The organism is Mesorhizobium sp. RSR380A (assembly GCF_054719385.1).
Map to the genome: position 1 here is coordinate 3,615,400 of NZ_JBTTIB010000001.1, position 452,404 is coordinate 4,067,803.

Annotated in this window: 410 protein-coding genes, 5 tRNA genes, 1 other RNA gene, 7 pseudogenes and 1 riboswitch (2 of these 424 running past the window's edge); of the genes and pseudogenes, 239 read left to right on the forward strand and 184 right to left on the reverse strand. The window is 62.8% G+C overall.

Going from position 1 to position 452,404, the window contains the following annotated elements; genetic code table 11:
* A protein-coding gene (locus ACYG9Z_RS17475) for a GcvT family protein (protein ID WP_023738141.1) crosses the window boundary here: on the reverse strand, nucleotides 1-289 show its start. 2,165 nt of this gene lie to the left of the window's left edge; the window shows 289 of its 2,454 coding nt (coding positions 1-289); the start codon lies at nucleotides 287-289; its stop codon lies off the left edge, out of view.
* Nucleotides 286-1,170 (reverse strand): phosphotransferase family protein, encoded by an 885-nt coding sequence (locus ACYG9Z_RS17480; RefSeq protein WP_023703531.1) that lies wholly within the window; start codon nucleotides 1,168-1,170, stop codon nucleotides 286-288. The genes ACYG9Z_RS17475 and ACYG9Z_RS17480 overlap by 4 nt, the downstream gene beginning before the upstream one ends.
* A 419-nt stretch (nucleotides 1,171-1,589) precedes the next feature.
* Here ACYG9Z_RS17480 and ACYG9Z_RS17485 point away from each other — a divergent pair, with 419 nt between their 5' ends.
* The 9 genes from ACYG9Z_RS17485 (at nucleotide 1,590) to ACYG9Z_RS17525 (ending at nucleotide 11,314) form a co-directional block, all read left to right on the forward strand.
* Nucleotides 1,590-2,354, forward strand: coding sequence for a DeoR/GlpR family DNA-binding transcription regulator (locus ACYG9Z_RS17485; RefSeq protein ID WP_023685103.1), 765 nt, complete (start codon nucleotides 1,590-1,592; stop codon nucleotides 2,352-2,354).
* A 406-nt stretch (nucleotides 2,355-2,760) separates the two neighbouring features.
* Nucleotides 2,761-3,372: a DedA family protein gene (locus tag ACYG9Z_RS17490; RefSeq protein WP_023685101.1), complete on the forward strand. Its 612-nt coding sequence runs from the start codon at nucleotides 2,761-2,763 to the stop codon at nucleotides 3,370-3,372.
* A 79-nt stretch (nucleotides 3,373-3,451) separates the two neighbouring features.
* Nucleotides 3,452-4,363: a LysR family transcriptional regulator gene (locus ACYG9Z_RS17495; RefSeq protein WP_023673412.1), complete on the forward strand. Its 912-nt coding sequence runs from the start codon at nucleotides 3,452-3,454 to the stop codon at nucleotides 4,361-4,363.
* A gap of 211 nt (nucleotides 4,364-4,574) precedes the next feature.
* On the forward strand, nucleotides 4,575-5,729 hold the full coding sequence (locus tag ACYG9Z_RS17500; protein ID WP_023692632.1) for an ABC transporter substrate-binding protein: 1,155 nt from the start codon (nucleotides 4,575-4,577) through the stop codon (nucleotides 5,727-5,729).
* Between the two features lie 210 nt (nucleotides 5,730-5,939).
* The gene (locus tag ACYG9Z_RS17505; RefSeq protein WP_023692631.1) at nucleotides 5,940-6,938 is read left to right on the forward strand and encodes an ABC transporter ATP-binding protein; all 999 of its coding nucleotides are present in this window, start codon (nucleotides 5,940-5,942) and stop codon (nucleotides 6,936-6,938) included.
* Between the two features lie 220 nt (nucleotides 6,939-7,158).
* A complete protein-coding gene (locus tag ACYG9Z_RS17510) occupies nucleotides 7,159-8,124 on the forward strand; it encodes an ABC transporter permease (RefSeq protein WP_023692630.1) in 966 nt (321 codons plus the stop codon).
* Nucleotides 8,114-8,929, forward strand: coding sequence for an ABC transporter permease (locus ACYG9Z_RS17515; RefSeq protein WP_023673416.1), 816 nt, complete (start codon nucleotides 8,114-8,116; stop codon nucleotides 8,927-8,929). The genes ACYG9Z_RS17510 and ACYG9Z_RS17515 overlap by 11 nt, the downstream gene beginning before the upstream one ends.
* Before the next feature lie 105 nt (nucleotides 8,930-9,034).
* Nucleotides 9,035-10,462, forward strand: coding sequence for a gamma-aminobutyraldehyde dehydrogenase (locus ACYG9Z_RS17520; protein ID WP_023746658.1), 1,428 nt, complete (start codon nucleotides 9,035-9,037; stop codon nucleotides 10,460-10,462).
* A 153-nt stretch (nucleotides 10,463-10,615) separates the two neighbouring features.
* Complete coding sequence (locus ACYG9Z_RS17525; RefSeq protein WP_023746659.1) at nucleotides 10,616-11,314, forward strand: DUF3592 domain-containing protein; 699 nt, start codon at nucleotides 10,616-10,618, stop codon at nucleotides 11,312-11,314.
* 28 nt (nucleotides 11,315-11,342) lie between these two features.
* On the opposite strand, the gene ACYG9Z_RS17530 is transcribed toward ACYG9Z_RS17525, so the two are convergent.
* The 10 genes from ACYG9Z_RS17530 to ACYG9Z_RS17575 all read right to left on the reverse strand — a co-directional run bounded on the left by ACYG9Z_RS17530 (nucleotide 11,343) and on the right by ACYG9Z_RS17575 (nucleotide 21,834).
* The gene (locus ACYG9Z_RS17530; protein ID WP_023738143.1) at nucleotides 11,343-11,657 is read right to left on the reverse strand and encodes a hypothetical protein; all 315 of its coding nucleotides are present in this window, start codon (nucleotides 11,655-11,657) and stop codon (nucleotides 11,343-11,345) included.
* Nucleotides 11,658-11,712: 55 nt separating this feature from the next.
* Entirely contained in the window at nucleotides 11,713-12,075 is a 363-nt protein-coding gene (locus ACYG9Z_RS17535; protein ID WP_023688799.1) for a nuclear transport factor 2 family protein, read from the reverse strand.
* A gap of 76 nt (nucleotides 12,076-12,151) precedes the next feature.
* Nucleotides 12,152-12,631, reverse strand: a complete 480-nt coding sequence (locus tag ACYG9Z_RS17540; RefSeq protein WP_023688798.1) for a carboxymuconolactone decarboxylase family protein — start codon at nucleotides 12,629-12,631, stop codon at nucleotides 12,152-12,154.
* Nucleotides 12,632-12,741: 110 nt separating this feature from the next.
* Nucleotides 12,742-14,295: an alpha/beta fold hydrolase gene (locus ACYG9Z_RS17545; RefSeq protein WP_023753000.1), complete on the reverse strand. Its 1,554-nt coding sequence runs from the start codon at nucleotides 14,293-14,295 to the stop codon at nucleotides 12,742-12,744.
* A 134-nt stretch (nucleotides 14,296-14,429) separates the two neighbouring features.
* Nucleotides 14,430-14,744 (reverse strand): formate dehydrogenase subunit delta, encoded by a 315-nt coding sequence (locus ACYG9Z_RS17550; protein WP_023688796.1) that lies wholly within the window; start codon nucleotides 14,742-14,744, stop codon nucleotides 14,430-14,432.
* Complete coding sequence (gene fdhD, locus ACYG9Z_RS17555) at nucleotides 14,734-15,564, reverse strand: formate dehydrogenase accessory sulfurtransferase FdhD (protein ID WP_023753001.1); 831 nt, start codon at nucleotides 15,562-15,564, stop codon at nucleotides 14,734-14,736. Before fdhD ends, ACYG9Z_RS17550 begins: the two co-directional genes overlap by 11 nt.
* 220 nt (nucleotides 15,565-15,784) lie before the next feature.
* Complete coding sequence (gene fdhF / locus ACYG9Z_RS17560; protein WP_023753002.1) at nucleotides 15,785-18,697, reverse strand: formate dehydrogenase subunit alpha; 2,913 nt, start codon at nucleotides 18,695-18,697, stop codon at nucleotides 15,785-15,787.
* Between the two features lie 10 nt (nucleotides 18,698-18,707).
* Nucleotides 18,708-20,264, reverse strand: a complete 1,557-nt coding sequence (locus ACYG9Z_RS17565; RefSeq protein ID WP_023753003.1) for a formate dehydrogenase beta subunit — start codon at nucleotides 20,262-20,264, stop codon at nucleotides 18,708-18,710.
* Nucleotides 20,261-20,740 carry a formate dehydrogenase subunit gamma gene (locus tag ACYG9Z_RS17570; protein ID WP_023753004.1) on the reverse strand — a complete coding sequence of 160 codons (480 nt, stop codon included), beginning with the start codon at nucleotides 20,738-20,740 and terminating at the stop codon, nucleotides 20,261-20,263. The genes ACYG9Z_RS17565 and ACYG9Z_RS17570 overlap by 4 nt, the downstream gene beginning before the upstream one ends.
* A gap of 194 nt (nucleotides 20,741-20,934) precedes the next feature.
* Nucleotides 20,935-21,834 (reverse strand): LysR family transcriptional regulator, encoded by a 900-nt coding sequence (locus ACYG9Z_RS17575; RefSeq protein ID WP_023673428.1) that lies wholly within the window; start codon nucleotides 21,832-21,834, stop codon nucleotides 20,935-20,937.
* A 158-nt stretch (nucleotides 21,835-21,992) separates the two neighbouring features.
* On the opposite strand from ACYG9Z_RS17575, the gene ACYG9Z_RS17580 reads away from it, so the two are divergent.
* From ACYG9Z_RS17580 to ACYG9Z_RS17590, 3 genes are all read left to right on the forward strand, one after another.
* Entirely contained in the window at nucleotides 21,993-22,634 is a 642-nt protein-coding gene (locus tag ACYG9Z_RS17580) for a DUF47 domain-containing protein (RefSeq protein WP_023673429.1), read from the forward strand.
* Nucleotides 22,635-22,637: 3 nt separating this feature from the next.
* Entirely contained in the window at nucleotides 22,638-23,642 is a 1,005-nt protein-coding gene (locus tag ACYG9Z_RS17585) for an inorganic phosphate transporter (protein ID WP_023703518.1), read from the forward strand.
* Between the two features lie 77 nt (nucleotides 23,643-23,719).
* Nucleotides 23,720-24,910: an Mrp/NBP35 family ATP-binding protein gene (locus ACYG9Z_RS17590; RefSeq protein ID WP_023732480.1), complete on the forward strand. Its 1,191-nt coding sequence runs from the start codon at nucleotides 23,720-23,722 to the stop codon at nucleotides 24,908-24,910.
* Nucleotides 24,911-25,052: 142 nt separating this feature from the next.
* Here ACYG9Z_RS17590 and ACYG9Z_RS17595 read toward each other — a convergent pair whose 3' ends face one another.
* Nucleotides 25,053-25,529 (reverse strand): SRPBCC family protein, encoded by a 477-nt coding sequence (locus ACYG9Z_RS17595; RefSeq protein WP_023732479.1) that lies wholly within the window; start codon nucleotides 25,527-25,529, stop codon nucleotides 25,053-25,055.
* A gap of 143 nt (nucleotides 25,530-25,672) precedes the next feature.
* On the opposite strand from ACYG9Z_RS17595, the gene ACYG9Z_RS17600 reads away from it, so the two are divergent.
* The 3 genes from ACYG9Z_RS17600 to ACYG9Z_RS17610 all read left to right on the forward strand — a co-directional run bounded on the left by ACYG9Z_RS17600 (nucleotide 25,673) and on the right by ACYG9Z_RS17610 (nucleotide 29,765).
* A complete protein-coding gene (locus ACYG9Z_RS17600) occupies nucleotides 25,673-27,478 on the forward strand; it encodes an IlvD/Edd family dehydratase (protein WP_023688786.1) in 1,806 nt (601 codons plus the stop codon).
* A 332-nt stretch (nucleotides 27,479-27,810) separates the two neighbouring features.
* Entirely contained in the window at nucleotides 27,811-29,292 is a 1,482-nt protein-coding gene (locus ACYG9Z_RS17605; protein WP_023682062.1) for a flavin monoamine oxidase family protein, read from the forward strand.
* A 74-nt stretch (nucleotides 29,293-29,366) separates the two neighbouring features.
* Nucleotides 29,367-29,765 (forward strand): hypothetical protein, encoded by a 399-nt coding sequence (locus ACYG9Z_RS17610; RefSeq protein ID WP_031244087.1) that lies wholly within the window; start codon nucleotides 29,367-29,369, stop codon nucleotides 29,763-29,765.
* 17 nt (nucleotides 29,766-29,782) lie between these two features.
* Here the strand turns inward: ACYG9Z_RS17610 and ACYG9Z_RS17615 are convergent, their stop codons facing one another.
* Nucleotides 29,783-31,387, reverse strand: a complete 1,605-nt coding sequence (locus ACYG9Z_RS17615; protein ID WP_023755188.1) for a trimethylamine methyltransferase family protein — start codon at nucleotides 31,385-31,387, stop codon at nucleotides 29,783-29,785.
* A gap of 205 nt (nucleotides 31,388-31,592) precedes the next feature.
* The gene (gene pdxR / locus ACYG9Z_RS17620; protein ID WP_023682059.1) at nucleotides 31,593-33,086 is read right to left on the reverse strand and encodes a MocR-like pyridoxine biosynthesis transcription factor PdxR; all 1,494 of its coding nucleotides are present in this window, start codon (nucleotides 33,084-33,086) and stop codon (nucleotides 31,593-31,595) included.
* A 427-nt stretch (nucleotides 33,087-33,513) separates the two neighbouring features.
* On the opposite strand from pdxR, the gene pgi reads away from it, so the two are divergent.
* The 3 genes from pgi (at nucleotide 33,514) to ACYG9Z_RS17635 (ending at nucleotide 36,176) form a co-directional block, all read left to right on the forward strand.
* On the forward strand, nucleotides 33,514-35,157 hold the full coding sequence (pgi, locus tag ACYG9Z_RS17625; protein WP_023751910.1) for a glucose-6-phosphate isomerase: 1,644 nt from the start codon (nucleotides 33,514-33,516) through the stop codon (nucleotides 35,155-35,157).
* Complete coding sequence (locus tag ACYG9Z_RS17630; protein ID WP_023688783.1) at nucleotides 35,154-35,885, forward strand: HAD family hydrolase; 732 nt, start codon at nucleotides 35,154-35,156, stop codon at nucleotides 35,883-35,885. Before pgi ends, ACYG9Z_RS17630 begins: the two co-directional genes overlap by 4 nt.
* A gap of 69 nt (nucleotides 35,886-35,954) precedes the next feature.
* Nucleotides 35,955-36,176 carry a hypothetical protein gene (locus ACYG9Z_RS17635; protein ID WP_155922478.1) on the forward strand — a complete coding sequence of 74 codons (222 nt, stop codon included), beginning with the start codon at nucleotides 35,955-35,957 and terminating at the stop codon, nucleotides 36,174-36,176.
* An 84-nt stretch (nucleotides 36,177-36,260) separates the two neighbouring features.
* On the opposite strand, the gene ACYG9Z_RS17640 is transcribed toward ACYG9Z_RS17635, so the two are convergent.
* Complete coding sequence (locus ACYG9Z_RS17640; RefSeq protein ID WP_031198174.1) at nucleotides 36,261-36,968, reverse strand: class I SAM-dependent methyltransferase; 708 nt, start codon at nucleotides 36,966-36,968, stop codon at nucleotides 36,261-36,263.
* A 28-nt stretch (nucleotides 36,969-36,996) separates the two neighbouring features.
* Nucleotides 36,997-38,988, reverse strand: coding sequence for a long-chain fatty acid--CoA ligase (locus tag ACYG9Z_RS17645; RefSeq protein ID WP_023682052.1), 1,992 nt, complete (start codon nucleotides 38,986-38,988; stop codon nucleotides 36,997-36,999).
* A 476-nt stretch (nucleotides 38,989-39,464) separates the two neighbouring features.
* On the opposite strand from ACYG9Z_RS17645, the gene ACYG9Z_RS17650 reads away from it, so the two are divergent.
* The 5 genes from ACYG9Z_RS17650 to ACYG9Z_RS17670 are packed head-to-tail and all read left to right on the forward strand — an operon-like array spanning nucleotide 39,465 to nucleotide 44,704.
* Nucleotides 39,465-41,063 carry an ABC transporter substrate-binding protein gene (locus ACYG9Z_RS17650; protein ID WP_023669491.1) on the forward strand — a complete coding sequence of 533 codons (1,599 nt, stop codon included), beginning with the start codon at nucleotides 39,465-39,467 and terminating at the stop codon, nucleotides 41,061-41,063.
* A gap of 47 nt (nucleotides 41,064-41,110) precedes the next feature.
* Nucleotides 41,111-42,118, forward strand: coding sequence for an ABC transporter permease subunit (locus ACYG9Z_RS17655; protein ID WP_023692619.1), 1,008 nt, complete (start codon nucleotides 41,111-41,113; stop codon nucleotides 42,116-42,118).
* A 26-nt stretch (nucleotides 42,119-42,144) separates the two neighbouring features.
* Nucleotides 42,145-43,029 carry an ABC transporter permease subunit gene (locus ACYG9Z_RS17660; protein WP_050485757.1) on the forward strand — a complete coding sequence of 295 codons (885 nt, stop codon included), beginning with the start codon at nucleotides 42,145-42,147 and terminating at the stop codon, nucleotides 43,027-43,029.
* On the forward strand, nucleotides 43,029-43,874 hold the full coding sequence (locus ACYG9Z_RS17665) for an ABC transporter ATP-binding protein (RefSeq protein ID WP_023696764.1): 846 nt from the start codon (nucleotides 43,029-43,031) through the stop codon (nucleotides 43,872-43,874). Before ACYG9Z_RS17660 ends, ACYG9Z_RS17665 begins: the two co-directional genes overlap by 1 nt.
* Entirely contained in the window at nucleotides 43,874-44,704 is an 831-nt protein-coding gene (locus ACYG9Z_RS17670; protein ID WP_023669495.1) for a dipeptide ABC transporter ATP-binding protein, read from the forward strand. The genes ACYG9Z_RS17665 and ACYG9Z_RS17670 overlap by 1 nt, the downstream gene beginning before the upstream one ends.
* Before the next feature lie 123 nt (nucleotides 44,705-44,827).
* On the opposite strand, the gene ACYG9Z_RS17675 is transcribed toward ACYG9Z_RS17670, so the two are convergent.
* From ACYG9Z_RS17675 to ACYG9Z_RS17700, 6 genes are all read right to left on the reverse strand, one after another.
* Nucleotides 44,828-46,624, reverse strand: a complete 1,797-nt coding sequence (locus tag ACYG9Z_RS17675) for an ABC transporter ATP-binding protein (protein WP_027049321.1) — start codon at nucleotides 46,622-46,624, stop codon at nucleotides 44,828-44,830.
* Entirely contained in the window at nucleotides 46,624-47,670 is a 1,047-nt protein-coding gene (locus ACYG9Z_RS17680; RefSeq protein WP_023682048.1) for a glycosyltransferase family 2 protein, read from the reverse strand. Before ACYG9Z_RS17680 ends, ACYG9Z_RS17675 begins: the two co-directional genes overlap by 1 nt.
* Nucleotides 47,667-48,779: a glycosyltransferase family 2 protein gene (locus ACYG9Z_RS17685; RefSeq protein ID WP_023669498.1), complete on the reverse strand. Its 1,113-nt coding sequence runs from the start codon at nucleotides 48,777-48,779 to the stop codon at nucleotides 47,667-47,669. The genes ACYG9Z_RS17680 and ACYG9Z_RS17685 overlap by 4 nt, the downstream gene beginning before the upstream one ends.
* A complete protein-coding gene (locus ACYG9Z_RS17690; protein ID WP_023669499.1) occupies nucleotides 48,776-49,957 on the reverse strand; it encodes an acyltransferase family protein in 1,182 nt (393 codons plus the stop codon). The genes ACYG9Z_RS17685 and ACYG9Z_RS17690 overlap by 4 nt, the downstream gene beginning before the upstream one ends.
* Nucleotides 49,957-50,145, reverse strand: coding sequence for a hypothetical protein (locus tag ACYG9Z_RS17695; RefSeq protein WP_023682045.1), 189 nt, complete (start codon nucleotides 50,143-50,145; stop codon nucleotides 49,957-49,959). The genes ACYG9Z_RS17690 and ACYG9Z_RS17695 overlap by 1 nt, the downstream gene beginning before the upstream one ends.
* A 492-nt stretch (nucleotides 50,146-50,637) precedes the next feature.
* Nucleotides 50,638-50,713, reverse strand: a tRNA-Thr gene (locus ACYG9Z_RS17700).
* A 72-nt stretch (nucleotides 50,714-50,785) separates the two neighbouring features.
* Between ACYG9Z_RS17700 and ACYG9Z_RS17705 the strand changes: the two genes are divergently transcribed.
* Nucleotides 50,786-51,007, forward strand: coding sequence for a hypothetical protein (locus tag ACYG9Z_RS17705; protein ID WP_155921595.1), 222 nt, complete (start codon nucleotides 50,786-50,788; stop codon nucleotides 51,005-51,007).
* Between the two features lie 57 nt (nucleotides 51,008-51,064).
* Complete coding sequence (locus ACYG9Z_RS17710) at nucleotides 51,065-52,288, forward strand: hypothetical protein (protein ID WP_023751911.1); 1,224 nt, start codon at nucleotides 51,065-51,067, stop codon at nucleotides 52,286-52,288.
* 7 nt (nucleotides 52,289-52,295) lie between these two features.
* Here ACYG9Z_RS17710 and ACYG9Z_RS17715 read toward each other — a convergent pair whose 3' ends face one another.
* Together ACYG9Z_RS17715 and ACYG9Z_RS17720 are read right to left on the reverse strand one after the other, a co-directional pair.
* Nucleotides 52,296-53,894: a cisplatin damage response ATP-dependent DNA ligase gene (locus tag ACYG9Z_RS17715; RefSeq protein ID WP_023751912.1), complete on the reverse strand. Its 1,599-nt coding sequence runs from the start codon at nucleotides 53,892-53,894 to the stop codon at nucleotides 52,296-52,298.
* Nucleotides 53,895-54,117: 223 nt separating this feature from the next.
* The gene (locus ACYG9Z_RS17720) at nucleotides 54,118-55,128 is read right to left on the reverse strand and encodes a ligase-associated DNA damage response exonuclease (protein WP_023751913.1); all 1,011 of its coding nucleotides are present in this window, start codon (nucleotides 55,126-55,128) and stop codon (nucleotides 54,118-54,120) included.
* A 105-nt stretch (nucleotides 55,129-55,233) separates the two neighbouring features.
* On the opposite strand from ACYG9Z_RS17720, the gene ACYG9Z_RS17725 reads away from it, so the two are divergent.
* Entirely contained in the window at nucleotides 55,234-56,166 is a 933-nt protein-coding gene (locus tag ACYG9Z_RS17725) for a class I SAM-dependent DNA methyltransferase (protein WP_023751914.1), read from the forward strand.
* Between the two features lie 104 nt (nucleotides 56,167-56,270).
* Nucleotides 56,271-56,630, forward strand: a complete 360-nt coding sequence (locus tag ACYG9Z_RS17730; protein ID WP_023751915.1) for a hypothetical protein — start codon at nucleotides 56,271-56,273, stop codon at nucleotides 56,628-56,630.
* A 12-nt stretch (nucleotides 56,631-56,642) separates the two neighbouring features.
* Here ACYG9Z_RS17730 and ACYG9Z_RS17735 read toward each other — a convergent pair whose 3' ends face one another.
* The 7 genes from ACYG9Z_RS17735 to ACYG9Z_RS17765 form a co-directional block, all read right to left on the reverse strand.
* Nucleotides 56,643-57,584 (reverse strand): 2-hydroxyacid dehydrogenase, encoded by a 942-nt coding sequence (locus ACYG9Z_RS17735; protein WP_023669506.1) that lies wholly within the window; start codon nucleotides 57,582-57,584, stop codon nucleotides 56,643-56,645.
* A 19-nt stretch (nucleotides 57,585-57,603) separates the two neighbouring features.
* Complete coding sequence (locus ACYG9Z_RS17740) at nucleotides 57,604-59,232, reverse strand: ABC transporter ATP-binding protein (RefSeq protein ID WP_023751916.1); 1,629 nt, start codon at nucleotides 59,230-59,232, stop codon at nucleotides 57,604-57,606.
* Nucleotides 59,229-60,365: an ABC transporter permease gene (locus tag ACYG9Z_RS17745; RefSeq protein WP_023751917.1), complete on the reverse strand. Its 1,137-nt coding sequence runs from the start codon at nucleotides 60,363-60,365 to the stop codon at nucleotides 59,229-59,231. Before ACYG9Z_RS17745 ends, ACYG9Z_RS17740 begins: the two co-directional genes overlap by 4 nt.
* Nucleotides 60,365-61,462 (reverse strand): microcin C ABC transporter permease YejB, encoded by a 1,098-nt coding sequence (locus tag ACYG9Z_RS17750; RefSeq protein WP_023751918.1) that lies wholly within the window; start codon nucleotides 61,460-61,462, stop codon nucleotides 60,365-60,367. Before ACYG9Z_RS17750 ends, ACYG9Z_RS17745 begins: the two co-directional genes overlap by 1 nt.
* Before the next feature lie 30 nt (nucleotides 61,463-61,492).
* Entirely contained in the window at nucleotides 61,493-63,355 is a 1,863-nt protein-coding gene (locus ACYG9Z_RS17755) for an extracellular solute-binding protein (protein WP_023751919.1), read from the reverse strand.
* Complete coding sequence (locus tag ACYG9Z_RS17760; RefSeq protein ID WP_023751920.1) at nucleotides 63,355-65,232, reverse strand: extracellular solute-binding protein; 1,878 nt, start codon at nucleotides 65,230-65,232, stop codon at nucleotides 63,355-63,357. The genes ACYG9Z_RS17755 and ACYG9Z_RS17760 overlap by 1 nt, the downstream gene beginning before the upstream one ends.
* A gap of 151 nt (nucleotides 65,233-65,383) precedes the next feature.
* Nucleotides 65,384-66,049: a c-type cytochrome gene (locus ACYG9Z_RS17765; RefSeq protein ID WP_023751921.1), complete on the reverse strand. Its 666-nt coding sequence runs from the start codon at nucleotides 66,047-66,049 to the stop codon at nucleotides 65,384-65,386.
* 193 nt (nucleotides 66,050-66,242) lie between these two features.
* On the opposite strand from ACYG9Z_RS17765, the gene ACYG9Z_RS17770 reads away from it, so the two are divergent.
* Together ACYG9Z_RS17770 and ACYG9Z_RS17775 are read left to right on the forward strand one after the other, a co-directional pair.
* Nucleotides 66,243-66,968 (forward strand): 3-deoxy-manno-octulosonate cytidylyltransferase, encoded by a 726-nt coding sequence (locus ACYG9Z_RS17770; protein WP_023712584.1) that lies wholly within the window; start codon nucleotides 66,243-66,245, stop codon nucleotides 66,966-66,968.
* 53 nt (nucleotides 66,969-67,021) lie between these two features.
* Nucleotides 67,022-67,885 (forward strand): prephenate dehydratase, encoded by an 864-nt coding sequence (locus ACYG9Z_RS17775; RefSeq protein WP_023682034.1) that lies wholly within the window; start codon nucleotides 67,022-67,024, stop codon nucleotides 67,883-67,885.
* 7 nt (nucleotides 67,886-67,892) lie between these two features.
* Here the strand turns inward: ACYG9Z_RS17775 and ACYG9Z_RS17780 are convergent, their stop codons facing one another.
* From ACYG9Z_RS17780 to ACYG9Z_RS17790, 3 genes are all read right to left on the reverse strand, one after another.
* The gene (locus ACYG9Z_RS17780) at nucleotides 67,893-68,198 is read right to left on the reverse strand and encodes a Dabb family protein (protein WP_023669515.1); all 306 of its coding nucleotides are present in this window, start codon (nucleotides 68,196-68,198) and stop codon (nucleotides 67,893-67,895) included.
* Between the two features lie 75 nt (nucleotides 68,199-68,273).
* Entirely contained in the window at nucleotides 68,274-69,215 is a 942-nt protein-coding gene (gene nudC / locus ACYG9Z_RS17785) for an NAD(+) diphosphatase (protein WP_023751922.1), read from the reverse strand.
* 35 nt (nucleotides 69,216-69,250) lie between these two features.
* Complete coding sequence (locus ACYG9Z_RS17790; protein ID WP_023669517.1) at nucleotides 69,251-69,670, reverse strand: HIT domain-containing protein; 420 nt, start codon at nucleotides 69,668-69,670, stop codon at nucleotides 69,251-69,253.
* 157 nt (nucleotides 69,671-69,827) lie between these two features.
* Here ACYG9Z_RS17790 and ffs point away from each other — a divergent pair.
* The 12 genes from ffs (at nucleotide 69,828) to ACYG9Z_RS17850 (ending at nucleotide 81,516) form a co-directional block, all read left to right on the forward strand.
* Nucleotides 69,828-69,924: signal recognition particle sRNA small type (gene ffs, locus ACYG9Z_RS17795), an RNA gene on the forward strand.
* 204 nt (nucleotides 69,925-70,128) lie between these two features.
* On the forward strand, nucleotides 70,129-71,940 hold the full coding sequence (locus ACYG9Z_RS17800; RefSeq protein WP_023669518.1) for a DNA polymerase III subunit gamma/tau: 1,812 nt from the start codon (nucleotides 70,129-70,131) through the stop codon (nucleotides 71,938-71,940).
* A gap of 31 nt (nucleotides 71,941-71,971) precedes the next feature.
* Nucleotides 71,972-72,295, forward strand: a complete 324-nt coding sequence (locus ACYG9Z_RS17805; RefSeq protein WP_023669519.1) for a YbaB/EbfC family nucleoid-associated protein — start codon at nucleotides 71,972-71,974, stop codon at nucleotides 72,293-72,295.
* Between the two features lie 215 nt (nucleotides 72,296-72,510).
* On the forward strand, nucleotides 72,511-73,479 hold the full coding sequence (locus ACYG9Z_RS17810) for a cell wall hydrolase (protein ID WP_023669520.1): 969 nt from the start codon (nucleotides 72,511-72,513) through the stop codon (nucleotides 73,477-73,479).
* A gap of 96 nt (nucleotides 73,480-73,575) precedes the next feature.
* Nucleotides 73,576-74,181 carry a recombination mediator RecR gene (gene recR, locus ACYG9Z_RS17815; protein WP_023669521.1) on the forward strand — a complete coding sequence of 202 codons (606 nt, stop codon included), beginning with the start codon at nucleotides 73,576-73,578 and terminating at the stop codon, nucleotides 74,179-74,181.
* A gap of 175 nt (nucleotides 74,182-74,356) precedes the next feature.
* Nucleotides 74,357-75,634 carry a lytic murein transglycosylase gene (locus tag ACYG9Z_RS17820; protein WP_023751923.1) on the forward strand — a complete coding sequence of 426 codons (1,278 nt, stop codon included), beginning with the start codon at nucleotides 74,357-74,359 and terminating at the stop codon, nucleotides 75,632-75,634.
* A gap of 264 nt (nucleotides 75,635-75,898) precedes the next feature.
* Nucleotides 75,899-77,542 (forward strand): ABC transporter substrate-binding protein, encoded by a 1,644-nt coding sequence (locus ACYG9Z_RS17825; protein ID WP_023708185.1) that lies wholly within the window; start codon nucleotides 75,899-75,901, stop codon nucleotides 77,540-77,542.
* 19 nt (nucleotides 77,543-77,561) lie between these two features.
* Nucleotides 77,562-78,629, forward strand: a complete 1,068-nt coding sequence (locus tag ACYG9Z_RS17830; protein WP_023669524.1) for an ABC transporter permease — start codon at nucleotides 77,562-77,564, stop codon at nucleotides 78,627-78,629.
* Nucleotides 78,626-79,546 carry a nickel transporter permease gene (gene nikC, locus ACYG9Z_RS17835; protein ID WP_023682024.1) on the forward strand — a complete coding sequence of 307 codons (921 nt, stop codon included), beginning with the start codon at nucleotides 78,626-78,628 and terminating at the stop codon, nucleotides 79,544-79,546. Before ACYG9Z_RS17830 ends, nikC begins: the two co-directional genes overlap by 4 nt.
* Before the next feature lie 10 nt (nucleotides 79,547-79,556).
* Nucleotides 79,557-80,393, forward strand: coding sequence for an ABC transporter ATP-binding protein (locus tag ACYG9Z_RS17840; RefSeq protein ID WP_023682023.1), 837 nt, complete (start codon nucleotides 79,557-79,559; stop codon nucleotides 80,391-80,393).
* Nucleotides 80,390-81,139, forward strand: a complete 750-nt coding sequence (locus ACYG9Z_RS17845; RefSeq protein WP_023669527.1) for an ABC transporter ATP-binding protein — start codon at nucleotides 80,390-80,392, stop codon at nucleotides 81,137-81,139. Before ACYG9Z_RS17840 ends, ACYG9Z_RS17845 begins: the two co-directional genes overlap by 4 nt.
* Nucleotides 81,140-81,177: 38 nt before the next feature.
* Nucleotides 81,178-81,516, forward strand: coding sequence for a DUF2185 domain-containing protein (locus tag ACYG9Z_RS17850; RefSeq protein ID WP_023696743.1), 339 nt, complete (start codon nucleotides 81,178-81,180; stop codon nucleotides 81,514-81,516).
* 12 nt (nucleotides 81,517-81,528) lie between these two features.
* Here the strand turns inward: ACYG9Z_RS17850 and ACYG9Z_RS17855 are convergent.
* A pseudogene (locus tag ACYG9Z_RS17855) lies at nucleotides 81,529-82,312 on the reverse strand (efflux RND transporter permease subunit); the annotation flags it as partial.
* Nucleotides 82,313-82,507: 195 nt separating this feature from the next.
* On the opposite strand from ACYG9Z_RS17855, the gene ACYG9Z_RS17860 reads away from it, so the two are divergent.
* On the forward strand, nucleotides 82,508-83,785 hold the full coding sequence (locus ACYG9Z_RS17860) for a 4-aminobutyrate--2-oxoglutarate transaminase (protein WP_023738174.1): 1,278 nt from the start codon (nucleotides 82,508-82,510) through the stop codon (nucleotides 83,783-83,785).
* A 122-nt stretch (nucleotides 83,786-83,907) separates the two neighbouring features.
* Here the strand turns inward: ACYG9Z_RS17860 and ACYG9Z_RS17865 are convergent, their stop codons facing one another.
* Nucleotides 83,908-85,161, reverse strand: a complete 1,254-nt coding sequence (locus ACYG9Z_RS17865) for an NAD(P)/FAD-dependent oxidoreductase (protein WP_023751925.1) — start codon at nucleotides 85,159-85,161, stop codon at nucleotides 83,908-83,910.
* 490 nt (nucleotides 85,162-85,651) lie between these two features.
* Between ACYG9Z_RS17865 and ACYG9Z_RS17870 the strand changes: the two genes are divergently transcribed.
* The 18 genes from ACYG9Z_RS17870 (at nucleotide 85,652) to trmB (ending at nucleotide 102,930) form a co-directional block, all read left to right on the forward strand.
* Nucleotides 85,652-86,944, forward strand: coding sequence for an imelysin family protein (locus ACYG9Z_RS17870; RefSeq protein ID WP_023751926.1), 1,293 nt, complete (start codon nucleotides 85,652-85,654; stop codon nucleotides 86,942-86,944).
* A gap of 59 nt (nucleotides 86,945-87,003) precedes the next feature.
* Nucleotides 87,004-87,315, forward strand: a complete 312-nt coding sequence (locus tag ACYG9Z_RS17875) for a (2Fe-2S)-binding protein (protein ID WP_023751927.1) — start codon at nucleotides 87,004-87,006, stop codon at nucleotides 87,313-87,315.
* Nucleotides 87,281-87,766, forward strand: coding sequence for a bacterioferritin (bfr, locus tag ACYG9Z_RS17880; RefSeq protein WP_023669537.1), 486 nt, complete (start codon nucleotides 87,281-87,283; stop codon nucleotides 87,764-87,766). Before ACYG9Z_RS17875 ends, bfr begins: the two co-directional genes overlap by 35 nt.
* 12 nt (nucleotides 87,767-87,778) lie before the next feature.
* Complete coding sequence (locus ACYG9Z_RS17885; RefSeq protein ID WP_023751928.1) at nucleotides 87,779-89,368, forward strand: di-heme oxidoreductase family protein; 1,590 nt, start codon at nucleotides 87,779-87,781, stop codon at nucleotides 89,366-89,368.
* The gene (locus ACYG9Z_RS17890; protein WP_023751929.1) at nucleotides 89,368-90,447 is read left to right on the forward strand and encodes an imelysin family protein; all 1,080 of its coding nucleotides are present in this window, start codon (nucleotides 89,368-89,370) and stop codon (nucleotides 90,445-90,447) included. The genes ACYG9Z_RS17885 and ACYG9Z_RS17890 overlap by 1 nt, the downstream gene beginning before the upstream one ends.
* 3 nt (nucleotides 90,448-90,450) lie before the next feature.
* A complete protein-coding gene (locus ACYG9Z_RS17895; RefSeq protein WP_023699452.1) occupies nucleotides 90,451-91,566 on the forward strand; it encodes a DUF1513 domain-containing protein in 1,116 nt (371 codons plus the stop codon).
* 107 nt (nucleotides 91,567-91,673) lie between these two features.
* The gene (tsaB, locus tag ACYG9Z_RS17900; RefSeq protein WP_023682015.1) at nucleotides 91,674-92,351 is read left to right on the forward strand and encodes a tRNA (adenosine(37)-N6)-threonylcarbamoyltransferase complex dimerization subunit type 1 TsaB; all 678 of its coding nucleotides are present in this window, start codon (nucleotides 91,674-91,676) and stop codon (nucleotides 92,349-92,351) included.
* A complete protein-coding gene (rimI, locus tag ACYG9Z_RS17905; protein ID WP_023669542.1) occupies nucleotides 92,351-92,845 on the forward strand; it encodes a ribosomal protein S18-alanine N-acetyltransferase in 495 nt (164 codons plus the stop codon). Before tsaB ends, rimI begins: the two co-directional genes overlap by 1 nt.
* Nucleotides 92,846-92,873: 28 nt before the next feature.
* The gene (gene olsA / locus ACYG9Z_RS17910) at nucleotides 92,874-93,674 is read left to right on the forward strand and encodes a lyso-ornithine lipid O-acyltransferase (RefSeq protein ID WP_023682014.1); all 801 of its coding nucleotides are present in this window, start codon (nucleotides 92,874-92,876) and stop codon (nucleotides 93,672-93,674) included.
* Between the two features lie 76 nt (nucleotides 93,675-93,750).
* Complete coding sequence (gene miaB, locus ACYG9Z_RS17915) at nucleotides 93,751-95,160, forward strand: tRNA (N6-isopentenyl adenosine(37)-C2)-methylthiotransferase MiaB (protein WP_023751930.1); 1,410 nt, start codon at nucleotides 93,751-93,753, stop codon at nucleotides 95,158-95,160.
* Between the two features lie 83 nt (nucleotides 95,161-95,243).
* A complete protein-coding gene (locus tag ACYG9Z_RS17920) occupies nucleotides 95,244-96,236 on the forward strand; it encodes a PhoH family protein (protein ID WP_027049340.1) in 993 nt (330 codons plus the stop codon).
* A 17-nt stretch (nucleotides 96,237-96,253) separates the two neighbouring features.
* On the forward strand, nucleotides 96,254-96,760 hold the full coding sequence (gene ybeY, locus ACYG9Z_RS17925; protein WP_023703484.1) for an rRNA maturation RNase YbeY: 507 nt from the start codon (nucleotides 96,254-96,256) through the stop codon (nucleotides 96,758-96,760).
* Nucleotides 96,761-96,788: 28 nt separating this feature from the next.
* The gene (locus tag ACYG9Z_RS17930; protein WP_023682011.1) at nucleotides 96,789-97,883 is read left to right on the forward strand and encodes a hemolysin family protein; all 1,095 of its coding nucleotides are present in this window, start codon (nucleotides 96,789-96,791) and stop codon (nucleotides 97,881-97,883) included.
* Nucleotides 97,884-97,903: 20 nt separating this feature from the next.
* Nucleotides 97,904-98,374, forward strand: a complete 471-nt coding sequence (locus tag ACYG9Z_RS17935; protein ID WP_023751931.1) for a VOC family protein — start codon at nucleotides 97,904-97,906, stop codon at nucleotides 98,372-98,374.
* Nucleotides 98,375-98,451: 77 nt separating this feature from the next.
* On the forward strand, nucleotides 98,452-100,044 hold the full coding sequence (gene lnt, locus ACYG9Z_RS17940; protein ID WP_023751932.1) for an apolipoprotein N-acyltransferase: 1,593 nt from the start codon (nucleotides 98,452-98,454) through the stop codon (nucleotides 100,042-100,044).
* A gap of 136 nt (nucleotides 100,045-100,180) precedes the next feature.
* On the forward strand, nucleotides 100,181-100,600 hold the full coding sequence (locus ACYG9Z_RS17945; RefSeq protein ID WP_023669550.1) for a helix-turn-helix domain-containing protein: 420 nt from the start codon (nucleotides 100,181-100,183) through the stop codon (nucleotides 100,598-100,600).
* 223 nt (nucleotides 100,601-100,823) lie between these two features.
* Nucleotides 100,824-102,089: a methionine adenosyltransferase gene (gene metK, locus ACYG9Z_RS17950; RefSeq protein ID WP_023669551.1), complete on the forward strand. Its 1,266-nt coding sequence runs from the start codon at nucleotides 100,824-100,826 to the stop codon at nucleotides 102,087-102,089.
* 139 nt (nucleotides 102,090-102,228) lie between these two features.
* Nucleotides 102,229-102,930 (forward strand): tRNA (guanine(46)-N(7))-methyltransferase TrmB, encoded by a 702-nt coding sequence (trmB, locus tag ACYG9Z_RS17955; RefSeq protein ID WP_023682008.1) that lies wholly within the window; start codon nucleotides 102,229-102,231, stop codon nucleotides 102,928-102,930.
* 42 nt (nucleotides 102,931-102,972) lie between these two features.
* Here trmB and ACYG9Z_RS17960 read toward each other — a convergent pair whose 3' ends face one another.
* Nucleotides 102,973-103,137: a hypothetical protein gene (locus ACYG9Z_RS17960; protein ID WP_023669553.1), complete on the reverse strand. Its 165-nt coding sequence runs from the start codon at nucleotides 103,135-103,137 to the stop codon at nucleotides 102,973-102,975.
* A 335-nt stretch (nucleotides 103,138-103,472) separates the two neighbouring features.
* On the opposite strand from ACYG9Z_RS17960, the gene rimP reads away from it, so the two are divergent.
* The 10 genes from rimP (at nucleotide 103,473) to ACYG9Z_RS18010 (ending at nucleotide 115,696) form a co-directional block, all read left to right on the forward strand.
* Entirely contained in the window at nucleotides 103,473-104,117 is a 645-nt protein-coding gene (gene rimP / locus ACYG9Z_RS17965; protein WP_023669554.1) for a ribosome maturation factor RimP, read from the forward strand.
* Nucleotides 104,118-104,164: 47 nt separating this feature from the next.
* Nucleotides 104,165-105,760, forward strand: coding sequence for a transcription termination factor NusA (gene nusA / locus ACYG9Z_RS17970; protein WP_023669555.1), 1,596 nt, complete (start codon nucleotides 104,165-104,167; stop codon nucleotides 105,758-105,760).
* A gap of 38 nt (nucleotides 105,761-105,798) precedes the next feature.
* On the forward strand, nucleotides 105,799-106,449 hold the full coding sequence (locus ACYG9Z_RS17975) for an RNA-binding protein (RefSeq protein WP_023669556.1): 651 nt from the start codon (nucleotides 105,799-105,801) through the stop codon (nucleotides 106,447-106,449).
* Nucleotides 106,446-109,010, forward strand: coding sequence for a translation initiation factor IF-2 (infB, locus tag ACYG9Z_RS17980; RefSeq protein WP_023669557.1), 2,565 nt, complete (start codon nucleotides 106,446-106,448; stop codon nucleotides 109,008-109,010). The genes ACYG9Z_RS17975 and infB overlap by 4 nt, the downstream gene beginning before the upstream one ends.
* A gap of 161 nt (nucleotides 109,011-109,171) precedes the next feature.
* Complete coding sequence (rbfA, locus tag ACYG9Z_RS17985) at nucleotides 109,172-109,591, forward strand: 30S ribosome-binding factor RbfA (RefSeq protein WP_023669558.1); 420 nt, start codon at nucleotides 109,172-109,174, stop codon at nucleotides 109,589-109,591.
* Nucleotides 109,591-110,562: a tRNA pseudouridine(55) synthase TruB gene (gene truB / locus ACYG9Z_RS17990; RefSeq protein WP_023682007.1), complete on the forward strand. Its 972-nt coding sequence runs from the start codon at nucleotides 109,591-109,593 to the stop codon at nucleotides 110,560-110,562. The genes rbfA and truB overlap by 1 nt, the downstream gene beginning before the upstream one ends.
* A 44-nt stretch (nucleotides 110,563-110,606) precedes the next feature.
* On the forward strand, nucleotides 110,607-111,701 hold the full coding sequence (corA, locus tag ACYG9Z_RS17995) for a magnesium/cobalt transporter CorA (RefSeq protein ID WP_023682006.1): 1,095 nt from the start codon (nucleotides 110,607-110,609) through the stop codon (nucleotides 111,699-111,701).
* Between the two features lie 95 nt (nucleotides 111,702-111,796).
* A complete protein-coding gene (rpsO, locus tag ACYG9Z_RS18000) occupies nucleotides 111,797-112,171 on the forward strand; it encodes a 30S ribosomal protein S15 (protein WP_280790898.1) in 375 nt (124 codons plus the stop codon).
* Nucleotides 112,172-112,449: 278 nt separating this feature from the next.
* On the forward strand, nucleotides 112,450-114,597 hold the full coding sequence (pnp, locus tag ACYG9Z_RS18005) for a polyribonucleotide nucleotidyltransferase (RefSeq protein ID WP_023682005.1): 2,148 nt from the start codon (nucleotides 112,450-112,452) through the stop codon (nucleotides 114,595-114,597).
* An 85-nt stretch (nucleotides 114,598-114,682) separates the two neighbouring features.
* The gene (locus tag ACYG9Z_RS18010; RefSeq protein ID WP_023715304.1) at nucleotides 114,683-115,696 is read left to right on the forward strand and encodes a class I SAM-dependent methyltransferase; all 1,014 of its coding nucleotides are present in this window, start codon (nucleotides 114,683-114,685) and stop codon (nucleotides 115,694-115,696) included.
* Nucleotides 115,697-115,712: 16 nt separating this feature from the next.
* On the opposite strand, the gene ACYG9Z_RS18015 is transcribed toward ACYG9Z_RS18010, so the two are convergent.
* From ACYG9Z_RS18015 to fabA, 4 genes are all read right to left on the reverse strand, one after another.
* Nucleotides 115,713-117,266, reverse strand: coding sequence for a putative bifunctional diguanylate cyclase/phosphodiesterase (locus ACYG9Z_RS18015; protein ID WP_023669563.1), 1,554 nt, complete (start codon nucleotides 117,264-117,266; stop codon nucleotides 115,713-115,715).
* A gap of 183 nt (nucleotides 117,267-117,449) precedes the next feature.
* Entirely contained in the window at nucleotides 117,450-118,262 is an 813-nt protein-coding gene (gene fabI, locus ACYG9Z_RS18020; RefSeq protein WP_023669564.1) for an enoyl-ACP reductase FabI, read from the reverse strand.
* A 33-nt stretch (nucleotides 118,263-118,295) separates the two neighbouring features.
* Nucleotides 118,296-119,516 (reverse strand): beta-ketoacyl-ACP synthase I, encoded by a 1,221-nt coding sequence (gene fabB, locus ACYG9Z_RS18025; protein ID WP_023682004.1) that lies wholly within the window; start codon nucleotides 119,514-119,516, stop codon nucleotides 118,296-118,298.
* 122 nt (nucleotides 119,517-119,638) lie between these two features.
* Nucleotides 119,639-120,154, reverse strand: a complete 516-nt coding sequence (gene fabA / locus ACYG9Z_RS18030) for a 3-hydroxyacyl-[acyl-carrier-protein] dehydratase FabA (RefSeq protein WP_023669566.1) — start codon at nucleotides 120,152-120,154, stop codon at nucleotides 119,639-119,641.
* 343 nt (nucleotides 120,155-120,497) lie between these two features.
* Here fabA and irrA point away from each other — a divergent pair, with 343 nt between their 5' ends.
* Both irrA and ACYG9Z_RS18040 read left to right on the forward strand, forming a co-directional pair.
* Nucleotides 120,498-120,929: an iron response transcriptional regulator IrrA gene (gene irrA, locus ACYG9Z_RS18035; RefSeq protein WP_031193300.1), complete on the forward strand. Its 432-nt coding sequence runs from the start codon at nucleotides 120,498-120,500 to the stop codon at nucleotides 120,927-120,929.
* Between the two features lie 10 nt (nucleotides 120,930-120,939).
* Nucleotides 120,940-121,299, forward strand: a complete 360-nt coding sequence (locus ACYG9Z_RS18040; protein ID WP_023669568.1) for a DUF4260 domain-containing protein — start codon at nucleotides 120,940-120,942, stop codon at nucleotides 121,297-121,299.
* A gap of 13 nt (nucleotides 121,300-121,312) precedes the next feature.
* Here ACYG9Z_RS18040 and ACYG9Z_RS18045 read toward each other — a convergent pair whose 3' ends face one another.
* The gene (locus ACYG9Z_RS18045; RefSeq protein WP_023669569.1) at nucleotides 121,313-121,870 is read right to left on the reverse strand and encodes an SH3 domain-containing protein; all 558 of its coding nucleotides are present in this window, start codon (nucleotides 121,868-121,870) and stop codon (nucleotides 121,313-121,315) included.
* Between the two features lie 157 nt (nucleotides 121,871-122,027).
* Between ACYG9Z_RS18045 and ACYG9Z_RS18050 the strand changes: the two genes are divergently transcribed.
* Nucleotides 122,028-123,029: a 2-hydroxyacid dehydrogenase gene (locus tag ACYG9Z_RS18050; RefSeq protein ID WP_023669570.1), complete on the forward strand. Its 1,002-nt coding sequence runs from the start codon at nucleotides 122,028-122,030 to the stop codon at nucleotides 123,027-123,029.
* Nucleotides 123,030-123,041: 12 nt separating this feature from the next.
* Here the strand turns inward: ACYG9Z_RS18050 and ACYG9Z_RS18055 are convergent, their stop codons facing one another.
* From ACYG9Z_RS18055 to dnaN, 6 genes are read right to left on the reverse strand one after another with little or no spacing between them, the layout of a single operon-like run.
* Nucleotides 123,042-123,455: an aconitase X swivel domain-containing protein gene (locus tag ACYG9Z_RS18055; RefSeq protein WP_023669571.1), complete on the reverse strand. Its 414-nt coding sequence runs from the start codon at nucleotides 123,453-123,455 to the stop codon at nucleotides 123,042-123,044.
* Nucleotides 123,452-124,705, reverse strand: coding sequence for an aconitase X (locus ACYG9Z_RS18060; RefSeq protein WP_023669572.1), 1,254 nt, complete (start codon nucleotides 124,703-124,705; stop codon nucleotides 123,452-123,454). Before ACYG9Z_RS18060 ends, ACYG9Z_RS18055 begins: the two co-directional genes overlap by 4 nt.
* Nucleotides 124,702-125,190: a GNAT family N-acetyltransferase gene (locus tag ACYG9Z_RS18065; protein WP_023669573.1), complete on the reverse strand. Its 489-nt coding sequence runs from the start codon at nucleotides 125,188-125,190 to the stop codon at nucleotides 124,702-124,704. The genes ACYG9Z_RS18060 and ACYG9Z_RS18065 overlap by 4 nt, the downstream gene beginning before the upstream one ends.
* A gap of 4 nt (nucleotides 125,191-125,194) precedes the next feature.
* Nucleotides 125,195-125,950, reverse strand: coding sequence for a molybdopterin-synthase adenylyltransferase MoeB (locus tag ACYG9Z_RS18070; RefSeq protein WP_023740762.1), 756 nt, complete (start codon nucleotides 125,948-125,950; stop codon nucleotides 125,195-125,197).
* Nucleotides 125,951-125,981: 31 nt separating this feature from the next.
* On the reverse strand, nucleotides 125,982-127,127 hold the full coding sequence (gene recF, locus ACYG9Z_RS18075) for a DNA replication/repair protein RecF (protein ID WP_023669574.1): 1,146 nt from the start codon (nucleotides 127,125-127,127) through the stop codon (nucleotides 125,982-125,984).
* 58 nt (nucleotides 127,128-127,185) lie between these two features.
* Entirely contained in the window at nucleotides 127,186-128,304 is a 1,119-nt protein-coding gene (dnaN, locus tag ACYG9Z_RS18080) for a DNA polymerase III subunit beta (RefSeq protein WP_023669575.1), read from the reverse strand.
* Here dnaN and ACYG9Z_RS18085 point away from each other — a divergent pair.
* Nucleotides 128,303-128,578, forward strand: a complete 276-nt coding sequence (locus tag ACYG9Z_RS18085) for a hypothetical protein (RefSeq protein ID WP_155922476.1) — start codon at nucleotides 128,303-128,305, stop codon at nucleotides 128,576-128,578. The two genes, dnaN and ACYG9Z_RS18085, sit on opposite strands and share 2 nt — an antisense overlap.
* 27 nt (nucleotides 128,579-128,605) lie before the next feature.
* On the opposite strand, the gene dnaA is transcribed toward ACYG9Z_RS18085, so the two are convergent.
* Entirely contained in the window at nucleotides 128,606-130,150 is a 1,545-nt protein-coding gene (gene dnaA / locus ACYG9Z_RS18090) for a chromosomal replication initiator protein DnaA (RefSeq protein ID WP_031208576.1), read from the reverse strand.
* A 569-nt stretch (nucleotides 130,151-130,719) separates the two neighbouring features.
* On the opposite strand from dnaA, the gene ACYG9Z_RS18095 reads away from it, so the two are divergent.
* A complete protein-coding gene (locus tag ACYG9Z_RS18095; protein ID WP_156931527.1) occupies nucleotides 130,720-130,971 on the forward strand; it encodes a hypothetical protein in 252 nt (83 codons plus the stop codon).
* Between the two features lie 26 nt (nucleotides 130,972-130,997).
* Here the strand turns inward: ACYG9Z_RS18095 and rpsT are convergent, their stop codons facing one another.
* From rpsT to ACYG9Z_RS18115, 4 genes are all read right to left on the reverse strand, one after another.
* On the reverse strand, nucleotides 130,998-131,264 hold the full coding sequence (gene rpsT, locus ACYG9Z_RS18100) for a 30S ribosomal protein S20 (RefSeq protein WP_023681995.1): 267 nt from the start codon (nucleotides 131,262-131,264) through the stop codon (nucleotides 130,998-131,000).
* A gap of 159 nt (nucleotides 131,265-131,423) precedes the next feature.
* Nucleotides 131,424-132,197 (reverse strand): enoyl-CoA hydratase, encoded by a 774-nt coding sequence (locus ACYG9Z_RS18105; RefSeq protein ID WP_023681994.1) that lies wholly within the window; start codon nucleotides 132,195-132,197, stop codon nucleotides 131,424-131,426.
* Nucleotides 132,198-132,237: 40 nt separating this feature from the next.
* The gene (mutM, locus tag ACYG9Z_RS18110; RefSeq protein ID WP_023681993.1) at nucleotides 132,238-133,128 is read right to left on the reverse strand and encodes a bifunctional DNA-formamidopyrimidine glycosylase/DNA-(apurinic or apyrimidinic site) lyase; all 891 of its coding nucleotides are present in this window, start codon (nucleotides 133,126-133,128) and stop codon (nucleotides 132,238-132,240) included.
* On the reverse strand, nucleotides 133,121-134,359 hold the full coding sequence (locus tag ACYG9Z_RS18115; protein WP_023751933.1) for a phosphopentomutase: 1,239 nt from the start codon (nucleotides 134,357-134,359) through the stop codon (nucleotides 133,121-133,123). The genes mutM and ACYG9Z_RS18115 overlap by 8 nt, the downstream gene beginning before the upstream one ends.
* Nucleotides 134,360-134,535: 176 nt before the next feature.
* Here ACYG9Z_RS18115 and ACYG9Z_RS18120 point away from each other — a divergent pair, with 176 nt between their 5' ends.
* Nucleotides 134,536-135,489: a PhnD/SsuA/transferrin family substrate-binding protein gene (locus tag ACYG9Z_RS18120; protein WP_023751934.1), complete on the forward strand. Its 954-nt coding sequence runs from the start codon at nucleotides 134,536-134,538 to the stop codon at nucleotides 135,487-135,489.
* A 28-nt stretch (nucleotides 135,490-135,517) separates the two neighbouring features.
* Here ACYG9Z_RS18120 and ACYG9Z_RS18125 read toward each other — a convergent pair whose 3' ends face one another.
* From ACYG9Z_RS18125 to ACYG9Z_RS18135, 3 genes are all read right to left on the reverse strand, one after another.
* Nucleotides 135,518-136,153, reverse strand: coding sequence for a TadE/TadG family type IV pilus assembly protein (locus ACYG9Z_RS18125; protein WP_023751935.1), 636 nt, complete (start codon nucleotides 136,151-136,153; stop codon nucleotides 135,518-135,520).
* Nucleotides 136,154-136,183: 30 nt separating this feature from the next.
* On the reverse strand, nucleotides 136,184-136,801 hold the full coding sequence (locus ACYG9Z_RS18130) for a TadE/TadG family type IV pilus assembly protein (RefSeq protein ID WP_031244088.1): 618 nt from the start codon (nucleotides 136,799-136,801) through the stop codon (nucleotides 136,184-136,186).
* A 155-nt stretch (nucleotides 136,802-136,956) separates the two neighbouring features.
* Entirely contained in the window at nucleotides 136,957-137,379 is a 423-nt protein-coding gene (locus ACYG9Z_RS18135; RefSeq protein WP_023681988.1) for a pilus assembly protein N-terminal domain-containing protein, read from the reverse strand.
* 345 nt (nucleotides 137,380-137,724) lie between these two features.
* Here ACYG9Z_RS18135 and ACYG9Z_RS18140 point away from each other — a divergent pair, with 345 nt between their 5' ends.
* The 9 genes from ACYG9Z_RS18140 (at nucleotide 137,725) to ACYG9Z_RS18180 (ending at nucleotide 146,834) form a co-directional block, all read left to right on the forward strand.
* Nucleotides 137,725-137,895 (forward strand): Flp family type IVb pilin, encoded by a 171-nt coding sequence (locus tag ACYG9Z_RS18140; RefSeq protein ID WP_023681987.1) that lies wholly within the window; start codon nucleotides 137,725-137,727, stop codon nucleotides 137,893-137,895.
* 149 nt (nucleotides 137,896-138,044) lie between these two features.
* Nucleotides 138,045-138,563 (forward strand): A24 family peptidase, encoded by a 519-nt coding sequence (locus ACYG9Z_RS18145; protein WP_023740760.1) that lies wholly within the window; start codon nucleotides 138,045-138,047, stop codon nucleotides 138,561-138,563.
* Nucleotides 138,564-138,768: 205 nt separating this feature from the next.
* Entirely contained in the window at nucleotides 138,769-139,581 is an 813-nt protein-coding gene (gene cpaB, locus ACYG9Z_RS18150) for a Flp pilus assembly protein CpaB (protein ID WP_023681985.1), read from the forward strand.
* Nucleotides 139,578-141,110, forward strand: coding sequence for a type II and III secretion system protein family protein (locus tag ACYG9Z_RS18155; protein ID WP_023681984.1), 1,533 nt, complete (start codon nucleotides 139,578-139,580; stop codon nucleotides 141,108-141,110). The genes cpaB and ACYG9Z_RS18155 overlap by 4 nt, the downstream gene beginning before the upstream one ends.
* 14 nt (nucleotides 141,111-141,124) lie before the next feature.
* Nucleotides 141,125-141,862, forward strand: a complete 738-nt coding sequence (locus ACYG9Z_RS18160) for a CpaD family pilus assembly protein (RefSeq protein ID WP_023681983.1) — start codon at nucleotides 141,125-141,127, stop codon at nucleotides 141,860-141,862.
* A gap of 54 nt (nucleotides 141,863-141,916) precedes the next feature.
* Nucleotides 141,917-143,200, forward strand: coding sequence for an AAA family ATPase (locus tag ACYG9Z_RS18165; RefSeq protein ID WP_023681982.1), 1,284 nt, complete (start codon nucleotides 141,917-141,919; stop codon nucleotides 143,198-143,200).
* Between the two features lie 29 nt (nucleotides 143,201-143,229).
* Entirely contained in the window at nucleotides 143,230-144,735 is a 1,506-nt protein-coding gene (locus tag ACYG9Z_RS18170; protein ID WP_023738191.1) for a CpaF family protein, read from the forward strand.
* Between the two features lie 29 nt (nucleotides 144,736-144,764).
* On the forward strand, nucleotides 144,765-145,778 hold the full coding sequence (locus ACYG9Z_RS18175; protein WP_023703461.1) for a type II secretion system F family protein: 1,014 nt from the start codon (nucleotides 144,765-144,767) through the stop codon (nucleotides 145,776-145,778).
* 39 nt (nucleotides 145,779-145,817) lie between these two features.
* Complete coding sequence (locus ACYG9Z_RS18180; RefSeq protein ID WP_023681979.1) at nucleotides 145,818-146,834, forward strand: type II secretion system F family protein; 1,017 nt, start codon at nucleotides 145,818-145,820, stop codon at nucleotides 146,832-146,834.
* A gap of 113 nt (nucleotides 146,835-146,947) precedes the next feature.
* Here the strand turns inward: ACYG9Z_RS18180 and ACYG9Z_RS18185 are convergent, their stop codons facing one another.
* A complete protein-coding gene (locus ACYG9Z_RS18185) occupies nucleotides 146,948-147,769 on the reverse strand; it encodes a tetratricopeptide repeat protein (protein WP_023681978.1) in 822 nt (273 codons plus the stop codon).
* A 238-nt stretch (nucleotides 147,770-148,007) separates the two neighbouring features.
* Between ACYG9Z_RS18185 and ACYG9Z_RS18190 the strand changes: the two genes are divergently transcribed.
* From ACYG9Z_RS18190 to ACYG9Z_RS18200, 3 genes are all read left to right on the forward strand, one after another.
* Complete coding sequence (locus tag ACYG9Z_RS18190) at nucleotides 148,008-149,369, forward strand: leucyl aminopeptidase family protein (protein WP_023751937.1); 1,362 nt, start codon at nucleotides 148,008-148,010, stop codon at nucleotides 149,367-149,369.
* Nucleotides 149,370-149,431: 62 nt separating this feature from the next.
* On the forward strand, nucleotides 149,432-149,782 hold the full coding sequence (locus ACYG9Z_RS18195; RefSeq protein WP_023669596.1) for a MarR family winged helix-turn-helix transcriptional regulator: 351 nt from the start codon (nucleotides 149,432-149,434) through the stop codon (nucleotides 149,780-149,782).
* Nucleotides 149,783-149,811: 29 nt separating this feature from the next.
* Nucleotides 149,812-150,672, forward strand: a complete 861-nt coding sequence (locus ACYG9Z_RS18200; RefSeq protein WP_023751938.1) for a C40 family peptidase — start codon at nucleotides 149,812-149,814, stop codon at nucleotides 150,670-150,672.
* Between the two features lie 141 nt (nucleotides 150,673-150,813).
* On the opposite strand, the gene ACYG9Z_RS18205 is transcribed toward ACYG9Z_RS18200, so the two are convergent.
* Nucleotides 150,814-151,008 carry a hypothetical protein gene (locus tag ACYG9Z_RS18205; RefSeq protein ID WP_245259898.1) on the reverse strand — a complete coding sequence of 65 codons (195 nt, stop codon included), beginning with the start codon at nucleotides 151,006-151,008 and terminating at the stop codon, nucleotides 150,814-150,816.
* Here ACYG9Z_RS18205 and ACYG9Z_RS18210 point away from each other — a divergent pair.
* Both ACYG9Z_RS18210 and pdeM read left to right on the forward strand, forming a co-directional pair.
* The gene (locus ACYG9Z_RS18210) at nucleotides 150,916-153,405 is read left to right on the forward strand and encodes a ligase-associated DNA damage response DEXH box helicase (RefSeq protein WP_245259897.1); all 2,490 of its coding nucleotides are present in this window, start codon (nucleotides 150,916-150,918) and stop codon (nucleotides 153,403-153,405) included. The genes ACYG9Z_RS18205 and ACYG9Z_RS18210 overlap by 93 nt on opposite strands.
* A complete protein-coding gene (gene pdeM / locus ACYG9Z_RS18215; RefSeq protein WP_023751940.1) occupies nucleotides 153,402-154,118 on the forward strand; it encodes a ligase-associated DNA damage response endonuclease PdeM in 717 nt (238 codons plus the stop codon). The genes ACYG9Z_RS18210 and pdeM overlap by 4 nt, the downstream gene beginning before the upstream one ends.
* A gap of 4 nt (nucleotides 154,119-154,122) precedes the next feature.
* On the opposite strand, the gene ACYG9Z_RS18220 is transcribed toward pdeM, so the two are convergent.
* Nucleotides 154,123-155,094 (reverse strand): quinone oxidoreductase family protein, encoded by a 972-nt coding sequence (locus ACYG9Z_RS18220; RefSeq protein ID WP_023688710.1) that lies wholly within the window; start codon nucleotides 155,092-155,094, stop codon nucleotides 154,123-154,125.
* 95 nt (nucleotides 155,095-155,189) lie between these two features.
* Here ACYG9Z_RS18220 and ACYG9Z_RS18225 point away from each other — a divergent pair, with 95 nt between their 5' ends.
* The gene (locus ACYG9Z_RS18225) at nucleotides 155,190-156,068 is read left to right on the forward strand and encodes a LysR substrate-binding domain-containing protein (protein WP_023696710.1); all 879 of its coding nucleotides are present in this window, start codon (nucleotides 155,190-155,192) and stop codon (nucleotides 156,066-156,068) included.
* A gap of 12 nt (nucleotides 156,069-156,080) precedes the next feature.
* On the opposite strand, the gene ACYG9Z_RS18230 is transcribed toward ACYG9Z_RS18225, so the two are convergent.
* From ACYG9Z_RS18230 to ACYG9Z_RS18240, 3 genes are read right to left on the reverse strand one after another with little or no spacing between them, the layout of a single operon-like run.
* On the reverse strand, nucleotides 156,081-157,019 hold the full coding sequence (locus ACYG9Z_RS18230; protein ID WP_023751941.1) for a dimethyl sulfoxide reductase anchor subunit family protein: 939 nt from the start codon (nucleotides 157,017-157,019) through the stop codon (nucleotides 156,081-156,083).
* A gap of 3 nt (nucleotides 157,020-157,022) precedes the next feature.
* Complete coding sequence (locus ACYG9Z_RS18235; RefSeq protein WP_023751942.1) at nucleotides 157,023-157,751, reverse strand: 4Fe-4S dicluster domain-containing protein; 729 nt, start codon at nucleotides 157,749-157,751, stop codon at nucleotides 157,023-157,025.
* Nucleotides 157,748-160,678: a molybdopterin oxidoreductase family protein gene (locus ACYG9Z_RS18240; protein WP_023751943.1), complete on the reverse strand. Its 2,931-nt coding sequence runs from the start codon at nucleotides 160,676-160,678 to the stop codon at nucleotides 157,748-157,750. The genes ACYG9Z_RS18235 and ACYG9Z_RS18240 overlap by 4 nt, the downstream gene beginning before the upstream one ends.
* A 278-nt stretch (nucleotides 160,679-160,956) precedes the next feature.
* On the opposite strand from ACYG9Z_RS18240, the gene ACYG9Z_RS18245 reads away from it, so the two are divergent.
* Nucleotides 160,957-161,856: a LysR family transcriptional regulator gene (locus ACYG9Z_RS18245; protein ID WP_023692550.1), complete on the forward strand. Its 900-nt coding sequence runs from the start codon at nucleotides 160,957-160,959 to the stop codon at nucleotides 161,854-161,856.
* A gap of 4 nt (nucleotides 161,857-161,860) precedes the next feature.
* Here ACYG9Z_RS18245 and ACYG9Z_RS18250 read toward each other — a convergent pair whose 3' ends face one another.
* The 4 genes from ACYG9Z_RS18250 to ACYG9Z_RS18265 all read right to left on the reverse strand — a co-directional run bounded on the left by ACYG9Z_RS18250 (nucleotide 161,861) and on the right by ACYG9Z_RS18265 (nucleotide 169,190).
* Nucleotides 161,861-163,117: an Hsp70 family protein gene (locus tag ACYG9Z_RS18250; protein WP_023751944.1), complete on the reverse strand. Its 1,257-nt coding sequence runs from the start codon at nucleotides 163,115-163,117 to the stop codon at nucleotides 161,861-161,863.
* Nucleotides 163,118-163,293: 176 nt separating this feature from the next.
* A complete protein-coding gene (locus ACYG9Z_RS18255) occupies nucleotides 163,294-164,085 on the reverse strand; it encodes a TIGR02186 family protein (RefSeq protein ID WP_023692548.1) in 792 nt (263 codons plus the stop codon).
* Nucleotides 164,085-165,008: a sulfite exporter TauE/SafE family protein gene (locus ACYG9Z_RS18260; protein ID WP_023669608.1), complete on the reverse strand. Its 924-nt coding sequence runs from the start codon at nucleotides 165,006-165,008 to the stop codon at nucleotides 164,085-164,087. The genes ACYG9Z_RS18255 and ACYG9Z_RS18260 overlap by 1 nt, the downstream gene beginning before the upstream one ends.
* A 192-nt stretch (nucleotides 165,009-165,200) precedes the next feature.
* Complete coding sequence (locus ACYG9Z_RS18265; RefSeq protein WP_023751945.1) at nucleotides 165,201-169,190, reverse strand: SEL1-like repeat protein; 3,990 nt, start codon at nucleotides 169,188-169,190, stop codon at nucleotides 165,201-165,203.
* Nucleotides 169,191-169,668: 478 nt separating this feature from the next.
* On the opposite strand from ACYG9Z_RS18265, the gene ACYG9Z_RS18270 reads away from it, so the two are divergent.
* The 8 genes and pseudogenes from ACYG9Z_RS18270 to ACYG9Z_RS18305 all read left to right on the forward strand — a co-directional run bounded on the left by ACYG9Z_RS18270 (nucleotide 169,669) and on the right by ACYG9Z_RS18305 (nucleotide 179,097).
* A complete protein-coding gene (locus tag ACYG9Z_RS18270; RefSeq protein ID WP_023669610.1) occupies nucleotides 169,669-170,127 on the forward strand; it encodes a MerR family transcriptional regulator in 459 nt (152 codons plus the stop codon).
* Between the two features lie 272 nt (nucleotides 170,128-170,399).
* Entirely contained in the window at nucleotides 170,400-172,208 is a 1,809-nt protein-coding gene (locus ACYG9Z_RS18275; protein ID WP_023751946.1) for an acyl-CoA dehydrogenase, read from the forward strand.
* Between the two features lie 229 nt (nucleotides 172,209-172,437).
* On the forward strand, nucleotides 172,438-173,607 hold the full coding sequence (locus ACYG9Z_RS18280; RefSeq protein ID WP_023751947.1) for an acyl-CoA dehydrogenase family protein: 1,170 nt from the start codon (nucleotides 172,438-172,440) through the stop codon (nucleotides 173,605-173,607).
* A gap of 31 nt (nucleotides 173,608-173,638) precedes the next feature.
* A complete protein-coding gene (locus ACYG9Z_RS18285; protein ID WP_023669613.1) occupies nucleotides 173,639-174,847 on the forward strand; it encodes an acetyl-CoA C-acetyltransferase in 1,209 nt (402 codons plus the stop codon).
* 23 nt (nucleotides 174,848-174,870) lie between these two features.
* A complete protein-coding gene (locus ACYG9Z_RS18290; protein WP_023751948.1) occupies nucleotides 174,871-177,090 on the forward strand; it encodes a 3-hydroxyacyl-CoA dehydrogenase NAD-binding domain-containing protein in 2,220 nt (739 codons plus the stop codon).
* 38 nt (nucleotides 177,091-177,128) lie between these two features.
* Nucleotides 177,129-177,258, forward strand: a pseudogene (locus ACYG9Z_RS18295) (thioesterase family protein); the annotation flags it as partial.
* A gap of 307 nt (nucleotides 177,259-177,565) precedes the next feature.
* On the forward strand, nucleotides 177,566-178,216 hold the full coding sequence (locus ACYG9Z_RS18300; RefSeq protein WP_023751951.1) for a S24 family peptidase: 651 nt from the start codon (nucleotides 177,566-177,568) through the stop codon (nucleotides 178,214-178,216).
* An 8-nt stretch (nucleotides 178,217-178,224) separates the two neighbouring features.
* Nucleotides 178,225-179,097, forward strand: coding sequence for a thermonuclease family protein (locus ACYG9Z_RS18305; RefSeq protein WP_023681958.1), 873 nt, complete (start codon nucleotides 178,225-178,227; stop codon nucleotides 179,095-179,097).
* Here ACYG9Z_RS18305 and ACYG9Z_RS18310 read toward each other — a convergent pair.
* Nucleotides 179,060-180,709, reverse strand: coding sequence for a lysine--tRNA ligase (locus ACYG9Z_RS18310; protein ID WP_023732412.1), 1,650 nt, complete (start codon nucleotides 180,707-180,709; stop codon nucleotides 179,060-179,062). The genes ACYG9Z_RS18305 and ACYG9Z_RS18310 overlap by 38 nt on opposite strands.
* Before the next feature lie 156 nt (nucleotides 180,710-180,865).
* Here ACYG9Z_RS18310 and ACYG9Z_RS18315 point away from each other — a divergent pair, with 156 nt between their 5' ends.
* A complete protein-coding gene (locus tag ACYG9Z_RS18315) occupies nucleotides 180,866-181,279 on the forward strand; it encodes a tellurite resistance TerB family protein (protein WP_023688697.1) in 414 nt (137 codons plus the stop codon).
* Between the two features lie 59 nt (nucleotides 181,280-181,338).
* Here ACYG9Z_RS18315 and ACYG9Z_RS18320 read toward each other — a convergent pair whose 3' ends face one another.
* Nucleotides 181,339-182,154 (reverse strand): transporter substrate-binding domain-containing protein, encoded by an 816-nt coding sequence (locus ACYG9Z_RS18320; RefSeq protein WP_050586840.1) that lies wholly within the window; start codon nucleotides 182,152-182,154, stop codon nucleotides 181,339-181,341.
* 296 nt (nucleotides 182,155-182,450) lie between these two features.
* Between ACYG9Z_RS18320 and ACYG9Z_RS18325 the strand changes: the two genes are divergently transcribed.
* A complete protein-coding gene (locus ACYG9Z_RS18325; RefSeq protein WP_023669621.1) occupies nucleotides 182,451-183,182 on the forward strand; it encodes a helix-turn-helix transcriptional regulator in 732 nt (243 codons plus the stop codon).
* 275 nt (nucleotides 183,183-183,457) lie between these two features.
* Nucleotides 183,458-184,096 (forward strand): acyl-homoserine-lactone synthase, encoded by a 639-nt coding sequence (locus tag ACYG9Z_RS18330; RefSeq protein WP_023681954.1) that lies wholly within the window; start codon nucleotides 183,458-183,460, stop codon nucleotides 184,094-184,096.
* A gap of 201 nt (nucleotides 184,097-184,297) precedes the next feature.
* Here ACYG9Z_RS18330 and ppk2 read toward each other — a convergent pair whose 3' ends face one another.
* Entirely contained in the window at nucleotides 184,298-185,203 is a 906-nt protein-coding gene (gene ppk2, locus ACYG9Z_RS18335) for a polyphosphate kinase 2 (protein ID WP_023711408.1), read from the reverse strand.
* A 102-nt stretch (nucleotides 185,204-185,305) separates the two neighbouring features.
* Here ppk2 and ACYG9Z_RS18340 point away from each other — a divergent pair, with 102 nt between their 5' ends.
* The 3 genes from ACYG9Z_RS18340 (at nucleotide 185,306) to ACYG9Z_RS18350 (ending at nucleotide 188,511) form a co-directional block, all read left to right on the forward strand.
* Nucleotides 185,306-186,571, forward strand: a complete 1,266-nt coding sequence (locus ACYG9Z_RS18340; RefSeq protein WP_023703441.1) for an ATP-binding protein — start codon at nucleotides 185,306-185,308, stop codon at nucleotides 186,569-186,571.
* A 115-nt stretch (nucleotides 186,572-186,686) separates the two neighbouring features.
* A complete protein-coding gene (gene phoU, locus ACYG9Z_RS18345; RefSeq protein WP_023681951.1) occupies nucleotides 186,687-187,409 on the forward strand; it encodes a phosphate signaling complex protein PhoU in 723 nt (240 codons plus the stop codon).
* 94 nt (nucleotides 187,410-187,503) lie between these two features.
* Nucleotides 187,504-188,511 carry a magnesium and cobalt transport protein CorA gene (locus ACYG9Z_RS18350; RefSeq protein ID WP_023669626.1) on the forward strand — a complete coding sequence of 336 codons (1,008 nt, stop codon included), beginning with the start codon at nucleotides 187,504-187,506 and terminating at the stop codon, nucleotides 188,509-188,511.
* A 209-nt stretch (nucleotides 188,512-188,720) separates the two neighbouring features.
* Here ACYG9Z_RS18350 and ACYG9Z_RS18355 read toward each other — a convergent pair whose 3' ends face one another.
* Nucleotides 188,721-189,239, reverse strand: coding sequence for a GcrA family cell cycle regulator (locus ACYG9Z_RS18355; protein ID WP_023669627.1), 519 nt, complete (start codon nucleotides 189,237-189,239; stop codon nucleotides 188,721-188,723).
* A gap of 358 nt (nucleotides 189,240-189,597) precedes the next feature.
* Between ACYG9Z_RS18355 and ACYG9Z_RS18360 the strand changes: the two genes are divergently transcribed.
* The 3 genes from ACYG9Z_RS18360 (at nucleotide 189,598) to ACYG9Z_RS18370 (ending at nucleotide 192,867) form a co-directional block, all read left to right on the forward strand.
* Entirely contained in the window at nucleotides 189,598-190,797 is a 1,200-nt protein-coding gene (locus ACYG9Z_RS18360) for an aspartate aminotransferase family protein (RefSeq protein WP_023669628.1), read from the forward strand.
* Nucleotides 190,798-190,815: 18 nt separating this feature from the next.
* A complete protein-coding gene (gene argF / locus ACYG9Z_RS18365) occupies nucleotides 190,816-191,727 on the forward strand; it encodes an ornithine carbamoyltransferase (protein ID WP_023669629.1) in 912 nt (303 codons plus the stop codon).
* A gap of 108 nt (nucleotides 191,728-191,835) precedes the next feature.
* Complete coding sequence (locus ACYG9Z_RS18370) at nucleotides 191,836-192,867, forward strand: Hsp33 family molecular chaperone (RefSeq protein WP_031202777.1); 1,032 nt, start codon at nucleotides 191,836-191,838, stop codon at nucleotides 192,865-192,867.
* A gap of 185 nt (nucleotides 192,868-193,052) precedes the next feature.
* On the opposite strand, the gene apaG is transcribed toward ACYG9Z_RS18370, so the two are convergent.
* Nucleotides 193,053-193,445 carry a Co2+/Mg2+ efflux protein ApaG gene (gene apaG, locus ACYG9Z_RS18375; RefSeq protein WP_023751952.1) on the reverse strand — a complete coding sequence of 131 codons (393 nt, stop codon included), beginning with the start codon at nucleotides 193,443-193,445 and terminating at the stop codon, nucleotides 193,053-193,055.
* 221 nt (nucleotides 193,446-193,666) lie between these two features.
* Between apaG and ACYG9Z_RS18380 the strand changes: the two genes are divergently transcribed.
* Nucleotides 193,667-194,818: a ceramide glucosyltransferase gene (locus ACYG9Z_RS18380; RefSeq protein ID WP_023751953.1), complete on the forward strand. Its 1,152-nt coding sequence runs from the start codon at nucleotides 193,667-193,669 to the stop codon at nucleotides 194,816-194,818.
* 11 nt (nucleotides 194,819-194,829) lie between these two features.
* Here the strand turns inward: ACYG9Z_RS18380 and ACYG9Z_RS18385 are convergent, their stop codons facing one another.
* Complete coding sequence (locus ACYG9Z_RS18385) at nucleotides 194,830-196,020, reverse strand: O-succinylhomoserine sulfhydrylase (RefSeq protein WP_023669633.1); 1,191 nt, start codon at nucleotides 196,018-196,020, stop codon at nucleotides 194,830-194,832.
* 57 nt (nucleotides 196,021-196,077) lie between these two features.
* Nucleotides 196,078-196,155, reverse strand: a riboswitch (SAM riboswitch).
* A 140-nt stretch (nucleotides 196,156-196,295) separates the two neighbouring features.
* On the opposite strand from ACYG9Z_RS18385, the gene ACYG9Z_RS18390 reads away from it, so the two are divergent.
* Together ACYG9Z_RS18390 and ACYG9Z_RS18395 are read left to right on the forward strand one after the other, a co-directional pair.
* Nucleotides 196,296-197,390, forward strand: coding sequence for a 2'-deoxycytidine 5'-triphosphate deaminase (locus tag ACYG9Z_RS18390; protein WP_023699517.1), 1,095 nt, complete (start codon nucleotides 196,296-196,298; stop codon nucleotides 197,388-197,390).
* 101 nt (nucleotides 197,391-197,491) lie between these two features.
* The gene (locus tag ACYG9Z_RS18395; RefSeq protein ID WP_023699518.1) at nucleotides 197,492-198,262 is read left to right on the forward strand and encodes an ABC transporter substrate-binding protein; all 771 of its coding nucleotides are present in this window, start codon (nucleotides 197,492-197,494) and stop codon (nucleotides 198,260-198,262) included.
* A 16-nt stretch (nucleotides 198,263-198,278) separates the two neighbouring features.
* Here the strand turns inward: ACYG9Z_RS18395 and ACYG9Z_RS18400 are convergent, their stop codons facing one another.
* The 5 genes from ACYG9Z_RS18400 to chvE all read right to left on the reverse strand — a co-directional run bounded on the left by ACYG9Z_RS18400 (nucleotide 198,279) and on the right by chvE (nucleotide 203,990).
* A complete protein-coding gene (locus ACYG9Z_RS18400; protein ID WP_031244089.1) occupies nucleotides 198,279-198,728 on the reverse strand; it encodes a hypothetical protein in 450 nt (149 codons plus the stop codon).
* Between the two features lie 25 nt (nucleotides 198,729-198,753).
* Nucleotides 198,754-199,749: an AraD1 family protein gene (gene araD1, locus ACYG9Z_RS18405; protein WP_023669636.1), complete on the reverse strand. Its 996-nt coding sequence runs from the start codon at nucleotides 199,747-199,749 to the stop codon at nucleotides 198,754-198,756.
* A 202-nt stretch (nucleotides 199,750-199,951) separates the two neighbouring features.
* Nucleotides 199,952-201,238, reverse strand: a complete 1,287-nt coding sequence (mmsB, locus tag ACYG9Z_RS18410; protein WP_023669637.1) for a multiple monosaccharide ABC transporter permease — start codon at nucleotides 201,236-201,238, stop codon at nucleotides 199,952-199,954.
* Complete coding sequence (gene mmsA / locus ACYG9Z_RS18415) at nucleotides 201,235-202,767, reverse strand: multiple monosaccharide ABC transporter ATP-binding protein (RefSeq protein ID WP_027049369.1); 1,533 nt, start codon at nucleotides 202,765-202,767, stop codon at nucleotides 201,235-201,237. The genes mmsB and mmsA overlap by 4 nt, the downstream gene beginning before the upstream one ends.
* A gap of 152 nt (nucleotides 202,768-202,919) precedes the next feature.
* Nucleotides 202,920-203,990: a multiple monosaccharide ABC transporter substrate-binding protein gene (chvE, locus tag ACYG9Z_RS18420; protein WP_023681943.1), complete on the reverse strand. Its 1,071-nt coding sequence runs from the start codon at nucleotides 203,988-203,990 to the stop codon at nucleotides 202,920-202,922.
* A 289-nt stretch (nucleotides 203,991-204,279) separates the two neighbouring features.
* Here chvE and ACYG9Z_RS18425 point away from each other — a divergent pair, with 289 nt between their 5' ends.
* Nucleotides 204,280-205,287: a LysR family transcriptional regulator gene (locus tag ACYG9Z_RS18425; RefSeq protein ID WP_023751955.1), complete on the forward strand. Its 1,008-nt coding sequence runs from the start codon at nucleotides 204,280-204,282 to the stop codon at nucleotides 205,285-205,287.
* Nucleotides 205,288-205,291: 4 nt separating this feature from the next.
* On the opposite strand, the gene ACYG9Z_RS18430 is transcribed toward ACYG9Z_RS18425, so the two are convergent.
* Nucleotides 205,292-205,365: transfer RNA gene (locus ACYG9Z_RS18430), tRNA-Gly, on the reverse strand.
* Nucleotides 205,366-205,546: 181 nt separating this feature from the next.
* Here ACYG9Z_RS18430 and ACYG9Z_RS18435 point away from each other — a divergent pair.
* Nucleotides 205,547-205,810 (forward strand): DUF6460 domain-containing protein, encoded by a 264-nt coding sequence (locus ACYG9Z_RS18435; RefSeq protein WP_023681941.1) that lies wholly within the window; start codon nucleotides 205,547-205,549, stop codon nucleotides 205,808-205,810.
* A 68-nt stretch (nucleotides 205,811-205,878) separates the two neighbouring features.
* Here the strand turns inward: ACYG9Z_RS18435 and ACYG9Z_RS18440 are convergent, their stop codons facing one another.
* Nucleotides 205,879-206,781 (reverse strand): histone deacetylase family protein, encoded by a 903-nt coding sequence (locus ACYG9Z_RS18440; RefSeq protein ID WP_023751956.1) that lies wholly within the window; start codon nucleotides 206,779-206,781, stop codon nucleotides 205,879-205,881.
* A 217-nt stretch (nucleotides 206,782-206,998) separates the two neighbouring features.
* On the opposite strand from ACYG9Z_RS18440, the gene ACYG9Z_RS18445 reads away from it, so the two are divergent.
* Entirely contained in the window at nucleotides 206,999-208,336 is a 1,338-nt protein-coding gene (locus tag ACYG9Z_RS18445; protein ID WP_023751957.1) for an MATE family efflux transporter, read from the forward strand.
* Here the strand turns inward: ACYG9Z_RS18445 and ACYG9Z_RS18450 are convergent.
* Together ACYG9Z_RS18450 and ACYG9Z_RS18455 are read right to left on the reverse strand one after the other, a co-directional pair.
* Nucleotides 208,333-209,403: a quinone-dependent dihydroorotate dehydrogenase gene (locus ACYG9Z_RS18450; protein ID WP_023751958.1), complete on the reverse strand. Its 1,071-nt coding sequence runs from the start codon at nucleotides 209,401-209,403 to the stop codon at nucleotides 208,333-208,335. The two genes, ACYG9Z_RS18445 and ACYG9Z_RS18450, sit on opposite strands and share 4 nt — an antisense overlap.
* Nucleotides 209,400-209,750, reverse strand: a complete 351-nt coding sequence (locus ACYG9Z_RS18455; RefSeq protein WP_023751959.1) for a DUF952 domain-containing protein — start codon at nucleotides 209,748-209,750, stop codon at nucleotides 209,400-209,402. Before ACYG9Z_RS18455 ends, ACYG9Z_RS18450 begins: the two co-directional genes overlap by 4 nt.
* Before the next feature lie 201 nt (nucleotides 209,751-209,951).
* Between ACYG9Z_RS18455 and ACYG9Z_RS18460 the strand changes: the two genes are divergently transcribed.
* Nucleotides 209,952-210,386 carry a hypothetical protein gene (locus ACYG9Z_RS18460; protein ID WP_023669646.1) on the forward strand — a complete coding sequence of 145 codons (435 nt, stop codon included), beginning with the start codon at nucleotides 209,952-209,954 and terminating at the stop codon, nucleotides 210,384-210,386.
* Nucleotides 210,387-210,502: 116 nt separating this feature from the next.
* Nucleotides 210,503-211,162, forward strand: a complete 660-nt coding sequence (locus tag ACYG9Z_RS18465; RefSeq protein WP_023681935.1) for a response regulator transcription factor — start codon at nucleotides 210,503-210,505, stop codon at nucleotides 211,160-211,162.
* Between the two features lie 66 nt (nucleotides 211,163-211,228).
* Here the strand turns inward: ACYG9Z_RS18465 and ACYG9Z_RS18470 are convergent, their stop codons facing one another.
* Entirely contained in the window at nucleotides 211,229-214,732 is a 3,504-nt protein-coding gene (locus tag ACYG9Z_RS18470; protein ID WP_023751960.1) for a PAS domain-containing hybrid sensor histidine kinase/response regulator, read from the reverse strand.
* A 250-nt stretch (nucleotides 214,733-214,982) separates the two neighbouring features.
* Here ACYG9Z_RS18470 and mscL point away from each other — a divergent pair, with 250 nt between their 5' ends.
* Together mscL and ACYG9Z_RS18480 are read left to right on the forward strand one after the other, a co-directional pair.
* Nucleotides 214,983-215,402, forward strand: coding sequence for a large conductance mechanosensitive channel protein MscL (gene mscL, locus ACYG9Z_RS18475; protein ID WP_023681933.1), 420 nt, complete (start codon nucleotides 214,983-214,985; stop codon nucleotides 215,400-215,402).
* Between the two features lie 158 nt (nucleotides 215,403-215,560).
* Nucleotides 215,561-216,727, forward strand: a complete 1,167-nt coding sequence (locus ACYG9Z_RS18480; RefSeq protein ID WP_023681932.1) for a pyridoxal phosphate-dependent aminotransferase — start codon at nucleotides 215,561-215,563, stop codon at nucleotides 216,725-216,727.
* A gap of 18 nt (nucleotides 216,728-216,745) precedes the next feature.
* Here the strand turns inward: ACYG9Z_RS18480 and hemA are convergent, their stop codons facing one another.
* Nucleotides 216,746-218,023, reverse strand: a complete 1,278-nt coding sequence (gene hemA, locus ACYG9Z_RS18485; protein WP_023751961.1) for a 5-aminolevulinate synthase — start codon at nucleotides 218,021-218,023, stop codon at nucleotides 216,746-216,748.
* Between the two features lie 279 nt (nucleotides 218,024-218,302).
* On the opposite strand from hemA, the gene galE reads away from it, so the two are divergent.
* The 3 genes from galE to ACYG9Z_RS18500 all read left to right on the forward strand — a co-directional run bounded on the left by galE (nucleotide 218,303) and on the right by ACYG9Z_RS18500 (nucleotide 222,476).
* A complete protein-coding gene (gene galE, locus ACYG9Z_RS18490) occupies nucleotides 218,303-219,298 on the forward strand; it encodes a UDP-glucose 4-epimerase GalE (RefSeq protein ID WP_023696679.1) in 996 nt (331 codons plus the stop codon).
* A 97-nt stretch (nucleotides 219,299-219,395) separates the two neighbouring features.
* Nucleotides 219,396-220,646: a D-amino acid dehydrogenase gene (locus ACYG9Z_RS18495; RefSeq protein ID WP_023669653.1), complete on the forward strand. Its 1,251-nt coding sequence runs from the start codon at nucleotides 219,396-219,398 to the stop codon at nucleotides 220,644-220,646.
* A gap of 3 nt (nucleotides 220,647-220,649) precedes the next feature.
* On the forward strand, nucleotides 220,650-222,476 hold the full coding sequence (locus ACYG9Z_RS18500) for an alanine racemase (RefSeq protein ID WP_023751962.1): 1,827 nt from the start codon (nucleotides 220,650-220,652) through the stop codon (nucleotides 222,474-222,476).
* On the opposite strand, the gene ACYG9Z_RS18505 is transcribed toward ACYG9Z_RS18500, so the two are convergent.
* The 7 genes from ACYG9Z_RS18505 to ACYG9Z_RS18535 form a co-directional block, all read right to left on the reverse strand.
* A complete protein-coding gene (locus ACYG9Z_RS18505) occupies nucleotides 222,477-223,853 on the reverse strand; it encodes an FGGY-family carbohydrate kinase (RefSeq protein ID WP_023740724.1) in 1,377 nt (458 codons plus the stop codon).
* Complete coding sequence (rhaM, locus tag ACYG9Z_RS18510; RefSeq protein WP_023681927.1) at nucleotides 223,850-224,167, reverse strand: L-rhamnose mutarotase; 318 nt, start codon at nucleotides 224,165-224,167, stop codon at nucleotides 223,850-223,852. The genes ACYG9Z_RS18505 and rhaM overlap by 4 nt, the downstream gene beginning before the upstream one ends.
* Nucleotides 224,167-225,162, reverse strand: coding sequence for an ABC transporter permease (locus ACYG9Z_RS18515; RefSeq protein WP_023699530.1), 996 nt, complete (start codon nucleotides 225,160-225,162; stop codon nucleotides 224,167-224,169). Before ACYG9Z_RS18515 ends, rhaM begins: the two co-directional genes overlap by 1 nt.
* On the reverse strand, nucleotides 225,159-226,136 hold the full coding sequence (locus ACYG9Z_RS18520; protein WP_023696673.1) for an ABC transporter permease: 978 nt from the start codon (nucleotides 226,134-226,136) through the stop codon (nucleotides 225,159-225,161). Before ACYG9Z_RS18520 ends, ACYG9Z_RS18515 begins: the two co-directional genes overlap by 4 nt.
* Entirely contained in the window at nucleotides 226,133-227,674 is a 1,542-nt protein-coding gene (locus tag ACYG9Z_RS18525; protein ID WP_352459166.1) for a sugar ABC transporter ATP-binding protein, read from the reverse strand. The genes ACYG9Z_RS18520 and ACYG9Z_RS18525 overlap by 4 nt, the downstream gene beginning before the upstream one ends.
* 84 nt (nucleotides 227,675-227,758) lie before the next feature.
* Nucleotides 227,759-228,754, reverse strand: a complete 996-nt coding sequence (rhaS, locus tag ACYG9Z_RS18530; RefSeq protein WP_023669661.1) for a rhamnose ABC transporter substrate-binding protein — start codon at nucleotides 228,752-228,754, stop codon at nucleotides 227,759-227,761.
* A 48-nt stretch (nucleotides 228,755-228,802) separates the two neighbouring features.
* A complete protein-coding gene (locus tag ACYG9Z_RS18535; RefSeq protein WP_023751964.1) occupies nucleotides 228,803-229,606 on the reverse strand; it encodes a DeoR/GlpR family DNA-binding transcription regulator in 804 nt (267 codons plus the stop codon).
* A 183-nt stretch (nucleotides 229,607-229,789) separates the two neighbouring features.
* On the opposite strand from ACYG9Z_RS18535, the gene ACYG9Z_RS18540 reads away from it, so the two are divergent.
* The 3 genes from ACYG9Z_RS18540 to ggt all read left to right on the forward strand — a co-directional run bounded on the left by ACYG9Z_RS18540 (nucleotide 229,790) and on the right by ggt (nucleotide 235,170).
* Nucleotides 229,790-231,892, forward strand: a complete 2,103-nt coding sequence (locus ACYG9Z_RS18540; RefSeq protein ID WP_023751965.1) for a bifunctional rhamnulose-1-phosphate aldolase/short-chain dehydrogenase — start codon at nucleotides 229,790-229,792, stop codon at nucleotides 231,890-231,892.
* 107 nt (nucleotides 231,893-231,999) lie between these two features.
* Nucleotides 232,000-233,292, forward strand: a complete 1,293-nt coding sequence (rhaI, locus tag ACYG9Z_RS18545) for an L-rhamnose catabolism isomerase (protein WP_023751966.1) — start codon at nucleotides 232,000-232,002, stop codon at nucleotides 233,290-233,292.
* 138 nt (nucleotides 233,293-233,430) lie between these two features.
* A complete protein-coding gene (ggt, locus tag ACYG9Z_RS18550) occupies nucleotides 233,431-235,170 on the forward strand; it encodes a gamma-glutamyltransferase (RefSeq protein WP_023751967.1) in 1,740 nt (579 codons plus the stop codon).
* Nucleotides 235,171-235,187: 17 nt separating this feature from the next.
* Here the strand turns inward: ggt and ACYG9Z_RS18555 are convergent, their stop codons facing one another.
* The 3 genes from ACYG9Z_RS18555 to ACYG9Z_RS18565 form a co-directional block, all read right to left on the reverse strand.
* Nucleotides 235,188-235,535: a hypothetical protein gene (locus tag ACYG9Z_RS18555; protein WP_032885862.1), complete on the reverse strand. Its 348-nt coding sequence runs from the start codon at nucleotides 235,533-235,535 to the stop codon at nucleotides 235,188-235,190.
* Between the two features lie 185 nt (nucleotides 235,536-235,720).
* Complete coding sequence (locus ACYG9Z_RS18560; RefSeq protein ID WP_023681918.1) at nucleotides 235,721-237,070, reverse strand: sigma-54-dependent transcriptional regulator; 1,350 nt, start codon at nucleotides 237,068-237,070, stop codon at nucleotides 235,721-235,723.
* On the reverse strand, nucleotides 237,067-238,926 hold the full coding sequence (locus ACYG9Z_RS18565) for a sensor histidine kinase (protein ID WP_023681917.1): 1,860 nt from the start codon (nucleotides 238,924-238,926) through the stop codon (nucleotides 237,067-237,069). Before ACYG9Z_RS18565 ends, ACYG9Z_RS18560 begins: the two co-directional genes overlap by 4 nt.
* Nucleotides 238,927-239,156: 230 nt before the next feature.
* On the opposite strand from ACYG9Z_RS18565, the gene ACYG9Z_RS18570 reads away from it, so the two are divergent.
* Both ACYG9Z_RS18570 and ACYG9Z_RS18575 read left to right on the forward strand, forming a co-directional pair.
* Nucleotides 239,157-240,491: a dicarboxylate/amino acid:cation symporter gene (locus ACYG9Z_RS18570; RefSeq protein WP_023681916.1), complete on the forward strand. Its 1,335-nt coding sequence runs from the start codon at nucleotides 239,157-239,159 to the stop codon at nucleotides 240,489-240,491.
* 135 nt (nucleotides 240,492-240,626) lie between these two features.
* Nucleotides 240,627-241,208 (forward strand): histidine phosphatase family protein, encoded by a 582-nt coding sequence (locus ACYG9Z_RS18575; RefSeq protein ID WP_023681915.1) that lies wholly within the window; start codon nucleotides 240,627-240,629, stop codon nucleotides 241,206-241,208.
* A gap of 22 nt (nucleotides 241,209-241,230) precedes the next feature.
* Here ACYG9Z_RS18575 and ACYG9Z_RS18580 read toward each other — a convergent pair whose 3' ends face one another.
* Nucleotides 241,231-241,983, reverse strand: a complete 753-nt coding sequence (locus ACYG9Z_RS18580; protein WP_023681914.1) for a pseudouridine synthase — start codon at nucleotides 241,981-241,983, stop codon at nucleotides 241,231-241,233.
* Nucleotides 241,984-242,131: 148 nt separating this feature from the next.
* On the opposite strand from ACYG9Z_RS18580, the gene ACYG9Z_RS18585 reads away from it, so the two are divergent.
* On the forward strand, nucleotides 242,132-242,293 hold the full coding sequence (locus ACYG9Z_RS18585; protein ID WP_023669672.1) for a hypothetical protein: 162 nt from the start codon (nucleotides 242,132-242,134) through the stop codon (nucleotides 242,291-242,293).
* A gap of 28 nt (nucleotides 242,294-242,321) precedes the next feature.
* Nucleotides 242,322-242,531 (forward strand): DUF768 domain-containing protein, encoded by a 210-nt coding sequence (locus ACYG9Z_RS18590; protein ID WP_023669673.1) that lies wholly within the window; start codon nucleotides 242,322-242,324, stop codon nucleotides 242,529-242,531.
* 89 nt (nucleotides 242,532-242,620) lie between these two features.
* Here ACYG9Z_RS18590 and ACYG9Z_RS18595 read toward each other — a convergent pair whose 3' ends face one another.
* Nucleotides 242,621-243,079 (reverse strand): hypothetical protein, encoded by a 459-nt coding sequence (locus ACYG9Z_RS18595; protein WP_023669674.1) that lies wholly within the window; start codon nucleotides 243,077-243,079, stop codon nucleotides 242,621-242,623.
* Nucleotides 243,080-243,269: 190 nt separating this feature from the next.
* On the opposite strand from ACYG9Z_RS18595, the gene ACYG9Z_RS18600 reads away from it, so the two are divergent.
* A complete protein-coding gene (locus ACYG9Z_RS18600; RefSeq protein WP_023681913.1) occupies nucleotides 243,270-243,533 on the forward strand; it encodes a DUF982 domain-containing protein in 264 nt (87 codons plus the stop codon).
* Between the two features lie 60 nt (nucleotides 243,534-243,593).
* Nucleotides 243,594-244,193, forward strand: coding sequence for an SOS response-associated peptidase (locus ACYG9Z_RS18605; RefSeq protein WP_023681912.1), 600 nt, complete (start codon nucleotides 243,594-243,596; stop codon nucleotides 244,191-244,193).
* 97 nt (nucleotides 244,194-244,290) lie between these two features.
* Here the strand turns inward: ACYG9Z_RS18605 and ACYG9Z_RS18610 are convergent.
* From ACYG9Z_RS18610 to ACYG9Z_RS18655, 10 genes are all read right to left on the reverse strand, one after another.
* Nucleotides 244,291-244,366: transfer RNA gene (locus ACYG9Z_RS18610), tRNA-Phe, on the reverse strand.
* 214 nt (nucleotides 244,367-244,580) lie between these two features.
* Complete coding sequence (gene yacG, locus ACYG9Z_RS18615) at nucleotides 244,581-244,772, reverse strand: DNA gyrase inhibitor YacG (protein WP_023669280.1); 192 nt, start codon at nucleotides 244,770-244,772, stop codon at nucleotides 244,581-244,583.
* Nucleotides 244,769-245,395: a Maf-like protein gene (locus ACYG9Z_RS18620; protein ID WP_023681911.1), complete on the reverse strand. Its 627-nt coding sequence runs from the start codon at nucleotides 245,393-245,395 to the stop codon at nucleotides 244,769-244,771. The genes yacG and ACYG9Z_RS18620 overlap by 4 nt, the downstream gene beginning before the upstream one ends.
* 19 nt (nucleotides 245,396-245,414) lie before the next feature.
* Nucleotides 245,415-245,633, reverse strand: coding sequence for a translation initiation factor IF-1 (gene infA, locus ACYG9Z_RS18625; RefSeq protein WP_006200926.1), 219 nt, complete (start codon nucleotides 245,631-245,633; stop codon nucleotides 245,415-245,417).
* Between the two features lie 185 nt (nucleotides 245,634-245,818).
* Nucleotides 245,819-246,283 (reverse strand): arsenate-mycothiol transferase ArsC, encoded by a 465-nt coding sequence (locus ACYG9Z_RS18630; RefSeq protein WP_081725519.1) that lies wholly within the window; start codon nucleotides 246,281-246,283, stop codon nucleotides 245,819-245,821.
* Nucleotides 246,271-246,756 carry a UPF0262 family protein gene (locus ACYG9Z_RS18635; RefSeq protein WP_023669283.1) on the reverse strand — a complete coding sequence of 162 codons (486 nt, stop codon included), beginning with the start codon at nucleotides 246,754-246,756 and terminating at the stop codon, nucleotides 246,271-246,273. The genes ACYG9Z_RS18630 and ACYG9Z_RS18635 overlap by 13 nt, the downstream gene beginning before the upstream one ends.
* Before the next feature lie 6 nt (nucleotides 246,757-246,762).
* On the reverse strand, nucleotides 246,763-248,055 hold the full coding sequence (gene hisD / locus ACYG9Z_RS18640; protein WP_023669284.1) for a histidinol dehydrogenase: 1,293 nt from the start codon (nucleotides 248,053-248,055) through the stop codon (nucleotides 246,763-246,765).
* Between the two features lie 134 nt (nucleotides 248,056-248,189).
* Nucleotides 248,190-248,624, reverse strand: a complete 435-nt coding sequence (locus ACYG9Z_RS18645; protein WP_023669285.1) for a DUF2948 family protein — start codon at nucleotides 248,622-248,624, stop codon at nucleotides 248,190-248,192.
* 167 nt (nucleotides 248,625-248,791) lie between these two features.
* Entirely contained in the window at nucleotides 248,792-250,084 is a 1,293-nt protein-coding gene (gene murA, locus ACYG9Z_RS18650) for a UDP-N-acetylglucosamine 1-carboxyvinyltransferase (RefSeq protein ID WP_023669286.1), read from the reverse strand.
* A gap of 142 nt (nucleotides 250,085-250,226) precedes the next feature.
* The gene (locus tag ACYG9Z_RS18655; RefSeq protein ID WP_023669287.1) at nucleotides 250,227-250,421 is read right to left on the reverse strand and encodes a hypothetical protein; all 195 of its coding nucleotides are present in this window, start codon (nucleotides 250,419-250,421) and stop codon (nucleotides 250,227-250,229) included.
* Between the two features lie 150 nt (nucleotides 250,422-250,571).
* On the opposite strand from ACYG9Z_RS18655, the gene ACYG9Z_RS18660 reads away from it, so the two are divergent.
* Both ACYG9Z_RS18660 and ACYG9Z_RS18665 read left to right on the forward strand, forming a co-directional pair.
* Nucleotides 250,572-250,646: transfer RNA gene (locus ACYG9Z_RS18660), tRNA-Thr, on the forward strand.
* A 79-nt stretch (nucleotides 250,647-250,725) separates the two neighbouring features.
* Nucleotides 250,726-252,396 carry a DUF6538 domain-containing protein gene (locus ACYG9Z_RS18665; RefSeq protein WP_023707986.1) on the forward strand — a complete coding sequence of 557 codons (1,671 nt, stop codon included), beginning with the start codon at nucleotides 250,726-250,728 and terminating at the stop codon, nucleotides 252,394-252,396.
* 23 nt (nucleotides 252,397-252,419) lie between these two features.
* Here ACYG9Z_RS18665 and ACYG9Z_RS18670 read toward each other — a convergent pair whose 3' ends face one another.
* From ACYG9Z_RS18670 to ACYG9Z_RS18710, 9 genes and pseudogenes are all read right to left on the reverse strand, one after another.
* Nucleotides 252,420-255,641, reverse strand: a complete 3,222-nt coding sequence (locus tag ACYG9Z_RS18670; RefSeq protein WP_023751968.1) for a type I restriction endonuclease subunit R — start codon at nucleotides 255,639-255,641, stop codon at nucleotides 252,420-252,422.
* Nucleotides 255,638-256,633 (reverse strand): DUF4268 domain-containing protein, encoded by a 996-nt coding sequence (locus tag ACYG9Z_RS18675; RefSeq protein WP_023707984.1) that lies wholly within the window; start codon nucleotides 256,631-256,633, stop codon nucleotides 255,638-255,640. The genes ACYG9Z_RS18670 and ACYG9Z_RS18675 overlap by 4 nt, the downstream gene beginning before the upstream one ends.
* Nucleotides 256,630-257,889 (reverse strand): restriction endonuclease subunit S, encoded by a 1,260-nt coding sequence (locus ACYG9Z_RS18680; protein ID WP_084565747.1) that lies wholly within the window; start codon nucleotides 257,887-257,889, stop codon nucleotides 256,630-256,632. The genes ACYG9Z_RS18675 and ACYG9Z_RS18680 overlap by 4 nt, the downstream gene beginning before the upstream one ends.
* Nucleotides 257,886-259,457: a type I restriction-modification system subunit M gene (locus tag ACYG9Z_RS18685; protein WP_023707982.1), complete on the reverse strand. Its 1,572-nt coding sequence runs from the start codon at nucleotides 259,455-259,457 to the stop codon at nucleotides 257,886-257,888. Before ACYG9Z_RS18685 ends, ACYG9Z_RS18680 begins: the two co-directional genes overlap by 4 nt.
* 82 nt (nucleotides 259,458-259,539) lie before the next feature.
* Nucleotides 259,540-259,761: a hypothetical protein gene (locus tag ACYG9Z_RS18690; RefSeq protein ID WP_023707981.1), complete on the reverse strand. Its 222-nt coding sequence runs from the start codon at nucleotides 259,759-259,761 to the stop codon at nucleotides 259,540-259,542.
* 147 nt (nucleotides 259,762-259,908) lie between these two features.
* Entirely contained in the window at nucleotides 259,909-260,619 is a 711-nt protein-coding gene (locus ACYG9Z_RS18695; RefSeq protein WP_023709142.1) for a hypothetical protein, read from the reverse strand.
* Between the two features lie 90 nt (nucleotides 260,620-260,709).
* Nucleotides 260,710-261,051 (reverse strand): annotated as a pseudogene (locus ACYG9Z_RS18700) (HNH endonuclease signature motif containing protein); the annotation flags it as partial.
* Nucleotides 261,052-261,286: 235 nt separating this feature from the next.
* Nucleotides 261,287-261,703: a hypothetical protein gene (locus tag ACYG9Z_RS18705; RefSeq protein WP_023707979.1), complete on the reverse strand. Its 417-nt coding sequence runs from the start codon at nucleotides 261,701-261,703 to the stop codon at nucleotides 261,287-261,289.
* Between the two features lie 333 nt (nucleotides 261,704-262,036).
* Complete coding sequence (locus tag ACYG9Z_RS18710; RefSeq protein WP_023707978.1) at nucleotides 262,037-262,690, reverse strand: hypothetical protein; 654 nt, start codon at nucleotides 262,688-262,690, stop codon at nucleotides 262,037-262,039.
* A gap of 234 nt (nucleotides 262,691-262,924) precedes the next feature.
* On the opposite strand from ACYG9Z_RS18710, the gene ACYG9Z_RS18715 reads away from it, so the two are divergent.
* The 14 genes from ACYG9Z_RS18715 to ACYG9Z_RS18780 all read left to right on the forward strand — a co-directional run bounded on the left by ACYG9Z_RS18715 (nucleotide 262,925) and on the right by ACYG9Z_RS18780 (nucleotide 277,994).
* The gene (locus ACYG9Z_RS18715; protein WP_023707977.1) at nucleotides 262,925-263,512 is read left to right on the forward strand and encodes a recombinase family protein; all 588 of its coding nucleotides are present in this window, start codon (nucleotides 262,925-262,927) and stop codon (nucleotides 263,510-263,512) included.
* A gap of 118 nt (nucleotides 263,513-263,630) precedes the next feature.
* Nucleotides 263,631-264,185 carry a hypothetical protein gene (locus ACYG9Z_RS18720; protein WP_156931533.1) on the forward strand — a complete coding sequence of 185 codons (555 nt, stop codon included), beginning with the start codon at nucleotides 263,631-263,633 and terminating at the stop codon, nucleotides 264,183-264,185.
* Between the two features lie 630 nt (nucleotides 264,186-264,815).
* Entirely contained in the window at nucleotides 264,816-265,328 is a 513-nt protein-coding gene (locus ACYG9Z_RS18725) for a hypothetical protein (RefSeq protein WP_023707974.1), read from the forward strand.
* Nucleotides 265,329-265,389: 61 nt separating this feature from the next.
* Nucleotides 265,390-265,854 carry a hypothetical protein gene (locus tag ACYG9Z_RS18730; RefSeq protein ID WP_023709139.1) on the forward strand — a complete coding sequence of 155 codons (465 nt, stop codon included), beginning with the start codon at nucleotides 265,390-265,392 and terminating at the stop codon, nucleotides 265,852-265,854.
* Between the two features lie 292 nt (nucleotides 265,855-266,146).
* Nucleotides 266,147-266,833, forward strand: a complete 687-nt coding sequence (locus ACYG9Z_RS18735; RefSeq protein ID WP_023707972.1) for a hypothetical protein — start codon at nucleotides 266,147-266,149, stop codon at nucleotides 266,831-266,833.
* Between the two features lie 10 nt (nucleotides 266,834-266,843).
* On the forward strand, nucleotides 266,844-267,512 hold the full coding sequence (locus tag ACYG9Z_RS18740; RefSeq protein WP_023707971.1) for a hypothetical protein: 669 nt from the start codon (nucleotides 266,844-266,846) through the stop codon (nucleotides 267,510-267,512).
* Between the two features lie 201 nt (nucleotides 267,513-267,713).
* Nucleotides 267,714-268,190 (forward strand): ribonuclease HI, encoded by a 477-nt coding sequence (rnhA, locus tag ACYG9Z_RS18745; protein WP_023707970.1) that lies wholly within the window; start codon nucleotides 267,714-267,716, stop codon nucleotides 268,188-268,190.
* Nucleotides 268,191-268,428: 238 nt separating this feature from the next.
* On the forward strand, nucleotides 268,429-268,725 hold the full coding sequence (locus tag ACYG9Z_RS18750) for a hypothetical protein (protein ID WP_023707969.1): 297 nt from the start codon (nucleotides 268,429-268,431) through the stop codon (nucleotides 268,723-268,725).
* A gap of 523 nt (nucleotides 268,726-269,248) precedes the next feature.
* The gene (locus tag ACYG9Z_RS18755) at nucleotides 269,249-273,082 is read left to right on the forward strand and encodes a caspase family protein (protein WP_198020712.1); all 3,834 of its coding nucleotides are present in this window, start codon (nucleotides 269,249-269,251) and stop codon (nucleotides 273,080-273,082) included.
* A gap of 177 nt (nucleotides 273,083-273,259) precedes the next feature.
* Nucleotides 273,260-274,654, forward strand: a complete 1,395-nt coding sequence (locus tag ACYG9Z_RS18760) for a multicopper oxidase family protein (protein ID WP_023751970.1) — start codon at nucleotides 273,260-273,262, stop codon at nucleotides 274,652-274,654.
* A gap of 153 nt (nucleotides 274,655-274,807) precedes the next feature.
* Nucleotides 274,808-276,130 (forward strand): NAD(P)H-dependent oxidoreductase, encoded by a 1,323-nt coding sequence (locus tag ACYG9Z_RS18765; protein ID WP_023751971.1) that lies wholly within the window; start codon nucleotides 274,808-274,810, stop codon nucleotides 276,128-276,130.
* Between the two features lie 71 nt (nucleotides 276,131-276,201).
* Nucleotides 276,202-276,444 (forward strand): type II toxin-antitoxin system VapB family antitoxin, encoded by a 243-nt coding sequence (locus ACYG9Z_RS18770; protein ID WP_023689347.1) that lies wholly within the window; start codon nucleotides 276,202-276,204, stop codon nucleotides 276,442-276,444.
* Nucleotides 276,444-276,836 carry a type II toxin-antitoxin system VapC family toxin gene (locus tag ACYG9Z_RS18775; RefSeq protein WP_023751972.1) on the forward strand — a complete coding sequence of 131 codons (393 nt, stop codon included), beginning with the start codon at nucleotides 276,444-276,446 and terminating at the stop codon, nucleotides 276,834-276,836. Before ACYG9Z_RS18770 ends, ACYG9Z_RS18775 begins: the two co-directional genes overlap by 1 nt.
* Before the next feature lie 258 nt (nucleotides 276,837-277,094).
* Nucleotides 277,095-277,994 (forward strand): MBL fold metallo-hydrolase, encoded by a 900-nt coding sequence (locus tag ACYG9Z_RS18780; protein WP_023751973.1) that lies wholly within the window; start codon nucleotides 277,095-277,097, stop codon nucleotides 277,992-277,994.
* A 67-nt stretch (nucleotides 277,995-278,061) separates the two neighbouring features.
* On the opposite strand, the gene proC is transcribed toward ACYG9Z_RS18780, so the two are convergent.
* From proC to ACYG9Z_RS18795, 3 genes are all read right to left on the reverse strand, one after another.
* Complete coding sequence (gene proC, locus ACYG9Z_RS18785; protein WP_023701824.1) at nucleotides 278,062-278,877, reverse strand: pyrroline-5-carboxylate reductase; 816 nt, start codon at nucleotides 278,875-278,877, stop codon at nucleotides 278,062-278,064.
* Between the two features lie 85 nt (nucleotides 278,878-278,962).
* Nucleotides 278,963-280,282: an O-antigen ligase family protein gene (locus ACYG9Z_RS18790; protein WP_023747211.1), complete on the reverse strand. Its 1,320-nt coding sequence runs from the start codon at nucleotides 280,280-280,282 to the stop codon at nucleotides 278,963-278,965.
* Entirely contained in the window at nucleotides 280,251-281,249 is a 999-nt protein-coding gene (locus ACYG9Z_RS18795; RefSeq protein WP_023692395.1) for a glycosyltransferase family 2 protein, read from the reverse strand. Before ACYG9Z_RS18795 ends, ACYG9Z_RS18790 begins: the two co-directional genes overlap by 32 nt.
* Nucleotides 281,250-281,421: 172 nt before the next feature.
* On the opposite strand from ACYG9Z_RS18795, the gene ACYG9Z_RS18800 reads away from it, so the two are divergent.
* Genes ACYG9Z_RS18800 through ACYG9Z_RS18810 form a run of 3 tightly spaced genes read left to right on the forward strand, consistent with a single transcriptional unit; the run spans nucleotide 281,422 to nucleotide 284,305 of the window.
* Nucleotides 281,422-282,594 (forward strand): glycosyltransferase, encoded by a 1,173-nt coding sequence (locus ACYG9Z_RS18800; protein ID WP_023751974.1) that lies wholly within the window; start codon nucleotides 281,422-281,424, stop codon nucleotides 282,592-282,594.
* Nucleotides 282,591-283,385 (forward strand): WecB/TagA/CpsF family glycosyltransferase, encoded by a 795-nt coding sequence (locus ACYG9Z_RS18805; protein ID WP_023715617.1) that lies wholly within the window; start codon nucleotides 282,591-282,593, stop codon nucleotides 283,383-283,385. The genes ACYG9Z_RS18800 and ACYG9Z_RS18805 overlap by 4 nt, the downstream gene beginning before the upstream one ends.
* Nucleotides 283,382-284,305, forward strand: coding sequence for a DUF6492 family protein (locus tag ACYG9Z_RS18810; protein WP_023669299.1), 924 nt, complete (start codon nucleotides 283,382-283,384; stop codon nucleotides 284,303-284,305). The genes ACYG9Z_RS18805 and ACYG9Z_RS18810 overlap by 4 nt, the downstream gene beginning before the upstream one ends.
* On the opposite strand, the gene ACYG9Z_RS18815 is transcribed toward ACYG9Z_RS18810, so the two are convergent.
* Nucleotides 284,302-285,597, reverse strand: coding sequence for a lipopolysaccharide biosynthesis protein (locus tag ACYG9Z_RS18815; RefSeq protein ID WP_023669300.1), 1,296 nt, complete (start codon nucleotides 285,595-285,597; stop codon nucleotides 284,302-284,304). The two genes, ACYG9Z_RS18810 and ACYG9Z_RS18815, sit on opposite strands and share 4 nt — an antisense overlap.
* Nucleotides 285,598-285,795: 198 nt before the next feature.
* Between ACYG9Z_RS18815 and ACYG9Z_RS18820 the strand changes: the two genes are divergently transcribed.
* From ACYG9Z_RS18820 to ACYG9Z_RS18835, 4 genes are all read left to right on the forward strand, one after another.
* Nucleotides 285,796-288,084 (forward strand): GumC family protein, encoded by a 2,289-nt coding sequence (locus ACYG9Z_RS18820; RefSeq protein ID WP_023692390.1) that lies wholly within the window; start codon nucleotides 285,796-285,798, stop codon nucleotides 288,082-288,084.
* 355 nt (nucleotides 288,085-288,439) lie between these two features.
* Nucleotides 288,440-289,339, forward strand: coding sequence for a bifunctional methylenetetrahydrofolate dehydrogenase/methenyltetrahydrofolate cyclohydrolase FolD (folD, locus tag ACYG9Z_RS18825; RefSeq protein ID WP_023669302.1), 900 nt, complete (start codon nucleotides 288,440-288,442; stop codon nucleotides 289,337-289,339).
* Between the two features lie 17 nt (nucleotides 289,340-289,356).
* Entirely contained in the window at nucleotides 289,357-290,355 is a 999-nt protein-coding gene (locus tag ACYG9Z_RS18830) for a GlxA family transcriptional regulator (RefSeq protein WP_032888631.1), read from the forward strand.
* A 149-nt stretch (nucleotides 290,356-290,504) separates the two neighbouring features.
* Nucleotides 290,505-292,169, forward strand: a complete 1,665-nt coding sequence (locus ACYG9Z_RS18835; RefSeq protein WP_023697312.1) for a vWA domain-containing protein — start codon at nucleotides 290,505-290,507, stop codon at nucleotides 292,167-292,169.
* A 77-nt stretch (nucleotides 292,170-292,246) separates the two neighbouring features.
* On the opposite strand, the gene edd is transcribed toward ACYG9Z_RS18835, so the two are convergent.
* From edd to zwf, 3 genes are all read right to left on the reverse strand, one after another.
* Entirely contained in the window at nucleotides 292,247-294,070 is a 1,824-nt protein-coding gene (gene edd / locus ACYG9Z_RS18840; RefSeq protein WP_023747208.1) for a phosphogluconate dehydratase, read from the reverse strand.
* Nucleotides 294,071-294,134: 64 nt separating this feature from the next.
* Nucleotides 294,135-294,851, reverse strand: coding sequence for a 6-phosphogluconolactonase (gene pgl, locus ACYG9Z_RS18845; RefSeq protein ID WP_023701816.1), 717 nt, complete (start codon nucleotides 294,849-294,851; stop codon nucleotides 294,135-294,137).
* A complete protein-coding gene (gene zwf / locus ACYG9Z_RS18850; RefSeq protein ID WP_023701815.1) occupies nucleotides 294,833-296,302 on the reverse strand; it encodes a glucose-6-phosphate dehydrogenase in 1,470 nt (489 codons plus the stop codon). The genes pgl and zwf overlap by 19 nt, the downstream gene beginning before the upstream one ends.
* A gap of 322 nt (nucleotides 296,303-296,624) precedes the next feature.
* Here zwf and ACYG9Z_RS18855 point away from each other — a divergent pair, with 322 nt between their 5' ends.
* Both ACYG9Z_RS18855 and ACYG9Z_RS18860 read left to right on the forward strand, forming a co-directional pair.
* Nucleotides 296,625-297,371, forward strand: coding sequence for an SDR family oxidoreductase (locus ACYG9Z_RS18855; protein ID WP_027049416.1), 747 nt, complete (start codon nucleotides 296,625-296,627; stop codon nucleotides 297,369-297,371).
* Between the two features lie 180 nt (nucleotides 297,372-297,551).
* Nucleotides 297,552-298,847: a Mur ligase family protein gene (locus ACYG9Z_RS18860; RefSeq protein WP_031193252.1), complete on the forward strand. Its 1,296-nt coding sequence runs from the start codon at nucleotides 297,552-297,554 to the stop codon at nucleotides 298,845-298,847.
* A 26-nt stretch (nucleotides 298,848-298,873) separates the two neighbouring features.
* On the opposite strand, the gene ACYG9Z_RS18865 is transcribed toward ACYG9Z_RS18860, so the two are convergent.
* The 5 genes from ACYG9Z_RS18865 to ACYG9Z_RS18885 form a co-directional block, all read right to left on the reverse strand.
* A complete protein-coding gene (locus ACYG9Z_RS18865) occupies nucleotides 298,874-299,719 on the reverse strand; it encodes an SH3 domain-containing protein (protein WP_023751975.1) in 846 nt (281 codons plus the stop codon).
* 274 nt (nucleotides 299,720-299,993) lie between these two features.
* Nucleotides 299,994-301,280 (reverse strand): NAD(P)/FAD-dependent oxidoreductase, encoded by a 1,287-nt coding sequence (locus ACYG9Z_RS18870; protein WP_023692383.1) that lies wholly within the window; start codon nucleotides 301,278-301,280, stop codon nucleotides 299,994-299,996.
* Nucleotides 301,281-301,400: 120 nt separating this feature from the next.
* Nucleotides 301,401-302,837: a glutamine synthetase family protein gene (locus ACYG9Z_RS18875; RefSeq protein WP_023669313.1), complete on the reverse strand. Its 1,437-nt coding sequence runs from the start codon at nucleotides 302,835-302,837 to the stop codon at nucleotides 301,401-301,403.
* 102 nt (nucleotides 302,838-302,939) lie between these two features.
* Nucleotides 302,940-303,881, reverse strand: coding sequence for an ATP-grasp fold amidoligase family protein (locus ACYG9Z_RS18880; protein ID WP_023832755.1), 942 nt, complete (start codon nucleotides 303,879-303,881; stop codon nucleotides 302,940-302,942).
* A 29-nt stretch (nucleotides 303,882-303,910) separates the two neighbouring features.
* Nucleotides 303,911-304,735, reverse strand: coding sequence for a class I SAM-dependent methyltransferase (locus ACYG9Z_RS18885; protein WP_023711778.1), 825 nt, complete (start codon nucleotides 304,733-304,735; stop codon nucleotides 303,911-303,913).
* Nucleotides 304,736-304,823: 88 nt separating this feature from the next.
* Here ACYG9Z_RS18885 and ACYG9Z_RS18890 point away from each other — a divergent pair, with 88 nt between their 5' ends.
* The gene (locus ACYG9Z_RS18890) at nucleotides 304,824-305,525 is read left to right on the forward strand and encodes an HAD family hydrolase (protein WP_031244092.1); all 702 of its coding nucleotides are present in this window, start codon (nucleotides 304,824-304,826) and stop codon (nucleotides 305,523-305,525) included.
* A 29-nt stretch (nucleotides 305,526-305,554) separates the two neighbouring features.
* Here the strand turns inward: ACYG9Z_RS18890 and ACYG9Z_RS18895 are convergent, their stop codons facing one another.
* From ACYG9Z_RS18895 to aceA, 3 genes are all read right to left on the reverse strand, one after another.
* Nucleotides 305,555-306,016 carry a response regulator gene (locus ACYG9Z_RS18895; protein WP_023751977.1) on the reverse strand — a complete coding sequence of 154 codons (462 nt, stop codon included), beginning with the start codon at nucleotides 306,014-306,016 and terminating at the stop codon, nucleotides 305,555-305,557.
* Between the two features lie 276 nt (nucleotides 306,017-306,292).
* Complete coding sequence (locus ACYG9Z_RS18900) at nucleotides 306,293-306,535, reverse strand: SMc00767 family acetate metabolism repressor (protein WP_023669318.1); 243 nt, start codon at nucleotides 306,533-306,535, stop codon at nucleotides 306,293-306,295.
* A 52-nt stretch (nucleotides 306,536-306,587) separates the two neighbouring features.
* Nucleotides 306,588-307,877 carry an isocitrate lyase gene (gene aceA, locus ACYG9Z_RS18905; RefSeq protein WP_023751978.1) on the reverse strand — a complete coding sequence of 430 codons (1,290 nt, stop codon included), beginning with the start codon at nucleotides 307,875-307,877 and terminating at the stop codon, nucleotides 306,588-306,590.
* A gap of 248 nt (nucleotides 307,878-308,125) precedes the next feature.
* Here aceA and ACYG9Z_RS18910 point away from each other — a divergent pair, with 248 nt between their 5' ends.
* The 7 genes from ACYG9Z_RS18910 to ACYG9Z_RS18940 all read left to right on the forward strand — a co-directional run bounded on the left by ACYG9Z_RS18910 (nucleotide 308,126) and on the right by ACYG9Z_RS18940 (nucleotide 316,253).
* Nucleotides 308,126-309,553 carry a helix-turn-helix domain-containing protein gene (locus tag ACYG9Z_RS18910; protein ID WP_023751979.1) on the forward strand — a complete coding sequence of 476 codons (1,428 nt, stop codon included), beginning with the start codon at nucleotides 308,126-308,128 and terminating at the stop codon, nucleotides 309,551-309,553.
* Between the two features lie 149 nt (nucleotides 309,554-309,702).
* A complete protein-coding gene (locus ACYG9Z_RS18915) occupies nucleotides 309,703-310,602 on the forward strand; it encodes a DUF2167 domain-containing protein (protein WP_031199285.1) in 900 nt (299 codons plus the stop codon).
* A 161-nt stretch (nucleotides 310,603-310,763) separates the two neighbouring features.
* Nucleotides 310,764-311,717, forward strand: coding sequence for a DMT family transporter (locus ACYG9Z_RS18920; protein WP_023751980.1), 954 nt, complete (start codon nucleotides 310,764-310,766; stop codon nucleotides 311,715-311,717).
* A gap of 426 nt (nucleotides 311,718-312,143) precedes the next feature.
* A complete protein-coding gene (locus ACYG9Z_RS18925; RefSeq protein ID WP_023669323.1) occupies nucleotides 312,144-313,241 on the forward strand; it encodes a polyamine ABC transporter substrate-binding protein in 1,098 nt (365 codons plus the stop codon).
* Between the two features lie 82 nt (nucleotides 313,242-313,323).
* Nucleotides 313,324-314,463, forward strand: coding sequence for an ABC transporter ATP-binding protein (locus ACYG9Z_RS18930; protein ID WP_023729070.1), 1,140 nt, complete (start codon nucleotides 313,324-313,326; stop codon nucleotides 314,461-314,463).
* Nucleotides 314,464-314,472: 9 nt separating this feature from the next.
* The gene (locus ACYG9Z_RS18935) at nucleotides 314,473-315,438 is read left to right on the forward strand and encodes an ABC transporter permease subunit (RefSeq protein WP_027049422.1); all 966 of its coding nucleotides are present in this window, start codon (nucleotides 314,473-314,475) and stop codon (nucleotides 315,436-315,438) included.
* Nucleotides 315,435-316,253 (forward strand): ABC transporter permease, encoded by an 819-nt coding sequence (locus ACYG9Z_RS18940; RefSeq protein WP_023669326.1) that lies wholly within the window; start codon nucleotides 315,435-315,437, stop codon nucleotides 316,251-316,253. The genes ACYG9Z_RS18935 and ACYG9Z_RS18940 overlap by 4 nt, the downstream gene beginning before the upstream one ends.
* A 42-nt stretch (nucleotides 316,254-316,295) precedes the next feature.
* Here ACYG9Z_RS18940 and ACYG9Z_RS18945 read toward each other — a convergent pair whose 3' ends face one another.
* Nucleotides 316,296-318,149 carry an AsmA family protein gene (locus tag ACYG9Z_RS18945; RefSeq protein ID WP_023751981.1) on the reverse strand — a complete coding sequence of 618 codons (1,854 nt, stop codon included), beginning with the start codon at nucleotides 318,147-318,149 and terminating at the stop codon, nucleotides 316,296-316,298.
* Between the two features lie 365 nt (nucleotides 318,150-318,514).
* On the opposite strand from ACYG9Z_RS18945, the gene ACYG9Z_RS18950 reads away from it, so the two are divergent.
* Nucleotides 318,515-320,479, forward strand: coding sequence for an acetoacetate--CoA ligase (locus ACYG9Z_RS18950; RefSeq protein WP_023751982.1), 1,965 nt, complete (start codon nucleotides 318,515-318,517; stop codon nucleotides 320,477-320,479).
* A gap of 265 nt (nucleotides 320,480-320,744) precedes the next feature.
* On the opposite strand, the gene ACYG9Z_RS18955 is transcribed toward ACYG9Z_RS18950, so the two are convergent.
* Nucleotides 320,745-324,749 (reverse strand): PAS domain S-box protein, encoded by a 4,005-nt coding sequence (locus ACYG9Z_RS18955; protein WP_023751983.1) that lies wholly within the window; start codon nucleotides 324,747-324,749, stop codon nucleotides 320,745-320,747.
* Nucleotides 324,750-325,073: 324 nt separating this feature from the next.
* Between ACYG9Z_RS18955 and ACYG9Z_RS18960 the strand changes: the two genes are divergently transcribed.
* Complete coding sequence (locus ACYG9Z_RS18960; RefSeq protein WP_023715623.1) at nucleotides 325,074-325,532, forward strand: phasin; 459 nt, start codon at nucleotides 325,074-325,076, stop codon at nucleotides 325,530-325,532.
* Nucleotides 325,533-325,878: 346 nt separating this feature from the next.
* Nucleotides 325,879-325,955, forward strand: a tRNA-His gene (locus ACYG9Z_RS18965).
* A 139-nt stretch (nucleotides 325,956-326,094) separates the two neighbouring features.
* Here the strand turns inward: ACYG9Z_RS18965 and ACYG9Z_RS18970 are convergent.
* The 4 genes and pseudogenes from ACYG9Z_RS18970 to ACYG9Z_RS18985 form a co-directional block, all read right to left on the reverse strand.
* Nucleotides 326,095-326,349 carry a hypothetical protein gene (locus tag ACYG9Z_RS18970; RefSeq protein WP_023681865.1) on the reverse strand — a complete coding sequence of 85 codons (255 nt, stop codon included), beginning with the start codon at nucleotides 326,347-326,349 and terminating at the stop codon, nucleotides 326,095-326,097.
* A 67-nt stretch (nucleotides 326,350-326,416) separates the two neighbouring features.
* Nucleotides 326,417-326,536 (reverse strand): annotated as a pseudogene (locus ACYG9Z_RS18975) (zinc-binding dehydrogenase); the annotation flags it as partial.
* 181 nt (nucleotides 326,537-326,717) lie between these two features.
* Nucleotides 326,718-326,846: a hypothetical protein gene (locus ACYG9Z_RS18980; RefSeq protein WP_023715625.1), complete on the reverse strand. Its 129-nt coding sequence runs from the start codon at nucleotides 326,844-326,846 to the stop codon at nucleotides 326,718-326,720.
* 47 nt (nucleotides 326,847-326,893) lie between these two features.
* Nucleotides 326,894-327,211 carry a hypothetical protein gene (locus ACYG9Z_RS18985; RefSeq protein ID WP_023715626.1) on the reverse strand — a complete coding sequence of 106 codons (318 nt, stop codon included), beginning with the start codon at nucleotides 327,209-327,211 and terminating at the stop codon, nucleotides 326,894-326,896.
* Nucleotides 327,212-327,269: 58 nt separating this feature from the next.
* On the opposite strand from ACYG9Z_RS18985, the gene ACYG9Z_RS18990 reads away from it, so the two are divergent.
* On the forward strand, nucleotides 327,270-327,620 hold the full coding sequence (locus ACYG9Z_RS18990; RefSeq protein ID WP_156931535.1) for a hypothetical protein: 351 nt from the start codon (nucleotides 327,270-327,272) through the stop codon (nucleotides 327,618-327,620).
* Between the two features lie 1,072 nt (nucleotides 327,621-328,692).
* Here ACYG9Z_RS18990 and ACYG9Z_RS18995 read toward each other — a convergent pair.
* Nucleotides 328,693-329,499 (reverse strand): IclR family transcriptional regulator, encoded by an 807-nt coding sequence (locus tag ACYG9Z_RS18995; RefSeq protein ID WP_023723361.1) that lies wholly within the window; start codon nucleotides 329,497-329,499, stop codon nucleotides 328,693-328,695.
* Nucleotides 329,500-329,731: 232 nt separating this feature from the next.
* On the opposite strand from ACYG9Z_RS18995, the gene ACYG9Z_RS19000 reads away from it, so the two are divergent.
* The 4 genes from ACYG9Z_RS19000 to ACYG9Z_RS19015 are packed head-to-tail and all read left to right on the forward strand — an operon-like array spanning nucleotide 329,732 to nucleotide 334,238.
* Nucleotides 329,732-330,781, forward strand: a complete 1,050-nt coding sequence (locus tag ACYG9Z_RS19000; protein WP_031193248.1) for an ABC transporter substrate-binding protein — start codon at nucleotides 329,732-329,734, stop codon at nucleotides 330,779-330,781.
* Between the two features lie 27 nt (nucleotides 330,782-330,808).
* On the forward strand, nucleotides 330,809-332,308 hold the full coding sequence (locus tag ACYG9Z_RS19005; protein WP_196813726.1) for a sugar ABC transporter ATP-binding protein: 1,500 nt from the start codon (nucleotides 330,809-330,811) through the stop codon (nucleotides 332,306-332,308).
* Nucleotides 332,305-333,270 (forward strand): ABC transporter permease, encoded by a 966-nt coding sequence (locus tag ACYG9Z_RS19010; RefSeq protein WP_023681859.1) that lies wholly within the window; start codon nucleotides 332,305-332,307, stop codon nucleotides 333,268-333,270. The genes ACYG9Z_RS19005 and ACYG9Z_RS19010 overlap by 4 nt, the downstream gene beginning before the upstream one ends.
* A complete protein-coding gene (locus ACYG9Z_RS19015; protein WP_023695084.1) occupies nucleotides 333,267-334,238 on the forward strand; it encodes an ABC transporter permease in 972 nt (323 codons plus the stop codon). The genes ACYG9Z_RS19010 and ACYG9Z_RS19015 overlap by 4 nt, the downstream gene beginning before the upstream one ends.
* Here the strand turns inward: ACYG9Z_RS19015 and ACYG9Z_RS19020 are convergent.
* Complete coding sequence (locus ACYG9Z_RS19020) at nucleotides 334,212-335,153, reverse strand: amidohydrolase family protein (protein ID WP_023701281.1); 942 nt, start codon at nucleotides 335,151-335,153, stop codon at nucleotides 334,212-334,214. The two genes, ACYG9Z_RS19015 and ACYG9Z_RS19020, sit on opposite strands and share 27 nt — an antisense overlap.
* A 71-nt stretch (nucleotides 335,154-335,224) precedes the next feature.
* On the opposite strand from ACYG9Z_RS19020, the gene ACYG9Z_RS19025 reads away from it, so the two are divergent.
* From ACYG9Z_RS19025 to ACYG9Z_RS19040, 4 genes are read left to right on the forward strand one after another with little or no spacing between them, the layout of a single operon-like run.
* Complete coding sequence (locus tag ACYG9Z_RS19025; protein ID WP_031193247.1) at nucleotides 335,225-336,550, forward strand: alanine racemase; 1,326 nt, start codon at nucleotides 335,225-335,227, stop codon at nucleotides 336,548-336,550.
* Nucleotides 336,551-336,588: 38 nt separating this feature from the next.
* Nucleotides 336,589-336,933: a RidA family protein gene (locus ACYG9Z_RS19030; protein WP_023670576.1), complete on the forward strand. Its 345-nt coding sequence runs from the start codon at nucleotides 336,589-336,591 to the stop codon at nucleotides 336,931-336,933.
* 2 nt (nucleotides 336,934-336,935) lie between these two features.
* Nucleotides 336,936-337,946: a succinylglutamate desuccinylase/aspartoacylase family protein gene (locus ACYG9Z_RS19035; protein ID WP_023751985.1), complete on the forward strand. Its 1,011-nt coding sequence runs from the start codon at nucleotides 336,936-336,938 to the stop codon at nucleotides 337,944-337,946.
* Nucleotides 337,947-337,966: 20 nt separating this feature from the next.
* Nucleotides 337,967-339,148: a hypothetical protein gene (locus tag ACYG9Z_RS19040; RefSeq protein ID WP_031198356.1), complete on the forward strand. Its 1,182-nt coding sequence runs from the start codon at nucleotides 337,967-337,969 to the stop codon at nucleotides 339,146-339,148.
* Between the two features lie 74 nt (nucleotides 339,149-339,222).
* Here the strand turns inward: ACYG9Z_RS19040 and ACYG9Z_RS19045 are convergent, their stop codons facing one another.
* The 3 genes from ACYG9Z_RS19045 to ACYG9Z_RS19055 are packed head-to-tail and all read right to left on the reverse strand — an operon-like array spanning nucleotide 339,223 to nucleotide 342,387.
* The gene (locus tag ACYG9Z_RS19045; RefSeq protein WP_023751986.1) at nucleotides 339,223-340,074 is read right to left on the reverse strand and encodes a TIGR01459 family HAD-type hydrolase; all 852 of its coding nucleotides are present in this window, start codon (nucleotides 340,072-340,074) and stop codon (nucleotides 339,223-339,225) included.
* Complete coding sequence (locus tag ACYG9Z_RS19050; RefSeq protein WP_031244093.1) at nucleotides 340,071-341,360, reverse strand: FGGY-family carbohydrate kinase; 1,290 nt, start codon at nucleotides 341,358-341,360, stop codon at nucleotides 340,071-340,073. The genes ACYG9Z_RS19045 and ACYG9Z_RS19050 overlap by 4 nt, the downstream gene beginning before the upstream one ends.
* Entirely contained in the window at nucleotides 341,344-342,387 is a 1,044-nt protein-coding gene (locus ACYG9Z_RS19055; protein WP_023751988.1) for a class II aldolase/adducin family protein, read from the reverse strand. Before ACYG9Z_RS19055 ends, ACYG9Z_RS19050 begins: the two co-directional genes overlap by 17 nt.
* Nucleotides 342,388-342,579: 192 nt before the next feature.
* Between ACYG9Z_RS19055 and ACYG9Z_RS19060 the strand changes: the two genes are divergently transcribed.
* The 7 genes from ACYG9Z_RS19060 (at nucleotide 342,580) to ACYG9Z_RS19090 (ending at nucleotide 350,107) form a co-directional block, all read left to right on the forward strand.
* Entirely contained in the window at nucleotides 342,580-343,362 is a 783-nt protein-coding gene (locus ACYG9Z_RS19060; RefSeq protein ID WP_023686810.1) for a DeoR/GlpR family DNA-binding transcription regulator, read from the forward strand.
* On the forward strand, nucleotides 343,359-344,738 hold the full coding sequence (locus ACYG9Z_RS19065) for an FGGY-family carbohydrate kinase (RefSeq protein ID WP_023695088.1): 1,380 nt from the start codon (nucleotides 343,359-343,361) through the stop codon (nucleotides 344,736-344,738). The genes ACYG9Z_RS19060 and ACYG9Z_RS19065 overlap by 4 nt, the downstream gene beginning before the upstream one ends.
* A 44-nt stretch (nucleotides 344,739-344,782) precedes the next feature.
* Nucleotides 344,783-346,279, forward strand: coding sequence for a sugar ABC transporter ATP-binding protein (locus ACYG9Z_RS19070; RefSeq protein WP_050586841.1), 1,497 nt, complete (start codon nucleotides 344,783-344,785; stop codon nucleotides 346,277-346,279).
* Nucleotides 346,276-347,268 (forward strand): ABC transporter permease subunit, encoded by a 993-nt coding sequence (locus ACYG9Z_RS19075; RefSeq protein ID WP_023751990.1) that lies wholly within the window; start codon nucleotides 346,276-346,278, stop codon nucleotides 347,266-347,268. The genes ACYG9Z_RS19070 and ACYG9Z_RS19075 overlap by 4 nt, the downstream gene beginning before the upstream one ends.
* Before the next feature lie 77 nt (nucleotides 347,269-347,345).
* Nucleotides 347,346-348,284 carry an ABC transporter substrate-binding protein gene (locus tag ACYG9Z_RS19080; RefSeq protein WP_023670567.1) on the forward strand — a complete coding sequence of 313 codons (939 nt, stop codon included), beginning with the start codon at nucleotides 347,346-347,348 and terminating at the stop codon, nucleotides 348,282-348,284.
* 66 nt (nucleotides 348,285-348,350) lie between these two features.
* Nucleotides 348,351-349,244, forward strand: coding sequence for a sugar phosphate isomerase/epimerase family protein (locus ACYG9Z_RS19085; RefSeq protein WP_023751991.1), 894 nt, complete (start codon nucleotides 348,351-348,353; stop codon nucleotides 349,242-349,244).
* Between the two features lie 620 nt (nucleotides 349,245-349,864).
* Nucleotides 349,865-350,107 (forward strand): DUF768 domain-containing protein, encoded by a 243-nt coding sequence (locus ACYG9Z_RS19090; protein ID WP_023670565.1) that lies wholly within the window; start codon nucleotides 349,865-349,867, stop codon nucleotides 350,105-350,107.
* Between the two features lie 33 nt (nucleotides 350,108-350,140).
* Here ACYG9Z_RS19090 and ACYG9Z_RS19095 read toward each other — a convergent pair whose 3' ends face one another.
* Nucleotides 350,141-351,259, reverse strand: coding sequence for a DmpA family aminopeptidase (locus tag ACYG9Z_RS19095; protein WP_023751992.1), 1,119 nt, complete (start codon nucleotides 351,257-351,259; stop codon nucleotides 350,141-350,143).
* Nucleotides 351,260-351,267: 8 nt separating this feature from the next.
* The gene (gene xseA / locus ACYG9Z_RS19100; RefSeq protein ID WP_023751993.1) at nucleotides 351,268-352,941 is read right to left on the reverse strand and encodes an exodeoxyribonuclease VII large subunit; all 1,674 of its coding nucleotides are present in this window, start codon (nucleotides 352,939-352,941) and stop codon (nucleotides 351,268-351,270) included.
* Nucleotides 352,942-353,032: 91 nt separating this feature from the next.
* Here xseA and ACYG9Z_RS19105 point away from each other — a divergent pair, with 91 nt between their 5' ends.
* Nucleotides 353,033-355,231, forward strand: coding sequence for a bifunctional diguanylate cyclase/phosphodiesterase (locus ACYG9Z_RS19105; RefSeq protein ID WP_023751994.1), 2,199 nt, complete (start codon nucleotides 353,033-353,035; stop codon nucleotides 355,229-355,231).
* 6 nt (nucleotides 355,232-355,237) lie between these two features.
* On the opposite strand, the gene ACYG9Z_RS19110 is transcribed toward ACYG9Z_RS19105, so the two are convergent.
* Nucleotides 355,238-356,194, reverse strand: coding sequence for a LysR substrate-binding domain-containing protein (locus tag ACYG9Z_RS19110; RefSeq protein ID WP_023695095.1), 957 nt, complete (start codon nucleotides 356,192-356,194; stop codon nucleotides 355,238-355,240).
* 178 nt (nucleotides 356,195-356,372) lie between these two features.
* Here ACYG9Z_RS19110 and ACYG9Z_RS19115 point away from each other — a divergent pair, with 178 nt between their 5' ends.
* The gene (locus ACYG9Z_RS19115) at nucleotides 356,373-356,663 is read left to right on the forward strand and encodes a DUF1127 domain-containing protein (RefSeq protein ID WP_023670560.1); all 291 of its coding nucleotides are present in this window, start codon (nucleotides 356,373-356,375) and stop codon (nucleotides 356,661-356,663) included.
* A gap of 231 nt (nucleotides 356,664-356,894) precedes the next feature.
* Here the strand turns inward: ACYG9Z_RS19115 and ACYG9Z_RS19120 are convergent, their stop codons facing one another.
* From ACYG9Z_RS19120 to ACYG9Z_RS19135, 4 genes are all read right to left on the reverse strand, one after another.
* Nucleotides 356,895-357,956 carry a DUF937 domain-containing protein gene (locus tag ACYG9Z_RS19120; RefSeq protein ID WP_023681842.1) on the reverse strand — a complete coding sequence of 354 codons (1,062 nt, stop codon included), beginning with the start codon at nucleotides 357,954-357,956 and terminating at the stop codon, nucleotides 356,895-356,897.
* Between the two features lie 90 nt (nucleotides 357,957-358,046).
* Nucleotides 358,047-359,420, reverse strand: a complete 1,374-nt coding sequence (locus ACYG9Z_RS19125; RefSeq protein WP_023670558.1) for a glutamate--cysteine ligase — start codon at nucleotides 359,418-359,420, stop codon at nucleotides 358,047-358,049.
* Nucleotides 359,421-359,534: 114 nt separating this feature from the next.
* Nucleotides 359,535-360,269, reverse strand: coding sequence for a 16S rRNA (uracil(1498)-N(3))-methyltransferase (locus ACYG9Z_RS19130; protein WP_023715634.1), 735 nt, complete (start codon nucleotides 360,267-360,269; stop codon nucleotides 359,535-359,537).
* Between the two features lie 31 nt (nucleotides 360,270-360,300).
* Nucleotides 360,301-360,963, reverse strand: coding sequence for a hypothetical protein (locus tag ACYG9Z_RS19135; protein ID WP_023715635.1), 663 nt, complete (start codon nucleotides 360,961-360,963; stop codon nucleotides 360,301-360,303).
* Between the two features lie 86 nt (nucleotides 360,964-361,049).
* Here ACYG9Z_RS19135 and ACYG9Z_RS19140 point away from each other — a divergent pair, with 86 nt between their 5' ends.
* Nucleotides 361,050-361,748: a type 1 glutamine amidotransferase gene (locus ACYG9Z_RS19140; RefSeq protein ID WP_023751995.1), complete on the forward strand. Its 699-nt coding sequence runs from the start codon at nucleotides 361,050-361,052 to the stop codon at nucleotides 361,746-361,748.
* A 370-nt stretch (nucleotides 361,749-362,118) separates the two neighbouring features.
* Nucleotides 362,119-362,259, forward strand: a complete 141-nt coding sequence (locus tag ACYG9Z_RS19145) for a hypothetical protein (RefSeq protein ID WP_006206855.1) — start codon at nucleotides 362,119-362,121, stop codon at nucleotides 362,257-362,259.
* Here the strand turns inward: ACYG9Z_RS19145 and ACYG9Z_RS19150 are convergent.
* From ACYG9Z_RS19150 to ACYG9Z_RS19160, 3 genes are read right to left on the reverse strand one after another with little or no spacing between them, the layout of a single operon-like run.
* Nucleotides 362,256-363,023, reverse strand: a complete 768-nt coding sequence (locus ACYG9Z_RS19150; RefSeq protein ID WP_023715637.1) for a metallophosphoesterase family protein — start codon at nucleotides 363,021-363,023, stop codon at nucleotides 362,256-362,258. The two genes, ACYG9Z_RS19145 and ACYG9Z_RS19150, sit on opposite strands and share 4 nt — an antisense overlap.
* A gap of 55 nt (nucleotides 363,024-363,078) precedes the next feature.
* The gene (locus tag ACYG9Z_RS19155) at nucleotides 363,079-364,215 is read right to left on the reverse strand and encodes an alpha-hydroxy acid oxidase (protein ID WP_023751996.1); all 1,137 of its coding nucleotides are present in this window, start codon (nucleotides 364,213-364,215) and stop codon (nucleotides 363,079-363,081) included.
* A gap of 12 nt (nucleotides 364,216-364,227) precedes the next feature.
* Nucleotides 364,228-365,025, reverse strand: coding sequence for an FCD domain-containing protein (locus ACYG9Z_RS19160; RefSeq protein WP_023695102.1), 798 nt, complete (start codon nucleotides 365,023-365,025; stop codon nucleotides 364,228-364,230).
* 205 nt (nucleotides 365,026-365,230) lie between these two features.
* On the opposite strand from ACYG9Z_RS19160, the gene ACYG9Z_RS19165 reads away from it, so the two are divergent.
* From ACYG9Z_RS19165 to glcF, 4 genes are all read left to right on the forward strand, one after another.
* Complete coding sequence (locus tag ACYG9Z_RS19165; RefSeq protein ID WP_023686827.1) at nucleotides 365,231-366,553, forward strand: DUF3422 family protein; 1,323 nt, start codon at nucleotides 365,231-365,233, stop codon at nucleotides 366,551-366,553.
* Between the two features lie 259 nt (nucleotides 366,554-366,812).
* Nucleotides 366,813-368,309: an FAD-linked oxidase C-terminal domain-containing protein gene (locus tag ACYG9Z_RS19170; protein ID WP_352545948.1), complete on the forward strand. Its 1,497-nt coding sequence runs from the start codon at nucleotides 366,813-366,815 to the stop codon at nucleotides 368,307-368,309.
* Between the two features lie 203 nt (nucleotides 368,310-368,512).
* Complete coding sequence (locus tag ACYG9Z_RS19175) at nucleotides 368,513-369,724, forward strand: FAD-binding protein (RefSeq protein ID WP_023715640.1); 1,212 nt, start codon at nucleotides 368,513-368,515, stop codon at nucleotides 369,722-369,724.
* A 4-nt stretch (nucleotides 369,725-369,728) separates the two neighbouring features.
* Nucleotides 369,729-371,054 (forward strand): glycolate oxidase subunit GlcF, encoded by a 1,326-nt coding sequence (glcF, locus tag ACYG9Z_RS19180; RefSeq protein WP_023750649.1) that lies wholly within the window; start codon nucleotides 369,729-369,731, stop codon nucleotides 371,052-371,054.
* Nucleotides 371,055-371,058: 4 nt separating this feature from the next.
* On the opposite strand, the gene ACYG9Z_RS19185 is transcribed toward glcF, so the two are convergent.
* Together ACYG9Z_RS19185 and ACYG9Z_RS19190 are read right to left on the reverse strand one after the other, a co-directional pair.
* Nucleotides 371,059-371,979 carry a bifunctional 5,10-methylenetetrahydrofolate dehydrogenase/5,10-methenyltetrahydrofolate cyclohydrolase gene (locus tag ACYG9Z_RS19185; protein ID WP_023670547.1) on the reverse strand — a complete coding sequence of 307 codons (921 nt, stop codon included), beginning with the start codon at nucleotides 371,977-371,979 and terminating at the stop codon, nucleotides 371,059-371,061.
* A 271-nt stretch (nucleotides 371,980-372,250) separates the two neighbouring features.
* Complete coding sequence (locus tag ACYG9Z_RS19190; RefSeq protein ID WP_023715642.1) at nucleotides 372,251-372,994, reverse strand: L,D-transpeptidase; 744 nt, start codon at nucleotides 372,992-372,994, stop codon at nucleotides 372,251-372,253.
* A 209-nt stretch (nucleotides 372,995-373,203) separates the two neighbouring features.
* Between ACYG9Z_RS19190 and ACYG9Z_RS19195 the strand changes: the two genes are divergently transcribed.
* The gene (locus ACYG9Z_RS19195) at nucleotides 373,204-373,842 is read left to right on the forward strand and encodes a DNA-3-methyladenine glycosylase I (RefSeq protein WP_023715643.1); all 639 of its coding nucleotides are present in this window, start codon (nucleotides 373,204-373,206) and stop codon (nucleotides 373,840-373,842) included.
* 127 nt (nucleotides 373,843-373,969) lie between these two features.
* On the opposite strand, the gene ACYG9Z_RS19200 is transcribed toward ACYG9Z_RS19195, so the two are convergent.
* On the reverse strand, nucleotides 373,970-374,212 hold the full coding sequence (locus ACYG9Z_RS19200; RefSeq protein WP_023681830.1) for a hypothetical protein: 243 nt from the start codon (nucleotides 374,210-374,212) through the stop codon (nucleotides 373,970-373,972).
* A 203-nt stretch (nucleotides 374,213-374,415) separates the two neighbouring features.
* Between ACYG9Z_RS19200 and hisS the strand changes: the two genes are divergently transcribed.
* The 5 genes from hisS (at nucleotide 374,416) to ACYG9Z_RS19225 (ending at nucleotide 381,104) form a co-directional block, all read left to right on the forward strand.
* Complete coding sequence (hisS, locus tag ACYG9Z_RS19205) at nucleotides 374,416-375,921, forward strand: histidine--tRNA ligase (RefSeq protein ID WP_460222837.1); 1,506 nt, start codon at nucleotides 374,416-374,418, stop codon at nucleotides 375,919-375,921.
* Nucleotides 375,922-376,093: 172 nt separating this feature from the next.
* Nucleotides 376,094-377,212, forward strand: coding sequence for an ATP phosphoribosyltransferase regulatory subunit (locus ACYG9Z_RS19210; protein WP_023751741.1), 1,119 nt, complete (start codon nucleotides 376,094-376,096; stop codon nucleotides 377,210-377,212).
* Complete coding sequence (hisG, locus tag ACYG9Z_RS19215) at nucleotides 377,209-377,910, forward strand: ATP phosphoribosyltransferase (protein WP_023692339.1); 702 nt, start codon at nucleotides 377,209-377,211, stop codon at nucleotides 377,908-377,910. Before ACYG9Z_RS19210 ends, hisG begins: the two co-directional genes overlap by 4 nt.
* 234 nt (nucleotides 377,911-378,144) lie before the next feature.
* Complete coding sequence (locus ACYG9Z_RS19220; protein ID WP_023751742.1) at nucleotides 378,145-379,905, forward strand: AMP-binding protein; 1,761 nt, start codon at nucleotides 378,145-378,147, stop codon at nucleotides 379,903-379,905.
* A gap of 95 nt (nucleotides 379,906-380,000) precedes the next feature.
* A complete protein-coding gene (locus ACYG9Z_RS19225) occupies nucleotides 380,001-381,104 on the forward strand; it encodes a calcium:cation antiporter (RefSeq protein ID WP_023751743.1) in 1,104 nt (367 codons plus the stop codon).
* Between the two features lie 107 nt (nucleotides 381,105-381,211).
* On the opposite strand, the gene ACYG9Z_RS19230 is transcribed toward ACYG9Z_RS19225, so the two are convergent.
* Complete coding sequence (locus ACYG9Z_RS19230) at nucleotides 381,212-382,120, reverse strand: hydrogen peroxide-inducible genes activator (RefSeq protein ID WP_023751744.1); 909 nt, start codon at nucleotides 382,118-382,120, stop codon at nucleotides 381,212-381,214.
* A gap of 140 nt (nucleotides 382,121-382,260) precedes the next feature.
* Between ACYG9Z_RS19230 and katG the strand changes: the two genes are divergently transcribed.
* The gene (katG, locus tag ACYG9Z_RS19235; RefSeq protein WP_023751745.1) at nucleotides 382,261-384,456 is read left to right on the forward strand and encodes a catalase/peroxidase HPI; all 2,196 of its coding nucleotides are present in this window, start codon (nucleotides 382,261-382,263) and stop codon (nucleotides 384,454-384,456) included.
* Between the two features lie 64 nt (nucleotides 384,457-384,520).
* Here katG and ACYG9Z_RS19240 read toward each other — a convergent pair whose 3' ends face one another.
* Entirely contained in the window at nucleotides 384,521-385,198 is a 678-nt protein-coding gene (locus ACYG9Z_RS19240) for an MIP family channel protein (protein ID WP_023751746.1), read from the reverse strand.
* 319 nt (nucleotides 385,199-385,517) lie between these two features.
* Here ACYG9Z_RS19240 and ACYG9Z_RS19245 point away from each other — a divergent pair, with 319 nt between their 5' ends.
* The 7 genes and pseudogenes from ACYG9Z_RS19245 to ACYG9Z_RS19275 all read left to right on the forward strand — a co-directional run bounded on the left by ACYG9Z_RS19245 (nucleotide 385,518) and on the right by ACYG9Z_RS19275 (nucleotide 391,447).
* A complete protein-coding gene (locus tag ACYG9Z_RS19245) occupies nucleotides 385,518-386,807 on the forward strand; it encodes an RsmB/NOP family class I SAM-dependent RNA methyltransferase (RefSeq protein ID WP_023751747.1) in 1,290 nt (429 codons plus the stop codon).
* A gap of 72 nt (nucleotides 386,808-386,879) precedes the next feature.
* The gene (locus ACYG9Z_RS19250; protein WP_023704461.1) at nucleotides 386,880-387,332 is read left to right on the forward strand and encodes a TspO/MBR family protein; all 453 of its coding nucleotides are present in this window, start codon (nucleotides 386,880-386,882) and stop codon (nucleotides 387,330-387,332) included.
* Between the two features lie 84 nt (nucleotides 387,333-387,416).
* Complete coding sequence (locus ACYG9Z_RS19255) at nucleotides 387,417-387,875, forward strand: PaaI family thioesterase (RefSeq protein ID WP_023686843.1); 459 nt, start codon at nucleotides 387,417-387,419, stop codon at nucleotides 387,873-387,875.
* A complete protein-coding gene (locus tag ACYG9Z_RS19260) occupies nucleotides 387,875-388,540 on the forward strand; it encodes a 5'-methylthioadenosine/S-adenosylhomocysteine nucleosidase (protein WP_023807579.1) in 666 nt (221 codons plus the stop codon). Before ACYG9Z_RS19255 ends, ACYG9Z_RS19260 begins: the two co-directional genes overlap by 1 nt.
* Before the next feature lie 55 nt (nucleotides 388,541-388,595).
* Nucleotides 388,596-390,158: a glutamine-hydrolyzing GMP synthase gene (guaA, locus tag ACYG9Z_RS19265; protein ID WP_023692332.1), complete on the forward strand. Its 1,563-nt coding sequence runs from the start codon at nucleotides 388,596-388,598 to the stop codon at nucleotides 390,156-390,158.
* A 290-nt stretch (nucleotides 390,159-390,448) separates the two neighbouring features.
* Nucleotides 390,449-390,700, forward strand: a pseudogene (locus ACYG9Z_RS19270) (Arm DNA-binding domain-containing protein); the annotation flags it as partial.
* 198 nt (nucleotides 390,701-390,898) lie between these two features.
* Nucleotides 390,899-391,447: a hypothetical protein gene (locus tag ACYG9Z_RS19275; RefSeq protein ID WP_023681816.1), complete on the forward strand. Its 549-nt coding sequence runs from the start codon at nucleotides 390,899-390,901 to the stop codon at nucleotides 391,445-391,447.
* Here ACYG9Z_RS19275 and ACYG9Z_RS19280 read toward each other — a convergent pair.
* The 3 genes from ACYG9Z_RS19280 to ACYG9Z_RS19290 form a co-directional block, all read right to left on the reverse strand.
* Complete coding sequence (locus ACYG9Z_RS19280) at nucleotides 391,440-391,730, reverse strand: MucR family transcriptional regulator (protein ID WP_348524871.1); 291 nt, start codon at nucleotides 391,728-391,730, stop codon at nucleotides 391,440-391,442. The two genes, ACYG9Z_RS19275 and ACYG9Z_RS19280, sit on opposite strands and share 8 nt — an antisense overlap.
* A gap of 242 nt (nucleotides 391,731-391,972) precedes the next feature.
* Entirely contained in the window at nucleotides 391,973-392,215 is a 243-nt protein-coding gene (locus ACYG9Z_RS19285) for an SDR family NAD(P)-dependent oxidoreductase (protein ID WP_156931515.1), read from the reverse strand.
* A complete protein-coding gene (locus tag ACYG9Z_RS19290) occupies nucleotides 392,202-393,548 on the reverse strand; it encodes a family 1 glycosylhydrolase (protein ID WP_023681815.1) in 1,347 nt (448 codons plus the stop codon). The genes ACYG9Z_RS19285 and ACYG9Z_RS19290 overlap by 14 nt, the downstream gene beginning before the upstream one ends.
* A gap of 905 nt (nucleotides 393,549-394,453) precedes the next feature.
* Here ACYG9Z_RS19290 and ACYG9Z_RS19295 point away from each other — a divergent pair.
* The 7 genes from ACYG9Z_RS19295 (at nucleotide 394,454) to ACYG9Z_RS19325 (ending at nucleotide 402,109) form a co-directional block, all read left to right on the forward strand.
* Nucleotides 394,454-395,668 (forward strand): ROK family transcriptional regulator, encoded by a 1,215-nt coding sequence (locus ACYG9Z_RS19295; protein WP_023681814.1) that lies wholly within the window; start codon nucleotides 394,454-394,456, stop codon nucleotides 395,666-395,668.
* The gene (locus tag ACYG9Z_RS19300; protein WP_023751749.1) at nucleotides 395,665-396,918 is read left to right on the forward strand and encodes a M20 family metallopeptidase; all 1,254 of its coding nucleotides are present in this window, start codon (nucleotides 395,665-395,667) and stop codon (nucleotides 396,916-396,918) included. Before ACYG9Z_RS19295 ends, ACYG9Z_RS19300 begins: the two co-directional genes overlap by 4 nt.
* Nucleotides 396,919-396,949: 31 nt before the next feature.
* Nucleotides 396,950-398,011, forward strand: a complete 1,062-nt coding sequence (locus tag ACYG9Z_RS19305; RefSeq protein ID WP_023667731.1) for a substrate-binding domain-containing protein — start codon at nucleotides 396,950-396,952, stop codon at nucleotides 398,009-398,011.
* A gap of 68 nt (nucleotides 398,012-398,079) precedes the next feature.
* Complete coding sequence (locus ACYG9Z_RS19310) at nucleotides 398,080-399,141, forward strand: substrate-binding domain-containing protein (RefSeq protein ID WP_023751750.1); 1,062 nt, start codon at nucleotides 398,080-398,082, stop codon at nucleotides 399,139-399,141.
* A gap of 34 nt (nucleotides 399,142-399,175) precedes the next feature.
* Entirely contained in the window at nucleotides 399,176-400,144 is a 969-nt protein-coding gene (locus ACYG9Z_RS19315; RefSeq protein WP_023692325.1) for an ABC transporter permease, read from the forward strand.
* A 12-nt stretch (nucleotides 400,145-400,156) separates the two neighbouring features.
* The gene (locus tag ACYG9Z_RS19320; RefSeq protein WP_023710107.1) at nucleotides 400,157-401,356 is read left to right on the forward strand and encodes an alanine racemase; all 1,200 of its coding nucleotides are present in this window, start codon (nucleotides 400,157-400,159) and stop codon (nucleotides 401,354-401,356) included.
* A 9-nt stretch (nucleotides 401,357-401,365) separates the two neighbouring features.
* On the forward strand, nucleotides 401,366-402,109 hold the full coding sequence (locus ACYG9Z_RS19325) for an ATP-binding cassette domain-containing protein (RefSeq protein ID WP_023686849.1): 744 nt from the start codon (nucleotides 401,366-401,368) through the stop codon (nucleotides 402,107-402,109).
* A 23-nt stretch (nucleotides 402,110-402,132) separates the two neighbouring features.
* Here the strand turns inward: ACYG9Z_RS19325 and ACYG9Z_RS19330 are convergent.
* Nucleotides 402,133-402,386 (reverse strand): annotated as a pseudogene (locus ACYG9Z_RS19330) (MBL fold metallo-hydrolase); the annotation flags it as partial.
* On the opposite strand from ACYG9Z_RS19330, the gene ACYG9Z_RS19335 reads away from it, so the two are divergent.
* Nucleotides 402,346-402,681 (forward strand): hypothetical protein, encoded by a 336-nt coding sequence (locus ACYG9Z_RS19335; RefSeq protein WP_023807576.1) that lies wholly within the window; start codon nucleotides 402,346-402,348, stop codon nucleotides 402,679-402,681. The pseudogene ACYG9Z_RS19330 and the gene ACYG9Z_RS19335 sit on opposite strands and share 41 nt — an antisense overlap.
* Here ACYG9Z_RS19335 and ACYG9Z_RS19340 read toward each other — a convergent pair.
* Nucleotides 402,662-402,991 carry a GMC oxidoreductase gene (locus tag ACYG9Z_RS19340; protein ID WP_023751751.1) on the reverse strand — a complete coding sequence of 110 codons (330 nt, stop codon included), beginning with the start codon at nucleotides 402,989-402,991 and terminating at the stop codon, nucleotides 402,662-402,664. The genes ACYG9Z_RS19335 and ACYG9Z_RS19340 overlap by 20 nt on opposite strands.
* Here ACYG9Z_RS19340 and ACYG9Z_RS19345 point away from each other — a divergent pair.
* A pseudogene (locus tag ACYG9Z_RS19345) lies at nucleotides 402,976-403,644 on the forward strand (ABC transporter permease); the annotation flags it as partial. The gene ACYG9Z_RS19340 and the pseudogene ACYG9Z_RS19345 overlap by 16 nt on opposite strands.
* A gap of 204 nt (nucleotides 403,645-403,848) precedes the next feature.
* Here ACYG9Z_RS19345 and ACYG9Z_RS19350 read toward each other — a convergent pair.
* The 6 genes from ACYG9Z_RS19350 to ACYG9Z_RS19375 form a co-directional block, all read right to left on the reverse strand.
* The gene (locus ACYG9Z_RS19350; protein ID WP_023751754.1) at nucleotides 403,849-404,700 is read right to left on the reverse strand and encodes a sugar phosphate isomerase/epimerase family protein; all 852 of its coding nucleotides are present in this window, start codon (nucleotides 404,698-404,700) and stop codon (nucleotides 403,849-403,851) included.
* On the reverse strand, nucleotides 404,697-405,722 hold the full coding sequence (locus ACYG9Z_RS19355) for an ABC transporter permease (RefSeq protein ID WP_023667740.1): 1,026 nt from the start codon (nucleotides 405,720-405,722) through the stop codon (nucleotides 404,697-404,699). Before ACYG9Z_RS19355 ends, ACYG9Z_RS19350 begins: the two co-directional genes overlap by 4 nt.
* Nucleotides 405,719-406,726, reverse strand: coding sequence for an ABC transporter permease (locus ACYG9Z_RS19360; protein ID WP_023681803.1), 1,008 nt, complete (start codon nucleotides 406,724-406,726; stop codon nucleotides 405,719-405,721). The genes ACYG9Z_RS19355 and ACYG9Z_RS19360 overlap by 4 nt, the downstream gene beginning before the upstream one ends.
* Nucleotides 406,719-408,233 carry a sugar ABC transporter ATP-binding protein gene (locus ACYG9Z_RS19365; RefSeq protein ID WP_023704356.1) on the reverse strand — a complete coding sequence of 505 codons (1,515 nt, stop codon included), beginning with the start codon at nucleotides 408,231-408,233 and terminating at the stop codon, nucleotides 406,719-406,721. The genes ACYG9Z_RS19360 and ACYG9Z_RS19365 overlap by 8 nt, the downstream gene beginning before the upstream one ends.
* Before the next feature lie 80 nt (nucleotides 408,234-408,313).
* Nucleotides 408,314-409,306 carry a substrate-binding domain-containing protein gene (locus ACYG9Z_RS19370; protein ID WP_023704355.1) on the reverse strand — a complete coding sequence of 331 codons (993 nt, stop codon included), beginning with the start codon at nucleotides 409,304-409,306 and terminating at the stop codon, nucleotides 408,314-408,316.
* A gap of 363 nt (nucleotides 409,307-409,669) precedes the next feature.
* Complete coding sequence (locus ACYG9Z_RS19375) at nucleotides 409,670-410,749, reverse strand: substrate-binding domain-containing protein (RefSeq protein ID WP_023692318.1); 1,080 nt, start codon at nucleotides 410,747-410,749, stop codon at nucleotides 409,670-409,672.
* A 1,012-nt stretch (nucleotides 410,750-411,761) separates the two neighbouring features.
* Here ACYG9Z_RS19375 and ACYG9Z_RS19380 point away from each other — a divergent pair.
* The 8 genes from ACYG9Z_RS19380 (at nucleotide 411,762) to ACYG9Z_RS19415 (ending at nucleotide 420,303) form a co-directional block, all read left to right on the forward strand.
* Entirely contained in the window at nucleotides 411,762-412,784 is a 1,023-nt protein-coding gene (locus tag ACYG9Z_RS19380; protein WP_023751755.1) for a LacI family DNA-binding transcriptional regulator, read from the forward strand.
* A gap of 172 nt (nucleotides 412,785-412,956) precedes the next feature.
* The gene (locus ACYG9Z_RS19385) at nucleotides 412,957-413,973 is read left to right on the forward strand and encodes an SIS domain-containing protein (RefSeq protein WP_023682780.1); all 1,017 of its coding nucleotides are present in this window, start codon (nucleotides 412,957-412,959) and stop codon (nucleotides 413,971-413,973) included.
* 28 nt (nucleotides 413,974-414,001) lie between these two features.
* The gene (locus ACYG9Z_RS19390) at nucleotides 414,002-415,324 is read left to right on the forward strand and encodes an ABC transporter substrate-binding protein (RefSeq protein WP_023682779.1); all 1,323 of its coding nucleotides are present in this window, start codon (nucleotides 414,002-414,004) and stop codon (nucleotides 415,322-415,324) included.
* Between the two features lie 11 nt (nucleotides 415,325-415,335).
* Nucleotides 415,336-416,295 carry a carbohydrate ABC transporter permease gene (locus tag ACYG9Z_RS19395; RefSeq protein ID WP_023682778.1) on the forward strand — a complete coding sequence of 320 codons (960 nt, stop codon included), beginning with the start codon at nucleotides 415,336-415,338 and terminating at the stop codon, nucleotides 416,293-416,295.
* Entirely contained in the window at nucleotides 416,292-417,152 is an 861-nt protein-coding gene (locus ACYG9Z_RS19400; RefSeq protein ID WP_023714949.1) for a carbohydrate ABC transporter permease, read from the forward strand. The genes ACYG9Z_RS19395 and ACYG9Z_RS19400 overlap by 4 nt, the downstream gene beginning before the upstream one ends.
* A 21-nt stretch (nucleotides 417,153-417,173) precedes the next feature.
* Complete coding sequence (locus ACYG9Z_RS19405; RefSeq protein WP_023751756.1) at nucleotides 417,174-418,028, forward strand: sugar phosphate isomerase/epimerase family protein; 855 nt, start codon at nucleotides 417,174-417,176, stop codon at nucleotides 418,026-418,028.
* Nucleotides 418,025-418,888 carry a PfkB family carbohydrate kinase gene (locus ACYG9Z_RS19410; RefSeq protein ID WP_023751757.1) on the forward strand — a complete coding sequence of 288 codons (864 nt, stop codon included), beginning with the start codon at nucleotides 418,025-418,027 and terminating at the stop codon, nucleotides 418,886-418,888. The genes ACYG9Z_RS19405 and ACYG9Z_RS19410 overlap by 4 nt, the downstream gene beginning before the upstream one ends.
* Nucleotides 418,831-420,303 (forward strand): NAD(P)/FAD-dependent oxidoreductase, encoded by a 1,473-nt coding sequence (locus tag ACYG9Z_RS19415; RefSeq protein ID WP_245259878.1) that lies wholly within the window; start codon nucleotides 418,831-418,833, stop codon nucleotides 420,301-420,303. The genes ACYG9Z_RS19410 and ACYG9Z_RS19415 overlap by 58 nt, the downstream gene beginning before the upstream one ends.
* A 177-nt stretch (nucleotides 420,304-420,480) precedes the next feature.
* Here the strand turns inward: ACYG9Z_RS19415 and ACYG9Z_RS19420 are convergent, their stop codons facing one another.
* On the reverse strand, nucleotides 420,481-421,575 hold the full coding sequence (locus ACYG9Z_RS19420) for a LacI family DNA-binding transcriptional regulator (protein WP_023667753.1): 1,095 nt from the start codon (nucleotides 421,573-421,575) through the stop codon (nucleotides 420,481-420,483).
* Between the two features lie 213 nt (nucleotides 421,576-421,788).
* Here ACYG9Z_RS19420 and ACYG9Z_RS19425 point away from each other — a divergent pair, with 213 nt between their 5' ends.
* From ACYG9Z_RS19425 to ACYG9Z_RS19470, 10 genes are all read left to right on the forward strand, one after another.
* Entirely contained in the window at nucleotides 421,789-422,631 is an 843-nt protein-coding gene (locus tag ACYG9Z_RS19425) for an ABC transporter substrate-binding protein (RefSeq protein ID WP_023692311.1), read from the forward strand.
* 94 nt (nucleotides 422,632-422,725) lie between these two features.
* A complete protein-coding gene (locus ACYG9Z_RS19430) occupies nucleotides 422,726-424,267 on the forward strand; it encodes an amino acid ABC transporter permease/ATP-binding protein (RefSeq protein ID WP_023751759.1) in 1,542 nt (513 codons plus the stop codon).
* Between the two features lie 60 nt (nucleotides 424,268-424,327).
* A complete protein-coding gene (locus tag ACYG9Z_RS19435) occupies nucleotides 424,328-425,455 on the forward strand; it encodes an NAD(P)/FAD-dependent oxidoreductase (protein WP_023751760.1) in 1,128 nt (375 codons plus the stop codon).
* Nucleotides 425,456-425,635: 180 nt separating this feature from the next.
* Complete coding sequence (locus ACYG9Z_RS19440) at nucleotides 425,636-425,851, forward strand: hypothetical protein (protein WP_023686879.1); 216 nt, start codon at nucleotides 425,636-425,638, stop codon at nucleotides 425,849-425,851.
* Between the two features lie 13 nt (nucleotides 425,852-425,864).
* Nucleotides 425,865-426,110, forward strand: a complete 246-nt coding sequence (locus ACYG9Z_RS19445) for a hypothetical protein (RefSeq protein ID WP_023699894.1) — start codon at nucleotides 425,865-425,867, stop codon at nucleotides 426,108-426,110.
* Nucleotides 426,111-426,170: 60 nt separating this feature from the next.
* Nucleotides 426,171-426,470: a hypothetical protein gene (locus ACYG9Z_RS19450; RefSeq protein WP_352824297.1), complete on the forward strand. Its 300-nt coding sequence runs from the start codon at nucleotides 426,171-426,173 to the stop codon at nucleotides 426,468-426,470.
* Nucleotides 426,471-426,602: 132 nt separating this feature from the next.
* Nucleotides 426,603-426,746 (forward strand): hypothetical protein, encoded by a 144-nt coding sequence (locus tag ACYG9Z_RS19455; RefSeq protein ID WP_023751762.1) that lies wholly within the window; start codon nucleotides 426,603-426,605, stop codon nucleotides 426,744-426,746.
* 9 nt (nucleotides 426,747-426,755) lie between these two features.
* On the forward strand, nucleotides 426,756-428,522 hold the full coding sequence (locus ACYG9Z_RS19460) for a thiamine pyrophosphate-dependent enzyme (protein WP_023751763.1): 1,767 nt from the start codon (nucleotides 426,756-426,758) through the stop codon (nucleotides 428,520-428,522).
* A 23-nt stretch (nucleotides 428,523-428,545) separates the two neighbouring features.
* Nucleotides 428,546-428,710: a hypothetical protein gene (locus tag ACYG9Z_RS19465; RefSeq protein ID WP_023751764.1), complete on the forward strand. Its 165-nt coding sequence runs from the start codon at nucleotides 428,546-428,548 to the stop codon at nucleotides 428,708-428,710.
* A 1-nt stretch (nucleotide 428,711) separates the two neighbouring features.
* Entirely contained in the window at nucleotides 428,712-429,581 is an 870-nt protein-coding gene (locus ACYG9Z_RS19470; protein ID WP_023667763.1) for an SDR family oxidoreductase, read from the forward strand.
* A gap of 305 nt (nucleotides 429,582-429,886) precedes the next feature.
* On the opposite strand, the gene ACYG9Z_RS19475 is transcribed toward ACYG9Z_RS19470, so the two are convergent.
* Together ACYG9Z_RS19475 and ACYG9Z_RS19480 are read right to left on the reverse strand one after the other, a co-directional pair.
* Nucleotides 429,887-430,399, reverse strand: coding sequence for an OmpA family protein (locus ACYG9Z_RS19475; protein WP_023667764.1), 513 nt, complete (start codon nucleotides 430,397-430,399; stop codon nucleotides 429,887-429,889).
* A gap of 10 nt (nucleotides 430,400-430,409) precedes the next feature.
* Nucleotides 430,410-431,069, reverse strand: a complete 660-nt coding sequence (locus ACYG9Z_RS19480; protein WP_023682764.1) for a L,D-transpeptidase — start codon at nucleotides 431,067-431,069, stop codon at nucleotides 430,410-430,412.
* Nucleotides 431,070-431,942: 873 nt separating this feature from the next.
* Between ACYG9Z_RS19480 and ACYG9Z_RS19485 the strand changes: the two genes are divergently transcribed.
* Nucleotides 431,943-432,152, forward strand: coding sequence for a hypothetical protein (locus ACYG9Z_RS19485; RefSeq protein WP_023682763.1), 210 nt, complete (start codon nucleotides 431,943-431,945; stop codon nucleotides 432,150-432,152).
* Between the two features lie 211 nt (nucleotides 432,153-432,363).
* Here ACYG9Z_RS19485 and ACYG9Z_RS19490 read toward each other — a convergent pair whose 3' ends face one another.
* Nucleotides 432,364-432,999: an EF-hand domain-containing protein gene (locus tag ACYG9Z_RS19490; protein ID WP_460222838.1), complete on the reverse strand. Its 636-nt coding sequence runs from the start codon at nucleotides 432,997-432,999 to the stop codon at nucleotides 432,364-432,366.
* Nucleotides 433,000-433,427: 428 nt separating this feature from the next.
* On the opposite strand from ACYG9Z_RS19490, the gene ACYG9Z_RS19495 reads away from it, so the two are divergent.
* Entirely contained in the window at nucleotides 433,428-433,847 is a 420-nt protein-coding gene (locus ACYG9Z_RS19495) for a hypothetical protein (protein WP_245259879.1), read from the forward strand.
* Between the two features lie 281 nt (nucleotides 433,848-434,128).
* On the opposite strand, the gene ACYG9Z_RS19500 is transcribed toward ACYG9Z_RS19495, so the two are convergent.
* Entirely contained in the window at nucleotides 434,129-434,386 is a 258-nt protein-coding gene (locus ACYG9Z_RS19500) for a hypothetical protein (RefSeq protein ID WP_245259880.1), read from the reverse strand.
* Between the two features lie 984 nt (nucleotides 434,387-435,370).
* Here ACYG9Z_RS19500 and ACYG9Z_RS19505 point away from each other — a divergent pair.
* Nucleotides 435,371-435,595: a hypothetical protein gene (locus ACYG9Z_RS19505; protein WP_156931519.1), complete on the forward strand. Its 225-nt coding sequence runs from the start codon at nucleotides 435,371-435,373 to the stop codon at nucleotides 435,593-435,595.
* A gap of 255 nt (nucleotides 435,596-435,850) precedes the next feature.
* On the opposite strand, the gene ACYG9Z_RS19510 is transcribed toward ACYG9Z_RS19505, so the two are convergent.
* From ACYG9Z_RS19510 to ACYG9Z_RS19520, 3 genes are all read right to left on the reverse strand, one after another.
* The gene (locus ACYG9Z_RS19510; RefSeq protein ID WP_023751769.1) at nucleotides 435,851-436,399 is read right to left on the reverse strand and encodes a hypothetical protein; all 549 of its coding nucleotides are present in this window, start codon (nucleotides 436,397-436,399) and stop codon (nucleotides 435,851-435,853) included.
* Between the two features lie 10 nt (nucleotides 436,400-436,409).
* Nucleotides 436,410-437,585, reverse strand: coding sequence for a zinc-dependent alcohol dehydrogenase (locus tag ACYG9Z_RS19515; protein ID WP_023740533.1), 1,176 nt, complete (start codon nucleotides 437,583-437,585; stop codon nucleotides 436,410-436,412).
* 538 nt (nucleotides 437,586-438,123) lie between these two features.
* Nucleotides 438,124-438,753 carry a TetR/AcrR family transcriptional regulator gene (locus ACYG9Z_RS19520; RefSeq protein ID WP_023751770.1) on the reverse strand — a complete coding sequence of 210 codons (630 nt, stop codon included), beginning with the start codon at nucleotides 438,751-438,753 and terminating at the stop codon, nucleotides 438,124-438,126.
* A gap of 129 nt (nucleotides 438,754-438,882) precedes the next feature.
* Here ACYG9Z_RS19520 and ACYG9Z_RS19525 point away from each other — a divergent pair, with 129 nt between their 5' ends.
* On the forward strand, nucleotides 438,883-439,779 hold the full coding sequence (locus ACYG9Z_RS19525; RefSeq protein ID WP_023751771.1) for an NAD(P)/FAD-dependent oxidoreductase: 897 nt from the start codon (nucleotides 438,883-438,885) through the stop codon (nucleotides 439,777-439,779).
* 333 nt (nucleotides 439,780-440,112) lie between these two features.
* Here ACYG9Z_RS19525 and ACYG9Z_RS19530 read toward each other — a convergent pair whose 3' ends face one another.
* The 3 genes from ACYG9Z_RS19530 to ACYG9Z_RS19540 are packed head-to-tail and all read right to left on the reverse strand — an operon-like array spanning nucleotide 440,113 to nucleotide 443,673.
* Nucleotides 440,113-440,895, reverse strand: a complete 783-nt coding sequence (locus ACYG9Z_RS19530) for an alpha/beta hydrolase (protein WP_245259881.1) — start codon at nucleotides 440,893-440,895, stop codon at nucleotides 440,113-440,115.
* A gap of 41 nt (nucleotides 440,896-440,936) precedes the next feature.
* Nucleotides 440,937-442,385 (reverse strand): NAD-dependent succinate-semialdehyde dehydrogenase, encoded by a 1,449-nt coding sequence (locus ACYG9Z_RS19535; protein ID WP_245259893.1) that lies wholly within the window; start codon nucleotides 442,383-442,385, stop codon nucleotides 440,937-440,939.
* A gap of 58 nt (nucleotides 442,386-442,443) precedes the next feature.
* Entirely contained in the window at nucleotides 442,444-443,673 is a 1,230-nt protein-coding gene (locus tag ACYG9Z_RS19540; protein WP_023751774.1) for an iron-containing alcohol dehydrogenase, read from the reverse strand.
* Between the two features lie 172 nt (nucleotides 443,674-443,845).
* Between ACYG9Z_RS19540 and ACYG9Z_RS19545 the strand changes: the two genes are divergently transcribed.
* Together ACYG9Z_RS19545 and ACYG9Z_RS19550 are read left to right on the forward strand one after the other, a co-directional pair.
* A complete protein-coding gene (locus ACYG9Z_RS19545) occupies nucleotides 443,846-444,544 on the forward strand; it encodes a GntR family transcriptional regulator (protein ID WP_023704694.1) in 699 nt (232 codons plus the stop codon).
* A gap of 158 nt (nucleotides 444,545-444,702) precedes the next feature.
* A complete protein-coding gene (locus ACYG9Z_RS19550; protein ID WP_023667783.1) occupies nucleotides 444,703-445,296 on the forward strand; it encodes a DJ-1/PfpI family protein in 594 nt (197 codons plus the stop codon).
* A gap of 270 nt (nucleotides 445,297-445,566) precedes the next feature.
* Here ACYG9Z_RS19550 and ACYG9Z_RS19555 read toward each other — a convergent pair whose 3' ends face one another.
* From ACYG9Z_RS19555 to ACYG9Z_RS19570, 4 genes are all read right to left on the reverse strand, one after another.
* Nucleotides 445,567-446,199, reverse strand: coding sequence for a class I SAM-dependent methyltransferase (locus ACYG9Z_RS19555; protein ID WP_023751775.1), 633 nt, complete (start codon nucleotides 446,197-446,199; stop codon nucleotides 445,567-445,569).
* Between the two features lie 129 nt (nucleotides 446,200-446,328).
* Nucleotides 446,329-446,928 carry an NADPH-dependent F420 reductase gene (locus ACYG9Z_RS19560; protein ID WP_023751776.1) on the reverse strand — a complete coding sequence of 200 codons (600 nt, stop codon included), beginning with the start codon at nucleotides 446,926-446,928 and terminating at the stop codon, nucleotides 446,329-446,331.
* Nucleotides 446,929-446,960: 32 nt separating this feature from the next.
* Nucleotides 446,961-447,713: an SDR family NAD(P)-dependent oxidoreductase gene (locus ACYG9Z_RS19565; protein WP_023751777.1), complete on the reverse strand. Its 753-nt coding sequence runs from the start codon at nucleotides 447,711-447,713 to the stop codon at nucleotides 446,961-446,963.
* A gap of 50 nt (nucleotides 447,714-447,763) precedes the next feature.
* On the reverse strand, nucleotides 447,764-448,498 hold the full coding sequence (locus tag ACYG9Z_RS19570; RefSeq protein ID WP_023751778.1) for an SDR family NAD(P)-dependent oxidoreductase: 735 nt from the start codon (nucleotides 448,496-448,498) through the stop codon (nucleotides 447,764-447,766).
* A gap of 228 nt (nucleotides 448,499-448,726) precedes the next feature.
* Here ACYG9Z_RS19570 and ACYG9Z_RS19575 point away from each other — a divergent pair, with 228 nt between their 5' ends.
* A complete protein-coding gene (locus ACYG9Z_RS19575; RefSeq protein ID WP_023667788.1) occupies nucleotides 448,727-449,623 on the forward strand; it encodes a LysR family transcriptional regulator in 897 nt (298 codons plus the stop codon).
* A gap of 160 nt (nucleotides 449,624-449,783) precedes the next feature.
* Here ACYG9Z_RS19575 and ACYG9Z_RS19580 read toward each other — a convergent pair whose 3' ends face one another.
* Nucleotides 449,784-451,346, reverse strand: a complete 1,563-nt coding sequence (locus ACYG9Z_RS19580) for an indolepyruvate oxidoreductase subunit beta family protein (protein WP_023704701.1) — start codon at nucleotides 451,344-451,346, stop codon at nucleotides 449,784-449,786.
* Nucleotides 451,339-452,404: the 3' portion of a thiamine pyrophosphate-dependent enzyme gene (locus ACYG9Z_RS19585; protein WP_023751779.1), read on the reverse strand. The gene runs 1,088 nt beyond the window's last position; the window shows 1,066 of its 2,154 coding nt (coding positions 1,089-2,154); its start codon lies off the right edge, out of view; the stop codon is at nucleotides 451,339-451,341. The genes ACYG9Z_RS19580 and ACYG9Z_RS19585 overlap by 8 nt, the downstream gene beginning before the upstream one ends.

The window sequence follows — 452,404 nt, forward strand, 5'->3', positions numbered from 1 at the left end:
TGGTCGCAAGCCTGAGGCACCCGGTCATCTTCCAGCCGGTAGCGAGCCCGGTCTCAGTCTCCAGTCCCTTGTAGAGCTCGACCGAATATTTGAGCACGCGGGTGATCGAGGCCGACGAGCGCAACTGGCCGACCAGCCCGGCCGCATGCCAGGTCGAGCCCGAGGTCAGCTTGCCCTGTTCCAGCAGCACGACATCGGCCTTGTGGTCGCGCGCCAGGTGATAGGCCGTCGAACATCCGATAATCCCGCCGCCGATGACGACGATGCCGGCATGCGTGGGCAAGCTCATGACTGTGTCCCGTATTTCGTGCGGTAATTGTCCAGCGCCGCGTCAAGCCGCGTCAGGTTCTCCGCGGTGTAGGCGACGTAGTCGATGCCGGGCGCGTCGAGGTAAAGTTCGGAAACCATGCTCCACATCGCCTCGCGCAGCAGCGAGGCGCATTGCATGGCGGCGTGCGAGCGGCGGATCGCCTCATCCGGCTCGCGCATGAAATACGCCGTGAGGAAAGTGAAGGACTCTGCGTCGCTCATCTCGGCGTTGGAGGCAACGCCGGCAAGATCGAACATCGCGGTGTTGAAACCGGCATATTCGAAATCGATGAGCCACAACCTGTCGCCATCGTCGAGAATATTTGCCGGCAAAAGATCATTGTGGCCGAAGACGATCGGCAGCAGTTTCTGGGCCCGCTCCAACTCGTCGGCCAGAGCCAGCAGCCTGGGCAGCTCGTCGCGCTTGCGGCTGCCGCCTTCGCTCAGCGTTCGCGCATAGTCGCGGATGACATGGAAGACCCAGAACATGAAGCCGGCGCCGGAGATGTGATTGGGCATCTCGCGATGGAACCCGCGCATAAGCGCTGCGACGCGGCCGATATTGGCGCGCACATCCTCGGCGACATAGGTCTTCGCGCCGAGGAATTCCGTGACCATGATGCCGGGTTCGGAATGGCGGACCGCCGGCGCGAAGCCTGCGGCGTGCGCCGCGCGGGCCGTCATCACCTCGCGGTCGCGAAAGACGTGGTGAAATGGATAGTCCTGGCCGAAGCGCACGACATGCCGCCCGGCCGCGTCCTTGACCAGATAGTTGGCGTTGCTGAGGCCGCCCGGCAGCGGCGCAATGTCGATGCTGCCATTCCAGCAAGGCAAGGCCCGGATGCGGTCTTCAGCAGTCACGGGGCCATCCCTGACTTTTGCGGAGCTTTCCTGGGCGCCATGCGCCGCGCAACGAGCGTTGGGAAACGCAAAAAATCTCGTCGGTGCGGGACGCAGGAACTCCTATCCCGCGCCGCACCGACGAGCCCCTCTGGCCAGGTTTTGATACCCGGTCTCCGCCCCGCGGATTTGAGAAACTTTTGTGCCAGTTCAAACCCAGACGGTCTGGCCAGACGGTCCGGTCCGTGAATTGCGGCTCTGCCATCACCCTCCCGTGGCAGTTCCGAAGCTGTCACGCCGTCAATGTCACGCCAGTGCTACCTAACTGTCAATGAAATGTTGTGACTTTTTTTGGGTGTTTTGCCCGAAACCACGAGCAATTCCTTTAAAAACGGCGGCATTGCCCTAAAACCGGGCAGGCCGCAAATTCAGGAAGCCAGATGATCCATTCGAAACGGCATGGCGAAATCCTCCGCCTCCTCAAGGAAGAGGGCACCGTCACCATTGCCAGCCTCGCCGACCGGCTGGGGGTTTCGCTTGAAACGGTGCGCCGGGATGTCAAGCCTTTGACCGGCAATGGCTCGGTGCTCAAGATGCATGGCGCCATCGGCCTGCCGTCGATGGCCGGCGAAGCGCCGTTCGAGCGGCGCATGCGCGACAATGCGGAGGCCAAGCGGCTGATCGCCCGCATGGTCGCTGCCACCATTCGCGACGGTGAATCGGTCATGCTGGACACCGGCACCACGACCTCGTTCCTGGCCCGCGAACTGCTCGGCCACCGGCGGCTGACCGTGGTCACCAATTCATCCGACATCGCCCGCACGCTGGCCACCGTCAACGGCAACAAGGTCTATATGGCCGGCGGCGAATTGCGCAGCGATTCCGGAGCCGCCTTCGGCGCCTCGGCGATCGATTTCGTCAGCCGCTTCTCGGTCAGCCATGCGGTGATTTCGATCGGCGCCGTCGATGCCGCCGCAGGCCTTGCCGACTACGATCTGGAAGAGGCGGAGTTCGCCCGCATGGTGCTGTCGCGCGGCCAGCGCTCGCTGGTCATCACCGACCACACCAAGTTCGGTCGCCAGGGTCTAGTCCAGGTCTGCGGCTTCGACGGTTTTTCCGAACTCGCCACCGACCAGCCGCCGCCGCGCGACATTGCCTCGGCACTTGCCGAGGCTGGAGCGCGCCTCAGCATCGCTGCGGCCTAGCCAAACACCAGCGACTGGCGCGCCGCGATCCCGGCCCATGCCGCTACCCGATACCACGAAGGCGATGTTGTGCATCATGCGAGCCGCGTCGCCGGCCGCATAAGATGTCGTTCTGGTGAAAAATTGTTTTTCAATCATCCCGCTCTTCGCAATGTCCATGCAACTTGGCAGCCGCAAACAGCGCCTCGTCGAAATGCGGGCCGGGCGAATCGCCCGCATCAGCAATGAGGTCACCATGCTGCAAACGATGCCTTGTCTTTCCTCATGGCCTGGACGCTTGCGCGCTCCGACCTGGAAGCGGACCCGGCTTGGCCGGACATTCCGCAACTTTCCGCCAGCGACGGTGTATGACGGTGTATAAGGTGTCCAGGATCAAGAACCTCAAAACCTATGACTGGCGCTTCGCATGACTGATCCACTGTCGGCGATCCTGGGGTTCGGCCTGCTCGGCGTCGCCTGCCTCGCCTTCACAGAAAAGATCCTGCCGCTGCCGCCCTCGCATGTGCTGCTGCTGTTCCTCGGCATGACGGCAGCCTCCGATCTCCTGGCGCTGGCGATTCTGCTCCTGGTGACGACGCTGTCCGCCATCACAGGCTGCCTTGTCTGGTATAGTGTGGGCCGTAGGATTGGATTGGATCGTGCCGACAGGCTGGTCGAGCGTTTCGGCAAATATGTCTGCTTGCGCTATGCGACCTACAGCAAGCTTGGTCAGGCCTATCGCCGCCATCATGTCCGGGTCTCCTTGCTGGCGCAGTTCATCCCGACGGTTCGCAACTATCTGCCGATCGCGGCCGGCGCGCTCCGTCTGCCACTCTTGCCCTTCGCGGCGGCGACGCTGCTCGGCGCCACGCTATGGAACACCGGCTTCCTCGTCACCGGCTACCTTATGCGCGGCAGCGGCCGGGATTCCTATGCCATCGGCTTTCGCATCATCGTCATCGTTTTGGCGCTGGAGACGGCTTTTATGCTCGCGCTTCGCTACGGTCCTGCCTGCCGGCGGCGCCTCGGCTTCGGCTGACAGGAGGCGCCTCAAGCCGTACGGGTAAAAGGCTCGCCTTCGGCTTTCCTTGCCCGTCGCGCCGGTGTTTAGTCCGGCCATGGCTTTCACCATCCGTCAGCTGCAGTTCTTCATTGCCGTCGCCGAGCAAGGCACGGTGTCGGGCGCCGCACAAAACCTCTCCATCTCGCAATCCTCGGTCACCGAGGCGATCAAGGAGCTGGAGAGCGATCTCGGCGTCGAATTGTTCGAGCGCCATCCGCGTGGCCTCAACATTACCCACAAAGGCCACCAGTTCCTGCGCCATGCGACCAAGATCCTGGCCGACGTCTCCGACGCGCGCCGCGCTTTTTCCGACGACCAGGTGGTGGCCGGCGGGCGGCTGCAGCTCGGCGTCACCTCGCTGGTCGCGGGCTATGTGCTGTCCGATCTGCTGGCGCGCTACCGCCGCGCCTATCCCGGCGTCGATGTCTCGGCCATCGAGGACAATGGCGACTATCTCGAACATCTGCTGATCGGCGGCAAGCTCGACATTGCCGTCATGGTCACCTCCAATTTGCGCGACCGCACCGCGCTGCAGTCGGAAATCCTCGAGGTCTCGGCCTACCGGCTGTGGGTCCCGCTCGGCCACAAGCTGGCCAGCGCCGACATTATCGGCATAGGCGACATTGCCGGCGAGCCGCTGATCATGCTGACCGTCGACGAGATCGAGGAGAACACCGGCAAGCTTCTGGCGGCGATCGGCGCCAGGCCGCATGTCGCCTTTCGCACCCGCTCGGTCGAAGCCGTTCGCAGCCTCGTCGCCACAGGTGCGGGCGTGGCGTTGCTGCCCGACCTAGTCTACCGGCCGTGGTCGCTGGAAGGCGACCGCATCGAATCGCGCGACATTTCGGGTTCCCTGCCGGTCGTCCAGGTCGGCATGGTCTGGCGCCGCGGCTCCGGTCTGCCGCAGGCGTCGCGCGACTTCATCGGCCTTGCCCAGTCGCAGCGTATGGTACGCCAGCAGCGTTGATAGGGTGCGTGGTTATCTATCGGAAAAACCGATATCGCGTTTCTGATAAATGAATTTGCGAAACCAGAATTTTCCGAGCACTTTTGATGTCAGGGACGAAAGCCGCCATCAGAGCGGCAACGTGCCATCGGATGAACTGACGCTTTTCAGCCTGCGGCTGACCGCGGCGGCGACTCGCTTCGCAGTCAGGCGCCAAAATGGGAGATTGACGATGAATTCATTCCTGAAGACGTGCACCGCCTTGACGGTCGCGCTGACCTTTTCCGGTCAGGCCGTCGCCCAGGTCAAGGAACTTGGCAAGGGCGAAGGGGAGGTCAGCATCGTTGCCTGGCCGGGGTACATCGAGCGCGGCGAAACCGACAAGGGCTATGACTGGGTGACCTCCTTCGAGAAGGAGAGCGGCTGCAAGGTCAACGTCAAGACCGCGAACACCTCCGACGAGATGGTCTCGCTGATGAATGAGGGTGGGTTCGATCTAGTCACCGCTTCGGGTGACGCATCGCTGCGCCTCGTTGCCGGCAAGCGCGTGCAGCCGATCAACACCGATCTCATCCCGAGCTGGAAGGCGGTAGACGACCGTCTGAAGGATGCGCCCTGGTTCACCGTCGACAAGGTGCATTACGGCGTTCCCTATCAGTGGGGCCCGAACATCCTGATGTACAACACCGATGTCTTCAAGGAAGCGCCCAAGAGCTGGAACGTCGTCTTCGAGGAAATGAACCTGCCGGACGGCAAGTCCAACAAGGGCCGCGTCCAGGCCTATGACGGCCCGATCCACATCGCCGACGCCGCCAACTATTTGATGTTCCACAAGCCGGAACTCGGCATTAAGGACCCGTACGAATTGAACGAAGACCAGTACAAGGCAGCGCTCGAGCTGCTGCGTGTTCAGCGGACGCTGGTCGGCCGCTACTGGCATGACGCCGCCATCCAGGTCGACGATTTCCAGAACGAAGGCGTCGTCGCTTCCGGTTCGTGGCCTTACCAGGTCAACACGCTGGTTGCCGCCAAGAAGCCGGTCGCCTCGACCGTGCCGGAAGAAGGCGTCACCGGCTGGGCCGACACCACCATGATGGAGGCCGACGCCGCGCATCCCAACTGCGCCTATATGTGGCTTGAGCATTCGCTGTCGCCCAAGGTCCAGGGCGATGTCTCGGCCTGGTTCGGCTCGCTCCCCGTGGTGCCCGCTGCCTGCAAGGGCAACGAGCTGCTCGGCGAGGAAGGCTGCAAGACCAACGGCTACGAGAACTTCGACAAGATCAAGTTCTGGAAGACCCCGGTCTCCAAGTGCGCAACCCAGAACGACCAGTGCGTGCCTTACTACCGCTGGGTGTCCGACTATATCGGCGTCATCGGCGGGCGTTGAGCTCCCTTTAACCCACCCCCTTGTGGGGAGGGTCGACGCGCAGCGTCGGGGTGGGGGCAGCGCTGACGTCCGGTGCTAGTCACCCCCACCCGCGGCTTCGCCGCGACCTCCCCATCGAGGGGGAGGTGAAGTGCCGTGCCCGCTGGCCTGATTGGTGGCGGCAAGAGCTATTTCGACGAACCACAAACCGGCAACAGATCAGGACAGCCCATGACCTCGGCCGTTTCCTTCCAGAAAGTCTCTCGCCATTTCGGCAGCGTGCGCGCCGTCGATGCGGTCGATCTCGACATCGTGCCGGGCGAGTTCTTCGCCATGCTTGGTCCGTCGGGGTCCGGCAAGACTACCTGCCTGCGCCTCATCGCCGGCTTCGAGCAGCCGACATCGGGCTCGATCTCGATCTTCGGCGACCGCGCCGAGGGCGTGCCGCCCTATCGCCGCAACGTCAACACGGTGTTCCAGGACTACGCGCTGTTCCCGCATTTGAACGTGCTGGACAATGTCGCCTACGGGCTGATGGTCAAGGGCATCGCCAAGCCGCAGCGGCAGAAGGCGGCGGAAGAGGCATTGTCACTGGTGCGGCTTCCCGGCTATGGCGCCCGCCGTCCCGGCCAGCTCTCCGGCGGCCAACGCCAGCGCGTCGCGCTGGCCCGTGCGCTGGTCAACCAGCCCAAGGTGCTTTTGCTCGACGAGCCGCTCGGCGCGCTCGACCTCAAGCTGCGCGAGAACATGCAGGAAGAGCTGAAGTCGCTGCAGAAGGCGCTCGGCATCACCTTCGTCTTCGTCACCCATGATCAGGGCGAAGCGCTGTCGATGGCCGACCGCGTTGCCGTCTTCAATGACGGCAAGATCATGCAGATCGGCACGCCGGAAGACATCTACCAGCGGCCCAGGACACGCTTCGTCGCCGATTTCGTCGGCTCCTCCAATGTGTTGCCGCCGGATTTCGTCCAGCGTTATTCCGGCCAGGACCGCTGGGGCAGCTTGCGCCCCGAATCGATCCGCATCGGCAGCATTGCGAAAGGCGAAGGGGTTGCCGCGCGCCTGGTCGGAACCAACTATCTCGGCGCCACGACCAGGCTGGCGCTCGACGCCGACGGCTTGAGGCTGCACGCCATCGTGCCGGCCGGGACAAAGCTGCCGGCGGAAGGCGAAGCGGTGGTGCTGACGTTCAACCGCGAGCATTTGCATTTGATGGACGAGCCGGCATGATTGAGGTTTGCGCCAAGCACCCCCCTCTGTCCTGCCGGACATCTCCCCCTCAAGCGGGGAGATTGGCTGTTCCTCCCGGTTTCGCCAATCTTCAACGTTGGGGATTTGGCGAGGCAGCGAAACTGCTGATCTCCCCCCTTGAGGGGGAGATGTCCGGCAGGACAGAGGGGGGTGTGAAGGAACCCGGCTTCTCAGGGTTCCTTCAGCACGCGGTCTCCCCATGACCATCGCCGCGCTCAACTCAACCTCCGCCCCCGCCATCCTGCCCGGCAGCGGCGGCGTGCGCGGTGCGCTGTCCGACCTGTTCTGGCGCAAGCCGCAACTGCTGCTGTTCCTCATGTTGGCGCCGCCGGTGCTGTGGCTCGGCGTCGTCTATATCGGTTCGCTGTTCGCGCTCTTGGCACAGAGTTTCTTCTCGATCGACGAATTTTCCGGCCTCATCAACCATGAGTTCACGCTGAAGACCTATGGCGACCTGTTCCAGCCCGCCAATCTCGACATCATCCTGCGCACGGTGACGATGGCGGTGCTGGTCACGCTGGCCTCCGCCGCCATCGCCTTCCCGATCGCCTATTATGCGGCGCGCTATGCCCGGGGCCGCTGGAAGGCGCTGTTTTATCTCGGAATCATGCTGCCGCTGTGGTCGAGTTATCTGGTGAAAATCTACGCCTGGAAGTTGATCCTCGCCAAGGAAGGCATTCTGACCTGGCTGCTGGCCAAATTGCATCTGCTCTGGGTGCTCGACGGCTGGCTGTCGCTGCCGGTCGTCGGCGGCAACTCGCTGTCGGTCTCCGCCACCGGCACCTTCATCGCCTTCGTCTATGTCTGGCTGCCGTTCATGATCCTGCCGGTGCAGGCGGCATTGGAGCGCGTGCCCGGCAATCTGGTCGAGGCGTCCTCCGATCTCGGCGCATCGCCGGGCCAGACCTTCCGCAACGTGCTGTTCCCGCTGGCGCTGCCCGGCATCGTCGCCGGCTCGATCTTCACCTTCTCGCTGACGCTGGGCGACTACATCATCCCGCAGATCATCGGCACGTCGCGGCTGTTTATCGGCCAGGCCGTCTATTCGCAGCAGGGCACCGCCGGCAACATCCCGCTCGCCGCCGCCTTCACCGTCGTGCCCATCGTCATCATGGGTTTCTATCTCTGGGGCGCCAAGCGCATGGGGGCCTTCGATGCGCTCTGACGGTTCGCAATCCGCCCCGCTCGGCCTCAAGATCGCAGCCGCTTGCGGCCTGCTCTTCCTGCACCTGCCGATCCTGCTGATCTTCGTCTATGCTTTCACCACGGAAGAGAAGAGCTTCGTCTGGCCGCCGCCGGGGCTGACCACACAATGGTTCGCCGTCACCTGGAACCGGCCGGATGTCTGGCAGGCGCTGTCGCTTTCGGTCCGCGTCGCCGCAATCTCGACCGCGATTGCCTTGATACTGGGCACGCTGTGCGCCGCCGCCGTGTCACGGACGAAATTCTTCGGCCGCGAGACGATCTCGCTGCTCGTCATCCTGCCGATCGCGCTGCCCGGCATCATCACCGGCATCGCGTTGCGCTCGGCCTTCTCGCTAGCCGACATCCCGTTCTCGTTCTGGACGATCGTGCTCGGCCACGCCACCTTCTGCGTTGTCGTCGTCTACAACAATGCGGTCGCCCGTTTCCGCCGCACTTCCGGCTCAATGATCGAGGCCTCGATGGATCTCGGCGCCGACGGCTTCCAGACCTTCCGGCACGTCGTGCTGCCCAACATCGCCACCGCTCTGCTTGCCGGGGGGATGCTCGCCTTCGCGCTGTCCTTCGACGAGGTCATCGTCACCACCTTCACCGCCGGCCAGCAGCAGACCGTGCCGATCTGGATGCTGGAAGAGCTGATCCGCCCACGCCAGCGTCCGGTCACCAATGTCGTCGCCATGGTCGTGGTGCTGGTGACGCTGCTGCCCATCCTTGCCGCCTATTACCTGACCCGCGACGGCGACCAGATCGCCGGTTCGGGCAAATGAAGAACAGCGAATAGGGAGTAGCGAATAGCGAATAGGGGAGATTGCACGACCAGCCCTATTCGCTACTCGCTATTCGCTACTCGCTCCTGACCGAGGAGAACCTGCATGGACACCCAGATGCTGATCGGCTCGAGCTTCGAGAACGGCACCGAGACCGAGGAGCCGATTCTGAATCCAAAGACCGGGGCGACCATTCTCAACCTGCCTGAAGCCAGCCAGGCGCAGATCGAGGCGGCTGTTACTGCCGCCGAGCGAGCGTTCGTCTTGTGGTCACGCACAACGCCGGCGCAGCGCTCCGGCTATCTCCTCAAGATCGCCGACCGCATCGAGGCCAACGCGCGGGAGTTCGCGGCGCTCGAGGCGCTGAATTGCGGCAAGCCGATCAACGCCGTGCTCAATGACGAAATCCCGGCGATCGTCGACTGCTATCGCTTCTTTGCCGGCGCGGTACGTTCGATGCCGGGCGTGGTCGCCGGCGAATATCTGCCCGGCCACACCTCGATGGTGCGGCGCGACCCGATCGGCATCGTCGCTTCCATCGCGCCGTGGAACTATCCACTGATGATGATGGCCTGGAAGCTGGCGCCGGCCATTGCCGGCGGCAACACCGTCGTCTTCAAGCCGTCGGAGCAGACGCCGCTGACGGCGCTGAAGCTGGCCAGGATCCTGGCCGAGGTGCTGCCCGAGGGCGTCGTCAATGTCGTGCTCGGCCGCGGCGACAGCGTCGGCAACACGCTGATCAATCACGCCAAGGTCAACATGATTTCGATCACCGGCGACGTCGCCACGGGCAAGAAGGTGCTGCAGGCCGCCGCCAAGTCGGTCAAGCGCACGCATCTGGAACTCGGCGGCAAGGCGCCGGTCATCGTTTTCGACGACGCCGACCTCGGCGCCGTGGTCAACGGCCTGCGCGGTTTCGGCTACTACAATGCCGGGCAGGATTGTACAGCCGCTTGCCGCATCTATGCCGGCAAGAAGATCTACGACAAGCTCGTCGCCGATCTCTCATCTGCCGTCTCGACCATCAAATACAACCAGCCCGACGACACCGAAAATGAGATCGGGCCGCTGATCTCGCGCCGCCAGCGCGATCGCGTCTCGAGCTTCGTCGAGCGCGCTTCGGAACTGAAGCACATCGAGATCACCACCGGCGGCAAGCCGGGCGAAGGCTCCGGCTTCTATTACCAGCCGACGGTGGTTGCCGGCGCGCTGCAGGAAGACGAGATCGTGCGCCGCGAAGTGTTCGGTCCGGTCGTCTCCATCACCCGCTTCTCCGAAGTCGATGAAGCCGTGAACTGGGCCAATGACAGCGACTACGGCCTGGCATCCTCGGTGTGGACCAAGAACGTCTCGCGCGCCATGGCGACGGCCGCCCGTCTGCAATATGGCTGCACCTGGATCAACACCCATTTCATGCTGACCAACGAGATGCCGCATGGCGGGCTGAAGCAGTCTGGCTACGGCAAGGACATGTCTCTCTATGCGCTGGAGGATTATACCGCCGTTCGTCATGTGATGGTGGCGCATGGGTAGAGGCCGCCACTATCTCTAAAATATTCGCCAACCCGTTTTCTGTACATTAAGCGAGAGTTACTTTTGCGGTACGGCGGGAGTTCACGATTTACTGAATATTCAACCTGAACGAGCAGCCTCTTGCCGGGAAACCGCGCGGCGAGGGGTTTGCGCATGAACACGACCAAGATCAAGCTGGTACTCATTGGCGGCTTCTGTCTGCTGATCGCTGTGTTCGGCGGCAAGGACATGATCAAGAAGAGCGGCTGGCCCGAGGCGCCTGCTGAAATCCTCGCGGTCAATGTCGAATGCGACATGGAATCGACCGCCCACAAGATTGTCTACAAGACCGTCAGCACCGCCACGATCCCGTGCGAACTGGTGGATGCGTTCAAGACGGTTCATGCTGACAAAGAGTGGAAGGTGACCCAGAAATTCACCGGCACCTTGCGCGTCGGCACCGGCGCCGACGCCGTCGAGGCCACGATGGAGCTGAACAAGAACGGTGCCCGCGAACCGCAGGTCGGCGACAAGCTCACCGTCGTCCAGAACCCCGCCAACCCCACCCAGATCGAACGCACCGGCATGACCGGCACGCGTTTGACGATCGTCATTGGGGCTGGACTGCTCGGCGCGTTGCTTCTCTATCTTGCTTTCAAACCCCGCCGGCGGATGTCGACCTCCGCCGTGGCGGGCAACCCTGCCGGAGATGCCGGCGCGGACCAGCGCGCGCGCCAGGCCGACGCCTTGATAGCGGCGGCCCTGGCCAAGCAGGCCACATTGCCCAATCAGCCGGCACGTGTCGCGGCTGCCGGATCGGTCAGGGAAGGGCGGTTTTCCGGGCAGCGGACGAGTTTCGGCCGCCGCAACTGATGGCCGAAAACTGCTGCACCTGCCACGGCTACTCCACGATGCGGTAGATGTTCCAAAGGCTGGTGCCTGAAACGACGTAGGGCTCCATCTCCTTGCCCCATTTGGCGTGCGCGTCGATCTTGCCGATCCTCGCGAAGAATCCCTCCAGCTGGGCAAGGCTTTCGACCTGATGATGCGATTCGACCGTCGCTTCCCGAGCTCCGACCGAACCGGTCATGATCTGGAACTCGAGATCGGCAATGCCGACCTGAGAGCCGATCTCGCGTTCCCATTTCTTCAACAGGTCGAGCACGGTCTGCTTGTGCCCGAACTTGGCGTCGATCTGCCATCTGGCGCTGAACATTTTTGTCTCCTCCAGTTTTGCGGCCCAAACCGCGGTTGATCTTTCCGCGGTGGAACTACTCGTCCCAGGCCTGCACGACGGTCTGTCGTGCAATCCGCCCATTCTTCAGCTCCAGCATCGCCGCGCAGAACACTTTCGTTCCGTCCGGATAGGCGCAGGCCTGGGTGAAGGCGAGATTGTCGCCATCGGCGATGGTGGTGTCGACCTTGTGGGTCATCGCCCGGCTGCAGATGTCGTCCCAGAAGGTGCTGATCGCCGCCCGGCCGCGGATCTCGCGCGGCTTGCTCGGCGGATTGTTGCGGTCGATCACCCGCACCAGTGCGTCGTCGGCATAGAAGCTAGCGAGCATCCTGCCGTCCCGTCCTTCGATCGCTTTCTTGATCGCCGCGCCGTCCACGCTCTGCGTCTTGGTCAGCATCTTCTCCTCCATGGCCCGTTGATCGGGCGGTTGAATGATCACAAGCAATGCCCGGCGCACCGCCCGCCATTTTCTTTCACTGCGACTTGGCTTTGACGGCTGCGAACACCCCGTCGGTCTGTTGTTTGAAGGTCGCGAAATCGACCTGGCTGCCGTTGAGCATCGTCGACCAGTGGCGCACGATGGCCGCCATCGCGATCGCCTCCTTGATCTCCTCATCGGTCGCGCCATTGAGCTTGGCGGCCTCGGTGTGGAAATAGATGCAGTACTGGCAGGGGATCTGCGAGGCGACGGCCAGCCCCAGCAGTTCCTTGGTCTTGCCGTCGAGCGCGGTCTTGGGGTTGAGCTGCACACCCTTGATCTCGGCCCAGGCGCCGGCAACCGCGACATCGGGCAGCGTCTTGAACATGTCCGGCACTGAGCCGAGCGTCGCCTCGATGTCCTTGTAGGCGGCGGCCGCCGAGGCATCCTCGGCTCTGGCGGGAGCGATCGTGAACAGCGCGCCAACGCCTGCCGCTATCACCAGCGATTTGATCGACCTGTTTGACTTCAGCATTGCATCCTCCATCCGCAGTGCCTTTCCCGGCGACATCCGCCTGGCCTGCATGGAGAGAATTGGTACGCCTCGACCCCACCTGGCCGCTTCGCCCGAAAGCGCCATGGTCCCTATGGCCCGTCCGGGCCAGCCTGCCTGGCGGAAAATGCCGCTGCCGCCGCCCGTGACGGCAAATCGAGCTTCAGCAATATGTTGGCGACATGACGCTTGACCGTATGCTCGCTGAGCCTCAGCTCGGCGGCGATCGCGGCATTGCTCTTGCCGTCGGCGATCAGGATCACCACCTCGCTTTCGCGCGCCGTCAGTTGAGCCGGCTCGGCGGGTTTCGCCTTGGGGCGGCAGGCCGGCTCCAGGTGCTGTTCCGACGTTGCCTGGACCAGCGCCAGCGGCTCGTCCAGCTCATCCACCGTGACACGCCCGGCATCGATGAAATGCAGGCCGGACCCCGCCGCCAGATCGGCGGCCAGCCGCGACGCCAGAATATCGCCGCGCCCGGCATGGGCGGCGATCTGCATCGTCACCCGTGCCATCAGCCCCACCGGCGGCCCGCGCATTTCGACCTCACCGACATGGGCGCCCTGGGCGCTTGCAATGCCCATATGTTGCGCCGCATCGCGCAGTGCCGCCGCGCAGCGTATGGCCCGCGCCGGCCCGTCGAAGCGCGAGATCATCAATTCGCCATGGATGCCGGCGACGCGTCCGCCATGACGGCCGACCAGCTGCTGCCAGCTCTCCTGGAAGCGCTCGCTACGTTCGCTCCACATGCGGTCGCCAACCCGCGCCGTGTCGTAGATGCGTGTCGCCAGAAGAGCGGTAAGCACGCGCTCCGCTTCGGCCACGGCACGCTCGCCGGTCAGGAATTCCTCGATCAGGTCGGCCACCCGGTCGACATCGCCGGTCCAGATCGGGTGGTCGCGCCCGGGGACCTCGACCAATCGCGCATTGGCGATCTCTTTCGCCAGGAAGCGGCTGGCGTCCGGGTCGACCCGCGCGTCGTTGCGGCGATGAATGAGCAGTGTCGGTGCGCCGATCGCCGAAAGCACGCCGCGCACATCGATTCCGGCATTCATCCGGGCAAGGGCTGCCGCTGCCGTCGGACTGGCCGACAGCCGCTCGAAGCGGGCCCACCACTGGGTGAAATGCGCATCATCTACCCGGCCGGGAGCGAAGTTGGGCAGTGTGGCGCCCGTGCCCCATTCCGTGCCGGCCGTCGCGATGAAGGCCTCGAGGCGCTCCGGCGACATCACCCATTTGTGGAAATGCGCATAACCGCCATAGAGCGCCAGCGCTCGTGTCCGTTCCGGATAGGTGGCGGCAAACAACATTGCCATCGGCGCGCCTTCCGAAGCGCCGAGCAAGGCCGCGCGGCCGCTGCCGGTGGCATCCATCACCGCGCGCACATCGTCCATGCGGGTTTCGAGGCTGGGCAGGTGGCGTGGGTCGACGCGGTCGGACAGGCCGGTGCCGCGCTTGTCGAACAGGATCAGCCGCGAGAACGCCGAGAGCCGTTTCAAGAGCCTGGCGTAGCCCTCGTCTTCCCAATGCAGGTCGAGATTGGAGATGAAGCCGGGCACGAAAACCAGGTCGAACGATCCTTGGCCGACCACCTGATAGGCGATCCGCACGTCGCCGCTGAGGGCATATCGCGTCTCGATCGGCCTCACGTTGCTATCCCGCCCGGCCAGACGATTTCTGATCGCCGACCATAGCAGACGCCTGGCGGATGCGGCAGCCAAACTTTAGAAGACAGGAATATAGCCCGCGGCGAACCGTGTTCGCCCGCCATTTCTGGGGGAGGCTATTTCTGGGGAGCGGCGCTCTCTGCACCCGTGGGTTGGACGTAGCCGATGCTCACATCGGCCTGCTCCTCGGTCTTCGGCCGCTTGATCCTGGCCGAGGCCACGACGACGAGTTCGTCAAAACCTTCGCCGCCACTGTCCAGCATCTCGAAGAACTGCCGGCGCATCCTGGGCTCCCAGAACTTGTTGATGTGCTCGGCCACGCCCGCCACACCTTCCTCGCGGGGCCTTGAATGGAAGAAGGCGGCGATCTGGTTGGCCATGCGCACCAGCTTTTCCCCGGTGCTCGTGATGTGTTCTTCGTCATGCGACATGCTGGGCAACTCCCAAGACCACCCGTTCCGGGTGGGTGAAAACATCGAAATCGTCGCCGCGCACCAGCGCCACCAGCGTCATGCCGGCCTCTTCGGCGGTGCGGATGGCAAGGGCTGTCGGCGCCGACACGGCGATGATGAAGGCGGAGCCGATCGCCGCCGTTTTCTGCACCATCTCCACTGAGACGCGTGATGTCACCACCACCGCGCCCGATGCACCGTCAATGCCGGCCTTGGCCAGCGCGCCGGCCAGTTTGTCCAGCGCATTGTGCCGGCCGACATCCTCGCGCGCCATGACGATGCCTTTGCCGGGAATGTAGAAGCCCGCTGCATGCACGGCGCCGGTTTCTGAATGCAGAGGCTGCACCTTGGACAAAAGCTTTACCGAACGGGTGATGTCGTCGGCTTCAAGCGTAAGCTTGGACGCACCAACCTTGTCGACCGAGCGCATCGCTTCCTCGATCGATTCGATGCCGCACAGCCCGCAGCCAACCGGCCCGGCCAAGCGCCGGCGCCGCGTCTCGAAGCGCGTATTGGCCTGGTCCTTCAGCCGGATCTGGATATCGATGCCGGCGCCATGGTCCTCGACCTCAATCGCATCGATTTCGTCAGGCAAGGCTATGATGCCTTCGGTCAGAGAGAAGCCGAGCGCGAAATCCTCGAAATCGGCCGGGCTCGCCATCATCACCGCATGGGTGGTGCCGGCAAAGGAGAACGCCACCGGCGTCTCTTCCGGCACCATGCGGTTGGCCGCCGCAGTGCCGCTGGCGCGGTGGGCAAGGCGAGAGATTTGGGTGGTGGCTTGGCGTTTTCGGGTCACGAGGCGCGCCCCTCTGCCCTGTTCGTCCTTAGCAGTAGCTGTGGAGGCTCGCCCCTTTCCTCTCCCCCCTCCGGAGGGAGAGGAAAGGCGCCAGGCGGCATAAGCTCGCGTCCTTCCTCTCCCCCGTCGATCGGGGGAGAGGTGTTGAGCAAAGCTCGACGGAGTAGGGGTCGACCAACCGTCAAGATTGAAGCTCTTATTGTCGAACGCCGTGGCAAGACTACTCCGCCGCTTCCAGCTTTGCGATGCGGCGGCTCTGCTCGGCCTGCTCGTTATAATCGCGCTGCCAGTCCGAAGGCCCGTTGGAGGCGCCGACCTGCACCGCGGTCACCTTGTACTCCGGGCAGTTGGTCGCCCAGTCCGAGAAGTCGGTGGTGATGACGTTGGCCTGCGTGTCGGGATGGTGGAACGTTGTGTAGACCACACCTGGCGACACCCGGTCGGTGATCAGCGCACGCAGCGTCGTCTCGCCCGAACGGCTGGTCAGCCGCACCCAGTCGCCATCGCGCAGGCCGCGGTTATCGGCATCGTGCGGATGGATCTCCAGCCGGTCCTCCGAGTGCCACATGACGTTTTCGGTGCGCCTTGTCTGTGCACCGACATTGTACTGGCTGAGGATGCGGCCGGTGGTCAGCAGCAACGGGAAACGCGGCCCGGTCCGCTCGTCGGTCGCCACATATTCTGTGCGGATGAACTTGCCCTTGCCGCGCACGAAGCCGTCGATATGCATGATCGGCGTGCCGAGCGGCGCCTTCTCGTTGCAGGGCCATTGCACCGATCCGACACGGTCGAGCAGATCGAAGGAGACGCCGGCGAAGCTTGGCGTCGTTTTGGCGATCTCGTCCATGATTTCGGAGGGATGCTGGTAGTTCCAGTCCAGCCCGATCGCGCGGGCAAGCTCCTGTGTCGCTTCCCAGTCGGCATAGCGCGCCTTCGGCTCCAGCACCTTGCGCACCATGTTGATGCGGCGCTCGGCATTGGTGAAGGTGCCGTCCTTTTCCAGGAAGGTCGAGCCCGGCAGGAAGACATGCGCGTAGTTCGCTGTCTCGTTGAGGAACAGGTCGTGCACGACGACGCATTCCATCGCCGCCAGGCCGGCCGCGACATGCTTGGTATCAGGGTCCGACTGCAGGATGTCCTCGCCCTGGATGTAGATGCCCTTGAAGGAGCCGTCGACGGCGGCATCCAGCATGTTGGGGATGCGCAGGCCCGGTTCGTCGTCGAGCTTCACTCCCCACAGCGTCTCATAGATGTCGCGCACCGCCTCGCCGGAGATGTGGCGGTAGCCCGGCAGTTCATGCGGGAACGAGCCCATGTCGCAGGAACCCTGCACGTTGTTCTGGCCGCGCAGCGGGTTCACGCCGACGCCGGGACGGCCGATATTGCCCGTCGCCATGGCAAGGTTGGCGATCGCCATCACCGTGGTCGAACCCTGGCTGTGTTCGGTGACGCCGAGGCCATAATAAATCGCGCCATTGCCGCCCTTGGCATAGAGCCGCGCAGCACCTCGGACCAGTTCGGGATCGACGCCGGACAGCTTGCCGACGATTTCGGGGCTGTTTTCCGGCAAGGCGACGAAAGAAGCCCAATCCTGGAACTCCGCCCAGTCGCAGCGTTCGCGGATGAAGGCTTCGTCGAAAAGACCTTCGGTGACGATGACATGCGCCAGCGCCGTCAGCACCGCCACGTTGGTGCCGGGCTTCAGCGGCAGGTGATAGTCGGCCTCGATATGCGCCGACTTGACCATTTCGGTGCGGCGCGGATCGAGCACGATCAGCTTGGCGCCCTGGCGCAGCCGCTTTTTCAGCCGCGAGGCGAACACCGGGTGCGCGGAAGCCGGATTGGCGCCGATGATGACGGCGACATCGGTGAAATCGACGGAATCGAAATCCTGCGTGCCGGCCGAGGTGCCATAGGTCTGGCCGAGGCCGTAGCCGGTCGGCGAGTGGCAGACGCGCGCGCAAGTGTCGACATTGTTGTTGCGGAAGCCTTGGCGCACCAGCTTCTGGACGAGATAGGTCTCTTCATTCGTGCAGCGCGAGGACGTGATACCGCCGATCGAGGTGCGGCCGTATTGATACTGGATACGGCGGAATTCCTTGGCCGTATGGGCGATGGCCTCTTCCCAGCTCACCTCGCGCCAGGGATCGCTGACCTTTTCCCGGATCATAGGCGACAGGATGCGGTCCTTGTGGGTGGCATAGCCATAGGCGAAACGGCCCTTCACGCAGGAGTGGCCGTGGTTCGCCTTGCCGTCCTTGTAGGGCATCATGCGAATGACTTCGTCGTCCTTCACTTCTGCCTTGAACGAGCAGCCGACGCCGCAATAGGCGCAGGTGGTGACAGCGGAACGCTCGGGCATGCCTTTCTCAAGCACGGTCTTTTCACGCAGCGCATCGGTCGGACAGGCCTGCACGCAGGCGCCGCAGGATACGCATTCGGAGGCGATAAAATCCTCGTGCATGCCGGCGACCATGCGCGATTCGAAACCGCGGCCCTCGATCGTCAGCGCGAAGGTGCCTTGCACCTCTTCGCAGGCCCGCACGCAGCGCGAGCACACGATACATTGCGCCGGATCATAGGTGAAATAGGGGTTGGACTCATCGCGGGCGATGTAGTCGACCGCCAGCGAGCCATGGCCGGGCGCGACGCCGTTTTCCTGCTTGACGTGGTTGCGGCCCTCGATGCCGAAGCGGTTCTCGGTCAGGCCGACAGACTTCGCCACAACGTCGAACTCGCTGGCCCCGGTACCGGCCTTCTCGTTCCAGCCGGTCGGGTGGTCGGAGACGTAAAGCTCCATGACACCGCGGCGGATGGCGTCGAGCCGCTCGGATTGCGTGCGCACCACCATGCCTTCGCCGACGGGCGTCGTGCAGGATGCCGGCGTGCCGCCGCGCCCGTCGATCTCGACCAGGCAGACGCGGCAGGAGCCGAACGAGTCCAGCATGTCCGTGGCACAGAGTTTTGGGATCTCGACCCCGCCTTCCATCGCCGCGCGCATGATCGACGTACCCTCCGGCACGCTGATGCTGCGGCCGTCGACGATCAGCGTAACCTGCTTTTGCGCCTTCGATTCCGGGGTTCCGTAATCGAGTTCTTCGATGAGTGTCGGGAAGTCGGCCTTGATATTCATCTGCCAGCACCTATTCAGCAGCCACGCGCGCCGGCGCGGGCTTGAAATCTTCGGGGAAATGGGTGATCGAGCTCATCACCGGATAGGGCGTGAAGCCGCCCAGCGCGCAGAGCGATCCGAACTTCATCGTGTTGCAGAGATCGGTGACCAGAGCCAGGTTCTTCTCCGGCTCGATGCCGGCGGCAATCCGGTCGATGGTCTCCACCCCGCGTATCGAGCCGATGCGGCAGGGCGTGCACTTGCCGCAGCTTTCGATGGCGCAGAACTCCATGGCAAAGCGCGCCTGCTTCAGCATGTTGGCCGTGTCGTCGAACACGGTGATGCCGGCATGGCCGATCAGCCCGTCGCGCTTCGCGAACTCTTCGTAGTCGAACGGCGTGTCGAACAGGCCGCGCGGGAAATAGGCGCCGAGCGGGCCGCCGACCTGCACCGCCTTCACCGGGCGACCAGTGGCCGTACCGCCGCCGATATCGTCGACGATTTCGCCCAGCGTCATGCCGAAGGCCGCCTCGAACAGGCCGCCGAATTTGACGTTGCCGGCGATCTGTATCGGGATCGTGCCGCGCGAGCGGCCCATGCCGAAATCCTTGTAGAAGGCCGCACCCTTGTCCATGATGATGGGCACGGAGGCTAGGCTGATGACGTTGTTGATCACCGTCGGCTTGCCGAACAGACCCTGGATTGCCGGCAGCGGTGGCTTGGCTCGGACCACGCCGCGCTTGCCTTCAAGGCTGTTCAGCAGCGACGTTTCCTCGCCGCAGACATAGGCGCCGGCGCCGACGCGGATTTCCATGTCGAAGGGGTTGGGCGAACCCAGCACGCTGACGCCGAGCACGCCTGCCTTGCGGGCGACCTCGACAGCCTTGTTCATGACATCCACCGCATGCGGATATTCCGAGCGGATATAGACGAACCCCTTGGTCGCGCCGGTGGCGATGCCGGCAATCGTCATGCCTTCGATGAGCACGAAGGGGTCGCCCTCCATGATCATGCGGTCGGCAAAGGTGGCGCTGTCGCCCTCGTCGGCATTGCAGACGATGTATTTGCGGTCAGATGTCGTATCGAGCACCGTCTTCCACTTGATGCCGGTCGGGAAGCCGGCGCCGCCGCGGCCGCGCAAGCCCGATTCCGTGACCTGTTTGACGATGTCGAGCGGCGCCATGGCCACCGCGTTCTGCAGGCCCCTCAGCCCGCCCAGTGACTTGTAGGCGTCGAGCGATAGCGGGTCGTTGATGCCGCAACGCGCGAACGTCAGGCGCGTCTGTTTGGCCAGGAACGGGATCTTGTCGGGCGCGCCCAGCCAGCGCTTGTGATGCCCGCCGGTGAGAAAGCCGCTGTCGAACAGGCTCTTGACGTCCGATGGCTTGACCGGCCCGTAAGCGACGCGGCCCTTTTCGGTCGCGACCTCGACCATCGGTTCGAGGAAATAGGCGCCGCGCGAGCCGTTGCGGACGATCTTGGCCTCGACGCCCCGTTCAGCCAGTTCCGCACGAACAGCCTTGGCGACCTTTTCGGCGCCGAGCGCCAGCGCGCCGGAGTCACCTGGAATGTAGATGCGCGGGATCATGAGCGTACCTCCCCGACGATCTCTTCGATCTTCTCGTCATCGAGCCGCCCGATCACCTCACCATCCAGCATCGCCGACGGTGAACAGGCGCACAGCCCGAGGCAATAGACAGGCTCAAGTGTAACCAATCCGTCGCGGGTGGTCTCATGGAAATCGATGCCCAACAACTGCTTGACCTTTGCGGCGATCGCATCCGAACCCATCGACTGGCAGGCTTCCGCCTGGCAGAGCTTGAGCACATGCCGGCCAGCCGGCCGGGCACGGAAATCATGATAGAAGGTCACGACGCCATGCACTTCGGCCCTCGACAGGTTCAGCCCATCGGCGATGACGGGCACGGCGTCCTGCGGCACGTGGCCAAATTCTTCCTGGATCTCGTGCAGGATCGGCAGCAGGGGGCCTTCGAGGCCCTTCAACTCCTGGATGATCGCCGCCGTGCGCGACTGTATCTCGGTACTTGCAGGCTGCATCGTCACGCAGCGCCCTCCCTATCGTAGCGATCGATGCATATAATCGTCCAAAAGCATGAAGCGGTTTTGGAACAACGACATGCCTACGCCGCTTAATCGCTAAGTGCTTAAGAAATCAGAGAAAACCTATGAAATCAATAAAGCGGTTTCGTTGCACGATAGAAAATTTCTATCGCGCCGATTGACCAGTTATGACTAGCTCAGCGATTGGCGCGGAAATCGTCTGCCAGCGCCATCGCCTCGTCCAGCAGCGCCTGCACCAGCGGCGTGTGCGGTTCGCGCGGCGCGGCGACCAGCCCGACCGTGTGGCTGGCATCCGGTTCGACGATCGGAATGGCCCGGATCGGCTCGGAAAAACCGAATGTTTCCGCCAGGTTGAGCGGCATGATCGACGACCATTTGCCTGTCCGTATGTGGGAGAACAGCACGATCATCGAGTTGGATTCCAGTGTCGGCCGCACCTGCACGCCGGCCTCGGCCAGATGCTGGTCGATGATGCGGCGGTTCTGCATGTCCGGCGTCAACAAGCAGAGCGGCAGCTGGCTGATTTCGGCCCATGTCACTTTGTCGCGATCCGAATAGGGATTTCCGACCGCCGTGATCAGCTGGTAGCGCTCGTCATAGAGCGGCACGCTGGTCACCCGTCCGAGAGGCTCGTTGTCGAGATAGGTGATGCCGGCATCGGCGTCGAAATTGCCGAGCAGCGACAACACCTCGATCGAGGTGCGCGACAGGATAGAGAAGGTGACGCCCGGATGCTTCTCGCGAAATGGCGTCGTAAGCCGCGCCACCATGGCGAGGGCGGTCGGGATGGCGGCAATACGGATACGCCCGGACAGGCCATGTCGCGCCGCCCGCATCTCTTCGCGCATGGTCCTGGAATCGCCGACGATGCGACGCGCCCACACCAGCACCTGCTTGCCTTCCGGCGTCAGCCCCTGAAAGCGCGAACCGCGATTGACCAGCATGACGCCGAGCTGGCCCTCCAGCTGCTTGATCCCGGCCGACAAGGTCGGCTGCGTGACGCCGCACGCTTCCGCCGCCCGGCCGAAATGCTCCTCCTTGGCCAGCGCGATGAAGAATTCGAGCTTGTCGATCATACCATCCGTCCGTTCGTTTCGCGCAAGGTCGGGGAAATTGCCTTTCGCCGCAAGCTCTACCCGCAATTGGCCATGCATCCACATCTTTGGGCCGGCTGGCTGTTTCCCCCGGCCGAACACGGCGCTATGTGGTTGGATGGAATACGAGGAGATCGGACATGCTGGGCTGGTTCCGCAAGCTTTTGCCGCGCGAAGATCGCTTCTTCGACCTCTTTGAACGGCATTCCCGCACCGTGGTCGGCGGCGCCGAGGCGCTGGAGCAGCTCCTGCAGGGCAAGGACATCGATCGTTGGTGCCAGAAGATCATCGATCTCGAGGACGAGGCCGATCATATCACGGCCGAAGTGCTGCTGGCGGTGCGGCGTTCCTTCATCACGCCCTTCGATCGCGGCGACATCAAGGACCTGATCCAGTCGATGGATGACGCCATCGACATGATGCACAAGACCGTCAAGACGGTGAAGCTGTTCGAAAAGAAGGAATTCGACCCGCTGATGCAGGAGATGGGCGGCGTCATCGTTGCCGCCTCCAGGCTGGTTGCCGAAGCAATCCCGCTGCTCAGCAAGGTCGGCACGCACACGGTACGCCTCAACGCCATCGCCGAAGAGGTGATGCGCGTCGAAAGCCGCGCCGACGATCTGCATGAGCAGGGATTGAAGGACCTGTTCAAGCGGCATGGCCGCAGCGATCCGATGGCCTACCTGATCGGCTCGGAGATCTACGGCCAGCTGGAGAAGGTGGTCGACCGCTTTGAGGACGTCGCCAACGAGATCAGCGGCATCGTCATCGAGAACGTTTAGGCAATGGAAGCCACCATCGCCTTTCCCGTGCTGATCGGCCTTGTCGCCGTCGCGCTGTTTTTCGATTTTCTCAACGGCCTGCACGATGCAGCGAACTCCATCGCCACCATCGTCTCCACCCGCGTGCTGAGACCGCAATATGCGGTCCTGTGGGCGGCTTTCTTCAATTTCATCGCCTTCATGTTCTTCGGCCTTCACGTGGCTGAAACCGTGGGAAAAGGTATCGTCGACGTCAGCATCGTCACGCCGGCGGTGATCTTCTCGGCGCTCGTCGGCGCCATCGTCTGGAACATCGTCACCTGGATTGCCGGCATCCCGTCCAGCAGTTCGCATGCCCTGATCGGCGGGCTTGTCGGCGCCGGCGTTGCAAAGGCTGGGCCCGGCGCCATCGTCTGGACCGGGCTTGGCAAGACGGTCGCCGCAATCGTCGTGTCGCCGGCGACAGGGTTTGTTCTGGCGCTGGTCCTCATCCTGGCCGTTTCCTGGCTGTTCGTGCGCCAGACACCGTTCGCCGTCGACAGCACTTTCCGCGTCATGCAGTTCTTTTCGGCCTCGCTTTATTCGCTAGGGCACGGCGGCAACGACGCCCAGAAAACCATGGGCATCATCGCCGTGCTGCTCTATTCGCAAGGTATGCTCGGCGGGACGTTCTACGTGCCGCTGTGGGTCGTCCTCACCTGTCAGACAGCACTGGCGCTCGGCACTTTGTTCGGCGGCTGGCGCATCGTCCACACGATGGGCTCGAAGATCACCCGGTTGAACCCGATGCAGGGCTTCTGCGCCGAGACCGGCGGCGCCATCACCCTGTTTGCCGCCACCTGGCTCGGCGTTCCCGTGTCGACCACCCATACCATCACCGGGGCCATCATCGGTGTCGGCGCCGCCCGCCGCGTCTCGGCCGTGCGCTGGGGCATTGCCGGCAACATCGTCATCGCCTGGATCGTCACCTTGCCGGCCACGGCTGCAATTTCGGCGCTCACCTACCTAGCGGTTGGCCTGGCAGGGTGAGGCGGACACCGGTGGTGCTTGGAGTCGCTGCCAATCTGCACTATCTGAGCCGCAGCCAAACGCCTAGGGAACAATGCATGTCCGTCACCAAGGAAATCGTCACCGAGCGTCTGAAGACGGTCAACGGGCCGGACTTCACCGGCAACATCGTCGACCTCGGCATGGTTTCGGAGATTTTCATTGCCGATTCGAAAGTGTTTTTCTCGATCACCGTTCCCGCCGCCCGCGCACAGGAGATGGAGCCGCTGCGCGCCGCAGCCGAGCGTGTCGTCAAGGCGATCCCTGGTGTCGCCGGCGCCGTCGTCGCGCTGACGGCGGAGAAGAAGGGCGGCGGCATGGAGGCTCCGGTTGCGTCGCGTCCCGCGCCCAGGCCCGCACCGCCGGCTGCGCCAGCCGCGCCGCGCCCAGCTCCACACTCTCCAGCCCCGCACGCCCCGGCCTCGCAAAGCTCGGGCAAGCGCGGCGTGCCCGGCATCGAGGCGATCATCGCGGTGGCGTCCGGCAAGGGCGGCGTCGGCAAGTCGACCACCGCTGTCAACATCGCGCTTGGCCTCGCCGCCAACGGTTTGCGTGTCGGCGTGCTCGATGCCGATATTTATGGGCCGTCCATGCCCAGGCTGCTCAACATCCATGGCCGGCCGCAGACCGTCGACGGCAAGATCCTGAAACCGATGGAGAATTACGGCCTTAAGGTGATGTCGATGGGCTTCCTCGTCGACGAGGAGACGCCGATGATCTGGCGCGGTCCGATGGTGATGTCGGCGCTGACGCAGATGCTGCGCGAGGTCGAATGGGGCCGCCTCGACGTGCTCGTCGTCGACATGCCGCCCGGCACCGGCGACGCCCAGCTGACCATGGCCCAGCAGGTGCCGCTGGCCGGCGCCGTCATCGTCTCGACGCCGCAGGACCTGGCGCTGATCGACGCCCGCAAAGGATTGAATATGTTCAAGAAGGTCGACGTGCCGCTGCTCGGCATCGTCGAGAACATGAGCTATTTCATAGCCCCCGATACCGGCAAGCGCTACGACATCTTTGGCCATGGCGGGGCGCGGCGCGAGGCCGAGCGACTCGGCGTGACCTTCCTCGGCGAAGTGCCGCTGGAAATGGGAATTCGCGAAAGTTCTGATGAAGGCTCGCCCGTGGTGGCGTCGAAGCCCGACAGCCCCGAGGCGAAGATTTACCGCGATATTGCTTCGAAGGTCTGGGACCGGGTCAACGAAGAACGCGGCGCGGCCGAAGCGGCGGTGCCGAACATCGTGTTCGAGTAGCTCGGATATCCCTCCCCCTTGAGGGGAGGGTCGCCCGAAGGGCCGGGTGGGGTCCGCGGTGACACGCTCGACGCTATTTCTTTACAAGTCGAGGCAGCTCAACTCACGTTGAGGCAGTTGAGGCGACCCCACCCGCCTCGCTTCACGAGGCACCCTCCCCTAAAGGGGGAGGGGAACCCACCTTCTCGCCAAAGCTTGAAAAGAACTGCCCGGCCAGCTTCTTCGAAGTCGATTCGATGAGCCGGCTGCCGAGTTGGGCGATCTTGCCGCCGACTTCGGCTTTGGCCGCGTATTTGAGGACTGTCCCATCCGGCCCGTCCGCCGTCAGCGTCACGTCGGCGCCACCCTTGGCGAAGCCGGCAATACCGCCCTTGCCCTCGCCCTGGATGGTGTAGGAGTGCGGCGGCTTCAGGTTCTTCAGCGTCACCTCGCCGTTGAATGTCGCCTTGATCGGTCCGATCTTCAGGACCACCGTCGCCGCCATTTCGGTCGGCGATTTCATCTCCAGGTGCTGGCAGCCGGGAATGGTCGCCTGCAAAACCTTCGGATCGTTCAGCGCGTCCCACACTTTCTGCAGGGGGGCGGCAATGCGTTCCTCGCCTTCGATCACCAAAGCCATCGACACCTCCCGGACAGACTTCGAAGGCCTAACGCACGGTCTGGTCTGTGTCTATCGCACCAAAGTCCGGTTGCGACGGTGCGCCCTCTTGCCTGCTTCCGCGCGTTGCCATATCGATTTGTCTTACAAATACGGAGACCATGATGGCAGGCGCCCCCACCGGAAAGAAGAAATTTCGCTCGCAGGAGTGGTTCGACAATCCCGACAATCCAGGCATGACCGCGCTCTACCTCGAGCGCTACCTGAACTATGGCCTGACGCGGGCCGAGCTGATGTCGGGCAAGCCGCTGATCGGCATCGCCCAGACCGGCTCGGATCTGTCGCCATGCAACCGCCACCATATCGAGCTCGCCAAGCGCGTGCGCGAAGGCATCGTCTCGATGGGCGGCATCCCCTTCGAATTCCCGTGCCATCCGATCCAGGAGACCGGCAAGCGCCCGACCGCGGCACTCGACCGCAACCTTGCCTATCTCGGCCTGGTCGAAGTGCTTTACGGTTATCCGCTCGACGGCGTCGTGCTGACCATCGGCTGCGACAAAACCACGCCGGCGCTGCTGATGGCGGCGGCCACCGTCAATATTCCGGCCATAGCACTTTCGGTCGGACCGATGCTCAATGGCTGGCACAAGGGCAAGCGCACGGGATCGGGCACCATCGTCTGGGAATCGCGCCAGCGCCTCTCGGCCGGCGAGATCGACTATGACGAGTTCATGGACATCGTCGCCTCATCGGCGCCGTCGACCGGCTATTGCAACACCATGGGCACCGCCACCACGATGAACTCGCTGGCCGAGGCGCTCGGCATGCAATTGCCGGGCTCGGCTGCCATTCCGGCACCCTACCGCGAGCGCGGCCAGATCTCCTATGAGACGGGCAAGCGCATCGTCGAGATGGTGCATGAGGATCTGAAGCCATCCGACATCATGACGCGCAAGGCGTTCGAGAACGCCATTGTCGTCAATTCGGCGATTGGCGGCTCGACCAACGCGCCGATCCACCTCAACGCGATTGCCCGCCATCTCGGCGTGCCGCTCACCAATGACGACTGGCAGACGGTCGGCCTCCATGTGCCGCTCATCGTCAATCTGCAGCCATCGGGCGAATATCTCGGCGAGGACTATCATCATGCCGGCGGCGTGCCGGCTGTGGTGGCCGAACTGATGAAGGCCAAGCTGCTGCCTTATCCCGAAGCGATGACCGTCAACGGGAAATCGATCGGCGACAATTGCAAGGATGTCGCCAACGAGAACACCGACGTCATCCGCACCGTCGCCGAGCCGCTGAAGGCCAATGCCGGCTTCATCAATCTCAGCGGCAATCTGTTCGATTCCGCAATCATGAAAATGAGCGGCATCTCGCCGGAATTCCGCGAACGCTATCTCTCCAACCCGAACGACCCGGAAGCCTTCGAGGGCAACGCCATGGTCTTCGATGGTCCCGAGGACTACCACGCCCGCATCGACGATCCGGCGCAAGGCATCGACGAGCACACCATCCTGTTCATGCGCGGCGCTGGCCCAATCGGCTATCCCGGCGGCGCCGAGGTCGTCAACATGCAGCCGCCCGCCTATCTCATCAAGAAGGGCATTCACGCGCTGGCCTGCATCGGCGATGGCCGCCAGTCGGGCACATCCGGCTCGCCGTCTATCCTCAACGCTTCGCCGGAGGCCGCCATTGGCGGCGGCCTGGCGCTGCTCAAGACCGGCGACCGTGTGCGCATCGATTTACGGAAAGGCACTGCCAACATCCTCGTCACCGACGAGGAAATCACGCGCCGCCGTGCCGAACTGCAGGTCGATGGCGGCTATCATTATCCCAAGCATCAGACGCCATGGCAGGAGATCCAGCGCTCCATGGTCGACCAGTTCTCGGAGGGCATGGTGCTGAAGCCGGCGGTGAAATACCAGGACGTCGCGCACACCAGCGGCGTGCCGAGGGACAACCACTGAGCACCCGCTTGATATGAAAATGCCGGCCTGATCGGGCCGGCATGAAAGCCTTGGCGTAAGCTTGTTTGGATGGCGGCCTCAGGGTGGAGGCGGGCCGGACGAAGCGGCGATGGCTGTGATGCCGGAAAGTCGTCCTGCCTTGCGGATGACTGGTGTGTGATACTGTTTCTTCATAGGACCCGTTGCCCGTTTTAGATCACTGCTCGCACGCCAACTGATCCCACCTGTCAGTATGACATTGCAGTCCTCGTCAGTTTCGGGTTTTTTGACACGAAATCAAGAGGGGTCCAGAGCGTCGTCCATGATGATGGTTTTCCGCCACGGGCGTATCCTTGCCGCCTAGCCCGATCGACATTGCCCCGGTCGACATTGCTATTGTCGGCGCGGGCATGGCCGGTCTCTTCCTGGCGTGGCGCTTGTCCCAAAGTGAAAAGCCCGCAAGGATCGCTGTTTTCGAATCCGCCGGTCGCGTCGGCGGTCGGGCCTCCACGGTCTCATTTCCCGGAGAGCCGAACTTCGGCATCGATCTCGGCGCGATGATGCTGATGCCGCAACATCGGCTGCTCAAAAAACTCATGGCGACGCTGGATGTAAAGCTGTCGGGTATGGACGTCGTCACCGGCGCCAACCGGCTCCATCTGCGCGGTAGGAGCCTGCCCTACGCCGCTATATCGCGCTTTGCGCCGCGCCGCCTGTTTGCCTATGACGTGACGCGTCGGCTGCAGGAAAAAGGCCCGTCCCGCCTGCTGCGAAAGGCGGCAGCACTGATCCTGCCGGGTTCGGAGGCCTTCGGCAGCGCCGAATGGAACGGCGCCGCAGGCTTCGTTTATCGCGGCCGCAAGCTGGCGGATTGGGCGACTTGGGATGTGCTGGCGACTGTCTTGACCCCGGAGGAAATGGCTTTTGCCGAGGACGCGGTGGGCTATTCGTTGCTCCTGCGTGGACCCAACGCCGCCGAGACGTTCAGGCTTGCGCTCGGCGAGCTGAGCGGCGGCCGCTCCTATTGTTCCCCCGATGGCGGGTTCCAGCCGGTTGCGGAGCGAATGGCCGGGCGGATCGCTGTCAGCGGCGGCGCCGTCCATCTCGATCACACCGTGACCGCCATCGCCCGCTCGGCGCAAGGGATGGTCTTGTCTGTCGAGGGGCAAGGCGGGACGGTCGAGGCGCGCAAGGTCGTGCTGGCGTTACCGGTCCGCCCCCTGCGGACCCTGCTGGAAAAGTCCGGCATCGAGCAGCCCAGCGATCTGCCGGCACCGGAACCCTGGCCGATGCTCACGCTGGCCGCCTGCTATGCCAGCCCATGGTGGGCTCGAAACGGCATCGCGGCCGGCCACAGCGTGACCGATCTGCCGGCTCGCCAGATATGGCAGTTCACAAAAGCGGACGCGCGCGACGCGACGATTCGGCGGAGCGTCGCCATGGCCTATTGCGATGGCAGGCACATGGTATTCTGGCGCTCACTGCTGCCTGAGCTCGCTCGGCGCCACGGTTTTGCGGTTTTGGCCGAGGGACATTCCGCGCTGGAGGCCTTTCACGGCCAGATGGTCGAAGTCCATGGCAAACACGGCGCCATCTCGAAACCCATCGGCGGGTTTGCGCAGGATTGGGGTGCGCCGGCCTATGGCGGCGCGTCGCATGTATGGGACCGTGGCATAGATATCTCCGGTATAAAACTGGCGAGCCATACGCTCGCTCCTGGCATTCATGTCTGTGGCGAAGCGTGGTCCAACAATCACGGCTGGATCGAGGGCGCGCTGGAAAGTGCGGAAGACCTGTTGCAGCGGGAATTCGGGCTCGACGCCTGGCTTGCCTGAGACTCCGCAAAGGCGATGAAAAACGATCCTACATTCCCATATGAGTGGTCGGCTATCGGACGGAAAGTATCAACGTGACTAAACGGCGCTCTTCAATCGGTTTCCTCGGCATGTTCGGCCGCTCCGGCGATTTGCGGGAACTCGACACCGCGCTGCGCGGCGCCGATCTGCATCCGGCGCTTGTCCCTGAGGGGGTAAAGCTCACCATCGTCAATTTGATGAAGGATCATTGGCCGGACGAGCCGCCGCCGGACGCCTACCGGTCCGTGGCGCAGCTGTTTGGCTATTGCATCGCGGGCCCACAAACCTTCGAGCAGGCCAATGGGCCGGAGCGGCGGCTGGACGCTGAGCGCCGCATCGAGGCTGCGCTTGAAATCGGCGACAGCCTGGATGCCCAGATCGTGTTGATGGCGCTGCATGGCAAGCTGATCAGCGCCGAAGTGGTCGAGCGCTTTGGGTTAAGTGCGGACTGACCTACGTAAGGTGAAGCTTACCCGCCCATGCCGCTGCGTGGCAGCTTGATCATCTCGCCGAAGCGGGCGCGCAATTTGTCGTCGAGCAGCTTCGGCACATGGCGCGGAAAGCGCTCGGCAAGCACGCGCTTCTTTTCGATGATCGCCCGCTGCAAGATGTCGGGCCGGCCCTTCTCGTTCCATTCCTTGGGCGAAAAGCGGTCGCCCACGGCCGGATAAAAATACTCGGTCTGCATCAGCCGCAGCGTCTGCTCGTTGCCGAGATAGTGGCCTGGGCCATTCATGCAGACTTCGGTGATGGTGTCGATCGACAGCGCTTCGTCGGTCACTTCGATGCCCCGCACGCAGCGCAGGCAGTGGCCCAGCATGTCATTGTCTATGATCAGGCTCTCCAGGCAAAACCCGAGCAGCGAGGCGTGCATGCCAGCCGATTCATAGACCAGATTGAGGCCGGCAAGACCGGCCATCACATCGGTGATGCCCTTTTCATAGCCGGACTGGATGTCGGGCAGTTTCGAATCCGTCATGCCGGCGGCCGAACCGCCCGGCAGATCGTAGAACTGCGCCATCTGCGCACAGGCCGAAGTCAACACTGCCTGCTCGGCCGAGCCGCCCGACATGGCGCCGGTCCTGAGGTCGGAGACGAACGGCCAGGTGCCGAAGATCGCCGGATGCCCGGGCTTGATGGCGTTGACGTAGATGAGGCCGACCAGCACTTCGGCCACCGCTTGCACCACAGCGCCGGCAATTGCCGCCGGAGCGGTGGCGCCGGCCTGGCCGGCCGATAGAAGCAGGATCGGAATGCCGCCTTCGACGCAGGCTTCGAGCACGCCGCAGGCGTCCTCGGCAAACTTCATCGGCGGCACGACGAAGCAATTGGAGTTCGACACGAACGGCCGGGCGCGGAAATTCTCCTCGCCGCCGGCGATCGCATAAAGCATTTCCAGCGCCGGCTGCACGTTCTCGCGCACCGTGAACGAGGTGCCGACATGCTTCGACGTCCCCATCACGCAGGCATAGAGCGTGTTGAAGTCCATTTCGAGCGGATCGGGAATGTCGCGCGGCACCATGGGCCGCTGGAAGAAATGGATGTTGTCGAGCCCTTCGACGAGGCGGGCGGCGTCGTAAATGTCCTGCACCAGCGACTCGCGGTATTCGCGCTTTTCGACATCGACCAGATGCACCGCCGCACCCGCCGTGCCGTAATGCACGCGCTTGCCCTGGATCAGCATGTCATGCCTGGGGTCCTGGCCGTGCAGCGTAAAATTCCGCGCGGCTCGTCTGATCGTGTCCATCACAAGCCCGCGTGGGAAGCGGACGCGGCCGTCATCGCCATAGACGGCGCCGACCCCGGTCAGCGCCTCGATGCAGGAGGGAATGGCATTGGCGAAGCCGACGGTCTCCAGCAGCGTCAGCACCGCTTCATGGATGCGCTCCTGGTCGTTCTGGTTGAGCGGCCCGTAGCTGCCGCCTTCGAGGCCGGCGCGCACCGGCCGGATATCGTCGGCAAGCGGTGCGGCCCGCATGGCGCGGCGCGCTTCGCGCCCGCCGGATCGGCGCGAACGCTGGTCGGCTGATGCATCTTTAGGAGCCGCATCCTGCTTCTCAACAGCCACTGACATGGGGGCACTCCACCTTTAGCTTGCGAAACACGACGCGATGATTGGTCCACCGTCGGCTTGCTTCGTCCCTCTGTCAGCCGACTATGCCGTTGCCATTGGCCCAGCCTATGGGCCAGTCAATGCAGCCGAGTATGCCAGAGAGCTAATGCAGAATGTTGGTGATCATGCCAAGGGCCGGGCTGTTCAAAGCCCCGGCACAGGCAAGTCAGGCTGCAGCGGGCCTGCGTCCGGCTGCGGTCGCGAGCTCGCGAATACCCGGCTCGATGTGCTGCAGTGCGATCGAGGAAATGCCCAAGCGCATGAAACGCGACGGCTTTTCGGTGCGATCGAAGAAGCGATCGCCCGGCTCGATGATGACGCTGCGCGAGGCCGCGGCCTCGGCCAGTCCACGTGAATCGGTGCCGCGCGGGCCTTCCAGCCAGAGCGATGTGCCGCCGGCGGAATCGGTCGAGCGCCATTCCGGCAGGAATGCGGAAATCGCATGGACCAGACGCTTGCGCCGCTCGTCGAAGGCCGACGACAGCCGCCGCACCAGCGCCTCGTGATGGCCGAGCGACAGGAACAGCGCGACCGCGCGCTGGTTGTTGGCCGGCGGGTGCCTGAGCATGAAGCGGCGCAGCGCCCTAAGCTCGGAGATTAGTCCAGCCGAAGCGACGATGTAGCCAAGCCGCAGGCCCGGAGCCAGCGTCTTCGACATCGAGCCGACATAGACGACGCGACCCGAGCGATCGAGGCTCTTCAGCGCCTGCTGCGGCGCCTCGTCGAGAAGCTGGCTGTCATAGCCGTCCTCGATGATGATCTGGTTGTGGCGGTTGGCGCGCGCCAGAAGGTCCTGCCGCCGCTCTGCCGCCAGCGGCACCATGGTCGGGCAATGGTGGCTGGGGGTGACGAAGACAAAGCCGGAATCGTTGGGGATGGACGAGGTGACGATGCCGGACTGATCGACCGGAACCGGCTGGATTTCGGCGCCTGCCAGGCGGAAGATCGAGCGCGCGTCGGGGTATCCCGGGTCTTCCATCGCGACCTTGGAGCCCTTTGTCATCAGCAGTGTCGCCAGCATATAGAGCGCGTTCTGGGCGCCGAGCGTGACGATGATCTCGTCCGGATTGGCGAAGATGCCGCGCCGCGGCAACAGCCGCGCCTGGATCTGCTCGATCAAGAGCGGATCGTCGCGATCGACCATGTCGGAGGCCCAGTTGCGGATTTCGAGCACGGCCAGCGCCATGCGGTTGCACTCACGCCATTCGGCTGTCGGGAACAGCGCCGGGTCGAACTGGCCGTAGACGAAGGGGTAGGACGACTTGATCCAGTTGTCGTGCTTGGCCGGTGGCGGCATATCGCTGGCGGCGATCTGCCGGCGTGCCTTCCAGTCGATCTCGTTCTGCTGGTCGGGCGCCTTCTGGTGCGGCTTGGCGGGGGTGGCCAGCACATCCGGATTGACGAAATGGCCGCGCCGTTCGCGCGCCACCAGGAATCCCTGATCGACCAATTGCTGGAACGCCAGCACCACAGTGCCGCGCGCGACGCCGAGTTTTTCAGCCAGGATGCGGCAGGACGGAAGCGGCATCGAAGCGGCGATCTGCCGGTCGAGAATGGCGGCGACGATCGCCTGACGGATCTGCGCCTGCAGGGTCTGGCCCGATTCCGCCGAAATCCGGAACAGGCCGGACCATATGGCCGTGTCGTTACGCTGTGGCATGGAAGGTGTTCCTCGATGGCCAGTCTTTTTTGCTTGGCTGGACCAGCGGAAGGTAACCGTGGCACAAGGGGTTGCGCCAATCAATTTTTCTGATCGCTGGGATTTATGCCAGTGATCTATGCGCGACGCGCAGCGTCGTCGCATCCCCGGGTGACGCTTTCGTCCTCCCGCAGCGCGGACGCCCGCGCGATGCGAAGCGTCGTCGCGCCTCATTATCCCAAGCGCGACGCGTAGCGTCGTCGCTACTCCCATCACATCATCCAGCGCGACGCGCAGCGTCGTAGCTCCATCAGATCGCACTATGCTGCACTGCGTCATCCCCACGCATTGAAACATGGGGAATTCGGCTCGATAACATCACCCCGACGACACGCGCCGGAAACATCCGGTCTGATAAGATGTCGTGAAAAAGTATCAGGAGCCGGCATTGGATCATTCCTCCTTCGACAAACAGCTTGTCGCCTTGCGTGCTGCGCGCGCGGCGGCATCGGGCACGATGCGCGAGGCTTTTGCCGCCGACCCCAAGCGCTTCGAGACGTTTTCGGCCAGCGACGGCGACCTTTTGCTCGACTGGTCGAAATGCGCGGTCGACCAGCGCACGATGGAACTGCTCGAGAAGCTCGCCGCCGCCGCCGATCTCGAAGGTCGCCGGGCCGCAATGTTTTCCGGCAAGAAGATCAACATCACCGAGGACCGCGCCGTGCTGCACACGGCGCTTCGCAACCTCTCGGGCAAGGGCGTCACGGTCGATGGCCAGGACGTCAAGGCGGATGTGCTGTCCGTGCTCGACGCCATGGGCGCTTTTGCCGATGCCATTCGTTCCGGCAAGGCCGCCGGCGCCACCGGCAAGAAGATTACCGACATCGTCAATATCGGCATTGGCGGCTCCGATCTCGGCCCGGCCATGGCGACGCTGGCGCTGGCGCCCTATCACGACGGCCCGCGCGCGCACTACGTCTCCAACATCGACGGCGCCCATATCCACGACACGCTGAAGGGCCTGTCGGCCGAAACCACCCTGTTCATCATCGCCTCGAAGACCTTCACCACGGTCGAGACGATGACCAATGCCGAGACGGCGCGCGAATGGGTGCAGAAGGCGCTCGGCAAGGAAGCTGTCGGCAAGCATTTCGCCGCCGTCTCGACCGCGCTCGACCTGGTTTCCAAGTTCGGCATCGAAGCGGATCGCGTGTTCGGCTTCTGGGACTGGGTCGGCGGCCGCTATTCGCTGTGGGGCGCCATCGGCCTGCCGGTGATGATCGCCATCGGCCCGCGCAACTTCCGCGCCTTCCTCGATGGCGCGCATGAGATGGACGAGCACTTCCGCACCGCACCCCTGCAGAAGAACCTGCCGGCGCTGCTGGGGCTGGTCGGCTGGTGGCATCGCGTGATCTGCGCTTATCCGGCGCGTGCGGTCATCCCTTATGACCAGCGCCTTTCCAGGCTGCCGGCCTATCTGCAGCAGCTCGACATGGAATCGAACGGCAAGGGCGTCACCCTCGACGGCACGCCGGTGACGACGCCGACCGGACCGCTGGTCTGGGGCGAGCCCGGCACCAATGGCCAGCACGCCTTCTTCCAGCTGCTGCACCAGGGCACCGATTCCATCCCGGTCGAGTTCCTTGCCGCTGCCGTCGGCCATGAGCCGGATCTGAAGCACCAGCACGATCTACTGCTTGCCAATTGCCTGGCCCAATCGGAAGCGTTGATGAAGGGCCGCACGCTGGACGAGGCTCGCGCGCAGATGCTGGCCAAGGGCATGAAGCCGGCCGATGTCGACAGAATAGCCCCGCACCGCGTCTTCTCCGGCAACCGCCCCTCGGTGACGATCCTCTACCGCAAGCTCGACCCGCGCACCTTCGGCCGGCTGATCGCGCTTTACGAGCACCGCGTCTTCGTCGAAGGCACTCTGTTCAACATCAATTCCTTCGACCAATGGGGCGTCGAGCTCGGCAAGGAGCTGGCGACCGGCCTGTTGCCAGTCGTGGAAGGCAAGGAGAGCGCCGCCAAGCGCGACGCATCGACGGCCGGGCTGGTGGCGCGCATCCAGCAACTGCGGGGGGCGCAATGAAAAATCCGGCCGACATCAAGGGCATATTGTTCGACAAGGACGGCACGCTTGTCGATTTCAACGCGACCTGGCTCGGCATCGCCGATTTCATGGCCATGGATGCTGCCGAGGGCGATCGCTGGAAAGCCGACAGGCTGCTTTCAGCGGCGGGCTTCGATTTTGTCGCCAAGCGTTTCAAGCCGGATTCCATCTTCGCCTCGGGCACCAACATGGATGTCGTCGAACTATGGTTCCCGCGCCTGTCCGACGAGGACCAGATGCTGGCCGTCGCCCGTTTCAACGAGATCACCTCGGTGCAAGGCTCATCGATGGCGGTGGCCTTGCCCGGCATCGTCGCGGCGCTGACGGCTCTGCACAAGCGATCCTACCGGCTCGGCGTCGCCACCAATGATTCGACTGCCGGTGCCGAAAAGACCATGGTCACGCTCGGCGTCGCGCAGCTGTTCACCGCCGCCTATGGCTATGACGCGGTCGCCAATCCGAAACCGGCGCCGGACACGATCGTCGCCTTTTGCGACCTGACCGGGTTGAAGGCGTCCGAGATCGCCATGGTCGGCGACAACCGCCACGACCTGGAGATGGCGCGTGCCGGCGGCTGCGGCCTGGCGGTCGGCGTGCTCTCCGGCACCGGCACGCGTGAATCGCTGGCGTCGATCGCCGATGTCGTTCTGGATTCGGTTGCCGACTTGCCGGACTTTCTGTCGGCGCGGGTCAAGGAGACGGTCTGACGGGGGCCTGGGGCAAACTCAATTCGGCTCGGGATTTCCCCGCCAATGGCCGAGTTGGGGGAAGCAGCCATGAAACTATGGAGCTTCTGGTTTGTTTTCGGACATAGTGGGCTACTCATCAGCAGAGCAAACGTACCCGCATCTGCCGCACCTGATCTTGGCGCTTGCGTTATCGATGTCTTCGCCAGGCTGAAGCTCGAAGCCGCGATTTTCGCACTTTGGGCAAACTATGAAGCCGATACGTTGAACAACTTTAATCCACGCCATTCGACTTCTCCTATCAACGGCTAATCCAATCTATTTTCTGCCCCTTGAGGTTTGTCCACAATGAGTAGAATCCGGCCATTCAGAGCGACTGGGCTTTGCCGCGTCGCGCTAGCAATCTTCCGGCTCGAACCAAAACACACCGCTCGGCTTGGTCACATCACCCTTTGCGTCGCCGAAATCCGGCACCTGATATTCGGCGAGCAATCGTAGCCGCGACAGCGGCAGATCGGCGCGGCGGGGATCGCCGACCAGCACCTCGATGCCGGCTGCCAGGCAGCGGTCGAGGAACGGGATCACCCGCAGAGCAACCTCGCGGCCGTAGAACACGTCGCCGGCAAGCACGAGATCGACCGCTGGCGGCGGGCCCGTGGTGATATCCTGGTCGACAATGGTGATCTCGACGCCGTTGGCCAACGCGTTGAGGCCGATCGCGGCGACGCCGTTGCGATCGCTCTCGGCGGCGATCACCGCGCTGGCGCCGGCCTTGGCGGCGGCGATGCCGACGAGGCCCGAGCCGGCGCCGAGGTCGAGCACGCGGTGACCGGCCACGATTTGCGGATGGTCGAGTATATAGCGCGCCAGCACGGCGCCGCCGGCCCAGGCATAGGCCCAGTAGGGCGGCTGCGGCTCAGCTTCGTGCTCCTCGGTCTGGCTGCCGTCTTCCGGTCCATGAGCTCGCCACTCGACAAGCCGCCTCAGGCCGCTGCCGGAATGAGCCGTATAGAGCTGGATTTCACGAAGGGCGGGAACGGGCGCAAGCCGCAGGTTCGCCTTGATGAACACTACTGCATCGGGACGCCGACTATCGTCCGCCATCCCGCCGTCGCCAGGCTCGCCGTTCAAATTATTCCCGCAGCGCCCGGCGCAAAATCTTGCCCACCGGCGTCTTCGGCAGCTCGGTCCTGAACTCGATGTATTTCGGCCGCTTGTAGCCGGTCAGGTTCTCGCGACAATACGCAGTGATTGCCTCAACGGTCAGCGCCGGATCCTTCTTGACGATGAACAGCTTCGGCACTTCGCCCGAATGCTCGTCCGGCACGCCGACCGCCGCCACTTCGAGCACGCCCGGATGCTGGGCGACGACTTCCTCGAGTTCGTTGGGGTAGACGTTGAAGCCGGAGACCAGGATCATGTCCTTCTTGCGGTCGACGATCTTGGTGTAGCCGCGCTCGTCCATGAAGCCCATGTCGCCGGATTTGAAAAACCCGTCCTTGGTCATCACCTTGGCGGTCTCGTCCGGCCGGTTCCAGTAACCGGCCATGACCTGCGGCCCGCGAATGCAGATCTCGCCGACCTCGCCGAGCGGCAGGTTGTTGCCGTCATCGTCGCGGATGACGATCTCGGTCGACGGCAGCGGCAGGCCGATCGTGCCGGTGAAATTGCTGTCGCTGAACTTGTTGGCGGTCGCCACCGGCGAGGTCTCCGACAGCCCGTAGCCCTCGGTGATCGAATTGCCGGTCAGCGCCTTCCAGCGCTCGGCAACCCCCTTCTGCACCGCCATGCCACCACCCAGCGTCATGATCAGCGGCTTGAAGTCGAGCTTGCGGAAATCCTCGTTGTTGAGCAGCGCGTTGAACAGCGTGTTGAGGCCGGGGAAAATGTGCATCGGGTATTTCTGCAGCTCCTTGACGAAGCCGGGAATGTCGCGCGGGTTGGGAACGAGCACGTTCTGGGCGCCCTGCTGCATGCCCATCAGCGCGTTCACCGTCAGCGCGAAGATATGGTAGAGCGGCAGTGCGCAAATGAAATTGAGATGCGCCGGTTTCGGCTTGATCGCATAGGCGTCCTGCAGCCACAGCGTGTTCTGCGCGACATTGGACAGCACATTGGAGTGCAGCAGCACAGCACCTTTGGAAATCCCCGTGGTGCCGCCTGTATATTGCAGGAAGGCGACGTCGCTGGCTTCCATCTTGGCCGGCTTGAAGGCGATGCCGGCGCCGGCCTTCACCGCCGCATTGAACTTGACATGGCCGGGCAGCGACCAGGCCGGCACCATCTTTTTCACCCGGCGCACGACCAGGTTGACGATCGTGCCCTTGAGGCCGCCGAGCATGTCGCCCATCGCCGCGACCACCACATGCTTGACCGCCGTCCTGGCAATCACCGCGTCCAGGGTGCTGGCGAAATTCTCCAGAATGACGATCGCCTGCGCGCCGGAATCCTTGAGCTGATGTTCGAGCTCGCGCGGCGTGTAGAGCGGATTGATGTTCACCACGACATAGCCGGCGCGAAGCACGGCCATCATCGCCACCGGATATTGCAGCACATTCGGCATCATCAGCGCCACGCGTGCGCCTTTCTGCAGGCCCTTCGATTGCAGATAAGCGCCGAAGGCGGCCGATTGCCGCTCGAGTTCGGCATAGGAGATCGACTTGCCCATGCAGACGTATGCCGGCTGGCCGGAAAACTGCTTGCAGGCGCCGACGAGGAAGTCGCCGATCGAACTGTAGGGCAGGGCGCCGATCTCCGCCGGCACGACTTTCGAATAGCTTTTTAGCCATGGCTTTTCCGGCAAGCCCGCGGCAAGCGCCGTCAGCGTATTCGGCAGTTTTTTGGCCGCGCCCGGCGACGGCTTCGAGGCGGGCTTCGCCGCGGCTGTCTTCGCGGCTGGCGGCTGGGCGGGCTTTGCAGCGGGTGTTGTCTTCGCCGCGCGCTTGACCGCAGGTTTCGCTGCCGGGTTGGCGCTTGCCTTCGCCGGCGTCGAGGTTGCCGTTGGCTTGACGGCGGGAGTGGCTTTGGCCGGTGGCGCTTTCGACTTGGCGGCAGCGGCGGCCGGTTTTGAAGCTTTCGCCGCTTTTGCTTTCGCCGGGGCCGTTGTCTTTGTTGCTTTCGCCACCTCTAGCCTCCCTCGGTCGTTCTGTTGCCTGCTCCTGCTGCGCCGCCTCGATGTGGTGAGGCGTCCTCCGCTGCAGCGATGTCGCGGATTTCCGGAAAATCCAGCGTGTCATCTATCTATTGCGACTATCGGCGGCCGTGCAAGTCTTGCCCCAGCGGCAGGACGGCAAAGATTTGCCGTCGAAATCCTTCCCGCGATGCCAGCTCAGGCAATGCCGTCCGGTCATCTCGGTGGCGAAACCCAGGCTTGTGGATTTTTGGCTTACGATTGCTGCGATCAATGAAAAAATGCGGTCGTTAACAATCCCGTGATTAGCAGATTTTGCTATTTGTTTCTGCAGTTCGTCAAAGACCGAGAAATATTTTCTGCTTACGGTGGGGTAGGCAAACAGGGTGTTCCAAAGCCGGAAAAACGGTGCTTATATGCGCGCTTCGCGAGCCTATAGAGGGGCTTGGAAGAACATCAGGGAGTGCTCAATGAAAAAGAAACTGACTTTTGCAGCCGCGTTGCTGGCTGCAAGCGTCCTCGGCGGTGTGGCCAATGCCAAGACGCTGGTCTATTGCTCGGAGGCCTCGCCGGCCAACTTCGACCCGGGTACCACGACGGGCGGCAACGACTTCGACGCCTCGTCGCGCACCGTCTATTCGCGCCTGGTCGAGTTCAAGCATGGCGGCACCGAAGTTGTGCCCGGTCTCGCCGACAAATGGGAGATTTCGGACGACGGCCTGGTCTATACTTTCCACCTGCATCCGGGCGTGAAGTTCCAGACGACGGATTTCTTCAAGCCGACGCGTGATTTCAATGCCGACGACGTCGTCTTTTCGTTCGATCGCCAGTTCAACAAGGAAAACCCCTGGAACGGCGAGAAGTACCTGCCGAACCTGACCTGGGACTACTACACCGGCATGGACATGCCGAAATACGTCGCCAAGTGGGAAAAGGTCGATGACCTGACCGTGAAGCTGACGCTGACCGAGCCGAACGCGCCGATGCTGGCCAATCTCGGCATGGACTTCGCCTCGATCGTGTCGAAGGAATATGCCGACCAGCTGGAAAAAGACGGCAAGATGGCCGACTTCTCGACCAAGCCGGTCGGTACAGGTCCGTTCCAGTTCGTCGACTACCAGCTGGATTCGGTCATCCGCTATGCGGCCAACCCGGACTACTTCAAGGGCAAGGAAAAGATCGACGATCTCGTCTTCGCGATCACGCCTGACGCCACCGCCCGCATCCAGAAGGTGCTCGCCGGCGAATGCGATATCGCGCCCTATCCGAATCCTGCCGACATCGGCACGATCAAGGCCAACGCCGACGTGACCCTGATGGATCAGGCTGGCCTCAACATCGGCTATATGAGCTATAACACCACCATCCCGCCGCTCGACAAGCCTGAAGTGCGCCATGCGCTCAACCAGGCGATCGATCGGGAATCGCTCATCAAGTCGCTGTTCCAGGACGCCGGCGCCACGCCGGCCGTAAACCTGATCCCGCCGACCATGTGGTCGTGGAACAAGGACGTGAAGTCCGACGCCTATGATCCGGAAGCCGCCAAGAAGGTGCTGGCCGATGCCGGATTGAAGGAGATCCAGCTTTGGGCCTCCGACCGCGTCCGTCCCTACAACCCGAACTTCCAGCGCGCCGCCGAACTGATCCAGGCTGACTGGGCCAAGGTCGGCGTCAAGGCGGAGATCGTCAGCTACGAGTGGACGAAGTACCGCGAAGAAGGCAAGAAGAAGGAGCGTCCGGGCGCCTTCCAGATCGGCTGGACCGGTGACAATGGCGATCCGGACAATTTCTTCGCCACGCTGTTCGCCTGCTCGGCCATCGGCGTGTCGAACTACTCCAGCTGGTGCGACAAGGACTTCGAGGATCTGATCCAGAAGGCCAAGAAGACCAGCGACCAGGCCGAACGCACCAAGCTCTATGAAGAGGCGCAGGTTGTCTTCCAGAAGCAGGCTCCGGCCTTCCTCATGGCACACAGCCAGGTCTACGCAGTCGTGCGCAAGAATGTCAGCGGCTTCATGATGGACCCGCTCGGCATTCATCGCTTCGACGGCGTCGACAAGGCCGAATAGAACTGTTAGGCGGGCGGCGCGCAATCAGGCGCCGCCCGCTTTTCAAGATGCTCCGATATCTCCTAAACAAAATCGTCTTGGTGCTGCCGACGCTGATCGGCATCACCATCTGCGCCTTCGCTTTCGTCAGGCTGCTGCCCGGCGATCCCATTCTTGCCATGGCCGGCGAGCATGGCGTGTCGCCCGAGCGTTACGCGGAACTGAAGGAACAGTTCGGCTACAATTTGCCGATCTGGCAGCAATACGCGCATTATGTCCGCGATGCCGCGACCGGCAATTTCGGCGTGTCGATTTCGTCCAAGCGGCCGGTCATCGAAGATTTCATGACGCTCTTCCCGGCAACCGTCGAGCTCTCAGTCTTCGCCATGATCTTCGCCATGGTGCTGGCCATCCCGGCCGGCATCATTGCTGCGGTCAAACGCGGCTCCTGGTTCGACCAGGGGCTGATGGGCACCGCCCTTGTCGGCTATTCCATGCCGATTTTCTGGTGGGGTCTGCTGCTGATCATCTTTTTCTCCGGCTATCTCGGCTGGACCCCGGTTTCAGGACGCATCGGCCTTCAGTTCTTTATCAAGCCGATCACCGGCTTCCTGACCCTCGACAGCCTGCTCTACGGCAAATGGGATGCTTTCCGCTCGGCATTGAGCCACCTGGTGCTGCCGACAATTGTGCTCGGCACCATCCCGCTGGCGGTGATCGCGCGCCAGACGCGCTCGGCCATGCTCGAAGTGCTGGGCGAAGACTATGTGCGGACCGCCCGCGCCAAGGGCCTGTCGTCGTCCCGCGTCATCGGCGTGCATGCGCTGCGCAATGCGCTGATCCCGGTGGTCACCACCATCGGCCTGCAGGTCAGTACCCTGCTCGCCGGCGCCATTCTCACAGAAACCATCTTCGCCTGGCCGGGCATCGGCAAGTGGATGGTCGAATCCATATCCAAGCGCGACTATGTCGTCGTGCAGTCAGGCTTGCTGTTGATCGCCCTTATCGTCATGGCGGTGAACCTGATTGTCGACGTGCTTTATGCCGTCATCAACCCGCGCATCAGGGCGGCGTGATGAGCCAGTCGACCGAAATCGCCCCGATGGCCGCCGGCAACCCTGACCGTCTGACCGGCTTCAGGACCTTCTGGCACTATTTCTCGGTAAACCGCGGCGCCGTCATCGGCCTGTTCGTCTTCATCCTTTTGGTGCTGGCCGCGCTCTTTGCACCGCTGCTGGCACCCTATGCGCCCGACATCCAGGACAAGACAGCTTTCCTGCGTCCGCCGGCCTGGCAGGCAGGCGGCAGCATGGAATATCTGCTTGGCACCGACGCCGTCGGCCGCGACATGCTCTCGCGCCTGCTCTATGGCGCGCGTTTCTCGCTGCTCATCGGCGCCGTCGTGGTCACGCTGGCGCTTGTCGGCGGCATCACGCTGGGCCTTTTGGCCGGCTATTTCCGGGGCTGGGTCGACGTGGCGATCATGCGGGTCATGGATCTGATCCTGTCCTTCCCGTCGCTGCTCTTGGCGCTGGTTCTGGTCACCATCCTCGGCCCCGGCCTGTTCAACGCCATGCTGGCCATCGCGCTTGTCCTGCAACCCCACTTTGCCCGTCTGGTGCGCGCTGCCGTCATGGCCGAAAAGAGCCGCGAATATGTGGTCGCCGCCAAGGTCGCCGGCGCCGGCCATATAAGGCTTATGCTGCGCACCATCCTGCCCAACTGCCTGGCGCCGCTGATCGTCCAGGGCACGCTGTCCTTCTCCAACGCCATCCTGGAGGCGGCCGCTCTCGGCTTTCTCGGCCTTGGCGCCCAGCCGCCGACACCGGAATGGGGAACCATGCTCGCCTCGGCGCGTGAATTCATCCTGCGCGCCTGGTGGGTGGTGACCTTCCCCGGTCTGGCCATCCTCATCACCGTGCTTGCCATCAACCTGATCGGCGACGGTCTGCGCGATGCGCTCGATCCGAAGCTGAGGAGGTCGTAATGGCGCTGCTCGACATCCGCAATCTCGTCGTCGAGTTCCAGACCGCATCCGGCCCGTTCCGCGCGGTCGATGGCGTCTCGCTCCATGTGAACGAACGTGAAGTGCTGGCCATCGTCGGCGAATCCGGCTCCGGCAAGTCGGTGTCGATGCTGGCTGTGATGGGGCTGTTGCCGTGGACGGCGACGGTCACTGCCGACGAGATGAGCTTCAACGGCCGCGATCTCCTGAAGATGAGCCCGGCCGACCGGCGCAAGATCGTCGGCAAGGACATGTCGATGATCTTCCAGGAGCCGATGGCCAGTCTCAATCCGTGCTTCACCGTCGGCTTTCAGATCGAGGAGGTGCTGCGCTTCCATATGGGCATGGACAAGGCCCAGCGTCGCGAGCGCGCCATCGAATTGCTGACGCAGGTCGGCATTGCCGAGCCGGCCGAACGGCTGAACTCGTTTCCGCACCAGATGTCGGGCGGCCAGTGCCAGCGCGTGATGATCGCCATCGCCATCGCCTGCAATCCGAAGCTTCTGATCGCCGACGAGCCGACCACCGCGCTCGACGTCACCATCCAGAAGCAGATCCTCGACCTGCTCGTGTCGCTGCAGGTTAAATACGGCATGGGCCTGATCATGATCACCCACAATATGGGCGTGGTCGCCGAGACGGCCGACCGCGTCATCGTCCAGTACAAGGGCCGCAAGATGGAAGAGGCCGACGTGCTGTCGCTGTTTGAATCGCCGAAGAGCAATTACACCCGCGCGCTGTTGTCGGCGCTGCCGGATAATGCCGTCGGCGACCGGCTGCCGACCGTCTCGGACATGCTGTTCGAACCAGCTGCCGGGGGCGTCTGATGAGCATCAAGGTCGTCGAAGGCAAGGACATCGTGCGCGACTATCACGTCGGCGGCGGCCTGTTTCGCGGCGCGCGCACCTTGCATGCGGTCAAGGGCGTCTCGTTCAGCGTCGACAAGGGCAAGACGCTGGCCATCGTCGGTGAATCGGGCTGCGGCAAGTCAACGCTGGCGCGCATCATCACGCTGATCGATCCGGCAACGTCGGGCGAACTGTTCATCGACGGCAACAAGGTCGACATCGCAAGGAACGGCCTGACCAGGGAGATGCGCCGCAAGGTGCAGATCGTCTTCCAGAACCCTTACGGATCGCTCAATCCGCGCCAAAAGATCGGCGATGTGCTGGGCGAGCCGCTGCTCATCAACACCGACAAGCCGGCCGAAGAGCGGCGCGACCTCGCCATGAGGATGCTGAAGAAAGTCGGCCTCGGAACCGAGCACTACAATCGCTATCCTCACATGTTCTCGGGCGGCCAGCGCCAGCGCATCGCCATTGCCCGCGCGCTGATGCTGAACCCGAGCCTGCTGGTGCTTGACGAACCGGTCTCCGCGCTCGATCTTTCGGTGCAGGCGCAGGTGCTCAACCTGCTCGCCGACCTGCAGGACGAATTCCAGCTGACCTATGTCTTCATCAGCCACGATCTGTCGGTCGTGCGCTACATCGCCGACGATGTGATGGTGATGTATTTCGGCGAAGCCGTCGAATACGGCTCGCGCGAGGAGGTCTTCGCCGACCCCAAGCACAACTACACCAGGACGCTGTTCGCCGCGACGCCGCGCGCCGACGTCGCCTCGATCAAGGCGCGGCTGGCGAAGAAGAAGGCCGCCTGACCTCTCACCGAGAATTGTTTTTGAACAATCGGAAATGCGTCGCGGCGGTGGTTTGCCGGCAGGATTGATCGCGATCTGCGAGCTGCCGGGCGCAAGCCGCGTCGCAGGTTGGGGTGCGCCCCATCACTCACCCGCTCCGTGCTGGTAAAGCTCGTCCATGCTGAGCATTGCCAGGGTTGCGAAGGGGGCCTGTTTTTTCACCCGACCGCGGCTCAAGATCACCACGTCGTCGCAGAACGATATGGTGCTGTAATGATGACTGATGACAATGGTGGTGCGGCGGCCGGCCCGCGATTTCAGCGTCTCGACAATAGCGGCTTCTGACAACCCATCCACCGCACTGGTGGCTTCGTCGAGGATGAGAATATCGGGATCGCGCACCAGCGCCCGCGCCAGGGCGATCCTTTGCCTTTGTCCGGCTGACAGGTTGATGCCCCGGTATCCGACCAGTGTCGCGTAGCCCTGCGGCAGGTGCTCGATGAATTGATGTGCCTCGGCCAGCCTTGCGGCGCGCATGGCGTCGCTGGCCGACGCCGTGTCGTAGCCGTAGATAATGTTTTCAAAAATGGTGCCATCGACCAGTTCCAGCTCCTGACTGGCCAGGGCAATGTTCCGCCGCCACTGGCTTGGGTCCACTTCATCGAGCGGTGCCCCATCGACGAGGATCCTGCCGCTGTCGGGTTTGACGAAGCGGCACAGGAGATTGACGATCGTCGTCTTGCCGGCGCCCGAGCGGCCGATCAGCGCCGTCGAGCGGCCGCTGCGGATGTCGAACACCGCCTTATGCAGCACCGCCTCGCGCGCGTCGGGGCCTGACAGGGGACCGGAATAGGCGAAGCTCACATCATCGAAGCTGATCCCTTGGCGCAAGCCGTCGAACGGCAGGCTGCCCTGCGGCGCCTCGGGCTTGTCGGAAGGATCGAGCAGCCATTGTACCTCCTCCAGCGAGCCGCTCATGCCTTGCAACTGACTCCAGGACATCTGCAAGGCCCGCATATGCGGCTGCAGTCGGTAGAGCAGGATGAGGAAGGCGACGGTCAGCGGGAAGCTTACATTCGCCAGCCAGGCTCCGATCACCACCGCCAGGAACAGCATCGCGTGCAATACCTCGGTCAGTGGCGGCAAGACGCCCTGGCGGATTGAAAGCACGAAAGCCGCCCGCCGCACCCCGTCGGACGCTTTGGCGAAGACCGCCTTTTCACGGTTCTCCTGCCCGAAGATGCGAATCAGGCGCCCGGCATGCACCAGATGCAGCATCTGCGACGCCAGTGCGCTGTTGCGCGAGACGACGCTGCGGCTCGGCGCCTTCAGATTGGACGACAAAACCCCGTGCGCCAGCTGGACAAGCGCCAGCCCTAGAGTCACCAGCAGCGTCATCTGCCAAGAGAGGAGCAGGAGGAAGGCGAGCAGGATGACGGCGGCCGAGGCACTGACGATCGCGCCGAGCAGGGCCTGGATAGCGTCGGATGCTCGCCAGGATTCGTTGGAGATGATGTTGAGCAGCCGCCCGGGGCTTTGCTGCAGGAAAAAGGGGTAGCCGACCCTGAGCAACTGCTCCGACAGTGCGCTACGGATCGAATAACCTGCCTTGCCGTAGATGTAGCTGGTCAGCAGAGTGTTGGCGAAGGCAAAGACATTTTTCAGTACGATCGAACCGAGGATCGCGGCCGAAATGGCGATCAGCCGCTGGCGCTCGCCGAGGTCCGCTCCAACCTGCTGGAGGAGGGCGGAGAAACCGGCCATGCCTGATGTTTCGCCACGTCCCATAATGATGCCGAGCAGCGGAATGATGAGACCGATGCCGAGGCCTTCCAGCGCGGCGCCCGCAAGCCCGAGCCCCACCACGACGGGAACGAGCCGCAACAGCCTGCCACCAAGCGCGCGGCGCAGCATTGGCAGGGCTGACGGAATCAGTGACATTATCGCGCTCTGGCCTCCGCATTGGCTTCGCTGGCTTCTCGGTCGTGGCGCAGCGGCAGCCGTTTTGGCCATCCCATCATGACGAGCAGCGCAAATCTGGCGGCACCTGCCAGATTCATTACGACAATAGGCCAGTGCGACAGATCGAGGTCGCGGTCAAAGCGAGGACGGCCCGCCAGTTCCCTGAACGCGGCCCGCGCGGACCAATAGACATGGCGAAGCAGCCAAGGGGCGTGGCGGACATGTTTCAGGCACAGCGCACCATTACCGAGGCTATAGTCGCGGTGCAGCCTGTCGATCGATTTGCGGTCTCGCCGGCCGTGATGATGCAAGACCGTCATGTCGGGCACATACTCGACCGGCATGCCGAGCAGCATCGCCCGCACGAGATAATCAGTATCTTCAGCCGAGCGTAGCGGGCCGCCAGCGCCGAAGCGTTCGTCGAACGACCCGATGCGGGCCGCGACGTCGCGGTGCATGGTCATGTTGCAGCCGAGCACGAAGCCGCCGGGGTGGACCGCCGGGGTCAGCCGCTCGCTTGCCTCGCAGAGCTTTATGGTGAAGGGCAGGTCCCGGGCATCACCGAGTTCGACCCGGCCGCCGCGGATCAGCCACTTCTCGCCACTCCGGTAGTGCCGCTCCAGGTCGCGGAGATAGTCGCGGTCGAGCTTGCAGTCGTCGTCGACGAAGACCAGCACGCGGCCTCGCGCTCGCGCCAATCCGGCATTGCGGGCAGCGGCTAGTCCGGGGCGAGTCTCCGAGACGGCTGTGACTGGGATGTCGGAAGTTTCGGCGATAGCGGCCAGCCGCTTTGACGTGCCGTCCCGTGAACCATTATCGACCACCACCAACTCTGCCGCGAAGGTGGCGTGCACCCGGCATGCGGCCTGGATCGAGGCTATGCAAGCCTCCAGCACAGCGGCGCGGTCGCGCGTGCAGACGATGAAACTGACCTCGAGCGACGGCCGCTCCGATCGGGGAGATGTCGGGACCGGCGCACTCGCAAACTGGTGATCGCGCAGGAGCGGGTGGGGCCTGTCGGTCATACCAGTCCCCGCTGATAACGCGCAAGCACCGCTTCGGCCGGCGTGGTTTTGAAGAAGTAGGCCACCGCGTCCGCCCGCTTTCCGGCCCTTATCGAGAGCAGGCTGAGCCAAGGCGCCCAGACGCCGGGACGCAGCGCATATTGTTCGCGGCGCCGGATGAAATTCCATCTCGCCGTCCGCGTGAGCAATTCGTGGGTCAGCGGCGGTTCTCCTTCGTCGCCGACGAGTTGGTAGAGGAAATAGAACAGGTTCAGCGCGCCTGCCTCGAAGCTTGGCCGTGTGTCGGTCGGCAGCTCGGAAATCCGCTCTTCGAGCGCACGGATGAAATCGGCTGCGCGCGAAACCGTGTCGAAAGAGACGGCCTCGCCGATGTCGCGCAGATCCGCTGTGGTTTCCGCAAGCCCCTCACGCTCGAGATTTTCGGCCACGATCCGCAAATGCGTCCTGCGCATTTCCTTGGCATGCCGCATGGTTACGCTTCCCGCATGGATGCGATAGACGAGCAGGCTATCGGGCAATATGGTCGCCGGGAAACGGCCGGCAAGCCGTCTGAAGAGATCAAAATCCTCGGCATGTCTATACTTGGGATCGTAATAGAGATCGTTGTTCCCAATGACATTCCTGTTGTAGATCACCGTCGGATGTAAGAATATCGTAAAGAACATCGACAATATGTCGAGCCGGCCGAGCCGGAACACCGGGTCTAGCCTGCCTTTGGCGATGCGGCCGTGAAGCAAGGTATCGACGCAGGCGCCGCAGAAGCCGAGATCGGGCCGCCGCTCGAACAGTGCGACCTGGCGCGAGAGGCGCCGGGGATAGGCGACATCGTCCGCATCCATTCGCGCAACAAGCTCGCCCTGGGCCAGTCGTAGCCCTTCATTGAGGGTGGCGACGAGGCCGCGGTTCTCACGCGAGATGACAGAAACGCGATTGTCTGCCCGGCGGTATCGTTCGAGAATCTCGAGCGAGTTGTCAGTCGATCCGTCATCGATAGCGATGACCTCCAGGCGATCGTAGTCTTGCCGCAGAATGCTCTCCAGCGCAGCGGTGAGATAAGGCCCGGCATTGTAGACCGGCAGCAGGACGGAGACGAGCGGCGCGGTGGTCATCTCTGCGCATCCGTTCGCCGGAGTTCGAGTGCGGCGCGGCCATCGGGGGATCCGCCGGGATAGGCGTCCGCCGCCCTGCCGAGCCAGCCGGCATCGCCAGAGCGTGCCTGGGAGCGGCGGCGCGCTACATAGGGGAAGCGGCGCTTGAGGCCGTTGAGCGGCTTTTCGAAAGCCGTCCACGAGATCGAAGCGACGGCGATCGTGGCGGCGCTCGCGACCAGGAAACGCCCTGGCCCCTGCTCCGAGACATTGAGCGGGATCCAGGGCTGTGACTTGACTGCGAGCGACAGAAGGATCGGATGGTAAAGATAGACGCCGTAGCTGATGCGGCCCAGTGACAGCAGCGGTGGCAGTTCGAAAACCCTGCCGAGGACGCCGCCAAGGCCGGCTGAACAGGCGGCGACAACGGCCACCAGCGGCACCAGGGGCAGGATCTGCAGCAACGCCCAGCGGGCCCATTCCAGCATAGGATCGGCCGGCGCAGGGATAAGCCACTCAATCGCCAGGAAGACAGCCGCAAGGGCTGGCCAGCCTAGCCGCATCCATTGCGGCAGGCCGGCGCCTCTGGTCCGCCGGCAGGCAAGCAAAGCACCAAACGCCAGCGCGTCCATCGATGCTGGCGGCAGCAGGTCGCGCGCTAGCGCCGGGGTGGCGGTGATCGGCCAGTAGAAGCGATAGGCCAGCGACAACAGGATGACGCCGATAGTGATCGCTTCCACCCGCCGGCGGGGTGCGAGAAGCACGACCAGCGGCCAGGCGATATAGAACTGCTCCTCGATGCTCAGGCTCCAGAAATGGCAGAGTAGCCAGGGCGTCCATTCGTTGCGCAGCGCGTACCAAAAATTCGACAGGTAAAGCGCATGCCAGACGAGCGATCCACTGGACTGCTCCAGATCGGTCAGCCAGACGAACCCAAGCACGGCGAAATAGGGCGGGAATATGCGCAGCGCGCGCCTGATGTAGAAGGAACTCAATGCAGGGCCGGCTTTGAATTCGGCCGCGGCGCGCGCTTCGAGCAGCAGTCGTGTGATCAGGAAGCCGCTCAGCACAAAAAAAAGCCGCACCCCGATGTGGCCCCAAAAGGAGGACCCGTTGGGTGCAAGGAAATGGGAATAGAGAACCATCGTGACAGCGATGGCGCGCAGAGCGTCCAACTGATTGTCACGCGCGACCGCCATCAGCCATTTCCGCCGGTCTGAAATCTCCGATGAAGCCAGCGGCCCTGCATTCCGGGCCTCAGGTCGAGGCCTGCCAGCGTCGAGAGTGCGCCGACAACATCAAACCCGCGCCTTGTGCGCGGGGCAGCCTCGAAATCGGTGCTGGCCAGCGAAAAATTCAAGCTGATCAACTTGGCGGAATCCTCCACGGCGCACTTCCCAGTACCAAATCCCCCAAGAAATGGTGCAACCGGGCAATGGTGCAGTGCAACACAAAATATCTATCGAGCTGTAATATTTGTGTGAGTTAGTGCTAAAAATGGGTATGATTTGCGAGTGCGTTGCGTCGCTGAGGGTTTTTCACGTCCGCAATGCTGTATGAACAGTAGTACCATGTCAGAAAAGACACGGTTTAATTACACAACTATAATCCGGAGTGTCTGATATAGGTCAAAATTGACGAAGATTATTCTAAGGTAGTGGTTTTGTATCTTATAAATTATGCTTGTATTGTCGGGTTCTCTAGGCTGTCGATCTTGCGCGATGCAGCATAGTCGATGGTCAAGCGTCTGACGACGCAATCCTGTGGCGGCGGCCATATGGCGCATGTCGACGAGGCAGACAGGAAGTGCCGGTGTTGGCGTAGGGAGTGACGTGCATTAGCCTTGCACCTGCCGTCACGCTTGCGTCGGATGGAGAACTGGTGCCGCTTAGGTGACTCGAACACCTGACCCCATCATTACGAATGATGTGCTCTACCAACTGAGCTAAAGCGGCCCAGGAAGCGCGAAGCCTCCAGGATCGGCTGGGTGATAGACTCAACCGGCCGCTAATTCAAGATGGGCAACCGTGATTTCAAGGCTGGATCCGGCAATTCGTCCCGTCATTTTCCATTGGCGCGGAATAAGCCATCGCCTCGTTTGCTTTTTCGATTACGCGGAGACGTCGCGCCGGACTGCGCGCAAATCGCCCGGCAAGGCGGCAAACGGACTGATTTTATTGCTAAAAGGCATCGAAATGGGCGTTGAACAGGCCTGTAAGGCAGAATGCGGGCGCTCGCCCGTTGATTGATTGGTCGCCTGCGGCTAACGATCATGGCAATGTAAGCGAACGGACAGGGGAATTCGCTTGGACGCGATCGAAAAAGCGATCCGCAACGCCTTCGAGAAAGGCAACGCCGAGGACCGGGCATTTCGCGAGCGGGTCTATCGGTCGGCTTTCGCGGCGCTCGACCGCGTGCTCCAGGCCAATCCCGGCGTGACGGTGGAAGCCGCCATCAAGCGCCGTAAGGCGGTGCAGGAAAAGATCGCCGAGATCGAATCCGAATTCCTGCCCGCGGTCCCCGATGTCGCCGCGCAGACGCAGAGCGCTGCGCAGACACAAGATACCGCGCTGACGCAACGCGTTGCGCAGCCGCAAGACGCCGTACAGGGCGCCGCCGAAGCGCCCGCGGTCGATGCCCCGACAGGTGTCGCGGCCGGACCGTCGCCGGCGATCGTCGTTGATGAACCGGTTCAGCCCGAGGCATCCGACGCGCCGCGTTCGCGCGTGCTGCCGGTCGTCCCCGACATCATGCCTGACGCCACGCTGCCCGGCGCCCCGGCGATCGATATGGCCGATTCCGCGCCGGCCGAGGCCGCGGCGGAAGTGGCGCCTGACCGTGATGAAAGGCGGATAAGGGGCCGCCGCCTGCCGCTGACGGCGATCTTCTTTGGCGTGACGTTGCTCGCCGCCGCCGGCATCGGCCTCTATTTCGCCGTGCAGACCGGGGTCTTCAAGACGCCGGCGCAGCTCGACACGGCGCCGCCCGAAGCGCCGCCGACCGTCGACGATGACGACTTCACGCCGCCTGCCGATACAACTGAGCCGCAGCAGCCTGGCGCGCCGCAGCAGCCTGGTGTCGCCGAACAGACGCGCGACTGGATCAACGTGTTTATACCCACCGATCCAACGCATGTGGCGACCCCGTCCGACGCCAAGGCCGATGTCGTGCAGGACGACACCGGCTCCTTCCTGCGCATCCGCTCCGGTGCTTCCGGCTCGGCCATCAGCTTCGATGTCGGGCAGGGCGTGCTGGAGAAGCTTGCCGGCAAACATGCCGTGTTCGACATCGTCGCCCGCGCCGAGGACGGCAAGGACACGCAGATCTCCGTCGACTGCAATTTCGGCGATCTCGGCGACTGCGGCCGCAAGCGCTATGCGGTCGGCCAGCAGCGTAACGAATATCTGTTCGACGTGAAATTCCCCGACAAGCCCCCGGGCGCGGCCGGCAGCATCGCCATCAACTCCGACTTCGACAAGCAGGGCAAGGCGGTCGACATCTACGAGATCCGCGTTTCGATCGAACCGTAAGCGCCGCCTAGCGATCAAGCAGCGCCTGCAGCGTCTCGATGCGGTCGGCTTCGGCGGTCGGCTTGTCCCAGCGCAGCCGTGAGATGCGGGGAAATCGCATCGCAACGCCGGATTTGTGGCGGGTCGAACGGTTGAGACCTTCGAACGCCACCTCCAGCACCAGGCCTTGGCTGCGGTCGGCGCGCACCGAGCGCACCGGGCCGAAACGCTCGACCGTATTGTCGCGGACAAATTTGTCGATCTGCTTCAACTCCTCGTCGGTGAAGCCGAAATAGGCCTTGCCGACCGGCACCAATTCCTCCGCGCCTTCCGGCCCCGACCAGACGCCGAACGTATAGTCGGAATAAAAGCTCGACCGCTTGCCATGGCCGCGCTGCGCATACATCAGCACAGCATCGACCGTGTGCGGATCGCGCTTCCACTTGAACCACGGCCCTTTCGGCCGTCCCGCGAGATAGGGCGAATCCCAGCGCTTCAGCATCACGCCTTCGATAATCGGGTGCGGCGGCGCGCGGCGCAGTTCCTCCAGCGTTTGCCAATCCCGGAATTCGACGAATGGCGACAGATCGAAACGGTGCGGGTCCAGCGTTGTGATGAAGGCCTCAAGACGGGCCCGCCGCTCGCGGAAAGGTAGCGCGCGCAAATCTTCGCCGTTGATCTGCAGCGCATCGTAGCAGCGCATGAAGGCCGGGTATTGCTGCTGTATCTTCGGGGCCACGCTCTTGCGATTGAGCCGCTGTTGCAGGTCCGAAAACGTGCCGGTCGCCGCGGGCTCGCCGACCAGCAATTCGCCGTCGAGCGCGGCGGAAAAATTCATCGCCTGGGCGAGATCGGGGAATGCGCCGGACACATCGTCGCCGGTGCGCGAATAGAGCCGGCGCACGCCGCCCTCGCACACCGCCTGAACGCGGATGCCGTCCCATTTCCATTCCGCGGCATAGGCGGCCGGATCGAGCTTTTCGAGGTCGCCGTCGCCGACCGGGTTCGACAGCATCACCGGACTGAACAGGGCAAGTGCGGTCCGCTTCGGCTTCTCGGCCTTGCCTTCCAGCCACGCGAACAGCGAGATATAGGGCGGCGTCAGCCCGTGCCACAGCTCCTCGATCTCGGCGACATCGACCTTGCCGAAATCGGCCAGCGCCTGTTTGGCCAGCCGCGCCGAAACGCCGATACGCAAGCCGCCGGTGACGAGCTTGATGATGGCAAAGCGCGCCGAAATGCCGGCGCTGTCGAGCAGCCCGGCCAGCACCTTGGGTCCGTCCGAGCGGCTCGCCGCCTGCAGCTTCGCCACGACATCGCCAAGCGTCGGCTCCCGGTTGGGGATATGTCCCGGCGTCTGCGGCCAAACCAGCGAGACGGTTTCGGCAAGGTCGCCGACATAGTCGTAGGAATAGCCGAACAGCACCGGATCCATGCGCTCGGTGACCAGCGTGCGCAGCATCGCCGGCTTCACCGCCGCAATGTTGAGGTCGCCGGTGATCGCCGCCAGTGCCAGCCCGCGGTCGGGGTCCTCGACGCTGCGGAAATAATCGACGAGCAGTGTCAGCTTGCCATTGCGCGACGGCGTCAGCACCAGGCGGTCGAGGAGTTCGGCGAAACGGTTCATGCGTCGCCCCACGCCAATGGTGAAAACCGGCGCGAGGCACCCCCCTCTGGCCTGCCGGCCATCTCCCCCTCAAGGAGGGAGATCGGATGTCGCGCCGGCCTTGGCCAATCTCCGATATTGGCGGAGATGAGCCGGCATTGGAGCTGCCAATATGCCCCCTTGACGGGGAGATGTCCGGCAGGACAGAGGGGGGCGCAACGGGTCGCGGCGCTGGTGATCACCATCAATCGCCCTCGTCCTCATAGCCCACAAGGTGCAGTGGCCTGGCGGCGATGCCTTCCAGCTCGCACCAGCGCACCAGCGCTTCCTCGCGGCCGTGCGTCACCCAGATTTCGCCGGCGCCCGTCTCCTTGACGGTAGCGGTCAGTTCATCCCAGTCGGCATGGTCGGAAATGATCAGCGGCAGTTCGACGCCGCCTTGCTTGGCGCGCTGGCGGATGCGCATCCAGCCCGAGGCGAAGCATGAGATCGGGTCGGGAAAGCGCCGCGCCCAGCGGTCGGCGAAGGCCGATGGAGGGCCGACAACGATGGCCCCGGTGAAATCCTGCTTGCCGCCGCTGTCGACGGTTGCCGGCTCCAGCGTGCCGAGGTCGATGCCCTGGCTCTGGTAATATTCGCTGAGCTTGGCCAGCGCGCCGTGGATATAGATCGGCCTGTCATAACCGGCATCGCGCAGCAGCCGCATCACCCGCTGTGCCTTGCCCAGCGCATAGGCGCCGACCAGATGCGATCGCTCGGGAAACTGCGCCGCCGATTTGAGCAGCCGGGCGATCTCCTCCGTGTCGGGCGGATGGTGAAACACCGGCAGGCCGAAGGTCGCCTCGGTGATGAAGACGTCGCATTGGACCGGTTCGAACGGTGCGCAGGTCGCGTCCTTCTGGCGCTTGTAGTCGCCGGAGGCGACGATGCGCCTGCCCTTGTGCTCGACCGCGATCTGCGCCGAGCCCAGCACATGGCCGGCCGGATGGAAGGTGACGCTGACATTGTTCAGCGCCATCGCTTCGCCAAGCACGGCCGCTTGCGTTGTCCCGGCAAAATCCTCGCCATAACGCAACCCCATAATGTCGAGCGTCTGCTGCGTCGCCAGCACCGAACGATGGCCGGATCGGGCATGGTCGGAATGGCCATGCGTGATCAACGCCCGGTTGACTGGCCGCACCGGGTCGATGAAGAAATCGCCGCATGGGCAATAAAGGCCTTCAGGCCGGGGATGAAGCAGGTCGCTGGCGCGCATCCAGTCAAGATAGTGGCTAATTCCAGCGCGGGAAGCCTGTTGCAAGAGACTGCTGACTCGGCCTACAGCCAGCCACCGGCCGCATCAGCCGGCGGGGCCATCGCCATGCAACCGCTGAAAATCTCGTCCGGCGACCTGACCGCCGACCGTCGCGCCGACTATGCCGAGATGCTTTTCGGCTCGGGCGAGCACGCGGCAGCGGCGGAGCTGCTGCTCGGCGCGCTGGAACTGGCGCCGCAATGGGCGGCGGGCTGGTTCCGTCTTGGCGAGATGCAGGAGACGGCCGAGCGGCTCGACGTGGCGGCTCAAGCCTGGGCGACGGCGCTGAAACTCGACCCGGCGGATCGCCTTGGCGCTGCGCTGAAGCTGCAACTCATCGGCAAGGCGCCGGCTGCCGCGGCGCCACCCAGCGCCTTCGTCGAAACGCTGTTCGACCACTATGCCGAAACTTTCGAGGATTCGCTGGTCGGCAAGCTCGGCTACCGGCTGCCGGAGTTTCTCGATCGCGCCATTCGAGCGGCAAGGGCGGGCCGCTTTTCGCTGGCGCTCGACCTTGGTTGCGGCACCGGTCTGATGGGCGAGAAACTGCGGCCGGTCGCCGAACGGCTGGAGGGCTACGACATCTCCGCCGCCATGCTGAAAAAGGCCCGCGCCAAAGGCGTCTACGATCTGCTCGCCAAGGCCGATCTGCAGGATTTCGCCTATGCCGGACCGAAAGCCGATCTGGTGGTGGCGGCCGACGTGTTCATCTACGTCGGCGCGCTCGATCGCGTGATGAAGACGGTCGCGGGCATTCTGGCCACCAATGGCCTGTTTGCCTTTTCCGTCGAAAAGCCAGCCAAGGGCGGGGCGGGCGGCGACGCCGGTTTCGCGCTGCAGGCGTCTCGTCGCTACGCCCATTCTCAAGCCTATGTCGAGCGGGTGCTTGCCGCAAACGGCCTGTCGGTGCTGTCGATGCAGCCGACCGTGATCCGCTGGGATCGCCGCCAGCCGGTCGACGGGCTTGCCGCGCTGGCGGTGCCCTCGTCCAAGGGTTGATGTCTCGTCTTGTTCGAAAACGTGAATAGGATTTTTGCGGCTGGCGCGGCATCAGGTAGGATACAAGCCGGGAAAAGCCCGCGGCAGGCATTGAGGAGGAACACATGCGCTGGAACATGATGGTCTTGGTGTCTTGCCTGGCAATGACCGGCTGCATGGGCAGTTCGATGTCGGAGCGGCAGGACCAGGACGTGCAATCGTCGCTGCAATATGACAACGTGCCTTGCGACCAGTTGCTGGCGCAACGCAACGAACTGGCGCAGCAATACCATCTGTCGATGGACGCCAAGCCGAGCTTCTCCAATCCGGCGATGGGCTTCGGCCCGTTCACGCCGGATATGCGCTCCAAAAGCAAGCGCGATACTGATCTGGCAAGTGGCAAGATCGACGCCATGAACCGCTCGATCGTCCGCCGCGACTGCGGCAAGCCCAACAAACAGAAGAAGTTCACCCTGCCGAGCTGAACCTGAACTTCCTCAGTACCCCGCCTTGCGGTCGACCACGTTATCAAGCTTTTCGCCGCGCTCGAAGGCATCCATCTGCCGCAACATGCTCGGCGCCAGGTGGACAGGGTCGGAGGTCGCCGCCGCGTGCGGCGTCACGAACACTTTCGGGTGACTCCAAAGCGGACTGGTCTTCGGCAGCGGCTCGACCTCGAACACGTCGAGGCTCGCCTCCTTCAGCGTGCCGTCGTCCAGCGCTCGCAAGATGTCGGCGTCCTTCTGCAGCCGGCCGCGCCCGGCATTGATCAGCACCGAGCCGCCGAGGCCGTTTCGCTTGCGCAATTCCTTCAGCACGCCGTAATTGATGATGCCGTGCGTGTCCGGCGTCAGCGGCAACAACACCACCAGTATGTCGGTGGCGTTGAGGAAGGGGATCAGCCCGGCCTCTCCGGCATAGGTTGCAACGCCTTTCATGGCCTTGTCGCTCCGCGACCAGCCATTGACGGCAAAGCCGAGCGACAACAGCACCGATGCCGCCGCGCGGCCGAGATTGCCGAGCCCCATAATGCCGACCGAGATGTCACCGGCCGGCCGCTGCGGCGGTTCGTGCCAGGTCTTCTTCGGCTGCTGCGCACGATAGAGCATGCCCTGGCGGTGATGGTCGAGCACGCGCCAGACGACATATTCGGTCATGTACTGGGTGAGGTTGTCGGCGACCACTTTGACGATCGGCACATCGGGCAGGCCGGGATCGGCGAAGATATGGTCGACGCCGGCGCCGATCGAGAAGATTGCGCGTAGATTGGGCAGCGATTTCAAGAGGTTCGGCTTCTGCTTCCACACCACCGCATAGGTGATCGACGGATCCGAAGCGCCGTCCGGCTCCAGCACCACTTCGCGCTCGGCCGACAGCAGCTCGCGCCAGCGCTGCGGATGAAAGCCGGTGACGGCAAGCAGGATTTTGCCTTTTTCCATTTGCGGATTGTATTCCCTGTTATTCGCTGACGATACCGACCGGCGCCGTCTCGATCTTGAACGCGGCCGAGATCAGCGCCTTCGTATAGTCGGTCTGCGGCCGCTCGAAAATCTGTTCGGAAGGGCCGGCTTCGACGATCTTGCCATTGCGCATGACGATGACGTCATTGGCAAGGGCGCGAATGACTTTCAGATCGTGGCTGATGAACAGATAGGCAAGGTCGTGCCTGGCCTGCAGATTGCGTAAGAGGTCGACCACTTGCGCCTGCACGCTCATGTCGAGCGCCGAGGTCGGTTCGTCCAGCATGACGAAGCGTGGATTGAGCACCATGGCGCGCGCAATGGCGACGCGCTGGCGCTGGCCGCCGGAGAATTCATGCGGATAGCGGTTCCTGGTCGCCGGATCGAGCCCGACCTCCTTCAGCACGGCGACGACCTTGTCGTCGCGTTGATCGGGCGACAGCTTCGGCTCGTGGATCTTCAAGCCTTCCTCGATGATCTCCGAGACCGACATGCGCGGGCTGAGCGAGCCGAACGGGTCCTGGAAAACGATCTGCAACTCGCGGCGCAGCGGCCGCATGGCGTTGAAGGAAAGCTGGTTGATGTCGCTGCCATTGAACTGGATGGTGCCGGTCGATGAGATCATCCGCGCCAGCGCCAGCCCGAGCGTCGTCTTGCCGGAGCCGGATTCGCCGACGACGCCGAGGGTCTGGCCGGCGCGCACGGTGACGTCGATGCCGTCAACTGCCTTCACATTGTCGACGGTGGTGCGAAAGAAACCCTTCTTGATCGGGAACCAAACCTTGATGTTCTTGCCTGTCATCACCGGCTTGGCGGCATCGTTGGCGGCCGGCGGCTTGCCCTTCGGCTCGGCGGCCAGGAGGTGCTTGGTATAAGCGTGCTGCGGGTTGGCGAAGATGTCCCTGGTCGGCCCGGTCTCGACGATCTTGCCTTTGGTCATCACGCAGACGCGGTCGGCGATCTTTTTGACAATGCCGAGATCATGGGTGATGAACAGCATCGACATGCCCTTACGGCTCTTCAACTCCGCCAGCAATTCGAGGATCTGCGCCTGCACGGTGACGTCGAGCGCCGTCGTCGGTTCGTCGGCGATCAGCAGTTCCGGTTCGTTGGCCAGCGCCATGGCGATCATGACGCGCTGCCGCTGGCCGCCGGACAATTGGTGCGGATAGGCGTCGAGCCGCTTTTCCGGTTCGCGAATGCCGACCTCGTTGAGCAGCGCCAGCGTGCGCGCCTTGGCCTGGCGGTCGCCCATGCCCTGATGCAGCGCCAGGATCTCGACGATCTGCTGCTCGATCGTGTGCAGCGGATTGAGCGAGGTCATCGGCTCCTGGAAGATCATGGTGATCTTGTTGCCGCGCACGCTGCGCAACTGCTTTTCGTTCATCGCCAAAAGGTCGGCGCCCTGGAACAGGATCTTGCCCGAGGGATGGCTGGCCGTCGGGTAGGGCAGAAGCTTCAGCACCGACAGCGCCGAGACCGATTTGCCGGAACCGGATTCGCCCACAAGCGCCACCGTCTCGCCCTTGGCGAGATCGAAGGAGATGTGGTCGACGGCGGTCGACTCGTTGCCGCCTTGGGTGAAGGCAACGCTGAGATCGCGGACGGAGAGCAGGAGTTCGCTCATCGGAACGCCTTGCGCGGGTCGAAGGCATCGCGCGTTGCTTCACCGATGAACACCAACAGCGACAGCATCAGCGAGATGACGATGAAAGCTGAAAAACCGAGCCACGGCGCATTGAGATTGCGTTGCGCTTGCTTCAGCAATTCGCCGAGCGAGGCGGAACCGGGCGGGAGGCCGAAGCCGAGATAGTCCAGCGAGGTCAGCGTCGAGATCGAGCCCGAGAGCAGGAAAGGCAGGAAGGTCAATGTCGCTACCATGGCGTTTGGCAGCAGGTGACGAAACATGATGGTGAGATTAGGCACACCGAGCGCTCGTGCAGCATTCACATACTCGAAGTTGCGGGCACGCAGGAATTCGGCCCGAACCACGCCGACTAGCGCCACCCAGGAAAACAACAGCATCAGTCCAAGCAGGATGAAGAAACCGGGCGGCAGGATCGCGGCGACAATCAGCAACAGGTAGAGCACCGGGATCGCCGACCAGATTTCGATGAAGCGCTGGAACAGAAGGTCGGTCCAGCCGCCGAAATAGCCCTGCATGGCACCGGCCGCGACGCCGATCAGCGACGAGCCAGCCGTCAGGATCAAACCGAACAGCACCGAGATCCTGAAGCCGTAGATCAGCCGCGCCGCCACATCGCGCGCTTGGTCGTCCGTGCCCAGCCAGTTCCAGTTGCCGATCGAGCAGTTGGGGTCATCAGCACCTTTCGGGTATTGGTTGCACAGCGTCTTCTTGTCATAGAGCCAGGACGGCTTGGTTGGCGCCGCCTCCGGAATGGCGTTGTTGACGGTCAAATAGGAGTAGCGGATTGGCGGCCAGATCATCCAGCCATTGGCGTTGATCTCGTCCTGGATGACCGGGTCGCGATAATCGGTCACGGCATAGAAGCCGCCGAACTTTTCCTCGGGGTAGGCGACCGCCACAGGAAATAGGATCTCGCCTTTGTAGGAAGCAATGATCGGCTTGTCGTTGGCGATCAGTTCGGAAAACAGCGACAGCACGAACAGAACGAGGAAAATCCATAGCGACCAGTAGCCGCGCCGGTTGGCCTTGAAGTTCTGCAGGCGCCGCTGGTTGAGCGGCGATAGCCATGGGCGGGCGATGCGGACCGGAGTCTCGGCAGCGGCTTCTGCCATCAGACGTCCCTTCGCTCGAAATCGATGCGCGGGTCGACCCAGGTGTAGATGAGGTCGGAGAGCAGGTTAACGAACAGGCCGAGCAGCGAGAAAATGTAGAGCGTCGCGAACACCACAGGATAATCGCGGTCGAGCACGGATTTGAAACCCAGCAGGCCGAGACCGTCGAGCGAGAAGATGTTCTCGATCAAAAGCGAACCGGTAAAGAAGGCCGAGATGAAGGCAGCGGGAAAGCCGGCAATAACGATCAGCATGGCGTTGCGGAACACATGGCCGTAGAGCACCCGCCGCTCCGACAGGCCCTTGGCGCGGGCGGTCACCACATATTGTTTGCGGATCTCTTCGAGGAAGGAGTTCTTGGTTAAAAGCGTCGTCGTCGCAAATGCCGACAGCACCAGCGCCGTCAACGGCAAGGTCATATGCCAGAAATAGTCGGCAATCCTGTCCGGCCAAGACAATTGACCCCAATTCTCCGAGACGATGCCGCGCAGCGGAAACCAATCCCAGAACGAGCCGCCGGCAAACAGCACCATCAGCAATATGCCGAACAGGAAGCCGGGGATGGCATAGCCGACAATGACGATGCCGCTGGTCCAGACGTCGAAGGTGGAACCGTCCTTGATCGCCTTGCGAATACCGAGCGGGATCGAGATCAGATAGGAAAGCAGCGTGATCCACAGCCCGATCGAGATCGACACGGGCATCTTTTCCAGGATCAGGTCGAGCACCGAAATATCGCGGAAATAGCTGTCGCCGAAGTCGAAGCGGGCATAGTTCCACAGCATCATGCCGAAGCGTTCGAGCGGCGGCTTGTCGAAGCCGAACTGCTTTTCCAGCTTCTTGATGAATTCGGGATCGAGCCCTTGCGCGCCGCGATATTTCGAGCCGACGTCGCCGGCAGCATCGAAATTGGCGCCGCCGGCATCACCACCACCGCCGCCATTGAGGCGATCGCTGCCGCCCTGATTGGTGAGCCTGGCGATGATTTGCTCCACCGGCCCGCCAGGTGCGAACTGGATGACGGCAAAAGAGATCGCCATGATGCCGAACAGGGTCGGTATCATCAATAAGATGCGCCGCAGTATGTAGGCGCCCATCAGGCTGCCAATCCTGCGCGAATGCTCATGTCAGGCTTTGCCAATCTTTGCCGCCTTGCCCTTGTCGAACCACCACAGCGTCTCGACCGGAAAGCCGAAATCGGGTTTCAGTTCGGGAAAGCCGAACATGTCCCAATAGGCGACGCGGTGATTCGCCAAGTACCAACTAGGAATCCAATCAAGCCGCGCGCGCAAGACCCGGTCGAGCGCTCTAAGCGCCGTGACGAGTTCGTCTCGGGTGGTCGCCTTGCCTGCCGCCACGATCAGCGCGTCGACGGCCGGGCTCTCGGTGCCGGGATAGTTGCGCTGCCCCGGCGTTTTCGCCATCCGCGAGTCATAGAGCATCTCCAGGCCGTCGGCAGTCGGCGTCGCCCCGATCGACCAGTGAAGCATGTTGAAATCGAAGTCGAAATCACTCTGCCGCCGTTCATATTGCGTGGAATCGACCTGCCGGATCGAAGCGTCGATCCCAATCGCCTTCATATTCTCGGCCCATGGCGTGAAGATCCGAACAAGTCCATCGTCTTCGGCCAGCATCTCCACCTTCAGCCGCTCGCCCTTGTCGTTGACGACGAAGTTGCCCGAACGCTTCCAACCGGCTTCGGCAAGCAGTCTTGAGGCCCCGCCCAACAGCTTGCGGTCGTGGCCTGAGCCGTCCGACGCCGGCTGCATCACGGGTTCGCCAAATGTCTCCGGCGGCAACTCGGCGCGAAACGGTTCCAGCAGCGTCAGTTCCCCGGGCGAAGGCAAGCCTTCGGCCTTGTAGTCGGATCGTTCGAAGTTCGATTGCGAGCGCTCATAAGAACCAAAGAACAGAACCCGCTGGATCCATTCGAAATCAAAACAATTGGCGATAGCCCGTCGTACGCGGAAGTCCCTGAAGTGGGGTCTCCGCTGGTTGAGCGCGACAGCCTGCATGTCTGGCGTCTTCTCACCGGGAAACTCGCGTTTGACGACCTTGCCATCCTTCAATGCCGGGAAATCGTAATCAGATGCCCACACGCGCGCGGTAAATTCCTCGCGAAAATGCGTGTCGCCCTTCTTGAAGGCTTCAAACGCCGCCTGGCGATCGAGATAGAAGTCGATGCGGATGCGGTCGAAATTGTTGATGCCGCGGTTGACGGCGAGATCGCGGCCCCAATAGTCGGCGACGCGATCGTACTCGACAGTCTGTCCTGCCGCTACGCGGCCCACCTTGTATGGTCCCGAGCCGAGTGGCGGCTTCAACGTCGAGGCATCGAAGGTGTTGGCCGCATAAAAGGCCTTGGACACGATCGGCATGTTGACGACCGAAAGGATGTTTTGCGCCGACTGTTCGCCATTGAAGGTGAGGTCGAGGGTGACGGGGTCGACGGCAACCGCTTCCGTCATGTGCCGCAACGCCTTGGACAGGTTCGGGTGACCCTCGTTCTTATAGAGCTTCAAGGCGAAGACAACGTCTTGTGCGGTCAGTGGCGAACCGTCATTGAAACGCGCTTGCGGTCGCAGGCTGAAGCGAAAGCCGTTGCGGTCCGCAGACAAGGTGACGGACTCGGCAAGCAGGCCGTAGACAGCATCCGGTTCATCGAGCGCGCTTGCCATCAGCGAATCGAAGCAGAGTTCGGTGCGCGGCGGTGAATCGCCTTTCAGCACCAGGGAGTTCAGCGTGTTGAAGGTCAGGAAACTCTGATTCAAGGTCGCGTTCGGCGGCGCGAAATTCATCTGGCCGCCCTTGGGCGCATCCGGATTGACATAGTCGAAATGGGTGAAACCCGGCTTGTATTTGAGATCGCCAAAGGCTGACAGGCCGTGCAGTTTGGTGCCGGTCGCAACGTTGGCGAAAGCTTTGCCGGGCAACAGGGCCGCCGCGGCTGCAGCACCACCGAATGCCAGGAAGTCGCGGCGGGTGGCCATCAATTGCTGCCCCTGTATTTAGCCGCCAGCGCCTTTTCCCTATCGAGGTCGATCCACCAGGAATCCGTATCGACACCGCGATAGCTCGGCTGCTTGGCCGGAATGCCGAACTTGTTCCAGTATGCCATCCAGACTACCGCCCGGTGATATTGCGGCACCACGTAGAAGTTCCACAACAGCACCCGGTCGAGCGCATGGGTAGCTGCGACCAGATCCGCACGGTCGGTGGCAAATATGACCCGGTCGACTAGCGCATCGACGACGGGATCCTTGATCCCCATCAGGTTGCGTGAACCCGGCCTGTCGGCAGCCTTCGAGCTCCAGAAGTCGCGCTGCTCGTTGCCGGCTGAATCCGATTGCTGGAACTGCGACGTGATCACATCGAAATCGAAATTGTTGACGCGATTGACGTATTGGGACTGGTCAACAATGCGAAGCGTGGCATCGATGCCGATCTTGCGCAGGTTGGCGATGTAGGGATTTGAGATGACCTCGTCGGTGTCGTACCAGCCGAGGATTTCGAACTTGAACGGCTCGCCGGTCTTGGCGTTGACCATCTTGCCGCCCTTGATGACCCAGCCTGCCTGGGCAAAGAGATCGACAGCCGTCTTCAGGTACTTCCGTTCCGCCTGTGGCGAGTCGTAGACCGGTAGCTTGAATTCCTGCGTAAAGAGTTCCGGCGGCAGCTTGTCCCGGTACTTCTCCAGGATTTCCAGTTCCTTGCCTTGCGGCAGCCCACGCGATGCCAGTTCGGTGTTCTGGAAATAGCTCGACGTCCGCGTGTTGAAGCCGAAGAACAGGGTACGGTTCATCGTTTCAAAATCGAACGGATAGGTCAGCGCCTCACGCACCAAACGATTCTGGAACTGCGACCGCCTTTGGTTGAGGACAAACGCCTGCATCGGCTCTGGGGAACTGGTTTTGAATTCCTGCTTGATGACATCGCCGGCCTTGATCGCTGGGAAATCATAGGCTGTTGCCCATTTGCGGGAACTGAGTTCCTGATTGATGTCCTCGAATCCACCCTTGGTGAAGGCCAGCCATGTGGCATTGTTGTCGAGAATATAGGTGTATCGCTTGATGTCGAAATTCTCGCGGCCGATTTTTACCGGCAGCTTGGCTGCCCAGTAATCCGGCACGCGCTGCCAGACGATCTCAGAACCCGGTTTGAAGCTGGCGATCTTGTATGCGGCGGAACCGAGCGGCGGCTCCAGGGTCGGCTTGGTGATATCGCGCTTCTTGCCGTTGGCATCGGTGCCTTCCCACCAGTGCTTCGGCAGCACCGCAAGATCGCCGACGATTTGCGGCAGTTCGCGGTTGCCCTTCTGGTTGAAATGGAACTCGACCTCGCGGTCCGAGATGGCGACCGCGTCGGTAACGTTCTCGAAATACCGGCTGTACTGCGGGCTGTTGGCCTTCAGCACTTGGAATGACCAGATCACGTCGTCGACTGTGATCGGCTGGCCGTCGTGCCATTTGGCTCTCGAGTCTATGCGATAGGTGGCCGAGGAATAATCAGCAGGATATTTGAATGCGTCTGCGATCAGCGCGTGGTTGGTGCTGCCTTCGTCGGTGGCCTGCTCCGTCAGGGTGTCGTAGAGAAGACCGCCCGCGAACGGCGTAAAACCGGCTGCCGGTGACCCCTGAACGATGTAGGGATTGAAGCTGTCGTAAGTGCCGAGCACCACCGAATTCAGCGTGCCGCCCTTCGGTGCGTCCGGATTCACATAATCGTAGCGCTGGAAACTCTCGCCATATTTGGACTCGCCGATCAGCGAGGAGGTGGTGTGCCATTCATCCGCGGCTGCTGCTTGCAACCCGGCAGCCACAACGGTTGCTGCCAGCAGGGACCTCAGAAGCGTTCGGCCAACCGTCATGCGTTCTCCTCTTCGCGATGCCCGGCAATCCTAAATGATTTGACGCCGGTGAAAACCGCCATGCGGCGGCTTTGTCGCCGCATATGCGATTTTCCTAACAAAAAGCCGGGCTGAACCCGGCTTTTTTGAGATCATGGAGATGACAATTCGGTTATTTGGCGGGCGCCGGTGCCGGCGCCACAGGGGCGGGAGCTCCACCTTCAGCCGGCTTGGCCGGAGCGGCACCCTCGGCCGGCTTGGCGGGCGCCGCTGCATCGGCGGCGGCACCTGGCGTCGGCAGCGGCTTCGGACTATCCGACAGCGTGCGCAGATAGGCGATGACGTTGGCGCGGTCCTCGTCCTTCGGCAGGCCGGCAAAGCCCATCGCAGTGCCCTTCACGAATTTCTTCGGCGAGGTGATGAAGTGGTTGAGGTTGTCATAGGTCCACTTCTCGGCGCCGCCCTTGGAAAACTCTTTCATGCCGGCCGAATAGGCAAAGCCCTCATGCTCGGCGACGGGGCGGTCGACGATGTCCCAGAGATCCGGGCCGACCTTGTTGGGGCCGCCTTTTTCGCCGGAATGGCAGGCCTGGCATTTCTTAAAGACGGCCGCACCTTGCTCGACATTGGCGGTGGCCAAAAGGTCGGCGATCGGCTTGGCCTCTGCCGCGGGTCCGGCGGCGCCGCCTTCGGCAGGCTCCGTCGCCTCGATGGCAAAGCCGGGTTTTTCCGGCGCCGGCGAGGCAAACAGGGCGTCGGACACCAAACCGACCGAGAAGACGACGAAACAGGTTCCAAGCAACCCGGCGAGCAGTTTGTTGACTTCGTTGGAATCCATACGCCCCAGGGCTCCCTTTTCCGGCGGACCTCTCCGTCCACTCCGTCCGTCGGTATCGTGACCCACCCCGTCGAGCCGGTCAAATCGGGCGGAAACTAGGTCTTTTGCTTGGGCGTTGCAACACCTATAAGGGCGCTTCCAGTGAGACCTTTTGCCACTTTCCCCATCCTCTTTCGAACGCCTTGCAACCTCGATGTCCACGCTCATCCTGATCCCGGCCCGCATGGCCTCGACGCGCCTGCCGGGCAAGCCGCTGGCCGACATAGCCGGCGCGCCGATGATCGTCCATGTCGCCCGCCGCGCCGCTGAGGCTGGGCTTGGCCGGGTGGTGGTGGCAACCGACACGCGCAACGTGGCCGAAGCGGTGCGCGCGCACGGTTTCGAGGCGGTGATGACGCGCACCGACCACGAATCCGGTTCCGACCGTATCTTCGAGGCGCTGACCGCCCTCGACCCCGATCGCAAGGTCGAAACCATCGTCAATGTGCAGGGCGACCTGCCGACCATCGATCCCAAGATCATCGGTGCGGCGCTGAAACCGTTCGAGGACGCTGCGGTCGACATCGCCACGCTCGGCGTCGAGATCGTCCGCGACGAGGAAAAGGCCAACCCCAACGTCGTCAAGATCGTCGGTTCGCCGTTGTCGGCGACGCGGCTGAAGGCGCTCTATTTCACCCGCGCCACCGCGCCCTGGGGCGAGGGGCCGCTCTATCACCATGTCGGCCTCTACGCCTATCGGCGCTCAGCCCTCGAACGCTTCGTCGCGCTAAAACCGTCGCCGCTCGAACGGCGCGAGCGGCTGGAGCAGTTGCGGGCGGTGGAGGCCGGTATGCGCATCGATGCCGAGATCGTGCAATCGCTGCCGCTCGGCGTCGACACGCCGGAAGACCTCGAACGCGCCAGACAAATTCTTTGCTGAGAAGACAAATCCTTTCCTGACACCGCAGATCCTTTCAAACCTGAGATATCGGCATGCCTGACAAGACCAACAGAATAGCCTTCCAGGGCGAACCGGGCGCCAATTCCGACACCGCCAGCCGCAACATGTTCCCTTCGATGGAGCCGTTGCCGTGCCCCACCTTCGAGGATGCCTTCAACGCGGTCGAGACCAACAAGGCCGACCTCGCCATGATCCCGATCGAAAACACCATCGCCGGCCGCGTCGCCGACATTCATCATCTCTTGCCGGAATCGAAACTCCACATCGTCGGCGAGTATTTTCTGCCGATCCACTTCCAGCTGATGGTGCTGCCAGGCGTCAAACGCGAAGAGATCAAGACCGTGCACAGCCATATCCATGCGCTGGGACAGTGCCGCAAATACATCCGCAAGAACGGTTGGAAGCCGGTGATCGCCGGCGACACGGCGGGCTCTGCGAAGCTGGTCTCGGAGCTCAAGGACCGCACCATGGCCTCGCTCGCCCCGGCGCTAGCCGCAGAACTCTACGGCCTCGACATCATCGAGAAGAACGTCGAGGACACGGACTCGAATGTCACCCGCTTTGTCGTGCTGACCAAGGACAAGCGATTGGCCGAACGGCCCTCGGCCGACACCAAGATGATGACGACCTTCATGTTCCGTGTCCGCAACGTGCCGGCTGCGCTCTACAAGGCAATGGGCGGTTTCGCCACCAACGGCGTCAACATGACGAAGCTGGAGAGCTATCAGTTGGGCGCCTTCACCGCGACGCTGTTCTACGCCGATATCGAGGGCCATCCCGACGATCCACTGGTCAAGCTGGCGCTGGACGAACTGCGCTTCTTCTCGCGCGAAGTGCGCATTCTGGGTGTCTATCCCGCCAGCGAGTCGCGCGAGCAGTGGAAGGTCGCGGACTAAGGTTCCCCTAAACCAGCAGGGTCAGCGGCACATAGTCGATTTCCATGAAGGTTTCGACTTCCGGGATCCAGCGGTCGCGCACGAAGGCAACGTGGTCGGGATGCTCGTTATATCTGGTGTAGGCGGCCTGATCGACGAACTCCATCGAGAAGCCGAAGTGATAGTCGTTCTTCGGGCTGACTTGCCGCAGCGGCTCGAAATGGGTGACGCCCTTGATTGCGCTGAGAATGCGCTTGGCATCGGAGAGGAACCGCTTTTCCTCCAGCGAGTACTGCGGGTGCTTCAGGGTGAAAACCACGGTGTGACGGATCATTTTTTGCTCCCGTTAAGCAATTCCAGGAAAAGTGTGAAGCGGTTTTCCGTCCGGAATTGCGTAAAATAACAAGTCTTATTCGCTGTCGACCCAGGCGCGGATCAGATGATGCGCGATCGCGCCTTTCGGCGGCGTGACCAGATTGTCCTTGTGCGTCCTCTCCAGCATGGAACGCACCTCGTCGCGAAAAAACCAGCGGCAATCTTCCAACTCGTTGAGATCGGCCTGGATGTCGTCACTGAGCGGTTCGCCGAAACAGCCGATCATCAGCGAATAGGGGAACGGCCAGGGTTGGCTGGCATGGTAGACAACGCGGCCGAGCCGGATGCCGGCTTCCTCCAGCGTTTCGCGGCGCACCGCCGCCTCGATCGTCTCGCCCGGCTCGATGAAGCCGGCAAGCGCCGAGTACATGCCGGGCCCGAAATGCCGGCCGCGGCCGAGCAGGCATTTTTCCCGCGTCGCCGTCAGCATAATCGCCACCGGATCGGTGCGTGGAAAGTGCTCGGTGCCGCAATTTGGGCAATGGCGCTTGTAGCCGCCGGCCCGCATTTGCGATTCATGGCCGCATTTGCTGCAGAAGCGATGGGTGGCATGCCAGGCAAGCAGGGCGGCGCCTTGCGCCAGCGCGCCCGCTGCCGCCTCGTCGATCAGCCCCTGCATATAGACCGAGCGATAATCGATCGCCTTCATGGTCTCCGGCAGCTGTTCGGGATCGAGGCCGACCGGCACGGCAAGTACCGGGCCGCTCTCGGCAAAGCCAAGCAGCACGCCTTGTGCGAGTGATGGCTGCAGCTTCTGGCTCTCAGCCAGATCGAACCAAGGGTCGAAGCTGCCATCGTGCAATTTCAGATACAGCCGTCCGCCATGCATCGGCAGAAGACGTGCCGAGGGATCGGCCAACGCCCTTTCGACGGAATCGTCGGCGCGGTTCTCGGATTGCCGATCAATCGTGTTTCCGGCGAAGCCGACGAACTGGCTCGGTTCGCGCAAGGGCGCGTCAAAAAGGCGAAGGGTCATGGAAGCTCGAACGTCTAGGGATGGACACAGGCGGCTTATAGCGCCGCCTTGATCTGTTGCGCAAACTGGCGGATGCCTGAACGCTCATAGGGCTCGCGCATGCCGTGCCCCCACACCGGCCCCGGCCAGCCCGGATCGCCTTCCGAGCGGGCGATGACGTGGACATGCAATTGCCGAACGATGTTGCCGAGCGCGCCGGTGTTGATCTTGGTGCAGCTCGTGGTTCTTTTCAGCGCCTGCGCCACCATGTTGGTTTCGAAGGTCAACATCGCCTGGTCGAGCGGCGTCATGTCGTGGATTTCTTCGGCCCCCGGCCGCTGCGGCACCAGGACCAGCCATGGCCAGCGGCTATCGTTCATCACCCTGAGCTCGCACAGGCCGAGCCACATCAGCTGCTCGCTATCCGCCTCCAGCCTGGAGTCGAGCGTGAATCCGGCCTTGAGGCCCGGTAGCATTGGCGTTTCCCTTGCGCTTCTCGCATTATTCCCAAACTCATCACGCTAGAGCGGCTGCACGGGGGCTGCAAGCGATTCATTGAGCGGCGGAGTTCACGGGCATCCGATTCTCAATGCACCCTTGCATTTGATCGCTGAATTGCCGATATGGAACGCGGGAGGTTGGTGGTGGACGATCCACTCGCCAACCGGGTCAGGTCCGGAAGGAAGCAGCCCTAACGAGCCCGGAACGGGTCATTGTTCCAGCCTCCCACCTCATCGGCCCCTCTCGCGACATTGACGACGCATTGCAGCGCGGGCGAGACTATTGGAGCAATTCCAGGGAAAGTGTGAGCGGTTTCCCGTCCGGAATTGCGTTAAAGCAAAGGGTAGAGCGGTTTGCCGTTTCAGAAAACGGTGAAACGATCTAGCAGGAATCGGCTACGCTGAGACGCGGCCTTTTGGAGCTTTACGGGCGAATGAGCGAAGCCGGAAATTCGGACCCCGAAAACCTGGAGAAGCAAAAGGCCGTCGCCTATCGCGTGCTGGCGCGCAAATATCGTCCGTCGAATTTCTCCGAACTGATCGGCCAGGAGCCGATGGTCCGCACTTTGACCAACGCTTTCTCCACAGGCCGCATCGCCCAGGCCTGGATGCTGACCGGCGTGCGCGGCGTCGGTAAGACCACGACGGCGCGCATCCTGGCGCGGGCGCTCAACTACAAGACGCCGACGGTCGACCATCCCTCGGTCGACCTCGCCCTCCTGGGCGAGCACTGCCAGGCGATCATGGAAGGCCGCCATGTCGACGTCATCGAGATGGACGCCGCGTCGCATACCGGCATCGACGACATCAGGGACATTATCGAGCGCGTGCGCTATGCCCCGGTGTCGGCGCGCTACAAAGTCTACATCATCGACGAAGTGCACATGCTCTCCACCCAGGCCTTCAACGGCCTGTTGAAGACGCTGGAAGAGCCGCCGCCGCACGTCAAATTCATCTTTGCCACCACCGAAATCCGCAAAGTGCCGATCACCGTGCTGTCGCGCTGCCAGCGTTTCGACCTGAGACGCATCGATGCTGGCGCACTGGTCGCGCACCTCTCCTCGATTGCCGGCAAGGAAGGCATATCGGTCGACGACGACGCGCTGGCGATGATCGCGCGCGCCGCCGAAGGCTCGGCCCGCGATTCGCTCTCCATCCTCGACCAGGCGATCGCCCATGGCGGCGGCGCCGTCAGCGCCGAAGCGGTGCGCGCCATGCTGGGTCTCGCCGACCGCGCCCGCATCGTCGACCTGTTCGAACATGTCATGAAGGGCGATGTGGCGGCCGCCCTTGCCGAATTCCGCAACCAGTACGACACCGGCGCCGATCCGGCTGCCGTGCTGACCGATCTGGCCGAATTCAACCACCTCGTCACCCGGCTGCGCTTCGTGCCGACGGCTGCCGACGACGCTTCCCTGTCCGAGGATGAGCGCCGCCGCGGCGCCGACTTCGCCAGCACGCTGTCGGTCAAGGTTCTGTCGCGGACCTGGCAGATGCTCTTGAAAGGCATTCCCGAGGTGCAGTCGTCCAACCGCCCGGTCAGCGCCGGCGAGATGGTGCTGATCCGCCTGGCGCATGCCGCCGACCTGCCGACGCTGGACGAGGCGCTGAAATCTCTAGAGAGCGGCGCTCCGGCGTCCGGTGGTGTGTCACGCCCGAATGGTGCGCCGGTAAATGCCGGCAATGGCGGCGGCGCCAGCGCGGTAGCGCAGACCCGGATGCCGTCCGGGCCAGCCGGTGCGCAAACCATGCGATTGGTCGACGCGCCCCCGGTCGCCTTTGTCGCGCCTCCGCAGCCGGTCGTCGAGCCGCAATCGCCGCCGCTGAAATCGCTGGCCGATATTGTCGCTCTTGCCGACGCGCAGCGTGACATCGCCTTCAAGGTGCTGGTCAAGAGCTGTATTCGCCTGGTGCGCATCGAGCCCGGCCGTATCGACGTCGGCCTGACCGCCGATGCGCCCAAGATGCTGCTCAACGACTTGACGACGAAGCTGCGCGCCTGGACCGGCCGCAACTGGCTGGTGTCATTGTCGAAGGAAGAGGGCGGCCAAACGCTGGCCGAGATGGAATCGACCAGGCGCGAGACTGCTTTCTCCGACGCGAAAAGCGATCCGGCTGTGGCCGCCATCCTGGCGCGCTTTCCCGGCGCCAAGATTATCGACGTGCGCATTCCCGACGCGCCGGAAGTCGACACCGACAAGGCCGAAGCGCCGGTCGAGCCGCCATCCGACGACGACGAAACCTGACCATAGCCACGAATCCGCAAAGGACCCGACCATGAAAGATCTTCTCGGCCTGATGGGCAAGGCGAAGGAAATGCAGGCCAAGTTCCAGGCCATGCAGGACGAGATCGCGACGATTGAAGCAAGCGGGCAGGCGGGCGGCGGGCTGGTCAATGTCACGCTGACCGGCAAGTTCGAAATGAAGTCGCTGAAGATCGATCCGTCGCTGTTCAAGGAGGACGAGGTCGAGATTCTCGAAGACCTGCTGCTGGCCGCTCACAATGACGCCAAAAATAAGGTCGAGCAGATTATGCAGGAGAAGACCAAGGCGCTGACGGCAGGCTTGCCGATCCCGCCCGGAATGAAATTGCCGTTCTGAGCCGGCCCAACCAGTTAATTGATTATGAAGGGAAATCGGCTGCGGAGGCTGTTGTTAAGACTTTCTCGGGCTTTGCTCACGGACATATCCGGGCATTTATAAAGTTTTACCTATGCTGCACGAAAGCTAATCCTTTAGCCATCTTTTTGCCTTTAAGAGTCTCATTCTTGCCACATCTCGGGGCGAGCTGGCATCTGGACAATGAGGCATTTTTGTTGATCGCTACGCGATGGAAGACGCCGCTTCTGCTCGGCATTATCTTCTCTCCTGTGTTCCTGGCCGGTTGCAGCCAGACCACGTCTTCGCATGGCCTGTCGGTCGCCAGCCTGACCGACGCCATCACGCCCAGCTTCCTTTCGACGCGCGCCTACCGCAACACGCCGAAGGAGAAGGAATGCCTGGAGCGGGCGATGTTCTTCGAGTCCAACCGCTCGAGCCGTGACGGCATGATCGCCGTCGGCACGGTGGTGATGAACCGGCTGCGCTCCGGCAATCATGGCAGCACCATTTGCCAAGTGGTTGGCGAACCGGGCCAGTTCGCGCCCGGCGTGATGACGCGGGCGATGAATTCGAAAGCGATGCCCGATGTCGAGGAGGCCGCCGATGCGGTGCTCAAGGGCGAGCGCAAGGCCAAGCTGAAGAACACGATGTACTTCCACACCGCCGGACTGAGGTTCCCCTACAAGAACATGCATTACACCATGGTTGCCGGCGGCAACGCCTTCTACGAGAAGCGCGGTCGCAACTGGCAGCCGCTGCCGGATGAATCCACGACCATGGTTGCCTCGGCGCAGCCGCGCGCGCCTGTGCCTGAAGCGCCGTTGCAGGTTGCCTACGCCGAGCCGGTGGTGAAGACCATTGTCCGTCCAGATCCGGCCAAGCAGGCCGCGGCGGTTCGCGCAGCCAAGGCGACACGTGCCCCGGCCGAGCAGACCTATGTGACGGCTTCCGCGGCGCCCGCCAAGAGCGCCCGCGTCGCCGCCAAGCAGACGGAGGTGGCGATGCAGGAGCCGATGGCCGAGCCCGATGCCTCGCGTTTCGGCGGCACGCTGAACGCCCGCTACATCACCTCGGTTCCATCGGCAACGCAGGAAGCGTCGATGGGCTTCCAGTCGACGCCTGAGAACACCGACGCTATCGGCGCAATGATCGTCGATCAAACCCGGCCGCTCTCAGCCTACTGACGCCTAAAACAGTTTCCGAGCCCGCCATGGCAGCATGGCGGGCTCGGTGCGTATGCGCATGTTTCAAAGCGCGCGGAAAAATCCTAGATCAGTGCGATGTCGAAGCGAATCGCCGGTCCCGAGATCGAACGCCTGATCCAGCTCCTGGCCAAGGTCCCGGGGCTAGGGCCGCGTTCGGCCAGGCGTGCGGCACTGCACCTCATCAAGAAGAAGGAGCAGCTTTTGTCGCCGCTCGCCGCCGCCATGGCTGAAGCCGCCGACAAGGTGCGCATCTGCACGACCTGCGGCAATGTCGATACCTCCGACCCTTGCATGATCTGCACCGATCCGCGCCGCGATGCCTCGACGCTGATCGTCGTCGAGGATGTCTCCGACCTCTGGGCGCTGGAGCGGGCCGCGGCCATGAATGTGCGCTACCATGTGCTCGGCGGCACGCTGTCGCCGCTCGACGGCATCGGCCCCGACCAGCTCAATGTCCGCTCGCTGGTCGACCGCGTCGCCGGCGGCGAGGTGAAGGAGGTGATCCTCGCCGTCAACGCCACCGTCGAGGGCCAGACGACGGCGCATTATCTCACCGACCAGTTGTCGGGCTTCGAGGTCAAGGTGACACGACTTGCCCATGGCGTGCCGGTTGGCGGCGAGCTTGATTATCTGGATGAGGGTACGCTGGCAGCCGCGTTGCGATCGCGGACGGCGTTTTGACGCAATTGGCGGGGATGCTCCGGAGATGACAGCATTCCTTCGGGCCCCCCTCTGTCCTGCCGGACATCTCCCCCTCAAGGGGGGAGATCAGCAGCTTCTCGGGCGGCATTCTTCTTTCAACGCTGGTGGTTGGCGAAAACCGAAGCGACAGCCAATCTCCCCCCTTGAGGGGGAGATGTCCGGCAGGACAGAGGGGGGCGCGACAGAACGCGGATCTTTCGGATTGGCGCTCGTTGCGCTCCTCGCATCCCTTGTTGCCCTGCTTTTTGTAGCCCCCGCCTCCGCTGCCAAAATCGATGACCAGTTCCGCGCCTGGCTGCAAACCGATCTCTGGCCGCAAGCCCAGACCAAAGGCATCTCCAAATCCACTTTCGACGCCGCTTTCGACGGCGTGAAGCCGAACCTCAAATTGCCCGACCTCGTCCTGCCCGGCGAGAAACCCAAAACCCCGCAAAAACAGCATCAGGCCGAGTTCGGTTCGCCCGGCGCCTATTTCGCCGAAAAGACGGTGCGCGCCGTCACGTCAGGTGCGCGCACGCGCGAGGCGGCCAACGCCAAGACGCTGGCTGCGATCGAAAAGCGCTACGGTGTCCCGGGCGAGATACTGTTGGCGATCTGGGGCCGCGAGACCGGCTTCGGCGCGGCGAAAATGCCCTACGACGCCTTCGAGGTGCTCGGCACCAAGGCATTCATGTCGACCAAGAAGGACTTCTTCCGCACCGAGGTGCTGGCGGCGCTCGAGATCGTCGAGCATGGGTTGGCGCCGGTCGGCGCCATGAAATCGTCCTGGGCCGGCGCGCTCGGCCAGCCGCAATTCATGCCGACCTCGTTCCTGAAGCACGCCGTCGACTACGACGGTGATGGGCACCCGGACATCTGGAATTCGACGCCGGACGTGCTGGCCTCGATCGCCAATTTTCTCGTCCACTATGGCTGGGTGAAGGGGCGTGGCTGGGGTTTCGAGGTGACGGTTCCGGAAAGCGTTTCCTGCTCGCTCGAAGGTCCCGACCAGGGCAAGAAGATCTCAACCTGGGCGGCGATGGGAATCAGCCGCGTCGGCGGCAAAGCCTTTCCGGCCAACGAACTGAAGGCGGAAGGGTTCCTGTTGATGCCGGCCGGACGCAGCGGTCCGGCCTTCATCGCCACGCCGAATTTTTACGTGCTGAAGCAATACAACACCAGCGACCTCTACGCCCTGTTCATCGGCCATGGCGCTGACCGCATCGCCCATGGCGATGCTGATTTTGTCCGCAGCTGGGGTGCGGTCGGCGGCCTGCATCGTTCCGACATCGCCGCGCTGCAACGGGCGCTGGAGGCCAAGGGCTACGATGTCGGCAGCGCCGATGGTCTGCCCGGCTTCAAGACCCGCCGCTCGATCGGCTTCTGGCAGGAAAAGAACGGCCGCCCCGCCACCTGCTTCCCCGACGCCGATCTGGTTGCTGCCATCAAGTAACACCGAAAAGAGCAGATTTTTCCCCATCGGCGGCTGCAATTGGCTCGCCCATGCTTCGACGCGCACAGCATATTCCGGTCCAGTATGCCGGCTCGCAAAAATGCCCGTTGCCGGTTGGAGGGCTGCCGGATAGGGTGTTGACCAACTGGAAAAAAATCAACACGGTATGGGGTCTAACGGTCGTCCTCCGGCCGCGAAAAAGATTACTGCAGCCCTGAGCCGGGAACTCGGGGTCAACAATCAACAAAACAGGGAACAATCATCATGATGATGGAAAAGTTTGCTCTACGTTCGCGCGTCTGGCTCGCAGGTGCTGCCATGTCCGCTCTGCTCATTGGCGTCGCGCCGGCCTTTGCCGTGACCCCCGCCGACACGCTGGTCGAAGGTTTTGCCATCGACGACATCATCTCCATGGATCCGGGCGAGGCGTTCGAACTGTCGACCGCCGAAGTCACCGGCAACACCTATGATCTGCTGGTCCGCCTCGACCTCAGCGACACCTCCAAGGTCAAGGGCGACCTTGCCGAGAGCTGGACCGTCTCCGACGACGGCCTGGTCTATACGTTCAAGCTCAAGCCCGGCCTAAAGTTCGCTTCGGGCAATCCACTGACAGCCGGCGATGTCGCCTATTCCTTCGAGCGCGCCATCAAGCTGGACAAGCCGCCAGCATTCATCATCAACCAGTTCGGCATCAGCGGCGACAACGTCGCCGACAAGGCCAAGGCCGTCGACGACACCACCTTCCAGTTCACCGTCGACAAGGCCTATGCGCCGAGCTTCGTGTTAAACTGCCTGTCGGCAACGGTCGCTTCGGTCGTCGACGCAAAGCTGGTCAAGGAACATGTCGCCGCGGTGACGCCGAGTGCCGACTACAAATGGGACAACGATTTCGGCAACGCCTTCCTGAAGACCGGTTATGCCGGCTCCGGCGCCTACAAGCTGCGCGAATGGCGGGCCAATGAGGTCGTCGTGCTCGAGCGCAACGACAATTACAATGGCGAGAAGGCCAAGCTCGCCCGCGTCATCTACCGCAACATGAAGGAAAGCTCGGCACAGCGCCTGGCGCTCGAAGCAGGCGACATCGACGTTGCCCGCAACCTCGAGCCGAACGATCTCGACGCCATCGCCAAGAATGCCGATCTCACCACGACCAGCGCGCCGAAGGGCACGGTCTATTATATCAGCCTCAACCAGAAGAATCCGAACCTCGCCAAGCCCGAGGTTCGCCAGGCGTTCAAATATCTGGTCGACTACGATGCGCTGAGCACGACCATCCTCAAGGGCATTGGCGAGATTCACCAGACCTTCCTGCCCAAGGGCGTGCTGGGCGAACTGGACGAAAATCCGTTCAAGTTCGACGTCGCCAAGGCCAAGGAACTGCTGACCAAGGCCGGCCTGGCCGACGGCTTCAGCGTAACCATGGATGTACGCACGGGACAGCCGACAACGGGCATGGCGGAATCGATCCAGCAGACGCTTGGCCAGGCCGGCATCAAGCTGGAAATTATCCCGGGCGACGGCAAGCAGACGCTGACCAAATATCGCGCCCGCAATCATGACATCTATATCGGCCAGTGGGGCCAGGACTATTTCGATCCGAACTCCAACGCCCAGACCTTTGCCTCAAACCCGGACAATTCGGATGAAGGCAAGACCAAGACGCTGGCCTGGCGCAATGCCTGGGACATCCCGGACCTGACAAAGCAGACCGAAGCAGCCTTGCTGGAGAAGGATGCCGGCAAGCGCGCCGATATGTACAAGAGCCTTGAAAAGACGATCCTCGACACCAGCCCCTTCGTAATCATCCACCAGCAATTGGAAGTGGCAGGCCTGCGCAAAAACCTGAAAGGCTTTGCGCTCGGTCCGAGCTTCGACACCAACTTCGTCGGCCCGGTCTCCAAGGAATAGCGCCGGCGGACGCGCCCTGATGAGCGCGATTGAAAACCAGGCGACGGCGGGGCAGGGAAGCGCCCGCGCCGTCGCTATCTTGTTGGCGATCGGCCGCTTCCTGGTCATCGCCGTCACCACCTATCTCGGCCTGCTCGCGGTGACCTTTTTCATCGGCCGCGTCATCCCGATCGATCCGGTGCTGGCGGTGCTCGGCGACCGCGCACCGGCCAATGTCGTCGAGCGCACCCGCCGCGAGATGGGGCTCGACCTGCCGTTGATCGAGCAATTCTATATCTATCTCAAGCATGCGCTGAACGGTGATTTCGGCACCTCTGTGCTGACCACCAATCCTGTGATGACCGACATCCGCCGTGCCTTTCCGGCAACGATCGAACTGGCGACTTTGGGCACTTTGATAGGCTCGTTGATCGGCGTGCCGCTCGGCGTGCTGGCAGCGGTAAAACGCGGCAGTCTCATCGACCAGATCGTTCGCATTGTCGGCCTGATCGGCTATTCCGTGCCTATCTTCTGGATCGGGCTTTTGGGGCTTGTCCTGTTCTACGCCAAGCTCCAATGGGTAGCTTTTCCCGGCCGCCTCGACATCGTCTACGAGTACACATTCACACCGATCACCGGCTTCTACCTGCTCGACGCCGCGCTGCAGGGCCAGTGGGATGTCTTCTACGACGCTTACCGCCACATCATCCTGCCGGCAGGGCTGCTGGGCTATTTCTCGCTCGCCTATATCAGCCGAATGACGCGCTCCTTCATGCTGAACGAGCTGTCGCAGGAATACATCGTCGCCGCGCGCGCCAAGGGCCTGTCTGAAACGCGAATCATCTGGGGCCATGCGCTGCGCAACGCCGCGGTGCCGATGGTCACGGTGATCGCGCTGTCCTATGCCGGGCTGCTCGAAGGTTCGGTGCTGACCGAGACGGTGTTCTCCTGGCCCGGCATCGGCCTCTACATCACCAATTCGCTGCAGAACGCCGACATGAACGCCGTGCTCGGCGGCACCATCGTCATCGGTTCGGTGTTCATCGGCATCAATCTCCTGTCCGATGTTCTCTACAAGGTGCTCGATCCGAGGACGAAGACAGGATGAGCGCCGAAGCAATCCAAACGCGCCGCGATTGGCTGCTCAGCGATCGGCCGGCCTCGCGCATGCAGGCAAGGCTCGGCCGCGCCTATGTCGCCTGGCGGCGCTTTTCCGCCAACCGGCTGGCGTTTCTCGGCCTGCTCATCATCATCGCGCTGCTGCTGGTCGCCGCCTTTGCCGATGTGCTGGCGCCCTATTCGCCGACCATCGGCGATCTCAAGAACGCGCGGCTTTTGGCGCCGAGTGCGGCGCATTGGTTCGGCACCGACGATCTCGGCCGCGATATCTATTCGCGCATTCTTTTCGGCTCGCGCTGGACGCTCTACGTCGTCATTCTTGTCGCCGTCATCGCAGCCCCCATCGGCCTTTTGGTCGGCACCGTCGCCGGCTATGCCGGCGGCTGGACCGATGCCATTCTGATGCGCATTACCGACATCTTCCTCGCCTTTCCCAAGCTGATCCTGGCGCTGGCCTTTGTCGCGGCCCTTGGCCCCGGCATCGAAAACGCGGTGCTGGCCATCGCCATCACCTCGTGGCCGCCTTACGCCCGAATTGCCCGCGCCGAAACGATGACCGTGCGCAATTCCGATTACATCAAGGCGGTGCAATTGATGGGCGCCTCGCCGTTCCGCATCGTGCTGCGCCACATCATGCCGCTCTGCATCTCTTCGCTCATCATCCGGGTGACGCTCGACATGGCCGGCATCATCCTCACCGCCGCCGGCCTCGGCTTCCTCGGCCTGGGCGCCCAGCCGCCGCTGCCGGAATGGGGCACGATGATCGCGTCCGGCCGCCGCTTCGTGCTCGACCAATGGTGGGTGGCCGGCGCGCCGGGCTTCGCCATCCTCATCGTCAGCCTCGGCTTTAACCTGCTTGGCGACGGCCTGCGCGATGCGCTCGATCCCCGGAGTGGCGACCAATGAGTGGTGACCAATGAGCGGTGCACTTCTCGATGTCGACGACCTGCGCGTCACCTTCCCGACTCGGACCGGCCTCATCCAGGCGGTGCGCGGCGTCACTTTTTCGCTTGGCCGAGAGCGGCTGGGCATTGTCGGCGAAAGCGGCTCCGGCAAGTCGCAGACCGGCCGCGCCATCATGGGCCTGACGCCGCCGCAGGCTCTGGTGTCGGCCAAGAAGCTCGCCCTCGACGGCATCGACCTTCTGGCCATACCGGCCCGTCAGCGCCGGGCGCTGCGCGGCAAACGCATCGCAATGATCCTGCAGGATCCGAAATATTCGCTCGACCCCGTGATGAGCATCGGCCGCCAGATCGTCGAGACGCTGCGCACGCATGAAAAGGTCTCCAAGGCCGAAGCGCGCGAGCGGGCGCTGGCCATGCTGGAAGCTGTGCAGATCCGCGATCCCTCGCGTGTCTTCGACCTGCATCCGCACGAGGTGTCCGGCGGGATGGGCCAGCGCGCCATGATCGCAATGATGCTGATCGCCGGACCGGAACTGATGATCGCCGACGAGCCGACCTCGGCGCTCGACGTCACCGTGCAGCTCGATGTGCTCGGCATCCTCGACCGCTTGGTCAGTGAGCGCGGCATGGGTCTGATCTTCATCTCGCACGATCTGCGGCTGGTCGCCTCCTTCTGCGACCGCGTCATCGTCATGTATGCCGGCAAGGTGGTCGAGCAGCTCAAGGCGTCGGAGCTGCGCGACGCCCAGCATCCCTACACGCGCGGCCTGCTCAACTGCATGCCCAGGATCGGTTACGAACGCCACCCGCTGCCGGTGCTCGACCGCAAGCCGGAGTGGGCGGCATGACGCCAGCCATTTCGATTGAAGGGCTGGAGGTGGTGTTCGACCGTTTTCGCGCGCTGAAAGGGGCGAACCTCGAGGTGAAGTCCGGCGAATCCTTCGGCCTGGTCGGCGAGAGCGGTTCCGGCAAGTCGACGCTGCTCAAAGCCATTGCCGGCCTGGTGCCTGTCGCATCCGGTACTATCACGGTCAATGGCAAGACGCTGGGAGCGCGCCGCGACAAGGCTTTTTATCGCGAAGTGCAGATGGTCTTCCAGGACCCCTATGGTTCGCTGCACCCGCGTCAGACCGTCGACCGCCTGCTGCAGGAGCCGCTCGCCATTCACGGCTTTGCCGATGGCGAGCAACGCATCCAGCGCGCCCTCGACGAGGTCGGATTAGGCAACGGTTTCCGTTTCCGCTACGCGCACCAGCTCTCCGGCGGTCAGCGTCAGCGCGTGGCGATCGCGCGGGCGCTCATCCTCGAACCGTCGATCCTGCTGCTCGACGAACCAACCTCGGCGCTCGACGCTTCGGTGCAGGCGGAAGTGCTCAACCTGCTGGAAGAGGTTCGCCGTCGGCGCAAGCTGACCTTCCTGATGGTCAGCCACGACCTCGCCATCATCACCCATATGTGCGAGCGCCTGATGGTGATGCAGAATGGCGAAGCGGTGGAGAACCTGACGGCGGGCCAGCTGATCGGGCACCGCGTGGAGAAGGATTACACACGCAATTTGCTTAGGGCGAGCGAGGGGTTTGTTCGGACGGCGTGAACTAGTTTCTTCCGCAGAATAATCGCTTGGGGAATTCCATGGAAGAATGGAAGTTTGCAGATCCGCCCAATGTCGCGGTGCTATCGGACAAGAGCATATTCAAACGGGGCGACTGGATCGCATACGTTGTGCATGAAGCTGACGATGACGAGAACTACAACGATGAAGGGGGCAGTTGGCAATTCTATAGCAGCGACTCTCGAGATTGGGATGAACGCGAGATAATGCTCGTTGGCCTGCAAGAGGTGGTGCAGCAGGATGAAAGCATCCTGGCATTGGCCGACTTGCCAAAAGGCTGGCATGCTTGGCGGACGTCAAAATCATCGCCATGGCAGCGAGCGAAATCGCGCCCCGAACCCTCTAACGATAACGAATGATCCGGCAAAGCCTTAAGCGGGGTCTTGCGCCAGTTCGCCGTTCTCCGGAACAGATGGTTCGTCCCCCTGCTTAGGCTCCTTGATCCTGAACCACGTCACATAAAGCGCCGGCAGGAACAGCAGCGTGATCGCCGTGCCGGCGATGATGCCGCCCATCATGGCGTAGGCCATCGGGCCCCAGAACACTTCGCGCGCGATCGGGATCAGCGCTAGGCTGGCGGCCGCGGCCGTCAGCGCGATCGGCCGCATGCGGTGCTCGGTCGCTTCGATCACGGCTTCCCAGCGGTCTTGGCCCTCGGCCACCAGATCCTCGATCTGCACGATCAGGATCACCTGAGTTGCGGATCAGGATGCCGATCAGCGCCAGGACGCCCAGAATGGCGACGAAGCCGAGCGGTGCGCCGCTCGGCACCAGGGCCGCGACCACGCCGATCAGGCCGAGCGGCGCCACCGCCACGACCAGGAACAGGCGCTGAAAACTTTGCAACTGGATCATCAGGATGGTCGCCATCACGAACAGCATCAGCGGCACCACCGCTGCGATCGGTCTCTGGCTTTTGGCGCTTTCCTCGACCGAGCCGGCGGTTGCAACGGAATAGCCGGGCGGCAGTTTGGCGATGAAGGCGTCGACCGACGGCTTCAATTCGTTGACGACGGTGGCCGGCAGCACGTCGCCAACGAGGCCTGCGCGAACGGTGATCATCGGGATGCGGTTGCGCCGCCACACCGTCGGCTGTTCGAGGTCGTAGCGGAAGTTCGCCACCGCGGCGAGCGGGATCGCTTCGCCGTTCCCGGTGACGGGTGAGCTGTCACGGACTGCCCCGTACGTGTATCGGTCGGCTGGTTAAGACCGGTCTGTCGAAGTGGCCCGCATCGACGACAGGCCCAATCGCCCGGCGGCGGTGCCAACTTGAGGAAAACGTGAAATAAGGTCAGAAGAGGCCTTGGCATTCATCTAACGAGAACGGGCGTCGGCCCGATGAGGGACGAAATGAAGAACGCAGCCATTTCTGAGCGCAAGAACCAGTCGATCTCGCGCGGCGTCGGCATGACGACGCAGATCTATGCCGACCGCGCCGAGAATTCGGAGATCTGGGATGTAGAAGGCCGCCGATACATCGATTTCTCCTCCGGTATCGCCGTCGTCAACACCGGCCACCGCCATCCCAGGGTGATCGAGGCGGTCAAGGCACAGCTCGACCGCTTCACCCATACCTGCCACCAGGTCGTGCCCTATGAGAGCTATGTCAGGCTGGCCGAACGGCTGAACGGCATGCTGCCCGGCAAGTTCGAGAAGAAGACCATCTTCGTCACCACGGGCGCTGAAGCGGTCGAGAACGCCATCAAGATCGCCCGCAACGCCACTGGCCGCCAAGCCGTCATCGCCTTTGCCGGCGGCTTCCACGGCCGCACCTTCATGGGCATGGCGCTGACCGGCAAGGTCGTGCCCTACAAGGTCGGCTTCGGCGCCATGCCGGGCGACGTCTACCACGCGCCGTTTCCGGTGCCGCTGCACGGCGTGTCTACAGCCGATTCGCTGGTCGCACTCGACAAACTGTTCAAGGCCGATGTCGATCCGGCTCGCGTTGCCGCCATCATCATCGAGCCGGTCCAGGGCGAGGGCGGCTTCTACGACGCGCCGCGCGAATTCCTGACGGCGCTGCGCAAGCTCTGCGACCAGCACGGCATGCTGCTGATCGCCGATGAGGTGCAGACCGGCTTTGCCCGCACCGGCAAGATGTTCGCCATGGATCATCATGAGGTCGCGGCCGACATTACCACCATGGCGAAAAGCCTGGCCGGCGGCTTCCCGCTGGCGGCGGTCACCGGCCGCGCCGAGATCATGGATGCGCCCGGTCCTGGCGGGCTCGGCGGCACCTATGGCGGCAGCCCGATCGGTGTCGCCGCAGCACACGCCGTGCTCGACGTAATCGAGGACGAAAAGCTGTGCGACCGCGCCAATACGCTGGGCGCCCGGCTGAAACAGCGGCTGCAGTCGATCCGCGACGATGTGCCCGAGATTGTCGACATCAGGGGTCTCGGCTTCATGAACGCGGTCGAGCTCAACGACGTCAAGAGGGGCCTGCCGTCGGCCGAGATCGCCAATGCGATCCGGCTGAAGGCGCTCGACAAGGGGCTGATCCTGCTGACCTGCGGCGTCTACGGCAACGTCATCCGTTTCCTGGCTCCGATCACCATCCAGGACAATGTCATGAACGAGGCGCTCGACATTCTGGAAAGCTCGATCCGCGAAGTCTGCGCTGCCTAGCGCAAAACCCTACCTCCCCCTTGTGGGGAGGTCGGACCGCAGGTCCGGGTGGGGGGCCTCGCGCCGACCCCAACCCCGCTGCTTCGCAGCGACCCTCCCCACAAGGGGGAGGGTAAGTGCGTCTAGCCCGCAGCCCGTGCCGGCTCATCCTGCTGGAACGCTGCCAGTGCAGCCTTCAGCCCGTCAGGTCCCTCAGCAATCGTCTGCGCCATCGGCGAAAACCCGGCCCCGAGCATCTTGCGGCCCAGCATATGGTCGCCCGGCCTGTTGACGGATTCGATGCCGAGCAGCCGGCTTCCAGCATAGTGGTAGATCGAGAACTTGTTCTCAGCGAGGTCGCCCAGCACGACATGGCTGTCGCCGCCCGAGGTCAGCCCGACCATCTGCAGTTTCATGTCGCCGATGTCAGACCAGAACCACGGCACCGCCGCATAGGCGTCCGTATGGCCGGTGATCGTTCGTGCGGCAAGCCGCGCCTGGTCGGTGGCGTTCTGCACCGATTCCAGCCGCACGTCGCCGCCGGTCGACCAGTGGCGGTAGGAAGCGGCGTCGCCGATGGCCAGAATATCAGGCACTGAGGTGCGCATCTGTTGGTCGACGCGGATGCCATTGGCGACAGTCAGTCCGGCAGCCTGCGCAAGTTCGACATTCGGCACGGCGCCGATGCCAACGATGACCATGCGCGCGGGCAGCCTTTCGCCGGTGGAGGTGATTGCAGCGCAGACATGGCCGTTTTCCCCTTCCAGCCTGGCAATGGTGGTGCCGGTGAGGATACGCACGCCGATCGCCTCCAGCCGTTGGCGGACATGGCTCGCCACCACCGGCGCCACGGCGCGGCCAAGCAGCCGGTCGACAGCCTCGACCAGGGTGACGTTGCGGCCGGCGGCCCTCAGCGTTGCCGCGATCTCCAGCCCGATGAAGCCGCCGCCGAGGATGACCACGTCTTCGCTTTGGGGGCTGAGCGCGCGGATCAGCCGGGCATCGGCGATCGAGCGCAGCGACAGCACGCCCGAGAGGTCGGCGCCCGGCAGCGGCAGGAGCCGCGGCCGCGAACCGGTGGCCAGGATGAGCCGGTCGAACGGCAGCACGCCGCCGCCCGCTATGTCCAGCTTGCGGCCTGCCGGATCGATGCTGTCGATTCGGATGCCCGGCCTGAAGTCGATGGCGCTGCCGGTGTAAAAGGCCTCGCCGCGCAAGGGTTGCGGCTTGGCATCGGCGTCCTTGATGAAGGTCTTCGACAGCGGTGGCTTGTGATAGGGCAGATCGGTCTCGTCGCCGATCAGGATGACCGGTCCGTCATGGCCTTCCTCGCGCAGGCTGGCGGCCGCTTGCACGCCCGCATGACCCGCACCGACAATGACGACCCCGTTCTTCATCGCAACCCGAATTCCTGTTTCAAATCTGGAGCATGATGCCGAAAAGTGTGAAGCGGTTTTGGACGACATCATGCTTTGATTGTGAGCCGTTCCGCCAGATGGCGATTGTCTGCCGCCGTCGCAAGAGCCCCGGTCCGGGTCGCACTCGGAACGGTCGCTTGTCAATCGCGGCGTCTCTCAACTTGGCTGCTGGCTATACGATTAAAGTTGACAGTCCTAGTTTAGAATAATTCTAAACTATTGTTTCAATTGAATTTTCTAAGGCTCACCAGTTGACTTCCCGCCTCGCCATCGTTTTATGGAGGCTCGCGCGTCAGCGCATCCCTTTGATGTCTGGGCCTTGAACCCGTTCGATTGGAGGCATTTGGTGTCTTTCTTCCGTGCGCCGCAGAGCGGCGCGGCAACTGTGGTGTCCTACGGCATGCCTATGTCCCGGCACCGTTTGGCACGCGCGCCTTTTACCGAATCCCCTTTCAACTGGAGAATGATGATGACAGCGCGATATGGCGGCAGGCTCGCTGCGATCGGTGCCACGGCTATCTTGACGGCGGCGGTTTTCATCCTGCCGGCCAAGGCGGCGGAGATCGATGCCAAGGCGGTCATCAAGACCTATTCCGACATCGCGCTGGCCAAGTACGAGGATTCGCTGACCACGGCGCAGGCGCTCGACAAGGCTGTCGACGCGCTGCTTGCCAACCCGTCGGCGGACACGCTGAATGCCGCCCGCGATTCCTGGAAGGCGTCGCGCGTGCCCTACCAGCAGACCGAGGTCTACCGCTTCGGCAACAAGATCGTCGACGACTGGGAAGGCAAGGTGAACTCCTGGCCGCTCGACGAAGGCCTGATCGACTACGTCGCCAAGAGCTACGGCACCGAGTCCGACGCCAACGCGCTCTACACCGCCAATGTCATCGCTAACAAGGACATCGAGATCGACGGCAAGAAGGTCGACGCCTCGAAGCTTTCGCCGGAGTTCCTCGCCGGCACGCTGCAGGAGGCCGGCGGCATCGAGGCCAATGTCGCCACCGGTTATCACGCCATCGAATTCCTGCTCTGGGGCCAGGATTTGCACGGCACCGGCCCGGGCGCCGGCGAGCGTCCGTACACCGACTACGACCTCAAGAACTGCACCGGCGGCAATTGCGATCGCCGGGCCGAGTATCTGAAGTCGGCCAGCGATCTTCTGGTCTCCGACCTGCAGGAGATGGTCGGCAACTGGAAGGAAGACGGCGCCGCCCGCAAGAACCTCGTCGATGGCCAGCCGAACACCGCTATCTCGGTGATCTTCAACGGCATGGGCTCGCTGTCCTACGGCGAACTGGCCGGGGAGCGCATGAAACTCGGCCTGCTGCTGCACGATCCCGAAGAGGAGCACGACTGCTTCTCGGATAATACCTACAACTCGCATCTCTATGACGCCATCGGCATCCGCGCCGCCTATCTCGCCAGCTACACGCGCTTGGACGGCACCGTCGTTTCAGGCCCGTCGGTGCACGATATGGTCAAGGCGGCCGATCCGGCGATCGACAAGGAACTGTCCGACAAGCTCGACGTCTCGGTCGCCAAGATGGAGGCGATCAAGGCGCGGGGAGTGGCCGGCGAGGCCTATGACCAGCAGATCGCCGAGGGCAACACCGAAGGCAATGCTACCGTGCAGGCGGCAATCGACGCGCTGGTCGACCAGACCAAGTCGATCGAACGCGCCGTCGGCGCGCTGAAGCTGAACAACATAGCCTTCGAGGGGTCCGACAGCCTCGACGCACCGGACAAGGTGTTCAAGTAGCACCCCAACCAACCACCAGCCAAACGGCGCGGAGGGGCGCCGTCAGCCAGAGCCAATCCATGCTGATCTGCCATTGCAACATCATCACCGAAAAGGAGATTGAGCAGACGATCGTCGATCTGCTGGATCAGGACCCCTGGCAACTGATCGTGCCGGCGAAGGTCTATCACACGATGCAAAAGCGCGGTCGCTGTTGCGGCTGCTTCCCAAATGTGGTCGAAACGATCATTCGGGTCACCGAAAATTACCACGCCCGTTCGGAGGCGAGCGGCGTGGACATCGTTTCACACCTGGATCGCGTCAGAGGCCTGCGCGTCCAATATGGGAGCAGAATCCATGAAAGGCGAACCGCAGATCATCGAGCGGCTTAACGAGGCTCTGTTCCTGGAGCTTGGCGCCGTCAATCAATACTGGGTGCATTTCCGCCTGCTCGAAGATTGGGGATATGCCAAGCTGGCAAAGAAGGAACGCGCCGAATCGATCGAGGAGATGCACCATGCCGACCGGCTGGTGGCCCGTATCATCTTCCTCGAAGGGCATCCCAATTTGCAGTCCGTGGCGCCGTTGCGCATCGGCCAGAACGTCAAGGAAGTGCTCGAATCCGATCTCGCCGGCGAATATGACGCACGCACCGCCTACAAGCGTTCGCGCGAGATCTGCAACGAAGCCGGCGACTACGTGACGATGAAGCTGTTCGAGGAATTGCTGGCGGATGAGGAAGGTCACATCGACTTCCTCGAGACGCAGCTCGACCTCCTTGCCTCGATCGGTGAGGAAAAATACGGCCAGCTCAACGCCGCATCGGCGGACGAGGCGGAATAGGACCATGCAGGAATGCGGCGCCCCCTAGATATTCTGCGCCGCTTGCGGCGGGCCGCCGGCCCGCTGCTCCTCAAAAACCCGCGATATCAGGCCTTTCGCGGGCTTTCGGTTGTAACCCTGGCGGCAATTTTGGCCCCGGCCCTGGCCGGATCGTCGGAACCGGTCGGCCTCGCCACGAGCCGCACCGACCTGACGCCGAAGGACCGGTCCCGCGTCCTTGCCGTTACCAGGCCAACCCAGGATTTCTCCAAGCCCGAATCCTTCGAAACGATGCAAGGCGGCGCCGGCACGTCGCGCAAGCAGGTCAACCGCGACGCCTTCTCGCAACCCTCTGAAAACATCACCTTCGAGGAACAGGGCAATTTCAAGCTCGGCAATGCGCTTTTCCGCAAGAACTGGGTGTCGTCGCCATCGTCGACCCAGGCCTCGGATGGTCTCGGACCGCTGTTCAACGAGCGCGCCTGCCAGAATTGCCATTTGAAGGATGGCCGCGGCCGACCGCCGGCCGCCGACCGCCGCACCACGTCGATGTTCCTGCGGCTGGCGCGCGATGCGAGCACGGCCGAGGAAAAAGCCGAGATTGCCGTGCACAAGGTGCTGAACTTCCCCGATCCGGTCTACGGCGCGCAGTTGCAGGAACTGGCGGTGCCCGGCCTCAAGGGCGAAGGCCGCATGTATGTCGATTATCGCGAGGAAAAGGTCACGCTCGGCGACGGTAGCATCGTTTCGCTGCGCAAGCCGAGCTATTCGCTCGACGGGCTTGGCTACGGCCCGCTTGACCCGCGCACCACGCTGTCGCCACGTCTGACCCCGCCCATGATCGGCCTTGGCCTGATCGAACAGATCGCGCCGGCCGACATCCTTGCCCATGCCGATCCCGACGACCGCGACGGCATTTCCGGCAAGCCCAACATGGTGCGTGACCTCAGCAGCGGGCAACTGACGCTTGGCCGCTTCGGTTGGAAGGCGCAGACCGCATCGATCCGCCAGCAGGCGGCGGACGCCTTTGCCGGCGATATCGGCATTTCGACGCCGGAAGAGCCCAGCCACTGGGGCGATTGCACCGCAGCCGAAGAGGCCTGCTTAGCCATGCCCAATGGCGTGCAGAAGCGGCTCGGCCCGGTCGAGGCGCCACCACCGGTGATGGACCTCGTCACCTTCTATTCACAGAACCTTGCGGTGCCGGCGCGGCGCGATGTCGGCGCACCCGCCGTGCTCGCCGGCAAGAAGCTGTTCTACGAGATGGGCTGCATTGCCTGCCATACGCCGAAATTCGTCACCATGCGCGGGAACAAGGCGCAGGCGTTCCAACTGATCTGGCCCTATTCCGACTTTCTGCTGCACGACATGGGGCCTGGCCTTGCCGACGGCCAGGCGGTGGGCGATGCCACGGGCAGTGAATGGCGCACCCCGCCGCTATGGGGCATCGGCCTGACAAAGACCGTCAACGGCAACGCTTTCTTCCTGCATGACGGGCGTGCGCGCACGCTTGCCGAAGCGATCCTGTGGCATGGCGGCGAGGGGCAGAAGGCGCGCGATCGCTTTGCCGCCGCCAATACGGCCGACCGCGATGCTCTCATCAAATTCCTGGAGTCATTCTGATGCTCAAGCGGGTTTTGCCTGTTCTACTCCTCCCATTGGCTCTGTTCGGTGCGTCCCCGGCATCGGCCTCGGTGAAAGCCTCCGATGTCATTCAAAGAGCGATCGACGGATTTGTCCGCCCCGCCTATGCCAGCCTGCATGGCCATGCCGGCACCTTGGCGAAGGCCATGGACGCGCTCTGCCAGGCGCCGTCGCAGGGCAACCTCGATGCCGCGCATGCCGGATTCTCGGCCACGGTCGCGGCCTGGTCGTCGGCTGAAATCATCGGCTTCGGGCCAATCAAGGAGAACAACCGGCTGGAGCGCATGCTCTACTGGCCGGACCGAAAGAGCATCGGCCTGAAGCAGGTGCAGGCGGCGCTGGCCGGCAAGGATCCGACCGCCACCGATCCGGCGCAGCTGGCGGGCAAGAGTGTCGCGATGCAGGGATTAGGGGCGCTTGAGTTCGTGCTTTACGGCGATGGCGCCGAGACGCTCGTCGGCAAGGACGAGCCCTATCGCTGCGCCTATGGCGCGGCAGTCGCCAAGAACATCGAGACCATGGCGGCCGATGTCGACGCGGCCTGGAAAAAACCGGACGGTTTTGCAGCCTTGTGGGCTAATCCTGGACCCGACAATGCGCTTTACCGCGACGGCACCGAAGCGGTGACCGAACTGGTCGGCGTCTTCATCAACGAGCTGGAAATGGTCCGCGACGTGCGCCTCAAAGGTTTTCTCGGCGCCAAACCGCAGGGTGACAAGCTGAGGCAAGCGATCTACTGGCGCTCGCAAAACACCGGCCTTTCATTAGCCGGCAACCTCTCCGGCATTGATTCGCTGTTCCAGGCCTCGAAGCTCGGCGACGCGCTGCCCGAGGATAGCAGATGGATGGCGGAATCCATCCATGTCCAGCTCATCAATGGCGTTGCCACTGCCAAATCCATCCAGGGTCGGATCGACAAGACGCTCGCCGATCCCGCGGAGCGCGGAAAACTCGAACATTTCGCGCTGATCACCTCCAGCCTGTCGGGCTTGATCGGCACCCGGCTAACCGCCGAGTTCGGCCTGACCGCCGGCTTTTCGTCACTGGACGGGGACTGACCAATGGTTGCGACACGCACGCCGCTGATGGACCGCCGCGATTTTCTCAGAGCTGCCGGCGCCGGCTTCGTCGCGTCAATGGCGCCGCGGGCCTGGGCGGACACGCTTGCCGCCGATGCCGTCTTTGCCACCGCCTTCGTCAAGCGCGACGGCAGCTTTGGCGCCGCTGTGTTGTCGGAAGCCGGAAAAGTATTGCATGCGATCGACCTGCCCGACCGTGGCCACGACGTCACCTTCGATCCGGTCTCGAAGCGCTCCGTGGTCTTCGCCCGGCAACCCGGCACCTTCGCCGTGGTCTTCGACCATGCCGGCCGCGAGCCGCCGCTGACCATCGCCAGCATCACCGGTCGGCATTTCTTCGGCCACGGTGTGTTTTCCACCGACGGCGCGCTGCTTTACGCCACCGAAAACAATTTCGACAATGCCGCCGGCGTCGTCGGGATCTACGACGCACGGGCCAAGTTCAGCCGCATCGGCGAGTTTCCGACCTATGGCATGGGGCCGCATGAGCTCTTGCTGCTCGGAGACGGCCGGACGATCGCCATCGCCAATGGCGGCATCGAGACCCATCCCGACTATGGCCGCGCCGAGCTCAACATCGCCACCATGAAGCCGTCCTATGTGCTGGTCGATCGCACAACCGGCGATCTCATCGAAAAGCACGAACTGCCGCCGGCTCTGCACCAGCTGTCGATTCGCCACATGGATGCCGACCCCACAGGCACCATCTGGTTCGGCTGCCAGTACCGCGGGCCGGGCACCGAGCGGCCACCGCTGGTCGGCCGCGCCACGCGCGGCAAGGGGCTGCAGCTGCTCGACATGCCGCAGGACGTGCTATCCGGCTTCCGGAATTACATCGGCTCGGTCGCCGCCAACCCGATTGCCGGCACGGTCGCGGTGTCTTCGCCGGAAGGCAATTCGCTGGCCGTCATCGACGCCGCCAGCGGCAAGATCGTCGCCACCAAGGCGCTGGTCGAGGTCTGCGGCCTGGCGCCCGACGGCCCGGGCTTCATGGCAACCACGGGTGCCGGCGAAATCATCGAAGGCAGCGGCGCGACGCGCTCCGAGCCCGACTATGTCTGGGACAACCACATGCTGCGCATCGCGCCGGCGGCGTAAGCCGTCCGGCCTGCACCGAAGCGAAGCCGCTTAACAATTTACGCGCTGGCTCTTGCGGCGGCGCGCCGTGGCGGGCAGAGGGAGACTGTTTTTCGAACCGGTCGCCCATGAAACTGCTCGCCATCGACTGTGCCGCCAATCTCTGCGCCGCTTGCGTCTATGACGCATCGGGCGGCAGAGAGCTCGGCCGCTCGGTACTCGATCTCGGCAAAGGCCACGCCGAACACCTGATGGCTGTCATTGACGAAGCGTTGAAAGCGGACGGCACCGATTATGCCGGCCTTGGCGCCGTTGCGGTCTCCATCGGTCCGGGTTCCTTCACCGGCCTGCGGGTGGGCGTCTCGGCGGCGCGCGGCCTGGCGCTGGCGCTGAAGATCCCGGCGATCGGGGTAACGACACTGGAGGCGCTGGCGGCCGAGGCGAGGGCGGCATTTCCCGGCCGCCCGATCCTGGCCGCTCTCGATGCAGGCCGCGAGGAGATCCATGCCGCGTTTTACGATGCGGAAGCGATTTTGCGCTATGGTCCGGCTGTGACCACACTTGCCCAAGCCGCGGGAATGGCGGCGGACAATCGTCCGGTGCTTGCCGGCACGGCCGCCGTGCAGATCGCAGCCGCGGCCGGTCGCGATTTCGATATCGGCCCGACGGCTGCCACCGCCGACATTGCCGTCTACGCCCGGCTCGCCGCTGCAAAAGGTGAGGGCGACAAGCCGAAGCCACTCTATCTGCGCGGCGCCGATGCCAAGGCGCAGGCCGGGTTCATCCTGTTGAGGCAGGAAAAGTGATGCGCATCCCTTTCCTCCAGCCGCGCCGCAGGGACTATGCGCTCGAGCCGCTGACCATCGCCGACAGCCCGGCAGCGTCGGTGCTGCATCGCGAGGATTTCGTCCGGCCCTGGACCGATGGCGAGTTCGCCGCGTTGCTCGAACAGGAAACCGTGTTCGGCTATGCCGCGCGCGAAATCGGCCAGGGCGCCAAGCCGCCGGTCGGCTTCGTGCTGGCCAGGCTTGCAGCCGGCGAGGGCGAGATTCTGACCGTGGCGGTGGCGCGCTCGCATCGCCGCCAGGGGCTCGGCTGGCAATTGATGGACGCCGTGCTGCGCGAATTGCATGCGCAGCGCGCCGAGGCGCTGTTCCTTGAGGTCGACGAGACCAATGTCGCTGCCATCGCCCTCTACCGGCGGCTCGGCTTCCGCCAGGTGGGCCACCGCGCCAATTATTACCGCTCGACCGAACATGGTCCTACCGGCGCGCTTGTCATGCGCCGCGATCTTCGCTAGCCAAAGTTTTGGGGCAGGGCCAAGCTGCATGATCGGAAAAATCAGGATTTTCCTGGCGCTGAGCCTCGTTGTCGTCGGTTCGCTGGTCCTTGTGCCTTTGCAGCTGCTGTCGATGAAGACCGGAATTTGGCGCGAGACGGTCATTCTGAAGGTCTGGCACAGCCTCATCGTCCGGACGCTCGGCCTGCGCATCCATGTCAAAGGCGCACTGTCCAGCCAGCGCCCGCTGCTGGTCGCCTCGAACCATATCTCCTGGACCGACATCATGGTGCTCGGCTCCTTTGCCGATGTGACATTCATCGCCCGGGCGGACATGGAGGGATGGCCGCTGATCGGCTGGCTGTCGAAACTGCAGCGTACGGTCTTCATCGAACGCGAGCGCAAGCGGACAGCTGGCGACCAGGCCAGCGAGATCGCCAGCCGCATGGCCAAGGGCGACGCCATGGTGCTGTTTGCCGAGGGCTCTACCGGCGACGGCAACACCATCCTGCCGTTCAAGAGCACCTTGTTCGGCGCCGCCTCGATGGCGATTTCGGAAGGCGCGGCCGAGCAGGTCTTCATCCAGCCGCTGGCGATTGCCTACACGCGGGTGCACGGCGTGCCTCTCGGCCGTCGCCACCGGCCGCTCGCTGCCTGGATCGGCGATCAGGACCTGATGCCGCATCTCAAGGTGCTGATGGCCGAAGGCGCCATTGACGTCGAGGTGCATTTCGGCGAGCCCATCGCCTTTTCCAAGGGCTCGAACCGCAAGGAAACGTCGAGGATGATGGAAAGCCAGGTGCGCGCCATGATGCAGGCCGCGCTCGCCGATCCCCGACCGAGCCGCTAGCGCAGGCCGAGCGCCTACAGGCCGATGCCCGAGAATCGTCTGTTTTTTGTCACGGAAAGGCGTTAGAAGCCGCCGGATGGATTTGAACACGATAGAGCGGAACGAAACCGACAGCGCCTCGCAAAGCGCTGCTGCGGCGTCCGCCCCGGCCAAAAAGGTCTTCGTCAAGACCTATGGCTGCCAGATGAATGTCTATGACTCACAGCGCATGACCGATGCGCTGGCCGCCGACGGCTACACCGCGACCGATGTCATCGCCGACGCCGACCTGGTGCTGCTCAACACCTGCCATATCAGGGAGAAGGCGGCGGAAAAGGTCTATTCCGAGCTCGGCCGCATCCGCGACATGAAGGCTGAACGCGCAGCAGTTGGGCGCGAAATGCTGATCGGCGTCGCCGGTTGCGTCGCGCAGGCCGAAGGCGCGGAAATCATCCGCCGTTCGCCTGCTGTCGATCTGGTCATCGGCCCGCAGACCTATCACCGGCTGCCCGATGTGCTGGCCCGGGTGCGTGGCGGCGAGAAGATCGTCGAGACAGAATACGCCATCGAGGACAAGTTCGAGCATCTGCCGAAGCCGAAGCGTGCCGAAATGATCAAGCGCGGCGTCACCGCCTTCCTCACGGTACAGGAAGGCTGCGACAAATTCTGCACCTTCTGCGTCGTGCCCTATACCAGGGGCTCGGAAGTGTCGCGGCCGGTGGCGCAGATCGTCGCCGAAGCCGAGCGGCTGGCCGATGCCGGTGTGCGCGAGGTGACGCTGCTGGGGCAGAACGTCAATGCATGGCACGGCAAGGGTGAGGATGGCATGGAATGGGGTCTTGGTCGCCTGCTGTTCCGGCTGGCCGAAATTCCTGGCCTGGCGCGGCTGCGCTACACCACCAGCCATCCGCGCGACATGGACGACGAATTGATCGCTGCCCATCGCGATCTCCCGGCTTTGATGCCTTATCTGCACCTGCCGGTGCAATCCGGGTCAGACCGCATCCTCAAGGCGATGAACCGCAGGCACACGGCCAAGGACTATCTGGCGCTGCTCGAGCGCATCCGCGCTGCACGCGGCGACATCGCGCTGTCCGGTGACTTCATCGTCGGCTTCCCCGGCGAAACCGAGGCGGATTTCGAGGCCACGATGGGTCTGGTGCGCCAGGTGAACTACGCCTCGGCCTTCTCGTTCAAATATTCGCCGCGTCCCGGCACGCCGGGCGCCGATATGCCCGATCACGTGCCGGAAGCGGTCAAGGATGAACGTTTGCAACAGCTGCAGGCATTGTTGCTCAAGCAGCAGCAGGATTTCGGCCTGGGCCTGGTCGGCAGCACCATCGACACGCTGATCGAGAAGCCCGGCCGTCAGGCCGGCCAGAAGGTCGGCCGCTCGCCCTGGCTGCAGCCGGTTATTGTTGATGAAATGGCCGGCGAAATCGGTGACATTATCCGGGTGCGAATCACGAAGACGGGCTACAATAGCCTGTTCGCCGAGTTGGCTTGATGGCCTCGGCAGATGAGGAGAGACGGTTGAGCGCTGCTGAAGTGAAGACTCTGCCCCAGAACCAGACATCCGGGGCCTCTGACATGGCGCACATCGTTCTGACTTTCGACAACAACAAGCTTGCCAGCGCCCTGTACGGCCAGTTCGACGAGAATTTGGCCCGGCTTGAGCAGAAGCTCGGCGTCGACATCCGCTCGCGCGGCAACCAGTTGACCATCAAGGGCTCGGCCTCGGCGGCCGAACAGGCGCGCCGCGCACTCGACAATCTCTACGGCATTCTCCAGAAGGGCACCGACATTGGCCAGTCCGACGTCGATGGCGCCGTGCGCATGGCGATTGCCGCCGACGACCAGCTGACGCTGCCGACGCTTGAACGCAAGGGCAAGGTTTCGGCCGCCCAGATCTCCACCCGCAAGAAGACGATCTATGCCCGTTCGCTCAACCAGGACGCCTATATGCGGGCACTGGAGCGTTCGGAACTTGTCTTCGGCATTGGCCCGGCCGGCACCGGCAAGACCTATCTGGCGGTGGCGCATGCGGCGATGCTGCTCGAACGCGGCATGGTCGAGCGCATCATCCTGTCACGGCCGGCGGTCGAGGCCGGCGAGCGGCTGGGTTTTCTGCCCGGCGATATGAAGGAAAAGGTCGATCCGTACCTGCGGCCCCTCTATGACGCGCTTTACGACATGATGCCGGCCGACAAGGTCGAGCGCGCCATTGCCGCCGAGGTCATCGAGATCGCGCCGCTGGCCTTCATGCGCGGCCGCACGCTGGCGCATGCCGCCGTCATCCTCGACGAGGCGCAGAACACCACGCCGATGCAGATGAAGATGTTTTTGACCCGCCTCGGCGAGAATTCGCGCATGATCGTCACCGGCGATCCGACGCAGATCGATCTGCCTCCAAGCACCAAGTCGGGCCTCGTCGAAGCCTTGCGTGTCCTTGACGGCGTGGCGGGCGCGGTAACCGTGCGCTTCAACGATGTCGACGTTGTGCGCCACCCGCTGGTGGCCGAAATCGTCAGGGCCTATGACCGCGACGCCAAGCTGGCGCGCGGCCTCGGCGCCGAGAGCTGATGTGACGATGCGGGCTCATGCCTGAAGACATAAGACCTGGCGGCGGGGATAGTTCGGTTCCCGTCGAGATCGATATGTCGGTCGAGGCCGGCGACTGGCCCGATGAGGCGGCGCTGACGCGTCTGGTCGATCGCGCCGTGTCGGCTGCCTTTGCCGAAACCGCTGCTGCCGGTCCTTCCGAACTCAGCATCGTCTTTTCCGACGATGCCCATATCCGTACCCTCAATGCCGGCTGGCGCGGCAAGGACAAGGCGACCAACGTCTTGTCTTTCCCGGCTTTTCCGTTCCCCAGGGGTGGCAAGCTGCCGCCGATGCTGGGTGACATCGTGCTCGCCGCCGAGACGGTGGCGCGCGAAGCAGCCCTGGAAGACAAGCCCTTCGAGAACCATATCACCCATCTCGTCATCCACGGCCTGCTGCATTTACTGGGCTACGATCACGAGACCGATGCAGAGGCCGAGGAGATGGAAGCCATCGAGCGCTCAACGCTCGCAAGGCTTGCCATTCCCGATCCCTACACGTAATGACAAAAGACCAATTGACCGGACGACGATGAACGACAAACCAGAAACTGCCGCCCGCCCCGAGGCTGGCAGTGCGACAAAGCCTTCCGATACGACGGAAGAGGGATCGAGTCCGAGTCCCAGTTCCGGCAGCCCCGCTTCTGGTAGTATTGCCAGCGAGCCATCGCCTGCCGGTCCGTCCTTGTTCGACCGCGTCTTGGGCCTTTTCAGGCAGCGGAACGGCACCAGCCTGCGCGAGGAAATCGCCGGCGCGCTTGCCGAAACGACCAGCGATGCCGGGTCTTTCTCGCCCGGCGAACGCGCCATGCTCAACAACATATTGCGCCTGCGCGAGGTACGCGTCGAGGACGTCATGGTGCCGCGCGCCGATATTGAGGCCGTCGAGATCACCACGACGTTGGGCGATCTCCTCGGTCTGTTCGAGCAGTCCGGCCATTCCCGCATGCCGGTCTATTCCGAGACGCTCGACGATCCGCGCGGCATGGTTCACATCCGCGACGTGCTGGCCCACATCACCAAGGTCGCCCGGGTCAAGAAGGGCAGAACATCCAGGAAGACGCCGGCAACGACGCTTCTCGACCTCGCCCAGGTCGATCTCGGCCGCACCATCGGCGACCTCAATCTGATCCGCCCGGTGCTGTTCGTGCCGCCCTCGATGCTTGCCTCCGACCTGATGGGCCATATGCAGACGACGCGAACCCAGATGGCGCTGGTCATCGACGAATATGGCGGCACCGATGGTCTCGCCTCGCTGGAAGACATCGTCGAGATGGTCGTCGGCGATATCGAGGACGAGCATGACGAGGACGAGCCGCTGATCACCCAGACCGGCGAGGGCGTGTTCGTCGTCGACGGCAAGGCCGAGATCGACGAGGTCGCCAAGATGATCGGCGAGGACTTTACCGCCGGTGAGCATGGTGAATATGTCGACACGATCGGCGGCATGATTTTCAACACGCTCGGTCGCGTGCCCGCGCGTGGTGAGGTTGTGCAAGCCATTCCCGGCTTCGAATTCCACGTGCTCGACGCCGATCCGCGCCGCGTCAAGCGGGTGCGCATCGTCCAGAACCAGAAGGGCGAGCGTCGCCGCCGCGTGACCGCCCCCCGCACCGAGCAGGCCTAGGACAGAACGTTGCCCGGCCGATGACGATCGACGATCCCTTCAAGCACTCAACCTTTGGCTCGGGTGTCTTCTACAAGGACCCGCGAGCCGCATTGAAATGGCTCGAAACGGCCTTCGGCTTCGAGCCGAGCATGGTGGTCAGCGATGCCGACGGACGGCTGGTCCATGCCGAAATGCGCTTTGGCGACGGCTACATCATCGTCGATTCCGAATGGGCCGATCATATTGCCAGTCCGGTAAGCGTCGGCGGCAAGAACACTCAGTCGGTCTGTGTGCGTCTGAAAGACGGCCTGGACGTGCATTGTGAGCGGGCAATGGCGGCTGGAGCCCAAATCGTCGAGGAGCCTGCCGACCATTTCTACGGCGAACGGCAGTATCGGGCGCGCGACCCCGAAAGCCATGTCTGGACCTTCACCCAGACCGTGCGCACCGTGCCGCGCGAGGAGGCCGAGCACCTGAGCGGGCTCACCATCGAGGGATGGCACCGATAGCGCAGCGATCGGCCGGTTCGCGTTTCAATAAATCTGATAAATCTTGGCTCCTGATTCGCGCGACTTGGGAAGTCTGTATGGAGCGCCTTGCCGGCCGGATAATTCTGCTTTGGGGCTGGCGACGCGCGCTGGTGGCGTTTCTTGCCGGGGCGCTGGCGGTGCTCGCCCAGGCGCCTTACGATTTCTTCGCCGTCTGTTTCGTCTCGTTTCCACTGCTGGTCTGGCTGCTCGACGGCGCCACCGGCGAGGCTTCCGACGGCTGGCTCAGGCGCCTGCGGCCGACTTTTGCCATCGGCTGGTGGTTCGGTTTCGGCTATTTCCTCGCCGGCCTGTGGTGGATCGGCGAGGCGCTTCTGGTCGAGGCCGACAGTTTCGCCTGGGCCTTACCCTTCGCGGTCGTCGGCATTCCTTTGGCGCTGGCATTTTTCTACGGCTTCGCCGCCGTCGTCGCGCGGCTGTTATGGACCAACGATATTGGCCGCGTTGCCGCCCTTGCCTTTGCTTTTGGCCTGACGGAATGGCTGCGCGGCTTCCTGTTCACCGGCTTTCCCTGGAATGCCGTCGGCTATGCGGCGATGCCCGTGCCGCTGTTGATGCAAAGCGTGTCGGTGACCGGCATGGTCGGCATGAACGCGCTGGCGGTCTTTGTCTTCGCCATGCCGGCCTTGCTTGCAGCACGCCGGCATGTCCGTCTCGGTGTGGTCCTGCTTGCCATTCTCGTCGCCGCCCATGCTGGCTTCGGCTATTTCAGGCTCGCGACCCCCGACAAGCCGACAACCCGCACTCTCGATGTCCGTATCGTGCAACCGGATGTCGACCTCAGCGAAAAATGGGACGCCTCGGTGCGCGACCGCATCTTCGCCACGATGATGGGCCTGTCGGCCGCAGCGCCCGATCCCGGCCATAACAAACCGCAGTTGATCCTGTGGCCGGAGACCTCGGTACCCTTCCTGTTCACCGAGCGTCCGGACGCGCTGACCGCGGTCGGCGACATGCTGCAGCCTGGTCAGATGCTGATTGCCGGCGTCGTGCGCGAGGAGCGCGGATCCGGGGCGGATGCCGACAGCCGCTACTACAATTCGGTGGTGGCGATCGATGACAAGGGCGAAATCGCTGATGCCGTCGACAAGGTCCATCTGGTCCCGTTCGGCGAGTATCTGCCGTTTTCCGGTCTGCTCAGCCGCTTCGGCATCGGACAGCTCGTCGCCGGGCCGATGAATTTCGCCGCCGGCAACGAGCGCCATCCGATCGCTTTGCCCGGCGGCATCAGCGCCTTGCCGTTTATTTGCTACGAGGTGATCTTTCCTGATCTTGTGGCTGTTGACGCAACGTCATCCCAGCTTATTGTGAACGTCACCAACGACGCATGGTTCGGCGACACGCCCGGGCCGTACCAGCATTTCAGGCAGGCTCAGATTCGCGCGGTGGAAAACGGATTGCCGCTGTTGCGCGCCGCCAACAACGGCATTTCCGCCGTTGTCGATACGCGCGGACGCATCGTCGACGCATTGGCGGTCGATGCACGTGGCGCCATCGACGTGCGGGTGCCGATCTCCGGCCAAGCCTTCATCTCCGCCGCGCGGCGGCGCATTAACGGAATGCTGATCATGTTGGTGTTTGCCGCAATCGCCCTCAGCTTGAACGTAAGGCAACGGCTACGGGTGAATTGACAGTCGACACATTAGAAACTCATACTGTTACCGCCTAATTTTCTCGAAGTCGGTTGGTGTTTCTGTTGGGGCAGTTGGCTCCGGCTTCGTTGGGCGAGAAAAATAGAAAAGGCCGGAAAAATTCGGCGAGGAAAAAATGACAGAAGAAAACAAGAAGAAACCGAATCCGATCGACATCCATGTCGGAAGTCGCGTCCGCCTTCGGCGCAATATGCTTGGAATGAGCCAGGAAAAGCTTGGTGAAAATCTCGGTATTACGTTTCAGCAGATCCAAAAATATGAAAAAGGAACGAACCGCGTCGGCGCCAGCCGTCTGCAGGCAATAGCCTCGATACTCAGCGTGCCTGTCGCCTTCTTTTTCGAGGATGCGCCAGGGCAGGAGCCGGTGGGTAATAGAGGATTTGCCGAGGACACTTCGATGGCTTTCGCCGTCGAATTCTGCGGCAGTCCGGAAGGGCTTCAGCTCAACCGCGCGTTCGTCAAGATCGCGGATGTGAAGGTGCGCCGCCGGATTATCGACCTTGTGAAGTCCCTTTCTGCCGAAGATGCCGAGTGATTCGGTGGGTCGATTGACCCATTGGGCCCCAGTAATCCCCTGGGTCCGAGTAGCCCAGAGGCTCGACTGCCGGCGGCGCCAAGCCGCCGGTGGTACAAGATATATTGCTGCGGCACTCATGCCAGAACCGCGGCACCGCTTGACGAGCGGCGCCCGGCACCGTTAACACGTGGCGCGCCAAAATCGGCAGCCCTGCCGATCGTTTTTTCAAGAGGGGACACCCGTGACGCGGCAGAACTACTTCTTCACCTCGGAATCCGTGGCCGAGGGTCATCCCGATAAAGTCTGTGACCGCATCTCGGACGAGATCGTCGATCTGGTCTATCGCGAGGCCAAGAAGACCGGCATGGACCCATGGAAAGTCCGCGTCGCCTGCGAGACGCTCGCAACCACCAACCGCGTCGTCATCGCCGGCGAAGTAAGGGTTCCCGATACTCTGCTGAAGCGGGACAAAGCCGGCAACATCCTCAAGGACGCCGCCGGGCATTCGGTCGTCAACCCGGCCAAGTTCAAGTCGGTCGCCCGCAAGGCGATCCGCGAAATCGGCTACGAGCAGGCCGGCTTCCACTGGAAGACGGCAAAGATCGAGGTTCTGCTGCACGGCCAGTCGCCCGACATCGGCCAGGGAGTCGACAACGCCGCCGACCGCCAGGGCGAAGAGGGTGCCGGCGACCAGGGCATCATGTTCGGCTATGCCTGCCGCGAGACCCCGGACCTGATGCCGGCGCCGATCTATTACAGCCACAAGATTCTCGAACTGCTCGCCGCTGCCCGTCACGAAAACAACGGCGAAGCCGGCAAGCTCGGACCCGACGCCAAGAGCCAGGTCACCGTTCGCTATGTCGATGGCAAAGCCGCCGAAGCGACGCAGATCGTGCTGTCGACGCAGCATCTCGACGCGACCTGGGATTCCAAGAAGGTCCGCAAGGTCGTTGAGCCTTACATCCGTGAGGCGCTCGGCGACCTCAAGATCGCCGACGATTGCATGTGGTACATCAACCCGACGGGCAAGTTCGTCATCGGTGGACCGGACGGCGACGCCGGCCTGACCGGCCGCAAGATCATCGTCGACACCTACGGTGGTGCTGCCCCGCACGGCGGCGGCGCCTTCTCCGGCAAGGACACCACCAAGGTCGACCGCTCTGCCGCCTATGCGGCGCGCTATCTCGCCAAAAATGTAGTGGCGGCCAAGCTCGCCGACCGCTGCACCATCCAGCTGTCCTACGCCATCGGCGTTGCCCAGCCGCTGTCGGTCTATGTCGACCTGCACGGCACCGGCAAGGTCGACGAGGCCAAGCTCGAGGAAGCGCTGCGCACGGTGATGGATTTGTCGCCATCCGGCATCCGCAGGCATCTCGACCTCAACAAGCCGATCTACGCAAAGACCTCGTCCTACGGCCATTTCGGCCGCAAGGCCGGCCGAGACGGGTCCTTCTCCTGGGAAAAGACCGATCTGGCCAAGGCGCTCAAGGACGCGATCGCTGCTTAGGCATGATTCCAAAAAGTGGGTACCGGTTTTTTGGAAAAGATCATGCTCCAACAAAGGATTAGATTGAGATGAGATTTCAGCCAAATCTCATCTCAATCCCAAATCTCATCTCAATCTAAGCGCGGCGCGCGACCAGGCCATGGATCCACAGGACAGGCGGAGCCGGGCGACCGAAGGGTTCTTCGGCCGCCGGCACGGCAAGACCATTCGCCCGCAGCAGGCGGCGGCGCTGGAAAGCGGTCTTGGGGCCTATGGCCTCGACCTCTCCGTCCAGGCACCGGCAGAATTGCGCGCGCTATTCTCAGCGGATGTTTCAACGGTTCGGCTGGAAATCGGCTTCGGCGGCGGTGAGCATCTGCTGCACCGTGCCACGGAGGCACCGGCGACCGGCTTCATCGGTGTCGAGCCGTTCGTCAACGGCATGGCCAAGCTGATGATGGCGGTGCGGGAAAAGCCGCTTGCCAATCTTCGCGTTTATGACGACGACGCCACGCGCCTGCTCGATTGGTTGCCGCAGGCGTCGCTCGACGGCATCGATCTGCTCTACCCCGATCCCTGGCCGAAGAAAAAGCACTGGAAGCGGCGTTTTGTCAGCCCGCTCAACCTCGATCGGTTCGCGCGCGTGCTGAAGCCGGGCGGAAAATTCCGCTTCGCATCCGACATCGACACCTATGTGAACTGGACCTTGTTGCACTGTCGGGCGCATGGCGGGCTCCTCTGGCAGGTGCAAGATGGGGCCGACTGGCATCGGCCCTATGAAGGCTGGCCGGGCACACGCTACGAGGCAAAAGCCATTCGCGAGGGCCGACGGCCGGTCTATCTCACCTTCATCAGAAAATAGTTCGATGCGGGAAAGTGTCCCGCATCGACAGCCGGTCTGGCTTCAGAAACGGCCGATCTTGCCGAAAGCGGTCGGGTCCATGCCGAGCCGGCGCAGATCGTTGGCGCGCGGCTTGCGGCCGGCTTCGACGGCCCGCGAGGCGGCAACGGCGCTGCCGAACAGGGCAAAGGCGTCGCCTATGGCGGAAAACACGGTACGGTTGCTCATTGTCTTGACCTTTCGCGCGCCACCGCGCGCTCATCTTTGATTTGTGCAGTGCAACATAGATAGGGATGTGAAATCCGGGATCACAGGGCCGTTACCGCATAGCCGGCATGCGCCGCGCGCAATCCTGCCAGCCGTCCCCGGCTGCACTCTGCCCGGCCCGTCAACAGACTTGAAACACCGGCCGGGATCGTCTATATCAGCCTCAAATTCTTGGTCGGTATGACGAAGAGTGGGTCCACCCGGTCCCGCTCTTTTTTATTACCTGCCGGTCAGCCATCAGCAAAGAGATGGTTCGGGACGACGATCATCCTGATCCAGAGAACGACAGGAACCGCATGACTGCAACGGCAAGCGAAGCCGACGACCGCATCATCCGCGAAAGCGGTATCGATGCGCGCATCGCGCTGATCGTTCAGCCGGTGTTGCGAGGCATTGGCTTCCGCCTCGTGCGGGTGCATCTGTCGGGCCAGAACGGCCTGACGCTGCAGATCATGGCCGAACGCGAGGACGGCACCATGACCGTCGAGGATTGCGAAGAGGTCAGCCGCGCTGTGTCGCCGGCGCTCGACGTCGATGACCCGATCGAGAAGGCCTATCATCTCGAAGTGTCGTCGCCGGGCATCGACCGGCCGCTGGTACGCAAGTCGGATTTCGTCACCTGGACCGGCCATCTGGTGAAGATGGAAACCTCGGTGCCGGTCGCCGACCGCAAGCGCTTCAAGGGCAAGATCGCCGAAGCCGGCGAAGACGACATGCTGCTCGAGCGCGACAAGGCCGCCTACGGCGAAGAGCCGACGGTTCGCATTCCTTATGACGCGATCGCCGATGTGCGGCTGATCCTCACCGACGACCTTATTCGCGATGCCCTTTCGAAGGACAACCGGGAACGCAAGGAAGCCAAGAAACGCCGCGGCGAAGCTGATGATGCACCCGAAGGTGCTGAAGGCGGCGCGGAAGACGAAATCGAACAGGAACTATGATGAGCGGCCGGGCCTAAAAGCTCGGCAACAAGCTCGGGAGAAATAAGATGGTTGTAAGCGCCAACAGACTTGAACTGCTGCAGATCGCCGACGCGGTGGCGCGTGAAAAGTCGATCGACAAGTCGATCGTCATTGCCGCCATGGCTGATGCGATCCAGAAGGCCGCGCGCTCGCGCTACGGCCAGGAAACCAACATCCGCGCCGACATCAACGCCAACACCGGCGAGATGAAGCTGCAGCGGCTGATGGAAGTGGTCGAGAAGGTCGACGACTACGCCACCCAGATCGCCATTTCCTCGGCCCGCGAGCGCAATCCGGACGCCCAGCTTGGCGACTTCATCGCCGAACAGCTGCCGCCAATGGATTTCGGCCGCATCGCCGCCCAGTCAGCCAAGCAGGTCATCGTGCAGAAAGTGCGCGAGGCCGAGCGCGACCGCCAGTATGACGAATACAAGGACCGCATCGGCGAGATCGTCAACGGCACCGTCAAGCGCGTCGAATATGGCAACGTCATCGTCGATCTCGGCCGTGGCGAGGCGATTATCCGCCGCGACGAGCTGATCCCGCGTGAAAACTACAAGTACGGCGACCGCGTCCGCGCCTATGTCTACGACGTGCGCCGCGAACAGCGCGGCCCGCAGATATTCCTGTCGCGCACCCATCCGCAGTTCATGGCCAAGCTCTTCACCATGGAAGTGCCGGAAATCTATGACGGCATCATCGAGATCAAGTCGGTCGCCCGCGACCCAGGCTCGCGCGCTAAGATCGCCGTCATTTCGCGTGACTCGTCGATCGATCCGGTCGGCGCCTGCGTCGGTATGCGCGGCAGCCGCGTCCAGGCCGTGGTCGGCGAATTGCAGGGCGAAAAGATCGACATCATTCCGTGGTCGCCTTCGGCCGCCTCCTTCATCGTCAACGCGCTGCAGCCGGCGGAAGTCGCCAAGGTGGTGCTCGACGAGGATGCCGAGCGCATCGAAGTGGTGGTTCCCGACGACCAGCTGTCGCTGGCCATCGGCCGTCGCGGCCAGAACGTGCGTCTTGCCTCGCAGCTCACCGGCTGGGACATCGACATCCTGACCGAGGCCGAGGAGTCTGAGCGCCGCCAGAAGGAATTCGTCGAACGCTCGTCGCTGTTCATGGAAGCCCTTGATGTCGACGAGATGGTCGGCCAGGTGTTGGCCTCCGAAGGCTTCACCAGCGTCGAGGAAGTTGCCTACGTCGATTCGGGCGAGATCGCCTCGATCGACGGTTTCGACGAAGACACCGCTTCGGAGATCCAGACCCGCGCCCGCGAATATCTGGAGAAGATCGAAGCCGAGCATGACGACAAGCGCAAGGCGCTGGGCGTCACCGACGAACTGCGCGAGATCCCTGGCGTCACCACCGCCATGATGGTGACGCTCGGCGAGGATGGCGTGAAGACGATCGAGGATTTCGCCGGCTATGCCGCCGACGACCTGACCGGCTGGAAGGAACGCAAGGACGGCGAGACCAAGGTATTCCCGGGTGTGCTCGCCAATCACGGCGTGTCGCGCGCCGACGCCGAGCAGATGGTTCTGGCAGCCCGCCTCAAGGCCGGCTGGATCACCGAAGACGAGCTTGCAGCCGAACAGGTCCCGGCTGACGAAGCCGTTGGTGCGTGAGGTGAAACCGCATCGCACACAACCCGCCCCAGGACGAGATGAACGATCGCACCTGCATCGTCACGCGCAAGCAAGCCGAGCCGGATGAGCTGATCCGTTTCGTCGTCGGCCCGGATTCGGCCGTCGTTCCTGACCTGAAGAGAAATCTGCCCGGCCGTGGTTGTTGGGTGAGCGCCGACCGCCTACATATCGACAAGGCGGCGGCGAAGAACCTGTTTGCCCGCGCCTTCAAGGCGCAGGTCGTCGTGCCGCCCGATCTCGGCGGCATGGTCGACGGACTGCTTGCACGATCCGCTTTGGGTATGCTTGGCCTTGCCCGCAAGGCTGGCTCGATCGCACTCGGCGCAACCAAGGTCGAGAGCGCGGTGCGCTCGGGGTTGGCGCTTTTCGTGCTCCACGCGACCGAGGCATCCGACGATGGCGTGCGCAAGATCAGTCAGGCGCGGCGGGCAACTGTCCACCTCGGCGGGCCTGCAGTCCTTGCCTACAAACTTTTCTCCGAGGCCGAGTTGAGCTTGGCATTGGGGGGTACAAATGTGATACATGCTGCCGTTCTCGCGGGAGACGCGGGCAAGGCGGTTGAGAGGCGCATGGTTGCGCTCGACCGATATCGGGGCGGAACCCCCGACGATCTGGCAATGCTTGCGGCCGTTGCTGACGAAGATGATGCTGCAGAGGATATGGAATGAGCGATACGAAATCGGGCGACGACAAGACGTTGAGTGTTACACCGAAGAAGACCTTGACGCTGAAGCGCCCCGGTACCGAGCAGAGCGTCGTGCGCCAGAATTTCTCGCATGGCCGCACCAAGCAGGTCCAGGTCGAGATCAAGAAGCGCAAATTCTCCATGCCCGGCGACAAGCCGGAGCCGGTGGCTGCACCCGTATTTACGCCCAAGCCCGCGGTTGTGGCAGCCCCCGTCGTGCAGGAAGCGCCCAAGGCGCCGCCTCCGCCGCCGCCGGCCGAACGCGGCGGCATGGTGCTGAACGAACTGTCGCGCAATGAAATGGAAGCGCGCCGCAGGGCGCTCGAAGGCTCCAAGGTTCGCGACGTCGAGGACCGCCAACGCGCCATCGAAGAGGCCAAGCGCCGCAACGAGGATGAGGAACGCCGCAAGCGCGAGCGCGAGGAATCCGCGCGCCGTCAGGCCGAGGAAGAAGCCCGCCTGCAGACCGAGGCCGAGTCCCGCCGCCGCGCCGAGGAAGAAGCGCGCCGCCGCGCGCCGCAGGCTGCCGAGCTTGTGGCATCGGACGACGAGGAAGAGGTCAAGCCGAAGCGCACCGCCGCCGGCGCCCCGGTACGCCGTCCGGTTACGCCCGAAGTGGCGCGCCCGGCCAAGCCGACCAAGGCCGAGGAAGACCGTCGTCGCGGCAAGCTGACCCTCAACACGGCGCTTTCCGACGAGGACGCGCGCGCCCGCTCGCTGTCGTCGATGCGTCGCCGCCAGGAAAAATTCAAGCGCGCGATGCATAATGAGCCGCGCGAGAAGGTTATGCGCGAAGTGATCCTGCCTGAAACCATCACCATCCAGGAACTGGCGCAGCGCATGTCCGAGCGCGCTGTCGATGTGGTCAAGTACTTCATGAAGCAGGGCCAGATCCTGAAGCCGGGCGACATCATCGACGCCGACACGGCCGAGCTGGTCGCCACCGAATTCGGCCACACGGTCCGCCGCGTCGCCGAGTCCGACATCGAGGAAGGCCTGTTCAACATTGCCGACAATGCCGAGGACCTGGTGTCGCGGCCGCCTGTCGTGACCATCATGGGCCATGTCGACCACGGCAAGACCTCGCTGCTCGACGCCATCCGCAATGCCAATGTCGTCTCCGGCGAAGCCGGCGGCATCACCCAGCATATCGGCGCCTACCAGGTCGAGAAGAACGGTCAGAAGATCACCTTCATCGACACGCCCGGTCACGCCGCCTTCACGGCGATGCGCGCCCGCGGCGCTCAGGCGACCGACATCGCCATCCTGGTGGTGGCGGCCGACGACAGCGTCATGCCGCAGACCATCGAATCGATCAGCCATGCCAAGGCGGCCGGCGTTCCGATCATCGTGGCGATCAACAAGATCGACAAGCATGATGCCGATCCGCAGAAGGTGCGGTCGGAACTGCTGCGCCATGAGGTGTTCGTTGAATCGATGGGCGGTGAAGTGCTGGACGTCGAAGTGTCGGCGACCAAGGGCACCAACCTCGACAAGCTGTTGGAAGCGATCCTGCTGCAGGCCGAAATCCTCGACCTCAAGGCCAATCCGGACCGTACCGCCGAGGGCGTCGTCATTGAAGCCCAGCTCGACAAGGGCCGTGGTCCCGTCGCCACCGTGCTGGTGCAGACCGGCACTTTGATGCCGGGAGACATCCTCGTCGCCGGCAATGAATGGGGCCGGGTGCGCGCTCTGGTCAACGACCGTGGCGAGCAGATCAAGGAGGCGCCGCCGGCTATGCCGGTCGAGGTGCTCGGCCTGCAGGGCACGCCGCAAGCCGGCGACCGCTTCGCTGTCGTCAACAACGAGGCCCGCGCCCGCGAGATCACCGAATATCGCCAGCGTCTGGCGCGCGAGAAGGCAGTGGCTCGCCATGCCGGCCAGCGCGGCTCGCTCGAACAGATGATGTCGCAGCTGCAGACGAGCGGGTTGAAGGAATTCCCGCTGGTCATCAAGGGCGACGTGCAGGGTTCGATCGAGGCGATCAACGCCGCTCTCGACAAGCTTGGCACCGACGAGGTGCGTGCGCGCATCGTTCATGCCGGCGCCGGCGCCATCACCGAAAGCGACGTGTCGCTGGCGGAGACCTCGGGGGCCGCGATCATCGGCTTCAACGTCCGTGCCAACGTGCAGGCACGTGCGGCCGCGGCGGCCGCGGGCATCGAAATCCGCTACTACTCGATCATCTACAACCTCGTCGACGATGTGAAGGCAGCACTTTCCGGCTTGCTGTCGCCGGAACGCCGCGAGACCTTCATCGGCAATGCCGAGATCCTCGAGATCTTCGACATCACCAAGGTCGGCAAGATCGCCGGCTGCCGTGTCACCGAAGGCAAGGTCGAGCGTGGAGCGGGCGTGCGCCTGATCCGCGACAACGTCGTCATCCATGAAGGCACGCTGAAGACCCTCAAGCGCTTCAAGGACGAAGTCGCGGAAGTTCCGGGCGGCCAGGAGTGCGGCATGGCCTTCCAGAACTACGAGGACATGCGCGTTGGCGACATCATCGAGTGCTTCCGCGTCGAGATGGTGACCCGGACGCTCTGAGTTCGTATACTGTCGATACGACCGGGCGGTGGTCGAAAGACCGCCGCCCTAACTTTAATGCCTGTCGCCCAAAAGTGCGGGATAAACGACATGCATAGAAACAAGTATGAGACATGCGGCACGGTCCCATCCCGCGCCTCACGCTTTCCGGATTGAGAAAAATGCCCCGTCCAACCGCCTCCAGCCCATCCCAGCGCATGCTTCGCGTCGCCGAACAGGTGCGCCATGCGCTGTCGGAAACCTTGCAGCGCGGCGAGATTATCGACCCGCTGATCGAGAACACCGTGGTTTCGGTCTCGGAAGTGCGCATGTCGACTGATCTGAGGGTCGCAACGGCCTTCGTTTCGCCGCTCGGCGCCAAGGACACGGGTGCGGTCATCGACGCGCTCAACAAGCATGCGAAGTTCGTCCGTGGCCGCGTCTCCGGCGCGCTCCGCCAGATGAAGTTCATGCCGGAGTTCCGCTTCAAGCTCGATACGTCCTTCGACAATTTCGCCAGGATCAACGATTTGCTGAAATCGCCCGAAGTCGCGCGAGACTTGGGTGCCGATGGCGAAGACAACGACAAGGACGAGAAATAGTGGGGCGCCGCGGCAAGAAGAAGGGACGGCCGATCTCCGGCTGGGTGGTGCTGGACAAGCCGGTTGGCATGGGTTCGACCGAAGCCGTCTCCAAGATCAAATGGCTTTTCCAGGCAGAAAAGGCCGGCCATGCCGGCACGCTCGACCCGCTGGCCTCTGGCATGCTGCCGATCGCGCTCGGCGAGGCAACCAAGACCGTGCCTTATGTGCAGGACGGCGCCAAAATCTACCGGTTCACCGTCGCCTGGGGCGAGGAGCGTTCGACCGACGATCTCGAAGGCCCGGTGACGCAAAGTTCCGACCGCCGTCCGGCGGAAGAAGATGTCAGGGCGCTGCTGCCGAACTACACCGGCGTCATCATGCAGACACCGCCGCAATTCTCGGCCATCAAGATATCAGGCGAACGCGCCTACGATCTCGCCCGTGGGGGCGAGACAGTCGACATCCCCGCGCGCGAGATCGAGATCGGCCGTCTGGACATCGTCGAGCACGCTGCCGACCACACTTTGTTCGAGGTCGAATGCGGCAAGGGCACCTATGTGCGCTCGCTGGCCCGCGACATGGGCCGCGACCTCGGCTGCTTCGGTCATATCGCCGAATTGCGCCGGGTCGAGGTCGAGCCGTTCACCCAGGAGGATTTCGTCACCCTCGCCGAACTGGAAGTCGCCCGTTTCGGCGAACAGCGCGAAGCTGACAAAGAGGGCGACGCCGATGTTGCCGATGCGCCGATTGACTTCGGCGCCATCGATGCGCTGCTTGTCGACACGGCCGCCGCGCTCGACTGCCTGCCCCAGATCGCCATCAGCGACGAAGCGGCGACCAAGATCCGCCTTGGCAATCCCGTCATCATCCGCGGCCGCGACGCGCCCGTGGAAGCCGAGGAAGCCTGCGCCACCGCGCGCGGCAAGCTTGTCGCCATCGGCGCCATCGAGCAAGGCATGTTCAAGCCGAAGCGGGTCTTTGTCGGCTGACCACTCTCGTCTAGTCTTACGTCGACGTCACATCCGAGGGGCACATGGCAAAGGCTGAGGCGGTGAAGAAGCGGGCGCCGGTGACAACGCGCCGGCCGCCGGTTGGCGCCTCGCCCGGCACGCTGATCGCCGATCCGGCGGCGCGACGGTCCGAGCTGCGGCTGACGCTGATTTCGCCTGAAAAATTCAAGACCATCAACGATGCCAGCATCGACGATCTCAACACCCATTGCGACAACTGGCCGGTCGTCTGGTTGGACTGCACCGGTCTCGCCAACATCCAGCTGATCGAGGAGATCGGCCGGATCTTCAACCTGCATCCACTGGCTCTGGAAGATGTCGTCAACACCGGCCAGCGGCCGAAGGTCGACTTCTTCGAGGACCACGCCTTCGTCGTCATGCGCATGATCGACGACGTCAAGGTGCATCGCTATGAGCAGATCGCGGTGTTCTTCGGCAAGAAATTCGTCGTCACCTTCCAGGAGCGCGAAGGCGATCCGTTCGACCCCGTACGCAAGCGCATCGCGGCAGCGTTGCCCAACCGCTTGCGGATGCGCGGCGCCGACTATCTGGCCTATGCGCTCATCGACTCCATCGTCGACAGCTATTTCCCGCCGATTGAGGCCGCTAGCGAGGAGGTCGATGGCATCGAGGACGAGATGCTCAACACGCCTCACAAGCATCAGATGCGCCAGCTGCACGAATTGCGGCGCGACGCCAATGTGCTCAAGGGCGTGCTGTGGCCGATGCGCGACGCGCTGGCGACGCTGATCCGCAACGACGTGCCCTATGTGAAGCCGGAGACGAAAATCTTCTTCAACGACACGCTCGACCACGCATTGCGGCTGATCGAGCTGGTCGAGAACCAGCGTGATATGCTGACCGGCTTGATCGAAATGCATTTGTCGCTGAGCCAGGCACGCACCAACGATGTGATCTCTTATCTCACCATCGTCTCGGTGATTTTCATGCCGCTAACCTTCCTGGTCGGTATCTGGGGGATGAATTTCGATCCCGAGAGCTCGCCGTGGAACATGCCGGAACTGAAAGCCTACTATGGCTACCCGGCTTCGCTGCTGTTCATGCTGGCCGTTGCTGTCGGGCTGATCGTCTTCTTCAAAAGCAAGAAGTGGCTGTAAGGTTTCGGTGTCAGGGGAATCCTGGATTCCCGAGCAAAGGGCTGCGACAAGCCGGCTTTATGAATGGGCTGGTGTTTTCCGGGGAATTGCCCTATATGCGCCGCAGCATCGCGCCATGTCGCTTTGCTTGCACCGGCCCCTGCTGGACGACATCCCGGCTGAGGGCGACCCGTTTCCTCAAACAGATAAGGAAAAACACGATGTCGATTACTGCCGAGCGCAAACAGGAATTGATGGGTGAATTCGCAACCGCCAAGGGCGATACCGGGTCTCCGGAAGTCCAGGTGGCCATCCTTTCCGAGCGCATCAAGAACCTGACCGACCACTTCAAGGACCACAAGAAGGATAACCATTCCCGCCGTGGTCTGCTCGCTCTCGTCTCCCAGCGCCGCAGCCTGCTTGATTATCTCAAGCGCAAGGATGACGCGCGCTATCAGACGTTGATCGAGAAGCTCGGTCTGCGCCGTTGACGAATTGACCGGCGGGCTTTCGAAGGAGAGCCCGCCGGTCGCGCATTCTGCCAGTCGCATCGATTGGCTAGACCCGGTTTCGAGCGCGCAGAGGCCACTCGAAACCGCCCATGGACGGTCATGGGGCAGGATTGCAGGACGCTCGTGCGCTAACCAGTGCCGAAATCTACCCGAGCTTCCCGTTGTCTTGCCCGTGGCTGCCCGAGAAAGGAAGCCAGGGAAAGGGCATCCGCGCACCGTGAAACGGCGCGGCCCTTTCCGCTTATTAAGGACAAGATATGTTCAACTACCACAAAGTGGAAATCGAATGGGGCGGCCGTCCGCTCATCCTGGAAACCGGCAAGATCGCACGTCAGGCTGACGGCGCGGTGCTTGCGACCTACGGCGAAACCAAGGTTCTCGCCACCGTCGTTTCGATGAAGGAGCCGAAGCCAGGCCTCGATTTCTTCCCGCTGACCGTCAACTACCAGGAAAAGACCTACGCCGCCGGCAAGATCCCCGGCGGCTACTTCAAGCGCGAGGGACGTCCGAGCGAAAAGGAAACGCTGGTTTCCCGCCTGATCGACCGCCCGATCCGCCCGCTCTTCGCCGACGGCTACAAGAACGACACCCAGATCGTCGTCACCGTCGTCCAGCATGACCTCGAGAACGATCCCGATATCCTGTCGATCGTCGCCACCTCGGCCGCTTTGACGCTGTCGGGCGTTCCCTTTATGGGCCCGATCGGCGGCGCCCGAGTCGGCTACATCAACGGCGAATACGTGCTCAACCCGCATGTCGATGAGATGCAGGAATCCAGGCTCGACCTCATTGTCGCCGGCACCGCCGACGCCGTGCTGATGGTCGAGTCCGAAGCCAAGGAACTCGGCGAAGAGCTGATGCTCGGCGCCGTCATGTTCGGCCACAGGGGCTTCCAGCCGGTGATCGACGCCATTATCAAGCTGGCCGAAGTTGCCGCCAAGGAGCCGCGCGATTTCACGGCGCCGGACTACTCCGCGCTTGAAGCCGAAATGCTGAAGATCGTCGGCGACGAGCTCAGCAATGCCTACAAGAACGTCGACAAGCAGAAGCGCTACGCTGCCGTCGACGCCGTCAAGGCGAAGGTCAAGGCTGCGTTTGCCCCGGCTGAAGGCGAAGACGCCAAGTACACCTCCGAGCAGATCGGTTCGGTGTTCAAGGAACTCCAGGCCAAGGTCGTGCGCTGGAACATCCTCGACACCGGTTCGCGCATCGATGGCCGTGACCTCAAGACTGTCCGCAAGATCGTCTCGGAAGTCGGCGTCCTGCCGCGCACGCACGGTTCGGCGCTGTTCACCCGCGGCGAGACCCAGGCGCTGGTCGTTGCCACGCTGGGCACCGGCGAGGACGAGCAGTATGTCGATTCGCTGACCGGTATGTACAAGGAGAAGTTCCTCCTTCACTACAACTTCCCTCCCTACTCCGTCGGCGAGACCGGCCGCATGGGTTCGCCGGGCCGCCGCGAAATCGGCCACGGCAAGCTCGCCTGGCGCGCCATCCGTCCGATGCTGCCGAGCGCGGACCAGTTCCCCTACACGCTGCGCGTCGTCTCGGAGATCACCGAGTCCAACGGTTCGTCGTCGATGGCCACCGTCTGCGGCACATCGCTGGCGCTGATGGATGCCGGCGTTCCGCTGGCCAAGCCGGTTGCTGGTATCGCGATGGGCCTGATCAAGGAAGGCGAGCGCTTCGCGGTTCTGTCCGACATCCTGGGTGACGAAGATCACCTCGGCGACATGGACTTCAAGGTTGCCGGTACCGAAGGCGGCATCACCTCGCTGCAGATGGACATCAAGATCGAGGGCATCACCGAGGAGATCATGAAGATCGCGCTGGACCAGGCCAAGGACGGCCGCCAGCATATCCTCAGCGAGATGGCGCATGCTCTGACCGGCGCCCGCCCCGAACTCGGTGAGTTCGCACCGCGCATCGAGGTTATGCACATCCCGACCGACAAGATCCGCGACGTGATCGGCTCCGGCGGCAAGGTTATCCGTGAGATCGTCGAGAAGACCGGCGCAAAGATCAACATCGAGGACGACGGCACGGTCAAGATCGCTTCGTCGAACGCCAAGGAGATCGAGGCGGCCAAGAAGTGGATCCATACCATCGTCGCCGAGCCGGAAGTCGGCGAAATCTACGAAGGCACGGTCGTCAAGACCGCCGACTTCGGCGCTTTCGTCAACTTCTTCGGTCCGCGTGACGGCCTCGTCCACATCTCGCAGCTTGCCAACGACCGGGTCGCCAAGACCTCGGACGTCGTCAAGGAAGGCGACAAGGTCTGGGTCAAGCTGATGGGCTTCGACGAGCGCGGCAAGGTCCGCCTGTCGATGAAGGTCGTCGACCAGGCCACCGGCAAGGAAATCGCCCGCGACAAGAAGGCCGAAGGCGAAGAAAACGCCGCCTGAGTGGTCTGACAATAGAGTTGAACGGGCGCGGCTTATGTCGCGCCCGTTTTCGTTCAATACCCGTCTACGACATGAGAATCGAAGAATGGCCGCTGAGCCGCTGAAGACACTGTTCCATCCCTTCGAGGCCGAGGGGCTCCCTCTGCCGCAAAAGGGCGAGCGTGTGTTGTTCCTGGGTGCGGAGCCCGGCTTCCGCTTGCCGGAAGGCTTCGAGGCAGAGCTCCATCTTGCACAGGGTTTCCGGCCGCATCTCCGAGCGCTGGAGCGTGCCGGTCACAAGGTAACGCCCCGCTCGGAAGGCGATGCATTCGATGCAGCGCTCGTGCTTGCCGGCCGCCATCGTGGGCTAAACGAGATGCGTATTGCCGAGGCGATCGAACGCGTCACGCCGGGCGGTCTGATCATTGTCGCCGGCGGTAAGGACGAAGGCATCGCCAGCCTGCGCAAGCGCATCGACGAGCTTGTCCCCATCGAAGGGCATCTGCCGAAATATCACGGCATCGCCTTCTGGCTTCGCCGTCCGGTCGATCTGGCGCCTGCGGAAAAACTGCGCGTCGCCAATCCTGCCTTGGTCGTAGAGGACCGCTTCCGCACTGCGCCGGGCATGTTCTCCTTCGACCGGATCGACGCCGGCTCGAAACTTCTGGTCGACAACCTGCCCAAAGACCTGCGCGGCAACATTGCTGATTTCTGCGCCGGCTGGGGTTATGTCGCCGCCGAGGTCGCGGCACGTTCATCCGGTATAACGGGGCTCGACCTTTACGAAGCGGATTTCGACGCGCTTGAGGCGGCCAAGGGCAATATCGGCCAGACAGGCTTCGAGCCCGGCTTCTTTTGGACCGATCTGCTGAGCGAGCCGGTCGAGCGGCGCTATGATGCCATCGTCATGAACCCGCCCTTCCATCGCAGCCGGGCGGCCGAGCCGGAAATCGGCGCCGGCATGATCCAGGCGGCGGGCAAGGCGCTGAAGCCGGGCGGGCGGCTGTTCATGGTGGCGAACCGTCAGCTGCCTTACGAACCGGTTCTGAAGGCCGTCTTCTCCAGCCATGCCGAGCTCGCCCGCGACGGCATGTTCAAGGTTTTCTCCGCGCGCCGATAGGACGGTGCCGGTCGCCTCAATGCATGCTGACGATGCGCGCCGGCTCGTGGACGGGAATGGTCGGTCTGATATCGCCAGGCTTGATCTTGAGCGGCGCCGGCCTGCCGAACAGATAGCCCTGCACCATCTCGCAACCAGCTGCTCGCAAAAGCGTCGCCTGGTTCTCGGTCTCGACGCCTTCGGCGATGATGCCGACGCCGAGCGCCCGCGACAGGCCGACGATGGTAGAGACGACGGCGCCCGAATTCGAATCGGTGTCGATGCGGCTGACGAAGGAGCGGTCGATCTTCAGCTTGCCGAAGGCGAAGTCGATCAGGTAGCTGAGATTGGAATAGCCGGTGCCGAAATCGTCGACGGCCACCGAAATGCCCATGTCGGCAAGCTGCTGCAGGATGGTGGCGGCGCGGTCGCGGTCCTGCATCATCGCCGTCTCGGTCACTTCGAGCTCCAGCCGCGACGGCTTGATGCCGGTGCTGGCCATCGTATCGCGCACGATGCCGACGAAATCCTTGGTCATGAACTGGACCGGCGAGATGTTGACGGCAACGAAGCAGTCCTCGGGCAAATGACGGGCATCGCTGCAGGCCTTGTTCAGCACCCAATTGCCGATCGGGTGGATCATGCCGGTCTCTTCGGCGATCGGAATGAATTCCATCGGCGGGATCATGCCGCGTTCCGGGTGCTTCCAGCGGATCAGCGCCTCGTAGCCGACGATACGGCCGGTCGGCAGGTCGAGCTGCGGCTGGTAGTGAAGGTCGAAATCGCCACGGACGAAGGCGATGTGCAGTTCGGATTCGATCCAGTGGCGGTAGTCGGCGACCTGGCCCATGTCGGAATGGAAGACCGACCAGTTGCCCACGCCGCCGGCGCGGGCATTCTGCAGCGCCAGGTTGGAGCGGCGCAGGATGAGGACCGGATCGACGCCATCCTTTGGCATCGCCACGATGCCGACCGACAGGCCGACCGACTGCAGGTGGGAATCGAGCTGGTACGGCTTCAGCATCTCCTCGATCATGGTTTCGACGGTGCTTTCCATGGACCTTTGGAGTTGGTGTTCCCAGACAAGGATAGCGAACTCGCCGGCGCCGATGCGCCCCATCACCGCGCCTTCGGGCATGCAGGCCTTCAACCGCTTGGTGAAGCCGCGGATCAGTTCGTCGCCATGGCTGTAGCCGATTGCGTCGTTGATCTGCTTGAAGCGGTCGATGTCGATGTCGATGAGGAACACCGGCTCACCGGTCCTGATCGTCGCGGACGCCGCGTCGGCAATCCTGCCGACCATCGCCGGCCGCGCAAAAAGCCCGGTCAGCTTGTCAAAATGGGTTTCGTTGAAAACGTAGTCCACCGATTCATCGACGCCGGCGAAGAAGGACAAGGCAGCACCGGCGGCGGCCAGCGCGCATAGCGCCGACGCGATGCCGATCATGGTTTCCGCCTGCATGCCGGCAAAGCCGTCCCCGAAACCATGCCGGAGGCCCCAAAGCCCAAGGATGAAACTGCCAAGGCCCGAACTGGCGACGGTGAGCAGCCGGAACACAGGTGTTCGCTTCGGGTTGCTGACAGCAGGCATTGCTCAGTCCCTGTCGCATGATCCCGAAATCAACTCGACTTTCGGAAATATCAAGCGCAAATTCATAAAGGCTAAAGCATCCTTTGCGCCCAGCAAGAACGCGCAGAGCCCAAGCCCATAAGACTTCTAGCGGATATCTCCTTAAAATGAGTTTCCGCCGATGCATCTAATTTTACTGGTGAGTTAATCGCGTACGCTGTCGGTCTGCTTCAACTCATCCAGGGTCGGCATCGACACGATGTGATAGCCGGAATCCACATAATGGATTTCGCCGGTGACGCCTGACGAGAGGTCGGACAAAAGATAGAGCGCCGAGCCGCCGACCTCGTCGATGGTCACCGTGCGGCGCAGCGGCGAGTTGCGCTGCTGGTAGGAGTACATGTGGCGGGCGTCCGAGATTCCGGCGCCGGCCAAAGTACGCACCGGTCCCGCCGATATGCCGTTCACCCGGATGCCGCGCGGGCCATAATCGTTGGCGAGATAGCGCACGCTGGCTTCCAGCCCGGCCTTGGCGACGCCCATGACGTTGTAGTTCGGCATGACGCGGACAGAGCCGGCATAGGTCAGCGTGATCATCGCGCCGCCTTCGCTCATCAGCGGGGCGGCATGGCGGGCGACCTCGGTGAAGGAGTAGCAGGAGATGACCATGGTGCGGACGAAATTGTCGCGGCTGGTGTCGGCGTAGAGCCCTTTGAGCTCGTTCTTGTCGGAAAAGCCGATGGCGTGGACGACGAAGTCGAGCCCGCCCCATTCCTTGCCGAGCGTCTCGAAGGTGGCGGCGACCGATGCGCTGTCCTCGACGTCACAGGGCACCACCAGAGACGCGCCAAGCTTCTCGGCAAGCGGCTTGACGCGGCGCCCGAATGCGTCGCCCTGATAGGTGAAGGCAAGCTCCGCTCCGTGTTCGGACAATTTCCTGGCGATGCCCCAGGCGATCGAATGATCGTTGGCGACGCCCATGACAAGCCCGCGCTTGCCCTTCATCAGTCCGTCCATGGCCGGCAATCCCCCTACAAAAAAACGCTGGCCTTATGCGGAATAGCGCTGGAAAATCAGCGTTGCGTTGGTGCCACCGAAGCCGAACGAGTTGGACAAAACCGTGTCGATCCTGGCGTCGTCGATGCGCTTGCGCACGATCGGCATGCCCTCGAATTCGGGATCGAGGTTTTCGATATGGGCGCTCTCGCCGATGAAGCCGCCTTGCATCATCAGGATCGAGTAGATCGATTCCTGTACGCCGGCGGCACCAAGGGAATGGCCGGTCAGCGACTTGGTCGAGGTGATGAACGGCATCTTGTCGCCGAACACCTCTCGGATGGCGCCCATTTCCCGGGAATCGCCGACCGGCGTCGAGGTGCCGTGGGTGTTGATGTAGTCGACCGGCGCGGACACCGTCGCTAGAGCCTGGCGCATGCAGCGCACCGCGCCTTCGCCCGACGGCGCCACCATGTCGTAACCGTCCGACGTCGCGCCATAGCCGACGATCTCAGCGTAGATCTTGGCGCCGCGCGCCTTGGCGTGTTCGAGCTCCTCCAGGATGAGGACGCCCGCGCCGCCCGCGATGACGAAGCCATCGCGATTGGCGTCATACGCGCGGGAAGCTGTTGACGCCTTGTCGTTATACTTCGACGACATCGCCCCCATGGCATCGAACAGGTCCGACATCGTCCAGTCGAGGTCCTCATGGCCGCCGGCAAACATCACATCCTGCTTGCCCCACTGGATCAGTTCGTAGGCGTTGCCGATGCAATGCGCCGAGGTCGAGCAGGCCGACGAGATCGAATAGTTGACGCCGTGGATCTTGAACCAGGTGGCGAGCGTCGCCGACGCGGTCGACGACATCGCCTTCGGCACCGCGAACGGACCGATGCGCTTGGGGCTGTTGTTCTTGAGCGTGGTCTCGGCAGCCTCGACGATGGTGCGGGTCGAGGGGCCACCCGAGCCCATGACAATGCCGGTGCGCTCATTGGTGATGTCGCTTTCGCCAAGCCCGGCGTCGGCGATCGCCTGGTCCATCGCGACATGGTTCCAGGCCGCGCCCTGGCTCAGGAAGCGCATGGCGCGCCGGTCGATCATAGGGGTCGGGTCGAGCGTCGGCGCGCCCCAGACCTGGCAGCGGAACCCGTGTTCGGCGAAGGAATCGGAGAAGCTGATGCCTGATTTGGCATCGTGGAGCGAGGATTGCACCTCGTTGGCGTTGTTGCCGATCGACGATACGATGCCGAGGCCTGTGACGACGACCCTTCTCATTCGCAACTCCTTCCAGCGGATGATCCCGAAACCCTAGTCGGTTTTCGCCGGCGATCATACGCAAAACCAAAATGCCGCAGCGTCGTTGCGCGTCCGGGAACGCCCTGCTGCAGTGGCGCCGGTCAGGCGGCCGATTGCTTGGACAGCCCCACTTTGAGGTCTGTCGCCGCGTATATGGGTTCGCCGTCGGCTTTAAGCCAGCCATCGGCGATGCCGAGAACCAGGCGTCCGCGCATGACGCGCTTGAAATCGATGCCGTATTCCACTTTCTTGACCGAAGGCGTCACCATCCCCTTGAACTTCACTTCGCCGGTCGACAGCGCCATTCCCTTGCCCGGCTCGCCGAGCCAGCCGAGGTAGAAACCCGTCAATTGCCACATGGCGTCGAGGCCCAGGCACCCCGGCATGATCGGATTGCCGATGAAATGGCAGGCGAAAAACCACAGGTCCGGCTTGATGTCGAATTCGGCGCGGATGAAGCCCTTGTCGTGGGCGCCGCCGGTCTCGCTGATCTCGGTGATGCGGTCGAACATCAGCATCGGCGGATAGGGCAGCTGGGCGTTGCCGGGCCCAAACAGCTCGCCGCGGGCGCAGGCAAGCAATTCCTCATAACCGTAGCTGGATTTCGAACCCGCCATATGTCTCGTCCCCATAATGTCCCGGGCGGTGGGGCGCCCTTGTCGTTGGTTTCCTAACACAATCCCTTTCGGTCCGGAAACCGGCGTTTGCGCTTAACCCGCCCGTCTGCCCGGGTCAATGCGCGCTCTCGCATCGGCCCGAAATCGATCTCGATTCCGGAAAGCACGATGCGACGCCAAAAAGCGATAGAGCGCACTTAGTGCGTCCAACTGGACGCACGTCGCTCTATTGATCGTATTCCGCCAACAGAATATATGTCGGGAGGTATCCAGTTTCGGTTGATGACGTTTTTTCGCCACTCTGGGCGTGTCTTGAGGCAGAACTGTGGGCTTGGACGGATAGATGGATCTGGGCGGCCGGAAGGAAAATGTCGCTGTGGACAAGCGGGTTCGCGAAGCCGGCCTTAGGCCGACACGCCAACGCATTGCGCTGGCCGATCTGCTGTTTGCCAAGGGCGACCGCCACCTTTCGGCCGAGGAACTGCATGAAGAGGCGGTCGCCGCCGGCGTGCCGGTCTCGCTCGCCACCGTCTACAACGCGCTTCACCAGTTCACCCAGGCCGGCCTGCTGCGCATCCTGGCGGTCGAGGGGTCCAAGACCTATTTCGACACCAACACCTCCGATCACCATCATTTTTACATCGAAGGCGAAAACAGGATCTTCGATATAGAAAGCGGTCCGGTGACCGTCTCCAACCTGCCGGAGCCACCCGCAGGCATGGAGATCGCCAATGTCGACATCGTGGTGAGGCTGCGCCCGAAGCGCAGCGTTTAAGCCCCAACCCGTGAAACCTGTCGATTTTGCAATCCGGCTCGAATGGGTTGCGGTCGCGGTCGTGGCTATAGTCGCCTATGCCGCGTCAGGCGTTTCCTGGTGGCTGTTCGCCCTGCTTATTCTGGCGCCCGACCTGTCGATGCTGGGCTATCTCGCCGGGGCACGGATCGGCGCTGTCGCTTACAACGCGTTGCACATATTGATCGTCCCGCTGTTGCTGGCCCTCGCCGGATATGTTCTGGCCAATTCGACGGCGACCGCTATTGGTCTGATCTGGATCATCCACATCGCCGTCGACCGCGCGCTCGGCTACGGTCTCAAACTGTCGACCGGTTTTCAGGACACCCATCTCGGCCGTATCGGCCGTTAGGCCTCCAGCAATCTCAATTCTTGACGTGCTCGCCGGGATAGGCGCCCCACACCTGCGACTGGGCGATCCAGCCGGTGTGGCCGTCGAAGGTCATTTCGCACCACTGGCCATCGCAGGTTTTGATCGTGCCCGTAACGCCCGGCTCGATGATGGCGATGACGCTGGCGTCCTTATCGGCATCGTCGAGCAGATTGATTCGGCCACCTTTGGTGCGTTGCCAGGGGGCGACGATCGCGGTCCGGCGGCCGGACAGCAGCGACTGGTTGATCCAACCCTCCGAGCCATCGGCATCGCGCACGCGCCGCCAGGTATCGAATTCCTGGATGATTTCCATCGGCAGGCCGGCCTTTGTGTACATCCAGTCGACGGAATAGTTGGCGCCGGGGCCAACGCGCGAGTTGACGCGAGCCGATTTCAGGCTGACGAAACGCGGCAGCGGCAGGCCGCTCGGCCCGAGCGTGACCGTCTGCACAGGTGCGGCGGCACCTTGCGCCGCGGCTTGCGGGGAATGCAGGAGAGCGCCGAGAAGCGCTGCGCTGAGGATCAGGCGAAGCGACGCGAAACCAGACACTTTCATTCCTTTCGGCGCGTGCCCTTTGGTCCGGGCGCCCCTTTTTCTTTGTCTTCGGCGGCACCGCTTGTTACAGGAGTGGCAGGCACCGCGACCGGTATTCAGTTTCGCCTGTCTTGGTTAAAGAGGTCTCAACGAGATCGGGTTCGAGGAAACAATGGCAGGCAAAAAACGGCCTCTCGTCGTCATCACGCGCAAGCTGCCCGATCCGGTCGAGACCCGCATGCGCGAACTCTTCGACGCCAGGCTGAATGTCGAGGACCGCCCGATGACGCAGCCGGAGCTGGTCGCGGCGATCAAGGAAGCCGATGTGCTGGTGCCGACCATCACCGACCAGATCGATGCGGCGCTGATTGCCCAGGCCGGCGACAATCTCAAGCTGATCGCCAATTTCGGAAATGGCGTCGACAAGATCGATGTGGCGGCGGCGGCCAGGAAAGGCATTACCGTCACCAACACGCCGAACGTGCTGACCGAGGATACGGCCGACATGACCATGGCGCTGATGCTGGCCGGCCCGCGGCGGCTGGCCGAAGGCGCCAATGTGCTCACCAGCGACAAGAAATGGGCCGGTTGGTCGCCGACCTGGATGCTCGGCCGGCGCATCTGGGGCAAGCGCCTCGGCATTGTCGGCATGGGCCGCATCGGCACCGCTGTTGCCAGGCGCGCCAAGGCTTTCGGCCTGTCGATCCACTACCATAACCGCCATCGCGTGCTGCCGGCGGTCGAGGAAGGGCTTGAGGCGACCTACTGGGAAAGCCTCGACCAGATGCTTGCCCGCATGGACATCATCTCGGTCAATTGCCCGTCGACGCCGGCGACCTTTCATCTGCTTTCGGCGCGGCGCCTGGCTCTGCTTCAGCCCACCGCCTATGTGGTCAACACCGCGCGTGGCGACATCATCGACGAGGAAGCGCTGGTCAAGCTGATCCAGGACGGCAAGATCGCCGGCGCCGGCCTCGACGTCTACGAGCACGAACCGGCGCTGAACTCGAAACTGCTGAAGCTTGCCGCGAAGAACAAGGTCGTGCTTTTGCCGCATATGGGTTCGGCGACGATCGAGGGCCGCATCGACATGGGCGAGAAGGTGATCATCAACATCCGCGCCTTCTTCGACGGCCACCGGCCGCCGGACCGCGTGCTGCCGCTACGGACTTGAAGCGGGCCGCGTTCAGGATGCGGTTGTGAGGGCGCCATCCGCCGCGACACTCACACGCTTGCCGCGATAGGCCTCAAAATCGTCGCGCTCGAGCCTGAGCGCTACCGGCGTCGGCCAGCCCATTTCCCTGGCCACGATCAAGCCAAGCAGCAGGATCGCGTCCGGCTCGTGCAGCACGAGTGCCGTCGGCGCATGGCCATTGTGGACGAGTTCCATCAGCACGGCTGACGCTGAGGACGAGCCGATCGTGCCGGGCAGGAACAGCACACGCCCGGAAATGGTCTCGCCATGATGCGGGTGACGGACATCGGCGATGCGGCCGCTCTTCGGATCGACGCCACCCCAGAAGCTGATTGGCGCGGTCAGCACCAAGGCCAGTCCTTCGCCTCCGCTGCCCGGCACCAGTATGTCGGCTGCAGCATTCATGCGGCGATGTCCGTAAACCTGGGCTTACCGGCAACCGCGCTTTCCACGCAGTCGGCCAGCGAGCCGTAAAGCACGGCGTAACCGGTATTGCCCGGCGCGTAGTGCGCGAATTTTCCCGAATTGGTCATCAGCACGCCGCCGGCCAGATCCGGCAGGATCGGCGTCACCACCACGCAGGTGTCGGCGACGATGATGACGCCGCTGGCTTCGAGCATCTTGCGCTTGCCGTTCTGCTCCAGCCTGGTGAGCACGTGGCGGCCGGTGCAGGCGTAAATCGGCACGCTGAGCCGCCGCCCGCCAATCAGCCGCTCAAGTGCATCGAATTCGGCCAAAGACAGATGCGGACTGCCGATCGCCACGGCATCGATGGCGGTCTGCGTGGCTGCGGTGGACAGGCCGGCGCGGGCCTTCATGGCCATCTCCGGCGTTACGCGGATCATCGTTTCCGGCCTGCCGCCCACCAGGATGGTCTCGGCGTCGGGCGCCTCGGGCGTCACGCCGGCAATGTGGAACAGGCCGACGGCGCCCGACGATGCCGCAGCCGCGCCGAAGGCCTTCAGCGCATCCTCGCCGGGATGGCTGAATATGCCGGTGACGACGCCGATCGCATTGCCGACCTCACGGCCGTAGAGGTTGCCCAGCACCGGCCAGGCGATCTCGGAGCCAAGGAACGAGGCGGATAGGCCGGACACATCGAACAACAGCCGTGCCTGCCGGTTCTCGGGGCGATGCAGGCCGTAATCCGGCGCGCGGCCCGATATGGCGCAGGCGATGTCGAGGAAGTCGCCATAGCGGTTGGTGCGTGCCCCCAGAACCGAATTGCAGAACACCACCGCGTTGGATTCACCCCAGGCGACATCGCTGCCAAGCGCCGGCCTGTGGCCGGCCTGATAGGGCGCGCAGGTCCAGCTCTGCTCGCAGCCCAGTTTGCGGTAGGCCTCCATCATTCGTCGCGCCATGCCGCGCGCCGGCTCTTCGAGGCGCACGCGCGAGCAGCCCATCAGGTCGAGCGCGCCGACATTGAGCGTCGAGCGCACCGCGACCCTGGCGCCGCTATCGACCAGCCTTTCGGCAAACAGCGTGCCGGAATCGCCGTGATAGAGCGCGCCGTCTATATGCGTCGAGGCGATCGGGATAAGTCGCGGCGCGCCGAGCAGCGCAGCGCTTTCGGCAACGATGCGCATCGCCATCGCCGCCCCGTCATGGCCGGAGGCGACTGTCTGCTCCTGTGAGCTGAGTGCAAGGCTCACGCCAACTCCTTGCGCAAGGTGATCGAGGTCGGCCGGTCATAGCCGTCATGCGCGGTGCGTTCAGTCTCGCGAAAGCCGAGACCGGCAAAGGTTGCATGATTTACGGTCAGTTCGATTCGCGTCTGCAGTTCGATGGCCGGTTTGTTCCGGCTGCGGGCGAGAAATTCGACAGCCTGCATCAGCCGCCTGCCGATGCCTTGCCCTTGAAGCTCAGGTTCGACGGCGAGCTTGCCGATGTAGAAATCATCGGCTCTCTCCAGCGCGAAAACGCAGCCGGCGATCCTGTCATCCTGCAGGGCCAGCAACACGGTCTCTCGGCCAGCCTTGTCCCTGAGGTTTCCGGCGTTCAGCAGATGTGCCGAGGAGGGCGGGTCGATGACGCCGTCCATCGGTGCAAAGGCGCGCATGATCAGGCTGAGCAGTTCGTCCCAGCGCTCGAAATCGGAGGCAAGCTGCGTAACAAGGACGCTGGTGGACCGATCCATAAGCTCAGTTTCTCTTGTAACGGATCGTGTCGAAGCGCGCCGACAGTGCATCGTAGAGCAGCAGCCGGCCGACCAGTGGTTCGCCGATACCGGTGATCAGCTTGATGGCTTCCATTGCCTGCAAGGTGCCGATGACGCCGGTCAGCGCACCGACGACCCCGGCCACCGCGCAGGACGGCACCAGTCCTTCCGGCGGCGCTTCAGGAAAGAGGTCGCGATATCCAGGGTTCGGTCTGCCGTCGGCGCCGGTCCCGAACGGCATCAACACCGTCACCGAGCCGTCGAAGCGGCCGACGGCGGCATGCACGAGCGGCCGCTTTTCCGCCGCGCAGGCATCCGCCACCACATAGCGCGTCTCGAAATTGTCGGAGCCGTCGACGACCACGTCGTAGCGCGCGACGAGAACGGCAGCATTGTCGGCCGTCAGCCTGAAATCGTGCAATTCCACCGCGACATGGGGATTGATCCGGGCGATCGCTGCTTTGGCGCTCTCGGTCTTCGCCGCGCCGACAGTATCGGTGGCGTGGATCACTTGCCGCTGCAGATTGGACAGCGAGACAATGTCGTCATCAACGATGCCAAGTGTGCCGACGCCCGCGGCAGCGAGATATTCCAGCACCGGTGCGCCGAGGCCGCCGGCGCCGATCACCAGCACCCGTGCGCGCTTCAGCCGCTGCTGGCCGGCGCCGCCGATCTCGGGCAGCACGATGTGGCGGGCATAGCGTTCGAGTTCTTCGTCGGTGAGGGCGGCAGGGGTCATTGCCCGACCATATAGCGGAGCAAAAACCTTGTCAGGTCTCTTCGGTTGGCCCAACCGTGCCGTGGTCGACGGTGAGGAACTGCGCGCGTCCCCTCAGGCTGGAAAACAGCGCGGCGTCGGTTCCGGTCATGAAGGCCTGGCAGTTCAGCTCCTCCAGGATCGAGAACAGCGCGGCGCGCCGGCCGGCATCGAGATGCGCGGCAATCTCGTCGAGCAACAGGATCGGCGTCATCGCCGACATCTCGCCGGTCAGCCTTGCGTGCGACAACACGATGCCGACCAGCAGCGCCTTCTGCTCTCCGGTCGAGCAGAGTTCGGCCGGCATCGCCTTGGGGCGGTGGCGCACCAGTAGATCCGAACGGTGCGGGCCGTCGAGCGTGCGTCCGGCGGCGCGGTCGCGCTCGCGGCCGTCGGCAAGGGCGTCGCGATAGCGTTGCTCGACATCCACAGCGGGTGCTGAGGCGACATGGCTTTCAAGGTCGCCGAAGAGGCTGATGTCGGCTTGCGGAAACGGCCCGCTGGACGGCAACCTGTCGATCATGGCGGCCAGCAGGCGCACCAGCTCGGCGCGCGCCGCGGCAATCGCCACGCCGGTTTCGACCATTTGCATCTCGATGGCGTCGAACCATGCGCCGTCTCGCGAACCTTCCGTAAGCAATCGGTTACGTCCGCGCATCGCCTTCTCATAGTCGAGCGCGCGCTGGCCGTGGCCGGGATCGATCGCAAGCACCAGCCTGTCGAGAAAGCGCCGCCGGTCCGCGGCAGGCCCCGGGAACAGGCCGTCCATGGCCGGCGTCAGCCAGACCACGCGCAGCCATTCCAGCATGGCGTCGGCCGACCGTGCCGGCGCGCCATTGATGCGCACCTTGCGACCGCCCTCGCCGGCCGCTTCACCCCCGGTGATGCCGGTGCCGATCTCGACCTGCCCCTCCGGCCCGTCGAGCCTTGCGTGCAGCGCAAAGCCGCCATCGCCGCCTTCGCGGGCCACGTCGACATAGGGCGCCCGGCGCAGGCCGCGGCCAGGCGTCAGCAGCGAGATGGCTTCCAGGAGATTGGTCTTGCCGGCGCCATTGTCGCCGGAAAACACCACCGCGCCGGGTGAAAAGCCGATCGACAACGCCGCATAATTGCGGAAATTCGTAAGTGTGAGCTTACTTATGTGATTTTGTTCCGGCAACCGCTATCCGCCTATAGAAGTCGCCGCAATCACTATGCTGCAGTGTGCCGCAGTGCGGCTACACCCGCATCGGCATCAGCACGTAGAGCGCGGTCTCATCGGCCATGTCGTGGATCAGCGTCGGCGAGCCGGCATCGGCCAGCATGAACTTGGCTTCCGTGCCGGTGAGTTGAGCAGCGACGTCGAGCAGATATTTGGCGTTGAAGCCAATCTCGATCGGGTCGGACGAATAGTCGGCCGCCAGTTCCTCGGTGGCGCTGCCCGAATCCGGATTGTTGACGGCAAGCGTCACCTGGCCTTCGGTGATCGAAAGCTTCACCGCGCGGCCGCGCTCGGAGGAAATGGTCGAGACGCGATCGACGGCGGCGGCGAAGCTCTGGCGGTCGATGATCAGCTTCTTGTCGTTGCCGGTCGGAATGACGCGCTGGTAGTCCGGGAAAGTGCCGTCGATCAGCTTCGAGGTCAGAACCACGCTGCCGATGGTGAAGCGGATCTTGGTGTCGGACAATTCGGTGGTCACCGCGACATCGGGATCGTCGACCAGCTTCTGCAATTCGCTGACCGTCTTGCGCGGAATGATGATGCCCGGCATGCCTTCGGACCCGGCCGGAGCGTCGATCTCGGCGCGCGCCAGGCGGTGACCGTCGGTCGCCACCGAACGCAGCTTCAGCTTGCCGCCAGTTTCATGCGTGTGCAGGTAGATGCCGTTGAGATAGTAGCGCGTCTCTTCGGTGGAGATGGCGAACTGGGTCTTTTCGATCAGGCCTCTCAGGGCGACGGAATCGAGCCGGAAGATGTGTGAGAAGGACCCCGCCGAAAGCTCCGGGAAATCGGACTGCGGCAGGCACTGCAGGCGAAAGCTCGAGCGGCCCGACGTCACCGTCATGGCGTTGCCGTCCTCATCGGTCTTCAGCATCACTTCGGCGCCGTCGGCCAGCTTGCGCACGATGTCGTAGAGGAGGTGCGCCGGAACCGTCGTCGCCCCGCCGCGCTCGACCTTTGCCGGCGTCGCTTCGGTCACTTCGAGGTCGAGGTCGGTGGCTTTCATTTCAAGGCTGGCGCCCTCGGCGCTGAGCAGCACGTTCGACAGGATCGGTATGGTATTGCGCCGCTCGACCACGCGATGAACGTGGTTGAGCGACTTCAGGAGATTGGACCGTTCCAGGATAACACGCATGACGAAACAGGCTCGCTTGAATGAATGGACGGGTCACCAGTGGGCGGCGCCCCGCGAAAGGTCTGAACAGGCTCAGAATCTATGCAAACTGACAGGAAAAAGCCAGCAAACGCAAGTCCGGGCCACCGGTTCGCGCCGGTTAAGCGGGCTTTCTGGGGATAAAGCGGACGTTGGCCGGCAACCGATGCATGTCGCCGAAAACTGCGCAGCGGTTTTGGGACAACGACATGCATCAAAACAAGAAAATTTAAAGCGCGACGACCGAATACTCTAACCCGGCGCGCTCCGTTTGCCGCGCCGATCAGGCTTGGTCGTTGATCAGCCTGCGCAACAGTTCCAGTTCCTGCGCCAGCGTGTTGTCGACGCCGGAAAGGTCCTCGATCTTGCGCACCGCATGCAGCACCGTGGTGTGGTCGCGCCCGCCGAACCGCCGGCCGATCTCCGGCAGCGAGCGCGGCGTCAATACCTTCGACAGGTACATGGCGACCTGCCTGGGCTTCACGATGGTGCGCGTGCGCCGGTTGGACAGCAACTCGGTCTTCGACACATTGTAGTGGCGCGCCACGATGCGCTGGATGTCCTCGATGCGCACCCGCTTCGGCTCGCCAGAGCGATAGATGTGCCCCAGGATCTCGTCGATGCGGTCGATGGTGATCGCCGGCTCGAACGACTGACGAAACAGCAGTTGGTTGAACGCGCCCTCCAGCTCACGCCCGCTGCCGGTGACGGTACGGGCGACATGGTTGAGGATCTCCTCCGAAATATTGAGCGACGCATCGTCGACCTTGGCCGTGGCAAGCCGCAGCTTGAGCATGCCGATGCGCATGGCGAAGTCCGGCGCCGACATTTCCAGCGCGACACCGCCATTGAGGCGCGAGCGCACCCGCGGTTCCAGCGATTCCAGTTCCGACGGCGGCCTGTCGGCGGCAACCACCACTTGCTTGGCGCTGTCGAGCAGCATGTTGATGAGATGGCAGAATTCGTGCTGGATCGACTTGCCCTGCAGGAACTGCATGTCGTCGATGATCAAGAGGTCGATGTCGCGCAGCTGTTCCTTCAGCGTCAGCGCATTGTTGTCGCGGATCGCGGTGGCGAAGCGCCACATGAAATATTCGGCCGTCAGATAGACGACGCGCGATTTCGGGTTCTGTTTCAGGGATTCGGCCGCAATCGCCTGCAAAAGGTGCGTCTTGCCGAGCCCGACGGTCGCATGAAGGAACAGCGGGTTGAAGCGCACCGCGCTCGACTGCGATTCCGCCACGGCTTTGGCTGCGGCGAAAGCCACCCGGTTCGACGGGCCTTCGATGAAGGAGCCGAACGTGTAGCGCGGGTCGAGCGGCGACCCCAGCACATTGTGCCGGAATTCGCTCTCGATCGGCGTGCCGGGACGAGGGGCGGGCGCCCGCTCCACCCTGCCGGGGCCGACCGTGCCGGCCGCCAATGCGGTCTGCGTATGCTTGGTCATCTTGCGCGCCGGCACGGCCTCTGGTTCGACGCCATTGCGGGCAGGACGGGTCGCGGTGCGCACGACCATCTCGATCTTGAGGATTTCGGGATCCTCGTGCTTCCACAGATCGGCGATGAGATCGAGATAATGGCCATTGATCCACGAGCGCAGGAAGGCCGTGGGCACCGAGATGCGTACAATGCCCCGGGAAGCCTCAGCCACCTTCATACGGCCGAACCAGCTCGAATAGACCTCGGTTCCCAGGCGCGCCTTCAACTGGGCCTTGACCCGGTCGAACTTCTGTTCCGCGTCGCTGGAAGCCACCATATCGTGCGCTCCGACCAATGTTCCGGGAAATGGCAGGTCGCCCGTAAGCTCCCGCTCGATGCCGCTCTGCATGATTGTGCGTCCCTTTTCCTTTGTACCTTTTTTCCGCCGGGAGTGCGCCTCCTGCACCCATGTTTCCGGCGACCGTATCTTCGCTACAACACCACCGCCGCCGCCGGCGGATGACGTTGCCTCGTCAGAATGGGATCGGTCCCGGCTGCTTAAGGCCAGTCCGTCTGACATGTTCGGGCAAAGCGGTGCTACCCGGCGAAAACGCCGGTGCGCCATCAAGCTGCCATGTACAATTACGCCAGTCCCCTATCGTATCGAAAAGGCAAGCCATACCCGTTCGCGGAATTGATCCACGTCATGAATTCTGCCACTGTTAGCTGGCCGATTCAGGCTGGGTTAAGGGCTAATGGCCCGTCCCTTTCGATAGACCGACATTACCGAAATCGCTGTGGATAGGGCAAGGCCACCTCTAACGGATTTTTAAGGAATCTGGTTAGTGAACAACGGTTCGGGCTCCGTGCTGGAAGCGCATATTTTGACAAAGCCATTGGGATTCAAACCCTTTTGCCGCGAATATGAAAATGGCTGTGCGGTTTGAAATTTTCTGAAATAATTCGCTTGACACCAACTTGCTGCCTGTCGCCCACAGGCGATGTGAACAAGCTGTGGATCACTTCCAGCAAGCCACTGAAAAATATCAGCAATTTGTGACAGCCAAATTTATTGGCGTGGGCCGTTTCGGCGGATTGGAATATCAGTGGGAGTGTATGTGCCGGCAAAGCATTCCGGACTCTGGAATGCGGCTCGGGCATGCTTTGCGGCCGTTCTTTTTAAGTGCTTGCCGGCAAACGAAAAAACCCGGCGCGATTGGCCGGGTTTGAAAGAACGACAGTTCAGGAACGGTCGATCAGGCCGACAGCACCTTGAGGCGGTGAGCCAGACGCGACACCTTGCGCGATGCCGTATTCTTATGGATCACGCCCTTGGTCGCGGCGCGCATCAATTCCGGCTCTGCGGTCTTGAAGGCTTCCAGCGCGGCTGCCTTGTCGCCGGCAGCCAGTGCCTCTTCGACCTGGCGGACATATGTACGCACGCGCGAGCGGCGGTTCTTGTTGATCGCTGCGCGGCGGGCGATCTTGCGCGTTGCCTTTTTGGCCGAGGAGGTATTGGCCATGATGCCTCTCTTCTGATCTGGTGGGCGCATGCGGGATGCCGCAGGGCGCAAAAAACAAACGGGCAGCCAACGGCCGCCTCGATTGGAGCGGCTTATAGTTCAGCTTTTCCGGCGCGTCAACGCCGCTTTGGCTTCTTTTTGGTCCTCGCCGCCGCCACTCTAGCGATTGGTGAAATTCGGCTTCCGCTTCTCGGCAAAGGCGGCCATCCCTTCCTTCTGGTCGTCGAGCGCAAACAGCGAGTGGAACAGCCGGCGTTCGAAGCGCAGTCCCTCCGCCAGCGTCGTCTCGTAGGCGCGGTTGACTGCCTCCTTGGCCATCATCACCGATGGCAGTGAAAACTCTGATATCCTGGCCGCGGCCTTCATCGCCTCCTCGATCAACTCGCCGGCCGGCACGACGCGCGAGGCCAGGCCGCTGCGCTCGGCTTCGGCGGCATCCATCATCCGACCGGTCAGGCACATGTCCATGGCCTTCGACTTGCCGACAAAGCGGGTCAGCCGTTGCGACCCGCCCATGCCGGGAATGACGCCGAGCGTGATTTCGGGCTGGCCGAATTTCGCCGTGTCGGCGGCAATGATGAAATCGCACATCATCGCCAGTTCGCAGCCGCCGCCCAGTGCATAGCCGGCGACCGCCGCGATCATCGGCTTGCGCGCACGGGTAAACTCTTCCCAGCCGACGAAGAAATCCTGCACATAGGCCTCCGCGTAGGTGACGGCCTGCATTTCCTTGATGTCGGCGCCCGCCGCAAAAGCCTTCTCGGAACCGGTGATGACCATGGCGCCGATGCCGGGATCGGCGTCGAACCCCTTTGCCGCCGTCAGCAAATCCGCCAGCACCTGCGCGTTCAGCGCGTTGAGCGCCTTAGGCCGGTTCAACGTGATCAGGCCGACCTTGCCGCGCGTCTCGACGATGATGGTTTCATAGCTCATGGGCTGGCCTCCTGGTTGCGGCACTGAAGGACCGTCTAGCTTACCGCTGGCAGGTCCGGCAATAAAAGGTCGAGCGGCCGCTTTGCACGATGCGCTCGATGTGGCCGCGACAGCCGGGCGTCGGACAGGGCTCGCCTTCGCGATCGTAGACCGCGAAGGAATGCTGGAAATAGCCCAGCGACCCGTCTGTGTGCACATAGTCGCGCAGCGAAGACCCGCCGGCGGCGATCGCATCGGCGATCACCGAACGGATTGCCTCGGCCAGTCGTTCGCTCTGTTCCTTGGCCTTCTTGCTGGTCCCGGCGATGGTGCCTGCCTCGCGCAATGGCGAAAGGCCGGCGCGCCACAGCGCTTCCGACACATAGATATTGCCGAGCCCGGCAATCAGCTTCTGGTCGAGCAGCGCCGCCTTCAACGGCGATCTGCGGCCCTTCAGCAGAGAGGCGAGCAGGGCGCCTTCCAGCGCATTGCCGGTCGGCTCGACGCCCAGTCCCGCGAGCATCGGATGCGCCTCGGCCAGGCCTTCCGCAAACAGCATGAAGCCGAACCGACGCGGGTCGTTGAAGACCACGCGAGACTGGACGCCGACAGGCGACACGACATGGAACACCACATGGTCGTGCTTGGCATTCCTCGAGCGCTCTTGATGGAACGTGCCGGGCGTCTCTTTCTCATCGGCGGTCTCGATGCGGAACGAGCCCGACATGCCGAGATGGCAGATCATCACCGGGCCATCGTCCAGGTGTATGGTGAGATATTTGGCGCGGCGGCCAAGCGCGATGACCGTCTTGCCGGTCAGCCGCTGCGCAAATTTCGCCGGAAACGGAAATCTGAGATCGGGCCGGCGCGCCTCGACGCGTACGATCCGCGCGCTTTCCAGAACCGGCTGCAGGCCGCGCCGGACGGTTTCGACCTCGGGCAGTTCAGGCATGGCCGCCTATCGCCGCATGGAAGGAAGCGCCGTGGCGGCCGCGCGCCAGCTTGAGGTGTTCGGCGACCGTCTCGCCGATATCGGCGAAGGTGGTCCTGAGCCCGATGTCGCCGCCCGTGAGACCCGGTGCGGTGCCGATGACCGGGACGCGTTCGCGCGTGTGGTCGGTGCCTCGCCATGTCGGATCGTTGCCATGGTCGGCGGTGAGGACGAGCAGATCGCCCGGCTTCAGCTTTGCCAGTGCCTCGGGCAGCCGGCGGTCGAAGGCTTCGAGCGCTGCAGCATAGCCGGCGACGTCGCGGCGATGGCCGAAATCGGTGTCGAAGTCGACGAAATTGGCGAACACCAGGTCGCCGTCGCCGGCATCGTCCATCGCACCCAGCGCCTTGTCGAACATTGCCATGTTGCCGGGCGCCTTGCGTACTTCCGAGATACCGCGGTGGGCGAAGATGTCGCCGATCTTGCCGACCGCGATCACCCGGCTGCCGCGCCCGGTCAAGCGGTCGAGCAGCGTCGGCTCAGGCGGCGGCACGGCGTAGTCATGGCGGTTGTAGGTGCGCTCGAAGGTGGCTGATGTTTCGCCCAGGAAAGGCCGTGCGATCACCCGTCCGATCTTCAGCGGATCGACCAGCCGGCGTACCGTCTTGCAGAACTCGTAGAGCCGCTCCAGGCCGAAATGAACTTCGTGCGCTGCTATCTGCAGGACGGAATCGACCGAGGTGTAGCAGATCGGCTGGCCGGTGCGGATATGCTCCTCGCCGAAGCGCTCGATGATCTCCGTGCCGGGCGCATGGCAGTTGCCGAGAATGCCCGGCACCTTGCCCTCGCGGATCATCGCTTCGGTCAGTTCGGCAGGGAAGGCGGGCACCTTATCGGGGAAATAGCCCCAGTCGAACCGCACGGGCAGCCCGGCGATTTCCCAGTGACCCGACGGCGTATCCTTGCCGCTCGAAATCTCCTGCGCGGCGCCGTGGAAGGCGGAGGCTGAAACGGCGGCTTTGCTGTCGAATTGGAAGCCGGTTGCGGTTTCTGCTGCGCGGCCGAGACCGAGCGAAACCATGGTGGGCACCTTCAGCGGTCCCTCGCGCAGGCCCTCGCGATCGGCGCGGGCTTCCGCGCAGGCCAGCGCGATATGTCCGAATGTGTTCGAGCCGGCGTCGCCATAGCGTTCGGCATCGGCGGCGCCGCCAATGCCGAAAGAATCGAGAACGAAGAGGAAAGCGCGTGACATCGGTGCCGTCATTGCCAGTCTGGTTGACCAGACATAAGGTCCCGTCGCGGCATTGGCAAATCGTAAACCAGGCGGCAGCGGCCTGGCGCGATAGTCGCGAGGTCGGGCAGGCGCGCTGTACGCATCCTTGAGACATGCGATGCGCTTCAAGGAAACGGTGTGCGGGGCATGGATCGATGAGACGGGCTGACCTCGGTTGGAGTGCACTAGCGACCACTGTAGCGCTCCTGGCCTCGCAGCTCGCCGCGCACGCCGACTGGCGCGACCAGATCGGCACGTTTCGCATCGGCATCGTTGCCGAGCCGGACGCCGGCAACACGGTTCCGGGTCTGGCCATGCTGACTGACGCCTACGGCAGGGCGCTCGGCATGAAGGTGGAATTCGTCGTCGCGCATGACTATGCGGCGCTGATCGAGGCGCAGGCCAATGGCCGGATTCAATACGCGGTCTATTCGGCGACCGCCTACGCCACCGCCTCGGAGCGCTGCGGCTGCGTCGAACCTCTTGTGGCGCCGGTCGACGCCGACGGTGCCACGGGCATCCGCTCCGTGCTTTTGACGCGCGACGGCAGGTTTTCCGATCTCGCGGCCCTGGAAACGCACCGCATCGCCATGGCGCCTTCCGACTATGTCGGCGGTTCGCTTCTACCGCTCGCCGGGCTGGCGGCCGACGGCATCAAGATCAGCCAGGATGCGCCATTCCTCGCTCATGCCGGCTCGGCTGCCGCCGCAGAAGCGATGCTGGTCGATGGCCAGGCCGATGCCTTGTTCGGCTGGGAGCGGGCCAGGGCGGAAAACCGGACGGCGATTGCTGGCGATCAGCCGGCGGATCCGGACGGCACGGCGGCGCGGCTGGAGGCGGCGGGCATTCCAGAAGCCGCGCTCCAGATCATCTGGACCTCCGGCGTGCTCAGATACGGCCCTCACGCCGTCCGCAGCGATCTCGACCCCGAAGCCAAACGCCGACTGACCGTCTTCCTCACCAATCTCAGATCGCAGTCGCCGGAAGTCTACGATTTCGTGGAATCGAAACATTCGGGAGGGTTCACGCTCGCCGCTGCGAGTGACTATGCGATGGCCGATTCCATCGTGCGCCTGGTGTCGGGCAGCACCGACAGCGGCGCGCAATAAAGCCGGGGTCGGATGGGCCAGAGCTGCTTCAGCAATCGCTGCAGGGGATCGACGTGGTCCGGCGCGGCCTGAGATAGTAGGTTTCGCTCATCGTTATCTTGCCTTCGTTGAAGGCCGAGATAAATCCGAGCGGCTTTTCGGAGCCTTCCGACCAGGAGATGATCGGTTGGTATGCTAGAGTGGTTTTGACACGAATGAGGAAAGTCCCCGCAACATTGAGCGTCGCCGGAACGGTGGTGGAAGTTGTCGGGTTGGAGTCGCGGCCAGTCTTCCCATCCAGCACGCTCCAGGACCACGCCACCTTTGCTTGCGGTATCGGATTGTTCGGGTCGGTTCTGATGTCGATTGCCGTAATGGAGATATTGGCGACCGAGCGGTTGTAAGGCTGAAGGCTGGAGTTGCCGATCTTCATGATGTCGGTGAGATCTGCGTTGACCACCGACGTTTGCTGCGTGACGAGGTCGGCAACCATGGAGCTGATGCGGCTGACCTTCTTGCTGGCCTCGATGGTTTGCGAGGCCTCCATCGTAATGAAATACATGATCAGCAAGACAGGCACGATGAGGGCAAACTCGACGGCCGCTATGCCGCGCCGATCAGAAAAAAACCGCGCCGCTCTCTTCCAGCTAACCGACATCCCCGGATGTGCCCCCGCACGAAACATGCACTTTTCCTTTTGCTTACACGTGCAATTTCAGTTGTCGAATGGCTCGTTTTGCCACGTTGTCGTCGCGTAATGCAGAGTCTTGCCGCCATCCATATTCGACATGTATTGAGCCATGAAATCGGTCATGACCGGCCAAGGGTAAAAGACCCGCAGCATGTTCTTTGATTCTGCCGGACCTATTGTAGGGGTCCCGAAAGCCGGGTCCTTGCCTGTATCCGGATCCTTGCCCGTCAGCGTGATGGTCGAGCCGGAAATCGTGAAACCCGCACTGGCTGCCCCGGCAAAGGTCTTGAACGGGCGCAGATCCACCAGCAAACCGGGGCAACCCTTCGCGACAATGATCTCGAGTCTGGCGCAGACCAAGCCCTTCAGCTTCTCTTCCGTCACATCGGCTTGCCTCAACTGGCCAGTACGCAACTGACGGGCGATATCATCGGTGATGTTGGCCATCACCTCCTGTCCGGCAAATGAAACGCAGCTCTCGAGGATGGCGAAGACGAGAGCCGCAAACGGTAACGCAAGCATGGCGAATTCTATCGCCGTGCCGCCGCGCCGATCACCAAGGAAACGACGGGCAAACGTCACGCGCCCTGCCTTGGCCTTGCAGATCTTGCGTCTTGAATCCTCGTCCAAAACGTCGCCCATAACCCGTTCCTGCCGATCCTGATGCGGTACCGTCAGCACCACTATCAAGAACCCATTTAGCTCCGGTTTGAATGACCGTTAAATTCGACCAGGCGACGTTAACCGGCCGCTAACCGACGCGGCTCTCCCCCAGACAATCAAGTCACCTGAGGCGCTTACTGCCCAGCGCTCATTTCGGCCTCGGACGACTTTTCCGAGTCGCTCTTGTACGAGCTTTCGCAATAGGGCGTGCAGGACATGGTCTGGACCGAGGCGCGCCTGTAGATACGCACCGACGACGCGTCCTGGCGCACTACGGTCACCTGCTCGTCGACGATCGGGCTGCCATCGTGGTCGAGGACAACCAGATTGGTCACGCCGAACCCCTTGCCCGTCAGCACGATCGTCGATGCATCCTGGACGGAGGCGTCGGCGATCGCCGGATTGCCGACGACGATGGTGTCGGCGGGGCGTGTCAGTTTGACGATCTTGGCTTGGTTCATCGTCACTTCGATGCCGGCTCCGGCCTTGGCCGGCAGCACGAAAGCCGGGACGGCGAGAAGCGCGACAAGCAGGAATGACGATTTCATGGCGGTCATCAAGGCGCTCCACAGCGGCAAAACTTGTTCACGGAACATGAAGGAGATTGGTGAACCAACGGTTAAACCCTTGACCGGCGCCGGGTATTCGCTCCAATCCTGCTGCCAGCTGATATAACAATGCGTCCTGCCGATAGCCGTGAAATTACAGCTTTTCACGGGCAGGCGAGCCACTGTCCAGCGTTTAGTTTACGGTTAACCACGCAAGCTGTTCGAAGCGGGAAAGGAATCGGTAAGGCTGTTTATTAAGCCGATTGAAAGAGCTTCTCCGTAGATTGGCAGCATCCGATCAACCACCACAGAAGTTGACGGAAGTGCTGTAACACGTGGAGTAGGAGCTCTCGAATGTCTAATCTCATCGCACGTTTCGCGAAGGACGAATCCGGCGCGACCGCTATCGAATACGGTCTGATCGCCGCTCTCATCGCGCTTGCCATCATTTTTGGCGCTGGTCAGCTCGGCAACGCCCTGAACAACAAGTTCATCGCCATCGCCGGTAAGGTGAGTGGTTCGTAATACCCTGGTTGCCTTAGAGATAGGGGCCGCCTGACTGGCGGCCCTTATTTCATCGCGTCGGGCGGTTTTGAGTAACCCAGTCTCATCGATCGTTAATCATATATGTCTAGGCTGAGGCTGGACACAGTTGGCAACAGGGTGTCGCGCCCATGCTCGAAGCGTTGATCTTCGTCATCTTTCCTTTTTGCATGCTCTTCGCCGCGATCTCCGACATGCTGTCGATGACGATCGCCAACCGCGTACCGGTGCTGCTGCTGGCGGTGTTTGCGCTGGTTGCGCCGCTGACGGCCATGGACTGGGCAACCTATGGCTGGCATTTCGCCGCCGGCGCCCTGGTGCTGGCCGTGACGTTCGGTCTGTTTGCACTCGGCGGCATGGGTGGCGGCGACGCCAAGCTGCTCGCCGGCACCGCCGTCTGGATGGGGTTCAACATTCACCTTGTCGAGTATCTCGTGATATCGACGTTCATCGGCGGACTGCTGACGCTCGCCATCCTTCTCTACCGGAAATCGCCGCTGGCGATTTACACCAGCCACAATGTATTCCTGCGCCATTTCGCCGACGACACGACTGGCGTTCCCTACGGCATTGCACTCGGCATTGGCGGGCTGCTGACCTATCCGGATTCACCCCTGATGGTTTGGGCACTGGCAAAGCTGGCGAACTGAAGCAGCAAGCAACCTTTGCCGCTCCGACATCGGTCTGAAAAGAGGCGGCTGGTCGCCCTTTCTGTCGTCGGAGCAAGGGTCCGTCCAATTTATGTAAACCTTGAATTAATCACGATCGTAAGCATTGCATTAACCTTGTTTTGACGATTGCCGCTGCAAAGTCCGGCCTGGCTAGGTGGTTGCCTAAAGGCGAGGGTTCGGACAGATGCCAGCATCCCGACTGATTATTCTGGGCGTGGCGGTGGCTGCGGCGGGTGGTGCAGGTTATGTTGCCAAGAATATGGTGGCGGTCCCGCCCCAGCAGGTCGTCGCCGATGCCCCGCAGGCGCCGGCCATTGCCTTGCAGGATGTGCTCGTGCTTTCCGGCGACGTGCCGATGGGCAGCCCACTTGAGAACAATCTCAGCTGGGAGTCCTGGCCGTCCGATGGCATCAATGCGAATTTCATCACCCGTGCCGCCGAACCCGAAGCGCGGGAGAAACTGAAGGGCTCCGTCGCCCGCATGGCGATGTACACCGGTGAGCCGCTGCGGCGCTCCAAGCTGATCGGCGAGGGGCAAAGCTTCATGTCTTCGATCCTGCCCACCGGCATGCGTGCCGTCGCCACCGCGATCTCGGCTGACACGTCGGCAGGCGGGTTCATCCTGCCCAACGATTTTGTCGACGTCATCATGACCCGCAGATCCGACACCGGCAACGGCGGCAGCGGATTCACCACCGAGACCATCCTCAAGAACATCCGCGTCCTGGCGATCGATCAGACCATCCAGGAGGACGAGGAAGGCAAGAAGACCAGGGTCGGACAGACGGCGACGCTGGAGCTGACGCCGCAGCAGGCCGAGATCATAACCGTCGCCCAGCAGATGGCCGATCGCCTGACGCTGGCGCTGCGCTCGATCACCGACAACAAGGAAAAGGGTACCGATGAAGCCGACTACCTCGTTTCCGGCAGTGGGCGGCGCGGAACGGTGCGGTTGATCAAATCGGGCGAAGTTTCCGAAGTAGGGGCAAGGAAATGAGGTTAGTCGCTAAACTGCCGGTCACCATGGCTGCAGCCGTCGGCCTGCTTTTCCTCGGAGCCCATGCAAGTGGCCTCGGCGACGCCAAGGCCGCCGGAAAGAGCGTCGGGGTCACGGCCTCGACCGCCACGCAACGTGTCAAGCTCGGCCTCAACAAATCGGTCGTCATCGATCTGCCGAGCGACGCCTACGACATCCTTGTCGCCAATCCCGCGGTCGCCGATGCGGTGACCCGCACCGCAAGGCGCATCTATCTGTTCGGCAAGTCGGTGGGCGAAACCAACATCTTCGTCTTCGGTCCCAATGGCGAGCAGATTGCCAGCCTGGATCTGGCCGTCGAACGCGACGTCGCCGGATTGGAAGACTACCTCAAGCGCTTCCTTCCGAATGCCGAGATCAAGGTCGAATTGCTGAACGACAACGTCGTCCTGACCGGGACGGTGGATACGCCGCTCGATGCCAAGCGCGCCGTCGATCTGGCAACCATCTTCGTGTCCGGCGGTGAAGCGACGACGGGCCAGTATTCGCAGACCGCGGCCGGCGGTAATGCCAATGGCGGCGTCGACATCAACAACCCGGATGCCGAACGCCGGGTCTCGAAGATCGTCAACCTGCTACAGATCATCGGCGACGACCAGGTGACGCTGAAGGTGACCGTGGCCGAAGTCAGCCGCTCGGTGATGAAGCAGCTCGGCGTCAACATGGTTGGCAGCGGCAGCATGGACGGCATCGCCTACGGTGCGCTGAGTTCGCCCAACTACGGTTTGGGAAAGCCGCTTTCGCAGAATTCAGGCTTTAACTTGGGCGGCAGTGGCCTCAAAGCCTACATCAATGCCATGGAGCAAAGCGGCGTCATGAAGACGCTTGCAGAACCGACCCTCACCGCGGTTTCGGGCGAGAAGGCAACGTTCAGGGTCGGCGGCGAATTCAATCTCATCACGGCACGTACGAACAACGTTTCGACCGACAACCAGACCGGCCAGGTCACCTACACCAACGAAAAGCTGGAATACGGCATAGGCCTCGAGTTCCAGCCCGTTGTGCTGTCGGCGGGTCGGATCAGCCTCAAGGTCAGAACATCGGTTTCGGAGCCGACCTCGGAAGGTGCTACCACCCTGGAAGGCGGCGGCAGCTTGCCCGGCCTGACGCTTCTGTCGATCCGCAAGAGACTTGCCGACACCACCGTCGAATTGCCGTCGGGCGGTTCGATGATGATTGCCGGCCTCGTTCGCGACGACGTCCGCCAGGCTGTATCGGGCTTGCCCGGCCTGACCAAGATCCCGGTGCTCGGCACGCTATTCCGCAGCCGCGATTTCGTCCGCAATGAAACTGAACTGGTCATCATCATCACGCCTTATCTGGCTCGGCCGGTGGCGCGCAACGACCTGGCTAAGCCGGACGACAATTTCAATGCCGCAGGCGATGGTCCGGCCATGTTCCTTGGCCGCGTCAACCGCGTCTACGGCACCATGCAGACGGACAAGCCCAACGGCCGCTACCACGGCGTTGTCGGCTTCATCTACAAGTAAGCGGGGAAGCGGACATGTCTCAGTCAGCATCAAAGGTACTGGCGATTGCCGCAACGGCATGGTCTGGCCGTGGCCGGATCCGCCGATCGGCAATGCCGATCCTGGCGGTCGCGATCGCCGCCTCGCTTGCCGGTTGCGCTAAGCGCGACAGCATCACGGTTGGGGCGATTCCCGATGATTATCGCACCACGCATCCGATCGTAATTGCTGAGAAGAACCAGAAGCTCGACCTCCCGGTCGGCGCCGGCGATCGCGGCATGACCGGCTCGCAGCGCGACACGCTTCTGGGCTTCCTCGACGGTTACGACAAGAGCGCTGCCCCGGCGCTGACGATCGCAACCCCGATCGGCTCGGCTAATGAGGTCGCGGCGACTGCCGCGGCGCGCGATTTCGCAAGGCTGGCGGTTGCCAGCGGCATCAAGCTAAACCGGATCGTGGTGACCTCCTACCAGTCGGTTTCCCCGGAAGCGTCGGCGCCTATCCGCGTTTCCTATATTTCGGTGAGAGCCCAGACCGACAAATGCGGGCGCTGGCCCGAAGACATCCTCGAAACCTCCGAAAACAAGCACTACGCCGATTACGGCTGCTCGTCTCAAAACAACCTCGCCGCGCAACTCGCCAATCCGACCGATCTGCTCGGGCCAAGAAAGTCGTCCGACATCGACGCCGAGAACCGCGGCGCGGTGATCGACGTCTACCGCGGCAGAGGTATTTCGGACGAGTTCCTCGGCAATTCGGAAGTGACGTACTAGGAGCGCCGGTCCCGCGTAGAGACCGGAAGAGAAGTCACGGAAAAGAGCATGACAATGAGCAATCTTGCCTACGATACGCCCGTAGACGGCGGCGACAGCTCGCAATTGGATATTGCCGCGATGCAGGCGCTGCGGCCGGTTCCGCGTATTTCCATCCAGGCATTTTGCGAGACGGAAGGTGTCGCGCATCCGGTGGAGCGGGCCGGCGAGGATCGCCGCATGGCCAAGGCGCATCTGAAAGTGCATATGGGCGGCATCGCCACGGCGATCGAATTCTACCAATCCGCGCCGACGCCGAACCTCATCCTTCTGGAGTCGCGCAGCGAACCGAAGCAGTTGCTGGAGCAGCTTGCCCAGCTTTCAGAATATTGCGATCCCTCCTCTAAAGTCGTGGTGATCGGCCACTACAACGATGTCGGTCTTTACCGCGAACTCATCCGCTTCGGTATTTCCGAATACGTCATCGCGCCCGTGTCGATGGCCGATATTGTCTCGGTGGTTTCGTCGATCTTCGTCGATCCGGAAGCCGAGCCGATCGGCCGCTCGATCGCCTTCGTCGGCGCCAAGGGTGGCGTCGGCTCCTCGACCATCGCCCACAATGTGGCGTGGGCGATGTCATCGCTGTTCAAGTCGGAAGTGGTCGTCGCCGATCTCGACCTGGCTTTCGGGACGGCCAACATAAACTTCGACCAGGACCCTGCGCAAGGCATCGCCGAGGCCGTGTTTTCGCCCGAACGCGTCGACGAGGTTTATCTCGACCGTCTGCTTGCCCAGTGCGCCGAACATCTGTCGCTGCTCGCCGCGCCCTCCACCCTCGAACGTGTCTATGATTTCGATCCCGATGCCTTCACGCAACTCATCGATACCGCCCAGCGCAGCGTGCCGCTGCTGGTGCTCGACGTCCCCCATATCTGGACGGGCTGGACCAAGAACACACTGATCAAGGCCGACGAGATCGTCATCACTGCGACGCCGGAATTGGCCAATCTGCGCAACACCAAGAATCTGGTCGATATGCTGACGCGGCTTCGCCCGAACGATCCGCCGCCGAAACTGATCATCAATCAGGCCGGCGTGCCGAAACGGCCCGAGATTTCCGCTTCCGACTTCGCCGAGCCGCTCAGCCTCACGCCGATGTCGGTCATCGCCTTCGACCCGTTGTTGTTTGGAAATGCCGCGAACAACGGCCGCATGCTGGGCGAGATGGATCCCAAGAGCCCGGTCGTCGGCATGATCAACGAAATCGCGCACGTGCTGACCGGTCGCAGCGAAATCAAGGCCAGGAAGAAGGCAGGCCTTGGCGGCCTCCTCGGCAAGCTCTCGCGTAACAAGAAATGACGCTTCTCAAGCGAAATTGGTAGTCGATCATGTTTGGAAAAAGAGGCTCCGACGACGGCGGCCGGTTCACCCCGGAGTTCCGTCAGCCAGCGTCAGCGGCGCCGGCTGCTGCAACGCCTGCGGACATGGCGGTACTTGCCCGACCCCCGGCAGCGCCGCCGCCGGGAGCGCTGGCAACGCCGCCAACTCGCCGTGCCGTTGAGGCGCCGTCGATGGCGCCGGAGCCGCCAAAAAAGATCCAGCGCGAAAAAAGCGAAACCTACTACGACACCAAGAGCCAGGTCTTCTCCGCGCTCATCGACACCATTGACCTGTCGCAACTTGCGAAACTCGATCCCGAGAGCGCGCGCGAGGAAATCCGCGATATCGTCAACGACATCATCGCCATCAAAAATTTCGCAATGTCGATCGCCGAGCAGGAAGAGTTGCTCGACGACATCTGCAACGATGTGCTGGGCTACGGGCCGCTGGAGCCGCTGCTCGCCCGCGACGATATCGCCGACATCATGGTCAACGGCTCCAAGAACGTCTACATCGAAGTCAACGGCAAGGTCGAACAGACCGGCATCCGCTTCCGCGACAATCAGCAGCTGCTCAACATCTGCCAGCGCATCGTCAGCCAGGTTGGCCGCCGCGTCGACGAATCGAGCCCGATCTGTGACGCCCGTCTTCCTGACGGGTCTCGCGTCAACGTGATCGCGCCGCCGCTCTCCATCGACGGCACCGCGCTCACCATCCGCAAGTTCAAGAAGGACAAGCTGACGCTCGATCAGCTGGTCAAGTTCGGCGCCATCTCGCCGCAGGGCGCCGAGATACTCAAGATCATCGGCCGCGTCCGCTGCAACATCGTCATCTCCGGCGGTACCGGCTCCGGCAAGACGACGCTGCTCAACTGCTTGACCAACTATATCGACCGCGAGGAACGCGTCATCACCTGCGAGGACTCGGCCGAACTGCAACTGCAGCAGCCGCACGTGGTACGTCTCGAAACCCGCCCGCCCAATCTCGAGGGCGAAGGCGAGGTGACCATGCGCGACCTGGTCAAGAACTGCTTGCGCATGCGGCCCGAACGCATCATCGTCGGCGAAGTGCGCGGACCGGAGGTTTTCGACCTGCTGCAGGCGATGAACACCGGCCATGACGGGTCGATGGGAACGATCCACTCCAACAGCCCGCGCGAATGCCTGAACCGTATCGAATCGATGATCGCCATGGGCGGCTATTCGCTGCCGCAGAAGACCGTGCGTGAAATCGTCGTCGGCTCCGTCGATGTCATCATCCAGGCAGCACGCCTTCGCGACGGCTCGCGCCGCATCACCCACATCACCGAGGTGATCGGCATGGAAGGTGACGTCATCATCACGCAGGACATCGTGCTCTACAACATCAAGGGCGAGGACTCGAACGGAAGGCTGCTTGGCGAGCATGTGTCGACCGGCATCGGCCGTCCGCATTTCTGGGATCGCGCCCGCTACTATGGCGAGGAACAGCGCCTCGCCAATGCTCTGGAATCGATGGAGAAACGCGCTGACTAACGCATATCCAGGCGTGGGGACTGAGGTCGATGTTCGGAATTGATACCACCGTACTGGCGTTCATCGTGCTCGCCGGCTTCAGCGCCGGTGCGGTCGCCTATGCCTTCCTGTTCACCAAGATGAGCAACGAGAAGCAGGCCGGCAAGCGGCTCGAGACGATCAAGGCCGCCGAGACCGATCGTTCGGTCGTCAAGGCTTCGCGCGACCGTGTCGCGGAGGCGGTCAAGCGGCGTAAATCTGTCCAGGACACGCTGAAACAGCTCGACGAAAAGCAGAAAACCAACGAACTCGCCGTCAAGAAGCCGCCGTTAAAGGCCCAGATTCGTCAGGCCGGCATGCAGGTCTCGATCGAGCGTTTCTATATCTACTCCGTCATTTGCGGCATCGCGCTGACGGTGCTCGCCTATCTCGCCGGCGCGCCGCTACTTGTCCTGCCGGGTACGCTTCTGGCCGGCGCGCTCGGCCTGCCGCGCTGGTTCGTCTCGTTTCGCCGCGCGCGCCGGGTAAAGGCGTTCCTCAACGAATTTCCCAACTCCCTCGACATCATCGTGCGCGCCGTCAAATCCGGCCTGCCGCTCAATGACGCCATTCGCCTGATCGCCAATGAATCGCCGGAGCCGGTCAAGACCGAGTTCCGCCGGATCGTCGATTCGCAGCAGGTTGGCATGTCCATCCCCGACGCCACCTTGCGCATGGCTGAGACCATGCCGTGCAGCGAGGCAAGTTTCTTCGGAATCGTTATCCAGATCCAGTCACAGGCCGGCGGTAATCTCTCCGAGGCGCTAGGCAACCTTTCGCGCGTGCTTCGCGATCGCAAGAAAATGAAGGCCAAGGTCCAGGCGCTGTCCATGGAAGCGAAGGCGTCGGCCGTCATCATCGGCGCGCTGCCTATTGTCGTCGCCCTTCTCGTCTATCTGTCGAGCCCGAACTACATCATGCCGCTGTTCACCACCAGCACCGGCAATCTGATCCTTGGCTGTTCCGGCGTGTGGATGTCGATCGGCATTCTGGTGATGCGCAAGATGATGAACTTTGAAGTTTAGGCCCACCTTGGAAAGCTCGAACGAAAAGACTGAAAACGGATGACCGACCAAGTCATAAAATCGCTGACCGATCCTGCCTTCCTGATCGCATTGCTGGTCGGCGTTGCGGTGTTCGCGACCGTCTTCACGTTGCTGCCGGCGCTTGGCGGCAATCAGCTCAAGGCGCGCATGAAATCGGTGGCGCTGGAGCGTGACGAATTGCGCGCCAAGCAGCGCTCGCGGCTTGCCAACGAAGCCGATCGCCGCCGCAAGGGGCTGCGCGAAGAGCAGTCGATCGGCATGCGCAACATCGTCGACAGGCTCGACCTGCGGCGTGCGTTGGCCGATGAAGGCACGTTGCAGAAGCTCAAGGTGGCGGGCTTTCGTGGCCAAAACCCGCTGACGCGCTTCCTGTTTTTCCGCCTGATCCTGCCGTTTGTGGGTTTCGCGCTGGCAGCGATCTATCTGTTCGTGCTCGGCGGACTGCCTGACCGGCCGGCCTTCGCGAAACTGTTCGTCTGCATTCTCGTCGCCTACGCCGGCTTCTACGCGCCGATCCTTTACGTCAACAATCGTGCCGCCAAGCGCAAGCAGTCGATCCAGGCGGCGTGGCCGGATGCGCTCGACCTGATGCTGATCTGCGTCGAGTCGGGCATGTCGGTCGAGGCTGCCTTGCGCAAGGTCTCCGAGGAGATCGGTTCGCAATCGGTGGCGCTGGCGGAGGAATTCGTGCTGACCAATGCCGAACTCTCTTATCTGCAGGAACGCAAGCAGGCTTATGAAAACCTGTCGGCTCGTACCGGCCTGGAATCGGTGAAGTCAGTGTCCCAGGCACTGGTCCAGGCGGAACGCTACGGCACACCCGTGGCGCACGCATTGCGCGTGCTGGCCGCGGAAAGCCGCGACATGCGCATGAATGCAGCCGAGAAGAAGGCCGCCGCCCTGCCGCCGAAGCTTACCGTGCCGATGATCCTGTTCTTCCTGCCGGTTTTGTTCGCCATCATTCTGGGCCCAGCCGGCATTCAGGTCAGCCAGCGCGGCATCTTCGGCGACCAGCACAATTCCTCAAGCCAGTAGGCCTCGTTGCAGCCATACAAAGAGCCGCACTGCCAATGCAGTGCGGCTCTTGGCTTTCAGCGTTGATGCGTGGACGGATTTTGCGCTGTGCGGAGCCGGCGCCCATGCGGCGCTCAGTTGGTCGCCGCCTTTGCCTTGTCCTGATCCTTGAGCTGGCTCCAGGCGTTCTGCTGGGCAAGCATCTGGCGAAGATAGGCTACATTGGCTTGCGCCTGTTCCGGCGAAAGCTCCTGCGAGGCGATCTTCTCGGCCTCGTCGAAGCGGCCCTGCAGTCCCACGACCAGCGCAAGGTTCTGGCGCACCCGGCTGTCGGCATTCGGTTGCTGGGCTGCCGAGCGCATATAGGTCTCGGCGGTGCGCAGATCGCCTTCCAGCACATAGGACATGCCGAGATTGGAAAGGATCGAGGGTTCGTTCGGCTTGAGGTCCAGCGCCTTGCGGTAGTTCTGGCGCGCTTCATCCTTCTGGCCAAGCTGGTCGAGAATGGCGGCCTCGGCCGACATCAGCCGCCAGTCCGGATATTCCGGCGTCTGCGCCCGGCGCACGGCGTCGAGCGCCGGCTCGAACTGGCCGTTGGCGGCCAGCGCCTTGCCGTAGGCGGCAAGCACGTCGCGATCCTTGGGGTAGGCGATCGCCAGCTTGCGCATCACGGCAAGCGACTGGTCGGCATCGCCGTCCATCTGGAGCGCCGCCGCAAAATTTGTCGCCAGCCGCTTGTCGTTGGGGTTCTTTGCGTAGGATTCGCCGAGCCGCCCGGTTGCCCCGTGCAACTCGCTGGCCGACATGGTTTCCAGCGGTTTGCCGCTGGTGCGCCCGATCGAGCCGGTCGTGAGCTTGCTGGTTCCGCACCCGGCAACACCGGCCGCCAGCGCCATCAGCAGTGCCGTGGTGACCAACCGTTTGCCCGTGACGTTCATCCTGCGGTTGGTGGGCATCGGCACGGGGCTCTCCATTCCTGCGCGTGGCCATTCACGTGGCCATCTTCATCCCCGCAGAAATATTCTGTTAACCCTAACGGACAGTTAAAAAGTGAGCCGTCGGATCGGTGAACGGCCCGCCGGAAGCCTTTGGCCTGGCATGTCCAATGTCCGGCTCTGTGCATAGGTGTTGAAATCATTCGACGTCCCTGTCACTTGACTGAGGACGATCTGCAAGCCTCCCGGAGACCATCGAATGCCTGTCGAACTCATCGAGACACTAAGCACTGCCTTGCCGGTCCATCTGGTCGCGAGGGATGGACTGGAGGCTTTGGCGCTTTCGCCTTCCACGATCGCATGGGCGGCCGCCAACGGCTTTTCCGGCGAAGCCGGCAGGACGCTGGCCCTGCCCGGCGACAACGGTTCCCTTGCCGGCGCCTTGTTCGGCGTCGGTGATGGCGAGGGGGCGCTGGCCGTCGGCATGCTGGCGAGAGCCTTGCCGGAAGGCGACTGGCATTTTGCCGCCGCTCCAGCCGAGCCGGAACTCGCGGCCATAGGCTTGGTGCTCGGCGGCTATGTCTTCACTCGCTACGGCAAGAAATCAGGCAAGGCGTTGCGTTTTGCGCTGCCGTCCGGCGCCGATGCGGGTCGTGTCCGGCGCATCGCCGACGGCGTCTTCCTGGCGCGCGACCTCGTCAACACGCCGACCAGCGACATGGGACCGGACGAGTTGGAGAAGGCCGTGCGGACCCTGGCGGCCACTCACAAGGCCGAGGTGTCGGTGATCAAGGGGGATGATCTCCTGAAGCAGAATTTCCCGATGATCCATGCGGTCGGCCGGGCCTCGGTCGGAGCGCCGCGCCTGATCGACATGGTTTGGGGACCGGAAGGCGCGCCGAAGGTGACGCTGGTCGGCAAGGGTGTCTGTTTCGACACTGGCGGCCTCGACATCAAGCCTTCGTCGGGCATGCTCTTGATGAAGAAGGATATGGGCGGCGCCGCCAATGTGCTTGGCCTGGCCTCTATGATCATGGCTGCCGGGCTGAAGGTCCGGCTGCGCGTCCTGATCCCGGCGGTCGAGAATTCGATTGCCGGCAACGCCTTCCGGCCTGGAGATGTGCTGACCAGCCGCAAGGGCATTACCGTCGAGATCGGCAACACCGACGCCGAAGGGCGGTTGGTGCTGGCCGATGCGCTGGCGCTGGCCGATGACGAGGAGCCGGAACTGCTGATCGACATGGCGACGCTGACCGGGGCAGCGCGTGTCGCGCTCGGCCCCGATCTGCCGCCTTTCTACACTGGCGACGAAACGCTGGCGTCCGAACTGGCTGCGGCCTCCATGGCCGTCGAGGATCCGTTGTGGCGCATGCCGTTGTGGCGGCCCTATGACGCCAGGCTGGCGTCGAAGATCGCCGACATCAACAATGTCACCACCGACGGCTTCGCCGGTTCGGTCACCGCGGCGCTGTTCCTCAAGCGCTTTGTCGAACGGACAACGGGCTGGGCGCACTTCGACATCTTCGCCTGGAACCCGTCCGATCGCCCCTATGGACCCGCCGGCGGCGAGGCGCAAGGCATCCGTGCACTGGAGCGGGTCATTTCGAGGCGCTATGCCTGACGCCCTGAGACCGCCACCAAAACTGAAACGGAACCGAAACAATTTGCCGTCATGCTCGGGCGATGTCGATTTCGATGCGTCCGAGCCAGGCGATGCGGCTGTGGCAGCAGGTGATGCTGTCGCAGGTGCGCGCCGGCGCGCCAGATCTCACCATGCGCCAGACGGCGATCCTGTTCACCATCTATCTCGACCCGCCGCCGCACACGGTGCGCGGTCTAGCCGCCCGCCTCAATGTCACCAAGCCGGTTATCACCCGCGCGCTCGACACGATGGGTGCGCTGAAACTGGTGTCACGCCATCGCGACGAGCTCGACAAGCGCAATGTGCTGATCCGGCGCACGGTCGAAGGCGCGCTCTTTGTCGAGCGCTTCGGGGATGGTATCGTTGCCAGGGCTCATGAACTGCCCATCTGATCAATCCATGAATTAGAACGAGTACCGATTTGACTGCCAGGGATGCCCGCCTCCACGCCTTCCGTTCCGACCTCGCCGATGCAAGGCTGAAAGGGGAGGTTTCGGCCGATCGCTTCGTCACCGGCCGTCCGGCTCGGATCACGGCCTCCGTGGCTGACGTGCGCAAGGCACCGCGCCCGGATGCCGGCGTCAACACGCAGGTACTGTTCGGCGACGATGTGCTTGTCTTCGAGGAAGCCGAAGGCTGGGCCTGGGTCCAGGCCGAACGCGACGGCTATGTCGGCTACGTCGGCGCCACCATGCTGGGCGCACGCGAGCATGCGCCAACCCACATCGTCACGGCGCCGCGCACTTTTCTCTATCCAGGCCCGGATCTGCGCTTTCCGATCAGCGGGCAATTGTCGATGGGCTCGACGGTGACGGTGACGGGCGCTGCCGAAACGCGCGGCACGCACTATGCGCTGTTGCCTTCCGGCGAGGCGCTGATCGCCGGCCATGTGCGCCCGGTCAGCGATATCGCCGCCGACTGTGTCTCGGTCGCCGAGATGTTTATCGGCACGCCCTATCTCTGGGGCGGCACCTCCGGCTTCGGCATCGACTGTTCTGGCCTCGTGCAACTGGCCATGCGCATGGCCGGCCGCAATGTGCTGCGTGATTCCGACATGCAAGCGGCAGGCCTCGGCGAGCCGCTCGATCCGGGATTCGATTATGCCGGACTGAAACGCGGCGACCTGGTGTTCTGGAAGGGCCATGTCGCGATCATGACCGACGCCGAGACAATGATCCACGCCAACGGCCACACCATGCTGGTCTCGCGCGAAGGGCTGAAGGATGCGGTTGATCGGATTGGGTATCTCTATGGCGGGCCGACTGGGTTTCGGCGGCCCTAGCGCCTCTTCCTCGCCCGTTCACGGGGAAAGGTGCCCGAAGGGCGGATGAGGGGCGACGACAGCGACTGAAAGGTCGCGCTGCGCCTCACCTGCCTGACGGCATCCTCTCCCCGTAAACGCGGCGAGGGATAGCTCACCCGATCACCTTTTGTTCCGATTTTCCTTGGCGATCGCGCGCCATCGCGCTACCTCTTTCGCGTGACCGAGCAGCCGCGCCTTGCCAAACAGAATGCCGCCGTCCTTCTGCCCGAACCATTCATCAGATGGTTCGGCGAAAAAGGCTGGTCGCCGCGCGCTCACCAGATCGAGCTGCTGGCGAAGGCTCAAGCCGGGCAATCGGTGCTCTTGATCGCACCGACCGGCGCCGGCAAGACGCTGGCCGGCTTCCTGCCGTCGCTGACCGAACTGGCCAACCGCCCCAGACGCAAAGCCGGTATGGCGCGGCGCGGCATCCATACGCTCTACATATCGCCGCTGAAGGCGCTGGCCGTCGACATCGAGCGCAATCTCGGCAAGCCGGTGGAGGAGATCGGCCTGCCCGTCACCATCGAGACGCGCACCGGCGACACGCCTTCCCACAAGCGGCAGCGCCAGAAGCTGGCGCCGCCCGATATCTTGCTCACCACGCCCGAGCAATTGGCGCTGCTGATTGCGGCCGGCGATGCCAGGCGCTTCTTCGAGGACCTGCGCTATGTCGTGCTCGACGAGCTGCATTCGCTGGTGACATCAAAACGCGGCCATCTGCTGGCGCTCGGGCTGGCGCGGCTGCGCAGCATCGTGCCCGGCCTGCAGACGATCGGTCTGTCGGCAACGGTGGCCGAGCCCGACGAATTGCGGCGCTGGCTGGTCGGCCAGAATCCACCGGGAGACATGGCTGAACTCATCGTCGTAACCGGCGGCGCGAAGCCCGAAATCTCGATACTCGATTCGGAAGAGCGCGTGCCATGGGCCGGCCATTCGGCGCGCTATGCGACGCCGGAAATCTATCGCGAGATCAAGCGCCACAAGACCACCCTGCTGTTCGTCAACACCCGCAGCCAGGCCGAGCTGCTGTTTCAGGAATTATGGCGGGTCAACGAGGATACCTTGCCGATCGCGCTGCATCACGGCTCGCTCGATGTCGCCCAGCGCCGACGCGTCGAGAAGGCGATGGGGGAAAACGCGCTCCGTGCCATCGTCGCCACCTCGACGCTCGACCTTGGCATCGATTGGGGCGATGTCGATCTTGTCGTCCATGTCGGCGCGCCCAAGGGCGCCAGCCGGCTGGCGCAGCGCATCGGCCGCGCCAATCACCGCATGGACGAGCCGTCGAAGGCGATCCTGATCCCGGCCAATCGTTTCGAAGTGCTGGAGTGCCGGGCAGCGCTGGACGCCAACTATCTGGGCGCCCAGGATACGCCGCCGCTGGTCAATGGCGGGCTCGATGTGCTGGCCCAGCATGTGCTGGGCTGCGCCTGCGGAGCGCCGTTTCGCGCCGACGATCTCTACGAGGAAGTGCTGACAGCAGCGCCCTATGCCAGCCTCGACCGGCCGGCATTCGACCGCGTCATCGATTTCGTCGCTACCGGCGGCTATGCACTGAAGAACTACGAGCGCTACGCCCGAATCCGCCTCAACAAGGACGGCATGTGGCGGGTCTCCAATCCGCGCGTTGCCCAGCAATACCGGCTGAATGTCGGCACGATCATCGAGGTGCCGGCGCTCAATGTGCGTTACGTCAAGGCCGGCAGCAAAGGCTCGGCTTCGCACGGCGGCCGGGTTCTGGGCAAGATCGAGGAGGCCTTCCTCGAAACGCTGACGCATGGCGACACCTTCATGTTTGCCGGCAAAGTCCTGCGCTTCGAAGGCATCCGCGAGAACGAATGCTTCGTCTCGAATGCGCCGGGAAGCGACGCCAAGGTGCCTTATTATGGCGGCGGCAAATTTCCGCTTTCGACCTACCTCGCCGAGCAGGTGCGCGCCATGCTGGACGACCCGCAGCGCTGGAAGAAGCTGCCCGAGCAGGTGTCGGATTGGCTGCGTTACCAGGCCGACAAATCGGTATTGCCCAAACGCGACGACCTCTTGATCGAGACCTTTCCGCGCGGCAACCGTCACTATCTCGTCGCTTATCCTTTCGAGGGCAGGCTGGCGCACCAGACGCTCGGCATGCTGCTCACCCGCCGGCTGGACAGGGCCGGCGCCAGGCCGCTTGGCTTCGTCGCCACCGACTACGCATTGGCCATCTGGTCGCTGGGCGATATGGGCGCGATGTTCAAATCGCGGAAACCTTCGCTTGGCGCTCTGTTCGACCAGGACATGCTGGGCGACGACCTCGAGGCTTGGCTGGCCGACAGCTGGCTGCTCAAGCGCACCTTCCGCAACTGCGCGCTGATTTCAGGCCTGATCGAGAAACGTCACCCCGGCCAGGAGAAAAGCGGCCGCCAGGTCACCGTCTCGACCGATCTGATCTATGACGTGCTGCGCAGCCATGAGCCCGACCACATCCTGCTGCAGGCGACGCGCGCCGACGCGGCGACCGGTCTGCTCGATGTCAGCAGACTTGCCGACATGCTCTCGCGTATCCAGGGTCGAATCGTGCATAAGGCACTCGAACAGATATCGCCGCTGGCCGTGCCGATCATGCTCGAAATCGGCAAGATGCCGGTGAACGGCGAGGCCGACGAAACGCTGCTGATGGATGCCGCGACTTTGGTCGAGGAAGCCATGGGTCCTGGGATGGTTGAGGAATGAATTTTTCGCTGGCGCGGGCATCGCTGATCGCCGAGGCCGACTTTGTCGGCATCGCCGGCGAGCGCGCGGTCTGTGATTCGCGCGGCGTGCTCTATTTCCCCGATCTGAGGCTGCTCGCGGTCTCCGACCTGCATCTGGAAAAGGGCTCGTCCTTCGCCAGGCGCGGCGCACTGATCCCGCCCTACGATACCGGCGCCACTCTGCTCCGGCTGCAGGCGGTAATCGCGGACTACCAGCCGGCCATCGTCATCAGCCTGGGCGACTCCTTCCACGACGGCGGCGGCGCCGAGCGCATGCATCAAACCTTCCGCGATCGGCTGGAAGCATTGATGGCCGGCCGCGACTGGTTCTGGGTCGCCGGCAACCATGACCCGGAAGCGCCGGCGGATTTGCCCGGCGAGACGGTGCGCGAACTCGCCATCGGCTCGCTGCTGTTCCGCCACGAGCCGTCGAAGATAAGAACCGAGGGCGAAGTTGCCGGCCATCTTCACCCTTGCGCCCGCATCGTCCAGCAGGGCCGCTCGGTGCGGCGGCGCTGCTTTGCCGGCGATGGCGGCCGCATGATCATGCCGGCCTTCGGCGCTTATACCGGCTCGCTCAACGTGCTCGATCGCGCCTATGCCGGCCTGTTCCGCCACGAGACGTTGATGGCCTATATGATGGGCGCCGCGCGCATCTTCGCCATTTCCGGTTCGATGCTGCGGCCGGGCTAAGTTTCTACGGTATAAGCACGGTTGCGCCAGTCGTCTGCCGTGCCTCGAGCCGGCGATGCGCCTCCGCCACTTCGGCAAGCGGCATGCTTGTGTGCACCGGGATTTTCACTGCGCCGCTGAGGACGACGCTGAACAGATCCTCGCTCATGGCGACGACGTCCTCACGCCTGGCGAGATGATGGAACAGCAACTGCCAGGTGGCGAACAGCGAACCCTTTTGCATCAAAAGCATGATGTCGAATGGCGGGATCGACCCCGACGCTGTGCCGTAGCTGACGAAGGTGCCGAACGGCCGCAGGCAGTCGAGTGAGGCGGGGAAGGTCGCGTTGCCGACGCCGTCATAGACGACGTGGCAGCCTTCGCCGTTGGTGACCTCTTTCACCCGTGCGGCGAAATTCTCTTTGCTGTAGTCGATGACATGGTCGCAGCCATTGGCGCGCGCAAGTTCGGCCTTTTCGGGTGAACCGACCGTGCCGATGACGGTCGCGCCGAGATGTTTGGCCCATTGCGTCAGGATGAGGCCGACGCCGCCCGCCGCGGCATGCACCAGGATGGTATGGCCCGCCTCGACGCGAAACGTGCGGCGCAGCAGATATTGCGCCGTCAGCCCTTTCAGCATCATCGCCGCACCTGTCTCGAAATCGATGGCGTCGGGCAGATGCACGACGAAATGCGCGGGCACGATGCGTTCTTCGGCATAGGCGCCGAGCGTCTCGACATAGGCGACTCGGTCGCCAGGCGCGAAGCCGCTGACGCCTTCACCGACGGCGACGATTTCGCCGGCGCCTTCATTGCCGGGAATGAATGGCAGAGCGGGCGGCGCGTATTCGCCGGTGCGAAAATAGATGTCGACGAAGTTGAGGCCGACCGCCCGGTTGCGCACGCGCACGTCGCCCGGTCCGGGCTGGCCGATGTCGACATCTTCGTAGGCGAGCATATCTGGCCCGCCATGGCGGTGAACACGGATCGCTTTCATGGTTTTCTTCCCTGCGCTGTTTCTCTTGAGTGTGAGATAGCGCGTGGCGAGATATCATTGTAGACTGATACCTATGACATCAGAGTTCAAACAAAATGATATCTGGGCAGATCGGCCTCGACCTTCTCCGCACCTATGTCGCGGTCTGCCGGCAAGGTAGCCTGAGCAGGGTCGCCGCGCAGACCGGCAAGACCCAATCGGCGATGAGCATGCAGATGCGCCGGCTGGAGGGCCTGCTCCAACGGCACTTGTTCCAGCGCACCGGCCGCGGTGTCGTACCGACTGCGGCGGGAGAGCTCTTTCTGGGATACGCGACCCGCATCCTCGCTCTCGGCGACGAAGCGGTGGCGCGTCTGCAGCAGGCTAGCATTGGCGGCGGCGTGCGTATTGGTCTTGCCGAAGAGGTCACCACGGCCGCGCTTTCGGCCGCGCTTGGGCGGCTGCATCGCACCTATCCCGACATCAGCCTCGACGCGATGGTCGAGCACAGCGTCGCGCTGGGACGGCTGTGGAGCGAGGATGCGCTGGATGTCATGATTGCCCCGACATCCGTCGTCGCGGCCGATGCCGTGACGACATGGAACGTCGAACTGCAGTGGGTCTGCGCCCAGGACTATGTGCTGGACCATGACCGGCCACTCGATCTCGCCGCCTTCGGCGCAACCTGCCCTTGGCGCAGGCGGATGATCGAGGCGCTGGTCGCCGCCGGCCGGGAGCACCGGATCGTCCTGTCGTGCCAGAGCGTCACCGGCCTTCAGGCCGCGATCGAGAACGGACTGGGCGTTGGACTGCTTCCGCCCGAATCCGTGCGCACCGCTTCGATGCGGGTGCTGAAGACGTCAGCCGGCCTGCCCGAGCCGCTCACGGTCCAATACGGCCTTTACGCGCACGACCGCAGGACAGCTGTAATCGATGCCGCGATCGAAATCCTGCTTAAGGATTTGCCGGCGGCGCCACGAGCACGGGCCGCCTGACGGCGGGACGCTCTACCGGCCGTAATAGAGGGTGACGGTGTGCTTGGCCTCGGCGAAGAACAGCCAGCGCTCGACCAGCATGCCGGCGAACTGGACGATTGCCGCAAGCACCGACAGCACCGCTGCGAATGGCCAGGGCAAAGCGAATAAGACAGAAAGCAGCAGCAGGGCAGGCAAGGCGAAGGCCAGCAACTGCGTGATCAGCCGCAGCTTTGCGCCATGTTTGCGCGCGATCCGAAAACCCATTTCCTTGAGCAGGTAGTTCTCCTCGGTGTGCGGCCATTCCAGCGAGCGCACTGTGCCGCCAGTGAGCCCTGTCGCCGTGTTGGCGGTGGTCGCGATCTCCAGCGCGTCATTGTATCGCCACGTCGCCAGCTTCCAGCCCCAGCCGAGCAAGGTCAGCAGCAAGGCGGCTACCGCAACGGCGGTCGGGCTGATGGCGAAAGCCTGCAGCAGCGCGTTCAACAGCACGCTGCCGGTCATCGCCGAAAAGATGAGATAGCCCGGCAGCGTATACGGGCTATGCCACTGCGCGATCGGCTTCAGCGAGGCATAGATCATGCCGGTGGTGCAGACGGTGACGATTGCGCCGATAGTTGCGAGAAGCCCGGCGATGGCCATCCAGCCTCCGGTGCGGCCAAAAAACACCCAGCCGATGCCGAACAGCCCGGCGGGAATGAAGGTTGCGACCGACGATACACCCTCGCGTGACAGCCAGGAGCTACGCCATTGCGAAAAGGCGCGCCAGGCGCGTTCGGGCCGGCCGAGATGGCCGGTCGACGACAAAAGGCCGGCGGCAATCAGGCCAAGCGCCAGCCCCATGCCGATAAGGCCGAGCCAGAAATGGGCCGGGATAAAACCCAGTCCGCCAAGCACGCCGAGCAGCGCCAGCAGTCCATAGCCCGCTCCTGTGGCAGTGGTGAAGAAAACGACGGAAAAGGCTGGATGCATTGGTCAGCTCGAAAGCATGCGGTCGATCCAGCCAAGAAAACCGCCTTCGACCGTGACTGGCGCGAGCCTTGGCGCCGGCACCGATGCGGCGCGCTGGGCGCGCGGCGGCAGATATTTGTTGGTCGGCTTGTAACCCATCTCCGGCATCAGGTCGACGCCGCCACGCTCCGCCACCAGTTGCGATACCGCCGAGGTGGGATCGCCGAGGTCGCCGAAATGCCGGGCGCTGGTCGGGCAGGCGGCAACGCAGGCCGGCACGCGGTCTTCCTCGGCCAGATTGTCGTTGTAGATGCGGTCGACGCACAGCGTGCATTTCTTCATCACGCCGACGTCGGTATCGAATTCGCGCGCGCCATAGGGGCAGGCCCAGCTGCACAGTTTGCAGCCGATGCATTTGCTTTCGTCGATCAGCACGATGCCGTCCGACGCCCGCTTGTAGGACGCGCCGGTCGGGCAGACAGTGACGCAGGCAGGCGTCTCGCAATGCAGGCAGGAGCGCGGAAAGTTGACCGTGCGCCCGCCCGCCTCGGTCGTGTGCTCGTAGCTGTGCACGCGGTTGAACCAGACGCCGTCGACATGGCCGCCATAGGGGTCGATGTCGGTCAGCGGCGCCATGTGGCCGCCGGTGTTCCACTCCTTGCAGGCGGTGACGCAGGCCTGGCAGCCGACGCAGGTGTCGAGGTCGATGACCAGGCCAAGCTTCTTGTCTGTATGGGCGGGAAGGCAGGTCATTCCACAGCTTCCCTATGGACGCGGAACTCGGCGCCGAAGCGAAGGATGTCGGGCGATGGCTCGACATTTGGCGGCTGGCTGAAGCGCTCGAATTGCGGCTCGGTGAAGCCGGCTTCTTCGGAGGCGCATTTGACGATGCGAACCCTGAGATCGAACCACGCCGCCTGGCCGGTGACCGGATCGGAATTAGAATAGCGTTTACCGTTCGCATCGGCCGAGGTCTGGTCGCCGATGATGTGGTTGAGCAGGAAGCCGCGATTGCTCTCGGCGGCGTTGTCCTTCAGCCCCCAGGCGCCGCGCCTTTTGCCGATGGCGTTCCATGTCCAGACCGTATCCGCATTGACGCCGTCGACCAGCTTGATCTGCCCCTTCACCCGGCCGTTGATGCTTTCGATCCACACCCAGTCGTCGTCGGCCAGGTCGAGAACTGCCGCGGTCTTGTGGTGCACGAACAGGCGGTTCTGGCTGGTGATTTGCCGCAGCCACGCATTCTGCGAGCCCCAGGAATGATACATGTGCATAGGCCGCTGCGTCAGCGCATGCAGCGGGTATTTCTGCGGATCGACCGCGGCCTCTCCGAACGGCGTAAACCAGAACGGCAGCGGATCCATATAGGTCTCGATGCGCTGGCGTTCGCTCTCGGGCGGCTGGACGCGACCATGACCGCGCGCGGCGAGGCGAAAGCGCTGCATCGGTTCGCAATAGAGCTGGAACACGATCGGCTCGGCCTTGGGGATGAACCCCATCTGCTCCGCGAAGTCGAGATAGGAGCGGTTGGCCATCTTGTAATAGCGCTGGTCCTCAGCAAAGTCCTGGTGCCAGAAGCCGCCATTGTCGATGTAGCGCTGCAGCTGGTTTGGGTTGACCTCGCCCTTGCCTGCAGACGTGCCGTCCTTGCCGCGCCAGCCTGCGAGCGGGCCCATGCCGGGCGTGCGCTCGTGATTGACGATGTAGTCGGCATAGTCGCGGTATTTCGCCACCCCATCGTCGTTGACGAAGCAGGGCAGGCCGAGCCGGGCGCCGAGTTCGATCAATACTGACTGGAACGGCCTGACGTCGCGGTTGGGTTCGACGACGGGATGGCGGATGGCATCGCCTGGTCCGTCGGCATGGCTGATAGGCCGGTCGAGCAGGCTGATGCAGTCGTGACGTTCGAGATAGGTGGTGTCGGGCAGCACCAGGTCGGCGAACGGCACCGTCTCGGAATAATAGGCGTCGGAATAGATGATGAAGGGGATCTTGTAGTTGCCCGCTTCGTCATGGTCGGTGAGCATGGCAATGGTCTCGACGGTGTTCATCGAGGAATTCCACGCCATGTTCGACATGTACATCATCAGCGTGTCGATCGGGTATGGGTCGCCGGCCCACGCATTGCGGATGACCGTATGCATCAGCCCATGCGCGGCGAGCGGCGCATCCCAGGAATAAGCCTTGTCGATGCGGAGCGGCGTTCCGGCCTCGTCGACCAGGAGATCGTCCGGCCCGCAGACGAAGCCGAGCGGCATGCCGTCGAGCGGCGTCATCGGCTTGACCACCTTGCCGGTCGGCTTCGGTCCCGGCGGCGCCGAGCGCGGGTAGGGCGGCTTGAAACGGAAGCCGCCGGGCACGTCCACCGTGCCGAGCAGCACCTGCAGCAGGTGGATGGCGCGGCAGGAGTGAAAGCCGTTGGAGTGGGCCGAGATGCCGCGCATGGCATGCATCGACACCGGCCGTCCCTTGATCGTCTCGTGCCGTCGTCCGGCCCAGTCGGTCCACGCAACCGGCAGTTCGATCGTCTGTTCGAAGGCGACGTGGGCGAGTTCGGCAGCGATCCGGCGGATGGTGTCGGCCGGCATGCCGCATCGTGCCGCGACCGCATCGGGTGCGTAGCTGTCGTCCATGTAGCGGTCGGCGATAAGCCGGAACACCGGCACGCAACGGCGGCCGGCGAACGTGAAGCTGCCCGTCAGCGCCGGTTTCGCATCCGCATCGGCTGCGTTGACGGTTGTCTTCGCCACTCTGTCCCAGGCGAGAAGATTGTTGTCGCTGTCGCGCAGGAACAGCCCGTCGTCCGCCGCACCCGGCTCCTGGACGACTAGCACATGGGCGTTGGTGTAGCGCAGCAAATAATCGAGATCGACGCGGCCTGCCTTCAGCAGTTCATGGATTAGGGCTAAGACGAAGAGGCCGTCGGTGCCGGGCCGGATCCCGATCCAGTCGTCGGCAATCGCGTTGTAGCCCGTGCGGCACGGGTTGATCGACACCACCTTGGCGCCGCGCGCCTTGAGTTTACCCAAGCCGATCTTGATCGGGTTGGAATCATGGTCCTCGGCGACGCCGAACAGCATGAAGTATTTCGTATTGTCCCAGTCCGGCTCGCCGAACTCCCAGAACGAGCCGCCGATCGTGTAGAGCCCGCCGGCCGCCATGTTGACCGAGCAGAAGCCGCCATGGGCGGCGAAGTTCGGCGTGCCGAACTGGCTCGCCCACCAGCCGGTCAGCGACTGCGACTGGTCGCGCCCGGTGAAGAAGGCGAGCTTTTTCGGATCGGTTCGGCGGATATTCGATAGCCGCTCGGTCGCAATCGAAAACGCTTCCTCCCACTCGATCTCGCGGAATTCACCCGAGCCCCGCAGGCCGCTGCGCAACAGCGGCTTCTTCAGCCGCGCCGGGCTGTAATGCTGCATGATGCCGGAGCTGCCCTTGCCGCAGATTACGCCGCGGTTGACCGGATGGTCCTTGTTGCCGTTGATGTAGCGCACCTTGCCGTCCTTGATGTGGACGTCGATGCCGCAGCGGCAGGCGCACATATAGCAGGTGGTCTTGGCGATGCTGTCGGAAACGGTTGGCGAGGTGTCGACACCGTCGCCTTCATCAGGCGCGCGTGTATTGGGAAGCGGCCGTTGCGACGGTGCGGAATTGGCTCCGCGCGGCGCAGCTGGGTTCATGATGCCGGCGTGCTTTTGCTACCTGCGAATTTGGCCCGCGTCTTCGGTCCGGGGCCACGCATATAGTGTTCTTCAGGATGATATCGATCGCCGGCCAGCCGCCGCCTGAGGCCACGGGTCCAATGCGCAAAGAGGGATCTGAACCGCCCGATCATTTTGTTGGCCGCGATTTGTTGGCGAATTCTTTCTAACTTCGACTGAAAAAGTAGAATAAAGCTATCGATCCGTCTAATCAGTTGTTCTTGTAAATTCGATCGGAATTGGTTCTTAATGCACACATGACGCTGGACCAGTTGCGCATTTTCGTTGCCGTTGCCGAACGCGGCCATATGACCAAGGCGGCGGAGCTTTTGGGCATCTCCCAGTCGGCGGCGTCGGCGGCTATCCGCGCTTTGGAAGAGCAGCATGGCGTTCATCTGTTCAACCGTGTCGGCCGCAACATCGAGCTGGCTCAGACCGGCCACCGTTTCCTGCCCGAGGCCAAGGCGGTGCTGGAACGCGCCGCCGCCGCCCGAAATGTGCTGGAGCATGTCTCGCAGACGGTCGCCGGCAGCCTGTCGATCGCCGCCAGCCTGACCATCGCCAGCTACTGGCTGCCGCGCAGGCTGGCCTCTTTCCACGAGGCCTACCCGGCGGTGCGCTTAAGCGTCAGCATCGGCAACACCAGGCAGGTCGAGGCCAATGTGCTCGACGGCACCGCCGATCTCGGTCTGGTCGAGGGGCGCACCGAGTCAGACATCCTCCGCCGCACCAAGGTCGACGTCGACAGGTTGATGCTGGTCGTCGCCGCCTCGCATCCCGAAATCGCCGAGATCGCGCCGGGCCGCCCGGATATCAGAGGGCTGCGCTGGATCATCCGTGAGGGTGGTTCGGGCACGCGCGAGGTGCTGGAGGATCTGGCCCGCCGCGAGGGGATATCGCTTGGCGACCTGCAGATATTTCTGGTGCTGCCGAGCAACGAGGCGGTTCGCCAGGCGGTCGAGGCCGGCGCCGGCGCCACCATCATCTCGGACCTCGTCGTCGGACGCGCCGTCGCCGAGGGCAGTCTCCGGTCGGTGCCGCTCGAACTGCCGAAGCGCGACTTCGCCATGATCACCCATCGTGACCGCCAGGCAAGCCTGGCCCAGATGGCGCTCAAGGCGCATCTCGGCGCTGAGGGCGTCAGCAATCCGGCGTAAGCGATCAGGCGAACTTCCGCTGCGCATCCAGCGCCAGGCCAAGGCCGACCGAACCAAACATGTCGCCCTCGATAACGGCGGCTTGCGGCACCAGCGACAGGATTTCACGCCGTGCCAGCGGGATCGCGGTCGAACCGCCGGTGAGGAATACGGCGGTGATCGCAGACGCCGTTATGCCAGCATCGGCAATCGTCTGCCGCACCGTAGCGGATACCCGCTCGATGTCGGCGGCGATGGTCTCTTCCAGGCCGGTCCGCGAGATCTCGGCGGCGAAATGCGCGCCGGGCAGCGCCACCGTTACATCGGCCGAAGCCTGATCCGTCAGCGCGATCTTGGCTCGTTCGACGAGGCCGGCCAGCGCATGGCCGTAACGGTGCTCGACAATATGGATGAAGCGGTCGACAAGGTCGGCGCGGACGGCCTCGAAGCGGATTTGCCTCAGATGCGTCATCGCCTTGGCAGTATAGACGAGGTTGATGCGCTGCCACGTCGCGAGATCAATGAAATAGCTCGCCGGCAGGTTGCGCTTGCCGTCTTTTGTGGGCGTCAGGTAGCCGAGCTTGGGCATGACATGGGCAATGCTGAGCAGCCGGTCGAAATCGGTGCCGCCGATATGGATGCCGCGGTTGGCCAGGATATCGTCCTTGCGGTCGCGTGAGCGGGCGCGTTGCGGCGAAACGCGCACGATCGAGAAGTCGGACGTGCCGCCGCCCATGTCGACGATCAACGCCAGTTCCTCGCGCTTCACGTCCTGCTCATAGTCGAGTGCTGCCGCAATCGGTTCGAACTGGAAGGCGATGTGCTTGAAGCCTTGCGCGCGCGCCGCTTTTTCAAGCTCGCTTTGCGCCTTGGCATCGGCGTCCACATCGTCGTCGACAAATTGCACCGGCCGGCCGAGCACAACGTTCTCCACCGGAGCGCCGGCATCTTCCTCAAGCCGCTTCTTCAAATGGCCGACGAACATGCCGACAATGTCGATGAAACCGATCTGCCGGGCCTTGATCCGCGTCTTCTCATGCGCCAGCGAACTGCCGAGCACGCTCTTCAGCGACCGCATCAGCCGGCCTTCGATGGCATCGGTGTAGTCGGCAATGGCGCGGCGGCCGAAATAGGTGTGACCGTCCTCGAAGTTGAAGAACACCGCACTTGGCAATGTCGGCTGTCCGCCTTCCAGCGCCACCAGCCGTGCCTGGCCGTTGCGGATCACGCCCACCGTGGAATTGGACGTGCCGAAATCGATGCCGCCAAATGCCTGGTGCATTGCAGCCTCCTGTCATTGGGTCGTCGCTGTGGCAGGCGTCCGCAAGGCGCGCGCCGTCCAGAGGCCGGACCGTTCTGCCGAATGATTGTGCGTGTTACCCGAGGGTTGGGAGGCGGCGGTCTATCGCAAGACTGAGAAAAGGGGAACCCCTTTTCCCCGGAAATGGGTCCTGCGCGTCAATCCCTGCGGAAAATCAGCCTGCCCAGCCAGCCGGTGATCATGGCCAGCGACACGGAGAAGACGCCGTAGAGGAAGGAGTAATCATGCGCGACGCGGAAGATCGACTGTTCGAAACCCGATTTGCGGATTTCGAGCTGGGCCGAGCTTTCCTTGAGGAACAGGCCGCTCTTGAACAGGAACGCGCGGGCTTTATGCGTTCCAACCGGGACGTTGGGCGCCAGCCGCACCGTGGCGCGAAACAGGTTCTGCGACAGGAACTGCACGCCGCCGACATTCTCGCTATAGAGGCCGGTCGCCGCCTTGCGCTCGCGCAGCGCCACGGTGAATTCCTCGATCGTCGCCGGACTGTCGGTTACGTCGGCCGGTTGCATGTAAAGGTTGGAGGCGCCGAGCGACAGCTGCTTGTAGCTGTTGGGTTCGGTGATGTCCTGCAGCGGCCGTGTCGTGGCGACGGAGTAGGATACCGGCACGTTCTCGAAGGTCTCGGATTCCAGGTTGACCCAGACGCCGAGCACCCGGTCCTTGCGGCGCACCACAACCGGCCGCGGCGGCCCTTCGAGCACGACGATGACGTCATAGCGCCCCTGCCGCGCGACCAGCGGGTCGGGGTTTTCCAGCGAACCGAAAATGGTCAGGTCGGCGCCGGAAAAGCCGGCGGTGATCGACACCGCGTCGGTGGAGAGACCGATCTGGATGCCTTCCGGCAAGGGGTTCGGCGATTGCGCTGCCGCCGGCAGAGCGAGGGCGAAAAGCAAAACGGCGGCCGAAAAAATCCCCCACCGCAGCATCAGTTCAGGCCCGCGGCGGTCAGCGAATAGAGGTTTGGCGGCGTGACGAAGAGATCGATGGCAAGCCGGATGGCAACCGCCAGCACCAGCAGCGCCAGCAGTGCCCTGAGCTGTTCGCCGCGCAGCTTCTGTCCTGCCTTGGCGCCATATTGCGCGCCGGCAACGCCGCCCGCCATCAGCAGGAAGGCAAGCATGACGTCGACCGTCTGGTTGGTGGTGGCGTGGACAAGCGTGGTGTAGGCCGAGGTGAAAATGATCTGGAACAGCGAGGTGCCGATGACGACGTTGGTCGGCACTTTCAAGAGATAGATCAGCGCCGGCACCATGATGAAGCCGCCGCCGACACCCATGATCGACGACAGGAAGCCGATGCCGGCGCCGAGCCCCAGCACCGGAATGACGCTGACGAACAGCTTCGAGGCCCTGAAGCGCATCTTCAGCGGCAGCCGGTGGATCCAGTTGTGCTGGCCGGATTTCTTCAAGACCGGCGCCGCACCGCTGCGCGTGGCGCGCAGCGCATTGACGCTCTCGACCAGCATCAGCCCGCCAACGGTGCCGAGCAGCACGACGTAGAGCAGCGAAATGAACAAATCGAGTTGGCCGAGCCGGCGCAGGAAGGCAAAGACAAAGATACCACCGGTCGAGCCGACGATGCCGCCGGCCAGCAGCACCCCGCCGAGCTTGAAGTCGAGCGTGCCGCGCTTCATGTGCGACAGCGCGCCGGAGAAGGAGGAGGCGATAACCTGGTTGGCGCCGGTAGCAACGGCGATTGCCGGCGGGATGTTGTAGAAGATCAAGAGCGGCGTGATCAGAAAGCCGCCACCGACCCCGAACATGCCCGACAGGAAACCCACCGCCGCGCCCATTGCCAGCAGCACGAAGACGTTGACGGAAATTTCCGCGATCGGGAGATAGATGCCCACCCGTCAGTCTCGATCAGTTTGCCTGTCGGCGATTGCAGCCATTCCAGGGCATTGTCGCACCGAAAAGCCAATTCTTTCTTGCACCGCCGGGGCAGTGGGATCAAACCCCGTCGCCCTACCGAAACAAAAACATCTCAAGCAGTTAACAGGCAAATGTATGGCAAGGGCGTCGCGTTAGCGACGCATCTGCCGTTATTTGTGCGCCAGCAGCGCCTTCACCAGCTTTTCGTCGATTTCGCCGGTCGCCTGCATCTTGTTGTCGGTCTGGAAAGCCATGATTGCGGTCTTGGTCTTGCCGCCCATCACGCCATCGGCGCCGCCGGCATCGTAGCCGTTCTTGTTGAGGATGAGCTGGATGTTCTTGACCGCCTTCTTCATGTCGACGCTGGCGGTGGTCTGCGGCGTGCCTTCCTGCCAGGATTCAGGAATGTCGGCCGAGTTGGACGCCGGGTCGAGCGGCTTCGGCTTCCACAGTTCCGTGGCGGCGCGCGCCCGCTCCAGCTGTTCGGGGCGCAGCGCAGTGGCGACTTCGTCGCGCTTTGCAGCCGCATCCTTGTCGCCGGTCTTGGCGACGAGCGCGAACCATTTGTAGGATTCCTCCAGGCTCTGCTTCATGCCGACGCCCTTTGCCGCCAGGATGCCGAGATTGAACTGGCTGTCCTTGACGCCGACATCGGCCGCCGCCTGAAACCAGTGCGCGGCCGATTCATTGTCGGTCACGCCGTCGGCGGCCATGGCAAACAGAACGGCCAGATTGTGCATGGCGCTGGCATTACCCTGCGCGGCGGCGAGCTGGTAGAAGGTCTTTGCTTTCTTGACGTCGCGCGTGACGCCGATGCCCTTCTCGTAGAAATTGCCGATGCGGTATTCCGCCGGTGCGAAGCCGAGCTCGGCCGACTTTTCGTACCATTTGGCCGCTGCCGCCATGTCTTCCTTGACGCCGCGCGATTCAGCATAGCGCGAACCGAGCTCGAACAGCGCCTTGGCGTCACCGCCGGCAGCCGCGTCGCGCAAGGCTTGCGGGCCGGCATCGGCCGGAACGTCTATCTTGGCCACGACAGGTGCTACCGCGGCATCAGCCGGCGGAACGGCGCCGGTAGTATCCGAGGCCGTCGTATCCGAAGCCGAGGGCGCCACGACGGCGGCCGCAGGCTGCGCGTCGGCAGCCGCCGGTTCCGCAGTGGCGGTGGTCGGCAGCATTGCATTTGGCGTGGGGGCCGGATCGGCCAAAGCCATCGGCGCTGGCGCGGGCTCCACCGCCGGCACTTCGGGCCCAGCGACCGAGGCCGCATTCATTGGCGCATCGTTGCCAGCTGCCGGTTCCGTGGGCTCCGCCTGCCTGACGATCCGGGCCGGCACGTCCTGCACGGCCACCTGCTGTTCTGCCTTGGGTTGGCTGGCAGCGTTGACCGAGGCAGTCTCGACCGGCTGCGAGGCGACGATCGGCGCTGTATCGTTGCTTGCGACCTCGACCGGGTCGGCGAAGAAGGCCTTGCCCAACTGGAGGCCGGCAAGCGCCAGCATGATCGCGACCGCTCCCATCAGGATCGGCTTGCGCCGCGCCTTGAGCAGGTCGCCGATACGAAGCGCCTTGACCGGGCCCTTCATGGTGGACTGGCGTTTCAGTGCGTCGGCCTCGGCGGCCGCGGCTTGCGCCGCGCGTCTGGCAGCGGCAATGAAGTCGGATTTCGATGCATCGCCGGAGTTTTGGCGCACCGGTGGGCCACGCTCGTCGCGCACGCGCTTCATGATGGCGTTGAGGTCGGGCGCGCCGGAGCCCGGCTCCAACGGCCGGTTGGCGAGCTTCGGATCGAGCGGCTCGTCGAGATCGACGCTCGGCATGTCGACATTGGGCCCCGAGCCGGCAAGCGGCGGCATGTCAGCCGGCTTCTTGCCCCTGAAGGCGCGCGCCAATCCTCCGAACAGCGACTTCTTGGCCGTGCCTTCGCCTTTCTCGGCAATCCTGTCGGAACCGAGCGCTGCCTGGGCAGCGGCCGCGGCAGCTTCGGCTGGCGAGCGCCGCACTGGTTCGCTGCCCATGACCGGGTCGCTACGCGTACCCGAGTTGGCGCGCATATCCGGCTCGCTGCGCATGATGGCGGCGGCGCGGCCGTCGAGATCGGCCATGTCTCCGGTCAGCGGCAGCGGCTGGTCGATATCCATCGATGGCGCGTCCTGCACCGAAATCTTGGAGGCGCGTGCAGCGCGGGCCCGCCGCGCCGGCTCGGCCTGGGCATCCAGAAGCTCGCTCACCGCCTCGGCCGGTTCGCTGGTCTCCAGCGAGCCCAGACGATCGACGATCTTGAGCAGCGTGTCGTGGATCGCCTCGAATGTCCGTGAATTGCGCTCGTCCGAACGGCGCGTCAGCGCTTCCAGCGTCTTCAGATCCTGAGCAAGGCCGGTAACGGCCGCGGTGTTGGCGTTGGAATCTGCCAGCGAGCGCACGGCGCTCTCGGCTGCTTCGCGTGCCGCGCCCATGATGGATTCGCGGGTTCCGGCCAGCGACTTCTCGATTTCGTTGAGGCGCGGGCTGATGTCCTCGAATTCCGGCAGCGGCGTGCCGGGCTTCGACAGATGCGCCGATAGGCTGGAGACCTGCGCCTCAAGGCTGCGGATCAGTGCCGGATCGATGCCGGCGACCTGCGCGGCCGACGATTCCAGCCGGCTTGAAATGTCTTCGAGCCGGCTTTCCAGGCCGCGGATCGCCGCCTCGTTGGCAGGATCGGGAATGCGCGTCTCCATGCGTTGGGCGAGCGCGGTGAAGCGTGCGTCGATGGCGTCCATGATGCCGGCGCTGTCAGCCTGCGGCTGGCGCTGGTCCAGCCGGTCGGCAACCTCGTCCAGCCGCCGCTCGAGATCGCGAAACAGCATGTTGCCCTGTTCGATGGCGTCGCCCTGCCGACGTTCCATCATGCCCGACAGCACGTCGAAGCGCTGTTCCAGACCCTGGAAGATATAGTCGGCGTCGGGCATGGCCGGGGCGCGGTCGATCTTGTCGGCGATCATCGCGATCTGCTTGCCGAGGCGCTCCATCGCCTGTTCCGGCAGATTGGCGCGGCCGGCAAGCTCGTCGACCCTGTTCGACAGCGTGCTGAGACGGTCGAGAACCTCGCCGCTCGGACGAACCTGCACGACTTCCTCGATCTGCTGCGCCAGCGAGGCGATCCGCTTCTCGATGCGTTCAAAAGGTTCGGGGTCGAAGGAATTGGCCTGTGCGGCGACGGTCGAGGCTACGATGGCGCGCGAAATCTCGTCGAGCCGTTCGTCGATCAGGCCAAGCGTGTCGCCGCCGCGGTTGCTCTGCTGGCTGACGAAATGATCGACGGCGCCGGCAAGCGTGCGGACCTTTTCTTCCATCGAGCGCAGCGACAGCGATTCCGGCAGATTGTGGACGGCATTGCTGATCTGTTCGAGCCGGTCGGTCAGGGCCGAAAATCCGGGGCCGTCGGCGCGGTTGCGCTGGTCGGCGTCGACACGGTCCTCGAACGCGCTCCAGCGGCGGTCGAAATCGTCCCAGCGGCGGTCGACCTTCAGCACGCTTTCCTCGCGCGCCAATGTGTCGAGCGCCGTCTTTACCTGCTCGAGCTCGAGCCGCAGCATGTTGACGCTTCGGTCGTCGCTCTTCTCGGCCAGCGTCTGGATGGCGCCGGACAGCCGCTCGAATTCGACGCCGAGTTCGGCGCTGCCCTTGCCGGGCAAGCCGCCTGCCTGACCACCCGATTGGTTGCTCGCCTGGAAGGCCCGTTCGATGTCCTTGCGCAACGCGGCGAATTCGCGCTGCAGGCCGGCCGTCATCTGATGGCGCAGTTCCTCGCGCAGGCCGCGCAATTCGCCGGCGATCTTGCCGACCACGGCGACGCTGTCTTCCTGGCCGCGCACGCGGTCGATGTCGCGCGCGATCGCCTGATAGTTCTGGTCGAAGCCGGCCGGCCCGGCGCCTTTCGGCCGCGGCGTGGGCTGCGGGTCCTCGTACCAGCGCGGCGGGGCGTAGGGCTGGGCGCTTGCGTAGCGCGGCTCTGCCGGCGGACGGCGCGGATCGAAGCGCTCGGCGGCGTCCTCGCGCTTGCGCTCCAGCCGCTGCTCCAGCGTTTCCAGCGAGCGGTTCAATTCATCAAGCGTGGTGTTCGGCCTGCGCGGCCTGCCGGCGTTGAGTGTATCGAGATAGGACCGCTTGCTGTTCATCGATGCGTCCGTTTTCAGAATGGCTGGCTTGCTGCCAGTTTCCCAAGTCCTTGTCGGGAACGAAGGCGGCCGCGCGGCACTGCTGCGGCGGAAGACGAGCTTCCCGGGCCAGGCCCGCTCTCCGAAAAACCGTGAAAAATTCGCTACAGGATAAACACGGGTGACCGACATCCGCACATTTCACCCATCGTGGTAAACAAGGTGTTAACCAAGCTTAAGAAGTTACGGCATTGCTGAAATACAGGCGGTGCCCGTTCGGACCCGGCGCCGGGGGTGCGGCATAAGGTTTCGCAATCCCAGAACGCCCTTGCGTCATGCGACGGCTATCGTTATAGAATTGACGTAAACGTAAGAGGGGCGCCGTTCGTGCCTTTTGCGATGAATTAGTTGAAACCACGACTGGAAGCATGCCCCCGCTTCCACTCAGGCGTTGCAAGGTCCGAGACCGCGATGCCACGACAGGGGAAAGCCAGTGACTATGAAACTTGTTTCGCCCGGCGAAGCCGCGGCCAACACCAACAATATGTCTGCCGAAGCCAGTGAGGAGCTCGTGCGCATCGGCGAGATGGCCAAGAAATACGGCGTGACGCTGCGCACGCTGCGTTTCTATGAAGACAAGGGCCTGCTCAATCCGAAACGCGATGGGGCAACGCGCCTCTACACGCGCCGCGACAAGGCGCGGCTGAAGCTGATCCTCCTCGGCCGCAAGGTCGGGTTCTCGCTGCGCGACGTCAAGCAGATGATGGATCTCTACGATCCCACGGGATCCAACACCAAGCAATTGCGGCTGGCTCTCGACAAGTCGGAGAAGCAGCTAGCCCGCCTGCAGAAGCAGCGCGCGCTGATCGACGACGCCATCAACGAGCTGAGCGGCTCGATGTCGGCCGTGCGCCAGATGCTGTCCGAGCGTTCGGCCCCGGCCAGCGCCGCCAGCTGATTTTGCTCCGCAGCTCCCGGCGAAAGCTTTGAACGGAAGAGCCGCGCGGCCGCCCGCGCGGCTCTTTTTGTTTGACCCCCCTCGCTTTGCGCAAAGCTATGCACCGCGCGTGCCGATAGGCTGGCACAGGTAAATTTTGTCCCGGCGACAAAATTGACGTTTACGCAAACGTCAATTTTTGCTATCTCGCTTTCGACATTGGCCGGCGTGCCGCCCCAACCTCATGTTCGGGGCCCGATCTCGCGGCCAAGACCCGCATGGTGGAGGAACACATGCCGATCTACAGGGCGCCGGTCCAGGACACGCTGTTCGTGCTCAACGAGGTGCTGGGTTATCAGCGATATTCCAACCTTCCCGGATTTGCCGACGCGACGCCCGACGTTGTCGAGGCGATCCTCGCCGAAGGCGCCAAGCTCGCCGAAAACGTTATGCATCCTCTGAACCGCGTCGGTGACATGGAAGGCTGCGTGCGCCATGAGGACGGCTCGGTGACGACGCCGAAGGGCTTCAAGGAAGCCTACGACCAGTATCGCGAAGGCGGCTGGATGGGACTGGCGGCGCCCATCGAGTTCGGCGGCCAGGGGCTGCCCTATGCCGTGCACACCGCGGTTGCCGAATACATGGTTTCGGCCAACATGGCGCTGATGATGTATCCCGGCCTGACTCAAGGCGCTATCGCTGCTATCATCACACACGGCACCGACGAGCAGAAGGCGACATGGCTGCCGAAGCTGGTCGAGGGGTCCTGGACCGGTACCATGAACCTGACCGAGCCGCATTGCGGCACCGATCTCGGCCTGCTGCGCACCAAGGCGGTGCCGAACGGCAACGGCACCTACAAGGTATCCGGCCAGAAGATCTTCATCTCGGCCGGCGAGCACGACATGTCGGAAAACATCGTCCATCTCGTGTTGGCCCGCATCGAAGGCGCGCCGGCAGGCGTGAAGGGCATCTCGCTGTTCATCGTGCCAAAGCTGAAGCTCGATGCCTCGGGCAATCCGGGCGAGAAGAACACGCTCTCCTGCGGGTCGATCGAGGAGAAGATGGGCATCCACGGCAATTCGACTTGCGTCATGAATTATGACGAGGCCGAAGGCACGCTGCTCGGCGAGGCCAATGGCGGCCTGAAGGCGATGTTCACGATGATGAACGAAGCCCGGCTCGGCGTCGGCCTGCAGGGCCTGTCGCTGTCCGAGATCGCCTACCAAAACGCGGTCTCCTACGCCAAGGACCGGCTGCAGGGCCGCTCGCTGTCTGGCGCCAAGGCGCCGGACAGACAAGCCGATCCGATCATCGTGCATCCCGACATCCGCCGCTCGCTGATGACCATGAAGGCCTTCAACGAGGCCGGCCGCGCGCTGGCGCTGTGGACGGCGATCAAGTCCGACATCGCCCACCGCTCCGCCGACGACAAGGATCGCCAGGCGGCCGACGACTATACGGGCCTGCTGACGCCGGTGATCAAGGGCGTGCTCACCGACAAGGGCTTCGACCATGCCGTCATGGCGCAGCAGGTGTTCGGCGGCCACGGCTACATCGAAGAACACGGCATGAGCCAGTTCGTGCGCGATGCCCGCATTGCCATGATCTATGAAGGCGCCAACGGCATCCAGGCGCTCGACCTCGTCGGCCGCAAGCTTGGTCTGAATGGCGGCCGCGCCGTGCAGGCCTTCTTCAAGGACGTCGGCGAGTTCTGCGAGGAGAACCGTGCCGACGACAAGCTGGCGCCGTTCACCAAGGCGCTGAAGAAAGGCCTCAACGATCTGCAGGCGGCGACCATGTGGCTGGTGCAGAACGGCATGGCCAAGCCCGACAATGCCGGCGCCGCGTCGACCGATTACATGCATCTCTTTGGCCTTGTGGCGCTGGGCTACATGTGGGCGCAGATGGCCAAGGCCGCGCTCGGCAAGACCGGCGCCAACGGCTCGCAGTCTGTCCACGAAAATGGGGCTTTCTACGACAACAAGGTGGTGACGGCGCGCTTCTTCATGGAGCGGATCATGCCCGAGACGTCGGCACATCTGGCCCGCATTTCCAGTGGTGCGGACACGCTAATGGCGCTGCCTGCGGAAGCGTTCTAGAAATGGCTGGCGTCCCCCTCCCTTGAGGGGAGGGTGGCCCGAAGGGCCGGGAGGGGTCCTGCGTGCAGTGCGCCGGCTGGTTGGCGCTTTGGTAGGAGATGATCGCAATGCCCCAAACCCGCGTCAATTCCGAAGATAAGGTCGAGCACGTCATCGGCGACCCCACCCGACCGCTTCGCGGCCACCCTCCCCTCAAGGGGGAGGGGGACGTTGGCGCGGGAGAAACGGCATGACAAATCCATCAGAAGTGCTCTCTTTGCCGAAGCCAGCCTGGGCGGCGGACGAAGTCGGCATGCTCTACGACATGGCGCATCGCTTCATGTCGGAAGAGATCGCGCCGCGCTACGACGAGTTCGAGAAGAACGAGATGGTCGACCGCGAGAGCTGGCGCAAGGCAGGTTCCGCCGGCCTGCTCTGCGCCTCGATGCCGGAGGAATATGGCGGCTCCGGCGGCACCTTCGCGCATGAGAGCGCCATCATCGAGGCGATCGGCCATGTCGGCGTCGACGGTTTCGGCATCGGCCTGCACAATGCGATCGTTGCCCCTTACATCCTTCATTACGGCTCCGAGGAGCAGAAGAAGAAATGGCTGCCGAAGCTGGCAACCGGCGAACTGATCGGCGCCATCGCCATGACCGAGCCGGGCGCCGGCTCCGACCTACAAGGCGTCAAGACGCGCGCCGAGAAGGACGGCAACCAGTACAAGATCAACGGTTCGAAAACCTTCATCACCAATGGCCAACTGGCCAATTTCATCATCGTCGTCACCAAGACCGATCCGGCCAAAGGCGCCAAGGGCACCTCGCTGATCGTCGTCGAGGCCGACGAGGCCGAAGGCTTCGAACGCGGCCGCAACCTCGACAAGATCGGCCTGAAGGCCAACGACACGTCGGAGCTGTTCTTCAATGATCTGCGCGTGCCGACCTCGAACCTGCTTGGCCACGAAGAGGGACAGGGCTTCATCCAGCTGATGCAGCAATTGCCGCAGGAGCGCCTGCAGATCGGCACCGGCGCGATCGCCATGATCGAGCGCGCGCTTGCTCTGACCATCGACTACGTCAAGGACCGCAAGGCCTTCGGCAAAGCGATCATCGAGTTCCAGAACACCCAGTTCAAGCTCGCCGAACTGAAGACCGAGGCCACCATCGGCCGGGTCTTCTACAATGATTGCGTCACCCGCCACATCAATGGCGGCCTCGATCCGGTGACGGCGTCGATGGCGAAATACTGGCTCTCGGACCTGCAGGGAAAAGTCGTCGACGAATGCCTTCAATTGCATGGCGGCTATGGCTACATGAATGAATATCCGATCGCCCGCATGTTCCGCGACGCCCGCGTCCAGCGCATCTACGGCGGCACCAACGAGATCATGAAATTGCTGATCGGCCGCTCTCTCTGAGAGCGACGTCGGCAAAGCAAGGAGCAAGCAAATGGCCGAAGCTTATGTCTATGACGCCGTGCGCACACCGCGCGGCAAGGGCAAGAAGGATGGCTCGCTGCACGAAGTGCCGGCGGTGCGGCTCGCCGCCAGGACGCTTGAGGCGCTGCGCGACCGCAACGGCCTCGACACCGCAAACGTCGACGACATCATCTTCGGCTGCGTGGACCCAGTGGGCGAGGCCGGCTCGGTCATCCCGCGCGCCGCCGCCTTCGAGGCCGGCTACGATAACAAGGCGCCGGGCATGCAGATCTCGCGCTTCTGCGCTTCGGGTCTCGACGCCATCAATTTCGGCGCCGCCAAGATCGCTCAAGGCGCCGACGAGATCGTCATTGCAGGCGGCGTGGAATCGATGTCGCGCGTCGGCATGGGCGCCTCGGGCGGCGCCTGGTTCATGGACCCGTCCGTCGGCCTGCCCGGCTGGTTCGTGCCGCAAGGCATATCGGCCGATTTGATCGCCACCAAGTATGGTTTTTCGCGCGACGACGTCGATGCCTATGCGGTCGAGAGCCAGAAGCGCGCCGGCAAGGCCTGGGCCGATGGCCGTTTCAAGAACTCCGTCATACCGATCAAGGACCAGAACGGCCTCACCATCCTCGATCATGACGAGCATATGCGGCCGTCGACCGACATGCAGTCGCTGGCCTCGCTCAACCCGTCCTTCGTCATGCCTGGTGAAATGGGCGGCTTCGACGCGGTCGCCGTGCAGAAGCACCCTGAGGTGGAAGAGGTCAATCACGTCCACCATGCCGGCAATTCGTCGGGCATCGTCGACGGTGCCGCCGCAGTGCTGCTCGGCTCCAAGAAGGCCGGCAAAACGATGGGCTTGAAGCCACGCGCGCGTATCCGCGCCTTTGCCAACATCGGCTCCGAGCCGGTGCTGATGCTTACCGGTCCGGTCGACGTCACCGAGAAGCTTCTGAAGCGCGCCAAGATGAAGCTGTCGGATATCGACCTGTTCGAGCTTAACGAGGCCTTCGCCTCGGTGGTGCTGCGCTACATGCAGGCATTCGAAATCCCGCACGACAAGATCAACGTCAATGGCGGCGCCATCGCCATGGGCCATCCGCTCGGTGCCACCGGCGCGATGATCCTGGGCACGGTGCTGGACGAGCTCGAGCGCCGCGATTTGAACACCGCTCTGGTGACGCTCTGCATCGGCGCCGGCATGGGCACCGCAACGATTATCGAACGCGTCTGATTTTCGGCCGGAAGGAGAGAGACATGACTTATACAAACTTCACGGTCGACACCGACGCAGACGGCATCGCGCTGGTCACCTGGAACATGCCGGACCGCTCGATGAACGTCTTCACCGAAGAGGTGATGAACGAGCTCGAGAAGATCATCGACCAGGTGGTGGCCGACGCCGCCATCAAGGGCGCGGTGATCACCTCGGGAAAGGACAGCTTCTCCGGCGGCGCCGACCTGACCATGCTGCAGAAGATGCTGGCCGTATTTGCCAAGGAGAAGACCAAGGACCCGGAGAAGGCGGCACAGCTTTTGTTCGACAATGCCGGCCGCATGGGTGGCTTGTGGCGCAAGCTCGAAACGTCGGGCAAGCCTTGGGTCTCGGCGATCAACGGCACCTGCATGGGTGGCGCGTTCGAGCTGTCGCTGGCCTGTCATGGCCGCGTTGCCGCTGACTCCGAAAAGGTCAAGATGGCCTTGCCGGAAGTCAAGGTCGGCATCTTCCCCGGCGCCGGTGGCACCCAACGCGTGCCGCGCCTGACCGACCAGCAGCAGGCGTTGCAGATGCTGACCACCGGCCAGACGCTGTCGCCGCAGAAAGCCAAGGCGATGGGGCTGATCCACGAGGTCGCCGAACCCGGCAAGCTGATCGAGACCGCCAAGGCGATGATCAGGAACGGCCTGAAAGCCGTCCAGCCCTGGGACGAGAAGGGCTTCAAGCTGCCTGGCGGCCAAATCTATACGCCGGCCGGCTTCAATCTGTGGCCGCCGGCCATCGCCATCCTGCGCCGCGAGACCTACGGCAATTATCCGGCCGCCGCGGCGATCCTGAAATGCGTCTATGAAGGCCTGCTGGTGCCGTTCGACACCGGTCTGCGGATCGAACAGCGCTATTTCACCGAAATCATGCAGTCGAAGGAAGCAGCAGCGATGATCCGCTCGCTGTTCGTCTCGCTGCAGGAGCTCAACAAGGGCGCCCGCCGCCCGGCCGGCGTGCCGGAGACCAAGTTCAAGAAGATCGGTATTCTCGGCGCCGGCTTCATGGGCGCCGGCATCGCCTTTGTCACCGCCAAGGCTGGCATCCCGGTCGTCCTGCTCGACCGCGACATGGCGTCGGCCGAAAAGGGCAAGACGCATTCCGACAGCCTGATCTCCGATCAGGTCAAGAAGGGCCGCGTCAAGCCCGAGGAGAAGGACAGACTTCTGTCGCTGATCACGCCGTCGACCGACTATGCCGATCTCGCCGGCTGCGATCTGGTGGTCGAGGCGGTGTTCGAGGATTCGGCCGTCAAGAAGGCTGCCACCGAGCAGGCCGAAGCCGTGCTGAAATCGTCGGCGATCTTCGCCTCCAACACCTCGACCATCCCGATCACCGCACTGGCCAAGAATTCGGCGCGGCCGAAGAATTTCGTCGGTATCCACTTCTTCTCGCCGGTCGACAAGATGATGCTGGTCGAGATCATTTTGGGCAAGAAGACCGGCGACAGGGCGCTGGCCACCGCGATCGATTTCGTGCGCGCCATCAAGAAGACGCCGATCGTCGTCAACGACACGCGCGGCTTCTACGTCAACCGCTGCGTGCTGCGCTACATGTCGGAAGCCTACAAGATGCTGATCGAAGGCATTCCGGCGCCGATGATCGAGAACGCCGCCAAGGCCGCCGGCATGCCGGTCGGCCCGCTGGCGCTGACCGACGAGACGGCGATCGACCTTGCCCAGAAGATCATGAAGCAGACCGTCAGGGATCTCGGAGACAAGTCTGTCGACCCCAGGCAGATGGCGCTGATCAACACGCTGGTCGACACCCATGGCCGCTTCGGCCGCAAGAACGGCAAGGGTTTTTACGACTATCCGGCCAAGCCTGCCAAGAAGAAGCTGTGGCCGGGGCTGAAGGACCTCTACCCGCAGCTGAAGGCCGAGAAGGTAGATTATGAGGAGCTGCAGCAGCGCCTGCTGGTAACCATTGCGCTGGAAGCGGCCCGGGTGATGGAGGAAGGCATCGTCACCGATCCGCGCGAGGCCGATGTCGGCTCGATCCTCGCCTTCGGTTTCGCGCCATTCACCGGCGGCGCGCTGTCCTATATCGACGGCATCGGCGCCAGGGAGTTCGTCAGAATAGCCAAAGGCCTGCAGAAGAAATACGGCGCCGAGTTCAAGGCGCCAAAGCTGCTGCTCGACCTGGCCGAGAAGGGCGAGACCTTCTACCAGCGCTTCGATCCCTATGCGAAAGGCGAGGTGAAGAAGGCCGCTTGAGCTAGCGCCCCATGTACGTCTGAGGGCGCCTTGCGCGCATGATGGCCACGGCAAGGCGCCGTGGCCTTACGCGGTCGGCAGCGAAAGCCGCCTGGCTTTTCGCTGCCTGCCGACATCGACTTCAACCTCCATCTCAACAACGCCCGCTACATGATGCTCGCCGACCTCGCGCATGACCCCGAAAATCGGAATCGATTCTCGGAAAGGATCATGCGCCAAATCACAATGCTACAGCGTCCTTGGCTCGTCCAATAGGACGCTTGCCCGCTCCGTTCAACCGCGGCCGCCGACCGAGGCCGAGCGGGTTTTCATGACCTCCCACCAGGGATGCGCAGCCTTGCCAAGGCAGTTTGAGGCATCCATGACGACTTCGCCGCACACAGCTTTTTGAGAGATCGGGCCGCGCGCCGGTGGACAATCGGATGACCGCGCGTTAGAAGGAAAAGGTATTTTTTCCTGTTTTGAGGAGAGCGAATTGCTCTCGCATGACCGAGTTTGGGCAGCCATCGACGCTCTCGCCGAGCGCTATTCGTTGTCGGCCTCCGGCCTGGCCCGGCGAGCCGGTCTGGACTCCACCGCTTTCAACAAGTCGAAGCGGCTGTCCTCGGATGGGCGGCCGCGCTGGCCGTCGACCGAATCGCTGGCCAAGATCATCGAGGCGACCGGCGCTTCGCTCGACGAATTCACCGGGCTGGTCGAAGGCCGCGCCGGGACAGCTTCGGGCTCGTTAGCCCCGCAGCGTTCGGCGGTGCCGCTGCTCGGCTTTGCCCAGGCCGGCGCCGGCGGCTTCTTCGATGATGCCGGCTATCCCTCCGGCCAGGGCTGGGACCTTGTCGAGCTTCCGGCGCGGGCAACCGAAACCTCCTATGCGTTGAAGGTGCAGGGCGATTCCATGCTGCCGCTGTACCGCAATGGCGATGTGCTGATCGTCGAGCCGGGCGCCGTTACCCGCAAGGGCGACCGCGTCGTCGTCAAGACCAATGCCGGCGAGGTTATGGCCAAGGTGCTGGACCGCCAGACGACGAAATCGATCGTGCTGATCTCGCTCAACCCCGACCACCCGGACCGCGACATCGCGATGCGCGATGTCGAATGGGTGGCGCGGATCGTCTGGGCAAGCCAGTAGGTCTCGCGGTGCGTCTGCTTCAAATCCTCATAGCCCTCCTGGCGATCCCGGTGATGGTCGCCATTGTCGTCGCCGGCGGTCGCGCGCTGCATCGCGAAAGCACCGCCATCACCGTCGACCAGATCGACCCGGACACCGAGGCCGTGCCCGAGGAGCCGGCGACGTCGGCGATCCCCGAGGTCCGGCCCGTCAAGCCTCCGATGCACTCGCCTCAGGTGCATTCGAGGGCGATCGATCCCGAGGCCATCGCTCCGCCGCCGCTGCCGGTAGAAGAACTTGAACGGGTTGAGCCACGCGCGCCGCTGAGCGACCTGGCGCTGGCCGGGCCGCCCAAGCCGCGTGGGCGCAGAGCGGTCGACGACTGGGGAGGAACAAAACTGTTCCAGCCGGTCGCGGCCGCCGCCGGCCTGATCGAAGCCAATGGTTATTCCGTGACGGTCTCCGGCATCGACATCGTCAGGCAAGACGAGACCTGCACCGAGGGCGGCAAGTCCTGGGCTTGCGGTATCAGGGCGCGCACCGCGTTCCGGTCTTTCCTGCGCGGCCGGGCCGTTGCCTGCAAGGTGCCGCCGGAGGCCGACCGTGCGCTGATCGCCGCCGAATGCCGCATCGGCAAGCTGGATGTCGGCCAGTGGCTGGTCGAAAACGGCTGGGCGCGCGCCACGGCAGCCGGCCCCTATGTCGAAGCGGGCGACAAGGCGCGCGCCGCCAAGAAGGGCGTCTTCGGCGCCGCGCCCGATCTTGGCGGCCTGCCACCGGCGCCAACGCCTGTTGTGGCACCGACGGCGTCGCAACCGATCCTCGATGCCCCGGCGATAGACACGCCGCCGGCCGGGACGGAAATTACGCCGCCAGCTGACCAGCCAGCGCCCGCTCAATGAGCGCGCGGGTTTCGGCGATGCCGTAGAGGGCTGCGAACGAACCGAAGCGCGGTCCGCGTTCCTGGCCGATCAGCACCTGGTAGATCATCTGGAAGAAAGCGCCCGAGACACCAGGGCCGCCGTCCGGGCTCTTCTTCGAATGGTCCTGATAGCGTTCGATCTTGCGCGCCACGTTGAGCGAAGCGTTCTGGATCGCTTCGCCGTCGGCGCCGGCCGGCAGGCCAGCAAGCGCGTTGCCAAGCGCTTCCAGCGCCACGCGTTCGACATCGTCGGCCGGCCGGAAGGTCTTCGTCGGCTTCACGAAATCGTCGAAGTAGCGGATGGCGAAACCGACCAGCTGGTCGAGTTCGGGATGCGTCGCTGGCGTCACGCCAGATGCATGGCGCGAGATGAAGCCCCACAGCACATCCTTGTTTTGCGCGTTGGAGGCGCTGACCAGGTTGAGCAGCAGCGAGAACGGCACCGGCATGTCGATGGAAGGCGGCTTGCCGTCATGCATGTGCCAGACCGGATTGCCCAGCCGCTCCTTCCAGTCCTGGCGCGGATAGGCGTTGAGGAAGGTGTAGTACTCGTCGACGGCGCGTGGGATGACGTCGAAATAGAGCTTTTTCGCCTGCCTTGGCCGCTGATACATATAGAGGCCGAGGCTTTCGGTCGGCGCGTAGCGCAGCCATTCGTCGATGGTCAGCCCGTTGCCCTTCGACTTCGAGATCTTCTGGCCGTTCTCGTCCAGGAACAGTTCGTAGACGAAATGCTCGGGCGCGCGCCCGCCGAGAATGTTGCAGATGCGGTCGTAGATCACCGCGTTCGTCTGGTGGTCCTTGCCGAACATTTCGAAATCGACGCCGAGCGCTGCCCAGCGCATGCCGAAATCCGGCTTCCACTGCAGCTTGACCTTCCCGCCGGTCACCGAAAGCGTGGTCTCGGTGCCCTCATCGTCGAAGGTGATGTTGCCGGCCTTGGCGTCGACATGCTTCATCGGCACGTAGAGCACGCGCCCGCTCTTCGGCGAGATCGGCAGGAACGGGCTGTAGGTTGCCTGCCGCTCCGGCCCCAGCGTCGGCAGCATCACCGCCATGATCTGCTCATAGCGCTCGGCGGCGCGCACCAGCATCGCATCGAAGCGGCCGGCCTTGTAGTACTGCGTGGCGCTGGCGAATTCGTAGTCGAAGCCGAACGTGTCGAGGAAGCGGCACAGCATCGCGTTGTTGTGGTCGCCAAAGCTCGGATAGTCGCCGCCGAACGGATTGGGCACCGCCGACAGGGGCATATGCAGATAGGGCTCGAGCGCTGCGCGATCCGGCACATTGTCGGGGATTTTGCGCATGCCGTCCATATCGTCGGAGAAGCAGAGCAGCTTGGTCTTGACCTTGTTCCCGGTCAGCACGTGAAAGGCATGGCGCACCATCGAGGTGCGCGCGACCTCGCCGAACGTGCCGATATGCGGCAGGCCCGACGGGCCGTAGCCGGTCTCGAACAGGACGATCTCCGGGAAGTCGCCGCCCTTGTAGCGCTCGATGATCTTTTTGGCTTCCTCGAACGGCCAGGCCTTGCTTTCGGCGGCTGCCGCAAGCATTTCGGGGTTGAGATCGGCGATGTTTGATCCCGTCATGTCAAAGTTCCAGTCATGGCCGGCTTTCGCGGCTGGTAAGATTTTTCAACCGGGTCTCTAGGCGCGACAGGGCGGAGCGTCAACGATATCAGGCGTTTTCGTTGCGACGGCGCCGTGGCGTCCCTACCTTCGACCCTCACTATCAAGGAGTTTTGAATGCCGTTGCCGTCCACCCATGAAGCCCTGATCTACCTGATGGTCATCACCTCGGCTTCCGATCGCGACATGACCGATATCGAACTGGCGCGCATCGGCGACGTCGTCCGCAGCTGGCCGGTGTTCGAGGATTTCAAGCAGGACAGGCTGATCGCCATTGCGCAGGACTGCCAGAAGATGCTGCATGAAAAGGATGGGTTGGAAGGCGTGCTCGAGCGTGTCGCCGAGACTTTGCCCGAACGGCTGCACGACACCGCCTATGCCGCGGCCTTCGAGGTTGCCGCCGTCGATCTAGAAATGCGCATGGAGGAATTGCGGGTGCTGCAGTTGATCCGGCGTGAGCTCGATCTCGACACGCTGACCGCCGCAGCCATCGCGCGCGGGGCGAAGGCCCGCCTGCGCACGCTGACCTGATCCAGCCCCTAAAGGAAGCTGACCGGGACCGGATCAGAAAAAGCTGACCGGGAACCGGATCAGAAGAAACTGACCGGGAAATAGCGCAGGTAGAATTCGGCGAAGGTGCCTTTCACCGATATCTCCTGCAGCGCGTAGTCCATGGCTGCGGCCAGCGCTGGGTCGCTGGCCCGGGTGGCAATGGTCATGCCGGACCCCAGATATTCCGGCGCCAGGTAGGGTCCACCGGCGAAGCGGCAGCAACCGGCGGCGTCCGTGCCGCCCAGCCAGAAGGAAAAGCGCATGCCGTCGCCGAAGGCGGCATCGATCTTGGCGCTCTTCAAGTCGCTGTAGAGGTCTTCCGGCCGTTGAAAGCGGATGATCTGCACGGTGCCGAAATAATCGCGCAGCATCTTTTCATGCGCCGAGCCGGCCAGCACGCCGACCCGCTTCGAGCGCAATTTGTCGAGGATCGGCTCGGCGAAGGCCTTGGTCTTCGGCATGATGAAGCGCGCCGGAAACTGTAGATAGGAGCGCGAAAAGCTGTACTTCGCCCGCGTCTCCGGCGTTGCGGCGATGCCGGCGATGATCGCCTCGCCTTCGCCCTTCTGCAACGCGTCGTCGAGTTCGGCCCAGGGCAGCGCCTGGATCTGGCATTTGTCGGCGATGTCGAGTTCGGCGCAAATCGCCCGCGCCAGGTCGATGTGGAAGCCGGACAGTCGGCCCGTGCCGTCGAGAAAATTGAAGGGCGGGAAATCGGTTGTGGTGAGGAACCTGAGCCTCGGCAGCGCCGCAAGGTCCGGCTTCGGCAGCCGCTCCTTGGCATCCCAAAGCACCGGCACCTGCGGTTCCGCTGCCCGCACAGCGCCGGCAAACGGCTGCACTCCGATCAGCATCGACAGCAAGGCGATGGTTATCCAGCGTGATGTCACAAAAAACTCCGCCCGTCTTGGCCGTTGGCTTGTGATACGAAAACGGCGCAGGCACAATTGTTTTTGATTTCAAAGGGCAAATTTCGGGTTATGCTTTGGCGAGGTTGCAAATAGCCGCACAGAGTCGGCCCGGGGTTGGCGGTCGCTGGCGTTAGAAAAGCTAAGGATGTGGCTTTGCAATCCGGGGTTGATGGCTAAGTGCGGGGCAGGCACGTAGCATCGGTCTCAAGAGCGGTAGGCAACATGGGGTAGATGTTGCGATGGGTTATTTTGACCGGACACTTGAATATATTGACCGGGTGCAGCGTGCCGACACGTCGGCTGCGGTGTGCGAGCAGCTACTTAGTGTCACCTCGAATTTCGGATTGACGGCCCTGATAGCCGCAACGGTGCCGCAGCCCGGTACACCAAGCAGCCAGACGAAGGACCATGTGCTGCTCTGCGATTGGCCTAGCGAATGGCTGGAGCGTTACTTATCGCGCAACTACGTCGACCACGATCCGGTCGTCAGCCATTTGAAGCAGTTTCGGGCGCCATTCCAATGGCGCGATGCCGTTCAAAGCATGCCCGCCGACAAGAGCAGCGCCGAGGTAATGCGCGACGCCCGCCAGTTCAAGCTGCGTGACGGCCTCGCCTTCCCGCTGATCACGCTCGAAGGCCAGATCGCGCTGGTCTCGCTGGGCGGTGAGGCGGTCGAACTGTCCGAAGCCGAATTCGCAATGGTCTCGCTGGCCTCCACCTATGCCATCGGCCGCGCCATGCAGCTTCAAACGACGGCCGGCAAATCTATCGATCACATTGAATTGACGCCGCGCGAGCGCGAATGCCTGCAATGGGCGGCGGTCGGAAAATCCGAGTGGGAGATTTCGCAGATCCTCGGCATCTCGGAGCATACCTCTGAGAAACACCTTCTCAACGCCAAGAGCAAACTAGGCGCCGCCAACCGTGTGCAGGCAGTCGCCGAAGCAGTCAGGCACGGCTATATCAGCTAGGCCGGTTCTGGCGGCCCGAAATTTATGGCCGCATTGTTGGCGTCATATCTTCAGAAAAGATCGGCCCCTGTCGTCCTCTTGAGACGGCTAATGCTTTCTTAACGCCAAAAGCAGACTCGGCGTCGCCAACAGGGTGCACGCCATCGCGGAGGCGTTTAGACGCAGCTATATTAGCCATGTCGGCTGTGGCAGCCTGGAAATCCTTGCCAACACCTTCGCGCAATTTTTTCGGGAAAGCCCGGCCGTATCTTCCTCTTAAGCCCAGGAGACGGCTAATGCTATTTTCCCTTACCACTCAACAACTGATGGAACGTCCCGACCTATGGGAGGCCGTCCATCGCCTGCGTTACAAGGTCTTCGTCGATGAGATGCGGTGGACCGATCTCGATCGCCCGGACGGCCTCGAAATCGATCAATTCGACCATGATGAGGCCGAACACCACCTTGTCATACGCAATGGCGAGCTTGCAGGCTATCATCGGATGCTGCCGACCACACGGCCGCATCTCCTTAGCGATGTGATGCCGGAACTCTGCGAGGGAAAGCGCCCTTCGGGACCGAATGTCTGGGAGCTAACCCGTTACGCGGTGGCGCCAGGCTTTCGCGATGGCAAGCGCGGCGTGTCTACGGTCGGCACCGAACTGATCGCCGGCTTCGTCGAATGGGGCCTTGCTCGCAATGTCGATCAGGTCATTATCGAGGTCGAGCCGGTGTGGGTGCTGCGGACGCTGCAGTTGCACTTCCTGGCGACGCCGCTCGGGTACCAGCGCACCTATGGCAACCAGCAGGTCGTCGCCACACTGCTGACCTTCAACGAGCATACGCTGGATGTCGTGCGTTCGCGCCGCAACCATCACGCCCCGGTGTTGGCCAGGGGCACCCCCCACATGCTCGGCATGCGGCAGGCGTCGTGAGACTGTCTTCACCCGACGCGCTTTAATGCATGTCGCTCAAAGTGGCCCCGGTTTTGAGAGAACGACATGCATGAAACAAAGACCTAAAGCGCGTCGCGTGAATCCGTTCAAATGCGATGCGCTTTAGACAATGGCCACAGAGCCCACCTCCGTGTGGGGGTGGGCTCTGTAATTTCAGCCTCTGCCTATCGAGGCCAGTCTCTACTTCTCGAGAAACGACGGCCCTTCGCCGACGATCTTTTTGTCTTCCTTGCCGATGGCGTCGAGATCGCGCCCATCATAGGGCAGTGACAACAGGATGCGCCGCATGACGGCCAGCCGCGAGCGTCGCTTGTCATTGGCCCGCACGATGATCCAGGGCGCGAACTGCTTGTGCGTGCGCTCGACCATCTGGTCGCGCGCCTTGGTGTAGTCGTCCCATTTGGTGATGCCGGCAATATCGATCGGCGAGAACTTCCAGTTCTTCAGCGGAGACCAGCGGCGGTCGTGAAACCGTTCGAGCTGGGTTTCGCGGCCGATGTTGAGCCAGAATTTGAAGAAATAGATGCCGTCGTTGGAGATCATCCGCTCGAAATGCGGCGTCTCGTCGAGGAATTTTGCATGCTGTTCCGGTGTGCAGAAGCCCATCACCGGCTCGACGCCGCCGCGGTTGTACCAGGACCGGTCGAAGGTGACGAATTCGCCCGATGTCGGGAAATGGGCGACGTAGCGCTGGTAGTACCATTGCCCGACTTCGGTTGGGGTCGGCTTGGTCAGCGCCACATTGCGCGCGGTTCGAGGATTGAGATACTGGCGCAGCACCGAGATGGTGCCGCCCTTGCCGGCGGCATCGCGCCCCTCGAACAGCGACATCAGTCTGCTGCCGGTCGCCTGCAGCCAGGCCTGCGCCTTGACCAGTTCGATCTGCAGCCGCTCCAGCGTCTCGTCATACTCCTCGGTCTTCATTTTCTTGTCGTAGGGGTAGTCGCCTGCGGTCAGTTTGTGGTCCTCGATCCAGCTGGGAAGCTCGGGGTTTTCGATGTCGAACTCCCGCTCCTTGCCGTCCACCTTGATCTTCAGCGGCCCCTCTGCCGGCTCTGCGGCGGGACTTTCCTTGGCTTTTTTCATCGAGACGAACCTTTCCAGCTTGCGGACTCATGCTATGGGGGGCCTCAAACCCGGTCCAGCGGAAGTTTCGGCGGGACCGGCGCAGAAGCACGGAAAGCACGAATGGCTGACACCGGCGCAGAGCGGACAACCACGGGGCAGGCCGTCGCCGGCCGGCTGTGGAACAGCCGATGGCTGCTTGCCGCCGGTGCGATCGCCATCATGGCCGTTTATGGGTTTGCCGGTATCTCCGCCTATGTCATCCTGGCTGCGTTGACGGTGCTGCTGGCCGCCGCGCTTCTGCCAACCGGTGGCGCCAGCCGGTCTGCTGAGACCATTGCCACGGTCGAGGCGAGCGGGCTACAGCGGCTTTCCGGCGAATATCTTGCGGCTGCCGTTGCCGATCCGCTGATCATCTTCGACCGCACCGCCACCATCGTCCACGCCAATGCCGCCGCCTATGCCGCCTTTGGCGGCATCGCGCCCGGCCTGTCGCTGTCGCTGAAATTCCGCGCCCCGGAAATGCAGGCATTGCTGGACGGCGTACTGTCGGGAGCCGTCGCCTCCGATGCCGTCGACTACACCGAGAAGCTGCCGGTGGAACGCGCCTACCGGGTCAGCGCGTCCTCGGTCGGCCACGCCACCGATCTCTATGTGCTGGTATTCAAGGACCAGAGTGAGACGCGCCGCATCGACCGCATGCGCGCTGACTTCATAGCCAATGCCAGCCACGAGTTGCGCACCCCGCTTGCTTCGATCTCGGGCTTCATCGAGACGTTGCGCGGCCCGGCCCGCAACGATCCGGCGGCGCGCGAGCAGTTCCTGCAGATCATGCAGAACCAGACCGGCCGCATGGCGCGCCTCATCGACGATCTCCTGTCGCTGTCGAGGCTTGAAATGAAGCCTTACCTGAGGCCGGGAACCGAGGTCGATCTGCGCCAGACCATCGACAGCGTCATCGATTCACTGGGCCCGCTCGCCAGCGAGAACGGCGTCGTCATCGAACGCGACTACGCCGAGGGGCCGCTCGACGTGCCCGGAGACCGCGACGAGCTGTTCCAGGTATTCGAGAATCTCTTGGAAAACGCCTGCAAATACGGCCAGCCTGGCGGACGCGTCACGGTGTCGATCGCGCGGGGCGAGGCCGGCCCGGAACCGGGCATCGATGTCACCATCAGGGACTATGGCCCGGGCATCCCGGAAGAGCACATACCGCGCATTACCGAGCGCTTCTATCGCGTCGACGTGGAGAGCAGCCGCACGCAGAAAGGCACCGGTCTTGGCCTGTCCATCGTCAAGCATATTCTGACGCGCCACAACGCCCGGCTTTCGATCAAGTCGGAAGTTGGCAAGGGCGCGGCGTTCACGGTCCATTTGCCGGCAGGCTGAGGCGGTACTATCTGCTAACTGCCTGTTTCTTCTTTCTGTCATCCGGCTAGCGTATCAGCACAGGGTCGAGGAAAACGACTCAACAGGCCAAAGATTTAAGGAAGGCATTTCGCCCATGCAGTCCGTACACATTGTCAGCGCCTATGACGAAGAGCTGAAATACCTGGCGAAGCGCATCGCTGCGATGGGCGGCCATGCCGAGCGCATGGTCGAGCAGGCGATCCAGGCGCTGGTCAATGCCGATCCCGGCCTCGCCCAGAAGGTCATTCGTGACGACATCGTGCTTGACGATGGCCAGCGCGAAATCGACGACAAAGCCATCGTCATCATCGCCAAGCGCCAGCCCATGGCGACGGATCTGCGCGAGATCGTCGGCGCCATCCGCATTTCGGCCGACCTCGAACGGGTCGGTGACCTCGCCAAGAACGTCGCCAAGCGTGTGGTCAGCGTCATTGACGGACGCCAGCCGACCAGCCTGTTTCGCGGCCTCGAGGCGCTGGCCGAACTCGCTTTGACCCAGCTCAAGGAAGTGCTCGACGTCTATGCCTCGCGCTCGGTCGAGAAAATAGGCTTCGTTCGCGACCGCGACGACCAGATCGACGCCATGTACACCTCGCTGTTTCGCGAATTGCTGACCTACATGATGGAAGATCCGCGCAACATCACGCCGTGCACGCATCTGCTGTTCTGCGCCAAGAACATCGAGCGCATCGGCGACCACGCCACCAACATTGCCGAGACGATCTACTACATCGTCACCGGCGAGCAGTTGCCGGCCGAGCGTCCCAAGGGCGACAAGACCGACAAGATTGCCCTTCCGGCGCTGCCGGTGAAGTGATCGCGCTCCCCTCGAACGCTTAATCATATTGCGCTAAACTGCGCGGATGTTAGCGTCTCGGTTCCTGGCAAGGCCAGGCGCTCAGGAGGCTGCGATGGAATATGTCCGAGAGTTCAAGCCGGCGCCGGCATCGTCCGGCATCATCGCGTCGAGCGTCTACACCGCCGGCAAGCGCATCGCCGACATACCGATCGAGGAAGCCGGCGAATGGGCCAAGAAGTCGGGCCATGTCGTCTGGATCGGGCTGCTCGAACCCGACCGCGAGCTTCTGCTGCGCGTCAAGGCGCAATTCCATTTGCATGAACTGGCGATCGAAGACGCCGAACATCCGCACCAGCGGCCGAAGATCGAGCAATATGGCGATGCGCTGTTCATCGTTGCCCGCACTGCACAGCTGATCGACGGACGCGTCACCTTCGGCGAGACGCATCTGTTCGTCGGCTCAGGCTATATCGTCAGCGTCAGGCATGGTCCCTCGACCTCATACGCCGCCGTGCGCCAGCACTGGGAAAGCTGTCCGCACTCACTGGCCAAGGGCGAGGATTTCGTCCTCTACGCCATTCTCGACTTCATCGTCGACAACTACATGCCGGTGCTCGAGCAGATCGAGGACGAGGTCGAGGCGATCGAGGACAGGGTGCTGCTGAAGCCGATGACCGGTCCCGACATCGAGCGGCTCTATATGCTGCGCCGCGATCTGTTGCGCCTGCGCAATGCGGCGCTGCCGCTGGTCGAGGTCTGCCGCCGGCTGACCAGCGCCGACCTGCCGCAGATCCATACCGCCATGCATCCGCTGTTTCGCGATGTCACCGATCATATCCGCACCGTGCAGGAAAAGATCGACAGCCTGCGCGAGGTTCTGGCCTTCGCTTTCGAAGCCAGCCTGCTGGTCGGCCAGAGCCAGGAAACCGCGAACACCAAGAAGCTGGCCTCATGGGCCGCGATCCTGGCGGTGCCGACGGCGCTCGCCGGCATTTACGGCATGAATTTCGACGACATGCCGGAGCTGAAGATGCAATACGGCTATCCCGTCGTATTGGTCTCGATCGCGCTGATCTGCTCGTTTTTGTATTGGCGATTTCGGAAGAGTGGGTGGCTGTGATGGTAGGCAGTAGGCAGTAGGCAGTAGGCAGTAGGCAGTAGGCAGTAGGCAGTAGGCAGTAGGCAGTAGGCAGTAGGCAGTAGGCAGTAGGCAGTAGGCAGTAGGCAGTAGGCAGTAGGCAGTAGGCAGTAGGCAGTAGGCAGAATAAGGTAGCGCCTCACGAGCGCTACCCCATTCCCTACTGCCCAGTCCCCAATCCCTATTCCTAACTACCGGCTTCTGCGCCGCTCTGAAGCCGGCTGGAACGCCACCCTTGCGTGGTACTTGCAGTAAGGTCCGGTTTCGGCCGCCTCGTTGCCGCAGAAGTTGAAGTCTTCCGACAGCGGGTCGCCATTCGGCCATTTGCAGGTGCGCTCGGTGAGATCGGTGAGCTGCAGATGCCGCGAGATCGGCACGACGACGTTTTCGACCGGGCGGATGTAGTGGCGCGCCACTGGCTCGGCGTCGAACTGCGCCTGCAGCGCGTTCGCCCCGATCGACGTCGTGACATGGCGCTGCGTGGTTGCGGCGCGCGGCACCGATTTCTGGATCGAAGATCCCTGCGTTGTCTTCTTCTGACGCGCCGGCGTCGCGGTCGAGCGTCCGCGGCCCGACAGCTTCAGCCGGTGCACCTTGCCGATGACCGCGTTGCGGCTGACCCCGCCGAGTTGTGCGGCGATCTGGCTTGCGCTCAAGCCCTCCGACCACAGTTTCCTGAGAAGTTCGACCCGCTCGTCAGTCCAGTTCATGAGACCGCGCTCCTGCTAAGTGTGCGGCAGCCGGAATCCGTTCCCGACCCGGCAATCTTTGCCGGGGCAGACACCACATATATTAGGTGATTAGGTCCGCCGCACGAAATCTAGTTATTTCCCGACTACAATTACCTCATGTGTTGACTCGGTGACAAGAGTCCCAGGTGCAACACGAATCGGTTTTTTAGGTTTTCCCCAACTTGCCCGGTCGCTTATGAGCCGGCGTCTCGTCGGGAGCTGGCCACGCGCCTCTGCACGACGTTTTCGTTGACTTCATGGCCGAAAAACACGATAAGCCGCAAAGGCCGCCGCTTTGGCGGCTTTTTTGATTTTTCCGGTACCGGAGACGCATATAATGAGCGGTTCGGCGCTTTACGAGACCTTTGCCCGCGCCCCTTTGGCCTTCGATCATGGCGAAGGCACCTGGCTGGTTACCGACAAGGGCGAGCGATATCTCGATTTCGCTGGCGGCATCGCGGTCAATTCGTTGGGCCACAGCCATCCGCATCTGGTCTCGGCGCTGACCGAACAGGCGGCCAAGCTCTGGCACGTCTCCAATCTCTACGAGATCCCGGGGCAGACCCGGCTCGGCGAGCGGCTGGCTGACGCCACCTTCGCCGACAAGGTGTTCTTCACCAATTCCGGCGCCGAGGCGCTCGAATGCGCGATCAAGACGGCGCGGCGCTACCAGTTCGTCAAGGGCCATCCCGAGCGCTTCCGGGTCGTCACCTTCGAAGGCGCCTTCCACGGCCGCACGCTGGCGACCATCGCCGCCGGCGGCCAGTACAAATATCTCGAAGGTTTTGGGCCCAAGGTCGAAGGCTTCGACCAGGTCGGCTTCGACGACATCGACGCCGCCGAGAAGGCGATCACACCAGAGACCGCCGCGATCCTGATCGAACCGGTGCAAGGCGAGGGCGGCATCCGCCCGGTGCCGACGCAATCCTTGAAACGGCTGCGGCAGCTCTGCGACCAGCACGGCCTGCTGCTGATCTTCGATGAGGTCCAGTGCGGTATCGGTCGCACCGGAAAGCTGTTCGCGCATGAATGGACCGGCGTGACGCCCGACATCATGGCGATTGCCAAGGGCATTGGCGGCGGCTTCCCGATGGGCGCGTGCCTCGCCACCGACGACGCTGTCGTCGGCATGACGGCAGGCGTGCATGGCACCACTTTCGGCGGCAATCCGCTGGCCATGGCGGTCGGCAACGCTGTGCTCGACGTCGTGCTGGAAGACGGCTTCCTCGAAGACGTCCAGCGCAAGGCATTGCTGATGAAGCAGGGCCTGGCGGCGGTCGCCGACGAATTTCCCGATGTCATCGAAGGCATCAGGGGCAGCGGCCTGATGCTTGGCCTGAAATGCGCCATGCCCAACACCAAGGTCAACATGGCGCTGCGCGACCAGCATCTGCTGGCGGTGCCGGCCGGCGACAACGTCATTCGTCTGCTGCCGCCGCTGACCGTCACCGACGCCGAGATCGGCGAAGCGCTCGATCGCATCCGCGCCGGCGCCAAGGGCCTGACCGACGCCATCGCCGCGGCCGCCGCGAAGTAATCCCGAGAACCATTCCCGATGAGCCTTCGCCATTTCACCGATCTTTCCGCCGTTTCCGAAGGCGATCTGCGCCTGATGCTGGACGATGCGGTGGTGCGCAAGGCGCGCCTCAAGGCCGGCGAACGGACCAAACCGCTCGAAGGCAAGGTGCTGGCCATGATCTTCGACAAGCCGTCGACGCGCACGCGCGTGTCCTTCGACGTCGGCATGCGACAGCTCGGCGGCGAGACCATCATGCTGACCGGCACCGAAATGCAGCTCGGCCGTTCCGAGACCATTGCCGACACCGCCAAGGTGCTGTCGCGCTATGTCGACGCCATCATGATCCGCACCACGTCGCATGAGCGGCTGCTCGAGCTGACCGAGAATGCCACGATTCCGGTCATCAACGGGCTGACCGACGACACCCATCCCTGTCAGCTGATGGCCGACATCATGACCTTCGAGGAGCATCGCGGTCCGGTTGCCGGCAAGACCATCGCCTGGACCGGCGACGGCAACAATGTGCTGCATTCGCTGCTCGAGGCCTCGGCGCGGTTCCGCTTCAACCTCAATGTCGCCGTGCCGGAAGGCAGCGAGCCGGCGCAAAAGCATATCGACTGGTCGAAGAGCAATGGCGGCAAGCTGCACTTCACCCGCTCGCCCGAGGAAGCCGTCGACCAGGCCGACTGCATCGTCACCGACTGCTGGGTGTCGATGGGCCAGGAACACCGCGCCCGCGGCCACAATGTCTTCTCGCCCTATCAGGTCAATGCGGCGCTGATGGCGAGGGCCAAGCCCGACGCCCTGTTCATGCACTGCCTGCCGGCGCATCGCGGTGAGGAAGTCACCGACGAGGTCATCGACGGTCCGCATTCGGTGGTCTTCGACGAAGCCGAGAACCGGCTCCACGCCCAGAAGGCGGTTTTGGCCTGGTGTCTGGGCGCTTGATCTCCAGGCGCTTGCTCTCCAAGCGCTTGATCCGGGGCGGCGCGATGCCTATTTGCGCCCCATCACGCAAATCAAGCGCGTTTGGACGCATGCACCCCTCCGGGCCGCATGGCCGCGCCCTGGAGCTTTGTCATGTTGGAAACGCATCAAGTGACTGAACATCACCCCAAACTCGGCGAGTTCGGCTATGCCGGCGACGATCATGTCGTGCCCTTCGAGGTAGGCCCGCTCGACGTGCGCGGCCGCACCGTGCAGCTCGGGCCGATGCTCGACGCCATCCTCAACCGTCATGACTATCCCGAGCCGGTCGCCCGCCTGCTGGCGGAAGCCTGTGTGCTGACGGTGCTGCTCGGCACTTCGCTCAAATTTGAAGGCAAGTTCATCCTGCAGACCCGCACCGACGGGCCTGTCGACATGCTGGTCGCGGATTTCTCCACGCCCTCGGCATTGCGCGCCTATGCGCGCTTCGATGCCGACCGGCTGGAGGCCCTGGTGGCCGCAGGCCAGACCTCGCAGCAGACGCTGCTGGGCAGCGGCGTTTTGGCGCTGACCATCGACCAGGGGGCGCACACGCAGCGCTATCAGGGCATCGTCCAGCTCGACGGCGAGACGCTGGAAGACGCCGCGCGCACCTATTTCCGCCAGTCGGAGCAGATCCCGACCGACCTCAGGCTGTCGGTGGCCAAGCTGCTGACGCCCGGCCCCGGCGGTGCGCGCGAGCAGTGGCGCGCCGGCGGTATCCTGGCGCAGTTCCTGCCGCAGTCGCCCGAGCGCATGCGCGTGCCCGACATTTCGGGGGGCGACGGCGATCCGCGCGACGTGATGAACGAGCCGGCCGACAATTCTTGGCGCGAGCTGGTGGCGCTGCTCGGCACCATCGAGCCGACCGAGCTGATCGACCCGACCATCGGCGCCGAGCGGCTGCTCTACAGGCTGTTCCACGAACATGGCGTGCGCGTCTTCGGCGGCGTGCCGGTCGCCGACCAATGTTCCTGCTCAAGGGACAAGATACGCGGCATCCTCGAGGGGTTTTCCGCGCAGGAGATCAAGGACAGCACCGAAGATGGCGGCATCCACGTCGCCTGCGAGTTCTGCTCGAAGCAGTACGACTTCGACCCGGCGGAGTTTGCAGCTCAGTAGCATCTCTTCCTTCTCCCCGTTCACGGGAGAAGGTGCCCGAAGGGCGGATGAGGGGCAGCGCGAACTTTGGTGAATGGCCGCGCATAGCCTACGTCATGTGCGTGGAAGATAACCTCATGAGTCCGGCGGCGCCCCTCATTGCACTGCCGGGCATTTCTCCCCGTATAGAGATGGGGAGAAAACCCCTAATTCACCGTCCGCCGCGTCCCCGGCAGATCCAGCGAAAACGCGGGAATAGCGACGTCGAACGTCTCGCCCTTTTTGTTGCACATGGTGTAGTGGCCGACCATGAAGCCGGAGGGCGTCGAGAGCGGGCAGCCTGACGTGTATTGATAGCTGTCGCCGGGATTGAGCTCAGGCTGGTCGCCGACCACGCCGGCGCCGCGCACTTCCTCGATCCGGCCGCTGCCGTCGGTGATGTGCCAGTAACGCGACATAAGCTGCACGAAATCGTCCGACTGGTTGTCGATCGTCACCTGGTAGCCCCAGACATAACGGTTCTCCGCCGGGTCCGAGCGGTCCTCCAGGTAGAACGGTCTGACCTGCACTTCGATGTTGCGCGTGACGGCGCGATACATGGGCTGCTCCGGTTGCGCGGCAAGGAACATTTGTCGCGCCATGCGGTTTGATACGCGCAGAGCGGCATGTCCTGCCAGCCTCAAAGCGGAGGTGCCGACAAACAATGTCATTTAAGTGACACATGACAATGTTGGTGTGCGCAAACCTTGCCGGCGACTCAAGGCCCATCTGTCGACTGACAAAGCAGCCGCGAGCGGCCTTTCCGGAGTGACCAGATCTCATGGAACTAGCTCTCACAGCCGCCTTCGCTTCCTCCGCTTTGCTTCTTTCCAATCTCGCCAGCATCCTGCTTGCTTCGTCGAAACTGCAAGCGCGTCGCCTTATCCCTCCGCCGTCCGACGAGCAGCCACCGGTCTCGATCGTCGTGCCGTCGCGCGGCGTGGAGCCGTTCACACAAGAGACGCTGCAGCGAGCCTTCTCGCTCGACTGGCCGCGCTACGAACTGATCTTCTGCGTCGCTCACGCCGACGATCCCGTCGTCAAACTGATAAACAGGGCGATCGTCCTGTTTCCCAACGTGCCGGCCCGGCTGCTGATCGGCGACGACCGCGTCAGCAGCAACCCGAAGCTCAACAACTGCGTCAAGGGCTGGGAAGCGGCGCGCAATCATTGGGTTATTCTGGCGGATTCCAACGTGCTGATGCCTAGGGATTACGTCCAGCACCTGATGGCGGCCTGGCGGACCAATACCGGGCTTATCTGCTCGACGCCGATCGGCTCGCGGCCGGATGGCTTCTGGGCCGAGGTCGAATGCGCGTTCCTCAACACGCTGCAGGCGCGCTGGCAATATGCCGGCGAGGCGCTTGGCCTCGGCTTTGCCCAGGGCAAGAGCATGCTGTGGAACAAGCCGATGCTCGATACCAATGGCGGTATCCGCGCGCTGGCCGCCGAGATCGCCGAGGATGCTGCTGCAACCAAGCTGGTAAACGGACTGGGCCTGCGCGTCAATCTCGTTGCCTCGCCTTTCGAGCAACCACTGGGGCAGCGCCGACTTGCCGACATCTGGTCGCGTCAGGCGCGCTGGGCGCGGTTGCGCCGCGTCACTTTCCCGCTGTTTTTCGCACCCGAGATCCTGACCGGCGTCGCCGTGCCGTTGGCGTTGGCGCTGGTGGCGGCAGCAAGTGCCGGCGTCAGCCTGCCGGCCACGGTGTTGGCCGTGCTGGCGGCGGCCTACATTCCCGAATGCGCGCTGGCCGCGGCCAAGGGCTGGCACCTGTCGCTGCGCATGGTCCCGGCGATGATGGTGCGCGACATGATGCTTCCCGCCATCTGGGCGCGCGGCTGGCTGAGCGGCGCCGTCGACTGGCGCGGCAACATCATGACCATCGGCACCAAGACGGCCGAACTGGAAGAGGTTTCGTCGGGAGCGTGACGCCTCGCGGCCTACCCGGCTGCCTTCAGCGCCTGCGCAACGTCCTCCAGCAGATCGTCCGTATCCTCAAGACCGACCGACAGCCTGAGCGTTCCCGGCCCGATGCCAAGCTCGGCGCGAGCTTCGTCGCTGAGGTTCTTGTGCGTGGTGGTCGCCGGATGGGTGATCAGGCTCTTGGCGTCGCCGAGATTGTTGGAGATCAGCACGATGTCGAGCGCGTTCTGCAAGGCGAAGGCCGCCTGCTTGCCGCCCTTGACGTCGAGGCAGATCAGCGTCGATCCGCCGGTCATCTGCTTTTTGACGATGTCAGCCTGCGGATGGTCGGCGCGGCCGGGATAGATGACGCGGGCAATTTCCGGCCGTCCTGCCAGGAAATCCGCGATCTTGGCCGCGCTTTCAGTCTGCTGGCGCACCCGAACCGGCAGCGTCTCCAGGCCCTTGAGCAGCGTCCAGGCGTTGAACGGCGACAGGCTCGGGCCGGTGTGGCGGAAATAGTCGTGCAAATTCTCGTCGATCCATTTCTTGTCCGACAGGATGATGCCGCCGAGACAGCGTCCCTGGCCGTCAATGTGCTTGGTCGCGGAGTAGACGACGATATGGGCGCCGAGCTGCAAGGGCTTCTGCTGCAAGGGCGTGGCGAAGACATTGTCGACGATCAGCCTGGCGCCGATCGAGGTGGCGAGCGCCGCCACCGCTGCGATGTCGACCACTTCCAGCGTCGGATTGGTCGGGCTTTCCAGGAAGAACAGTTTCGTGTTCGGCCGCACCGCCTTTTCCCAGTTGGCGATGTCGGTGCCGTCGACCAGCGTTGCCTCGATGCCGTATTTCGGCGCCAGCGTCTCCACCACCCAGCGGCAGGAGCCGAACAGCGCGCGCGCCGCAACGATATGGTCGCCGGCCTTGGCGCTGCACAGGAGCGCTGCCGTCACCGCCGCCATGCCGGACGCCGTGGCGCGCGCATCTTCGGCACCCTCCAGCGCGCACATGCGCTTTTCGAACATGTCGACGGTAGGGTTGGCATAGCGCGAATAGATGAAGCCCGGCTCCTCGCCCTTGAAACGGGCCTCGGCAGCCTGCGCCGTCTCGTAGACATAGCCTTGGGTGAGGTACATCGCTTCGGACGTCTCGCCGAACTGGGAACGCAGCGTTCCCCCGTGCACGAGTGCGGTCTGAGGTTTCCAGTTACGCTTCTTGGTGCTCATCGCTTTTGTTCCAGACACAAAAAAACCGGCCGCGAAAGTCGCAACCGGTCCATATGGCCTTGCGGCCCGACGGTCCTTTAGCGACTTGTTTAACGTGGCTGCAAGCCGACCGGCCAAATCACCACGGGATAACGACCCTTTAGACCTCACCTGCGCTTGCGTCAATTGCCGGCTTCATTAAGAGGTTTGTACTAGGCAGGTTCCGCAATAATATCCAGCGGTTTTGCGGCAAGAACCTGCCACAAAGAGACCGACCTTGGAGCGGAGCCAGCCTTTTGCGGCAGACAGGCATTCTTCCCGATCAGGACATTTCCGCGCTGTTTCAGTCCGGCGCGCTGAAGTCGCCGCGCGCGCTCGATGTCGACCAGGTGCAGCCGGCGAGCCTCGATCTCAGGCTCGGCGACAAGGCTTTTCGCGTGCGCGCCTCCTTCCTGCCGGGTCCCGATCATCTGGTGGCCGACAAGCTTCACCGGCTGAAATTGCACGAATTCAGTCTCGCCGAGGGCGCGGTGCTGGAAACCGGCTGCGTCTACATCGTGCCGCTGCTCGAAAGCCTGGCGCTGCCCGCAAACGTGTCGGCCTCGGCCAACCCGAAGAGCTCGACCGGCCGGCTCGACATCTTCACCCGGGTGATGACCGATCGCGGCCATGAGTTCGACAAGATCGCCCCCGGCTATCACGGGCCGCTTTATCTCGAAGTCAGTCCACGCACCTTCCCGATCGTCGTACGCGCCGGATCGAGGCTGTCGCAGATCCGCTTTCGCACTGGCAACGCGCTGTTGTCGGAGGCAGAACTGAACGAATTGCACCGCGCCGAGATGCTGGTGGCGACCGAGCCGCCCAACATTTCCGGCGGCGGCATTGCGCTGTCGATCGATCTTGACGGCGACCAGAACGGCCTGGTCGGCTATCGCGGCAAGCATCACACCGGCTTGGTCGATGTCGACAAGCGCGCCGCCCAGGATGCCGTCGATTTCTGGGAGCCGCTCTATAAGAGCGGCGCCGGCGAACTGGTGCTCGACCCGGACGAGTTCTACATCCTGGTCAGCCGCGAAGCCGTGCACGTGCCGCCGCTCTACGCCGCCGAGATGACGCCCTTCGATCCGCTGGTTGGCGAATTCCGTGTTCACTATGCCGGCTTCTTCGATCCGGGCTTCGGCCATTCGGCCTCAGGCGGCACCGGCAGCCGGGCGGTGCTCGAAGTGCGCAGCCACGAAGTGCCGTTCATCCTCGACCACGGCCAGATTGTCGGCCGGCTGGTCTACGAACACATGCTGAAGCGGCCGCAGGCGCTTTACGGCACCGATCTCGGCTCGAATTACCAGGCGCAAGGCCTCAAGCTCTCCAAGCATTTCCGCCCCGCCGGCTGAACCTTCGATCACCGTCAGGCAAAATACTTGCCTGCGCTGCCTCACCATGCTTGGCTGCCTTTCGGTGGCCGGCAAGAGAACGGCGCGCAAGGGGAACCAAGATGCAGATTTCAAGATGGATCATATCGGCAGCGAGCGCTGCCATGCTGGTGATATCGGCCGGCTCGCTGGCTGAGGCGCAGGAGAAATTGAAGATCGGCACCGAGGGCGCTTATCCGCCCTTCAACACCATCACCGCGGACGGCAAGATCGAGGGCTTCGACATCGACATTGCCAATGCGCTGTGTGCGCAGATGAAGGTCGAGTGCGAGATCGTCACCCAGGACTGGGACGGCATCATCCCGGCGCTGCAGGCGAAAAAGTTCGACGCCATCATCGCCTCGATGAGCATCACCGAGGAGCGCAAGAAACAGGTCGCCTTCACCAACAAATACTACACGACGCCGCTGGCGCTGGTGGCGCCGAAGGACAGCGACCTCACTTCCACCGAACCGGCAGCCCTTGCCGGCAAGACGGTGGGCGCGCAGGCCTCGACCACCCAGGCCGACTATGCGCAGGACGCCTATGGCAAGGCCGGCGCCGAGGCGAAACTCTACCCCACCCAGGAAGAGGCGATCACCGACTTGCAGAACGGCCGTCTCGACGCCGTCATCTCCGACAAATTCGTGCTGATGGACTGGCTGAAGAAGGCGAGCGACGGCTGCTGCAAGCTTGTCGGTGACGTCAAGGGCACCGAGACGCAAGCCGGCATCGCTGTCCGCCTGGAGGACACGGCACTTCGCGACAAGCTCAACGCGGCGATAGACGCCATCGTCGCCGACGGCACTTACAAGAAGATCCAGGCCAAGTATTTCGATTTCGATATCTATTGAGTCCCGTCCGCCGGCGTCAGCCGCGAAAGAGATACGATTTCGCGGCGCCAAGGCAGGCATGAAAATGGCCGATAAACAGCAGTTCGCGTGCGGCCAAACGTTTCCTGCCCCAAAAGCCTTCGGTCAGTTTGACCTCGTCGAGCGAAGCGTTTGAGCCGCGCTTCAACGGGAACAACTGCTTGTCGAGGCAACCGAGGACATGGGCCTTGGCGGAGTCGATGCCGCAGACCTTGCCATTGTTGTTCAGCCTGTCGGTGCGAAGCGCTGATGTCATGTGATCCGTGTTGCGCATCAGAAAGCTCACCTGGGCTTTCGAATAGCCGGTTGCCAGAAGACGGCTCGTCATCGCCAAACGGGCTTCACGATAGGACTTCGGGCTGCACTGGCCGGCGCTAAAGGCCACCGACGGTTGGGTCAGGAACAGGGCCACGCCCGTGAACACAATGACAAGCCGCATTCCGTTCATTCCGGCTCCCAAATGTGATGCTGCCTCAAAGCGCCTTCACCGCCACCTTCACCGGCTGCTCGATCTCCAGCGGGTTGCGCAGCGGCAGGCCGAAATCCCCGGCCTCGATCTCGAACACGTCGCCGGCCTGAGTCTTGATGCCGTCGGCAAAGGACAGCGTCGCCGTGCCGAACATGTGCACATGCACGTCGCCCGGCTGGCGGAAGGCCGAATATTTGAAGTGATGATGTTCGAGATTGGCGATTGTGTGCGACATGTTCGCTTCGCCCGACAGGAACGGCTTTTCCCACAGCAAATTGCTGTCGCGATAGATTCGCGATGAGCCCCTGACGTCGGCCGGCAGGTCGCCGATCAGGATTTCCGGCCCGAACGAGGCGTTGCGCAGTTTGGAATGTGCCAGGAACAGATAGTTCACCCGCTCGGTAACATGATCGGAAAACTCGTTCGACAGCGTGAAGCCGACGCGGAACGGCGCGCCGTCGTCGCCGATGACATAGATGCCGGCGATTTCCGGCTCCTCGCCGGCGTCCTGCGCAAAGGCCGGCGACATCAGTGCGGCGCCCGGCGCCACCGCCATGGTGCCGTTGCCCTTGTAGAACCATTCCGGCTGCACGCCGGTCTGGCCCTTGGCCGGCTTGCCGCCTTCGAGCCCCATGCGGAACATCTTCATGGAATCGGTAAGCTGCTCCTCGCCGCCATCGCTGAGCTTCTTGTGCATGGAATCGCGCGTCGCCGCCGAGCCGAGATGGGTCAGGCCGGTGCCGGTCAGATGCAGATGCGCAGGATCGGGATGGTTGATCGGCGACACCAGCCGGCCCTTCTTGTAGACGGCGTCGAGGTCTATCGCTTCACCGAACCCCTTGCGCTCGATCAGCGCGGCGAGGCCCGTTCCGGTGCGCGCGGCTTCCATGGCCAGCGAATAGACGCTGCGGGCGCCGTTGATGATCCTGGTCTTGCCGCCGCCATTGCGGGCGACGACGCGGATGGTCTCGGCGTCGTCGAGGATCTGGGAGATTAGCATGATGAAATCCTCTCTCATGTGCCTTGGCCGGGTTGCCCCTTGGCAAACCTTGACCTGCGCGGCTCGGACCTCGCCGCGCCACGGGTTGAACTCTTCGTCCGGATTGCGCTCGCGAGCTCCATCCCTCGGGGGACTTCTTATGCCGACAACTTGCCGGCTGCGCCGCGACCGTATGCCTCCTGCTTGCCTCGCCTGAAGCTTGTCAGGCCTTGTTCTTGTTGTAGACGTCGAAGATCACGGCGCCGAGCAGCACCAGGCCTTTGACCACCTGCTGCCAGTCGACATTGACGCCCATGATCGACATGCCGTTGTTCATCACGCCCATGATGAAGCCGCCGACGACCGCCCCGATGACCTGGCCGACGCCGCCCATCGCCGAGGCGCCGCCGATGAACACTGCGGCGATGACATCGAGCTCCGAGCCGAGACCCGCCGCCGGCACCGCCTGGCCGAGACGAGCCGCGATGATCAGGCCGCCAAGCGCCGACAGCACGCCCATATTGATGAACACCATCAGCGTCAGCCGCTCGGTGTTGATGCCCGACAGCTGCGCCGCCTTGGGATTGCCGCCCATGGCGTAGATGCGCCTCCCGATGGTCATGCGCTTGGTGACGAAGACGAACAGCGTGATCAGCACGCCCATGACCAGCAGCACCACCGGCAGGCCGCGGTAGCTGGCAAACTCATAGACCAGGAACAGCGCCAGCGCGCTGGCGACCAGCGTCTTGACCACGAACAGGGTGAAGGGCTCGGCCTCATAACCATGGCGTTCTCGTTTGCGCCGGGTGCGGACCCCGAAATAGGCATAGGCGAGCACGGCGATCAGCCCCAGCACGACCGTCGTCATGTGCAGGGTCACGCCGCTGCCCATGATGGTCTTGCCGGCTGCGTTCACGACCGGCGGGACGAGCGTCAGTGGGCCGATCACATCCGGGATGAAGCCGGAGCTGAGCATCTTGAAGTCGTCGGGAAGCGGACCCACCGACGAGCCGCCGCCAAGCAACGCCTGGCAAATGCCGCGGAAGATCAGCATGCCGGCCAGCGTGACAATGAAGCTCGGTATCCGGTGATAGGCGATCCAATACCCTTGCGCGGCGCCGATCAGGCCACCCGCGACCAGGCAGACGATCGAAACCACCAGCGGATTGCTCAGCGGTCCGAGCTGCCAGATAACCATCATGTTTGCCGCCAGCGCGCCGATGAAACCGGCGACCGATCCGACGCTGAGGTCGATATAGCCCGATACGATCACCAGCAGCATGCCGAGCGCCATCACGATGATGAAGGAGTTCTGCTGCACCAGATTACTGAGATTGACCGGCTTGAACAACGTCCCCGACGTGGTGAACTGGAAGAACAGCATGATGACGATCAGGGCTATGATCAGTCCGTATTCGCGTAAATTCGTCGCCAGCGCCGAGACGGCGATGCGCGGGCGCTGTTCGTCGGCGACGTTGCCCTGCGGGGCGGGGGCGCTTTCGGTGCTCATGCTGCTTTTCCTTCTCCCCGGACGATGGCGCGCATTATCTTTTCCTGGCTTGCTTCCGCCGCCGGCATTTCGCCCACCATGCGCCCTTCGTTCATGACGTAGATGCGGTCGGTAATCCCCAGCAATTCCGGCATTTCCGACGAGATGACCACGATCGCCTTACCCTCCGAGGCAAGGCGCGCGATGATCGTGTAGATTTCATATTTGGCGCCGACATCGATGCCGCGTGTCGGCTCGTCGAGGATCAGCACGTCAGGGTCGGCAAACAACCATTTCGACAGCACCACCTTCTGCTGGTTGCCGCCGGAAAGATTGCCGGTCATCTGATAGACGCTTGACGCACGGATATTGGTCTTCTTGCGATAGTCGTTGGCGACCGCAAGCTCGCGCATGTCGTCGATCACGCTGTGGCGCGACACGCCGTCGAGATTGGCCAGCGTAATGTTATGCTTGATATGGTCGATAAGGTTGAGGCCGTAGGTTTTGCGGTCCTCGGTGACATAGGCGATGCCGTGTTGGACCGCCTTGCTTACCGAGGAGACATCGACCGGCTTGCCCTTGAGCAGCACTTCGCCGGTGATGCGGCGGCCATAGGAGCGGCCGAACAGGCTCATGGCGAATTCGGTGCGGCCGGCGCCCATCAGCCCGGCGATGCCGACCACCTCGCCCTTGCGCACATTAATGTCGATGCCCTTGATCACCTGTCGCTCGGCATGGAGCGGGTGATAGACCGACCAGTTCTTCACCTCGAACACGACTTCGCCGATCTTGGGCTCGCGCGGCGGATAGCGGTCGTCTAGCGAACGGCCGACCATCGAGGTGATGATGCGGTCTTCGGAGATATCCTTCTTGGCCAGCGTCTCGATGGTGCGCCCGTCACGGATGACGGTTACCTTGTCGGCGACCCGGTTGATCTCGTTGAGCTTGTGCGAGATCAGGATCGAGGTCATGCCTTGGCGCTTGAATTCGAGCAGAAGATCGAGCAGCGCCTGGCTGTCTTTCTCGCTGAGCGACGCGGTCGGCTCGTCGAGGATCAAAAGCTTGACGTCCTTGCTCAGCGCCTTGGCGATCTCGACCAGCTGCTGCTTGCCGACGCCGATATTGGTGATCAGTGTCTTGGGGTCCTCCTTGAGGCCCACCTTCTTCAACAGGGCAGCGGTGCGCGCCTCGTTGGCATCCCAGTCGATGACGCCGTATCGGGCGTTTTCGTTGCCGAGGAAGATATTTTCGGTGATCGACAGCATCGGCACCAGCGCTAGCTCCTGGTGGATGATGACGATGCCCTTGTGTTCGCTGTCATGGATACCTTTGAACTGGCATTCCTGACCCTGAAAAATGATCTGGCCGTCATAGGTGCCGGCGGGATAGACGCCCGACAGGACCTTCATCAGCGTCGACTTGCCGGCGCCGTTCTCGCCAACCACGGCGTGGATCTCGCCTTCTTCGACGCTGAGGTTGACGTTCGACAGCGCCTTCACGCCGGGGAACGTCTTGGTGATGTCGCGCATCTCCAAAATCGTCGTCATCACGGCAAGCTCCTCCTGTTGCATGTCGCTCCAAAGTGCTTGCGGTTTGAGACAACGACATGCACGCAAACTAAGTCCGGTAGAAACAATACCGGGGTCGCTTGTGAACGGAAAGGGGTCCTGCGTCGCGCAGGACCCCTGTCTTTATAAACGGATTACTTCAGTTCGTCGGCCTTGATGTAGCCGGAGTCGACGACCAGTGCCTGGTAGTTCGACTTGTCGACCTCATGCGGCGTCAAAAGGATCGAGGGGACGACCTTGACGTCGTTGTTGTAGGTCTTTTCATCGAGGCCGTCCGGCTTGCCGCCCGAGAGCACCTTGTCGACGAGTTCGACGGTGGCCTTGGCCAGTTCGCGGGTGTCCTTGAACACGGTCGAGTATTGCTCGCCCGTGATGATCAGCTTGACCGAAGCAGTCTCGGCGTCCTGGCCGGTCACGATCGGCCACGGCTGGGCGTCGGTGCCGTAACCCACGGCGCGCAGCGAAGCGGTGATGCCGCGCGACAGGCCGTCATAGGGCGAAAGAACGCCATCGACGCGGCTGCCGTCCGAGTAGTTGGCCGACAGCAGGTTGTCCATGCGCGCCTGGGCGGTGGCGGCGAGCCAGCGCAGCGTGCCGACCTTGTCCATGCCGGTCTGGCCGGACTTGATCTTGATCGAGCCGTCATCGATCAGCGGCTGCAGCACCGAGATTGCGCCGTTGTAGAAGAAGAAGGCGTTGTTGTCGTCCGGCGAGCCGCCGAACAGTTCGACGTTCCACGGCTTGGTGTTCGGGAAGCGCTCCTTGAGGCCCTTGACCAGCGAGTTCGCCTGGATCACGCCGACGCCGAAATTGTCGAAGGTGGTGTAGTAATCGACATTGGCGGTCTTCTTGATCAGGCGGTCATAGGCGACGACGACGACGCCGGCGTCAGCGGCCTTCTGCAGCGCGTCCGACAGGGTCGTGCCGTCGATCGAAGCGATGATCAGCGCCTTCGGGCCCTTGGTGATTTCGTTTTCCAGCTGGCTGAGCTGGTTGGGGATGTCGTCCTGCGCGTACTGCAGGTCGACCGTGTAGCCGAGAGCTTCGAGCTGGGACTTGACGGCATCGCCGTCATTGATCCAGCGCTGCGAGGTCTTGGTCGGCATCAGCACGCCGACAAGACCCTTGTCGGCTGCATGCGCCGAGTAGGTCATGGCAGCGATGCCGAGGGCCGCGACGGCGGCCAGTGTCTTGATGATTTTCACGTAAAACTCTCCCTGGTTGATGGACGCGACACCTCGGGGCTTCGCGGGCCGCGCAGTCGGGCGGATGCGCCAAAGCGCCGCCGCCGTCATAATCGATCTCCGGTATCCTCCCAATCGGCCCTCAGATTTAAATCGATACGATTTTGCTCGTCATCGACCGTCAAGTCTTGAGGACGCGCGAAAGTGTGACCCTTTGCCATAACTGTCAAATGCGATCTTCGGTGGTTGCTATACCAAAACCGGTATATGACTTAACCGGGCTGGAACAGTGGCGGAAGCGGGAAAAGGCATGGCGGCTTTACGAGGTCCTCAGGGAATTTCAAGCGGTTACGATGAATTGCCGGGCGATGGCGAGACACTTCTGCGTAGCGGCTTGAGCCTGCGTCACATGCGCATGATCGCAGCACTCGACGATCACGGTCGGGTGAGTGCTGCCGCCCAGGTGATGAACATCTCGCAGCCGGCGGCCTCGCGCATGATTTCCGAGATGGAAGCGGTGCTCGAGGTGAAGCTCTGCGAAAGGCTGCCGCGCGGCATCACACTCACCCCTTACGGCAAGGCGCTGGCCCGGCGCGCGCGCTCGATCCTGCTTGAAATGCGCGAGGCCGACCGCGAAATATCGGAGCTCAAGGCCGGCAAGGGCGGCTCGGTGTTCCTTGGCGCGGTGACGGCGCCGGCGATCGAACTGGCGGTCCCGGCGATCCGCGAGATACGCCGCCTCTATCCGCGCATCGAGATTACCATGCAGGTCGAGACTTCGAATGTGCTGGCGCGCGAACTGATCGCCACGCGCCATGATTTCATCATCGCCCGTGTTCCCGAAGACCTCAATCCGCGGCTGTTCGAATCGCGTGTCATCGGCGTCGAGAAGGCCTGCCTGATCGTGCGCCGAGGCCACCCGCTGAGCAACGGCCATCCTCTCAACAATGAGAAGGCGGTGCGGCTGGAGGACACCGCCGCCTTTGACTGGGTGTTCCAGTCGGGCGGGTCGCCGCTGCGCCAAGCGATGGAGAGCAATTTCCTGAACCGCAACATCGCCCTGCCTGACCGCATCCTCAACACCTCTTCGCTGCTGCTGACTTTGGTCATGGTGGCGCAGTCCGACGCCATCGCCCCGGTGTCGATCCAGGTGGCAAAATTCATCCAGAACCCCGACGGTCTCGCCGGCGCCATCGATGTCGTCCAGACCGAGTTCGACATCGAGGTCCGCCCCTACAGCCTGATCACGGTGAAGAACCGCGTCCTGTCGCCGGCAGCCAAGATGCTGCACGATTTTATCTTGCGGGAAGTGGGATAGGAACTGGAGCGGGTAGAGGGAATCGAACCCTCGCGTTCAGCTTGGGAAGCTGACAAGCTACCATTACATCATACCCGCATTTGCCTCTCGATATCATGAGGGGCGTGCTTCGGGCAATCGCCCTTGGACAGCTCTTCGGAAACGGCTGTTGGAAACCCCGACCGATTGCACCAGTCCCCCTGCCTTGATGCGGGCGCAGCAAGTGCGTATTCGTGGGTTTGTACCCCGAATCCGGGCATACCAATCTGGAGGCAGCCCCTTGTCCACAGTGACGCGCTTTCTCGGTGACTCGCCCGTCAGGGTGATCGTCAAGCTGCTGGTCGTGTCGTTCCTCGTCGGCCTGGTCATGAATGCGTTCGGCTGGACGCCGATGGACGTCTTCTACCGCATCCAGGGTTTCTTCATCGATTTGTGGAACCTCGGCTTCAACGCGGTCTATCGCTTCTTGGGCTATATCCTGCTCGGCGCCGCGATCGTCGTGCCGGTGTTCATCCTGCTCAGGGTCGCGAACTACCGGAAGTGAAGCGGAGGCATGATCCCGAAAAGTGGCGACCGGTTTTCGGAAAAGATTGTGCTCAAACCGAAGGCCACTCAGGCAAAGTCCGACGCCACCTCGAACAGGATGGCGTGGCGCGCGGCCAGCGCTGCGACATCGGTCGAATAGCCGCCGCCGATGAGGCCGCAGACCGGGATGCCCAGCGCGCGGAAATGACCGATCACCATGGCGTCGCGGGCACGCACGCCGGCATCGCTGAGCGATAGCCGGCCGAGCCGGTCCTCGGCATGCACGTCGACACCGGCATTGTAGAAGGCGATGTCCCAGTGCGCCTTGGCCGAGAGCTCCGGCAGGAGGACACCCAGCCGTTCGAGATAGGCGCCATCGCCGGTGCCGTCCGGCAGCGCAACGTCGAGATCGGAGGCAATCTTGCGCACCGGATAATTGCGTTCGCCATGCATGGAAAAGGTGAACGCGCGTGGCTCGTCTTTCAGGATGTCCGCGGTGCCGTCGCCCTGATGCACATCGAGATCGACGATCAGGATGTTTTTCACCGCGTCTTCGGCTAGCAGCACCAGCGAAGCGACGGCAACATCGTTGAAGGTGCAGAAGCCCGCGCCTTGCGCGCGCCGCGCATGGTGGCTGCCGCCGGCACTGTTGCAGGCAATGCCGTTGATAAGAGCCAGCCGTGCGGCCAGCACCGTACCGCCGGCGGCGAGTTGCGCCCTGAGCGAAACGCGCGGAACCACGGGAAAGCCGATCTCGCGCTCGATCTTCTCAGGCACCGAACAAGCGATGACCTGGTCGACATAATCAGCCGCATGGGCAAGCTTCAGCCAGGAGGCCGGCGCCGGCTCGGGCATCGACAGCGCCTCGGCATGGATCAGACCCCCGATATGCAAGGCCTGCATCAGCAGCGGATATTTGCTCATCGGAAAGCGATGATTGACGGCGAAGCCGGCATCGTAGTCGGGGTGGTGGACGATCTGCAGGGGCATGGCTAAAGCAATTCCAGCAAAAGTGTGCAGCGGTTTTCCCGGGAGAAGCGCATAGCGCTTCCCCTTGGGAATTGCTTAAAACCAATACTCGGGTCCGACGGGCTCGCGCCAGAAGAACATTTCGGTTGGCCGTCACGGCAAGAGTGATTGCGCGGTGGCCGGAAAATGGGGCACATCGGCTGTTCGATCAAGCCGCAATCAGCAAGGCAGCAGTCCCCTGGACACGGGTGCAATCCCAGCCGACGCGAGACCCTTCGCCGTCACCAACCGTTCGATGCTCGCCATCGCCGTGCCGATGACGCTCGCCTATCTGACGACGCCGCTGCTCGGCATCGTCGACACGGCGGTGGTCGGGCAGTTCGGCGATGCCGCCCTGCTCGGCGGCCTGGCGGCCGGGGCGCTGGTCTTCGACGTGGTCTTCAGCACCTTCAATTTCCTGCGCTCCGGTACCACCGGCCTCGTCGCCCAGGCGTTTGGGCGCGGCGACGAACTGGAGGAGCAGGCGGTGTTCTGGCGCGCCGTGCTGATCGCGGTCGCCGCCGGCATCGTGCTTGTCGGCCTTGCGCCGCTGATTGCCATCGCCGGCCAGAAATTCATCGGCGGCGAAGCGCGCGTCGGCGAGGCGATGGGCGTCTATATCCACATCAGAATGCTCGCCGCCCCCTTCACGCTGATCAACTACGCCATCCTCGGCTATGTCCTTGGACGCGGCGAGGGCGGGCTTGGGCTGATGCTGCAGGCGGTGCTCAACGGCATCAACATCGTGCTTTGCATCCTGCTCGGCCTGAAGCTTGGCTGGGGCGTCGCCGGCGTGGCCTGGGCGACCGTCACCGGCGAATGTCTGGCCATGCTGCTGGGTCTCGCCATCGTTGTCTGGCGCTTCCGGGCCGCACCCCGCCTGCCGCGGCATCGCCTGCTCGACATGCCCGCTTTCCTGCGCATGCTGTCGCTCAACCGCGATATCATGATCCGCTCGTTCTCGCTGCTCGCCGCTTTCGCGCTGTTCACCCGCCAGGGCGCGCAGTTCGGCACGCTGACGCTGGCCGCCAATGCCGTGCTGATGAACTTCTTCCTCGTCGCCGGCTATTTTCTCGACGGTTTCGCCACCGCGGCCGAACAGTTGGCGGGACGCGCGATCGGCGCACGTGCCGAGACGGCGTTCCGCCGGGCGGTACGTCTGACCTTATTCTGGGGGTTCGGCCTCGCCGGAACCGCCACGCTGATCTTCTGGCTCGGCGGCGCCGGCCTGATTTCGTTGATCACCACGTCGCCGGATGTTCGTGCTGTTGCCGACATCTATCTGCCGTGGGCGGCACTGACACCGCTGAGCGGCGTGCTGGCCTTCCAGATGGACGGCGTCTTCATCGGCGCTACCTGGTCGCGCGAGATGCGCAACATGATGCTGGTGTCGTTCCTGGCCTTCAGCGCCGCATTGTTCAGCTTGGCGCCGTCTCTCGGCAATCACGGCCTGTGGGCGGCGCTGCACGTTTTCCTGCTGGTGCGCGGCTTCAGCCTGCTGGCCATCCTGCGGCTCCGGTTGCGCACGGCGTTTTAGAGCGGCCTGGCAGCCCACTGATCGAGCCGGTTGTCGCGCAGTTCGCGCAATGATTTCAGCCGCTCCTTGTCGGCAAATCGCACCATCCCGGCAAGGATGCGCCCCGGCAGCGCCGGCCCGGCATAGACCATGCCGGTATAGAGCTGCACGAGGTCGGCGCCGGCGCGGATTTTCTCCAGCGCGTTCTCGGCCGAATCGACGCCGCCGACGCCGATAATGGCGCGCTCCGGCCCGAGCAATTTGCGCATCTTGGCCAGCACGATGGTCGAACGCTCGAACAGCGGTTTGCCGGAGAGCCCGCCGGTCTCGCTGGTGGCGCTACGCAATCCGGTTCGCGCCAGCGTCGTGTTGGAGACGATGACGCCGTCAATCTGCTTCTCGCTGACTTCGGCGGCGATGTCTTCAAGCTCGGCCTCGACCAGATCGGGCGCGATCTTGAGGAAGAGGGGCGGCTGCGCCGAAGCTGCTGCACGCACCGACATGACCCGAGACAACAGTACGCCGAGCTGTTCGCGCGCCTGCATGGTGCGCAGGCCGGGCGTGTTGGGCGACGAGATGTTGACGGTGAGATAGCTGGCGTATTTCGCAAAACGGGAAACGCCCAACTCATAGTCACGGACACGATCGGCGCTGTCCTTGTTGGCGCCGATGTTGACGCCGACAATGCCGCCGCGTCCCTGGCGCGCGGCAAGGCGTTTTTCCGCCGCCTCGTGGCCCTCATTGTTGAAGCCCAGGCGGTTGATCACCGCATCATCCTCCGTCAGCCGGAAAATGCGCGGCTTCGGATTGCCGGCCTGCGGCAGCGGCGTCACGGTGCCGACTTCGGCAAAGCCGAAGCCGAGGCCAAGCAGCGCGTCGGGCACCTCGGCGTTCTTGTCGTAGCCTGCGGCCATGCCGAGCGGATTGGGGAAGGCGATGCCACAGAGGCTGAGCTTCAACCTGTCGTCGCGCACCGTTCGCGCGCCGACCGGCAGACCGCATCGCAGCGCCGCGATCGACATGCCATGCGCCGTTTCCGGATCGAAGGTGAACAGCAGTTTCTGGCCGATGCGATCGAACACGATCATTCGGCCTCCAGCGCCGGGAATTGATGGGCGCCGTCGGCCCCGAGCGGCAGTGGCCGCACCCACAGCACGGCGCTCATATCGAGCACCCCATAGAGATGCGGGAACAGCGCGCCGCCGCGCGAGACCTCGTATTTCAGCGCGTCACCGAGCAGCGCCCCGTCGATGGCGATCAGCAGCAAATCCATCTGGCCGGCGAAATGCTTCGCCGCCGTCTCCCTGACCTGATCAGCGGTGGAGAAATGGATGAAGCCGTCGGCGACGTCGATCGGAGCGCCGGTGAAGCGGCCGTTTTTCTCGGCCTCGCGCCAAAGGGCTTCGGGCGCGATCTTGTAGATGATCTGAGACATTGTTGCGCTATAAAGCAATTCCAGGAAAAGTGTGAAGCGGTTTTCCGCCCGGAATTGCGTTAAAACAAGGAGATAGAGCGGAGCGCCGTGGAACGGCGACCCGCTCTGGTCCGGATGGCTCATGCGGGGAAGGGCAACTCGTCCGCATTTACGGCGCAAAGCTGTGATAGGTTGCGCACCCTGGCTCGTGGAGGATGGAACATGCGTCTGCAGCACATACTGATCCCCGCCGCACTGGTCTCGCTGGTTGCGGCATCGGCCTGGTCCGAAGAGACCGACCGCTACCGGCTGGAAAAATCGGCCAACGGCTATGTCCGCATGGACACCCGGACCGGCGCCATGTCGATCTGCGAGGAGCGCTCCGGCCAGCTCGTCTGCAAGATCGCGGCCGACGAACGCGCTGCCTTCCAGGACGAGGTCGATCGTTTGCAGTCCTCGATGAAGGCCATGGACGAACGCGTCACCAGGTTGGAGAATTCGCTGTCGGCCCGTCTCGAATCGAAATTGCCGAGCGAAGAGGATTTCGACAAGACGATGAGCTATATGGAGCGCATGCTGCGCGGCTTCATGGGCATCGTCAAGGAGATGGACAAGGATAATGGCGACGGCGCCAAACTCAACTCGCAAAAGACCTGAACTGCCCGGCGGGGAAATGCCCCGTCCGGCCATTGCCGCTTGAAACAAAGCGCTTCGCCGCATAATCGTCCGGTCCCGTAAAAGCCGATAATCGATAAGGGATTTGGGAGGAAGATTTGCCGTCGGGTTACACCTTCGTCATTGCCGACGACCATCCGCTGTTCCGCGGCGCCTTGAAAGAGGCGCTTGCCGGCGTCGGCGATGTCGCCGCCATTCACGAGGCCGGCGATTTCGAAAGCGCCAAGGCCCTGGTCGTGGCCAATGAGGATGTCGACCTGGTGCTGCTCGACCTGTCGATGCCGGGCGCCAGCGGCCTGTCCGGTCTGATCGCGTTGCGCGGCATCCACCCGGCGGTGCCGCTGGTGGTGGTATCGGCCCACGACGACCCGGTGACCATCCGGCGCGCGCTCGATCTCGGCGCATCCGGCTTCATCTCCAAATCGGCCAGCATGGAGGAAATCCGCAGCGCTGTGCAATCGGTGCTGGTAGGCGATATCGCAGCCCCCGTCGGCATCGACCTCGGCGTCGAGCGCGACCCGGAAATATCCGACCTGATCAAGCGGCTGCAGGCGCTGACACCGCAGCAGACGCGTGTCCTCGGCATGCTGGCCGAAGGCCTGCTCAACAAGCAGATCGCCTACGAGCTCAGCGTCTCCGAAGCGACGGTCAAGGCGCATGTTTCGGCCATCCTGCAGAAGCTCGGCGTCGACAGCCGCACCCAGGCGGTGATCCAGCTGTCCAAGATCGGCAGCGATCCGTTGCAGCCGGCGGGCTAAAGCTATTCCAGGAAAAGTGCGTAGCGCTTTCCCTTGGGAATTGCGTAAAACAAAAAGATAGAAACTCTACTCGGCCGCCGACGCCAGCGGCCTGACCCTTGCCATCATCGAACGCAGCACCGCCGGCTTCAGCGGCTTGTTGATCACCGGCACGTCGAGCGCGGCGGCAGCGGCACGGACCTCGGTGGAGCGGTCGGCGGTGACCAGCACGGCCGGCAGATCGGAACCATGGATGTCACGCAGGCGGGCGATGATGTCGAGGCCGCTTCTGCCATCGAGATGATAGTCGGCAAGCACGATGTCGGGACGATCGGCCCTGCCAAAATCCTCCGAACCCGAAAACGTGCCGATGCTGCAGCCCCAGCCCTCGAGCAGAAGCCGCATGCCGTCGAGGATGCGGGCGTCGTTGTCGATGCACATGACGCGCAGGCCGGCCAGCGAATTCGCGGTGCGGGCAGGCGCCTTCGGCTCGACCTCGCGCCGCGGCGCCTCAACCGCCGCAACCGGCAGGATAACGGAAAAGCGCGTACCCTTGCCCGGGTTGGAAAAGATCTGGATCTCGAGCCGCAGCACCCGCGCGATGCGGTCGACGATGGACAGGCCAAGGCCGAGACCTTCGGCCTCGCGCACGCCTTCGTCCAGCCGGGTGAACTCGTTGAAGACCGTGTTCAGCTTGTCGCCGGCAATGCCGATGCCAGTGTCGATCACCTGGATTTCGGCGAGTTCGCCGCGCCGTCGCACGCCGACCAGGATGCGGCCATGGGGGGTGTATTTGATGGCATTGGAGACCAGATTCTGGATCAGCCGGCGCAGCAGGTTGCGGTCCGTCAACACGCTGAGCGACGAGGCTATGATCGTCAGATTGAGTTTCTTTTCGGCGGCGAGCGGCTGAAAATCATTGCCGATCTGGCGCAGCAGCCCGTCCAGGCGGAAGGCGCTGTCATCGGGTTTCATCGCGCCGGCGTCGAGGCGGGAAATGTCGAGCACGGCGCCCAGGATCGTCTCGACCGATTCCAGCGAGGATTCGATGTTGATAGCAGCCTTCCCGGCCGGGCCCTTGCCGGCCTTTTCGATCAGCGACGAGCAGTAGAGACGGGCGGCGTTCAGCGGCTGCAGGATGTCGTGGCCAGCGGCGGCGAGGAAGCGCGTCTTGCCCAGATTGGCCTCCTCGGCCAGCATCTGCGCCTGCGCCAGCTCCTCATTGACCCGGGTCAACTCCTCGTTAACCCTAGTCAGTTCGATGGTACGCGTCTTGACCCGCTGCTCCAGCGATTCATTGGCCCGCTTCAGCGCCAAATCCTGTTCGACGCGTCCTGATATGTCGGCATAGGTGGCAACGATGCCACCGTCCGGCATCGGGTTGGAACGCAGTTCGAGGATTCGGCCACTGGTCGTCAACTCCATCTGCCATGGGCTGACGAAGCTGGTCAGCCGGTTGAGCATCGCCACGCGCTGGTCGGCCGGGATATCGCCGCGCTCGGCGAGGTGGCGCAGGATGCGGTCGAGCGAGACGCCGACCTGGCCCATCTCGTCGGGCAGGTCGAACAGCGCGCGATATTGTCTGTTCCAGCAGATCAGGCGGAAATCGCGGTCGAATACGGTGATGCCCTGCTCCATCTGGTCGAGCGCGATTTGCAGCAGGTCGCGATTGTGCTGCAGCGCTTCGGTGGCGTCGTCGAGCAGGCGAAAGGCGTCCTTGGACTCGCGGTCGTTGCGGCGAAACAGCAGCGACAGGATCAGCCGCGCCGAAGACGAGCCGACCGCGCTCGCCAGCAGCTGCTCGGAAAAGCGGATGACATCCATGCTGGCCTGCTCATTGCCGTGCAGCGAGACGCCATTGCTTTTCTCGAAGGATTGGAAGGAGCGCTCGGTGCGCTCGACGCCGAGGTAGCGCGAGATGGTGTCCTTCAGCACGTTGACGGTGATGGCGGTGCGGAAGCGGCGCAGGCTGGGCATCGGGCCGGATTCGCGCGGCACGAAGATCGACGCCTGGATCCGCTCCAGCGGCACTGACGCGCGCGACAGCGAGCCGAGCACGAAGAACAGCGTGTTGACCGACAGGCTCCAGAGCACGCCGTGGTTCAACGGTTCGGCGACGGTGCCGAACAGAGCCTGCGGCCGCAGCGCCTCGAAACCGAACAACCCCTGCACGACGATGTCCGCGTCGGCTGCCGAGAGCGACGGCAAAAGCAGCGTATAGCCCCAGACGAGGATGCCGGCGACCATGCCAAGGGCCGCGCCGCGGCCATTGGCGCCGCGCCAGATCAGCCCGCCGATCAGCGCCGGCGCGAATTGGGCGATTGCCGCGAACGACATCAGGCCGATCGACGACAGCCGCGCCGAGTTGGTGCTTTCGCGGTAGTAGAGGAAGGCGATGAACAACAGGATGAAGATGGCGCCGCGCCGCACGTTGAGGATCAGCGTCGACCAATCCTCATTCTCAGAGGTCGTGGTCTTGAGCAGGCGGCGCACGAACAGCGGGATGACGAGGTCGTTGGAGATCATGATCGACAGCGCCACGCTTTCGACGATCACCATGGCGGTCGCCGCCGACAGCCCACCGATGAAGGCGGCCATGGCGAGGAAGTCATGGCCGCCGAACAAGGGCAGCGCCAGCACATAGAGGTCACTGGTGGTTTTGGCGCCGACCAGCGCCAGGCCGGCGAAGGCGATCGGCAGCACGAACAGGTTTATCGCCACGAGATAGAGCGGAAACACCCAGGTCGCGGTGCGCAGTTCGGCCTCGCCGCGGTTCTCGACGATGGTGACGTAGAACTGGCGCGGCAGCATGATGATGGCAAAGCCGCTCAGGCAAGTCAGCACCAGCCAGGTGGCGAGCGAGGTGTTGTAGCCCATAGCTTGCCGCACCTGGCTGTTTTCGGCCAGCTTGTCGATCATGTCGCCCGGGCCACCGAAGATCAGGAAGGTGACCATCAGGCCGATCGCCAGGAAGGCGGCGAGCTTGACCACGGTTTCGACCGCCACCGCCAGCACCAGCCCGTCCTGGTGCTCGGTGGCGTCGGCATGGCGGGTGCCGAACAGCACCGCAAACAGCGCCAAGAGCATGGCCACCACCAGCGAGATGTCGCTGACGAAGGGATCGAAGGAGGGCGGCGATCCCGTATAATGCTCGACCATCAGGCCGACCGAACCGGAGATCGCCTTCAGTTGCAGTGCGATATAGGGCACCGCGCCGATGGTGGCGATCAGCGTGGCGATCGCCGAGACGGCAAAGCTCTTGCCGTAGCGCGCGCCGAGGAAGTCGGCGATCGAGGTGATCTTCTCGCTCTTGGCCAGCCGCACGATGCGATTGAGCAGCGGAAAGCCGAACACGAACACCAGCACCGGCCCGGTGTAGATGCCCAAAAATTCGAGGCCGCGTTCGGACGACAGGCCGACCGAGCCGAAGAAGGTCCAGGAGGTGCAGTAGATGGCGAGGCTGAGCGCATAGATGAAGGGCCGGGCGCGGCCGGGTCCCAACGCCGTTGAACGCCGGTCGCCGAGGCTGGCGATGACGAACAGCAGCGTTACATAGGCGACCGCAATGATGACGATGAACCAGCCCTGCACGGCCCGAAAATCCTCCTAGCCAGCTTTCACCCCGGCCTGCCCAGAGGCAATCACAGCTCTAAGGTCAAGTCCATCGCGGCTTTCGGCGCATGGTCGCGACGCTGCCCTGTCGAACCGTGAACCAAGGTAAGGAGAAAGCGGTGTTTTCCAGCTTTTGCTTCTGTTGCAACCGCAGGTTTTTGTTATGGTGCGCACGGGCCGACGCCGGAGGGACGGCGGCAGCGCGGTCCGTCATGACAAGGAGGGTCGAATGCTGAAAGAATTCCAGGAATTCATTTCCAAAGGAAATGTGATGGACCTTGCGGTCGGCGTCATCATCGGCGCGGCCTTCAGCAAGATCGTCGATTCTCTTGTCAACGACATCATCATGCCTTTCATCGGCGCACTTGGTGGCGTCGACTTTTCCAACTACTTCATAGGCCTCTCATCAACAGTGCATTCGACCAATCTTGCCGACGCGCGTAAGGAAGGCGCGGTGTTCGCCTACGGCAATTTTATCACCGTGGCGCTGAATTTCGTCATCCTGGCTTTCATCATCTTCCTGATGGTCAAGGCCGTGAACAACATGCGCAAGCGGCTCGAGCGGGAGAAGCCGGCCGCACCTGCGGCTCCGCCACCGGCCGACGTCGCTTTGCTCACCGAAATTCGCGATCTCCTCGCCAGGAAATAGATAAGGCCAGATTTCTGGACCAAAACCCCGGTCGTTCGCGGCCGGGGTTTTCTGTTGCCGCATCTGCTAAGAGCATCCGCCAATGCATGTCGCCCACAAGTGCGCAGCGGTTCTGGATAATGACATGCATCAAAGCAGACATCAAAACGGACCTGTTCATGACCCTGATCGATAGCTTGCGCGCCGAAGCGGTGGCCGCCCCCGAAAGCGGCATTGTCGCCGTCGTCAATTACGGCCGTTCGCGCGAGGGCATGATCCCGCTCTGGGCCGGTGAAGGCGATTTGCCGACGCCTGCCTTCATTTCGGAAGCCGCCGCCAAGGGGCTCGCCAATGGCGAGACATTCTATACCTGGCAGAAAGGCATTCCGGAGTTGAGGCAAGCGCTTTCTCGCTACTATGCCAGGCATTTCGGCAAGAGCTTCGCCGAAGAGGAATTCATCGCCACCGGTTCCGGCATGCATGCCATTCAGTTGGCATTAGCCGCGGTCGCCGGCAGCGGCGACGAGGTGGTCTATCTCTCCCCGGCCTGGCCGAATTTCGCCGCCGCCGCCGGTATTTCCGGCGCTACCCCGGTTGCGGTCACGCTCGACCAGTCGGGCAATGGCTGGTCCTGCGATGTCGACAAGATTGCGGCTGCGGTGACGCCGCGCACCAAGGCGCTGTTCGTCAACACGCCATCGAACCCCACCGGCTGGACGGCCGATAAGGAAACGCTGCAGGCGATCCTGAATCTCGCCCGCCAAAAGGGCCTGTGGATCATCGCCGACGAGATCTATTCGCTGTTCCACTACGGCCACGGCCGTGCGCCGTCCTTCCTCGACATTTCGACCGCGGAAGACCGCATCCTGTTCGTCAACTCCTTTTCCAAGAACTGGGCGATGACCGGCTGGCGCGTCGGCTGGATCAAGACCCATCCCGAGCTGCAGCAGGTGTTCGAGAACCTGATCCAGTATTCGACCTCAGGCGTCGCCCAGTTCATGCAGCGCGGCGCCGTCGCGGCGCTGGACCACGGTGATGCCTTCATCGTCGAGCAGGTGGAGCGCGCCAGGAAAGCGCGCGACCTGGTCTGCGATATTCTCGGCGCAACCGGCAAAGCGCGCTTCACCGTGCCGCAAGGCGCGTTCTATTTGTTTTTCACGGTCGACGGCATCACCGATCCGCACCGGGCTGCTTTCGACATCGTCGACAAGGCCAATGTCGGCCTGGCGCCGGGCACCGCCTTCGGCCCTGGCGGAGAGGCGTTTTTGCGCCTGTGCTTCCACCGCCGCCTCGACCAGCTCGAGGAAGCGGCACATCGCTTGGCGGGATGGATGAGGACGGTTTGAGATAAATGGGCGGCGGCTTCAGCCGCCCGACTTCGGCACCAGCAGCGGCACAATCCGGTCGCTCTTGGTGACAGTGGGCCGCCCTGCGGAGCCATAGGGAATGCCCAGCGCATCCCATGTCTCGACCAGCGCGTCCTGCAGTCCCGCAATCAGCGCATCGGTATGGAACGGCGTCGGCGTGATGCGCAGCCGCTCGGTGCCGCGCGGCACGGTCGGATAGTTGATCGGCTGGATGTAGATGCCGTGCACGCCGAGCAGACGGTCGCTGGCCATCTTGCAGAGTTCGGGGTCACCGACCAGCACCGGCACGATATGGGTCGGCGATTCCATCACCGGCAGGCCAGCTGCAGACAGAACCTCCTTGGTCCGCGACGCCTGGCGCTGTTGCGCATCGCGCTCGGCCTGCGAGCGCTTGAGGTGGCGGATGGACGTGGTGGCGGCGGCGGCGATCGCCGGCGGCAGCGCCGTGGTGAAGATGAAGCCCGGCGCATAGGAGCGCACCGCGTCGATGACGGCGCTGTTGCCGGCGATATAGCCGCCCAGCGCGCCGAACGCCTTGGCCAGCGTGCCTTCGATGATGTCGATGCGGTCGGCCAGCCCCTCGCGCTCGGTGATGCCGCCGCCGCGCGGTCCGTACATGCCGACGGCATGGACCTCGTCAATATAGGTCATGGCGTTGTAGCGTTCGGCCAGTTCGACGATCTGCTTGATCGGCGCGATGTCGCCATCCATCGAATAGACGCTCTCGAACACGATCAGCTTGGCGCGTTCGCGGCCCGCCACCTGCAGCAGGCTTTCGAGATGCGCGACGTCGTTGTGGCGGAAAATCCTCTTTTCGGCGCCCGAGCGCCGTACGCCTTCGATCATCGAGGCATGGTTCAACTCGTCCGAAATGATCAGGCAATTGGGCAAAAGCCGAGCAATGGTTGAGATCGAGGCCTCGTTGGAGACGAAGCCGGAGGTGAAGACCAGCGCCGCTTCCTTGTCGTGCAGGTCGGCCAGTTCCAGCTCGAGCTCGACGAGCGGGTTCGAGGTGCCGGAAATGTTGCGGGTGCCGCCGGCGCCCGAACCCATCTTGCCGGCTGCATTCTGGAACGCGGCAATGACATCGGGGTTCTGGCCCATGCCGAGATAGTCGTTGGAGCACCAGACGGTGATTTCCTCGGCGCGGCCGTTTGAACGCCAGATGGCGCGCGGAAACTTGCCGACAATGCGCTCGAGATCGGCGAAAACCCGGTAGCGCCGCTCGGCGTGGAGCTGGTCGATCGCTTCCTCGAAGAACCGCTGATAGTTCATGTCGCCTTCCCAGTTTTGCGCGGGATCATAATCGTTGGCCCATTCGTCGTCCACCGGGCCGTTTTGGTCAAAATGCCACGCCCCAAGCCTGTTCCTAACGATGCCAGATCGTGGCCTATTCCCTTGATGTGGATTAATTTTGTGTCCGTACGATGCCACAGGCCGGTGAGACTGTTACGGATTTAACATTCAGGCGTTTCTAATGGCCTTGCCGCAGGCTTTCCAGTAAGGCGGTGATTGAGACAGTTTCCGATAAATCATGAGTAAAAGAGGACGCGGATGACGGTTTTGGTAACGGGCGGCGCCGGCTATATCGGCAGCCACATGGTCTGGGAACTGCTGGATGCCGGCGAGAGCGTCGTCGTTCTCGACCGCCTTTCCACGGGCTTCGAATGGGCGGTAGCGCCGGAAGCCAAGCTTGTCGTCGGCGATGTCGCCGATAGGGAATTGGTCGGCCAGATCATCCGGGATAACAAGGTCGACGCGATCATCCACTTCGCCGGTTCCATCGTGGTGCCGGAATCGGTTGCCGATCCGCTCGCCTATTACGAGAACAACACCTCCAAGACGCGCACGCTGATCGAAACCGCGGTACGAGAGGGCGTGCCGCATTTCATCTTCTCCTCGACCGCCGCCGTCTATGGCGGCGCCGGCCTGGAGCCGGTGCACGAGGATGCCCGCCTGGCGCCGGAATCGCCCTACGGCCTGTCCAAGCTGATGAGCGAATGGATGCTGCGCGATGCAGCGCTTGCGCATCCCTTGCGCTACACGGCGCTTCGCTACTTCAACGTCGCCGGCGCCGATCCCAGGGGCCGGACGGGGCAGTCGACGCCTGGCGCCACGCATCTGATCAAGGTCGCCTGCGAGACCGCGCTCGGCAAACGCCCCTTCATGCAGGTGTTCGGGACCGATTATCCGACGCCGGACGGCACCTGCATGCGCGATTATATCCATGTCAGCGACCTGGCCGCGGCCCACCGGCTGGCGCTGCAGCGCCTGCGCGCCGGCGGCGGCAGCCTCGTCGCCAATTGCGGCTACAGCCACGGCTATTCGGTGCTCGAGGTCATCGACAGCGTGCGGCGCGCCTTCGGCCGGGATTTCGAGGTCAAGATGGGCGACCGGCGCCCCGGCGACGCCGCCGCCGTGGTTGCCAATTCGGACCTTGCACGCGCCGAACTCGGCTGGACCCCGCAACGCGACGACCTCGACCAGATCGTCGCCGATGCACTCGCCTGGGAGCGTATCCTCACCGGCAAGAACTCCGCGCGGGGCTGAGCCGGGCACTTCCGAGGGCTCGCAAGGCGCGCGGCGAAGCGCTATTGAAGCAATGGCGGTGCGGCGTGGAGGCGCTGTGCAGCGAAGAGGGGGTGGCATGAAGATAACGGTGCTTGGAGCCGGCGTTGTCGGTACCGCGGCCGCCTATTATCTGGCCGCCGACGGCCATGAGGTCACCGTGATCGAGCGCCATCCGGCGCCGGCGCGCGGCACCAGCCAGTCCAATGCCGGTCTGGTGTCGCCGGGCGACGCCACCGCCTGGGCCTCGCCGGCGGCGCTGAAGACCTTCCTGCGCGCTCTCTGGAACCATGATCTCGGCATCAAGGTCAGGCTGCGCTTCGATCCTTATTTCCTCGCCTGGAGCCTGCGTTTCCTGCGCCAGTGCACCGTGGCCCGGCTGCGCGCCAACAGCCAGGTCAAACTGCGCCTGGCGCTCTATTCGCGCGACTGCATCAACGCGCTCTCCGACGCCACCGGCATCCACTATGACGAGCGCAAGAAGGGCATTCTTTATTTCTTCCGCTCGCAGCACAGTCTCGACACCGGCACCGACAACTACCAGTTTCTGGCAAAGCATGGCCTGCCGATCGAGATCGTCGGCCGCGACCGGCTGGTCGAACTTGAGCCCGGGCTCGCCGGAGTGAAGGAAAAGATCGCCGGCGGCGTTTATTCGCCAATCGACCAGACCGGCGATTCCAGGATATTCGTCGATGGGCTGGCCGCCTATGCCGCCGAAAAGCTCGGCGTCAGATTCCTGTTCGACACCACGGTCGAGGGGCTCGACATAGAGGGCGACTGGGTGCGTGCGGTCATGACGTCGGCCGGCCCGGTGACGGGCGACGCCGTCGTCATCGCCATGGGCCCCGAGAGCGGCCTGATCGGCCGCCGCTACGGTATCGATCTGCCCGTCTATCCGGTTAAAGGCTATAGCGCGACCATCCCGCTGGAGGACGAGAGCAAGGGACCGACCATGGGCGGCGCCGACGAGGACCGGCTGGTTGGTTACTCCAGGCTCGGAAACCGCCTGCGCATGTCCTCGACAGCCGAGTTCACCGGCTTCGACCGCAGCTTCAAGCCCAGCGACTTCAAGTCTATGCTGAGCACCGGCAAAGACCTTTTCCCTGGCGCTTTCGACGAGAAGAAGGCGCTGTTGTGGGCAGGTCTGCGGCCGATGATGCCCAACTCGGTGCCGGTCATCGGCAAGGCGAAATACAAGAACCTTTACCTCGACACCGGCCACGGCCATGTCGGCTGGACCATGGCCTGCGGCTCGGGCAAGTTCCTGGCCGACCTCGTCGCCGGCCGCAAGCCGGAGATCGACCCGCAAGGGCTGGTCTACGGGAACTGAGCGATGTCGGGACCGCAAGTCGCTATCGACCTTGGCCGCATCGAGCGCAACGCCCGCACCATCGTCGAACGCTGCGCATTGTCTGATATCAAGGTATTCGGTGTCACCAAGGGCACATGCGGCATGCCGCAGGTGGCGCGGGCCATGCTGCGCGGCGGTGTTGCCGGCATCGCGGAATCGCGTTTTGAGAACATTCGGCGGCTGCGCGACAGCGGCATCAATGCGCCGGTCATGCTGCTGCGCAGCCCGCCCATGGCGCGCGTCGAGGAGGTCGTGCGCACCGTCGACATCAGCCTGCAGTCGGAACTGACCACCATCCGCGAGATATCGCGCATTGCCGAGCGCATGGGCCGCGTCCACGACATCATGCTGATGATCGATCTCGGCGATCTCCGCGAAGGCATCTGGCCAAGCGACCTGATCCCCACCGTCGAGCAGATCCTGGAATTCAAGGGCGTGCGCATCGCCGGCATCGGCACCAATCTCGGCTGCTTCGGCGCCATAATGCCGACGCCGGAGAACCTTGGCCAACTCGTCGCCCATGCCTACAAGACCGAGCGCCTGTCCGGCAAAAGCCTCGACTTCATTTCCGGCGGCGCCTCGTCGTCGCTGACGCTGCTGCTCGAAAGCAAGCTGCCGCCCGGCATCAACAATCTGCGCGTGGGCGAGGCGATCCTGCAAGGCGGTGTCGAAAGCTTTCGCGACGTGCCGTGGCCCGAACTCGAACCCGATGCCTGCCTGCTGACCAGCGACATCATCGAGGTCAAACTCAAGCCTTCGCGGCCGATCGGCACATCCGGCTACGACGCCTTCGGCAACCAGCCGGTCTTCGCCGACGAGGGCGACCGGCTGCGCGCCATCGCCAATATAGGCCGCGAGGACGTGCTGGTCGAAGGGCTGACGCCGATCGCCAAGGGGGTGAGGGTGCTCGGCGCTTCCAGCGACCATCTGCTGCTCGATGTGCAGGATGCCGATCCGCGACCTACCGTCGGCGACCGTGTCGCCTTCCGCATGAATTATGGCGCCATGCTTCTGGCGATGACCTCGGAATATGTCGAGAAGGCGCCGATGCACGACGTCGCGGATTTCTCCGGCCGCAAGATGGTGTCGATCTCGGCCGAACCGGAAGCCGGCGGGATTATCGCCCGCGAGGGAACCGGCGCGCGTCTGGAGGCGATGAATTTCGACGTGGTCGAACTCGCCGACGTCGAGCGGCCGCCCTCGGGCTTGATCCGGCTCGCTGCCGGCGCCGATCGCCGTATCGCCCACAAGGCGCTGACCGCAACGGCGCGCGCCACGCATTCCTTCGGCCTGATCTGGATCGATTCCCTCGCCGCCCTGATGCCCGAGGACGAGGAGGCCGAAGACATGCCTGAAGTCTCGGTGCTGGCCCGCGCGCTCGGTCTCGATCACAAGCCCGGCGCGCTGCAGCCGCAGCTGTCGCCGGAAAATATCGTCATCGTGGGCCTGCGCCATGCCGATCCGGCGGAGGCAAGGGTGCTCAAGGATTCGCGTGTCTCGGCCTTCACCATGACCGACATCGACGCCATGGGCATGCGCGACCTCATGCATGAGGCGATCCGCATCGCGACGTCGGGCACGCAGGGCTTTCACGTCAGCTATTCGCCGACGGCGACCGAATTTACCGGCTGGGCTGCGGGCTCGGGCGGGCTGACGGTGCGCGAGACGCATCAGGCAATGGAGGCGATCTCGCTGTCCGGCGGTCTGCTGTCGATGGATGTTTCCGGGCTGACCGCCGGTCTGGAGCCGCGGATCGGCGCCGACGCCGTCAACTTCGTCATGTCGGCCTTTGGGAAGCGGATTTTGTGATCAGCCTTGCGCGTCGACTGCCGCGCGCCACGCGGTGACATAGGCCGCCCAGACCGGGTCGGTCTGCGGCTCAATTCTTTCGCCCTTGCCGTGCGTCACTGGCTGATCGGATGCGAGCAGTGCCGCGCCGATGCTGGTGCCGGTGGCCGCCTCGGAGGCGATGACGATGCGCGCGGTCGCTGCCGCCAGCATGCCGACAAAGAGCCGGTTGCGAGCAAACGGTCCTTCCACGGTGGTCGGGCCGTCGGCGCCGATCAGCTCGAGGCAGGTCGCCGTCATCAGTGCCAGATAGAAGGAAATGGCGGCGAACCGCTCGCCTTTGCTGATGCCCTCGGCACCAAGCCATGCCGCGGCATGGTGCGGGAACGGACCTGATCCCTGCTGGGTAGAAGGCAAAAGCAGCATCTTTTTTGTCAGAACGGCCAGCACCTCGCTGCCGCTGCAGTCCTGCGGCTTGTCCTTGGTCAGCTGGGAAAACTCGCGGCCACCCATGAACCGCGCCGAGGGGACGGGAGCGCCAAGCGCGCTGACATTGACCAGCGTGTCGCGCGCAGCATCGAGCGCAATCTCTCTGCCGCCGACCGCCATCGATACCACCCAGGTGCCGGTCGAGACGACCGAGAAGGGCGGCTCGTCGGACAGAAGATGCGGCAATAGGGAGGCGTTGGAATCGTGCAGTCCGCAGAAAACCGGGGTCTGCGGATCGAGCCCGGTGCGCGCGGCAAGCGCCGGCAGGATCGGGCCGAGCTGGTCCCTGGCCGGCCGCACCGATGCCATCAGCCTGCGCCAATCCAGCCTGTCGACCATCGAGGAAAAGTCCGCCTCCCAAGGGCTCCACAGATCGGTGTGGCAGCCGAGCGAGGTCACCTCGTTGGCGGCAACGCCGGTCAGGCGCAGCGCCCAGTATTGCGGATACATCAGCATCGCGGCGGCCCTGGCGAATTCGGTGGGAAAACGCTTCTCAAGCCAGAAGAATTGCGCACCGAGATTGAGGCCGAGCGGCAGGCGCGGCGTCCCGGTCTCAATGAAGGGCGGACGGATCGCACTATACTCTGTAGCCAGCCTGTCGGGGCCGTCGAACTCATAGTCGAGGACAGGCAGCACCAGTTCGCCCGCGGCGTCGACCAGCACGCCGGTCGCACCATGCGTGGTGATCGAAATCGCGTCGATACGCTGTTCGCGGTCGAGGCTGGCAAGGCTGTTGAGGATAAACGTCCACAGCGCCTCGACATCGTGATGCGGATAGGGCGCTTGTCGCAGCGGCGCGTTCGCCATGCGGCGCAACCCCACCTCGCTCAGCGTGACGAGATCGACCAGCGCCACCTTGGCGTTGGTCTTGCCGATGTCGATGACGGCGATGTGGCGCAGCGCACTCATGCCATATGGAACATTGTTTCCAGGGGGATGGCCACCGGTTGGTTGTCCGGCCTGGTCTCCATGATGTCGGCCATGTGCGCCCACCAGCGCTGCATCACCGGATGCTTCGGCAGGTCGGCCATGCCATGGTCGTCCCGCCGCCACAGCACGCCGAACAGGATGTTGGTGTCTTCATCGAGATGGATCGAATAATCGGCGACGCCGGCCTCTCTCAGCAGCGCCACCAGCGACGGCCAGATCTCATCGTGGCGCTTTTTGTACTCGGCTTTCATGCCGGGTTTGAGCTGCATCTTGAAGGCGTATTTCTCAGGCATCAGCTGTTACCACGCAGCTGTCGCCAGACGATCGGCAGCGCGATGACGAAGATCAAGAGCAGGCCGATGAAGATCGACATGACGATGCCGGGCACGTTGAGCAGGCCGAGGCCGAAGGTCACCAGCCCCATGATAAAGGCGGCGAGCACGACGCCAACAATGCTGCCGGAGCCGCCCAGAATGCTGACGCCGCCCAGCACCACCATGGTGATGACCTCAAGCTCGTAGCCCTGCGCGATGGACGGCCGCGTCGAGCCGAGCCGCGAGGTGATCAGCACCGAGGCGATGCCCGCCATCAGTCCGGTCATGCAAAACAGGATGAATTTGATGCGGCCGACGCGAACGCCGGAAAACTGTGCCGCGACCGGATTGTTGCCGATGGCAAAGACACGGCGGCCGAAGCTGGTGCGATGCAGCAGGAACCAGTAGGCGACGGCCGCGAGGAGGAAGAGCACCAGTTCGAACGACACCACCCACCAGACGTAACCCTGGCCCAAGAAAGCAAAACTCTCGGGATAGCCTTTGTAGGCCTGATCGCCCAGGATGATGAAGGCGATGCCGCGAAACAGGCTCATCGTGCCGATGGTGACGACGATGGAGGGCAGGCCGAGCCTTGTCACCAGGAGCCCGTTGAAGGCGCCGCAACCGAGCCCGACGACGATGCCGATAGCCACCAGCACCGGCGTGTCGGCGCCGGCCTGCACAGCCATGCCCATCATGGTCGAGGCGAGCGCTATGATGGCGGCGACCGACAGGTCGATCTCGCCCGAAATGATCAGCAGCGCCATCGCGAAGGCGATCAGGCCTTTCTCGGTGAAATTGAAAGTCAGATCCGACAGGGAGTAGGCGTCGAGGAAATAGGGCGAGGCGAAACTGTTGATGGCGAAGATGGCGACCGCCACGACGACCAGCAGCGCCTCCCAGGAAAAGATCGCCGAGGAGAGCGGCTTGTCGAGCCGGTCGGGAATGTGGCGCGGGGCGGGGGTGTCGGTCATGCCGCTTCCGCTTTCCTCAGGATAATCCGCCCCTGCTGACGTTCGCCACGCGCGTTGAGCACGACGGCCAGGATGATGGCGCTGCCTGAAATCGCCATCTGCCAGAAGGGCGAGATGTTGATGACGGGCAGCGCGTTGGAAATGATGCCGAGGAACAGCGCCCCTAACACCGCGCCCCCGACCGAGCCGATGCCGCCGGCAATCGAAATGCCGCCGATGACGCAGGCGGCGATGATGTTGAGTTCATAGCCGTTGGCGACCTCGACCGAGGCGATGACATAACGAGAAATCCAGAGATAACCGGCGAGCCCGCCGATCATGCCGGAAATGCAGAAGACGATGAATTTGGTTCGGCCGACATCGATGCCGGCATAGACCGACGCCGTCGGGTTGACGCCGATGGCATAGATCGAACGGCCAAGCGCGGTTCGCGTCATCACCACGAAGAACAGCGCGATGACCAGTATGGCGATCCAGGACAGAACCGGAATGCCCAGGAAAGCTGCGCGCTGGAAGCCGATGAAGTCCGGGCTCATCTTGTCGGCATTGACCCAGGCGCCGCCGGAGAGGACGAAGGTGGCGCCGCGATAGATGGTGAGCGTGCCCAGCGTCACCACGATCGACGGAATGTTCAGCCGCCACACCAGCAGCCCGTTGATGGCGCCGAGCACCAGTCCGACGGCCAGCGCAATGACGATCAGCAGCGGGATAGGGATCGCCGGATTCGCGGCGTTCAGCATCGCCACCACCATGCCGGTGAAGCACAGGTTGGAGGCCATCGACAGGTCGATCGAGCGGGTCAGGATGACGACCATCTGTCCCAGCGCCAGGATCATCAGGATCGAGGTGTCGTTGAACACCTGGGCGAGATTGCCGGGGTCGGCAAAGGCCGGGAAACGCGTCGAGATCAGAGCAATCAAAACGACGATCGCCGCTGCCAGCCAGATCTCGCGGTATTTAAGGAGAGCCTTCATGCCGCGATCCCCGCTGCCGTCCGGACCAGCGTTTCGGCGTCCAGCCCCTTATTATCGTAGACCGCCGCAACCAGCCCTTCGCGCATGACGACGACGCGGTCGGACATGCCCAGAATCTCCGGCAGTTCCGACGACACCATGATCACCGACAGGCCCTGCGCGACGAGCTCGGCCATGAAGCCGTGCACGGCGGCCTTGGAGCCGATGTCGATGCCCTTGGTCGGCTCATCCAGGATGATCACCTTGGGCGCCGTCGCCAGCCATTTCGCGATGACGATCTTCTGTTGGTTGCCGCCCGACAGCGTGCCGACATCCTGGCTGAGCGAGGAGGCCCTGAGGTCAAGCCGCTCGGTGTAGGAGCGGGCGAGCGCGAATTCTTCCGACAATCGCAGCAGGCCGGATTTGGAGGTGCGCTTCAGCGAAGGCAGCGAGACGTTCTGGAAGATCGGCAGGCCGATCACCACGCCCTGCTTGCCGCGCTCTTCCGGCACATAGACGATGCCGGCTTCGATGGAATCCGCCGCCGATTTCGGCGTGATCGTCTTGCCTTCCAGCGTGATCGTTCCACCCGATATGCGGGTGATGCCCGATATCGCCTGCATCACCTCTGACCGCCCGGCGCCGACAAGGCCGTAGAAACCGAGGATCTCGCCCTTGTGCAGTTCGAAGCCGATGTCGTTGAATTCGGTCGGGTGCGAAAGGCCAGCGACCGACAGCACCGGCGCGCCGATCTCGGCGTTGCGTTGCGGAAAGATGTGATCGACCGAGCGGCCGACCATCATGCGCACGATCTGGCTCTGGCCGGCATCCTTGATAAGGCCCTCGCCAACCATCTCGCCGTCGCGGAACACGGTGTAGCGATCGGCGATCCGATAGATCTCGTCGAACTTGTGGCTGATGAACAGGATCGCCTTGCCTTCCTCCTTGAGGAATTCGATCAGCAGGAAAAGCTCCTCGATCTCCTTCATCGAAAGGGCTGCGGTCGGCTCATCCATGATGACGATCTGCGCATCGATCGACATCGCGCGAGCAACCGCTACCAGATGCTTGTTGGCGATGCCGAGGTCTTTCAGCCGCGCATCGGCGTCGATATGGCCGGCATGCATGGTGTCGAGCACTTCGCGCGCGTGTTTTCGCATGGTGCGCCAGTCGATGGTGCCTAGCCGCGTGCGCGGCGCATGGCCGAGAAAAATGTTTTCGGCGACGCTCAGATCGTCGAACAGCACGGTTTCCTGATGAATGGCAGTGACGCCGTGGCCGAAGGCGGCATGCGCGCTGGGCAGGGTGACGGCCTGGCCGTCAATGCTGATCGTGCCGGCGTCCGGCTGGTAGATGCCGGTCATGATCTTGACCAGCGTCGACTTGCCGGCGCCGTTTTCACCGATCAGCGCCGTAACCTGGCCGGGGTAAAGCGACAGGCTGACATTGTGCAGCGCGCGCACGCCGGGAAAGCTTTTGGAGACGCCGGACAGCGTCAGGCGCGGGGCAGGACCCGTGGGCTCCTCCTTCGCAATGCCGTGCTGGGCTGTCGTGTCCATATCCGTATCAAGCCCTGAAACAAGGTCCGTTTAAAGTCGCGGCGGGATTTTGGTCCCGCCGCGCTTGGTCCGAGACGTCCGAGATCAATAGATCTTGGAGAACTTTTCGATGTTGGACTTGTCGAACTGGAAGGGCGGAGCCATCGCAGCCGAGTTGCTGTCATCGAGCGTGACCTTGCCGACGCGGCCGATCGACAGCGTTGCGCCCGGCTTTGCCTCTTCCTTCTTCACCGCCAGATCATGAGCGAGGTAGACGGCGGAGTAGCCGAGGTCGATCGGATTCCAGAGGGCAACCGCCTGGCTGGAACCGTTGTCGATGAACTTCTTGAACTCCGACGGCAGCGCGAGACCGGTGACATTGACCTTGCCGATCAGGTTCGCGTCGGTGACGACCTGGGCAGCGGCAACGACGCCGACGGTGGTCGGCGCGATGATCGCCTTGAGGTTCGGATAGGATTTCAGCAGGCCCTTGGCTTCGTCGGTGCTCTTGGCCGAATCGTCATCGCCATAGACGGTGGCGACGAGTTTGATCTTGGGGAATTTCTCCGGCAGGATCTTCTTGGCCGCGTCGATCCAGGCGTTCTGGTTGGTCGCGGTCGACGAAGCCGACAGAATGGCGACTTCGCCGCCTTCCGGCAGATAGTCGGCGGCCAGCTTGATGATGGTCTCGCCGATCAGGCCGGTGTCGGACGGGTTGAGATGCAGCTGGCGGCCTTCCTTGGCGACGCCCGAATCCCACGAGATGACGGTGATGCCGCGCTCCATCGCCTTCTTCAGCACCGGCACCAGCGCGTCGGCGTCATTGGCCGAAATCGCAATGGCGTTGACCTTCTGCGCGATCAGCGAATTGACCACTTCGATCTGCGCTTCGGCGGTCGCCTTGGTCGGGCCGGTGTAGATGATATCGACATCGCCGAGTTCCTTGGCCGCCTCTTCGGCGCCCTTGTTGGCGGCGTCGAAGAAGCCGTTGCCGAGCGACTTCACCACCAGCGCGATCTTGACGTTCTCGGCATAGGCGGCATTCACGAACATGGCGGCCGAGAACGCGGCCGTCACCATCAATTTCTTCAGAAAGCTCATCGTATTTCCTCCCTTGAGCGTTGCATTCCATCGTCGCTGCGGTTGGCCTCAGGCCTGCAGCGAGGATTCTTCCTTTGCCGATCTGCGGGCGACGATCAGCGTCACACCCGCGGCCTCCAGCATGTTGGCTTCGCGATCCTCGATGCCGTCATCGGTGATGACGGCGGCGATGCGCTTCAGCCCGCACAGGATCAGGCTCGAGCGCTGGCGGAATTTCGATGAGTCGACCAGCACCACCAGTTCGTCGGCCTGGTCGATCAGTTTCTGCTCCGCCTGGATCAAAAGCGGATCGCCTTCCATCAGGCCAAGCGGCCCCAGCCCTTGAGCGCCCATGAACATGCGGCGCGCGTAGAAATTACGCGTCACGTCATTGTCGAAGGGCGAGAGGATGATGTTCTGCTCGCGGTAGATGGTGCCGCCCGACAGCATGACGGTGTTCTTCGAATGCTTGAGCAGGTGCTCGGCGATGGGGAACGAATTGGTGAAGATCGGCATGCGGCGCCCGGTCAGGAAATGCACCATCTGGAAGGTGGTGGTGCCGCCATTGATGATGATCGGTTCGCCGTCCTTGCACAGCTCCACCGCTTCGCGCGCAATCGCGCGCTTCTGCGAAGCATTGAGCGTTTCGTTGACGGAAAAGGGCCGGCCGGCGAGGCCGATGAACTGCGGTGGCGAGATCGCCTCGGCGCCGCCACGCACGCGACGCAGGCGCTTTTGCACATGAAGAGCCGCGATATCGCGCCGGATCGTCGCCTCGGAGGAGTCCGTCAGGTCGACCATCTCCTGCACCGTCACCACAGGCTTTTCCTGGACGGCGGACAGAATGATCCTGTGGCGCTCTTTTTCGTGCATGGTTCCTCCCTGCATGGCCATGAGGCACTAGAAAACCACCAGTGTCAATCATTTCCGCTCATATAATTTCATTGTGCAGTGCAATATGATCGATCTTGATCGTTTATGATTGACAACCGAGATGCTTGCGTAGACATTTCCGGCAAAATGGACCGCGCCTTTTGCGTCCCAGGGAGGATAATCATGCTCGACAAGCGCTCCGGCTCGCGCCTTGCCAACCTTTGGGACGATGCTAAAGCCAAGGGGCTGAGCGAGCCTGAGCTTCTGGTCTATCGCTCCAACACGCTCGGCTCCGACAAGCGTGTCACCAATTATGGCGGCGGCAACACCTCGTCCAAGATCCGGCAGAAGGACCCGCTCTCCGGCGCCGAAGTCGAAGTGCTATGGGTCAAGGGCTCGGGCGGCGACAGCGCCTCGATCAAGCTGGACGGTTTCGCCACGCTTTACATGGACAAACTGCAGGCGCTGAAAGGCCTTTATCGCGGCGTCGCGCATGAGGACGAGATGGTGGGCTATCTTCCCCACTGCACCTTCAATCTCAACCCGCGCGCGGCCTCGATCGACACGCCGCTGCACGCCTATGTGCCGAAGCCGTTCGTCGATCACATGCATCCCGATGCCATTATCGCGATTGCCGCGGCCAAGGGTTCCAAGGCGTTGACCAAGGAGATCTTCGGTGACGCCATCGGCTGGCTGCCGTGGAAGCGGCCGGGCTTCGAACTTGGCCTCTGGCTGGAGAAATTCTGCGTCGAACACCCCGAGGCCAAGGGCGTCATCCTCGAAAGCCACGGCTTGTTCACCTGGGGCGACACACCCAAGGAGTGCTATGAGACGACGATCTCGGTCATCAACCAGGCGATCGAGTGGTTCGAGCGCCGCTCCGAGGGTCTCGCCATCTTCGGCGGCGAAGTCGTCAAATCGCTCGACGCCGCTGAGCGCCGCGCCATCGCGGCGAGACTGATGCCGAGGATTCGCGGCCTGATTTCGGAGAAGAGCCACAAGCTCGGCCATTTCGACGATTCCGCCGCCGTGCTCGAATTCGTCAACTCCAGGGATTTGCGCCCGCTGGCGGCGCTCGGCACTTCATGCCCGGATCATTTCCTGCGCACAAAAATTCGCCCGCTGGTTATCGAGTTCGACCCAGCGAAGCCCGACGTCGAAGCCGTTATCGCCCGACTCGCCGACGATATTGCTGAGTACCGTGTCGGCTACCAGGCCTATTACGACAGCTGCAAGCATCCGGACTCGCCCCCGATCCGTGACCCCAACGCCGTGGTCTACCTGATGCCCGGCGTCGGCATGTTCACCTTCGCCGGCGACAAGGCCACCGCCCGCATCTCTGGCGAATTCTACGTCAACGCCATCAACGTCATGCGCGGCGCCTCGACCGTCTCGTCCTATGTCGGCCTGCCGGCGCAGGAGGCCTTCGACATCGAATACTGGCTGCTCGAGGATCTGAAGCTGCAGCGCATGCCGAAGCCGAAGTCGCTCGCGGGCCAGATCGCGCTGGTCACCGGCGGCGCCGGCGGCATCGGCCGCGCCACCGCCAGCCGACTGCTGCGCGAAGGCGCCTGCGTCGTGCTGGCCGATATCGACGAGGCCGCACTTGCCAGCGCCAATGACGAACTGGCGAAAGCCTATGGCAAGGACTTCGTCCGGCCGGTGCTGATCGACGTCACCGCGGAGGAGCAGGTGATTTCCGGCTTCGCCCAGACAGCCGTCGAGTTCGGCGGCATTGATATTCTCGTCTCCAACGCAGGCCTCGCCTCCTCGGCGCCGATCGAGGAGACGACGCTGGCGCTGTGGAACAAGAACTTGGACATATTGTCGACCGGCTATTTCCTGGTCTCGCGCGAAGCCTTCCGGCTGTTCCGCGCCCAGAAGATCGGCGGCAATGTCGTCTTCGTCGCCTCCAAGAACGGTCTTGCGGCGTCGCCCAACGCCGCCGCCTATTGCACCGCCAAGGCCGCCGAAATCCATCTCGCTCGCTGCCTGGCGCTGGAAGGCGCCGAAGCCCAGATCCGGGTCAATGTCGTCAATCCGGACGCCGTGCTGCGCGGCTCGAAAATCTGGACCGGCGAGTGGAAGGAACAGCGCGCCGCCGCCTACAAGATGTCGACCGACGATCTGGAAGAACACTACCGCTCGCGCTCGATGCTGAAGCGCTCGGTGTTTCCGGAAGACATTGCCGAAGCGATTTATTTCTTCGCCTCCGACATGTCGGCCAAATCCACCGGCAACATCATCAACGTCGACGCCGGCAACGCGCAGAGCTTTACGCGCTGAGTTAAGGGCGGAGCGCTTCTCTTCTCCCCGTCACTATAAGGGGAGAAGGTGGCCCGAAGGGCCGGATGAAGGGCAGCGCTGACTGAACGCATTGGGAGGAATAGCACTTGTCCGAAACCATCATCGCCGCCGATCTCGTCTCCAGCCACAACGCCCAGCGCAAACCCGACCTCGAGCGCGACTACGCGTCGCTCGGCGAACGCCTCGACCGCCGCGGCATCGCCATCGATGCCATCCGCGACAAGATCGAGAAATTCGCCGTCGCCATTCCGTCCTGGGGCGTCGGCACAGGCGGCACGCGGTTTGCCCGCTTTCCCGGCGCCGGCGAGCCGCGCGACATTTTCGACAAGATCGAGGACTGCGCCGTCATCAGCCAACTGACACAGGCGACGCCGACCGTCTCGCTGCATATACCGTGGGACAAGGCCGATCCGAACCGGCTGAAGCAGGCGGCCTCGCGCTTCGGCCTCGGCTTCGACGCCATGAATTCCAACACCTTCTCGGATGCCAGGGACCAAAAACTGTCCTACAAGTTCGGGTCGCTGTCGCATGCCGATGCCGGCACGCGCCGCCAGGCGGTCGAGCACAATCTGGAATGCATCGAGATCGGCAAGACGCTGGGGTCCAGGGCGCTAACAGTGTGGATCGGCGACGGCTCGAATTTCCCCGGCCAGGTCAATTTCGCCAAAGCCTTCGAGCGCTATCTCGACGCGATGAAGGAGATCTATGCCGGACTGCCCGCCGACTGGAAACTGTTCACCGAACACAAAATGTACGAGCCGGCTTTCTACTCCACGGTCGTGCAGGACTGGGGCACCAACTACCTCATATCCAAGGAGCTGGGCGACAAGGCCTACTGCCTGGTCGACCTCGGCCACCATGCGCCCAACGTCAACATCGAGATGATCGTGTCGCGGCTGATCCAGTTCAAGAAACTCGGCGGCTTCCACTTCAACGATTCCAAATATGGCGACGACGATCTCGATGCCGGCTCGATCGATCCCTATCGGCTGTTCCTGGTCTTCAACGAACTGGTCGATGCCGAGCTGTCCGGCGCCGAGGGTTTCGATCCCGCCCACATGCTCGACCAGAGCCACAACGTCACCGATCCGATCGAAAGCCTGATGCTGTCGGCGGTCGAGGTGCAGCGCGCCTATGCGCAGGCGCTGCTGGTCGACCGCAAGGCGCTCGAGGGTTTCCAAGACGGCAATGATGCGCTGATGGCGACGCAGACGCTGAAAGCTGCCTACCGCACCGATGTCGAGCCGATCCTTGCCATGGCGCGGCTGAACACAGGCGGCGCCATCGATCCAGTCGCCGCATATCGCGCGGCGGGCTACCGGGCGAAGGTCGCGGCGGAACGGCCGGCGGTTGTGGGCGGTTCAGGCGGGATTGTTTGAGATTGGCTAATCTCCACCACAGGGGGGAGATCAGCTTGCCTCTGCCGGCAGGCGAACATCAATATGTGTTCGCTCATATTGATGATGGACTCGGCAGCTCCATGTAGCTCTTCTAGGCACCGCACTTGGAGCACCGCCATGCCCTTGACCCGCCGGACGCTGATTGGCGTCACCCTTTCGCTCGCAATTGCGCTCGCGCCATCCGGCGCGCTCCATGCCGCCTCGCCACAACCGGCGAAGGGCGAGCACGGCATGGTCGTCACCGCCCAGCATCTGGCGTCGGAAGCCGGCGTCGAGGTGCTGAAGAAGGGCGGCAATGCCGTCGATGCGGCGGTCGCCGTCGGCTATGCGCTCGCCGTCGTCTACCCTAATGCCGGCAATATCGGCGGTGGCGGGTTCATGACCATCCGCTTCAAGGACGGCAAATCGACCTTCCTCGATTTCCGCGAGCGCGCGGCGCTGGCGGCAACCAAGACCATGTATCTCGACAAGGACGGCAATCCGGTGAAGGGCGCCAGCCTTGATGGCTACCTTGCGGTCGGCGTACCGGGTTCCGTGGCAGGGTTCGAGATGGCTCGTGAAAAATATGGCACGCTGCCACGCCAGGATTTGATGGCGCCGGCAATTGCCTATGCCAAGGATGGCTTCATCCTCGACCAGGGCGACGCTGCTTCATTCGCGAGCAATGCCGCACGGCTGGCGAAGGACCCTGCCGCCGCCGCCATCTTCCTGAAGCCGGACGGCAAACCCTATGGCGCCGGCGAGCGTCTCCTCCAGCCCGATCTTGCAGCCTCGCTCGCCGCCATCTCCGAAAAAGGCGCCGACGCCTTCTACAAAGGCGCCATCGCCGACGCCATCGTCAAGGCGAGCGGCGCCAAGGGCGGCATTCTGGCCAACTCAGACTTCGAGCAATATAAGGTACGCGAGCTGCAACCGGTGAGCTGCACCTATCGGGGCTATGAGATCACGTCCTCGCCGCCGCCAAGCTCCGGCGGCGTCATCATCTGCGAAATCCTCAACGTGCTGGAGGGCTACCCGCTGTCTTATCTCGGCGCCCGCTCGGCCGAGACCGTGCATGTCATGGTCGAGGCGATGCGCTACGCCTATGTGGACCGCAACTCGGCGCTCGGCGATCCCGATTTCGTCGACAATCCGGTCTCGAAACTGCTCGACAAGGGTTACGCCAAGGAGATCCGCGACAAGATCGACCCGTTCCGCGCCGGCGTCTCGCAGGATTTGATGCCGAAGGGCTTCGGCGAGTCGAAGGAAACGACGCACTATTCAATCATCGACGATGACGGCAATGCGGTCGCGGTCACCTATACGCTGAACGGTTCGTTCGGCGCCGGCGTGGTCGCCGACGGCACCGGCATCCTGCTCAACAACGAGATGGATGATTTCACCCAGAAGCCTGGCGTGCCCAACCTCTACGGTCTCGTGCAGGGAGAGGCCAATGCCATCCAGCCGAAGAAGACGCCGCTGTCATCGATGAGCCCGACCATCGTCGCCAAGGACGGCAAGCCGTTCATGGTTATCGGCAGCCCCGGCGGCTCGCGCATCATCACCATCACGCTGGAAGCCATCGTCAACGTCATCGACCACGGCATGAACATCCAGGAGGCGATCGACGCATCGCGCATCCACCATCAATGGCTGCCCGACACGATCTATGTCGAACCGTTCGGCCTGTCGCCCGACACTGAAAAACTGCTGGCCGGCATGGGCTACCACCTCGATCTCGCGGATTCTACCTGGGGTCAGGCGGCCGGCATTCTTGTCGGCGGCAAGAGCCTGGCGGAAATCGAGAAGGGCGGCGGCGCCCGCTACAACGGCGCCATCGACAGCCGCGCCGCATCCGGCGAGGCGATTGGCTACTGATCAAAACAAGAGATTGATCAGAGGACGAGCGTAAGCGTCGACCCGACGAGCATCAGCGCCGCGATCACGACGAACGCCGCGTAGATGCGGGGACGGTCGAGGAGCAGCGCATTGCCCGATATCCAGGCCGCGGTTGCGCCGCCAAGCGCAAACAGGAAGCCGTTCCGGTGACCAAAGGTCATGGAAGCGGCCATCAGCCCGCCAATGATCAGCGCGCCGAAGACGATGATCACGGCAACGGCGTATTTCTCGAAGTCGTTGCCGCCGCCCATGGCCGGGCCGATCGCGTTCAAATTCGTCAGATCGTCCGGATCGAACGGGTTGGTCGATCCATATTCATCTTGACCGACAGGTTCTCGCATCATTCATTCTCCGCTGACCGGCAACAAATCATCAACATCTGCCGAGCGCAACCGGATCGCGCCGTGCCGAAGGCCGCCGATGCGGTCTTCAACACTTTCTGATGCCGACTTGCCACGGTTTTTTTGCGCCGGTTCACAATATCTACCCTGCTTTCGGTTCCACAGGCCTGAATTACCTGGAAAATGAATTACCTGGAAAAATCGCTGCGCACGATGCCGTGCCGCTGCAGCTTGTCGTAGAAGGTCTTGCGCGGAATGCCGAGCGCTTCGATCGTGCGCCGGACATCGCCGTCATTGCGGCCAAGTGCCTCGCGGATGACATCGGCCTCATAGCGTTCCAGCCGTTCCGGCAATGAACTGGCGTCATCCGGCTCCGCCGATGCGGCAGGTGGCGCTTGCGCCGCTTCCTCCAGTCCCAGCACGAAACGCTCGGCGAAATGCGCGAGTTCACGCACATTGCCCGGCCAGTCGTGCTGGCTCAGATGGCGGTGCACTGAGGCAGGCACTGCTGGCATTTGCCGGCGGAAGCGGGCGGCTGCACGCTCGGCGAAGTAGAAGAACAGCAGGGCGACGTCGTCGCGGCGTTCGCGCAGCGGCGGGATCGAGATCGTCACCACATTGAGCCGGTAGTAGAGATCCTCGCGGAAGGCGCCGCGCCGGCTGGCATCGCCGAGATCGACCTTGGCGGCGGCGACGACGCGCAGGTCGACCGGCCGGATTTCATTGGTGCCGAGCGGCGTCACCTCGCGCATTTCCAGCACCCGCAGCATCTGCACCTGGGTCGAGGCCGGCATGCTTTCGATCTCGTCGAGAAACAGCGTGCCGCCGCTCGAATGCTCGATGCGGCCGATGCGCTTCTTCTGTGCGCCGGTGAAGGCGCCGGCCTCATGGCCGAACAGTTCGCTTTCGATCACCGTGTCCGGCAGCGTGCCGCAATTCAGCGCCACGAAATTGCCCCTGGCGCGGCGGCTCCAGCGATGCAGCAGGCTCGCCACCACCTCCTTGCCGGAGCCGGTCTCGCCGGTCACCAGAACGTCGACATCGGTATCGGCGATTTGCCGCAGCGTCCGGCGCAATCGCTCCATCGCCGGCGTCTGCCCGATCAGCGGCAGGCCGTCCTGCGCCTGTTCGGCGCTTTCGCGCAAGGCGCGGTTCTCCATCACCAGCCGGCGCTTTTCCGCCGCCCGTGCCACACTTTGCGCCAGCCGGTCGGCGGCGAAAGGCTTGGTGATGAAGTCGTAGGCCCCATCCTTGATCGCCTTGACCGCAACCGCGATGTCGCCATGCCCGGTGACCAGGATTACCGGAATATCGGCATCGAGCTGCAAGACGCGGTCGAAGAGCTGCAGGCCGTCAATGCCGGGCATGCGGATGTCGGACACCACCACGCCGGGAAAATTGGCGTCGAGCCCGGCCAGCGCCTCGGCCGCCACCGCAAAGGCCGAGACGGAAAAACCAGCGAGTTCCAGCGTCTGCCGAGTGGCCCTCAGCAATTCGCTGTCGTCGTCGATCAATACGACCGGTGCGGTGTCCATCATGCTGCCCTGGCGAGGTGAACGGTGAAGCGCGTGCCGTCTCTGCCGCTCGCCACCTCGATGCGCCCGCCATAATCGGCGACGATGTCCTGCGAGATGACGAGGCCGAGCCCCAGGCCTTTTTCCTTCGAGGTGTTGAACGGCGTGAACAATGACTTGAGGATGGCAGGCGAAATGCCCGGCCCATTGTCGGCGACGGCAAGCGCCACGCCGTCGGCCGTCTCCTGGGCCGACACCTGCACCCTGGCGCCGTCGCGCCCGTCCAGCGCTTCCAGCGCATTCTGGAACAGGTTGATCAGCACCTGTTCGAGCCGCAGCCGGTTGCCCATCACCTTGAGCGTTACCGGCGGCAGCGTGATATCGAGCGCGTCCAGCCGGCCGGCAAAGCGGCTTCTGAGCAGCACCACGGCGCCCTCGATGACGCCGCGCAGTTCGACCGGTTCGGCTGCCGTGCGCCCCTTGCGGGCAAAGACCTTCAACTCTTCGGTGATGCCGCCGATGCGCTCGGTCAGCGCGGCAATCGCTCCAAGGTTCTCCTCGGCCGAGGCGGTCTGCTTGCGCTCCAGGAACACACGCGCATTGTCGGCATAGGCGCGGATGGTCGCCACCGGCTGGTTGATCTCATGCGCGACGCCGGCGGCAACCTGGCCGAGGGTAGCAAGACGGTTGGCCTGCACCAATTCCTGCTGCATGACCTGCAGCTTGGCTTCGGTGCTGCGGTGATCGGTGATCTCGGCCTGCAGCCGGTCGCGAGCCAGGCTGAGGTCATGCGTACGCTCGACGACGCGGCGCTCGAGCTCTATGCGCGCTGCCTGTTCGGCGGCGATGCGCATCTGCGCCGACTGACGGCGCCACAGGAGGTAGCCGGCCAGCGCCAGCAACGGCACCACGACGCCCAGCGCCAGCAGCCGCATCTCACGCACCGCAGCCGCGATCGGCGCTTCGACCGGCACGAGATAATCGAGCCGCCATGGCGTCGATTGGACCAGTGTCGAAAGCCTGAGATATTCGGCATCGCTGCCGCCCGGTGTTATCGCATGCACCATCGACACGTCAGGGCTCAATGCCTCGGGGCGTGTGATCGGCAAGGGGATCAGCGGCGCGTTGCCGAATTGCTGGCTGCTCCGGATGGCGGCAGCCACCGGGCCGGTCAGCGGCGCGGTGGTCATGAAGCGCCAGGACGGCACGCTGGTGATCAGCACGACGCCGTGGTCGTCGCTGACATAGGCCGGCCGGTTGGCCTCATGCCAGTCGGCTTCAAGCTGGTCGAATTCCATCTTGACGACGACGACGCCGAGCGGTGCCGCCGCATTGCCGACGCGACGCGAAATATAGAGGCCCGGGCGCTTGCTGATGTTGCCCAGCGCAAAATATTCGGCCGTTCCCGATTGCATGGCGCCGGAGAAATAGGCGCGGAAACCATAGTCGTTGCCGACGAAGCTGGTTGTTTCGCGCCAGTTGCTGGAGGCGATCGCAAACCCGTCGACGCCGGTGACGTAAAGCACCGAAGCCTTGGTGCCGGAGACCAGCCCTTCGAGCTTGCGGTTGAGCACGTCGATCGTGACAGCGCCCTTGTTCTGCAGGGCGTCATGCACCTGCTGGTCCTCGGACAAGAGCAGCGGCAGCGCCCGCGGGCTTTCCAGCACGGCGCGCAGCAACGCAACCTTCAGATTGGCATCGGTGCGGCCTTGCGCCGCCAGTGCCGCGACCTCGGCGCGGCGCGCGTAGAGGCCGGCGCCGGTGAGCGCCGTGGCAACGATCACCAGCGCGATCGCCGCAAACAGCAGCCAGGCGCGACGCGCGCGTTTGCCGAGTTGCTCGGGCGTCGGCGACAGGACCGCGACAGGGCGTTGCAGCATTCCCTATTTGTGCATGATTTCGCACAAAGCACAATTCAGTCATGCGGATGTCCGCACTTGCGTTGAGCGGCAGCAGCCTCGATCGGACGAATACTCAACAAAATCAATGGCTGCGGTATGCCGCACAGTCTGGCACGGCAGTTGCAGTGACCAATACGGCAGTCGCAAGGCTGCGGAAAACAACTGCCCCGGGAGGTCGAGCTTTCGATCGGGGCGCCATGGAGGACGTCATGCAGCCAGCATTCGCTGCCGCCGAACCGCGCGGCAAGCTACCCTTTTACCGTCATCTCTACGTGCAGGTCCTGACGGCGATCGCCGCCGGCGTGCTGCTCGGTCATTTCTATCCCGAACTCGGTGCTTCGCTGAAGCCGCTCGGCGATGCCTTCATCAAGCTGGTCAAGATGGTGATCGCGCCGGTCATCTTCCTGACGGTGACCACCGGCATTGCCGGCGTCTCCGACCTGAAAAAGGTTGGCCGCGTCGCCGGCAAGGCGATGATCTATTTCCTGGTCTTTTCGACCCTGGCGCTGGTCGTCGGCATGGTCGTCTCCAACGTCGTCCAACCGGGCGCCGGCATGCACATCAATGCGGCGACGCTCGACCCCTCGAAGGTCGCCACCTTCACCGAGAAGGCGCATGACACGACCATCGTCGGCTTCCTGCTCAACATCATCCCCGACACCATCACCGGCGCCTTCGCGCAAGGCGACATTCTGCAAGTGCTGTTCTTCTCGGTGCTGTTCGGCATCTCTCTCGCTCTGGTCGGCGAGCGCGGCCGCCCGGTCGTCGATTTCCTGCAGGCGCTGACCTCGCCTATCTTCCGCCTGGTCGCCATCCTGATGAAGGCCGCCCCCATCGGCGCCTTCGGCGCCATGGCCTTCACCGTCGGCAAATACGGCATCGGCGCGATTGCCAACCTCGCCTTTCTGATCGGCACCTTCTACCTGACGTCGCTGCTCTTCGTGCTGGTCGTGCTCGGCGCTGTCGCTTGGTACAACGGCTTCTCGATCCTCGCCTTGATCCGCTACATCAAGGAAGAGCTGCTGCTGGTGCTCGGCACCTCGTCCTCGGAAGCCGCTCTTCCCGGCCTGATGGCCAAGATGGAGCGCGCAGGCTGCAACCGCTCGGTGGTCGGCCTGGTCATCCCGACCGGCTATTCCTTCAACCTCGACGGCACCAACATCTACATGACGCTGGCGGCGCTGTTCATCGCCCAGGCGACCGATACGCCGCTCACCTATGGCGACCAGATCCTGCTGCTGCTCGTCGCCATGCTGAGCTCCAAGGGTGCCGCCGGCATCACCGGCGCCGGCTTTATCACGCTGGCCGCCACGCTCTCGGTGGTGCCTACTGTGCCGGTCGCCGGCATGGCACTGATCCTCGGCGTCGACCGCTTCATGTCGGAATGCCGGGCGCTGACCAACTTCGTCGGCAATGCAGTGGCGACGATCGTCGTGGCGCGCTGGGAAGGCGAACTCGACCAGACCAAGTTCGCCGCCGCCATGGCCGGCACATTGTCCGAGGAAGCCGACCTGGCGCTGTCGGGCGATCTGCAGCCCGCCTGACCGCTCCGGGCACTGACGTTTGAGCACAAGGCCGCAGCCGATTCGGTTGCGGCCTTTCCTTTTCCGCCTGCACGTGGCTGGCGCTGGCCGGGCCCTCCCGGGTAGGGTGCGGACGTAAAACCGAAAGGCCGGCGCATGAGCAATCCGTACCCCGAAATCTACCTCGTCCGTCACGGCGAGACGGAGTGGAGCGCTTCGGGAAAACACACCGGCCGCACCGACATACCGTTGACGGCAAAGGGCGAGGCGGCAGCTCGCGGCGTGGCGGACCGGCTCAAGGATCTGTCCTTCCAGGCGGTGTGGTCGAGCCCGTCGCAGCGAGCCTTCAGCACCTGCACGCTTGCCGGCTTCGGCGCTGCTGCCGTCAAGAAGGACGACCTGCAGGAATGGGACTATGGCGCCTATGAGGGCGTTAAGACCAAGGAGATTCTTGTGCAGCGCCCCGGCTGGCAATTGTTCCATGACGGCTGTCCCGACGGCGAGTCGGTAGCGGATGTTGGTGCCAGGGCCGACAGGATCATCGCCGGGCTGCGGGCAATCGAGGGCAATGTGCTGGTGTTTTCAAGCTCGCATTTCCTGCGCGTGCTGGCCGCGCGCTGGCTCGGTCTGCCACCCGAAGGCGGTGCGCACTTCGTGCTTGATACCGCGAGCCTCAGCATCCTCGGCTATGAGCACGATCTGAGCGAGCCGGTGATACGCAGGTGGAACCAGAAGTAGTGTTTCTCAGCAAGCCTGCCTCTTAACGCGCGAGCACCGCCAATTCCTCCGATGTCAGATGCCGCGCCTTGCCCATGGCGAGCTCGCCGAGCTGCAAACCGCCGATCGCCACCCTGACCAGCCTCAGCACCTCGATATCGAAGGCGCCGAGCAGGCGGCGGATCTGGCGGTTGCGGCCCTCGTCGAGCACGATTTCCAGCCATGCGGTGCGGCCGCCGCTGCGCAGCAGCTCGATCGAACTTGCGGCCAGCAGCTCGCCATCGACGATCGCGCCGTCGCGAAACCGCTTCAGCATCGCTTCGTCTGGCGCGGCACCGATCTGCACATGATAGGTCTTGGCGACATGCGAGGCCGGATCGAGCAGGCCGTTCGCCCAGCGCGTGTCGTTGGTCATCAGCAACAGACCTTCGCTGGCCTTGTCGAGGCGCCCGACCGGCGACACGAAAGGCAGCTCGAGCCCGGTGAGGCAGTCATAGACGGTGCCGCGATCCTGTGGGTCGTCGCGGGTGGTGACCAGCCCGCGCGGCTTGTTGATCATCAGGTAGACTTTTGCCTCGGCGACGATCTGCTCGCCGTCGACGTTGATGCGGTCGCGGCCGAGATCGACGCGCAGCGACGGATCGCGCACCACCTTGCCGCCAACCCGCACGCGCCCTTCGGCGATCAGCAGCTCGGCCTGCTTGCGCGAACACAGGCCGAGTTTGGAAAGCGCCCGGTTCAGGCTGACGCCTGCGCTCGCGGTCTGGTGTTGGGCGGTGTCTGGTGGCCGTGCCATGTCCTGCTTGCCATCCCAATGATCGGCATCGACAAATGCCACGCCCCGCATTGGCTTCGCAACCTGCCGCGGCATCAACATCACGGGTCGCGGGAGCGGGGCTGTTCTCAAATACGATGTGTCAGGGGGTCGGGCTCAACAGCCCGCCATGGAACGCTGCCCCGCGACGGACGTTGTTGCCGACGAGCGATTTGTCGCGAAAGGCACCGCCATGAAGAAAATCTACCAAAAGCCGACGCTCGTGAAGCGAGGCAGGCTCACCAGCCTGACGGCTCAGATCGTCGCTTCTGGGGTCATTCTGGGGGAATGATCCCCCAGATAACGGAAGGGATAAATCGATGAGCGAGCGCGGCGTTGATTTCCTGCAGGGCTGGATCCACGAGCACCTGCCGGGCGAACTGCCTGCCGACAAGGCAACGGCTCGAACCCTAACCACGCGAGCTGCCCTGGATGCTCGGCATTTAGGCCTTGAGGTCAGCGAGATCGAAGAGGATCTCGGTCCGCTGGAACGGGTGATTTTCGAGGCGCTGGATCAGCCCGATATCTGAGCCCCCGATATGAGCCCATTGCAGGCGATATTGGCCCATCGCCATCCTGGCGGGGGCTTTTCCGTGATGGCATCCGTGGGTGCGCAGCCCTAGGCAGCCCGCGCAGCTGACGCTCCCCGTGCCGGCGGCAATTCGAACACAGTGGCGCCGTTCTCTCGGCCGCGTTCGACATAACCGATGACACGGAACCATTTGCCGACGTCGGCCCGCTGCAGCCAGCTGCGCGAGTGGATGGGAAGGTTGCCGGCCAGCGCCTGAATGTGGCGGATGTGGCGCCTGCAGAAGCGGACCGTCGCGGCGCTGAAGAAACCCTCCTGCGCGGCAAACAGCGTGTCGGCGGCGTCGCTGTTCTCGTGCCAGGCGACGATCGCCACCGTCTTGTCGCCCTCGACCAGCGCGTGCGCTCGGCCTTCCTTCAAATTCATCATCAGATTGTCGTAGGCGACCTTGCTGTCCTTGCCGGCGGCCACATACTCGTCCGACATCCGCGTGGACAGATCACGGAAGACACTTTCGAGATCGCCGATCGTAGCTGCGCGTGCTCGCATTTCTCCTCCTGCAGCCCCGGCAGGCAGTTTGCCCCAGGGAGAGGGGATCACCAAGCAAATCAAATCCGCCATTTGGCCGATGCGCGCAAAGTGATTTCAGAAGGCGGGTTTATTGCGTTGGCAAATCGCTCCCGTGGAACCGAACTTGCCTCCCCCGAATTGACTCGCGATCGCGTTCGGGAGGGGAAGCATGCAAGATCAGCATTTCGATGAGCCGGTTCGCGTGGCGCTCGGCAGGTCCAGAAACACGATCTACAAGGTGGAGCGTGTCGCGCAGGCCGCTGACATCCTCATGAACCGATGGCCCGTGAAGACAGGCGGCTATCACGTCGCCGCCCGCAAAGCCTGCCTTGGCGTTCTGGAAGGCCTTCAAGAGGCGCGCTATGCCCGCGCCGCCTTCGTCAACGCGGCGATCGAGGCCGATATACTGCTCGAGCGCGACCGCGAGGGTTGAGCGGTCCATCGCCTCTTTGTTTGGCGTGAGGTAAACTGGCAGACCGGTCGGGAGCCTTCCATGTGCAACGACTATGAGCAGCATATTCTCTGGGCTGAATATTGCCGGATGCTGGAGTCGCTGGCACTCGAGATCCCGACCCATCAGACCGAACTTGACCTGCCGCGGGTTGATGACATCCATATCAACGATCCAGCCCCGATCATGCGCGCCGCCGGCGACACTGGCGTTGTTGAACTGACGTCGATGACGTTTGGATTTCCGCCGGCCGGCCCGAAAGGCGGACCAGTGTTCAACTTCCGCTCCGAAGGCCGGCAATTCGCCGGCAGCAAACGCTGCCTCGTGCCGGCATCCGCCTTCTTCGAGTTCACGGGCACGAAGTATCCGAAGGCAAAGCATCGCTTCACGCTCAACGGCTCGCCGTTCATGGCCATCGCAGGGCTTTGGCGTGAAGCTGCCGGCAACAAGCCGCCAACCTTCACCATGCTGACAACCGAGCCTGGACCGGATATTGCGCCCTATCACAGTCGGCAGGTCGTGGTGCTTCGGCCTGAGAATTGGTCCGCCTGGCTCAGTCTGACGAAGCCGGAAGCCGAACTGCTGCAGCCGCTTCCAGCCGGCTCGCTGCGCGTGGAGACCGTGCGCCCCGAAAGTTCATAACTCGGTTGCGCAGGCTTGCCGGCACAGCCGGCAGGCCGAAATCAGGAATCCGTCGGTGCGGCGCCAGGAAGTCAAGCCCTTGATGTTCAGAGAAAACTGGTGCCCAGAGGCGGATTCGAACCACCGACACGCGGATTTTCAGTCCGCTGCTCTACCAACTGAGCTATCTGGGCCTCGCCGGCAAACGAGACATCGCCTGACCGGATTTCAGGAAAGCGCCGTGGGGCACCCCTTGAAAGCGCGTGGGTTATAGCACGGGAATCCGGCCTGTCCAGCGCCTAAGCGCCGATTTTCCGGGGCAATTGTCGCAGACAATACCGACGCCGGCAAGGCAGCAATTGCGTAAGGTCGGCGAAGTGGAATTGCGCGGCCGGCACCGCCCAAACCCTACTTCGGCTCGTCGCTCTCGTCCTCGTCATCCCGCGCGGTGATGACATAGGCGCCCTTCAGCCAGCGGTTGAGGTCGATGTCCTTGCAGCGCTTCGAGCAGAACGGATAGGTCTCGCGCGCCGACGGCTTGCCGCATTCGGGGCAGGGGCGCTTCGGGCGCAGTGGTGTGACCTTATCGTCCAGGCTCATGGCCGCGCGGTATGCCAGCTGGTGTGGACCTTGAAGCCTTCGCCCGAAAGCAGCGCCACCGTCTCGTAGAGCGGCAGGCCGACAATGTTGGTATAGGAGCCGACCAGCTTGACGACGAACGAACCGGCGAGACCCTGGACGGCATAGCCGCCGGCCTTGCCGCGCCATTCGCCGGAGGCGACATAGGCGTCGATCTCCTCGCGTGGAAGCCGCTTGAAGCGTACCCTGGATTCAACCAGCCTTTGGCGCAGCTTGCCGCCCGGCGTAATCAGGCAGATGCCGGAATAGACCCGGTGCGAACGGCCCGAAAGCAGTCCAAGGCAATTGGCGGCGTCGTCCAGCGTCTCGGCCTTGGGCAGGATGCGGCGTCCGACCGCGACCACCGTATCGGCGGCCAGCACGAAACTTGGCGCATAGTCTTCCTCGCTTTTCAGCGAGGCCAGCGCCTTCTCGGCCTTTTCCTTCGACAGCCGCTTGGCCAGCGAGCGCGGATGTTCGGCGCGCAGCGGCGTTTCGTCGACATCGGCTGGCAGCACGCGGTCCGGCTCAATGCCGGCCTGTTGCAACAGTTCGATCCGGCGCGGCGAACCAGAGGCAAGCACGAGCTTCTGCAGGATGCTCATCGCGGTTCGCGCCGGACTGTTACTTGAAACGGTAGGTGATGCGGCCCTTGGTCAGGTCATAGGGCGTCATCTCGACCAGGACCTTGTCGCCGGTCAGCACACGGATGCGGTTCTTGCGCATGCGGCCAGCCGTATGGGCGATGATCTCGTGTTCGTTTTCGAGCTTCACCCGGAACATCGCGTTGGGCAACAATTCCGTCACGACACCCGGAAACTCGAGGACTTCTTCCTTCGGCATTCGATACCTTTGCTTGGATTGCAGTTCCGGCGCCCTGGAGCGCCCAGGCCGGAATTTCGGCGGAACCTATATGATAATCGTGCGCTTGTGAACACGCTTAGATCGCGTCATATGCGACGCGCTCCGAGCTTTCGTTTTATGCCTGTCGTTGTCTCAAAACCGGGACCGCTTTTAAGCGACATGCATCAATCCGCCGCGTTTTTTACCTCCGGAAGCAGAAAACGTCGGCTGATGCGCGCTTTCAGCCGTTCTCTCACGTCGCGATAGCTGGCCATGATCTGCTCGCGCCTGCCGCCGACATCGGTCGGATCCGGCATCGGCCAGTATTCGACGTCGACGGCAAGCGAGCGGGTGAGTTCGAGCGCGGCGTGGTGGGCTTCCGGCGCCAGGGTGACGATCAGGTCGAAATAATCGTCCTCGAGATCGTCCATCGAGCGCGGCTGGCGCTCGCCCAGCGTCAGGCCTTCTTCGGCCAGCACCGCGTCGACGAACGGATCGCGCTCGCCCCTGTGCACGCCGGCAGAGGCGACGAAAGTGGCCGGCGGCAGCATGCGCCGCGCCAGCTGCTCGGCCATCGGCGAGCGCACGGCGTTCATGCCGCACAAGAACAGGATCGAGCGGGGCGCCCCAGTCAGGTCTAACCCCGCCAGTGCAGCACGCAGACCAGCGTGAACAGCCGCCGCGCCGTGTCGAAGTCGATGTCGATCTTGCCGGCCAGCCGGTCCATCAACGTCTGCGAGCCTTCATTGTGCAGGCCGCGCCGGCCCATGTCGATCGCCTCGATATGGCTTGGCGTCGAGGAGCGGATGGCGTCGTAATAGCTTTCGCAGATCAGGTAGTAGTCCTTGACGATGCGCCTGAGCGGCGTCAGCGACAGGATATGGGTGACGACATCAGCACCATCCTCGCGGGCGACCGCAAACACCAGCCGGGATTCGGCCAGCGAGAGCTTCAGCCGATAAGGCCCGGCGCCGTCATCATTGACCGGCTGAAAGCTGTTTTCTTCGATCAGGTCGAAGATCGCCACCGCGCGCTCATGTTCGACATCGGGCGTCGAACGGCCGATCGACTCGTCGAGCTCGACATCGATCAGCCTTGCGCGGGTTTGATCGCCGTCCGCCATCGCCGCCTACATGTTCAGCCGGATGGCGACGGAGCGGCCATGCGCGTCGAGGCCTTCCGCCTTGGCCAGCGCAATCGCCGCCGGCGCAAGTGCTCTCAGCTGCTCCGGCCCGAGCTTCAGGATCGAGGTGCGCTTGACGAAATCGAGCACCGACAGGCCCGAAGAGAAGCGCGCCGAACGCGCCGTCGGCAGCACGTGGTTGGAGCCGCCGACATAGTCGCCGATGACTTCGGGCGTATGGCGTCCCAGAAACACAGCACCCGCATTGCGCATCCTGGCCAGGAAGCCCTCGGCATCGTCGATGGCGAGTTCCACATGTTCGGCGGCGATGCGGTCGACCAGCGGCAGCGCGGCTTCGATGGTCTCCACCAGGATCACCGCGCCGAAATCGCGCCAGCTGGCAGCCGCCGTCTCGGCGCGCGGCAGGCTCAGCAATTGGCGCTCGACCGCCTGTTCGACTGCTTTTCCGAACGCAGGATCGTTGGTGATCAGGATCGATTGCGCCGACACGTCGTGCTCGGCCTGCGCCAGAAGATCGGCGGCGATCCAGTCGGGATCGTTGCTGCCGTCGGCCACCACCAGCACTTCAGACGGTCCGGCAATCATGTCGATGCCGACCGTGCCGAACACCTGGCGCTTGGCGGCGGCGACATAGGCATTGCCGGGCCCGACGATCTTGGCGACCGGCCGGATCGTTTCGGTGCCATAGGCAAGGGCGGCAATCGCCTGCGCGCCGCCGACGCGGTAAATCTCTGAAACGCCTGATATATCGGCGGCCACCAGCACCAGCGGATTGATGATGCCGCCCGGCGCCGGCACGACGATGACGATGCGCTCGACGCCCGCCACCCTGGCCGGCACGGCGTTCATCAGCACCGAGCTTGGATAGCTTGCCGTGCCGCCCGGCACATAGAGCCCGACCGCCTCGATCGCCGTCCAGCGCGAACCCAACTCGACCCCGGCGGCATCGGTATAGCGATCGTCCTTGGGCATTTGTCGCTCGTGATGGGATCGGATGCGGTCACGGGCAAATTTCAGCGCCTCGACCGTCTGCGGATCGGCGTCTTTGTAGGCCTGCGCGATGTCGTCCTTCGACACGGCGATGCCGAGGCTATTGAGGTCGGCCTTGTCGAATTTCAGCGTGTAGTCGACCAGGGCAGCGTCGCCCTCGGCACGAACCCGCGCAATGATGGCGCGCACGGCAGTGTCGACGTCCTCCGATACCTCCCGCTTGGTGGTCAGGAAGGCGGCGAAACGCTGCGCGAAACCGGCATCGGACTGGATAAGCGTAATGGCCATCGGCTGCGTCTAGATCGTGATGAGACTTGGTTGAAATCTCATCACGATCTAACCCTTTGTTGGAGCAAGATCTCTGGACAGACGATTCCCGTTTTGTCCAACAAAAACCGGCACCCACTTTTTGGGATCATGCTCTAGACCCTGTGCACCGGACGCGAGGTGGCTTCCCAGGCGCCGCCTATGTCGGCAAGCCGCGCCTCGATGCATTCGACGTCGAGCATGATCGCGCCGCCGCCGGAAAAGACCAATTCGACGATGCCGGCCGGCTTGCTGATTTCGATAAAGCTGATTGCCAGAAGCGACAGCACCTCGGCCGGCCGATCGCGGGCAATGCCGCTGGTCTTGGCGCCGAGCACGCGGTCGAAATGCAACACCGCCTGGCGCCGCTCATTGTGCGGGCTGAACAATCCGGATTTCGCCTCCCAGACGAAGCGGTTCATGGTCAATATGAAACGCTTGGCCGAAGGCAGGTATTCGAGATCCGAGACTTTCATCACGGCGTCCTGGACGTGAGCCGAGACGATGCTCAGATCCTGATCGTCGAGCGCAATGAGTTTGAGGGCTGCCATGCCGAATGCACACCTGAAAGTTGGTTTCAGCCTTCTGTTAGGCGGTCTTTCCGGTCCGTGCAACCGCGACACAAATTCAACCCGAGGCTAGCGCCTCGGGTTTGAAGTGTTGGCGGTGAATGAAGGCAGCACCAGACGCCTGTCTGTCTGAAGCAACTGCCGTGCGGTTAAGCTGAAATCCGCTCGATCACCGCGCCGCAATTGGAGAGCTTTTCTTCCAGCCGCTCAAAACCGCGGTCGAGGTGGTAGACGCGGTTGACCGTCGTTTCGCCTTCGGCCGCCAGACCGGCGATGACCAGCGACACCGAGGCGCGCAGATCGGTCGCCATCACGGGTGCGCCCTTCAGCTTGGCGACGCCGTCGACGATCGCCGTTTGGCCGGACAGCGTGATGTGGGCGCCGAGCCGGGCCAGTTCCTGCACATGCATGAAGCGGTTTTCGAAGATGGTCTCGGTGATGCGCGACTTGCCCTTGGCCATGGTCATCAGGCCCATGAACTGCGCCTGCAGATCGGTCGGGAAGGCCGGGAACGGCGCCGTCATGACGTCGACCGGCGAAATGCCGGCGCCGTTGCGCCGGACGCGAATGCCGGAATTGGTCGGCGTGATCTCGGTACCGGTCTGGGCAATCACATCCAACGCGGTCTGCAGCAGCTCGGGGCGGGCGCCTTCGAGCACGACATCACCGCCGGTCATGGCCACCGCCATGGCATAGGTGCCGGTCTCGATGCGGTCGGGGATGACGCGCACGCGCGCGCCCGACAGCGACTCGACGCCATCGATGGTGATAACAGGCGTGCCGGCGCCGGAAATCCTGGCGCCCATGGCGTTGAGGCATTCGGCGAGGTTGACGATTTCGGGCTCGCAGGCGGCGTTTTCCAGCACCGTCTCGCCCTTGGCCAGCGCCGCCGCCATCATCAGCACATGGGTGGCGCCGACGGAGACTTTCGGGAAGACATAGCGATTGCCGACGAGGCGGCCGTTCCTGGTCTTGGCCAGCACATAGCCGGTGTCGACATCGATGTCGGCGCCCAGCGCCTGCAAGCCCTCGAGGAACAGGTCGACCGGCCGCGTGCCGATGGCGCAACCGCCGGGAAGCGACACTTTCGCCTCGCCCATGCGGGCCAGCAGCGGGCCGATCACCCAGAACGATGCCCGCATCTTCGACACCAGCTCGTAAGGCGCGGTCGTGTCGACGATGTTGCGGGCCGAGAAATTGATGGTGCGCGAATAGCCCTCATTCTGCTTCTCGCGGCGGCCGTTGACCGAATAGTCGACGCCGTGATTGCCGAGAATGCGGATCAGCTGCTCTACATCGGCCAGATGCGGCACGTTTTCCAGCGTCAGCGTGTCGTCGGTGAGCAGCGAGGCGATCATCAGCGGCAAAGCGGCGTTTTTCGCGCCCGAAATCGGAATGCTTCCGGCGAGCTTGTTGCCGCCGACAATTCTGATGCGATCCATGAGAGAATGTCCCCTCGGCCCGATAGGCCGGTTTTCGTCAGTTTGAGTATCGGCCCGTCTAGACCATTGGCCGGCTTGGTTCAAGAAATAGGATTTCTGAGCCCCTTTGGCCAAGGTGACCGGCCAGTGTGGCTGATATCGGTCAGTCCTTGTGCATTTTTTCAGCAGCCGGCAGTCCTTCGGGCCGCTGGTCAGGATCACCGGTGCGCCGCGAGCGCGCTTGCGTCTTGCGCTTCATGAGATTGGCGCGCAGCTGCTCGGCCAGACGGTCCTTGCGGTCAGTCCCGTCCTTTTTTTCCGGATCAGCCTTTTTCGGTGGAATTGTCTTCTCGTCCATCGTTCCGTCCCGCCCGCAACTGGCAGGGCCTGCCGTTCAAGGGATAGTTAGCATTGTGGCGCCGCCATGTCAGCGAAACTTGTCTGGCAAAGCCTTTCACAGACGCCTTGCGCTTGCCGGTTCTATATGGCAGAAGCCCCGCCATCAGCGGCTGCGGTAGCTCAGTGGTAGAGCACTCCCTTGGTAAGGGAGAGGTCGAGAGTTCAATCCTCTCTCGCAGCACCATCCCAAACCATTGTTTGGAAACAACTATCTGACTTTATTGGTCTTTCTGCCGCCTGTCTGGTACACAGGAGTGGTACACATGAGCTTGAGAATGCCTGCACCTAAGCCACATCCGAAGACTGGCGTCTATTACCTTCGACAACGCGCGCCGTCCGATTTGAGGGATATTCCACTGGACGGAAAGGTGGCAATTCCCGTTGGTGGCATCTTTAGGACGGTAAAGGCGGGGGCAACCGTCAAGGTTAGCCTCGATACGAAAGACCCCGCAGAAGCCAAAAGGCGTCACCGCGAAGCCGATGCTGCGCTACATGAGTACTGGCAGCGGTTCAGGGAAGGCCCTCAGCCACTCTCCAACAAGCAGGTCCAAGCCCTTGCCGGCGTCCTCTACGCCCGCCTGGTCGACATGATGGACAGGGAGCCCGGGGAGCAAGGCATCTGGAAAGAAGTCCTGCGGCTGAACAAAGGCAAGGAAGAGGGCGGCGAACTTGACCGCTGGTTCGGACCGACGGTTGATGAACTGTTCCTTGAGGAGGGCGTCAACACCAATCCCTTGAGCCGGACTCGCGTCGTCCATGCAGCCTACAAGGCAATCCAGCTTGCGGCCGAGACCAATCTCAGGAAGGCCGCAGGCGACTATTCGCCGGATGAAGCACGGAAGCGGTTCCCCGACTGGGAGAACGAGCGCGGCGAGGCCAAGCCAGCACCACGGACGGTGGAGGATTTGGACCTGTTCGCGCTCCTGGACCATAAGTTCGCGACACAGAGCCTCAATGAGAAGACCAAGAGGGACTACGCGCGAGACCTCGCCAAATTCGTCAAGAGCAGCGGGCACCGGAATGCTCAGGACGTGACGAGCGCGGATGTTCGGAAGTGGCGTGACGAATTGATAGCCGAGGGGCTTTCGCCATCGAAGATTAATGGCAAGGCCCTTGCGGCGTTGAGCGCGGTCCTCACCCACGCAGTCAGGGAGTTCAGCTTACCGGCAAACGTGGCTAACGACATTCGAGATCGAAGAGACGGCCCAGCGCCGGGCAAGAAGGGCTACAACATAGATGAAGCCAGGGCCATCCTCAGCGCCACGTTCAACGGAAGTTCCAAAGACATCTCAGCGCCTCACAAGCGCGCGCTCTTCTGGGTACCGTGGATATGCGCTTATTCCGGCCTACGAGTGACCGAGATCACTCAGCTTCGCGGCGTGGATGTCCGAACGGATGGTGACATACCCTATTTGCTCATCACGCCTGAGGCCGGTTCCACAAAGAGCGGCAGGGCGTGGATGACTGCCGTTCATCCGCACCTTGTGGAATTGGGCTTGCTTGACATGTTCAAGGAGGTGGGCGAGGGGCCGGCCTTCTACGTCCCCTATCCCAGGACCGACCTCACCAAGCTGACAGGAAAGCGTCGGTCGGAGGAGGCGGGCGTCCGAGTCGGGAATTGGATCACGGAGGAATTGGGTATCGCGGCACCGGGCGGCAAACCCAACCACGCTTGGCGGCACCTTTTTACGACGCTCTCGCGCGCTCACGACATGGACAAGCAGCACCGTGACTACATGCTTGGGAGTGGTCGTGAGGATGCTCGCGAGGGATACGGCGATTTCCCACCCAGCGCCCTCATCAGGGAAATCACGAAGCTGCCGCGCTTCGATGTCAAGGTGACGACTTGGAGACCACCAAACCAAGCCGTTCCAGCTCAAGCCCAACGCGAGCGGCAGATAGGCAAAGCGGGAGCCGAGCGGAAGGCTTTGTGAGGCGGAGGGTGTAGTTGCCGTCCCTACAGCGCCGCATGTTCAGTTGAAGGTCCCATCCGCTCGAACACGAACTGATAAGTCCGCTGGACTTTCTCCTCGAACAGCTTGCGGTCGTAGACCTCGGGCAGATAGGCGTCGAACTCCTCGCCGATTGTCTGACGTACGCCTGCCTTTGCTGTTTCCTTGGACCGCCAGTCGAGAACGAGCTTCTCCTTCTTGAGCTTGGCGAGCAGTTCCCGCGCCAGCTTCTTGACTTCCATCTCCTGGGTCATTGTCAGCTTCGGTTCGGGCTTGGTCAGGATGTCGAAGATCGCGAGTTCTTCCTCGCTCAAGCCCTCCCGAATGTGGCGCTGCTCTTCCTCGTCGAGATCGCCGACAAAGGCCATCAGTTGCTGGAACAGCTCCTCGATATCCATGCTTCCGGTGTTGTATTCGTCGATCAGCTTCTGCAGCCGCTCCAGAAGGCTGACACGCGCCGGGTTCTTTGCGACCAGGTCTTTTGCCCGTTTCTCCGCCGTGCCCCTTAAAACCTCTGTGGCGGTCTTCTTGGACCCCTGGGCGAACAGTGCGGCAAGCTTATCGAAATCGATTGCCGACAGGTCGAGCAACTTCTTCAGATCGGCGCCTTGAAGGATTGGAACCCGGATCGCGATCCCTGAAATCGCCTGATCGACGAGCCGTTCGATCTCTGCGAGCACAGCTTCAAGGTCCTTCGACGGACCGGCCCTTGTGAGGCTGCGCATTGTCTCGGCTATGACTTGAAGGACAACCAAAGCACCTCGATAGGGAAGCACGGCTGGGTCTGGCAGAGCTGCCTTAAAGAGCTTCCATGCCTTGCCCACAAGCCCAAGAAACTCGCGTTTGGCGTCGTCGGTGCCGAGCAACGCTTCTGCGGCATGCCTAACCTTTGCAGCGCGCTCGAAGCCCTGTGCGGCGATGATCGCATCGGGATCAACCCCTCGCTCGGCGGCAAAGGCCAGCGCCTTATCCAACGCCACCCTCAGTTCGGCAAGCAGTTGCGCTTTCTCCTTGATCGGATCGGTCTCAACTCCAGGGCGGGGCTTGGCATAGATGGCCAGCGCCTCCTTGAGGTCCCGGAACACGCCGACATAGTCGACGATGAGACCCGCCTGCTTGCCTGGCGCGACACGATTCGCCCGCGCGATCGTCTGCATCAGCGTGTGGTTCTTCATCGGCTTATCGAGATAGATCGTCGAGCAGGTAGGCACGTCGAAGCCGGTGATCCACATGGCGCAGACGAAGACCAGCCTAAGCGGATCGTCCGCCGCCTTGAAGCGCTCGTCGAGTTCCTCCTTGACCATCCGTTGACGGTGCGGTCGTATGTCGGCTCCGCGCTTTGCGATGACCTCTATTTCATTCTGCGACTGGCTGACGATAACGGCCATGTCGGTCGCCTCCAGCCACGTCAACTGCTCCTCCAGCGCCTTCCGCTCGACAGCATCGAAGATTGCTGCAATCCGGGTCCGCTCCTGCTTCAGATGCGCTGTCCAATGCATCTGCACCTTGTCGTACATCCGCACGGCAGTCGCCTTGTCGATCGCCACGAACATCGCCTTGCCGCGATAACCGCGCCCAGTGAAATGACGCACCAAATCGGCTGCGATCTTGTCGAGCCGGTCATCGTTGGTGATGAGGTGGTATTGTTTGGCGAACCGCTTCGCCAATTGTTCTTCCGCTTTGGGGTCGAGCCCAGCTTCTTCGAGAACCTTGGCTATCTCCTCGTCGAGGTCGGCACTCTTCAGTTGCAGTTCCGGCAACCGGCTTTCGTAGTAGAGGGGCACCGTCGCGCCATCCGCGATCGACTGGGCGAAGTCGTAGACCGAGACATAGTCGCCGAACACCTCGCGCGTACGTTCCGCTTCGCCTGCGATCAGCGGTGTTCCGGTGAAGCCGAGGAAAGCAGCGTTGGGTAGCGCCGCCCGCATGTTGGCGGCAAGCACGTCGTACTGGCTGCGATGTGCCTCGTCGGTGATGACGATGACATCGGAACGGTCCGACAGCATTGGATAAACCTCTCCGCGCTCGGTGCCGAACTTCTGAATCAGCGAGAATATGTATCGTTCGTTCCCGGTCAGGAGTTCCTGGAGATGCTTGCGCGAGCCTGCCTGAACCAATTGGCGGTCCTTGGTCAGTACACCGCAAGAGGAGAAGGTATCGGCAATCTGATCATCGAGTTCCGTGCGATCGGTGACGATGACGAAGGTCCAATCGCCGGGACGTTTCCTCAGCACCTTGCGGCTGAAGAACATCATGGAGAAGCTCTTGCCCGAGCCTTGGGTGTGCCAGAACACCCCGAGACGGCCTTGGTTCTCCTTCAGCTTGCCTACAGCCTCGATCGCGCGGTTGACGCCAAGGTATTGATGGTTCTTGGCGATGATTTTGATCAGGCCCCTCTCGCCCTCTTGGAAGGCAATGAAGCTCTCGACAATGTCGAGGAAGCGTTCGGGGCGACAAGTGCCTCGGATCAAGGTCTCCAAGGAGACGACGCCCTCCTCCTCCTCCTCGTCGATCTTCTTCCAATCGGCAAAGAACTCGAACGGCGCGAGCGGCGCTCCGAGCTTGGCTTCATGGCCATTTGACAGGATGACGAAGGCGTTGGGGACAAAGACCTGTGGTATTGCGGTTCGGTAGTCCTTGAGATTGCCGTCGTAGGCGTCCGCAATCGAATGATAGAGCGCCTTGAGTTCGATGAAGAGCAGCGGGATGCCGTTGACGAAACCGACGAGATCGGCACGGCGGGTGTAGAGATCGCCTGAGAACCAGACCTGATTGGCCAGTAGGAAGTCGTTCGCACTGGCATTCGCCCAGTCGATGATGCGGACTGTTTCGTCGCGCAGCGATCCGCCTGGCGAGCGAAGCTTCACCTTCACGCCGTTGCGCAGCATCTCGTGCAGATCGGCATTCGCGCGAACTGGCTCCAGTGCCGCGCGTTCACTTGTCAGCAAGGCATAGGCTTCATCAAGTGCCGACTGCGGCAGCCCAGGGTTCAACGTCGAAAGCGCCGCCCTGAGACGGTTGGGCAGGAAGGCGACACGGCGCGATTCACGTCCCTCTGGGCTTTGCCGGGGCGTACCAGGGGTGCCAAACTCGCCATAAAGATTAGCGGCCTGCCAGCCGAGAACCTTGAAGAGGTCGATTGCAGGTTGCTCGATAAGCTCATTTTCCGAGAAGCCGCGATAACTTTGCGTCTTCTGTTCAAAGATGAGATCGCCCCCGTCGCTCATGCGTCCTCGTCGGGCTCCCCAATCCCACCGCCATCAGCACCAAGATCGAGCAATTTCACTCGGGGGGCGAATGCCTGCCGAAACCTCTGCATCCTGTCGAGCATCCAGGCGTGCAGGTCGGAATAGCCGCTCGCCTCCGAAGGGTCGACATCGTTCATGTAGAGCGCAATGCGGCTCGCCTTCTTGTTAGGCAATTCCTGCCATTCAAGCGGCTCGCCGACAGCGGCCTCGATCGCCGCGCGGTCGAGCTTCAGCTCGCGGATGCGAACCTTGAGCGGGTCGTCGAATAGATAGAGCTCCACACCGATCCGTCGCTTGCTGGTGCTGATCGTGCAGAGGATTGCGAACCCAGCGCGACCGATGCGAAATTGGATCCAATTGTCCTTGTTCTGTCGATTAATTGCGAAGGAAGGATCGTTCTTGCGCAGATACTCAGCGAACGAGGCCCAATAAGCCAAACGAACCTTGTGCCGATCAGCTAGTTCGCCCTCGCCGGACACCTTGGCGTCTACGGCGCGCGCCCAATTGTTGGGTTGGGCTACGACGCGAAAGAACGGCGCCGGGTCGCTGTCACCAATCTTCAGCGCTTCGACCTCCACCGCGAAGAAATTGAAGCCCTCCTTGGTCGCACTGTTCAGCCAATCGATTGCGGCGCGATGATCCTCGCGAATCGTCTCTGCGATCCATATGGCGGTGGCATCGCTTCTCTGGCTGGCAATGTAAGTGATAAGTTGCCCGAGGTGCCGGTGATCGGTATTTCCGAACTGGTTCTCGATCAGCACAGGATTGCCGCTTTCGTCCTCGGCGAGAATGTCGAGACGGAACTCGCCGGCCGGCAGCTCAGTCGCCTTCAATTCTAGTTCGCCGATTTGCAGCGCCTCTCCGAGCAAGTCGAGGTTCTCGGCTAGCCATGGAGTGAAGGTCTGAGCTTCGTGAAGCCACACAGCCTTGGCGGAAATCGCCGTCAACCTCCCAAGTTTGGGAAATGTCATTCCGCCGCCTCCAGAAGCGGCTCTGCTTCCGACACATCGATCGCCGCGGAGATCAGTTTGGGCAAGAGGAGATCGCGCTGTGCGCGAAGGTTGCGGTTCTGCTTGGCGAGGGTCATCGCCAATTCAACGCTCGGCCAGATAATGCCGTCGAATGCCGCAAGGGTGTCGCCATCTGGAACGGCGACAGCATATTGCCTCAGTACCTTCCAATCCGCCCGTGGCATCTTGGTGCCATTCGATGTCTGCACCGCATGGGCAACGAAATCGTCGGAGGATACGACGGCAAGTACTATCGATCTAAGGGACTTGTCTTTTGCTCGAATTATGATTGCGTCCGAAGAAGCCACACCATGGCTCGGCGCGACAGCTACTTTGTGGAAATATGGGCGAATTTTGCCGAACAAAATGTCGCCGTGCATGTATCTCAACTTCAAGCTTGTCACTCCGTCCACGGCCCCCCATTCTGTTAAAGTGGTGGAACGTCTCGGAATGTGTTCTAGGCCGACGTATGGAATCGACGTGTCCAACTCGGCCGGAAGACATCCGTCACGGATGTCATTGGCTAGTTCTTGTAGCTGAACCATTTTCCAGCCTTGCGGGAACGGCCCACGCGGGCTGTCGATGAGCGGCAGGCCTTCGCACGCGGGCGCACGGAGACGGACGAACCACTCTTCGTATACACGGCGCGCTGTCTCCTCCAAGATCGCGATGCGCCGAAGATTGTTCTCAATCAACTGGTCGTAAGACGAAAGAACGTCCGCAATGCGCGATTGTACCGCTAGTGGCGGAACGCAAATCTCAAAACGCTTGATCGTCGTGCCGCTCAAATTTCTCTGAGCGCCTCCTAAGGCCAAGCTCACCAATTCGGAGCGGCGGTGCATGAGCGAATAAAAAAGATACTCGGGAATGCAAATGCGTTTGTTAGGAACAAGAGCGCAACAAGCCTGATTTGAAGCCAATGGACGGTCCACGATCCCAAGCGTGCCAATCGTGCTCCCGTCACCATACATGGCTATCAATACAGTTCCAGGAGGATAAATCTTGGCCGAAGACCGTTCTAACGCGTCATTTGTGATCCATTCAGAGACGTCGTTAGCACGCACATACCAATCCGCTAATTCGCCGGTCTTAACCCACGGAATAGTTCCGTTGGCATAAAAATTCGGAAATTTGCGGGACGGTGTGCCGCCACTTGTCACGCGTTCGCAGCAAGCCGATATCGGCAACTTTTGCCAACTTGCAGTGCCGAGTCTCATGAAGAACGGTCCAATACAACTGTCAGATTTCTAGCGATTGAATTTTCCAGCCTTCGAGCCTCAACCGTGAGCACTTCAAGCTCTTCCTGAAGCTCCCCCAATGTTTCTACGAAATCGACATCGTCCAATTCATTCGTCATCGATCCTACGTACCGGCCGGGATTTAGACTCCAGTTCTGCGCTGCGATTTCGGCGCGATTTGCAACCTTACAAAGACCGGGGACGTCGGCATAGGCTCCTTGGAAACCGTTGGCCTCCAGCAATCCATGACTATTCCACTTGGCCTCGGTCTCCTCGCCGCGCCACAGCCGAACGATATTAGCGAGGTACTCTATCTGGGCATCGGTGAAATCGCGGTGTGCTCTGTCAATCTGGCGGAAAGTATGTCTGGCGTCGATGAATAGCACCTCGTCCGCACGTTTACTTTCACGCTTGGCCTTATTGAGGAACCAAAGGGTGCAAGGCAACGTAACGGTATAGAAAAAATTCGGGCCGACTGAGACAATGACATCGACGCCTCCAGTTTCGACTAGTTTTTGCCTTATTTCTGCCTCCGAGCCGCGAGCATCCGACGCTGAATTGGCCATAACGAAGCCGGCTCGGCCGGTATCGTTCAGTGCCGTCCAGAACAGCTCGATCCAGAGATAATTGCCATTGTCTGCTCTCGGCAGGCCGAAGGGGAAGCGGTCAGCTCGTTTGGAGACCGTTTCCCTCTCCTTGTCGACGCCAGTGACGTTGAAGGGCGGATTGGCCATGACGAAATCGAACTTGTCGACCACGCCGCCGAGATCGGCGAACGGCTCGTCGTAGTAGGCATTGGCATCCATGATCGTCCCGCCGAGACCGTGGACGGCGAGATTCATCTTGGCAAGCCGCAATGTCTCGCTGACCTTCTCGATGCCGTAGATCGAAAGCTCCTTCTCAGGGGCATTCTGGTGTGCGCGGACGAAATCTGCCGAATGCACGAACATGCCGCCCGAACCGCAGGCAGGATCGAGGATGCGCCCGCGATAGGGCTCGATAATCTCGACGATCAGTCGGACGATGCACGATGGTGTGTAGTACTCGCCGCCCTTCTGCATTTCCTGCAAAGCGAACGAGCCCATGAAATATTCGTACACCTTGCCAAAGGCGTCACCAGCGATCTCGATCGGGGCAAGGAGCTTGATCAACTCGCGCAAGATGCCATCGCCTACCGCCCCGTAGTTCTTCGGCAAGGCATCGGCCAAATCCGGATTGTGTTTCTCGATATCCTCCATCGCATGATTGAGTGCCCGGCCAAGGTTCGACCCATCGGGCAATTGCAGAAGATGCGAGAAGCGCGACTCCGGCGACAGATAGATGACGTTGCGGGCCTTATAAGCATCAGGTCCGGGCGGCCCGAGGCGGCTGCCTTCGCGCGGCTGCAGTTCCTTCTCAACCGCCGCGAACCTGCTTTCCGCATAACGGAGGAAGAGCAGCCCGAGGACCGGTCGGGAATATTCCGACGGCTTGAGCCCGGAATTGGCGCGAAGCTGGTCCGCCACGCTCCATAGCCGCTTCTCGATCTCGGCCAGATCAATCGCCATCGGATACACTCCCCCTATGCACCACGAAGCAATACAGCCCTTGGGTTAATGATGGCAACCTAACCTTCAGGTATCGAGGGGTTTACAGCTCGATCTGAATGCCATGGTAGATGATCGCCGAGCCGGGGTTCATCCGAATACCCCAGCCAGGGTTCTTGATCATGAAAATCGCAGCCTCTTCGATCGTGACAAACTCCTTCGCGTTCGCGACCTCGTTGTCGCTGCGCGGGAAACATTTGTAGTGAGTTCCGGACAGCCGATAGGCTTCCTTCTCGACGCCGTTCGTGACCGCATAGATGCGCATATGACCCTTTCATACCGAAATATTTTGCAAAAAAATCCGTCCGCCCAATCAGGTAGGCGGCTACCGAACACTCCCCCCGTACCCCGGCCTTTGTCTCTAGGCCACCTCGGAGTTCAAGCTGTTGCTCGGCTGGAAACGCTTCGCACGCTACGCTCCGTCAAAATCGCTAAGCTCCTCATAAGGGTCTTCGTCGGGATCGAAGTCAATAAACCTGCCGAACCTAGGGCTGTAATCCCTGCGCTTGAGATCCCCATATCCATTTGAGATGCCTATCGCCGTCCCTCGGATTACAAGTCTGTCGACATCTCGATCTACGCTCCGCACGTGAAGTAATGTGCCCGCTCGTTTTGTGCCGGATAGCCAGTCGCTGTGCGCTGAAGATGACAGTGCTTCCCAATTGTCGAAAGTAAACTCTACGCTTACACGATTTGCTTGCCGTACTCCTCGGGTCGTTTGTCCCGGTCCTTCATGGCTTTTGGTCAGACTCTTGAAGGAGTGTGCTCCTTGCACGAATACAAAATCGCCTGTCGCGAGAACGTGCGGCAAGTCCCCTCTATCGAGATGATCCGAGATGTTAAACACTACAAGGCGCCTAAGGACGGCCGTCATCACGCCTTTCGTGTATCGGTGGAGGTGTAGTATCTCGGGGCCTTCATACATATAAAAAGTATCAGAGCTGCGTGGGCGCAACGCTCCATCAGGGAATATCAAGGCGAGAATTAATGCATTGTCGAAACCGGTAACCCTGGTGAAGTCGACGTCTAATTCCTCGGCAAGTTCGAACAAGCGTAAATGATTAAAGTATGCCCAAGAATTGTACTCAACGCTAGACGACCTTATTATTGCTTCAGCATCCATGCGTCGGACCTGCTCTTCCCAGGTTTGCTTTGCATTTAAGATCGCAGACCTATCTAGATTTCTAGAGAGTTCTTTATGACTGTGCGCATGGCCGTGATCATCTAGGCACAAAACGGCCAGATTGTTTGCATCGTGGCTACGGCTCTCCTCCCACGGGACTATGTGATGAAGGATTATGGGCTTTTCATGCTCTCGGCACACGCAACAGGTAAATCGATTGGCGAAGAGTACACTGGTCAGAATGGTCGCTGGAATGGGAGGGCGATTTTCATTTAGGATAACGCTAGACGCAGTAGAGTTGACTCCAAGAGACGTCAGCTCTGGTAGAGTCTTGGACTTAAGATCGGCAAGCGTCATCTTGGCGTCGACAAGCCTGCGAGCTGTGCCGGCATCTATCCCCCTGGCCAGAAACGCACGTTCGCTTCGGTTCATCTTTTACCCCCCCCGCGTTCCGGTTGTACTGCTCCTCGACGGCTTGTCCAGATGGGCAGGTCTCGTGGTCGTTATAGACGACGAGGTTGAAGGTGTGAGCTGCCAGGGTCCGCTCGATCAACCTTCCAGGCACAACAAGCCCATTTGGCCTTACACTCAATCGTGCGAAATCGTGCATTAGCGTCGGTTTGTTCATCGCTGCGAGTTGGGTCTCAGTGATACGCTTAGCATCGCCTCATGCACGCGCATCGTCCCAAGCCTTGAGGTTACTTACCAAGCGCCGGACCGCGCGCGCCGCACCGTCAACATGGGCAAGCTTGTAGAGGCCAAATTCTGTCGCACCCAGGACATGTGCATGAACATTGTTTCGATGATCCCAGAGCTGCTTGAGCAAATCGGCATCCGCCTGAGTGACCCAGTTTCTTTGTACCGCCGTATCCAACCTCTGTTTCACACCGGCTCCACCACCACCGAGGCCCGGCTCAGCTGGGATACGAAGGGTCGCCTCCAACACGGTGCCGAGGGTTATGATCATCGATTTGAAGCACATCTCCTGGGCTACGCCGGCGAGGTCGGTACGATGCGTCAACCACCACATCGCGTCGAAGTACATGAGCCCGTAAGCGCACGTCGTACGCTTGTCGTAAGGCATGTAGCGAGGGAATGCAGAGCGAAAAACTGCGGCTGTCCGCATTACACCGCGTGGAAATCTCACGCGAGCTGTCGCGCTGCTTTGGTTCCCCAAATAGTCCTGAATTTCCTGAAGTAGCGCTCCGGCCCTCACGGCTGCGTCTGCTAACTCTTGTTCGTTCTGAATAGGCACAGCGTCCCCTCTACTGATCATTAGATCTGCCACTCAACCGGCTGGTCCTGCCTACATTGGCAAGGCTCGCCAAGCGGCTTCCGAATGCGACTGTGTGCCGCCTAAGGGTTCACCTCGAAGGAGTGAAGCCGTTTGGTCTGGCGGCCCACGACAGTCTACGGCCTACTTCCGGCGCTTCGCATGGAAAATCAGTTCGAGCGCGCTCGGTACGTCCGCCCCGCTGGTCACCTTGAAGAGGGTGTTGCCCCTATCATCCTTAATTGGCAGTTTGGCTATGGGCTCGAAATGCTCAACCGGCCCACGGATGGTGATCGAAAGCTGCGAGACCCTCGGCTGAATGATGACATACCAAAAGTTGTCAGGTGTCTCGCTGAAGTTGCGGGCAAGACCGCGCTTCAGTTCACCCTGCGAACGCTGACGAACGCCGTCTAATAGCGCTGCCGCTGCCCGCTGCATAGGGAGAGGGAGCAGGTCCTCGGCCAGTGATAGAAACTGGCGGTCCCCGGGTGCATAAGTCACCACCGGTGCAGCGTTGCGGGACGTGATCGAGGCTTGACTGCTCGATGTCGGCGTTTCAGCCGCAATAGCGATTGCCTCAGCTTGGGTTCCTACATTCACCGCGACAGCGTCGTCCACATCGAACTGTAGGGTCCGCGCCTTGGGGTCGAAGTTGCAGGCCTTGAGAACTACTATGCTGCGCTGACCAGTTGCGGACGGCGCCGCTCCAAAAAGGCGGATCTGATGCGGAGGCATTTCAAAGGTCCAGAGGCCGGGGCCAACACCGGCCGCATTGGTTGCTGTGATCATCAGTCCCATGGGTAGCTCCTTCAGTTAGAAATCTATCTGCGCAGATAATCTGCAGATAGTCAACGTCAGGTCGCTGCTGCATTGAAGATGGCGAGTTGTCCAGCAAGCCGGTGTCCAGATGGGCAGGGTCCATCGGACGTCCGGCTGGGCACCTCGTTCCATGTCCAGAAGAGCGGGTATTGACTTTTGGACACAGTCGACTCAGAAGTCTAGGCTCTATTGGACACATAGAAGGGGCTGGACATGCAGATCGGTTACGCGAGAACGTCAACAGAAGAACAGGTTGCAGGTCTGGAGGCGCAAGTACGTGATCTCCAGGCTGCCGGTTGCGAGGAGGTCTACTCGGAGCAGGTGTCGGCGCTCGGCGATAGGAAGGAGCTGGAGCGCGCCCTCGGGTTCCTGCGCAAGGGCGACACGCTGGTCATCACCAAGATCGACCGGCTGGCACGCAACACTCGCACGCTTGGGGAAATCGTCGATGACCTCCACGAGCGCGGCATTGGGCTGAAGGTGCTGCAATTCGGCAAGGAGACGCTCGACACGACTGGAGCATACGGACGGCTGATGCTGAACATGTTCGCGGCCTTCGCCGAGTTCGAGCGCGACCTGATGAGGGAGCGGCAGAAAGAAGGTATCGCCAAGGCCAAGGGGGAGCAGAAGTACAAGGGTCGCAAGCCGACGGCACGGGCAAAGGCCGGGGAGGCCGTAACGCTATTCCGCGAGGGGAAGAGCGTGTCCGAGGTCGCGAAGGCCGTCGGCATCGGACGTGGCTCGGTCTATCGCGCGCTTGAGGCTGCGGGCCTGAAGGAGGTTGCTCCTCCTCAGCAATGACTCGCAGGCTGCCAGTATAAAGGCTGATCATGCAAAATGAAGGCACTTGCGGCGTGGGGCAGTGACGTCGCTGTGGGCGCGGCCTGAGCCTCGATCCCAACTTCACCAGGAGCGAGATTTGATTTCCACTGAAGAAAGGCGACGACGGGATGCCGAACGGCAGCGTCGATGGCGGGAAGCCAATCCGGAGCGCCATCGGGAACAGCGTCAAAGACGATACTTGCGCAATCCTGAGAAGGCCCGTGAGAGTGCCCGTTTGAAGTCCCAAAACTGGCGTCAGACCAATCCGGAGAAGGTGCGCGAAGCCAATCGCAAATACCATGCGGCAAATCCAGCAGCCGCCACTGAACGAAAGAGACGATGGCGGAAAGTTAATCCTGACAAGTCACGCGAAGAGGTGAAACGGCGCTATCGGGCTGATCCCATGCGAGCGCGAGAGAAACAGAGGGCCGCAACAAAGAGATACCGCGAAACAAGGGTGACCCCCCTTGCTGTCGAGATCGTCCAGATGTTCAAACTATTGGCGGAAGAGGCACGCTTCGATTTTGCGCGCGAACTAATCGCTGAGGGCACGAACAGTCGTTGCACAAGGCTCGCGGTGAGAACGTGGAGGGTCAGGCCGTGGATAAAATGGTACGGCGAAAAACCCGACAAACTGGAAGCTCTTGAATAGGGTCGGCAACCGATCATTGCCCCGCGCTCAACGCCATAGCATCGCGCAGCATGGCCACCTTGGAGCTCAGACGCGCCAAGTGCCTAGAATTTTTCGTTCTTATTCCTCAATGACTTAGCTCGAAGGAGGCCCCAGACTCTACATTTCTTATTAAGTACGTTTGCGTACCAGTACTAAATCGTACATATATGAGTCACCGAACGGATGCCACGGGGCAGAAGGGAGGCCCCTCAGACCACTGAGGCGCAAGTGATGATCCTTCCGCGGAAGCTCGGAATGGGGAGCTGAAGAGCGAAACAAAGGCGCATGTAGGCTTCGCGGACCGGCTTGAGACCGGACCGTACTGGCCTGAGGTCCCGGATAACATCCGCGCCGGGATCACCTCAGGGCGGTGAGAGGGCCGAAGCGGGGTCCCCACTCAGGTGGGGCCTGAAGCGTCCAAAAGGCGTTGCAAGGAAGCCCAACCGGCCCTGCCAAGTGAGTCCAGACGCTCACCTCTGAATGCAGTCCCTGACCTTAAAAGGCGCGAGGGGATACAAGAGCCGGAGGTCAATTGACCAAAAGAAGAAGAACCACTCGCTCAGCTCGCTGAGTCCCACCAGCATTTTCAATTAAAAAGGAGAACAGAGTTTGAGCTACGAAGACCTCAGCCTCGAACAACTCGGGGCACAGGCCTATGGCCACTACCAGGCCGGTGAGAAGAACAACAAGAGAGCGAATGACCATGCCAAGTCCTGCGGCCTCTACCTGATCGAGGCCAAGAGCCGCGTCGCCAAGCGCAAGGACATAACGTGGCCTCAGTTTCTGAAGGCCCACTGCGACATCGGTCGGTCCCGCGCTGACGAGATCATCATGATCATTGAGGGACGGACTGAACCCACGGCTCCCGCTAACCGGGTTCGAGAGTGGCGAGAGAAGCAGGCTGAGGTTCGCCGTACGTACGGCAAATCATCCAAAATTCCTCAACAGAAACAACAAACATCCCGCTGCGCAGCCGACAGGGAACGCGCCGAAGTGGAAGCCAGAATCGATACCATACTGAAGGGGTTCACAACGAACCAGCTCAAGGATCTTGAGGTGCGCCTTCGGAATGTCTCTCGCGCCGGGGGCTGCTTGGCGATTTGGACAGCAGCGGCGGCTTAGACAGGCCTTTCGAAGACAATGCATCACAACCGCGAACACGATGGAGGGAACCGAATTACCAATGAAGCAACCTGCGAAGCAAAAGAACGAGACGAAAGCCCGCCCAGTTAAGCCTCACCTAACCGACCGTGACCGCTACACGGCAACGGTACGCGCCATCATGATCATTGAGGAGTTCATCAAGCTCGCCCCGGACATGCCTGTCCGACAGATGCGCCTGTTTCTCCTCATCGCTCTCAACCCCGACCGACCCATGGCCGAATACGCTCGGCTAATCGACCTTGCTCCTGGTGGGCCGTCAGCCCGTCATTTCGCTGCCCTGAGGTCCGTTGACGAAACTGAAGGATATGGCACCAAGAAGCTACGTCACACCGGCCTCGGCCTGATCGAGACGTACTCCGACCCCAACGACAAGCGCAATCAGTTAGTCCGCTTGTCCAGAAGGGGTGAAGGGGTCCTCAACTCAATCATTCATTTTATTGAGGAGGATCAGACCCTCGGGCAGCAATACCGCGTCCGCGAATGAGCAAGGCTGCGCAGAAATCAACATGTGGTTCCATTCAATCTGGCATCACTAATGCCAAACAAGGAGCGCCGATCTTTCTGTAACAACTGTTGCCAACCAACTCCGGCACGCACCCCGGATCACCTTTGGCGCGACCGGCGAAATCGAGAGCCGTCCGTGTCTCTTGCTCCAGGGCTAGAAACCACGTTCGGACCAGCACACGGGGTCAATTTGCCAGAGCCGATCGCGTGCCCAGCATCGCCTCGTCTGTCCCGAAATCACTAAACCAAATCGAGAGAAAGGAAATAGAAGCATGTGCCGTGTCGACGGCTGCTATCGAGCACCAACGAAGTTCAGCCATCTTTGCGAATACCACAGGAACGTCGACCGAGTTCACGGCGATCCGAGGCAAAGAGGCGTCACCAAGACCGAACTCAAGCCGTACCAGAAGGCCATTCGCGACTATCTCGCTAGGCGCTCAGGACCGAGAGCCGAAGCTGTCATCATGGGGGACTGGGATCGCGTCACAAGGCGAGCCGAGGAGTTCCTTGAGGCAGGGAATCGCGGCCGACCCCAGAACGTCCATGAGCGCCGCGCTGCGCAGATGATCGTCAGCGTTGGCAAGGACTACCATGCGATGGAGATTGCAATTCTTTGCATGGCCCTTGGGTATTTCTATGCCGACCAGCCTCGACGGTGGGCGAGCGACCGGGGTTTCCAGTATCAGGCAGCTCGCATGTTGCGGCGGCTCGCTCAAGGCGAGACGGACTTCACCTGGAGACCGGAGGGCACGATGGTTCGGAGCTCGACAAAGCGCTGCCCGCCATCGGTTACCCGAGCGCTGTGGTCGTCAATCGAGGCGACCAACTTCATTGGCTACGGCATCCAAATCAGACGAGAGATTGAGAAAGGACGAGAGCAGAAACGGAAAGACCACATCGCGGACCTGAGGGAAATCCTCGGACCCGGCGCATTCGCCGTCAGAAGCGAAGCAGCGTGACCCGGAGTGAATGCAGTACACGGCAGAAGTTCTCGACCGCGCCTCTGGCGATCTCAAGCTCGTCTCTCTCGGCGACTGGATCACGGTAACTGAATACGGAGAAAGGAAAGGAGTCGGACGGCGGAAGGTCAGAGCCGTACTGACGCAGGTCGGACTGCTTCGGGAGGAGACCGAGGCTCCGATCTCGGGGAAGTCCAGGGTCACAAGAAGGCGTCTCACCCGCGAGGCCGTCGAACAGGGCCTTGGAAAGCGCATCTATCCCGCCAAGGAGGGGAACTATCCGTTCGATGTCCTCTCTCCGGAAGGACAGGCATGGATTGATGCTCGGTGGGATGAAGGGGTTGCCGCCATCTCGTCGGCAATCGCCTCAAGTCCTTTGGCCGAGGAAGCGAAAGCTTGCTGGGAGAAGTTTCGGGCAATCCGACGCTCAGAGCTGACCTCGCAAATGGAGGTCTGCTTCTTGCTCGACCATTTCCCTGATCTGCCTCAGGTCGACATAAGCAGGATCACCGGCGTGTCGGAACGGATGGTCTCCCGCTATGTCACGATACGGGCGGACCAGATTAGGAAGTGGACAGCATTCAAGAATAATTCCCTTCCCGACCACCTCAAGGTGACCTCCAAACCTGAACTGATAGACCCTCGCCCGGAACAAGCTTTCGGGGTCCCACCGGAGTGAGATTCCTGTGATGTCTTCCGACTGGATACTTACATTACAGAAGGACTTACATCGTCGAAAAATGCCGATGATTCGTCAGATTGGCGGATTGTCGTCCCCACATCCCGAAACAATCCACACACAGTCCCGACGATCGCGCTGCTCTCTGATCGGCGCGGTTGTCTTCTTCCACCTATGACCCTCAAGGTTAGGAACTCAACAATGAACGATACCAAGGCCTATCATTCAGGCCAGCACATTATCATCCATACCGATGGCGCGTGCATCGGCAATCCTGGCCCGGGTGGCTGGGCGGCAATTGTCCAATTGCTGGAAGGCTCGAAAGAGCTGAAGCGCAAGGCGCTGACTGGTTCGGCCCGCAAGACGACGAACAACCGAATGGAACTGATGGCGGCGATTGAGGCGCTTAAACTTGTGACGAGCGGCAAGCCCGTGGTGTTGCGCAGCGACAGCCAATATGTCGTGAAGGGCATAACTGAGCGGTTGCCCGACTGGATTGCCAGGGGCTGGCGGACCGCCGGCAAGACGCCCGTTAAGAACAGGGAGCTTTGGGAAGAGCTGAGTGCACTCGTAGAAGTCCGTTCTGTGGCTTGGGAGTGGGTGCGCGGACACAACGGCGATCCGGTCAACGAGGAAGCCGATAGGCTCGCCAATGCGGCCGCTCGGATGGCTTGCTAGGCTGAACGAAGAACCGGGGCAGGGACACCTGGACTGACGACCTCCAACTCAATCGCGAGGCCTCGGTGAGCACCGGGGCCTTGTCCCTGTTTGCGTCGTATTGCTCGTACATGCAGAAGTCCGCGATCCGCGTGGCAAGGCGCTGCCAAAATTTGCGAAACACAGATGTGCGCATAGCACCCGCCGTGGTGCTCGGCGGCCCGCTGGACCGAATACATCACAGAAAGGAGAATATCGAATGGGAATCAATGACAGTGGGGCGAGGCTCTTCGACATCAGCACTAATGATGTCTTGAGCCCGGAATATCGAGAGCATGTTGTCGGCGGCAAGGTTGAGCCGCTCATGAACGCCGATGCGGTGATCAAAATGATACGGTCGTCCGACACCTCGCACGCACGCGAACTCTGGAGGAAATATCGAAAAGCTCTGGCGAAGCTTAGGCGGGTGGGTGAAGGGCGCTCTCCCGAGAAGCTTCGTTCGACCGCTTTGATGCGGGCAATGCAGCAGAGTGGCGTTGAGATAAGCGGGGTATGAAGCTGGAGTCTTGCCAGCTGGACACGGGGCTGGTACACAGATTCCCAATTGGGTGTCAGAAAGAATAATAAAAACAGATAGTTGTGATGCTGCTGATCGAGTTCAATCCTCTCTCGCAGCACCAGTTCATTCCTTTGATTTAAAAAGATGCAGTCGCGAAGTCCGGGTCTCGTTGCGGACCAAAAAAGCCGGCTGACGCAAAAGTGCCAATCCCGCGCATCCAACCGTGGCGCCTCGCCCGGAAACATTGAGAGAAAGAGGCTCTACGGGGCCGGACGACTGCTCAACAAGTCCGGACCTGTCAACTCACGAACAGGCCGGTCTGGCCGTATCCGGCATGCTGAACACTACCGCTCGCACGCTGAAAGCCAGCCTCCTCGTACGCATATCCACGACAAGAACACAGCTCGCCCAAGGACTTGCCATCGGCCGGCCATCATGATGCCATCTCGCCTGCGGAAGATAGCGTCGGGTTTTGGGGTAGAGAATGCTCTTTGGGCGAACGGCAGGTGCGACAGGGCGCATGTGCGCGGCAATTGCCGCAGCACTGGTGTGCCTATGCGCGTTTGGCCCCGCTTTGGCTGAAGAGCCGAAGGCGCTGAAAGGCGTCGCGCTCATCATCGGTCAGTCCGACTACCAGCATGTCGGCAAACTGCCCAATCCGGAAAACGACGCCCGCGCCATCGAGGAGATGTTCGACAGGCTCGGCTTCGAGACCAATGTCGCCACCAACCGCGACGCGCGCAAATTGCGGCGCGATCTCGAAGGCTTCGTCGACGATGCCGAGGGCGCCGATGTCGCCATCATCTACTATTCCGGCCACGGCATCGAAGCCGGCGGCGAGAATTATCTGGTCCCTGTCGATGCCGATATCTCGGCGCTCGACAATGCCGGCGAAAAGCTGGTGCCGCTGTCGTCCATCGTCGCCGAACTGAAGGCCAAGGTGCCGGTCACCATCGTTCTGCTGGACGCCTGCCGCAACGATCCGTTCCCGCCGGGCACGCTCCTGAAGCTGGCGCCGGGCGACCAAGGCAAGCCGATCGGCGCCGGCGGTCTCGGGGAAACGCGCGGCGTGGTTTCCCTGAAGGGCGGCGCCGACGCCAAGGGCTCGGTCGACGGCAGCCTCGGCCAGGTCATCGCCTTTGCCGCCGAGCCCGGCAAGGTTGCGCTGGACGGTCCGGCCGATGGCAACAGCCCCTATGCGGCAGCGATCCTGCGCCACATCGACACGATGGGCGGCGAGGAATTCGGCACCGTTCTGCGCATGATCGGCGAGGAGGTCTATCTCAAGACCAACGGCCAGCAGCGGCCCTGGGTCAATGAGAGCCTGCGCCGGCTGCTCTATTTCGGTACCCCCGCCGAGGCACCGAAAGGCGATGAGGGCGAAATCCTCAGGGAGCGGCGCCAGCTCCTGCTGACCATCTCGACGCTACCCGATCCGGAGCGCCGCCAGATCGAAACCATATCGCGTGACGGCAAGGTGCCGATGGATGGGCTTTACGCCATGCTGAAGGCGCTCGGGGTCGACATACCCAAGGATCCGGCTGAGCTCGACAAGCTGCTGCGTGGCCAGACCGAACGGCTGAAACACGTGTTGGCCGAACGCGAGACTTTGAAAAACCCGGACCCCGAAATTGCCAGGCTATCGAAACTCGCCGAACAGGCGGTTCAGGAAGGCGCGCTCGAAGCGGCGCAGAAATTCAACGAGCAGGCCAAGGCCCGCATCGGCGAACTTTCGTCTACGGTCGACCAGGCCGAGGCCGAGCTGAAGGCAAAGCGGCTCGAATTCGCAAAGGTTTTCGCCAGCAGCGCCAGAACCTACGAGATTTCCTTCAACTTCAAGGAGGCGGCTCAGGACTACGCCAAGGCCTATGAGCAGGCCGCGAAATGGAGCGACGAAGATGCGTTCTACTACAAGGCGGCAGAGGCCAACGCTCTGTCGGAACAAGGGGACTTCTCCGGCGACAATGCGTATCTCGCCCAGGCCCTGACAGCCTATGAACAGGCATTGACCTATGTCACCCGCGAAAAGTTGCCGCTGCTTTGGGCGGCCACCCAGAACAATATGGGCGCCACGCTTGCTACTTTGGGCGAACGGGAAGCCGGCCGCGACAACCTCGACAAGGCAGCTGCCGCCTATGAGCAGGCGCTGACCGTCTATACGCATGACGCCTACCCTGACGACTGGGCATCGACCTATGGCAATCTGGGCACGGTCTACTGGCGGCTCGGCCAGCGCGAGAACGGGACGGCACTGCTTGAGCGGGCAGTCGCGGCCTTCCGCTCGGCGCTCGAGGTACAGTCGTCGAAAAAACTGCCGCTTGAATGGGCGGCGACGCAGAACAATCTCGGCATCGTGCTGTCCGAGATCGGCGAACGCCAGACCACATCGGACAGTTTTCGCGCAGCGATATCGGCGCATCGCGCCGCGCTGACAGAATATCGCCGGGATCGCGTACCGCTCGACTGGGCATTGAGCCAGATCAATCTGGGTGTCGTTCTGGCGAGCCTCGGCGCGCGCGAAAAGGATGTACCGACGCTTGAGCAATCGGTCGCGGCCTTCCAGGCGGCGGCTGAGGAGATGACCAGGGAACGCGCGCCGGCGCAATGGGCGACGATCCAGAACAATTTGAGCACCGCATTCGAGTCGATCGGCGAGATCAACGGCGATATCGCCGCGTTGCAGCGCGCGCGGGAGGCGGCGGAGGCAGCGCTTTCGGTTCGGACGCGCGAGCACGCCGCGGCGAGCTGGGCGAACGGCCAGCTGACGCTGGGCAACGCCTTGCAGCGCCTCGGCGCCAAGCAGAAGAACAAGGAACTGCTGCTGCAGGCAGCCACCGCGTACCAGGCCGCTCTGTCCGAATATCCGCGTGAGAAACTGCCGCTTGACTGGGCTTCGCTGCAGCAGAATCTGGGATCGGTCAACGACACGCTCGGCGATCTCGATACGGGAACCGATTACTACATTCAGGCGGTGACCGCGTATCGTCAGGCATGGGAGGTCTATGCCGCAACCGCCGCGCCGGGCGAGTTCGCTTCGATTGGTTACAGCCTTGCAGGCACGCTATCGAACTGGGGCGAACGCGCGGGGGACATCTCGACCCTGCGGCAGGCGATCGATGTCTACGGTCAGGTGCTCAGGGTTCGCACCCGCGACAAGGACCCAGCCAATTGGGCCAAGACGGAATTCCGCCTCGGCTGCGCGTTGATGATGTCAGGCAAGCTGGCCTCTGACGATCAACTGCTGCAGCAATCGGTCGACGCGCTGCGGGCGGCGCTCGACGGGCAGACGAAAGGCGGTGATGTCACGGAGATCGGCCAGACGCGGCGCGTGCTCGGCCAGACCCTGTCGATCCTGGGCGACGATACATCCAACCTGGACTTGCTGGCGCAAGCAGCCGACATGCTGGAAGCCGCGCTCCCCGCCTACTCCAAGGACGCCGACCCGGAGGAGTGGGCCAATATCAATTACGACCTCGGCTTTGCCGTCTACAGCCAGGGCCGGATTGGTGGCGACGCCACGTTCTACGCCAAGGCCGTGCAGAGCTTCGAGACGGCAGCGCGGATCTACGACGGTTTTCCCAACCGCATGCAATGGGCGCGCACCAAGGGCGATATCGGCAATGCCTTGCTGATGGCCGCGGACGGCAAGGACGTCGAGTTGCTCACCCGCGCGATTGCCGCCTATGACGCAGCGCTCAGCGTGGTAACGCGCGAGAATGCGCTGGCTGTCTGGGAGAACAATCAGAACAATCTCGCCGGCGGGCTGTCGAGTCTTGGTTACTGGGCGAACGATGTCGGCAAGCTGAAACGAGCCGCTCAGATCTACCGCGACCTCGCCACGGTGCGAACGATCGCCCGCGATCCCGATCTCTGGATCACCAACCAGACCAGTCTCGCGCAGACGCTGAGCATGATCGCGGCCCGCGAGCCTTCGGCTGAATTGTACGAGGAGGCGATTGTCGTCAACCGGGCGCTTGCCGAGCAGCTCGGTCGCGACCGCGATCCCGAACGTTGGGCCAATGCGCGCAACGAGATGGGCTATGCCTTGACCATGGCCGGCCGCGCCGAAAACAATGTCGCGCATTTCGAGGAGGCGGTGTTGGTCCTGCGCGAGGCGATCGTGGTGCAAAAGAAGATCAATTCGGTGCCGGCTGTCGCCTTCACGCAGGACAGCCTGTGCGACGTGCTGGTCGATCTGGGCGCCGCCCACAAGGACAAGGCGATGGCACAGGAAGCGATCGCCGCATGCCAGGACGCGCTCGTCATCTTCCGTGACAAGAAGATGGACGATCTCGCCGCCGGTTCCGAAAAGAACCTCGCCGAGGCACAGGCGTTGCTGGCCGAGTTGCATTAATCCGAGCCCGCGCTATGCGGGCGAATGGTGGGCACGCCAGCGTTCACGCTGTTGCGCAAGCAGATGTCACCGGCTCGCCATGGCATGACAGAGATGCGATGTGGCAGTATCGGCTTGTGCGCCGGTCGCCACCCGTCATTCAGGACGACAGGTAATCATATTCCGTTGGAGCGCCAGATGACCCTATTCACCCGCCGCGGGCTTCTGAAAACGGCTGCGGTTGCCGGCGGTGGCGGCGTCGGGCTGGCAGCAATGACCAGGCTCAGCGGTTGGGCAGCTGTCACACCTGAGCCGGTGGTGCTCAAGACGGCAAAGATCCAGGCCAGGTTCATGGATGCGGGCGAGACCCGGGATGTCCTGACGTATGGTGAATCAGGCATGCCGCCTGTACTGCGGATGAAAAAAGGCGAGCCCTTTGCCGCGCGTCTCGTCAACGCCATCGACGACCCGACGACCATCCATTGGCACGGCATTCGCGTTCCAAACAAGATGGACGGTGTTCCCTTCCTAGTTCAGCCTTACGTCTATACCGGCGATCATTTCGACTACGCCTTCACGCCGCCCGACGCCGGCACGTTCTGGTATCACCCGCATTGCAACACGCTGGAGCAGATGGGCCATGGCCTCACCGGCGTGATCGTGGTCGAAAACCCCAACGATCCCAAATTCGACGCCGAGGCAATCGTCAATCTGCGCGACTGGCGCCTCGGCGACGACGCGCAGTTCATCCAGCAATTCCGGCCGCGCGATGCCGCAAAAACCGGAACCTATGGCACGGTGCGCACCGCCAACTGGCTCGACCAGCCGCAATTCGACGCGCCGGCCGGCGGGTTGGTGCGGCTGCGGGTCGCCATCACCGATGTCACCCGCATCTACGCGTTTCGCGTCGAGGGTGCGGAGGCCGCGGTCATCGCGCTCGACGGCAATCCGGTGCCGCAGCGTTTTGCGCCCGATGCCTTGCTGCTCGGACCGGGGCAGCGCATGGAGCTCGCCATCCGCATGCCTGACCAGGAGGGCGCGATCGTCAGCCTGGGCGACATCAGGGGCACCAAACCCAAGGTCCTCGCCACCTTGCGCGCCACCGGCAGCTCGCTCAAGCGCGACCTGCGCGGCCTCGCACCGCTGGAAGCCAACCCGGTGCCGGAGGTGGATCTCGCCAGCGCGAAACACATAGCGCTCTCGCTCAGCGCCACGGCGGAAAACGTGCCGAGCGACAGCATATGCGGCACGCTAGGCTACTCCTTCTGGGCCATCAACAAGGTACCGTGGCCGGGCGACACGCCGGACCCGACCGCGCCTTTGGCCGAGCTGAAGCTCGGCAAAAGCTATGTCATCGACATGGAGAATTTGACGCCGCAATCGCATCCGATGCATCTGCACGGCATGAGCTTCAAGGTGCTGTCGTCGTCGACACGCCAGGTTCAGCCGGTCATCTCCGACACCTATCTCATGCAGCCCAACGAGAAGGTTCAGCTCGGTTTCGTCGCGGACAATCCCGGCGACTGGCTGCTGCACTGCCACATCATCGAACATCAGAAAACCGGGATGACGAGCTATATCAGGGTGGTTTGACGCCGAGGCGGGTCAATCAGCCTCTACCGGGGTTGGCCTCACCTGTCGGGCCTGTTGCCGGAGAAATTGCCGCCGTCCGCTGGTTTCGTTGGCAAAGCGGGGCCGTTCCCTGCTATTCCCGCCTGCAAATCAAGAAGCCGTGGACACGCTTGCATGACCAATGTCGCCCTGACTGGACTGGCCCGCGATCTCGCCAGGCGCGCCGCCGAGGGACGCCCGGTGCGCATCGGCGTCATCGGCTCCGGCGAAATGGGCACCGACCTGGTCACGCAAGGCATGCTGATGCCCGGCATCTCGGTCGCGGCCATCTCGACACGCCGCCCGCACACCGCCCGTGACGCCATCCGCATCGCCTATGGCGATGAGGCGATGGCGGTCGAGGCGGACAGGGGCTCGAAAGTCACCGCGGCGATCGAGGCGGGCAAAATCGCCATTACCACGAACGAGATGCTGGTCACCAATCCGCTGATCGACGTCGTCATAGACGCCACCGGCAAGCCTGGTGTCGCCGCCGATTTCGACTTGAAGGCGATGGAGCACGGCAAGCATCTGGTGATGATGAATGTCGAGGCCGACGTCACCATCGGCTGCTACCTCAAGCAGCAGGCAGACCGGCTCGGCGTCGTCTATTCGGTCGGCGCCGGCGACGAGCCGTCGAGCTGCATGGAGCTGATCGAATTTGCGTCGGCGCTCGGCTACACCATCGTCTCGGCTGGCAAGGGCAAGAACAACCCGCTCAACCACGATGCCGTTCCGGACGACTATCGCGAGGAAGCGATCCGCCGCAACATGAACCCGCGCATGCTGGTCGAATTCGTCGACGGTTCCAAAACCATGGTCGAGATGGGCGCCATCGCCAACGCCACCGGGCTGGTCCCAGACGTTCCCGGCATGCACGGCCCAAAGGCCGACCGCGATCAGCTGGCCAATGTGCTCATCCCGAAGGCGGATGGCGGCATCCTGTCGAAGAAGGGCGTTGTCGACTACACCATCGGCAAGGGCGTGGCGCCCGGCGTGTTCGTCATCGTCGAGGCGACGCATCCGCGCATCGTCGAGCGCATGGACGACCTGCACATAGGCCACGGCCCCTACTACAGCTTCTTCCGGCCGTATCACCTGACCTCGCTGGAAGTGCCGCTGACCGCGGCGCGCATCATGCTCTATGGCCGGCCAGACATGGTGCCGCTGCCGAGGCCGGTGGCCGAGGTCTGCGCGGTGGCCAAGCGCGATCTCGCCATGGGCGAGACCTTCGATGCCATCGGCGAGACTTGCTACCGCTCATGGACCATGACCGTCGAAGAGGCGCGCGCCAATCGCGCAGTGCCGGTCGGCCTGCTCGAAGGCGGCAAGGTGCTGAAACCGGTGAGGAAGGGCGAACTGCTCACCGCCGACAATGCTACGCCCGACCGCACGACGAGGCTGTTCGCTTTGCGGAAGCTGCAGGATGATATGCTCTACGGGGCTGAGATGGCATGAACAGGCCAGCTCTCTGGCTTTGTCATGACAAGATCACTATATTGTAGTGACAGCGAACGGAGTCTTCCAGAATGAATCTCCAGATCAGAGACCCGCGCGCCCGTGACCTCGCCCGGCAGCTTGCCGAAAAGCGAAAGATTTCCTTGACCGAAGCGGTGATCGAAGCGCTCGAATCCGAGCTTCAGCGCGAACGTGAACGAGTTCCGCTGGCTGAGCGGCTGGCCGCCATATCGAACGATCTGAAGGCCAAGGCGGGAAGCGGCGGCAGGGATTTGACTAAGGATGAGATCGACGAGATGTGGGGACATTCCTGATGTTCATCGACACCTCGGTGGTGATCGCTGTCCTCGCCGGAGAGGAAGACGCCGCCGATTGGAGCCGCCGGATCGGGCAGGCCTCGATACGGATCACATCTCCGCTGGTCGTGCTCGAAGCGGCGATGCGGCTTTCATCGAAGTTGGTGGTGGAGCCGCTCTTCGCCGAAAAGGCGATAGAGGACTTCCTGCGTGAGGCCGAGATCGAGGTGGTTCCGATCGAAATCGGTGATGCCAAGCTCGCGATCCAGGCTTTTTCGAACTATGGCAAAGGTCGCGGCCACCCGGCTCAGCTCAATCTCGCTGACTGCCTGTCATATGCCTCGGCAAAAAGCCGTGGGATGCCCTTGCTCTACAAAGGGAAGGGCTTTTCCCACACCGATCTGGCCTGATCCTACTCCCCAGCAGCTTCGTCAGCCGCTCCCGCCCAGCAGGCCAAATGCTGCCGCGGTCGCGCCATGGGGCTTTTGACCTGCTCGCGCAACACGCCTGGTCATTGCGCTCGTGCTGACGGCGCAGACCCATCGGCTGCCATTGTATGATCCATTCATACAGTCTGTCTCTTTGATCCGGGTTTTTCAAACGATGCCGAGATGCCAATCTCCGAACGATCAGTTGAACCCCCATTGAGGATTGAAATCTTGCAAACCATTTGGACAAGACGCGAGACGATGAAAACCCTTCTGGCAACGGGCATGGTTGCCATGCTTCAGCCTCTGGCTTTTGCAGCTAGGGCCGCCGCCAAGCTGGAATGGACCTATTTTCAGGCTGACGAGAATGGTTTCCGCCGCACGCCGGTGCTGCTGACCGGGGAAAAAGAAGCCATCCTCCTCGACGGCGGATTTACCCTGTCCGATGGCCGTGCGGTCGCGGATGCGATCAAGGCGACGGGCAAGACCCTGACGACGATCTATGTCAGTTGCAGCGACCCTGACTATTATTTTGGCCTGCATCCCGTCGCGGATGCTTTCCCCGGCGCCAAGATCATCGCGGCCGCTGCGACGGTGGCGGCCATCAAAGCCAATGTGCAAGCCAAGCTGGATGTCTGGGGCCCACAGCTCAAGGACAATGGACCGAAGGTCCTGGCGGATGTCGTCATTCCCGAGGCATCCGATATCACCTCACTTGAAGTCGAAGGAAACAAGATCGAGATCGTCACCGTCGCCGATCTGAAAGACCGGCGGTATCTCTGGGTGCCCAGCCTTGAAGCGGTGTTCGGCGGCGTGCTGATCTCGTCCGGCGTACATGTCTGGGTTGCCGACGAGCCAACCGTAGACGACCGCAAGAAATGGATTGCCGCGCTTGATGAAATCACGGCGCGCAAACCCAAAATCGTGGTGCCGTCCCATCAGGTAGCCGGCGCGCCGGACGGTCTTGCGGCCGTGGAATTCACCCGCGCCTACCTCGAAGCCTTCAACGAGGAAGCCGGGAAATCGAAATCCAGCGTGGAACTGATTGCGGCGATGAAGCGGCGCTATCCTGATCTTCTTGACGTCTCGTCGCTGGAACTGGGAGCAAAGGTCGCTAAGGGTGAAATGAAGTGGGGCTGATACGGTTGGCCCGGGGCTAAGGCAGGAGCACACGGGCCACCTACAGCCCTGACGTATCGCGAACGGTTTACTTCCCCAATTCCACCGACCGCAGCCGCGCGGCTTCCACCGCCTCGGTCAGCAGCTTCGTCAGCCGGTCTTCGCCCATCAGCACGGCAAGGGCGGCTGCCGTGGTTCCGTTGGGGCTGGTCACCTGCTGGCGCAGGACGCCGGGCTCCTCGCCGCTTTCGGCAGCGAGTGCAGCAGCGCCATAGACGGTCTGCATGGCAAGCAGCCTGGCGGTCTCGGTCGGCAGCCCGGCCTTCTCGGCTGCAACCGTAAGCGCCTCGATGAAATGGAAGATGTAGGCCGGACCGGACCCCGAAACTGCCGTCACCGCGTCCATCAGGCCTTCGTCGTCGATCGTCGTCACCACACCGCTCGCCGACAGCAGCTCGGCAACGAAACGCCTGATGTCGTCGGTCACCAGCGGGTTGGAATAGACCACCATCATGCCCTTGCCGATCGCGGCCGGCGTGTTGGGCATGCAGCGGATAACAGGCGCGAGATGGCCGAGTATGTGCTCGAAGGTGGCGACCGGCGTGCCCGCGGCGATGCTGACGAAGGTGGTCCTGCCGTCGCCGAAGCGCTTGTAGGCGGCGGTGACGTCGCGGATCACCTGCGGCTTGACGGCGATGACGACGAGGTCGGGCTCTGCGTCGGCGGGGATCCCGTTCGCTCCCGCGGCGACACTGCAACCGAGGTGCTCGGCGCGCTTGCGCAATTCGGCATTGGGCTCGACCACGAACACGGCTTGCGGGGCAAGCTTGCCGGATTTCAGCCAGCCCGCAAGCATGGCGTAACCCATATTGCCGCAACCGGCGAGAACAAGCCTGATCGTCATTGAGAGCCCTCCGAGACAAGGGTTCTCCTTAGACGCTAGCGGGCAGACGGGAAAGCCCCAAGGGGTGCTGGATCAGGCCAGCCGGTCAAGGTCGCCGGCGTACCGCGATCGGCCGCAGCGACACTTGCCGCAAGCCAAGCACGCCGAGCACGAAGAACAGCCACACCGGGTCGCCGCGATGGAAGAAGAAGCTTTCCAGGAACGCGTTCAGCGCCGTGAACAGCACCACCATCATGAAGAAGTCACCGAGATAGATGTTCTCCTTGCGCGGCGGGATGCGCATGTAGTCGCGCAGCGGCGCGATCACGAAAGTGTAGACGGCAACGCACAGCGCCGGGATGCCCATCAGCACCGCAATGTCGAGATAGCCGTCATGGCCATGCACGATGGTCCGGATGTCCCAGGCCCGGTCGAAAGGCTGGTCCTGGCTCAGCAGCAGCGGCGTGCCCCAGAAGCTTTCATAGCCGTAGCCGGTCCAGGGCTTCTTCGCCAGCATCTCGCCGGAGAACTCCCACAGCGTCGTGCGCCCGGTATAGGTGAGGTCGGGGAAATAGGTGGCCGCCAGCTCTTTCACCGGCGGGATGAAGACGATGCCTAAGGTACCGATGGCCGTCGCAATGATCGCCAGTGCAAACAGGATCGGCGTGCCGAACCGCATGCCGATCATGCCCGGCAGCACGACGATCAGGATCGAGAACGGCACCAGGCCGGCCGTCGTCTTGGATCCGGTGTGCAGCATGAAGATCATCGCCGCGCCGAAGATCGCCACGCCCCAGAATTTCTGGCCGCGCCGGACGAGATAGAGGCCGGCGAAGCTGAAGCAGGCCATGATTGGTCCGGCAATGTTCTTGTGGGCGAACACACCACGCCACAGGCCGGCATGTTCGGGCTCCTGCGAATCGGCCGTATGCAGGGCCTCATGCGGAAAGACGATGAGGCCGATATAGGACAGGCCGATAACGACGATCGCGCAGAATATGATGACTTTCGAAAAACTGTCGGCATCGCGCGGCAGCACCAGGACCGTCGCTATCGTCAGAACGCCAAGCAGCGTGAAGAAGGCCGCGCGCATGGCCGAGGACGGGTCGGTCGCGTTGATGACCGAAAGCATGAAAAAGCCGAGCATCAGAATCCAGGACGGGCTGAGCAGCGAGCGCACCACCTTGGGGTCGGCGAACGTCAGCAGTGAGAAGATCGAAATGGCGCCGAGCGAACTGAAGCCGAGCTGGTTGACGATGTCGCCGCCGTCGCCGGTCAGTTCCGCGCCTGCCGGCTGAAACGGCCGGAACGACACGATGACGACGGCAAATAACAGCGCGGCAATCGCCGTCGCCACGCCGTCGCGGGTGACGATGCCGCCCAGCAGCAGCTCGTCAGTTCTTCTCAGGCTGCCTGTATTGCTCATTGGCGTATCCGAATTCGGCAAGCACGCGGCCGAGCGAGACATAGACGGGGTAAAGCGCCGTCGACAGCGATCCTGTCCGCGCCAATTTGATTGCGCCGCGCACGGGCGAGGCTATCAGCAGCGCCAGGCTTTTTGCAAACACCTTGGCGCCGGCGAATGGCGTGCCGGCGCGCTTCTTCTTTTCGACCAGCGTCGAGATTACACCGTTGCGTAAGGATCGGGCGCGGATCCAGTCAGCCTCGACGCGCCGGGCCGGAACGCCTTCGCGCACCTTTGCCTCGGCGCACCAGCCAAGCACGAAACCTTTCTGCGCCGAGCGGCTGAGGAAGTCGGAATCGCCGCCGCCCATGAAGTTGAACCGCAGGTCGAGGAAGGGTGGCCCCATGATGGTGAGCACATTGCGCCCGACCAGAAGGTTGCCCGAGGAATAGAGTGCGGCCACGCGCCCGGTCTGGCGATAGGGCGGCGCAAACACCGGGTGCTCGGCCCATTTGGCGTGAGCAGGATCGGTAAACACCGGCACTTGCGGGCCACCGACAATGTCGGCGCCAAGCGTCTCCGCCGTCCTGCACATGCGCTCCAGCCAGTCCGCGTCGGCGATCTCGTCATCGTCGATGACCAGCAGGTGGCGGAAATCCGGAAAATGCAGGATCGCCGTCTGCCAGCCAGCATTGTAGGCACTGCAATTGCCCCGCTCATGCGCGATGATGACCATGCCCTTCATATCGTCGCGTTCGAACAGCGGCACGGCCGCCTGGGCGCCCTCACGCGCCTCGGCCTCGTTTTCGATGACGATGACGGCGAAGCGCCGGCTGGTTTGCTGTGCCTTGAGCGACGCCAGCGTTTCGAGCAGCAGTTGCGGCCGCTTGAAGGTCGGCAGCGTGACGACGGCTTCCATCGTCTCTGCGGCGAGCCCCGGAGAGCGTCCCGCAATCGATACCGAACCGTCCGATGGCAAAGGGATCATCCGCTCCAGCCGCATGTTTTGAATCTGGCTTTCGATAACACCGCGACGATAACGTTTCGTTAATCACCTTTCGCAGCGGCGCCTGCCGGTCCGCGCCTTTCAGCCGTTGCGTTGCGTGATTTAATCAAGGGTTCACCCAGCTTTGCTAGTGGCCGACGCCTGGATAGGTGAGATGCATCTGCTGTTCGCCACATCGATCGTGCCCGACGGCGCTCTCGCTTCGGGCTATGAGATCGCCAATGCTGCGATCATCGCCGCCTTGCGGCGCGCCGGCGTGCGCGTCACCGTCATCGGCTTCATCTGGCCGGGCAAGGCGCCCAGCGACCCCGAAAACACCATCGTGCTCGGCGCCGTCGACGTGCGCACGGAAAGCGCCTCGGCGCGGCAGAAGCTCGCCTGGCTTGGCAAGGCGGTGCTGTCAGGGCTCACCTTCGCTTCCGTGAAGCTGCGCGCGGTTTCCGACAGCGAAGTCCGTGCCGCGATCGAGCGCGCCGGTCCCTTCGACGGTTATGTCCTGAATTCCGTGCAGTTCGCCGGCGCCTTCGAAAAACTATTCGCCGACCGTCCCTCGATTTTCGTCGCCCACAATGTCGAACATGGTTCGGCCAAAGAGAATGCGGCAGCAGCAAACAGTCGCTTCCAGCGCCTGCTGTTTGCCCGCGAGGCCAGGCTGCTCAAGACCATGGAGGAGCGGCTCTGCCGCCGGGCTCGCTTCGTCTTCACGCTGGCCGAGGAAGACCGCGCCGCACTCGGCGTTGCCAGCGACGACCGCTCGGCGGTGCTGCCGCTGGTGACCACTGCCACGGCGCCAAAGCCGGTCAAGCCGCGCCGCATCGATTGCGACGCGGCGCTGATCGGCACTTGGACCTGGCAGCCGAACCGCATCGGCCTCGACTGGTTCCTGGAAAAAGTCGTGCCGCATCTTCGCCGGAGCTTTCGCATCAGGGTCGCCGGCAACATGCCGTCGGATATCACCTCTGCCCATCCCGGTGTCGAATTTGTCGGCCGCGTGTCCGACGCCCAGAATTTCGTGCGCGGCGCCGCCGTCATTCCACTGATCAGCACCGCGGGCAGCGGCGTTCAGCTCAAGACCATCGAAACCTTCGAGCTCGGCCTGCCGTCGGTCGCCACCAGCCGTTCGCTGCGCGGCATCGATCATCGCCCGGCAAATTGTTTCATCACCGACGATCCGGCCGCCTTCGCCGGCGCGCTGGAGGCAGCTGCGGCCGATGTCAGGGATGTCGATGGCAGCGCCTTCCATCGCAGGCAGATTAAGGCACTGGATGCCGCCATCAGGCTCGGACTGGAAAAGCTTGGGCCGGTGGGGAAGGAGGTGTTTGCATGAACATGCACACCGCCCGCGCCGCCTTCGGGCTCGATACGCTGAAGACGATCCTTGGCATTTCGGTCCTTGCCATCGGCTGGGATGACGCGATCGCGCTGCTCACTCGTCTGATCGCCGAGCGGCGCTTCACCAAGGTCAGTTTTCTCAACGCTCACAACGCCAACATCGCCTCTACCGATCCGGTCTTTGCCGAGGCGCTCGACGATTTCCTCATCCTGCCTGACGGCGTTGGCGTCGATCTGGCGGCAAAGCTGCTCTACGGCGCGCCGTTCCCGGACAATCTCAACGGCACTGATCTCATTCCGGCCTTTCTGCAGGCATCGGCGAGGCCGCTGACCGTCGGGTTGCTTGGCGCCACCCGCGCCAACGCCGAGGCGGCGTCGGTCAGGCTAGCCGCTCTGGCGGTGCAGCACGAATTCGTCGTCATCCATGACGGCTATTTCTCCCCCGCCGAAGAGCAGGCGATCGTCGATCGCATCGAGGCATTGCGGCCCGACGTGCTGCTTGTGGCCATGGGCGTGCCGCGCCAGGAATTGTGGATCGCCCGTCATATCGATGCCCGCCACTGCACGCTGCCGATCGCCGTCGGCGCGCTGCTCGATTTTCTCTCCGGCACGGTGCCGCGGGCGCCTCTGTGGATGCGCCAGCTGAGGCTCGAATGGTTGTTCCGTCTGTGCATCGAGCCCGGCCGGCTGTGGCGCCGCTACGTCGTCGGCAATCCGGTGTTCCTGCTGCGTGTCGTCAGGCAGAAATTCTCGCGTCGGCCCGAGCCCGCCGGAGAGTTGCGGTGAACAGCCGCGTCGTGCCGAGCCCTGCAGCCGAGACCGGTGCCCTGCCGCAAACGCCGACGGCGGCGGTGGTGACCGCCAGCTATGCGCCGGATTTCGAACGCTGCCGCCTGTTGTGCGAGACCCTCGACCGCCATGTCTCCGGCTTGGCGCATCATTACATTCTGGTCGAGCACCGCGACGTGGCGCTGTTTCGCCAGTTGGAAAACGACCGCCGCAGCGTTGTCGACGAGCGCGACCTGCTGCCGCGCTGGCTGCGTGTGTTCGACGATCCGATGAGCCTCTTTCGCCGTCGCATCTGGCTCAGTCTCAAGACCCAGCCGCTGCGCGGCTGGCATGTGCAGCAGCTGCGCCGCATCGCCATCGCTGCGCATGCTGGAGAAGACGTGCTGGTCTTCTGCGATTCCGACGTCGCCTTCCTCAAGCCATTCGATCTGAGCGCCTTCTGGCGCGACGGCAAGGTGCGGCTGTTCCGGCGCGACGGCGTGCTGTCGAGCGACGGTCACGACGAGCATCGCATCTGGTCGCGCAATGCGGCCTCGGCGATTGGTATCGATGCATCCGAGGTTTCGAACCACGACTATATTTCGACGCTGATCGCCTGGCGCCGTCAGACCGTGACGGCGATGTGCGCCGAGATCGAGAAGGTGCACGCGCGCGGCTGGGTCGAGGTCATCGCTTCAGTGCGCCGGTTCTCCGAATGCATGATCTATGGCCGCTATGTCGACGATGTGCTGGGGGGCGCCGGCCATTTCCACGGCTCGGAGGAATTCTGCCGCGTGCACTGGACCGGGGAGGCGCTGTCGGATGACGAATTCCGCAGCTTCGTCGCCGCTATGGCACCGGGGCAGGTGGCGATCGGCATGCAATCCTTCATCGGCACCGATATCGGCCGCATCCGCCGCCTGATCGGATTGGCTTAGATTGCCTTGGCGGGCTTGCGCAGCGCCGAATAGGTTAGCAGCGCCGAGGCGAGATAGAGCAGCAGGAAGACGACATTGAGCGATACGACAAGCCTGGGCGTGTCGGCAATCGTGGTCAGCACATAGGTCAACAGCACCGCCTTCAGCCCCGCCAGCAGGCCGAGGTTGAGCGCCCTGAGCGCGGTCTGGCCGCGCGCGAACAGCAGCTCGGCCTGGTATTCGACCAGGTTGCGCAGTCCCGGCACGCCGATTGCCAACGCCACCAAGGGCGCCGCCTCGGCGACATTCCGGCCAAGTGCATTGGGGAAGAAATGCAGCACGATGCCGAGTGCGGCCAGTGCCAATGTCGACACCAGGAACACGCCGGCTTCGATACCGCTCTTGACCCGCAGTCGCGACAACAGCTCCGGCGCCCGCATCATCCTCTGCACCAGCATCATCGAGAAGGTGCGGATCGGGATTGCCGTCAGGTCGACCAGCCGCATGATGATGGCATAGATGCCGGCCAGATGCGGCCCGCCGATCGCCAGCACGAGCAGCTTGTCGAATTCCGACTGCAGGTAGAACAGCACTTCGGCTCCTGCAACATAGATCGAATCGGCAAGCCGCCTGAGATAGAGCTCGGTGCGCAGCCTCAGCCGCTGGCGTGGATAATAGAAGCCGAAGGCCAGCAGCAGCGAGGCGGCGTTGGCGCCGATGTAGAACAACGACCAGATCCAGACGCTGTGCTGGCCCGATAGCATGAACAGCACGGCGCCCAGCGCGCGGAACGCCGTGGCCACGATCGACAGCACGGCGGCGCGGCCGAATTTGCCGAGCCCGTTGTTGACGATCAGCACCACCTCGACCGGCCGCCACAAAAGCGCCTCTGCAAAGACGATTGCGGCAAAGACGGCCAGCGGAACGGTGCTGGCGAAGAAGATCAGGTAGACGCCCCAGGAGGCCGCCGCCAGCAGTGGTAAGGACACGGCGCCAAGCAAAAGGAAGCCGGCGGTGAAGGTGCCGATCAGATTGGGGCGGATGGTGGCTGTGCGGTAAAGCGCCGAGATGAAGCCGAAAGCGAGGATGCGCGACAGCATGACGCCGGCCGCCGAGGCGGTGGCGAACATGCCGAACTCGGCAATCGACAGCGTGTTGGCAAGTGCGATGAAATAGGCAAGCGAGAACACCAGCCGCCCGCCGGCGCCGCTGATGGCTGAAAGATAGTCGCGAACCAGCCCCCGTCTTTCGGCGAGGAAGGTGCCGATGCGGGCGAGTGTCCGCCTTTGCGGTATGTCGCTGGCCTGCGTCATATCGAGGAAAGCCGTAAGCCGCAAAGCTTAACGTGCGGTTCTGACGCCATTTTACAGATCCCGGCAATGCGTGGCGAAGCGAGAAACTTTCACTTGCAGACTTCGGAAATTAACCTTTTGTTTCCCATGCCTGTTTAGCGTGACTTAACGATTGGCCGACCGCCGCTCCTGCGCCGTCGAAGGTAAAGTTTCGAGACAATGGTCGACAGGGAAAACCGTGAAGACTGGAGGCGCGAGCGCTCCCTCCTGGCGCTCGGCAAAGCCGTGCGCGGCGATGAGGCGGCGGATGCGTCGGCGGTCTCGATCGGTGACCGGGTGGATCCGTCATGGCGCGAGGACGCCGCCACGCGTCACCGCATAGCCCGCTCGCAACGCGAGGCGCGGTCGAATCCGGCGCCAACGTCACCGCCCGAGCCGCCGCAGTTCCAGGCCGACGGCGAACCCGTTTCGGCCGCCAGCGCGCGTGAGGAGCCTGTTTCCGGCCGGCGTCAGCAGCACGCCGCCTATGAGCTCCGCTCTTTCCACGAGCAGCGACCGGACCGCGACGACGATGACGGGCAGGAATGGAAGCCGCTGATCGATCCGCTCCAGGTCGTCCGCGGCATTAGTCGTTCCAAGTTGCTGATCGTCTCGACGACGATATTGGGCACGGTGCTCGGCGTCGCCGTCGCCGTTTCGACACCGAAGAAATACGAAGCCACCACACAGATGGTCATCGAGCCAGGCGACCTGAAGCTTTCCGACAACGATCTCACCCAACCGGTCGGGCAGCCCGATGCGGCGCTGGCTGTTGTCGAAACCCGCATCAAGATGGTGACATCCGGCAAGGTCCTCGACAAGGTCGTGGCCGATCTCAATCTCGTCGACGATCCGGAATTCAACGGACAGGGCTCTGGCGGCCTTGGCGTCCTGTCGCTCATTCGCTCGATACTGTCGCGCCAGGATGGCCCTGGCGGCGGCGGTGAAGTGCGCCGCCAGGCGCTGGCGGTCGGCAATCTGGCCAAGAGCCTGTCGGTTGAGCGCAGCGGCAAGAGCTTTGTCGTTTCCATCAGCGCCACCACTCAAAGCGCCGACAAATCGGCGAAGATAGCCAATACGACCAGGGACGTTTTCCAGCAGGAGGCGGCCCAATACCAGTTCGGGATGGCCGGGCGCGCGACGGACCAGCTGACGGCCAAGCTCGATGACCTGCGCAAGAATGTCGAGACAGCGGAGCGCAAGGTCGAGGATTTCAGGGCCACGCATGATCTCGTCGACGCGCAGGGCCATCTGATCAGCGACGACCAGATGCTGAAGCTCAACGAGCAGCTCTCAGTCACCCGGGCCCGTACGCTGGAACTCAATGCCCGGGCCGCGTCGGCGCGTTCGCTGGACGTCAATTCGGTCATCAACGGCACCTTGCCGGAAGAAATCAATTCCAACACGATGAGCGAACTGCGCGCGCAATATGCAGTTTTGAAGCAGGAGGCCGACCGCGCCGCCGTGCGTCTGGGACCGCGTCATCCCGAATACCAGGCGCTCAACGCCCAGCTCGACGGCTCGCGCGAGCGCATCGCAGGCGAACTGCGCCGCATCGCCTCGTCGCTGCAGGTCGATTTGAAGCGCTCGGTTCAGCTTGAGCAGGATCTCGCTTCCCGCCTGGCTCAGGCAAAGGTCCAGAGCGGCGACGTCAACAGCGATCTGGTCAGCCTGCGCGAACTGGAGCGTGACGCCACGGCCAAACGCTCCGTCTACGAACAGTACCTTCTGCGCGCCAAGGAGACCGGCGAACAGCAAAACATCAACACCACCAACATCAATCTGATGACCCCCGCGCAACCGCCGCTCGAACCCAACGGACCGTCGCGGGCTGTAATAGCGATGGCCGGCCTGCTGCTCGGGCTTGCTTCGGGCATCGGTGTCGGCGCCATGCGCGGCGCCTTTGCCAGCCTGCGCGGCGCTGCCAATTCGCGTTCGCGCGGCAGAATGGACGAGCGCCCCCCTCCGGTCGAGGACAAGGTCTATCGCGCGCCGCTGCCTGTGGCGCCGCCACCGGCAGCACCTCCGGTGTTGCCGACCGCGGCCGCTCCCGCCCGGAGCCCAGGTCTGTTCGACGGACTGTTCTCGGCGATGCGCAAAGCCGCGCCGGGTAGCGGGACGTCAGGCGAACCCGTCGAGACCTACCGCGCCCAACCAGCCGCCGAATATACAAGGCCGGTGCAGGAGCCTGTGGGCTATCGCCAGCCGGACTTCCGGAACGAGGTTCCGCACGCCAATTCCCCTGCGCAGCAGCCTGGCTACGCGCAGCCTCGTCAGCCGGCTGACTATGCCTATTCGCAGGCTCAGCCGATGCCCGCGGCGTCCGGGCCGTGGTCTTCTCCGCAGCCCGCTGGGGCGGCGCCGGAAGACCAGCAGGCGCAAATCGACGATATCCGCGCCAGCCTGCGCGAATTTCGCGAAGCGGTGCGCGAACTCACCGAAAGCCGTTCGCACCGCCGCTATTTCTGAGCAATTCCAGGAAAAGTGTGAAACGGTTTTCCCGGGAAAAGCGCGTAGCGCGCTTTCCCTTGGGAATTGCGTCAAAACAAGAAATAGAGCGGTTCAGCCTTTCCGTGAAAGGATGAGTCGCTCTGAGCCCGTCAGCACAGAATAAAAGCTGCCGGTTTCGAGTTTACGGCATGTGACGGCGCTTTGACGGGATTGCTTAGGCCAAATTTCGTGACAATGCCGCGCAGCATGGCGCCCAAAAAACGCTGCCGTCGGGCTTTACCCGAATGGGCGGAACGTTTGGAACAACGACATGCACGAAGCAACGTTCAAGGCGCGCGCCGCGCCTTGGCTGGAATGATGTCGAGGATGGTTCATGGCCGAAGTGATTGACGGAAAGATCGTCGCCGCAGACGTGGTTCAGAAGGTCAAGGCCTTGACCGAGGACCTGGTCGCCAAGGGAAAGGCCCAGCCCGGCTTGGCGGTGGTCATCGTCGGCGAGGATCCGGCAAGCCAGGTCTATGTCGCGTCGAAGTCGCGCACCGCCAAGGAATGCGGCTTTCATTCGCTGCAGCACACACTGCCGGCCGACACGTCCGAAGCGGCACTGCTGAAGATCATCGGCGAACTCAACGCCGATCCGGCCATCAACGGCATTCTGGTGCAGCTGCCGCTTCCCGCCCATATCGATGCCGGCAAGATCATCCAGGCCATCGCGCCACAAAAGGATGTCGACGGCTTTCATTTCATCAATGTCGGCAAGCTCGGCACCGGCGAACTCGAAACAGCCTTCGTGCCCTGCACGCCGGCTGGCTCCATGCTTTTGATCGAACGCGTGCGCGGCAAGGATCTTTCCGGCCTCAACGCGGTCGTCGTCGGCCGCTCCAACATCGTCGGCAAGCCGATGGCAAATCTGTTGCTTGCCGCCAACTGCACCGTCACCATTGCCCACAGCCGCACCAAGGATCTGCCGGCGCTGGCCCGCACAGCCGACATTCTGGTTGCCGCCGTCGGCCGGCCCGAAATGATCAAGGGCGACTGGGTCAAACCCGGCGCCACCGTGATCGATGTCGGGATTAACCGCATTGCCGCACCCGAGAAAGGCGAAGGCAAAACCCGCCTCGTCGGCGATGTAGCCTATGCCGAAGCGGCCAAGGCCGCCGGCGCCATCACCCCCGTGCCCGGCGGTGTCGGACCGATGACCATTGCCATGCTGATGGCCAATACGTTAGCCTCAGCCTACCTTGCGGCCGGCTTGAAGCGGCCTTCCTTCTGACCCAGAAAGCAGCTTCTTTGCCGAACCTTACTATTCCCTCTGAACGGCCGGTCGTGGATGATCCCGTTCAAGGGGGCCGGCAATTCGCGTTCCTGCTGGTCGACAAGTTTTCGATGTTTTCGTTGGCAGCGGCGATCGATACCTTCCGCTCGGCCAACCGCCTGCTCGGCCGCGATTTCTATGGCTGGACGACGGTCTCGGCCGACGGCGATCCCGTCATGGCCTCCAACGGCCTGCCGCTCAAGATCGACTATGCCGTCGCCGATTTGCCGCCGGTCGATATCCTGTTCGTGTCGGTGGGCCTGTCGGTCGAGTTCCCCGGCAAGAGCAAGGTGCTGGCGGCGCTGCGCAGCTGGGGCCGGCGCGGCAATGCGCTCGGCGCGCTGTCGGTGGGCTCTTACCTCCTGGCCGAAGCCGGTCAGCTCGAAGGTTATCGCTGCACCATCCATTGGGAAAACCGCGCCGGCTTCGTCGAGCGCTTTCCCGACATCAATTGCACCGGCAACGTCTTCGAGATCGACCGCAAGCGCTACACATGCGCCGGCGGCACCACCTCGATCGACCTGATGCTGGAGATCGTGCGTGGCGACTTCGGCTCGAACCTCGCCAACGGCGTTGCCAACCAGTTCCAGCATGAGCGCATCCGCTCCGCCGGCGACCGCCAGCGCGTCGGGCCGGAGCGCGACCTGACCGGCAAGTCGGAGAAGCTAAGGCGCATCGTCGAACTGATGGCCGACCATCTCGACGAGCCGCTATCAGCCGTGCAGCTTGCCAAATCGGCGGGCCTGTCGGTGCGCCAGGTCGAGCGCTTGTTCCTGCGCCATTTGAGCGTCACGCCCGGTCGTTACTACATGCGGCTCAGGCTTGAGCGGGCGCGCGAACTGCTGCGCCAGACCAACATGCCGATCCTCGACGTGGCCATTGCCACCGGCTTTACCTCGCACTCCTATTTCGCGCAGAGCTATCGGCTGCAGTTCGGCCGTCCGCCTTCCGAAGAGCGGCGCACCACGTACTGACGCGGTGCTGAGCCGGCCTCGGAACAGGCCTCGGCCGGCGCCGATCCTGTTACACGGCAACCGTTCGTAACCCGCTCCGGGGCTTGTGCCCGGACGCGCCGTCAAATAGCTTCCGGCGCGGATCAGAGGGCGGTCTCAAGGAGATTTCCATGGCGGGACTTTTGCGGAGCGTCGCTGCGGCGCTGCTCCTTTTGTCGATGACTTCGCTCGGCTTTGCCGCCAACAAGGTCATCATCATTCTTGACGCTTCGGGCTCGATGTGGGCCCAGATCGACGGCAAGCCGAAGCTCGAGATCGCGCGCGAATCGCTGAGGACCGTGCTGCAGTCGGTCCCGGGCGACGACGAGATCGGCTTCATGGCCTATGGCCACCGCGAAAAGGGCAGCTGCGACGACATCGAACTGATCGTGCCGCCGCAAGCCGGCTCGGCTAGCGCCATTTCGGCCGCTGCCGACAGCCTGAAATTCCTCGGCAAGACGCCGCTGACCGCAGCCGTCAAGCAGGCGGCCGAAGCTCTGAAATACACCGAGGACAAGGCGACCGTGGTCCTCATCACCGATGGGCTTGAAACCTGCGAAGGTGACCCGTGCGCGCTGGGCAAGGAACTGGAGGCCTCAGGCGTCGATTTCACAGTCGACGTCGTCGGCTTCGGCCTGACCGCTGACGAGGGCAAGCAGATCGCCTGCCTTGCCGACAACACCGGCGGCAAATATATCCAGGCCTCGGACGAGAAGGCGCTGCAGGAAGCACTGGTCGAAACCGTCGCCGCGCCGGCTCCGGCACCTGAACCCGCACCGGCGCCAGCCCCAGCTCCAGCCCCTGAACCGGCAAAGCCCGAATTCAATTTCATCCCGAGCGTGGTCATGGCCGAAGGCGGCGATCCGATCACCGACGGCAATGCCTGGGAGGTCTACAAGGCCAAGGCCGATGGCACGCACGGCGAGGCCGTCACCACCCAGTACAACAACTACGAGGCCAATCTCGAGCCGGGCGACTATGTCGTCGTCGCGCGCGCCGACGAAGCTCGGGCGGAACAGAAGGTCAAGATCGAGGCGGGCCAGGTCTACAAGCCGCTCTTCACCTTGAACGCCGGCACCATGCTCATCCATCCAAAGCCAAGCCAGGGCGCCGAGATCAGTGACGAAGCCGATGTCGACTTCGCCTTCCCGGGCGGCAGCACCACCCACTATGGCGACACCAGGATCATCGTGCCGGCTGGTGAGCAGAAGGTGACGGTTGCGATCGGCAGCGGCTCGGTGACCGAGAACATCCAGCTCGCCGCCGGGCAGACTGTGGAAAAAGACATAGTCGTCGGCGTCGGCCATGCCGCCGTCAACGCCTACTACACTGCAGGTGGCGACAAGGCCGACTCCTCGGGCATCAGCGTCCAGATCGTCAAGGCCAAGAAAAAGATCGACGGCTCGCGTGACGATGTCGCCCACTCCTATGGGCCCGACAGCAAATTCTGGCTGCCGCCGGACGATTATGTCGCGGTCACCTCGCTTGAGCTCGCAACCGTCGAGCAGCCTTTCAGCGTCAAGGTTGGCGACGTCAAGGACGTCAAGGTGACGCTCGATGCCGGCGTGCTGGTGATGTCGGCGCCGGGCGCCTATTCGATCGAGGTGCTGTCGTCGAAGAAGGATATCCAGGGCAACCGCAAGGCGCTCGGCCTGAACTATGGCGACACCTGGCAGCAGACTATCCCGGCCGGCGACTATGTCGTCCTCCGCCACATGCCCGATCAAGGCCATGACAAGGAAATGCCGGTGACGGTCAAGGCCGGCGAACGGAGCGAGATTACGGTTCAGCCGTAATCGCCATCCATCCCTCACCAAAGGGCGGCCTCAAACCGAGCTCGAGCCGCCCTTTTTACAAAATAGGCAATGATGCCTCAGGCCGTGCCGAAAGCACTGGCGCCGTGGTCGGCGCGGCCGACCAGCTGGCGGAAACCGGCGAACAGCTCGCGGCCGAAACCGAACTCGTTGCCGATGAGATCAATGTCGGCCGTGCGGCGCAGCGCGAGCTCGGGCCCCGGCACCAGCACTTCCAGCGTGCCGGCATCGGCGTCGAGCCGGATGATGTCGCCGTCATGGATCCTGGCGATCGGCCCTTCCTCGACCGCTTCCGGCGTTACATGGATCGCCGCCGGCACCTTGCCGGAAGCGCCAGACATGCGCCCGTCCGTGACCAGCGCGACGCGCTGGCCACGATCCTGCAGGATGCCGAGCACGGTGGTCAGCTTGTGCAGTTCCGGCATGCCGTTTGCCTTTGGGCCCTGGAAGCGGATGACGGCGATGAAGTCGCCGGTCAGCGTGCCGGCCTTGAAGGCTTCGTTCAGTCCCTGCTGGCTGTCGAACACCTTGGCCGGCGCCTCGATGACGCGGCGTTCCGGCTTCACGGCGGACGTCTTGATGACGGCGTGGCCGAGATTGCCGGCGAGCACTTTCAGGCCGCCGGTCGGCTGGAAGGCCTTCTTGAACGGCGCCAGCACCTTCTCGTCACCGCTCTGCAGCGGCGAGGCTTCACGCACGACGCCGCCATCTTCGCCGAGCCGGGCCTCGACCGCATAGGGCCTCAGGCCTTCGCCCCATACCGTCTGCACATCCTCATGCAGGATGCCTTCGTCGAGCAATTCGCGGATCAGGAAGCCGAGCCCGCCGGCGGCATGGAAATGGTTCACGTCGGCAAGCCCGTTCGGATAGACGCGCGCGAGAAGCGGCACCGCTTCCGACAGGTCGGAAATGTCCTGCCAGGTAAGCGTGATGCCGGCCGCCGCGGCCATGGCGATGAGATGGATGGTGTGGTTGGTAGAGCCGCCGGTGGCGTGCAGGCCGACGACGCCATTGACGAAAGAGCGCTCGTCGATCATGCGGCCGACCGGCGTGTAGGCGTTGCCGAGCGCGGTGATCGCCAGGGCTCGCCTGGTCGCCTCGCGCGTCAGCGCGTCGCGCAGCGGCGTGCCTGGATTGACGAAGGACGCGCCGGGCGTATGCAGGCCCATGATCTCCATCAGCATCTGGTTGGAATTGGCGGTGCCATAGAACGTGCAGGTGCCCGGCCCGTGATAGGATTTGGACTCCGCTTCGAGCAGTTCTGCGCGTCCGGCCTTGCCCTCGGCATAGAGCTGGCGAACCTTGGCCTTCTCGTCGTTGGGCAGGCCCGTCGTCATCGGCCCGGCCGGCACGAACACCGCCGGCAGATGGCCGAAGGTGAGAGCCGCGATCACCAGCCCCGGCACGATCTTGTCGCAGACGCCGAGATAGACGGCGGCGTCGAACATGTTGTGCGACAGGCCGATCGCCGCCGACATGGCGATGACGTCGCGCGAAAACAGCGACAGCTCCATGCCGGGCTGTCCCTGGGTCACGCCGTCGCACATGGCGGGCACGCCGCCGGCCACTTGCGCGATGCCGCCAACTTCCTTCGCGGCTTCCTTGATCAGCGCCGGGAAGGTTTCGAAGGGCTGATGCGCCGACAGCATGTCATTGTAGGAGGTGATGACGCCGAGGTTCGGCACCTTGTCGGCGCCGAGCGCCAGCTTTTCAGACGGGCTGCAGACGGCAAAGCCATGCGCGAGGTTGCCGCAAGACAGGACGCCGCGGTTGGCGGTGCGGCTGGAGGCCTCGGCGATGCGGCCGAGATAGCGCTCGCGGCCGGCTTTCGAGCGTTGGCGGATGCGTTCCGTGATGGCTTCGATGTCGCGTCTGGCTGTCATGGTCGGTCCTTTCGAGCCCCGGAAGAACGTCCTCCACCGTCTGCCGGGACTACTTTGCGTGAAATCAGGGTGCCCAGAACACCTCTACCGGGGTGGGTGCCGCTTCGAGCACTTTGCGGATGGGCTTTTTCGCGCCCGGTCCCATCGCATCGTCGAAGGCGGTGCGCTTGTCCTCGCCTTCTATATGCAGCGCGATGAAGCCGGCGTCGACGATCCGCGCCAGCGGCAGCGTCAACCGGGGTTCGCCGGCGCTTGCCGCGTGAACCGGCAGCACGATCCTTGATGAGGCTGGGTCGAGCAAATCGCCGAGATTCTCGGCGTCGGGAAAGAACGAGGCGGTGTGGCCGTCGCCGCCCATGCCGAGCACGACGACATCGAGGGGCCAGGGCAGAGCCTTCAGCGCCGCATCGTCGGCCGCCGCGGCGGTCTCGATGCTTGCCGCCTCATGGTAGAGCGGCACGAAGTGCGCGGCAGCCGCCTTGTTCTGCAGCAGGTTGGCCGCGACCAGCCCCGCATTCGAGCGCGGCGAGGAGGCCGGCACGAACCGTTCGTCGACCAGCGTCACCGTCACCTTGTTCCAGGCGATCGGAATGGCCGAAAGTGCTGCAAAGAACTTTGCCGGCGTGGTGCCGCCGGAAACGGCAAGCAGGGCCGTGCCGCGCTCGTCGATGGCCTTGGTCAGGCGCGCCGCGACATTGCCGGCAAGGGCTGCCGCCAGGTCCTGGCGCCCGGCAAAGCCGTTCCAGTTATAGACGGGCTCGCTCAACTGCTTTCGTGCCATGTCCGCCCGTCGCGTTCGATCAGCGCAATCGAGGCCGAGGGACCCCATGTGCCGGCCGTATAGCCTTGCGCCTCCTGCCTGGCGCTTTCCCAGGCGTTCTGGATCGGGTCGATCCACTTCCATGCCGCCTCGACCTCGTCGCGGCGCATGAACAGCGTCTGGTTGCCGCGGATAACATCCATGATTAGCCGTTCATAGGCGTCCGGCGCGCGGCCGTCGAAAGATGTTGCAAAGCTCATGTCGAGCGGAATCTGGCGCAGCCGCATGCCGCCCGGGCCTGGATCCTTGATCATGATGAACTGCTTGACGCCTTCGTCGGGCTGCAGCCGGATCACCAGTTGGTTGGCTGAGATCGGCCCGGCGCTGTCGCCGAAGATCGAATGCGGGATCGGCTTGAACTCGATGACGATTTCCGAAACGCGGGTCGCCAGCCTTTTGCCGGTCCTGAGATAGAATGGCACGCCGGCCCAGCGCCAATTGCCGATCTCAGCCTTGATGGCGACGAAAGTCTCGGTGGAGCTGTCTTTGCCAAGTTCCTCGACATAGCCTTTCACCGCGCCGCCTGCAGAGGCGCCGGCGCGGTATTGGCCGCGCACGGTGTGCTTGGGTGCCTCATTGCCGTTGATGCGCTTCAGCGCCCGCAGCACCTTCAGCTTCTCGTCGCGCACGGCATCGGCATCCATCGACGATGGCGCTTCCATGGCAACCAGACAGAGCAGCTGCAGCATGTGGTTCTGCACCATGTCGCGCAGCGCGCCGGCCTTGTCGTAGTAGGTGACGCGGTCTTCAAGACCGACGGTCTCGGCTACCGTGATCTGCACATGGTCGATATGGGCAGAATTCCAAAGCGGCTCATAGAGCGCGTTGGCAAAGCGCAGCGCCATCAGATTCTGCACCGTCTCCTTTCCGAGATAGTGGTCGATGCGGAAGATCTGGCTTTCGTGGAAGTCGTCTCCAACCACGTCGTTGAGCTTGCGCGCCGAATCGAGGTCGCGGCCGATCGGCTTCTCCAGCACGATGCGTGAATTCGGCGTGATGAGATTGTGGGCTTTCAGCTGGTGCGAGATGTCGCCGAACAGCGCCGGCGCCACCGCCAGATAGAAAGCGCGGATGCGGTCGCTTTCGCCGATCGCCTTTTTCAGCTTGTCGAAGCCGGCACCCGTCGTCGCGTCGGCCGATACGTAGGACAGCCGGGCAAGAAATGTCTTGAGTTCCTCGGCGTCGATGTCGGCCGGCTTCACATGCTGGGAAATCGCCTGCTTGGCGAAAGCCTGGAATTCCTCGTCGCTCATCTTGGAGCGCGAGGTGCCGATGATGCGGGTCGGCTCGGAAAACTGGTGGTCGCGCTGGCGGTGGTAGAGCGAGGGCAGCAGCTTGCGTTCCGACAGGTCGCCGGTGCCGCCGAAAATGATGAAGTCGAAAGGCTCGACGGGAATGATCTGGCTGGTCATGGTCTGTCCGCTTTGACGCCGCTCGCTGTGACGCGGCAGGATATAATCTAATCGATTTAAATTATCCAGTGCCATGGTGTCACATCAAGGCCAAATCACTGCATATTGATTCGCTCCAAATGTGCCTTGACACTGGCTGCCACCCGGAGGCTTTTCGTCAAGCGATGGTCCCGGGGCTTTCGCGCCTGCAACATAAAGCGGGAATGTGACGAAAGCTAATGCGTGTCGCCCAGAAGTGCGAAGCGGTTCTGGGAGACAGACACGCATCAAACAAAAAGGAAAAATGCGCTTGCGAGGTGGGTCTTCAATGAGCGGAAAAAGCATGCGTCTGGAAAACAAGGTTGCCGTCATCACGGGTGCTGCGTCAGGTTTCGGCGAAGGCATGGCCAGGCGCTTTGCCGAAGAGGGCGCCAAGGTCGTCGTCGCCGACCTCAACGCCAAGGGCGCGGAGCGCGTTGCAGCAGAGATCGGCCAGGCCGCGATCTGGACCCAGACCGACGTTTCGCAGCGTTCCGAATTCGACGAGATGGTCTATGCCGCAAAAAGCGCCTTCGGCCGCATCGATATCATGGTCAACAATGCCGGCTACACCCATCGCAATGGCGACATGCTCGACGTCGACGAGGCGACCTTCGACCTGATCACTTCAGTCAACATGAAGGCGATCTACCACGCCGCACTTGCCGTGGTGCCGATCATGGAGCGGCAGGGCGGCGGCGTCATCCTGACCACGGCTTCGACCGCCGGTCTGCGGCCGCGTCCGGGGCTCACCTGGTACAATGCCTCGAAGGGCTGGGCGATCACCGCGACCAAGTCGATGGCGGTCGAACTCGCGCCCAAGAACATCCGCGTGAACTGCCTTTGCCCGGTCGCCGGCGAGACCGGCATGCTGGAGAAATTCATGGGCACTGACACGCCCGAGATCCGCGAGAAATTCCGTGCCTCGATACCGCTCGGCCGTCTGTCGACGCCGCTCGATATCGCCAACGCTGCGCTTTGGCTTGCGTCGGACGAAGCCGCCTTCATCACCGGCGTGGCGCTGGAGGTCGACGGCGGCCGCTGCATTTGAGCAATTCGGGAAGTACCTCGCTGTTCGCAATGCACGGCAGACAGAGCAACGTCGGCAAAAGTTCGCATCGGTGCGCCGGCCGGCCGAGGAACGAACAGTTGACGTCGTCACGCCGGACCCCAGTTTGACTTCTCGATCACCCGAAAGGCATAACGGGATCGTGGATAGTGTTGGCGGGTGATGAAGATCAGGCAGCAGAAAAGTCGCTATGATCTGGGATGGCGGCTGCGGCTTTACCTGGCCACGCGTGCGCGGGCGCGAAGCAAGGCAATTTTCATCGGCGTTACCGGAAGCTCCGGCAAGACGACGGCGGGAAGCCTGCTTGGACACATCCTGGCTGGCCACGGTTCGGTCCACACACAGGTTCTGGCCAACACTATGAAGGTGTTGGTTCGAACGCTTTACAAGCGCCTGAGGAAGGCCGGCAAAGTCGATTACGTCGTTTTCGAAGCCGGCGCTTCCGACTTCGGCACGATCAGCGCCATGGCGCAGATGCTGAAGCCGAGTGTGGCGGTGGTTACGATGATCCGTCTGGAGCATTTCGGCAAGTTCAGGACTCTGGAAGCTGTGGCGGGAGAGAAGCGGGCGCTGGTCGAGGCACTCCAACCCGATGGACTTGCGGTTCTCAATTGCGATGACCCACTGGTGATCGGCATGGCGTCTGGCGCGAAATGCCGGATTGCGACCTTCGGCCAGTCCGGCGAGGCAGACTACCGCGTGAGTGACGTGCATGCCGCGTATCCGGAATTGCTGCGGTTCACCCTTCATTGGCGCAGTGGCAGCCTGAATATTCAAGCGCCTTTTCCCGGCGAGCAATTCTGGCTGCCGACTGCAGCGGCTGTTGCCGCCGCCTTGGAACTTGGCGTCCCGCCAGAGCAAGTCGTAGCGAGAACGGCATCGTTTGCACCACTGCCCAACCGCTCTACGGTGCAAGAGGTATCAGCGGGTCCGAAATTCCTGGTCGATACGGCCAAAGCGCCCTGGCATTCGCTCAACATTGCCCTGGAGATGATCGCAAAGGCCAAGGTCGCTCGCAAGCGCATTGTGCTTGGGCAGATATCCGACTTCGCCGGCTCGCCGAGGAAATACGGCAGTGCATACAAGATCGCGCGCGAAATCGCCGATGAGGTCATCTACACGGGCGACAATGCGCATCGCTCGCGCGCCAGCCAGGCCGACCGCGACAGCGGCCGGTTCATTGAGCTTCGCAGTCCCAAGGAAGTTTCGGATCACATCAAACAGACGGCGGTCCCAGGAGAACTGATTCTGCTGAAAAGTTCGTCTAACCTTCATCTGGAAAGGATCGCGCTCGCCTGGACGCACGATGTGAAATGCTGGACCCCGCTATGCGGCAAGTCCGAAAGCTGCCAAATGTGCGGCCTCTATGAGGTGCCGTTCGAGGAACACCGGGATTTCCTGGTGAAGCGCCAACTTGCTCGCAGAAGACACCGTTTCAGATGGCTGCTCGGCGGCTGACCAGATCTGGCGGCTTCGTCTGTGTCTCAAGCTCCGGTCTTGATGTAGCTCTTGTAGATCCAGCCGCGCTTGCCGTTGTAGACGATCTGGCACCATTTCTTGCAACTCATCACCTGCACCGATGACTTGGCGGGCACGGTGCCGATGGCGGCGGCGTTTTTCTGCGGACCGCTGCGCATTGTCACTGTCCTGAGGATGCGTCCGGTGCCGGCTGCAGCAGCCACCTTCTGTGGCTTGGCCTTGGTCTGGGTATCGTTCGTTGCGGCGGAAGATTGCTCGTCTGGAAGTTGCGGTTTTGGCGTCGGTATGGCGGCGGTTTCCGCGTCGTCGTCATTGGCGGCAGCAGCGACCTTTGACAGCTGCGTCGTGGCGTCGCCCTGGGCCGCCGGTTCTTCGAATGCCGCGGCATCGGACGGTTTGGCGGCAGCCTGCTCGGCAGGCGCCTGATCGGATGGCGTCGCGGCAGGGTCGCTGTTGGATTGCGCCGCAGTCCAGCGCGGATCGTTGGCCGACAGCGGCGGCATCGCAGCCCCACCCACAGCGACCGTCGATGAAACCGCGTCGCCCTTGCGCGCGGCTTGTGGCGCCGCTACCGCGGTAGCCGTCGCCGCGACCGGGGCAATCTTGGTCGTCTTGACCGGAAAAGTCGGAACGTTCTGCTGTGTGCTGGCGATCGCTTGCCGGTCGTTGGCCGGCAATGCCAGCCAAAGCGCTATGCCCGCCACACCAAGCAGCGCTGCGGTGCCGACCGCGGCGATCACCAGATGCGAATTCGTGCGCACCCCCTGCCAGAAGGAGGGCCGCATGTCATAACCGAATTGCATGGCGAAGCGCCGACGTTCCGGCGCGCTGAAACTGAAGGGCTCGTTCACTCTCGCCACCTCCAAAAGATGAGCCGGTGTTCTTTCGATCGGCGCCGGCAGCCCGGCATTCGATCGGCATCGGTCCCAACAACAAAGCGGGCAGGCCCGCAGAAATCCCCGTTCAATCGCCCAGAACCGGCATCCTTTGCCCTTGATTGTGGCATCAGTGCGCCCTCAGGGGAATTGTGCGCTCTTGTTAAGGATTCTGCAACGTCTCGCTGCGGCAACCAACAGCTCAATAGAATCGGCTCAGTACCAGCCACGGCTGATATGAGATACTTCCCTATATTCGGTCCCTCAGGGCAAACCAGTTCAGTGCCAAGAACAATAATGGCGTTCTAAATCGCCGGCCGCCGGGAAAAGCCGGGATGTTCAGGTCCTCGATCAGCTTCAGTCTGTCGCGGTTGCCGGCGACGGTCTGGGCATAGAGCTTGCCGAAGAAGTTCGACAGCATCACGCCGTGGCCGGAATAGCCTCCGGCCGAGATCACATTGGGCATCACCTCGCGCACGAACGGTTTCCTGGGCATGGTGATGCCGACATAGCCGCCCCAGCCATGGGTGATCTCGACATCGCTCAGTTCCGGATAAAGCTCGGCTATCTGCCGGCGGATATGGACATGGATGTCCTTCGGATCGTTGACGCCATAGACCTCGCGCCCGCCGAACAGCAGCCTTCCATCCCTGGATTTGCGGAAATAACGCACGACGAAACGCGAATCGTCGACCGCCTCGCCGCCCGGCAGCACTTTCGAATCGACGCCCAGCGGCACCGTCGCGCCGATGAAGGAACCGATGGGCATGATGTGCGCGGCACTCACCGGCTCGAGCGTGCCGCCATAGGCATTTACACCGATCAGGCATTTCTGGGCGGTGATGGTTCCTCTCGAAGTCGTCACCCTGACCTTGCCGCCGCTGGAGGTAACACCGGTCGATAGTGTCTGCTCGAACAGGTGCGCGCCGGCCGCTGCCGCGACCTTTGCCGTGCCGATCACCAGTTTCATCGGGTGGATGTGTCCGGTGCCGGTGTCGCGGGTGCCGCCGAAGTAGCGTGTGGAGCCCAGCCGTTCGGCCGTTTCCCTGGCATCCATGAAGGCGATGTGCGGATAATTGAAGCGGCCCGCCATGATCTCGGCATGCGCCTTGTAGTCGTCGAGATAACGCGGCTTGTGCGCCACGGACAACTGGCCGGGCATATAGTCGATGTCGATCTGGTTGACGGCGGCGAATTCGAGCAGGTGCGCTTTCGCCTCCTCGGCAAGGTCGAACAGCGCCTTGGCGCGGGAGAAGCCGTATTCGGCCTCCATCTCTTCGGCCCAGGCGCGCTGGCCCGTGCCGAGTTGGCCGCCATTGCGCCCTGAAGCGCCGTCGCCGAAGCGATGCGCCTCGATCAGAACGACGTCGGCTCCCGCCTTGGCCAAATGAGCGGCCGCCGACAGCCCGGTGAAGCCACCGCCGACGACGACGACGTCGCAGCTGCGGTCGCCGTCCAGGGCAGGGTACTCAGGGCGTGGTCCGGCTGTGTCTTCGTACCAGGAGCGACCGGGGGAGATAGGTGATTGGTAAGGCATGGGGACACCAGCCAATGGTGAATGGTGAATGGCTGCGAGACGCACGACGTCTGCGCTCATCCATCCAATATGAAACTACTCACCATTCACTATTCACCATTCACACGACGAAGTCGCCGCTCACACGTTGAGCAACAGATACTCCCGCTCCCACGGGCTGATCACTTCCATGAAGGTCTCGAACTCCGCCCGCTTGATCGCTGCATAGGTTGCGGCAAAGGACTTGCCCAAAAGGGCGCACAGCTCCTCGTCGCCCTCAAACAGGTCGACGGCTTCGAGCAGGCCGCGCGGCAGGTCGATCTCATCGGCGTTTGCGGTGGTCAGCACCGGAGGCTCGGCCTTGATCTTGTTGGTGATGCCGATCAGCCCGCAGGCAAGTGAGGCCGCCAGCGCCAGATAGGGGTTGGCGTCGGAAGACGGGATGCGGTTTTCGACACGCCGCGCCGCCGGATCCGAGCGCGGCACGCGGAACGCCGTGGTGCGGTTGTCATAGCCCCATTTGTTGTTGACCGGCGCCGAGGCCGACTGCGTCAGCCGGCGGTAGGAATTGACGTAAGGGGCAAACATCACCAGCGCGTTCGGCACATGCTTCTGCATGCCGCCGATGAAATGGAAGAAGTCGTCGGTTTCCGAGCCGTCCTTCGCCGAAAAGATATTCAGCCCGGTCTTCTTGTCGATGATCGACTGGTGGATGTGCATGGCAGAACCTGGCTGGCCCTGGATCGGCTTGGCCATGAAGGTGGCATAGATCTCATGCTTGAGCGCTGCCTCGCGGATGGTGCGTTTGAACATGAACACCTGGTCGGCGAGCTCGACCGGATCGCCGTGACGCAGATTGATCTCGAGCTGGCCGGCGCCTTCCTCGTGGATCAGCGTGTCGATCTCCAGGCCCTGGCTTTCGGAGAAATGGTAGATGTCGTCGATCAGTTCGTCGAACTCGTTGACGCCGGCGATCGAATAGCCGGCGCCGCCGCCGATTGCCCGTCCGGAACGCCCGACGGGTGGGGTCAACGGATAATCCGGGTCGGGGTTCTTGCGCACCAGATAGAATTCGATCTCGGGCGCCACCACCGGCTTCAGCCCGCGCTTGTCATAGGCTGCTACCACGCGCTTCAGGACGTTGCGCGGCGTGAACTCGACCGAACGGCCATCCTGATGGACGAGGTCGCAGATGACGGCGGCCGTCGGGTCTTCTTCCCACGGCACGACGGTCAACGTCGACAGATCCGGCATAAGCTTCAGGTCGCCATCATCCTCCGGATAGTGGAAACCGTTGCCATCCTCGGGATAGCCGCCCGAAATCGTCGTCATGAACACTGCCGATGGCAGCGCCAGCGAGGTGTTGGAAGTGAATTTCTTCGACGGCATCATCTTGCCGCGCGCGACGCCAGCCTGATCAGGCGTGATGCATTCTATGTCTTCGATGCCGCGCCATTCCAGCCAAGCGCTGACTTCCTTCCAGTTCTTCACGCCGCGTTGATTTTTCACGAAGGCAGGCGTTCGGACGCGTCCTCCGCGGGTCGACGGACGGACTTCCTTTTTCGCAGGCGGCATCATTCACCAGTTTGGGTTGCAATTATCACAGTATAGCTGTTGCCGGTGATGGAAGGGAAGGGGAGCCGGCCCGATAGGTGCGGCAACGAGGCTGGACGGCCTCTGTCAGACGGCCTTGCCGGGCAGCGCATTTGCATCCAGCCATCTGCGCAAGGCACCGGCATAGAGCCTGCGCCATCCGCTTTGCGGCGCGGTCAGGAACCAGGATTGGCTGAGGTCCCAGCTGTCTGCGCACAGATCCCTGAGCCTTGTGTTGATGATGCCTTTGCCGGATAGCGGATAGACCGAGAATTCGGAAAAGAAGATCGCGCCGTCGATTTCGTAGAAATCGCAACGCATGTGATCGAACGGCACGGTCAGCCGCTCGGCGATGGCAAGCATGCGCGGGAAGGATGCCGGCAGGTCGATCCGGACCCACTGGGGGCCGCTGCCTGGCGGTGGCGGCGCATAGGTTCCGTCCCGGTCGAAATGACATTTCTGTTCGTTGCCGTGCTCATCCCGACGTGCGGCATAGACATAGGCCGTCGTCCCGTTGGACACGTGGAATTTGTACTCCAAAGCGACAGGCTGACTGTCCTGAAGGAGCATCTCTTCCACAAGGATGCGCCTGCTGGCGTACTTGTAGCCCCATTCGCCGAATTTCCTGCCGTAGCGACGGCGCATCCAGCGAGCTGTACGCCGGCGCAGCCTGGCTCTGTCCACCTCACCGTTGCGCACCATCATGTTCCAGCGGCAGCCATGATTGGCCTTCACCATGACATTGCCGGCAAGAACCTCCGCCGGAATCTTTGTTGCGTCTTCCCCGGACCATAGGACCTCGGCAGTCTTTAGTTCGGGGCAGGTGGACAAAGCGTAGGTTTTCGAGGCGAGCTTGTCGCAAGCTGTCGTGAAAAACGGATTGTGATCGAAAAGCTTTCGCCACAGGAACTTGTCTGCATAGGAAGCCGGTCTCGCCGGATCCGGCAGCATGCCGCTATGGTCGAATGTGCGTTTGCAAATCATGGGATGGCGCACCAGGCACCATGCCCGCGCCAGGGCGAGGATCACTCGATCGCTCTTTCCAAGAGCCGACACGATCAGCCCAGCTGCCGGGTCGAAGATGAACCGTCTCGTCGGGCGACGAACACGTCTCTGGTCATGTTTCGCGAGATGCTCGTGCGGCCGATGACCTCTAGCCGAGGGTCAAGTGTGCGTTCCGCATTTTCAGCCCAAAGCCTGCCTAGCGAAACAGGCTCCCACAAAACGATCTGCACAGTCTCGGCCGCGGTATCGGCGATACGAGACACGACAGCTGCCTTAGGCGAAACCATGCTCGCGACATAGACAACCTGAGCGTCGCTGTAATCATAATCGCATCCGTCGCACAGCTCGGCCCGCATGCGCGCATAGCTGAGCTTGGCGGCGAGCCTGTTTGCCGTTTCGACGGCTTCGGGAACGATGTCGAGGCCGATGATCTCAGGGACAGTTGTCTGGTCGTGAATACGGAACATGGTGAACGGTCGCCCGCCGCAGCCGACCATGACAGCGCGGCGGCAATTATTGAAATCGACATGATCGAAGACTTCGTCGAGGCGGTTATAGGCATCCTTTGATGACAGCACGCCGATGCTTGTTTTCCCCGCTGCGATCTGTCTGAACGATGCCGGACCGCTCAGGTCCTGATCCAGCATCTGCCTGATCTCGGCGGCATCTTGCGCCTGCACCATCTTGCCGAATGCGGCGGTCAGCGCCGGTCGGTGCGAAAGGATCTCCGGGTAGGTTTCAAGCAACGCCTCGCCGGTATCGTGTCCCATGGCGATGCCAAGATCTCGGATGGCATTTATGAGTTCGGTCGGAGCGCGACCTGGCAAGGAGCTCAGAATTTGCTCCAGTTCACGCTTCCAGGCGCCCAATTCCGGCATTGTTGCCCACCATTCCCCTTGCCGTAGCTAGCAGTGCGCGGCGACAACGTCTACATCACTGCCTTCACTTGAAACGGGACAGTCGACCATGCCCCTGACCACCATCGGCTTCGACGCCGACGACACGCTGTGGCAGAACGAACAGTTCTTCCGCCTGACCGAGAAGCACTTTGCAGCCCTGCTCGCCGATCATGGCGAGGCCGAGCACATCTCGGCGCGGCTGCTGGAGGCCGAGAAGCGCAACCTCGCCGTCTACGGCTTCGGCATCAAGGGCTTTACCTTGTCGATGATCGAGACTGCGATCGACGTGACCGAGGGCCGCGTTCCGGCCTCGACCATCGCCGAAATCCTGGCTGCCGGCCGCGATATGCTCGGCCATCCTGTCGAGGCGTTGCCGCATGCGCGTGAGACCGTGGAAAGGCTCGCCGGCGCCTACCATCTGGTGCTGATCACCAAGGGCGATCTGTTCGACCAGGAGCGCAAGCTGGCGGCGTCCGGCCTTGGCGACCTGTTCGATGCCGTCGAGATCGTCAGCGACAAGAGCGCCGCCACCTATGCCAGGATCTTTGGCCGTCACGGCAGCCCGCAGACCAGCATGATGGTCGGCAATTCGCTCAAGTCGGACGTGGTGCCGGCCATCGAGGCCGGCAGCTGGGGTGTGTATGTGCCGCACGAGCTGACCTGGGTGCTCGAACACGTCGAGCCGCCGGTCGAGGCACCGCGTTTTCGTCAGCTTGTAGATCTTGGCGAACTGCCGGCTTTGATCGAGAGCATCGGCAAGGAAGGCTGACCGCCCGCACGCGTTCGGGCGGATTGCGATCAGCCGCGCCCGAGACTGATCAGCCGGTCGACCACCGGCTGCAGCCTTTCGGTGGTGATCGGCTTGGTTACCACCACATCGACCACGCTCGACAGACCCAGGCTGTCGGGCGTGCCGGTCTTGGTTGAAAGCAGGATCACCTTGGGGAGCGACCGCCCAGATGTCCGCCGCAAGGCGTCGATGGCCGCAATCAGCGCGCGGCAGTCCTCGTTGTCGGGGCCGCCATCGAGAACGACGGCGCCCGGAATGAGGGTTCGCAATGTCTTGGCCGCCATTTCGGGCGACTCGGAGATCGGCTTCAGTCCGGACTTCTCGACGATCTTCGACACCACCACCCGGTTGATCGGCGATTTTCCAACGACCAGCACGTGGGAGAAATCCGTTGATATCTCGGAGTTCGCGTCCCTGCTTGACGAATTCAGATGTTTGGCGGTGTCGGTCTCGCGGTTCACAGGGCACATGGGCGGGGCGGGCACTCGGCGCTGCTTCAATGCAGGGTTGAAATCCGAGAGCCAATTGGCGTGAGATCGCCCGCCATGTCAAGCTGAAATGACGGACCTGCGAAATATAGCCGGAAATATTAAACCCCCGAGACAAGGTCTGTTTTCGAACTGTAGTTAAGTTTACGCTCAAAAGCAAAAGTCACCCGCGCTGAAAACCCGCGGGTGACGTTGAAATCGGCCAGTGAGCGGCGGGGTCCATAGGTTCCACAAGCACAAAGCTTCCGTTAGGGAAGATCAGCCGTGACTCTTCTGCGTGACGATCACCGGGATCAGCAGGTCGCCCCAATTGCCGTCGCCGCCATGATGCCGGGCCGAGCGCACCAGTTCCACCGAGACGCCGGCCTCCACTGCCTTCATCACCGATTGATTGAGCCGGTGCAGGTCGTTGGCCAGCATGCGGATGGTCGCCTGTTGGTCGACACTCATCGTGGTGGACTGCTCTTCTGCACGTTCCTTGACGCGGCTTATCGATGCCATTTTCTTCTCCCTTGCCCTTCGGGCGTTTCCTCTGTTGGTTATGTCGATCGGTTCATTCCGCTGCCGGCTTGAACTGGACGTGCTCGGTCGATTCATGCATGGCGGTGGTCGACGACTGGCCGCCGCTGATTGCCATCGACACGGCGTCGAAATAGCCGGTGCCGACCTCGCGCTGGTGCTTGGTCGCGGTGTAGCCGTGGACTTCGGCCGCGAACTCGGCTTCCTGCAACTCGGAATAGGCCGCCATCTGCCGCGCCTTGTAGCCGCGGGCCAGCTCGAACATGCCGAAATTGAGCTGGTGGAACCCGGCCAATGTGATGAACTGGAACTTGTAGCCCATGGCGCCGAGCTCGCGCTGGAACTTGGCGATCGTCGCGTCGTCGAGGTTCTTCTTCCAGTTGAACGACGGCGAGCAATTATAGGCGAGCAGCTTGCCCGGATGATGCCTGCGCACGCCTTCGGCGAATTTCTTGGCCTGCGCCAGATCGGGCTTGGATGTTTCGCACCAGATCAGGTCGGCATGCGGCGCATAGGCAATGGCGCGCGCGATGCACGGTTCGATGCCGTTCCTGACCTGGTAGAAGCCTTCAACCGTGCGGCCGGCATCGTAGTCGACGAAAGGCTGGTCGCGCTCGTCAATGTCGGAGGTCAGAAGCTTTGCCGCTTCCGCATCGGTGCGTGCCACGACTAGCGTCGGCGTGCCCATCACGTCGGCCGCCAGACGCGCCGCGTTGAGGTTGCGGATATGCGCGGCGGTCGGGATCAGCACTTTGCCGCCGAGATGGCCGCACTTCTTCTCAGAGGCCAGCTGGTCCTCATAGTGGACGCCGGCAGCGCCCGCCTCGATGAACGCCTTCATGATCTCGAAGGCGTTGAGCGGTCCGCCGAAGCCGGCCTCGGCATCGGCGACGATCGGCGCGAACCAGGTTTCGACCGACAGGCCGTTGCCTTCCGAGGTCTCGATCTGATCGGCGCGCTGCAGCGTGCGGTTGATGCGCTTGACCAGTTCGGGCGCCGCATTGGCGGGATAGAGCGACTGGTCCGGATACATGGCCGACGCGGTGTTGGCGTCGGCGGCGACCTGCCAGCCCGAGAGATAAATTGCCTTCAGCCCGGCACGCACCTGCTGCATCGCCTGGTTGCCCGACATGGCGCCGAGTGCATTGACGAAGTCTTCCTCGTGGATGAGCTTCCACAGCCGGTTGGCGCCCATTTCGGCAAGACTCTGGCGTATCTGGACCGACCCGCGCAGCCGCTTCACATCGTCCGGCGAATAGGCTCGTTCGATGCCGTCGAAGCGGCCTTCGGGCGCGGATGGGACAAGATTGTAAAAATCAGTCATTGGTCACTCCAGATCAACCGATGCCAGTGTCTTGAAACGCCGTACCCTGGGATGGTGTGCGTCGTCTGTGTGTGACATCATTTACATTGCGCCGCGACGAGAGCGAGGAAAACCGCCATTTCCGGTAGAAAATAAGAGAAAACCTGTGTTGTGTTTGACTGCTTGCCGCTGTAAATCTGTCATGATTGTAAAAGATGGTGCGCCGTTCATCGCTCGCAAGGCGTGTAAATTCCTGTCAAGGAAAGCCGATGGCCGACCAGAAGATATTCGCCGGGCCGCGCATCCGCCGCATCCGCATCGCCAAAGGCCTGACCCAGACGGCGATGGCCGAGGGGCTCGGCATCTCGCCGTCCTATCTCAACCTGATCGAGCGCAACCAGCGGCCGCTGACGGTGCAACTGATCCTGAAGCTGGCCTCTGTCTACAAGGTCGACCCGCATGAATTGCAGGGTGAGGCGAGAGGGTCGATCTCGGCCTTGAAGGAAGTGTTCGGCGACCCGCTGCTTGCCGGTGAGCTGCCGGGCGACCAGGAACTGATCGAACTGGCCGAGGCAGCCCCCAACGCATCGGCTGCGATGATAAAACTGTTTCGCGCTTACCGCGAGCAGGCCGAGCGGCTGTCCGATCTCAACGAGCTTCTGGCGCGCGAGGGCCGCGCCACGGCGCTGTCCGGTGCGCGGCTGCCGATCGACGAAGTGCACGAGATTTTCGAGCGCCGGCCGAACCATTTTGCAGCACTGGAGGAAGAGGCCGAGGCCTTCACCTCGGTGCTCGACCCCGGCGACGATCTGTTCGGCGCGTTGAAGGCGTGGCTGAAGCGCGAGTATGGCATTGTCGTTAAAGTGCTGCCGGTCGCCACCATGCCGAACTGGCGGCGCCGTTATGACCGTCATTCGCAGCGTCTTTTTCTATCGGAGCGGCTGTCGCCGTTCGACCAGTTGCGCGAAGTCGCCATGGAGGCCTGCCTGATCCGCATGACGGTCGCGATCGCCGGCGAAATTCAGGCGCTGAAGCTCGGTACGGACGAAGCCCGCCGGCTCGCCCGCTTCGAGTTCGGCCGCTACGCCGCCCATGCCTTGATGATGCCCTATCAGGCCTTTCATGCCGCCGCCGTGCGGGCTCGTTACGATATCGATGTGCTGCGCTCGCGTTTCGGCGTCTCCTTCGAACAGGCGGCGAACCGCCTGACCATGCTGCAGCGTCCTGGCTTGTCCGGCGTCCCGGTCTTCATGCTCGAGGTCGACAATGCCGGCAACCGCTTCCGCAAGGCCGGCGGCCAGGGCTTTCCGCAAAGCCGCTTTGGCGGCGGCTGCCCGAAACTGCCGGTCCATGCCGCTTTCGCTTCGCCTGGCCAAATCCTGGTCGAGGCGGTGGAAATGCCCGACGGCGCCGAGTTCCTCTGCATCGCACGCACGCTCGAAGGGCCGCAGGGTTCGTTCTCCGAGCGCCCGCGCCGCACCGCGCTGCTGTTGGGCTGCGATATCGGCTTTCGCGACGAGATCGTCTATGGCGCCGGGCTGCCGGCAAAGGCCGGACAGGGCGCCGCCACGCCGGTCGGTCCCGCTTGCCGGCTATGCGAACGCATCGGCTGCCTCGCCCGCGCCGAGCCGCCGGTGACCCGTCCGCTGGGTCTCGACGAGATGGTGACGGGCCTGAGCGCCTTCGATTTCCAGTGATGCTTCTCGGGCTTGAGGTCGCGGAAGACTGCAGCTGTTTGCGCTAATCAATACAGCGCGGCCCGAACCATCGCCGAACCAAATATTGATTAAGCATCGGCGCTGCGCTATCGAAGGTGAGCTGCAGGGCAGCCAAGGGGGGACGGCTTATGAACAGGAAAGCTTTGTGGCTTGGCGTGGCGCTTGCCCTTTTGGCGGGGCCTGTTCTGGCAGAAAAATCCTCGGAATTCTTCAAGGACTATCAACAGTATAGTGACGACGGCAAGGCATTCCTGGACAAAATCGATCCAAAGACCGGCGCGGTCGACCTTCCCGAAGGCATCCATCTCGATCTCAAGGACAAGTTCTATTTTCTGGGCAAGAAGGACGCGACGTCCGTCCTGACCGAGGCCTGGGGCAATCCGCCTGATACCGCGTCCGAAGCAATCGGCATGATCTTCCCGGCCAAGTACGAGCCCATCGCCGGCAACGGTTGGGGCATCGAATTGCGCTATGAAAAGATCGGCCATGTCGATGACGCCGACGCCGCATCCATCGACTACACCGAACTGCTGAGCAGCATGCAGGCGGACACATTGTCGGCCAACGATCAGCGGGTAAAGGACGGCTTTCCCCCGATCAAGCTAATCGGCTGGGCCTCGCCGCCGGTCTATGATTTCGTCCACAAGCGGCTGCACTGGGCCAAGGAACTGCAGTTCGGAGACGATACCGTCCACACGCTCAATTACGACGTCCGTTTCCTCGGCCGGGAAGGCGTCTTCGTGATGAGCTACATCGCTACGGTTGAACAATTGCCGGAGATCAAGCAGAGCCTGGACGAAGTGCTGGGCGTGGCGGACTTCAACACCGGCAAGAAATACACCGATTTTCTGCCCGGCACCGACACGGTCGCCGCGGTTGGCATTGGCGGCCTCATCGCCGGAAAACTCGCGGCAAAGGCCGGCCTGATTGCGGTCGCGGTCATCGCCCTGAAAAAGTTCGGCATTCTGCTGCTGGTACCGCTGGCCGGTCTTTGGCGCTTTATCCGCGGCAACAAGGGCACGTCCTAGAAACGGCGGTGTTTGCCCGTATGGCTGCCGGTTGGCGGTGCGCCAAAGGGAATGCCGGGCTGGATCACGTCCGGCGGTAGCCTATGCGCTAGGCGAATACGGCACGTTTCTGTCGTCCATTGTGCATCATGCCGCCCCGAGATAGCCGACAGTCGCACCCCATGACCGATACCGCATCTTCTCCAATCGCCGCACCGCCGATCGTCTCGCCTCGCGAAGAGCGGGTCGGCTTGCTGCTGGTGTTCCTGTCGGCGCTGATGTGGAGCTTTGGCGGCACCATCGCCCGCTTCATCGACACCGCTGACAGTTGGACCGTGGTGTTCTGGCGATCGCTGTGGGCGGCTGTGTTCCTGATTTGCTTCATGGCCTGGCGCGACGGCTGGCGCGGCATGTTGCGGCTGTTTCGCGACATGGGCCTGCCCGGCCTTGCCGTGGCCGTCTGTTTCGCCACGGCGTCGACGTGCTTCGTTGTCGCGCTCGCCTACACCACCGTTGCCAATATCCTGTTGATGCAGGCCGGTGTGCCGCTGCTGGCGGCATTGCTTGCCTGGGTGCTGTTTCGCGAACGCGTCGCCGTCGCGACCTGGGTGGCGATCGCCGCCGTCATCGCCGGCGTCGCCATCATGGTGTCGGAATCGCTCGACGGCGCCGTATCGCCCATCGGCGACGGGCTGTCGCTGCTGATCGCCGTCATGTTCTCGATTGCCACCGTCATCACCCGGCGCTTCGCCCATGTGCGCATGACGCCGGCGACGTGCCTCGGCACGATGCTGGCAGCGGCTTTCGCCGCATCGCAAGCCACGCAGTTTGCCACGTCGGCCCACGACATGGCTTTCCTGTTTGCCTTCGGCGTCATCAATCTCGGCCTCGGCCTTGCCTTCTTCGCCACCGGCGCGAGGCTGGTTCCGGCGGCGATCGCAGCACTCCTCGGCACGTTCGAGCCGATCCTCGGACCGATCTGGGTCTGGCTCGTTCATGGCGAGGTGCCCTCGGTGCGCACCATCATCGGCGGCGCGGTGGTGGTCGCCGCGCTGCTCGTCCATATCGCGCTTGAATTCAAGCGCCAGGCGAGGCCTGCACGGCCGGGGACCACCGGCCTGCCATCCCCTAATTGACCCGCCTTTCCCTTGGTTGAGCCCGTCTTCCCTAATTACGCCCGTCTTTCCCCAATTAGCGAAGCCGCACGCCCTATTGACCGAGCTTCCCCGCGCGGGCCATTGACAACCTTGCTGCGGCACGGGCAGGCTGGGGGCACGGCAACAACAAGACAGGCTTATCTTGCCAAGTGTCCCCGCCGGTCGGACCAAGACCGGACCACAGCGTCGTATCCCTGCCCGCGCCGCGGCGAAAGCCTCTGACGGCGTCAGCGCGCCCGCCATGCGGGCACACAGAGCCATCATCTGCCGCTCGTCGAACCGCCCGGACGGCGCTGGCAGTTCATGCTTGTGGCTGCCCGGAAAGCTCAATACTCTGAAGCAAATGCCCAATCGCGCTCGAACAGCGACGACTTGGCGAAGGAACACTCATCAAAGGAGAACAGCATGATCCGCAAAGCGCTCTGGCTTTCGGCAACCTCGGCATTTCTGACGCTTTTCGCCGTTGGCGGCCATGCCGAGGATCGCGTCGTCAACGTCTTCAACTGGTCGGATTACATCGACAGTTCGATCATTGACGACTTCACCAAGGAGACCGGCATCAAGGTCGTCTACGACACCTTCGATTCCAATGAAATCCTCGAGACCAAGCTGCTTGCCGGCGGCAGCGGCTATGACGTCGTCGTGCCCAGCGGCAACTTCCTGGCCCGCCAGATCCAGGCCGGCGTGTTCCAGAAGCTCGACAAGTCGAAGCTGCCCAACATTTCCAACATGTGGGACACGGTTTCGGAGCGCACCGCCAAATACGATCCGGGCAATGAATACTCGATCAACTACATGTGGGGCACGGTCGGCATCGGCTACAACATCAAGAAGGTGCAGGCTGCACTCGGCACCGACAAGATCGACAGCTGGGATGTTTTCTTCAATCCCGACAGCCTGGCCAAGCTGAAGGACTGCGGCGTCTATGTGCTGGACTCGCCGGCCGACATCATCCCGGCGGCGCTCAAATATCTCGGCCTCGATCCGAACAGCACCTCACCTGACGACATCGCCAAGGCCGAGGAGACGTTGCTGAAGGTGCGGCCGTATATCCGCAAATTCCATTCGTCCGAATACATCAACGCGCTCGCCAACGGCGATATTTGCCTGGCGGTCGGCTGGTCGGGTGACGTCTTCCAGGCGCGCAACCGCGCGGTCGAGGCCAAGCAAGGCGTCGAGATCGGCTATTCCGTGCCCAAGGAAGGCGCCCAGATGTGGTTCGACCAGATGGCGATTCCCGCCGATGCGCCGCATGCCGCCGAGGCACTCGAATTTCTCAACTACATGATGAAGCCGGAAGTGATCGCCAAGTCGTCCAACTATGTGCTGTACGCCAACGGCAACAAGGCTTCGCAGCAGTTCGTCGACAAGGCACTGTTGGATGACCCGGCTGTCTATCCGGACGCCGAGACCCTGAAGAAACTCTATACGGTCCAGCCCTACGATCCCAAGACCCAGCGCCTGATCACGCGCAGCTGGACCAAGATCGTCACCGGCCAGTAAGCAACGCGACTGGTCCCGGCAGTCATCTGCCGGGACCATTCTTCTCTGGGGCAAGAAGCAAAAAAACAGGACGGAGTGGGACATGAAATCGCTTGGCAGCATCCGCAGGGATTTTGCGCCTTGGACTGATCCGAATGCCAAGCCATACATTCAGTTCGAGAACGTCACCAAGAAGTTCGGTGACTTCACAGCCGTCAACAATCTATCGCTGACCATTTTCGAGCGCGAGTTCTTCGCCCTGCTCGGCGCGTCCGGTTGCGGAAAGTCGACTTTGCTCAGGATGCTTGCCGGCTTTGAGGAGCCGACCGCCGGCCGTATCCTTCTCGACGGCCAGGATTTGCGCGGCATCCCGCCCTATCGCCGCCCGGTCAACATGATGTTCCAGTCCTATGCGCTGTTCCCGCATATGACGGTGGAAAAGAACATTGCCTTCGGCCTCAAGCAGGAAGGCATGCCGGGACCGGATATCGAAAAGCGCGTCGCCGAGATGCTGAAGCTGGTCAAGCTCGAGCAGTTCGCCAAGCGCAAGCCGCACCAGCTCTCCGGCGGGCAGCGCCAGCGCGTCGCACTCGCCCGCTCGGTCGCCAAGCGGCCGAAAGTGCTGCTGCTCGACGAACCGCTCGGCGCGCTCGACAAGAAGCTGCGCGAGGAAACGCAGTTCGAGCTGATGGACCTGCAGCAAAATCTCGGGCTCACTTTCGTCGTCGTCACCCACGACCAGGAAGAGGCGATGACCATGGCCGACCGCATCGCCATCATCGACAAGGGCGAGGTGATGCAGGTGGCGACGCCGGCGGAAGTCTATGAAGCCCCCAGTTCGCGCTTCGTTGCCCACTTCGTCGGCAATGTGAACATGTTCGAGGGCAAGGTCGCCGAGCGTGCGGCAAACACCACGCGCATCACCGGCGCGACAGGGGCCCAGATCGTCGTCGAAAACAGCACCGATACAAAGGCCGGTTCCGACATCGTCTTCGCCATCAGGCCGGAGAAGATCAAGGTGTCGTCGACGAAACCGGCCGACGCCGTCAATGCGCTTGAGGGCGAGGTCTACGACGTTGCCTATCTCGGCGACATGACCGTCTACCACATCCGGCTGGATGACGGGCAGATCATCAGGGCAAGCGCGCTCAACGCGGCGCGAGTCACCGAGGACCCGCTGACCTGGAACGACCGCGCCTGGGTCTCCTTCCGGCCGGATGCCGGCGTCGTGCTGACACGGTAGGGGGCGGCCATGTCCAACATTGCACTCACCGACGCCGGTCCATCGGCCGCGGCCAAACCGTTCCTGATGCGGCTCGGTGCCGGCTTTGTCAGCCGGCTCGTCATCATCGTGCCTTATCTCTGGCTGCTGTTCTTCTTCTTCATCCCGTTCATCATCGTCTTCAAGATTTCGCTGTCGCAGTCGGCGATCGCCATGCCGCCCTACACGCCGGCGCTCGATTTCAGGGACGGCATGTCCGGGTTCTTTGTCCGCTTCCGCGAACTCAGCGTCGACAATTATGTCTGGCTAACGCAGGACGCGCTTTACTTCAAAGCCTACGTGACCAGTGTTATCATCGCTGCTGTCTCGACGATCCTGACCTTGCTCGTCGGCTTCCCGATCGCCTACGGCATGGCCCGCGCGCCGGCGACGATCCGTCCGACCTTGCTGATGCTGGTTATCCTGCCGTTCTGGACGTCGTTCCTGATCCGCGTCTATGCCTGGATCGGCATCCTCAAGCCCGAGGGTCTGCTCAATCAGCTGCTGTTGTCGCTGCACATCATCAATCAGCCACTGATCATCCTCAACACTTACACGGCGATCTTCATCGGCATCGTCTATTCCTACCTGCCATTCATGGTGCTGCCGCTCTATTCGTCGCTGGAAAAGATGGATTACTCGCTGATCGAGGCGGCAAAGGATCTCGGCTGCCCGCCGACATCAGCCTTCTGGAAGATCACGTTCCCGCTGTCGCTGCCCGGGGTCATCGCCGGCTGCCTGCTGGTGTTCATTCCAGCGGTTGGCGAGTTCGTCATTCCCGATCTGCTCGGCGGCTCGCAGACGCTGATGATCGGCAAGACCTTGTGGAATGAATTCTTCGCCAACCGTGACTGGCCGGTGTCGTCGGCCGTCGCCGTCATCCTGCTGCTGCTCCTGATCGTGCCGATCATGCTCTTCCAGCAGGCCCAGGCACGCGCCCAGGAGCAGGACAAATGAACGCCACCTGGAGCCGCTTCAACGTCACCTCGGTCGTGCTGGGCTTTGCCTTTCTCTATCTGCCGATCGTGCTGCTCATCGTCTTCTCCTTCAACGAGTCGAAGCTGGTCACCGTCTGGGGCGGCTTCTCGACCAAATGGTATGCCTCGCTGTTCCACAATCAGGGGCTGATGGACGCCACCTGGGTGACCGCGCGTGTGGGTGTCATCTCCGCCACTGTGGCAACCGTGCTCGGCACGCTGGCAGCACTGACCTTGACCCGCTACACCCGCTTCCGCGGCCGCATCCTGTTTTCCGGCATGGTGTTTGCGCCGCTGGTCATGCCGGAAGTCATCACCGGCCTGTCGCTGTTGCTGCTGTTCGTTGCCGTCGGTCTCGACCGTGGCTTCCTGACCGTGACGCTTGCTCACATCACCTTGACCATGTGCTTCGTGGCTGTCGTCGTGCAGTCGCGCCTGGTGTCGTTCGATCGTTCGCTGGAAGAAGCTGCCTTGGACCTCGGCGCAACGCCGGTAAAGACCTTCTTTCAGATCACGCTGCCGGTCATCATGCCGGCCATCGTCTCCGGCTGGATGCTGGCCTTCACCCTGTCGCTTGACGACCTGGTCATCGCCTCCTTCACCTCCGGGCCTGGCGCCACCACGCTGCCGATGAAGATCTACAGCCAGGTGCGTCTCGGCGTGACGCCGGAAATCAACGCCGCCTGCACCATCCTGATCGCCGTCGTGGCGGTAGGCGTCATCATCGCTTCGGTCGCCAACAAGCGGCGTGAGGTGCAACGCCAGCTCGACGAACAGGCCGCGCAGCGCGGTTGATTGCGTCAAACGAGGGATAGGGCGATCCCGGTAAGGGTCCGCCTATTCGCCTGAGACGCCGCGGCTGATCGGCGAGATGAACGGCGTGCTCCAGGTGCCGCCGACGAAGAATGACGACTGGTTGGATCCCTGCTGGCCATTGACCGGTGCCGCTGCCGGGTCGGCCTGGGTGACACCCCCCGAAAGCGCCAGCCCGCGTCCGCCGTAAGAGGCGATGCCGGACAGCCAGACCTTGTATTTCGCCGAATTGGCCTCGGCCTTGTCCAGCCTTGCCACACCCTTCGAGATGGTGGCCTTGAGCTCGGCGCCGTCCATCGGCAGTGTCCCGTCCGAGACGTCGTCGAGCGCGAAGAAGCCGCCCTGTTCCGTGTGCTTCAGAAATGCCGGCAAATTGAGCCCGCTCAGCGCGCCCGGCCCGAACGTCGCAGAGACCGAGCCGTCCGCGTTCTCGAAGATCGAGTCCCAGGATTTGCCCGGCCCTTTGAGAATGACCGAGACAGTGCCGGTGCTGGCCGGCACCAGCCGCGTCATTCCGGCCGCGGTGCCGAAAGCGGCGCCGTCAATGTCGGAGGCGAGCAGCCGGATCTCGACCTGCGAGCCCTCCGGTTTGCGGTCGAAACGCAGGCTACTTTGCACGTTGCCGCCAAAGGCCGACGCATCGGAGATATCGAAGACGGCAAGCCCGTTCTTCACCTGCGCCGTAGCGGCGACGTCGGCAAGCTGGATTGCGCCGGCCGAGGCATGTGCCGCTGACAGCCTCAGATCGAGATTGATCCGGTCGGCGAAGCTGGTGTCGATTTCGCCGGGACCGGTCTCGCCGGTCGGCGCCAGCGGCGTGAAGGCCGAAAACAGCGACCTGAGGTCGAGCGTATCGAAGGCGAGTGTGCCTGATATCACCGGCAAGGCGTCGCCGAACGAAAAATCCAGCGCCCCCATTCCCGGGTTGCTGTCGAGCGTCACCGCGGTGTTTTCGAATTTGACGCGGCCGGCGGTCGCCGTGATCTTGCTCGAAATCGAGACCGAACCGATCGCCGTACCAGGGGCAATGCCGGCCTGCGACCATTCCAGCACGCGCCGCAGCGAGGGCGCGGCGAATTTCGCCTGGCCATCGAAATAGGCGTTTTGCGACATGCTGGCCGTGCCGTCGAACGAGAAGCTGGCCGGCGCTGCCTTGAACGAAAACGTGACCGGTGCGGCGCCGCCGGCAAACAGCACCAGCGGCTTGGGCGAGGCGGCATCGACGGTGACGCTCTCGCCGCGCCAGATTCCGGTCGCCGACAAGGTCGCGTTGCTGTTCATCGCTGCCCAGCTCGCCTGGCCGGACAGGCTGGTCAACAATTCGACGTCCTTGCCGCCGATGGAGGCGACCATGCGGCCGTCCCTGAATTCCACTGTGCCGAACGGATCGGCGGGCAGCTTGCTCAGGTCCGGCTTCGTCGGATCGGCGTTGACCACGCCGCGCGCCGTGTCGATGGAGCGGGTGATGCGTCCGCCCGTTGGTATGGCGGGCAGGAATATGCCGTTTGCGGCGCGCTGGACCCGGATCGTCGGCCGCACCAGCCGCGCCGTCGAAAACACCACATCGCCCTGCAGCGCCGCCATGGCCGAAAGGTCGACCTCGACCCGTTCGGCCTCGATCACCGGCGGCGCGTCGGTCTCGGTCCACTGCGACAGCGTGACGTCGCTCAATATGGCGCGGAACTTCGGCCACACCTCGATGCGCGGCGAACCGGCGATGGTGACCCTGAAACCGCTCCACGCGCTCATTTCCCAGGCGATGCGATCGCGCACGATCCGGGTCGAGGCAAACAGCGGCAGAGCGGCGACGACCAGCGCGATGACGAGCACGGCAACGCCGATCGCCCATATTCCGCGCCGGATCAAAGGTGATGGCATATTGCCCCGGTTGCTTTCATTCCGATAAAAATCGCCTGACGGGTGTAACCGCCAGTTGTCACCACGCCTTCCAGTCGTCACTACGACTTAGGGCTGAGGCATTTCAAGTCTTTATGGCCCGGCGATGGCAATTGCGCACACATGGCCGAGTTTAGCGGAACAAAATCTTGCTCTGCCGCACGGTGGTAGGCATAAGCGATGCAGCTTCAGCCTGCTACGAGGCGCGGCGTTTTTGGGACAGCGCGCCTGTAAAGCTGAGGCTAGTGCATGTCGCCCGGAGAGTGCAGCGGTTCCGGGACAACGACGTGCATCAAAACAAAAGCATATCTATCTTGCGACGCGACGGGCTTCAAGGAGGATCGATAATGGCTGCCGAAGCACCGCTCTGGACCCCGACGCAAGACCAGATCGACGCAGCACCACTGACCGCGTTCATGAAGGCAGCAGCGGCCAAAAGCGGCACATCCTTCGCCTCCTACGCCGAACTGCACCGCTGGTCGGTCGAGGATCGCGAAGGCTTCTGGAGCCTGCTGTGGGACTTTTGCGGCATTGTCGGCGACAAAGGGACCGATGGGACGGTGCTCGTCGATGGCGACAAGATGCCCGGCGCATCGTTCTTTCCCGATGCGACACTGAACTTCGCCGAGAACCTGCTGAAGAAGACCGGTTCCGGTGACGCGATCGTCTTTCGCGGCGAGGACAAGATCGAGCGGCGGCTGTCGTGGAGCGAACTGCACCAGCTGACCTCGCGCTTTCAGCAGCTTTTCCTGTCGCTCAAGGTGAAAAAGGGCGACCGCATCGCGGCGATGATGCCCAACATGCCGGAAACCGTCGCCGCCATGCTGGCGGCCGCCTCCATCGGCGCGGTCTGGTCGTCCTGTTCCCCCGATTTCGGCGAGCAGGGCGTGCTCGACCGTTTCGGCCAGATCGAGCCGGTGATATTCATTGCGCCGGACGGCTATTGGTACAATGGCAAGGCAATCGAGGTAGCCGACAAGATCGCTGCCGTTGCGGCGAAGCTCGAAACCTTCCGCAAGGTCCTGATCGTCGACTATCTCGGTACCTCGCGCGATATCGCAGCGATCATCGACAAGGCCGTGGCGCTCGAAGAGGCGCTGTCACCCTTTGCCGCCAAAGCGGTCACGTTCGAGCGGCTGCCGTTCGCGCATCCGCTCTACATCCTGTTTTCGTCAGGTACCACCGGCATTCCCAAATGCATCGTCCATTCGGCCGGCGGCACGCTGGTCCAGCACGTCAAGGAACACCGGCTGCATGCCGGGCTCGTCGAAGGCGACCGCTTCTTCTACTTCACCACCTGCGGCTGGATGATGTGGAACTGGCTGGTGTCGGGCCTGGCCTCGGGCGCCACGCTGCTGCTCTATGACGGCTCACCCTTCCACCCCGACGGCAATGTGCTGTTCAGCTTCGCCGATGCCGAGAAGATGACCTTTTTCGGCACCTCGGCCAAATTCATCGATTCCGTGCGCAAGGCCGGGCTCAAGCCTATCCGCAGCCATGATCTGTCGAGTGTGCGGGCGATTTCCTCGACCGGCTCACCGTTGTCGCCGGAGGATTTCCGCTTCGTCTTTGACGGCATCAAGAAGGACGTACATCTGGCCTCGGTTTCCGGCGGCACCGACATCGTCTCCTGTTTCGTGCTCGGCGTACCGACGCAACCGGTCTGGACCGGCGAGATCCAGGGTCCCGGCCTCGGCCTTGCTGTCGATGTATGGGACGATGACGGCAAGCCGATCCGCGAGCAAAAGGGTGAGCTGGTTTGCACCAAGGCGTTTCCGTCGATGCCGATCGGCTTCTGGAACGATCCTGAGGGCAAGAAATACCATGCGGCCTATTTCGAGCGCTTCGACAATGTCTGGTGCCACGGCGACTTCGCCGAATGGACCGCGCATGGCGGCATGATCATCCACGGCCGTTCCGACGCGACGCTCAATCCGGGCGGTGTGCGCATCGGCACGGCGGAGATCTACAATCAGGTCGAACAGATGCCGGAAATCCTTGAGGCGCTGTGCATCGGCCAGGATTTCGACAATGACGTGCGCGTCGTGCTGTTCGTGCGGCTGGCCGCCGGCGTGACGCTGGACGAGGATCTGGAAAAGCGCATTCGTTCCAAGATCCGCAGCGGCGCCAGCCCGCGCCACGTGCCGGCAAGGATCGTCGCCGTCAGCGACATTCCGCGCACCAAATCGGGCAAGATCACCGAGCTTGCAGTGCGCGACGTGGTGCATGGCCGCGCCATCAAGAACAAGGAAGCGTTGGCCAATCCAGAGGCGCTGGAGCTGTTCAGGAACCTGCCACAGCTGGCTGAGTGACGCGGCCGGGATGGTTAACCAGATATGTCGGTCGAATTTACCTAGATTTCATGAGTGGTACACAATCGTAAATTTTTTGGACGGCCGGTAAGGAGTTGTTAAGGCCCGGCGCCGATAGTCGCACGTAACTTGAGGGAGAAATCCCGTTCCTCGTCCCCTGAGGATCAGATTCGCTCAAGCCCCCGTTGTGACAGCAAATCCCATTTAAGGCGTCCTGTTGGACGCCTTTTCTTTGTCCGGGATTCTCGCCCGGGAATGGCCGGCCCTATTCGGCCAGCACCCGCGTCGACGGGAAGGCGACCTCGACCAGCGTCCCTTCGCCCGGCGTCGAGGTGATGGTGAAGCGGGCGCGGTTGGCTTCCACCATCGCCTTGGTCAGCGGCAGGCCGAGACCGGTGCCGTCGCCACGCCCGCGCTTCAGCGCATTGATCTGCTTGAATGGCTTCAGCGCCTGCTCGATCTCGGCATGGCTCATGCCAATGCCGGTATCGCGCACCCGCATGACAACGTCGCCGGAGGTTTCATAGGCGGTCGACACGATCACCTGTCCGCCGGCTTGCGTATAGCGAATGGCGTTGGACAGGATGTTGAGCGCGATCTGGCGCACGCTTCTGAGGTCGGCGACGACTTCCGGCAGTCGCGAGGCGAAGCTGGAGCGAATGATGACACGCTCGCGGTTGGCCTGCGGCTGCATCATCGCCACCGTCTCGGCCAGCGTATCGTTGAGCGACACCGCCTCGTAGTCCATTTCCTGCTGGCCGGCCTCGATCTTCGAAATGTCGAGGAGGTCATTGACGAGATCGAGCACATGGTTGCCCGAGCGGTTGATGTCTCTGAGATAGTCGCGGTAGCGGTCATTGGCTACCGGGCCGAACTTCTCGTCCACCATCAGCTCGGAAAAGCCGATAATGGCGTTGAGCGGCGTGCGGATCTCGTGGCTGATGCGGGCGAGGAAATCGGTCTTCTGCGAGGAGGCGCGCTCGGCCACCGCGCGCGCCTGGGTCAGATCCTCTTCGGCCCGCTTCCACTGCGTGATGTCGCGCACCACGGCGCAGAAGCCGCTGTCATTGGGCAGCCTGCCGATGGTCATGAACAGCGGGATGAAGCGCCCTTGCGCCTCGCGCCCGATCACCTCGCGGCCATCGTTCATCACACTCGCCACGCCGGGCTCGGACAGGCCGTTCAGATAGTCGCGCGCCGCGCGCTGGCTTTCGATGGCAAACAGCGAGGCGAACGGTTTACCGGTGACGTCGTCGCTGTCGAAGCCGAACAGCGCCTCGGCCGGCCGGCTGATCGAGCGGATGTCGCCGTCGCGGCCGATCAACACCACACCATCGGTCGCGGTGTCGATGATGGTGCGCATCTCGGCAATGCGCGCTTTGAGTTCGGAGACATCGGGCTGCGTCTGCTCGTCGGCTGCGAGATGCGCAACCATCGGCGGCTCGTTGTCGCCGGTACGTCGCACCACCAGCATCAGCGCCTTGCCGGCGCGCCACGGCACCGAACGCAAAATGGCTTCGATCGGAAATTCCTGGCCCTCGCGCGTCTTCAGTTTGAGTGTGTGGTCGCTTTCGCCGGCCATTTCTGAATAGGGATCGGCAAACAGCGCGTCGAGCCCGCCGGCGTCGCTCAGGTCCTCAAGCGTGTCATAGCCGGTCAGGCCGAGGAATTCCTCATTGGCGTAATGAAGCTCGTCGCCCGAATGGATGAGCAGCGGCACCGGCAGCTTGCCGAGGATCGACGTGTCAGGGGCCTTGTGTTCATCTCCGGCCGAGAATGCCGAAGGCATGAACCCCTCAAGCTTGAGCGGCGGCACTTTCAGGCGCTGTGGTTCTGCCGGCACTGTGTCCGCATCGCCGGCCTTGTCCCCGTCTTCCACGGCCGAGTCAGTCGCCTCGTCGGACGGCGCCCAATCCTCATTGTCCTCGGCATCGCGGAAATCGGCCGACGTCATGCTGTCGTCTTCACCGGCATTGGCCGGCGTCTCGGCAACAGCCGGCTGTGGCTCTGCGGCCTCGACGATCTCTTGGGCTTGCGTATCATCCGGTTCGGAAGCCGGCGCAGGTTCGTCGTTGGACGACGTTGCTTCCGTACTGTTTTCGGTGACGGAGCCTGGTTCGGGATCGGCATAGTCGAGCAGGGAGCGCGACACTGTCGGCGCCTTCGCCTCGCCTGCTTCGCCGTCCGCAAGGCCGTCGTCCGGCTGCTCGCCGTCAAGCCGCGCGAGATCCTTTTCGTCCTCGGCATCGCTTTCCGGCGGTTCGGCCTCAGCCGTTTCATTTTCGGGTGCGGTTGCCGATGGTTCAGCCACGGCAGCCGGGCCGGCTTCGCCCGGACTCGAGACCTCGGCGGGCCGCCGGGCTGGCGCGGCTGTTTCAGCCTGGTTCGCCTCGACACGATCCGGCTTGAGCTCATCTGCCTTGGCCTGGTCTGGCGTTACCTGATCCGGATTGGCCGGTTCGGCCTGCTTGGCAGTCTCCGGCTGCTCCGGCGGGGGATTGTCCTTCTTCAGCCGCTCGCCGATTTCGCGGAAAGCGCTGCGCTCCAGCGTCGACAGGCCCCTCTCGCTTGTCGGCTGCTTGTCGTTGGCGGGCTGCCGATGCTCGGCCAGCCGGATGACCTTGTCGGCAAAACGACGTTCCTGCTTCGGCACGATGGTCAGCGCCGGCACTTCGCCCTCGAACGGATCGGCCGCCTTGGGAGCTTCCGCCACGGGCTGTTCCGGGGCCGGCTCAGCTGCTGCCGCTGGCGCGCCATTGGGGACCAGCGCCATGCCGATTGCTTCCGGATCGACCACCGCATCGCCGGCGCGGGCGACGCCGAAACCACGAAAACCTTCGAAGGCGCGGCTGCGGCCATAGACAGGCAGTGCTGCCAGATCGACCGGTATCTTCAGGTCGGAGCCGGCAACCGGCCACAGTACCGAGCGGCCCGACCAGGTGTCGCGCCGTTCAAGCAGGCCCGCGATCTCGCCCGAGGCGTCGAGGCCGAAAGTTGTCGCGACGTCCTTGAAGCGGCGGCCGATCACGTCGGCGGCGGCTTTGCCGACAATGTCGCCGAATTCCGGCGACAGCGCGCTGAACTTGCCGTCGGCGTCGGTGCGCCAGACGAAGCGCAGCGGCGGCGCCGAGCGGTCGACCTCACGTTTGGCGGGAGGCGTAGCCGGTGGGGCTGCGTCAGACGGCAGGGCGGGCGCAGCGGCACTGCTGTCCAACTGCGCACTCTCGGCCGGGGAAACAGAGTCCGGCTCGGCCTGCGCCGGGCTGTCCGGCTCGCCCGCCTGCGGCTCTTCGCCGGCATGGAAGTACCAATGATCATGTTGCGCCGGCGCGCTGTCATTCGCCGCCTGCTCGCGGCCGGTCGTCTGCTCGCGATGGTCCGCCTTTGTATCGGTTGACGCCGAAGCATCATGCTCGGTGGCAGCCGGACCTGTCTCCCCGACATCAGGCGCGGCCGCGAGTGGGGCGCCCTGATTCCCGCTTGCGGGGGGGTGGTCAGCCACCGCATCCACCGTTACCGCGTTCTCCGCGGCGGCTTGCGCCGGGCCATCGTCGACCTGCGCTGCAGCAGGTTTGGCATCCAGCTCGCCGACAGGATTTTCCTCACCGAGCTGATCCTCGTCGATGACCACCAGCAGATGCCTGGACTCGGTCAGGCGCGCGAAGCCGGCCGGATAGGACGTGGCGCCGCCGGGGACCAGCCGCTTGACGATGCGGTCGTCCTGGCTCGCCACGTCGGCGACAAGCGCGGCCAGCGTCTCAGGCCGGATGGCGAGCGCGCCAAAGCCATCCGAAGCCGCCTCGACAGTGCCGGCGGCGTCGACAAAGGCGATGAAATGGCCGTCTTCGGTAAAGCCGCTGATCGCGCGGGCCGCAATGTCGGCAGCACTGCGCGAGCCGGCCTGCGCTGCCGGCACCACCAGCATGATGGCGCTTTCGCCGTCCGGCATAGTCACCGCACTGGCCAGGAAGCCGACGGCGCGGCTGGTGATGCCGGTCGCCAGCCGTACCGTAATGGCGCGGTCGCTGCCGATCTGCGGGAAGCCCGCGGTCGCCATGATCTGACGCCTGGCGATCAGCGGCAGCTGTGCCGAGGCGCCGATGATGGCCTCGATGTCGGGATAGCCGAACACCGCAGCGCCCGGGCCGTTGGCCCAGATCACCTGTTCGAGGTCGGCCGACAGAATCGCGATCGCGTCGCCGGCGGCGAAGCGCTGGCGAACCGCATCAAGCACGGCGACATCGAGGAAAGAGTAGTTCTCGGAAGGCATGCGCTTGGCGGACCCTTTCGGTGAAACCTCTTGGCGAACCCCTCTTGGCGAACCTACAAGGCGGGCAATTTGCAGTTAACGCTTTGTTAATAAAAGCCCGCGCGGCGAAGGTCCACAAGCCATGGCGGGAAGCAGGTGGAATCTCTGGCCACTTGGTTAACAGCCCCTCGGAATGCCCTTGGGTAACCTCTTGGGGTAACGCATGGGAAGAAATTATGGTGCACTGCAACAAAGATATTGCATCGCACAAAAAAACCGCTATATTGCCATCATACATGAACGAGACGGCTTTTTGTCAAAGCCGCTACCCCGAAAGGATGGAAAATGACCAAGGCCAAGACCGCTGAGACCTTCGAAAACGTTGAATTCCCGAGCTTCGACGCTTCCAAGGCAACCGACCAGATCCGCGCTTTCGCCGAAAAGGGCGTCGAGCAGTCGAAGGAAGCCTACTCCAAGCTGAAGACCGGCGCCGAAGAGACCCAGAAAGTCCTGGAATCGACCTTCGAGACTGCCAAGACCGTTTCCAGCGACCTGTCGCTCAAGACCATCGCCGCTCTGCGCGCCAATGCCGAAGCCGGCTTCTCGCATCTCGAGGCCCTCATCGGCGCCAAGTCGCTGTCGGAAGTGGTCGAACTGCAGACCGCCTTCCTGCGCAAGCGCGTCGAGACCACGGTCGAGCAGGCCAAGGACTTCCAGGCTGTTGCTTCGAAGGCTGCCGAAGACGTCTCCAAGCCGGTCAAGACCGCTTTCGAGAAGGCCCTGAAGGACATCAAGGCCGCCTAATAATTGCGCACAACTCTGCGATGCATCAAAACGTCGCATTTCGTCAGACAAATAGGTGTGCGATAGAGTTGTCCAAATGAATACCCGGCGAGTGGAACCTCCTCCCTCTGCTCTCCGGGGTGACCAGCCAGCACCTCCTCCCGCTGGCTCGTAACAGGAAAAGGCCGGCACCTCCTCCCGCCGGCCTTTTTCTTTTGCCGAAGAAACCGGCGCCTGTTGGCGGAACCGGCTTTGCCTTATCAAAGGCCTTGAATTAGTCTCTGATAGACCGTATTGGACGCATCGCCGAACGACAGAGCGGATCTCGGAGAATGAATTTTCACCACGATCTGGCTCAGGCGAACGTGCCGTTGTAGCTCAGATGGTTAGAGCGCCGGATTGTGGATCCGGAGGTCGCTGGTTCGATCCCAGCCAACGGTACCACCGAATTTTCCGCTAAAGTAAGCCGATCCCGGCGATCCACGGGAGATCAAGACCTGTATGGCGCTGTCGGCAGGGCAGGAAGACCCTGACTGCACACACACCGCGGTGCAGATACCCGCGCCGCATCTAAGGTTTCATTTTACTCCAGCGGTTCGTCGGTCGGCCGAGGCGTCGTGCCTGCCTGACGAGGACGGCCGGCATTGCGATTTGCAATACGGCTGTCGAGCGGCGATCTGGACGCTTGCTGGGCGCCAGCGGTCTTGGGCGCCGTCGGCTTGGCGCCGGAATCGCTGTTTTCAGCGTCGCGACGGGGATGTGGCAGGCCGGTGGCCTCAGGCGATCTGACCGAAGGTGTGGCGGCCGGGTTTGTCGATACGGGTTTGTCCTTGGCCATTTTCAACTCTCGCCTTTTCAGCATGCAGACGGCCGGACAACATAGTCGGGCCACTGAGGCAGAACGGTCAGCCGTGCGGGCGCATCACGACTTTGATGCAGCCGTCCTCCTTGTCGCGGAAGGTTTTGTAAAGTTCGGGCCCGGCCTTGGGGCCAGCCCGATGAAATGACGGGTCGATATCGCCGTTCTGAACTTTCTGCAGCGATGTCGCGTTCATCCTGGATCGTCGGATCGGCCACCTGATCGCAGCGTATCTCGCCTTTGCCGTGCCATGTGAGGGCCTGCATGTGCTGTTCCTTGACGACAAGCTCTGCGAGCCCGAACTTGGCTCGATGTGAAATGTTCCCGCTTCCAACGAGCATCCGGCCTCAACCCTTGGCGACCGAACGGGGTTCGGCCATGCCGCAATGCTGCTCGGTCGGGGTGCCGGCCGGCGTGGCATGCGCGGCTGCAACCTGCTTTTCCAGCCGCTGATCGCCTGTTGCCCACGGCCACATCCTTGAACGCGTCCAAGGGCAGAGGTTTGGCGCAAGCGCAGGATCTGCTATCGCGCCAGCATCGCGGCGACAACGAACACGACGGCGGCAACGACGACAAGCGCGACAATGGCCAGCACCGGGCCGTTTTTACTCGGGGCCGGGGCGCTCTCGTCGTCCGGCCGCCGCATCGCATTGGCGAAGCTTGCTTGATTAGCGAAAGCCGGCGTGCCCGTCGCTGCGGGAACCGGCACGGCGCCGGTGTCTGCCGCTTCGGCATCGGTTTCCATAGGCGCCGCCGCCGGGTCGAATCCCGGCGTCTTGTCCTCTGTCGCCCCAGACTGAATATCGCCTCTGTCTTCGGCCGGGTTACGTTCGACGTTCATGATGATGCTCCTGAGCTGGCCCGGGCTTCCCCAACCGCGAGCGGATCAGGATGTTCCATTGGGCGGAATCGCCGACAACGAGGAGCAAATTTCAGATAGCCTTCAAACAGATGTCCCTGGTGGCAACGCGGGCCTTGCAACCGGTCAGCACCGGATTGGTGGTCTCGTTGTAGTCGGCCATGGTCGGCAACGCGGCAGATTCGGCAAAGTTCCAGTCTGGCTGCCCGCTTACGCACACCGCCGCTCGTTGACCTTGAGCTGGCTCGTTCCAGCCACTCCAACCCAAATTGCCAGTCCGGCTCCCGGCGGCGCGCTGTTTGTATTCCGTGGGAACATCAACAGCGCCAGCGAGTTCGGTATGTGCAGCGAGTTCCCTGTTCGCCGCATGGCCAACGTCCGGAACTCTTGACCGTCTCGCGTCTTCGCTCCTGGAGCGCGGGCCACTCCTCTTAGCCCAAGGTTGCGATCATGAGCAGAAACATTCCGGAAAAGCGGGCCAGGCAGGGTGGCTTGGGGCGACCGGTCCTTGGCGTGCTCTTGGCAGGCCTTGTCTTGGCGCTCATTGCCTGGGGGATCGCTGAAATCTATGGCGAGCAGGCTAAGACACCGGCGACACAGCAAAACAGCCGGGTTCCATCGCCAGATACTTACAGCCCAAATCCTGGCCAAACGGACCCTGCAAACTCCAAGGCCGATGATGTGAATGGCGAACCGGTGGACCGAAATCCCAAGCTCGACAAGGATCCCACGCCGCGATCAAGCACTGGCGGGGATCAGCCAGGAACGCCGCCAGCTCAACCTGCTTCGCCATAGCGTTCGCACTAGTTGATAAACACAATTCAAACAGATGCGGAAATGTGGAGCGGCGATTTCAGCCAATTTCAAGAGCCGGGTCTGTCAATAATCGCCGGCGCTCTCTGATAGCTGGGGAGCCACAAAACCTCCGCTGATTCTTACCGCTTGCTGGATGGCACTGGCGGCTCCAGACCGACTGCGCGCTGTGTCACGCCGGCAGACCTTTGCACCTCTGGGCGCTTTTGAAGTTGCAAGTCGATGGAATCGGGCAAGCTGGGTGTAGATGATGCAGTCGTCATCTTATCGAGGTCCGGCAGCAACACCATCTTTGCGTAGCGTGGAGGAACCAGATGGCCTCCGAAAACAGCGAATATCCCGCACACGAATAAAGCGAGAAGCAGGGCCGTAAGCACATCTGTGAAAATCTCGACAAATCTCATGTGCTCGCTCCGCGCGTAAGGATTCGCCGCGCTCTCGACAGTAAGAGCGGCGGGATCCTCAACCGGCGATGAAGGGACTTTGATCGACGGTCTTCTCCTAATGTGGCTTCCGGTTGCGTGTTCCCTGGTTCGGACCTTATCCACCGACTATGGGACTAAGGTCCGGAACCTAAATGGAACCAATGGGGAAGAGCGGAATCCATGTGCCTTTAAGAGGCTTCAACCTGAGGGCACGACGGCTGATCGTCAGCCTCCCGCCAGAGACAGTCCACGGGCGCGCTCGCGCAGCAACGCAAGCAGTTCGTCGCGCCGTGGCTCCGGCGTGTCGACGGGTAACACCAAACACAAGGTCCTTTTGATGGCGCCGTGGCCGTCACGGATGGGGGCCGCCATGCACCAGGTGAAACGGTCGGCCAAGGCTGTGGTCTCGCTGAAACCCTGCCGGTGGGCCAAGGCAACATCGGCAAAGAATTCGGCTGGTGCAATGATGCGGCCGTCGGGAAGCCTGTAGTCGCCAGATGGGATGAAATCCCTCAACTCTTGCTCGTTCATATGGCCGAGGAGCAGCCGTCCGGATGCCGTCCATGGGATCGGCACCTCAACCCCGACATCGCTTGAGATCCGGAACGGGCCCGGCGAATCTCGGCAGTCAAGAACGACGTATTTGTTGCCACGCAGGCCGCATAGCTGGACCGTCTCGCCTGTCTCGGCGGCCAACTTATCCAAGGTCTCGATGATGCGACGGTAATGGGCATTGTGATGTGAGTAGGCCCAGCCGAACAGATGCATGGCGCGTCCGAAATAGACGTAACCTTCACCGCCGACGTTTTCGAGCATTTCGGCGTCGAGCAGGCTGTTGACGATCTCGTAGGTGGTCGAACGCGGCGCGCCGATCATTTTGGCGATGTCGCCGACGCGCATTGGCGCGCGGTGCCGCAGCAACGCCTCGAGCAGCATGATGACGCGGTCAATGCCGCGTCGTCGTTCGCCGTTGCGCGGCTCCGCGCCGGCTTCCTTCCCGATCGCATCGTTAGTGCCGTCGCTCATGACCATCCGCCAAAATCATTTCGGTTCTCGTCTCAAGGCGCTTGAAAGATGTCAAGGCTCGGTCTAGCATCCAATTTGTCCGATATACAGACACATTGTCTGAAATACCAGACAAACTAACGAGCCTGACGCAGACAAATCCCGAGAGGACACACGGTTTCCAAGACCCGGCGATCGACGGGTTTCCTCGCCCTTGTTCTGCACGTCGAGGCCACAACCTCTGAAGGGAACAGTCATCATGAAATCACCGTTTTTCGCATCCGCCAGCGCGCTTTGCCTCGGTCTCGTGCTGAGCTTTGGCGTCGCCTCGCAGGCCAATGCCGCCGCCAACTGCATCAAGGGCGACCGCAAGGCGCCGTACACGATCGGCTGGGCCAACATCTATTCCGTGCCGACCTGGATGAAGCAGACCCAAGGCACGATCGAAGCCGAAGTCGAGACCCTGAAGAGGCAGGGACTGGTCGACAAGCTCGTCGTCACCGACGCTCAGGGCGATGCCAACGTCCAGATCCAGCAGATTCAGTCGATGATCGATTCCGATGTCGACGCCATCATCCTGATCGCCGGTTCGTCGACCGCACCGGCACGCGTTCTGGCCGACGCCTGCGCCAAGGGCATCGCCATCATCAACTTCGACAGCCTCGTCGACACCGACAAGGTCACCGCCAAGGTCAACACCGATTCTTCGCAATGGGGCGACCAGGCCGCCAAGTTCCTGATCGACGCCATCGGCGGCAAGGGCAAGATCCTGATCCTCAATGGCCCCGCCGGGGTTTCGGTCAGCGATGACAGGCGCAAAGGCGCCGACGCTGAGCTCAAGGCCCATCCCGACGTGACGGTGCTTGCCGAGACCAACACGCCCTACAACGTCGCGCCGGCACAGGAAGCCGTCACCAGCCTCCTCTTCGCCAACCCCGAGATCGACGGCATCCTGTCGCTCGGCGGCGCTCTGTCGGCAGGCGCCGTGCTGGCCCTCGACAAGCAGGGCCGTGAACAGGTGCCGATCACCGGTGAGAACGCCCGGCAGTTTTTGGAACTCTGGAAAGAAAAGGGCTTGAAGAGCTGGGCGACGATGCAGCCGAACTGGCTCGGCGCCTTCGCCACCTACACTGCCGTCCAGGCGCTGGAAGGCAAGGATGTGCCGGCTTTCGTCAAGATTCCGCTGCCGGTAATCGACAATTCCAACATCGACGAATACCTCGCCCGGGCCAAGGACTTCCCGGCTGACGGCTACATCTTTTCTCCTTACGATGAGGAGCTGTTCAAGAAGCTGCTGGCTCAGAAATAAGCCTGAAGGGTTGTAGCGTTGACAACCATGGCTCCGCTGCTCGCGGCGCGGGGTGTGTCGAAGTCTTTCTTCGGCAACCCCGTCCTGCGCGACGTTTCAATCGCTCTCCAGCCGGGCCGCGTGCATGCGATGCTCGGCGAGAACGGCGCCGGAAAGTCGACCTTGATCAACCTTTTGTCCGGCGCCTTGAGACCGGATGGCGGGACGATCGAGGTCGATGGACGCGCGGTCTCACGCATGACGCCGGCTGTTGCGCGGCAGGCCGGCATCGCCGTCGTCCAGCAGGAACTCAGCCTGACGGCCAGTCTTTCCATCGCCGAAAATATTGGTCTCGGCGCCTATCCCAAACGGTTCGGCCTGATTGACTACCGCGAACTCGCTGCGCGGGCGAGGACCGCATGCGAACTTGTCGGGCTGCACGAGCCGCTGTCGACGCCGGTCGGGCATCTGTCGCTCGGCCGCCGCCAAATGGTGGAGATCGCCAAGGCGCTCTACCGCCGGCCGCGCGTGCTCATTCTCGACGAACCGACATCGTCGCTATCGGCAACCGAAACCAAAATCCTCACCGATCTGCTGCAGCGGTTGCGCGGCGAAGGCATCGCCATTCTCTACATCTCGCACCGACTGAACGAAGTCATGGCGCTATGCCAGCACGTCACCGTGCTGAAGGACGGCACCTGCACGGCCGACCGCACCCTGGAAGGCACCGACGCCGCCGGGTTGGTTCGGCTGATGGTCGGCCGCGATCCCGGTGATCTTTTTCCGCAATGGCAGCCTTCCAGTTTGCCTGCCGACGCTATCTCCGTCCGAAATCTTTCGGCCGGCCTGATGCGCGACGTCGATCTAGATATCAAAACGGGCGAAGTGCTTGGCATTGGCGGTCTGGTCGGGCAAGGGCAGGAAGATCTGCTGCTCGGTCTCTACGGCGCCATTCCGGCACGGACGGCGTCGGCGACCGTCAACGGCGCCTCCGGCCTGCCCGGCGGCGTGCCGAAAGCCAACGCGCTGGGGTTGGCCTATGTGCCCGCGGATCGGAAGCGCGAGGGCCTGCACCTGATCCATCCCATCATCACCAACATGATGCTGCCCGCCTTTGCCAGGCTGCCGGCGCTGAAGCTGCGCAGCCGCCGCGCAGAGCGCGAGACGGCCAAAAGCCTTGCCGTCCAACTCGGCATCAAGGGTCACCTCGGGCGGGCGGCGCAGGCTCTATCGGGCGGCAACCAGCAGAAGGTGGCGCTGGCGAAATGGATGCCGCACGACCCGCTGGTGCTTCTGCTCAACGATCCGACGCGCGGCGTCGACGTCGAAACAAAACGTGAGATCTACATGATGCTTCGCAATTTCGCCGCCGCCGGCAAGGCGGTCGTGCTGCTCAGTTCCGACACGCCCGAACTCGTGCACCTTTGCGACCGTGTAGCCATCGTCCGCGAAGGCCGCATCGTCGCCATGCTGGCGCGTGGAGCGCTGAGCGAGGAAGCCATCGTCTCCGCGGCGATGGGCGCCGAACAGCGGAAGGTTGCGGCATGAACGGATCTTCCTCCGCCCGGCAGACCGATGCGCTCTACTGGCCGGTGCAGATGCGTCGCAATGTCGGCGTGCGCAGCCTGTTTGCCGTCGTCCTGGTGTTTCTCATCGCCTATGGCGTCCTCTTTCCGGGCCTGTTCACGGCGTCCGGCTTCGCCAAATTCACGCAGAGCTGGTTTCCATTGGCGCTGGTCGCCATGGCGCAGGCGATCCTGATGCTCACCGGCGGCATCAGCCTAGCCATCGGCGCGACGGTCAGCTTGGGCGCGGTCATCGCCGCGACGACGATGGCCGGGCCGCTGGGCGTCGCCGGGGGCACTGCCGCAGTGGCGCTGACGGGCCTCGGCATCGGGGCGGCGACCGGCTTCATCGTGGTACGGCTTCGGCTGCCGGCCATCGTGGTGACGCTTGCCGGGTCGTTCATCATCGGCGGCGCCGCACTGCTGATCCTGCCGCGGCCCGGCGGCGCAATCCCGGCGTGGCTGTCCGACCTGCTTGCCGGCAACACACCGGCGGCATTCGTGCTGCTGGTGGTCATCATTCTCCTGTGGAAGCTCTATCTCGCCACGCCGCTTGGCTTGAGCCTCTATGCCGCCGGCGAGAATCCGGTCGGCGCCTATCGCTCCGGCGTGCCGGTCGACGGCGCGCGCATTGCGGCCTATGCGATCAGCGGTCTGCTCTCCACTGGCGCCGGCTTGTTCGTCGCCGCACAGACCGGTTCGGGCGACCCGGTCATCGGCGCCGCCTTTACCCTGAACTCGATTGCCGCTGCGGTGCTCGGCGGCATCGGCTTCCTCGGCGGCCAGGGCACGATGCGCGGCGCGCTTGCCGGCAGCCTGCTGCTCAGCCTGATGATCAGCGTCATGTTCTTCCTCGGCTTCACGCCGGTCGCACAATATGTGGCCCAGGGCCTGATCATCATCGGCGCGGTCGCCATCCCGCAATCCCGCAAGGCACAGCAATGACAGCATGGAATGACAGCGCGGGCGGCAAACGCGCCCTGACGGTCCTGCGCAGCCGGCCGTTTCTCACCGTTGCCATCGTTGCCGCGGTCTGGATCGTGGCGAGCTTCGTTTCGCGCGGCTTCGGCGCTTATGGCCATCTGCGCTATCTGGTGGAGCTCGGCGCCGTCATCGGCCTGGTTGCCGCGGGCCAGACTTTTGTGGTGATCGCCGGCGGCATCGACCTTTCCGTCGCGGCCATCGTCACGGTCAGCGCCGTCAGCCTGCCGCTGCTGTCGTGGCAGGTGGATCCGACCGGCATCACCGCCATTCTTGCCGTTCTGGTGCTGACCACGGCAATCGGCCTGGTCAACGGGCTCGGCGTCGCTTTGCTGCGCGTCCACCCGATGATCATGACATTGGCCATGGCGACATTCTTGCAGGGTCTGTTGATCATCATCGCCGGCGGCAGCGCCGTGACCGCCGAGAACCCGCTGGTCCACTGGCTCGGCAATGGCCGGCCGGCCGGCATTCCCGCTGGCGTATTGTTGTGGGTGGTCGTGTCGGCGATCGTGCTGACCACGATGCATGCGACATCGCTCGGCGCCCGCATCTTCGCCATGGGCGCGAACCCACTTGCCGCGGCATTGTCCGGTGTTCCGGTCACGTCCACGACGCTTGCGGTCTACGGCATCAGCGGCTTCTGCTCGGGACTTGCCGGCGTGCTCGTGTTGGGCATGAACGGACAGGGCTATGTCGGCATCGGCGATCCCTATCTGCTCGCCTCGATTGCCGCTGTGGTCCTCGGAGGCACCTCGATCCTCGGCGGGCTTGGCACCTATGCCGGCACCATCCCCGGCGCCATCCTGCTGGTCACCATCACCGCGCTGATCACCGTCGTCAACGCATCGCCCGGCTGGCGCAGCATCCTGTTCGGCTCGCTGATCCTCGGCCTGCTGCTGCTCTCAGGCCGGGAGCAGGCGCGCCGATGACACATCGTCGAGCCGATAGATGCGCCTTGCGTTGCCGAAGAACAGCGCCGTCTGCTCGTCGGCGGAAAAGTCCGCTGTGATGGTTTTGAAGCCGTCATATATGTCATCGAACGAGGCATGCAGGCCGGCGACCGGAAAGTCGCTGCCGAACATGGCGCGACCGGTGCCGAAACAATCGATGCAATGCAGGACGACGGGCTTCAGGCTGTCGAGCGTCCAGTCATGATCGTAGGCGACCAGATCCGATATTTTGATGGCGACGTTGTCGCATTGCGACAGAAGCCGCAGCCCGTCGCGCCATCTCTGCATGCCGTCGGCGTCGCGGTCGATCGGACTGCCGCAATGGTTGAGCACGAATTGCTGATCGGGGAAGGCAGCCGCAAGGCGAGCCGCGCCGGCGAGCTGGCGCGGAAACACCATCAGGTCGAAGGCCAGCCGATGCTGGCCAAGCAAGGCAAGCCCGGCGCGCCAGGCCGGATCGTCCATGATGCCGTCACGGGCCGCAAAACGGCGGGCAGGGTCGGGATCCCAGCTCAATATGTCGCGCACGCCGGCGACACGCTCGAACGCGGCTTGCGCTTCGATCAGCGCAGGCGCCTGGCGATCGGCGAGCGGCACGTGAACGACATAGCGGGCGGCGACGCCGCGCGATTTGTCGAGTGCTTCAAGCCAGCGCGTTTCTCCGATGCAGTCGCCACTCGCCCAGCCGGCTTCGACATGGAGGGTGGCGACGACATTATGCCCTATGGCATCGCGCGCATAATCCCCGGGCAGATAGTTCCGCCGCAAGGGGCCAAGCTCGCCCAGGCCGCCGCGCTCGCCGGCCGTGGCGCCGAGCCAGGGATGCCGTCCCAGGCTGAGATCCCAAAGATGATGATGGGCGTCGATGATCGGTCCGGCGTAAGGTTCTGGCACGTATCTCTCTCAGGCTGTGACCGGCGATCGATTCTGGCTTCGTTCTGCGACGGTGAAAGGGTTAGCATCGGATGACTGAAAACTCACCGGTTCCAGCCCTTTCGGTGCACGAAAATTTTCAGCTCGACGACCGCATCCGCGGCGTGCCTCCCGGCACAACCGGGCTTGACAGCAGCCTTGTCGCGGCCGAGCACTGGCATCCCGCCGATGGACGCATGGCGCTTCCGGTGCTGACCCTCGACGAGGCGGCCTTCTCCGTCAATCGCGACCTGTTCCTGCGCTATGCGCGCGAACACAATGTTGAGATCGCTCCGCATGCCAAGACGCCGATGGCGCCCGACCTTGCCCGGTCGCTGGTCGAGGCCGGCGCATGGGGCACGACGGTCGCCGACATCAGGCAAGCGACAGTGATGCTGAAGGCCGGCTTGACACGGCTGATCATCGCCAATGAGGTTGGCGGAGCCGGCGGCGCCAACCGGCTGGCGGTGCTTGCTGGTGCCTGGCCGGATGCCGAGCTCTATGTCTTTGCCGACTCGGTCGACGCCGTGAATGCGCTTGCCGAGGCCTGGCGCGCCAATGCGGCGCTGCCGCCGCTGCGCGTGCTGGTCGAACTTGGTGCGGGCAGGGCGGGCGCCCGCACCACCGCGCAAGCCGAGGCTATCGCCGATGCGATCACGGCTGCCGGCGGGCGGCTGCTGATCGCCGGCGTTACGACCTATGAAGGGGCGGCGGCGCAACCCGAGCCCGGTCGCACCGATGAGGTGATATCCCGCCTGCTGGCAATGACCGCCGACATGTTCCTGCGGCTGCGTGCCCGCGTCGGCGGCGACGCACCGCTGATCGTCACAGCCGGCGGCTCCGCCTTCTTCGACAGAGTGGTTGAAGCACTTTCGCCGGAGGTTTTCAGCGACGGCAACGCAACGCTGGTGCTGCGCAGCGGCGCCATCTTCTTCCACGACCACGGCACCTATGACCGTTCGCTCGGCGCCCTCGATGCCCGCAAGGGTTTTGCCATAGGCGGCATCAGCGCTTCGGCGCGGCATTCCTTTCGCCCTGCGCTACGCCTGTGGGCCGAAGTGCTGTCGCGGCCTGAGCCCGGCCTCGTCATCTGCGGCATGGGGATGCGCGACGTGTCGTTCGACCAGGGATTTCCAACGCTGCTCACGGTCTTCCGCGCCGGGAAGCCGCTGCCGATGCCAGCGGCGCGCGCCGAGGTGGTCAAGCTCAACGACCAGCATGCCTTCCTGTCGATTGCGCCGAGCGACGACATCGCCGTCGGCGACGTCATCGAATTCGGCATCTCGCACCCCTGCACCTGCCTCGACCGTTATCGTGTGATCTTCGGGGTCGACGCGACCGGCCACGTCCGCCACGCTTTCCCCACCTGGTTCGGCTGACCAGATCCCCGAAAAAGAGAACCTCGAAAGGATCCGATATGATCAAGTATTTTCAGTCCGGCTCGCGCATGTCGCAGGCAGTCGTCTATGGCGGCCTCGTTCACATAGCCGGCCAGGTGGCCAACGATCGCAAGGCCGGCATCGAAGGCCAGACCAGCGACGTGCTTGCCAAAGTCGAGGCGCTGCTGGTCGAGGCCGGCAGCAGCAAGTCGAAGTTGGTGGCGGTCAACATCTTCCTGCCGCAGATCGGTGATTTCGAGGCCATGAACAGCATCTACGATGCCTGGATCGATCCTGCCCGCCTGCCGGCGCGGGCCTGCGTCGAGGCGCGGCTTGCCGACCCTGATCTGCGCATCGAAATCACCGCGGTCGCGGCGGTCTGACCATGCACACCGGCCTCGCCCACACGCTCGATTTCGACCGCGACGGCAAGACGCTCAGCCATCTAAGCATTCCGTTCTCGATCGATCGCTCGCCCTACTTTCAGGTCAAGGTGCCGATCTGCCTCATCCGCAATGGCGACGGCCCGTCACTGCTTTTGATGGCCGGCAATCACGGCGACGAATATGAGGGCGAGCTGTCGCTGGCAAAACTGGCGCGCCGGCTCGATCCGAAGCGGATCAAGGGCCGCATCACCATCATGCCGATGGCCAACGCCCCTGCGGTGATGGCCGCCAAGCGCTGCTCGCAGCTCGACGGCGGCAATCTCAACCGGGCCTTTCCCGGCGATCCCTCGGGAACGCCGACAAGCCGGCTCGCCAATTTCCTTGAGACGGAGCTGTTCCCCCGTCACGACGTCGTCTTCGATATCCATTCGGGCGGCACGTCGATGGAGCATCTGCCGACCGCGCTGGTTGAACGCAACGCCGATCCCGAGCGCCACCGGCGTGGCGTCGAGCTGATGCGCATGCTCGGCATGCCCTACGGCTTTATCGCTGACAACGGCCAGGCCTCGCCAACCTCGATGGGCGCAGCGCGCCGCGCCGGCGCCATCGGCGTCAGCGGCGAGTTCGGCGGCGGTGGCACCGCAACGGTCGATTCGATGGCGATCACGGCCCGCGCACTCGACCGTCTGATGATAGCAATGGGTGTGGTCGGCGCGCCGGTCCTTGGCGCAGGCGAAAAGCCTTCGGCGCCGACAAGGCTGCTGTCCCTGTCCAGGCACAGCCAGGGCCTCTATGCCACCCGCCGCGGCTGGTTCGAGCCCGCCGCCAGGCTCGGCGACAGTGTCACTTCAGGACAATTGGCCGGCTGGTACCACGATCTCGAGCGGCTCGATGTTGCCGAGGAGGCCCTGCATTTCGCCGAAAGCGGCTTGGTGCTGTCGCGCCGGCTGCACACGATGTGTGAGGCGGGCGACTGCCTAATGCAGGTCGCAGAGCCGGTCGACGGCTGAGCCAAAGGCAGAGATATTCCATGCAGCAACTGTCCATGTGGACCTATCCCTGGGACATCCAGGATCTCGGCCTGGAGACGGTCGAACGTGATCTTGTCGAGCGCGCCGGGCTCAACATGATCAGCCTGGCGACATCCTATCATGCCGGGCGCTTCCTGCAGCCGCGCAGTCCGCGCCGCAAGGCCTATTTCCCTGAGGACGGCACCATCTATTTCAAGCCGACCGCTGCGCGCTGGGGAAGTCTAGCCGTCCAACCCAAGGTGGCTGACGTGATCACCGAGGGCGGCGACGTGCTCGGTCAGCTCATCCGCCGTCGCGACGCGGGCGGGCTAGGCGTTTCGTGCTGGACGGTCTGCCTGCACAACACCCGCCTGGGCATGCTGCATCCGCAGGCCGTCACCCGCAACGCCTTCGGCGACGCCAACTACTACAATCTCTGCCCGTCCCATCCCGATGCGCGCGCCTATGTCCGCGCGCTGATCGCCGACATCTCGCACAGCTATCGGCCGGACCGGATAGAACTTGAAAGCCCGTCCTTCATGGGCTTTGCCCATGAATACCATCACGAGAAGGACGGTGTCGGGCTGACGCCGGAAGACGATTTTCTTTTGTCTCTGTGCTTCTGTCCGTCCTGCGTCGCCCGTGCGGCAAAAGCCGGCATCGATGCCGAGGCGGCGCGTAAGCTCACCAGGCAATGGATCGTCGAGACCTGCGAGCGTGCGGTGCCTGAGCGGCGCTTTCCCGATTTCCCCGCCTGCGGCCTCGACGCCTTTGCGCCGTGGCCGGAGCTCCATGCCTATCTCTTGTGGCGATTCGAGCCAGTGACCAGCCTGGTCGCCGAACTGCGCGAGGTAGCCGATCCCACGACGCGGGTCGTCATTATCGATCTGAAAGACGGCTGGCTTGGCGGTTGCGATCTGGCAGCGCTGGGCAAGGTGTGCGACGGGGCGATCCTGTGCGCCTACGACATGCAGGCCGGCGATGTCGCCAGCCTGATGGCGGCCGGCCGTGCGGCACTGGGCGCGGACAAATTCCTCGGCGCCGGCTACCGGCTGTTCTATCCGGAAATGGCCCGCCCCGACATCCTCGCGGCCAAGGTGAAGCCGGCGCTGGCGCCCGGTGTGGACGGCGTCAATTTCTACAATTACGGCCTCATTCCAGCCGCGCGGCTCGACTGGATCCGTGCTGTTCGGCAGTCTTGAGCCAGCCGGCCAATGCTCGTGGCCACGAGGCGTTGAGGCCGGATTCGGGCGCGAGCGCTGCCGGGTTAATCAAATCAGCGAAACCTGAAGCCATCCATGGTGTAATCCGGGTAGGCGTCCATCGTGTCGAACAGATCGAACAGGTCAGGGGTCTCCGCCAATATTCCTGACAGAACCAGCACCGTGGCCACGCCGGCAGCAAGTCCGCCGGCGATGTCGTGTTCGACACTGTCGCCGACGCAGACCACAGTGCCGCGGTCTGGATTGCCTGCCAGCGCTAGTGCGGCGCCGAATATGGCGGGGTAAGGCTTGCCGATACGCGTGACGCTACCACCGAGGTCCTCGTAGAGATCCGCCAGCCGGCCGGCGCCGAAGCGCGGCCCCACTGCCGTCAGCATGATCTTGTCAGGGTTGGTGCAGAAGCATGGCACCTGCCGCACCGCAGCCGGCGCAAGAAGTCGGCGGTAGTGCTCAAGATCATAGCGGTCGCCCTCGCTGGCCGAAATCAGCACCAGCCCGGCATCGTCACCGTCCTTGGTCAATGCGAACGGCAGACCTTCGATCGCCGAGCGGTCATCGTCGCGGCTCATCAACAGGCATTTCGTGTTTGGCAGTAGCTTTCCGGATACCGCCATGTCGTGGAAGAACTCCCACGCGACCTCGCCGGAAGAAACAAAATGGTCCCAGCTTCCCGGTTCGAAGCCGAGCTTTAGCAGCCGGCTCTCGTTAGGCCCCGCCCGCTTGCCGGAGTTCGAGATCAGCACAATGGTCTTGGCGGCGCGCTTCAGCGCCGACAGTGCTTCCACTGCCCCTGGATAGGGGCTGGTGCCGTCATGCAGCACGCCGAACTGATCGAGCAGGAAAAAATCATAGCGCTCGGCCAGCTGGTTGACGCCGTTGAGGTGTTCGACTGTTTTCGCGCTCATAGAAGCCCCGCCGCGCTTGCGCCCGTCAGCGCCAGCCGCGCCGTGCCGGCGGCGGCTTCGTCCGAAAGCGCCGGCAGGAAATCAACACCAAGTCTGCGCTGCCGGATCGCCGTCCAGGCGGCATTCGCCGCACCGCCGCCGACGCTTCTGACCGATATCAGCCGCGGCGCGCCGAGCTCTGCGAGCCTGTCATAACCGAGCGCCTCGATCGCGGCGATACCCTCCAACATCGCTTTCAGATAGTCGGCGTCCTCGACCGGTCGCGGCACAAGACGCGGCGGCAGTGCCGGATCGGCGATCGGAAAGCGTTCACCTGCAGTGGCAAGAGGATAGTAGTCGAGGCCGGTCTCGGTCATCGGGTCGATCGCCATGCTCAGCTCGACGATGCGCGCCAGAGGGAAATGTTGTGTCAGCACCTTGCCGCCGGAGTTCGATGCGCCGCCCGCCAGCCAGACATCTCCAAGCCGATGGCTGTAGATGCCAAAGCGTGGCGCCGAGATAGGCCGGTCGGACAGGATCTTGACGGTCAACGACGACCCCAGCGCGGTGACGCCGTCGCCCATTGCCGCGGCACCTGTCGCCAGGAACGAGGCGCAGCCATCGGTCGTTCCGCCGACGACGGCGATTTCGCGCGGTAAGCGGAACATATCCGCGGCATCTGCGGTGAGCTTGCCGACGACATCGCCCGGCCTGACGACACCGGGCAGCAATTCCATGCGCATTTCGGTCGCCGCAATCCAGTCCGGCCAGCAGCGGGCCGTGGCGTCGTAACCGGTTTTCAAGGCATTGTTCTCGTCGCTGACATCGAAGCGACCGGAGAATTGTCCCGCGATCCAGTCCGCCTGATGCAGCACCGCGGCAACACCGGGCGTGCGCTGGAACCAGAGCGCCTTGGCGAGACCGGACGTCGCCCCAAGTGCGGCACTGGTCGCTGGGGCTTCGCGAGCGATCGCGACCAGAATGGCGTTGTCGGCGACCGTATCGTTGTACATCAGCGGCTCGGCCAGCGGCCGCCCGGCGCCGTCGACCGGCAGCAACGTACCTGAAGTGCCGTCAACAGCGATCGACCGGACCGCTGTTCGGTCGATGCCCGAAAGCAGTTCCGCCAGCGCTGCGCCGACCGCTGACCACCACACTGCAGGGTCGCGGGCATTCCGGCCAAACAACTCGAGCGAAACGGCGGAACGCGCGGCAATGGAAAAATCTGGACGCATGGCGACCGCGCGCGCGCCGGACGTGCCGATGTCGATGCCTATGGCAAGCGGCGTGTCAGCGGCTGGCGGCATTGAGTTTCTGGCGATACTTCTCGGCGTCCCAGTTGACCAGTTCATCGTTCTCGGCGGCGGTGAGGTAGTTCAGCCGCGCTGCAATGTCGATGCGTGCCATCACGTCGGCAAGGCAGCGTTGCATGGCGTCGGCGCCGGCACTGGCGTCGCCGCGCATCAGCACGCCCAGCCCGGGAAACAGGATCGCCACGGGCTTTGCACCGCACCGCTCGATGACGCGCGGCACATCCTCACCGGGCTTTGCCACCACCGACCCCCGACCCAGAAAGATGACGTGATCGGGGTAGAGGCTGCCCCCCGACGCCATGCGGCGGCTTTCGGGATCGATGGCGACCGCGTGCGCCTCGATTTCCGCCGGCAGCCTGTAACCGGTTTTCCCGGCCAGCGCCGCCAATCCCGCAACATCCGGTTCCGCCACTTGGCGCGCCGGCCGCGCCAGAAGCAGCGTGACGCGGCGCAGCAGCACTTCGGCCTCGGCGACGGTATCGGCCGCGACGACCAGCCCGTGATTGGCAAGGATCAGCACGTCGACCCCAGCCTGAAGCCGCTCGGCAATACCCTGGGCAAGCGGCAGGCCTGGCCGGAAATAAGGAACATACGCCCATTTGAGACCATCAAGGCGTCTGGCGGCTTCCACCTCGCAATTGGCCTGTACCGCCAGCGAAATGGTTTCGACGCAATGGACATGCAGGACGACGCGCTGCGGCATCAGCGCGTGAACGGTGGTTTCAATCGAAGGGCGCAGGCGCCGGGCGTTGAGCGTCTCGATAGCGAAGATCTGCGGCTGGTCGGCGGCGCTGTCGCGCTGTTCGACAGCCCTGAGCAGCGGCGCCATCGCCACCGGCACCATGATGTCTTCGGAGAGCGCATCCTTCAGCCATGTGCCGGAAGCCTTGATCCACAGCGTGTCGCCGGCTTTCAGCGAGGTGTTGCCGCCGGCGGCCTGGGTCAGGTTTGGGCTGCGCCCGATGCTGGCCGAAAGCGCCCGCAAGGCAGCCATTTCCTGCGCATCCGCATAGGTCGCCATGGCGCATTTCCTCTATCAGCCCCGCCAGCCTCGCAGCTTCGGATACCCGTCGTGGGATGTTGATGTGTATCGCAGATGCGAGCGACTTACGTCAATAGTGATCTAATGTCATCAAAGGTTCTTGCAATCGGAAAGATGTTGAGTAAGTTACGTCAAATGCCGTGGCAAAAACGGCTTCCGGGAGGAAAACGATTGAGCGACTCCGGCCGCCAGCGTCAGATCGTCGAGTTGCTGCGGGATCGTCCCTTCGCGTCGGTGCGCGAACTGCAGGAGCAGCTCGGCGTGTCGGCGGCGACGGTGCGGCGCGACATCGACAAGATCGACGAGGCCGGTGAAGCACGGAAGGTCTATGGCGGCATCTCGGCGCTCGACGGCGCTTCACAGGCGGGTGTTGCCTATGCCAGACCCTATGACGAGAACCGCGACCTCGCGGTCGAGGCCAAGCGGCAGATCGCCGCTCTCGCGGCCACGATGGTGCGCGACGGCGATGCGGTCATCGTGCATGGCGGTTCGACCTGCTTCCACCTTGGGGTCAAGCTGGCTGAGCGCAGCATCCGTCTCTATACCAATTCGATGCCGCTCGCGGCCTATCTGAGCGACCACGGCCATTGCAGCCTGACCGTTGCCGGCGGCGATCTGCATCGTGAGCCGGGCATCATCCATTCACCGACCCAGGCGGAGCCGTTCTACGCATCGAAGTTCTTTCTCGGCGCGCAAGGCCTTGGCCAGGAGGGCGTGCTGGAATCGCACCCGCTGCTGGTCCGCTCCATCGCCGATCTCAGCCTGTGTGCCGACCAGATCGTGGTGCTGGCCGACAGCCGCAAACTGTCGATCCACGCCCGTAACATCGCGCTGCCCTTGTCGCGCATCGGCACGCTGGTGACCGATGACGGCCTGTCCGACGTCGACGCGCGCATGCTGGAAGACGCGGGCGTCATGGTGCGCGTCGCCTCGGCTTCGGGAGCCATCCAGTGAAGATGGCCGTCCTCGATTTCGGCAAGACCAATTCGAAGCTGTTCGTCTTCGCTCAGGACGGGCGCATCGTCGACGAGCGCCGGACCCGGCCGAACTGGATGCGCAAAGATGGCTTCAGCGTGCTTGATGAGGCAGCACTTCACGATTGGGCGGTTCGCGCCGTAAGCGAGGCCGCCGACATCCATGGCGTAGAGGGCGTGATGGTGTCGGGCCATGGCTGCACCTTTGCCCTGGTCGACGAGGCGGCGCTGACGCATCCGATACTCGATTACGAGCAAGAGCCGCCGGCTGATATTGCCGCGCAAATTGATCGCCTCGTTCCGGATTTCACCGAGACCTTCTCGCCGCGATTGCCGCTCGGCTTCAACTACGGTCGCCACATGCTGTGGCTACAGGCGGTGCAACCCGGTGCATTCACGGCCGCGAAATCGATCCTCGGCTATCCACAATACTGGAGCTGGCGGTTTGGCGGCCGGGCGGTCTCGGAAGTGTCCTATCTCGGCTGCCACTCGCATTTATGGGCGCCGCGCAAGCGCGACTTCAGTTCGCTGGTCGACATTGAGGGCTGGCGCGACCGGATGCCCGCTTTCGAGCGGGCGGGCTCGGTTGTCGGCGAGCAACGCCTCGGCGATACGAAGCGGCGGATCGCCATCCACAATGGTGTCCATGACAGCAATGCCGCGCTCCATGCCTATCGCCGGCAGGAGCTTGGCCCGGTCACCGTCGTCTCGACCGGCACCTGGGTGGTCGTGCTTAATCCGGATTGCCTGCTCGACGCGCTCGATGGCCAGCGCGACATGCTGGTCAATGTCGATGTCGACGGCGGCCCTGTGCCGACCATCCGCTTTATGGGCGGGCGCGAATTCGCCACGATCAGCGACGGCTGGCAAGGCGCGATCGCGCCGGCGACAGTGCAGCGGGTGATCAACGCCGGCAGCATGGCGCTGCCGAGCTTCGCGCCGGGCGGCCCAATGCCCGGCCGCGCCGGCAAATTGGTCGGCCGCATGCCAAGCGCCGAGGAACGCGCAGCCGTGGCGCTGCTCTACGTCGCGCTGATGGTCGACCTCTGCCTCGACCAGATCCATTCGGACAACACCGTGATCGTCGATGGCGGACTGAACGCTGGCGGCCTGCTCGCCGGGCTAGTGGCGCAACTGCGTCCCAGCCAAGCCTTCCTGCAAGGGGCCACACTGGAGGGCAGCGCCACCGGGGCGGCGGCGCTGGCCTTCGAGACCGTCGGCCGCGAATTTGCCGCGGAAGTGCCGGAGCCCGTGCGTGCCGCAAGCTTCACCGGACTTGCCCGATATCGCGACACATGGCGTGGCCTCATCGGCGAGCAGGGCATCCCCCGCGCGGCAGCGGGAGGCGCACGGTGATCGTCGCTGCTCAGGCCGAAGTCACGCGCCAGCCAGTGCTGGAAATGCGGCACATCTCGAAGACGTTCGGGCCAGTCCGCGCCTTGCAGGACGTGTCGCTGACCGTCCATGCCGGAGAAGTCCATGCGCTGATGGGTGAAAACGGTGCCGGCAAGTCGACTTTGATGAAGGTGCTGTCCGGCGCCTATCGGCCTGATGCCGGCGGCGAGATACTGATTGACGGCGTGCCGGTCGCCACCGGCGACCCGATCAAGGCGCGGGCTCACGGCATTGCGGTTATCTATCAGGAACTGTCGCTGGCGCCCAACCTGACGGTCGCGCAGAACATCTTCCTCGGCAATGAGCCGAGGCGTTTCGGCATCGTCGACCGCGACCAGTGCTACCGGCGCAGCAATGAGATCATCAAGCGTCTCGGCGTGTCCTTCTCCGCACGGGCCCAGGTTTCCAGCCTGTCGCTCGGCGAGCGTCAGCTGGTCGAAATCGCCCGCGCGCTTTCGACCAGCGCGCGCATCATTGTCATGGACGAGCCAACCACCTCGCTGACCTCGCGCGAGACCGACCGTCTGTTCGAGGTCATCGCGACGCTGAAGTCGCAAGGCATCGCCATCATCTACATCAGCCACCGCATGGAAGAGGTCTACCAGTTGGCCGACCGTGTCAGCGTGCTGCGCGACAGCGGCTATGTCGGCACACTCGAGCGCGCCGAGCTGAACGCCTCGCGCCTCGTCTCGATGATGGTTGGCCGCGACCTGTCGGCTTTTTACAGGAAGGATCATCGCCCGCCGGACAGCAAGCGCGCGGTCGCCTTGTCGGTGCGCGGCATGGCGGACGGCAATCTCCTGAAGAACTGCTCCTTCGAACTGTACAAGGGCGAGGTGCTGGCTCTGGCTGGCCTTGTCGGCTCGGGCCGCACCGAACTCGCGCGACTGATCTTCGGTGCCGACAGACGCATCGCCGGCACGCTGGAACTCGACGGCAAGCCAGTAACCATCGGCTCGCCAAGCGAGGCACTGAATGCCGGCATCGCCTATCTCACCGAGGACCGCAAGGAGCTCGGCCTGTTCCTCGACATGTCGATATCCGACAACATCAGCATGGGCGTGCTGGCCAGGGATGCGCGGCCCGGCGGCTTGCGGGATTTCAAAGCCGCCGAGAGACGTGCTGCCACGGCCGTTTCGGATCTCTCCATCCGCACCAGGTCGGTACAGGCCAATGCCGGTTCGCTGTCGGGCGGCAACCAGCAGAAAGTGTTGCTTGCCCGCCTGCTCGAGACCGAGCCGCAAGTGGTCATCCTGGATGAACCGACGCGCGGCGTCGATGTCGGAGCGAAGTCGGAAATCTACCGGCTGATCGACAATCTCGCCAAAAAGGGCATCGCCATCCTGATGATCTCCAGCGAACTGCCGGAGGTGATCGGCGTCGCCGACCGCGTGCTGGTAATGCGCGACGGCACGATCGCCGGCGAGGTGACGGCGTCCAAAGACCAGCCGCAGCGCCAGGAAGCAATCATGGAACTTGCAACGGGAGCGGCCAAGGGATGACCGACAAGGCGACCGAGATCAGTGGCCAGGCTGTCGGCAGGAGCCGGCGGTTGCGCACCGCCTTCGCCGCCCTTGGCATGCTGCCGATCCTGATCCTGCTGGCGGTCGGCTTTCAGTTGATGAACGCGCGCTTCTTCACCCAGACCAATTTGCTGATCGTCATGCAGCAATCGTCGATCAACATCGTGCTGGCAGCGGGCATGACCTTCGTCATACTGACCGGCGGGATCGACCTGTCCGTTGGCTCGATACTTGCCGCCTCGGCGATGGTGGCGGTGATGGTGTCGCTGGTGCCTGATTGGGGACTGCTGGGCGTGCCGGCGGCCATTCTCGTCGGCCTCGGCTTCGGCGTCATCAACGGGCTGCTGATCGCCTATATCAGACTGCCGCCCTTCATCGTCACGCTGGGGTCGCTGACCGCTGTGCGCGGCGTCGCCCGCCTGCTCGGCCAGGACACCACGGTGTTCAACTCGGACCTGCCGTTCGACTTCATCGGCAACGGTTCGCTGTTCGGCGTTCCGTGGCTGGTCATCATCGCCTTGTCGGTCGTGGTGCTGTCCTGGCTGGTGCTCAAGCGCACCGTGCTCGGCACCTGGATCTATGCCGTTGGCGGCAATGCCGAAGCGGCGCGGCTGACCGGCATCAAGGTGCCGCTGGTGCTGCTCTTTGTCTATGGCGTTTCCGGCCTGCTGGCCGGCCTTGGCGGCGCCATGTCAGCGGCCCGGCTCTATGCGGCCAACGGGCTGCAGCTTGGGCAGTCTTACGAACTCGACGCCATTGCTGCGGTCATTCTCGGCGGCACCAGCTTCGTCGGCGGCGTCGGCTCGATCTGGGGTACGCTGATCGGTGGCCTGATCATAGCGGTGCTCTCCAACGGGCTTATCTTAGCCGGTGTCTCGGACATCTGGCAGTACATCATCAAGGGATTGGTCATCATCGTGGCAGTCGCCCTCGACCGCTACAGGCTCCAGGCAGGAGCGAGAACGTGATTGACCTTGGTCGCCGGCGTAAACGACCGGTTTGTGGTAACGCACCGTGAGAGGCGCGGGGCAATTGGAGGAAAGCAATGAAGACCATCGCTAAACTGCTCTGCGGCGTCGCACTCGCGGCTGCCGCCATCGCGCCCGCATCGGCCAAGGACCTCAACAAGGTCGGCATCTCGGTCGGCCTGCTCGGCAACCCCTTCTTCGTCGCCACCATCAAGGGCATCGAGGACGCGGCCAAGAAGATCAACCCGAAGGTCGAGGTGACGTCAGTGTCGGCCGACTACGACCTCAACAAGCAGGTCTCTCAGGTCGATTCCTTCATCGCCGCCGGGGTCGACGTGATCATGCTCAATGCGGTCGATGCCAAGGCGATCGGCCCGGCGGTGAAGAAGGCGCAAGCAGCGGGCATCGTCGTTGCCGCCTTCGACGTCTCGGCGCCAGGCGCCGACGTCACCGTGATGACCAACAACGTCAAGGCCGGCGAAGAGGCCTGCCAGTATCTGGTCGACCACACCGGCGGCAAGGGCGACTACGTTATCCTCAACGGCCCGGCGTCGTCGTCGATCCTGGAGCGGGTGAAGGGCTGCAAGGACGTCCTTGCAAAACACCCCGACATCAAGATCCTCTCCGACGACCAGAATGCCGAAGGCTCGCGCGACGGCGGCCTGAAGGTCTTCCAGTCGCTGCTCACCCGCTTCGACAAGATCGATGCGGTGTTTGCCATCAACGATCCGACGGCGATCGGCGCCCAGCTTGCGGCCAAGCAGCTCAATCGCTCGGAGTTCATCTTCACCGCAGTGGATGGCGCTCCCGATATCGAGAAGGAACTCGCTTCCGGCACCTCGATGATCAAGGCCTCGGCTTCGCAGGATCCCTACGTGATGGCTGGCCAGTCGCTGACGATGGCGGCTGAGCTGCTTGCCGGCAAGAAGCCGGCGGAGCCGACCGTGCTGCTCGACCCGAAGCTGATCACGGCCGAGAACCTGAAAGACTACAAGGGCTGGACCGCGGCCCGCTAAGCCTCCCAAGGCCGATGCGGCCGGGGCAACCCGGCCGCATCTCAATTCCAGAAACGGGAGACGATCATGTCGCGCATCGGTATTCATTCCTTCGTCTGGTCGGCGAGTTCGGCGCAAGGCGACCTCGAACGCACGCTGGCCAAGACCAGAGAGGCCGGCTTCGACCTGATCGAGTTCTCCTATCTTGACCCCGCCAATGTCGACGTTGGCGGGTTGGCCAGGCGCATCGCCGACCTCAAGCTCGGCGTCGCGATCAGCATCGGCCTGCCGGCGGACGGCGACATTTCGAGTGCCGACAAGGCGGTTGCCGCGCGCGGCGTCGAGATCCTCAACGAGACGATCGCGCTCACCCGCGATCTCGGCGGCCAGAAAATTGGCGGCATCCTCAGTACCAGCCACGGCTTGCAGACGCAGGCGCCGACGCGCGATCAGTGGAACCGCAGCGCGGGGACACTTGCGAAGGTTGCGGAGACGGCCAAGTCCGCCGGCGTCACGCTCAATCTGGAGATCGTCAATCGCTTCGAAAGCAATCTGCTCAACACCGCTTCACAAGGCCTGGCCTTCATCGCGGACACCGGCTCCGACAACATCTTCCTGCATCTCGATACCTTCCACATGAATATCGAGGAGGCCGATGTCGGATTGGCTATCCGCCATGCCGCTGACAAGATCGGTTATGTCCATATCGGCGAGAGCCATCGCGGTTTCCTCGGCACCGGCAATATCGACTTTGCCGCCATCTTCGATGCGCTGACCGCAATCGGCTATAGGGACGACCTCAGCTTTGAATCCTTCTCGTCGAAGATCGTCGACGAGAACCTGTCACGGAAGACCGCGATCTGGCGCAATCTGTGGGCCGACAATATGGAACTGGCCCGGCATGCGCGCGCCTTCATCGCAATCGGTCTGGAGACGGCGCAGCGCAAGGCAGAGCTTGTCGCATCGAGACATCGTCCTTAGCAGGAGCGCGCTGCCAAAGCGCCAATGTTGTCGTTCATCCGGCCCGCGCGTTACGTGCAAGGAATCGACGTCGGAGGCGCTGAGTGTGGCGGAGGCAGTCGAGCGGGGTGACGCTGACGAGAGCTTTCTGATTTTGGCTCACGAAACGCAATAAAATCAACATCTTCATACGCCCTCCGGGGCCATCCAATCTCCATACTGGACGGGGATGACGTTTGACACAGCGCGGCGGAAAGAAGCAGGATGGCTGATAGAGTCGACATCGCATAATGATGTCACTATATAGCGGCGGCTTCGACCGTGTAGCTGTGGCTGTGTACCACGAAGCAGCAGAAAATGTGTTACGCGTTGTGATCCCTATTGTGATACAAATCGGCCGTCGACAGCAGGAAAAGATCGTAAGAACAACAGCATAGAGCCGAAGCCGATCCCGGCCAACGTACCATCTATCAAACAATCAGAACGTGCTCCTTGAACCCTTCCCTTCATTCGGCTCTTCGGACCTCGGACAAGATCAACTTGCCGGGCGAAGCCGACTCGGTTCGAATGGCAGCATGCATCCTTTACCGGGTGCGGACGTTTACGGTTACCAACCGGCATAGCCGCCAGGGAAAAGCAGTATGAGTGAACATGCGATCGAGTTCTTGCGCGGATGGATCGGTGAAAAGGTCCACTGCCAGCACTCGCCGGTAAAGATCGAGAAGCAGGCCGAGACCCTCGCCAAGGAGTGCGCCGCCAAGGCCGCTGAGGTCGGCATTCCGCTCGAAGATATCCAGGAAGAAGTCGGCGACATCCAGGAACTGATCGCATCGCGGCTCGAAGAGGCGGCCGAGGCCGACCAGAGCAACGCGGCCAAGCCGTGACGCAACAGGCCTGGCGCCGCCAGGCCTTGTCCTCTATCCAAATCGATCTTTCAGCCAGGCCTTCGGCAGCGCCGGCACGAAATTGCCGTCGCGTCCGCTCATATCCTCATTGGCGACCATTGCATTGAGGATCGCCTCCTCTACGCCTTGCGCCACCGCATCGAAGAACGGATCGATATCGACGTCCGGGATGTAAGCCGCGTTTGCGGTTCGTCCCGACGGTGCAAGTGCTGCTTGCGGATTGGCGGTGGTGAAGGCCAGAAAAATGTCGCCCGAACTGTGGTAGCCGAAGCCGCCTGTCATGGCGATGCCGAGCGGCACGCGCTTTGCCAGCCGCTTCATCTGGTGGGGCAGAAATGGCGCATCGGTGGCGACGATGGCGATGATCGAGCCCTTTTCGGCACGCGGCGTGCCTTCGCGCATCGCCGGCTCTACCAGATCGGGCCCGACGCGGGCGCCGCGCAGTGTGAAATTGCGCCGCTTGCCGAAATTCGCCTGCACGAATACGCCGACCGTATGCCTGATGCCCTGCCACTCGACGATGCGCGATGCCGTGCCCGAGCCGGCCTTGAAGCCAAAGGCAATCATGCCGGTGCCGCCGCCGACACTGCCTTCCTCGATCGCTCCACCGGCGGCACCGTCGAGCGCGGCTTCGACATGTTCGAAGCCGACGTGATGACCGTTGATGTCGTTGAGGAAACCATCATAGGTCTCCGCCGCAACCGGCAGGCCCCAGCCGCTGTCGAGCGCCGCCGACAGCACGCGATGCATCCAGCGCAGCGTGCCGTCGCGGGTAACGCCGCAGGAATGCGTGTTGGTGATCGTGACGGGCAGGTTGAAGGCGCCGACTTCCTCGATAATGTGCGACCCCGTCAACTCGCCATTGCCGTTCTGGCTGAAGACACCGGCAAACACCGGCGTGGCGAGCTCAGCCAACGGCCGCGGCAGGATGGCGGTGACGCCGGTGCGCACCGGCCCCGTGCCAACCTTGAGCAGACCCTCGCCGGAAATCAGCGTCGCATAGCCGACCGATACGCCGGGCACATCGGTGATGGCGTTGAAGCCGCCCGGCGTGCCCTCGAAGGCAATGCCGAAAGCACGCGCGCGCGGCTTGCCAGCCGGCGTTTGAAGATGCGGGTCATGTCCGGTCATGCGGTCCTCTAAAAAAGCGAGCCCTGATTGCCCGGCTCTTTCGGTTTGCTGGCCGTCGGCTTTGCAGCGGGTTTGCTGGCGGGCGGCGTGGCCGCTGGTTTGGCAACGGCCTGCACCCGCTCGGCGTCGCCGGTCGCGACTGCATTTACGATGCCGTCGGCGAACTCCAGCTGCAGGCCAGCGCCCGGCGCCACATCAACTGCCAGTTTGATCACCGCGCCCTCGGCATCCTTGACCAGCGCGAAGCCGCGGGCCAGCACAGCCTTGTGCGACAGCGTCGCCATCAGCCTCTCGGATTGGACGATGCGGCCGCGCAGTCGCTCCAGCCTGAGCAGTACCGCTTGCGTGCCGCGTCTCGTCAAAGCTGTCAGAAGATCCCTCTGCACGGTTTGCCGCCGTGCCGTTGGCTCGATCGTAATGCGGCCTTGCAGCAAAGCCAGTTGCTGCCTGTGCCGTTGCAGGGATGCTTTCGCACATTTTGGCAACTGATCCGCCGCACGATTCAACTCCGCGCGCCGGGCTCTCGCCAATGCGCGCAGCGCCCCTTGGGCGCGCAAAAGGTTGCGGTCGTTGGTGCGTCGCGCCTCGGCAATCCGCCGCGACAGCGTTGCCGGAGTGAGCTTCACGGCGAAGAACCGAGCTTGCTTTCTTTCGGTGGAGACCATCAGCCCCCGGCTTAGCCGGCTGGCCGCCTCGTCCAGCCGCCGTCGCGGCAGCGCCAGCAACTGGTCGGGCGAGGGCAGCGCGCGGGCCGCCGCACGTGAAGCCTGCCGCTTGCGTTCGAAATTGCGCAAGGTGGCTGCTTTGAGACGTGCGCCAAGACTGGCTAGTGTCGCTTCGAGGTCCGCTTTCACCGGCACCGCGATCTCCGCCGCACCTGTCGGCGTCGGTGCGCGCATGTCGGCGACGAGATCGATCAAGGTCCAGTCGGTCTCGTGGCCGACGGCCGAAATCACCGGGATGCGCGAGGCGGCGACGGCGCGCGCCAGCCCTTCATCGTTGAACCCCCAGAGGTCCTCAAGGCTGCCGCCGCCGCGCGCCACGATCAGAAGGTCGGGCTGGGCAATCGCGCCATCCCAGGCCAGCGCGTTGAAGCCGTTGACGGCCGCCGTCACTTCCGCCCCCGCGGTCTCGCCCTGCACTCTCACCGGCCAGACTAGCACATGCAGCGGAAAGCGGTCCTTGATGCGATGGATGATGTCACGGATCACCGATCCGGTCGGCGAGGTGACGACGCCAATGGTGCGCGGCATGAAGGGCAGCCTCCGCTTGCGGCCGGTGTCGAACAGCCCTTCGGCCTGCAGTCGCCGCTTGCGCTCTTCCAAAAGCGCCATCAGCGCCCCGGCGCCCGCCGGCTCGAGATTGTCGATGACGATCTGGTAGTTGGATTTGCCGGGATAGGTGGTGAGTTTGCCGGTGGCGATCACCTCCATCCCCTCTTCGGGGCGGAATTTCAGCCGGCTCATCGTGCCTTTCCAGACCACGGCATCGAGCCGCGCGCGGTCGTCCTTCAGCGTGAAATAGGCATGGCCGGAAGAGTGGGGCCCGCGATAGCCGGAAATTTCGCCGCGCACCCGCACATGGCCGAAGACATCCTCGACAGTACGCTTCAGCGCGCCGGAAATCTCGCTCACCGTGTATTCGGTGGCATTGGTTCGTGATTCGGATTCTGCGTCGCTCATCGGCCGATTGAGCGGCTGTTGTCGCTCCGCGTCAAGATTCCATAACTTGATCTTAAGCCTGTCCTGATTGACTCTGGGCCAAGGAGGACGCATGAGCGCCCGCAAACAACGCAGCCCGTTGACGTTCCAGGTCACCCTGACGGTGCTGACGCTTGCCGTTTTTGCACTGGCCATCGTTGTCGGCTTCGGCCTTTACGCCACCATGCAGGCCGACCGGGTCTCGCTCGAGCGGCAGAAGGTTTTCCTGGCCAACGGCCTGCAGGACCAGATCGCCGCGGTAAAGCGCGAGCAGGAAAGCGTCGCCGTCTGGGATGATTCCGTTATCAACGCCAAGGCCGGCAACCAGACCTGGATGGCAGAGAATCTCAGCGTCTGGATGTCCTCGTATTACGGCCACAACCGGGTCTATGTGCTGGACGACGCCAACCGGCCGGTCCACGCCATGCGCGAAGGGAAGGTCGTGTCGCCTGCCGTCTTTGGCGAGGACGAACCCGCTTTGCGGCCGACAATCGCCAGGTTGCGCCAGATGATGAGCAAGGACGCAAGCCAGGCCGGCGCAAAATTCGTTGCCGACGATCTGGTCTCGCTTGGCGGTCAGCCTGCCATACTCAGCGTCATGCCTCTGGTGCCGAGTTCGGATCGCGTCACCCAGGCATCCGGCAGCGAATATCTGCATGTCTCCATAGAGTTCATCAACGACGCGGTGATCGGCAAGATCGCGCAGAAATATCTGCTGGCGGGGGCGCATCTCCTGCCGATGGCTCAGCCGCTTGGCTCGGCTGCCATTCCGCTTATCGACAAACAGGGTGTCATCCTCGGCTATATTGCCTGGGACCAGGAACGGCCCGGCCTGACGCTGGTGGGCAAGGCCAGCCCGGCCCTGGCTCTGGCCGCGCTGGTTGCGGCGAGCGTGCTCGCCTTTCTGCTCCGGCGTCTGCGCCGAGCATCATCGGCGCTGCAGACCAGCCAGGCCCAGGCGCAATATCTCGCCTTTCACGACACGCTCACCGGCCTGCCCAACCGGGCACTGTTCGAGGACAGGTTGCGGCGTGCCTTGCTTACCTCCGGCAATGAAAGCAAGGTCGCGCTGCTTTATCTCGATCTAGATCGCTTCAAGCATGTCAACGACACGCTTGGTCACCCGGCAGGCGACGAACTCGTGCGCCAGACGGCGGCCAGGCTTCAGCATACGGTTCGCGACGTCGACACGGTGGCAAGACTGGGTGGCGACGAATTCGCGGTGATCCTGATCGATGTCCGCGACGTCAGGAACGCAGAGGATATTTCCGAGAGGGTGCTGCAGAAACTGCAGGAGCCGTTCAAACTGATGGACGATCAGGTCTTTATCAGCGCCAGCATCGGCATAGCCTTGTCGACAGGCCCTGATGCCGATGCAGACGATCTGCTGCGCAAGGCCGACATCGCGCTCTACGAAGCCAAGAAGAACGGCCGTGGCCGCTACCAGGTCTTCGCCGGCGACATGGACGACCTTTTGCTGCGCAAGCGCAAGGTCGAGAGCGAGCTGCGCAGCGCGCTGAACGGCGGCACCGGTATCAAGCTCGCCTACCAGCCGGTCTTTGCCAGCGACGGCAAGACCATTGTCGGCGCCGAGGCGCTGATCCGCTGGGCGCATGAGGTCCATGGCGCATTGCCGGCGGCGCAGTTCATCGCCATCGCCGAGGAACGCGGCATGATCGGGCAGCTCGGCGCATGGGCCCTGCTGGAAGCCTGCCGCTTCGCCGTGAAGACCAAACTGCCGTGGCTCGCCGTCAATGTCTCGCCGCTGCAATTGCGCGACGCCGGCTTTGCCGAAGAGGTTGCCTCGATCCTCGCCGAAACGGGACTGGCGCCGAAGCGCCTGCAGCTCGAGATCACCGAGAACGTTCTCCTGGAAAACAACGACACCACCAGAGCGGCTCTGGCAGCCTTGCGCCAGTCGGGCGTCGGCATTGTGCTCGACGATTTCGGCACCGGCTATTCGTCGCTGAGCTATCTGCGCCGCCATGCCATCGACAAGCTCAAGATCGACCGCTCCTTCGTGCGGCTTCTCGACGGCGACGGCAATTCGGGCGCCATCGTCAAGGCGCTGATCGATCTCGCCGGCGCGCTCAAGGTCGAGGTCACCGCCGAGGGCGTAGAGACCGAGGTGCAAAAGGCGCTGCTGGTCGCCATGGGCTGCCAGCAGCTGCAGGGCTACCTCTTGTCGCCGCCGCTGGAGCCGGCGCAATTGGTGGCGCTGCCCGGCCTGTCGTCGGCCAACGCAACGACGGAGGCGGCAGCGTCGGCCTGATCGTTCCTACCAGCCAGGCAGGATCTGGTTCGGCTTGCTCCGCTTCATCTTGGCGAAGGCGAGCGAGGCGAAATCGAAGCTTCCCGTTTCTTCGCCGAGCGGCACGGAAATATTGTCGAGGCTTTCCGAGATGTGTCGGGCCAGAGCGTCGACGATTTCGGGACGCGAGGTCTGGCCGCGCATGATGCCGATGCGGCAGTCGGGCAGGGCGCCAAAACCGTCGGCTTCGCCCAGCACTCGCATGCCGGGCCGCAGCGCGCATTCCGGCAGCACCGAGATCGCCAGCCCCGACAGCACCGCGGCGGTGATGACGGTGGCCGAGAAGCTGGTGAACAGGATTCGATAGTCGCGGTTTTGCCGGTCGAGCACATCGACGGCGGCGCGCCGCCAGATGCAGTTCGGCCGGCCGAAGGCCATCGGCAGCACTTCCTGTTCGTGCGTGGCATGGTTGGCCGAGGTCACCCATAGCAGCGGCTCGCGCCGCACCACTTCCGACTGGCCGCGCGTATCGTTGTGCGTCACCAGCGCAAGATCGAGATTGCCGCGCTTGATATGCTCGACCAAGCCTGGCGTAGGCTCGCAGATGACGGTCAGTTCGACGCGCGGGTTTGACCGTGTGAAGCGTGCCATGATTTCGGGCAGGAACCGGTCGGCATAGTCGTCGGGGGTGCCGATGCGGATGGTGCCTTCGAGCCGCTGGTCATCGAAGGCGGCCAGCGTTTCGCGGTTGAGATAGAGCAGGCGGCGCGCGTAGGAGAGCAGCTTGTCGCCTTCCTCGGTCAGCCTGTTGGTGCGGCCGTCCTTTTCGAACAGCGGCTTGCCGATCCGCTCTTCCAGCCGGCGCATCTGCATCGACACCGCCGATTGCGTGCGCAGCACTTCCTCGGCCGCGCGGGTAAAGCTGCCGGTATCGGCAATCGAGATGAAGGTCTGCAACTGGTCGAGATCGAGTGGCGCTTTCATCGGTCCAATCCATCAGTAGCGTTGATGCTAAAGATTAGAAACATTCGTTGGATTAATCAATCGGTGCGTGGCAAATTCACATTGTCCACATGAAGGCATGTGAATCGAGACCGGAACGGCCGCTGTCCCCAGCGCCGATCGCCTGGTCTTGTCCAGTTCGAGTCTGAAGGAGACCGACATGACCACGTTTGATTTCGCCACCGAGACCTCGCGCATCACCTCGCGTCCGGCCGTTGCGACGCGCGTGGCCAACACCCTTCTCAATGCCTACCAGGCCTGGAAAAATCGCCGGGCCTTCTATCGCCTCGGCGAGATGTCGGACGCCGAACTCGCCGATATCGGCCTGACGCGCGCGGACCTCCATGTCGCCATCGATGTGCCGTTCGGCGCCGATCCGACCGTGAAGCTGCGTGCGATTGCGAGCGATCGTGCCGATACGATCGAAGATCTCGCCCGCCAGATAGCGTGATATCGGGCGCATTGTTTCGGTTGCCGTGAACCTTTCTCAGGCTCGCCGCGACCAACGAGTATAGCAGGCTCCCCACTCCCTGCCGGTTCCCCGCCGGCCAGCCTGCACACTGGCCCGGTCCTCCTCCAGGACCGGGCTTTTCTTTTAAAGCTCCGTCGTCATCGTGCGGTCTGCGCCGCTCGCTTCGTTCCTTGCTCCGAAGCCGCGAAGGTTAGCGCCAACTACCGCCAACTACCGCCGGTCCATGTCCCGCTTGAACTGGTCGAAGATCGTTTCCACGCCCTTCTGATAGTCGTCGCGCTGCTGGGCGCCAGTCTCGAACATCTTGCCGAAAATATCGTCGAACGGATTGCGTGGCCTGCCGCTCGGATTGGCCTGCGGTTGCGGCGCCTGGCGCTCCTGCGGTGCCTGTCGCGGCTGGGGTGCTTGCGGCTGCTGCGGCGCCGAATGCCCACCGGGCAGGCCGAAGCCGCCACCACCGCCTTGCCGCATCATCTCTTCAAAAATCTTGCCCAGCGGGTTGTCGCCGTAAGGGCTCTGTGTCTGTTGCGGCTGTGTTGGCTGCTGCGGCCGGCCCTGCGGTTGCTGTGCCGCGCCACCGCCGAACATATCCTGCAGCACCTTGCCCAGCGGATTGTCGCCATAGGGGTTGGGCGCCTGTTGCGGCTGGCTTTGCGGCTGTTGGGCGCCGCCGCCGAACATGTCCTGCAGCACTTTGCCCAGCGGGTTCTCACCGTAAGGATTGGGTGCTGGCTGCGGCGCGGGCTGTGCCCCGCCGCCCGCCTGCCGCATCATCTGTTCGATGATCTCGCCGAGCGGATTGCTGCCGCCGCCGAAGCCACCGGCGGCCTGCATCTGACCCCCGGTCAACTGGTTTGTCGTCTGCTTGAACAATCCGCCCATCACCATCGAAGCGATGGCCGGCAGCATCTGCTGCAGGATCTGCTGGCTGACGCCGGTCGCCTGCGCGGCCTGGCTGGCCACCGCGCGCGACAGCTCCTTCGAGCCGAACAGATGACCCAGAATGCCATTGCCCTCATTGACGCCTTGCGGTGAGAAAGCCCTGGTCGCGTCCTCGAAGTATTTGGCGTGCTGGCCGCTCGCCATCGCCGTCATGAAGGCGCCGAGCCCATAGGGATCGGCGGTGTTGCGTTGCAGCCCTTGCGAGAAGGCCGGCAGCAGAGCGGCGACAGCCGCCTGCGTCTGCTGCATGGAAAGCCCGTACTGCTGGGCAAGCGCCTGCATGCCGTTGCCGTTCTGCGCCTGCGCCAATATGTCGAACAAGGTAGGCATCGGTTTCTCCTCCCGGAAATCCTCGAGGGAGAACCTAGTTCGTTTCGATGTTCGATTGAAGCGGCTTTTGCCGCTGCTCAAGGCGCCACGCTAATACGCATATTCCATGAACACCGGCTCGATCGAGCCGCCCCAGCGCGTGTGGTAGGCCGACAGCATTTCCTCGGCACTGGTGGTACCGCGCGCCACGACTTCGTCCAGCGTGTTGAGGAACGAGGTCTCGTCATAGCCGTCGCGGTTCTTCCTGCCGCGATTTTTCAGCCCAAGGCGCGAAATGGTCATTACATCGCGGCCGATCTCACGCAGCGTCGTGTTGCGGAACGGCGCGGAAATGCCTTGTTCCGGCACCGCATTGCGCATCGCCAGCGTTTCTTCATAGGTCCAGCTCGAAGTCAGCGCCTCGGCGGCGTCGAGCGCGGCCTCGTCATAGAGCAGCCCGACCCAGAAGGCCGGCAGCGCGCAGATGCGGCGCCACGGCCCGCCATCGGCGCCGCGCATTTCGAGGAAGCGCTTCAGCCTGACGTCAGGGAACAGGGTCGACAGATGGTTCGCCCAGTCGCCCATGGTGGGCAGTCCGTCCGGTACTTCATTGCGGGCAACGCCGGCCATGAACTGGCGGAAGGTGATGTGCGTCATGTCGTGATAGTGGCCGTCGCGGATGACGAAATACATCGGCACGTCGAGCGCCCATTCGACATAGTCGGCAAAGCCGAACTCGGGCGAGAAGCAGAATTCGAGCAGGCCCGAGCGCTGGTTGTCGGTGTCGCGCCAGATGTCGCCGCGCCAGCTCTGCAGTCCGTTCGGCCGGCTGTCGGTGAAGGGCGAGTTGGCAAACAGCGCCGTCGACAGTGGCTGCAGCTTCAGCGACACCTGCATCTTGCGGCGCATGTCGGCTTCGCTTTCGAAGTCGAGGTTCACCTGGATGGTGCAGGTGCGATACATCATGTCGAGACCCTTGGTGCCGACCTTGGGCATGTAGCGGGTCATGATTTCGTAGCGCGATTTCGGCATTTTCGGCGTCTCGGCCAGCGACCATTTCGGGCTGCCGCCGAGGCCGAGAAAGCGGATGCCCATCGGCTCGGCGATCTCGCGGACCTGCGCCAGATGCGCATTGCCCTCGCGACAGGTCTGGTGGATCGTTTCCAGCGGCGCGCCCGACAGCTCGAACTGGCCGCCCGGCTCGAGCGAGATCGCGCCCTGGCCGGTCGGCTCGACCAGGCCGATGATGCGGCCGTCATCGATGATCGGGTCCCAGCCGAGCTTTTGCTGCATGCCTTCGAGGATGGCGCGGATGCCGCGCTCGCCGCCATAGGGCACCGGCGCGTTGCCGTCGACATAGAAGGGGAACTTCTCGTGCTCGGTCCCGATGCGCCACTTGTCGCGCGGCTTGTTGCCTTCGGCCAGATGTTCGACCAGTTCGTCGATGCCTTCGATTGGCCGGAAATCGGTTGTGTCGCGCGCCATGGGGCCCCCTCTGCGGCTCTCGGAGCCCGCCGGCGCTAAATGGACGAAATGTCAGCAGCCGATCAAGCGAAAAATCCTGAGCCACAGGTCAACAGGAATTGATCTTTACGCTTCTTACCAGTCTCCGACCGTCGCCTGCATCACCGCAAGCGCCGCTACAGCTGCTGTGTCAGCGCGCAGGATGCGCGGTCCGAGCGGGATGGCAGTGACGAAGGGGAGCGCCCGCAGCATCTTGCGTTCGTCATCGGAAAAGCCGCCTTCCGGCCCGACCAGCAGCGCCAGCTTCCTCTCAGGTATTGCCTGCAATGCCGGCAGCGGGTTGTTGGTCGAGGCATCCTCGTCGCAGAAGATAAGCCGGCGTTCCTTGTCCCAGCCGGAGAGCAGGCGCTCGAATTTCTCGGCCTCGCGCACTTCCGGCACCGCCAGTATGCCGCATTGCTCGGCCGCCTCGACGACATTGGCGCGCAGCCGGTCGATGGAGGGTTTTGCCACTTGCGTGTGCTGGGTGATCACCGGCTGCAGGATGCCGGCGCCCATCTCGACCGCCTTCTGCACGAGATAGTCGAGCCGGCCCTGTTTCAGCGGCGCAAAGCAATAGATCAGGTCAGGCAGGGGCGGTTGCGGTCTCTGCGAGGCCAGCACCTTCAGCCGCACCGCCCTTTTCGACCTGGTGGCAATCGCCGCCGACCACTCGCCGTCGCGGCCGTTGAAGACCAGGATCTCGGCGCCTTCGCCGAGCCGCAGCACATGCGTGAGATAATGGCTCTGCTGCTGGCCGGCATCGAATTCGATGCCTGCCGCGAGGTCGTCCGGCACGAACAGCCGCTGCATCTTGTAATTGGCGCGCATCGCCGAGGAATGGGGGAGGCGGTGCCTGGCGTCAAGTCTCGGCGGAACGATGCCACACCGGTTCAAAACCGTGCCGCAGCACCGAAACGGTCGTGGCCGGTGTGAGCAGGCGCAGCGACCGGCCGGCAAGGCTGTCGAAGGCCGCCGCATCGCCATAGCCTGCGAACGACCAGGGCAGCGCGTTGCCGCCGCGCAGCGCATAGGCCGAGCCGCCATCCGCGATCATCGCTCCGTCCGGCAATTCGGCAAGCTCTCCCATGGTGACATCAGGTGGCTTGCCGCCGGAAGCCAGCCGCTCCTTGTGCAGCCGCTTGTCCACCATTGGCGCGCGCGGTTCGTTTACACCGAAGACTTTGCCGAAACGCCCGACAAAATCCGTGGCTCGCTCACGCCGGCAATAGAAACAGGGACGGTGCCCGGCGGCCAGCGCCGTCACCTCGTCGAGGAAGAACAGTTCGGTCCAGCCGGCCTTGCCGCCCAATTGATCGTCACTTCTCCTGTTCCTGCCCATCGGCTCGCGCCGCACATTGCGGAATTGGCAGACGCAGATGATCCAGGCCGGCAAGGCCCAACGCTTTTTCAGCAGCGTCTTGGTCTCAGGATCGTGGATGATGCCGCGATTGCCGGTGAACAGGCCGCGCTCGGATATGGCATGGATGGCGCCGAACGGATCGACCCGGTTCTGCAGTGGCATAGCTCTCTCCCGAATACGCATCTTGGCTGCAATACGGGCGACATGATATCGCTCGTCGCGTCATTTCATGTCAGCAGGGTTTTGCGATGCGGGTGCTGGTGGTCCAGAACTACGACAACACCGGCCTTGGCCAGGTTGGTGCCGCGCTCGCCGAAGCCGGCGCCGATCTCGACCTGCGCCGGCCCTACAAGGGCGATGCGCTGCCGGACGACGCGACCGGACACGATGCCATGGTGATGCTTGGCGGCGGTCAGAATGCGCTGGCCGACGATGACTACCCGTATTTCCCGGCGCTGCTCGAACTGACCCGCGATTTCGCCGCCAAGGATCGCTCGGTTCTCGGTATCTGCCTGGGCAGCCAGTTGGTTGCCCGCACTTTCGGCGGTGAGAACCAGATCGGCGCCGCCTCGGAATTCGGCTGGCACAAGGTATCGCTGACGCCGGACGCCAGAACCGATCCGGTGCTTGGCGCACTTCCCCAGGATTTCCCCATCTTCGAATGGCACGACGACACTTTCGCGCTGCCGTCAAATGCGGTGCGGCTTGCCGGCAGCGAAATTGCTGAGAACCAGGCGTTCCGTATCGGCCGCGCCGTCTACGGCTTCCAGTTCCATTTCGAGGCCGACCGGCCGATGGTGAGGGACTGGAGCACGTCCTTCGCGCCGCTGATTGCCGATCGCCATCCCGACTGGCACGATCGCCTCGACAGCGAAATGGCTCTCAACGGCCCCGAGGCTGATGCCGCGGGCTTGGCCATTGCCCGCGCCTGGGTGGCGACGATCTGAGACTGGCCGCGCGCAGTCAGCAATTCCAGGAAAAGTGTGAAGCGGTTTTCCGTCCGAAATTGCGTCAGATAAAAGGATAGAGCGGTTCGCCGTAGCGGCGAACCGCTCTATCCGTTGCATAATTGGCACGCGGCGGGGAATCTGCCGGGACAACTTCTTTCGTCCTTGGTTTGTGGCCGAACGCCATCCTACAAGGCGCGCGCTATGCATCGGCAATGCAACCGCGATGAACCTTCTGTGTGATCCGCGCGACACACCGCCGAAACAGAATCGACCTACAAGCGCGAAATCGTCGAAACTTTGAGACGAATTCTCGGTTTCAACCCATTGGTAACCGCCTCGTGCCCAGATGCAGGAAGCTCAACTAGAGATGACGTCCGTGAAAGCAGCGCTTCTGTCCTTTGTCATGCTGTCTGCCATCGTTTTGTGCGGTCTCGGCATTTATTCCGCCGATGCGGCCAACAACCATCAGGCCGTCGACGGCTACGGCGTTACCGCCGCGCTTCGCTAAAACGCTTTTCCCTGCACAGTCAGGATTCGCTTGTCCGCGCCGTCCACGGCGAGCGCGCTGAGCATGCCTGACTGCCAGGCGAGCGTGTCGACATTGACGCGGTTCGGCATCACCTCCGCCTCCGGCACTGGTGTGTGGCCGTGCACGATCACCTTCGGGTAAAGCCCTGGATGGTTGTGGAAGACGTCGCGGATCCAGACCAGATCCTGCGGGCTCTGGCTCGCCAGCGGCACGTCAGGCCTGACGCCGGCATGGCAGAAGAAGAAATCACCTGATATCAGTGACAATTGCAGCGACCGCAGGAAGTCGACATGCGCTTGCGGTACAGCATTGACGAGTGCCTGGTGTCCCCGCCGTAACGCCTCGGCCTTGCCGAACCAGCTTGCGTGTCCCGCTAGGTCGACGCCATAGGATCGTGCCGTCTGCACGCCGCCATAACGGATGAACAGCCCTTCCGGGTCAGGCTCGTCGAGAAAATCGAGGAAGCCGATATCGTGGTTGCCGGCGAGCATCAGATGCCGTGGATCGCGTTTCTGTGCCTCGATCAGGAAGTCTATGACGCCCTTGGACTCTGGTCCGCGGTCGACATAGTCGCCGAGGTGGATGACGCGCCAATCGCTGGTCGGCTTGTATTCGAGTTCGCTCTCGATGCGGCGATGCATGGCGGCGAGCAGATCGAGCCGGCCATGCACGTCGCCGATCGCATAGAGGCGCATGCCATCGGGCGCGCGCGCGTCGAGGTAGTGGATGCCGGTCTCGGTCAAGGCGGCTTCGTCTCCGTGATCCAGCGAGGCTAGGGTCTAATCGGTGAACAAGACCCTATCGCCGCAACTGGTCCTTGCCCATCTCGGTCACCAGCCGTTTGCCGCACAGTGCCAGCGTGATGTCAATCTCCTTGCGGATGATGTCCAGCGCCAGGGTCACGCCTTGCTTGCCCATGGCGCCCAATCCGTACAGGAACGGGCGGCCGATATAGGTGCCCTTGGCGCCGAGGCAAAGCGCCTTCAGCACGTCCTGGCCCGAGCGGATGCCGCCGTCCATATGCACCTCGATCCTGTCGCCGACGGCATCGGCGATCTCTTCCAGCGCCATGATTGACGACGATGCGCCGTCGAGCTGGCGCCCGCCATGGTTGGAAACGATGATGGCGTCGGCGCCGGTCTCGACCGCCATCAGCGCGTCCTCCTTGTCGAGAATGCCTTTCAGGATCAGCTTGCCGCCCCAACGTTCCTTGATCCAGGCGACATCCTTCCACGACAGATGCGGGTCGAACTGCTCCGTCGTCCACGATGCCAGCGAAGCGACGTCGCCGACGCCCTTGGCATGGCCGACAATGTTGCGGAAGGTGCGGCGCTTGGTGCCGGCAATGCCCATCAGCCAGCGTGGCCGCATGGCGATGTTGGCAATGTTGGCCAGCGTCATCTTGGGCGGCGCCGACAGCCCGTTGCGGACATCCTTGTGGCGCTGCCCCAAGATCTGCAGGTCGAGCGTCAACACCAGCGCCGAGCATTTTGCAGCCTTCGCCCTGTCGATCAGGTCGAGCACGAAATCCTTGTCGCGAAGCACGTAGAGCTGGAACCAGAACGGCTTCTTCGTCACCGACGCGACATCCTCGATCGAGCAGATGCTCATCGTCGACAGCGTGAACGGCACGCCGAATTCCTCTGCCGCCTGCGCCGCCAGCATCTCGCCATCGGCATGCTGCATGCCGGTCATTCCAGTTGGGGCAAGCGCCACCGGTATCGCCACTTTCTCGCCGATCATGGTCGATTCCAGCGAGCGGTTGCTCATGTCGACCAGTACGCGCTGACGGAATTTTATCTTCTGGAAGTCCTCCTCGTTGGCGCGGTAGGTGCTTTCGGTCCAGGCGCCGGAATCGGCATAGTCGTAGAACATCTTCGGCACCCGCCGGCGCGCCAGGTCCTTGAGATCGGCAATGGTGAGGATGTCGCTCATGGTGGTTCCTCGTTAGCCAGTCGTCTTGAAGCCGTCGTCGGCGTCGGAGCGCTGCTTAAGCCTGAGCCGCGACACGCGCTGCCAGTCGCCGCTGCGTTCGGCCTCGAGCATCGAGCGCTCGACATAGGAGATATGGTCCATCGCCGCTTGGCGGGCAGCTGAAGGATCGCCGGCCTTCACGGCTTTGTAGATCGCGCCGTGCTGGGCCAGCAGCGCCTCGCGCGCTCCGGGCACGCTGAACACCAGAAGCCGGTTCTGGAACACGCCTTCAGACAGCAGCCGGTAGCAGGAGCGCAGTGTGTGCAAGAGGATGATGTTGTGCGCGCATTCGCACACAGCATGGTGGAACTCGACGTCGATTTCCGCCTCGTCGTCGAAATCGCCGGTGCGGTGCGCCTCGTCCATGCGCGCCATGATGCGGTCGAGCAGCGCAATGTCGTCCGCTGTCGCGCGCCGCGCCGCATATTCGGCCGCAACACCTTCGATCTCGCGGCGGTATTCCAGATAGTCGGTCACCGCCTTGCGGTGCATCGAGATGAGGTCGGTCACCGGCTTGGTGAACAACTGGCCGATGACGTCGGCGACATGGGTGCCGCCGCCGGCCTTGGTGATCAGCAGCCCGCGCCCTTCCAGCGCCTTCAGCGCATCGCGCAGGATCGGCCGCGACACGTCGAACTGGCGCGCCAGCTCGCGCTCGCCCGGCAGCCGGTCGCCGGTGCGCAGCACGCCTTCAAGGATCAGGCTTTCGATCTGCTGCACCACCTCGTCGGCGGTGCGCGAATGCTCGATCCTGGAGAAAATATCGCTCAACGGGGGCCTGGGAAATTGAACCGGCGTCGCGCAAGATAAAGCCAGCGTCGCCAACTGGTCAAATTATTTATCCAATTTGCCCAATCGGGTCGGTCTGCGCGTCGCGCCGGCAGGACCTACGATGCTAGACTTTGGTGTTTACGCGCCTCATGGATTGCCTTTAGAGGACGCCATCACACGAAGGGTCGAGAACAGGGGGACCACCGTGTCGGACGAGACGTCCAACCTCGAATTCCAGCCGCGCGCCCAGGGCAGCGTGATGGGCTTTCCCGCGCATGAGGGACGGCCCGGCGCGATCGGCGAGGTCCATGCCCGGCCGCATCCGCTGATCGAGAAGCCGCGCGTGCTTGTGCAACTCGCCTTCATGACCGAGGGCGGCTCCGGCGTCGACATGGCCGTGCTCTCCGAACTGTCGCGGCGCCTCGGCATCGCGGCGCCCGACCGTCATGCCCGCCACCACGCCATGAAGTGGGGCAAGGGCACGCTGCGCTGGGAGCGGCATACGGAATTCTCGACCTATCTTTGGGAAGGGCCGCTTGCCGAAAGCGGCAGGGCGCAGGAGGATTCTCCTTTCGGCAACGGGTTCTCGCCGCCGGGAACGGTGATCTCAGGCATAAGGCTGGAGATCCGCAAATGGACGCCGGCAAGCGAGAAGCTGATTGCGGCCTTCGACCCGACGAGCCTCTGCTATTCGCTGGTCGAGCGCGGCAATGCGGCCATCGTCACCGATTTCCGCCAGGACGGCGACGGCCTGACCCGCATCCTGGTGCTTGATCGCGGCCTGACGCCGGCGCGGACCGGCGCGCTGTCGCAGCGGCTGATCGACGTCGAGACCTACCGCACGCTTGCCATGCTCGGCCTGCCGCTGGCGCTGACCCTGTCGAGCCGCGCCCGCCGCATCGAAGACCGGTTGGCGCAGACCACGCTGGAAATGAAGGTCACTGAAACCCGCGACAGCCAGACGCTGCTCGCCGACCTGACCGAGCTTGCCGCCGAGCTGGAAGCCGATGCCGCCTCCAGCCTCTATCGCTTCGGCGCCAGCCGCGCCTATGACGGCATCGTTGTCGAGCGGCTGGAGGCGCTGGACGAAGAAGCCGTGCCCGGCTACGACACTTGGGGCGGCTTCCTGCAGCGGCGGGTGGCGCCTGCCATGCGCACCTGCCGTTCGGTCGAGGAGCGCCAGGCCAACCTGTCGCGCAAACTAACCCGCGCCACGACGCTGCTGCGCACGTGGGTTGATGTCGAGGTCGAGAAGCAGAACCGCGATCTGCTGGCGTCGATGAACAACCGCGCCCGGCTGCAACTGCGGTTGCAGCAGACGGTCGAGGGCCTGTCGGTGGCAGCAGTGTCCTACTATGTCGTCGGTCTGATCTCCTACCTTGCCAAGGGCGCCTCGATCTTCGGCCATGCCATTGCGCCCGAAGTCGTCACCGCCGCCTCGGTGCCGGTCGCCATCGTGCTGGTCTGGTGGGGGGTGCGGCGAGTGAGGCGGATGCACTCCGAGCCGGCGAAACATCCGGGGGAGTAGGAGCGCACTTTACCCTCCCCCTTGTGGGGAGGGTCGATCCGCATAGCGGATCGGGGTGGGGGTGCTCGTAAAGAGCTTTCGTCGCGCGGACCCCCACCCCGCTCACTGCGTTCGCGACCCTCCCCACAAGGGGGAGGGTGAATAGCGGCAGATTGCCGCTGCGGAAGGCGGGCAGTACGCTCTTTGCCCGACGCGGTGTTTGCAACATCCGAATGTAATTGGTAAAAGATTTTTACCAGCCAAGCGGAGAACGCCGCCGATGTCCGGCCTTGTCATGCCCAAGCCAGACGACGCCACTATGCGAAGGCGGGCGGAGATCGTCGCCGACATGCGCATCATCGTGCCGGGCGAGGGCGTCGTCGACGCCACCAATGAGATGCGCGCCTTCGAAAGCGACGGCCTCACCGCCTACCGGCAATTGCCGCTGGTCGTGGTGCTGCCGGAAACGGTGGCGCAGGTGTCGCGGGTGCTGAAATACTGCAACGACCGCAACATCCGTGTCGTGCCGCGCGGCTCCGGAACCTCATTGTCGGGCGGCGCGCTGCCGCTCGAGGATGCCGTGCTGCTGGTCATGAGCCGCTTTAACCGCATTCTGGCCATCGACTATCCCGACCGCATCGTCGTCGCTCAGCCAGGCGTTACCAATCTTGGCATCACCATTGCCGTCGAGCAGGAGGGCTTTTACTACGCCCCTGACCCATCCTCCCAGATCGCGTGCTCGATTGGCGGCAATGTCGCGGAAAATTCCGGCGGCGTGCACTGCCTGAAATACGGCCTGACCGCCAACAATGTGCTCGGCATCGAGATGGTGCTGATGAACGGCGAGGTGGTGCGCCTGGGCGGCAATCATCTGGACTCGGAAGGCTATGATCTCCTCGGCGTCATGACGGGGTCCGAAGGCCTGCTCGGCGTCGTCACCGAGGTCACCGTGCGCATCCTGAAAAAGCCGGAGACGGCCCGCGCTCTGCTGATCGGCTTTCCGACCAGCGAGCAGGGCGGCCAATGCGTCGCCGACATCATCGGCGCCGGCATTATCCCTGGCGGCATGGAGATGATGGACCGGCCGGCGATCCATGCCGCGGAAGATTTCGTCCATGCCGGCTACCCCCTTGATGTCGAGGCGCTGCTGATCGTCGAACTCGACGGGCCGGGCGTCGAGGTCGATCACCTGATCGGTCTCGTCGAAGCGATCGCCTATAGGAACGGCTCCACCACCTGTCGCATCTCGCAATCCGAACAGGAGCGGCTGAGTTTCTGGGCCGGCCGCAAGGCGGCCTTCCCGGCGGTCGGCCGCATCTCGCCCGACTATTACTGCATGGATGGCACTATCCCGCGCAAGGAATTGCCGCGTGTGCTCGCCGGCATGCGCGAACTGTCGGGAAAATACGGCCTTGGCGTCGCCAATGTCTTCCACGCCGGCGACGGCAATCTGCATCCGCTGATCCTCTACGACGCCAACGTGCCGGGCGAACTCGACAAGGCGGAAAGTTTTGGCGCCGACATCTTGCGGCTCTGCGTCAAGGTCGGCGGCGTCTTGACCGGCGAGCACGGCGTCGGCGTCGAGAAGCGCGACTTGATGCCTGAAATGTTCGACCAGATCGACCTCGATCAGCAAATGCGCGTCAAATGCGCCTTCGACCCCAATCATTTGCTCAACCCCGGCAAGGTGTTTCCACAACTGCGCCGCTGCGCGGAGCTTGGGCGCATGCACGTGCATCGCGGCCAGGTGGCGTTTCCGGACATTCCGAGGTTTTGAGTGGCTAAGTTGGCGCGTGAACACCCCCCTCTGTCCTGCCGGACATCTCCCACTCAAGGGGAGAGATTGGCAGCTTGCGCGCCTTACCCTTCCTTCAAGGTCGGAGATTGGCGAAATCGGACGCGACTTCCGATCTCCCCCCTTGAGGGGGAGATGTCCGGCAGGACAGAGGGGGGCGCGAAGGAACTCGACCCATCTTCGCCATGACGACCTTCACTCCCACCACATCGGCCGAGACCCTCTCCATCGTCCAATGGGCGGCGGCGGAAGAGACACCTTTGGAAACCATCGGCCACGGCTCCAAGCGCGGCATCGGCCGGCCACACCAGAGCGAACACACGCTCGATCTTTCGAAGCTCACCGGCGTCACCCTCTACGAGCCGGCCGAGCTGGTGCTGTCGGCCAAGGCTGGCACGCCGCTTTCCGAGATCGAAAACCTGCTCGCCGAAAACGGCCAGCAACTTGCTTTCGAGCCGATGGACTACGGCCCATTGTTCGGCGGTATCAAGGGAAGAGGCACGATCGGCGGCGTGCTTGCCGCCAACCTGTCCGGCCCGCGCCGGCTGAAGGCGGGCGCCGCGCGCGACCATATCCTTGGCATCAACGCGGTTGCCGGTCGTGGTGAAGCGTTCAAATCAGGCGGCCGCGTCGTCAAGAATGTTACCGGCTACGATCTGTCGAAGCTGATGGCCAACAGCTGGGGCACGCTGGCTGTATTCACCGATGTCACCTTCAAGGTGCTGCCGGCGGCCGAGATCGAGGTGACGCTTGCCGTGCGCGGCTTGCTCGACGATGCGGCGGCTGCCGCCATGGCGCTGGCGCTAGGCTCCAGCGCCGAAGTGTCGAGCGCCGCCCATCTGCCCGAGCGCACCGCCGCGCGCGTTGCCGGCGGCAGTCTCGGGGCCGACGCCGCAACGCTGCTGCGCGTCGAAGGCTTCGGCCCTTCGGTCGCCTACCGCATCGAGGCACTGAAAACCCTGCTCAAAAATGCGGGCCCGCTGCAGGAGATTGCAGGCGAGGCCTCGCATTCCCTCTGGCGTGACATAAGGGACTGCACGCCATTCGCCGACCGTAGCGAAAAGCCGGTCTGGCGCGTCTCCATGGCGCCGTCTCAGGCCCATCAGATGGTGCTGACGCTGCGCATGCAGATCGGTGTCAGCGCCTTCTACGACTGGCAGGGCGGGCTGGTCTGGCTGCGCATGGAGGAGGGCGATCCCGAGGCCGCCCTGCTGCGCGGGCTGATCAGAAAGCTTGGCGGCGGCCACGCCACGCTGGTGCGCGCCACCCCTTCGCATCGCGCCGCCGTTCCGGTGTTCGAGCCGCAGGCACCGCATATGGCCGCACTGTCGGCACGGCTCAAGGCCGAGTTCGATCCCAAGTCCATCCTCAATCCCGGCCGCATGGCCCAAGGCTAAGATAATGCAAACTAACTTCTCCCTTGCCCAGCTTGCTGATCCGCATGTCGCGGAATCGGAGAAGATCCTGCGCAAATGCGTGCATTGCGGCTTCTGCACCGCCACCTGCCCGACCTATGTGACGCTTGGCAACGAACTGGATTCGCCGCGCGGCCGCATCTATCTCATCAAGGACATGCTGGAGAATGGCCGCCCGGCCGACAAGGAGATCGTCACCCATATCGACCGCTGCCTGTCCTGCCTCGCCTGCATGACGACCTGCCCGTCGGGCGTCAATTACATGCACTTGGTCGACCATGCCCGCGCCCATATCGAGGAAACTTACAAGCGGCCGCTGCTCGACCGGCTCACCCGCGCCATGCTGGCCTTCGTGTTGCCCTATCCCGGGCGCTTTCGTGCCGCGCTGAAACTGGCGAGACTGGGCAAGCCGTTCATTGGTCTGTTCGAAAAGGTGCCGGCCCTGAAGCCGCTCAGCGCGATGCTGAAGCTGGCACCGGCCTCGATCCCGACGGTCTCGCCAATGGCCTCTCCCGGCGTCCATGCTGGCAAGGGGACGAAGAAAGGTCGCGTCGCCATCCTCACCGGCTGCGCCCAATCGGTGCTCGACCCCGCCATCAATGAGACGACGATTGCATTGCTGACCAGGCTTGGCGTCGAGGTCGTGGTGCCGCAGGGCGAAGCCTGCTGTGGCGCGCTGGTCCATCATATGGGCCGCGAGGCAGCAGCCCTTGCCTCGGCCCGGCAGAATGTCGATGCGTGGACGCGTGCCATCGACCAGGGCGGGCTCGATGCCATCGTCATCACCGCGTCCGGCTGCGGCACAACGATCAAGGACTACGGCTTCATGCTGCGCCTCGATCCGGCCTATGCCGACAAGGCCGCGCGGGTCTCGGCGCTGGCCAGGGACATTACCGAATATCTCGCAAGCCTCGACCTGCCCGAGCCGGTGCGCAAACCCGGCACCGTCGTCGCCTATCACTCCGCCTGCTCGATGCAGCACGGTCAGAAGATCATCCGCCAGCCGAAGGAATTGCTGTCCAAGGCAGGCTTCGTCGTGCGCGAACCGCGCGAGGGGCATCTGTGCTGCGGCTCCGCCGGCACCTACAACATCCTGCAGCCGGAGATTTCCGCAAGGTTGCGTGACCGCAAGGTGAAGAACATCGAGGCGACCGACGCCGAAATCGTCGCCACCGGCAACATCGGCTGCATCACCCAGATCGCTTCCGCCGCGAAGCTGCCGGTGGTGCACACGATCAAGCTGCTCGACTGGGCCTATGGTGGTCCGAAGCCGGAGGGCGTCTCCGAAGGAAACCTGGTCGCCGCCGAGTAAGCAGCTATTCCGCTGCCAGCCGGTCCACCACGCCATACGTCGCCTGGTAGCGCGCGCGCTGGCGGCTGAGCGCGACCATTGTGTTGCGCAAGAGGATCGCCACAGTGATCGGGCCGACGCCGCCCGGCACCGGCGTGATCCAGGACGCGACTTCCTTCACGCTCTCGGTGTCGACGTCGCCGACGATGCGGCTCGTGCCGTCCGGGCCGATCTCGGAATTGATGCCGATGTCGATGACGGCCGCACCGGGCTTCACCATGTCGGCCTTGATCAGCCGCGGCTTGCCGACGGCGACGAACAGCGCATCGGCGCGGCGCGCATGTGCCGCCACCGAGCGCGTCATGTGATGGCACACCGTCACCGTTGCGCCTTCGCTCATCAGCAGGAAGGCAATCGGCTTGCCGACGATCTCGGAATGGCCGACGACGACGACTTCGAGCCCCTTGAGGTCGAGGCCGGTTTCCTTGAGCAGCTCGACCGAGGCCGCAGCCGTGCAAGGCGCGAGGTCGAGCTGATTGTAGACGATATTGCCGATCGACGCCGGATGCATGCCCTCGACGTCCTTCAGTGGATGCACCGCCGCTTGCAGCGTCTTGATCGGGATATGCGCCGGCACCGGCCGCTGGATGATGATGCCGGTGACACGCGGGTCGGCGTTCAGGCCGTGGATCGCCGCCTCGAGTTCGCCGGCGCTGATGTCGGCGGGGAACCGCCGCTCCTCGAAACCGATGCCGGCAAGCGCGGCCTTGGCGCGCTGGTTGCGCACATAGACATCGACGGCAGCGGTATCGCCGACGGTGATCGACACCAGCTTGGGCGGAAAACCTTCGGCGGTGGCGATGGCGGCATCCTCGCGCACGGATGCCATGATGCGCTGGGCGACCGGGCCGCCCCGGAGATAGCGGCTATCGTCTGGCGGAGACATGGCTGAACCTTTGCAGCGAGTTTGGCGCAGGGGAGTTTGGCCGTCCCTATAGCAGGGGAAATGCGGCAAGGCAGCGTGAAAGCGAACCGTCATCCCCCTGGCGCGACGTTCTGGCGCAGCCTGGCTCAGCTATAGCCGCAAAGAGAAAGGGCAGCGCGGCTTCCCGGGCTGCCCTTTCCTGACTGGCCGCATCCCCACACGGCCCGTCCCCCGTAAACTCTTCCCGATCCCTGAAGGTCTAGCCTTCTGAACCAGATGATTCGGTAGCCGACTATATCACGACCACGGTCGTTCCAACATTGACCCTCTCGTAAAGGTCAACCACGTCCTCGTTGCGCATGCGGATACAGCCGGAAGATACCGAGCCGCCGATGGTCCATGGCTGGTTGGTGCCGTGGATGCGGTATTCCGTCGTGCCGAGATAGAGCGCGCGGGCGCCTAGCGGATTCTCTTCGCCACCGGCCAGATAGGTCGGGAGGTAGCGGCCCTTGGCAGCCTCGCGCTTGATCATCTCCGCTGGCGGGCGCCAGTCCGGCCAGACGCGCTTGTTGGTGATCTTGTGCGTGCCAGACCATTCGAACCCAGGCTTGCCGGTGCCGACGCCATAGCGCCGCGCCTTGCCGTTCTTCTCGACCAGGAACAGGAAGTTCTGCGTCGTATCGATGACGATCGTGCCCGGCTTCTGCGGGCCGTCATAGGCGACTTCCTGCGGCAGATAGAGCGGATTGATCTGCGGCCGCATCACCACGCGCTTGGCCGGCGCCTGCACGGAAGCAGTGCGCACCCGATCGGGTCGCGCCGGCTGCGCATAGCGAAGTCGCGGCTGCTGGACCATCTGTCGGCTCTGCCGCACGATGCCGGGCGCCCGGCCAAGCTGCAGCACCCAGGGTGCGGAAAGGTCGGGGCTCACCATCACCGGCGGCCTGTCGGCATAGCGGTCGTTGGCGGCAGACGAGGTGACGCCGGCGGCCAGAATGGCCACGGCGCCGAGCACGGAACGCAAAAAGATCTTCATCGGAACGCACCTTGATCGTCGAACGGACGGAGGCGGAACTTGCCCCCGGTTGCGCGATCCTTGGCGCGAAGCGGCAACCGAAACATGAATCGGAATGCGTAAAATGCCGCTTTGTCAGTAAACCTTTTGGTGTGGTTACCGCCGGGTTCAGGAATCTGGTAAAGCCGCGGTAAATGCAGCGCGAAAGCGCGTTAACGGATGGATTGGCCATGGCGCAAGACAACACCGGACTGCTTACCGGCTCCGACGGGATCACGCGCTGCTTCTGGCACGGCAATCTGCCGGTCTATCTGCACTACCACGACCATGAATGGGGCCGGCCGGTCGCCGACGACCGCAGGCTGTTCGAAAAAATCTGCCTCGAAGGCTTTCAGTCCGGCCTGTCCTGGCTGACCATTCTGCGCAAGCGCGAGAATTTCCGCGAGGCCTTCGCCGGTTTCGACTTCGACAAGGTCGCCGCCTTCACCGACGAGGATGTCGAGCGCCTGGTCGCCAATGCCGGCATCATCCGTCACCGCGCCAAGATCGTCTCGACCATCAACAACGCCAAACGGGCGTGCGAAATGGTCGACGAGTTCGGTTCGCTGGCCGCCTGGTTCTGGAAGTTCGAGCCGGGGCCGGAGGAGCGGCCGGCGGTGGTGGACATGGCGCATCTACGCGCCAACCCGACGACAGGGGTCTCGATCAGGATTTCGAAGGAGTTGAAAAAGCGCGGCTGGACCTTTGTCGGCCCGACGACGGTCTACGCCTTCATGCAGGCGATGGGTCTGGTCAACGACCATCTCGAAGGCTGCGTGTGCCGGGAGCAGGTGGAGAAGGAACGCAAGGCCTTTAAGAGGCCGAAGTAGGGCGCTGTCCCCCTACCTCCCCCTTGTGGAGAGGTCGCGCCGAAGGCGCGGGTGGGGGTATCTTGGCGCCGCACCCCCACCCCGACGCTACGCGTCGACCCTCCCCACAAGGGGGAGGGTAAGGAACTCACGTCCCGCTGGCGCCAGTCAGGAACAATCCCGCCACAATCGCCGCCAGTGCCGCAAAGGCCGGATAAATCACCAGCAATCCGGTCATCAGCGCCTCGCGCATGGTGGAACCCTTGCGCTCGTCGGCGGTGACCTCAAACGGACCGAGGCTCGCCGTCACCTGCGCACGGCTCTCGGCCGGCCGCAGCCGGACTTCATGCAGGCCGTCGTCTCTGATGTCGAACTTGTGTGCCGCAGTCATGGCCCCAACCCTTTGTTTCGGCGCGCTTATCGGCTCTGATTGTGTCGGCACGATGCCGCGCCGATCGCGGAATTGTTTCCTTTTGGTGCGTTTTGTTTCGGAGAAGAAGGAAAAAGCGCAAACCCTTGCCGCACAAAGCCGCTTCGGTTAGGACACGCCCACTCCAAACAAGTCATCGATTACTAAGCGAAAAGACCCATCCCATGGCCGACAAATCGGAAAAGACGAAAGCGCGGCTGCCGCGCGGCTTTGCCGACCGCAGCGCGGAAGATATCCGCGCCGTTGAGAAGATGATGGCCACGATCCGTTCGGTCTATGAGCTCTACGGTTTCGAGCCGGCCGACCAGCCGCTGATCGAATACACCGATGCGCTGGGCAAGTTCCTGCCCGACCAGGACCGGCCTAATGAGGGCGTATTTTCTTTCCAGGACGATGATGAGCAGTGGCTGTCGCTGCGCTACGACCTGACCGCGCCGACGGCGCGCTACGTCGCCGAGAATTTTGAGAAGCTGCCGAAACCCTATCGCAGCTACCGCTCCGGCTGGGTGTTCCGCAACGAAAAGCCCGGCCCGGGCCGCTTCCGCCAGTTCATGCAGTTCGACGCCGACACGATCGGTACGCCGGGCGTCGCAGCCGACGCCGAGATGGCCATGATGATGGCCGACGTGATGGAAGCGCTTGGCATCAAGCGTGGCGACTACGTCATCCGGGTCAACAACCGCAAGGTGCTGGATGGCGTGCTGGAGGCGATCGGCCTTGGCGGTGACAACAATGCCGGCCGCCGGCTGACCGTGCTGCGCGCCATCGACAAGCTGGACAAGCTCGGGCCGGAAGGCGTGAAGCTTCTGCTTGGGCCGGGCCGATGGGATGGCGGCAAGGAAGGCGAGGGCGACTTCGCCAAGGGCGCTGGTTTGGACGACGGGCAAGCTGAAGCAGTTCTTCTCGCCACGGCAAGGAACGCACAGGTCGACCAGGTTTCCATAGTGAGCTCGAACTCGACTTACCAAGAAGGCGTCGGCGAGCTCGCGACGATTGAAGCCCTGGTCAGGGCGGCCGGATATGGCGAAGATCGCATCGCCATGGACCGCTCCGTCGTGCGCGGCCTCGAATACTACACCGGCCCGGTCTTCGAAGCCGAATTGCTCGCCGAAATCCCCAACGAAGACGGCCAGATCGTGCGCTTCGGTTCGGTCGGCGGTGGCGGCCGCTATGACGGGCTGGTCTCGCGCTTCCGTGGCGAGCCGGTGCCGGCTACCGGCTTTTCGATCGGCGTCTCCCGCCTGATGACGGCGCTGAAGAACCTCGGCAAGCTGGACCCCACCGATGTCATCGCGCCGGTCGTCGTGCTGGTCATGGACAAGGATACCGATAGCCTTGGCCGCTACCAGAAGATGGTCGCAGAGCTACGCGCCGCCGGCATCCGTTCCGAAATGTATCTCGGCGGCGCCGGCATGAAGGCGCAGCTGAAATATGCCGACCGCCGCGGCAGCCCGGTCTCCGTTATCCAGGGCGGCGATGAGCGCGCCAAGGGCGAGCTGCAGATCAAGGATCTGATCGAAGGCGCGCGGATGTCGGCTGAGATCACCGACAACGCCGAATGGCGCGCCGCAAGACCGGCACAGGTCACGGTGCCGGAGGCTGAGCTGGTCGCCGAGGTGAAGAAGATTTTGGCTGCGCAGGCCGCTGACCGTGCGAAGGGTGGCGCTTGAACGCCCCCCTCTGGCCTGCCGGCCATCTCCCCCTCAAGGGGGGAGATTGGATGTTGCGTAGGCTTTCGCCAATCTCCGCCGGTGAAGAAGAGGCGCTGCGCCGTAAGCTGCCAATCTCCCCCCTTGAGGGGGAGATGGCCGGCAGGCCAGAGGGGGGTGCCTCGCGCCGCCCATGACCTCCCGCCCCGCCATCGCATCCGAAATCACCAAGCTCTTCGCCACCCGCAACACCCATGCGGTGGAGGTCGCCGTGCTGCAGCCGGCCGATCCGTTCCTCGACATGGCCGGCGAGGATTTGCGCCGCCGCATCTTCCTCACCGAAAGCGAGACCGGCAAGACGCTGTGTCTGCGGCCGGAATTCACCATCCCCGTCTGCCTCGACCACATCGCCTCGCAGGCCGGCACGCCGCGCCGCTATAGCTATCTCGGCGAAGTGTTCCGCCAGCGCCGCGAGGGCGGCAACGAGTTTTTCCAAGCCGGCATCGAGGATCTCGGCGACCGCGATACGGCCAAGGCCGATGCGCGTTCGCTGGCCGATGCGCATGCGCTGCTGCAGCTGGTGCTGCCGGCGCAACCTCTTGCGATCACGCTCGGCGACCAGACCATCTTCGAGGCGGTGCTGGCGGCCCTCGGCCTGCCGCGCGGCTGGCGCATGCGACTTGCGCGCGCCTTCGGTTCGGCGCCGATGCTGCAGGCAGCGTTGTCCGATCTCGCCAACCCGCCACGCAACGGTCAGCTTGACGGCGAAGTCGCGGCCCTTGTCCTCGATGGCGATCTCGAAGCGCTTTCCGCCCACATTGCCGGCGGCATGGAAGAGGCCGGCCTGCTGGCATCCGGCGGACGCGCGCCCGCCGACATTGCCCGGCGGCTGATCGAAAAGGCCGAACTGCGCAGCGTGCGGTTGTCGAACGAAGCGTTTGCGGCGCTCAGGGATTTTCTCGCCATCGACGTGCCGCTCTACGGCGCGAGTGCTGCGCTCGAAAGTTTTGCGGCCTCTGCCGGGCTTTCGCTGGGCGCGGCGCTGGAAAAATTCGCCGCCCGCGCCAAAGCCATCGAGGCACATGGCCTGCCTGCAAAGACGATCCGCTACGACGCTGCCTTCGGCCGTCCGCTGGATTACTACACCGGCATCGTCTTCGAGATCGCAGCACTTGGTGGCGAGCGGCCGCTGGCCGGCGGCGGTCGCTACGACCGGCTGCTGACCCTGCTCGGCGCCAAGACGCCGATCCCCGGCGTCGGCTTCTCTGTCTGGCTCGACCGCATCGAAGCGCTGCGGGGAGAGCCGCAATGATCACGCTGGCGATCCCATCGAAAGGCCGGCTCAAGGAGCAGGCCGTGGAGGTACTGGCCAGGGCCGGGCTTGCCGTCAGCCTGCCCGGCGATGAGCGCCAGTACCGCGCCCGCATCGACGGCACTGAGGGCATCGAGGTGGCGTTCCTGTCGGCGTCCGAAATCGCCGGCGAGATTGGGCAAGGTTCGGTCGACCTCGGCATTACCGGCGAGGATCTGCTGCGCGAAAACCTCGCCGACTGGGAGGCGCGCGCCGAAATCGTCGCTCGCCTCGGCTTCGGCCATGCCGATGTCGTGGTCGCGGTGCCCGCCATCTGGCTCGACGTCGATACCATGGCCGATCTCGACGATGTCGCCGCCGATTTCCGCCAGCGCCACGGCAGGCGGCTGAGGATCGCAACCAAATATTGGCGGCTGACGCAACAATTCTTCTCGCAAAAGCACGGCATCCAGGTTTACCGCATCGTCGAAAGCCTCGGCGCCACCGAAGGCGCGCCGGCGGCAGGCCTTGCCGATGTCATCGTCGACATCACCACCACCGGCTCGACCCTACGCGCCAACCATCTCAAGGTGCTGGCCGATGGGGTTGTGCTGAAGTCGCAGGCCTGCCTCGTGGCTGCCAGGAAAGATCGTGCTGCTGCGGATGAGGCGCTAGTGCGGGAAATAGCCGCGAAGATGAGCGCGCTCCCTCCCCCTTGAGGGGAGGGTGGACAGCCGCCAAAGGCGGATGGACGGGTGGGGTCGCTCCGGCAGTGCTCGACGCGAGACGACCCAAGCCGGGTCGACCGTGAGCAAGGAAGTCGAGCACTTCGCCGAGGGTCCCACCCGCCTCGCTTCGCGAGGCACCCTCCCCGCGAGGGGGAGGGGAACCGCCTCTACTTTCCACCATCCCATCAGGCTGATAGGCTCGCCATATCCCGGGAGGAAACGGCGATGGCGATCAATCTCGACGAGCTCAAGAACGCCACCAATCTGCGCGGGCGCGGCAGGGCTTTCATCGCTCCGCTCGACGGCCGCGCGCATGTCTCCGGCGAGCGCACCCCGCCGCTGCTCGACAAGACGATCCCTCAGCTTTTCTCCGGCACGGTCAGCAAATACGCCACGCAGGATGCTGCCGTCTTCGTCGGCCAGGACAAGCGCTTCACCTGGAGCGAATTGTCGGACACGGTCGATACGCTCGCCGCCGGCTTCCTGGCGCTCGGCCTCGAAAAAGGCGACCGTGTCGGCATCTGGTCGCCCAACCGCTGGGAATGGCTGGTCACCCAATTCGCCACCGCTCGCATCGGCCTGATCCTGGTCAACATCAACCCGGCCTACCGGCTGACGGAGCTGGAATATGCCCTCAACAAGGTCGGCTGCAAGGCGCTGGTCACCGCCGCCAGTTTCAAGACCTCCGACTATCTCGGCATGATCGAGACGCTGGCGCCTGAGCTCGCCAAGGCCACCCCCGGCAAGCTCAAGGCGCAGAAATTGCCGGCGCTGAAGATCGTCATCCGCATGGGCGATGACAACTCGCCCGGCATGTTCAATTTCGCCGACGTGCTGTCGATGGCCGGCCGTGACGAGCATGACAGCCTCGACCGCATCTCCGAAGGGTTGAAGCCGGGCGAAGCCATCAACATCCAGTTCACTTCGGGCACGACGGGCGCGCCCAAGGGCGCGACGCTGACCCACACCAACATCGTCAACAACGGCAATTTCGTCACCGCGGCAACCAAGCTCACCGTCGACGACCGGCTCTGCATCCCGGTGCCGCTCTACCACTGCTTCGGCATGTCGATGGGCACGATGGGCTGCGTCACCAAGGGCGCGACCATGGTGTTTCCTGGCGAGGGTTTTGACGCCGGCGCGACGCTGAAGGCGGTGGCGCAGGAACGCTGCACCGGCCTCTACGGCGTGCCGACCATGTTCGTCGCCATGCTTGACCACGCCGACTTCACCAGCTTCGATCTCTCCAGCCTGCGCACCGGCATCATGGCGGGCTCACCATGCCCGATCGAGGTGATGAAGAAGGTGGTGACGCTGATGCATATGGAAGAGGTGACCATCGCCTACGGCATGACCGAGACCAGCCCGGTCTCGTTCCAGAGCAGCGTCGACGATCCGCTGGAAAAACGCGTCTCCACTGTCGGCCGCATCCATCCGCATGTCGAGGTCAAGGCCATCGACGCCGAGGGCGCCACCGTCGCCGTCGGCGCGCCGGGCGAGCTGTGCACCCGCGGCTATTCCGTCATGAAAGGCTACTGGGACGACGCGGAAAAAACCCGCGAGGCGATCGACGCCGACGGCTGGATGCACACCGGTGATCTCGCCACCATCGACGCCGAGGGCTATTGCAACATTGTCGGCCGGGTCAAGGACATGGTCATCCGCGGCGGCGAAAACGTCTATCCCAGAGAGGTCGAGGAATTCCTCTACCGCCATCCCAAGGTCAAGGAGGTGCAGGTGTTCGGCATTCCCGACGCCAAATATGGCGAGGAGCTGTGCGCCTGGATCGTGCTGAAGCCCAACCAGATCGCCACCGAGCAGGAGATCAAGAATTTCTGCGCCGGCCAGATCGCCCACTACAAAATCCCCCGCTACATCCGCTTCCGCACCGAACTGCCGATGACGGTGACGGGCAAGCCGCAGAAGTTTCTGATGCGGGAAGCGATGGTGGAGGAACTGGGGCTGGTGGTGCAGAAGACGGCTTGAGGGTTGAACGCCGGGGACGGGACTGCCGGGCTTCGAAACGACATTGGGGTGCTCGACAGGCTTCCGCAAGGTTCGCCGAACGCATTGGGGCTTGAATGACTGGTTTCGCACGATCAGCGACTTCCTATGCGATGCCTTTGGCCGCGCTGGCACTGGCCGTTGCGGTTAGAGTCAGCGGGCTATCGGTGGACGAAGGTTCGCCGAGCGTCAGGATTCTCGTCGGAGCGCTCTCGAGTGCGATCATGTTCATCACTATTTTCGTGGTGCTCGATCACGCCGAGGCGGTGGCCCACCGTGTGGGGGAGCCTTACGGCACATTGGTGCTGACTTTTGCCGTGACGGCAATCGAAGTGTCGATCATCGTTTCCATGATGCTGCATGGAGAGAACAACCCCACGCTTGCACGTGAATCGGTCTTCTCGACAGTGATGATTGCCTCCACCGGCGTTGTCGGAATGTGTCTCACGTTTGGCGGCTGGCGTTATCGCAAGCAGGCAATTGTCCGGCAAGGGACAAGCGCATATCTGGCGGTTCTGGCCGCACTGACCGTCATGACGCTTATCCTGCCGACCTACACGCGGACCACCGATCCCGGCACATTTTCGGCAGCTCAGCTTGGCCTTGTGAGCGTACTTTCCGTGCTGCTCTATGCAAGTTTTGTGTTCGCGCAAACCGTCCGGCACCGGGACGACTTCATCGAAGGACTGGCACACGACCTTTCGGCGCGAACCGCCCCTCACAAAAGCATCTCTTCCAGCGCTCTGCTCCTGGTAATCGGACTGATCGGAATTGTCATGCTCGCCGAGCAGGTCGCCGCAAGTGTTGAAAATGCGCTCGTTGCTTACCAGGTGACCCAGGCTGACAGCATTGTGGGGGCAATGATCGCGGGTCTGGTTTTGATGCCGGAAGCCATTTCGGCGGTTCGCGCTTCACTCAACAATGAGCTGCAGCGCGGCCTGAATGTCGCAATGGGTTCGGCTTGCGCCACGATTGGTTTGACGATACCTGCGGTCGCAGCAGCCAGCCTGCTTACGGGACGAGGGTTGACCCTGGGGCTCCCGGAAGCTGACGCAGTACTTTTGGTTTTAGCGCTTTTCATATGCGGCGTAAGCTTTAGCAACGAAAGGACGACCTTCCTGACCGGAATCGTCCATGCCGTGGTATTTTTCGCGTATGTATTTCGGGTATTTATCCCTTGAGGCTTTGGTGCGATCTGGCGACCAGCCGTCAAGGCGGGTATTCTCGAACGCGCCTGATTTGAGTTTCTTTTCGGGGTTCCCAAGGCGCCATCTAAGACCCGAACGACTCACACCCCCATCACCACCCCATCCAGCCCGCGAATGATCTTCGCCAACTCGACGCACTCATCATGCCGCACCTTGTTGCGGCGCCAGGCGAGGCAGATCGTGCGTTGCGGCATTGGCTCCTGGAACGGCACGATCTTGAGGTCCGGCATGGCGCTGGCCGGCCTTGCCGCCATTTCGGGGATGAGCGTGACGCCGAGACCATGCGCCACCATCTGCAGCAGCGTCGTCAGGCTGGTGGCGCCGTAGCTTGCCATCGCTACGGGACGCACGCTGCCGCACAGGGCCAGCGCCTGTTCGCGCAGGCAGTGGCCTTCCTCCAAAAGCATCAACCGCTCCAGCGCCGGGCTTTCCGGCGGCACCGGTGGCGAGGCGAAGGCTGGATCTCCGGCTGGCACGGCGAGGAAGAAGCGGTCGGCGAACAGTTCCTCGGTGACCAGGCCCGGCTGCTCGAGCGGCAGCGCGGCGATGAAGGCGTCGAGCCGTCCGGTTGCCGTGTCCTCGACCAGTGATGCCGTCACTGCTTCGCGCAGTTCGAGCTGCAGGGACGGAAAATGCCGCTTCAGCTCCGGGAGCACATGCGGCAAAAGATACGGCGCCACGGTCGGGATGATGCCCAGCCGGAAGCGGCCTTCCATGGCCGGGCGGCCGCGCCGGGCCGTCGTCTCGACATCACTGATGTCGCGCAGGATGCGCTCGATGCGTGGCAGCAGCGCTTGCGCCTCTTCCGTAATCCGCACCGTCTTGCCGCCGCGCTCGAACAGCCGGCAGTTCAGTCTTTGCTCCATCTCGGCGATCTGCGCGGACAGCGCCGGCTGGCTGACGCCGGCGAGTTTTGCGGCGCGGCCGAAATGCAGCGTTTGCGCCAAAGCCTCGAAATATTGCATCTGACGCACGGTCAAGCCAATCATAAGGAAAGCCTATCGCAACAAACAGGAAAGGCAATTTGTTTTTATCGAAGAGACGGCTTAGTCTGGAACCATTCCAGAGTGGCGCGGCTCCCGGCCGGCCCGGAAAAAACAACACATAAATCAGCAATTCGGAGGCCAAGATGGACGCGATGACCGACGACAACAGCGCCGGCAAATGCCCGGTCGCGCATGGAACCTCCGCCAGGACCAACCGCGACTGGTGGCCGAACCAGCTCGACATCGGCGTTCTCCACCAGCAGTCGAGCCTTTCGGACCCGATGGGCGAAGCTTTCGACTACGCCGCGGAGTTCAAGACGCTCGACCTCGATGCGGTGATCGAGGATTTGCACAAGGTGATGACGGATTCGCAGGATTGGTGGCCGGCCGATTTCGGCCATTACGGGCCGCTGTTCATCCGCATGGCCTGGCACAGCGCCGGCACCTATCGCATCGGCGACGGCCGGGGTGGCGCCGGTGCGGGCCAGCAGCGTTTCGCGCCGCTGAACAGCTGGCCGGACAACGCCAATCTCGACAAGGCGCGCCGGCTTTTGTGGCCGGTCAAGCAGAAATACGGCCGCAAGATCTCCTGGGCCGACCTGTTGATTCTCACCGGCAACGTCGCGCTGGAATCGATGGGCTTCAAGACCTTTGGCTTTGCCGGTGGCCGCGCCGATGTCTGGGAGCCCGAGCAGGATGTCGACTGGGGTTCGGAAACCAAGTGGCTCGACGACAAGCGCTATTCCGGCGACCGTGAGCTGCACGGCCATCTCGGCGCGGTGCAGATGGGCCTGATCTACGTCAACCCGGAAGGGCCGAACGGCAAGCCGGATCCGCTGGCCTCGGCCCGCGACATCCGCGAGACCTTCGCGCGCATGGCAATGAACGATGAGGAAACCGTGGCGCTGATCGCCGGCGGCCACACATTCGGCAAGACCCATGGGGCCGGTGATGCAGCACTTGTCGGCGCCGAGCCGGAAGGCGCGGGCATCGAGGCGCAGGGCCTCGGCTGGTCGAGCAAGCATGCCACCGGCATTGCCGGCGATGCGATCACGTCCGGCCTCGAAGTTACCTGGACGACGACGCCGACCCAGTGGAGCAGTAACTTCTTCGACAATCTCTTCAACTTCGAATGGGAGCTGACCAAGAGCCCGGCCGGGGCCCATCAGTGGACGCCGAAGGGCGGCTCTGGCGCGGTTACGGTGCCGGACGCGCACAATCCCTCGAAGCGTCATGCGCCGGCAATGCTGACCACCGACCTCGCGCTGCGGGCCGACCCGGCCTATGAGAAGATCTCGCGCCGCTTCCATGAGCATCCGGAGCAGTTCGCCGATGCCTTCGCCCGTGCCTGGTACAAGCTCACCCATCGCGACATGGGGCCGGTCGTGCGGTATCTCGGCCCGTTGGTGCCGAAGGAAGAGCTGATCTGGCAGGATCCGGTTCCGGCCGTCGACCATGAGCTGGTCAGCGACCAGGACATTGCATTGCTGAAGGCCAAGATCCTGGCTTCGGGCCTCAGCGTTTCGCAATTGGTCTCGACCGCCTGGGCCTCGGCCTCGACCTTCCGCAACTCCGACAAGCGCGGCGGCGCCAATGGCGCGCGCATTCGCCTGGCGCCGCAGAAGGACTGGGAGGTCAACCAGCCTGTCGAACTGGCCACCGTGCTGGCGGAGCTCAAAGCCATCCAGAACGAGTTCAACGCAAGCGGCAAGAAGGTCTCGCTGGCCGACCTCATCGTGCTCGGCGGCGTCGCCGCGGTCGAGAAAGCCGCAACGGATGGCGGCAATGCGGTGAAGGTCCCCTTCACGCCCGGCCGCACCGACGCCTCGCAGGCGCAGACCGACGTCCATTCCTTTGCGGCGCTCGAGCCGAAAATTGACGGCTTCCGCAACTATGTCAGGGGCAAACCGCCGATGTCGGTCGAAGCCATGCTGGTCGACCGGGCGCAACTGCTCAACCTGACGGCGCCGGAGATGACGGTGCTGGTTGGTGGCCTGCGCGTGCTCGGCGCCAACACCGGCGGCTCGAAGCATGGTGTGTTGACCGACAGGCCGGGCACGCTGACGAACGACTTCTTCGTCAACCTGCTCTCGATGAGCACCATCTGGGATCCGGCCTCCGAGCCCGGCTCGCATGAGGTCTACGAAGCACGCGACCGCAAGACCAGGGCAGTCAGGTGGACCGCCACACGCGCCGACCTGATCTTCGGCTCGCATGCGCAGCTGCGCGCGCTGGCCGAGGTCTACGGGTCGGCGGATGCCGGGCGGAAATTCGTTGGCGATTTCGTCAAGGCGTGGACCAAGGTGATGAACGCCGACCGTTTCGACATCGCTCCCTGATACAACCTCCCAAACGAAGGGCGCGGGCCGAGGCCCGCGCCCTTCGTTTTCGCAGGCTTCGAAATCAGTCCTTTTCGAAGATGCGTGCCTTGGCGACGACGCCAGCGATTGCGCCGCCGATCAGCGGCGCAACGATGAACAGCCAGAGCTGGCTGAGGGCTGCGCCGCCGGTAAACAGCGCCGGGCCGATCGAACGCGCCGGATTGAGCGAGGTGCCGGTCACCGGGATCATTGCGAAGTGCAGTCCGGCCAGCGTCAGGCCGATGACCAGGCCGGCGAACGCCGTCGAGTGCTTCTCGGCGGTGACGCCGAGGATGACGGTGACGAAGGTGAAGGTGCCGATCAGCTCCCATAGGAAGGCCGAACTCGTCCCCCATTTCGCCACGTCCCAGCCATTGGCGCCGAAACCGGTGGTGTGCCCGCCGGTCTGGCCGGAGACGATGATCCACAGCGCCAGCGAGGCCAGAATGGCGCCGATGATCTGCGCGATCCAGTAAGGAATCACACCCTTGGCCGGCAGCCGGCCGGCAAGGAAGACGCCGAGCGTGACGGCCGGGTTGAGATGTGCGCCTGAGATGGGACCCACCGCGTAAGCCGCCGCAATCAGGCCGATGCCGAACGCCAGGCCGATGGCTTCCTGGCCCAGCGGCAAGTCGGCGAGAAAGCCACCCGTCGCCACCGACGCCGTGCCGATAAACACCAATAGAAATGTCCCTAGAACTTCCGCAAGATACGTTTTCATTGCCCTCTCCTCGCATCGATCCGTCGGTCCGCTTTTCCGCGCCGCGAATCATGGCGCAAAGAGTATTCCCAACGCAAAAGCTTGGAAAGCAGAGCAATTGCGCCACAGATCGTGCTTACGGCGGCCAGTTACCAACATTAGAGACCTTGCATATATTTGAGATTTGTTATCGCCGGCGTGCAGACATTTGCCGGCGGGGAAAATCGTCGGCCGCGAGCGGAAGGCCTCGTCGCCGCGAAATTCAAGCGGGGTTCAATCTCGACGAGAAACGCTCTAAGAGCAGGCCGAAAGATACTGTGCTCGATAGATGGAATGACGAATGCGACTGGGCGGACGGCTGGCGGCAGCCATTGAAGTGCTGGACGACATTGGCCGGCGCCACCGGCCGGTGGCCGATGCGCTGAAAGATTGGGGCCTGTCGCATCGCTTTGCGGGCGGCGGCGACCGCGCGGCGATCGGCAACATCGTCTACGACGCGCTGCGCCACAAACGTTCCGCCGGCTGGCTTTTGGGTGAAGACACGCCCCGCGCCATCGGCTTCGGCGCGCTGCTCATCGAATGGGGCCAGACGCCGCAGTCGCTCAACGATGCGCTCGAGGGCGACAAGTTCGCGCCACCGTTGCTCAGCGCCGCCGAGTTGCAGGCGCTGGCCGAGCGCCGGCCTGAAGACGCGCCGGAGGCGGTGCGGGCGGACGTACCCGACTGGTGCGCGCCGTTGTTCGAACGAGCCTTTGGCGCAGACTGGGTTGCGGAAGGGGCGGCTTTGGCGACCCGCCCGCCGCTCGACATCAGGGTCAACACGCTGCAGTCCGACCGCGCCAAAGTGCTGGCGGAACTCGCCGACACCGGCGCCAAACCGGCTGCTATTGCGCCGCAAGGCATTCGCATCCCGCCCATCGACGGCGACGGCCGGCACCCCAACGTACAGGCCGAGCCGGCTTTCCAAAAGGGCTGGTTCGAGGTTCAGGACGAGGGTTCGCAGATCGTTGCAACCCTTGCCGGCGCGCAAGCCGGGATGCAGGTGCTCGATTTCTGCGCCGGCGCCGGCGGCAAGACGCTGGCGCTATCTGCGGCGATGGCCAACAAAGGCCAGGTCTTCGCCCATGATGCCGAAAAGGCGCGGCTGGCGCCGATCTTCGACCGCATCCGCCGTTCGGAAAACCGCAACGTCCAGGTTGTCACCAAGCCGGCTGAGCTCAGCCCCCTCGCAGGCCACATGGACATCGTGCTGGTCGATGCGCCCTGCACCGGCAGCGGCACCTGGCGGCGCCGTCCAGACGCCAAATGGCGGCTGACGCAAAGACAGCTCGATGCCCGCAAGGGCGAGCAGTCGGCGATCCTCGATGCGGCGAATGCCTATGTCAAACCGGGCGGCCTGCTGGTCTACATCACCTGTTCGGTGTTCGACGAGGAGAATGGCGAGCAGGTCGCCGCCTTTCGCGAACGGCACAAGGGCTTCGTCCCGGTCGATCATCGCGCGCTCTGGGATGCCAGCTTCCCCGGTCACGCAGCGGCCGCCCGGATCGGCAAGACAAGCGATATCTCGCTGTCGCCGGCTCTGAGCGGCACCGACGGGTTCCATTTCTGTGCGCTGCGTCGGGCGAATTGACGCTGCGATTGACAGGCTGACATAGCGCCAGTTGCAGATGCGCGGCGTCGGCCGCCAGACGGGGTAGAATTCTTGCAAAGATATGTGTCGCTTCTGCTTTTCCTCCTTCTGGTGCTCGGCGGCGGCCTGTTGATCGGCTATGCGACGCTGCCGGGTGAATGGTATGCCTCGCTCGCCAAGCCGCCCTTCAACCCGCCCAACTGGGTCTTCGCGCCGGCCTGGACGCTCCTCTATGTGCTGATCGCCGTGGCCGGCTGGCGGACATGGGAGCGGGAACGAGCAGCCGCCGCGATGAAGATCTGGGCCCTCCAGCTTGTTCTGAACTTCGCGTGGTCGCCGACTTTCTTCGGCGCCAAACAGATGGGGCCGGCACTGGTCGTGATCCTGGCTCTTCTCGCCAGCATTGCGCTGTTCATAGCCACGGTGTGGAACCGCGACCGGGTTTCCGGCTGGCTGTTTGCGCCCTATGCCGCGTGGGTAGCCTTCGCCACCTTGCTCAACGCGTCGCTGCTCCTGTTGAACTGAGTGCTTTGCTGCAGTGCAGCAAAAGCATTTGCGTGGCGTTCAGGCGTCTGCGATAAGCTTTGCAGATAAATCAGGGCGATGGCCATGGCAGCAAAGATCGTACCCGCACCCGATTATGAGGACCGCGTCAGGGCGTCGTTCGCGCGCCAGCAGGCGATGGCGACCATCGGCGCCGAACTGACGCTTGTGACGCCGGGCATCATCGAGATCGAAATGCCCTATTCGGCCGCACTCACGCAGCAGCATGGTTTCCTGCATGCCGGCGTGATTTCGACCGCACTGGACTCGGCTTGCGGCTACGCCGCGTTCTCGCTGATGCCGGAAAATTCCGGCGTGCTGACCATCGAGTTCAAGGTCAACCTCCTGGCGCCCGGCCGGGGCGAACGCTTCCTGTTCCGCGGCTCGGTGACCAAGCCCGGCCGCACCATCATCGTCGCCGACGGCCAGGCCTACGCCTTTGCCGCCGATGGCGAGGCCAAGCTGATCGCGACCATGACCGGCACGATGATGACGGTGGTTGGCCGTGACGGGATAGCAGGCTGATGGCCAAAATTACGCGAATTGGTGGCAAGGACGTCCTCTTCGTCATGGCGGCGCAGGCCGAGTACGGTCCGCATCTGCAAAAACTGTTCACGCCGCTGATGACGGGCGTCGGCCCGGTAGAGGCAGGTGTGCGGCTCGGCGCCGAACTGTCATGGCTGAAATCCGAGAAGGCGTTGCCCGATCTCGTCGTCTCGCTCGGCTCCGCCGGCAGCCGCACACTAGAGCAGACGGAAATCTACCAGGCGGTCTCGGTCAGCTATCGCGACATCGACGCTTCGCCGCTAGGCTTCGAAAAAGGCGCGACGCCGTTCCTCGACCTGCCGGTGACCGTCCCGCTATCATTCAGGATACCGGGCATGAAAGAAGCCAGCCTGTCGACCGGCGGCGCCATCATCACCGGCGCCGCCTACGACGCCATCGCCGCCGATATGGTCGACATGGAAACCTTCGCCTGCCTGCGCGCCTGCCAGTTGTTCGATATCCCGCTTATCGGCCTGCGCGGCATTTCAGACGGTGCAGCCGATCTGCGCCACGTTGGAGACTGGACCGAATATCTGCATGTCATCGACGAGAAGCTGGCGGATGCGGTCGTGCGCCTCGAACAGGCCATCGGCTCCGGCACGCTACACAAGGAGCAGCCTGGGCAAGAGCCGGCAGCGCTCTGAAAGTCGGGCTACGCACCCCATTGCGCCGACTCGTTTCTTTCTCTAAAGGCTCGCCATGACGACAGCCAATCATCCCGATACAGTCCTGATTGTCGATTTCGGCAGTCAGTTTACGCAGCTCATCGCCCGCCGCATCCGCGAGGCCGGCGTGTTTTCCGAGATCGTGCCGTTTCAATCGGCCGAAGCTGCCTTCAAGCGTATCAATCCAAAAGCCGTGATCCTGTCGGGCGGTCCCGCCTCGACATCGGACATCGGCAGCCCGCGCGCTCCGCAGATCGTCTTCGATGCCGGCGTGCCGGTGCTCGGTATCTGCTACGGCCAGATGGCCATGTGCGTGCAGATGGGCGGCGTCGCCGAAAGCTCGAACCATCGCGAATTCGGCCGCGCCTTCGTCGAGATCGAAAAGGACAGCCCGCTGTTCGAGGGCCTGTGGGCGCCCGGCCAGCGTCACCAGGTGTGGATGAGCCATGGCGACCGCGTCATCTCGCTGCCCAAGGGGTTCGAAGTCTTCGGCAAGTCGGAAGGCTCGCCCTTCGCCATCTTCGGCAATGTCGCGCGCAAGATGTACGGCATCATGTTCCACCCCGAAGTGGTGCATACGCCGGATGGCGCCAGGCTGCTGAGAAACTTCGTGCACAACATCGCCGGCATCGAAGGCGACTGGACGATGCGCGCCTATCGTGAGCACGCGGTCGAGACCATTCGCAAACAGGTCGGCAGGGGCAAGGTGATCTGCGCGCTGTCGGGCGGCGTGGATTCATCGGTCGCTGCCTTGCTGATCCACGAAGCGGTAGGCGACCAGCTGACCTGCATTCTTGTCGACCATGGCCTTATGCGCAAGGACGAGGCGGCCGGCGTCGTGGCGATGTTCCGCCAGCACTACAATCTGCCGCTGATCCTGGTCGACGCGTCGGAAAAATTCATCTCGGCGCTGGAAGGCGAGTCCGACCCCGAGAAGAAGCGCAAGACCATCGGCCGGCTGTTCATCGAAGTGTTCGAGGAAGAGGCCAAGAAACTCGGCGGCGCCGATTTCCTGGCGCAAGGCACGCTCTATCCCGACGTCATCGAGAGCGTCTCCTTCACCGGCGGCCCGTCGGTGACCATCAAGTCGCACCACAATGTCGGCGGCCTGCCGGCGCGCATGAACATGCAGCTGGTCGAGCCGCTGCGCGAACTGTTCAAGGACGAGGTGAGGGCACTGGGCAAGGAACTCGGCCTGCCCGAAAGTTTTATTGGCCGCCATCCGTTCCCCGGACCAGGCCTTGCCATCCGCTGCCCCGGCGGTATCACCCGCGAAAAGCTCGAAATCCTGCGCGAGGCCGACGCCATCTATCTCGACGAGATCCGAAAGGCCGGCCTCTACGACGCCATCTGGCAGGCTTTCGCCGTGCTGCTTCCGGTGCAGACCGTCGGTGTGATGGGCGACGGCCGCACCTACGAATTCGTCTGCGCCCTGCGCGCCGTGACGTCCGTCGACGGCATGACCGCCGACTTCTACCACTACGACATGGCTTTCCTCGGCGCGGCGGCCACCCGCATCATCAACGAAGTCCGCGGCATCAACCGCGTCGTCTACGACGTGACGTCAAAGCCGCCAGGCACCATCGAGTGGGAGTGATTCAGGCCCACTCAAACGCCGCCGAAAACACGCCATTGTACGCCACAACCATTTGATAACACGTATAATCCATTCGCAGACAATCAGCGACAATCGGTGCGGAGATTGGATTTGACGGACCGGCTGACGGACCTTCCGCAAATTGCTAGCTCAGATTTTTCGAAGTACCGTCAGATCCAATGAGGCTCTGACGGTGTTTTTTGATGCCTTAAGGCACTGGAGATAAAACGAATGTTCTGCCGAAGAGCCTCGAAATTGTACTGACGGTACTTTTCAGGAGGTACCGGGGAATGCTGACGGACGTCGCCCTTAAAGCCCTGAACCAAAAGAGAAATCTGCAAGATTGCGGACCGTGACGGCATGTATGTTCGCGTCATGCCCAGTGGCGCGATCTCCTTTCGGCTGGACTACAGGCTCAACGGAGGCCGCGAGACGGTCTATCTTGGCAGGTATGGACGGGACGGAATCTCGCTTGCCTCAGCCGGGAGAAGTGTCTCGACGCGAAGCGCGCTATTGGCGAGGGACGGTCGACGGCGACAGAAGCGCCGAGTTGTGACCCCGATCTCCGGCCGACTTCAGCGCCGAAATGGCTACCAAACCAAAGCGATGTCCGGGCCTTCAAGGCCTCATCTATTCCGGCCAAGCCGGCCCGGAGCGCCGCATTCACTCACATCCCTTGAACCTGAGTGCAGAGTTGCCGCATCGAAGCCATTTGAGCAGCCGAGTTTGCGCCCGAACCCGTGCTGGTGCTGGCGGTCGTATCGCCAGCTGTATTCGAGGATCCCGACGTGCCGGTGGTTGTACCCGAACCAGTGCTGTTGCTCGCCGTGGTGTTACTGCCGGTCGAACCCGTGCTGCCTGAGGTTCCGGTGGTTGCGCCAGAGCCGGTGCTGTTGCTGGCCGTGGTATTACTGTCGATCGAACCCGAGTTGGCTGATGTGCCGGTCGTTGCGCCAGAGCCGGTGCCGTTGCTGGCCGTCATTCTCGAACAGTCGGAGCGAACCTGTGCCTGTTGTGCAGAGCTCAGGGACGACCAGTTCTTGCGGATCTCATCCTGCGACAGAAGTCTTCCCGAATTGGCGTCGCTGAAGAATGAGCCGGAGAGCTTGCTGTCCCAGCCGCTCGGGATACCGCTTTGGCCGGAGCCGGACGTAGAGCTCATACCCGACCCGGCCGATGAGCCGGACGTTCCGTTCGTGCCGCTGGATGTTCCCGACGACTGCGCCAAGGCCGCGGTGGCGAGACAGAGAGAGATCGCTGTAGCTGTCAAAATCTTACGTTTCATGTGAGTCTCCTTTGGGGTTCGACGCCGTTGCGGCGTCGAATCCTAACCCCGAGGAAAGGCACTTGTTCCTGTAAAGAGTGGAATTCAATGTCATGATCCTTGTGCACCAGCCTTGGGTCTCCAATGCGATGCCGGAGCGCCTCAAGGACGACTGACGCCTCAGGCGAGAGCTGTCCGCCCACTGGGGTGTTATAGGCGATATGCAGAGCGCTTCCCGAATGGTTGGGTGCCACCATCGGGTAATTGCGAGGCAGGTTCCATTTGGTTCGGTAATCGTCCGGATTCATGCCCAGTCGGCCAAGGTGCGAACTGCGTCGGGTCTCGGTTAGAGACAGGAGGGTGGCCTTTGCCGCGGCGTATAGCTCGACATGCGGAGCTCGTCTCGACCGCGCACACTCAATACGTTTACGATGACGCCGCCAGATGTCATATGAGCGAATGCCTTTCGGGCGAAATAAATTGCGCCCAGCAGGTCGACGCTCAGCACCTTCAGCCAGAACCGCGCTAGTGAGCCTCAAGGGTTTAAAGATTACCAGGCCGGCGCGTTGTTGACGATTATTACCAACCTGCCGAACGCGTGAGCGCAAGTCGACAGCACCGTGATAGCGGTCTCCCGGAGCGCCCCTTGTCGAACCGCATGCGCGCCTTCTGGACCTTGCCTCCACCCACGTCGGCTCACCCGTGCACCTTCGGTGCCCAACCGCATGGCGATGGCCAGTCCAATCCCGCTTGCAGCACCGGTTACGATTGCAGTCTTGTTATCCAGGCGCATCAGGTTCGACCTCTTTCTGGGGAGCAGCAAGTGGTTCAGTCCAGCCTTCAGCGACCCGATCCACGCTCAGCAGGCTGCGCGCATAATTCTGTTGCGCGCGAACAATGGCATCGTCCTGCTGTGAGGGAAGAAAGACCGGCAAAGCAAGGCAGACACTTTGTGTGGCCAGCAGCTTGTTCCAGTTCGCGATCAGCGCCTTGAAAGCGCGCCCCACCGCCCTCGGATTTCGGTCGAGGTCATAGAGGCCGAGCGGATTGATCCGTCCGTTGTTCTCCCGAAGCGCACTGTCCCAGTCCACCTGATCCGTCAGCGAGTACCAGGTGAAGCCTACGATGGGGATGCCATCGTTGCGGATCCGCAGCACGTTGGCCCACTCTTTCCACAGCCAATAGACGGCTTCGTCTCCATTGGGGCCTTCGCTGATGTTGGTCTCCGTATGCATTACGGGAAGCCGGTAGCGGTTGAAGTACTGCCGCGTGATCTCGTCATAGCCAAACACCTCGCCGGACCCGGACGTCGTTCCGTCTGCCCAAACCCTATGTTCGTTGGTCTGATAATAGTCGGTGCCCATCACGCAATGCCTGCGCAGATGGCTCTCCAGGAAGAAACTGTATTCTTCGGCCGTCATCCCGTTTTCGAGAAGATAGCGATAGGTGTGCGCGTCCACGTCATGACCGTAGTTGAGGTCAAGCGACAGGAAACGCTCGCTGTTGAACCGTTCCGCTCTGCCGACCGCCTCGGGAGAATCGGCGTGGAAGTATTCCGAGGATTCGCTCTGTATGAAGATGGCGTCCGGCCGCACTTCGAGGATCGCCCGCATGGCAAGCACGTTCGCCTTCACGATGTGCTTGAGGGCGGTAACGAAAGCAGTGTCGCTGCTCAGTTGTTCGTTCCACCATCCCCAGCGAGCCGAAAAGGTGGCGCAGATGAACATCTCATTTATTGGGGTGAAGAGCTGGATCCACGGATAGCGTGTCGCAAAATCCCTGGCGTAGTGCTCGAATAGTGTCGGAAAGTCCGCGTTCTGGAAGTTGCCAACCCAGTCCGGCACGCCAAAATGGCAAAGGTCGACGATCGGAAGAATGTCTTTCGCCTTCAGGTCCGCGAAGGTCTCATCGGCGAATGCCCAATCATAACGTCCGTCACCCAGCCATGTTTTGTGGATCGGAGGTCCGTAGCGGAGGAAATGCACCCCGAGATCCTGGACCAGTTCGAAGTCGGTGCGCCATCGTTCGTAGAAGCGGCATTTTTCCATTTCGTCGACGCGCTCCCGGCCTTGTCGAATGGTCGGGGTGCTGTTCTCGATGCCGGTGGCAAACATGAACGTGAACATTGATGGTCCTTAGCCAAGGCGGAGATGCCCGCGCTTGGTCAAACGTTCAGTGCTCGACGCAGTTCCTGCAAGACTGCTTGTCAAGTTCGGTAGGCGCCTGACAACCACGTGCCTGCAAGTGCTATTCAAAGTCGGTTGACCGGTCTTTGCGAAAGGCAACGCCACATGGCGGGAAAGCCTTCGAACCGGCTTTTTGCCAAAGCCGGAGAATGGCTGGTCGAGAAGGTTCGGCGGCGATTTCTCCAGCCTCACCCGGCCATTCGGAAGATGGCGCTACGCTCGTGATCGTGAGCAGGGCCACCCCAGGCATAGGCGGGTCGAGATTGGCGGAATTCTATCGCACGGTTCAAGCGAGCAGTTTGCGCCGAATATGATCGGACTATGCTGGACGGAGAGGTCGGCTTCGGGCCAGCCCAGTTGGCGTCAAACGGGTCTTTGCGAGTTAAGGCGGTATGGCAGTTATCCACGTTTGCAAACTGCAAACGGACGTTCCGCTGCCGCCATTCACTGGGAGGCAGACCCGCGGTACATCACCGATATTCTCGAAGCCAATAGTTAGTCTCGTTCATCGTCCCATGGTTCGACAGACCCATACGAGAGAATACGAGAGATATGGACCGGCGAACCATCCGCTGTATTGATCTCCTGTAGAAAACAGTGACCCTCAGAGACTAGCATGATCGTTATTTGTCAATGCGCTGCGAAGCTGTTCGCCCAATTGATTCAAGAAGCTGATCCAGCCACTCCCTGACCGCATTTATCTTCTGCCGAACGGCAGCACCGCGCCTGAATTCTGCCTCCGGATCAATGTTCGCGTGCGCAAAACGGCCGCTCGCGAACATACATTGACAGGTCCAGTTCCGAATAATAAGTTCGGTCATAGAACGAATTAACGGGAGTTCAATGTGACTGACCTGCCGCGCATATCCCGTCAGTTCTCACAGCGCTCCGTGATGGAAGCGATCGTCCAGGGCGGGCCGATCTCCCGCGCCTCAATCGCCAAGCTGACGGGCTTGTCGAAGCAGACCATCTCCGAAATCATGCGCGGGCTCGAGCAGGAGGGCTGGGTCCAGGAAACCGGCCGCACCAGCGGCCATGTCGGGCGCACCGCCGTCACCTACGAACTGGTCCACGACGCAGCCTATATCATCGCCGTCGACCTTGGCGGCACCAAGGTGCGGGTCGCGCTGACCGACCTTGCCTGCCAGATCTTTGCCGAAGCCGCCACACCGACCGACCCGCGCGGCGGCCAGTTCGTCGTCGATCAGATTGCAGCGCTGGCCTTCGATGCCGCGGCCAGACAGCACGTCGCGCGCAAGAAGATACGCCTGGCCGTCATCGGCGCGCCTGGCGCTCCTGACCCGGCCACCGGCCGCATTTTAATGGCGCCGAACATTGCCGGCTTCGACACAATGAATGTGCTGGATGCCTTCGAAGAAGCGCTCGGCGTCGCGGTGATGATCGAGAACGACGTCAATCTCGCGGTGCTTGGCGAGAACTGGCTGGGCCAAGGCCAGGGCATCGACAATCTCGCCTACATCGCGCTCGGCACCGGCATCGGCAGCGGGCTGATGCTGGGCGGCCATCTGGTGCGGGGTGCTGGGCACGCCGCCGGCGAGATCGGTTTCATGCCGATCGGGGCCGATCCCTTCACCGAGGAATCACTGCGCACCGGCGCATTCGAACGCGCGGTGGCCACCCACGCCATGACCGATCGCTACCACGCCCTCACCGGCAGGCAGGTCTCGGTGCCGGCAATATTCGAGAATGCCGCGCTTGGCGACAAGGACGCGCTCACCGTGCTCGACGAAACTGCCCGCCATCTGGCGCAAGGCGTTGCGGCAATCGCGGCAATTGCCAATCCAGAAAAGTTTATCCTCGGCGGCTCGATTGGGTTGCGGCCCGAAATCCTGTCCAGGGTGCAGGCGCTTCTGCCGCTATGCTTCCCATATCCGGTCAGGGTCGAGGCGAGCGAACTTGGCGCACGCGCAGCCCTCATCGGCGCGGCGGCAATCGGCCTTGGCCAGTTGCACAACACGCTGTTCGGCGTCGACGCGCCTGATGGCCGGATTTCGCTGCCGCCTGCCCAGGCCGCCGCCCTGAAGGAGGCCGCGATATGACTCACGATATTACCGCCCGCCTGCAGGCAGCGCTCGACCGTGGCGACGCACTAACGCTGTTTCGCGGCGCCATCGACCGCGAGAGCATCACCGGCAACGAAGCCAACTTCGTCGACTTCCTCGAAGCCAGGATGCGCGACCTTGACCTCAGCGGCCTGACCAGGACGGAATTCCTTCCCGGGCGGCCCAACATCTGGGGCGAGCGCAAGGGGGCCGACCAGGGAAAGCGCCTGCTGTTCATCGGCCATACCGACACCGTCCATGTCGACGGCTGGCGCGAGCATTGGGCAGGCACCGAGCGTGAGGATCCGTTCGCCGCCCCGATCATTGATGGTGCTGTCTGGGGCCGAGGCTCCGGCGACCTCAAGGCCGGCATCACTGCTTCGCTTGCGGCACTCGCGCTACTCGACAAGGCCGGCATTCGCCTCAAGGGCGACGTCGCCTTTGCTTTCGTCGGCGACGAGGAGAGCGGCCAGCCCGGCACCGGCGTTTCCGCCGGGATCAAGCACTTCGTCGGACGCATTGAGACCGGCGAGGTGACAGCACCCGATTTCAGCGTCTATGTCGAGCCGACCCGCCTGGCCGTCTATGCGGCGCAGATCGGCTTCTTCATCACCGATATCTCGATTACCGGCAAATCCGCCTATTTCGGTGTGCCAGAACTCGGCAAGGATGCGCTCCGTGCAAGCCATGCCGCGATGACGGCGCTTTGGAAGCATTCGGATGAGGTCGCCGCGCGCGCCGAGCACAAACTGGTCGGGCGCGGCTTCCTGCTTATCACCGGGCTTGCCGGCGGCGGCTACATTGCCGTTCCCGAGCGCTGCACGCTCTCGCTGATCCGTAAGCTGTTGCCTGGCGAAGACCTCGACACCGCCGCCGCCGAGATCGAGGCTGCCGTGCGCGGCGCGATCACCGATCCGGATATTTCGGTAGAGTTCGCCTACCCCGCCGGCCGCGACCACAGGCTGGGCGGCACCGCTGCCGAGATCGGCGAAACGCGGGCGGAAGTCGCCATGCTGTCCGACGCGATGGCCGGCGCAATGAGCGGACGCGGCGTCATCGAGGGCGCACCGTTCTGGTCGGAGTCCCCCTTCATCATCAATCAGCTCGGTATTCCTGCCGTCTATTGCGCGCCCGGCGACATCAGGAATTGCCACACATTCGAGGAGCACGTGGATGTCGAGGAATATTTCGCCGGCATAGTCGGCTTCGCCGCCTTCATGGCCCGCTATTGCGGCGTGGCCGACTGAACCACCAACGAAGCAAAATGGGAGAACTGACATGCCGATGAAGACACTGATCGCCGCCGCCTTTGCCGGCGGATTGATGCTTGCCGCCAACCCAGCTTTCGCACAGACGGTCGGCCCGCAGGGGGAGAGCGCCACGCCGAGCGCCGACGTGATCCTAAGCGATGCCGACATCGCCGCGCTCAAGGACAAGGGCTACAAGGCTGCGTTGCTCTGGCACACCTCGTCCGATTTCACCAATGCGGTAACCGCCGGCGCCACCGACGAATTCGCCCGCGCCGGCATCACCATTGCGGTCAAAACGGATGCCCAGTTCGACTCCGCCCGCCAGCGCAGCGACATCGAGACGGCGTTGGCCGCCAAGCCCAACGTCATCTTGGCGCTGCCGCTCGACCCAGTCACCTCGGCAGAAGCCTTCCGCCAGGCGGTCAAGGACGGCACCAAGTTGGTGTTCCTGTCCAACTTGCCCAAGGGCTACAAGCAGGGCACCGATTACGCTTCGATCGTGACTGACGATCTATTCCAGATGGGCAAGCAGGCTGCGGACGCGATGGCCAAGGCGATTGGCGGCAAGGGCAAGGTCGGCTACATTTTCCACGACGCTGCCTACTACGTCACCAACCAGCGCGACCAAGCCTTCAAGACCACCATCGAGAAGGTGTATCCCGACATCAAGATCGTCGCCGAACAGGGCATATCCGACCCGGCCCGCGCCGAGGAACTGGCCAACGCGATGCTTTTGCAGCATCCCGATCTCGACGGCATCTACGTGACCTGGGCCGAGCCGGCCGACGGCGTGCTGTCGGCGCTACGCGGCGCCGGCAACGCCAGGACCAAGATCGTCACGCTCGACCTCGCCGAGCCGGTCGCGCTCGACATGGTCAAGGGCGGCAATGTCGCAGCCCTCGTCGCCGACAAGGCCTATGAACTCGGCCGCGCCATGGCTGCTTCCGGCATGAAGTCGCTGCTTGGCCAGCCGACACCGGCCTTCGTCGTCGCCCCGGCCCTGACCGTCACCAAGGAGAATGTCGCGCAGGGCTGGAAGGACTCGCTCAACCGCGACGCGCCGCAGCCGGTGCTCGACGCGGCCAAGTAAGGCTCTCGCTCGGGCGCGGCCCGCCGCACCGGAGCTTTTCTTCGACACAACAAAAAGGGAACCGGGATATGCGCAAAGCATCTGTAATCATAACGACAGTGGCGAGCCTGCTAGCCATGCACGCCTTCGCCGCTGAAGGCGTCACCACAGGACCGAATGGTGAAAAGCCGGTGCCGGCGAGCAGTCTTACGCTGACGCCAGCCGAAGAGCAGCAGATCAAGGACGGCAAGTTCACCGCCGCCCTCGTCTGGCACGAGATGAGCGAATACACCAACGCCGTCAACGCCGGCGCCCATGACGAATTCAAGCGCCTCGGCATCGAGGTGGTGGCGCAGACCGAGGCCGGTTTCGACGCCGCGCGACAGAAGGCCGATATCGAGACGGTGATGGCCAAAAAGCCGTCGATCATCCTGTCGCTTCCCGTCGATCCGGCGACCGCAGCTTCGGTCTACGATCCGGCACGCCAGGCCGGCGTCAAGCTCGGCTTCGTCGACAATTCCCCGGCCGGCTACAAGCAGGGCAGGGACTATGTCACCATCGTCTCCGACGATCTCTTTCAGATGGGCAACAAGGCCGGCATCGCCATGGCCGAGGCGCTCGGCAAGAAAGGCAAGGTCGGCTACATCTTCCACGATGCCGACTTCTACGTCACCAACCAGCGCGACCAGGCCTTCAAGAAGACCATCGAGCAGGACTATCCCGATATGAAGATCGAGGCCGAGGCCGGCATGGCCGACCCGGCGCGCAGCGAAGACATCGCCCAGGCGATGATCACCCAGCATCCGGACCTGGACGGCATCTATGTCACCTGGGCCGAACCGGCGCTGAGCGTGCTTTCGGCCTTGCGCGGTGCCGGCAACACACACACCAAGATTGTCACGCTCGACCTCAACGAGCCTGCCGCGCTCGACATGGTCAAGGGCGGCAACATCGCGGCCCTCGTCGCCGACGAGGCCTACAGCATTGGCGTGACGCTGGCGCGCGCCTCGGCAGGTTCGCTGGTCGGCAAGAAGGCCGAACCATTCTATGCCGTAGATTCCATCGCCGTCACCAAGGACACGGTGAAGGACGGTTGGAGGAAGTCCCTCAACAGGGACGTACCGGCGGCCATCGCGGACGCGGTGAAATAGGCTCGAGGCGAAGCGCTCACCACCGGAGGGATAAATGTCCAGTGCCAACACCAGTGCCGGTGGCAGCTTCGCCAGCCGCTTCAATCTGCAGCAATATGTCGTCTACCTCGGTTTCCTGGCGATCTTTCTGTTCTTCGCCATTGTGCTGCGGGACAGCGGCTTCCTCACCGTCCGGAACTTATCGAACATCGTGTTGCAGACGACGCCGGTGACGATCATGGCCATCGGCCTGGTCTTCGTCATGTCGGCCGGCGAAATAGATTTGTCGATCGGCTCGATCGTGGCGGTGGCGGCCCTTGCAGCCGCCGTCACCATCAACGCGTACGGCATGCCGGCAGGGATAGTCGCCGGCCTCGGCGCCGGCCTGCTGATCGGCGTCATCAACGGCGTGCTGGTGGCGTATGTCAGGCTGCCCTCCTTCCTGGTGACGCTGGCGACGCTCGGCCTGTTCGCCGGCGTTTCGCGTTCGATGACAGACCTTCGCTCGATCTCGGTGACCAACGAAGCGTTCACCGGCTTCTTCGGTTCCGGCTCGCTGCTCGGTGTCCCCTCACTCGTCTGGTGGTCGGTGATTGCCGTGGCCATCGGCCACCTGGTGTTCCGCGAAACCCGTTTCGGCGCGCATGTGCTGGCGACCGGCGACAATGCCCGCGCCGCAAGCGTATCGGGCATCAGCGTGCCCAGGATCAGGCTCGCCGTGCTGACCATCAGCGGCGGGCTCGCCGGTCTTGCCGGCTTGCTCTATGCCGGTCGCCTGCAGGCGGCGAAATATACTCTCGGCGAAACCGACTTGATGACGGTCATCGCCGCCGTCATCGTCGGCGGCACGCTGCTCAATGGCGGCAAGGGCTCCGTGGTCGGCGCGCTGGTCGGCTCGTTGATGATGGGCATGCTCAACAACGGCCTGATCCTGATGGGCCTGTCGGTCTCCGACCAGATGATCGTGCGTGGCCTCATCATCCTGACCGCAGTCGCCGTGTCGCTGCGCGAAAAGAACCGCTGAAGGAAGCCATCCATGTTTCTCGACATTTTGCGCCGCCGCAACCCCGCCTTCATCGAATCAGCTATCCGGTTGCACCAGCAAGGTAAGTTGCCGGCCAATGCTTATGTGCTCGATCTCGACACGGTTGAGGCCAATGCGCGGGTTCTCAAGAGCGAAGCCAGCCGCAACGGCCTGAAGATCTTCGCCATGACCAAGCAGGTCGGCCGCTCCTCGTCGTTCTGCCGGGCCGTGATGCGCGGCGGCATTGACCGCGCGGTCGCCGTCGACATGGCTTGCGCCCGCGCCACCCACAAGGCAGGCATGAAGCTTGGCCATCTCGGCCATCTCCAGCAGGTCGCAAAATTCGAAGCGGCGGCTGCGGCGAAAACCTTCAAGCCGGACTACTGGACCGTGTTCAACGATACCAAGGCTGGGGAAGCGGCAACAGGCGCCAAGGCGGCCGGCTATGTGCAGGACCTGCTGGCCCGCATCGCCGCCGAAGGCGATATCTTCTATCGCGGCCATGAAGGCGGTTTCAATGCCGCCGACATTATCGATGTCGCCGACCGGCTGGATGCCGTCGAAGGCGGCCGTTTCGCCGGCATCACCACTTTCCCTGCTCTGCTGTTCGACCATGCTTCGCGAAAAGTGCTGCCGACCCCCAATCTGGCGACGCTCGCGAAAGCTGCGGAAGCGCTGGCTAAGGCAGGCCGCAAGGACATTGAGATCAACGCGCCGGGCACCACGTCGAGCGTTATGCTGGCGGCACTCGCCGAGGCCGGCGCGACGCAATGCGAGCCCGGCAATGGACTGCATGGCACCACCGCGCTGCATGTCATGGAAGATTTGCCGGAGCTGCCGGCGGTGCTCTATCTCACCGAGGTCTCGCATCTCTCCGGCGGCAAGGCCTATTGCCTTGGCGGCGGCTTCTACATCGATCCGATCTTCCCCGACTACGACGTCAAGGCGATCGTCTCGGCTGAACCGACGACGGCAGGCTCGGCACTGCGCAGCGTCGAGGTGCCGCCGCCCTCGGCGATCGACTATTACGCCATGATCGATGCCGCCGGCGCGAACGCGCCGAAGCCTGGCGACAGCGCCGTGTTCGGCTTCCGTGGCCAGGCCTTCGTCACCCGCGCCCATATTGTCGGCGTGTCGGGCATTTCGACGGACAATCCGAAAGTGGAAACCATCGAGAACGGCTTCGGTGAACCCTATGCCTGGCCAGTCTAGGAGAAACACATGACGGTGAGCGCGCCCATCCTTCAGCTGCACGACATTCGCAAGAATTTCGGCGGCATCACCGCGATCGAGAGTTTTTCGCTCGAGGTTTTCCCGGGCGAGATCGTTGCACTCGTCGGCGACAACGGCGCCGGAAAGTCGACGCTGGTCAAGATCGTCTCGGGCGTCCACCCGCCCTCGTCCGGCACCATCGTCATCGAAGGAAAACCGGTGACGATGTCGAATGCCACCATGGGGCGCGCGCACGGCATCGAGGTCGTCTACCAGGACCTGGCGCTGGCCGACCAGCAGACGGTCTACATGAACATGTTCCTCGGCCGCGAGCCGCTGAACCGCCTCGGTTTGCTCGACCGCCGCCGCATGATCGACGAGACCGAGAAACTGGTGAAGGAACTGGACGTGCGCATCCCCTCCGCCCACGCCACTATCCGCGATCTCTCCGGCGGCCAGCGCCAGGGCGTTGCGATCGCGCGCGCTACGCATTGGGCAAGCAAGCTGATCCTGCTGGATGAGCCGACGGCGGCGCTGGGCGTTGCCGAAACCGCCCGGGTGGAGGCTATCGTCCAGTCGCTGAAGCAGCGCAATGTCGGCATCCTGATCATCAGCCACAGCCTCGACCAGGTCTTCAAGCTCTCCGACCGCATCTGTGTTCTCAGGCGTGGCAAGCAGATTGGAATTCGCGAGACCGCGAAGACCGATAAGAACGAGATCATTGCCATGATCACCGGCCTGCAGCAGCAATAGCAGGAACTTCTCTGAGAGCCCCCGCCCGAGATCCGGATGTTGTCGGCGATCACGCGATCGATCAGCTTGTGCCGCGTGGTGATCGCCATCGGCCCGTCCTGGTCGTAGCTGCCTTGCCACTCCGGATGCGGCGCCAGCAGCGCTGGCACATACATCGTGTCGCCCGAAATCATGCGCTGTTCCTTGCCGTAGTTTGCGAGGTAGACCGAGTGGCCGGGCGTGTGGCCGGCGCAGCGATGATCTGGAAGCCGGGCGCGACTTCGGCGCCGTCATGGATGCTGCTGGAACTGCTGCGTCTGGTGAAGCTGCCTGCATCGCCTGAATTTCTCCAGGCGTTCCGCACCAGCTTTCTGGCGGCCAACAGCAGCGCGTTGGCATCGCTATCCCAGTCTCGATTTGATAGGACCTATGCAATGTATGGCGGCGCCGACATCACCGTGCCGCCCGGCGGCGTCAAGCTGTCCGGTTTCGGTCGCGACAAAGTCGCTGCATGCGCTGGACAGATACACCGTCTCAAAACAGCCTGGATTTCTCTGGGCTGCCCGTTTCTCGCTAAGCGCTGCCGAGGATGAAATCGGCGCACCGATCGGCGATCATGATCACCGGCGCGTTGGTGTTGCCGCTGATGAGACGCGGCATGATCGAGGCGTCGCAGATGCGTAGGCGCGGCACGCCGCGCACGCGCAATTGCGGGTCGACCACCGCCTGGTCATCGGTGCCCATCCGGCAGGTGCCGCAGGGGTGATAAACCGTCTTGGCGTGTTCGAGGATGTGGTCTGTTATGGACTGATCGGAAAGGTCGGCGGCCCCGCCCAGCGACAGCTCCTCGGCGATCACCGCCTGCAGGGCCGGCTGACGCAGGATGGTGCGGGCGATCTTCATGCCGGCGAGCAGCAGGGCAACACCAAGATGCGACGGCAGGCTTTCCCTACGAAACCCGCTTCGAGGATCTGGAATATCTCACCACCGGTCGCACCGATCTGGTTTCGGTTCTTACCAACAATGCCTACCTCCATTCCCATTCCTCATTCTTTTGTCTTCCTGCTTGTCCTGGCGGCGGTGATGTTGGTCGTTCTGCACCGTACCGCCTTCGGACTATACCTCTACGCCGTCGGCAAAAATGAAGAGGCCGCGCGGTTTTCGGGAATCCGTACCGGCCGGGTTATCATCTGCGCCTATGTGATCTGCGCCGGCTGACGGCGCTGTCATCCATCTTTCTCGCAATGTACACACGCTCGATCCTGCCAAGCTCGCACGGCAATTTCTACGAGCTCTACGCGATCGCCGCCGCCGTCCTTGGAGGGTTCTCGTTGCGGGGCGGGGAAGGCTCAATCATTGGTGTGGTGCTTGGAACGATCTTGCTGCAGGTGCTTCAGAACCTTGTCAATCTTCTAGGCATTCCCTCCTCACTCAACTTTGCCGTGAGTGGATCGGTGATCCTGATCGGGGTACTGGCCGACCAGGAATACACAGAGTTTCGAAAGCGCCGCGAATTGATGCGGGGCCGGCTCGCAACCGCCGAAGGTAGGCTGTGATGCCCGAGCCGGTGAAATAGATTGTTCACGGCAGTTGCGATCGCCGACCGGTTGGCTGCTTGCGCCCGGGGGGCAGCCGAAGGCCGGGATCTAAAACGCCGCAATATTGCCTCTCAAGCGGCTCCTGCTTCGAAGGCAGTCGCCGCAATGTCGATGCAGTCGGCTCATGATGTGCCGAGTTTCGATCTCGCATGGCGATGTAACTTATGCGATCAGCCCGTACTGCCGTGCCTTGTTGCGCAAGAACGGCAGACCGTTGCCCATTACAACCGCTTCACTCTCGGCCACCGGACGCCACACGCTGAGGCCAAACGCCAGACGCGGATCCATGTTGATGAAGCTCTCCATCGCGAGCCCGCCCTTGAAGCCGATCGCGGCCAGCGTTGCGAACGTCTCATCCCAATTGCAATTGCCCTCGCCTGGGGTGCCGCGATCAGACTCGGAGAGGTGGATATATTTGAGGTAATCGCGGGCGACGATAATACCGTTGCCCATACCTTTCTCCTCTATGTTCATGTGATAGGTATCAAGGTGCACGAACATATTGTCGGCGCCGACTCTCTCGATTAGTGCCACCGCCTGAGCCGCGGTGTTGATGATGTGGTTCTCGTAGCGGTTCACGGCTTCAACACCGAGTTCGATGCCGCGAGACTTGGCTTGCGCGGCGGCGGACGTCATCACTTTTGCAATGTTATCAAGTTCGTCCTGCGTAGGTGGCACGCCAGTACGCTCGCCGATGCCGCCATAGATTACGCCGCATAGCGCCTGGGCTCCGATGTCGGCCGTCTTGTCGATAGCCACCTTGAGAAAGTCAATCGCCTCCTGTGGGTGGCGCGATGCCCACGCATATTCGGGCAACCCTAGCGAGCACACCGCCTGCATGCCATTTGCCGCCAGCAGCTTGCGGGTGTGATCGGCATTGCAAGAAAATGGATCGGCCAGCGAAATTTCAATGAAATCGAGATCGTATTTTTTCACCGCCGCTACAGTGTGCTCGGCGCCCTCTACGGACCAACCACTCGTCCACATGCTCGTATGAACGCCAAAACCCTTCATCGTGTTATCCTCATGAAATTGAGCTGCCCGGCAGCCCACCGCAAGATCATGACGCCGATCAGCATGATGCCCCAAATGGCTGTGGCCAGGTGCTGGCTGGCGCCCAAGAGATTCAGTCCCGAAGAAAGCAACTGCAAAACGATGAGGGCTAGGAAGACCGAAACGACCTTGCCGAAGCCGCCAAACGGATTCACCCCGCCCAAAAAGCAGGCAAGCACCGTAATCAGCACATAGGACTCGCCATGGCCGACACGGACGGAATTGAATCGTGCCATCATGATAATGCCGGCCAACGCACACATGGCGCCAGACAGCGCGTAGATCAGAATGATCACGCGTCGCGTCGAGATGCCGGAATAGCGCGTCGCCTCGATGTTGGAGCCGACCATATAGTTTGAAAAGCCAAGCCTGGTTCGGGTCATCAAAACATGCCAGACGATGACTGCGCCGAGCAGTATCAGCAGCGGGACAGGAATGCCGACGATGCTGCCGTGGCCCAGGGGCTGGATGAATTCGGGAAAGCCCGAAATATCGGCGCCGCGGGTCAGAAACTCGCCAAGGCCGCGCAGGAAAATCATCACCGAGAGCGAAACGAGGATGGGGTGCGCGCCGGTATAGGCTATCACCGGGCCCATGACCAAGCCGCTTGCCGTGCCAACGCCGACCGCAAGAACGGAACCGAGTAGAAAGGCATAGATGCTTGCGTCCGGTCCTCCGTTGGCCTGAAGAACCCAGGCGAGCGTGAGGCCACAGAGATTGGCCGTGAACGTCACGGCGAGATTGATGCCGCCCGAGATGATCGGCATCAACATCGCGAGCGTAAGCAGTCCAAGTTCAGGCAACTGGAAGGCCACCGATTCAAAGGTAGCTTTGGACAGGAATCGCGGCGAGAGAGATCCGAAGAATGCAATCACCAAAATCAATGCCAGCAAAAGTCCGATATTCTCGGCGCCCAACGTGCCGGCAAGACGGCGCAAGAATCCGTGCCGTAGCGCTCCAGTTTCGAGCACGCGCTGCGTCATGTACCCATCCTCTGCCGCAAGCCCGCGAGGATATGCCCGAGCGGCGCGTTGGACAGCGTGATGGCAATCAAGATGATCGCCCCGACGATCATCTTGAAAGCATAGGGAGAGATGCCGAGGAGGTTCAGCCCGTTTTGCGTCACCGACACAAGAAACACGCCAAGGATGCAACCGAGCACGGTGCCGCGCCCGCCACCCAGCCTGGCACCGCCAAGGACAACAGCTGCCAGCACGTCCAGCTCGCGCCCCACCAATGCGTTGGGCACGATTTCCTGGGAATAGTGCACCTGCACAAGTCCCGCGATCCCGGCCATCAAACCAAGCCAGCCGAAGGCAATGAAGTGCATCGCCGCGATGTTGATACCGAGGCGACGGGCGCCCTCCGGGTTATCGCCAAAAGCGTATAGCTGCCGTCCCGTGGTGGTATACCGGATAAGCCCCCAGGTGGCGGCGACGCAGACCGCCATGATCGCAACCGGCAGTGTTAGCTCGGCCCAATTGCCATTCGCCTGTTGGAACTCGAAAAGCACAGTGCGATGCGTCCACCATGCAGGCAGATTGTAGATCGATACACCGTGCGTGAAGAACATCAGAAGGCCGAAAAAAATATTGAAGGTGGCGATGGTGACAACGATTGAAATGATCTGGAAATAGTAGATGAGGCCGGCGTTCACCGCACCCAGGGCGATCCCGACAATTGCCGCCAAGGTGAGGCCGATGAACCAATCACCACCTCCCATTTGGGCTAGAGCCAGCGCCACAACGTATTGAACCACTGACGCGGCCACAGCGAAGGAGATGTCGATGCCCCCAGCGATCAACACCACCAGCAGCCCAACCGCGAAGATCAGATTTGTCGAGCTTGTGTTGAGCAGATTGAAGAGATTGGCAATGGTGAAGAATTTGTCGCTCGCAACGGAGAGACCTGCGCTCATGATGAGAAGAACCACAACGAGCCATGTCTCGGTGGGATGAGCCCGGAAGAGCTTGCCGCGGTTACGCATAGACGGCAGCTTCCAGGTCGCCGAGCGGGATGGCGTGCGGATCGTATTCGGCGACTATCTTGCCCGCAGCCATATGAAGGATACGATCGGCGTTGAAATAGACCTCCGGCACTTCATCGGATATCAGCAGAATCGCCAGGCCTTCGGCAGCGAGCTTGGCGACAATCTCGAAGATGCCGGCCCGCGCGCCAACGTCCACCCCCACGGTTGGCGAATCAAGAATGATCAGTTTCAGGCCGACCGCCAGCCATTTGGCGATGGCCACCCTTTGCTGGTTGCCGCCCGAGAGCGTGGAAATCGCATCGGTCTGCCGCCCGACTTTTATCGCCAATTCCTCGATCCAATGATTGACGAGCGCGTCCTTCTTCTCCGAGGAGATCAGCCCTCGATCAAGGATCTTGTCGAGCACCGGGATAACGGCGTTGTCGGCGATGGACTGAGCTTGTATGAGACCAAGGGACAAGCGGTCTTCGGAGAGATATCCAATACCCGCGCGGATTGCGTCGCGGTTGGAGTTCAGATGAAGAACCGTCCCGTTGAGTGCGATGCTGCCGCGGTCTGGGCGCAGCATGCCGAAAATAGAAAGCGCGAGTTCTGTGCGACCGGCGCCGAGTAGCCCGGTCAGGCCAAGCGTTTCACCTCGCCGTATTGTCAGCGAAACGTCGTCATAGTCGCCTGCGCGGGTCAATCGATCGATCTTCAACACGACGGGTGATCCACTAAGGTTTCTCGTGCTCACGGTTTGGTCGAACGTCTTGCCGGTCATCAGTTCGGTGAGGCGTGATTGGGTCATTCCGGCGGTCGGGAACACCCCAACGACCTTACCGTCGCGCAGAACGGTGACGCGACTTGAGATCTCCAGAACTTCCGCAAGGCGATGGCTGACGAAGACGATGGCCATGCCTTCATTCGAGAGTGTTCGAACGATCGCGAGCAACCGGTCTGTTTCCGATTGAGTAAGCGACGATGTGGGCTCGTCCATGAAAATAACCTTCGCATCGCCGGCGAGCGCCCGGGCGATGGCGACGATCTGACGTTGGGCGATTGCAAAGCTACGCAGAGGCGCGTCGACATCGAGGTCGGCGCCAAGCCGCGCCAACAGCCCTCGCGCCACCTCGCGAATGCGCGAATGATCGACGAGCCGAGGCATGTTGCCGAGGACAGTTCTGATCCCGATATTTTCCGCGACTGTCATTTCAGGAAACAGTGCGAGGTCCTGCCAGATGACTTCCACCCCGGCGCTGCGCGCCGCGGCCGGCGACATGATGTCGACAGACTTTCCGGCGATCGACATGTTTGCGCCGGCTAGCGGCTGACAAACGCCGGTGATTACCTTGATCAGGGTGCTCTTGCCGCTGCCGTTCTCACCGGCGATGCATTGCACTTCACCCGGGAGAACCTCGAAGGCGACATCCTGGAGGGCTCTAACGCCACCAAATGTGACGCTTATGTTGCTAAACGACAGAACCGATGGGAGGTCCTGCGTCGTAGACGCGACGAGGTTCACGGCGGGCCCTTCTGAAATGACAAGGATGGGGCGTGCCGGGATTGATTTGCCACCCCGGCACGCCAGCCATGGTCCGCCATCTAAAGCCCTAGGGCTGCAAGACCATCGACCGTTTCGACCGTGATAGGCTGCACAGCGTCCACGATGATGGTGCCGGTTTTGAAGTCAGGGTGAACGACACCCAGACCTTCGATCGTCATGCCGTCGGTAATTTCACCGCCGCCCGCCAGAAAATCAGCCATCGTTACGAATACTTTGCCCGCTTCCAGAGGATTCCACATATAGCCGCCGTCAATAATGCCGGATTTGAGCATTGCGCTGCCTTGGCTAGGCGAGAATGAACCGACAAGAACCACCTTGTCACCAAGCTTCTGCTCCTCGATCGCGCGTCCGGCGCCGATCGGTCCCTGACTGCCGAACGTCAGGAAGCCGCCGAGGTCAGGATTGGCGGCAAGCACATCCAGAGCCGTCTTTCGGCTGTCATCGGCGCTCTCGGCGACGCCATATCTGTCGCCAACCATCTGCATGTCGGGAAAGTTCTTCTTCAGGTAGGCGATTGCAGCATCGGCCCAGGCATTGTGTGCGGGCACAGTAAGAGAACCTACGTACACAACGTACTTGCCTTTGCCGCCCATTTTCTCGGCAAATAGCTTGGCATGGGCCTCACCGAAACCAACGGCCGAGACCATTTCGAAGTCCCAATCAGCGTTCACCTGGTCTGGCGATTCATGGGTTATGACCTTGATGCCCGTGTCGCGCGCCTTTTTTAGAACCGGCTCGAGAACGTTTGCATCATTCGGCACGACGCCAATTACGCTGACGCCCTGAGCTATCAGGTCTTCGATCGCGCGGACCTGAAGTGCCGGGTCGGCGCTGGTCGGCCCGACCATGAAGCCGTCGTCGCCAAGCTCTTTCGACTTTTCCTTTATTCCCGTTTCCATGGCATTGAACCAGGGAATGCCGCCGATCTTCACGACAACTCCAACCTTGACGTCCTTTGCCAGCGCAGCATTCATTGTGGCGACCGAAAGGGCTGCGCCGAACGCTGCCGCGAGTATAGTTTTTGCTAACATTTAATTCCTCCCTGATTGACGAGTTTTTCAGTTGCCTATTGCCCATGTCGGCTTTGTTTGGCCCACCCCTTTGTGCCCGACGGCATTGACGCACTCGGCGCCGCATTCCTCCCAGAACGCGCCATAAAAGACTTTGAATGCCGGCCGGTCAAGGTGCTAAATAGATTTAGCAAGGCGGTCACGCCACCAGCGTCTAAAAACATTTCTCGATTGATGTAAACGATCCGCCCTTCGCACTCAGGCTGCACCCGTAGAACGACATGCGATCGCCCGCGAGCCTTGGGTGGAGGCGGTGCTACCCAGATCCGAGGTGCTGATGAACGGAGTTGAACTTCTGCAACGATGTCTCGTGACAAAGAATTGCTAGTGGTCGATGCTCGATTTGGATGCCGAATCCCAATCTTCTTGGGCGCCGTCATGCTCTCCGGTTCGCCCAAAGCTGGTCGGTACGGTCACCAGCGGAAAGTGGTCTATCGAATAATTCTCGAGAAGCGAAAATCCTTCAGCAATCATCACCTCGACATTCTGTCGGACCATGGTCACATCGAAGGGCAAATGCGCCGCGAATGGATCCCAGTCGAAGCTTCCGACAACAACCCGTCCAAGCTCACTTGAGGCTAGTGTCGAAGTGAACCGCAATGTTCCTTCAAGAGCGGTCACGCCGTTGACGAACATACCTGAGGGCAGATGCCCAAGCTGAGCGTATCGTGCAGCGAGAGACCGAGCAGCGTTGGTCGGTGCGTATCCGCAGCAGTCAATCGTGCCCGGGCCCGTAACAATCCCATGCGCTGCCAGCGCATCGTGAAAACCCAGCAAACGGCTACGTGTTGCGTCATCATCGCTGACCCCGCCAAAGAAGAAGAGATCTTCGGTGGAGCCCCCTCGTTCTTTCAATTTCTGAACAATGATCTCTGTGAGCGCCTTGGCGCCCCCGTAGTTGTCAGAAACAACTGAGGGAGCCCGGCGGCCTGGCAGATCGATGTTGATGCACCGGACGCCCGCTGCCCGGCACAGATCATTCAGCGGATCGGGGTCACGAACGCCCGCAAGGAAGAGAAATTCCACCTGCTGAGCCAGCAGGGTTTCCGTCACACTCAACTCGTTATCAGGATTGCGATGGGTGCTGACGACGATCGGGCACAAGCGGTGGACGCGGGATTCCGCTTCAAAGGCTTCGGCCAATCCGGCGAAGAAGCGATTGCGGTAATGTGGCAAGATCATTCCAGCGAGTCCGGATCGGGAAAGCCGCAATCCTCGTGCCTTGAGGTTGACAGCATAGCCAAGCCGCTCAGCCCAATCGAGGATGGTCGCTGCGGTTTCCGCCTTGATCCGGTGCTGTTGCCACGAGCCATTGAGGACGAGACTGACGGCGGTCGGGGACGACTTTGCCGCCACCGCGATATCATAAATCGTTGACTTGCGTCGGACAGACTTTCTCGCCATTGGTGACGCTCCCGCTGGGAGATGCAGTAGACGCTAGTGCGGGGTCAAGGCAACATCTCTAAATTGCGTCAAACGGTTTGGAGGAGCGACCCCACGGAAGGACGCGGCGTCTCGTGCCTCCGGTCCGGTCTCCCTGATTGTCTCGATCGTTGCAATGACAGCGCCAGGGAAATCGGCAGATTTGGGATTTTCCCTGAAGCTTCGTTCAGCGTCACTGGAGACACCAACCCCAGTGTTTCGGCTTTGGTCTCCCCGATGATCAATCACCTTGCAAAGGTCGACGAGAAGTTTCGATCAGTTTGGAGCCCACCGTTGGCGATGGTCGGGCGCACGCGTCACGATCGAGTCCTCCGTTTCAATAGCGGGAAGATGAAAGCTTTGGGTTTCTGAGTCTCTATCTGGCCCCAAAAGGGTGCTGCCGGATGCGCCTCGTCTCCGGGCGTTGTTTGCGTACTTGGCCGAGGTGCCCTTGCTTGGCAAGTTCCTTCCGCGACAAGGGTCTGCTCGACAGCATTTTCGTCGCTATTGCCAATGCGGAGCCCCGGAGGATCAAAACCGGTTAGCAGCATGATGCCGACGGTTCAGAGCAAGCGACTCAGATTCCCGATTTGCTCAGAGTCTCCCAGCCTATGGCTCTCCGTGCAGCGGGCCTTGAGCGTCTGGCTCGACCTTTTTGAAAGCTCGCCTCCAATCGCTGGACGAGTTTGGCGGCAAGGCTAGTCGTCTCCATCGGTGTTATGATCGATGCCAGGGAGGCCGCCTGGACCATGGCGTGAACTCATTGCCGTATGCTGGCAGTGCAAGGCAATGAACTGACTGCACAACATGTAGGTGCATTCGTGGATCAAATTTCCAGATAGCCAAACAGCGCGCGTATCTCGATTAGGTGGCAAGGAGTTGCGAAAGCTATGTTCGCAGTTTGAGAATCGTCCGATATGCCGCACAACGATGCCGGCAAGACGAGCCGAGGATGATCTGACGCAATGTTCAGATCCAAGAAGGACGGTTACCTGTGGCCCAGAAAGGAATCACACTAAAGGACGTTGCCGCAGCGGCTAAGGTGTCGCGCGCCACGGCCGCCCGGGCGCTCAACAGCTATGGTTACGTTGGCGACGAGACGGCGCTCCGCGTGGTTGAGGCAGCCGAAAGGCTGGGCTATCGGGCCAACCTCGTCGCGCAGGCGCTGCGCAGCGGACAATTGCCGATCATAGGCTTCGTGCCCGGCGATATCCAGAATCCGTTCTTCGCCCGAATCGCGCACGACATAGAGGTGGAACTGCGCAAGCACCGCCACAATCTTCTGATTGCCAGCAGCGAGGAGAATGTAGAACAGGAGAAAGAACTGCTTGAGAGCCTTCGCTCGCTCAGCATTCGCGGCTTCATCCTTGCCCCAACGTCTGCAACCGACAGCCACCATATCGTGCAACTGGCCCGCGAAGGCGCACCGATCGTGCTCATCGACCGCGTGGTAAAGGACCTGCAATGCGACAGCGTCGTCGTCGACAACGAGGGCGGGGCACGCGAGGCAGTGGACTATCTGGTTGGCAACGGTCACCACCGGATCGGTCTTTTGCGCGACGAGTCACGCATCTTTACGGCACAGGAACGCTTGGCTGGCTACGAAAACTCGCTCCACTCGCATGGGATCGCAATCGATGAAGCGCTCATCGGCGTATCGCGCTCGACCGTCGAGCACGCCATCGAAGCCACGATCCGCCTGTTCAGCCGGCGCAATCGCCCCACCGCACTGTTCACGGTGGACAGCCTCATGACGCAAGGCGCGCTTCTTGGCCTGCGTTCAATGGGGCTCTCGATTCCGCATGACGTGTCGGTGGTTGGCTTCGATGACTTCAACCTCGCCACGTTCACCGATCCGCAGATAACGGTCGTGGCGCAACCCATCTCCGAGATCGGACCGCTCGCCGCCAGATACCTGCTGGAGCGGCTTGCCGGCAAAAAGGTTGCACCGCGCCGTACCCGATTTCAGACCCGCTTGATCGTACGCGGATCGGTTGCCCGGCGCGCTGTGCGCTAAAGAGCAAACCCCTCGATTTCGGAGAATTTCGTCTAAAGGACTTGCCATTGGCGAAATTGCGTGCCCATTATTGCTTGTGAGATCGATCTCACATCGGGAAACGAGCTAGACGGCCCACCGACGCCTAAGGCGGGCTAGAGGCCTGTAACATGCGAAATACAAGGAAAACGTCATGCTGAACTTCGATAGGGACCGCTTCGTGAAGATCCAAAGCGGGGCCGTCGCCGTCGCAGGTGAGGTTCGCTCACTGATGCGCACACTGCTGGCAGATCATGGCGTCGAGCGGCTGTTTTTCATGGGCACCGGCGGCGTGCAGCTTCTAACCTTGCCCGCGATCGAGTTGGCGCAGCGCTGTTCCACCTTCCCGGTGAGCGGTGCCTATCCGGCGCAGGTCGTGATCGATCCGCCCGCCGGTCTCGACAGCAAGGCCGTGGTGGTCATCCCGTCCTTGTCGGGCACGACCAAGGAAGGCGTCGAGCTCATGGCCTTTCTGAAAAAACGTGGTGTGCGCACCATTTCGCTCACCGGCCATTCGGATACGCCAATCGCACGGGAGGCTGACCACAATTTCACGAACTTCGCCGAAGACGACACCTCGTCGGAATCCTTCTACCTGCAGACGCTGCTGATCGTCCTGGCCCTGCTGGAAGAGCGCGGCGAATATGATGATTTTGATGGCACTGTCGCCGAACTCAAACTGCTGCCGGATCTGCTTGCCGACGCCAAGGCTGCCTTTGAGGACAGGGCGGCCGAACTGGCCCAGACAATCAAGGACGATACCTATCACATCTTCACCGGCGCCGGCTCGGTGTGGCCGGAGGCACACTATTACGGCATGTGCATCCTCGAAGAGATGCAGTGGATTCGCACCCGCCCGGTGCACGCCGCCGACTTCTTCCACGGTACGCTCGAGTTGGTCGAGCCGGGCGTCAGCGTTTTCGTGTTCAAGGGCGAAGATGCCCTTCGGCCCCTGGCCGACCGGGTCGAGAACTTCGCCAAGCGCTACACGGACCGCGTTCGCACGCTGGACGCGGCCTCGGTCAAGTTGCTGGGCATCTCCGCAAAGGTCCGCGGCATGATCTCGCCGGTTCTGCTCGCCACCTTGCTCGAGCGGCTGAGCGCCCATCTCGAGGTGCTGCGCAACCACCCGCTGACCACCCGTCGCTACTACAAACGCGTGGAATATTGATCCCCTCTCACCTCTGAAGGAGCTATCCATGAAACGTTCGCTGCAAATCGTGGCGGTCACGGTGGCCGCGGTATCATCATTGGGGTTGTCGATAAGCGGCAGTTCCGCCGCTTCGCCGGCTGTCACGGCCGACCCAAACGCCAAGGTGGAATACACCGGCACGCTTTCGGTCCTGACGAAGTTCGGGCTGCAACAGCTGTCGCCGTATTTCGTCAACCTGGCACAGGCCTATGAGAAGCTCCATCCGGATGTGAAGGTCGAACTTATCCAGGAGAGCGACGACAGCGTGAAGGGCAAGACCAAGACGCTGGTCGCTTCCAACTCGCTGCCCGATATCTATTTCTCCTGGACAGGCAGCTGGGGTGGCAATTTCGTGCGCGGCAATCGCGCCGTTGATCTCACGCCCGTCATTGCTGCCGATACCGAGTGGGGCAAGTCGCTGTCTCCAGCCGCCGTCAAGGCGTTCCAATACAACGGCAAGTTCTATGGCATTCCGCTTTACCAGGATGCCAAGTTCATGGGCTACAACAAGCAGATCTTCGCCAAGCTCAGCCTCAAGGCACCCGGCACTTTCGAGGAATTGCTGACCAGCTGCGACGCCATCCGCAAATCCGGCGTGACACCGATCTCCTTCGGCAACAAGGAGGCCTGGCCGGCAATCCACTTTGCAGGCCAGCTGCTCGCCTACAACGTGCCGCAGGGAACGCTGGAACGCGACTTCGATCCGGCCACCGCCCAATACACCGACCCAGGCTATATCGCAGCACTCAAGCAGTTCAGCCAGCTTGTCGAGCGCTGCACCGATGGCGCCGGCGTCAACGGCACATCCTATGCCTCGGCTCTCCAGGCCTTCACCAACGCGCAGTCGGCCATGTACTACCAGGAGATCATCGAGTTCGATCAGGCCGCCACGCCGGAGTCGGCGTTAAAGCCCGCCGATTTCGGATTCTTCCGGCTGCCGGTGCCCGCCGGCGCCAAGGGTGACGCCAGGTCGATCGAGGGCGCGCCGGAGGGCTACATGATCAATGCGGCATCGAAGAACATCCCGCTGGCGATCGATTTCATCAAGTTCGTGACTTCGAAGGAAAATGCGCAGGTGCTGTCTGCGCCACCCTATGGCCAGCCGAGCGCCACCATCGGCGGCGCCTCGGAATCGAACATGAGCGCGGCTGTGGTCGATGGCCTCAAGGATATCAACGCCGCCTCATACCTCATGCCCTGGCTGGATACGGCCAACCCACCGCGCGTCGCCGCCGTCTGGCTGTCCAGCCTGCAGGCGCTGGCGGGCGGCTCGATGACGCCCGAGCAAGTGATGGACGAGGTGCGCAAAGCCGCATCCGCGGCCAAATAAAGCAGGCGAGCATGGCAAGGGCCTCGGACACAGTGGACAGCGGCGCCGACATCGGCGTCGCCAGGCCGCAACGGCCAAAGAGCCGGCGGGCCTGCTTCGCCAACCTGTTGTCGTTGCGATGGGCGGCGATCGCGCTCATCCTCATCGGCTGGTTCGTCTATTATCCGATCGTCGACAATTTCATCGTCAGCACCACCGACCAGGACATCTACACCGGCGAGGTCACCAATGTCGGCCTCGCCAACTACGACCGGCTGCTGCATGACCCGGTCGTGCTGCTGGCGCTGTGGAACAACTGCCTCTACGCTCTCATCTCCGTCATCTTCCAGGTCTTCGGCGCGTTCCTGCTGGCGGCCATTATCGAGGACCTGAAAAGCGAAAGCTGGCGCCGGCTGTGGCGCGCCGTCTATTTCGTGCCGTCGGCAATCTCGATCACGGTGACCGGCCTGCTGTTTTATTTCATCTACCAGCCGCAGATCGGCTTGCTGGATGCCGCGCTCAGCCGTGTTGGACTGAGCCAGCTCGTCATGCCTTGGCTCGGCAATGAGCACACCGCCATCTATGCCATCATCGCCATGAGCCAATGGCAGGGTTTTGGCTATTCGACGCTGCTGTTCGCCATTGCCATCCAGAAGATCCCGCGCGACCTCTACGATGCCGCAACGATCGACGGCGCGGGTCCGCTTCGCCGCCTGTGGAGCATCACCTTTCCGCTCACCCGGGAAATGACGGGGTTGATGATCATCGTCACCATCACGGGCGCGTTCCAGGTGTTCAACGAGGTTATGGTGATGACCGCAGGCGGGCCTAACAACAGCAGCCAGGTGCTGGGCACGTGGCTCTACCAGAAGGCCTTCATCGAGGACAATTTCGGCTATGGCGCGGCGATCGCCGCCGTCATCTTCATGTTGACCATGCTCACAGGTGCGGCACAGCTCTGGTACACCAAGCGCCGCCGGGTGCAGCTATGAGTGCGATGGTCGCAGCCGGTCGCAGCCGGAACGTGAATGTGTGGTCGGTCATCGCCAGGACATTGCTCTATTCGTTCCTGGTCTGCCTTGGTGTCGTCGTCATCTATCCGCTGATCTGGATGGCGCTGAGCGGCTTCAAGGACAATGCGCAGATCTTCGGCGATCCCTTCGCCCTGCCCACCCATTGGTCGTGGAACAATTACATGCAGGCATGGAACCAGGGCGTGCGTGGCTACGTGACAGTCTCGGTGCTGGTGACCGTCGCTTCGGCCATATGCACCGTCCTGATCAGCGCCTGGACGGCCTTCGGCCTGACCCGCACCAAGATGTCGGCAAAGCCGCTGGTTATTGCCATCGTTCTGGGCGGCTTGATGCTGAGCCCCACCGTGGCGATCATTCCACTGGTGAAGATGTTGCAGGCGCTCGGTCTCTACAACACCTACTGGGCGCTGATCATTCTCTACACGGCGTTCCGTGTGCCGTTCACCACCTTCCTCATCCGCGCCTACATGCTGGATCTGCCTGAAGACATCGACGAGGCGGCGACGATGGATGGCGCCAGCGAGGGTCAGATCTTCTGGCGCATCACCTTGCCGCTGTGCCGGCCGATCATCATTTCCTGCGTCATCCTGCACGTCCTGTTCGCCTGGAACGAATATCTCTTCGCCATGATCTTCACGAGCGGCTCGGATGTGCAGACGCTGCCGGTCGGACTGACGTCGATCATGGCAACCCACGGGACCAACTATGCCGTGGTGTTCGCGGCCATGACGATCTCGGCGCTGCCTATCGTGATCGTGTTCTTTGGCGCGCAACGCTACTTCATCCGTGGCTTGGCCGAAGGCATCGGCAAATAACAATTCCCGAAAGGAGCCTTCATGCCGCAGCTCGCTGCTCATCAGCTGATCGGAGCCAATTTCAGCTTCCAGCACTTCCCCTTCGATGAGGTCGCCAGGACGATCCGAGGCTTTGGCCTGCGCGAGATCGAGCTGTGGGGGATTGCCCAGCATCTGGACCTGTTCCACGCCACGGACGCACGTGTCGAATCCGTTCGCCGGGTACTCGCCGACAACGAGCTGTCGGCCTGGTGCTTTACGCCTGAGCAGGTGTTGTATCCAATCAACATTGCCTCCGGCGACGCCGCACTGCGCCAGGACAGCATCGAGCGGTTTTGCCGTGCAGCCGACATCTGCGCGGCGCTTGGCGCCCGCTATCTCTTCCTGACGCCCGGCCGGGGCTACGAGAGCGAACCCCGGCAACCGGCATGGGACCGCGCGGTCGGTTCGATCGGCGAGATCGCCCGGCGCGCCGCCGCAAACGGGGTGCGCTGCCTGCTCGAGCCGTTGCAGCGGTTCGAGAGCAACCTCGTCAATGATGCGGCAGGCCTGCGCCAAATGCTGGACGAGGTGGGCGCTGAAAACATCGACGTCGTGCTGGACACTGTCGCCATGGCCACGGCCGGCGACACCGTGGCCGGCTATGTCGACCTGTTCGGCTCGCGGCTGGCGCATGTCCATCTGGTCGACGGCACACCAGGCGGGCATCTGGTGTGGGGGGATGGTACGCTGCCGCTCGGCCACTATGTCAGCGAGCTCGCGCGCCTGGGCTATGCCGGAAAGTTCACCTTCGAGCCGTTCGGCAACGGCTCCTACGCGCTCGATCCGGTAAAAGCCTGGACACGCTGCCCTGGCGCCATCGCGCCATACCTCAATTGCGCAACGGTGCCGGCATGACGTCGAAGAAGCTTATCGCGGTCGGGGACAATTGCCTTGATGCCTATTTGACCAACAACTTGATGACGGTGGGCGGCAACGCCTTGAATGTCGCGGCGCAATGGCGGCGCAACGGCTGGTCCGCGCGCTATTTCGGCGCCGTCGGGAACGATCCCGAAGGCGACGTGGTGCTTGCTGAGCTGGCAGGTGCCGGCCTATCCCCCGACGACGTCGAACGGCGTCCCGGCGATACGGCCGTCACCTTGCTGCGCGATGAATCCGGCGACCGGAAGTTCCTGCACGAATCCTTCGGTGTGGGCGAAAACTTCATGCCGCTGCCCGCGCACTATGCGGTCATCGCCGCGGCCGACTGGGTGCATCTCGGCACCAACGCCAACAAGCACCTTGTCCAACGATTGGTGGCGGACCATGTGCCGTTCAGCATCGATCTATCGACCGCCCATATGGCGCTGCCGCTCGACGGTGTCCCGCTTTTGTTTGCGTCCGGACCGGACGATGTCGATGTTCCCATCGAGCCATCGCTGGGCGGGCTCAGGGCGGCCGGCGCAAGGCAGGTAGTTTTGACCTGTGGTCGACGCGGCTCCTACTTCGACGATGGCACGAATGTCGTGCATGCGCCGGCGACGCTTGTCGATGTCGTGGATACGTGTGGCGCCGGCGACAGTTTCATTGCCACCTTCCTCGCCGGCTTCCATTTCGGCGGCCTCGGCGCCCTGGAGGCATTGCACAGGGCGTCGATCGCGGCGGCGCAGACCTGCACCCATCTTGGCGGGTTTCCCCAGAGACCGCGTCCGATACCCGATTGGCTGCCAGCCAAATATGCCAGCTTCATTGTCGATGCGCAGGGAGCCCAAGCGTGAGTACACTTCGTTTGCGGCAGCCTGCGGTCGCGCTTGCATCTGACCGGTCGTTTTGGCTGCAGGACATTGCCGCCGCCCCTGCGACCGAGCCATTGCGAGGCGACGAGCGCGCCGACGTGGTGATCGTCGGTGGCGGCTATACCGGTCTGTGGACGGCGCTGCGGATCCTTGAACTGGCGCCGCAAACGCGGGTGGTGATCCTTGAAGCCGATCTGTGCGGATCGGGGGCCTCGGGGCGCAACGGCGGTCAGGTCCATTCATGGTTCGCCGAAATCGACCAGATCAGTGCGGTCGTCGGTCTCGAGGAAGCGCGCCTGCTGTGCGCCGACACGGTGGCATCGATCGCGGAACTGAAGACGCTGCAGCAAAACGGCACCATAGACATGGACCTGAGGCTGGATGGATGGCTGTGGACCGCAAGCTCCATTGCGCAGGAAGGCGCCTGGGAGACCGCCGTGGCCTTGACGGCAGCTGTTGGAGAAAACCGTTTCAGGCCGCTGACGGCCGAGGACATTCAACGCCGCACCGGTTCATCGGCCTCCTATGTCGGCGTCGTCGAGACCACTGCCGGCACGGTCCATCCCGCCAAACTTGCCATCGGATTGCGCAAGTTGGCACTGGCACGCGGCGTCATCATCCACGAGCGCAGCCCGGTCCTCGCCATCGAACCCGGCATGACATGTACGGTGCGCACGGCGCATGGCGCGGTACAGGCCGACAAAATCGTGCTTGCCGCCAACGCCTGGCTTTCCGCGCTGCCGGAACTGCGGCGACATCTTTATGTCGTCGGCAGCGAGGTGATTGCCACTGCCGCCGTTCCCGAACTGCTCGACAGCATCGGCTGGCGCGACGGTGCCTCGATCTGCGATTCCCAGGCCCAGGTGCTCTACTACCAGCGCACCATCGGGGGCAGGGTGGTCTTCGGTCGTGGCAGCGGCAACGTCGCCTTCAGTGGAAATTTCGGCGCCAGCTTCAACCGCAGCCCGGAGCACGGCCGCGACAATATGCGAGAGCTGCATCGGGTCTACCCGTCGCTGCGCGGTGTGGCGATCGAATATGACTGGTCGGGGCCGATCGACTGCGTGCCTGAACACGTTCCTGTCTTCGACCACCTGCGCGATCATCCCAATATCTTCTACGGCATGGGATTTAACGGCACCGGCATCGCGCAGACGCCGATAGCCGGACGCATTCTGGCGAGCCTGGTGCTCGAGCGAAAGGATCGCTGGAGCGAAAGCGGTCTGGTCGGCATCGAGCGGCGCATGTCGCTGCCGCCCGAGCCTTTGCGTTATCTCGGCGCCAGACTTGTCCGCGCCGCGGTGCGCCGCAAGAACGAGGCCGAGATCCGCAACCGCAAGGCCGGCAGGATCAGCAGTCTTTTGGCGGCCCTGAAGCCAGGCAGGCGCAAGAAGTAGCCGGGCATCTGGCTCATCGTCACGCTCTTCAAACCATGAGCCGGCACGTGCCGTCCCGATGACGGTGGACGCGGCATTGCGATCAGGGTGTTTGCTGGGTTGATCGACGTACATTCTTAAAGCGGAGTGCGTCGACCTTGTTCTAACGTATTCATGTGGGCCGTACCGCCGCCAGGCCTATGCTTGGCGCACTTGCGGCTTTCCATCCGAGGGCGGGCCAACGGATCCGCGTGCAATGATGGCGGTCGGCAAAACGAGCCTTTCCGCCGGGCGGGAATCTCCCTTCAATCGCCGGATGAGCAATTCCGCGACGCTCTTGCCAAGCGCGTAGACGGGCTGGTCGATAACGGTGATGGGCGGCGTGGTGACGCTCGTCCAGTCCGCATCATGGAAAGTGATGAGCGAAATGTCGTCGGGAACCCGCAGGCCGCGCTCGCGGGTCACCTTGAAGATCTCCAGCGCAATGACGCTGTCGGAGGCGAGGATCGCCGTCGGCCGATCCGGCGCCGACAGCATCTCGCCGGCAACCCTGCGCGTTTCGGTGGGGCTTGTCGCGCCAAGGCGAACAAAGCGTTCTGGCCGATCAAGTCCGGCCTCTCGGCACACGGTGAGGAAACCGTCGATGCGCTCACGGACCGACGAGGTGTAGATCTGCCCGAGATCGCGGTACTCGTGCCCTTCGGCGTCGACCGCGGTCACATAGGCGATGTTGCGGTGGCCGGCATCGGCTAGAAAGCGGGTCGCCAGCATGGCGATGCCGCGATCGTCGGTCGTGACCGTATCGACATCCAGATCTGCCAGCGCCCTATCCAGCAGGGCAAGCGGTCGGCCCGAGCGGTGGATATCGCGCAGGTGCGCGATGTCGCGCGATTCCGACGGCGTGACGATCAGCCCGTCGACGCGCTTGCCGATGAGCAGTTTCACGGCCGCCTTTTCCGCCTCGATCTTCTCGCCGGAATTGGCCAGGATGACGTTGAACCCGGCTGCCTTTGCCGCGTCGCTGATGCCGCGTACCGCGAGGCTGAAGAACGGGTTCTCGATGTCGCCGACAACCACGCCGATGATGCCGGAGCGGCCGGTCGTCATGCTGCGGGCGAGCTCGTTCGCACGATAGTCCAAGGCCTTGGCCGCGGCCATGACTTCCGCGCGGATCATGTCGCTGACGACGCCGTATCCGCCGAGCACGCGCGCGGCTGTCGCTTTCGAAACATTGGCCGCGCGGGCGACGTCGCTGACCGTTATCGACGGGGTCTTGGGGGCGGTTCTTTTCATCGGATGACGACTACAAGAGTTGTTGACGGGAGGTCAACGTGGCGATAACGATTAACAAAGAGACCGGTCTCACGCAATATGAGACCGGTCTCTTTAAAAGGAGTGGAGCCGAGAGGCGTGACGGACCGTGATTTCGGCAAGGGCATGTCGGCGCGCCAGATGGCGGCTCGACGGAAATACCAAGAAGAACAGACCTTCAGAGTGGAGAAAGACATGAGCAGGAAAGAAATTCTCAAGTCGTTGATGTGCCCGGTCAGAACCGGCGCAATGGCTCTTATGGCGATGTGCGTCGGCGCCGGGCTGGTTTCAGGAGCGGCCGCCGCGGATGACAATCCCTATGGCCTCATTGATGCGAAGGTCATCAGCGTCGGAACCATGGGCGATGCCAAACCCTACGCTTTCACCCAGGCCGATGGGTCGTTCACCGGCTTCGACATCGAATTGTTCCGCAACGTCGCGAGCCGCCTTGGCTTCAAGCCCGACCAGGTGATCTTCACCGGCCAGGAATTCTCGGCGCTGATGCCTTCGGTTGCAAACGAGCGTTTCGATGTCGCGGTCGCGGCAATCGGCACGACGGAAGCACGCAAGAAGACCGTCGACTTTTCCGACGGGTATATCGCAGGCTATCTGTCCGTGCTTACTGCCGACAAGGCGATCACGTCGGCGGACGGGCTCAAGGGCAAACGTCTCGGCGTCGTGCAAGGCACGCTCCAGGAAATCTACGCGGCGAAGAATTTTGTCGGAACCGATCTCGTCAAATTCCCCGACAACAACTCCGCCGTTTCGGCGCTTAACAACGGAACCGTGGATGCCCACTTCCTCGATTACGAGGCTGCCAAGGACTATGGCGTTCGCTATCCGAACCTGAAGATCGCGGTCAATATTCCTTCCTTTGACGCGCCGGCCGGCTTCGTCCTGCGCAAGGGCAACGACAAGCTCCGCAATGCGCTGAACACCGCCCTTCACGCGGCCATGCAGGACGGCACCTGGAAAACGCTTTATGAAAAGTGGTTCCCCGGCTCGCCGATGCCCGACCAGTATCTTCCCAAGAAGTAGACCGTACCCGGCCGCTGGCTCTCATGCCGGCGGCCGGATTACGCCGCCGTCCTTGATGCGGACGATGTGAATAGCGCAACCGAAAGGGGGGCGAATGAACTGGCTCGAAAACCTGCGGCGCAGTTTCCTCGACTGGCAGGCCATGGCGGACGTGCTGCCCAGCATGATCACCATCGGATTGAAGAACACCTTGATCCTCGCCGCCGCGTCGACGGTGCTGGGTGTCATTCTCGGCATGATCCTGGCGGTCATGGGCATCTCGCAATCGCGCTGGCTGCGCATTCCGGCGCGGGTCTACACGGATATATTCCGTGGGCTGCCGGCGATCGTCACCATCCTGCTGATAGGCCAGGGCTTTGCCCGCATCGGCCGTGAAATCTTCGGCCCTTCGCCCTTTCCGCTCGGCATTCTTGCGCTGAGCCTGATCGCCGGCGCCTATATCGGCGAAATATTCCGCTCGGGCATCCAGAGCGTCGAGCGCGGGCAGATGGAGGCCTGCAGGGCGCTCAGCATGAGCTACGGCCAAGGCATGCGCCTGATCGTGATCCCGCAAGGCATCCGCCGCGTCTTGCCGGCCCTCGTCAACCAGTTCATCGGCAACGTCAAGGATTCAAGCCTTGTCTACTTCCTCGGTCTGCTCGCCTCGGAGCGCGAGATCTTCCGTGTCGGTCAGGACCAGGCAGTGGTCACCGGAAACCTCTCGCCATTGCTTCTGGCCGGCGTGTTCTATCTCGTCATCACCGTGCCGTTGACCCATGTGGTCAACTACATCGACAACTCGCTGCGGGTCGGAAAGCAAAAGGCCGGCCTCGTCATCAGCGGCCTGGCCGAAGTGAGCGAACTGGAGGGCTCCACCGGCAGTGCACCTTCGGAGGCCGGCTCTGATGCCCGCTCAGCGCTGCCCCGCTTCAAGGGCGGCAGTCTCGCCATCACCGATCTCGACATGGCCTATGGCGACCTCGATGTTCTCAAAGGCGTCAGCCTGGCAGTCAAGCCTGGCACGGTCACATGCGTGATTGGCCCATCAGGTTCGGGCAAGTCGACCCTGCTGCGCTGCCTCAACCGCCTGGTCGAGCCCAAGGGCGGTGAGGTGTTGCTCGATGGTGCGAGCATCCTGGCGATGAAGCCTGAAAAACTGCGCCGGCGTGTCGGCATGGTTTTCCAGCAGTTCAATCTGTTTCCCGACCACACCGCGCTCGAAAACGTCATGCTGTCGCTGACCAAGGTAAAGGGGCTCCCTGTAAAGGAAGCTGAGCGCATCGCCGAGGCGCGCCTTGCCGACGTCGGGCTTGCGACCCGCAAACACCATCGTCCAGGGAGCCTTTCCGGTGGCCAGCAGCAGCGTGTGGCAATCGCTCGTGCATTGGCGATGGACCCGGAGGTCATCTTGTTCGATGAGGTAACAAGCGCACTCGATCCCGAACTGGTGAAGGGCGTGCTCAACCTCATGGCGGATCTCGGCCGGCGCGGCATGACAATGGTCGTGGTGACACATGAAATGGGCTTCGCCCGCAAGGTCGCCGATCAGGTCGTCTTCATGGATGAAGGCCGCATCATCGAGGCCGGCACGCCTGCCGCGATTTTCGACACGCCGAAAAGCCCACGTCTGAAGCACTTCCTTGCCGAAGTGCTTTGATCACGCATGAGCCCTTCAAGACGGCCGCCCAAACCAACCTCCACCAGTGAAAGATATCTCATGGCTGCATCACATCAGGTTTCCAAGGTCGTTGTTGTCGGCGGCGGCATTTTTGGCGTCTCCTCGGCCGTTCATCTTGCAAGGCTCGGCATCGAGACCGTGCTGGTCAATGATGGACCGCTCGCCAAGGGAGCTTCCGGCCGCTCGCTCGCCTGGATCAATTCGGCGCGCAGGCGCTCGGCTGAATATCATCGCCTGCGCATGATCGGTATCGACCGCTACCGCAGTTTGTCGGCGCGATGCCCGGATGCCGCCTGGCTGCGTTTCGACGGTGGCCTGACGTGGGATGCGGACGATGCCTCAAACGAGATCGCCGATGTCTTCGCTCACGAAAAACGTCTCGGCTATGATGCGCAGCATCTGTCCGCGGACGCCATAAGGTCGGTCGCGCCGGGTGTCTGCGCAAGCGCTGTCACGCCTCAAGGCGCGATCTTCAACCCGGGCGAGGGCTGGGTCGACCTGCCGTCGCTGATCGAAAAATTGATCGCGGAATTCGTGGAGCGGGGCGGCCAGGTGGTCACCGAGGCCGGACGCGCTACCGTCACCGTCGCCAACGGCCGCGCCACCGGCGTCACCACCACCAGCGGGATCAGCTTCGCCGCCAACGCGGTGCTTCTGGCGACCGGTGCGGATGTGCCGCGAATGGTCGCCGTGGCCGGTCAGCGTATTGCCGATGGGACACCGATCGCGCTGCTGGTCAGGACCAAGCCAGTCGACTTGCCGCTACGCGCCGTGCTCAACACGCCGCGCGTCGCCATCCGGCCGACGCCTGATGGCGCCCTCGCGCTCGATTCTGCCTGGTCGGAAGAAGAGGTGGTAGTCAATCCGGACGGGACTTATCGCGTAAAAGCATCGACGATCCAGGGGCTTCTCGACGAAGCGTCGAATGTTCTCGACGGTCATCCGAAATTGGAATTGGAGAGCTACGGTGTCGGGCCCAAGCCGATCCCCGGAGACGGCGAGCCGGTCTTCGGCCAGTTGCGGGAGATCGAGGGGTATTACGTCGCCTTCAGCCACAGCGGCGCAACACTTGGCTTGATTGCCGGCGAACTCCTTGCAACCGAGATCGCCACCGGAACAGAGCACCCACTCCTTGCAAGCTTTCGACCGTCTCGATTTTCACTTTAGCCCGCCAATTCGCCTCGGAATGGGATGTAATGTGGCATGCCTGGAGTTTCGCTAGCCGAGACGGCGGCCGCCTGGCCGCTTACGCGCACCGAACCTGACACCGGAACATTTTCTCCACGTTGAAGTTGGACAGCGCCAGGACCGTCTTTCGTCCAAGCTCAACCAGCGCTGAGAAATTCCATGACCAACCAACACCCCAAGACTAAACAGCCCACGGACAAGGATCTGCGAGACAACCCGGGAATCGGCACCTCGAAGGGCGCGGTCAAGGGCGGCGATATGCTCGACGAGAGCGATGCTCTCGATGGAGACAATACGTTCGAAGGCGATGTCGAGAACGACGTCACGCCTCAGGGCGGCATCAACCCTGACCAGACCGGACGCACGAACAAGTAGGAGGCGCCTTGCCATGGCCGGCCGGAAGACCCACGAGCAGCAGCTGCGCATCATCGAAAAGCGCGAGAACACCAGCAATGCCGGCGACGATTTCAATGCCGAGGATGAGCTGAAGAGAACCAAGCAGGAGCGCGAGGCGCGGCAAGGCGGCGCCAATCTGCGCGACGAGGGCGTGGAATTGACCGACAAGGATGATCGCCAGATGATCCGCGGCGAAAACCAGGAGAGCGAGCACCACAAGCGCAGGCAGGACGACTAAGCCTGTCGTCTTTAAGGCTATCGAGGAGCCATGCCAGACTACCGGCACGCCAGGCACCGCATGGTCGAGGCGCACATCGCCCGCCGCAGTGTGCGCGACGAACGAGTCCTTTCGCCACCGAGGCGGAATCCCGCGCGGGAAATCGTCGACGAGGGTGCGAGGAATTCGCCTATGGGGACGGTCCGGGCGGCGTTGCGCTCTGGCTATAGGGACCTGCGAAGACGCGACCTGAACATCGGCCAGCTCTGCCGCGAGAGCTTTTGGCGATCAGACAGCCTCGGCCACTACATGCAATCCTCGGCCTCGCAGCAGTTCGATGCCTTCGTCTGTTCGATCGCACCTCGCCTGTTCAGCCGCTGACTGCCGAACAGCGCCTCATCGGGTGGTACTGAGACCTTTGCCTTCGGCACCTGAATAGGCGGCCTTGCCTTCGGGCACGGAACATCTCACCGACTTTCTGGTTAGGCAGGCCGGATGAAGGGAGCTTTGCGCATGGCCACTAATTTGGAAGACGGCAAGACCGCTCAATCTTCCGACGAGTTGCATGGCGGCAATCGCGGCGGCGACAAGGACCAGCGTAAGACTGACAAGACCGCGAACAAGAGCAGCCAGGCGGCGGGATCCGCATCGCGGTAGGACTGAGACATGGCGACCGCCGCGGACATCCTCATCGAGACGCTGATCGACTGGAACGTCGATATCATCTTTGGCCTGCCGGGCGACGGCATCAATGGCATCATGGAGGCGCTGCGCAGGCGGCAGGACCGCATCCGCTTCATTCAGGTGCGGCACGAGGAATCCGCGGCGTTCATGGCGTGCGCCTACTCAAAATGGACAGGCAAGCTCGGTGTCTGCCTCGCAACTTCCGGCCCTGGCGGCACACACCTCCTGACTGGACTCTACGATGCCAAGCTCGACCAAGCGCCGGTGCTCGCCATTACCGGCATGCAGTTCCACGACCTCATCGAGACCTTCACCCAGCAGGATGTCGACTTGACGCGCGTCTTCAGCGATGTCGCCGTCTTCAACGCGCAGGTCTCCGACGCGGCGCATATGGAAAGCCTGGCCGGTCTCGCCTGCAGGTCGGCGCTGGCACGTCGCGGCGTTGCGCATCTGTCGATCGCCAGCGATGTGCAGGAGCACACGCTCGACCAAGCCAAGCGCTCGAAGCGCAACAAACCGTCGCATACGCCGGATCGTTGGTTCGAAGGAAGCAGGCTTCCCGACGAAGAACAACTTGCGAAAGCCGCCGAGATCCTGAACGGCGCGACGAAGGTCGCGATCCTCGCCGGTCGGGGCGCGCTTGGTGCCAGGCACGAGTTGGAAGAGACGGCGGAGCTGCTTGGTGCCCCCGTCGCAAAGGCCTTGCTCGGTAAGGCTGCCTTGCCCGACGATCACCCGCTGACGACTGGCGGAATCGGAATTCTCGGCACGCTGCCGTCGCAGGAAATCATGGAGGAATGTGACGCGCTGCTCGTCGTCGGCTCGACCTTTCCCTACATCGAATACTACCCGAAGCCGGGACAGGCGCGCGGGGTGCAGATCGAGCGCGACCCGCAGCGCATCGGCCTGCGCTATCCCGTTGAGGCCGGCCTTGCCGGCGATGCCGCCGTGACGCTGCGATTGCTGAACAAGCGCCTGAAGCGCAAGGATGATCGCAGCTTCCTCGAGAAGGCGCAGGCGGGCATGCGACGCTGGCGCGAGATGATGGCGCAGTCGGAGCGAAAGGCCGCCACTTCGCTCAAGCCCCAGGTGGTCACACGCGCATTTGGGAAACGATTGCCCGATGAGGCGATCCTGGTTGCCGATTCCGGCCAGAACACCGAGATGGCGGCCCGCCATATCGAGCTGCGTGACGGGCAGGCCTTCGGCGTCTCGGGCGCGCTGGCCTCGATGGCATGCGGACTGCCCTATGCGATCGCCGCGGGCCTGGCCTTTCCCGGCCGGCCGGTCTTCGCGGTCGTCGGCGACGGCGGTCTCGCGATGCAACTCGGCGAGTTCTCGACGGCAGTTCGGTACCGGGTCCCACTCAAGGTGCTCGTGCTCAAGAACGGCATGCTCAATCAGATCGCCTGGGAGCAGATGATGTTCCTCGGCAACCCGCAATTCGCCTGCGAACTCCAGCCCATCGACTTCGCCATGGCCGCCGAAGCCATGGGCGGCATTGGTTACAGCGTCTCTCGCGCCGAGGAGGTGGAAGGTGTTCTCGACGCTGCCCTGGCTGCTGAGGGTCCGGTGGTCATCGAGGCCGTGGTCGACCCGTACGAACCGATGATGCCACCGAAGATGCCACCGGATTATGCGAAAAATTTCCGCAAGGCGCTATCGGACACTCCCGGACGCGCGGAAATCGAGGCGAATGTGGCGCAAGAGCCGCTGAGGTCGATGATTACCGCCGGCGAGAAACACTGACCACACGCAAGAAGGAGCACGAGTTGAACAAGACCGACAGCGGCACCGCAAATCGCAGTTCGCCGGACCTCATGGGCGGCGACCAAGCGTGCAAGGCCGAGGAATGGGGCGGTGGCTCGAAAGCCGCCAAGGGACCGATCACGGAACCGGATGGACACAACCGCAACTCCAGCCAAAAAAGGAGCTGACATGCAGGATGCCCAGCAGAAATATCCTCGGCCGCCGCTTCCCGAACAGCAGCAGGACATGCCCGGCTACACCGACGAGATGGATCCACGGCCCGACCACGGAGAGGAGAGCTATCGCGGCAGCGGTAAGCTGACGGACCGCGTCGCGCTGATCACCGGCGCGGACTCGGGCATCGGCCGGGCGGTGGCTATCGCGTTTGCACGCGAAGGCGCCGACGTCATGATCTCCTATCTTGAAGAGGACGAAGATGCGCAGGAGACGGCGCGCTTGGTCGAGGAAGCGGGGCGCAAGGCGGTGCTCGCACCCGGCGACATCTCGGACGAAATCTTCGCGCGGTCGCTTGTGCAGCGAGCTATCGATGAATGCGGGCGCCTGGACATCCTCGTCAACAATGCAGCCCACCAGGCGTCGTTCGAGAAGCTGGAGGACATCAGCGCGGAGGAATGGGATCTCACCTTTCGCACCAATGTCTATGCGATGTTCTATCTGTCCCAGGAAGCAGTGAAGCACATGGAACCCGGCTCGACCATCATCAACACATCCTCAATCAACGCGACCAGTCCCTCGCCGGCACTGCTTGCCTACGCCACTACCAAAGGAGCGATCGCCAACTTCACCGCCGGACTTGCAGGTCTGGTAGCTGAACGCGGCATTCGGGTAAACGCGGTCGCTCCCGGGCCGATTTGGACGCCGCTGATCCCGTCGACAATGCCCTCTGAGAAGGTCAAGGAGTTCGGCAAGAACACGCCGCTCAAGCGTCCCGGGCAACCGGCAGAGCTTGCAGCGACCTATGTGCTGCTTGCCTCGGAAGGATCGAGCTACACCACCGGCGCACTCTACGAGGTCACCGGCGGACGGCCGATGCTTTGAGCGAGCGTACCTGCCAGCTCCACGGCGCCCACTCCCCGTAGCACACCGACATGTGGCGAGGCTCATGCCGATCAGGATCGCGGACAACCGCCACATCCGCAAACTGGTCGAGGCGGATGCCGAAGCCTCCCACCAGACCCTGAACCGGAGGTTGGTAGACGGGAAGCTGATTTCATTCCGGGTTCAACCGGAGCGTCAGCTTTCGGGGAGGGGCAAACGCTGGGTGAATGTCCCCGATAGGCGCATTGCAGCCATGCCGCCGTCGCGTTGTGAGACTGATTTGGCGACCAGCAAAACAGCAGCCTCTACGACTCGTCCCTCTCATCGCGCAAATTAGACACAACGCGGCGGTTCTGCGACCTGCAGGCGGAGTCGGGGCAGTCGCGGACCAGCCTGTCCTTGCCGTAGCCCTTGGCCCACATGCGGTTCCGGTCTATGCCGCCGGCGGCGAGGTAGTCCATCACCGCATCGGCGCGCTGCTGTGACAGCGCCGTTTCGCTTGCGCCGGGATCGTCGGCGAAACCCTGCAGCTTGAGCAGCCAGCGCGGATGCTTTGTCAACCAGGCGATCTGGGTGTCGAGGGTGGCCTTGGCGACAGAATCGAGCGCGGCCGAACCTTTCGTGAAGTAGGTGCGGCGGCCGACATTGAGGATAAAATCCTCCTCGCTGCCCGGCTGCACGTTCTGGAAGCCGGCAATCTCGGCGTTGGTGACGTCGGGCGTCGACGGGGCCAGCGTGTTGCTGGTCGAGCAGGATGTGGCCACAACCAGCAGGCCGGCGGCGAGCAGCCGGCGCGTGTTTTCAATCATGCGGTTCATGATGCGCCAATCATTCGACAGTGGTGGAAGCGGGCGCCTGGTCGGCGATGTGCGGCAGGACCTCCACCGCGGTGCCGATCGGGCACCGCTGGTAGAGGTCGATGATGTCTTCGGGGAACATGCGGATGCAGCCGCTGGAAGCGTCGGTGCCGATGCTCCATGGCTCGAGCGTGCCATGCAAGCGGTAGCCGATGTCGGCGCCGTCGCGGTACAGATAGAGCGCGCGCGGCCCGAGCGGATTGTTGGACGCGCCGCCTGCGATCATGGGCGGCAGGTCCGGTTTGCGCTCACGCATTTCGGGGGGCGGGACCCATTGCGGCCACAGCGCGCGGCGATCGATCGTCGCGCGGCCGTACCATTTGAAGCCTTCCTTGCCGACGCCGACGCCGTAGCGGATGGCAGTCTTGTTTTCCATGATGAGGTAGAGGAAGTGGTGGCGGGTATCGACCACGACGGTGCCGACCGGCTCGCTGCTGAAATACTTGACGATCTGGCGATGCCATCTCTTGTCGATCTTGGCGAAGTTGGTCTTGCGATAGACGAAATCGTTATCGCTGGCGGTACCGGCGAAAAAGGATTTTGCCCCCGCGGCTTGAACAATATTGCTGGTTCCACCGACCGCGACCAGCGCCAGACCGCCGAGCACGACACCCCTGCGTGATAAAACCATCGGCAATCCCCCATGCCTTAAGCCTGGCGAACCATAGTTGAGAATGATTTCGGCTCAAAGTGGAAAATGCTGCAGTGGGTGGGCCGCAAGCGGTCTGTCCGCTTGACGGCAAAATAGCGGCTGCCCGCCGGCTCACGCCGGCGGGCTTTTTTGTGCGGACGGGAACATCCTCGCTCCAAGGGTGTTTTGTCACACCCGGCTCGTTCTTCATCGGTCGTGCCGGTGACCAAGATGTCCCCTCATTCATCATGGTCGGCCCGCGCAGCCTTGACCGCACGCGCGGGCCATCCCATCACAAGGCCCGCTGGCTCACGCTGGCGGGTTTTTCCGCGTCCAGGCGCCGAAACTCATCTTGGCATGCCTGTTACAACGAACCAGGCGGATTCCGCGCTCGGTCTCCGCACGCGGCGAGGAGGAGTTGCGACATGCCTCGCTGCGGGATTTTCGCGATGAGTCTACCTAGCTCCTGCTGAACGCCATGGCTGACCACCGGGCGAGTTTGGACGACCTTCCAGTCGAAAAGCGCGCGGCAATCGCACCTTACGCGAAGAGGCTTTGCTTTGTTGATGCAGTTATCATCGCAGGATGGCCGTGAGTGCATCTGCCAAACATCTATTACCTCATATGCTCGCTCCTCGGAAGGCGATCCCGCCACCCTCTCGACAGTGAAGATGGCGGGATCTCAACCGGCGATAAGCGACTTCGATCGACGGTCGGTCTCCAATTCGGCTTCCGGCTGCGTGTTCCGCCGTTCGGGCTTCTTCCAACCGCAATCAGACGCAAGTCCTATCCCATAAGACTGATGGCCAAATTCGGAACATCCGCTGAAGCATTGCGTTCGGCGTGAAACCCCAAGGCAAAGGATGACTAGTCATGTCGAATTGCGAGACTGCAAAATCACATTCGTTAGGAAACCGCGTCGCTGATCTCACAGCCAAGATGCGTGAAGCGCAGATTGACGCGGGTGAAATGATGGCCTTCCACAAGGTTGCAACTATGTTGGAGGACAGCCAAGGACGTATCAATGGCGACGACTTGATCGCCGCATCCTTCGTTCTGCTGGAAGACCGGGCGCCCGAGTGACCCTGCGTTGGTCGGCTTCGATCGCTCCTTGATCAGCACTGCGCAGCCGTTTTTTTTGTCACGGCCGGCGTTTCGCGGGACTGCGGGAATAGCGCAAGGCTGGAGGGTGCTGTTAGGGCCGCCGCGCCTAACAGCAAGAGACACCGCTTCGAATTCGACCGCCAGGCGCTCGCCCGCTTTGTCCGAGGGAGGGCATTCACTTTGAAGACAGCTACGGCGTGTCCTCGCTATCAGTGCCATGCATGCTGGAGCCATGCATGAAGGACTGGATCTCGTTCACATCGATCTTGCCGTCACCATTCTCGTCAATGCTACTGAACATCCTGCCCACCGCGCGTTGAACCTCGTCCTCGGACACCGATCCGTCGCCATCGGTGTCCAACAGCCCGAACATCAGTCGCATGCCGGCACCGCGCATCATCTGATGATGCCAGCGTCCAGCCATTCTGTGTCCACGATCGCGGCCACCGTGGTTCTGCCAACGGTCGCCATCTTCATCGTGGCGGTCAGCATCCTCGTTGCGATCGCCTTGATAGTTGCGACTATCTTCCCCGCGGAAACCTTCTTCGGAACCGCGATCCTGCTGCATTCTCTCCCGGACTGCTTGCTCAACCATCTGGCGGATCATTTCGCGTGTTGGTGCATCCGCTTGTCCGGTCACATCCGGCAACTGTCCGGCGGCCGGCGGTTCGGTTGCCGGAGCGGGTGCAGGTGTCGAGGGTGATGGTGTTCCGCTTGTCTGGGCGAGTGCGGGGGAGGTCAGGGCAATGAAAACGGCGGCCGCGGCCGTCGTGCTGTGTGGAAATCTCATGGCATGCTCCATCAGTGCTTTCGCTTGGAAGGCCAAACTGGAGCTCGATTAGATTGTTCCCCGAAGGGGATCAGGTCACGGCGAAGTTACAGGGCATGCCCCCCCGTCTGAGGTAGATCAGGGTCTTCGTCAGGGAATAATTTCGGCTCTTCTTCCCTAGGCACAGGAGGAAGCCGGCGCCCATTTTTGCGGGCAATGAACGTTGGACATTCGGCCTCGCCAATTTTCTGCCAGTCGATCATACCGACGCACCAATTCCCTCTGCGTCCTCTCCTTTCGTGGGACGGAAGCCGTTTCGACCGCACGCCGTCAATCGCGAATCCCAGGTCCATATGCTGCGCGGCCATGATGCATATTTTTTTGTCACGGACCTCTGTCCGTCTGGACACGATGTTAGCCAGCGCTAAATCAAAGCAATGCGACGCCTACTGCTGGGACTTACAGTTTTTCTCTTTTGGACCACGTTGCTTCAGGCCGAGGCGTGGCAGCCCTTCGGCGTCCGACAGCTTGGCTTTAGTTTCGATATTCCTCCGAATTTCGTCCTGACCCAGAATTCGGAGCAGGGCGCGGCTTTTCAGGGCCCAAGAGACGCGTTTCTGGTCGTTTGGGGCGCGCGACTGGGCAAAGCAAGTTTTCGCGCCGAGATTGAACATCGCATGATCGAGGACGAAAAGGCCGGTTGGCGACTGACCTATCGGCGCATAGCCCCGAAATGGGCCAGCTACTCCGGGGTCAAGAATGGTGAGATTCGCTATGTCCGTGCAATAATGGTCTGCAACGAGCGTGCCGCGCTTTTCACAATGAATTATCGGAAATCCGAAAAGAAACCGTATGACCCTGTTGTTGTGCGCATGGTCCGGTCCCTGAGAGCGGAAGGCTGTTAGCCAGCAAAGAGCGAGGTTGCCGTACTATGCTTCCCTCGGCTAAGGGCCCAGTGGTCAACCCGGCTCCCCAATAGCCCCGCAGAGTCACATGAAAGCAGGCAGCGGCAGGTATGCGGCCGGACGTTCCCACGCTGGCTCAGCCGCTCAAAGCCCATCACCGAAAAGCTGCTCAGTGCGGTCGCCAGCTAGAGCTACCACTGAGCCATTCCGCAGCGGCTGGGTAGCGCTCAGCTCCGTACGCGTTCATACCATGAACGGGCGGGGCGAACGTCCTGATAGAGCTACGGCTGTAGAAGCGCGCCGCCAAACTGCGCCCACAAGCGCTCGCACTCTCTCGCCCTTAGGCTCGGGGTACCGGGCGCGCCATAGAAGACCATGGCGCCGCGAATGTCGTATCCAAGCACCGAGGCGTTGGCCACGAACTGGATGGCTCTTCCCAAGCTGGTGATGCCGATGTCGACCTCAGCCTTGTTGGTGAGGTCGACCACACCGAATACTTCCGCATTGGCGCTCCTGCCCGCCAAAACGGCCGTCGACATCGCATCATTCACGGCAAGAAGCATTTCGGTGAGTTGCCCGGTGGAAGGGCTCTACAAACGCTCAAATGTCAGGTTTGTTCCCAACCGGCCTTGGCGGCTTTCCGACTACCAAACTGGGTCCCGCGGCCTCTCATGTGCGCGTAGTTGACATCGTCTGCTGGACCGAACGGTCAAGCCGAAGAGCCCAGTTCCTCTCAGCATCGAGCAGTTCATTCTGCTCAATCAAGCCATTCATAAACAGCCTGAGTATATGCGCAGCTATGCGCTCTCCGTTCTGCGAAGCAAGAGGTAGGGCGCGCTCTTTGCAGACCGTGTGACAAACCTGGGCGAGCATCTCAATCTCGCTTGGCCCCAAAAACCGACCCGGATACAACATACCGTTTTCCTGTTGGAGAGTTTGAATGGCTATCCATTACGCAGGGTCACCGGCAGCCACAATCAACTATGATAGTGAGATGTCGAGTCCCGGTGGAAAAAACAGTGAGGTCCCAAAAGTGGTCGCGCTTGTCTCCGATTGACAGATGCGTCGACGCTACACCGACCAGCGCTACCGCACCCGCTTCATCGACGCGGCTTTGCAAAGGCCTATGACCAGTTCGCTACCAGCTGCCGGACCGCCCAGGCGAGCATGCCGCCGGCCCTCCCGAAGCGCGATGTCGTGGATGAGGCAGCCTTTTCCCTATACATCCAGCTGTTACGCTGCGCATCTGCTTCGGTTCGAAAACTCGCCGCGAGCCTGGCGTGCTCGCGTGTCCGGGCCGAAACAGCCCACATGTTGATAACGACATCGATGAGGCTGCCGCCGACCTCGTTGGCATAGGATGCTTCCCGGCATGGGCATCGACCAATGCCCCGGGCCGACCAGCACGAACCTGCGGGGGCTTTCCCGGAACAAAGCGTCGACGATCCGGTTCGGCAGGAAGCGGCCAAAATTCATGCCATCGGAGATGCCGAGGCAGATGACAGATGAAAGGGAAGCTGAAGATGACGAAGTCTGGCGACCGCACCGTTCCCGGCGACGGCAAGATCGAAACCGGCCCGAACACATCTCCGCAACAGGATCCGGCAGAGGGGTCGCGCGAGACAATCGATCGCGAACTTGAGCGGACAGACGACGACAATAATTCCGACGAAGCGGAACGCTTGCGCCGAGACCTGCGGAAAGGGGTGGCGGAAGAGACCGAGCTTCCCGAACGCGGCTCGGCCTGAGGATCGCCGGAACCTGGCCAAGGCAAGAGACATGGAAGGCTAGACGCCTGGTCGCATCGCTGCTTGCTTCCTGCCTTTAACGCACCGGCCACACAACCATGCGCGGCGGTGATCCAGGGGACGGCGAGAACGGCCACTCAACGGTCCACTCTGTTCCAGCAAAGTCGGCTCGCCGAGAGCAACCACCTCTGGCGTTAGGGCCTGACGAGATGCGACCTGTCCAGGTCGCATGGCGCCAGGGTTCGGAAATCTCTATCAGGCTGCGCCGGCCTCCTGGCTGCGCTGCGAGCGGGCACGGTCGCGGGCTGCGGCAGTGCCTCCGGGAAAGCCGCTTCGATCACTGTAGTCGCGTGGCTTGGTCCCGCTCCGAGAGTGGCGCGCGGTCACGCTTTTCGCAGCGATGATGTCGAGCAATGTGATGCCGGCGACCATGGCAAGCGCAAGGCCTACATTATCGCGCTTTGGGTTGCCAGGCCGATACGCTGTCAGCAATGTCGCGATATCCAGGCCGTCGCCGGCCACCCGGCTCCACAGCCCAGCTTGCTTGTCCACTGAAAGCGAGAGTATGCCGCTGCTTATTTCCCGCGCCCCATAAGCGCGGATCAGATCTTCCTTGCCGCGCATGCCGAGCGCGCCGGCAATCCGCTCGGCGCCAACCAGCTCGGCGACGCCAAGCGCGATGCTGAACCAGCCGAGCTTGCGGGCAAGGCTATCGGAGGCCCCGACCGCACTCTGCCCAGTCTTCAGCACTTTGGGATCGCCAGGCGATCGGGTGATGTTCGTAAGTTTGGCAATCATGTTCATGACGATTTCCCTACGGTTTCAGTACAACCTTGATGCAGCTGTCCTGCTTGTCGCGAAACACCTTGTACATCTCGGGTCCCTGCTCGAGCCCCACGGTATGGGTGATGACGAAGGATGGGTCGATCTGGCCATCTTCGATGCGGCGCAACAGATCCTCGGTCCAACGGTTGACATGGGTCTGCCCCATTCGGAAGGTGAGCCCCTTGTTCATTGCCTGTCCCATCGGAATCTTGTCGACCAGCCCGCTGTAGACGCCGGGGATCGAGATCACGCCGGCCGGCCGGCAGACATAGATCATCTCACGCAGAACGTGCGGTCGATCATTTTCCATCAGCATCAACTGCTTTGCGCGATCGTAGACGGTATCGGGCTGGGCCAGCGAGACGTGGCTTTCCATGCCGACGCAATCGATGCACTTCTCCGGGCCCTTTCCGCCGGTGAGTTCCCGCAATCGTTCGACGACACTTTCCTCGGCGAAATTGATGGCGATGGCGCCGCCGGCCGCGGCCATGGAAAGCCGCTCCGGCAGGCAATCGATCGCCACCACCTGTTTCGCGCCGAGCAGCAGGGCGCTGCGTATGGCCATCTGCCCGACTGGGCCGCAGCCCCACACCGCAACCGTATCGGTGGGCTCAATGTCGCACTGTGCCGCCGCCTGCCATCCGGTAGGAAAAATATCGCCGAGGAAGAGAACCTGCTCGTCGGTAAGGCTGTCAGGCACCTTTACGTGCGTGGCATCGGCGAACGGCACACGCATGTATTCCGCCTGTCCCCCGGGATAGCCGCCGGTCAAATGAGTGTAGCCGAACAGACCCGCGGTGGTGTGCCCGAACACCTTGTCACCGAGATTCTTCTTGCGGTTTGTGCGTTCGCAAACCGAAAAGTTCTGTCGCTTGCACTGGTCGCACTCACCGCAGATTATGGTGAACGGCACGACGATGCGGTCTCCCTCCTTCAAAGCGCCGTTGACGCCCTTGCCGACCTCGACGACCTCTCCCATCATCTCGTGGCCCATGATGTCGCCGGGCAGCATGGCTGGCACATAGTTGTGGTAGAGGTGAAGGTCGGAGCCGCATATCGCACAACTCGTCACCTTGATGATCGCGTCACGTTCATCCTCAATTCCCGGGTCCGAAACCTGATCGCAGCGTATGTCTTCCTTGCCGTGCCAGACCAACGCTCGCATAGCTTGCTCCTATTTTCGCAAGATCTGTGGGTAGGGACCTCGCGCCTGTCCTAAGCGGGCCGATGCCTGGTTGGATCGACTGTGCCGCTGCTTGTCGAACCACAGGGGCGGACCGATGTTCCGGGAGCTCGAGAGAATTTTTGGGCCATTCCAGACCTGCACCTTGGAAGGATCCGTCGCGGGCACCAGCGGCCTTCCCAGGCGCGTCGGGGCACGAACCGCTGGAGCCCGAGCCACGAATGGACGTACTCAAGTGTACCAAAGAAGGTCCGTCCGCAGGTGTCCCTTCGCGGCGATCGACACCTCATCTGCTCGATTCTCGCGGCCATAACCGGCATTCTCTTCCTCGCCCTCACAGGTCGGCGGAGGCGCTCAAGGGTCAGCGCTGTGTGACCGGAGCAGGTAGGAGATGCCGCTCACCGGCGGGCGCGCAGCCCGACCCGACGCGATCGACATGGGGTGGATGGGCGCCCATCGCGACGGCGACACTAGCGGAGTATTTCGCAGAAATACAATGATTAGCGGGCAGGGCGGACTGCTAGCCGTGCGCAGCGATGAACATGGCGACGGCCGACCGGCAATAGGATTCGATTTCGTTGTCGTCCGCCGCTCTCGCCTCATCGAAGCGTGCGATAATCAAAAGATCGGATCCTTTGAAAAGCGCGGCAAACAAGCGGGCGGACCGGAGAGGATCGGGCACGTTCAGAACCGCCTTCGCGTGCAACTGACGCAACAGGACCTCGATTTGGGCGATGACATGGGCGGGGCCGGCTTCGAAATGGAGCTTGCTTAACGACCTTGGATTCGTCTGGTCGGCCATGACCATGGCTTCGACACTGCGGACGTCTGATCTCAACAGAGTGCGAAGCAGGGACGATCCCACCGCCATGAGCTGATCTTCGACCGAACCGCCGACGCCTTCAAGAAGGGCCTGTGGCGCAAACAACTGATGGCAGCCGGCCGCCATCGCCGCGCTGAACAGCGCCTCCTTGTTCTCGAAGTGCCGATAGATGCTGAGTTTGGATATCTTCGCCCGCTGGGCGACCTTGTCCAATGTCGTCGCTTGAAAACCCAATTCCACAAAGAGTTCGGACGCAGCGTCGAGTATCGTTTGGCCAAGCGCCTCGTTGGCGGGCCGGCCGCGCCGGCCCTGGCTATTTTCGGTCACGACAATTCCAGTCCTTGACAGTATCCTAATTCTCGGATTACGATACCATGTAGTTTCTGAAATGCGCAAGCCGATGGGTAGGTTTCAACCAGGTCCAACCAGCCCCTCATCCACAACACGGAGCCCATCATGGATGACGTCATCATCATCGGCGGCAGCTTTGCCGGTCTCGCCGGCGCCCTGCAACTCGGCCGTGCCCGCCGCAAGGTCACCGTTCTCGATACCGGCCTGCCGCGCAACCGCTTCGCCGGCCACTCGCATGGCCTGCTCGGCCACGATCACAAGCCACCGCTGGACATCCTGGCCGAGGCGCGGCGGCAGCTGGCGCGCTATCCCACGATCAAGCTGGTCAATGCCCGGGCCGACAGCCTCTCCGGGGCCATCGACGATTTCTCCGTCCTCACTGGCGACGGCGAAAGCCTGGGCGCGCGCCGGCTGATTCTGAGCTATGGCGTCGCCGACCAGATGCCTGATGTTCCGGGCTTTGCCGAAAGCTGGGGCACGTCCATCGTGCCCTGCCCCTATTGCGACGGCTTTGAAGTCGCCGGCCAGCATTGGGGCCTCGTCTGGTCCGGCCCACAGTCGATGAATCAGGTCAGGCTGTTCCACGATTGGACCGACAGGTTGACGGTCTTCGCTGATGGTCACGACATTCCGCCCGATATCCGGGCCGGTCTGGCGCGCCGCAACATACCTGTCGTCGACGGCCGGATCAGCGAGATCGCCCATCACGGGGGGCATAACGCCACCGTCAAGCTCGATACCGGCCCCAATGTCGCGGTCGACATCCTGTTCGCGCATCCGCGCAACAAGCCGTCCGCAAGCCTGCATGAATCACTGGGCCTCGCCACGGTCGATACGCCCCTCGGCCTAATCCTCAAGGTCGACGAGCGCCGCGAAACCAGCATGCCCGGCATCTACGCCGCGGGCGACCTCGCCAACCCCCTCACGCCGCCATCGGTCACCCTGGCAATATCGCACGGCGCGATGGCGGGCATCTTCGCCCAGCAGTCGATGCTGGTGTGAGAGCGCAGATTCCCTTCTCCGGGGTGCCGCGGGCTATCATATTCTGAAGGTTGCGGGCCGGTGTTGCGGAACGTCGGCCCGCTCTCTCCTGAGGGGCGTCTTTGGCCGGCCAGCCTTGAGAACTCAACTGGGCTGCCTGCATGACGGCGATCGCCGACATCGGTTATCAAGCTCAATCAAGCTGGAAAGCATGAACCACGTCGACGTCGACATCGCCAGCGGGCTTACGGTATGGCGACCGGTGGCGGAAGATTTGCCACCGCTGTCGGCACCTCGATGCTGCGACGCTACTTTGAAGAACGGTCGCGCCCAGCAGCGCTTCTGGCGGAAGTCTCAGGCGGCTACGACGCGGGCCAACAGTGACGCGGCCTTGGTGCCAGCCAAGCCAAGGTCGCGGACGCTGCTCATATGATTGGCCCCACCAAGGGTCGTACGCGAAACAGTCAGTCCCTGTGTGTCAAGGTGGTCCGTGAAGAGTGCGGCCTGGCTGTGGAACGGCGGCGTTTCATCGGCGCCGACCAAGATATCTACGTCCACGGATGGATCGAAACTGTGATCGATCGGCGAGAATCGGCGGGCCTCCTCGTTGGTGATCGCGATCTCGGCGGCAAGGAACGACATCTGCAATGGCTTCAGGTCGTAAAGGCCGCCAAGCAGCAGCGCAGCTTTGATGCCGGAAGGCCGCTCGTCACCGTCGAAAAGCATTGTTGCCAGATGCGCACCGGCGGAATGACCGCTAACGGTCAGCAGGCCGGGATTGCCGCCATGGTGTGCGACATTGTCAAATACCCATCGCTTGGCGCGGCGCACCTGGTCGACGATCCTGGCCATCCTGACGGTCGGCATCAGCGCGTAGCCGACAATGACCGCGATCGCACCTGCGTTCGTAACGGTCTCGGCGACGTAGGAATAGTCGCGCTTGGAGAACATGCGCCAATAGCCCCCGTGGATGAACATGTGCACCCGCAGGCGGTCCCGTTTGCCCTCGGGAAAGAACAGATCCATGGTTTCGGTGGCGTCAGCCCCGTAGGCGACATCGGCGACCATGGGAACGTTCGCCCTGGTCTCCTCGCTTCTGCGAACGATCTCGGCGACGATGTCATCGAACTCGACCACATGATCGCGAATGCGAAACGGATCTTTGGCGTGATGTCCGCTCACAGGGTCACGGCGATGTACTTGGCCTCCATGAACTCGGCAACGCCGTGCTTCTGACCGCCTTCGCGGCCTAGCCCGCTCTGCTTGACACCTCCGAAAGGCGCCGCCGGATCCGACATCAGGCCGCGGTTGAGCGCGATCATGCCGGACTCGATCTTCGATGCCACGCGCATCCCCCGGCCCAGGTCGCGCGTATAGATGTAGGCAGCGAGACCGTATTCGGTGTCATTGGCTTTGGAGATGACATCCGCCTCGCTTTCGAAGCGACTGATCGGCGCCACGGGACCGAAGATCTCCTCGTGAGCCATGGCAACGTCGGCCGGCACGTCCTTGAGCACCGTTGGCGGATAGAAAAAGCCTCTGCCTTCAGATACGCCGCCACCACACAGGATTTTGGCGCCGCGGGCAACGGCGTCCTGCACAAGCCGGTCGATCTTGTGCACAGCCTTCCTGGTGATCATCGGCCCGCATTCTGTGTCTGAGTCTGTGCCCGGGCCCACGTTGAGTGCCGCCATGCGTTTGCTCAAGCCTTCCGCGAAAGCATCATGGATGCCGGCCTGGACGTAAAGCCGGTTGGCGGCCGTGCAGGCTTCGCCGGCGTTGCGCATCTTGGCAACCATCGCACCGTCGAGGGCGGCTTCCAGGTCGGCGTCGTCGAAGACGATGAAGGGTGCGTTGCCGCCAAGCTCCATGGAGCAGGAAATGACGTGTTTCGCGGCTTCGGCCAGCAGCACGCGGCCGACGCCGGTCGAGCCGGTGAAGGACAGCTTTCGCACGCGCGGATCGGCCAGCATGGCCGCCGTCACCGGTCCGGGGGTCGAGGTCGTCAGGACGTTGACGACGCCGGGCGGCACGCCGGCTTCCTCGTAGAGCGCCGCAAGCGCATAGGCCGTCAGCGGTGTCTCGCTGGCGGGCTTCAGGATCACCGTACAGCCGGCCGCCAGCGCCGGCGCGATTTTGCGCGTCGCCATGGCGGCCGGAAAATTCCATGGCGTGATGAGCACGCAAATGCCGATGGGCTGGTAGTCGACAATGATCCGGTTCGCGCCCGAGGGCGCAAGGCCGAACTCGCCGTTGATGCGGACCGCTTCCTCGGCGTTCCAGCGAAAGAATTCCGCCGCATAGGCGACTTCGCCGCGCGCATCGCGCAGCGCCTTGCCGTTCTCCAGCGAGATCAGCGCGGCCAACGTCTCCGCCCGTTCGGTCATCAGTTCGAAGCAGCGCCGCAGGATTTCCGATCGCCTGCGTGGCGGGGTCTCGCGCCAGCCGGCCGCCGCCTTTGCGGCCGCGTCGACGGCGGAGGTGGCGTCGGCGAGCGTGGCGTCGGGAACCGCAGCGATCACGGCTTCGGTCGAGGGATCGACCACTTCGATCACGCGACCCTCCGATGAAGGCCGCCAGCGTCCGCCAATGTAGAGACCGTGCGAGACCGTGGCGTAGTCGAACATATCTTGATCCTCGTCGGATATGCCTGCGGCAATGTTCATTGGATGAACTCCTGGTCGGTCACATCATGGTGGCGGACATGTCGCCGTCATAAGCAGCCCTGACCAGCCGTCGCATCGCGGCAAGGTCGAACGGGCGGGGATTGTTCTTGATCAACCGGTCGATGCCCAGCGCCTGCTCAGCCGTCCAGTCGATCTTGTCTTCGGGAAGACCCAGTTCGGCCAATGTCGGTGTGATGCCGATGGCGCCAAACAGCCGGCTCACCTCACGGATGGTGGCGTGCGCCAAGGCATCGGCGTCGCCGCCGCCCTGATGGGAAAGGCCAAGAGCAGCGCCGACTTCGGCAATCTCCGCGGCTGCGGCGGCCAGGTTGTAGGTCATCACATAGGGCAGCATCGTGGCCACTCCCAGGCCATGCGGGGTGTGGGTAAGCGCACCGACGGGATACTGCACCGCATGGGCGGCGGCCGTTCCCGCCGTGCCGAAAGCGCAACCGGCGGCCAGCGCTCCCATCATCACGTCGGCGCGCGCATCCTCGTCCGATCCGTCGCGATATGCCTTTTCCAGACTGCGGCCGAGCAGCCTGATGGCCAAAAGCGCGAAATGATCGGTCAGAGCGCTCTTGCCGATGAACACGTGCTGTTGCGGCAAATGAGGGTCCGCGCCGCGTTTGGCCGCTGTGAAGGCCTCGATTGCGTGCGTCAGCGCGTCGGCGCCGGCGACCGCCGTCAAGGATGGTGGACAGGTCACCGTCAGATCCGGATCGCAAAGCGCCACTGCTGCGATGAGATGCGGACTGGCGATACCCACTTTCAGCGTCCGATCCGGGTCGGAGATCACGGCGACGGGGGTCACCTCGGAGCCTGTTCCAGCCGTCGTCGGCACTGCGATTACCGGAAGGGTAGGGCCGGGTACCTTGAACTCGCCATAGTAGTCCTCGAGCTTGCCGCCATGGCTGAGCAGAAGTGCAGCGCATTTGGCCATGTCCAGGCAGCTGCCGCCCCCGATGCCGATCACCATGTCCGGCTTGAAATCTTTCGCTTGCGCAATGCAGGCGGCGACGCTGTCGCGCGGCACATCCGGCAGCGTTCGGTCGAAGACCAACGTCTCGATCGCCGCGTTGTGCAAGCCAGCGAGAATCTCGGCGAACTGCGACGTCGCCGCGAAGCGCTCATCGGTACAGACGAACGCGCGGCGCCCATATTTGGCGGCGATGGCAGGCAGGACATGGCGCTGGCCTTTGCCGAACAGAATCTCGCTCGGCAGGCGCGCCGCTGCAAACAAGCTCATGCACAAGATCCTGCGAAGACGGGTTGGAAGCCGACAGGCTTGGCTTCGTGCCAGAGGCCGACCTCGGCGCTGCAGGTCATGATCATGCGATATCCTCATAAAATCGTATAGGATATAGGATTGAGTTTCGCGGAGCATCATGTTAGTGGGTGGTTCTGTCAAGAGGCAAACGATGCAGAACACGGACCTGACGGTTGACAATGAAGCCCGTGCGACCGGTCGTATTCAGCGCGCCAACAGTCTGGCTGGCGACGTTTACGAAGCAATCTTCGCGCAGCTCATGTCTTTGAGGATTGCTCCGGGATCGCGCATCACCGTCGACAATCTCGTCAAGGAATTCAACGTCTCGCATACCCCCATTCGTGAAGCGCTTGGCAGGCTGGAGGGGGAAGGGCTGGTTCTGAAAACCCACCTGATCGGCTATCGCGCCGCCCCGCAAATCACCCGCCGGCGCTTCGACGAGCTTTACGAGCTGCGTCTATTGCTTGAACCTGCCGCCGCGGCCAAAGCCACCGCAACAATGGACGGCGAGCGCCTTGCCGCGCTGCAGGAGACGGCCGGCGTCATGGCTCGGCGGGTGGGGAAAGACGAACGCCTGCGCTATTCGAACTTCGCCCGTCAGGATGCGATCTTCCACGACAAGATCGTCGAGTTCGCCCAGAACGAACTCATTCGCGAGACGCTGAATCACCAGCATACCCACTTCCATATCTTCCGCCTGATGTATCACTCCAGGGTGACCGAAGAGGCGCTCGACGAGCACGAGGCTATTCTCGCTGCCTTTGCCGCGGGCGATCCGGACGCCGCCGAAAAAGCCATGCGTGCGCACATCGAAAATTCGCGGGACAGGCTCCTGCCTGCGTTCGAGTAGCCTGGCGATGTTGCTTGCCCGAGGCACCCTCAAGCGCGGCGCGCCGCTGTTCGCCCAGCCTGCCGCCTACGAATTCTACTCCCCGTTCTGAGCCGATTTCGATACCGGGAAGGAGGCGCAGTGCACCTCGCCCCTGAAACAAGCCGAGAGGAAAAGACATGCCAGCCAAAAAAATCCTGATGCTGACCGGTGATTTCACCGAGGAGTATGAAATCTTCGTCTATCAGCAGGCGATGGAAGCGGTGGGACACACCGTTCATGTCGTGTGCCCCGACAAAAGCGCCGGAGACATGATCAAGACATCGCTGCACGATTTCGAGGGCGATCAGACCTACACCGAAAAGCCCGGCCACAACGCGCTGATCAACAAGACCTTTGCCGACGCCGAGAAGCAGCTGAGCCAGTACGACGCTGTCTATTGCGCCGGCGGTCGTGGCCCCGAATACATCCGCACCGACAAGCGGATACAGGCAATGGTGCGCCATTTCCACGAGGCGAAAAAGCCGATCTTCACGATCTGCCATGGCGTCCAGATTCTGATCGCGGTCGACGGCGTCGTGCGCGGCAAGAAGGTGGCGGCGCTCGCCGCTTGCGAGCCGGAGGTGACGCTTGCCGGCGGCACTTATATCGATTTGTCTCCCACCGACGCCTATGTCGATGGGACCATGGTTTCAGCCAAAGGCTGGACCGCGCTTGCGGCGTTCATCCGTGAATGCCTGAAGGTGCTGGGAACGGAAATCCACCATTCTTGAACCGTTTGTCCCGGCGCATCCCTGAGGGGATGCGCCGGCTCCCTCAACGGCGCGGCGACTTCCGTCATTTCATCAAGTTCAGATCAGGAACCTGCGGCAGGTGTGCTCCAGAACCTTGTGCCATCATCACCTCGGACGCCTTCAAGGCGCTGCCGCATCGCGTGCGTGCACCAGCGCGCCATCCTCGTTGAGCTTTCCCAGCTTGACGGGTGCGAACCCGAGTTGATGGACTCAATGGGAGGTCGACATGAAGTCGGCGCCCGGGAGCTGTCAGGGCTTCACGAACCGAAACGCGAAGCGATCGGTCTCGCCCTTGATCGCGGGATCGAACACCTTGATCGAGTGCGGGTCATCCTTGTTCGCGAGCACGGTGCTTTCCGCGTCCAGTACGAAGCCGGCCGCCTCCACCTCCTCGCGGACGAATGCAGGGTCGATCCGATGCAGCGACCGGGTGTCGCTCGTGCCCGACCCAGTGGCGGCGGCGTGGTCGACGATAACGTAGGACCCACCGGGTTTCAGCCGCTTGTAGACAGCTCGATTGAAGTCGGCCGCCGTCGCACCCTTCTTCTGGACCAGGGCGGTGTGAAGATCGTGGTAAAACAGGTGCAGCCATAGGACATCGGCTGGCGGCGTGACCTTCGGCATCGCGACGAGATCCGCCGAGGCGGCTTCGACGTTCTCTCGGCTCGGCTCCTTCGCGAGCGTCCGCATGAGGCCGACCGGATCGTTCTTGAAGTGGGCGACTTCGGCCGGCACGAAGCTGTAGACCCGCCCCTCTGATCCGACGATGTCGGAGAAGAGGCGCGTCCAGTCTCCGTCGCCAGGGTAAACGTCGATCACGGTGGAGCCCGCCTCGATTCGTGCGAACCGGATTAAATCGGACACCTTGGATTGGTCGTACATCGAAATTTCCTAGTGGATATTCTTCTGGGTGCTCATACTGATTTCTCCATTTGCTCGGATCGGATCGGGCTTGATCCGATCCGAGTTCCGATCGCGTGCGTCGTCTCTTTGCCGGGGACGTCGCGCTCGTCAGTCGAATTTGACCAAGTCCTTGAAGATCAGATGACCCCAGCTGTTTCCGCGCGCCAGGACCAGCAGGCCACCTTCCGACACCCCGCCAAGCTTAATCGGCGCGAAACCGAGATTTTCCGCAAGCTCCCCAGTCTGTGTTGCGGCAGCATCATCGTCGCTTGCCAAGAACACGACCCTCCGGCCACCATGTACGGCCGGATCCTGATCAAGCACCGGGGCGATCAGATGGTTGAAGCCCTTGACCAGTTTTGCGCCAGAGAAGGCCTGCGCGATTAACTTGGAAGAAGGTTGTCCTCCCAGTTCCTCAGGGGGCACGCCATAGGCATTGGTCACATCGATGATCGTCTTCCCCTGCCAGGTGGGGAGCGCCTTCGCAACATTCGGGTGCGCCTCGAAGCGGACAGCCAAAAAGATGATGTCCGCCTTGATGGCTTCCGCCAGTTTTTTGGGGATGATGGTGGGTCCGATCGCGGCCGCATCGGCGGCAAAGCTTTCCGGGTCGCGTGTGGTTGCAACGGAAACTTCGATGCCGTTTCGGGCAAACGCCTTGGCAAGGGCCCGTCCGATATTGCCGAATCCTACGATTGCATAGTTCATAGTATTTCTCCGATCTGGTGCTAATGCCGGGGTCAGACTTGCGCCATGCCCCCATCGACGGCGAGATCCACGCCGGTGACGAAAGAACTTTCATCGGAGGCGAGGAACGTGACGGCAGCAGCGATTTCCTCTGGTTTGCCCCTGCAACCCATTGGGATCTGTGACGCAAACTGGGCGGCCGCTTGCTCGGCTTGCTCAGGAGTAAGGCCAGTCGTTGTCTCCAAGGCCGGCGTCTCGATTGGTCCCGGACTCATTGCATTGACGCGGATTTTGCGGTCTTTGAATTCCAGTGTCCAAGCGCGCGCGAAGTTGCGTACAGCCGCCTTGCTCGCGGCGTAGGTACTAAACCCTGGAAGCCCCAACACGTTCGACACTGAAGAATTCAGGATGATCGAACCGCCGTCTTTGAACAGGGGAAGGGCTTTCTGCACGGTAAAGAACAGACCCTTCACGTTCACATCGAAGGTCTGATCAAAATGTGCCTCGGTAGCGACGGCGAGCGGTGCGATCGTCCCCGCGCCGGCGTTGGCGAAGAGAATGTCGATATGACCATGTTTCTCCTTCACGACGGCATAGAGGCGATCCAGATCTTCCAGGAGCGACACGTCACCCACGACCGTCGTAACGCTTTTCATGATGAAGGCTGCGGCCTCGTTCAGCTCTTTCTCTCTTCGCCCGGTAATCACGACGCGCGCTCCTTCTTCTACGAAGCGCTTGGCTGTGGCCAATCCGATCCCGCTGCTTCCGCCCGTGATGACTGCGATCTTGCCTTCGAGTTTTTTCATAATTCTTTGTCTTTCGTTGCGCACGGGCCAGGTACGGACCGCGCTGGGGGTCAGAGTTGAGCCAGGCCGCCGTCGACGGCGACTTCGCTGGCGGTCATGAAGCTGCTGTCCGGCGACGCGAGAAAGGCGGCCACGGCCCCGATCTCCGCCGGATTGGCCATGCGCTGGAGCGGAGTCATCGCGCCGTAGGCCTTCTGGCCTTCCTCGCCCAACGCCTCCTTCGCGAGTTCGGTCGCCGTCGCCCCGGGCGACAACACGTTTACCCGGATGCCGGTGCCCTTCAGGTCCTCCGCCCAGGTCCGCGCCAGGTTGCGCACTGCCGCCTTGCTCGCGCTATAGGCAGTGAACCCCGGAGCGCCCGTGGTGCCGGCGCTCGAGCCGGTCAGGATGATCGAACCGCCCTGGCTCATCAGCGGCAGCGCCTTCTGGACCGTGAAGATCGTACCCTTCACATTGGTGTCGAAGGTTTCGTCAATGTGCCTGGCGGTGATCTGCCCGAGCGGAAGCAGACTTCCCGCCCCGGCATTGGCGAAGACGATATCGAGGCTTCCGCGCTCGGCCTTCACCGCAGCGTAGAGTCGGTCGAGGTCGGCCTCATCCGAGACCGAGCCCTTAACCGCGCGGGCACTAGGCCCAAGGTCAGCCACGGCGGCGTTGAGCGCTTCCTGCCGGCGGCCGAAGATGAAGACGAAGGCGCCCTCCTCGATAAAGCGCTTGGCTGCGGCGCGACCGATGCCCGTAGCGCCGCCAGTTATCACAGCGGTCTTTCCATTCAGTCTGTTCATGTCATGCATCCTTCGTTTCGCCGTCTCGTATCTTTGGCTGTACGGGAAAGTCCCGCGAGAGCCTCAAGATGGGTTCGCCGAAGTCGGGCGGTGAGTGCGCAATCGCGCACATCGCTGGTGCGAAAACGATCCAGCTAGATGATTGAACGCCGCGGCGACCGCACGAACTACGGCTGATCGTGTTAGTATGGGCTTTGCAAGCCGCACTTCGCTGCGCAGGAATGCACCATGATCGACTGGGATGACGTTCGCTACTTTCTTGCCGCCGCGCGCGTAGGCTCGGTGCGTGCTGCCGCCGCACACCTCGGTGTGAACCACTCGACCGTGCTGCGGCGCATCGCTCAGCTCGAGGAACGCCTCGGGGCGCAGATGTTCGAAAAGCTGCCTTCCGGCTACCGCTTGACGGCTGCGGGCGAGGAGGTCCTCGATCTCGCGACCCAGATGGAAGCGTCGTCGCACCAACTGGAGACGCGAGTCTTCGGTCGTGACCAGAGCGCGCGCGGGCTTTTGCGGGTGACGCTTCCACCGTTCCTCGCCACACACCTGCTCATGCCGGATCTCGCCGACTTCGCGCGTTTGCATCGCGACATCGAGATGGAAATCTTGTCGTCCGGTGAGCTGGCAAATCTGACCAACCGAGAGGCCGACGTCGCGATCCGCATTGTCGCCGACCGCAAGACCCTGCCGCTCAATCTTCACGGCCTGAAGGGACCGGAGCTGTTCAGCGGCGTCTACATGTCTCGCGATCGACTAGCCGCGTGGCGTGCGGGCACGCCTGATCCCATCCGGTGGATAGGCATAGACAATCATGGAATTCCGGACTGGGCGCGCGAGGGAGAAGTTCACGTCACGGGAGTACCGTTCAGGACACCTGACGCCGAGACGCAGATCATCGCGGCGCACCAAGGGATTGGGATAACGAAACTGCCGTGCTTCGTCGGAGATGCCGACCCCCTGCTGGTGAGGGTGCCGGGGATCGACGTGCCCATGCATGGGACACTGTGGCTTCTCACGCAAGGCGAGACACGCAAGACGAAGCGGGTGCGGCTCTTCACCGAGTTCGTATCCCGCAGGCTCGCCGCGTACGCTCCGCTTCTCTCGGGGCTGTCCATATCGCGCGACTGACGCCCGCAGGTCGGCCGGCAACGCTTCCCGCAATCCGGGTGGAAGCCGAGCTGCGATCGCTTGAAGCGGCGTGTTCAATCCGCGAATCCAGTGGGAGTAGGGAAACGGCGGCAGTAGCGTAGAGGTACCAGCCTAAGCTCGACCTCCTCCGACACCATGATCACAACGATGCCACCGTCTTCAGCGCGCCATCGAGCATGTCGCCTTTCTCGTCTTTCAGCGCAGCTTCGCGCAACCGCCTGATCCAGTCGGCAGCGTCATCGCGGCCCTTGACCAGATCGAGCGCCGACAGCACGCGATCGAATTTGGACTGGGCGCGGAGGTGGGTGTCGCTGTAGCCCTTGATCAGCCGGCGGCAGTTCAGGATTTCGACGGCGAGCGCGTAGTCCTGAGGCGCGTGGCTGAGCGCCAGCGCATACCAGCGCTCCAGATGCGCCGTCTCGACCTTGTGGCGCAACAGGCGCCGCCGCCAGCGGCGCAGGCCTCCGATGAACCAGAGGACCGCAAAGCCGGCAAAGCTGTCGGTGCGAATGCGCCGGCCATGGTTGATGCGACGATCAAGGAAAGCAGCGAGTTTCGGCCGGTTCTCAATGTAGCTGCCCAACCCCGCCGGCAAAGTGCCGCAGAACTCCTCGATGCGCGGATGGAAATACTCGGTTACCTGCAGGATCGAGCCGTTCTTGACGCCGACCTCGCGGCGCACGCGCTGGTCGCGGGTCGAGCGAGTCTTGAGATCGGCGACGCGGATCATGTCGTCATAGCACAGCGCGTTGGCCAGATGCTTGGCGGCGGCGATGGACAATGCATGGGCGTGGCCGGGATCATCAAGCGCAACGGCCTTGTCCAACCGGTCGAGATACTCGCCGCCATAGGAGATGTCCTGATAGTCGACGACCTTTCTCAGCGCCCGGAGCGCCATGTCGCGCACCGCCGCGGGCATCAGGTCGATGCGGGCAGCCAGTGCCTGCCAACCCTGCAGCAGGTTCTGCGGACCGCTCACGCGCCCTGCACCCGGAGCGGGGTCGACCGTGGCCGGTTCTGCCGGCTCTGGCGCGGGGACGGTCGTACCGCGCGCGCGGTCGTAGGCAACGGCGAAGGCAGCGAGGCTGGCTTTCGCGCCCCGGCCGCCGGCGCCGATCGCTTGCTCATAGCTTTCACGCCTGAACGGCAATGCGTCGGAGCCTGCCAGCGCGCCAAGGAGGCTGGCGGAAATCATCGAGCCATTATCGGCGGCGATCTTTTCCATGTCGAAGGCGATGAAGCGTTTCGATGCAGCTTCCGCCGTCGCGTGTACCTTCGAAGACGAGGCCCGGCCGTCACCCGGCTCGATCTTTTCCGACACCGCGGCAATGCGATGCGAAGAAGCAATGAGCGTGGTGCGATCGGGCGTGACGAAGCCCCTGATGATGGCGCGGCCGGCTTCCATCAGCTCGGCGGCGATCAGTATGTCGACGTCGCCCTGCGAAGGCGACAGGGCAAAGACCGGCAGCCGGCCGGTGTCGCGGGCCATCTCGACGTAATAGATCGTAGCGCCGGTGCGCTGGGCGACGCCGGCGACGGAGGTCGATTGCGCGACGTAACCATTGCGCTCGGCGACATCGGTGATCCAGTCGGCGAGCACACCGCCGCCCTGGCCACCGACCGCGAGCAAAGCGAGTTTGATCACCGGCTCGGTATCGGCGGCACCGGATTTCGGACGCAAGGGCGAAGCCTGGTCAAGCATCGGCGAACGTCAACCTGCGGCTCTCGCGGCGGCGCTGCATCAGGCCGATCACGGCGCGGCGAGCGCTTTCCAGGAAACGGTCCCAGCGGCCCGGATTGTGCACGACATCGGCGCGGTAGAAGGATGGGCACAGCACGGCGGCGTCCGCCACCTCGCCGCAATTGCCGCAGCCGACGCAGCTCTGGTCGATCGATGCCACCGGATCGTCACGCAACGGATCGTCGAGCGATTTCACCGACAGCGACGGGCAGCCGGACAGCCGCATGCAGGCGTGGTCGCCGGTGCAGATGTCCTCGTCGACCCCGAATTTCGGCTTGACGACACGGGTCCCTCCCTTGATCGCCTTGTCGACCAGCGGCTTTTCGCGACGCTGGCGGTTGAGCATGCATTCGGAAGAGGCGACGATGACCTTTGGTCCCTTTTCCTCCGTCGTCAGCGCCTCGCGCAGCGTGTCCTGCATCTTGCCGACATCGTAGGTGCGGTCGATGTGGCGCAGCCATTTGACGCCCATGCCCTTCACCGCTTCGGTGATCGGATGCTTGGTCGACTTGGTCTTGTTGCCCGCACGCGACGACAGGATGTCCTGCCCACCGGTGGCGGCGGAGTAAAAATTGTCGACGATGACGATGACGCCGTCGTTCTTGTTGAAGACCGCGTTGCCGATCGAGGAGGTCAGGCCATTGTGCCAGAAGCCGCCATCGCCGACGAAAGAGATCGACCGCCGTTTGGCGTCGGGCGAATTGAACGCCGATGCCGATGCCGGCCCCAGCCCGTAGCCCATGGTGGTGGCGCCGAGCTCGAAAGGCGGCATGATCGAGAACAAATGGCAGCCGATGTCGGATGCGATGTGGTGGTTCCCGAGTTCCTGCTCGACCAGCTTTGTCGCGGCAAAAATCGGCCGCTCCGGGCAACCGATGCAGAAGCCTGGCGGACGTCCCGGCACGACGTTGATCAGGTCCGCGGCGTCAACGCCGTCGCCGACCTTGTTGGGCGCGCGCACCTCACCCGGCAAGAGATGCGGGGCCTCGGCGCGCAGGAAGGCGCCGATGCCGTCCAGC

Coding starts and splice junctions, on each gene's coding strand:
- ACYG9Z_RS17485 (WP_023685103.1), top strand. CDS start 1,590: ATGATCCATTCGAAACGGCATGGCGAAATCCTCCGCCTCCTCAAGGAA.
- ACYG9Z_RS17490 (WP_023685101.1), top strand. CDS start 2,761: ATGACTGATCCACTGTCGGCGATCCTGGGGTTCGGCCTGCTCGGCGTC.
- ACYG9Z_RS17495 (WP_023673412.1), top strand. CDS start 3,452: ATGGCTTTCACCATCCGTCAGCTGCAGTTCTTCATTGCCGTCGCCGAG.
- ACYG9Z_RS17500 (WP_023692632.1), top strand. CDS start 4,575: ATGAATTCATTCCTGAAGACGTGCACCGCCTTGACGGTCGCGCTGACC.
- ACYG9Z_RS17505 (WP_023692631.1), top strand. CDS start 5,940: ATGACCTCGGCCGTTTCCTTCCAGAAAGTCTCTCGCCATTTCGGCAGC.
- ACYG9Z_RS17510 (WP_023692630.1), top strand. CDS start 7,159: ATGACCATCGCCGCGCTCAACTCAACCTCCGCCCCCGCCATCCTGCCC.
- ACYG9Z_RS17515 (WP_023673416.1), top strand. CDS start 8,114: ATGCGCTCTGACGGTTCGCAATCCGCCCCGCTCGGCCTCAAGATCGCA.
- ACYG9Z_RS17520 (WP_023746658.1), top strand. CDS start 9,035: ATGGACACCCAGATGCTGATCGGCTCGAGCTTCGAGAACGGCACCGAG.
- ACYG9Z_RS17525 (WP_023746659.1), top strand. CDS start 10,616: ATGAACACGACCAAGATCAAGCTGGTACTCATTGGCGGCTTCTGTCTG.
- ACYG9Z_RS17530 (WP_023738143.1), bottom strand. CDS start 11,657: ATGTTCAGCGCCAGATGGCAGATCGACGCCAAGTTCGGGCACAAGCAG.
- ACYG9Z_RS17535 (WP_023688799.1), bottom strand. CDS start 12,075: ATGCTGACCAAGACGCAGAGCGTGGACGGCGCGGCGATCAAGAAAGCG.
- ACYG9Z_RS17540 (WP_023688798.1), bottom strand. CDS start 12,631: ATGCTGAAGTCAAACAGGTCGATCAAATCGCTGGTGATAGCGGCAGGC.
- ACYG9Z_RS17550 (WP_023688796.1), bottom strand. CDS start 14,744: ATGTCGCATGACGAAGAACACATCACGAGCACCGGGGAAAAGCTGGTG.
- fdhF (WP_023753002.1), bottom strand. CDS start 18,697: ATGAATATCAAGGCCGACTTCCCGACACTCATCGAAGAACTCGATTAC.
- ACYG9Z_RS17565 (WP_023753003.1), bottom strand. CDS start 20,264: ATGATCCCGCGCATCTACATTCCAGGTGACTCCGGCGCGCTGGCGCTC.
- ACYG9Z_RS17575 (WP_023673428.1), bottom strand. CDS start 21,834: ATGATCGACAAGCTCGAATTCTTCATCGCGCTGGCCAAGGAGGAGCAT.
- ACYG9Z_RS17580 (WP_023673429.1), top strand. CDS start 21,993: ATGCTGGGCTGGTTCCGCAAGCTTTTGCCGCGCGAAGATCGCTTCTTC.
- ACYG9Z_RS17585 (WP_023703518.1), top strand. CDS start 22,638: ATGGAAGCCACCATCGCCTTTCCCGTGCTGATCGGCCTTGTCGCCGTC.
- ACYG9Z_RS17590 (WP_023732480.1), top strand. CDS start 23,720: ATGTCCGTCACCAAGGAAATCGTCACCGAGCGTCTGAAGACGGTCAAC.
- ACYG9Z_RS17595 (WP_023732479.1), bottom strand. CDS start 25,529: ATGGCTTTGGTGATCGAAGGCGAGGAACGCATTGCCGCCCCCCTGCAG.
- ACYG9Z_RS17600 (WP_023688786.1), top strand. CDS start 25,673: ATGGCAGGCGCCCCCACCGGAAAGAAGAAATTTCGCTCGCAGGAGTGG.
- ACYG9Z_RS17615 (WP_023755188.1), bottom strand. CDS start 31,387: ATGTCAGTGGCTGTTGAGAAGCAGGATGCGGCTCCTAAAGATGCATCA.
- pdxR (WP_023682059.1), bottom strand. CDS start 33,086: ATGCCACAGCGTAACGACACGGCCATATGGTCCGGCCTGTTCCGGATT.
- ACYG9Z_RS17630 (WP_023688783.1), top strand. CDS start 35,154: ATGAAAAATCCGGCCGACATCAAGGGCATATTGTTCGACAAGGACGGC.
- ACYG9Z_RS17635 (WP_155922478.1), top strand. CDS start 35,955: ATGAAACTATGGAGCTTCTGGTTTGTTTTCGGACATAGTGGGCTACTC.
- ACYG9Z_RS17640 (WP_031198174.1), bottom strand. CDS start 36,968: ATGGCGGACGATAGTCGGCGTCCCGATGCAGTAGTGTTCATCAAGGCG.
- ACYG9Z_RS17650 (WP_023669491.1), top strand. CDS start 39,465: ATGAAAAAGAAACTGACTTTTGCAGCCGCGTTGCTGGCTGCAAGCGTC.
- ACYG9Z_RS17655 (WP_023692619.1), top strand. CDS start 41,111: ATGCTCCGATATCTCCTAAACAAAATCGTCTTGGTGCTGCCGACGCTG.
- ACYG9Z_RS17660 (WP_050485757.1), top strand. CDS start 42,145: ATGGCCGCCGGCAACCCTGACCGTCTGACCGGCTTCAGGACCTTCTGG.
- ACYG9Z_RS17665 (WP_023696764.1), top strand. CDS start 43,029: ATGGCGCTGCTCGACATCCGCAATCTCGTCGTCGAGTTCCAGACCGCA.
- ACYG9Z_RS17670 (WP_023669495.1), top strand. CDS start 43,874: ATGAGCATCAAGGTCGTCGAAGGCAAGGACATCGTGCGCGACTATCAC.
- ACYG9Z_RS17675 (WP_027049321.1), bottom strand. CDS start 46,624: ATGTCACTGATTCCGTCAGCCCTGCCAATGCTGCGCCGCGCGCTTGGT.
- ACYG9Z_RS17680 (WP_023682048.1), bottom strand. CDS start 47,670: ATGACCGACAGGCCCCACCCGCTCCTGCGCGATCACCAGTTTGCGAGT.
- ACYG9Z_RS17685 (WP_023669498.1), bottom strand. CDS start 48,779: ATGACCACCGCGCCGCTCGTCTCCGTCCTGCTGCCGGTCTACAATGCC.
- ACYG9Z_RS17690 (WP_023669499.1), bottom strand. CDS start 49,957: ATGGCGGTCGCGCGTGACAATCAGTTGGACGCTCTGCGCGCCATCGCT.
- ACYG9Z_RS17715 (WP_023751912.1), bottom strand. CDS start 53,894: ATGAACCGTTTCGCCGAACTCCTCGACCGCCTGGTGCTGACGCCGTCG.
- ACYG9Z_RS17720 (WP_023751913.1), bottom strand. CDS start 55,128: ATGCGCGCCAGCGACCTGCTTCATCCCCGGCCTGAAGGCCTTTATTGC.
- ACYG9Z_RS17725 (WP_023751914.1), top strand. CDS start 55,234: ATGCAACCGCTGAAAATCTCGTCCGGCGACCTGACCGCCGACCGTCGC.
- ACYG9Z_RS17730 (WP_023751915.1), top strand. CDS start 56,271: ATGCGCTGGAACATGATGGTCTTGGTGTCTTGCCTGGCAATGACCGGC.
- ACYG9Z_RS17735 (WP_023669506.1), bottom strand. CDS start 57,584: ATGGAAAAAGGCAAAATCCTGCTTGCCGTCACCGGCTTTCATCCGCAG.
- ACYG9Z_RS17740 (WP_023751916.1), bottom strand. CDS start 59,232: ATGAGCGAACTCCTGCTCTCCGTCCGCGATCTCAGCGTTGCCTTCACC.
- ACYG9Z_RS17745 (WP_023751917.1), bottom strand. CDS start 60,365: ATGGCAGAAGCCGCTGCCGAGACTCCGGTCCGCATCGCCCGCCCATGG.
- ACYG9Z_RS17750 (WP_023751918.1), bottom strand. CDS start 61,462: ATGGGCGCCTACATACTGCGGCGCATCTTATTGATGATACCGACCCTG.
- ACYG9Z_RS17755 (WP_023751919.1), bottom strand. CDS start 63,355: ATGGCCACCCGCCGCGACTTCCTGGCATTCGGTGGTGCTGCAGCCGCG.
- ACYG9Z_RS17760 (WP_023751920.1), bottom strand. CDS start 65,232: ATGACGGTTGGCCGAACGCTTCTGAGGTCCCTGCTGGCAGCAACCGTT.
- ACYG9Z_RS17765 (WP_023751921.1), bottom strand. CDS start 66,049: ATGGATTCCAACGAAGTCAACAAACTGCTCGCCGGGTTGCTTGGAACC.
- ACYG9Z_RS17770 (WP_023712584.1), top strand. CDS start 66,243: ATGTCCACGCTCATCCTGATCCCGGCCCGCATGGCCTCGACGCGCCTG.
- ACYG9Z_RS17775 (WP_023682034.1), top strand. CDS start 67,022: ATGCCTGACAAGACCAACAGAATAGCCTTCCAGGGCGAACCGGGCGCC.
- ACYG9Z_RS17780 (WP_023669515.1), bottom strand. CDS start 68,198: ATGATCCGTCACACCGTGGTTTTCACCCTGAAGCACCCGCAGTACTCG.
- nudC (WP_023751922.1), bottom strand. CDS start 69,215: ATGACCCTTCGCCTTTTTGACGCGCCCTTGCGCGAACCGAGCCAGTTC.
- ACYG9Z_RS17790 (WP_023669517.1), bottom strand. CDS start 69,670: ATGCTACCGGGCCTCAAGGCCGGATTCACGCTCGACTCCAGGCTGGAG.
- ACYG9Z_RS17800 (WP_023669518.1), top strand. CDS start 70,129: ATGAGCGAAGCCGGAAATTCGGACCCCGAAAACCTGGAGAAGCAAAAG.
- ACYG9Z_RS17805 (WP_023669519.1), top strand. CDS start 71,972: ATGAAAGATCTTCTCGGCCTGATGGGCAAGGCGAAGGAAATGCAGGCC.
- recR (WP_023669521.1), top strand. CDS start 73,576: ATGTCGAAGCGAATCGCCGGTCCCGAGATCGAACGCCTGATCCAGCTC.
- ACYG9Z_RS17820 (WP_023751923.1), top strand. CDS start 74,357: ATGTCCGGCAGGACAGAGGGGGGCGCGACAGAACGCGGATCTTTCGGA.
- ACYG9Z_RS17825 (WP_023708185.1), top strand. CDS start 75,899: ATGATGATGGAAAAGTTTGCTCTACGTTCGCGCGTCTGGCTCGCAGGT.
- ACYG9Z_RS17830 (WP_023669524.1), top strand. CDS start 77,562: ATGAGCGCGATTGAAAACCAGGCGACGGCGGGGCAGGGAAGCGCCCGC.
- nikC (WP_023682024.1), top strand. CDS start 78,626: ATGAGCGCCGAAGCAATCCAAACGCGCCGCGATTGGCTGCTCAGCGAT.
- ACYG9Z_RS17840 (WP_023682023.1), top strand. CDS start 79,557: ATGAGCGGTGCACTTCTCGATGTCGACGACCTGCGCGTCACCTTCCCG.
- ACYG9Z_RS17845 (WP_023669527.1), top strand. CDS start 80,390: ATGACGCCAGCCATTTCGATTGAAGGGCTGGAGGTGGTGTTCGACCGT.
- ACYG9Z_RS17850 (WP_023696743.1), top strand. CDS start 81,178: ATGGAAGAATGGAAGTTTGCAGATCCGCCCAATGTCGCGGTGCTATCG.
- ACYG9Z_RS17860 (WP_023738174.1), top strand. CDS start 82,508: ATGAAGAACGCAGCCATTTCTGAGCGCAAGAACCAGTCGATCTCGCGC.
- ACYG9Z_RS17865 (WP_023751925.1), bottom strand. CDS start 85,161: ATGAAGAACGGGGTCGTCATTGTCGGTGCGGGTCATGCGGGCGTGCAA.
- ACYG9Z_RS17870 (WP_023751926.1), top strand. CDS start 85,652: ATGACAGCGCGATATGGCGGCAGGCTCGCTGCGATCGGTGCCACGGCT.
- ACYG9Z_RS17875 (WP_023751927.1), top strand. CDS start 87,004: ATGCTGATCTGCCATTGCAACATCATCACCGAAAAGGAGATTGAGCAG.
- bfr (WP_023669537.1), top strand. CDS start 87,281: ATGAAAGGCGAACCGCAGATCATCGAGCGGCTTAACGAGGCTCTGTTC.
- ACYG9Z_RS17885 (WP_023751928.1), top strand. CDS start 87,779: ATGCGGCGCCCCCTAGATATTCTGCGCCGCTTGCGGCGGGCCGCCGGC.
- ACYG9Z_RS17890 (WP_023751929.1), top strand. CDS start 89,368: ATGCTCAAGCGGGTTTTGCCTGTTCTACTCCTCCCATTGGCTCTGTTC.
- ACYG9Z_RS17895 (WP_023699452.1), top strand. CDS start 90,451: ATGGTTGCGACACGCACGCCGCTGATGGACCGCCGCGATTTTCTCAGA.
- tsaB (WP_023682015.1), top strand. CDS start 91,674: ATGAAACTGCTCGCCATCGACTGTGCCGCCAATCTCTGCGCCGCTTGC.
- rimI (WP_023669542.1), top strand. CDS start 92,351: ATGCGCATCCCTTTCCTCCAGCCGCGCCGCAGGGACTATGCGCTCGAG.
- olsA (WP_023682014.1), top strand. CDS start 92,874: ATGATCGGAAAAATCAGGATTTTCCTGGCGCTGAGCCTCGTTGTCGTC.
- miaB (WP_023751930.1), top strand. CDS start 93,751: ATGGATTTGAACACGATAGAGCGGAACGAAACCGACAGCGCCTCGCAA.
- ACYG9Z_RS17920 (WP_027049340.1), top strand. CDS start 95,244: ATGGCGCACATCGTTCTGACTTTCGACAACAACAAGCTTGCCAGCGCC.
- ybeY (WP_023703484.1), top strand. CDS start 96,254: ATGCCTGAAGACATAAGACCTGGCGGCGGGGATAGTTCGGTTCCCGTC.
- ACYG9Z_RS17930 (WP_023682011.1), top strand. CDS start 96,789: ATGAACGACAAACCAGAAACTGCCGCCCGCCCCGAGGCTGGCAGTGCG.
- ACYG9Z_RS17935 (WP_023751931.1), top strand. CDS start 97,904: ATGACGATCGACGATCCCTTCAAGCACTCAACCTTTGGCTCGGGTGTC.
- lnt (WP_023751932.1), top strand. CDS start 98,452: ATGGAGCGCCTTGCCGGCCGGATAATTCTGCTTTGGGGCTGGCGACGC.
- ACYG9Z_RS17945 (WP_023669550.1), top strand. CDS start 100,181: ATGACAGAAGAAAACAAGAAGAAACCGAATCCGATCGACATCCATGTC.
- trmB (WP_023682008.1), top strand. CDS start 102,229: ATGGATCCACAGGACAGGCGGAGCCGGGCGACCGAAGGGTTCTTCGGC.
- ACYG9Z_RS17960 (WP_023669553.1), bottom strand. CDS start 103,137: ATGAGCAACCGTACCGTGTTTTCCGCCATAGGCGACGCCTTTGCCCTG.
- rimP (WP_023669554.1), top strand. CDS start 103,473: ATGACTGCAACGGCAAGCGAAGCCGACGACCGCATCATCCGCGAAAGC.
- nusA (WP_023669555.1), top strand. CDS start 104,165: ATGGTTGTAAGCGCCAACAGACTTGAACTGCTGCAGATCGCCGACGCG.
- ACYG9Z_RS17975 (WP_023669556.1), top strand. CDS start 105,799: ATGAACGATCGCACCTGCATCGTCACGCGCAAGCAAGCCGAGCCGGAT.
- infB (WP_023669557.1), top strand. CDS start 106,446: ATGAGCGATACGAAATCGGGCGACGACAAGACGTTGAGTGTTACACCG.
- rbfA (WP_023669558.1), top strand. CDS start 109,172: ATGCCCCGTCCAACCGCCTCCAGCCCATCCCAGCGCATGCTTCGCGTC.
- corA (WP_023682006.1), top strand. CDS start 110,607: ATGGCAAAGGCTGAGGCGGTGAAGAAGCGGGCGCCGGTGACAACGCGC.
- rpsO (WP_280790898.1), top strand. CDS start 111,797: ATGCGCCGCAGCATCGCGCCATGTCGCTTTGCTTGCACCGGCCCCTGC.
- pnp (WP_023682005.1), top strand. CDS start 112,450: ATGTTCAACTACCACAAAGTGGAAATCGAATGGGGCGGCCGTCCGCTC.
- ACYG9Z_RS18010 (WP_023715304.1), top strand. CDS start 114,683: ATGGCCGCTGAGCCGCTGAAGACACTGTTCCATCCCTTCGAGGCCGAG.
- ACYG9Z_RS18015 (WP_023669563.1), bottom strand. CDS start 117,266: ATGCCTGCTGTCAGCAACCCGAAGCGAACACCTGTGTTCCGGCTGCTC.
- fabI (WP_023669564.1), bottom strand. CDS start 118,262: ATGGACGGACTGATGAAGGGCAAGCGCGGGCTTGTCATGGGCGTCGCC.
- fabB (WP_023682004.1), bottom strand. CDS start 119,516: ATGAGAAGGGTCGTCGTCACAGGCCTCGGCATCGTATCGTCGATCGGC.
- fabA (WP_023669566.1), bottom strand. CDS start 120,154: ATGGCGGGTTCGAAATCCAGCTACGGTTATGAGGAATTGCTTGCCTGC.
- irrA (WP_031193300.1), top strand. CDS start 120,498: ATGGATCTGGGCGGCCGGAAGGAAAATGTCGCTGTGGACAAGCGGGTT.
- ACYG9Z_RS18050 (WP_023669570.1), top strand. CDS start 122,028: ATGGCAGGCAAAAAACGGCCTCTCGTCGTCATCACGCGCAAGCTGCCC.
- ACYG9Z_RS18055 (WP_023669571.1), bottom strand. CDS start 123,455: ATGAATGCTGCAGCCGACATACTGGTGCCGGGCAGCGGAGGCGAAGGA.
- ACYG9Z_RS18065 (WP_023669573.1), bottom strand. CDS start 125,190: ATGGATCGGTCCACCAGCGTCCTTGTTACGCAGCTTGCCTCCGATTTC.
- ACYG9Z_RS18070 (WP_023740762.1), bottom strand. CDS start 125,950: ATGACCCCTGCCGCCCTCACCGACGAAGAACTCGAACGCTATGCCCGC.
- ACYG9Z_RS18085 (WP_155922476.1), top strand. CDS start 128,303: ATGACGAAACAGGCTCGCTTGAATGAATGGACGGGTCACCAGTGGGCG.
- dnaN (WP_023669575.1), bottom strand. CDS start 128,304: ATGCGTGTTATCCTGGAACGGTCCAATCTCCTGAAGTCGCTCAACCAC.
- dnaA (WP_031208576.1), bottom strand. CDS start 130,150: ATGCAGAGCGGCATCGAGCGGGAGCTTACGGGCGACCTGCCATTTCCC.
- rpsT (WP_023681995.1), bottom strand. CDS start 131,264: ATGGCCAATACCTCCTCGGCCAAAAAGGCAACGCGCAAGATCGCCCGC.
- ACYG9Z_RS18105 (WP_023681994.1), bottom strand. CDS start 132,197: ATGAGCTATGAAACCATCATCGTCGAGACGCGCGGCAAGGTCGGCCTG.
- mutM (WP_023681993.1), bottom strand. CDS start 133,128: ATGCCTGAACTGCCCGAGGTCGAAACCGTCCGGCGCGGCCTGCAGCCG.
- ACYG9Z_RS18115 (WP_023751933.1), bottom strand. CDS start 134,359: ATGTCACGCGCTTTCCTCTTCGTTCTCGATTCTTTCGGCATTGGCGGC.
- ACYG9Z_RS18120 (WP_023751934.1), top strand. CDS start 134,536: ATGAGACGGGCTGACCTCGGTTGGAGTGCACTAGCGACCACTGTAGCG.
- ACYG9Z_RS18125 (WP_023751935.1), bottom strand. CDS start 136,153: ATGTTTCGTGCGGGGGCACATCCGGGGATGTCGGTTAGCTGGAAGAGA.
- ACYG9Z_RS18130 (WP_031244088.1), bottom strand. CDS start 136,801: ATGGGCGACGTTTTGGACGAGGATTCAAGACGCAAGATCTGCAAGGCC.
- ACYG9Z_RS18135 (WP_023681988.1), bottom strand. CDS start 137,379: ATGACCGCCATGAAATCGTCATTCCTGCTTGTCGCGCTTCTCGCCGTC.
- ACYG9Z_RS18140 (WP_023681987.1), top strand. CDS start 137,725: ATGTCTAATCTCATCGCACGTTTCGCGAAGGACGAATCCGGCGCGACC.
- ACYG9Z_RS18145 (WP_023740760.1), top strand. CDS start 138,045: ATGCTCGAAGCGTTGATCTTCGTCATCTTTCCTTTTTGCATGCTCTTC.
- cpaB (WP_023681985.1), top strand. CDS start 138,769: ATGCCAGCATCCCGACTGATTATTCTGGGCGTGGCGGTGGCTGCGGCG.
- ACYG9Z_RS18155 (WP_023681984.1), top strand. CDS start 139,578: ATGAGGTTAGTCGCTAAACTGCCGGTCACCATGGCTGCAGCCGTCGGC.
- ACYG9Z_RS18160 (WP_023681983.1), top strand. CDS start 141,125: ATGTCTCAGTCAGCATCAAAGGTACTGGCGATTGCCGCAACGGCATGG.
- ACYG9Z_RS18165 (WP_023681982.1), top strand. CDS start 141,917: ATGAGCAATCTTGCCTACGATACGCCCGTAGACGGCGGCGACAGCTCG.
- ACYG9Z_RS18170 (WP_023738191.1), top strand. CDS start 143,230: ATGTTTGGAAAAAGAGGCTCCGACGACGGCGGCCGGTTCACCCCGGAG.
- ACYG9Z_RS18175 (WP_023703461.1), top strand. CDS start 144,765: ATGTTCGGAATTGATACCACCGTACTGGCGTTCATCGTGCTCGCCGGC.
- ACYG9Z_RS18180 (WP_023681979.1), top strand. CDS start 145,818: ATGACCGACCAAGTCATAAAATCGCTGACCGATCCTGCCTTCCTGATC.
- ACYG9Z_RS18185 (WP_023681978.1), bottom strand. CDS start 147,769: ATGCCCACCAACCGCAGGATGAACGTCACGGGCAAACGGTTGGTCACC.
- ACYG9Z_RS18190 (WP_023751937.1), top strand. CDS start 148,008: ATGCCTGTCGAACTCATCGAGACACTAAGCACTGCCTTGCCGGTCCAT.
- ACYG9Z_RS18195 (WP_023669596.1), top strand. CDS start 149,432: ATGTCGATTTCGATGCGTCCGAGCCAGGCGATGCGGCTGTGGCAGCAG.
- pdeM (WP_023751940.1), top strand. CDS start 153,402: ATGAATTTTTCGCTGGCGCGGGCATCGCTGATCGCCGAGGCCGACTTT.
- ACYG9Z_RS18220 (WP_023688710.1), bottom strand. CDS start 155,094: ATGAAAGCGATCCGTGTTCACCGCCATGGCGGGCCAGATATGCTCGCC.
- ACYG9Z_RS18225 (WP_023696710.1), top strand. CDS start 155,190: ATGATATCTGGGCAGATCGGCCTCGACCTTCTCCGCACCTATGTCGCG.
- ACYG9Z_RS18230 (WP_023751941.1), bottom strand. CDS start 157,019: ATGCATCCAGCCTTTTCCGTCGTTTTCTTCACCACTGCCACAGGAGCG.
- ACYG9Z_RS18235 (WP_023751942.1), bottom strand. CDS start 157,751: ATGACCTGCCTTCCCGCCCATACAGACAAGAAGCTTGGCCTGGTCATC.
- ACYG9Z_RS18240 (WP_023751943.1), bottom strand. CDS start 160,678: ATGAACCCAGCTGCGCCGCGCGGAGCCAATTCCGCACCGTCGCAACGG.
- ACYG9Z_RS18245 (WP_023692550.1), top strand. CDS start 160,957: ATGACGCTGGACCAGTTGCGCATTTTCGTTGCCGTTGCCGAACGCGGC.
- ACYG9Z_RS18250 (WP_023751944.1), bottom strand. CDS start 163,117: ATGCACCAGGCATTTGGCGGCATCGATTTCGGCACGTCCAATTCCACG.
- ACYG9Z_RS18255 (WP_023692548.1), bottom strand. CDS start 164,085: ATGCTGCGGTGGGGGATTTTTTCGGCCGCCGTTTTGCTTTTCGCCCTC.
- ACYG9Z_RS18265 (WP_023751945.1), bottom strand. CDS start 169,190: ATGAACAGCAAGCGGTCCTATCTCGATACACTCAACGCCGGCAGGCCG.
- ACYG9Z_RS18270 (WP_023669610.1), top strand. CDS start 169,669: ATGAAACTTGTTTCGCCCGGCGAAGCCGCGGCCAACACCAACAATATG.
- ACYG9Z_RS18275 (WP_023751946.1), top strand. CDS start 170,400: ATGCCGATCTACAGGGCGCCGGTCCAGGACACGCTGTTCGTGCTCAAC.
- ACYG9Z_RS18280 (WP_023751947.1), top strand. CDS start 172,438: ATGACAAATCCATCAGAAGTGCTCTCTTTGCCGAAGCCAGCCTGGGCG.
- ACYG9Z_RS18285 (WP_023669613.1), top strand. CDS start 173,639: ATGGCCGAAGCTTATGTCTATGACGCCGTGCGCACACCGCGCGGCAAG.
- ACYG9Z_RS18290 (WP_023751948.1), top strand. CDS start 174,871: ATGACTTATACAAACTTCACGGTCGACACCGACGCAGACGGCATCGCG.
- ACYG9Z_RS18310 (WP_023732412.1), bottom strand. CDS start 180,709: ATGACGGGATCAAACATCGCCGATCTCAACCCCGAAATGCTTGCGGCA.
- ACYG9Z_RS18315 (WP_023688697.1), top strand. CDS start 180,866: ATGCCGTTGCCGTCCACCCATGAAGCCCTGATCTACCTGATGGTCATC.
- ACYG9Z_RS18320 (WP_050586840.1), bottom strand. CDS start 182,154: ATGCTGATCGGAGTGCAGCCGTTTGCCGGCGCTGTGCGGGCAGCGGAA.
- ACYG9Z_RS18325 (WP_023669621.1), top strand. CDS start 182,451: ATGGGTTATTTTGACCGGACACTTGAATATATTGACCGGGTGCAGCGT.
- ACYG9Z_RS18330 (WP_023681954.1), top strand. CDS start 183,458: ATGCTATTTTCCCTTACCACTCAACAACTGATGGAACGTCCCGACCTA.
- ppk2 (WP_023711408.1), bottom strand. CDS start 185,203: ATGAAAAAAGCCAAGGAAAGTCCCGCCGCAGAGCCGGCAGAGGGGCCG.
- ACYG9Z_RS18340 (WP_023703441.1), top strand. CDS start 185,306: ATGGCTGACACCGGCGCAGAGCGGACAACCACGGGGCAGGCCGTCGCC.
- phoU (WP_023681951.1), top strand. CDS start 186,687: ATGCAGTCCGTACACATTGTCAGCGCCTATGACGAAGAGCTGAAATAC.
- ACYG9Z_RS18350 (WP_023669626.1), top strand. CDS start 187,504: ATGGAATATGTCCGAGAGTTCAAGCCGGCGCCGGCATCGTCCGGCATC.
- ACYG9Z_RS18355 (WP_023669627.1), bottom strand. CDS start 189,239: ATGAACTGGACTGACGAGCGGGTCGAACTTCTCAGGAAACTGTGGTCG.
- ACYG9Z_RS18360 (WP_023669628.1), top strand. CDS start 189,598: ATGAGCGGTTCGGCGCTTTACGAGACCTTTGCCCGCGCCCCTTTGGCC.
- argF (WP_023669629.1), top strand. CDS start 190,816: ATGAGCCTTCGCCATTTCACCGATCTTTCCGCCGTTTCCGAAGGCGAT.
- ACYG9Z_RS18370 (WP_031202777.1), top strand. CDS start 191,836: ATGGCCGCGCCCTGGAGCTTTGTCATGTTGGAAACGCATCAAGTGACT.
- apaG (WP_023751952.1), bottom strand. CDS start 193,445: ATGTATCGCGCCGTCACGCGCAACATCGAAGTGCAGGTCAGACCGTTC.
- ACYG9Z_RS18380 (WP_023751953.1), top strand. CDS start 193,667: ATGGAACTAGCTCTCACAGCCGCCTTCGCTTCCTCCGCTTTGCTTCTT.
- ACYG9Z_RS18385 (WP_023669633.1), bottom strand. CDS start 196,020: ATGAGCACCAAGAAGCGTAACTGGAAACCTCAGACCGCACTCGTGCAC.
- ACYG9Z_RS18395 (WP_023699518.1), top strand. CDS start 197,492: ATGCAGATTTCAAGATGGATCATATCGGCAGCGAGCGCTGCCATGCTG.
- ACYG9Z_RS18400 (WP_031244089.1), bottom strand. CDS start 198,728: ATGAACGGAATGCGGCTTGTCATTGTGTTCACGGGCGTGGCCCTGTTC.
- araD1 (WP_023669636.1), bottom strand. CDS start 199,749: ATGCTAATCTCCCAGATCCTCGACGACGCCGAGACCATCCGCGTCGTC.
- mmsB (WP_023669637.1), bottom strand. CDS start 201,238: ATGAGCACCGAAAGCGCCCCCGCCCCGCAGGGCAACGTCGCCGACGAA.
- ACYG9Z_RS18425 (WP_023751955.1), top strand. CDS start 204,280: ATGGCGGCTTTACGAGGTCCTCAGGGAATTTCAAGCGGTTACGATGAA.
- ACYG9Z_RS18440 (WP_023751956.1), bottom strand. CDS start 206,781: ATGCCCCTGCAGATCGTCCACCACCCCGACTACGATGCCGGCTTCGCC.
- ACYG9Z_RS18450 (WP_023751958.1), bottom strand. CDS start 209,403: ATGATCGTGTTCGATCGCATCGGCCAGAAACTGCTGTTCACCTTCGAT.
- ACYG9Z_RS18455 (WP_023751959.1), bottom strand. CDS start 209,750: ATGTCTCAGATCATCTACAAGATCGCGCCCGAAGCCCTTTGGCGCGAG.
- ACYG9Z_RS18460 (WP_023669646.1), top strand. CDS start 209,952: ATGCGTCTGCAGCACATACTGATCCCCGCCGCACTGGTCTCGCTGGTT.
- mscL (WP_023681933.1), top strand. CDS start 214,983: ATGCTGAAAGAATTCCAGGAATTCATTTCCAAAGGAAATGTGATGGAC.
- ACYG9Z_RS18480 (WP_023681932.1), top strand. CDS start 215,561: ATGACCCTGATCGATAGCTTGCGCGCCGAAGCGGTGGCCGCCCCCGAA.
- hemA (WP_023751961.1), bottom strand. CDS start 218,023: ATGAACTATCAGCGGTTCTTCGAGGAAGCGATCGACCAGCTCCACGCC.
- galE (WP_023696679.1), top strand. CDS start 218,303: ATGACGGTTTTGGTAACGGGCGGCGCCGGCTATATCGGCAGCCACATG.
- ACYG9Z_RS18495 (WP_023669653.1), top strand. CDS start 219,396: ATGAAGATAACGGTGCTTGGAGCCGGCGTTGTCGGTACCGCGGCCGCC.
- ACYG9Z_RS18500 (WP_023751962.1), top strand. CDS start 220,650: ATGTCGGGACCGCAAGTCGCTATCGACCTTGGCCGCATCGAGCGCAAC.
- ACYG9Z_RS18505 (WP_023740724.1), bottom strand. CDS start 223,853: ATGAGTGCGCTGCGCCACATCGCCGTCATCGACATCGGCAAGACCAAC.
- rhaM (WP_023681927.1), bottom strand. CDS start 224,167: ATGCCTGAGAAATACGCCTTCAAGATGCAGCTCAAACCCGGCATGAAA.
- ACYG9Z_RS18515 (WP_023699530.1), bottom strand. CDS start 225,162: ATGACCGACACCCCCGCCCCGCGCCACATTCCCGACCGGCTCGACAAG.
- ACYG9Z_RS18520 (WP_023696673.1), bottom strand. CDS start 226,136: ATGAAGGCTCTCCTTAAATACCGCGAGATCTGGCTGGCAGCGGCGATC.
- ACYG9Z_RS18525 (WP_352459166.1), bottom strand. CDS start 227,674: ATGGACACGACAGCCCAGCACGGCATTGCGAAGGAGGAGCCCACGGGT.
- rhaS (WP_023669661.1), bottom strand. CDS start 228,754: ATGAGCTTTCTGAAGAAATTGATGGTGACGGCCGCGTTCTCGGCCGCC.
- ACYG9Z_RS18535 (WP_023751964.1), bottom strand. CDS start 229,606: ATGCACGAAAAAGAGCGCCACAGGATCATTCTGTCCGCCGTCCAGGAA.
- ACYG9Z_RS18540 (WP_023751965.1), top strand. CDS start 229,790: ATGCTCGACAAGCGCTCCGGCTCGCGCCTTGCCAACCTTTGGGACGAT.
- ggt (WP_023751967.1), top strand. CDS start 233,431: ATGCCCTTGACCCGCCGGACGCTGATTGGCGTCACCCTTTCGCTCGCA.
- ACYG9Z_RS18555 (WP_032885862.1), bottom strand. CDS start 235,535: ATGATGCGAGAACCTGTCGGTCAAGATGAATATGGATCGACCAACCCG.
- ACYG9Z_RS18560 (WP_023681918.1), bottom strand. CDS start 237,070: ATGATGGACACCGCACCGGTCGTATTGATCGACGACGACAGCGAATTG.
- ACYG9Z_RS18565 (WP_023681917.1), bottom strand. CDS start 238,926: ATGCTGCAACGCCCTGTCGCGGTCCTGTCGCCGACGCCCGAGCAACTC.
- ACYG9Z_RS18570 (WP_023681916.1), top strand. CDS start 239,157: ATGCAGCCAGCATTCGCTGCCGCCGAACCGCGCGGCAAGCTACCCTTT.
- ACYG9Z_RS18575 (WP_023681915.1), top strand. CDS start 240,627: ATGAGCAATCCGTACCCCGAAATCTACCTCGTCCGTCACGGCGAGACG.
- ACYG9Z_RS18580 (WP_023681914.1), bottom strand. CDS start 241,983: ATGGCACGGCCACCAGACACCGCCCAACACCAGACCGCGAGCGCAGGC.
- ACYG9Z_RS18585 (WP_023669672.1), top strand. CDS start 242,132: ATGGAACGCTGCCCCGCGACGGACGTTGTTGCCGACGAGCGATTTGTC.
- ACYG9Z_RS18590 (WP_023669673.1), top strand. CDS start 242,322: ATGAGCGAGCGCGGCGTTGATTTCCTGCAGGGCTGGATCCACGAGCAC.
- ACYG9Z_RS18595 (WP_023669674.1), bottom strand. CDS start 243,079: ATGCGAGCACGCGCAGCTACGATCGGCGATCTCGAAAGTGTCTTCCGT.
- ACYG9Z_RS18600 (WP_023681913.1), top strand. CDS start 243,270: ATGCAAGATCAGCATTTCGATGAGCCGGTTCGCGTGGCGCTCGGCAGG.
- ACYG9Z_RS18605 (WP_023681912.1), top strand. CDS start 243,594: ATGTGCAACGACTATGAGCAGCATATTCTCTGGGCTGAATATTGCCGG.
- yacG (WP_023669280.1), bottom strand. CDS start 244,772: ATGAGCCTGGACGATAAGGTCACACCACTGCGCCCGAAGCGCCCCTGC.
- ACYG9Z_RS18620 (WP_023681911.1), bottom strand. CDS start 245,395: ATGAGCATCCTGCAGAAGCTCGTGCTTGCCTCTGGTTCGCCGCGCCGG.
- infA (WP_006200926.1), bottom strand. CDS start 245,633: ATGCCGAAGGAAGAAGTCCTCGAGTTTCCGGGTGTCGTGACGGAATTG.
- ACYG9Z_RS18635 (WP_023669283.1), bottom strand. CDS start 246,756: ATGGCGGACGGCGATCAAACCCGCGCAAGGCTGATCGATGTCGAGCTC.
- hisD (WP_023669284.1), bottom strand. CDS start 248,055: ATGGCCATTACGCTTATCCAGTCCGATGCCGGTTTCGCGCAGCGTTTC.
- ACYG9Z_RS18645 (WP_023669285.1), bottom strand. CDS start 248,624: ATGGCAGCCCTCAAACTCATTGCGCTCGACGATCAGGATCTGAGCATC.
- murA (WP_023669286.1), bottom strand. CDS start 250,084: ATGGATCGCATCAGAATTGTCGGCGGCAACAAGCTCGCCGGAAGCATT.
- ACYG9Z_RS18655 (WP_023669287.1), bottom strand. CDS start 250,421: ATGGACGAGAAGACAATTCCACCGAAAAAGGCTGATCCGGAAAAAAAG.
- ACYG9Z_RS18665 (WP_023707986.1), top strand. CDS start 250,726: ATGAGCTTGAGAATGCCTGCACCTAAGCCACATCCGAAGACTGGCGTC.
- ACYG9Z_RS18670 (WP_023751968.1), bottom strand. CDS start 255,641: ATGAGCGACGGGGGCGATCTCATCTTTGAACAGAAGACGCAAAGTTAT.
- ACYG9Z_RS18675 (WP_023707984.1), bottom strand. CDS start 256,633: ATGACATTTCCCAAACTTGGGAGGTTGACGGCGATTTCCGCCAAGGCT.
- ACYG9Z_RS18680 (WP_084565747.1), bottom strand. CDS start 257,889: ATGAGACTCGGCACTGCAAGTTGGCAAAAGTTGCCGATATCGGCTTGC.
- ACYG9Z_RS18685 (WP_023707982.1), bottom strand. CDS start 259,457: ATGGCGATTGATCTGGCCGAGATCGAGAAGCGGCTATGGAGCGTGGCG.
- ACYG9Z_RS18690 (WP_023707981.1), bottom strand. CDS start 259,761: ATGCGCATCTATGCGGTCACGAACGGCGTCGAGAAGGAAGCCTATCGG.
- ACYG9Z_RS18695 (WP_023709142.1), bottom strand. CDS start 260,619: ATGGATGCTGAAGCAATAATAAGGTCGTCTAGCGTTGAGTACAATTCT.
- ACYG9Z_RS18705 (WP_023707979.1), bottom strand. CDS start 261,703: ATGCCTTACGACAAGCGTACGACGTGCGCTTACGGGCTCATGTACTTC.
- ACYG9Z_RS18710 (WP_023707978.1), bottom strand. CDS start 262,690: ATGGGACTGATGATCACAGCAACCAATGCGGCCGGTGTTGGCCCCGGC.
- ACYG9Z_RS18715 (WP_023707977.1), top strand. CDS start 262,925: ATGCAGATCGGTTACGCGAGAACGTCAACAGAAGAACAGGTTGCAGGT.
- ACYG9Z_RS18730 (WP_023709139.1), top strand. CDS start 265,390: ATGAAGCAACCTGCGAAGCAAAAGAACGAGACGAAAGCCCGCCCAGTT.
- ACYG9Z_RS18735 (WP_023707972.1), top strand. CDS start 266,147: ATGTGCCGTGTCGACGGCTGCTATCGAGCACCAACGAAGTTCAGCCAT.
- ACYG9Z_RS18740 (WP_023707971.1), top strand. CDS start 266,844: ATGCAGTACACGGCAGAAGTTCTCGACCGCGCCTCTGGCGATCTCAAG.
- rnhA (WP_023707970.1), top strand. CDS start 267,714: ATGAACGATACCAAGGCCTATCATTCAGGCCAGCACATTATCATCCAT.
- ACYG9Z_RS18750 (WP_023707969.1), top strand. CDS start 268,429: ATGGGAATCAATGACAGTGGGGCGAGGCTCTTCGACATCAGCACTAAT.
- ACYG9Z_RS18755 (WP_198020712.1), top strand. CDS start 269,249: ATGTGCGCGGCAATTGCCGCAGCACTGGTGTGCCTATGCGCGTTTGGC.
- ACYG9Z_RS18760 (WP_023751970.1), top strand. CDS start 273,260: ATGACCCTATTCACCCGCCGCGGGCTTCTGAAAACGGCTGCGGTTGCC.
- ACYG9Z_RS18765 (WP_023751971.1), top strand. CDS start 274,808: ATGACCAATGTCGCCCTGACTGGACTGGCCCGCGATCTCGCCAGGCGC.
- ACYG9Z_RS18770 (WP_023689347.1), top strand. CDS start 276,202: ATGAATCTCCAGATCAGAGACCCGCGCGCCCGTGACCTCGCCCGGCAG.
- ACYG9Z_RS18775 (WP_023751972.1), top strand. CDS start 276,444: ATGTTCATCGACACCTCGGTGGTGATCGCTGTCCTCGCCGGAGAGGAA.
- proC (WP_023701824.1), bottom strand. CDS start 278,877: ATGACGATCAGGCTTGTTCTCGCCGGTTGCGGCAATATGGGTTACGCC.
- ACYG9Z_RS18790 (WP_023747211.1), bottom strand. CDS start 280,282: ATGAGCAATACAGGCAGCCTGAGAAGAACTGACGAGCTGCTGCTGGGC.
- ACYG9Z_RS18795 (WP_023692395.1), bottom strand. CDS start 281,249: ATGATCCCTTTGCCATCGGACGGTTCGGTATCGATTGCGGGACGCTCT.
- ACYG9Z_RS18800 (WP_023751974.1), top strand. CDS start 281,422: ATGCATCTGCTGTTCGCCACATCGATCGTGCCCGACGGCGCTCTCGCT.
- ACYG9Z_RS18805 (WP_023715617.1), top strand. CDS start 282,591: ATGAACATGCACACCGCCCGCGCCGCCTTCGGGCTCGATACGCTGAAG.
- ACYG9Z_RS18815 (WP_023669300.1), bottom strand. CDS start 285,597: ATGACGCAGGCCAGCGACATACCGCAAAGGCGGACACTCGCCCGCATC.
- ACYG9Z_RS18820 (WP_023692390.1), top strand. CDS start 285,796: ATGGTCGACAGGGAAAACCGTGAAGACTGGAGGCGCGAGCGCTCCCTC.
- folD (WP_023669302.1), top strand. CDS start 288,440: ATGGCCGAAGTGATTGACGGAAAGATCGTCGCCGCAGACGTGGTTCAG.
- ACYG9Z_RS18835 (WP_023697312.1), top strand. CDS start 290,505: ATGGCGGGACTTTTGCGGAGCGTCGCTGCGGCGCTGCTCCTTTTGTCG.
- edd (WP_023747208.1), bottom strand. CDS start 294,070: ATGACAGCCAGACGCGACATCGAAGCCATCACGGAACGCATCCGCCAA.
- pgl (WP_023701816.1), bottom strand. CDS start 294,851: ATGGCACGAAAGCAGTTGAGCGAGCCCGTCTATAACTGGAACGGCTTT.
- zwf (WP_023701815.1), bottom strand. CDS start 296,302: ATGACCAGCCAGATCATTCCCGTCGAGCCTTTCGACTTCATCATTTTC.
- ACYG9Z_RS18855 (WP_027049416.1), top strand. CDS start 296,625: ATGCGTCTGGAAAACAAGGTTGCCGTCATCACGGGTGCTGCGTCAGGT.
- ACYG9Z_RS18860 (WP_031193252.1), top strand. CDS start 297,552: ATGAAGATCAGGCAGCAGAAAAGTCGCTATGATCTGGGATGGCGGCTG.
- ACYG9Z_RS18870 (WP_023692383.1), bottom strand. CDS start 301,280: ATGCCTTACCAATCACCTATCTCCCCCGGTCGCTCCTGGTACGAAGAC.
- ACYG9Z_RS18875 (WP_023669313.1), bottom strand. CDS start 302,837: ATGATGCCGCCTGCGAAAAAGGAAGTCCGTCCGTCGACCCGCGGAGGA.
- ACYG9Z_RS18885 (WP_023711778.1), bottom strand. CDS start 304,735: ATGCCGGAATTGGGCGCCTGGAAGCGTGAACTGGAGCAAATTCTGAGC.
- ACYG9Z_RS18890 (WP_031244092.1), top strand. CDS start 304,824: ATGCCCCTGACCACCATCGGCTTCGACGCCGACGACACGCTGTGGCAG.
- ACYG9Z_RS18895 (WP_023751977.1), bottom strand. CDS start 306,016: ATGTGCCCTGTGAACCGCGAGACCGACACCGCCAAACATCTGAATTCG.
- ACYG9Z_RS18900 (WP_023669318.1), bottom strand. CDS start 306,535: ATGGCATCGATAAGCCGCGTCAAGGAACGTGCAGAAGAGCAGTCCACC.
- aceA (WP_023751978.1), bottom strand. CDS start 307,877: ATGACTGATTTTTACAATCTTGTCCCATCCGCGCCCGAAGGCCGCTTC.
- ACYG9Z_RS18910 (WP_023751979.1), top strand. CDS start 308,126: ATGGCCGACCAGAAGATATTCGCCGGGCCGCGCATCCGCCGCATCCGC.
- ACYG9Z_RS18915 (WP_031199285.1), top strand. CDS start 309,703: ATGAACAGGAAAGCTTTGTGGCTTGGCGTGGCGCTTGCCCTTTTGGCG.
- ACYG9Z_RS18920 (WP_023751980.1), top strand. CDS start 310,764: ATGACCGATACCGCATCTTCTCCAATCGCCGCACCGCCGATCGTCTCG.
- ACYG9Z_RS18925 (WP_023669323.1), top strand. CDS start 312,144: ATGATCCGCAAAGCGCTCTGGCTTTCGGCAACCTCGGCATTTCTGACG.
- ACYG9Z_RS18930 (WP_023729070.1), top strand. CDS start 313,324: ATGAAATCGCTTGGCAGCATCCGCAGGGATTTTGCGCCTTGGACTGAT.
- ACYG9Z_RS18935 (WP_027049422.1), top strand. CDS start 314,473: ATGTCCAACATTGCACTCACCGACGCCGGTCCATCGGCCGCGGCCAAA.
- ACYG9Z_RS18940 (WP_023669326.1), top strand. CDS start 315,435: ATGAACGCCACCTGGAGCCGCTTCAACGTCACCTCGGTCGTGCTGGGC.
- ACYG9Z_RS18945 (WP_023751981.1), bottom strand. CDS start 318,149: ATGCCATCACCTTTGATCCGGCGCGGAATATGGGCGATCGGCGTTGCC.
- ACYG9Z_RS18950 (WP_023751982.1), top strand. CDS start 318,515: ATGGCTGCCGAAGCACCGCTCTGGACCCCGACGCAAGACCAGATCGAC.
- ACYG9Z_RS18955 (WP_023751983.1), bottom strand. CDS start 324,749: ATGCCTTCCGAGAACTACTCTTTCCTCGATGTCGCCGTGCTTGATGCG.
- ACYG9Z_RS18960 (WP_023715623.1), top strand. CDS start 325,074: ATGACCAAGGCCAAGACCGCTGAGACCTTCGAAAACGTTGAATTCCCG.
- ACYG9Z_RS18970 (WP_023681865.1), bottom strand. CDS start 326,349: ATGGCCAAGGACAAACCCGTATCGACAAACCCGGCCGCCACACCTTCG.
- ACYG9Z_RS18980 (WP_023715625.1), bottom strand. CDS start 326,846: ATGTGGCCGTGGGCAACAGGCGATCAGCGGCTGGAAAAGCAGGTTGCA.
- ACYG9Z_RS18985 (WP_023715626.1), bottom strand. CDS start 327,211: ATGAACGTCGAACGTAACCCGGCCGAAGACAGAGGCGATATTCAGTCT.
- ACYG9Z_RS18995 (WP_023723361.1), bottom strand. CDS start 329,499: ATGGTCATGAGCGACGGCACTAACGATGCGATCGGGAAGGAAGCCGGC.
- ACYG9Z_RS19000 (WP_031193248.1), top strand. CDS start 329,732: ATGAAATCACCGTTTTTCGCATCCGCCAGCGCGCTTTGCCTCGGTCTC.
- ACYG9Z_RS19005 (WP_196813726.1), top strand. CDS start 330,809: ATGGCTCCGCTGCTCGCGGCGCGGGGTGTGTCGAAGTCTTTCTTCGGC.
- ACYG9Z_RS19010 (WP_023681859.1), top strand. CDS start 332,305: ATGAACGGATCTTCCTCCGCCCGGCAGACCGATGCGCTCTACTGGCCG.
- ACYG9Z_RS19015 (WP_023695084.1), top strand. CDS start 333,267: ATGACAGCATGGAATGACAGCGCGGGCGGCAAACGCGCCCTGACGGTC.
- ACYG9Z_RS19025 (WP_031193247.1), top strand. CDS start 335,225: ATGACTGAAAACTCACCGGTTCCAGCCCTTTCGGTGCACGAAAATTTT.
- ACYG9Z_RS19030 (WP_023670576.1), top strand. CDS start 336,589: ATGATCAAGTATTTTCAGTCCGGCTCGCGCATGTCGCAGGCAGTCGTC.
- ACYG9Z_RS19035 (WP_023751985.1), top strand. CDS start 336,936: ATGCACACCGGCCTCGCCCACACGCTCGATTTCGACCGCGACGGCAAG.
- ACYG9Z_RS19040 (WP_031198356.1), top strand. CDS start 337,967: ATGCAGCAACTGTCCATGTGGACCTATCCCTGGGACATCCAGGATCTC.
- ACYG9Z_RS19045 (WP_023751986.1), bottom strand. CDS start 340,074: ATGAGCGCGAAAACAGTCGAACACCTCAACGGCGTCAACCAGCTGGCC.
- ACYG9Z_RS19050 (WP_031244093.1), bottom strand. CDS start 341,360: ATGCCGCCAGCCGCTGACACGCCGCTTGCCATAGGCATCGACATCGGC.
- ACYG9Z_RS19055 (WP_023751988.1), bottom strand. CDS start 342,387: ATGGCGACCTATGCGGATGCGCAGGAAATGGCTGCCTTGCGGGCGCTT.
- ACYG9Z_RS19070 (WP_050586841.1), top strand. CDS start 344,783: ATGCGGCACATCTCGAAGACGTTCGGGCCAGTCCGCGCCTTGCAGGAC.
- ACYG9Z_RS19075 (WP_023751990.1), top strand. CDS start 346,276: ATGACCGACAAGGCGACCGAGATCAGTGGCCAGGCTGTCGGCAGGAGC.
- ACYG9Z_RS19080 (WP_023670567.1), top strand. CDS start 347,346: ATGAAGACCATCGCTAAACTGCTCTGCGGCGTCGCACTCGCGGCTGCC.
- ACYG9Z_RS19085 (WP_023751991.1), top strand. CDS start 348,351: ATGTCGCGCATCGGTATTCATTCCTTCGTCTGGTCGGCGAGTTCGGCG.
- ACYG9Z_RS19090 (WP_023670565.1), top strand. CDS start 349,865: ATGAGTGAACATGCGATCGAGTTCTTGCGCGGATGGATCGGTGAAAAG.
- ACYG9Z_RS19095 (WP_023751992.1), bottom strand. CDS start 351,259: ATGACCGGACATGACCCGCATCTTCAAACGCCGGCTGGCAAGCCGCGC.
- xseA (WP_023751993.1), bottom strand. CDS start 352,941: ATGAGCGACGCAGAATCCGAATCACGAACCAATGCCACCGAATACACG.
- ACYG9Z_RS19105 (WP_023751994.1), top strand. CDS start 353,033: ATGAGCGCCCGCAAACAACGCAGCCCGTTGACGTTCCAGGTCACCCTG.
- ACYG9Z_RS19110 (WP_023695095.1), bottom strand. CDS start 356,194: ATGAAAGCGCCACTCGATCTCGACCAGTTGCAGACCTTCATCTCGATT.
- ACYG9Z_RS19115 (WP_023670560.1), top strand. CDS start 356,373: ATGACCACGTTTGATTTCGCCACCGAGACCTCGCGCATCACCTCGCGT.
- ACYG9Z_RS19120 (WP_023681842.1), bottom strand. CDS start 357,956: ATGCCTACCTTGTTCGACATATTGGCGCAGGCGCAGAACGGCAACGGC.
- ACYG9Z_RS19125 (WP_023670558.1), bottom strand. CDS start 359,420: ATGGCGCGCGACACAACCGATTTCCGGCCAATCGAAGGCATCGACGAA.
- ACYG9Z_RS19130 (WP_023715634.1), bottom strand. CDS start 360,269: ATGCGCGCCAATTACAAGATGCAGCGGCTGTTCGTGCCGGACGACCTC.
- ACYG9Z_RS19135 (WP_023715635.1), bottom strand. CDS start 360,963: ATGCCACTGCAGAACCGGGTCGATCCGTTCGGCGCCATCCATGCCATA.
- ACYG9Z_RS19140 (WP_023751995.1), top strand. CDS start 361,050: ATGCGGGTGCTGGTGGTCCAGAACTACGACAACACCGGCCTTGGCCAG.
- ACYG9Z_RS19145 (WP_006206855.1), top strand. CDS start 362,119: ATGACGTCCGTGAAAGCAGCGCTTCTGTCCTTTGTCATGCTGTCTGCC.
- ACYG9Z_RS19155 (WP_023751996.1), bottom strand. CDS start 364,215: ATGAGCGACATCCTCACCATTGCCGATCTCAAGGACCTGGCGCGCCGG.
- ACYG9Z_RS19170 (WP_352545948.1), top strand. CDS start 366,813: ATGTCCGGCCTTGTCATGCCCAAGCCAGACGACGCCACTATGCGAAGG.
- ACYG9Z_RS19175 (WP_023715640.1), top strand. CDS start 368,513: ATGACGACCTTCACTCCCACCACATCGGCCGAGACCCTCTCCATCGTC.
- glcF (WP_023750649.1), top strand. CDS start 369,729: ATGCAAACTAACTTCTCCCTTGCCCAGCTTGCTGATCCGCATGTCGCG.
- ACYG9Z_RS19185 (WP_023670547.1), bottom strand. CDS start 371,979: ATGTCTCCGCCAGACGATAGCCGCTATCTCCGGGGCGGCCCGGTCGCC.
- ACYG9Z_RS19190 (WP_023715642.1), bottom strand. CDS start 372,994: ATGAAGATCTTTTTGCGTTCCGTGCTCGGCGCCGTGGCCATTCTGGCC.
- ACYG9Z_RS19195 (WP_023715643.1), top strand. CDS start 373,204: ATGGCGCAAGACAACACCGGACTGCTTACCGGCTCCGACGGGATCACG.
- ACYG9Z_RS19200 (WP_023681830.1), bottom strand. CDS start 374,212: ATGACTGCGGCACACAAGTTCGACATCAGAGACGACGGCCTGCATGAA.
- hisS (WP_460222837.1), top strand. CDS start 374,416: ATGGCCGACAAATCGGAAAAGACGAAAGCGCGGCTGCCGCGCGGCTTT.
- ACYG9Z_RS19210 (WP_023751741.1), top strand. CDS start 376,094: ATGACCTCCCGCCCCGCCATCGCATCCGAAATCACCAAGCTCTTCGCC.
- hisG (WP_023692339.1), top strand. CDS start 377,209: ATGATCACGCTGGCGATCCCATCGAAAGGCCGGCTCAAGGAGCAGGCC.
- ACYG9Z_RS19220 (WP_023751742.1), top strand. CDS start 378,145: ATGGCGATCAATCTCGACGAGCTCAAGAACGCCACCAATCTGCGCGGG.
- ACYG9Z_RS19225 (WP_023751743.1), top strand. CDS start 380,001: ATGACTGGTTTCGCACGATCAGCGACTTCCTATGCGATGCCTTTGGCC.
- ACYG9Z_RS19230 (WP_023751744.1), bottom strand. CDS start 382,120: ATGATTGGCTTGACCGTGCGTCAGATGCAATATTTCGAGGCTTTGGCG.
- katG (WP_023751745.1), top strand. CDS start 382,261: ATGGACGCGATGACCGACGACAACAGCGCCGGCAAATGCCCGGTCGCG.
- ACYG9Z_RS19240 (WP_023751746.1), bottom strand. CDS start 385,198: ATGAAAACGTATCTTGCGGAAGTTCTAGGGACATTTCTATTGGTGTTT.
- ACYG9Z_RS19245 (WP_023751747.1), top strand. CDS start 385,518: ATGCGACTGGGCGGACGGCTGGCGGCAGCCATTGAAGTGCTGGACGAC.
- ACYG9Z_RS19255 (WP_023686843.1), top strand. CDS start 387,417: ATGGCAGCAAAGATCGTACCCGCACCCGATTATGAGGACCGCGTCAGG.
- ACYG9Z_RS19260 (WP_023807579.1), top strand. CDS start 387,875: ATGGCCAAAATTACGCGAATTGGTGGCAAGGACGTCCTCTTCGTCATG.
- guaA (WP_023692332.1), top strand. CDS start 388,596: ATGACGACAGCCAATCATCCCGATACAGTCCTGATTGTCGATTTCGGC.
- ACYG9Z_RS19280 (WP_348524871.1), bottom strand. CDS start 391,730: ATGAATCCGGACGATTACCGAACCAAATGGAACCTGCCTCGCAATTAC.
- ACYG9Z_RS19285 (WP_156931515.1), bottom strand. CDS start 392,215: ATGCGCCTGGATAACAAGACTGCAATCGTAACCGGTGCTGCAAGCGGG.
- ACYG9Z_RS19290 (WP_023681815.1), bottom strand. CDS start 393,548: ATGTTCACGTTCATGTTTGCCACCGGCATCGAGAACAGCACCCCGACC.
- ACYG9Z_RS19300 (WP_023751749.1), top strand. CDS start 395,665: ATGACTCACGATATTACCGCCCGCCTGCAGGCAGCGCTCGACCGTGGC.
- ACYG9Z_RS19305 (WP_023667731.1), top strand. CDS start 396,950: ATGCCGATGAAGACACTGATCGCCGCCGCCTTTGCCGGCGGATTGATG.
- ACYG9Z_RS19310 (WP_023751750.1), top strand. CDS start 398,080: ATGCGCAAAGCATCTGTAATCATAACGACAGTGGCGAGCCTGCTAGCC.
- ACYG9Z_RS19315 (WP_023692325.1), top strand. CDS start 399,176: ATGTCCAGTGCCAACACCAGTGCCGGTGGCAGCTTCGCCAGCCGCTTC.
- ACYG9Z_RS19320 (WP_023710107.1), top strand. CDS start 400,157: ATGTTTCTCGACATTTTGCGCCGCCGCAACCCCGCCTTCATCGAATCA.
- ACYG9Z_RS19325 (WP_023686849.1), top strand. CDS start 401,366: ATGACGGTGAGCGCGCCCATCCTTCAGCTGCACGACATTCGCAAGAAT.
- ACYG9Z_RS19335 (WP_023807576.1), top strand. CDS start 402,346: ATGATCTGGAAGCCGGGCGCGACTTCGGCGCCGTCATGGATGCTGCTG.
- ACYG9Z_RS19340 (WP_023751751.1), bottom strand. CDS start 402,991: ATGAAGATCGCCCGCACCATCCTGCGTCAGCCGGCCCTGCAGGCGGTG.
- ACYG9Z_RS19350 (WP_023751754.1), bottom strand. CDS start 404,700: ATGAAGGGTTTTGGCGTTCATACGAGCATGTGGACGAGTGGTTGGTCC.
- ACYG9Z_RS19355 (WP_023667740.1), bottom strand. CDS start 405,722: ATGACGCAGCGCGTGCTCGAAACTGGAGCGCTACGGCACGGATTCTTG.
- ACYG9Z_RS19360 (WP_023681803.1), bottom strand. CDS start 406,726: ATGCGTAACCGCGGCAAGCTCTTCCGGGCTCATCCCACCGAGACATGG.
- ACYG9Z_RS19370 (WP_023704355.1), bottom strand. CDS start 409,306: ATGTTAGCAAAAACTATACTCGCGGCAGCGTTCGGCGCAGCCCTTTCG.
- ACYG9Z_RS19375 (WP_023692318.1), bottom strand. CDS start 410,749: ATGGCGAGAAAGTCTGTCCGACGCAAGTCAACGATTTATGATATCGCG.
- ACYG9Z_RS19385 (WP_023682780.1), top strand. CDS start 412,957: ATGCTGAACTTCGATAGGGACCGCTTCGTGAAGATCCAAAGCGGGGCC.
- ACYG9Z_RS19390 (WP_023682779.1), top strand. CDS start 414,002: ATGAAACGTTCGCTGCAAATCGTGGCGGTCACGGTGGCCGCGGTATCA.
- ACYG9Z_RS19395 (WP_023682778.1), top strand. CDS start 415,336: ATGGCAAGGGCCTCGGACACAGTGGACAGCGGCGCCGACATCGGCGTC.
- ACYG9Z_RS19400 (WP_023714949.1), top strand. CDS start 416,292: ATGAGTGCGATGGTCGCAGCCGGTCGCAGCCGGAACGTGAATGTGTGG.
- ACYG9Z_RS19405 (WP_023751756.1), top strand. CDS start 417,174: ATGCCGCAGCTCGCTGCTCATCAGCTGATCGGAGCCAATTTCAGCTTC.
- ACYG9Z_RS19410 (WP_023751757.1), top strand. CDS start 418,025: ATGACGTCGAAGAAGCTTATCGCGGTCGGGGACAATTGCCTTGATGCC.
- ACYG9Z_RS19420 (WP_023667753.1), bottom strand. CDS start 421,575: ATGAAAAGAACCGCCCCCAAGACCCCGTCGATAACGGTCAGCGACGTC.
- ACYG9Z_RS19425 (WP_023692311.1), top strand. CDS start 421,789: ATGAGCAGGAAAGAAATTCTCAAGTCGTTGATGTGCCCGGTCAGAACC.
- ACYG9Z_RS19430 (WP_023751759.1), top strand. CDS start 422,726: ATGAACTGGCTCGAAAACCTGCGGCGCAGTTTCCTCGACTGGCAGGCC.
- ACYG9Z_RS19435 (WP_023751760.1), top strand. CDS start 424,328: ATGGCTGCATCACATCAGGTTTCCAAGGTCGTTGTTGTCGGCGGCGGC.
- ACYG9Z_RS19440 (WP_023686879.1), top strand. CDS start 425,636: ATGACCAACCAACACCCCAAGACTAAACAGCCCACGGACAAGGATCTG.
- ACYG9Z_RS19445 (WP_023699894.1), top strand. CDS start 425,865: ATGGCCGGCCGGAAGACCCACGAGCAGCAGCTGCGCATCATCGAAAAG.
- ACYG9Z_RS19450 (WP_352824297.1), top strand. CDS start 426,171: ATGGTCGAGGCGCACATCGCCCGCCGCAGTGTGCGCGACGAACGAGTC.
- ACYG9Z_RS19455 (WP_023751762.1), top strand. CDS start 426,603: ATGGCCACTAATTTGGAAGACGGCAAGACCGCTCAATCTTCCGACGAG.
- ACYG9Z_RS19460 (WP_023751763.1), top strand. CDS start 426,756: ATGGCGACCGCCGCGGACATCCTCATCGAGACGCTGATCGACTGGAAC.
- ACYG9Z_RS19470 (WP_023667763.1), top strand. CDS start 428,712: ATGCAGGATGCCCAGCAGAAATATCCTCGGCCGCCGCTTCCCGAACAG.
- ACYG9Z_RS19475 (WP_023667764.1), bottom strand. CDS start 430,399: ATGAACCGCATGATTGAAAACACGCGCCGGCTGCTCGCCGCCGGCCTG.
- ACYG9Z_RS19480 (WP_023682764.1), bottom strand. CDS start 431,069: ATGGTTTTATCACGCAGGGGTGTCGTGCTCGGCGGTCTGGCGCTGGTC.
- ACYG9Z_RS19485 (WP_023682763.1), top strand. CDS start 431,943: ATGTCGAATTGCGAGACTGCAAAATCACATTCGTTAGGAAACCGCGTC.
- ACYG9Z_RS19500 (WP_245259880.1), bottom strand. CDS start 434,386: ATGTCGACGGCCGTTTTGGCGGGCAGGAGCGCCAATGCGGAAGTATTC.
- ACYG9Z_RS19505 (WP_156931519.1), top strand. CDS start 435,371: ATGACGAAGTCTGGCGACCGCACCGTTCCCGGCGACGGCAAGATCGAA.
- ACYG9Z_RS19510 (WP_023751769.1), bottom strand. CDS start 436,399: ATGAACATGATTGCCAAACTTACGAACATCACCCGATCGCCTGGCGAT.
- ACYG9Z_RS19515 (WP_023740533.1), bottom strand. CDS start 437,585: ATGCGAGCGTTGGTCTGGCACGGCAAGGAAGACATACGCTGCGATCAG.
- ACYG9Z_RS19525 (WP_023751771.1), top strand. CDS start 438,883: ATGGATGACGTCATCATCATCGGCGGCAGCTTTGCCGGTCTCGCCGGC.
- ACYG9Z_RS19535 (WP_245259893.1), bottom strand. CDS start 442,385: ATGTTCGACTACGCCACGGTCTCGCACGGTCTCTACATTGGCGGACGC.
- ACYG9Z_RS19540 (WP_023751774.1), bottom strand. CDS start 443,673: ATGAGCTTGTTTGCAGCGGCGCGCCTGCCGAGCGAGATTCTGTTCGGC.
- ACYG9Z_RS19545 (WP_023704694.1), top strand. CDS start 443,846: ATGCAGAACACGGACCTGACGGTTGACAATGAAGCCCGTGCGACCGGT.
- ACYG9Z_RS19550 (WP_023667783.1), top strand. CDS start 444,703: ATGCCAGCCAAAAAAATCCTGATGCTGACCGGTGATTTCACCGAGGAG.
- ACYG9Z_RS19555 (WP_023751775.1), bottom strand. CDS start 446,199: ATGTACGACCAATCCAAGGTGTCCGATTTAATCCGGTTCGCACGAATC.
- ACYG9Z_RS19560 (WP_023751776.1), bottom strand. CDS start 446,928: ATGAACTATGCAATCGTAGGATTCGGCAATATCGGACGGGCCCTTGCC.
- ACYG9Z_RS19565 (WP_023751777.1), bottom strand. CDS start 447,713: ATGAAAAAACTCGAAGGCAAGATCGCAGTCATCACGGGCGGAAGCAGC.
- ACYG9Z_RS19570 (WP_023751778.1), bottom strand. CDS start 448,498: ATGAACAGACTGAATGGAAAGACCGCTGTGATAACTGGCGGCGCTACG.
- ACYG9Z_RS19575 (WP_023667788.1), top strand. CDS start 448,727: ATGATCGACTGGGATGACGTTCGCTACTTTCTTGCCGCCGCGCGCGTA.
- ACYG9Z_RS19580 (WP_023704701.1), bottom strand. CDS start 451,346: ATGCTTGACCAGGCTTCGCCCTTGCGTCCGAAATCCGGTGCCGCCGAT.